Below are 461,373 nucleotides of genomic sequence, written 5' to 3'. Positions count from 1 at the left end.
GGGCAACAATCGCCAATTATTGTTTTTCCTAAAAACACCGATGGAAAATATGTTATCCAGAAGGGGGAGCGTCGTTGGCGAGCCTGTAAACAAGCTAATATCGAAACCATTGATATTATTGTCAACGATAAACTGCAAAGTGATTTAGATGAGACAGCAGGTGAACTCATTGAAAATATCCAACGTGACAACCTGACTTCGCTCGAAATAGCTCATGCTATTCAAAGCTTCATCGACACAGGTTGGAAACAAAAAGATATTGCAAAACGCATCGGTAAAAATATCTCTTATGTATCAACACATCTATCATTGCTCAAGATGCCTGATTGTGTACGAGAACTGGACGATAATGAAGTATGTTCTGATACAGAAACACTGAATAACCTCCGGCTGTTGTATGAACTGAATGCGGATAGATGTCGTGCTGTTTGTGCCGTATCACGCCATGACGGGATCACTCGTAAGCAAAGTCGTGAGCTTCTCAATGATGCCAAACGAATTAAAGCAGAGATGGAAAATCGTTTCCTTCCAAAGGAACAGCAGGAACATGTACAGCTTCCGCTCAGCAAAAACAAAGAATGGAAGAATATCCGTCCTGATACCCTTACCATCACAGTGAATGTAATGGTTGATGACGATATTAAACGAGGTGTTCTTATGACTGACCGTATGGCGTTGGTTCCAGAAACTGTCAGCAGCAATTTATAAAGACCTACAGCGAATTGAAAGACGCCGCGGGTAATGACCCCATACTGTTTATTGATGCCGTTCATCCGACACAAGCCACCAAAATAAGCTACGGCTGGATACGAAAAGGCCAGGATAAAACGATAGAGACCACCGGGAGCAGAACGCGGTTGAATATCATGGGAGCCTTGAACATCCAGAATGTGGCTAACCCCATAATCCGTGATGATGAGACGATTAACAGCGAAAATGTGGTTCACTTCCTGTCTGCCATTCGCGCGCATTATCCCATCACGACAACGGCACATGTGATCCTCGAGGGTGCAGGCTATCACCGTTCACAGCTTGTGCAAGACGCCGCGCTTACGTTGAATATCCAGCTTCATTACCTTCCGCCGTATAGCCCGAATCTAAACCCGATAGAGCGATTGTGGAAGGTGATGAATGAGCAAACACGAAACAATAGATATTACCCATCTAAACAGAGTTTTAAGAACGATATCTTAAACTTCTTTGAGGTGAAGCTACCACAAATGGCAAGTTCTCTGGTATCTCGCTTAAACGATAATTGCCAGGCGCTAAATCCTGCATCTTGATTTCACTTGGGTATATAGGTACAAAATTCGCGGATCATAAATCTGAAAATGAGAGAAAATTAACTTTTCATTATTATGAATGACATGTAGAAGAGGTAAATTTGCACTATCAGAACAACGAGCAAAATGATAAAAATGCAATAATTGTTCTAACGGAGCAACAACTGCAGCATATCGAAGAAAATCCAGCCGTAGCCTACCTTATCAGCCTTGGTTCCAAGCGGAGCAGGCAGACAATGAGTTCCTTCCTTAACAAGGTGGCAAAGATGATCGGGTACCAAAGCATGAAAGATTGTGTTTGGCATGTACTGCGTCGTCATCATATTCAGGCTATCTTGGCGATGTTATCTGATTCTGGGAAGGCGCCGACTACCATTAACACCTACTTATCAGCGCTCAAAGGGGTTGCTCTCGAAGCGTGGACAATGAAGCAACTTGATACCGATAGCTATCAACATATCAAACATATAGGCTCGTTCAAAGGAAACCGATTACCAAAGGGAAGAGCACTTGAGGAATCAGAGATCAGGGCATTATTTTTCACATGTGAAAGTGACCTTTCATGTAGAGGGCTTCGTGATGCCGCGATTATTGGTATTCTTCTCGGGTGTGGTCTGCGTCGTTCTGAAATCGTAGCACTTGATTTTGAGCACATTGTCCACAAGGAGCAGGCACTAAAGGTACGTGGTAAAGGTAATAAAGAACGACTTGCATACATGCCGAAAGGGACTTGGCTCAGACTTAATAAATGGGTGGAGGAAGTACGCGGCGAGCACAACGGCTCCCTTTTTCCACGGATCAGACGGCATGACGATGTGACTGACCATAGAATGTCAGACCAAGCTATCTACCACATTTTAGATACCCGACGTATAGAAAGCGGCCTAGAAAAGTTCGCACCCCATGACCTTCGCAGAACTTTTGCTTCTGCCATGCTTGATAATAATGAAGACATAGTAACGGTTAAAGATGCAATGGGTCATTCCAGCATAGCCACAACCCAAAAGTACGACCGCCGTGGCGATGACCGTTTAAAACGAGCAAGTAAACGTCTCAATTTTTAGTCCTTATATCACAGCTTTAAGCCCTTTGCATGAAAGATCACTTTCACATGTGAAAAATAACGCCCTGATCTCTGATTTTTCAAGCGCCTTTTGATATTGAAGGATCTCTATTCGTAATAGACAATCAAAATTTATACAAGCGAGCAGGGTTATCAACAAGGATTTTTTTGTACATTTCCACTGGGGGAGCCCATTTCTGCAATAACCCTAAGATATGCCGATCGGCGACAACTCTGAACAGACTTAGCGACGTTGGTAAGCAGCTGGATGTTCTATCGGTATGCCGCCAATCATTTACCCATAGTTATACGAGCCGTATTCGCCTCAATATAACTGAAAGACATAATAATGATTATGCACTATATTGAGAGAATAAGGCGTCAAGGCTGCAATTTAAGTCCCTTCTTTTGCTTTTGGCTTGTGCCCATTTATGTTCAATGGGATTGAGAGCTCACTTTTACCCACAACGTTGAATGAAAAATGATTCAGGTGAAATTGGATTATTGGTAGAGTCAATAGTTAAATCAGGAAACAGGCACATGAAAACAGTAACGGGTAATGGGAATGAGTGGATCCGGGAAGAATTTCATCAAATTGATTTCGGAGATAAACGCCTTAAAGAGCGTTTTTTTGAAACAGCGGGCTTATTATCATCAAAAGCGTCAGGTTCAATTTACCCAAGCTGTCATGGTTCCTGGTCACAGGCCAAAGGGGCTTATCGATTTTTTAGCAATGAAAGAGTGAGCGAGAGCGCGCTATTCCGTACACATTGTGTACAAACACAAAAACGTCTGGAAGGGCATTCACTGGTTTTTTTCTCTTCAGGACAGATCAGAGTTGGACTTTGACACACATAAAAAGACAGAGGGGTTGGGAAGTATATCTAAAGCCTATCACAAACATAAAATGGGGTTGATGCTTCATGCAATTTTGATGGTAACTCAGGAGGGCTTGCCACTTGGGTTATCCTCGCTTAAGTGTTGGTCACGTGTTTCCCGAGAGGAACCCCCTCAGGAAAAACAGCGGCGGCTTTATCAATCGACAATGAAAGAGAAAGAAAGTATTAAGTGGATAGAGACCCTCTACGAGACAGCGGCGCTGATACCCAAAGATACCTGCTTAATCACGCTGGGAGACAGAGAAGCGGATATTTTCGAACTTTTTCGGGTTGCAAGCTCACTAAAAACATTTTTTATTATCCGCAACCGGAAAGACAGAAAATTTATCGATGAAAAGGGGAAAAAAACAACGGTGCAAACCGCCTTGTCAAAGACGCCGATTTTAAAAACCATAGCACTCACCCTGCCCAAAAATCAGCAAAGGGTAGCAAGAACGGCTTATGTGGATATTCGCTCCATTTCAGGCTGGCTCCCCATTAGAAATAATCTAGTTTATGGGCCTACCAATAAAGACGCTTCACGGCATATCCATGAAAAGGTTCACGTATCTGCCATCAGTGTTAAAGAACAGCCTCCTCCAGAAGGAGTAGCGCCTGTCGAATGGGTATTATTGACCAATTTGACGGCCACTGACGCCTTTGAAGCAGAAGAGAAAGTGAATGGGTATAGACTGAGATGGAAGATAGAAGAGTTCTTCAAAACACTGAAATCAGGATGTTGTGTTGAACAATGTCGTTTAAATACGGCAACCAAACTAACGAAAATGATCACCCTCAAAAGCATTATCGCCTTCAAACTGATGCATATGACCAAAATGGCAGCGTTGTGTCCTGAGGCTACCTGCACCGATGTGTTGTCAAAGATAGAATGGCAAACGCTGTATTGCAGAATACAGACAACAAGCCGCCTTCCCGAGCATCCCCCCACAGTGCTTCAGGCAATAACATGGCTGGGTCAATTGGGAGGATTTCTTAACCGACGTGCCGAGGATTTACCGGGAATCATGTCGCTTTGGCGAGGGTATGAGATCCTGCAAGAAAATGTGAGATTGTTCATTATTCTTAATAACAAAAATTGTGGGTAAAAGTGAGGATTGAGAGCAGGTGAGTAGGGAGTGAGATATTCAATCCAATGCCCGGCTTTACTGATAGCCTGCTGAATGTCGAGACGTTTGTGGAAACTGGCGTTATCCATCACGATGACACAATGAGGAGGAAGAGTAGGCAAAAGGCGCTGGGTAACCCAGGCGTAAAAAACATCACTGTTAATGGAACAAAAAAATAATCCGACCGCCATCAGGACGGTTCCCAGTAACGCGCCAATGACATTTGTTCGGCCCTTAGGCTGCCCATCCTGGGTACCCCAACAGCGTTGACCTCGTGCAGCATAACCGTGGGTTCGTGGCCTATCGTGTGCGAAACCGCTTTCATCCAAATAAACGACCGGTTTTCCCTGCTTTTTATAGCAGGCTATCGTGTCCTGGAAGGCGCGCCGTGTCTCTTCGTCTGCCTTGGGATGACGCAGGGTTTTTTTTATAGGTGACGCCCAGGTTTTTCAGTGCCTGCCAAATGGCTTTCTGGCACACCTGAAAGCGCGCCGCCCGTTCCCGTTGGTAAGCATCGGGATAACGTGCAACATCTTCAGCTAACGCCACTTTATCAAGCTTACGCCGACGGGGGGAAGAAGCTTTAACCTCGATACGACTGAGCCAGCGAGTAACGGAAGCTGAACCAATGTGGAAGCGTTTAGCGGTCTCTCTGATACTCAAGTTTTCTTGCTCTCGAATACCCAGAACTTTACGGCGAAAATCGACAGAGTGGCTCATCGCTAACTCCCTGTTAAATAATTTAGCTATACATTGTAATCAAAATTAATACGTTACGCTATAACGATAAAGTTCACTCAAGTGTTCACGCCGGGTGGTATCGCACCCGGAAATATATTCCTGCCAGAGTTCAGCTGAAAGTTTAAGGCGGGAGCCAATGATTCTGAGCAGCTCTGCGGATGGAGTCGATTTTTTATCCGGAACAAACCCGATATTTTTCAGATAACAGAGAAGAACGGCAAAACCAAAACGGCTGGCTGGTTTACGGTGAGCATTAATAAGAGTCAGATCCTGCTCGCTGAAATAAGCCATGCGGGTCAGCGTTAACTCATCGTTAGGCAACGACAATAATGATTCTCTTTCCGCTTGTGAAAGAATTTGTCTCCTTGGCATAGAGTTTCCTTTGTAAATTATGCTGCCTGGCTATTTTAATTAAAAAGGTTATCGCATAAGGGTATACCCTGACACCATAACCAAAACGTGACGTCACCCACTTAATGAAATAACCTCTATGCGATAGAATAAGTGCAATAACCTAAATGCGATAATGCGGTGAAAAATGTTCATCAGAGCTTATTTGAGAGCATCGGTGGAAGATCAGTATGCCGATCGGGCAAAAGAGATGCTGGAGCAGTTCGTTCAGGCGCGTGGTCATAAAATCGCCAGCTACTATCGGGAGAACGTCAGCGGTACAAAACTTGACAGGCCGGAGCTGGGACGATTACTGATGGACAGTCACCACAATGACATTTTATTGGTCGAGCAGATAGACCGCCTTACCCGACTGAGCAACAGCGACTGGATGACACTGAAAAAACAGATTGAGCAGCACGAGCTGTGGATTGTCAGCCTGGATATTTCCACCTCATGGCAGGGGCTATCAGATAAGGAACCCTCGCAGATAACCCTATCACTCGTGCTGTTATTGCCGCCATCAATAATATGTTGATCGACCTGATGGCTGCGATGTCACACAAATATTGGCTGAGCCGTCGACAGCGTCAGAAGCAAGGAATTGAGCGGGCACATACACTAGACCTCTTCGGAAACTCTCATTTATCTAATTTCCATGTTATAAATTGCTGCAATCAGATTAAATCTTAATCCAAACCGTTTTTGCCTGTTTCGATAACGATCTGATACAATTTTAAATCGTTTAATCATACCAATGACATTTTCGTTTAATACACGCAGGCTTGATAACTTACGATTGTTGCGTTTATCTTCTTGTGTTAAAGGATTTTTCTTTGTCTTTTTCTTAGGCAACGCCGAGTTTGAATGAATCTTGCCAAGCCCTTGGTAACCTGTATCTGTCACTGTTTTGATTTCAGGATGTATTCGCACACCAGACTCCTTGAACAACCTAAAATCATGGCGCCTCCCATTAGTAAAGGTTGTACAGATGACTGCTTTGCTTTTTTTGGACGTTCAATCGGCGTTTTTGTGGCATCAATAAGAACGAACTCATACTCCCTATCACTTTTTAATAAAGCTTTGCGTCCAGGTAGGGCAAAATCAGGATGCTTTATTAGCGTATTCTCTATCCATTTAATCGTTTCATAGCAGGTGCTCTCACTCACCCCATCGCTTTGACTGACAGGAAAATAAGTGCGATATTCTCGTAGATACTCAAGTGCCATTAATAAGCGCTCTTCTAAACACAGCCTGGGTTTGCGACCTCCTTTCCCTTGATGACACTTATCCGCTTTATTCAATAGACCTCTTCGGAAACTCTGATTTATCTAATTTCCATGTTATAAATTGCTGCAATCAGATTAAATCGTAATCCAAAACGTTTTCGCCTGTTTCGATAACGATCTGATACGATTTTAAATCGTTTAATCATACCAATGACATTTTCGTTTAATACACGCTGGCTTGATAACTCACGATTGTTGCGTTTATCTTCTTGTGTTAAAGGATTTTTCTTTGTCTTTTTCTTAGGCAACGCCGAGTTTGAATGGATCTTGCCAAGCCCTTGGTAACCTGTATCTGTCACTGTTTTGATTTCAGGATGTATTCGCACGCCAGACTCTTTGAACAACCTAAAATCATGACGCCTCCCATGAGTAAAGCTTGTACAGATGACTGCTTTGCTTTTTTTATCGACGATCACTTGGGTTTTTAAGGTGGGTCGTTTCTTTTTTCCTGAGTAAAACTGCTTTTGTTTTTTTGGGGACGTTCAATCGGCGTTTCTGTGGCATCAATAAGAACGAGCTCATACTCCCTATCACTTTTTAATAAAGCTTTGCGTCCAGGGAGTGCAAAATCAGGATGCTTTATTAGCGTATTTTCTATCCATTTAATCGTTTCATAGCAGGTGCTCTCACTCACCCCATCGCTTCGGCTAACATGAAAATAAGTGCGATATTCCCGTAGATACTCAAGGGCCATTAATAAGCGATCTTCTAAACCCAGCTTGGGTTTCTGACCTCCTTTCCCTTGCTTACATTTATCTGCTTCATTCAATATCTTTATCATCTTTTCAAATGTACTGCGTTTAACTCCGGTTAAGCGCCGAAATTTTTCCTCTTCCAGTACCTTTATTACTTTATATTTCATGGGGGCTCCTTGTTCAGGAGATTTTTACCAACATTCCTACATGAATGCTAGTTTCCGAAGAGGTCTATTATCAATATTCTGGTAATGAATAGGGTGTTATAGTCGGTATTGGTTTGGTTAATCTGCTGTGGCAGGGTCTTGAAACGGGAGAGTCAGTGCCTATTGACTACCGAATTGACGACAAAGAGACCGCCGGAAAAACAAAAAGCTCGCATTTTTGCGACATGCTCAAACTGGCAAAAGCGAGGGGCATAAGCCCTGAAGCGGTGGTGATGGATGCGTGGCATTCAAGTTTGGATAATCTCAACGCCATTCGTTCTCCTGGCTGGATTGGGGTCACCACGTTGAGAAAGCACCGGATAGTTAATCATAACGTAACATTAGCCTCACTTGATATTCCAGAAGAAGGGCTTTCAGTACACTTGCGGGGCTATGGTTGGGTGACAGTCTCCAAGTTTGTGGCCAAACACGGTTGCATTGATTATGTTGCTACGAACCAAGAGACCCCCACCCGGGGACAAATTAGTGCTGTCACCGAAGCCCGTTGGTCTGTTGAAGTTTATCATCGGGAAATCACACAAACTTGTGGCATAGAACGCTGTCAGGCCCGCACAGGCCGGGCGCAAAGAAATCATATTTTTCTGGCCATGGCTGCCTGGTTTGAACAACATAAACGCCGTCTGTCCGAAAAAATAACTCTTTACCAACAAAATTGGGCTGTCATTAAAAACGCCATTACTGAACACATCAGATCACTCTTGGCTTCCCCAGGTTAGATCCGTGCGTAACTCGTGTGCTAGCCAAACGAACAGCATTGTAAAGGTTAAGTGGGCCATCAGCACTAATGGAGGTATCGGGTCGCATTGCACCAACAAGAATAACGGGCTTTCTGCTTTTTATGACTAAGTTAAGAAAATAAGCAGTTTCCTCCATTGTATCCGTTCCATGAGTGATGACAATACCATCAATTTCTTCCTGCTTCAGCAAGAAATCGACCCGTTTTCCTAGTTTAAGCCAATGGTCGTTGTTCATGTTTTCGCTAGCTATCTGGAATATTTGTTCTCCTTTAACATTTGCTATTTCTTTCAATTCAGGAAGCTTATCAATCAACGCCTCGACTCCAATTGCTGCAGCAGTACAGCCAATTGTGGTAGTACTGGAAGCTCCGCTGTCGGCAATAGTTCCACCAGTGGCCAGAATGATAATGTTGGAAGAAAAAGTAAATCATATCCAAAAATAGAATGATTTTTTAAATCATTTTTTATGTATGCATGGCTAATTTTACTCATCGTGCTAAAAGCAGATGTCTTAAAATAAACGAGAGAAAAATTGTATGGTGAGGCAGCGTGTAACGGACTGGCTATTAGACGAAAAATTAAAGCCAAAAAATGGCGGGTACTGTAGTAAGTTAAGCGCGTACGCGTCTTCATTATTAACCTCAGGCAAAAAGAAGGATATCAGATGAAGTCACACGATGAGAGTCTGGAAGCGATTGTTAAATGGGCGAAGGATGCCGACGGCGTGCAAGCATTAATTCAAATCGGTTCACTGGCAAGGAATGATAATTCTGCAGATGTTTTTTCAGACATTGATATTGAAATCATCACATCCAGCCCTGAAATCCTGATGAACGATGACCAATGGATGAATGAGATTGGCGAGCTGATTACTGTGCTTCGCCTCGATCCTGATATTGATCAGGAATGGGCTACCCGCCTTGCCATCTATAGCGATGGTGTGAAAGTTGATTTTATGCTGGCTGGCACTGAGCGTGTTCGCAATATGGCTGACAAAGGAAGCCTCTGTGAACTTTATGAACGTGGTTATCATATCGTACTCGACAAAACGGCGATAACCGTGGGGTTACCAGCACCATCATATGACTTTCCTGGCGGGACTCTGCCATCACAATATTCATTCAAAGCCTCGGTTGAAGAATTCTGGTTTGAAGCATTTCATCTTCCTAAGTATCTTGCCCGTGGTGAACTTTGGATGGTTAAGCGACGTGATAATACGATGAAAGATCTCTTACTGTGTATGCTGGAATGGCATGCCCTTGCCCTCAGTCATAAACCTGTAGATATCTGGCATAATGGTTTACGTATGTATGAATGGGTTGACCCACAAACGTGGATTGAGCTGCAGGAAACTTTTGGGCAGTTTGACGCGACTGATGCACAACGTGCGTTTGAGGCAACGATACAGCTATATGGGCGTCTTGGTCGGGAAGTTGCGGAATATACAGGCCTTTACTACCCACAGGAATGCGAAAACCATATAAAAACGCTTAACCGGAACCTTTTATCTGTTTTGGTCAAGTAATTTTGGACACAAATTCGGGGGGGTTATGCTGCTTGATATTCTTTCATCAGTAGCGTTTAGTAATCATTAACACTATGTAGCCTGACTTGATTGTAATAATAACCCACGCTTGAAGGCATCGAACCGAGGTGTTGCATAGCGTCTGTGCCACTAAATAAGCACAATGGCGTCAGTCTGGTTTATTTGCTTTGGAGTGAATCAACCAGACACCAAGTAAAATTAAAGCGGCACCCAGTGTTTTAAGTGTGGTTGCCGGTTCATTGAACCACGGCAATGATACCACCGCCACATAGACTAATGCGTAACTGATACCCAGTAATGGATAAGCCTGATTGAGTGGTAAATAGCGCAAGGCGAGAAACCAACATAACATCGATAGGCCATAGCCCAGCAAACCGCAGATAACGGCTGTTACCTGGCTTGAGTGATCGGTTAAGAATCGTAGATTGATATCAGAAAACGATATCAGTGGAGTATACATCATACCCCATTTCAATAGTAACTGTGCCAGTGTGACCAACAACACACTGCCGATACCCCAGAGATAACCTTTCATCAACCCCCCTTGCGAAAGCTAAACAGGGCTGTACAAGAGATCTATTAATGCCAACTCAGCAACAAGATACCTAACATGATGGCTGCAATTCCCAACCAATGGCGTGAAGTCACTTGTTCAGCAAAAAAAAATCGCCCCGCTAGCGTCATCAAAATAAAATTAAAACTTAGTAAAGGGTAGGCCTGGCTCAGCGGCATATGCTGTAATAATTTCAACCATAACAACATCGCCAATCCAAGCAGCATTAAAGCAGTGAGCAACCAACAGCAGCAGAGTTTAATCTGCCCACACTGAGTTTGCTGCCAGTGATTTGCCGCCTGTTTTTGACATAATTGCCCGATGCAAGTTAGCAAGCTGATCACTAATAACAATAGATAGCCAATCATGACGTTTTTGCATACCACAATAAAACCAAACGATTCATCCGTTCGATCCTGCTAGCCACGGGTAAATACGCCGGGATCTCTCCATGACGTGATAAAAGTAATACCAGTGAAACACTTCCTTGCCGTCGTGCCTGTATCAACCACTGCGGAAAATCGGCATTATCGACATAACGATCACTGTTATCCGCATAACGCAAACCATAGTTAAGCTCACCTTTTGTACTAAACATCATCACATCACTGCGTTTCAATTCCCAAGCTAAACCATTTGCAATACCAACTTCATCCGCTAAAACATAACGGCTTTGATTTAATAGACTAATATGATGGTGAATAAAATTTTGTGGTTGTTTTGCATCAATTATTTTCTGTGGAATGATAAAACCTACCAATAAGGCAAACAATAATGGGCATGCTGCCGCCCACTGCCAATGTTGTCCATGGGCTTTCATACTCCACCAACCCATCCCACCCCAAGCAGCAAAGGCAACAATAGCCAGGATTGCTTTATATGTTTCCTGTTTAGTCAGGATCACCCACTGAGGAAACAACCCAATGCTCAAGATCAATATCGCTAATCCACAGATAAGACCCAGTATCAAATTAATTACACCGTTAATTTTCAGCATCTGAGGGCGCATACCCTTAACGCAATCTGTCGCATAAGCTGCCATTAATAAAGAGAGCGGTGCCATACAAGGCAGGATGTAGGTCAGTAATTTACCTTTGGCGACGCTGAAAAAAATCAGCGGCATCAGTACCCAACTCAACAAAAAAAACAATTCTGGACGTGTTATCCGTTCACGCCAGCCTTTGAGAAGAGCACCCGGCAGTAACCCCAGCCAAGGCAACACTCCCAAACATAAAATTGGCAGATAATACCAGAATGGTTCTCTATGTTGAGCGTCGTCTGCAGCAAAGCGCTGAATATGTTCAATCCAGAAGAAATAGTGCCAGAAATCTGGCTCACGTTGAGCAATAATCAACGCCCAAGGGAGGCAAAACAGGATCGCCGTCAGTACTGCTATCCAGCCAAAAAGAAGCAGTTCCTTAACCCGTCTCTGCATCATAACAATGGGTAAGACCGCAATCACCGGCACCACCAAAGCAAGAAATCCTTTGGTCATTACCCCCATCGCACAAGTCATACCCAGCAATGCATAGGCCGCTAATTTTTGCCATGTTTTTTCGGCACGCAAGGTGAAATAAAAACTTACCATAGCTGCGGTTAGCCACAGCGAAATCATGGGATCCAGCACCGCGTAAGAACCAACGCTGAATACCAGTAAAGAAGTGAAGTAAATTAATGTCGCCAGTGTTGCAGTAGCACGGTTACCCCATAGTAGAGTAGCCAGCCAAAAAACCAGCAGAGCACTAAGACCAGTGCTAAACACTGAGCCGAAGCGTACCGCAAAATTATTCTCACCAAACAGCCATTGGCTGATATTATTTATCCAATAACCTGCAACCGGCTTCTCGAAGTAACGAATATCCAACAGGCGTGGAACTATCCAGTCACCACGCTGGAGCATTTCACGGCTTATTTCTGCATAACGGGTTTCATCTGGCTGCCACAGCAGACGACCATTAATAGGGATCAGATACAGTATGACAAAAAAAACGGTCAATAACGCCGCAATATTGCCTTTAAAAAATTTTATCATGGTTCATTCACTACAGATTGACAGCCCAACCAGCCTTCCCGCCCGGGGAAGGGGGAACGCACCACTCTGCCCAAGGGCAAGCTCTGTGTATCCTGTGGTAACAAAGCACTAAGCGGACAAAATTGAATGCTTTGTTTCTTTGCTCGCAGTAGCAGTTGCTCAAACATTAGCAATTGCGACATTCCCTCCACTTCCGCATGAATGGTGTAGACTGGCACCCCGCGATCACACAACATGGTTTGTAAAATGTAATCATTAAAATCCTGCTGGCGCACTTTACTTCCCACCACTTCATCATAGGTCGGTAAGGTCACAGGGATCTGTACCGTACCAATGCTGCCATCCGCCAATTGTGGACGAAAAGGATGCGTGCCACGGCAGTCACTATTATAGTTAAAAGAAAAATGTTGTTTGACCGCCAAAACAGTGTCATCTGCCCGCCATCCCGCGACTGCTGAACAAGTGACCCTTTGCTCGATGCTCTGTTGCAGCGCTTCCACCCCAAGTTTTACCTGTTCGTTCAGTTGTTGCTGGGACCAACGAGCAACATTTGCCTGCCATCCCTGATGATCCCAAGCATGAAGACCCACCTCATGTGCATTCTCTCGTGTTTGTTTCATCAATGCACCAAGATCCCTGGCGATCAGCCTCCCTGGCCAGGCCGTTCCCGCAAGAAGAATATCCCAACCATACAGAGACACGGCATTAGATCGCAACATTTTCCATAAGAAACGCGGACGTAACAGACGCCATAAATGACGCCCCATATTATCGGGGCCGACACTAAAGAAAAAACTGGCCTGAATACGGTGTTTTTCCAATAAAGCAAGTAGTGCCGGTACTCCCTGCTTAGTACCCTGGTAGGTATCGACATCAATTCTCAGGCCAATTTGTCTCATTTGCTACTTCCCATAATCCTGCGTTATCTACTCTTGCAAAGCAGAACGTAGGAAAAAATCTAAGGTTTCGGCTATTGTCTGCTCTATAGAGATCTTTGGCTGCCAATTGAGCAAACGACGCGCATTTTTAATACAGGGCGTCCGGTATGTGACATCTTGATAGCCTTCACCGTAATAGGCTTTGCTTTCGACAGACTTAAGCCCGGCAAAAGGAGGAAAATGCTGACGCAATTCATGCTGATTAAAACTGTTCAGCAACATTTCTGCCAATTCACGAATACTGGCCTCGTTGCCTGGATTACCAATGTTGATGATTTGACCGTTACAACGGCCTCCACGATTTTCAATAATGCGAAATAAAGCTTCAATGCCATCATTAATATCAGTAAAACAACGTTTTTGCGCACCACCATCAAACAGCTGTATCGGTGAACCCTCGACTAAATTGAGGATAAGCTGCGTGATGGCACGTGAACTGCCAATACGGGCAGCATCGAGATTATCCAACCGTGGACCCATCCAGTTAAATGGACGAAACAGGGTGAATTTTAGCCCTTCCTTAGCACCATATGCCCAAATAACACGGTCTAGTAATTGTTTGGAAACTGAATAAATCCAACGTTGTTTGTTAATTGGCCCGACGATCAAACGTGAGTTATCCTCGTCAAACTCTTTATCGTCGCACATACCGTAGACTTCTGAGGTTGAAGGAAAAACAATGCGTTTTTTATATTTAACACAATCGCGTACAATCTTTAAATTTTCTTCAAAGTCTAATTCGAAAACTTGTAATGGATTACGGGTATATTCAATCGGTGTGGCAATCGCCACTAGAGGCAGTATGACGTCACATTTTTTAATGTGATATTCAATCCATTCGGAGTGAATGCTAATATCCCCTTCAACAAAATGAAAACCAGGATGACTGATAAAACGGCTAATGGCATCTGAACCGATATCCAAGCCATAGACTTCATAATCGTCTTTGTTATCATCACGCAATAAACGTTCAGTTAGATGATTACCAATAAAACCATTCACACCCAGGATGAGTACACGAATTGGTCTTTTTTTCCCTATACTGGTTTTTACGCCCAAGCGCACACCCGTAACCATCTTCATTTCCTGTGCCAATCTACAGCCCTGCACGTACAGACCTGATTCACCTTGGGCGGTTATGACTTCCAACCCGCCTTCACCACAGGCAATAGTCAACGGATCCGTCTTCAACACCGTACCTGGTTTTATATTATCTATTCTCTCTATTGGGCGTGATTGCCAAACAATCAGTTTTTGTTGACCAAAGTAACTAAATGCACCGGGATAAGGCTCCGTGACGGCACGGACCAAATTATTAATCGCCGTTGCCGATTGTCGCCAGTCAATTTCACCATCGGCCGCTTTGCGGCGAGAAAAATAACTGGCGTGTGCTTCAGACTGGGCTACCAGAGGTAACGACTTATTTTTTTTGAATTTGGGCAATAGATCGTTTAACAATAGCTGTGCCGCATCACGCATTTTACCGTGGAGTGTTAAGGCGGTGTCTTCGGGATCAATAGGAACCTTTTGTTGACCGGCAATCGCGCCCGCATCCGCTTGAACAACCATCTGATGCAATGTTACACCCGTTTCACTTTCTCCATAAATCAGTGCCCAATTGATCGGTGCACAGCCACGATAACGGGGCAATAAAGAACCATGTAAATTAAAGGCCCCCTGCGGAGCTAATGATAAAATGTCTTGGCTTAATAATTGGCGGTAGTAGAAGGAGAAAATAACATCTGGCTGTAACTCACGGATATGCTCAATCCACAGAGAATGATTAATATCTTCTGGTGCAAACACGGGTAGCTTCAGTTCTGCGGCGACATGCGCCACAGAAGAGAAGAAACGATTCTCGTTGGGGTCATCAACATGGGTATATACTGCTTTAATATCGTAATTAGCGTCATGTAACGCACGCAAACCCACACAGCCAATATCGTGATAGGCAAACACAATTGCTTTCATCGTTGTTCTTTTTCCTGAGTATTTTCGACTTGCTGACCGTTAACCACTTTTTCTACAAAGTAACGAGGACGGGCCCGCACATCATGGTAGATACGCCCGATGTACTCACCCAGTAAACCCATACCGATAAATTGCGCACCAATAAACATAAAGAGTACAGCAAATAACGTGAATACACCGTCTCCTGCCCAAACTGATCCCAAAACCAAACGCAGCATTACCAGTAATAAAGCCAGAGTGAAACCTGAAACCGCCATCACGCTACCAAGCAAACTGAGTAATCGCAGTGGTGTTGTCGTCAGACAGGTCACTAAATCATACATCAGGTTGATCAGCTTCATTAGGCTGTATTTAGAATCACCAAAAGCACGCTCTGCGTGATTAACAGTAATTTCTGTGGTACGCCTAGCAAAAGTATTGGCCAGGATCGGAATAAAGGTGCTGCGTTCGTGACAGCGTAACATTGCGTCGACGATATGCCGCCGGTAAGCTCGTAGCATGCAGCCGTAATCGCCCATCGCTTTTCCCGTCGCTCGCTGGATCATCATATTGACTAAGCGGGACCCGGTTTTACGGAACAGGGAATCTTGCCGATTAGCACGTACCGTACCTACTACGTCGTAGCCTTCTTCCGCCACCTTAACCAAGCGAGGGATTTCTTCTGGCGGATTTTGTAGATCAGCATCCAGAGTAATGACCAAATCACCACTGACCTGATTAAAACCTGCCATAATAGCAGCGTGCTGACCGTAGTTGCGGTTAAGTAATACAGCAATAATTGAGTCGTCTGGTTGTGCTGCCACCCGCATCAAGATAGCTGCCGAGTCATCAGTACTACCATCATCCACCAAAATAATTTCATAGGGTTGCGACAGTGATTTACAGGCTGCAGATGTTCTGGCAATCAATGTAGGCAAGCTTTCCTGCTCGTTATAAACAGGGATAACAATCGAGACTTTTTTTATTGATTCAATTTGTACCATGATGTGAACCTATAATTTTTTTCAATGTATCGACAACCCAATCGACGTCACTGTCTTGCATATCAGGGAAAAAGGGTAATGAACATAATCTGGCTGAATTCCATTCGGTATTGGGTAGTGCCACGTCTGGGTAACGCTCACGATAATATTTTTGCGTGTGTGTTGCACGAAAATGCAGTCCACTACCAATACCCTGTTCTTTTAAGAGATTCATCAGATGATTGCGATCGATGCCACAGCATGCTTTATCCACACGCACAATAAAGAGATGCCAGGCATGTAAATGAGGATAATTAGGTATGCCCAGTGGCTGTAGCGGAACATCAACAAGTCGCTGTTGATAACATTGCGCTAAAGCTTGACGCCGCGCATTAATTTCAGTCAAACGCTCTAGCTGCACAACGGCGATGGCGGCATGAATATCCGATAGATTATATTTGTACCCTGGCTCGACAACTTCGGCTTGTGGGCTGCGTCCTTGTGTTTGACGATCAAACGCATCAACGCCTAATCCATGAAATTTTAAACAGCGTACGCGTGCTGCCAGTTCATCATTATCTGTGGCGATCAGCCCTCCTTCTGCACAAGTGATATTTTTAATTGCATGAAACGAAAAGATAGCTGTACCCTGTGCACCAATCCATTGCTCTTTATAACGTGTGCCGACAGCATGAGCCGCGTCTTCAACCAGTGCCACTCCATGACGCATCGCCACCTCCCTGATAGCCTCCAAATCACAGGGTGCCCCAGCATAATGAACCGGAATAATGGCTTTGGTTTTCGGGGTAATAGCCGCTTCAATATCCTCAGCGCTGACCATTAACGTTTCACGGTCAACATCGATCATTACCGGCTCGGCACCCAATAACAGGATCATATTCAAGGTAGAAACCCAGGTTTGAGAAGGTGTGATGACCTCATCACCCGGACCAATCCCCAACGCCATCAAAGTAATATGCATACCCGCAGTCGCTGAACAAACAGCAATGGCATGCTTACAACCAAAAGCTTGACAAAAATTTGCTTCCAATTGCTTATTTTGTGAACCCGTCGTGATCCAACCCGATTTTAGCACATCAACAACAGCTGTCATTTCCCTCTCACCGATAGCCGGACGAGAAAAAGGCAAAAAGCTACCTCTATGCATAATAGAAGAATTCCAAGCAGATACATGAGCCTCAAAGCTACAACGAATTGCCATGAGTTAATCAAAACTAAACACCCATACAATACCAAACAACATCGAGACAACAAAATAAATTCTATTCAGGTGCCTTGACTTCACATGACGAACGACGGTTTTGCAAGAAGTCTCTACCCAATGAATTTCGAGTTACGGCAAGGCGGCAATCAATCGAATTCCAGGAGTGTACAGGTAGTACATGACTGGGATGAGTGTGAGCAGCCAACGCCGCCGTAACTTGAAAGGCGAAGGGTATATTGACTATTTTTCGCTTGCTCCTTCCTCATAACGGCAGGGAAGGATAAGCTTATATCCACCCTCTACGGATGACCTGGCTACTTAATGATGAAAAATGCAACTTTCTATCTCCTCTCACAAGAAAAACTGCTTTCTCAAAACAAAGATCGTGAACAGGAAAAGCCTTCTGCTGAGTTATGTTCGTATGAAGCTTTAGCCTGTGAGTTGGCGGCCGAACATTGGCGATCGGGTAAGCGAATACTGATTGCCTGTGAAAATCTTGCACAGGCGCAACGGCTAGATGAAGCACTGTGGCAACGGATACCTGAACAATTTGTACCACATAATTTGGCGGGAGAAGGCCCAAAACAGGGTGCTCCGGTTGAGTTGGCTTGGCCGGAACGGCGTGGAAATTCTCCACGTGATCTGTTAATCAATTTGCTGCCACAGCTTGCAGATTTTGCTATCACTTTCCATCAAGTGATAGACTTCGTTCCATACGAAGAAGATTTGAAACAGCTGGCGCGTGAGCGATACAAATCTTATCGCCGCGTCGGTTTCCATTTGATCACAGCAACGCTGCCAACCTAACTGAATAAAAAATATGGAAAAGAGCGATCATTCCCTCAATACAATCTACGATCCGCAAAAAATTGAGCAGCCGCTCTATAAACATTGGGAAAAACAAGGTTATTTTAAGCCAAATGATGATAGCAGCCAGGAAAGTTTTTGCATCATGATCCCACCACCGAATGTTACCGGTAGTCTACATATGGGGCATGCTTTCCAGCAAACCATTATGGATATCCTCATCCGTTACCAACGTATGCAAGGTAAAAATACTTTGTGGCAGGTGGGTACTGACCATGCAGGTATTGCCACGCAAATGGTGGTCGAACGTAAAATCGCTGCTGAAGAAGGTAAAACACGCCATGATTATGGTCGTGAAGCTTTTATCGATAAAATTTGGCAGTGGAAAGAGGAATCTGGCGGCACCATTACCCACCAGATGCGGCGTCTGGGTAACTCTGTTGACTGGCAGCGCGAACGTTTTACGATGGACACAGGTCTATCAAACGCGGTAACCGACGTGTTTGTCCGTCTATATAAAGAGGATCTTATTTACCGTGGCAAGCGTTTGGTGAATTGGGATCCGAAACTCCGTACGGCTATTTCTGATCTGGAAGTTGAAAACCGTGAATGCAATGGCTCCATGTGGCATCTGCGCTATCCGCTGGCGGATGGCGTGAAAACTGTTGAGGGTAAGGATTATGTGGTGGTCGCGACCACCAGGCCGGAAACCATACTGGGTGATACTGCGGTGGCGGTCAATCCGCAAGATCCACGTTACCGGGATCTCATCGGTAAAACTATCATTTTGCCGCTGACGGGGCGTCGTATCCCAATCCTGGGTGATGAACACGCTGATATGGAAAAAGGCAGTGGTTGTGTAAAAATAACACCCGCTCATGATTTTAACGATTATGAAGTGGGTAAACGTCATGCGCTACCCATGATCAATATTTTGACTTTTGACGGCAATATTCGTGATCAGGCAGAAGTTTTTGATACACATGGTGAAATCAGTGAGCAATACAGTCAGGCGATCCCACTGCAATTTCAAGGGTTGGAGCGTTTTAGCGCCCGTAAAGCGGTGGTCGCTGAGTTGCAACAATCGGGTTTGCTGGAACAAATTAACGCCCACGCGTTGACGGTGCCTTATGGCGATCGTGGCGGTGTGGTGATCGAACCGATGCTTACCGATCAATGGTATGTTCGTACTGCGCCTTTGGCAAAAATTGCCATTGAAGCAGTGGAAAAGGGTGATATCCAATTTGTTCCCAAGCAATATGAAAATATGTATTACAGCTGGATGCGTGATATTCAGGACTGGTGTATCTCGCGTCAACTGTGGTGGGGACACCGTATCCCTGCCTGGTATGATCAACAAGGTAACGTTTATGTGGGGCGTGACCAGGCAGAAGTGCGTTTTGAGCACCAACTGGCTGATGATGTGCAATTACGTCAAGATGATGACGTTCTCGATACTTGGTTCTCTTCTGGTTTGTGGACTTTTTCTACCCTTGGCTGGCCAGAACAAACCACGGCGCTGAAAACATTTCATCCCAGTACGGTCATGGTGAGCGGTTTCGATATTATTTTCTTCTGGATCGCTCGCATGATCATGTTGACCCTGCATTTCATCAAGGATGATAGCGGTAAAGCACAGGTGCCGTTTAAAACCGTCTACATGACTGGCCTGATCCGCGATGATGAAGGGCAGAAAATGTCCAAGTCTAAGGGGAATGTGCTGGATCCCTTGGACATGGTGGATGGTATTTCACTGGCAGATCTGCTGGCAAAGCGTACCGGTAATATGATGCAGCCACAATTAGCGGAAAAAATCCGCAAACGTACCGAAAAACAGTTTCCCAACGGTATAGAACCACATGGTACCGATGCGCTACGTTTTACGTTAGCCGCGCTGGCTTCTACTGGACGTGATATTAACTGGGATATGAAACGGTTAGCCGGCTACCGCAATTTCTGTAACAAGCTGTGGAACGCCAGCCGTTTTGTGTTGATCAACGGGAAAGCCTGTACTCAAGATGATAACCAGGAAAACAGGCCTTCACTGGCTGATCGTTGGATCCTCGCCGAATTCAATCAAACCGTGAAAAGCTACCGCGAAGCACTGGATAACTATCGTTTCGATTTAGCCGCTAATATTTTGTATGAATTCACTTGGAACCAATTTTGTGATTGGTATCTCGAACTGACTAAACCGATACTCAATGGCGGTTCAGGGGCTGAGTTGAGCACTACCCGTCATACCCTGATTCAGGTATTGGAAGCACTACTACGTTTGGCACACCCTATTATTCCTTATATCACGGAAACACTTTGGCAGCGGGTAAAAGGCCTACGAGGGATCACGGCTGATAGCATTATGTTGCAACCTTTTCCACAATTTGACATTCATCAGGTCGATCAACAAGCTCTGAGCGATTTGGAATGGATTAAACAAGTGGTTATCGCGGTACGTAACCTGCGTGCTGAAATGAGCATTGCTCCTGCTAAACCTTTGGCGCTACTGCTACGTGGAGCAAGCAACGAAGTTCAACGTCGATTACAGGAAAATCAGCCCGTGATCCTGTCATTAGGCCGTTTGAGTTCGATCAGGTTACTTGCTGATGGCGATCAAGAGCCCCTTTCGGTGATTAAATTGGTGGCAGGTGCCGAAATTTTGATCCCCATGAGCGGATTTCTCGATAAAACTAACGAGCTAGATCGACTAGAGAAGGAAGTGGTAAAAATTGACATTGAGATGACACGTATCACAGAAAAATTGGCTAATCCCGATTTTGTGGCACGTGCCCCGCAGCAGGTAGTCAGTAAAGAACGTGAAAGATTGGCCACCTGTGCACAAGACAAAGAAAAACTGTTGGCACAACAGGCCATTGTTACAGCGTTATAACTGTAAAACATAAAGCAAACGGAAAGGGTTTCTATGTACCATAAATTAACTGCTGCTGAACACCAGCAAACAGCGTATCGTGAAATAATTAAGGCGGAGCTCCAGCAAGCGGCTGATACGTTAGATATTTTCTTAAATAATGATGCCAATATTGATGCCATTCAGCAAGCAGCAGTGTTGTTGGCGGAGACGTTCAAAGCGGGAGGTAAGGTACTTTCCTGTGGCAACGGGGGATCTCATTGTGATGCGATGCATTTTGCTGAAGAACTGACCGGTCGTTATCGCGAAGATCGTCCTGGCTATGCGGCAATTGCCATTTCGGATGTGAGTCATCTTTCCTGTGTGAGTAATGATTTGGGTTATGAGTATGTTTTTTCGCGCTACGTTGAGGCAGTAGGTAAGGCAGGGGATGTATTATTGGCTATTTCTACTTCGGGCAATTCAATCAATATTATAAATGCTATGGAAGCGGCGCAAAAAAAAGAGATGAAAGTCATTACGTTAACCGGCAAAGAGGGGGGTGAAATGGCGAAGAGGGCTCAACCCGCCAATGTTGAAATTCGAGTGCCGCATTTGGGTTATGCCGATCGTATTCAAGAAATTCATATTAAAGTGATACATATCTTGATTCTGTTGATTGAAGAAGAAATGAAGAAGAAATGGGATAAGTTGGCTGAATGGAAGAATGGGGCAACCAGTTCTACAATAAACCTAAGGGAATAGCAGTGATGTCGTCCCCCCTTAAAGCTCAAAAAGCTCTCGTGGTTAAATGAATCCTGTAGAATCTTATCTCTGCGTTGCTGTGTCATTTCAGGACCTAAATAGGTTCTACGTTGTGCAGCATTAATAAAATTATCATTGTGCAAACCTTATGATCAAAATAAAAAAAGGATTGGATTTGCCTATCGCTGGAAAACCGGCTCAGGTCATACAAGATGGATCGGCTATTCATCATGTGGCGCTGCTTGCCGAAGATTATATTGGTATGCGTCCTTCAATGTTGGTGCAGCCAGGCGATTGGGTTAAAAAAGGTCAAGCGCTGTTTGAAGACAAAAAAATCCGGGAGTGTTATTTACCGCTCCAGCCAGTGGTCAAATCAGCGCTATTCATCGTGGTGAACGTCGGGTATTACAATCTGTGGTGATCAGAGTAGAAGGTGAGGAGCAAATTTCCTTCGATCGTTACGAAATTAACGATTTGCCTCAGCTGACTTATCAGCAGGTGCAAGCTAACCTGGTCGCATCTGGATTATGGACGGCGTTGCGTACTCGGCCTTTTAGTCGAACACCTCGACTTGACAGTCGTCCACGGGCTATTTTTGTCACCGCCATTGATACTCAGCCATTGGCAGCAGACCCTCAGGTTATTATTGCGCTGCATGCTAACGCTTTTAATCATGGTTTGCAGGTGCTGACACGTCTGACTGAAGGGAAGGTTCATGTTTGTCATGCCGTGGAGCAAAGCTTCAATGGACATAGCGGAACACAGATCACTTACAACACCTTTTCTGGGGTTCATCCTGCTGGCCTGGTGGGGACACATATTCATTTTCTTGAACCTGTCAGCGCAAACAAATGGGTGTGGCATATCGGTTATCAGGATGTCATTGCCATCGGTAAACTCTTTACTCAGGGTGAACTGTATACGGATAGGGTCATTGCACTTGGTGGGCCACAGGTTAACCAGCCGACCTTGTTAAGCACTCGCTTGGGCGCGAATTTATGCGAATTGACCGCAGGCAAGTTAAAAGCTGGCGAAAACCGGTTAATCTCCGGTTCGGTGTTGAGTGGTAGCCAAGCCTCTTCCCCTTGTGATTATCTTGGGCGTTTCCATCAGCAAGTATCAGTATTACTCGAAGGGCGTGAGAAAGAACTCTTTGGCTGGTTGATGCCTGGTGTTGATAAATATTCGATTACGCGTACCACCTTGGGGCATTTCTTGAAAAATAAATTATTCGCTTTCTCAACCAATATGAATGGGGGTGAACGCGCTATGGTGCCGATTGGCAACTATGAACGGGTGATGCCATTGGATATTTTGGCGACCCATTTACTGAGGGATTTACTCGCTGGTGACAGTGACAGCGCTCAGGCTCTGGGGTGTCTGGAACTGGATGAAGAAGATTTGGCGTTATGTACCTTTGTTTGCCCGGGAAAATATGAGTACGGTTCATTGCTGCGTGGCATATTGAACAAAATTGAGCAGGAAGGATAACTGATGGGGCTAAAAAACTTTCTTGAAAAAATAGAACCTCACTTTGAAGCGGGTGGCAAATTAGAAAAATATTATCCACTGTATGAAGCGGCGGCGACCATTTTTTATACACAAGGTAAAGTAACGTCGGGCGCATCTCATGTGCGCGATGCTATCGATTTAAAACGGATGATGATTCTGGTCTGGCTAGCGGTTTTCCCTGCGATGTTTTGGGGGATGTATAATATTGGTCAGCAGGCGATACCTGCCTTACATCATCTTTACGGTGATAGCCAATTACAACAGGTGATTGCGGGAGACTGGCATTATCGTTTGGCGCAAGGGTTAGGGGCATCGCTGGTGGAGGATGCGGGCTGGATTAGTAAGATGCTGTTAGGGGCGGTTTATTTTCTTCCGATTTATGCCGTGGTGTTTGTGGTCGGTGGATGCTGGGAAGTGCTGTTCTCCATTGTCCGTAAACACGAAATTAACGAAGGTTTCTTTGTTACGTCGATTCTATTTTCTTTGATCCTGCCGCCGAACTTACCATTATGGCAAGCGGCTCTGGGCATTTCCTTTGGTGTCGTGATCGGCAAAGAGATTTTTGGTGGTACAGGCCGTAATTTTATCAATCCGGCACTGGCTGGACGGGCTTTTTTATTTTTTGCTTATCCGGCACAGATCTCCGGCGATTTGGTATGGAATGCCGCTGACGGTTTCTCTGGTGCGACACCCCTCTCTCAATGGAGCGTTAATGGAGGTCAAAGTCTGCTCAATACGGTGAATGGACAACCTATTAGCTGGATGGATGCTTTTATAGGAAACATTCCTGGTTCTACGGGTGAGGTTTCAACTCTGCTGATTTTGATGGGGGGGGCCATCATCATTTTTGCTCGTGTGGCTTCCTGGTGGATTGTCGCTGGGGTAATGCTGGGTATGATGGCGACGGCCTATCTGTTTAATGCCATTGGTTCGGATACCAATCCGCTGTTTGCTATGCCGTGGTACTGGCATTTGGTACTCGGTGGTTTTGCCTTTGGCATGATTTTCATGGCGACCGATCCGGTATCTGCTTCCTTTACTAACAAAGGAAAATGGTGGTATGGCGCGTTGATTGGTGTGCTCTGCGTGCTAATTAGGGTAGTTAACCCTGCTTATCCAGAGGGAATGATGTTGGCAATCCTGTTTTCTAATCTGTTTGCGCCGTTATTTGACTATATGGTTGTGCAGGCCAATATTAAGCGGAGGAAAGCCCGTGGCGAATGATAAAGTAAAAAATAACGACAGCATTGGCAAAACCTTAATGGTGGTGATCCTGCTGTGCCTAGTGTGTTCTGTTGTTGTGGCGGGAGCAGCCGTTGGTTTGAAAGCAACGCAGCAGGCACAACGTTTACTGGATAAACAACGCAACATTCTGGATGTGGTAGGTTTGTTACAACCCAAAATGAGCAAGGAGGCAGTAAACAATCTGTTTAAGACGCGCATTGTGCCACGCCTATTGGATTTAGCCAGTGGTGATTTCGTTAACGACGATCCAGCAAAATTTGATCGGGTACAGGCGTTGCGCGATGATCAAAAAAGTATCGCACTAACGGCGCAACAAGATATCGCGGGTATCAAACGTCGTGCTAATAGGGTGGAAATTTATTTGGTACGCAATCAACAAGGCCAAACAGGCAAAATTATCTTACCGGTGTATGGCTCTGGTCTATGGTCAATGATGTACGCTTTTGTTGCTCTAGAGCCAGATGGCCAAACGGTTAGCGGTATTACTTATTATGATCAAGGGGAAACGCCAGGGCTGGGAGGGGAAGTTGAGAATCCGGCTTGGCGTCGTTTGTGGGTCGGTAAAAAGTTGTTTGATACGCAAGAACAACCGGCGATTCGGATTGTCAAGGGTAGCGCTCGTGCTGACGATCCTTCCACTATTGATGGTTTATCCGGTGCGACCATTACTTCAAAGGGAGTGCAAAATACCTTCGTTTTCTGGCTGGGTGAAAATGGTTTTGGGCCGTTTCTAAAAAAAGTACATCAAGGGGTTTTGAGAAAAGGAGTATTAAAAAATGGCTGATAACCAAGAAATTAAGCGGGTACTCCTTGGCCCGTTATTTGATAATAACCCCATTGCTTTGCAGATCCTTGGTGTTTGCTCGGCGTTAGCAGTTACCACTAAGCTAGAAACCGCAGTGGTTATGACGTTGGCAGTGACGTTAGTGACGGCATTCTCTAGTTTTTTTATTTCGTTAATTCGTCATCACATTCCCAATAGTGTACGAATTATTGTACAGATGGTGATTATTGCCTCGCTGGTGATTGTTGTCGATCAAATCCTGCGTGCTTATGCTTATGAAATTTCTAAACAATTATCGGTTTTTGTTGGCTTGATTATCACCAATTGTATTGTTATGGGGCGTGCAGAAGCCTATGCGATGAAATCACCCCCGATTGAAAGCTTCATGGATGGTATCGGTAATGGCCTGGGTTACGGTGTGGTGTTGATTGCTGTCGGTTTTGTGCGAGAACTGATAGGTTCCGGCAAACTCTTTGGCATGACACTACTCGATACTGTACAGAATGGCGGTTGGTATCAGCCAAATGGATTATTCCTGTTGGCACCTAGCGCCTTCTTTATTATTGGGTTATTGATTTGGGCTTTACGCACGTTCAAACCGGCGCAGATTGAAAAGGGAAATGGATGATGGAACATTACATCAGTCTTTTTGTCCGCGCGGTATTTGTGGAAAATATGGCATTGGCTTTTTTCCTCGGCATGTGTACTTTTTTGGCGGTGTCAAAAAAAGTTTCAACCGCTTTCGGTCTTGGGATAGCTGTCACTGTGGTGTTGGGTATTTCTGTACCTGCCAATAACCTGGTTTATAACCTGGTGCTGCGTGATGGGGTGCTGGTGGCAGGGGTTGATCTCAGTTTTCTCAACTTTATTACTTTTATTGGTGTGATTGCGGCTTTAGTACAGATCCTTGAGATGATACTGGATCGCTATTTTCCCTCGTTGTATAACGCCTTAGGTATTTTTCTGCCCTTGATCACCGTGAATTGCGCTATTTTTGGTGGTGTTTCCTTTATGGCACAACGTGATTATAACTTTCCTGAGTCGGTGGTGTATGGTTTTGGTTCGGGGATAGGCTGGATGTTGGCGATTGTTGCACTGGCAGGGATCCGTGAAAAAATGAAATATGCTAATGTGCCGGCGGGTTTACAGGGTCTAGGTATCACCTTTATCACCACGGGATTGATGGCGTTGGGTTTTATGTCTTTTTCTGGTGTGAATTTATAAAGGAAGCTTTCGCTGAGGAATAACTGATGGAAATCGTTTTGGGCGTCGTGATGTTCACACTGATCGTACTGGCATTGACCGCAATGATTTTATTTGCCAAGTCGAAATTGGTGAATACCGGTGATATCTCGGTAGAAATTAACGGTGACGCCGAGAAAAGTTTTACCGCGCCTGCTGGAAATAAATTACTTAATATGCTCGCGGGTCATGGCATTTTTGTCTCATCGGCTTGTGGTGGAGGGGGTTCCTGTGGTCAGTGTCGCGTGACCATAAAAGAAGGCGGCGGTGATATTCTTGCGACTGAACTGTCTCATATTTCGAAACGCGAAGCCAAAGCCGGTTGTCGTTTGGCTTGCCAAGTTAGCGTGAAACAGAATTTGAAGATCGATCTGCCGGAAGATATTTTTGGTATTAAGAAGTGGGATTGTGAGGTTATTTCTAATGATAATAAAGCCACTTTTATTAAAGAACTGAAACTCAAAATACCCGATGGCGAGGTAGTACCATTCCGTGCTGGTGGCTTTATTCAGATTGAAGCGCCCCCCCATCAGGTTAATTATGCTGATTTTTCGGTAGAAGAAGAGTATCGCAGTGACTGGGATAAATTTAATCTCTTTCGTTTTCAATCAGTGGTGACGGAACCCGCTGTGCGCGCCTATTCGATGGCGAATTATCCACAAGAGCGTGGCATTATCATGTTGAATGTCCGTATTGCCACGCCACCACCCAACAAATCGGAAGCACCCCCTGGGATCATGTCTTCTTATATTTGGTCATTACAAGCGGGTGACAGGGTCACTATTTCTGGTCCTTTTGGTGAATTTTTTGCCAAAGACACGGATGCGGAAATGGTGTTTATTGGTGGCGGTGCGGGCATGGCACCCATGCGCTCACATATTTTTGATCAACTTAAACGCTTGCATTCCCGGAGAAAGATCAGCTTTTGGTATGGTGCTCGTTCAAAGCGGGAAATGTTTTATGAGCAAGATTTTGATCAACTACAGGCAGAAAATGATAATTTCACCTGGCATGTTGCTTTATCCGATCCCTTACCTGAAGATAATTGGACAGGTTACAGCGGGTTTATCCATAATGTGCTGCTAGAAAATTATCTAAAAAATCATCCAGCACCGGAAGACTGTGAGTTCTATATGTGTGGTCCTCCGATGATGAATGCTGCGGTTATCAACATGCTGAAAAATTTGGGTGTTGAGGATGATAATATTATGCTCGATGACTTTGGTGGCTGATCAAGCTGGGATGACTGATAAAAATCATGCAGAAAAAAATAATCTGTTTTCTAATAATACTGATAAATGTACTGTTGCTAACAGGCTGTGACCCCGAGCAGGTTAATTTTTCGGGTAAAACGATGGGAACCTCTTACTCAATCAAATATGTGAGTGATCCGTCAGCACCCGCACCTGAGTTATTAAAGCAGGAAATTGATCGCCAACTGGAGCGGGTCAATGATCAGATGTCAACTTACCGCCAGAGTTCTGAGTTAAGTCGTTTTAATCAAAGTAGGCAGGTAAACACCGCTTTTCCGGTGTCTGCGGCAACAGCGAAGGTGGTACGTGAGGCGATTCGCATCAATCGTATTACTGAAGGTGCTTTGGATGTCACCGTAGGCCCGCTCGTTAACCTCTGGGGTTTTGGCCCTGAAGGGCGACCAGATAAAGTGCCTACGGAGGTTGAACTGGAAAACCGCCGTGCATGGGTTGGCATCGATAAATTGGCAGTAGAACAGAAAAAAGACGCATTGATCAAAACTATCCCTGAACTTTATGTTGATCTTTCGGGTATCGCTAAGGGTTATGGTGTTGATGTGATTGCTGATTATTTAGAAGCCAATAACATTCATCATTATATGGTGGATATTGGTGGTGAAATTCGCACCAGTGGCAATAATGGCAAGGATCAGCCTTGGCGCATTGCGATCGAGAAACCTAATGCAGGTGCCAGTGGGCAAAGTGTACAAGAAATCATTGAACCGGGTGTTATGTCGATTGCGACCTCTGGTGATTATCGCAATTATTTTGAAGAGAAAGGTGTGCGTTATTCTCACACCATCGACCCCACTACGGGTCAGCCAATCAACCATCGGTTGGTATCGATAACGGTATTGGATCCGAGCTGTATGACGGCTGATGGATTATCTACTGGATTAGATGTGATGGGGCCACAGCGTGGTATGGAATTGGCAAATTTACTGAATATTCCGGTATTTATGATCGTTAAAACTGATAATGGATTTGAAGAGCGTTATTCAACGGCTTTTAAGCCTTATCTAGGAAAAAAACGCTGACGTTGCTGATCCCTTAAGATGCCGAACAGGCTCGAGGGATTTTGCGTTTAGGAGAAAAATTAATGCTGACACTATTTATCGTATCCTTTATTTTTTTTCTGTTAATCACAGCCGGGATGTCGTTAGGATATTTAGTCAACCGTAAAAGTTTACAAGGCAGTTGTGGTGGTATGACTCAGTTAGGCATGGAGAAAGTCTGTGATTGCCCTGAACCTTGTGATATCCGCAAAAAAAAATGGGTTCAGGCCGCTGCACGTGAAAAAAAATTGGCCCAGTATCGTATTTTGTAAGAGCCTGTTCCAAATCTTTTTCGCTGTGCTCAGACGAGGAAAAAACGGGCGGGAAAGCACAGTTTACCTTTTGTATACAACAAAAAGGAATAAATGAGCATTTTGAGCGCGTTTTTGACGAATTACTTGACCCAAACACGGCGAGCACAAGAAATTTTGAACACGAACAGGCTCTAAGTAACTTAAATGTGGACGTTCATTTGATCAACAGCAGCACAAAAAATATCTTAAGAAGTGCGACGCCTTCCGCTTTTACACTTTATGATCTTCATAGTCATACGACGGCATCCGATGGTTTATTGACACCAACAGAATTGGTTATGCGTGCTGCCTCAATGGGTGTCGATGTATTAGCTATCACTGATCATGATACGACTGCTGGATTAACCGAAGCCGAGGTGGCAATTAAACAGCAGAAATTGCCACTACGGTTGATTCATGGGGTAGAAATTTCTACTTTATGGCAACACCATGAAATACACGTTGTTGCTTTGGGGATCGATATCTCTCATCCTAGCATGTGTAAGCTGTTAGTTGCACAAGCGAAACGGCGTTCTCAACGAGCTCAAGCGATCGGCGTTCTTTTGGAAAAAGCACATATCCCTAATGCCTGGCAGGGCGCGCAGTGTTTGGCGAATGGCGGACAGATCACGCGTAGCCATTTTGCTCGTTATTTGGTAAAGCAGGGGAGGGTAGCCAATGTTGCACAGGTGTTTAAAAAATATTTGGTAAAGGGTAAGACCGGCTATGTGCCCCCTGAGTGGTGTACTATAGAAGAAGCCATTGATGTTATTACACAATCGGGGGGACAAGCGGTGTTGGCGCACCCTGGGTGTTATCCTCTTTCGAGCAAATGGTTAAAACGGTTATTCGCTCATTTTGCTGAACAGGGTGGCGATGGTGTAGAGGTAGCACAATGTCAACAAACCCCTGATGAGCGTGCCTTGTTGGGGCGATATGCGCGAACTTATAGTTTATTAGCTTCGCAAGGATCTGATTTTCATCAGCCCTGTGCTTGGATCGAACTGGGACGTAAATTGTGGCTACCTTCAGGAGTGGAACCCATATGGCGTGATTGGGCGAGTGATGTAAAGTCCAATATAAAATAGAAATAATGAGGTATGTCATGAGTCAGTACTTTCGTATTCACGTAGAAAACCCGCAATTACGTTTGATCAAGCTTTGTGTTGATGTCTTACAGAAAGGAGGAGTGATTGTTTACCCGACAGATTCTGGTTACGCGTTAGGTTGTCGGTTGGAAGAAAAAAATGCAATGGGGCGTATTTGCCGTATTCGGCAACTCGACAGTAGTCATAATTTTACGCTGGTATGCCGTGATTTATCCGTACTGGCTACTTGTGCACAGGTTGATAATAGAGCCTTTAGATTAATAAAGAATAATATACCGGGTAACTATACTTTTATTTTAGTAGCGACGAAGGAAGTCCCACGGCGTTTGATGAATGATAAACGAAAAACCATTGGTTTACGGGTATTATCTAACCCGATTGCCCTGGCATTAATGGATAAATTGCAAGAACCTTTGATGTCGACCACCTTGATGTTACCGGGTAACGATTTTGCTGAATCTGATCCAGAAAAAATCAAAGAAACGCTGAGCAAACAGGTAGATTTAATTATTGATGGTGGTGTCTTGGGTCAGCAGCCAACCACGGTGATTGATATGACTGAGTCTATCCCAACAGTGATCCGAGAAGGATCTGGCGATTTGTCTCCTTTTAGCTAGTAGCTAGTCGATCTGTTAAACAGTAGACTTCTTTCGAAATACAGATCATACAGTAGGTTTCGAAAGAGGTTTAATGATTATCAATGCAAAACAGATAAATAAATGTAGAATGGCACGCTAGATAATTTTATCCCCCCGACGCCTGTGAAGGTGACATAGAGGTTGCTCAATGAGCGAAAAGTTACAAAAAGTGTTAGCGCGAGCCGGTCACGGTTCCCGTCGTGAAATTGAAAGCATCATCGAGCAAGGCCGTGTTAGCGTTGATGGTAAGGTGGCTAAACTGGGTGATCGCGTCTACGTTCGTCAGTCGACAAAAATTCGTTTAGATGGTCGAGTGCTATCGATCACTGAATCGCAAGAAACGGTATGCCGCGTTCTTGCTTATTACAAACCTGAGGGTGAATTATGCACCCGCCATGATCCTAAAGCACGACCAACGGTGTTCGATCGGCTGCCTAAATTACGCGGTTCGCGTTGGGTTGCGGTGGGGCGTTTGGATATTAATACTTCGGGTCTACTGCTGTTTACTACTGATGGTGAGTTAGCCAATCGTTTGATGCATCCAAGTCACGAAGTTGAGCGTGAATACGCAGTACGGGTTTTTGGTCAAATTGGTGATGATACAATCAAGCAGTTAGGGCAAGGTGTACAGTTAGAAGAGGGACTTGCCTGCTTCCGTGCCATCAGTTTTCAGGGAGGTGAAGGGCTGAATCAGTGGTATAACGTTACTTTGACGGAGGGGCGTAATCGCGAAGTGCGCCGTCTTTGGGAGGCAGTAGCGGTTCAGGTAAGCCGTCTGATCCGTATTCGTTACGGTAGTATACTTTTACCTAAAAATTTGCCACGTGGGGGGTGGACGGAGCTTGATCTGCAAGCCATCAACTACTTGCGCGAATCAGTAGGTTTGCAGGTTGAAACCCTGAGTAAATTGCCGATTGAGAGTGAGCGCCGCCCGATGAAAGCCGGTCAAATCCGCCGCTCAGTGAAACGCCATGCGCTATTCAGCGGAAAAACAGCCGCCAGTAAGAGTGGGCGGATAACTCAGAGGGTAGGGCGTCACGGATCATCGCCGAGAAGTTCCAATCGTCAAAATGTCGGCACACACTAAAATAAAACAAGGCAGTAGTTATGGAATTCATGTCTATGTACGGGCTTTTTCTTGCCAAAATAGTGACTATTGCTGCCGCTGTAGGCACGCTGATATTCGTTGTGTTTAGTTTTGGGCAGCGCAATTCTGAGCATCGAGGCAAACTGAGCCTGATTGATTTAGGTGAGCAATACAAGGAAATGCAGCGTGAGATGCAGTTATCACGGATGTCCGACGTGGAACAAAAAAATTGGCATAAAGAATTTAAAAAAAAGCAAAAAGCTGAGCAAAAATTAAAAAAACAACAGGCTAAATCAGGCACGATGGTGGCGGCAAAACCCTGTTTGTATGTATTAGATTTCGATGGAAGTGTTGACGCGCATGAGGTCACCTCACTAAGAGAGGAAATCTCTGCTGTACTGGCAGTAGCGAAAGTAGAAGATCAGGTATTGTTGCGGCTGGAAAGCGCGGGGGGTGTGGTACATGGCTACGGTTTGGCGGCTTCACAATTGACACGTTTACGTCATGCCAATATTCGTCTGACGGTGGTTGTCGATAAGATTGCTGCCAGCGGCGGTTATATGATGGCCTGTGTCGCCGATCGCATCGTATCCGCCCCTTTTGCTATTATTGGCTCTGTCGGTGTGGTGGCACAGATCCCTAATTTTCATCGATTGTTGCAAAAAAACAACGTTGATATTGAACTGCATACCGCCGGTGAATTTAAACGTACCTTAACGCTATTGGGTGAAAATACAGAGCAAGGGCGAGAAAAATTCCGTGAAGAATTAAATGAAACCCATTTATTATTCAAGCAGTTTGTACAACAGCAGCGCCCGTCTCTCGATATTGATGCTGTCGCTACTGGTGAACATTGGTTTGGTACTCAGGCTAAAGAAAAGGGGCTGGTAGACGCTATTGGAACCAGTGATGATTTGTTGATATCTGAAATGGATAAATATGAAGTCTTCGGTGTAGTTTATAAACATCGCAAGCGGTTAATTGATCGAATTACTGAAAGCATCACGCAAAGCGCTGATCGTTTGTTGTTACGTTGGTGGCAGCGTAGTGGAAAGCCGTTGATGTAAGAAACGGGATCTTTCCAGAATGCAGAGTCCGGGCGGATAAAAGCCTAGGTATTACGGTAAATAATTGAAGGTAATTATGGGTAAAGCTCTCGTAATAGTTGAGTCCCCGGCAAAAGCCAAAACTATTAATAAGTATTTAGGCAATAGCTATGTAGTTAAGTCCAGCGTTGGTCATATTCGTGATTTGCCGACCGGTGGATCAAGCAGAAAAAAAAATACGGATTTGGCTGAAAAAAAAGCGTCAAAAAAGGATCAGCCGAAGAAAAAAGTTAAAAAAGATGAAAAAATAGCGTTAGTTAACCGGATGGGGATCGATCCTTATCATGGCTGGCAAGCGCAATACGAAATTTTACCCGGTAAGGAAAAGGTGGTTGCTGAACTGAAATCGTTAGCGGCAAAAGCGGACCACATTTATCTTGCGACCGATCTTGACCGCGAAGGAGAGGCTATTGCCTGGCATCTGCGTGAGGTTATTGGTGGCGATGACAAACGTTTTAGTCGCGTGGTGTTTAACGAGATTACTCAGAATGCGATCGGACAGGCTTTTGAGCAGCCTGGAGAGTTAAACATTCATCGTATCAACGCCCAGCAAGCCCGTCGTTTTATGGATAGGGTCGTAGGCTATATGGTTTCACCGTTATTGTGGAAAAAAATTGCCCGTGGTCTGTCTGCCGGACGGGTGCAATCTGTTGCCGTACGTCTGGTGGTTGAACGTGAAAGTGATATTAAAGCCTTTGTCCCGGTAGAATATTGGGATCTTCATGCAGAATTGTTAACGCAAAGTGGCGTTATCCTCCAAATGGAAGTCACTCACGCGCAGGATCACGCATTCAAACCTATTAATGCTGAACAGACACATGTCGCAGTAACATTACTAGAAAATGCTCAATATAAGGTGTTGGAGCGGGAAGATAAACCCACTAGCAGTAAACCTAGTGCTCCTTTTATTACCTCGACGCTACAGCAGGCTGCCAGTACTCGCTTAGGTTTTGGGGTAAAAAAAACCATGATGATGGCGCAACGGTTGTATGAAGCGGGTTACATCACTTATATGCGTACCGATTCCACCAATTTGAGTCAAGATGCTTTGACGATGGTGCGAGATTATATCCATGCTAACTTTGGTGAGCGTTATCTGCCATCTTCCGTTAATCAATATAATAACAAGGAAAATTCTCAGGAAGCCCACGAAGCCATCCGCCCATCGGATGTTAATGTATTGGCGGAACAATTAACGGATATGGAAGGGGATGCACAGAAGCTGTATCAACTGATTTGGCGTCAATTTGTTGCTTGTCAAATGAGCATTGCCCTGTATGACTCGACCACACTCATTGTTCAAGCGGCAGATTATCGGCTGCGAGCCAAGGGGAGAACGTTGCGTTTTGATGGATGGACTAAAGTGATGCCCGCGTTGCGTAAAGGTGATGAAGATCGTACTTTACCCGTGGTGGATGTCGGCAGTGTATTAGACTTAAAAAAATTGCGGCCAAATCAGCATTTTACTAAACCGCCGTCACGCTACAATGAAGCTTCCTTGGTAAGAGAGCTGGAAAAAAGGGGGATTGGTCGTCCTTCAACTTATGCTTCCATTATTTCTACCATTCAGGAACGTGGCTACGTCCGAGTCGATAGCCGTCGTTTCTATGCCGAAAAAATGGGTGAAATCGTTACCGATCGGTTAGAAGCGAATTTTCACGAATTGATGAATTATGATTTCACGGCACGGATGGAAAATAGACTGGATCAGATTGCCAGTAATCAGGCGGAATGGAAAACAGTGCTTGATGCGTTTTTTAGCGAATTCAGTGCGCAGCTGGCGGAGGCAGAAAAGGATCCAGAAGAAGGCGGTATGCGTCCGAACGCCATAGTGTTGACTCAGATTACGTGCCCGACATGTAGCCGCCAGATGGGGATCCGTACCGCCAGTACCGGTGTATTTTTAGGGTGTTCAGGCTATGCATTGCTGCCGAAAGAGCGTTGTAAAACGACAATCAACTTGGTCCCTGAAACCGAGATCCTCAATGTTCAGGAAGGGGAACATGCTGAAACCAATGCGTTACGTGCACGCCGTCGTTGCCAAAAATGTGCCACGGCAATGGACAGTTACCTTATCGATACAGAACATAAACTGCATGTTTGTGGTAATAATCCTGTGTGTGAGGGTTATGAAATTGAAGAGGGTGAGTTCCGTATTAAAGGTTACGAGGGCCCTATTGTTGAATGTGAAAAATGTGGCGCGGAAATGCACCTGAAAGTAGGTCGTTTCGGTAAATACATGGGTTGCACCGGTGATGGGTGTAAAAATACCCGTAAGATTTTACGCAGTGGTGAAGTGGCGCCGCCGAAAGAAGCACCAATCCCTCTGCCGGAGTTGCTCTGTGAAAAATCAAATGCTTATTTCGTACTCCGTGATGGTGCTGTCGGTGTATTTTTATCTGCTAATACGTTTCCTAAATCGCGGGAAACCCGAGCACCACGGGTAGAAGAGTTGGTGCGATTTAAACATCTCTTACCAGAAAAATTGCGTTATCTGGCCGATGCCCCGGTGAGCGATAAAGAAGGGAATAAGACTTTGGTCCGTTTTAGCCGTAAGACAAAACAGCAATATATTTCATCTGAGAAAGCGGGTAAAGCAACCTCTTGGTCGGCTTTCTATATTGATGGCAAATGGGTTGAGGGTAAAAATAGGTAAGGGATTGAGGACAGGATGGTATGAAATTGCAGCAACTGCGTTACATTGTTGAGGTGGTTAAGCACAACTTGAATGTGTCATCTACTGCCGAAGGTTTATACACCTCGCAACCGGGTATCAGTAAACAAATCAGAATGCTGGAGGATGAACTAGGGATTTTGATTTTTGCCCGTAGTGGTAAGCATTTAACGCAGGTAACGACAGCTGGACAAGAAGTGATTGCCATTGCCCGTGAAGTACTGTCGAAAATAGAAGCGATCAAATCGGTTGCCAAGGAACATACCTGTCCTGATCAGGGTTCACTTTGTATTGCAACGACCTATACTCAAGCTCGCTATGCTTTGCCAGAGGTGATTAAAGGTTTTATCCAGCGTTACCCCCGCGTGTCTTTACATATGCATCAGGGATCACCTACTCAGATTGCTGAAGCCGTTGCTAAGGGTGATGCTGATTTTGCCATTGCCACGGAAGCGCTACATTTGTACGATGATTTGATTATGCTGCCCTGCTATCACTGGAATAGAGGGGTCGTCGTCAGACGAGATCATCCGTTAGCGGGGAAAAAAAATATTGAAATTGAAGAACTGGCGGCCTATCCGATAGTCACTTACACTTTCGGGTTTACTGGGCGTTCTGTGCTGGATAAGGCATTTAATCTTGCCGAATTGACCCCACGTATTGTGCTTACGGCGACGGATGCGGATGTGATTAAAACCTATGTGCGCCTCGGTCTTGGTGTGGGTGTGATTGCTAATATGTCGGTGGATCCGTTACAAGATGCTGATTTGGTGACTGTTGATGCCCAAAATATATTTACTTGCAGTACCACTAAAATTGGTTTTCGCCGCAGTCTCTTCCTGCGTGGTTATATGTACGATTTTATTCAGCGTTTTGCACCACATTTAACCCCTGATCTGGTTGATAGCGTGTTGACATTACGTTCCAATGAAGACATAGAAGCGGTGTTTAGGGATATGACATTACCGGTGAAATGAAGTTAAAAATGCCTCATTTAGAATGATGATGTACCTCTCCGAGCGGTTCGCTAAGCTGCTCAGTTTCTTGCAGGTGCGAGTCCTGCTGCAATAATTGGTTAGTTTGATTGCGTAGCTATGGCGTACATGTGGAAGGCGACTGAAACATGGAAGCAACGCCGGATAAACGTTGCCCCTGACCCAGTCCGTGGGCGCGCGCAAGCACACAGCCCGTAACGAAAGTGAACCTGAACAAGCCTCGTAAATGTCAGCCACACGGCAATGCTGGGAGAGTGTGGTGTAGGGTGGTTCCGCCGAGCCTTTGGAATGGGGGCGAAGGTCATCGAGTTCTAGTGGATTAACTAACCACTTGAAGCTAGAACGGGAACTCGGGGTATTGAGGATGGGATGTGCGCATAGAACTGAGCGGAACGAACGAGACCTCTACCCGTCGTGGTTTAACCCACCGCGTAATTGAAGATATAAGGTAACCGCCGAAGTTCGAATAGACGCGGGATAGAGGAGTCGGAGGAGGCCATAGTACTGTTGATGATGAGGACAACATAACCTCGTCGGAGAGAAGGGCCTCTGCTTCTGTCATGCTATTTTTTGTAGGAGGCATTACGTGATTGCGAAAGCTGAAAACACGTCGCTAGAAAGAGTGCGAGTACTGCAACGAAAGTTATACCTAGCAGCCAAGACGAATCCAACACGGAAATTCGGCGTGCTGTATGACAAGGTGTGTCAGATCGATGTGTTATGGATGGCCTACAAGCAAGTCCGAGCCAACAAAGGTGCCCCAGGCATCGACCAGCAGACTTTTGAAGTCATTGAAAAGGAAGTTGGAGTTGGGTCATTCTTGGCTGAAATCCAAACAAAACTCATGGAAAAGAGGTACACGCCTCTGCCGGTCAAACGGGTGTACATCCCCAAGGCTGACGGAACGCAAAGACCTCTAGGCATTCCCGTTATCGCAGATCGTGTTGTTCAGGCAGCGGTGAAAATTGTTATCGAACCTCTTTTTGAGGCTACCTTCAAGGATTGCTCGTATGGCTTCCGGCCTCGGAAGAATGCACAACAAGCATTGCGGGAAATCTACAAGTGGCTGAATTTCAAGTGCCACTGGGTGGTAGATGCGGATTTGAAGTCGTACTTTGACACAATTCCGCACGATAAATTACTGCTGTCCGTTCGAACCAGAGTCATTGATCGCTCGGTTGTAAAGCTGATCGAGATGTGGCTTAAAGCTGGAGCGATGGAAGAGATGAAAATCCGGAAGGAGACGACCGGTACGCCGCAAGGGGGAGTAATTTCTCCCTTGCTCGCTAATCTCTACCTGCACTGGCTTGATTCGACGTGGGAGAAAAAGGCGTTCGGTAAACGTCCGCATGATGCTCATATCGTGCGATATGCCGACGATTTTGTGATTTTGTGCAGCAAGCGCCCGGAGTTTTATCTGGATCAGGCCAAGAAAGTCTTAGACCGACTTGGGTTGACGCTTAATGCCAAGAAAACGCGGATAGTTAATGCCATGAAAGAGCCGTTTGACTTTCTAGGTCACAGGTTCGCAGTTCAACCATCGAAAGTGACGGGCGAGTTGAAGACCTTTTACTATCCGACTCCCAAGGCTATGAAGTCTGTTAAGCAGAAAATCCGTGATGTTGTCCGAAAAGGGCAGCACTGGGATTGGCCCACATTGGTGAAAGAAAAGGTAAACCCGATTCTTCGCGGATGGGGGAATTACTTCAAGACAGGTAATTCAAGGAAGCATTTCTTGAGCATAGCGAATTACACGATATGGACACTCTGCATCATGTTGCGGAAGAAGCACAAGAAACGGGGTAAGGGGTGGAGGGACCACCCGCCGTCCTGGTTCTACGATTACCACGGGCTGTTTAAGCTGTACAGCCTGTCCGTAACCGGAGATGAAGGGAGTCGGTATGCCCGACCTGTGCCGTCGTAACGCTGTGGAAAGAAGACAGTCGGAAAGCCGTGTGCGGGAAAACTGCAAGCACGGTTTGACGAGAGGTCGCTGGGGAGATGATGTCAAACCAGAGACCTACTCTACTTCTCATCGAAAGAGAGGCCATTGGGGTTAAATCACTGCATTAGATGTGGCTAGCGGTTGTTGGCGAGGGGCAGCAGAGAATAACATTGATTCTGATGCCGCTTGCATCGAGGCTTCTGTAGGCATTGCCGCTATTGCCTGTGTCAGGTACTGATAGCCAACACTGTCGCTAGAGCAGGGTGCTGTTCGCTGTTGAATATCCTTACGGGTAAGCTCGCGTTCTTGCACTTTAATTTTTACTGTGCCATCAGATGACGATCTGAATTGATCTTTGACCTGTACGCTGCCATCAACACGACCTTGACCATCGAGTATAAAAATGATCAGATCGTTTGCAATAGTTTTAAACAGAAAATTTTCTAGCGTAAAGTGGTGCCCCGAGAATTTCACGGTATTGGCACCGTTGCTGTCTCTGATAATGTCGTGGCCATCTCCTTTCCAATATAGATAAGTATCATCTCCTTCATGACCACGGAGATAATCATTCCCTTCACCTCCAACCAGCATGTCATCTCCTTTGCCAGCATAGAGTTGGTCATTTCCCTTGCCCCCTCCGAGTAAATCCTTGCCTTCACCACCGTCAAGTAAGTCGTTACCGGTTCCGCCATTGAGTTTATCATTGCCCTGACGACCATAAAGCTGATCGTTTCCTGATTGGCCATCAAGTTCGTCATCGCCAGCTCCACCGTCGATCCAGTCTCTTCCTGCTCCACCGTCGATCCAATCGATCCCCGCACCACCGGTTAATCGATCGTCGCCAGTCTTTCCTCGAATGCCGTGTATGCTGTTGTTTGTAGCAGTGAATTGTATGCAGGTATTTGCCTGCAATTGATCAACGGTATAAAACTTGCCGGCTATTTCGATGCTATCGATAACGTGATTATGGTAGCCATTACTTAGCGTGATGGCTTGAGTCTCATCATCGTCACCGTTGCTATCCAAAGCGGTGAAGATGATCTGTAAATCATGACCCATTCTGCGCGTGCGTATACTGCTTAGGCTGATATCACCGAATAGCTGTAGGCTATTTTTACCTGCATTATCATGGATGACATCATGACCGTCACCGAGCGTGTAACGGTAAGTGTCGTCTCCTTCGCCACCGTTAAGTTCATCGTCTCCCTGACCACCATCAAGCTGATCGTGACCTTGGTTACCGTATAGCTTATCACTGCCGGCACCACCTTTTAGGATGTCGTCGCCGGCGTTGCCTTCTAGAATGTTATCACCCTGTTCAAATGCGATGAAGTCATTACCTGCTCCACCTTGCACATGATACCCACCTTCGCTGAGATCACTGAATATGTCATTGCCAGCCAGTAAGTTTAGTTTTTTATCGATCAATGCTGTTTCATGGCGTATCAGGATAATATCATTTTGCTCTGTGGCAACCGCTTGTCCAACGGTAACCTGTTTTTGTGGATTGATAAGCAGCGGTTCAAAAGCGCCACCTTTACCCTGTAACAAGAGATGGCGATAACGTTCGGATAGCATAAAGTTGAGAATACGGATGGTCGGATAGATGCCCGGTGTTTGATAGTGACGTAGCTCAATATCGTCACCCTGTTGATCTATACAGGTTTCTTTGAGTGACCAGGGTAAGATCAACATATCCTGTGCCGCTACCTTGTCGGTGTTGTTGTGATCATCTTGGTTATCAATGATAACGTGGCGTGTACCACTGCCAATAAAATACTGATCCGCCCCTCCTTTACCTACCAGCGTATCGATACGGGTGCGGCTATTGTCTTCATCTCCTGCTGAGGGTGTTGTCGATAACCGGTTGTCTTTTTCATCTCCCTGTACTGCAGTGCTAAATTCTGTGCCGACTAGCGACAGTTGCAAAAAGTTTGGCAAAACAGTGGGCGCATTATTTTCATTATTACTGACAGATTGACCGTTAACCTTGACATCAATCCGTCCTAGACTTTCGCTTGTTTGTAATTCAACTTTGATTTGTTCTGGAGGAGCCGCCATCAAATGTACTCTACGGCTTTGGTCATGAGCAATCACATACTGTGCTTGTAACGGCGTCAGTGATGGCCAACTGGTGTCTGGGTTTTGGCTCAGTGTGGCTGGCCAGCCAGTAAGGCACAATCCATCATTTGTGTAGAGGACATAGTTATGTTGCAGGTTTTGTTGCTTACCGTCGGGACTAACAGCATACATATTACGCAACGTTAATCGAGTAATGTGACCGTTATCATTACGCAATGCCCACTCTACATCACCGTTTTGCAATGAGATATTATTGATAGCAGCGGCCTTATAATCCAGTATAATTTTACTTAATTCCTGCCTACTCGTGCTTTCCTCCAGTACCACGGAGACTTCTTCAGATCTCTGATGTTGCAAAATATGGTAGCTATCTATGCCTGTACCACCAATGGCAAGCCCTTCTTGTAATGTCAATCTATCATTACCGCCGTTTCCACGTAGTACATCATAACCGCCCATACCATTTAACTGATTATCAGCGTCGTCGCCGACCAGGGTGTCATCTGTTTCACGGTGTCCGTAAGCATGTTCGATATTGTGCAAGTTGGTAATGACCTTTTTGCTTTTTCTATAGCGGGCTACCCTTTCAACCAGATTGATGTCATATCCTTCTCCATTTTTCAATGCGGCGGCACCTATCACCCTATCGTCTGTATCTGTTGATAACGTGCCGGTTTCCGTTGGTTCCATGCCGCCATTAAGTACACTGGCGTCGCGTTCATCATCAGGTGCAGGTTGCCCCATTAATAAAAAGCTGTCTGCCAATCGACCACCAGTAAATTGTTTTGGTCCAATGCCCACTTCGAAGACATTTTTTTGTGTCGTTTGGCCTGTCACGGTATCCTTGCCACCACCCAAACTAAACCAGGCTACCGTTTCTTTGATGAGTGTGCTAGTCAGGCTATGGGCGTTGATCACACCGGCCTTATTGAGTGATAACAGCTGGTTCTGACCATTTTCATCTTGACCGATACCCAATGTATGTTGTTCGCCTCGTATTGCTAATCTGTTCGGGCGTGTTCTGCCTGTTTCATTACTCCCGGTATCTGTGTGCGGAGAACCAAATGTGCCGTCTTTTTTTCCCTCAGCCAGGGTGTAACGGCCGTTAGCCTGGATAACCATTAAATCAGCGAAACCGTCGTTATTCATGTCACCTAGCTGTACTTGCGCCGTATTAAAATCCCGAGCCAGCTGAGTGATCCCTGCATGTTGTTGTTCTGCCAGTGCGACAAAAGGGTTTCTTCGATTTCCGGTACCTAACAGGGTATACAGTTTTCCTTCTGCGGTCAGTGAGACAATATCGCCGTAGCCATCACCATTGATATCGCCGGCAACACGATGGGTATATTGAGAGACTGCAGGTTGTGCTATGGCTAACTCCGAGAATGGGAGTACATGAGGCTGATCAAATTCACCGGTCTTCTTGCCATAACTGATGTTGATACCATCCAGTCGGTTTACGTTGTGAACCCCGGATTTGATTATGTTGCGGGTAAAGGAGACTAAATCAGCATGGCCATCCTGATCGATGTCAACCAATACGGGAACTGCATCGATATTGATTGAGGGGGGAACGGGCACACCTTGTGGGAATGTTTCAATAAAACGGCCGTTTTCTTTTGCCAGCAAAATACGCGTAGGATATTGGCTCTCGATGAGGATAACGATATCGTCTTGTTTATCACCGTCGATATCTCCTACCAAGGTGCGTACGGTCAAACCACTTATTAAGCGGATCTCTGCGATATGCTGCCGTTCAGTATAACGACCTTGCTTATCAGACAGTAATAAATAAAAGCCTTGAGTAGAGAGATAACCGATATCACGAGCACCATCCCCGTTGAAGTCTCCCATTACTGTACGATAATCATTTTGCAGCGGATTTAAGCATGCCAACTCTCTTTTCAGCGCCGCGTGTTCGTCTTCTGTTCCATTGATAAAGTGACCTACCTGTCTGAATGCACCAATAAATGACTTTTGTAGCACAGATCCTGGCATTTTTACGCCACTACTAACGATATCGTCCGTTTCTTGCCAGCTATAAGTAAAATAAGTGTACTTACTGTTGACAACCGTAGGTCCTTCTTTGAAGGTGAGATCTACCATAGGCGCAGAATGTTTTGTTATGTATCTGGCCGCTTCAGCGTGCATTGTTTTTGTAGGGTCCTCTGTGAGGGGAATATGATCCCGTATACTGTGTTCGTTATCCGCCAAGTCTTTCGCGACGATTTTTTTGTAATGGTGTTTGATTAACTTTGGCTTACCTAAGCTTAGGTAAAGGGTTTCAATGTTGATATTCGCGTTGAGTAGCTTGCGCGCCTCCTCTTCTCGCTGTGTTTTGATGGTTTTTTCTGCTTCCTGTTCTGTTTGGTGACGTGTCAACGAATTGGCAACATGGGGATCTTGATGTTGATTCCAAAAGGCGAGCCAACCGCTACGGAGAGTCTGCCAATCGGTTAAAGGAACCACTTTTTTGATGTCTTCCACCTCACGAACGGCAGAATAAATCCCACCAGCAAGTAATAATGCTGCCCCAATGACCAAGCCGACAGGTCCGGCCACGCTGGCTGTGGTGCCACCGATGGCAAAAGCGACAGGTACGCCGATACTAACCAGTGCACCGGCGACTGAAAGTGAACCGTTTACCAGCAAATCTTGACGAAGTTTTGGGTCAGTGGTGACAGCCAGCTGCGTGAATGCACGATAAGCCTGGTAGATATCAAAGCCACTGGAAAGCACCCCGAGAACCGGTCCACCAAAGCGCGCCAGTTGTAACTTAAAGCCGGAGCGCATGCCGAGTTGAGCCAGACGGCTGCTCCATAGACCGAAACCTTCTTGTATCAAATCAATTGCGATGTTGCTGGTCAGGGAAAACAGCGCTAGATTTTTTTCAAAGGTGAGGTATTCTCTCTGTTCTACACTCAGGTGGTCATTTTTCAGCAAGGCATCATATTTTGCTATGTCTCTTAGCGCTCGCAGATAACCGTAACCTTGCATTGTACGGCCGACATGGCCACTGATACGATTGAGTTTTGTCCAACCTGTGGTGATTGGTACATTTTTCACTGCCGTTCCGAGCGTCGGCTCGATCTGTAGTGTTGCTCTTATTTGCGTTGTTTTATGTGGATCAACAGGGATAGGAATAGTATGCACAGTTTCGTCGAGCGGGATCAGAGTAACATATTGATCAATAATTCTTAATTGCTCAAGTGCACTGGTGGCAGCAGTCGCGTGATGACTTGGTGCTAATAGACTTTCGGTATTTCCCTTAACCATGATTTGTTGCTTCAAAAAACGCACTGCCTGTTGGGTCGCTGTATCGGTGTAATCGGCCTGATGCAAGTAGCGAGAGAGTTTTTTTACATCAAAATGCAATTGGTCCGCGAGTTCCGATGGAGTAAGCTGAGCAAGATGAGCCACAGAAAAAGGTTTACCTTTTATTCTTGCCCCCATTTTCCCTAATATGCGGACGGAAATCGCAACATTGCTGAGGGTCATATTTCCCGCTGTTGCCAGTCGCTGCGACTCACTTTTAAAATCATCCAACAAGGTTTTCAGCTGTGCTAATGTGCTGAAGCGTTTGCGGGCAGCCGCTATATCCACTTTATATAACACCGGAACAGACGGATTATCCACTGTTTGCATCGGGCTATTATTCAGATGAGCCTGGTAAGTTTGCAAGGCGGCATGAAGTGTCTGCTGGTTCTGGTTGGTATCGGAACCACGGATACGTATCGCGCCAGCATTAGGATCGTACAAATCGAAAGTACGTGATCCTGTTTCATCTTGGCTAATAGAAAGTGTCAGTGCATGTTGGCCGATTTTTAATAAATAATTTCCCTCAGCAACCTCAGTATAGGTCGTCGGTAATGCCTGTCGGGTAAAAATATCGGGGGATCTGTCAGGAGTGGATCGCAAAGCATCAAACAGTAAGCGGAATTTTTGTACCTGAAGGGTATCATTGTCAGAAAGTGGGCCATCGGTGTGATGTTCATTAATCTCAGCGTAAGTATTCAGTCCATTAAGATAATGCTGGCTTACATTTTCTCCTTGCGTACGACTATGTAACCAGCCCAGTGCGGCTGCGGTTGCCGATGCGTGCGCTTGTGGGCTATTGTCACCAATAAACAATGCCTGTGGGGCAAGATCGATTTTAATGCCATTGATGCCATCGGTTATCTTCTGCCATGCGGTAATACTGTGGACTTGGTGGTTATTCCAAGCCTGCGTCTTTTCCAACGCCGTTTGTCCACTCAATGCCGACAGCTGCCGATGCACCCCTCGCAATTGTAGCAGCTGTTCGGCTTCGTTACGCCACAATCTATAATCCTGCTCATGGGTAATAAGTTGATGTACTCGTTCTTCGTTTAGATCCCCGTCGGGATAATGGAAAAAATCTGCCAGGTCGTGCTGTTGCTGGGCATTGAGTGCATCAAGTTGTATCTGTTGAGAGGTTAGATCGTTGACAATCGTCATCACTCGTTGTAGACGGACAGCAAAATCGTTCTGAGTCTCGTTCTGAATCGTGGGAAAATAGTTGTTTTGTTTAGCATCAAGCGTAAGACTCAGTCTCACAGCGCTGGCTCGGTTGTCTTCTGTATCTGCTGACATACGGTGTTTATGGCCGACGCCTTGTGCACTCTCCTTCCTGCTGACCTTTATTTCGGCGGAGTAAGCGACGAGGGTGGTTGGTTTTATACCCTGTTCAAGCAATTTGGGCACAAATTCAAATAAAAAGCCGCTGTTTTGATCATCATTGACCAGCGCACAACCCACAAGAATTAGCTTACTTATCGGACGATGGAGATGATATTGCGTGTTTAGCACACCCACCATTTGCCGCGTGACCTCCGCCAGTCCAGCAGCATTGTACTCTGCCAAGGTGCTATTATTGTGTGCATCATTCTCGCCACCACGACCATGACCGACAAACAGCAGATACAATTCGTTACCCAGCGTGTCTGGATCACCGTACACCAAACGCAATTTTCCTTGTACGTCACGCTGAAAGATGACAGATTCGTTTGGATGCTTACTCGCCAAATCGCCTGCTGATCGTTTGCTTTCAGCATCATTCTCCAATTGAATAATGATGCGACTTTTTTTACCTTCGCCAGCGGTATGGGTGTTGTCAATGTTCACTACCGGCTTTATCCAGTGGTCAACGTTTTCGCGTTTAGCCGAGCCGAGGGCGTTTAAGCCCTGATCAACGTGCTGGTAGTGGGGGTGTTGATAGTCACGAATGTTTTGTGTGGCATCTGGCTGAGTTATTTCGCTAATATCCAATAGCCTTAGACCCTTATGACGGGCTTTATAAAATAGCCGATCATAGATTTCTGATTTTTTACCTTGTAACGTTTCCTCTTCAAGATCAATGAGATCGTTATAAAAATGTTCGGCAAGATCAGCAACATTGACCGCTTCTTGACCTTCCGAGTCCACCAGCCATATGCGACTGGATGGGATCCCTGTGGTGCTGGGCACAGAAATGTAAACCTCGGCTGAAACAGTAAGATTGCCAGTCGTTGAATTTTTCGGATTGAGCACAACGTTATCGGCTACCGGAACAGCCTCTAAACCTCGTGTATCAATTAGGTAGACGAATTTTCCATAACCGTATCGTACAGCATCATGCTGATAAGAAGTACTTGCATAGAGTGTTGTGTCGGTAGTATGACGTTGTGCATGGTTGTCATCAAATGCCAACATTTTTTCATCTAGTGCTAATTTATAGGGAGTACGATGATCACCACGAAATACCCCGCTGATATCTGTTCTAAAAAAGGCCCGTTTTTGATTGGTTTGATAGCCTCTAGCAGCAGCATATGAGGTAATAAATTGATCACTAAAATCAAAAATTGCTCGGCGGTCATCTTCATAAACGCTTCCTTCGTTTGATTTTTGCAGCCTGGCGATAATCGGATCAGTGACAGCACGAAGATGATCAAATCGTTGCAGGTTGTTGGGATCCAGTGATGAAATTTTATACTGCTGTGCCCATGAAGGAAGGACTGCCGTATTTGTCAATTCAAAAACAAACTGCTGCCGTGCTTCGCCTGACAGATTGAAACTTTTCCACAGTGTTTCGATATCATTTTCTGTTGGATACAATATCCGTAACATTCTGAATGCTTGCTGTTTGCCTTTTTTTAAGGAGGAAAATTCTTCCTTCACTTTCTGCGCCCAATATTCGTTTTCTTGAGGAATAGCTAACGATACCCTGGGTGACTGTTGTCTTGTGGCGGCAACCTCTACAATTGTCCAGGTTGTTGGCAAATGATAACCGTTGCTATCCGTAGGACCCGGCCTGATCGAAGCCAGGCTGGTGCCATTCTGCTCGATAGCCTGTAACATAAGCTGATAATTGCTCAGGCGTGTTTCCACGAAATAATTAAACTGATTGAGAAATACTTCTGCTTGCGAATGCGAATAAGTGGGATCGATACGCTGAACCCAGCTGATCACATTTGACCATTGTGCCGACGTCATACCCAACTTTCCTGACGTCATCCTGTTTTCATGGCGGTTACGTTGTAACCGATGTGGGTTCTCCAGCGTACGCCTATGACCTTGTCGGTCAACATCAAGGGTAGTTCGATACGCTATCACTTTAATTGGCGTTTTTGTTGATTGTCCTGCTTGCCGACGGTTCAGTAATGTGTCAACTTGCGTTCTATAATCCTCAGATTCGATGTCACTGCTGGCCAGCCCACATCCCATCAAGACAATTTCATGGGGTACGACTCCCTGGATATGATAATTAATACTTAGCTTGTTACGAACCTGTTCTACGACCTGATACAACTCGAAGGGTGAGTACTCCGCTAACGATGTATGATTGTGATCATTTGTACCACCACGCCCATGACCGACTAAATGCCAACGTATATTACCGGCCAGTACAAATGGGTTACCATGCACCCAACGCAAATTTCCATGCTTATCACACTGAAATAATACGGATTTATCAGGATGTTTAGCTGCCAGATTGGCGGCTGCTTTCATACTTTCGGCATCATCTTCCAGTTGTAGGATAAGGATGCCGTCGAACCTTGTTTGACTGTTTCGTTCATGGGGGCTTACCTCTATTTTCTGCCAGCTTTCCACATTATTTCGTTTTGCCGGGCCTGATGTATGTAAGCCAACACTGGCAATACGCCTAGAAATATCATCAGGTTGGATCGACAGTTGATTATTGACGATTTGTAGTACAGGTAGCCTTAGGCGATGAGCAAGACCCGGTAAGAAGCGATCATATCCCGCACTTGATAACAAAAGGTGGCTATCACCAATAGCAATGAATTTTTCACCCACGGGTATCGATGTTAATTTTTCCTCTGCCAAAGTATTGGCTACACCCTGAATATAGGTTTCGGCGTAAGGCTGATAGGTTTGCCCCAAAGCAACCACTTTCAGCCCTTTTTGACAGGCGGCAATAAATAGGGTAGTCAAACCCTCCTTTTTCAATACGGATTTTAAATAGGGAGAGATTGGTTGTCTGGGATTGCGTCGGAAATGGTCAATAAATGTTTGGGTCACTTTGTCTAAAGGCAATCCAAGAATGGAAATACCCAATTCTTTAAGCGTATCCATGTGCTGAACAATAAAAGCAGTAGTGACGTAATCACTACGTTGATAACCATAATCACCATTATGACTGTTCATCAGCAGACCTTGGCGCTCTGCTAGTAAGAACGCCAACTGCTCTCGCACATTTGGCTGTTGAGTAAGTTGCTGATTCAGTCGATTCAGTGCTTCAGTTGAATACTGTTGATCCCAGATCGCCACGTCTGTATGGTAAATACTACGATACATCTTCTCTATTTGCGTTATTCGTGCTTTTTGTTCCCTACGTAAGTGGGCTTTATCACCGTAGGTGGCCAACATTCTACGTCGATGGTTTCGTATATCTCTGAAGAAGAAATTTCTGCGATTTTCGGGATTACGTTGATCACCAACAGAACGCAGCTCTAGCTTCGCTAACAAAGCATCAATAAATTTTCTGATTCTCATTCTCTTTTTATTCAGGTGTAATGCGTTTAATTCCTTCTGGTTGTAGCCTATATGAATGAATCCATTCGTTTGATCGATCTTAATTTTTTTTAGTTCACCCTGTGCCTGTTCTTTCGATAGTGCCGTCTCAAAACCATTAAATTGTTCATCAAACGGGAAGTGGTAAATGGCCTTAAAGCCCAGATCCTCTTCATTCGGCACCTGACCATTAAAACCGTCTAGCCTAATTTCCCAAAAATTTCTGTGTGTAGAGAGAGAAAAAGGATTTGTTTTACGGAATTTTATTGGAACGTCGAAGTAAAGATCTTCTGCCATCCTGTTGAATATAAAATTCATGAAAAATAGTCGGGTAGCCGGTGTTTTTTGCAACAGGGCCTGATATACATCAGCTGCGAGCGCGGGTTGAATTTCTGTAAGCGCGAGCAGGTTTTCTTTCATCGAGTCGGGTGCCAGATTAGCAAAGAGTATATGATCGATTTGAGTCTGGAGTCTTGATATGACTGATACCATGTTGCTGGAAATATTGCCAAAGGGCCTATTCAGAGAAAAATTAACCTGATTTAGCAGGATAAAAGCGGTTTCGATCTGCTCACTACCTGTTGTTTCATGTAGCTTGGCCAGGGTAGCCTGGATACTTGCATACAATGGTAAGCTAAGTGGATTGACTTCGGTTCCTGAAATAGGGGATTGCAGTCCAGTAGTGGACATCACACCATAGCGAAACAAATCGGATAGAGTCAGCGCTGGGAGCATCTTGGCTAAATGTGCTTTATTCTGTTCGAGGATCTTGATGATGTCAGCAGATGAGGGCTGTTCGTGAGCTAAAGACCAGGCTCGATCATAAACACTGGTTTGTTGCTTTATGTGGTGGTAATAGTGTTCTATCGTTGCTGCCGACAGGGCTTCCACCATGGTGATATTTCCCTGCTTTATGGCGAGCATCAATGCGTTAGCTGAATCATCCTTAGCATGATGCTCTAACAACTTGCTTACCAGACGAGGATCCTCTGATAAAACAGCCTGTTCCAAGGCAGTGGTATTGGTTAGTAAATTTTTTTCGTTCGCATCCGCCCCGGCATCTAATAATGCTGTCAGTATCTGCAAGTTTTTATTTTGAATCGCGTAAAATAGCACATTGTGCCGACCTGCATCCTGATAATCTGACAATGGATGTTTTGCCAACAGCATAAGAACTAACCAGGTCAAATCTTTTCTTATTGCCACAAATAAAGGATTCTCAACATGACCATATTGACTCTGTTTTAAATCGAGCTCGGATTGTTGTAGCAATAACTCTATTGTTTGCCGATCTTCAGCTTCGCTGGCTAAGATAAATAACCGGCTAAGGTAATGAATCGGATAGGTTGTGACATTATTATGTATCGTATGTACCTTTATAAAGACAATGTTTAACAGCAGCGCATTGAGATTAATATCTTGAATAGGATGAGCTTTACTGTCAGTACCTTGATTATTGTGATGAGGCCAGCCATTGATGTAATAGTCTATATAAGCCGCTGCACCGGGATCATTTCGTTGCTTAAAAAAATCATACAGTGTCGTCACTGTCATCAATTGCCACAATATTGGCGGAAATGTAATCAATTCTTTATGGGTACTCTTCAAAAGAAGCGGTACGAATGGATTACTTTCTAATTGCTGGAACCACTCCAAGTGATCTTTAATATAGTTAACACTGGCATTAAACCCCCATTTATAAAAAACCTGAGTGGCTTGTTGGCAAGTCATGTGATGAAATAACTCAGTGGAAACCTGGGTAAATTGATGGGTCGGTAAGGTTAAAAGAGCCGGTACCAGTGGATTGCTATTGAGTTGTTGGAACCAATCAAAATTTTTGGTTGCATAAGCAACACCATACTCAACGCCCAATTTTGTAAAAAATTGAGTGGCTTGTTCGGTGGTCAAATGATGAAATAACTCACTGGAAATTGTCACCAGTCTATCGCGCGGTAAGGTTAAAAGAGCGGGTACCAGTGGATTACTCTCTAACTGCCGGAACCAGCTGAAATTCTTGATCACGTAGTCAATACTGCCTTGAACTCCCAATTTTTCTAGAAACTGAGTCAGTTCAGAAGGTGACATATGATGTAATAAATAAGTGGGCAGGTTAGCCGATGCGGTGGGAGGAAACTGTAAAATAATCGGTACCAATGGGTTGGTATCTAAGTTTTTAAACCAGTTATTGTGCGCTATCACGTAGTTAAGGCCACGTACATCGCCTAATTTTGCGAAAAATAATGCGATTTGCTGCCCGGTTGCGGCATGTAGGCGCTGAGGATTAATGTCGAATAATGCGGCATCTCCTGCATTGGCTTGCTCAATCATTCGTATCAATTGCTCAGGCGCGATCTGATTAATACGATTACCGATACTTTTAATCGTGGGCAGGATCACTTCACCTTCAATTTCCTGCCAAAATAGATCACCTATTCGCTGGAATGTCTTTCCCAGGCCATTATCCACGGTTTCGATCGACCAACTTGGCCAAATGGTGCTTGATCTGGCACGCGAGAGTTTTTTTGCCATTTCTATCTGTAATAAAAGGGGATCCTGTCGTAGCTGATATCCACCGTTATTCTCGATGAAAAGGGCAGATGTATCGAGATTTTTATAACCGGGTTTAAAACCTTCTTCCGGATCCTCTATATCCAGGCTCAGCCTAAGTTCATCTATTTTGTCGTAGTTAGCGAGCGCATCAGCCCCCAGTTTGCTCAGAAGAAAGCTCAGATGCGCGTTGGCTAATTCATAGGTAATACGATACGGTGTCAGCGCATTGATCAACTTTCGCTGACAACTTTCAACCCGTGTTTGGGTAACAGCATCCAGATTTCTATAGCGATCTTGACTGGCCGGCATGCCGAGTTGTTCATTGAAGCGATCTAAGAATGCATTAAATGTGTGTACGTTATTGCCTATTCTTTTATAAACCATAAATTCTCTAAGGGTACTGTGCGCTATTTTTTCCCTTGTTTTATGCATGCTACTCAGTAAATCTGCACCAGGCGCGAACAGATTTGCACTGGCCCTTAAGATGTCTGAGATTGCACCATCAGCACAGTGTGCGATCCTGTCAGCCAACTCGTAAATTTCGGCTAATTTATGGGAAAGTGGATTTTCTTTGGTATTGGGGAGTGCCAATAGCCGAGCAATCTCCTCAATCACACTTTTCATTTGGTAATAGCGATGGCTGTTCTGATGATCACTGTCTGATATTTTCTTTTTAAATTCCTCAAAATTGTGGCTGACCAGAGTTTTGCCTGCTTGATCGTCAACATTGACCATATAAAATGCAATGATTTTATCAATAGCTTGATGGTATTGTGCCAAAAATTGAGGATACTCCTCCGATTCTTTAAAGCTGTTTACAGCAGCGCCAATGGCATCCCCAGTATTCGTCGCATCAGCAAGGTTTTCTCCTCCCATATAGTAGACTGGTGTGGGAACACTGATGCGAGCAGATGCACGATTCCTTTCTCTTTGCTGTTGCTCTAATCGAACTATGCTCAAGCCATTTTCCTGAATATTCCGCAACAGCTGCTCATAGTCATTGATTCGGGTATTTTCGGGAAAATTAAACAGGTCGAGGAAGGCTTCTGCTTGAGCGTGCGAATAGCCGGATTGAATATTTTGTACCCTTGTAATTAACGATACCCATTTTTTGGGAGGAATACCCATTCGGTTGGGATTGGCTGGGGTTGCTGTGACTGGCACGGTGTCTGCTTTAGGAGGCTCTGCAGAGAAGGGCGGTTGGGAAGATACGGGGACGTCGGTTTTTACTTTTTTCGCCGGTTGATCCTGCCGTTCTACGACGCTTGCTTCTACAATTGTCCAACTGTCAGACGTATGATGCCCATTATTTTCTAGGCCGGGATTGACTAAGGCGGGGCTAACGTGATTTTCTTCAATCCCTTGTAGCATCAATTGATAATCGTTAAATCGAGTCGTTCTGGCATAATTAAACTGATCGAGGAATACTTCTGCCTCGGCTGATGAGTAGCCTGGTTCAATGCGTTTAACCCACTGAACCAACCATGTCCACTGTTCTAAAGTAATACCTTCCCGATTGGCATTTGCCATGATAATCATCCTTAATTAGCTACGTGACATAAATTTTCTATTGCAATTAGGCGTCAAACGAAACCTTGAGAATCAGGATAATAACGTAAAATACTAAATTTGGGTATTCTCAATACACAGTGTAAATGGACAATGCCGACCCATAACGGGGATTCGGCATTGTCACAATTCGTTATTTACTTCAAGGAAGATTTGATGGCTAAATTATTATTTAGCCAGTTCTGCTGACACGGGATGTTGAATACTTCCCGGTTGGAATCAGTTATGCTGCTGGAGCCGCGTAATTTTTCTTATGTTTCTCTAGTAATTCGTGAATTTCAGCCAGAGATCTGTCGGCTTTAGCCACGTGGTCGATGCCCTCATCAGTTATCAATAATTCGGCTATTTTTTCAAATTCTTTTATTTTTTTCATAACACTCTCTATTTTTTTATCCTCGTTAGTGGCGATTATAAGAAGTTTTTGCCTTTCTTTTAGATCATTATCTATAATCGTTAGTTCTTTATCTATAGTCGTTAGTTTTTCATCTATGGTCGATGTATTTCTTGAAAGCTTGCTAGCTAGTAGCCTTTTTATTCTCTCTTCTGATCCTAGTTCTTCTAGTTTTTTATCTTCTTGTTCTATAGCTTCTAGTTGATTTTCTAGTTTCTTTTCTGATTCTATCTTTTTTTGTTCTATTTTTTTGCGGTTTTGTTCTATTTTTTGTATCTCTTCTGTAAAGCTTTTCTGTTTTGTTTGTATTGACGTTGAATGCTTTGTGGCATCATGTTTAATTTTTTCAAATCCATCCATAATAGTCTTTATTCTGTTACGCAAGCTGTTACCTAAGCTTAACTCTGTCAATCTAGTATTTACTTTGTTTTTAATACTATGTAATTTTTTATATTTTTCTTCATTTTCAGAGAATAATGTGCGAATTCTATCCAGGGATCTTTTTGCGTTAGCAATGTGCCTGTCGATGATGTCCTTAGACACGTCTTTTTTTTCATTCATAAATGATCGGGCTTTTTTTTCAGATTTTTCTATTTCTGTTTTAATATTCTCCATTTCTTTAACATTTCTAGTAATGCTTTCATGAATATTTTGCATTTCCTTTTTCTGGTCATCTATAGTCGATTCATCTTCTGAAAGATTTTTAGTGAGTATCTCTGCTTGTTTTTCTTCTATATATTCTTTCTTTTCTTCAATGATTTGCTGGTCTGTTTGTATTGACGTTAAATACATTCTAGCATTATGTTTAATGTTTTCAAATTCAGGGATGATTGGTCCTTCTACTGTCGGAGCAGATTTAATAACGTGATCCGGTGTCTCAGCCTGAAGAGGTGGCTGGCCAGATCTGGATAATCCACCAATAAGTGCATCAATAAGTTGTTCATTAGTATTAGCTGTCAGTGGCTCTGTTGCCTCTGACTCATTATCCCGGTTTGCAGATGCCCTATTTTCCAACAGAGTTTTCACTAGTTCAGGATAGCGTTTAACTTTTTCGAATGTTACTTCGCATTTACTAAAAAGCGGCATACCTATAATGTTATATAGACACGATTTATTAAATTGTTTATCATTATCGGGTGCCTTATCATTATCGGGTGCCTTATCGTAACAATGATCTATAGTTTTCATCAATGTCTTAAATATCTCTTTTTCATCTCCCTTCATATTTGTAATTGCTCTATTAAATATGACAGCTGATTCATTAGGTTTCTCTTCCATTTCCTCAAGTACTTCTTTTGTAATAGGTGACAATTTACCTATATAATCTTTGATCGTTGAAGATAAGATTAGCTTATCATATTCATCCACCTTTACTTCTCCTTTGTCTAAACGTCCCAAAAAATTTTTGAATGCATCTTGTGGTGGTGATTTTCTGAATAATCCAGCAGTATCTTTGTCTTCTACATGCTGTTTTACTCTGTCGCAAATTGCCTGCAAGTTTTTCTCCTCGGCAGGAGTAAGCTTGGTAGGTTGGGTAAGCTCTGTAGCCTTTGTAGCTACAGGCCCTGTAGAACCCGCAGGCTTTGTAGACGCTCTTAGAAAAAACACACACATCCTATTAAAGAATTTTTTTATCCCGGAAAACTTCGATTTTCGCTCTTTTGTAGAGGGGGTTTCAGTTGATTGCCCTCCAGCAATGAACTTACGAGATAATGCAGATACAGTTCCTTTCTCTTCATTAATTTTTGTATAAGAAGTGCCCACAATAGATGGTTTTCCTGTATTCCTACGAAAGGATTGTAGCCATGGCATAATTATTAACCTCGTTTGGTAATGTATATAATTCTAGTGACTCATATTCTAATGGGTTAGAAAGAGCAACAAGTATCAAAAAACGCTGATTAAATGGAGCGTAAGCCGCCTTTACTTATTTATACAAAACGGATTAAAAAAATAATCTATTTGTCATCTTCATGAATGACCGGCATTTTCTACCTGTCTTAACCAAATAATAACGCGTACGATTTCTTCTATTTCATCAAGACTGATAAAAGAATAACGTTTATGTGTTTTAAGGATACGGCGTGCTAAGGGAATATTTTATATCACAGGAACACCCACTTTTTTGGCATAAGCCTTGACGGCTAATGCACGCTGATTGGTTTCCAAAACAGAAATCAAGGGTATGGAAGGGATATCGGGATCAGGGTTAAAATAAACGCCTACTGCAATATGGGTTGGGTTAGTAATGATCGCGTTTGAGTTTTCAATATCCGATTTGACTTGATCAGAAAGCAATTCCATATGCAGTTCACGTCGTCTGCCTTTAATTTCAGGATTACCGTCCTGCTCTTTCATCTCGCGCTTCACTTCTTGCTTATCCATTTTCAGATCTTTGATATACAAAAAGAACTCTGCGAGCGCATCTAAAATTAAAATGATGATGATGCAAATAAGACAGGTAAATACCAGTGATTGTAATAACTCACGCCAAACGACGGTCATGTCATAGGGAGTGCCGTGTAATTGCTGGAACAACAGGCTTTTTTTGTTATTCCAGACAATTAAAGCAGAAACAAAAAAAGTAGTGAGATATAACAATGATTTAATTGCGTCCTTTGCAGTACGTAAACTGAATATTTTTTTGAATCCTTTCGCGGGGTTGACTGCGCCAAGATTAAGTTTTAAGGCTTTGGTCGCTATGACAAACCCTGTTTGTAATAATGTGGGTAAAGCAGAAACAAAAACGCAAAGCAAAATAATCGGTAGCAAGAGCTGTAGCCCGATAAATAACACTGCTGTCGCATAACGATGAATATCGTATTCAAAATTATGGGCAATCACCCATTGGAAAGCCCCCATCAGTTCAACTAATGAACCCATTGAAACTAAATATTGCACACCGCAGAGTATCAAACAAGCAATAATCAGATCTTTACTCTTAAATGATTGGCCTTTTTTCGCCGAATCTTTTAATTTTTTTTGCGTAGGTTTCTCTGTTTTATTGCCTGCCATATTATTTTTTATCCGACTATGAGTGCGTTTTACTGGGTGAGAGCCTATTCAAAATCTTCTTGGGCGACGCTCAGACGAGAAAAAAATGGGCGAAAAAGCGCAGTTACTCTTTATATATAACGCAAGAGAGTCAATGAGTATGTTGAGCGCGTTTTTGACGAATGACTTGATCAAAACACAGCGCGCACAAGAGATTTCGAATAGCTTCTTAAAAACAGGTTGAATTTTTTTAGCCATTATAATCAAAATAGCCCGGCTAATTGTCATCAAATGTAATTTAATGCCAAGTATTATTAAAGTTATTTAAACCAGAGATTCAATAAATCAGGATAAAAAGCGGCTTTCATAATGGTATCAGGCAGGGTGGCAGAAAAATAAATCATAATAATTAAAAAAGCGACCGTTCCCTTGACAGTCATGGCGATAGAGAACGCATTTAACTGTGGTGCAAAACGTGAGAGCAATCCTAATATGGCTTCTGTCATGAACAAGGCGGCAATCACCGGACTGGCTAAAATCAACGACTGAAACATCAGTTTTGTCAGTATGGATAACAACGGCGTTAACGCAGGGGAACAATCCCCTAAGGGATCACAAAGACGATAGCTGGCATCATAGCTTTCCAGTAGTAACGTCATGCCGCCGCCTTGCAAAAATATTGCTGCAGCAAAGAGATTAAAAAAGTTCGCCAGCTCTGAAGTATCGACTCCACTGATGGGATCAATACTGCTACTTAAGGTTGCGCCGCGTTGGTTATCAATGATTGAGCCAACGGCATGTAATATCCAAAAAGGCCAGGCAATCAAGATGGCTAGCAGTAAGCCAATAAACACTTCTTTAGCAATGAATCCAAGATATAACAGCGTGTCGAAAGGGGGGCGTGCTTCAGGAGCATGTGGCCACAATGCCAATGCTACTAACAGGGTGACTGGCATACGTATAGCGCTACTGAGTACATTGTTGTTGAAAAATGGCAACAGAAAAAACGCCGGCGCGATCCGGGCAGAAGATAAAATCATGGCGCTTAAGTACTCAAACATCTCGAAAACAAGCGAATTTTGCATATTTTGCACAGGTTATGTTTATGGGCGCTTTAATGCCATGCTTAATACTTCACGGGCAAAAGCCAATAGCGTATCACCATACCAATCTGACAGCAGAAATAAGCATAATGAGACACTTAATAATTTGATGCCGAATGGCAACGTTTGTTCCTGTAACTGGGTCACGGTTTGAATCAACCCCACCAATAAGCCCACCATAGTGGCGACGGCAATCGGGATCGCCGTTAGCATCAGCACCAGATACAGTGCTTTATTTCCTGCAAAGACCAGATCGTTCATGTTTGCCTCGGTATTGACTTCGGTATACTGTGCTGTGGCATAGGCTGTAGTGGGTTTATCCCGCTAATTCCATATATTGTAATATGAGTCCTTTAGAAAGCAGCGTCCAGCCATCAAGTACCACAAACAGCACCAGTTTGATGGGTACGGAAAGTGTCACTGGACTCATCATCATCATCCCCAATGCCAGTAAAATACTGGATATCAACAAATCAACCACCACAAAGGGTAAATAAAGATAAAAACCAATTTTGAACGCGCTTTTTATTTCACTCAAAGCATAGGCGGGCAAGAGAGCAAAAATGGATGCGGTTTCTTCCTCTTGTGCGATACCGATTTCATTTTCTCTGCGATCAGCCTGTGCTTTGTCAAAAAAACGTGTCAGCTCGGGATCGGAATATTTTTTTAGATAAGCCCGATAGCCATCGAGACCATTTTCAACAAATTGGCTGACAGATTCAACGTTACTGGGATCAACATTTTCATTTTTTGCATTGAGATAAACATCTTTGACGATCGGCATCATCACAAACATCGATAATAATAACGCCACACCATTTAACGTCATATTTGAAGGTATCTGCTGTAAACCCAACGCATTTCTGACCATCACAAAAACAACCGAAAACTTAATATAGCAGGTACCGGAAGCAATAAGAAACGGCAGCAAGGTAGAAAAAGCCAAAAAAGCAATCAGAGAAATGTCATTTGACATATAACACCTCGTTTATGATGCAGGATGATGTAGTTCTGTTAATACCACACCTAATTTATCTTTGGTTTCATCAAGGTGAACCAATTCTCCACGGGCGATCAGCTTACCGTTTGCTTTGATATCAATGTGCTTTTCTGCTTCTGGTTGACAGGTTATCACTTGTCCTTGATTGTACATTTCTTCCAGTTTTTCAAAGGTTATAGTTTGTTGGTGCAAGACAAAAGTGAGTTTTATAGGAATATTAGCGCAAGACGATAATGATGTTTTTTCGTTATCACTGGGTGCTCCGTATTTTTTTGGGTTCTGTTGTTCCTGAACTACAGCATTATCATCATCGTCATCATCGATTTCTTCATAGCCTGGTTCTTGATACTGTTCTTGATCATCTTGATTTTTTTCAATCATGATAGAATTTCCTTGTTGTTCAGGTAATTTATTTAGCTGATAACGGCCGATGTTTGTGCCTTGTGTGCTAACACGCTGTGTTTTATTGGTAATGAGTAAGACGTCCCCGACAGCCAGTTTGCGCAAAAGTTTTAGACTTAACTGACTGGTGCCGATTTCAAATGTCAGTGGTAATGGTAATGCGGACAGCTGCCGTTTTTCTGTTGTGGGTGGCGGCGAAAAATCCACATCAGGTAATTTACGTAGCCAAACTTCTCCACTGGGTGTTGCTAAACAGAGCATGGGGCGTTGTGGCAGTTGCTGTGCTTCGATTAACCCGTCAACCTGCAATTTTTGGTAAGATAATTCCTTCATTGTCAATTCTAACGGACGTGGGGTGGCGGCAAAAAGTGCCTGCAATTGTTCGCTACTGTATGCTTGCGGTGATAAAGCGGCCAAATCTGGCGCAACATGATGAAACCAGTCGCGCAGCTTGATCAGACCTTGCCAACTATTGTCTGCGGTAAACGCCAGTAACTCCCCAACATTGCTAGGTGTTGATCGAGTGATCTTCCCGCTCGCTAACCAATGACTTTCAGCTTGATGCTCACGCAGCTGGGCGAGCTGACGTAATGATAGTTTGCTCACCGTGTTTCCTCATCATCCTGCTCTTGATGTGGCTGCTCATGTTTATTTTTTTGCTGCTGATGATCATCAGAGAGTAGACTCCAACGTTCATCATTGGCGTGTTGCCACTGATCACGTAAACCTTGTTCCACCGTTGCATTTGAAGCCTGTAAAACCAGTTGTGAAGTATTTTCTTGTGGCATAATTCTGACGTTATGCTCTTTTCCCCAACTTTGAAAGCGATAAACACTCCCTGAGCTTGCAGTTTGTTTCCCTTCTGACCGCTGATCATCCTGTTCTGGATCCATGACATCAGCGGGCTTATTATGTTGCTGCACAAACTGCTTGAGCGGAGTCGACTGCTGTGGATCCTGATAGAGAGTCTGCTGTGGCAGCTCCATTTTTTGACCATGAGCAAGAGGAAGTGCATGAGTCACTTCTTCTGATTGCCGTTTATCACCAGAAGGTGAGGTTGCTAAGGGATCACTTTGTATCAAGGGTTGCATGCTTCGATTGACGGCGCTTGCTGTTTCCTTTTTTGATAATGGATGAGCTGATGAACTGTTATCCCATGATGCGAGATCGGATGCATCCTTTTTTGCTGCCAGCCTGTCGACCGGCTGCAAAGACTGTGTCGACGCTGATCCGCGTTGCCGATCAAATTGCAGTGGCTGCTGTTTTTTAGGCTGAAGTGTTGCATAATTTTCTGGCTGATGATGCCGGTTGTTTTGCAAGGTCATCTGTTGTTGCAAAGTAAAGGATCCGAACGGTCTCGCACGATGTGGTGTGATCTGAGATTTATCGTTATTGAGCGCTGACTGTATAGGGTTGGTTATCTGGCTATACGTTAAGGGAGCACCTTGTGTTAATAGCGGCGCCGTTTGATTGACAGAAAGTGCGCTTTCTTCTTCCGATAATATTGGGTCAGATGTTGCACCCTCTGATGATATCCTGTCCGATACGTTATTTTTTGCCGCAGTATGATTGAGTAATGCAGCCGTAGAGGACGCCAAATCCCTTCGTGATGCAGTAGGAAACATGTCAGCCGCTGGACGTCTGTGTTGTCTGTCAAATTGATCCGCTCGTGGTTTTTCAGGCTGAAGCTGCCTTGTATTACTGCGCAAGCCTTCTTGCCGTGACAGGCTGTTGAGCGATGTCGCTTGATGTTTATCACGTTTAACCACCTTAACCACCGGTTGTCGCTGACGGGTGAGTAGAGTGGGTGAAAGAAGAGAAGCGATATCAATATGTTCTGCCTGTCGTGGATAATCCGAAGCTAATTCGTTTAATACCTGGTTTTGTGTCGATGGTAGCTCGGCAGGCTCCATTTCCTGACGGATCGCATCGATTAAATTAAACTGTTTATTGACAACAACGGTTGCTTCACTAAAGGGTAGGGGTGTTTTATTGTGACCGACAGCCGGCGGCAGTGACCCGTCGATATCAATATCTTCCGCTTGCAGTGGACCACCGGCAGCGAATTCTTCGGTTAATACTTGGTTTTCTGTCGATAGTCGCTCGGCAGGCTCCATTTCCTGACGGATCGCATCGATTAAATTAAACTGTTTATTGACAACAACGGTTGCTTCACTAAAGGGTAGGGGTGTTTTATTGTGACCGACAGCCGGCGGCAGTGACCCGTCGATATCAATATCTTCCGCTTGCAGTGGACCACCGGCAGCGAATTCTTCGGTTAATACTTGGTTTTCTGTCGATAGTCGCTCGGCAGGCTCCATTTCCTGACGGATCGCATCGATTAAATTAAACTGTTTATTGACAACAACGGTTGCTTCACTAAAGGGTAGGGGTGTTTTATTGTGACCGACAGCCGGCGGCAGCGACTCGTCGATATCAATATCTTCCGCTTGCAGTGGACCACCGGCAGCGAATTCTTCGGTTAATACCTGGCTTTTTGTCGATGGTAGCTCGGCAAGATCCCTTTTCTGATGCATCAAATTAGACTTTGTATTATCAGCAATGGTCGCTTCGCTAAAGGGTAGCGGTGCTTTGTCATGACTTACAACAGGCAATCGCGGCTCATCGAGCTTATCCATGGTCGGTCGTTTCTTCTGATTTGGATCAGCTGACAGAGAAAGCTCTTTTGCGATAAATTCTGTCAGCCATTTTCTGTCTATGTTTTTACCTGACTGATGAAGTTTATCCAATAAGGGCTCAATGACTTTACCCTTATTACCCAGGATCGATTTCGATAACACCGGATCTATACCCGGTTTAGTTGTGTTTATTTGCCGCATGTGATTATGTCTTCCATCTCTGTTTCTTCTTGCCTTAATCGAATCAGACGTTGTGATCGTTTCTGCACCGTCTGCCAATGTAAATATTTGTCTGATTTACGCCGCCAGTATTGGCGTTGTTGCTGTAATTTCTCCTTCTCTTTTTCATATTGTAGTTGCTTTTCTTTTAACTCGACTTCCTGTAAATCCAATAGGCTCAACTGACGACGTAATATTGATAGACGGCGTTGGATGGCATAAAGCTCGCTTCTGTCGGTTATCCCCTGTGGCCGTTGTGAACGCAGTAGCTTTTGCAAAGCCTCTCTTTGTAGGTCAAGAGAGGTATATTCTTTGCGCAATACCCGTTCTTTGCTTTCCACCTGATGGATCAAACTTTCATAGCGTTGCTGATTCATTTCACAACGCCGCAAGAGGGGCCGAATTTTATTTAGCCAGCGCATTCATGGCCTGCAAAGTGGTATCGATAGAAGAATGTTCATGCATCGTCTGTTGTAACCACTGTAATAAGGCATCGCGTTTGTTGATCGCTCGGTCGTTGTCGGCATTTTCTCCCGGGGTATATTCGCCCAAATCGAGCAGCATTTGCAGCTCTTCAATTTTGGCTAACAGACGTCTAAATTCTGCAGCCAACGATAAGTGCTTCTGACTCGATACTTGTCCGGATACCCGGCTAACACTACGGAGTACATCGATCGCCGGGTAATGGTTTTGTACCGCTAATTTTCTACTCAAATAAATATGTCCATCAAGGATCGACCGAATTTCGTCGGCGATGGGATCAGGTTCATCATCACTTTCGAGCAAAATAGTGTAAAAAGCAGTAATACTCCCATTTTTAGTGTTACCGGGGCGTTCAAGTACCGCGGGCAGGGCATCAAAAACTGAAGCAGGGTACCCCCGACGAGCGGGGGCTTCACCTGCCGCTAACGCGACATCACGTAGCGCACGGGCATAACGCGTAATCGAATCAAGAAATAACACCACTTTTTTACCCTGATCGCGAAAATATTCGGCGACAGTGGTGGCTAATAAAGCAGCATTACAGCGGTCTAATGAAGAGAAATCGGAGGTGGCATAGATCACCACGCATTGATGTTGACGGCCCGATTTGGCTAAGGCTTGCGTAAATTCAGTCACTTCGCGCCCACGTTCACCAATTAAACCGATGACAAAAACATCTGCATCCGCTTGTTCAATCAACATATGCATCAACGAGGTTTTACCACAGCCGGCGGCAGCGAAAATCCCCATACGTTGTCCGATACCACAGGTGAGTAAACCATCAATGGCTTTGATGCCGGTAATAAACGGTTGTTGAATACTTTCTCTATCAAGATAAGAAGGAGGCGTGGCATCAATAGGCCGAATCGCATCATTCTCTGCGCCTTCAGCCTGATCAACAAAACGTTCCACCACCTGACCCGAAGGATCCAGTACCGTGCCTAAAAGTGAATCATTCAAGGTGACTAACAGACCTGCTCCGGTTGGCGTTAATACCGCTTCACGTGATAGGCCGCGTGCATTGCCGATTAAGCTAAGCAAGGCCCTATCACGATTGAAACCCAACACTTGCGCCTTGGCAACCCTGTCTTTGTCCAACCAATGCTGTCTGATTTCACAGATCTCACCCACTTTTACATCTGATAAGCGGGCTTCAATAATGGAACCCGCTAATCGCAGAGGGTGAGCTTGGTGGCGCAACAACCGTAATGGCTTCATCCTTGGTAGATCCCAACAAACTTTGCGATATCGTCAAAAAATTGACTTAATACTTTGGCGAACTCTTGACCGTTTTGCAGATAATCTACATGTATATGGGCTTTTAATTCGACAACTTCTTGATCTTCAACATAATTAATTTGCAATTGACGACTCTGTGTAAAAGGGCAGTTTTGTCCTAATTCACATAAACATTTGCCTGCACACTGTTCGAAAACGTGCGGACTGACATGTTCGATACGTGCCCACACCCAAATCTCATCCTCGCCATTGGCGTTGCCATGTTCGTCTTCTCTCTGTATTTTACTCACCAGAATGCTGGGTGAATCTTTAAAATCCAGAGTAATGGTGGAATGGCTATCAAAATCCCCCAATAAACTAGGATCACATTTGTTTTCTAGTAATGCTTCACGGACTAATGCTGCTATGTCGATATTTTCCATCGTTTAGTTTTCCTCTCTGTATTAAATGGTTTTGATCACATTGACCGAGACACTTTCGGAAAGTTCGCCAAAAGACATCACTTCCAAATCACGGAAACGTGTTTCTATAAATTTCTTAATAAAACGTCGTGTGTCTACCGATGACAACACAACAAGATCCTTGTAAGCGATAGATAAGCTTTCCAGATTAAAGGCAAACAAATCCATCAGTTCATCAGAGGCAGCCGGTTCTAAATTCAGAAAGGCGCCTGATGAAGTATTACGTATTCCTTGACGTAAACTGTCTTCTACTTCTGCCGATAACACCACCGCACGTAACTCATTATTAACCGCAAATTTGTGGCAAATATAGCGTGACAGCGAGCCGCGAATGTGTTCGACCAAAGCAATCACATCTTTTTCACGTGGTGCCCACAAAGCCAGGGACTCCATAATCAGCTTCATGTTACGCACGGAAATGCGCTCCGAAAGCAGGCGTTGTAACACCTCGGCGATCCGTTGAACCGTGGCATGGCGCATTGCTTCTTTCATCAAATCGGGGTATTTATTTTCCAGTTTATCCAACATGTCTTTGGTTTCTTGCACACCAAAGTATTCATTGACATGGCGCGACAATAAGGCCGCCACACTATGGTAGAGTTCTTCACTGGCAGAACGAAGTTGATAACCGAGATTCGTTAGAGACACTTTGTCCTGTGGTTCGACCCAAATACTGCCATTATCGACCACTGTTTTGATATTTAATTGCATCAGTTCGTCACTGCTGTTGACCACACAGAGCCGGTCAAAGTGGAGCACAAATTCATCGGCACGGATTTCATTAATTAAGATGACTGCACGGTTTTCTGCCAAGGTCTCAGATGCCCGTAACAATAAATCAGGTAGCTTAATACCATAATCAATAAAAAATTGGCTACGTAAATGATCACAAAGTTTTTCTTTTTCTAGTTTTGCCAGTTTATCCGCAGGAACCAGGATGATAAAGGGCACAGTTTCAGAAGACACTTTGTCCAGATCACCGATCAATCCTAAAGAACTGTCAATGGAATGGCTATCGTTAAACAGCTCGTCATCTGGTGTGCTATTTGAACTCGATGAGGATTTATTCTTGTCTTGCTGTTGGCTAGCACGGCGTTTGAAGAAAAACAACCCGCTAAGCAGAGCGGCAAGAATAATAAAGATAAACAGTGGGAAGCCAGGTAAAAAGCCGATAGCCAGTGCCAGTCCCGCTGTCACCATCAAGACAAAAGGATTAGATAACAATTGGCTCATCATAGTACGCCCCATGTTATCACCATCACCATTGACCCGGGTGACGATAAAACCAGCACTGATGGCGATCAATAATGAGGGGATCTGGGCGACTAAACCATCACCAATGGTTAACATCGTGAAGGTCGACAGGGCGCTTGACATACTCATACCCTGTTGACTGACACCCACACTGATACCACCAATAAAATTGATAAAGATAACGATAATACCGGCTATGGCATCACCTTTGATAAATTTCATTGCACCGTCAAAAGAACCATACAACTGGCTTTCTCTTTCTAACACACTACGCCTTTCTTTAGCGGCCTCAGCATCGACAACACCGGCTCGGAGATCGGCATCAATACTCATTTGTTTCCCGGGCATCGCATCCAGAGAAAAACGTGCAGCTACTTCAGCCACCCGTTCTGCCCCTTTGGTGATCACCATAAACTGAACGATAGTGACTATAGCAAAGATAACAAAGCCGACAACCAAATTATCACCGATAACAAACAAACCAAAGGTGGCGATAATGTCACCTGCATCGGCATCATTTAATATCAAACGACTGGTACTGATCGATAAAGCCAACCTGAATAGGGTGGTAATCAGTAATACTGCAGGAAAAGTCGAAAAACTGAGGATGCGATCAATGTAAAAAGACCCCATAAAAACCAGTATCGAAATAACGATATTCAGTCCGATTAAAAAATCCACTAAATAAGTGGGTAGCGGGATGATTAACATGGAGATAATCATCATTACCAAGGCCAGGATCAACAATTCTGGTCTGGTGCGCATATGGTATAAAAAATTATTAATCACTGTGATTTATCCATATATCTTAATTTAATTGTGTCGGGCTAGTAATCAGGTGGCGTAAACCACGCGGTGAAACGCCTAATGTTTCTTTCACTTGGTTAGAAAAATGGGAAAGAGACGAATAACCGTGTTCAAAAGCAATATCAGTGAGATTCTGCTCTTCATCTATTAAGGCCAGTACCGCCTTTCCCATGCGCCAATCACGTAATGTCACTTTGGTGGTATTACCTAGAGCACGACGGGAAAGTCGCCGGAAATGCGAGGCGGATAAACCATAACGTTGACCCAGATCTTGTAATTTACTGCTACCGTTAAATTTATCCAGTAGAAAATAGACTAACCAATACCACTCGGTATTACGTAATAAAGCAATAAACTTTTCCATACCCGCTGTTGGATTCAGTGTTTGTCGCAGTAACCAATACTCGATATCACGTCGAGAGGTTAAAAGTAGATCATCGTCCATTTTTATTGTCGCAAAATAATGTTGCGGTGACGTTTTTTCTACTTTATCGTTCATTGATTTATCAATAAATGCTTGTAGTTTCGCCATTATCTCAATATCCATCGGTTGATAGGGTAAACAACCGCTTACCACTTCTAATGAAGAACGCTTTACTGCCATAAGCCCTTTCCAGCCTGGATCAAAGGTCATTTCAGTATTTTCATTTTCCCATTGCATCGTTACCGTACAAGGAGCATCTCCGATTTCTATCGACCAAAGCTCGGGTTCTACTATATATTTCTTATGCCCGTTGTTTAGCAGTTCTTGGTCATATTGCGTCTTCATCTATATACCGCCCTGATGTTTTCAATTTAAAACTGTTATTCATTGGCGGCGATAATGCCCTAAAGCCGGCTAGCAATCCTGATGTAAATATGATGAAGATTGAAATACTCTTTTTGATTTAAATTTGTTTTGATTGCAGAGGAAAATTTATTTCCTCTCATCATATTTACATCAGGATCATTCAACGGTTATTAGGGCATTATCCTCGTCAATTAATCACATGGCTAACACAATTCAATTAAACAAGATGGGTATATGAAAAAAATATTATTCTATATATTAACCTCCGTTATTTTTCTAGGTTCATCGAACTTATCATTAGCACAATCTATGGAATTGCAACCTATTACGTTTCAACAAACTAATCCTCAAGGTTATATTGCCAAAAAAGAGGGTGTTAAAGGTATTTTCGATGCACTTTCATCGGTATTAAATAAGCCGATAGTACTCAGTAAACAAGCGGCACGCAAAAATATTAGCGGCAATTTTGATTTAAATAATCCCCAGGGATTGTTAGAAAAACTATCCTCTCAGTTGGGATTAATCTGGTACCACGACGGTCAGTCAATTTATGTTTATGATTCAACTGAAATGCGTAATTCAATGATAAATTTGAATAACACTTCGTTTTCGATCGTTAAAAACTTTTTAATCAAAGCCAATCTTTATGATAAACGTTATCCCTTGCGTGGTGATGAGGTTAGCGACACATTTTATGTTTCCGGGCCACCCGTTTATATCGATTTAGTGGCTAAAACCGCCAAATTTTTAGATAACCAGGTTTCTGGATTTAATGGCAAAGAAAAAGTGGCAGTGATTAAATTGAATAATACCTTTGTTGATGATCGTAGCTATGATTACCGTGGTCAAAAAGTACAAATCCCTGGTATTGCTCGGATTATTAAAGATTTATTGGCAGGCAATCAGCAACGGGTAGAAGTTATCCAGGCGGATAAAATAGAAGATTTTCAGAGCGCGCCGACAATGCCAAATTTTTCAGAGCAAGGAAATAAATCCTTGCCTTATAAAGCACCCATGGGGCTTGCCGATTCTTTAAAGAATACGATGAGTAATACGATAGCGCAGCCATTGAGAAAACGGGCGCCCAGTAATGTATTGCAAGTGGTTGCGAATCCCAGCACCAATAGTCTGTTAGTGAAAGGGCACGGCGAACAGATTACCTTTGTAAAAAATCTGATCGCGCAATTAGATCAACCTAAACGCCACATAGAACTTTCAGTCTGGATCATCGATTTAGAAAAAACGGCATTGGATCAACTGGGTGTTGAATGGCAAGGCGGTGTGACTATTGGTAGCAAGATGGGAGCGAGTTTCAATGGCGGATCTTACAGTACCCTAAATGGTAGTCGCTTTATCGCTTCCATTCTGGCGTTGAGTAAAAAAGAAAAAGCCAACGTTGTCTCACGCCCGATTGTCCTAACACAAGAAAATATTCCTGCCATCTTTTATAACAGCCGCACCTTTTACAGCTCTGTGGTGGGCGATAAAGTGGCATCGTTAGAGCATGTGACTTACGGCACCCTGGTTAGTGTATTACCGCGTTTTTCTGAAGCTAATCAGATAGAAATGATGCTCAACATTGAAGATGGTAATGAGGTGCCACAAACCGGTAATGAAACAAAAACCGCGCTACCCAAAGTAGGGCGAACCAATATCAGTACTGTGGCACGGGTGCCCAAAGGCAAAAGTTTACTGATCGGCGGTTACACCCGTGACTCTAGTTTAACCAAGGAGGCGAAAATCCCCGGGCTTGGCAGTTTACCTTGGGTAGGCGGTTTGTTTCGCTACACCCAGGCCTCTAATGCTAATACTGTACGGGTATTCCTCATCCAACCGCGTGAAATTGATGCCCCGCTCAGCCGTGATGCCAGTGATATGGTGGGTGACATGATGAAAGATCTCTCGGCTGAACCCTTGCAGGACTGGATGCGCAATTATCTGGATAGCCAAAAATGGACATGATAAGTCGAGCACGTCCTTCCATCGCCAAAGTGAATAGTCAGCGCTACCATGCTAAACAGGACGCAAGGAAATTGGCAGAAAAGGAAGTCAACAAAGAAAAAGCAACACGTGCTGCGTCAATGGAAGCAGGAGGTACCGAATTTTTCGATGATGATTCTCCGGCAGCACAGGCACAACGTTTTCATCAGTCTACCGATGAAATGTCGGCAGCACTGACATTATTTCGTAATAGACGTGATCTTGAAAAGAAAACCGGCGGAGCTGTATCAGAAAGTTTTGAACGTGTGCTTGATGAGGATGTGTTACCTAAAGTCAATGCCCTGCTCAAAGCGGTTTCTTCCCTATCAGGGGTGAATATTGAAAATTTATTGCGCCATGCGCACCTCTTTTTTGCTGATGATAGTGATTTAGCACTGGTATTACGTGAGTTATTACGTCGTCGTAATTTAGAAGAAGTGATAAGAAAACGGCTTCTCGCCTTGCTGAAGCATGTTGAGGCCACGGCGGACCCACGTCGTTTGAAAGCCGGTATCAATTCAGCGTTAAAAGCGCGGCTTTTTGGCAAAGCATTAGCACTGAATCCGGCGTTAATTCGTGAAAGTTATCGTAATTTTTTAGAGAGCGATGCCAGAGAAATTGATATTTATCAGGATTGGATTGTGAGTTACGGCTATCAACGGCGTGCGGCTATTGTCGATTTTATGGAAAGTACGTTGCTAACGGATATCGAATCACAGGATCCGAGTTGTTCGCGCCATGAATTCGGTAATTTATTAGGCAAACTTGGGCAGCTTAAATTATTACGTTCCAGTGATGAGTTGTTTATTAAAAAAGTACTACAGACCCCCTTGGTATGTACGTTTAATGAAAGTGAAAAAGCATGGTTACTGTTTATGCTTTGTGTTTTGCAACAGCCTCATAACCTCGATGATTTTTTACGTGAAGTGGTTGGAGAACGTATTTTCTTCAGTCGACATGCCCAGCGCTCTGTATTATTACAAGTGATTTATCGTGCTTGTCGATCTTTACCATTAGAAATTTTTGTTGAACCAGAAGATAGCCAATTATTGGATGACAGATTTAAAGAACTTGCTGAAATTGCTTATAAACACGAGCAAATTGAACGCAGGAGAAAAAAGGCAGTAAAGAAACCGAAATAATTATCGCGTTATTTCTTGATAAAGTGATTTATAAGCGAAATTGAAAACGGTTTAAAAGTAATAGTAATAAGAGAGTAGAACATAACCTAATATTTTGGATGAGCGATATTTGAATGATGCGCGCTCACTATGATGTTTTAATTCGTTCACCCCATTTTTTTGGTGGTGACATTCTAATAGGAGTTTTTATGCAAGAGCAAAATAATATCACCGAAGAACAAATCACCGAAATGGTTTTGGATGCCGTCAATGATTCTGCGACCCTCAAAGATATTCATGGGATCCCTGAAGAAATGATGGAAGGGCTGTATGCACATGCCTATGATTTTTATCATCAAGGTCGACTTGATGATGCAGAAACGTTTTTTCGTTTTCTTTGTATGTACGATTTTTACAATCCTGACTATTTCACCGGTTTGGCAGCAGTATATCAACTTAAAAAACAATTTCAGAAGGCTGCCGATTTATATGCTGTGGCCTTCGCATTGAGTAAAAACGATTACAAAACCGTTTTTTTCAACGGACAATGTCAATTATTGATGGGGAAAATCCTCAATGCTAAAAAATGTTTTGAATTGGTGTGCCAACAGAGTAATGACAATAACTTATGTCTGAAAGCAAAAGCTTATCTTGACACCCTGAAACCAATAAAGTCTGAAGAGACAGCAGAAGAGGAATAATAATAATGACTGATATGAATAAAAAAGATTGGTCAAAAATGGGGACAGCCCAGGCCAATTTAAATCGAATATTTAGCGGTGATAACCGTGGAGATCATCTTCTCGCCCATGTTATTGCTGATAAAGCGCATATCAGTGAAAAAAATATTGCGAAGATTCATGTTTCAGCACAAAAAGCATTTGACGACGTTCTTGCTGTGAGTCTCGCGACAGGGGAAACCATGCTATCAGAAGATGATATTCAAGGCATACCCGAACTGGCGTTACCTAAAACAACAGTGCAACAGTCAATCAGCAATAAAGCGGCACAGCACCGATCTGAAGCCCTATTAAAAACCGAAGTGGCAAAGGGTGAACATCTCAATGGTACGGCTAAATTGGTGTTACTGATGGGGCAACTGACGGCCTTGCTGGGAGATATGTCGCTAGAAAAACTTAAAAACCGTTTGTCCCTTTTCACTGATATGCGCAATGCATTGAAAGCACAGGGTGAAAAGATGTCAGCTGAGCTGACAGATGCACAGCAAGTATTGCAGATTGCCACCGACGAAGTTGAAAAACAGGATGCACTGTTAGAAAACGCAGTAAATAGTTTGCAAGAGAAAAAAGACATCTCAACGGGAAAAAATGCACGTTTGGAGCAGGCAAAAAAAGCATTAAAAGCCTTGACTGAGACGCCCGCAGCTGCGAAACAGGATGCGGATAAACATGCGCTGCAGCGTCGACAAGCCGAGGCTGAACTCAATAATGCAAAGAATGAAAAAATAGAAGCTGATCAGGCAGTTAGCAACGCGAACGAAAAAATCAGATTGCTAGAAGACAAATTATCTGCTGCTAGCAGTGTGGCGAAAGAAAAATTGACCATCAGTGATAACTTGCTGACTGAAATTAAAAATCTCCCGGGTATTAGCCCTCAGCTATTACAAGCATCCTCAAAGGAGATAGTCAATAACACGGCGCGTTTAAGTTTACTGATGGCGACTTTTAGCAGCCTGTTGAGTGACAATGCAATCCAGAAGTTAAAAAGCGATAAAGAGTTGTTTCAGGCAATACAGGAACATCGTCAGTTAGAGCTGGAAAAGCAAGCGGAAGAACAGGCCGCAGAACTGCGTAAAGCGGAAGAGTTGCAAAAAACCATGGGCTGTATCGGTCAAATTCTTGGCTACTTAATCCTGGCGGTTTCGGTCGTCGCTGCCGTATTTACGGGCGGCGCGAGTTTAGCGTTTGCTGCGGTGGGTTTGGCTCTGCTGGCAACAGATAAAATTATGGAAGCGGCCGGCGTGGAATCATTGTCAGCGCGGATAATGGATCCGGTCATGAAAAAGATCGTCGAGCCGATGATAAAATTTTTTACTGACCTGTTTATCAAGATATTAAAAGAGACGGGGCTTGATAAAGTCATTGGTCAAGAGGCTACCGACATTCTTGCGGCTACATTAGCAGCAGTGGCCGCCGTGGTTGTTATGGTTGCTGCTGTGGTGTTACTGAAAGCGGGCGGCAGTGCTGAGATAAAAGCCATGAGCGGGCCGTTGGCAAGAAAACTGGCGGGTAAACTTGCTAGTACAGCTGTTGGCAAGGCCGTGTCCAATGTGGGCAGTAAAATAGCAAAGAGTGCTGTCGGTAAGTCAGTATCCCAGGGCGGACGGCAAGCGGCAAACATGGCGCGCAATATTTCAAAGTCTATCACCAAGGGCACGCAGAAAACGCTCGACAAGTTGAACATTAAATCCGATCCCGCCTTGATCGGTAACAAACTGAAGTATGCCAATCTTGCGCTGACAGGAACCAATGTTGCTACGCAATCGGGGTTAAATATTGCCGCTAATGTATCGGTTAAAAATGCACTCAATGCGAAGGCCGATATGATATTGACAGAAAAAGAGTTGGAAATGATCCGCGAGTTTTTGTCACTGCTCGTTGAGGCTTTTGAGAGATCGTTGAAGACGACACAGGACATTATGACGACTATGTCTAGCTTTGAAGAAGACAGACACAATACCGCTCGAGCGATAACACGTAATCTGAGTGGTCGTCGTCGCGCTTAATTTTAAAATCAAAATAAAGAAGGAAAATAGACTATGCTAGATTTGAAAGTATCAACTAGAGCTCCAGTTAGATTAACGGATACCTCTCATGTAAGTGGAACCATTACTCATCAACAAAATCAGGATGGAATTAAAACGGTAGCACCAGGCATATCAAGTCAGATCATCAATCACGCGACAAAATCTTCTTCGGGTGAAAGAACCTTTGATCCTGTTTTAGCGCCACCGACAGAAAACCCTGGTGCAGAAGCAGAAGAAATACTGGAACTGTTTCAGAAACTGGCTAACAGTACTAAAAAAAGTATTGACGAGGCTAGCATGGCAAAAGAAGCACTGCCAAGCAGTGCGGGTACTTTACCTCGTGATGCTATTGCTCTCATCTTTGATGAGAAAACCCTGGGTGAAATCTATAAGATCGCTGAGCCTATTATGGACAAGTGGGATAAGGGTGAAGAAATTGAAAAACATGAGATGCGTGTGGTTAGAGATAACATTGCTGAGCGGGTTGATAAATCTACCCAGGAGAGTTTAAAGAAAGCAAAAGAAGAATACCATTTTGATATTACTAACTTTTCGTCTCAAAGTGGCATTAATGAGATGATGGCGTTGATTGCTGAGATGATGCTCAAAATGCGAAATAGTAGGCAGGAAACTCTCACAAAACAGATGCAGATGGGCCTGGATGCGACAAAAAGTCAAGCGGAAACCGAACGTACAAAAGGTAGAATTGCGCTGACGGTAGCGATAACCTCAGCCGCTGTTGGAGCACTGGTTACCGGGGTTGGGTTGTATAAACAGCATCAAGGGATAACGAAGTCAAACCGTGCGCTTAAACATAACGATCCTGCTGCGAAAGGACATCGGGACCTAGCACAGCAGGATCAATCTAAGCTTGATAATAATACGGGCTTGACTGCGAAGGATAAAAAGGACCTCAGCTCGCAGATTAAGGCGAATAATGACCAGGCCCAGTCCCATCAAGACGCTGGGGATAAACTGAAGAGTGATGGCAGGCGTCTGGAGATGGTCGGTCAAGCACTGGTTCAAAGTAATAGTCTTCTGACCGGTATGATTGGCGGTATTGGTGAAAGTCTAAAACATGCGGAATCAGCAAAGGCGATCCTGTTTCAGTATGCAGCCGGTGTTTTTGCTGAGGCAGCCAAGCACAGTCAGGAAAAATTGAGGGAGCAGCAAGAGCTTCTTAATAAAATAATCGAAACGTTATTTAATACTATGGCAAATAAGAACAGTACTGACGGTACAATCATTGGAAACATGAGAGCATAAGCTGTTAATTTTTTTATTATCATCCCCGCTTAATCAACGGGGATTTCAAATGATAAAGACGGTATGCGTTTATTTTCGGATTGTTCTTTAAATAACTTTAATAATCACTGTCATGAAATTACATTTTCTGACGGTTAATCAAAATAATCTCATTATAATAGCATCACGCAATTTTAATGCTTAAATTAAGCAACAGATAAAAGGATACTCTACTATGGGTGAGGTTCTTAATACATCAAATAATGTTACATTTCTTTCTGTGGGGCTTCATCATGCAAAAGGAAGAGGGGGCATTGAACCGGATACCAGGCCGGCTGGTGATTTTGTCCAATTGGGAAAAGAAAGCGTTAATAGCCTGACGACAGGTAATGAACGAGTAGAAGAGTTAAAACAATTCACCAGAGAATTAAGGATTGACAACAAAAAAATTCAGGAAGAATGTGGTTTTTTATGTTCTATCTTTGAATCAAAAAAAGCACAAAGTGAAAATAATATAGAAATATATCAGAACATTGAAAAGTTAACCCGGTTAAATGAAGAAAGAGATCACTTGTTACAGGGTAACAGCAGTTCAGAAAATGATATAGAAAAAAATAGCGAAGAAATAAAAGAGACCAGCAAAAAACTAGAAGATTTAACACAGAAAAAAAATCGCGAGTTACCACGTCTCGCCGGTTTAGAAAAATCTTTATCCCGTAGCTTTACTAAAATAGAATTAGCCACACATTCAATGTCAAGCAATGCCGCGGCACATCAGACTATTTTAAAACAGGTAACGCCTTGGCTATCTAAAATAGATCCCGAAAAATTAGAAAAACAGATAAAGGGAGAGATGGCGGAGGTACCCAGATTACAGAAAGATCCTGAAATGCAGGCTGTATCTGATACATTATTGGATAATCATATGTTTTCTCCTCCTATACAGCAAAATGGAACAACGGAAGAAAAGATGTTATCCAGTTCTGAAATTGCTGACAAACTTGTCGAAGGGATCAACAATGTAAAAAATCATTATTTAGATATTTATCAAGCTGCAGCGCAAAAATATGCTGATTTTTACAAAGATTTCAGTGCTCTGGTTACCAAAATGAGCAAGTTAACCACAAGTAATGGCGATAAAATTAAAATAGATGTTGCTAATCTAAAAATTGAATTAGATGCTTTGAAACGTGATCACTATGCTCCTTTTTCAGCGAATTCAGAGGGTGGAAAATTGTATAGCGTTGGTTATATCGAAAGCGATGGAGATAGTATATAGCGGAAGCTAAAGCTAAAGCAGAAAAGTGGGCAGAAAATTTCGGACTCTCAAGCTCAAACGTTCATCTTGATAGAAATAGCAAGAAGTTCGTTGTTTATATTGATTTTGATCCTGTGGAAAAGATAATAGCCAGCTTACCAGAACCAAATAAGGATATGACCGCCACTGAACATCAAAAATTTCAGGTCGGATTTGATATACAAAAAGATGCGATAGAAAACAGGGTAAATACTTTATTCAAAAAATTAAGTCAAGCTAACGCCGTGTATGATAATGTGGTAAGGATATTGAGTCAAACTATACAAACTTTATTAGAAACCGATAAGGCGTTCTTATAATAATTAAAAATTATTTTATTAATCAGGGTGAAATATGACAGCGGTAACGGGAAGTGTTTCAAGAGGTGCGGTTATTCAGACAGCCACTCCTCATGGTAAAAATAATGAAGGATTGGGTCTTACTTTTACAGTAATGTTTAAATTTGGGGGTAATGATCCTCAAGTTTTATCATCGTGTAACAGTGAGAACGGCAGCTCACTTGAAAGCAGCGGAACATTTTCTGGGGAATTAGAACGAGTGACTGGCAGCACTCCTCCTAATACCCATACCAACGGAAAGGGTCAGACTACTGGTCTCAACGGAAAGAACCAGAGTAATAGTAGTGCCAACGAAAATAACCAGGCTGCTAGTACCAATGAATGTAATGAAACGACAACGCCAAATGTTGCCACAACAAAGTCGCGCTCAGATGTTTTTTTGACTCATGAAGGCAAGGCTAACAGAGAGACTTGGTTGAAAAAATAGGGGTGAATGCTGAGCAAATTAAAGAAATTGACGCTAAGCTTGCAAGTATCTCGAAAGAAAATATCACTGTTAATAATGAGATTAATGACTTCTATCGAACAGTTTCTATTATCGAAGGTATATCAGGTACAAAAGACGATTCTGAATTGAAAAAAATAGTTAAAGAATTTTCTGAATTACTTAAAACCGTTAAAACAGAAAAATTACATAAGCTCTTTATCAATAGTGGGAACGGAACAAAATATGGTAAATTTGAGGCAATCAAAGAACAAGTCAGTGCTTATAGGCAATCAAAACGCATTACAAATGAAGAAATCAATGCTGAATATCTAAAGCACATTAAATCACTTCTTGATTGTGACTATGACAGTTTAAGCAAAAATGTTAGAACGATGATTGAAACACTGATGCAACAGCCAGCATCTTTAGACCCTTATAAGCTGTGTACTCATAGGCAAGGTGTAGCTGCGATGCTACTAAATTTTGGTGCTAGCAGTCAGAAAGCGGATCCGAAGGAAATGCCTGAAAAGCACAGTGTTTCACCCGACTCTTCATTAAGAGTACCTGAACCTCAAAGTAATGAGCAAGAACTTGCCGGACCATTCGGACCATTCAGCGTTGAGTTTACTGTTGAAGCACAGTTGCCAACGTCGGAGGAGGAGGTTGAACGCCCAAATTTACCACCGTCAAGAAAAAAAGAGACCGCTGATGCAAAAAAAGAGACCGCTGATGCAAAGAATCAAACGGAATTATTAGTAGAAGAGCGGGCTAATGAAATAAAAGAACCGCGAAATGGACACAAACAGGCTGTCCCCGATCCACGTATCCATGAAGAGGCTCAGCCATCAGAACCCAAAGAGCAGAATAAAGAAGCGCCGCCTGAAGCGAGAACAGGAATAGGAGGGTGGCAAAAGAATGATAAAGGGAAATGGGTACAGCTTAATGCACCCAAAAAAGTGGTTCTTTCACCTGGATCATCAGGATGGGGGATGGGACCCAATGTACCACGAGTTCAACCACAGGTCGGTAATCGTTTTTGATGATTATTTATACATGAACTGAGTAAAAAAGATGGCTTGTGCAGCGGTAGCGAGCGGAGTAGAGTCGGTATTTCGTCAGGTTAACGCATATCGAGTCCTTTGATCACAAGGTGAAGCGACAGCGCATAGGAGCAGGGTTTAAATGTATCATTATTATATTGATTCACCTCCAGGGTTTGCTACCCGATTTTTGCAGATACAGGCAAGCGAAATCGGCATTAAACGTATTGACTTTGTTAATGAAAAAACCGTTGAGGTGAAGCCTACTTCTCTATTGCTACATTGTGTCGATGAGCTAGAAAAGTATTTTGCCGGAAAACTGAAAACATTTACTGTTGCTCTCGATCCTGGCGGGACTGATTTTCAGAAAAAAGTATGGTGTGAATTACAAAAAATAAAATTTGGCGAAACCTGGAGCTATAAACAACTGGCATTAGCTGTTGAATCGGCGAATTATTGTCGAGCCGTCGGTGCTGCCAATGCGAAAAATTTGATTGCGATTATCATTCCATGCCACCGCGTGATAGGTAACAATGGCCATCTTACTGGCTACGCAGCAGGATTAACCATCAAACAGTGGTTGATTGAGCATGAAGGCTCCGGTGACAAAATTACATGCCAAGCAAACGGGTAATGTGTTCCTTGAATATCAGGGTAAGCGCAGCAGCAACGATGAACCATTGTACACGATCAAATTTCGATTCAAGTTTATCAAAACGTTTTATCGTTTCTTGTTTAAAGTCGTTCAGTGATTTATCCGCCTGCTCAAAGCGTTTATCGACTTGTTCGAAGCGTACATCCATATCTTTACGAACTTCAGCTATTTTGGCATCAGTTTTTTCGAAACCTGCTTCCATGTCTTTGCGGACTTCTGATATTTCAGCAGACAGATCTTTGCGGACTTCGGCTATTTTAGCGTCAGTTTTTTCAAAACCTACTTCCATGTCCTTACGGACTTCGGCTATTTTAGCGTCAGTTTTTTCAAAACCTACTTCCATGTCCTTACGGACTTCAGCTATTTTAGCATCAGTTTTTTCAAAACCTACTTCCATGTCTTTACGGACTTCGGCTATTTTAGCATCAGTTTTTTCAAAGCCTGCTTCCATGTCTTTGCGGACTTCGGCTATTTTGGCATCAGTTTTTTCAAAACCTGCTTCCATGTCTTTGCGGACTTCGGTTATTTCAGCGGACAGATCTTTGCGGACTTCGGCTATTTTGGCGTCAGTTTTTTCAAATTTGGTATCTATGTCCCTATGTAAGTCATCGAGGTCACGCTTAGTCACGACGTCTACGGCTTCCTGAGACTTACGGATAACAAAAGAAATTGCTTTAGCGTGAGCTGTTAAGATGCCGGCTGTTTCAAGTTCTTCTACAACCTGTTGTGTATCAAGTGCTGCCAGTGCCATGCAAATGATCCTTTCCTAATAATTTCTTAATAATGTCAAGATACTGAATTTTTGATCTATATGCAACTCAAATCTGATAACTTAAGGAAGATATCCTGTCTAAAGAATGTAGATTAATTTATTCGATAGTTAATTGCCAGTCGGTGACGTTATTCCAATAAGCTTGTTCACGCTCAAAATCCAGCGCTAGCAAATTATTTTGCGCGAGATAGTCTTGGGGAAAACGCAATGTCCAGTGATTATCATGGGTAATTAACTGTAAACTTTCGGGTGTGGTGGTAGCTTGGCGTTGGTTGTTAAGTAGGGTACTGAGCCGTAATAGTTGAATCAGGGGCAGATAATGTTTTTTCTTAAATAGGTTGAATTTGGGCAATTCTTCTAATTTGATTGTCTTACGATGGAAACGCACCAGCATCGCCAGTAAGAGTTGTTGTTCCTGATTGAAACCCGGCAAGTTGGTGTGTTGTAGTATATAGGCTGAATGCCGTTGCATTGCACTGTGATTGATACTTAAACCTATTTCATGTAGCATCGCTGCCCATTTTAGTAGCGGTGTCAGGTGTGGTTGCACTAGTTTGCTATTTTGCATTTGCCATTGTGCATAAAGTTGTTGGCTGGTTTGCATCACGCGCCGTGCTTGATTACGATCAATATTATAATGATCAACCAGACTTTGGGCGGTACGCTGGCGAATATCCTGATGACGGAAACGTCCTTCCATCTCGTATAAAACACCTTCACGTAAGGCACTATCGGAAAAGCGCAGTGTGTTGATGGCGAGGGTGTCAAATATGCCACTGATGATGGCTAATCCAGGGATAAATATCGACCGACGATCTTCGGGCAAGCCTGGTAATTTAAGTGTGTTAACGTGATTGAATTGTAGTACTTGGTCACGCAACAATTGCAAACGTTCTACTGTGATCAGTCCATCTTTTTCGCCCATTGCCAGCAAAATTTCAGTTACCGTTTTGATGCTACCGGAAGTGCCTAACGCATATTGCCAGCCTTGGGTTTTATATTGCGAGGCGAGGGTTTCCAATTTTTGCGTTGTTGCCAGTTGGGCACGTTGAAAATTAATTTTATTGATTTCCCCATCAGGAAAGAATTTTTTCGCAAAACTGACACAACCCATAGGACGACTTTCTACTAGCAAGGGTTTAAAATCTTCGCCGATCACCAGTTCTGTCGAGCCTCCGCCAATATCGATCACTAATTTACGGCCTTTCTCTGGTTGAGTATGTTCAACACCTCTAAAAATCAGGAGAGCCTCTTCATGACCGGAAATAATTTCAATTGGATAGGGGATCACTAACGCTGCTCGTTGCAGAAAAACATCGGCGTTGGCTGCTTGTCGCAGCGCGTGTGTTGCCACGACGCGGATATTATCCGGTGAAAAACCTTGCAAACGTTCAGCAAACAATGCCAGGCAGGATAGCCCGCGTTCCATCGCTTCTTGGCTAAGCAGGTTATTGTTATCTAATCCTTCAGCCAAGTGAACCCGTTTTTTTAAACGACCCAGAACCTGAAGTGCTCCGTTAACGATACGGGCAATGACCATATGAAAACTGTTGGAGCCGAGATCGATGGCGGCAATTTCTTGTGGAATACATTTACTGTGTAGCGGCATAGTATTTTGAGTAACCGTTATTGATATTCGATGGCTTGGTACAAGCACCGAAACCCACTTATACCCATTATTGATAATGGACAAACATAAATTATTATATATTATCAACGGGAGTAGTCGTTAATCCTGTTTTTCTGGGGTATTCAGATTTTAAGATTGAAATAGGGGCCTTTAGTGTTCCACTCCAAGTAGTTAAAATTCTCTCGGCTGTAGCTTTAACTTTCCCAACAATGCCTTTGCGGGACTCACTATTATGTTCATAATGAGCCGACTCAACGAGTTTAACCAGTTCTTGATGTTGAATGTTCCCAAAGTCGTACTCGGGTAAATTAAGATGTTTAAAAACATTTGCCACTTGAATGGATACGTTGTGAGAATTTATCCACTCTTGAACTGTGGTCGAATTGAGTAACCCACAGAGATAAAAGGCCGTTTTTCTGTCGTCAAACGATGCAAAGTAAACTTTGTGATCGGGTACGTATGGGCGACTTCCTACAATTGGGACATCCGCACTACCGGCAACCGCAGCATAGAACGATGAAGACATTTCCGGCCAAATAACCTTCCAAGGTTTAAAAGTATAATCACCGACGTTATAAACGGCATGAAACGGAGCACCTTTCATTTGTCTGCGGTAAGTAGATCGATCAAGTAAAAGCTGTTGATACGACTTAAACCACGCTGATGTTTTCTTTAATCGTGGAGAGCCAAGATCCGTTTCTGCCTTCTCGTAATCAGAGTTTGAAATACCAACGTTTGGTACAAACGCATATAGTCGCTGTGCAGTGTGTTTTTCAGATGCAAACTTGAGGTAACACTCTTCAAAGTCGCCAGCCCCCTTTATCAAGGGATACAACATGTCAGGTTCAACCCATGCTTTTTTCTGAGCCGCAATGTCTTTACGTCCAGCTTCTGGTCGACTCTGAACCTGGACTGCTGTACCGTTGTCTTGAAGTATTGGGACGAAATAAACCCCGTTTAAATCTGTGGTAATTCCTTTACGGCCTTTGGTCCAAGTGCATGGTTTAGATAAATACTTAATCGCCTCAAATCGGCCAGGAGGCAAAATTGCCCAGGGAGAACCCGGTTCTTCCACGGGAAATGCCTCGTGCTCAATTGACTCAATTTGCCCTAGTACGATATCGAGAGAGTGTTTTGCGTTTATGGTACGTTTTTGTCCTGCAGAAGGTCTCCAAAGCTGATATGAAACAGGGTAGCTTGTTTGTGAAGCTGCCTTGGCAAAGAGAGCGACCGATGTATGATTACTTGCATCTTCAAAAGGTTTGAGCGCCTTCATGTCATCCACTGATAACGGCTGTAGATACATGGAATCACAGTGTTTAGGTTTAAGCTTAAATGTTCGAAAACCCGCTGATGAAGGGTTCTTGAACAAGGTTCCCGTGATGACGAACGCCAGCTTACCATCATCTTTTAGCCATTTGTCCGACACTATGTAGGTAATCATGGCGGAAATGTCGAGTTCATTACCCCCGTGCCGCTTGGTTTTTGAGAATATTCCGTAGTCTTCACATGTGGGTTTAGCTCGCTCACGATAAAGATCCGGTAATTTTGACCAGCGTACCCAGGGTGGATTGCCGATAATCAGTTCAAATTTGCCTGCTGTTGCAGACCAAAAGAAATTTCTGACAATACGAAACCAAATACCATTCCATTGTTTTTTATGGAGATGCAATACTTGGTCGTAGGTGTAGCGTAGCGGTTTTTCCCACAATTCTAATTGTTGCGGATCTATGACTTGATAGCTCGATAGTTTCTTCTTTGATTCATCGTATTCAAGGCTCTGCTCTACATCTTGCGCCATACGCTCGAAAACATCATCAAGCAGCTTGCGGTTAAACGCAAGTTCAACAGGCAAGCGGATATTAAGTTTTGCTATTTGGCTACCAATGCTATATTCAACGACAGACGTATTGCCATTAGGCAAAGACGCTGGAGAATAGACAGCATCTGCCATTAAAACAGGTACTTCAAATTCAGTGCCTGGGCATTGGGCCAGTAAATCCGCGATTTCAATTAAGAAGTTTACACGGGCTGTTTGAACTGCAAGCGGGTTGAGATCAAAACCCCATACACTGTTACATAAATTTTTTAGCGTTGTCTCAGCCGACCACGCTTTTCGCTGGGCTAATGCTCGTTTCTTGCGTATCACTGCCAACAAAAATGCACCAGAGCCACAAGTCGGATCGAGCGCTCGCTGATGTAAAATCGCATCATCGGAGGCACGACTTAGCGTGAAGTCAACCAGCCAGTCTGGTGTATAAAATTCCCCTAGGCTTTGACGCAGTTTGCCGGGAACTAACCCCTGGTATAAGTCACGTAAAACATCCCGGGTGCGCTCAAGTTTATCCAAACGGTAAAGCGACAGCATTGACAATAGACGGCGCAATGAAGGTAGTAACGAGGGTAGGATGTCGTGTCGGGCGAGATCGATATACCAGCTAAAAATGGCCTCTTCAATGAATCCATTTATCCCTGCATCTTTAAACAATGATGCGTGTTCAATCGCTTGATAAAGAAAATCTAATAACTGATCGTCACTTTTAAGTGCTGCCATGTTTTGAGCAGGTTGTTCAGATGACGTAATGCCATGGGCGGCAACGATTTCTGCCGCAAGCAGTTTGATTAACATCGAATTATAAGTATGAATGACGAACAGCCTTGCTGGAATTGAATCTTTCTCTGTACCTATCCAGCTAAATGCGAGTTCTTTATTTATGGCTTCCGCTTGCAGAACCGACATATCGGCAACCTGGCCATATAACGTTCTCCATTCTTCAAATAACATTTGAACTTTATTGTTACTACTTGCAGTGACATAGTGGTATAGGCCATCAGATAGACATTGCATAAAGGCTCTTGCATTTGATGAGCCATGCCCGAAGTCTGCAAGCAAGTTCTCGGCTGTCAACCCTTTACGGGTATCAGAACGAAAAGCATCGAGCACCATCTCCACAGAATAGGGGGAGAATGGCATGAGATGCTGTGTTTTTATCTCACCGTCTATGACCTGGGTAAAGCAAATATGCTCCCCGTCAATCGCAATACCGATGAAATCGGACTCTGGAATTCCGGTCTTTATTGATTCTTTTTGAATATAAGGTAATAAGCGCTCTTGAGATGCATTTTTAAAGGCAGGGCTACCCTTTTTACCGTTGAACAAGCCCGGTGCTTTGTACTCAATAATCACATGGTTGAGGCTGGCATCCTTTCGCTCTCGTTCAGCATTTAAGTGGAGCCCGGTTTCATCTTCAATCGCTTTATTCCATGTATACCGAACTTCTTCTTCGCCTTGCCATGGCTTTAAGCGTTTTTCCTGGATCGCATCGTAAGTGGACTGATTCATTACGAACTGCCTTGTGATGGGTTTGTGCAATGCAATATTACATGAGACTGACTGCAAAACCTATTGCGCGGCGTCTTTTTCTGGCTGTTCTAACAGCACTTTGCGCCCGTACTTTGCGCTTATTGCCGCGAGGCACATAACGATTACTCAGTTCTTTATCAAGATAACGGGCTTTGACTGTGTCGCTAAACAACAAATCCAAAATGTCTAATACTCGTTGTTTAAGCCGTACATCGAGTATAGGAACGGCGACTTCAATCCGGTAATTGATATTTCTGGTCATCCAGTCGGCAGATGATAGATAAACTAACTTATCGCCTTTATTTTCGAATACATAGACGCGATCATGTTCTAAAAACTGATCAACAATACTGATGACCTGAATATTATCACTGATACCGGCTATATTGGGTATCAGTGAGCATATACCTCGTATTAATAAGCGAATTTGCACACCAGCACTCGAAGCACTGTACAATTTGTCGATCAATCCGTGATCTTCTAGGTTATTAATTTTCAGTTTAATGGCTGCATTTTTTCCATTTTTGGCATGGATAATTTCTTGATCGATTAACTGATATAACATTAACCGTGAGTTTTGCGGTGAGGCCATTAAATGATCGAATTTAACCGGACGGTAAGGATTTTCGATAAAACTAAATACACGGCGTACTTCATTAGTAATACGTGCATCTACTGTTAACAAGGAATAATCGGTATAAAGGCGAGCGGTTTTTTCGTTAAAATTACCGGTACCTATGTGTGCATATCTGATAATTTGCTCATTTTCATAGCGAGATATTAAAAACAGTTTGGCATGAATTTTTAGGCCAGGTGCCGAGAATATAACTTGCACTCCCGCTGCCGTCAGGCTTTTTGCCCAATAGATATTCGCTTCTTCATCAAAGCGGGCTTGTAATTCCACGACTACCGTGACTTTTTTACCGTTATGTGCAGCATGGATCATGGAATCAATAATACGTGAATCTTTTGCTACTCGATAAATATTGATTTTAATCGCAAGGACACTCGGATCGAAGGAAGCTTCGCGCAATAGCTCCAGGACGTGTTCAAAGGTGTGGTAAGGATAATACAATAAAATATCCTGTTCGCGGATCGCATCGAAACTATTACGGAATTGATTGAAACGACTATGTCGTAAGCGGGGCATTGGGCGATGAAGTAAATTGTTTTTGCCAACATTGGGGAAATTGATAAAGTCTTTAAAATTGTGGTAACGCCCGCCAGCAATCACCGAGTCGTCATTAGAGATCGCCAGTTTTTTGCGCAACAGCGCCACCATTTTTTTGGGCATATCCTGTTGATAAACAAAGCGCACTGGTTCTGCGGTCAGACGCTGTTTTAAGCTGGATGACATCAGCTCCAATAGGCTGGATTCCATTTCTGTGACTAAATCGTATTCGGCATCACGGGTCATTTTCATCGAATAGGCGTGTAAGGCATCGTAATCGAAAAAGCCTTTGAAAATTTCATCGAGGCAATAACGTAGTATATTATCCAGTAGTATGATGGGCTTGCGGCGCCGAGGTGCATCGGGGGGTAAATTAACAAAACGTGGCGCTTTATCTGACGGGATTTCTAGCAGTGCATATTTTGTATCGGCACCGTGAATAATTTCGACTGCCAGATAGGTATAATCGTCTTTTAGGAACTGTACCAGGTCGGTATCATGGTTGATCAAAATCGGCGTGACATGTTGCCTCAGACACTGTTTAAAATAGTATCGCAACCAGATTTGTTGATTTTCTGAAATTTGTCGTTCATTAACCAAAAATATTTGTTTACGTGCCATCTCCAATAACAATTCGTTATATAGGCTATCGAAGGCCTGTTCGGCCGTGACGACTTTGACCTGAATTTTTTTTAGCAAATGGCGCGACGCGACGCGTGAACCCTGTTCTTCGCTAATCAAGATATGCTTTTTTAATTCGGCAAAACGCACCTTATAAAATTCATCCAGATTATTGGAATAAATGCCAAGGTAACGCATTCGCTCAATCAGTGGGTTATTTTTGTCTGTCGCTTCTTGCAGTACTCGTTCATTAAAAGACAACCAGCTCAGTTCTTTCTCGGTGTAGAGTTTTTCCTGACTCATGGTGACTCCGTTAATTTCGGTGGCAGTGTCTGGAAACTGATAAGGATCTCGCCATATTAACGCAGTATCTCCCTACCTTGGGTAGGGAGAGTAGGTGGTGGTAATATTAATCATCGAGAAAACTACGTAGCACCTCGGAACGGCTTGGATGACGCAGTTTACGCAATGCTTTGGCTTCAATCTGGCGGATACGTTCACGGGTAACATCAAACTGTTTGCCCACTTCCTCTAAGGTATGGTCAGTGTTCATATCGATACCAAAACGCATACGCAGCACTTTTGCTTCACGGGCAGTAAGACCTGCCAGTATGTCATGAGTCGCTGAACGCAAACTTTCGGAAGTCGCCGATCCGAGCGGTAACTCTTGCACGGTATCTTCGATAAAATCACCCAAATGTGAATCTTCATCGTCGCCGATCGGGGTTTCCATTGAGATCGGTTCTTTGGCGATTTTCAGCACCTTGCGGATTTTATCTTCTGGCATTAGCATGCGTTCTGCTAATTCCTCTGGTGTTGGCTCTCGTCCCATTTCCTGTAGCATCTGGCGTGAGATACGATTGAGTTTGTTAATGGTTTCAATCATATGCACTGGGATACGGATGGTACGCGCTTGATCAGCAATCGAACGGGTAATCGCTTGACGGATCCACCAGGTAGCGTAAGTAGAAAATTTATAACCACGGCGATATTCAAATTTGTCAACCGCTTTCATTAAACCAATGTTGCCTTCTTGAATCAGATCAAGGAACTGTAAGCCACGATTGGTATACTTTTTAGCAATTGAGATCACCAAACGTAAATTAGCCTCTATCATTTCTTTTTTCGCACGCCGTGCTTTGGCTTCACCGATCGACATACGGCGGTTGATGTCTTTAGCCTGTTCGATGGTCAAACTGGTTTCTTCTTCGATATGGCGTAATTTTTGCAGGTTACGTTTTACCTCATCGGCAACGTTGTGCAATTTTTTAGACCAGCTTTTACCCATTTCCAAGGCATTTTCGAACCAGGTCTCATCGGTTTCGTTATTAACAAACAGGGTAACGAAGATTTTCTTTGGCATTTCGCACTGGTCAACACAGAGTTTCATGATGATACGTTCCTGGGTACGAACGCGATCCATCATTGAACGCATATTGTTGACCAGATAGTCAAATTGCCTCGGTACTAGCCGGAAATGTTTAAATATTTCTGAAAGTTTCAGGATCTCAGCGGCAGTATCGGCGTGGTTACGACCATTCTTTTTAATTTCTTTCCTAGTATTTTCATATTGTTCACGCAGTTCGCTGAATTTTTCCTGTGCCAACTCGGGATCAACACTGTTATCGGTTTCAGCATCATCGTCATTGTCTTCATCACTCTCGTCGTTATCCACCATTTCTTCAGCGGATAATTCAGAACCAACATGGGTGGCGGTCGGTGCAATATCTTCTTGTGCGTTAGGATCGACAAAGCCGGTTATCAGATCGGACAGTCGGGCTTGATCCGCGGCAACACGGTCATACTGCTCTAACAGATAAGTAATAGCTTCAGGGTACTCAGCAACTGAACACTGTACCTGATTGATCCCTTCTTCAATACGTTTGGCAATATCAATCTCGCCTTCTCGTGTCAGGAGTTCAACAGTGCCCATTTCACGCATATACATGCGTACGGGATCGGTTGTTCGCCCAATTTCAGCTTCAACACTGGATAACACCTGTGCCGCCGCTTCTACGGCGTCATCATCGGTGTCAGTGGTATTTTCGGCTAACATCAAATCATCAGCATCAGGTGCTTCTTCCAGCACTTGTATGCCCATGTCATTAATCATCTGGATGATATCTTCAATCTGTTCGGAATCGACGATGTCTTCCGGCAGATGGTCATTGACCTCAGCATAGATCAAATAGCCTTGCTCCTTACCACGGGTGACAAGTAGCTTTAGCTGTGACTGCGGGTTTTGCTCCATAAGACGGTATCCACGCTTGCGAGTATATTTGGGTTGGTGTCGGTCGGCGAAGCTGCCAACAATAACATTTGGGGCTTTTTAGATCACCGCTGCCCACTATGGCGGCCAGTGCAGAGGAACATCCTCGCATTTATCGGCAATTAAGCCGTTATATATTTCATTTTTTTTCCTCGCGCCTCATTGATCAGACGAACCTCTTCACGTTCTTCAGCATTTAAGCCATATGTCGTCCGGGCGCGGGCAATTAAAATATCTAATCGTTCTTCCAGTGCTGAATCAAAAAGATGGTTCAACGCATCTCGAAAGGTTATTTCGACGATCTCTTCTACCTCTATGGTGTTCCAAGTTGCTAATTTTTCAAGCTGCTTGCTAAATTTATCACCACGATATTGCTCCAGCAGTTGACCGGTATTCAAACCCGGCTGGGCAAGACAGGTTTCCACCAACTCGATAAACAAGGACAAACCGGCTAATTTCGCTTGTTTTATTCCTTGTAACGAGGGCACCAGTGTCGCCAGATGTGGATATTGCACCAGCAATGCAATAAGTATACGCATGGTTGTTGGTTTTAGCTGCGGCCGTGGGTAGCCATTAACATTTTTAGCACGCTTAGGCATCAGCTTATCTAAAAGATGATCATCCAGAATACCCAATTTATTACCTAATTGCTGGCGTAGGTAGAGTCGTAACGTTTCACCTGGCACCTGAGCAATTAATGGTAGCGCTAAGGCGCTCAGTTTAGCACGCCCATCAGGGCTGCTCAGATCGACCTGTAGTATCAGTGTTTCAAACAGGAACTGAGAGAGCGGTAGCGCCTGTTCCATACGTTGTTCAAAGGCCGCTTTTCCTTCTTTACGCACCAGGGTGTCGGGATCTTCACCTTCGGGCAAAAACATAAAGCGTAGCTGACGTCCATCATTTAGATAGGGAAGCGCTGTTTCCAATGCTCGCCAAGCGGCATCCCTTCCGGCTTTATCACCGTCATAACAGCAAATGACATTGTCTGTGGTGCGAAATAATAACTGGATATGTTCCGCAGTGGTTGCCGTTCCAAGTGATGCGACCACATAATTAATACCAAACTGCGCCAAAGCCACCACATCCATATATCCTTCAACGACTAATAAGCGTGCCGGATTAGGTTGTTTGACCTGTGCTTCATACAAGCCGTAGAGTTGGCGACCTTTATGAAAAATCTCTGTTTCAGGTGAATTTAGATACTTAGGCATACCATCGCCAAGAACACGACCACCAAAAGCGATGATACGACCGCGTTTATCGCGGATCGGGAACATAATACGTCCACGAAACCTGTCGTAGCTGTGTCCTGTGTCACCCTGTTCTGCGTGACTACGCCCCGTATCATTAGTCACCAACATGCCGGTTTTGTTCAGTGTTGCACGGTTTTCCCTGTTGTTGCCAAAACGTTTTACCAGGTTATCCCAGCCCACAGGAGAGAAACCAATAGCAAAGTGCTGGATAACCTCTTTACTCAATCCGCGTTGCTCAAGATAGTGGCAAGCAGAGCGTGCTGACGGGCTATTGAGTGATTGCTGATAAAACTCGCCTATTTGTTCCATCAATGGATAAATATTTTGTCGTTGCTGGTGCTCGATGTGGTTAGCAGCGGTTCCATCTTCGTAAAGCACAGCCACCCCGTTGATAGTGGCTAATTCCTCAATGCTTTCGACAAATTGCAGGCGATCATAATGCATGAGAAAATCTATCGCATTACCGTGAGCACCACAGCCGAAGCAATGATAAAACTGTTTGTCGCTATTGACGGTGAACGAAGGTGTTTTCTCATGGTGGAATGGGCAACACGCGAGATAATTTTTGCCCTGTTTCTTCAGCTTTACCCGAACCTCGATCAGATCGACGATATCGGTACGGGCCAGCAACTCATTGATAAATAAACGTGGAATGCGTCCAACCATAATGCCTTTGTTCGCCAGTTTACCAAACGAGAACAAGCCGTACATCCCTCTCGGAAAGCACGGCCGCCTTTCTTATGCAACGAAAACGGGTAAAGAATAATCAAATGGTGAGATTTTTTGCCCTTAAAAATCAATATAGACGAGTACGGCGCGTGGCCTCACGAGCAACTTGCTTCATTTTACGCTTTGTTGCAGAAGCTTTAGCTCGTTTCCTTTCGGTAGTGGGTTTTTCATAGAACTCACGACGACGAACCTCAGACAAAACCCCTGCTTTTTCGCAAGAACGCTTGAAACGGCGAAGAGCCACGTCGAAGGGCTCATTTTCACGTACTTTAATTACCGGCATGTACCGCGATCCTCAGTAAAATCGATTTGCGGCTGATCACAGAGACCAGCATCTTTCAAAAATAGTGCGCGATCTTACTGCATTGGAAGCGCTTTTGTAAAGCACCACCGTAGACGTCCGTACTAAAATGAAGACGACTATAGACAAATCAGCCTGTGATAAACTGCGGACAGGAGCATTGTGAGTATCCTGTTCTTGGAATGCAAGTGGGTTAGGCAATATACCCTTCGCCTTTCAAGTTACGGCGGTGTTGGCTGCTCGCACTCATCCCAGTCATGTACCACCTGGATTCGATTGATTGCCGCCTTGCCGTAACTCGAAATTCATTGGGTATAGACTTCTTGCAAAACTTCCTGTGTGCTGCAAGCGACGTACTGCAAATTCTGCGTTACCTGGTGCTCGTAATCCTCCTGTACTCGCATGTACACTGGGTTGTTGCGCGCCAGGTGCCTTGATTTCGCAGCACTTACTACGGTTTTGCAAGAAATTTAATAGAGTTAGGAATGATGGAAAAAATAAAGCGCGTTTTGGGTATAGAGACCTCCTGTGATGAAACAGGTATTGCCGTGCATGACGGTGAAAAAGGTCTGTTAGCTAATCAATTATATAGTCAAGTAAAATTACATGCTGATTACGGTGGCGTTGTTCCTGAATTGGCTTCCCGTGATCATGTACGAAAAACGGTGCCACTCATCCAGGCAGCGCTACAGGAGGCCAAGCTCAGTGGAAAAGATATTGATGCTGTTGCTTATACTGCGGGGCCTGGGCTGGTGGGCGCATTATTAGTGGGGGCGACCGTGGGTCGCGCGTTAGCTTTTGCCTGGCAAGTCCCCGCGGTGCCGGTGCATCATATGGAAGGTCATTTACTTTCTCCGATGCTGGAAAACCCCGCGCCATCTTTTCCTTTTATTGCGTTACTGGTTTCAGGGGGGCATACCCAACTTATCAGCGTAACGGCTATCGGTGAATATCAACTTTTGGGCGAATCTGTGGATGATGCTGCCGGAGAGGCTTTCGATAAAACCGCAAAATTATTAGATTTGGATTATCCCGGTGGTGCCATGCTATCGCGTCTCGCCGAGCAGGGAAACGCGAAACGTTTTATCTTTCCACGACCTATGACCGATCGTCCCGGTCTTGACTTCAGTTTTTCCGGTTTAAAAACATTTGCAGCTAATACTATTCACACTAATAATAACGACGATCAAACCCGTGCTGACATTGCGCGTGCATTTGAAGATGCGGTCATCGATACGCTAGCGATAAAATGCCAGCGGGCGCTCGATCAAAGCGGCTTGACTCGTTTGGTGATTGCCGGGGGGGTGAGCGCCAATCGAACACTTCGATTGAAGTTAGCTGAAATGATGCATCAACGCGGTGGCGAGGTATTTTACGCCAGGCCGGAGTTTTGTACGGATAATGGTGCGATGATTGCCTACGCGGGGTGGGTTCGGTTGAAAATGAATGCGGGTACAGAGAATGATCTTAGCATTGCTGTAAGACCGAGGTGGCCGTTGTCGGAATTATCTGTATTGTAATCAGAATCATGATGCTGTATGTAATTAAATGGTGTATTTTAGAGAGATTAAATCTTATGGAAGTATATTTAAGTAGCCGGTGGGGTGGCGAGAAAGTAATCTCAAGTGATGTAGTAGAGAAAATAAAAAATGACGAGTCTGTCACTATGGGTATATGGGAAAAAATAAAGGATTGGTTTTTTGATACTCACCGTGCAGATGCTTATAAGCATCTCCGAACCTTCTTGCATGCTACATCGACAACTGAAAAAATACATGCTTTTCTCAGTTTAAAAAGCCTAGCTCCAGAAGGGAGGCGAAGCTTTTTCAAGATAGAGAAGAGTGCTGAATTAAATAGTTTTGATCTATCGATAGAAACAAAAGATAACGCAGATTCAGTTAAACAGACTATAAGCTTTTCGAATTACAGCGAATCTAGTTCATTCAATAAGTCAAAATTTAGAGAAAACCTTTTCAAGGAAGATTCCCCTGACTTATTAGGAGAATATATTACATGTATTTCAGTAGAAGAAAAAATAAAATTAGCTGAAGAATATATATTATACTCTTTAAAGAATGATGATCTTGTAAAAACTTGCCAAGTTATTAAATCTCTTCTCGGTAAAGAATGTAATATTGGGGTATGCAACGTACTTGTCTTAAAGAGTCTAGAATATGAAAAATATACGGTATTTTCTGAAACTATGAAACACCTTGTTGATCAAAAACAAGATACTCTATTTGAAAAAATCATGCTCGAAAACATTGAGCATAAGCACGGAAAAAATGATGAAGCAGTACGTTCGGCATTCAATTGGCTTATCGAAGGAAATAATACGTTTACAGACGGAGAAAAAATCAAAATAATATTTGACGTATTAGAAAAATGTACGCTAAAGGCTATCGAAAAAGGAAAATTAAGCTTATCCGGAGAATTCACGCAATTTTTCTTGAAAAACAAAAAATCTGGGGCATTCGAACGGATCATGGAATGTCTTATGCAAAAAGGTGTGTCATCATTCGTAGATGTTATATCCCCCTTGTTCAAAAAATGTGGCACCGAAACATTAGTAAAATGCCTGAGAGATTCTACCCGTACATGTTTTTTTAAGAATGATAGTTTTATTAATGGGCTAGGTGATAAGGTATTCGTCGACCATAGTAGTGAATGCGGTTATGTATTTGTAAAATTTTTTGAGGTTTTTGTAAAGCTTGTAAATAATGGAAAAGAAAATGGTAGAACTCCTGATGATTCTACTGTAAAAAAGATGAGAGAACATATAAAAAAGATATGTAGACTGAATAATTCTGTAACTACAACAGAACAAGATAACCTATTTAAGGAATTTTTAGAGAAGTTCTCCAAATATGAGCAAACTGCAGCGTTCAGTTGGGAGGACCAGTCCTAAGCGACTGGGTAAACAGAGAATACCCCAATGGATATCGTATTTATTGAACAACTCTGTGTCATGACCACCATTGGTGTTTATGACTGGGAACAACGCATTCGCCAGAAATTAATTTTTGACATCGAAATAGGCTCGGATAACCGTAAAGCTGCCGCCAGTGATGATGTTAAAGATTGTTTGAATTACGCGGAGATCAGTGAGGCTGTTCTGCAACACGTAGAAAAAAATAGTTTTGCACTGGTAGAACGGGTCGCGGAGGAGGTTGCTGAGTTGTTATTAACGCGTTTTCCCTCATCTTGGGTACGGATAAAAGTTAGCAAATCAAACGCAGTGCCGCAGGCTAAGCATGTCGGGGTGATTATTGAACGCCGATCGTGCTCGAATATTGAGATGAATACATAAAAGACATCTTTTTTGAGCGTGAAGCGTTGTGTATGGTTACCAACGGGGTATGATTTAACGTCATACCCCGTGTTAGTTTTTGAATCATCCGACGAGGGTTGTATACCCTTCGCCTTTCAAGTTACGGCGGTGTTGGCTGCTCCCACTCATCCCAGTCATGTACTACCTGGATTCGATTGATTGCCGCCTTGCCGTAACTCGAAATTCATTGGGTATATACGACGGAGAGATCATTGCGGTTTTGCAAGAAATCTAATGAAAATACGTGCCTAAAGAAAGGAGAGTGCGTAAATGGCATTGGTAGCCTTTGATACACAAGAATTTGTAGAAACACTTGAAACGGCGGGTCTGTCTATAAAGCAGGCTCGAGCAATTTCCCTCGTTGTTCGTCAATCTCATGAAGCTGTAGATGTTGTGACCAAGCGTGATCTTGATGAAATAAGTAAGGACTTATCGGGTGAGATTGTTGAAGTTCGTAAAAATATAGTGGCACAGTCTGAAAAAATCGACGCCAAAATAGAGCTGGTTTATAAAGATTTATCTGCTGAGCTCGCGTCAGTTCGTAAAGACTTGTCTATTGAAATGGTGTTGGTTCGTAAAGATCTGTCTGCTGAGATAGTGGAAGTCCGTAAAGATATACAGACATTGTCCGAGAGGACTGATGCTCAGATAGAAAGTGTTCGTAAGGATATGGATGTACGCTTTGAACAGGTTGATAAACGTTTTGAGCAAATTGATAAACGCTTCGATCAAACGGATAAGCGTTTTGATAAGCTTGAATCTAAATTCGATCGTATGCAATGGTTTATTGTCGCTGCTGCACTTGGACTGATATTCAAAGAACATATTGTCCGCTTGTTTGGACTCTGATCTGCCTCTCTCTCAACAGTACCAAAATTATGCTAACTGATGTGAAAATGGTTTTTTGTCTTTTTTCCATTGGGCTAAGGCCAGTTGGCGGCGATGTTTCAGTTCATCCGCAATAGCGCTGCCTTGTAAACCACTGGCGATCACTGCTTGTACCGGTATTGCCTCGGCTATGCGAAAAGCGTTGCGCAAGTAGTCGCCCTGTGGGTAGAGGTTGTCTTCAAACCCAGTACGGCCGCGTGCGTCGGCTTCACTGATTAAAATCATTTGCTCCAAACGATGTGGTTTACGCCAGGCATCGATGGCATCGAACAATTTCAGTAAGGTTTCGGGTCGTAATTTATTGACTGTATGAATCAGATCATGATATTCCGCTGCTAACTTGGCTAGCTCACGTATTGAAGCAGGTACTTTTAAACGTTGGCATAATTGCTCGACCAACTTTACCCCTGCCGAACCATGACCGTGGTGACGAGGCCAAAGCTCTTTAGCCGTTAGCCCCTTACCAAGGTCGTGACAGAGTGCCGAGAAACGCACTTCTATTTGTGTGCTCAAGCAGGCGGCGATGGCCAGTGTCATCAGTGTATGGACGCCGGTATCAATTTCAGGGTGCCATTTGGCGGGGGCGGGTACGCCAAATAGTGCGTCGATTTCAGGAAACAACACGGCCAGCGCCCCGCAATCACGCAATACTTGAAAATACTTATGTGGGCTTTGGCTGAGCAATGCTTTTTCGGTTTCTTGCCAAACCCGCTCTGCGACCAGATCGGATAGCTCACCGTCGTTGACCATTTTTGTCATTAGCGTGAAGGTTTCTGAGGCAATGGTAAAACCCAAATGTGCAAAGCGCGCGGCGAAGCGCGCTATTCGCAGCACACGCAGCGGATCTTCAGTAAAAGCGTCAGAAACATGACGTAACACGCGGTTGGCGAGATCTTTTTCACCTTGATAGGGATCGATTAATTCGTTGTCCTCATCATTGCGTGCCATCGCGTTGATCGTGAGATCCCGTCGGCGTAAATCTTCTTCTAGTGTGACGTCCGGTGCCGCGTAACAGGTAAAACCCGTGTAGCCGTGACCGGACTTACGTTCCGTACGTGCTAAGGCGTATTCTTCTCGAGTAATGGGATGGAGAAAAACGGGGAAGTCTCTGCCTATTTGTTGATAGCCTAAAGAAAGTAATTTTTCGGGGGTTGCATTGACGACCACCCAATCTCGTTCACTGATTGGCAGGTTTAACAAACTGTCACGAACAGCACCACCGACCAGGTATATATTCATAATTATACTCCTTAGAAGCTATTCGAAATCTCTTGTGCTCGTTGAGACTTCGTCAAAAACACGCTCAACATGCTCATTTCTTTGTTGTATACAAAGAATAAACTGCGTTTTTTCGCCCATTTTTTCCTCTTCTGAGCACAGTGAAAAAGATTTGGAACAGGCTCTAACAGGAAATTTAATTCATCCAGCGATTCTTTTGTTTACGACTGGGGATGAGATGTGGCAGTAATAAACCTAACATTAAGCCGCTGCCGGCCACGCCACCGCCGTACATAAACCATTGCAAAATAACAGCTCGTTGTTTGTCATCTTGTTGTTGATTGACAGCATTCACTTTTTTTTGTGCCACCACGAGTTGATGTTGCAGGACTTCATTTTCATGTTTTAATTCATCGATGATATCGTCACTGGATGCCACTTTCTGTTGCATTTCTGCGGTACGTTGATTCCAGCTTTCATCGATATTATGTAGTTGCTCGGTTAGGCTGCTTACTTTTTGTTCCAGCTCAGGAAGTTTAACGCGTAAGCTAGGCAATGGGCTAAGTTGATCGAGAGGGAGCCAGACAATACGGCCTTTCGAGTCGCGAATTTGACCATAATTCTCATCGTGATTAACATCGAGTAGCGTGACTTCATCACCGGCATTCAGGGAGCCAATGATACGATATTGGCTACCAGGGCCGCTATGGACATAGGTAATGAGTGAATCGGAAATATAACGCTTTTCTTCCGCTGTTGCTCCCCAAGAAAGACCTAACATCAGCATAGCGAAACAAATCAGGGATAATTTCTGCATGGTATCATCATCTATTAGTGGATTTATAAAATAGACTTTTGCAAAACCTATTAGGTGGTGCGAATTCTGCGTTGGGCAGCGCTCGCAATCCTCATATACTGCGCGTACCACAGCGCTTGCCGCGTGCCAGGTGGCCTTTTGAATTAACGAACAACGATTTTGCAAGAAGTCTAATGTACAAAACGATAGTAGAGGCTTAAGTGTGTTGATGCAATGAATAAAGCAGCTCTATCATTAATCCGATTTAAGAATTTGTACTGCCTTTTTAGCTTTTACTCTAGCAATCGCCGCGGCAATCGTGGCTTGGCGTACATCTGCCTGTTCTGTGGTGTTTTCTGTCTTCGGTTCGACTGATGTTTGAGGTGTTGCGGCTGTACCGATGAGGAGGCTGTTAGCTACTAATGGTGGTGATTGTGTGGTAACAACCGTTGCTTTCGTTGCGGGTTGACGCTGTGCACGTGCTTGTTTCTCTCGATCCAGACGCGTCTTTTTCGCTTCAAACCGTGTTTTAGCGGCGGCTGCACGACTCATTTCCTGATCCAATGCCTGTATCTCTGCTTTTTCCTGTCGGTAATATTGCACTAATGGAATATGACTCGGGCAGACATAAGCACAGGCACCGCATTCGATGCAGTCAAACAAATTATGATCACGGGCTTTTTCGTGTTCTGCGCCGCGACTGAACCAATAAAGTTGCTGCGGTAGTAGTCCGGCTGGACAGGCATCGACACAAATCCCACAACGGATACAGGGTTGCTCTGGTTCGGAGAGTGCGATTTCGGTGGTGTCAGGTGCTAAAATGCAATTACTGATTTTAACAATCGGGACATCTTGGCTCGGCAGTGTAAACCCCATCAATGGCCCTCCCATAATCAGTATTGGCCTAGGCTGCGCTTGAAAGCCTGCTTGTGCCAGTAAGTGGCGTACCGGTGTACCGAGCCGCACCCAAAAATTCCCCGGGCTGGTTAAGGCATCACCGGTTAAAGTGACCACCCGTTCGATCAACGGTTCGCCATCAATAATGGCTCGTTTTATGGCAACCACAGTCGCGATATTTTGCATCAATACACCAATAGAAGACGAGTGTTTGCCACGAGGGATCTCCATCCCAGTGAGAATTTTGGTTAATTGTTTTGCTCCACCAGAAGGATATTTAGTGGGTATTACCCGCAGCTGTATATTTTGCGGTTGTGTCATAGGTGGTTGTGCCGTTTGTAGCTTCCCGGTCTGTAGCTGCATAGACTGTAACTGAGTTGCTTCTTCTTTGCTCAATGCCTGTTTGAGCGCCGCAATGGCGGCAACTTTATTATCTTCAATGCCAATCAGCACCTGCATCGGTTGCAATATGTGCAGCAGAATGCGAATGCCGACGACAATCTCATCAGCATGTTCCTGTATTAGGCGATCATCAGCAGTAATATAGGGTTCACATTCGGCTGCATTGATAATGAGAGTGTGGTTATTTTCTAGCGCACTGGTGAGTTTAGTGGCAGAAGGAAAACCGGCACCACCTAGCCCGGCAATGCCTGCGTGGTGAATACGTTCCAGTAATTGTTGAGCGCTGAGCTGTTGATAATCGATCTGCGGATAACGCTGATACCAGGTATCCTTGCCATCAGCAGTAATTTGTACACATTGCTCAGCTAAGCCAGAAGGATGGGCGATGATGTGTGCTCCGATGGTGCTGATGATACCCGATGTAGGCGAATGAACCGGCAAATTATCATCATGAATTGCTGTTAATGGTTGCCCTTTTAGTACTGATTGACCTACATTGACCCGGATCTCAGCTGGCGATCCTGCATGTTGTCGCAGGGGAACAATAAAGTGTTCCGGTAAGGAAGCGGTGCGTATCGGCACTGTACTCGATTGTAATTTCATATCAGGGAGAGGGATCCCTCCGGTGAAATTCCAGACTTTATCTTTATTATTGTGAGCCCCAAATAGCTTAAACATGTTGCTCCGTATCTATTATTTTTACTGCAATGGGATGAGATGGCTTGTTTTTTATTGGAGCCGTTTCTATAAGGCTGGTTTTTGTAGAGTGAGTTTCTATAGGGACTGTTTTTACCGGGATACGAGTCAGATCCCACTTCCAATTAGCGGTAGTGGTGATAACGGGCCTCATTTCAATACAATCGGTGGGGCAGGGGGCAACACAGAGATCACAACCGGTACAAAAATCGGTTAGTACGGTATGCATGGCGCGAGTGGCCCCAACGATAGCATCAACGGGGCAAGCTTGAATGCATTTTGTACAGCCGATGCAATTGCTTTCATCAATAAAAGCGACTTTACGTGGCGGATGAGTCACGCTTTCATCACCATCAAGCGGTTGTGGTTCTACACCTAGCAACGCTGCCAGTTTCAGCATCACCTGTTCGCCGCCGGGGGCGCATTTGTTAATTTTTTCACCGTTATTTGCTACCGCTTCAGCATAAGGACGACAACCCGGGTAGCTACATTGACCACACTGGCTTTGTGGCAGAAGTTTATCAACCTGCTCAATAATAGGATCTTGCTTTACTTGAAAGCGCCGCGCAGCGAATCCCAGAATGCCCCCACAGAGCAGCGCCAATACGCTTAAAGCGGCAATAGCAAGCCATAACGACGACATCAAAATTTCACCAAGCCCGTAAAGCCCATAAATGCCAACGACATCAATCCGGCGGTGATTAATGCGATGGGCGGGCCTCGAAAGGGCAACGGGACATCGGCGAGTGCCAGTCTTTCACGGATGGCCGCAAAGAGTACCATTACCAAAGAAAAGCCGACGGCAGCACTGAAACCGTAAACTGCAGACTGCAGGAAATTATGGGATTGATTGATATTCAGTAAAGCGACACCCAGTACAGCACAATTGGTGGTGATCAAGGGTAAAAATATCCCCAGTAGTCGATACAACACGGGGCTGGTTTTACGTACCATCAGCTCAGTGAATTGCACCACCACGGCAATAACCAGAATAAAAGTCAGTGTACGCAAATACACCAGACCCAAAGGTAACAGGATAAAGCTGTTTACCATCCAGGAACAAATCGACGCCAGTGTTAACACAAAAGTGGTAGCTAACCCCATACCAATGGCCGTCTCCAGTTTTTTGGAAACTCCCATGAATGGGCACAGGCCAAGGAACTTGACCAGTACGAAATTATTTACCAAAACGGTACCAATAAAAAGGAGTAAGTATTCTGTCATTCTCTGTCACGCCTGGAAAAAGTAGCGCCTAAAAAATTAGGCTATCTATTATCCAGGATCGCTGACTTGACGACAACAAATGAATTGATTGCCTTACCGCATGAGACCTCGTTAGAGGGATCTATTTTTTATTTTTCAGGACCATGGTTTTATTTCCTTTTGAGGATAGCGTTACTAATCAGCATGGCTATCGATGATAGCGTTTTGAGTCCCCCAGCTCCTATTGCTTTTAGTGTGTCGCTTGCCCAAGCGCTCGCCGCTTTTAGCTGTAGTTTATCTGCTATCCAAGAGACACCGATTACCAAAAATATTTTTGCCGGTTTTGCCAGAAAGAAACCAACTGCACAGGAAACGACAACCGCGCCTAAAATCGGGTTTATGGCAAAAGCCACAGGTATAGCGAGCGCGATAGTGATAGCCTTTTTCTTATTTTTACGTACCGCTTCAACCATGTTAATTAATGGTTTACTTACGAACTTCACAATTTCAGGTGCGACTGTGCCAACCTTGTCCTTGGATGTTTCTTGTGAGGCACTGGGGTGAGCTACCGTAAGTTCCACTGTACTGCCCTCACCGTATTTGTCCTTGTGCCACATAGCCTTGGATGTTTCTGGCAAGGTACTGGGGTGATCTAGTCTTACTGCTGTAACAGTAGGAAGATAATGTGTGTTGCTTGCTCCAGATGGACTGGAATCTGTATGCGGAGGAGGATTTTCAGGTAACGTGTTATTAGGATGCGGTATACTTTGTGCTTTTTCTACTAGCATAATTTATCCCTATTTTTAATTTTATTTTTTGTCATTATAAATAATAATGATAACGAGGATCTTATTCAATAATATTATTCAGTAGCTAATACTTATATATAACATTATTTATAGTAAGTGGTTAAAATCGAAAGCCCAAACCCGATCACATGGAAAGAGACGAAATGTTAAACATAGTTTCGCTTAGGTAACATGGATGGCAAGCCATATTATCGACAAATACCCTTTGTTATCTGTTCAACAGAAAATTAAATTAATTTTGAGATTAAATTTTCTTATCGGGGTTAAACATTTTTTTAATTCTGCTTTATAGTACAGAATAGAAGTGTATCCTAGGTATATATGGGATTTTCCCCAAGATCACTTCATCAATAATGACATTTTACCCGAAGAAAATGTCGGCAAACTTATTTAAAATAGACAACAGGTAGCATAGGATATGGACAATCATATTTTTTCCGCGCTGATCTGTGCTGCGAGGTTATTACGCCTCGCAGGATTACACCCGATTAGTACTGAAGAATTTAGCAGCAACAATAATATTGAAACGGATTCTGTTGCTTCACAAAAGCAATTGCAAAAGCATTTAAGTCAGTTCGCTGCTCCTTTATCCGCCCGCTTTCGGTTGCAAAAACTGCCATTAGAAAAATTAAGGCCGGAACATTTGCCAATGGCATTTCGCGATCGGGAAGGGAAATTTATATTGTTAGCACGAATAAATGAAGAGCAAGCATTATTACAATATTCAGATACCGATCAGCCACAAATAATAGATCGTGCTGAATTAGGCAATTTATGGGGTGGATTATGTGTGTTATGTAAACAATCACGCTTTGATATTCGTTGGTTTATTCCGGCTTTTCTTCGCCATCGCAATCAGTTAATTCAAGTATTATTGTTATCGTTGTTATTACAATTATTGGCGTTAATTGCGCCACTTTTTTTTCAGGTGGTGATGGATAAGGTATTGGTGCATAACGCCTTGGCGACGTTAGATGTGTTGGTGATTACGCTGGTGGTGGTCGGCATATTTGAAGTCGTACTCAAAAGTTTGCGTGAATATTTATTTGCCCATACTACCACTCGCGTTGATATTCAACTTGGCGGTAAATTATTCCATCATTTGGTCCGTTTACCTTTGAGTTATTTCAAACAGCGGCATGTTGGCAATATTGTGGCCCGGGTACGGGAATTAGATAGCATTCGTGAGTTTATTACCGGTTCGGCGTTGACATTATGTGTAGATGTGCTGTTCTCGGTGGTGCTTTTTGTCGTGATGTGGATGATTTCACCTTACCTGACTCTAGTGACCTTAGCTGCCATTCCCTTCTTTGTATTACTGGCGGCACTGACCACCAAACCATTGCAAAAGAGGGTGGAGGAACTCTGCGGTTTTGCTGCGCAAAATGGCTCCTTTCTAACGGAAACGGTTTCAGGGGTAGAAACCGTGAAAAGTCTGGCGTTAGAACCACGGATGCAGCACCGTTGGGAGCAACAGACCCGGGATTTTGCTCAATCAAACTTTCGAGTACAAAATTTACAAAATTTTAGTAGCCAAACAGCGCAATTATTACAAAAAACCACAGGCGCGCTGGTTATTGTCTTGGGTGCGTATCAGGTGATGGACATTCATCTCAGTATTGGACAGTTGATCGCTTTCAATATGCTGTTAGTGCAGGCGATGTTACCGATGACCAAACTGGTTGATCTGTGGCAGCAAAGTATTCGTGCTCAAGTAGGTTTATCACTGTTGGCAGACATGCTGACGTTACCTATTGAACAGGCCGTGGGCGATGTTCAGCCACTGGAACCGGTTAAGGGTGATATCAGGTTAGAAAATGTGCTTTTTCGCTATCGACCCGATCTCGATCTCGTGCTACGTCAATTTACCTTACATATCCGTGCGGGCGAACATATTGGGTTAGTGGGGCCTTCTGGATCGGGTAAAAGTACCGTTGCCCGTTTGTTACAACGGCTATATAGCGCTGAACAAGGGAGTATTACCCTCGATGGTTGCCCGATAAGTTCTTTTCCACCCAGTTTTTTACGGCGTCAAGTGGGGGTGGTGATGCAAGAAAGTTATCTGTTTAACCGTACGGTGAGGGAAAATATCGCTCATTCCTGTCCCACTGCGCCACTGGAAGATGTCGTTAAGGCGGCACGTTTGGCAGGTGCGGATGAATTCATTTTAGCGCTCCCTTTAGGTTATGACACGGTTTTATCGGAAGGGGGCGCTTCACTTTCGGGTGGACAACGCCAACGCATTGCTATTGCTCGTGCGTTGTTGGCTGATCCACGTATCCTGATATTTGATGAAGCGACCAGTGCATTGGATGATGAATCTCAAGAAAAAATACAGAAAAATATGGCGAAAATTGTCGCCAGCCGAACCGTGATCACCATCGCACATCGTTTATCTACTGTACGTCAATGTCATCGCATTGCGGTACTTGAACAGGGTGTGGTCACTGAACTGGCTCATCATGACGAATTACTCCGATTAAAAGGGAGTTACGCCCGTTTATGGCAACAACAGGTTAGTTTTAGCGCAGAGGAAGCCAAATGAAATTTATTTCCCAGTGGATAGCGAAATGGCGTGATAAGCAGCAGCAAGCCGCTCGCACTCGTGATGAATATGATTTTTTGCCTGCTTATTTGGACATCGTTGAACGTCCGGCAGCGCCTTGGGCACGTCGTACCGCTTGGGCTATCGCCTTATTTTTATTATTGGTCTTGTTCTGGTCAATAGTAGGTAAGTTGGATATTCATGCAACGGCGTTAGGTCGCGTCATTGTGGCTGATCATTCCAAAGTTGTTCAACCGTTAGAACAAGGTGTGGTGGTCGCCATTAATGTCCGCGACGGCGAGCGCGTGCATGAAGGGCAGGTATTGATTGAACTGAATCCGGTGGGGATTGATGCTGAAGTGCGTAATATAAAGCAACAACTTATGCATCGTAGGCTGGAGAGAGCCCGTTTAACTGCGTTGCTGACTGACGATCCTTTGGCTAATTTTACACCGCCGGCAGACAGTGAACCGCATTTAATCGAGACGCGGCTTGCTTTGCTAAGACGTGAACTGGATGAAATGAATGCCGAGTTAAAACGTCAAGATGTGGAATTGGCGGTAAATCAGGCTAATTATCAGGCGGTAGAGCAAAAGATCGGCAGTCAGCAAAGGCTATTAAAAAATATTGAAAGACGTTTACAAGCTCATCGTACACTGGCTAAAACACAGGCGATTGCTGAAGTAGAACTGCTGAAAGAAGAACGAGAGTATCTCAACGCCAAAGCCGAATTGAGTGCGCTTGACGGTCAGCAATCGATATTACTCTCGCAACAACAAAGTTATATACAGGGTAAACAACGTTTTCTGGCAGAAAAGAAACGTGATTACCGTGAGCGCTTAAATAAGGCGAGTGAGGTGATTAGTCAGCTGACTCAAGAGCAAATTAAAATTGTTGAACGGCAAAATTTGCAAACGTTAAAAGCACCGGTGGATGGTGTGGTACAGCAACTGGAAGTACATACCCTGGGTGGCGTGGTGACGCCGGCTCAACAACTGATGGTGGTGGTGCCGGAAAATAACGAGCTGGAGCTAGATGCCATGCTATTAAACAAGGATGTGGGTTTTGTTTTGCCTGGTCAGCCGGTTGAAGTCAAGGTAGACAGTTTTCCCTACACTCGTTACGGCACTCTGGCGGGGGAAGTGAAACACGTTTCCCGCGATGCGGTTGATGATCCTAAACAGGGATTGGTGTTTCCAGTTCGCGTCCGTTTACTCACTGACACCTTGGTAGTGGATGGAAAACCCGTACGGTTGTCAGCGGGAATGTCAGTCAGTGCGGAGATCAAAACGGGTAGGCGACGAGTGATTGATTACCTGCTAAGCCCGTTGCAACAATATCAGTCTGAAGCATTGAGGGAGCGTTAATATGGCGGAATATCAACAAAAAATCATTCAACCTCTGGAGGCTCTGGCGCGCGCGGCGGCGTGTTTTGATTTAGCCATTGAACCCTCTCAGTTACAACATCGATTGGGATTACCGATCGATGAAATCGATGATATCGCCATTTGTCGTTGTGCAGCCTGGATTGGGCTACGCGCTCGCAGGATCACACAAAAATTTGATCGACTCAGCACCTTGCCGCTACCTGTGATGTTTTCCCATCAAGCTGAGAGTACCATCCATGAACAATCTGATCAGCACGCTAACGATTCATTCGCACATTTACTCAGCCATAAAATCGGTGAGGTAGCCGCTCATATACCCGGCGATGAGCCTAATCGGCAGCTCGGTCATTTGCTTGCTGCACAAGCTGATCAAAAAAAGACTCATGCAGAAAAACAATGGTATTTGCTGTTAACACTCAATGATGAGCACGCCGTGGTCTATTTTCCTGCTAGTGGCGAACAGCGGCAAATAGCACGTGATGAATTGCACCAATTGTGGCAAGGCGAAGCGATATTATTGGCTCGAGCGGAAAAACAGGCCACCGCGCCTGCTTTTGGTTTTGGTTGGTTTATTCCGTTGATTGTTAAGCATGGTCGCCAGTTACGCAATATTGTTTTGATCTCGCTATTGTTGCAGGCGATACTTTTAGTCACACCCATGTTGTTTGAAACTGTGATTGATAAGGTATTGGTCAGTCGTGGTATCGATAGCTTGATAGTATTAGGGATAGCGATGGTGGCATTAGCGATCGCTGAGCCCTGTTATACCTTTTTACGTGGCTGGCTATTTTCGAATCTTTCTACCCGGGTAGGGGCAGAATTGAATACCAAGCTTTATCGGCATTTACTGAGTTTGCCACTGAATTATTTTACCAGTAGGCAGACAGGGCAGACTATTGCCAGAGTCAGTGAGATGGAGCAAATTCGCAGCTTTCTGACAGGTTCAGCATTGACCATGTTGTTAGATTTAGTCTTTGTCGGCACCTTTATCACGGTGATGTTTTACTACAGTGTGCCACTAACGGGGATCGTATTGATCTCGTTGGTGTGTTATCTCCTATTTTGGTTTTCAGTGGGGGGTATATTGCGTAAACGGGTTGAGCGTGAATACGAAGCCAGCGCGAGTGCCACCTCTTTTCTTACTGAAGCGGTCAGCGGCCTGGAAACCATTAAAACCACCGCCACTGAAGGTCAATTTAACCGCCAGTGGCGACAATGCTTAGCGAATTTTGTGCGTTCAGCGTTCAGTACTTCACAAGCGGGTAACTTGGCGGGGCAAGGGATTTCTTTAATCCACAAGATCACGTCAGCCATGTTATTGTGGTTTGGTGTGCAGTTAACGTTAGAAGGCAAACTTTCACCGGGTGAATTAGTCGCCTTCAATATGTTCGCGGGTTATGTGACTCAGCCGATATTGCGATTGGCTCAGGTTTGGCAAGATTTTCAGCATACGCAAATTGCGCTCAAACGTATCGGTAGCATTCTTGATAGCCCGAGTGAACCGGGCAGTGCGGGGTTGGTTTCGGGTTGTGAAAGCGCGGGCAGTATTTGCTTTAAACAAGTGCGTTTTCGCTATCGCCCCGATATCCCTGAAGTGTTGCAAAATCTTAATCTAGACGTTAAAAGTGGAGAATTCATCGGCATTACGGGTCCTTCTGGCTGTGGTAAATCAACCTTGACCAAATTATTGCAACGGCTGTATACGCCCCAGCATGGGCAAATTTTGGTCGATGGCCAGGATCTGGCGATCACGGATCCGACATCACTACGACGCAAAATGAGTGTTGTCCTGCAGGAAAGTGTGTTGTTTTCTGGCACGGTGCAAGAAAACATCTGTCAGTGTCGCCCTGATGCGGAATTAGAACTGGTTGAAGAGATGGCACGTCAGGCAGGTGCACATGATTTTATTAGCGCGTTACCGCAAGGATACCAAACACAAGTCGGTGAGAAAGGTGAAATGCTTTCCGGTGGTCAGCGCCAGCGTATTGCCTTGGCACGTGCTTTAATGGCTAATCCACAAATTTTAATTTTGGATGAAGCCACCAGTGCCCTGGATTATGAATCAGAGGCGGCGATTATGCGCCAATTACCCGTGATCACCCGTAATCGAACGGTGATTTGTATTGCGCATCGTTTAAATACTTTACAGGGTTGTGATCGCATTTTGTTGTTACGTGACGGTGTTGTGCAAGAACAGGGAACACATGATGAGCTCGTTACCCGAAAGGGGCATTATGCCCGTTTATGGCATCTGCAAACCGGCTAAGGGATATACAAACACGCCATTATAATTTTAATCTTGCTGCCATGAAGCCCTCAAAGATAACTTCTTAGACTTCTTGTAAAACCTACTGCGTGGCGCGAATTTTGCGTTACGTGGTGCTCGCAATCCTCATATTGCATGTACGCGGTCGCGGTGCTTCAGGTGTCTTGACTTCGCGGCCTTCGCTATGGTTTTGCAAGAAGTCTAATAGTGTTAAGAACCTGTTCGAAATCTGTTGTGCTCGCCACATTTTGGTCAAGTAATTCGTCAAAAACGCGCTCAACATGCTCATTTACTCCCTTTCGTTATATACAAAGGGTCACTGCGCTTTTGCGCCCATTTTTTCCTCTTCTGAGCACAGCGAAAAAGATTTGGAATAGGCTATAATAAGTTAAATTAAATAGCATAATAATTAAAACACCTTGAATAAATGAAGATAATTAATAATTGACATAGTTATTTATCTTCATTAAGGATAACTCATAGGAAAATTTAAATAATGATAATGTTATCGATAGTAAAAAAATAATATTTAAAGTAATATATTTCACGTTAATAACGCAAAGAAGGATATATCATATGATGACTAATTTTCCTGATGCCGTACAACAATTATTTCGTCGCCTTTCACTTGAGGAGCCAAAGGATAATTCTGGTCTTGTCAGCCTGAAAGTGGGTGAGCAGGGGATCCATATTACAGAGTATCCGAAGAATAAGATCTTGATGTTTTGCCATATTGATCAGGCAAAAATTGATGGTATACCTGTATTATTCCAGCAAAATATGTTCAGCGAAATTTCATTAAAACCGATCCTGGCACAGGAAGATGTTAACCATGACTGGGTGTTGTGGAATCGGCAAGATCTTAATAAAAGTAGCGTGGAAAGTTTATATCAACAGCTTGAATTATTAAGTTATTCTAGCGACCAGATTTTATCTGGTGATGTGACAGCAGGAAAAAAAATACCATCACAAGGTATGACAATGAGTACCAGACATTGGTACCAAAGTTAGAAGTAAATAGCCGGAAATTTTATCATTACTAATAAAGTTTTATTTTATATAATTTGAATATTTTATTTAATATTAACCATACATTAGGGGATAAGAAATATGAGTATAGCAGCCGTAGCAATGTCAACTTTAGTCAAACCTATCGAAAATTCTGTGATAAGTACTTCTGCACAGATCGGTGGGAAAACCGTTACCAATTTAGTAAATGATGGTAAGGGATGGGATATGCTAAAAAATGTTGCGGAGAAGGCTGGAAAAAATATTCTAGAAAAGGCCGTTGGTTCTCTAGAGAAGGCCGCCGTAAAGGTACTTGATTATCTTGAGAAGAAATTCATGAGCTGGATTTCTAGTTGGGGCACACCCGCGAGTTAATATATTTACTGTAAAAAATCTGAATGTAAAATAACGAATAATTTTTTGTCACATTCAGGAAAAAATCATTAAAATGCAATAACATACGAGATGAGCGTGTCTGACATAGCACGCTCATTTTTTACTTTCTGTGCTCAGTTAATTGATAACAAATCAATCGTAGTCTTGTGACTGTGATATGCGTTGGCGCTCTTCTTCTTCAGCAATGACTGCTTTAATTTCTGCCATCAAAGCACCCACGTCAGCAGTTTTAGTGTCTTCTACAAAACAACCGGTTAATTGAGTCTCAGGATGTAATTTTCCATCCTGGTATAACGCCCACATTTCTTTGGCGTCTTTACGAGCGAGCAACTCTGGAGCAAAGTGACCATAAAAAAGGGTTAAATTATTGACATCTCTTTCTAGCATGGATTTTGCGTGGTTATTGGCTGCGGCATTGACGACCTGAGGTAAATCGATAATAACTGGACCGTTACTGTCGATTAGTATATTAAATTCAGAAAGATCACCATGAACTAACCCGCAGCACAACATGCGTACTACCGATTGGATCATAACGCCATAGTCGGCAGTGGCTTGTTCGGTGGTCAGGAAAACATCGCTTAAGCGTGGTGCTGCCAGGCCCGCTTCATCGGTAATCAGTTCCATCAGTAAAACACCATCAATACAGCCATAAGGTTGGGGGACTCGAACACCGGCGCTAGCGAGCAGGTAGAGCGCATCGACTTCGGCTGTTTGCCAGGTTTCTTCTTGTTGTTTTCGACCAAATTTAGATCCTTTAGCCATCGCTCGTGCGCTACGGCTATTACGCACTTTGCGCCCCTCTTTATATTGTACAGCTTGTTTGAAGCTGCGGTCTTCTGCCTCTTTGTAGACTTTTGCGCAACGGATCTCAGAACCACAGCGGACGACATAGACGTCGGCCTCTTTGCCGCTTTTTAATCGGCGGATGACTTCATCAACCAAGCCATCGTCAACCAGAGGTTGGATTCGTTTTGGAATTTTCATGGCGCCTTTGTACCTTAATTTAAGCCTGGGATGGAATGGTTTTGGTTGAATTTTTCCTAAGTTTACCATCCTCAATGTATTCTGAAGGGTATTTTAGTGTGAAAAATAAGGATCGACATCAATAATTAGTAATGCCGACGAATTATAAATCTAAATGATTATAGATGTCATTTCTTTACATCAGATTGATAGATAAGGAGAGAAAGGAGAGATGAGCCAATTTACTTGGATTATATTAGTGGTAAAGAAGTCCATTCATGCTTGCTTTCAGGGATTTTATTGCAAGGTGGTGATTTGTGATAGTGACTATCATAAAAAAGATAACGTTACTATTGGAATTTGTGCCATTACTGATATTCTTCGTGATGGATAGTAGCAAAGAGTTATTTCCTAAAAGTTAGTCTCGCTTAGAACCTGTTCCCAATCTTTTTCGCTGTGTTCAGACGAGGAAAAAATGGGCGAAAGAGCGCAGTTTACATAAAGTAAATGAGCATTTTGAGCGCGTTTTTGACGAATTACTTGACCAAAACACGGCGAGCACAAGAGATTTCGAACAGGTTCTAAGGCTAGGTTGCCACTTTGGAGATTTATTGATCGCGGTGTGAGGGTACAATGGAACAGCAATTACAGGATTTAACACTAAAACGTGGATTAAAAAATCGGCATATTCAACTTATTGCTTTGGGTGGTGCCATTGGTACGGGGCTATTTCTTGGTATCGCACAAACGATCAAGATGGCTGGTCCGTCAGTACTTTTGGGGTATGCGATCGGGGGTCTTATCGCTTTTTTGATTATGCGTCAATTAGGTGAAATGGTTGTCGAAGAACCAGTATCAGGATCATTTAGCCATTTTGCCTATAAATATTGGGGTAATTTTGCTGGTTTTTTATCTGGCTGGAATTATTGGGCGATGTTTATTTTGGTCGGCATGGCTGAGCTAACTGCGGTGGGTATTTATATCCAGTATTGGTGGCCTGAAATACCGACTTGGGTTTCTGCCGCCGCTTTTTTTGTACTGATTAATCTAATTAATTTGATTAATGTGCGCCTGTATGGTGAAACTGAATTTTGGTTCGCGATGATTAAGGTTATGGCGATCATTGGTATGATTTTTTTTGGTGGCTACCTATTAATCTTTGGTTACGGTGGACCTACTGCGTCGATCACTAACCTATGGGATCAGGGCGGGTTTCTGCCACATGGTGTCAGTGGATTAGTGATGGCGATGGCGATTATCATGTTTTCTTTTGGTGGTCTGGAGATGGTGGGGATGACTGCTGCAGAAGCAGAGAACCCACGCAGTAGTATTCCTAAAGCCGTCAATCAGGTAGTTTATCGTATTCTTATCTTTTATATTGGTTCGCTGACGGTACTGTTATCGCTTTATCCTTGGACTAAAGTGATTGAAGGAGGTAGTCCTTTTGTGATGATTTTTCACGAACTGGATAGTTTCTGGGTGGCGACGATCCTGAATGTGGTGGTATTGACTGCGGCGTTATCGGTATATAACAGCGGGGTTTACTGTAATAGTCGAATGCTGTTTAGTCTTGCTGCGAGAGGGAATGCTCCGAAAGTGCTAGCAAGGGTGAACAAACATGGGGTTCCGGTTTTATCTGTGTTGTTTTCAGCGTTGGCAACGTCTGTCGGCGTCTTGATTAATTATCTGATCCCAGGTAAGGCATTTGAGTTACTTATGGCGTTGGTGGTATCGACGCTGGTGATTAACTGGCTGATGATTTGCTTGGCACACCTGAAATTCCGTAAGGCAAAAATACGCGAGGGTGTCGAGCCTGGTTTTAAAGCAATTTGTTATCCTTATGGTAATTATATTTGCCTCGTTTTTCTTGCGTTGATTTTAGTGATCATGTATTTGACCGAAGGTATTCGTATTTCAGTGCTGCTGATACCTTTATGGGTGGGGGCATTGTGGTGTGGTTTCCTGCTGACAGGATGTAAGGATAAAAATAGGTTTACGACAATTAAGGATCCTGATGGGGTTTAATTAAACAAGGTCACTTGTTAACCGTAGAGTGGGTTCTCTATCTAATGTCAAGCAGATAGCCTGTTTGGGTTATCTGCTTTAGGTTAAAGTTGCCAACGTATCCAGGTAAACAAAACATTACCATTGTTATAACTGCCTGGAATATAAGTAGTTTGTAATGAAAATTTGTTATATTCGATGGAAAAAAGCGGTAATGGTAGAGGTAGAGGAATATAACGAAATTCGTGGCGGGCGGTAATACTCGCAGTAAAGCCAAAACCAAAACGCCAGCCATTGACTCCTTCCGGAACCCACATTTCAAGGCTTGTCTATCAGGTATATTCCTAAGCTGAGGTGTGTTGTTCAATTATGATCTTTAAAGCTAGGGGGGTCTAATTTTTTTATCATAGAGCTTAAGAAATATCATTTTTTGTCGAACTATATAGTGGTAGGTTTTTAAGTGGATGTAGTAGAAAATTCAATATACCCATTAAGGCTAATAATTAGCTAGACTATTAAAATAGACTGGACATCCGACAAGATGTAGTCTATTTATACATTGTTTTGAGTTGGCGGTATTAAAATATGTACGACAGGAATGCGGATGATTAAAATAGCTTGCCAACGTATTAAGAGTATGTAATAACGATCACGGGTAAAACGAGGTGAATTTCTGTATATATGTGGCATTTTCAGTAAAGAAGTTCTGAGTAAAAGCGTTATCGTTGGATATCTTTTCTCTGTTGATCTTTATCTTAGTGTCTCAAACAGTAACGACTCAAGTTTGTCTATTTAAATGCCTACGGGCGAACGAAACAATCCAAAGGAAATACTCAAGATGGCAAAGATAAAAGGTCAAGTTAAGTGGTTCAACGAGTCTAAGGGGTTTGGTTTTATTACGCCAGATGATGGCAGTAAAGATGTGTTTGTACACTTCTCTGCAATTCAGGGTAACGGGTTTAAAACTTTAGCGGAAGGCCAGAAGGTAGAATTTGAGATCCAGGATGGGCAGAAAGGCCCTTCCGCAGCAAATGTTTATGCTGTCTGAATCGGCTGTAAACCCGCCATTGGGCGGGTTTTTTTAAAGTATTCGTGTGGTGTCATGTTGGCTTATTAAGCAGCGAGAAACCCCGCCCAGTAACCAAAGATACCAATGGCAAAAAACCCCACGATGATCCACAATGCATTAATTTTTCGGCGTAACAACCACATACAAAAGAAAGTTAATAGCAGTGGGACAAGACCCGGCATTAGTTGATCTAGGATGGTTTGTACCGTGGTGATTTTGTTTTGGCCGTTTTGATCGGCAATGTTAGAGATGACAATCGGTATATCGAGGTGCGCCCATTTGTTAACCAAAGCACCCATAATAAATAAACCGAGGATGGAAGCCCCTTCGGTCAATTTTTTTAACAAGCCCCCGTCGATATCATTAACAATGTTAATTCCTTTTTTGTAACCATAGGTTATACCGTAGTAGAGAGTCAGTAAACGTAAAAAATTAAAGAGAACAAAGAAGAGTATCGGTCCAAGTAAACTTGCTGTCATCGCTATACCGGCACCAAGGGCGGCAAATATTGGACGTACCGTTCCCCAGAAAATCGGGTCTCCCACCCCTGCCAAAGGTCCCATCAAACCAACCTTGATACTGTTTATCGCTGCATCGTCGATGGGAGCGCCATTCGCCCGTTGTTCTTCCATCGCGAGTGTGACACCGAGTACCGGTGCTGCTACATAAGGATGGGTATTGAAGAATTCAAGATGACGTTTGATCGCCTGTTTGCGTTCTTCTGAATTTTCGGGATACAGGCGTCGGATTGCCGGTACCATGGAAAAACAGAAACCCAGTGCTTGCATACGTTCGAAGTTCCACGACCCTTGAAAAAGGTTCGCACGTAGGATAACGCCACGTATATCGCCAGGGGTAAGTTTTTTTTCACTCATATCACTATTTGTCGTGACTGTGTCAACCATTTGTTATCTCCTTTGCTTAATCGACTTCTAAGAACCTGTTCGAAACCTCTTGTGCTCGCTGATACTTCGTCAAAAACGCGCTCAAAATGCTCATTTATTCTCTGTAAACTGCGATTTTTCTCGCGTTTTTTCCTCGTCTGAGCGTCACTCAAGAAGATTTGGAACAGGTTCTTAGAACCTATTCCAAATTTCTTGCCTCGACTCCATACCCCTCGCGACGGTTTTGCAAGAAGTTTAATCTAATTCATTATCAAGCGGATCCGCCACGGCAGATTGTTTTCCCTGAGATTGATTATATTTCGGACTGAGCTGAATATAGAGAATAGCCATGACGACACCAATGATACCTAATGCAACCAAATTAAATTGGGTAAAGGCAGCAGTGACGAAACCTAAATAAAAGAACGGCATTAGATAACCTGCACGCATCATGTTGATGACCATTGCGTAGCCCACTACGACAATGATACCTCCCGCTATATTAAGCCCACCGGTGATAACGGGGGGAATAGAATGGAGTAATGATTGAACCTGAGCTGTGCCGATGGATAAAGCGACGATCGACGCCGGGATAGCGACCCGCATGGCTTGCAAAAATAATGCGGCAATATGCAAGCCGGTGATCGTCCTTAAGCTTCCCCGCCTTGCAGCACTGTCGGCGGCGTGTTGAAAGGCAACGGTAAGAGTACGAAAAATAATGGTTAATACTTGACCCGCTGCCGCCAGAGGAATGGCTAACGCAATACCTGCACCGATACTTTGTCCTCCTTTGATCACTAAAATAGTGGAAATAATGGAGGCCATAGCGGCATCTGGTGCCATAGCGGCACCGATATTCATCCAGCCCAGGGCGATCATTTCCAAAGTACCACCGACGATGATCCCTGTTTTGAGATCACCGAGAACCAGACCCATCAAGGTACAGGCGATAAGTGGGCGGTGAAACTGGAATTCATCCAGAATGGATCCCATTCCTGCAATAGATGCAACGATAAATATCAGCACAATCTGGAGGGTTGTGATCTCCATGTTATTGCTCCTTGTTATTTAATTTTCGAACAGGTTTTTAGGGCTTCACAAGGGGTCTAATTAACGCCATCATGCTAAGCCGATTATCTGCAGGAACTTTGCGAACTTCCAGTTCAATGCCACGCTTATCTAATTCAGTGAAAGCGTCGATATCCCTTTGATCGAGAGAAATGGCATTGGTGACCTGGTGTTTGCCTTGACGAAAAGCCATCCCACCCACATTGACAGATTTGATATCCACACCCTCAGAAACTAAACGGAGCACATCACTGGGATCAGTAAACAGTAGCATGACCCGGTCATTAGCATACTTGGCATTGTTATAAACCCGAACTGCTTTGGCGAGGTTAACCACATGTGCGCTAACACCAGGGGGAGCAACTTGTTTTAGTAAGGTTTTACGGAGTTGATCCTTATCGACCTCATCACTAATGACGATAATACGGCTAACATGAGTTTCTTTTGTCCAACCGGTTGCAACCTGACCATGAATTAACCGGTCATCAATGCGTACTAGCGTAAGCGTCATACGACCTGTGCTTGACGGGGAAACAAGAGGTGTTTTAATTGTATCCAATGGGAGCGTCTGAGGGTGATCGACGGGTTTCCTGTGTGACGCTCGTATGCTATCTCGACCGGTTTTTAGCGCGATGTCAACTAATTCATCAAAAGAGAGTTGATCATCACGTGCCATAAAAATTTCAGTTAGCATCGGAATGTTAATCCCGGCGATAACTTCATGATTTTCTTTATTAGCGATGAAACGACTGGCCGCATTGAAAGGGCTGCCACCCCAGGTATCAACCAGGAACAGAACACCGGTATTGGTATCCAGTTTGGTCAATTGTTGTTGGTATTTTTTAATTAATGTTTCGCTATTTTCACCAGGGACAAAGTTGACAAAAGCAATATTTTTTTGTCCACCTACCAGCATTTCTGCGCTTTTCAGTAACTGCTCAGCGGCTGCCCCGTGTGTGCTAATAATAATCGCTATGCTCACTGACTACCTCCGTGTCAACGCCATTGGAACCTACTCGAAATTTATTACGTTCATGTGGTGAATCTGGGAGTGGGGGGTTAACTGCATTGAACCTTGATGGCTAAACCGCCACGGGAGGTCTCGCGGTATTTCGCATTCATATCTTTACCGGTTGCGAACATGGTTTCGATCACTTTGTCGAGTGACACCTTTGGCTCGCTGGTACGACGTATTGCCATCCGTGCGGAGTTAATTGCTTTTACCGAGGCAATGGCATTACGTTCGATACAGGGTACTTGTACTTGACCGGCGACGGGATCACATGTCAGCCCAAGATTATGTTCCATGCCGATCTCAGCTGCAATACACACCTGAACGGGGCTGGCACCTAGGATTTCAGCGAGGCCCGCCGCTGCCATTGAACAGGCGACGCCAACTTCACCTTGACAACCTACTTCCGCACCCGAAATCGAGGCATTCATTTTATATAAAATACCGATAGCGCCGGATGCAAGAAAGTAACGGATAAATATTTCTGGTGTGACGGATTCAATAAAGTGATCATAATAGGCCAATACGGCCGGGATAATGCCGCAGGCGCCGTTGGTCGGCGCGGTTACCACGCGTCCTCCTGCTGCGTTTTCTTCGTTGACCGCCAAGGCAAACATATTGACCCAGTCAATGACATCCATTGGGTCATTGGAGTTTTTATTGGAGGAAGCTAACATCCGCTGTAATGCGGCCGCTCGGCGAGGGACACGTAATGGGCCTGGCAATATACCTTCGGTTTTGATACCGCGGTTGATACAAGTTCGCATGGTTTGCCAGATATGGGTAAAATAGGTTTCAATTTCGGTTTCGCTGTGCATTGCTAGTTCGTTTTTTTTCACCATACCGGATAGGGATGTCCCAATTTGCCTGCAGTTAGCCAGTATTTCTTCAGCAGAGTTGAACGGGTAGGGCACGGTAATGGTATTTGCCTCTTTTTTGCCAAAATGTTCTTCATCGACGATAAAACCGCCACCGATAGAATAATAAGTTTTGCTGTATACTTTTTTACTGTCAGCAAAAGCGTGGATTTTCATTCCATTTTCATGCAGGGGCAAGTTAGTATTATGGAAAATCATGCCGCCTTGACGGGGGAAGTCCACCCAGTGTTCTCCGTTGGCTAATGGCAAACGTTGCGATAATTCCAGATCGCTGATAAAAGCCGGAATGCTGTCTATTTCAACAGTATCAGGCATATTGCCCGCCAAGCCCATAATGATGGCGATATCAGTGTGATGGCCTTTTCCAGTTAATGACAGCGATCCGTAAACTTCCACGGTTATCACGGTAATTGAAGAGATAAGCCCCTTACTGATCAGTTGGTCTACAAACTGTTTACCGGCTTTCATCGGCCCAACGGTATGTGAACTGGATGGGCCTATGCCGATCTTAAACATGTCGAAAACACTAATCATACTAAAATTCCTTAATTGCCTATCTAGCACCGTTTCCATTTTAGCTGATGAATTGCTCAATGATGACATAATCAATTACAATTTTTAAAAAATTGTAACTTGATCACAGATGTTAAGCGCAGGATTGGGATCCTGCTCAAGATATACCCTTCGCCTTTCAAGTTACGGCGGCGTTGGCTGCTCGCACTCATCCCTGTCATGTACTCCCTGTACACGCCTGCGATTCGATTGATGGCCGCCTTGCCGTAACTCGAAATTCATTGGGTATAGAATAAGAAAGGTGAGGGGGGATCAGGTTAAGTGACATTGCTGAGTTGCGGTAGGATGCGTGCTACCTTATCTAAGGTTTCCTGGTATTCTGCCTGTTCCTCACTATCAACGATAACCGCTCCGCCCACCGAGCAGTGAATTTTGTTGCGCTCTGTCAATAGGGTGCGAATGGTAATATTGCTATCCATGGTGCCGCAAAAGCTGACATAGCCAATGTTGCCACAATAGATATTACGACGATGAGGTTCCAGCTGTTCGATAATCTGCATCGCTCTAACTTTAGGTGCACCGGTGATCGATCCACCGGGGAAACAGGCACGTAACAGATCAGTGGCGTGGTATTTTGACGGCAGTGTTGCTGTGATGGTGCTGACCAAATGATGAACGGCGGGAAAGGACTCGACAACAAACAGCTCGGGTACTTGGACACTGCCTGGTTGTGCTACCCGCCCGATATCGTTACGTAACAGATCGACAATCATTAGATTTTCTGCTCGATCTTTGGGTGAAACTGCTAAGCGAGCAGCTTGCTGTTTATCTTGTTTTTCATCAGCTAATCGAGGCAGAGTTCCCTTAATCGGACGGGTTTGAATCTGTTTATTTCTTAAATATAAAAAACGTTCTGGCGACATACTGATAACGGTCTGCTGTGGCAGACGGATAAAAGCTGAAAAGGGCGCTTTATTGATCTGGCTCAGGTGTAAAAAAGCTTGCCACTCATTACCTTGATAGTCAGTGCTGAAACGTTGCGCCAGATTGACTTGATAACAGTCACCACTACGTAAGTATTCCTGTATTTGATGAAATTTTTCTCCATATTGCTGACGTGACATATTCGTTTGCCACGGAGAGGTTAATTGGAAGGGCTGATGAGATGTCGGTTTTTGCTGTTCCAGCCATTTTTGCCGCTGCTCAATGTCACCGTGGCACACTAACGTCAGTTGCTTTTCTTTATGATCGGCAATTAAAGCCCAATCGTATAAACCGATAGCCATATCTGGTAATTCGATATCTTGCTTTGCTATTACGGGCAACCGTTCAATTCGACGTCCCAGATCGTAACCGAATAACCCTAGGGCACCACCAAGAAAAGGTAAATCTGCATGTGTTGTTGTATTTAAATTCAATTTATCCAATTGCTGCTGTAACAGCAGAAAAGGATCGGCGTTGCTGTGCTCAACCATCCCCATCCCAATTCTACGGATAATTTCAGTTTCCTGTCCACGGGTGGTCAAAGTAACGCGCGGATCAGCCACCAGAATGTCAAAACGACTATGAGGATGTTCAGCAAAACCGGAGTGTAACAACATCGCCCAGGCACGGTCGGAGAGGGACGAGAAACAGCGGAGTAGGGCATCAGGTTGATAGCTTAATTGTTTAAAATTCATTATGCTTATATTTGTGTACGTTGGGTTGTTATTTAATAAACCATAACTGTAGTTTGTATACAATGGGAAATACTATGATTACGTTTATATGGTTGGCTATGGCGATAGTAGCTGAAGTGGTTGCTACTACCATGTTGAAAGCTTCCGAAGGTTTTACTCGTTTGATACCATCGATATTTGTTGTCCTAGGGTACGGTATTGCTTTCTGGGGGTTGTCGCAAGTTGTAAAAACTATCCCCTTAGGCATTGCTTATGCCATTTGGTCGGGTTTAGGCGTGGTGTTAATTTCAGTTGCCGCTGTCTTTTTGTATCAACAAAAACTTGACTGGGCGGCGATGCTTGGCATGACACTGATTATCTCTGGAGTATTAGTCATTAGTCTTCTGTCGAAAACCACGGGGCATTGATGCCCAATTTTAAACATATCACCCATGCCCAACAACGCATTAGCCAGCGTCAGGCGAGTTGTCCAGTAATACGTTACCCCGAGAATCTACCGGTCAGTCAAAAAAGGCAGGATATTTATCACGCCCTGGCTGATCATCAGGTATTGATTGTGGCGGGAGAAACTGGATCCGGTAAAACCACGCAATTACCTAAAATCTGTCTGGAATTGGGACGAGGCATTAAAGGAATGATCGGCCATACACAGCCCCGGCGTTTGGCCGCACGGACGGTCGCTCAGCGCATTGCTGAGGAGTTGAAAACCAGCCTTGGTGGTTGTATTGGTTATAAGGTGCGTTTCAAAGATCAGGTTAATGAGAATACGCTAGTTAAGCTGATGACCGACGGTATTTTGTTAGCCGAAATTCAGCAAGATCGACTGCTGAGCCAATACGATACGTTGATTATTGATGAAGCACATGAACGTAGCCTTAACATCGATTTTATTTTGGGTTATCTGCGTGAATTATTGCCAAAACGTCCCGATTTAAAAGTGATTATCACGTCCGCCACTCTGGATCCACAGCGTTTTTCTCGCCATTTTAATCAGGCTCCAATCATTGAAATTTCAGGGCGAACTTATCCGGTTGAAGTTCGTTATCGCCCGATAGCTGAGCTGCCTCGAGACAGTAAGGATGACAGTGAATCTGATCAACTACAGGCGATTTTGGCGGCGGTAGAGGAATTGGAGCATCAGGGAATGGGCGATATCTTGATTTTTATGAGCGGTGAGCGTGAGATCCATGAGACTGCCGACGCGTTGAGAAAACAGAATTTGCGACATACTGAGGTGTTAGCATTGTACGCGCGTTTATCCCCTAGCGAACAAAATCGCGTCTTTCATCCTGGGCGTGGTGTTCTAAGACGTATTGTGCTGGCGACTAACGTTGCTGAAACCTCGTTGACGGTACCGGGGATCAAATATGTCATCGATCCTGGTTATGCGCGTGTCAGTCGCTACAGTTTCCGCACCAAAGTCCAGCGACTACCGATTGAAGCGATATCACAGGCTTCGGCTAATCAGCGTAAAGGTCGTTGTGGTCGTGTCTCGGAGGGGATCTGTATCCGGTTGTATTCGGAGCAGGATTTTCTATCGCGTCCCCTTTTTACCGATCCAGAAATTCTGCGTACCAATTTAGCGTCGGTTATTTTGCAGATGACCGCCATTGGTTTAGGTGATATCGCTGCTTTTCCTTTTATAGAACGCCCTGACAAGCGCAACATTCAGGATGGAGTACGTCTACTAGAAGAACTTGGTGCGATCCGCACCGCCGATGAGCGGCATCAGCAGTTAACCGATTTGGGACGTCAATTAGCACAGTTGCCGATAGATCCACGTTTAGCACGCATGGTGTTGCAAGCGAAAGAACAGGGTTGTGTACGTGAGGTGATGATTATTACCGCTGCGTTGTCGATTCAGGATCCGCGCGATCGCCCGCTGGATAAACAGCTGAAAAGCATCGTCGCTTTGCGGATGAAAATTCTGATTTTTTGGCTTTGGTTAAGTTGTGGGATTACCTGATCGAACAACAAAAAGTATTGTCGGCGGCGCAGTTTCGTCAATTGTGCCGTCGCGACTTTTTAAATTATCTCCGTGTGCGTGAATGGCAAGATATTTATAGCCAATTAAATCAGGTAGTTAACACCTTAGCACTGCCGATTAATAGCATAGCGGCTGATTATCGTTGTGTTCACTGTGCCTTGCTGACTGGGCTGTTATCGCATATTGGCCAAAAAGATAACGATAAAAAGGAATTTACTGGCGCCCGCAATGCGCGTTTTTCTATTTTTCCCGCGTCGGCATTGTTTAAAAAACCACCTAAATGGGTCATGGTGGCAGAGCTGGTGGAAACCCGTCGTCTGTGGGGGCGTATGGCGGCACGCATTGAAGCAGAATGGATTGAACCTTTGGCGCCTCATTTGGTAAAACACCATTACAGTGATCCCCATTGGGAAAAAACGCAAGGTGCAGTGATGGCTAGCCAAAAGGTCACTTTATTTGGTTTGCCTATTGTTGCCGCCCGTAAAATTAATTATGGCACCATTGACCCACCGTTATGCCGTGAGCTATTTATCCGCCATGGACTGGTAGAAGGGCAATGGCAAACACACCATGTTTTCTTCCACGCCAATTTGGCTTTATTAAGCGAAGTTGAAGAAATGGAACATAAATCACGTCGGCGGGATATTTTAGTAGATGATGAAATCCTGTTTAATTTCTACGATCAACGTGTCGCGTCTGAGGTGGTGTCTGCACGACATTTTGATAGCTGGTGGCAGAAAACCCGTCAGCTACAGCCAGATTTGCTGAGCTTCGCAAAAAATATGCTAATCAAAGAAGGCGCTAATTCGGTTACACCACGGGATTATCCGGATTTTTGGCACCAGGGCGCGTTTAAATTACGTCTTTCCTATCAGTTTGAGCCAGGAGGTGATGCTGATGGCGTCACTGTGCATATTCCGTTGGCTATTTTAAATCAGATAGAAGAGCAAAATTTTGACTGGCAAGTAGCGGGTATTCGTCGTGAGCTGGTGGTTGCTTTGATTAAATCTTTGCCTAAAGCAATACGGCGTAATTTTGTACCGGCACCTAATTATGCCGATGCTTTTTTAGCCAGAGTGGTGTCGCCGGAGGAGGGAGACTTAAAAAACGTTATGTTGAAAGAGGGGTTGTTAGCCACATTGGAGCGGGAATTAAGGTGCATGACTGGTGTGACGTTGTCACGTGAGGATTGGCAATGGCAGCTCGTGCCTGAACATTTAAAAATGACCTTTCTGGTGTTTGATGATAAAAATTGCCCTTTACGGACAGGAAAAAATTTAGCTAAGATAAAAGTACAACTGCGAGAAAAATTACAGGAAAAGCTCTCGGCTGTGGTTGATCAGGGTCTGGAACAAAGCCCTTTACAGAATTGGAATTTTGGCACCTTGCCTGTTCGCTATGAACAACAAGGTGTTGGCTATCAAATTAAGGTTTATCCTGCTTTGGTTGACGAAAAAAAAAGTGTCGCTATCCGTCTATTTGAAACCGAATCACAACAACAACAGGCGATGTGGCGTGGTACTCGCCGTTTACTGTTGCTTAATATTCTTTCACCGATTAAATATTTACATGAAAAATTGCCTAATAAAGCCAAATTGGGGCTGTATTTTAATCCTTACGGCAAAGTACTGGATTTGATCGATGATTGTATTGCCTGTGCTGTGGATAAATTGATCATTCAATACGGTGGATTAGTATGGCAACAAGCTGATTTTGTTAATTTACAGCAAAAAATTCGTGCGCAATTGAATGATACCGTGATGGAGATTGCGACAGGTGTCGAGCAAGTTCTCAGTCGCGCATTTGCCATTAATAAAAGGTTGAAAGGGAAGATTGATATTACCTGGGTGCAGGCTATGGCGGATATTAAGGCTCAGCTTGATGGTTTAATTTATCGTGGTTTTGTCACTGATAGCGGTTGGCAACGCATAACGGATAGCTTACGTTATTTGCAAGCCATCGAACGTCGCTTAGAAAAACTGGCTGAGGAGCCTTATCGTGATCGGGCGCAGATGTTGCGGGTGCAACAGGTTGTTCAAAGCTGGCAACAATGGCTAAATAAATTATCTCCTGAGCGTAAGCAGGATGAAGAGGTAAAAGCGGTGCGTTGGATGATTGAAGAACTGCGCGTGAGTTTATTTGCACAACAATTAGGGACGCCTTATCGAGTTTCAGAAAAACGTATTTTACAAATTATGAAACAGCTATCATAAAGAATATTATTTCATCTTATATTTTGAGCGAGGGATCGCTCTTTCTGTTTTTGATCTATTTCAATAATTACCTCATTTCACACTGCGCTATCAAGGTGCCGGATCAATATTAACGTTAAATATTAAAAAAATAACGATTTATTCGTATATTCATCTGATAACGATAATTAATAGAATTGCAATGGAAAAAATAAAATCTATTTAACGTAGTGAAAAATAACATTCTCTTATTGATAAGAGAGAATGTTATTTTTGTATAAATAGCAGCGAGATTTTTGCGTACGCTCCGCTTAATGAAATTGACCAGGAATAATTTTTCATAGCCTTGGTTCTCTCATTAGACCTCTTTCCAAACCTGCTGCGGGACTCGAATCCTGCGTTGCCCGGTGCGCGCAATCCTCATGTACTATGTGTTAACGAAGGTTGCTGTGCGCCTTGACTTCGCATCACTCGCTAGGGTTTGGAAAGAGGTCTATTAAATACGAACAGTAATTTTTTATCTTGAATGTTTTATAAATTATCATATGAGGATTTTTATATGTCATAACAAGTAAATAGATCAAAAACAGTATCACCATCTGAGGCTACTATGGTGGGAATAGAGCCGAATCGGGATCCATCGAATCCATCGATGCCAAAACCAATGAATCCATGGTGGCAAAATCCAAATCCAATGACGCCATTTATGCCAACTCCAATGAATCCAGTATATCCATTTCACTCACGACGATTTCGAATAGGCTCTAAGTGCCTGCAATTTATCTCGTATAGCGGTCACCGCTAAGGCATGATTATCTGCTAAGTCGCGCTCTTTAGCCGTTGGCGCAGAACTTTGAATGGCTATCAATGACCAATTATCGCCATTTTTTAGTAATAACGGTGAACCGCTATCCCCTGGTAGGGTATCACATTTATGAGAGAGTACACCTTGCTGTGCCCAACCGGTCACTAAACAATTTTGGTGGCTATAAAGAGCATCCAGGTGATCAGCAGGATAGCCCGCCTGTGTGATTCTGCGCTGGGCGCGTTTCAGTGCTAAGGTCAGCTCTGATGTTGAACCTTGCCATAAGGGTAAGGGTTTAAGCGGCAGAGGGACAGTGTTACGCAACAAAATCAAGGCAAAATCATCGGTAGCGGCAGCGGGTGGAACAATCCATCCGTTCTCTCCTACACGCAGCTTTTTAGCTAAATTGATATCTACCAAAGTTTCTAGTTTATGAATTTGATATTGCCAATTTTGTTGCTGTGCAACAAAACGTAAAGTTACGGCAGATCCTTCTTTCCTGGTGGTATGAGCAGACAATGACCCGCAGTTAGCGCGAGGTTGGGTGTTATGAGTGTTGCTGTACAAAGATTACCGCTGGCGGTTTCTACTTGCCCAATGGCCTGCCAAGGCCAGTTATCGCTGTCATTTCTGGCGATGCGATCATCTTTGCCAAAAAATAAAAGGTTACGCTCGGTGAGTTCGGAAGTATTCACCGAGGAAGTATGGAAAAAAAACAGCAGCAGGCTGGACAGCAATAGAGGATTGTGTGAACGCTTTAACCACGGAGATAAAGGCATAGAGATGATCTTCCTAATAAAATCATTCATGAATATATCATTGTCTCGTTTCTACTCTATATACAGCCTACTACATAGGGTGTCTGTGTCCATTCGACTTGGTCTATTATGTCCGTTATGAAAACGAGGGGGTGGGCTGCATACGAGTCACTGTATCAACGATGGCTTGTGTCTGTGCATCAATTTCGATGTTGACTCGATCGGCTAAGCGTTTTTTCCCTAATGTTGTCCGGGCTAAGGTTTCTGGGATCAGATTAACGCAAAAACGATGATGCTCTACTTCACCCACAGTCAGACTGATGCCGTCGATGGCAATAAATCCTTTATGCAACACGTAATTCATTATTTTTTTGTCGGTAATTCGAAACCAAAGCTGATGGTTGTTTTCCGAAGTGCAAATTTTGGCAATTTCTGCAGTACAGATGATATGACCTGACATCAAATGACCGCCAATTTCGTCACCAAATCTCGCTGCTCTCTCTAAATTGACGCTATCACCGACGTTAAGTTCACCCAGGTTGCTAGTAAGGAGTGTTTCTTTTATCAAATCAAAGCTGATCAAGTCTTTATTGATAGTGGTTACTGACAGACAGCAGCCATTGTGTGCTACTGAGGCACCCAGTGTTAAGCCCGGCAGCATGGCTGGCGGAAATTTTAGGGTATGGGTACGAAAATTGATCGTCTGGTCAATGGCGACCACTGGTGCAGTGCCTTGAACAATACCGGTAAACATAAATTAATGCCTCTTGTTGGTTGTGTGCAAAATAGAACGCAGAAGATTGTCACAAGCGACGATTTTGCAGAGGTGTGGTTGAGCAAATATCCGTATAACATGCTCTCTTAAAGTACAAATAGGATCAACGAATATTTAGCTGGCATTCATAAAAATGATTGATTAAGCTTGATATAAGGTATTAGAAACGACTTTTGGTAACAGTGGATCGTAATTAGTCACGATCATTTAAAGTAGGTATATAAGTGCAAAAATATAGCGTTGAAGCACGAAATTTAATGGCTCTTGCCATCCCGGTGATTATTGCTCAGGTTTCGCAAACGGCGATGGGGGTGGTTGATACCATTATGGCCGGTTCGGTCAGTGCTACTGATATGTCTGCCGTCGCTATAGGAACTTCCATCTGGTTGCCGGTGATTTTCTTCGGTCATGGCCTGCTGTTGGCTCTAACGCCTACAATCGCACAATTGAACGGTTCTGGACAACGTCATCAGATTGCTCACCAGGTGCGCCAAGGGTTTTGGTTGGCGTTGTTAATTTCTGTACTAATTATGGCAATATTGTATAACAGTCATTATATCATTTATCAGATGCATAACATTGATCCTGTATTGGCTGCAAAAGCGGTAGGTTTTATCCATGCCATTATGTGGGGTGCGCCCGGTTATCTGTTTTTCCAGGTTTTACGCAATCAGTGTGAAGGATTATCGAAAACTAAACCCGGTATGGTTATTGGTTTCATCGGGTTACTGGTGAATATCCCTATCAACTACATTTTTATTTATGGCAAATTCGGGATACCGGCGTTAGGTGGGGTAGGTTGCGGCGTTGCTACCGCGAGTGTGTATTGGCTGATGTTTTTGATGGTACGCTGGTATGTCACAAAAGCAGGTTCTCAACGGGATATTAAATCAGATAAAGGGTGCATTCTTCCTGACTGGCAGGTGATAAAGCGCCTAAGCAACCTTGGTTTACCGATTGCACTTGCCCTATTTTTTGAAGTGACCTTATTTGCTGTGGTCGCTTTGTTGGTTTCACCCTTGGGCGTGGTGGCGGTGGCGGGTCATCAGATTGCGCTCAACTTTAGTTCCTTAATGTTTATGTTACCCATGTCGCTGAGTGTTGCCGCGACCATTCGTGTTGGCCATAGATTGGGTGAAGGGAAGGTAGCTCAGGCGAAGGTGGCGGCCTATACCAGTATTGTTGTTGGTTTAGTCTTCGCCTCATTAACGGCATTGTTTACCGTTGTTTTCCGCGAACAGATTGCTCTACTTTATAACAAGGATCCCGCAGTGGTGACTATGGCATCCCATCTTATGCTATTAGCCGCCGTTTATCAGATGTCCGATGCAGTACAAGTCATTGGATGTGGTGTACTGCGAGGTTATAAAGACACACGGTCGATATTTTTTATCACTTTTGTCGCCTATTGGTTATTGGGTTTACCCAGTGGTTATCTGTTAGGACTGACTGATTATTGGCTACCGGCGATGGGGCCTCGCGGTTTTTGGATTGGTTTTGTGATCGGATTAACCTTTGCTGCGATCATGATATTCTGGCGTATCTGTTGGCTGCAAAAACAACCCGCAGCGTTTATTTTACAACGTGCGGCTCATTAGATTTCTTGCGCTACGGTTTCGCAGGAAACCTATTAACAAAACAACAGGATGAGTGAAAGTTCATCAATTGGATAGGTTTTCCCGTGAAGTTGCCTATTTTCTCTTGCCAACAGAGAACCAGCTCGTTAGTATTCGTCCCCGCTGACCGTATTGATGGCGGGGCAGTGTCCAGTGCGTCCGTAGCTCAGTTGGTTAGAGCACCACCTTGACATGGTGGGGGTCGGTGGTTCGAGTCCACTCGGACGCACCAAGAGTTTGCCCGTTTATGTGGGCCGGCTCGTTGTAATTTTAGCTTAATGCTAAAATTTTCTACTCAATTTCTCCGACTATCACCTATCCTTAGCATGATCTGCATTATCGGGTATCGCCTGGATTCTTTTCCGTTAGCGTAAATAAAATTAGCGGATCGGTTGACCTCCTATTTATCACAACTTGTAGAAAATCCGTCATGAAAAAAACTAAAATTGTTTGTACTATCGGGCCTAAAACTGAATCTGAAGCAATGCTGACTAAACTACTGGATGCCGGTATGGACGTGATGCGTTTGAATTTTTCTCACGGTGATCATAAGGAACATGGTGAACGTATCAACAATCTTCGTAAGGTGCTAGAAAAAACCGGCAAAAAGGTAGCTATTTTACTTGATACCAAAGGCCCTGAAATCCGCACGATGAAACTGGAGGGAGGGCAAGATGTGCCTTTGGTCACAGGGCAATGTTTTACTTTTACCACTGATAAAAATGTGGTAGGCAATGCGCAGACGGTTGCTGTCACCTATGAGGGATTCACAGCCGATCTAAAAGTGGGTAATACAGTACTGGTTGATGATGGTTTGATCAGGATGGAAGTGATTGAAATAAGAGATAAGTCCGTCCGGTGTCAAGTAAAAAATAACGGCTATTTGGGTGAAAACAAAGGTATTAACTTACCGGGTGTAATGATTAAGCTACCGGCTTTATCGAAAAAAGATGGATGTGATCTGCAGTTTGGTTGTGAACAGGGAGTTGATTTTATTGCTGCTTCTTTCATCCGCAAAGGGTCTGATGTACGAGAAATACGTGAGCATTTACAAGCGCATGGTGGTGCACATATCCAAATTATCTCAAAAATTGAGAATCAGGAAGGTCTGAATAATTTTGATGAAATCCTGGCAGCATCAGATGGTATCATGGTCGCTCGTGGTGACTTGGGTGTTGAGATCCCGCCCGAAGAAGTCATCTTTGCGCAAAAAATGATGATTAAAAAATGTAATCGTGCGCGTAAAGTGGTGATCACGGCGACTCAGATGCTTGATTCGATGATAAAAAATCCGCGGCCTACCCGTGCGGAAGCGGGTGATGTGGCAAATGCCATTTTGGATGGTACTGATGCGGTAATGTTATCGGGTGAAAGTGCCAAGGGAAATTATCCGCTGGAATCAGTTGCTATTATGGCGACCATCTGTGAGCGCACTGATCGCGTTATGAAAAGCCGTATTGAGTCATTTTTAGACGATAAACGTAAGGTGAGTATTACTGAGGCAGTTTGCCGTGGTGCGGTTGAAATGGCCGAAAATTTGTCTGCACCGCTGATTGTGGTTGCGACTAAAGGGGGCAAATCGGCTAAATCGGTGCGTAAATATTTCCCGAAAGCGTTAATTTTGGCACTGACGACAGATAAAGTGACCGCTCGTCACTTGATATTGACTAAAGGTGTTATTCCACAATATGTAGGTGAAATTGCTTCTACTGACGATTTTTATCGTATTGGCAAACAAGCTGCTTTGGACAGTGGTCTTGCTAAGCAAGAGGATGTCGTGATCATGGTATCCGGTGCATTGGTAAAAAGTGGTACTACCAACACTTCTTCGGTTCATCGTTTAGAAGAAGATGAAAAAATTTCTCGATAAAAAAAACTTTGTGCAATACTTACAGTGCTAGACAAAAATTAACTCAATTTGAGGGTGTTAATAATGAATGCTACTAAACTGATTCTAGGCACGGTAATATTGTCTTCTGTTCTGTTGGCAGGTTGTTCGAATCGTTCTCATATCGAGCGACTCTCTTCTGATGTTAAAACCATCAATGCTAAGGTAGATCAATTGAGCAATGAAGTGAGCGCAATGCGTTCTGATGTTCAGGCAGCGAAAGACAATGCCACACGTGCTAACCAACGTCTGAGTAACAAAGCTCATTCCTACAGAAAGTAATAATAATGTTACCTCAACAAAATGGTGCACGGAGTAGAGTGCACCATTTTTTTATTAGACCTCTTTCTAAACCGTAACGAGTGGTATGAAGTCAAGGCGCCCGTAGCGCAGCAACCGGAATGTACATAATACATGAGGATTGGGAGCACCGCGTAACGCAGAATTTCATGCCACGCAGTAGGTTTGGAAAGAGGTCTATTCTGTTCTGTTAACTACCACGGGCATACCAGAACGGCGGGCAATCTCTTTATCAGCTATTTTCCTATCCGTTTGTTGATCAGAAATAAACAGTTGTACTGAGTGGCTAAGGGTGATTGGCATCGTCTGTGGGTCATCGCTGTCAACCAGAGATAAGGGTTGGTGCACTTCTATATAACGCTTACTATCAGGTTCAATCGAAAATTTGATGGGTTGATTAATGATCTGCACACGAGTTCCTTCTGACACAGTGTGAAACAAGGCTTCGATATCATTTGGACGTAAACGAATACAACCGGAGCTAACACGCAGACCAATACCAAAATTAGCATTGGTGCCATGAATCAAATATTCCCCCCGCCCGTCGGCGAGCCGCAAAGCAAACAGCCCCATTGGATTTTTTGCCCCGGCGGGTACCACCGCGGGCAATGTTTTCCCTTCTGCTAAATAACGCTTACGAATATTTGCTGTAGGTGTCCAGGTAGGGTTGGGAATTTTTTGGCTAACTGAAGTGATCATTATGGGTGTGCTGCGTCCCCTCTGGCCAATGCCAATAGGGTAAACCATCACTTTTTTCTCGTCGGGCGGATAATAATAAAGACGTAATTCAGCAAGATTAATAATAATGCCTTGATGTGGCGTATCCGGTAGTAGCATCTGGCTAGGAATAATTAATTGCGATTTGGGCTCAGGTAAGTAGGGATCGGTATTGGGATTGGCTTCTAACATCGCCAATAAGCCGATTTGATATTTTGCGGCGATGGCTTCCAGCGGGCGCCCATCATTGGCTACGATAACCGTTTTGTTCTCTCCTATCAGACGCCCCTTATTGGCAGGCAAAAAATATTCAGCTGCATTGGCACAAAGACTAAAGACTAAAGAAGTGGAAAGTAACAGCGTTATTAATGCTAATGTACATTTCATATTCAGTCCCGCATCAATTTATAATTATAGGACTACTACTACTTTACGCTAGTATGTCCCTAGGAATAGTGCAAGTTTTTAAGAACCTATTCGAAATCTATTACTTCGTCAAAAACGAGCGTAAATGGGTTCTAAGTAGTCGTTAATTAAATAATAAACAGAATAAAAACTTTTTATATGAGGTAAAAGTATGAGTTGGGCGTCTATTAAGGAAGTTACATTGGTGGTTGTAGAGGGTGTTAGAGATGGTTTTAAAAGCGTCTTTACCCTAAACTTCTCTTCCGTAAGCAATTGTGCGGCTGCTCAGAGCAGGACAACAGCATATAATGTAGGGAAAGGCATTGCGTATTTAGTATCCGCTTTGGTAGCTGTAGGAATAGGAGCAGCATTAGGAGCGGGTGGGATAGTAGCTGTGACGCTAGTATGTGTAGGAGTAACAGGAGCAGGAGTAGCAGGAGCAGGAGTAGCAGCAGCAGCAGCAGCAATATTGGGAGCAAAATGGGGAGCAGTACTCACAACATTATCACTACCATCCACAGTAGGAACAGCAGCGTTTGTGATGGAGGGGTAGGTTATGCAAGAAGTCTATTGTTTGCCGGGCAGGTGAGCTACTGCGGTATGGATAGCGCATACCATAGCTTTCAGCCCTTGAGAACGAGAGGACGTTAAATGTTGACTTAGTGCCAAATCATCAAAAAAAGGCCATACATCCACATCCAGCTCGATTGTTTGTTGTGACAGCAAATTCTGATAAAGAATAAACACCATGGCTACCAACCCCTTAACGATCGCGGCATCACTGTCTCCAGCAAATAACACTTGACCCTCTTCCGTTGATGTAATGCTGATCCATACCTGACTTTGACAACCGGCAATCAGATTTTTTGGTTGCCGTTGCTCTTTGGTTAATGTGGGTAATTGCATCCCTAATTCAATGATATACCGATACTTTTCTTCCCAATTAAGGCAGCGGTCGAAATTAGCAAGTAATTTTTGTTTATTTGGCAACGTTGCCATAGTTTTTCCCTGGATAGGTAAAATTAAAGCCGATTAATTACATTATGGAGGCTAATTTAAAAGGCACTCAATACTTTGTAATGCAGTGACCAGTTGATCAATTTCTTCACGGGTATTATACAGCGCCAGAGAAACACGACACATAGTGGATACGTGATAAAATTCCATTAGAGGCATGGCACAGTGCTGACCTGTACGGATAGCAATGCCATACCGATCAAGAAGAATGCCAACGTCATAGGAATGGTGCTGCCCCAGGTTAAAAGCGATGACTCCGGAACGATTTTTTTCTGAGCCATAAATTTTTAAGCTTGGCACCAGCTTTAACTTTTTTAATGCATAAGCCATCAGTGACTGTTCATAATGTTGGATCCGGGTCAATCCCAGCTGGTGAATATAGTTGATAGCGGCTCCCAGGCCGATAATAGCGGCGGTGTTGGGCGAACCGGCTTCAAAGCGCCCCGGGGCATCAGCAAAGGTGGTTTCTTCTGTCAGGCTGACGGTTTTGATCATCGAACCTCCGCCTTCCCAAGGTGGCATCATCTGTAATAATTTATTTTTGCCATACAGAATACCGATACCCGTTGGTCCATATAATTTATGACCGGAAAAGACATAAAAGTCACAACCCAACGCCTGCACATCGACTGGCTGATGCATGACCGCTTGCGCACCGTCAACCAATACTATCAGCTCTTTTGCGAGCGCTTTTGCTTGCGTGACAATGTCACGTATCGGGTTTATCGTGCCCAGCACGTTAGAGACATGGGTGATCGCCAGTAAACGGGTACGGTTATCAATCAATTTGGATAGATCACTCAGATCTAATTCCCCAGAGGTCGTTAAATGCCATACTTTGATGATAAGGCCACTCTCCTTGGCTAGCATCTGCCAAGGAACGATATTGGCATGGTGTTCCATCTCGGTGATGATAATGCTGTCACCGGCATTGAGAAAGTGGCGCCCGTAGCTGTTGGCTACCAAATTGATGCCTTCGGTGGTGCCTTTAACGAAGACAATCTCTTGTTCTGTCTCTGCATTAATGAAACCCGCAACCTGGCGACGCACGTTTTCCATCGCCTCTGTTGCCTTCTCACTCAGGGTATGGATGCCACGATGTACTGCTGCGTAATCCTGGCGATAAAAATTCATTTCGCTGTCAATCACCGTTTGCGGTTTTTGCGCACTGGCCGCACTGTCCAGGTAAATGAGTGGTGTGTTGTTGACCTGTCTGCTGAGTAGTGGAAAATCAGCCCGGATTTGTTCCACAGAAAAATTTTTTGTTTGCGGCTTGTTGTCCACTTCGGCCTGTTTGTTGAAGAGTAAGTTGTTATTGGTCATCTGCCCATCCGTTTTAAGCGTTCAGTGATACGGGTTATTACTTGCTGACGAATGACCTTATTCTTCAGCGGTTCCGTGAGTTCGGCAGCGAAAGCAAAAATGATCATCTGTTTGGCTTCGGTTTGGCTGATACCGCGAGACTGTAGATAAGATACCTGTTCAGCATCGATGTATCCCACTGTTGCACCGTGGCTACATTTTACATCGTCTGCATAAATTTCTAACTGTGGTTTTGTGTCCACTTCGGCTTGTTTGCTGAGGAGTAAGTTGTTATTGGTCATTTTCCCATCCGTTTTCACGGCATGCGGCGCTACTTTTAAAGTACCATTAAATACTGCCTTACCCTGATCATGGACTATCGTTTTGTGTAATTGTTGGCTTTGGCAGTGGCCTTTATTATGCTCCAGATAAGTGCGGCTATCACATATTTCTCCGCTGAGCGGTAATAATAGGCTGTTGATTGAGATGTGGCCTCCCTCACCATTGAGTTGGGCACTGGTATGGTGCCTGGTCAAACCGGCACCGAGTAGAAAGCTGTCGCTATATGTGTAGGCATGATGCCCAAGTATCAAATCGTTATAAGAAAAGTGATAACTGTGCTGGTTTTCAAACGCCAATTTACAATGCGTTAACTGCGCATTATCGCCCAAAGCCATTGTCAGGCGTGCACCGGTAAAGTGTGCCCGATTATTTAGACTGACAAAATGTTCGATTACCTGTGCTTTTGCATTCGCTTCGATCAGCAGATGATGGCGATAATAGCTACTGTTGATCGCGTTTTTGTTTTGATCGTCTGCTTGACCAGAACTGATATGCAGCAGATATAACGGCTTATCACTTTTTTTCCCTGCGGCTAAACGAATAAGTAAACTTTCTTGTGCTAAGCTTTCCGTGAGATGCAAAAATACCTCTGCACGCACTGCTACCGGTATGTTTTCTTGTTCTGTCAAAGTACTAACCTGGTAGGGTTCGTAAGCGGTATCGCTGAGAGATGCGACAAATCGGCCATCGACAAATACCAACCGATGGGCATCTAGCGTTAATGCCAGATTATCACATTGTTGCTTACTGATGGCTAATGTTTGTGCATAATTGAACCTATGCTGTAATAGCCGATCGAGCGGTGTGTACTTCCAGTCTTCATGTTTATAATTTGGAAAACCCAATTGCACTATTTGTTTCCAGTGAAATTGTTGCCAATGAGCTTGCGTGTCAGGTGAGCCAGTCCGTTGCTGAAATAATTGACCAAACTGCGCTAGCAGATCACTGTCGGGTAGTAAGCCAGTCATAGCCTTGCTCCTCCAATTTTTTCGCTAGCGTAAAATCACCGGTTTCGATGATTTTCCCTTGATACAGAACATGCACAAAATCTGGTTTCAGATAATTCAAAATGCGCTGATAGTGAGTGACGATAATAAAAGCCCGCTTATCATCACGCAGTGAATCGACGCCGTTAGCGACAGTTTTTAACGCATCGATATCCAGGCCGGAATCAGTTTCATCCAAAATACATAGGGTAGGTTCTAATGCTGCCATCTGTAAAATATCGTTACGTTTCTTTTCGCCACCCGAGAAGCCGACATTGACTGAGCGGGTCAGCAAATCTTTTGGCATCTTTAATAAATCAATTTTTTTTTCAATAAAATCGGCAAAATCAAAACGATCCAACGCGGGCTGTTGCCGGTATTTACGGATGGCGTTAACAGCGGTCTGCAAGAAAAAAAGGTTGCTAACCCCAGGGATTTCAACCGGATACTGGGAAGCAAGGAAGACACCTTCACCGGCTCTTTCCTCTGGCTCTAAGTCCAGTAAATTTTTATTTTTAAATAATACTTCGCCCTGAGTGACCTGGTATTCTTCCCTTCCGGCTAATACGGCTGAGAGGGTACTTTTCCCTGAGCCATTAGGGCCCATAATGGCGTGTACCTCTCCAGGTTTTACTTCAAGATCAAGCCCTTTGAGGATAGTTTTGCCTTCAACGCTGACTGCTAACTGCTTAATGCTTAACATGCTGTTTCCTTTGTACACTGGACGCGAGCGAATAGATTCCTGAAAGTAGGGGGGTTAACCAACGCTGTGCTCTAGGCTAATGGCTAACAATTTCTGTGCTTCTACAGCAAACTCCAGCGGTAATTCTGAGAACACATCTTTGCAGAATCCATTGACAATCATCGAGATGGCGTCTTCTCCACTAATACCACGTTGACGACAATAAAACAGTTGGTCATCACCAATTTTTGAGGTGGTTGCTTCATGTTCCAATTGGGCTGAATGATTTTTTACTTCAACATAGGGAAAGGTATGAGCAGCTGAATGGCTGCCAATTAGCATGGAGTCGCATTGGGTAAAATTCCGTGCGTTATCCGCGCCAGGCAGAATTTTCACTAACCCACGGTAAGTATTCTGGCTGTTCCCGGCTGAGATCCCCTTGGAAATAATGGTTGATTTAGTATTTTTTCCAATGTGGATCATCTTGGTGCCAGTGTCAGCCTGTTGTTTGCCATTGGTGAGTGCTACTGAGAAAAATTCGCCGATGGAATGATCCCCCTGCAGGATCACACTGGGATATTTCCAGGTAATCGCCGACCCCGTTTCTGATTGAGTCCACGACATTTTTGATCCCGTGCCTTGACATAATGCACGTTTGGTGACGAAGTTGAGAATACCGCCGGTAGTGCCTGAACCGGCAAACCAGTTCTGTACCGTAGAATATTTTACCTCGGCGTTTTTATGCAGGATCACTTCTACCACAGCGGCATGTAGCTGATAGGTATCGCGTGCAGGTGCCGAGCAGCCTTCAATGTAACTGACGTAGCTATTTTCATCAGCGATAAGGATAGTACGTTCAAATTGACCGGTTTTAGCTGCATTGATACGGAAATAGGTCGACAGTTCCATCGGACAGCGCACGCCTTTGGGCACGTAGACAAAGGTGCCGTCTGAAGCCACTGCCGCGTTAAGAGCAGCAAAAAAATTATCCTTTGCGGGTACGACTGAGCCGAGATATTTTTGTACCAGATCAGGATATTCCTGGATGGCTTCACCGAGGGAACAAAAAATAATACCCTGTGTGGCTAACTGTTCACGGTAGGTGGTGGCAACAGAAACGGAGTCGAAGATGGCATCGACGGCGACCTCAACCCCTTCACGCACGGGTACACCGAGCTGGGCAAAAGCCGCTTCAACTTCAGCGGTGAGATGGAGATTTGTTGCTGTGCTGCCAGCAGGTGCTTGTTCCACTCCGTCCTTTGAATCGCAGTCATCATCACAATGACCACAAGAGGGTGCGGAGTAATAGCTGTAATCTTGATAGTCGAGGTTTTTGTAGTGCGCTTTTAACCAGTGTGGTTCTTCCATCTCCAACCATCCGCGATAGGCATCTAGCCGAAATGCTAACATCCATTCGGGTTCGTTACGTTTGGCCGAAATAGCACGGATCACGTCTTCACTAAGTCCTTTAGCCAATTGATCGGTCTCTAATTGGGTAAAAAATCCTTCTTTATAATGTCCATCGTTGACCCAGGCTGACGTGTCCTCGGGAGTTTTAACATTGCTTCGTGTCATTTATATCGCTCAAACGCCAAAGCTCTCACCACATCCGCAGGAATGTTGAGCCTTAGGGTTATCAAATTTAAAGATCTGATTCAGTCCTTCACGGACGTAATCCACTTTAGTACCATCAACAAAGGGCATCGATTTTGAAGGAACATAGAGTTTTGCTTTCTGGTGTTCAAATAGTAGGTCATCGCTAGCTGGTGATTCAGCGATGTCCAGAACATAAGTAAAACCCGCACAGCCAGACGGTTTTACGCTCAGTTTTAGCCCCTTGGCCTGCGGGTTTTGTTGCATGAGTTTTATAATTTGCGTGGCAGCGCTTTTGGTGATAACGATGCCTGACCAATCATTATCATCAAGTGAGAATGTCCCAACAGCATTTTGTTGCATATGAACCTACCTTATTCTCTCTTTCGTCTTAGAACCTGTTCAAAATCTCTTGTGCTCGCCGTGTTTTGGTTAAGTCATTCGTCAAAAACGCGCTCAACATGCTCACTGACTCCCTTTCGTTGCATACGAGAGTAAACTGCGCTTTTTCGCACGTCTTTTCCTCGTCTGGGCGTCGCTCAAGAAAATTTGGAACAGGTTCTTAATAGCATCAAGTTTATCCGCCATAGTAGTGATAATTACTATCACTGCAACCATTTGTTTTATAGGGGTAATGGCAAAGATTCCTTTTTAACCTTGAACGAGACGGCAATTTGAAGATTGAATTTAAAACATTTATTAAAAACACCTATTTCTGTGCTAATTTTAACCGAAAACCCTTGCCGAGGGAACCTTTTGCCTGCTTATCTACATATTTATTAATAAGGGTTGTGAGTTTCGGTGACTTCTTTTTCATTTTTCGGGATACGACCGCTCAAAGGGGAGGTTAATCTTTTAAAATTTGGTGGCTGTGTACTAGCAGATTCGTTTGTTAAAAAGCGAGCAAATACACTCTGATTATGATGCTGTGCTGGTATAATTACTTTTGTAATGGACTTCTTATATACCCTTCGCCTTTCAAGTTACGGCGGCGTTGGCTGCTCGCACTCATCCCAGTCATGTACTACTTGTACACTCCTAGGATTCGATTGATTGCCGCCTGGCCGTAACTCGAAATTCATTGGGTATGGCTTGTTCGAAACTGCGTTTTTTCGCCTATTGTAGGTTTTGCAAGAAGTCTAACACGTTGTTTGTCACAATGACTAAGAGAGCCACTGATGAATGATTTACAACAAGGACGCCATGACTTACCGAAACTGATGTTTTGCATGCTATTTATCCTGATAATGATGATCACCAGTTTTTGGGTGATACAGCCTTTCATTATGGATCTGGCTTGGGCGGTTATGGTGGTGATTGCCACTTGGCCGTTATTAATCAAACTACAGATTTTACTCTGGGGACGGCGTTCTTTGGCTGTCATTATCATGACGTTATTATTGATTTTGTTCTTTGTCATCCCGATTGCTTTATTGGTCAATAGTCTACTAGCAAACAGTGCGCCCTTGATCGCTTGGGCGAGTAGTCCTGCTAATATGCATTTCCCAGCGATGGAATGGTTAAACGCTGTCCCTCTGGTAGGAGGCAAAGTTTACAATAGTTGGCATAGCTTAATTGCTGGTGGGGGTAATGAGATATTGGCAAAGTTACGACCTTATGTAGGGGAAACGGCGACCTGGTTTGTCGCTCAAGCGGCTCATCTTGGACGTTTTGTCGTTCATCTGACACTTATGGTGTTGTTTAGTATTCTGTTTTACTTTCATGGTGAACGGGTTGCTCAAGGTATCCGCCGTTTTGCTGTGCGACTGGCAGATAAAAAGGGAGATTCTACGGTTGTTTTAGCTGCACAGGCCATTCGGGCAGTAGCACTTGGGGTGGTAGTAACCGCATTAATCCAGGCTATTTTAGGCGGTATTGCTTTAGCGATTGCGGGTATCCCTTACGTGACTTTACTTACCGTTCTGATGTTTATTCTCTGCGTTGCTCAGCTAGGGCCTTTATTGGTGCTTATCCCAGCGATTATTTGGCTTTATTGGAGTGGTGATCCCATTTGGGGAAGTCTGTTACTGGTATGGAGTTGCATCCTTGGTACTTTTGATGCCGTTTTGCGTCCAGCGTTAATTCGTAAAGGCGCCGATTTGCCGATGATATTGATTCTTTTCGGTGTTATTGGTGGTTTATTGTCGTTGGGCATGATTGGTTTATTCATTGGGCCAGTGGTTCTAGCGGTTTCTTACCGTTTGCTTTCCGCTTGGATCGATGAACGAGTTAAATCCTAAGTTTCGATTAGCTCGGTGGTAAAAAAACAAAGTGGCAGAAACTTGTGCCACTTTGTTTAATCACAGATAGCTAAATCTGGTTTATTTAAGGCTGGCGGTTTGATGAATAATTAATTATAAATTAATTAACATGTTTAAGTTGTTATTATTCTTTAAATTAATATTCACTATCTTAAGTTTTATAATTTGTATTTTATTGAGATCTCATCTACTATTTAGTGGATTCTATCCAGTTGTACAGTATAAATAGAAATTTATACTAGGATATAATATAACATTTAAGAATGTACACATGAAATATATACAAGGACAAGGATATAACATGATTAATAATGCAAACGTAAATAACATTGAAACTGCAAATGCTGTAAGCACTGAGACAGTGCAACCAGCAGGGAATGTATTCAACAACGTTGATATTTATAATGCAGGGCGGGTGGCAGCCTATATTTTTGACACATCGTTCACGTCTCCATTGCAAATATTATATAATGGGGCTCTTAGTATTTTTAAAAAGGGAAAAAATACGATTGAAATCGGTTCAATAAATAGTTTATTCAATAAAAATAAAAAAGATTCACTGGTTCTATCAGGAGTGACATCGATACTGGCTTTAACAGAAGTAGCAGCGGCATTTCCCTGTGCTGAATCTGCTACTCATATTTATCTGGACAAGCAAATTTCTCATATTGCCTACAGTGATAAAATAGTACCGGTACAGGGATAGCATAATTATCAGCTATCGTTGATGTCTTCACTATACTATTAAATAAAAGCCAAATAGAAATTTTTTCTGTTTGGCTTTTATTCAAAAAGTGCTAAAAGAAAATTTCTGATTTATCAATTGACTCTGTGATTCAATAGACTTCTTTCTAAACCTAATAGTTGTGTTATATTCAATAAAACCAATATAATCTTACTGGTTATTATCTAGGGTAAAATGACTATCCAGGCGTGTATTTAACAAAATACCTGCTTTAGAAAATGTTGGGAGGGGTTATGTCATTGAATATACAAACAAAGAGTTTAGCAAAGCTGGTGGTACAAAATGAGTATCATTATTACAGTTTACCCAAAATGGCATCCTTCCTAGGGAATATCGATCGACTGCCAAAATCAATGAAAGTGTTGTTAGAAAATCTGTTACGGCATATTGATGATGATAGCGTACGGGAAAATGACTTAAAAGCAATGGTTGATTGGTTAGCAAACGGTCATGCAGATTGGGAGATCGCCTATCGCCCAGCCCGTGTTTTAATGCAGGATTTTACTGGTGTTCCGGCGATTGTTGATCTTGCGGCTATGCGTGAAGCGGTGCAACGTTTGGGAGGAGATGTAAAGAAAGTGAATCCACTTTCTCCCGTCGATTTGGTAATTGACCATTCCGTTACTGTGGATAATTTTGGTGATCAACAGGCCTTTGGCAAAAATGTTCAGCTGGAGATGACGCGTAATCACGAACGTTATGCGTTTTTGCGCTGGGGTCAACAGGCATTCAATCGTTTTCAAGTGGTGCCACCGGGAACTGGCATCTGTCATCAGGTGAATCTTGAATATTTGGGACAAACGGTATGGCATGAGCAACAGGGAAATAAATTTGTTGCTTATCCCGATACTCTGGTTGGAACAGATTCTCATACTACGATGATTAATGGGTTGGGGATCCTCGGTTGGGGGGTCGGCGGTATCGAAGCGGAAGCGGCCATGCTGGGTCAGCCAGTTTCGATGTTGATCCCTGATGTTGTGGGTTTTAAGCTGACGGGGAAATTGGGTGAAGGGATCACGGCAACTGACCTGGTATTGACGGTCACGCAAATGTTACGAAGACATGGCGTAGTGGGTAAGTTCGTTGAATTTTATGGTGATGGACTGGTAGATCTACCCTTAGCCGACCGAGCGACTATCGCGAATATGTCTCCTGAATTTGGTGCTACCTGTGGTTTCTTCCCTGTGGATGAAGTGACCTTGAATTATATGCGCCTAAGTGGGCGCAGTGATCAGCAAATTGCTTTGGTAGAGGCTTACACCAAAGCGCAAGGCATGTGGCGTTATCCTGGTGACGAACCGATGTTTACCAGCAAATTAGCATTGGATATGACCACTGTTGTTTCTAGTCTGGCGGGTCCGAAGCGACCACAGGATAGGGTAGTATTATCTCAGGTGCCGCAGGCTTTTAGCGCTTTTAACGAAGCAGAAGTTATCAGTAAGAAACAGAGCAATAAAAAAGATAACCTTGTGCCGATGTCGATCACGTTGGAGGGTAAAACACATCACTTATCTGATGGGGCAGTGGTGATTGCCGCTATTACCTCTTGTACCAATACCTCTAATCCCAGTGTCATGATGGCCGCGGGGTTATTAGCTAAGAAAGCGGTGGAAAAAGGACTAAAAACTCAGACGTGGGTAAAAACCTCGTTAGCCCCCGGATCCAAGGTAGTGACTGATTATCTTAATGCGGCAGCTTTGAGCGATCCACTGGATCAATTGGGTTTTAATCTAGTGGGCTATGGTTGTACGACCTGTATCGGTAATTCGGGATCATTACTTGAACCCGTAGAAGATGCGATTAAAGCAGGGGACCTCACCGTGGGGGCGGTGCTATCTGGTAATCGTAATTTTGAAGGTCGTATTCATCCATTAATCAAAACCAACTGGTTAGCTTCGCCGCCATTGGTGGTGGCTTATGCCCTGGCAGGGAATATGAAAATAAATCTGACGGATGATCCCTTGGGTCAAGATCAGCAGGGTGTTCCGGTTTATCTGAAAGACATTTGGCCAAGTACACTGGAAATTGCAACAGCGCTTGAAGAGGTAAAAACAGCGATGTTCCGCAAAGAGTATGCTGAAGTTTTTGACGGTGATGATAGCTGGCAGGCCATTTCGGTAGAAAATTCGCCAACCTATCATTGGAAACCAGACTCGACTTATATCCGTCATCCTCCTTTTTTTAGTGGGATGTCGCGTAAACCAGAGCGGATCGAAGATATCAAGCAAGCCCGTATTTTGGCTATTTTGGCGGATTCAGTCACCACTGATCATATTTCTCCGGCAGGGAATATCAAACCAGATAGCCCGGCAGGACATTATTTGCTCGAACAGGGTGTCGCAATTAATGATTTTAACTCCTATGGATCCCGGCGTGGTAATCATGAAGTGATGATGCGTGGTACCTTTGCTAACATTCGTATCCGTAATGAAATGGTACTAGGCGTTGAGGGGGGGATCACTCGTCATATACCTTCACAGGAGAAAATGGCGATTTACGATGCTGCGATGCGTTACCAGAAGGAAAAGATTCCTTTAGTGGTGATTGCGGGTAAAGAGTATGGTTCTGGTTCTAGTCGTGACTGGGCGGCTAAAGGGCCACGTTTACTTGGTGTACGGGTGGTGATTGCCGAATCTTTTGAACGTATTCATCGTTCGAATCTTATTGGTATGGGTATTCTTCCGTTGGAATTTATGTCCGGAGTGAATCGTAAATCCTTGGGATTAACGGGTAATGAATCTATCAATATTAGTGGATTAGAGGGTTTGACTACAGGGCAGAAAATTCTTGTCACTCTCATTAATACTAGAGGTGAACAGCAAATCATTGAAACGCTATGTCGTATCGATACCAGTAACGAGCTGATGTACTTCCAGCATGGTGGTATTTTGCATTACGTTATTCGCAATATGTTGTAAACGAGGGGTTGGTATAGCTAAAAAATCGAGATGAGCTAAATCGGTCAAACCTGGGATAGTCCGCCAAGGAGGGTAGCTAGCCTGGTTGAGCAGGAGGCGAATTGCGCTGTTCCATAGCGCGAAATGATGAACGAGTAAACTCACACAATGGGTTGTCATAAACCGGTTGCCAAATAAGTGACAGCGTCACTTATTGTTGAATATGTGTCCCATTTTAGCCTCTTTAATCGCAAGATATTTTTTATTTTTCGAATTTTCACCGACGATGAGTGGCACACGTTTGACGACATCTAGCCCATATTGTGTCAATGTTTTGACTTTCTCCGGGTTGTTAGTCAGCAGCCGTACTGCTTTGACGCCGAGTAGCTGATAGATGTCCGCACATAGCGTAAAGTCTCTTTCGTCACTTTTAAACCCCAACTGATGATTCGCTTCGACAGTGTCTGCTCCTTGATCCTGTAGGGCATAAGCACGGATTTTATTCAATAAGCCAATATTACGCCCCTCCTGACGATGGTAAATAAGGATACCACGACCCTCTTCAGCAATTTGCTGCATTGCGGCGTGGAGCTGAAAACCACAATCGCAACGTAGACTGAATAATGCGTCTCCGGTCAGACATTCTGAATGGATCCGGGAAAGAACGGCGGGCTCGCCTGAAATATCGCCAAAGATCAACGCGAGGTGTTCATGACCGCTGGTTAATTCTTCAAAACAAACCAGCAAAAAATCTCCCCAGGGAGTAGGTAATTTAGTTTCTGCTACACGTTTTAGTTTCATATCAATACAGGACTCTGAGGGAAAATGTTTTGGCGTATTTTACTTGCAAAGGCACCGGTTAAGCGCTACCCGTTGCTCATTGTATGGTTTTCTGGCTGCTAATGGCAGCACAATCACGATAATAAGCTTGTGGTGTCATCTTGCATGTCGTATTTTTGGCATAACAATGATATTGATTCACCCTACGGAGTAAAATGTGAAATATTTGCTAATTTTTTTGTTAGTACTGGTGATCTTAGTGGTTTCTATGACCTTAGGAGCACATAACGATCAGGTGATTACCTTTAATTACCTATTAGCTCAAGGTGAGTACCGAGTATCGACGTTATTGGCGACTCTTTTTGCGATTGGATTTGCATTGGGGTGGATCATATGTGCTTTGTTTTATCTACAAGTACGTATTTCTCTTGCCCGGGCACGCCGAAAAATCAAGCGGCTTGAATTACAGCTAGAGCGACCAAGGGCAAATGATGTGATGCTGTCCACGTCTGCTACAAATATCGCCAGCAGGAAGTAATTTCTATGTTAGAACTGCTCTTTCTGCTATTGCCTATAGCCGCTGCTTACGGTTGGTATATGGGGCGCAGAAGTGCTCAGCAGGACAAACAAAAAAATGCTAACCGCTTATCCCGTGAATATGTTGCCGGGGTTAATTTTCTTCTTTCTAATCAAAAAGATAAAGCGGCAGATCTGTTTCTTGATATGCTGCAAGAAAATAGTTCTACTGTTGAAGCGCATCTCACCTTAGGAAATCTGTTCCGTTCGCGCGGGGAAGTTGATCGTGCGATACATATCCATCAGGCATTGATGGAAAACGCCTCCTTAACTTTTGAACAACGGTTGTTAGCCATTCAACAACTGGGGCGCGATTATATGGCTGCTGGTCTTTACGATCGTGCTGAAGATATGTTGACCCGTTTGGTTAATGAGCAAGACTTCTGTATTGCTGCGTTGCAACAGTTATTGGTGCTTTATCAGGCTACCAGTGATTGGGTAAAAGCGATTGCCGTGGCGGAAAAATTGATCAAACTCGGTAAAGAAGAGCAACGCTTAGAAATCGCTCATTTTTACTGTGAACTGGCGTTACAGGCGATGGAGAGTGCTGATCTGGACAAAGCCAAAAGTTTGTTAAAAAAAGCAGCGGCGGCAGATAAACAGTGCGCTAGGGTATCGATTATGCTGGGGCAGGTTTATATTGCTAAGGCTGAATTTATCAAAGCAATCGCTTCGCTGGAACGGGTACTGAAACAGGATAAAGAAGTGGTTAGCGAAGCCTTGCCTATGTTGCAATACTGTTATCAACATTTACATCAAGTCGAAAATTGGACAAAGTTTTTGCAACTTTGTGTCGAAGAAGATAGCGGTGTTGCGGCTGAACTGATGTTGGCAGAGCAGATTGAGCAACAGGAAGGACGAGATGTGGTGCAACTTTATATTAATCGACAGTTACAACGGCATCCAACTTTACGCCTGTTCTATCGATTAATGGACTACCACTTGACTGATGCGGAAGAAGGCCGTGCAAAAGATAGCCTGGTGTTACTACGTGATATGGTTGGTGAACAAATCCGCACCAAACCGCGTTATCGTTGCCGTAAATGTGGCTTCACCACGCATTCTCTTTACTGGCACTGCCCTTCATGCCGAACTTGGGCCTCGGTTAAGCCAATCATGGGGTTGGATGGGCAGTAGAAGAAGTCCAGTGAAGGATCCTGTTTCATAGAAGGTTAAAAAAATGAAAGCTAAAACAGAAAGTAACACTATCGTCAATTCATCTCCCATTATTGTGGCGTTAGATTATGCTGATATCAATCACGCGTTAGCTTTCGTTGATCGTATCGATCCACAGGTTTGCCGGCTAAAAGTGGGTAAAGAAATGTTTACCTTATACGGTACTGTATTTATTCGAGAGTTACATCAGCGTGGTTTTGATGTTTTTCTTGATCTTAAATTTCACGATATTCCTCATACCACGGCACGAGCGGTAGCGGCGGCCGCTGAACTGGGCGTATGGATGGTGGATGTTCATGCCAGCGGAGGGGGCAGAATGATGAAAGCGGCCAAAGAAGCCTTGTTACCTTATGGTGATGATGCGCCTTTGCTGATTGCTGTTACAGTATTGACCAGTATGGAATCCATTGATTTATTGGATATTGGTATTGATATTAGTCCTGCTGGGCAAGTGGAAAATTTAGCCAAATTAAGTCAGGATTGTGGTCTTGATGGTGTGGTTTGTTCTGCCCAGGAAGCGCTTAGACTGAAACAATTTTGTGGTGCAGCATTCAAACTGATCACACCAGGTATACGCCCGACAGGGAGCGAGACTGGCGATCAACGGCGTACTATGACGCCAAAACAGGCACTCGATGCCGGAGTAGATTATATGGTTATTGGACGCCCTATCACTGGATCTACCGATCCTGCGCAAACTCTTGGTACTATCCTCGATTCACTGATTTAAAGGGCAAGTTATGGATAATAACAACAGTCGTCTGGTTTATTCTACTGAAAGTGGCCGTATCCGGTCACCCGAAATAAAAGCTGAACGGTTAACAGGAGATGGTATTGTTCGTATTCAACGCCAGACCTGTGGTCGTAAAGGGAAGGGAGTATGTTTGATCACGGGGGTTGCAGGGAGTGATGAGCAGCTTGATACATTGGCGGCAGAGTTAAAAAAGAAGTGTGGCTGTGGCGGTGCTGTAAAAAAAGGAATTATTGAGATCCAAGGAGATAAAAGAGCATTGCTCAAGCAGTTACTTGAAGCAAAAGGGATGAAAGTAAAATTGGCAGGGGGATCCTGAACGTCGCTCGAGAAGATTTGGAACAGGCTCTTAGTGAAGTCGCTATAACAAAGAAATGGTTTTTTTTTGAAAGAAAAATAAGCAAAGTAGACTATTACTTATAGAGGTAATGTTTTTTCGCTTAACGTAGAATTCACAGCACTCGCTACGTTTTTGCAAGAAGTCTATTGAGTTAAGATATCATCTCATTTATATGGGGGTGCATATTTTTGTTACATTATCGCAGATAATGCGATAGGAGGTACAAAATGGCAACATCATTGAATGTGAATGGCAGTGTTTTCATTTGTTCTGATACGAGAATGGTAAGAATGATTAATGGTGACCGAAAAACAGCGATCTATATGGGGATCTTTGATCGTTTTTTCGATTTATTCAGGAAGGAAAGTAAAAGAGAAAAAATTGAGAAGTTATATGATGAATTACATCAAGATTTATCAGATGAAAGTAAAATAACAACTTCCAGACGCTACAGTATCAATCAATTGATTATTTTTTCTAAAATAAGAGATATGGCCACTTTTGATCAACAGGACAAATTCACTGTTTCGGTACAAGAGGAAAAAATGGATTTTTTTATGGCGGGATCACTCATTTATACTCAGTCTATTTCTAAGTTCACTGGAAAATTTATTAGATGTAAGTGTTTATATGCTAATCAGACGATGCGCGAGAAAGAACAGTTAACCACATTAGTGGAAAGACACAAAAAATTTGCCATTAATAAAATTAAAAATTATTTCAACCTACATAGAGAAAAATTAAAAAAAATAAAAAGAGATAATGATATGTTAGGTCTTGATAAAGATTTTTCGATAACAAAATATAAAGGATTTTGTAAGGCACATCGAGGCAGAACTTATTATTTTCATGTCGGAGACAAATACCCTGTGCTTTATGCGCCACCTAAAGAGAAAGAGGACGATATGTCTTATTTAGAGGGTAACTACAAACAGGTTGATGCGATGGATGAAAGGTTTGTCGTGCTTGTCCCCAAAGATAATAATAATAAATTGGTAGATTTTGATAGAAGTAATAATGAGTCTAACCTAGATTTAGCAGGAATTAAAACACTGATACCGGGTTGGGTTGTTGATGATAATGTGATTATCGCCCGCAATGCAGGTGAAGATTTATATAATTATATCTATGAGATTACAGGAAAAAGAAAAACTATTGATGTTAGGGTATTTAGGGAGGCATTGCGAGATTTGAAAACGTTACATCAGAAAGGTATTTATTTGATTGATATTAAAATAGAGAATATGGCTTATAATGAAAATAAAAAAATAGTGAATTTAATTGATATAGAAAACCGAGTTAAGCGAGGAGGAAAATGTAATCATGGTGTTACCTATAGCGAATATTCCGCTACAAAAGATTTATTATGTTACTATACTAGATATCACGCGGGAGAGAAGTATTATGATTATGATATTTTGCGTGTATGGGATGAATATGCCTTTTTATTATCCATGATAGCTTGTACTGCAAAGAGTAATGATCTTCATAAAGCTGTGATGAGACCTGATGTCGATATTAAGGGAGGAGGCTATCCTGGAGCGATGAATATGAGTAACAATAGTCTGTTCATGAAGTGGATCCATAGTCATGTAAATTCTCTATTTTATATGGATATTGCTGAATTATTAAAAAATCCTGCCAGGTTAGCGCGTGTAAACCCCGATCATGCCTATTTAGCTGACATGCTTACCGTCTCGTCGTAACAAATTATTTCATTATGAAAAGATACATTTACTGATATGGCTGCATGATTTAATTTTGATTGCCTAACTGATACACTAAGGAGTAAATCTACGGAGTAGTTCATATTTGTGTGCTAATCAAAATTAAATTGTGTAGCTATAACTTATCAGAGCATGTAATATGCCCTGATGAGTTAAGAAAGAATTTATTCATATCATTATATATAGAAACGATATTTGTCCACACTGTTAAAAACCCATTATCATTAGCAAGAGATTTTTTGAGGAACCCACTTATTCTAGTGGTGATAACCATTTCCTCGTTAATGCTATATTTTTTTAATTATATCGACTATTGCTGCTTGTTCCTTTTTCTCATTATATTCTTCTAAAACTTCTGATATGAGTTTTATACAATTATTAGTATTTATTTTTTTGTCTATTTGCCTATTCAACATTTCTGCTTTTAGTGGGATAAATGAGAGCGAAAACTCTTGAAAAGTTTCAGTACCATCAGGTGCAATTCTCATGACATAATTTATTGCCAAATTAAAGGGATAATAGTATTCATCACCGTCTTTGATCGATCCATCAGCAGATTGATCGGGAAACTTACAAAAATGGATCACACAGGATTTACTGGTAAGAAGAATATTGCCATTGGGTTGTTTATCGATACTAATGAGAGTATTTTCAGGATCGTAAACGGTATGATTATCAATGATATTCCTTCGCTGTTGTAATAAACATTCTAGTGTTTCACTGTTTCCTCTAATTTTTTTGTTAAGTCTTTCCGTACTATTGAACAGTGTACCTACAGTCAGATTTGTGCTGGTTTGGCATAGATGTCCAATTATTACTGCCACCTGTGTTGCTTCTATGCTATCTATCTGAATTATTGATTGAAGTATTTTACTATCTTGAATATACTTTATTCCTTTTATATGATAATCGGGATCAAGTTGGTTACCGGTAAATTTTTTCAATGGCGGATGATGTTTTTTATTTACGTAAATCTGTTGGTTCTTATTACAATCTCTTACATTGTCAAGGAACATTTGCTCTATTTCTTTTCTGTAGTGCCCAGAGACGTCTTGATTTTTTTTATTTTTTTCGTTTACATCTGTATTTTTATATTCTTTATTTGTATTTTCCTCGCTTTTTTTCCCATTAGTATAGATGTATTGTAAGTCGTCTAGTCTTTGTCGTGGTAGTGGTATGTCATTTTTCTTTGATGAGGATAATGGAAATAATCTTGTCAGATTTCCTTTCCTCTCATCCTCAATCACATTTTCCATAAATTTACTAATACCATTGTAATCTACTTGATCATATAGATTAGGTAAGAGTATTCTCTCCTGGTCAATGTTTATAATAATAAATTCTTTATTACATGACACAGATAATTTATTTTTATGCCCAGGTGCCATAAGAGATTTTATTTTCTGAAGAGCATGTATCAGTTGATGCCAATTTTTCTCAGTAATCTTTTTATCCCAGGCAAAATAATTATATTCTGCTGAATATAATCTATAAAGTGCTTTCCAGATGGCAAATTTTTTATTGTTGTGATATAAAAATAAATTTTTATATTTTCGCCAAATATAGTTTATTTTTTCTTTTATTCTATATTGAGTATTTTTATCTTTTATTACCTCAAATTTTGTCGGAATTGATAATTCTTGTACAGCTTCAATACTGAATCTATAAGGTGATGGTGTTCCAGGAAAACAAATCATATTATTACCTCGAATAGAAAATGATTTTATAACTGTAGGCTGGATCTCGTCATTTCGCTGTTAATATACAGTAAACACCTTATAAAAACGCCCGTGAAGGCGCGTATTTTTTGGAAATTGATAATAGATTATTGATATTTCTTATTCCAGTGTCATGCGATGTAACTTGGGTGCTGTTAACAGCATCAGTAGCGCGATAATACCCGTCACAATGCCGATTTGCATAAACACATGGCTGTAAATATCCAATGATGCTCGAGCGTCGGTAATACCACTGGGTACCGCTGTGAGTGCTGCAACCTTACCGGCGATTATCGCCGCGGCCGCAGTGGTAAGGAACCATGCTCCCATAATAAAGCCCATCAAACGCTGAGGTACCAATTACGCTACCATCGCCAGGCCCAAGCCTGAAATCATCAGTTCGCCGATACTTTGCAAAGCGTAGCTAAGGATTAGCCAGTTAACTGATACGATACTTTGTGCATTGGCGAAACTTGCGCCTAATGGTAACACCAGGAATGCTGTTGCGCTCAGTAGCATGCCTATGGCAAATTTGTGTGGCATGGGCAAACGAACACCCAACTTATTATACAGGATTGCTAGAATGGGGCTTGCGGCCATAATCCAGAATGGATTTAAAGCCTGATATTGCTCTGCCTCAACGTTGAATCCTAAAATAACATGTTCAACATTATGAATAGCGAAGAAATTCAACGAGGTTGGCATTTGGCTATAAAGCACAAAAAAGATCACGGCTTCAAGCATCAGCAAAAAAGCGACAATCATTTTACGGCGAGCGACATCCTGTAAAGCGAAGGTTTCTTTGGCGAAAATAATAATGATAGCGCCAGCAACGACAGCTAATGCCCAATGCGCAATGGCCTGGTTATGCAGCAACCAGTTGGAAATCAGGATAAGAGTGATGATGCCAATTAATACTATCAGTAATTTTTTTATTTGTAGTGGTGAAAAATCAGGTTGTGAACCTTGGTCTTTTACCCAATGACGACAGAACAAAAAATTGACTAGGGTAATTAACATACCGACGACACTAAGAGAAAAAGCGATGTTCCAACCGTATCTTGCCGCCAGCCAAGGGGTCGCTAACATGTTGCCGCCAGCCAAGGGGTCGCTAACATGGACATAAATGATCCGATATTGACGGACATGTAGTACATGGTAAAGGCCCCGTCCAGGCGTGGATCGTCTTTTTTGTAGCAGGTCGCCAGCAGTGAGGAAGGGTTGGCCTTAAACAAACCGTTGCCGACCGCAATGGTCGCCATGCCGAGATAAACCCAAAAAACGTTATGTTCTGAATAAGCCACCATCGCGTAGCCGAGAGCCAAAACTAATATACCCAGTATGATGACTCGTTTACTACCCAGTACTTTATCACCCAACCAGCCGCCAATCGCTATAAAGCTAAAGACCAAAGCACTGAATGAAGAAAAAAGAATGATGGAGTCGGCTTCGCTTAGTCCTAACATTTTTACTAGATAAACAGCCATAATCCCTTGCAGGCCGTAGAAACCGAAGCGTTCCCATAGTTCGATCGAGAAAATGAGGTAAAACGCTTTCGGTTGTTTGAATACATTACGAAGCGTTCCCATAGTTCGATCGAGAAAATGAGGTAAAACGCTTTCGGTTGTTTGAATACATTACGAAGCGTTCCCATAGTTCGATCGAGAAAATGAGGTAAAACGCTTTCGGTTGTTTGAATACATTAATACTGATGTTTTTCGGATCATCAGTATTGTTTTTTATTGTCATAGAGAGACCTCTGATTTCACTCATAACCGGTCATAAAATGACAGGAAAATATAAAAGGCGACGCGTAGAAGACACCTTTTGGCGTCTTCATAAGATATGATTATTATCTGTAATGTGCACTATTTTTATGTTTCAGGTAGGAGCTTAGATTGTAAATAATTCTAAGAACCTGTTCGAAATTTTTTGTGTTCGCTGGTACTTCGTCAACAACAGGCTCAAAATTCCGCCCATTTTTTCCTCGTCTGAGCACAGCGAAAAAGATTTAGAACAGGCTCTAAGAACCTGTTCCAAACTAGGAGCCGCTGTTGTTAAGCAGCGGATGAAATAGGGTTAGTTGTGGGATGTCTTAATAAAATTCATTGTTCCAGTGTTAATTCATTCATCGCTGCAATGTTGAAACCACCATCAACATACAGGATCTCACCGGTAATACCTGCGGCGAGGTCAGAACAGAGAAAAGCGGCGGGGTTGCCGACATCTTCGAGAGTGACAGTACGGCACATTGGGGTAACGGCTTCACAGTGGTCCAACATTTTACGAAAATTCTTAATACCGGATGCTGCTAGGGTACGTATTGGCCCTGCCGAAATACCGTTGACGCGGATACCTTGTGGTCCCATTGCGTTTGCCATATAGCGCACATTGGCTTCCAACGATGCTTTTGCCAAGCCCATCACATTGTAATTAGGGATCGCGCGTTCAGCACCCAAATACGTTAGTGTCAGCAGTGCTGATTTTTCTTTTAGCATGGGGCGGCAGGCTTTAGCCATCGCTACAAAGCTGTAAGAGCTGATATCGTGCGCGATAGCAAAGCCTTCGCGGGTAACGGCATTAACGTAATCGCCATCGAGCTGATCGCGAGGGGCGAAAGCGATGGAATGTACCAGACCATCAAATGCAGGCCATTTTTCTTTTAATTTTTCGAATAGCTCAGTGATGCTTGCATCTTTTGCAACATCGCAGGGAAAAGTCAGCTTTGAATCTAGCTTGTCAGCGAATTCTTCTACACGTCCTTTAAGTTGATCGTTCTGATAGGTAAATGCCAATTCAGCGCCTTGGCGACGCATTGCCTGCGCGATGCCGTAGGCAATGGAAAGTTTGCTGGCTACACCAGTGATGAGAATGCGTTTGCCGGTAAGAAACCCCATAGCAGTAATCCTTGTGGTCGTTTTATTAGAATTGTTCGGTTATAAACTGAACGAGGCAATTCTAGCACGCTTTATCAGGATTGAGGGTGTCTGTGAAACTTGTTTTATCCCGGTTATCTTTCTATAAACAAGAAACTATTATTAGTAAGATTTAATGATAAGTTAGGAGACTATAATGTTTCTTTTAAACTGGGGAGATAACCTATGTACAGTAATGAAGACATTGAATCCGCTGTTGTTGCACAGGCGATTAGCCCGCAAGCGGCGCAGGCGCTGCGTGATCATGTGGATAATATGCGTAAGACATCAGCAGTCGATGAGGAAAGTTTTCGTTTGCTTGCTGGATTTAATGATATTTTTGTGGTGATTGCCAGTCTGTTACTTTTAGGTGCGACATTCGTACTTGGCGGCGCCTATCATCGGTGGCTTGGCGGTCTACTGTGTGCAGGCGTGGCATGGGGGTTGGCGGAATATTTTGTCCGTAAGCGTCATATGGCACTACCTGCTGTTGTGCTGTTACTCGCTTTTATCGTTGCTATCGGTTCTGTGCCGATTTATGGCTATGGCATTAAAGATGCTGTTATTCGCTGGATTATTGCCATTTTACTGACGGCTTTAGCCGCGTTACTCCATTGGCGACGTTTTCATATTCCTATTACTTTGGCGGCCGGCGTGGGTGTTGTTGTTTGGGGAGTTTTATCTGTTTTTCTGATGGTGTTTCCTGTACTGGAAAATATGATGCCGAAGCTGATATTTGGCTCTGGTTTGCTGGTATTTGCCTTCGCCATGTATTGGGATGTCTCGGATATTCAGCGTCAAACTCGGCGGGCTGATGTGGCTTTCTGGCTTCACTTGTTAGCCGCCCCGATGTTAGTTCATCCGCTTTTTATTACCATGTTGGGGGAGGGGGATGTCAGGTTGCTGAACACGCTATTGGTATTAATATTTTATGTGTTAATGGCGTTTTTTTCACTGGCGATTGACCGACGTGCACTTATGGTATCCGCGCTTGGCTATGTTCTTTATGCTTTTACATCACTCTTGGATAAAAGTGGCTTTGTTAGCCTGAGTTTTGCCATCACAGCGTTGATAGCCGGTTCAGCTTTACTGTTGTTATCTGCTTTTTGGCATCAGAGTCGTGGCTTTGTGCTAGGTTTACTGCCATTGTCGGTTTGCCGTTATTTTCCGCGTTGCTATCCGGGCAGGGCTGGGCTTTAATCTCTTAAAAGCCGTCACCATCACAGCGCCAAGCGTCCGCAGTGAGTGCTTCGCCAAAATGGCTAGCAACCAAACGTTTGGTCTGCTCATGTAGGGGAGCGGCTAATACTTCCGCTGTACTGCCACGTTCCACGACTTCTCCTTTATGCATGACGATGACTTGATCACTGATGTGTTTCATCATGCCCAGATGGTGAGTGACGTAAATATAAGCTATACCGTGTTTTTCCTGTAATTCCAACATTAGATTGATAATTTGTGAACGTATTGACATATCGAGCGAGGCTAGCGCCTCATCGGCAACAATCACTTTAGGCCGCAGAATGAGCGCACGCGCTAGCGCAATACGTTGTTTTTGTCCTGATGCCAGCATGTGAGGGTAATAGTCAGCGTGGTTCGGTAAAAGCCCAACTTGACGTAGTGTGTGATAAATACGTTGTTCACGCGCCGCCGCATCGAGTGTTGTATTTAATTTCAGTGGGATATCGAGGAGCTGACCAATCCGTTGGCGTGGATTCAGTGAAGTACTAGGATCTTGGAATATCATACGGATATGTTGACTGCGATACGCATAATCACCGTAACTAAGGCGGTGGCCATCGATTAATAGCTCTCCGGTGCTAGGTTTAGTCACGCCAGAGAGCATTTTTGCTAGCGTTGATTTACCTGAGCCGTTTTCACCAATGATAGCCAGTGTGTGGCCTTTTCGTAACGTGAAATTCACTGACTTTACTGCTTCAATAACATGCTGACGCCGTAATAATCCGCTACGATAGCCAAACTTTTTACTCAAGTTACGCACTTCGAATAGCATTTCTACCATTTATTTATCCTCCAGATTCAGTGGAAAATGGCAAGCAAAAGCATGGTTTTTTATCTGTCGTAGCCGTGGTGTTTCAATACAGTTCTTTTTTGCATAGGGGCAACGGGGCCCTAGACGACAGCCGATAGGTAAATGCTCTAATGAGGGGATAGCACCAGGTAATGTATTAAGGCGGCTTTTATGAGGCAGTGAACGACCAAAATCAGGCATTGAGCGTATTAATGCTTGGGTATAAGGATGGTGTGGAGTTGCAAGCAGATCGTCGCGCATGGCACTTTCTACCGTTTGGCCGCAATATAGCACGTTGATTCTGTCTGCCCATTGACTCATAAATTGTAGATCGTGACTGATGAGTAAAATCGTCGTCTTATTGTTTTTGTTTAAGCGTGTGAGTAGGCGGAAAATTTGTGCTTGAGTGGTGGACTCCATCGTATTGGTCGGTTCATCGGCAATCAGTAGTCGTGGTTGATTGGCTAATGCGATAGCAATCATCACTTTTTGGCATTCCCCCTCTGTCAATTGGTAGGGATAGCTGTTCATAATATCTTCATGGTCTTTGATGCCAACTCGATGGAGTAATTCAATGGCTCGCCGCTTACGCCAATGAAAACGTTGCCACCATTGGCCTTTGTAAGTCCAGTCAGGTATTGACTGAATTAACTGTTTGCCAATTTTCTCTGAAGGATCCAGGCAGGATTGTGGTTCCTGAAATATCATCGAGATATTGTGCCCGATCAGCTTACGTCGTTCGTGTACGGATAAGCGTAATAGATCAATATTATTAAAATGAAAACGGTCTGCAGTGATCTTCCAATTTTCATTGTTGACATCACAGATCGCTTTAGCAATCAAACTTTTACCTGAACCAGACTCACCAACTAACCCACGTACCTCGCCTTCTGTCAGCATAATACTGATCCTGTCGACTGCTTTTATCGCCCCGGTGGGTGTTGTAAACTCGATAGTGAGATTGCGGATATCAAGTAACGCCATTTATTTAACGCCTTTATTTATTGCCCGATGCATACCATCGCCCAGTAAATTAACCATCAATGCACTGATGAAAATAGCAGATCCCGGTACGATAACTGTCCAGGGAGCGATATAGAGCAGCTCTAGTGAGTCTCCCAGCATAGCACCCCATTCAGACGAAGGTAACTGGGCACCTAAATTCAAAAAGCCTAGCGCTGCAATATCAAGGATGGCTATTGATAAAGCACGGGTAAACTCAGTCACTAGTATTGCCACGATATTGGGAAAAATAGCATAGATCAAAATATAGTATGTCGACGCGCCATCTAAGCGGGCTGCAACGACATATTCTTTACCCATTTTATCATTAACTGCACTATAGATTGTGCGTACCATACGTGGTAATAGTGCTAACCAGACGGCAAATAGGGTATGTTGTAAGCTTGGCCCAGAAAAAGCCACGACAATGATAGCAAGCAGTAGGGAGGGAATGCATAGTAGTGTATCTAACAGATGATTGAGTATTGCTGATCGCAAGCCGTGGGTAATACCTGCTAATACACCAAGTAATAAGCCACCACATACGGCTGCGAGCGTGACCAACAGTGCTGAACCGAAAGTAGAAGAGGTACCTGTTAATAAACGGCTAAGAACATCACGTCCTAGATCGTCGGTACCGAGAAAGAAAGACACATCACCATATCGTGACCAGGAAGGTGGTAGCAATTGATAACCTAAAAATTGTTGCTCCAAGGTGTAAGGTGCCAGTATATTGCCAAAGAAGCACAGTAATATCAGGCTGAGTACTCCGTAGAAACCAATCAAGGCCAGCATGTCAGAATGAAAATTGTGCCAGATGTAATGGAGCGGACTCGGCGTTTTCTTTTCACAGTAGATATTATCAGATCCCATACCATTCCCTGTGTTTTAGTGGTGTCATCATCATCCCCAAAATATCTGATATTACGTTAATCATAACGACTAGCGCTCCAATGACCATAACCGCTGCTGAGATAGCGGTGTAATCTTGCTGGCGGATAGCGGTGATTAACCAGCGACCCAAGCCAGGCCAGTTAAATACGATTTCGGTAAGCATTGCTAAGGTTAACATCGCCGAAACTTGTAACCCCAATTTGGGGATAATCGGTGGCAGCGCGTTATGTAGTAAGTGACGATGAATGATCGTCAGTTTTGATAAACCACGGGTTGCTGCCGCTTTAATGTAGTTTTGACCAATAATTTCATCGGTACTGGTACGCATTAGGCGTATTATCTCGGTAATGGGGGCGATGGCCAGAGTGACCGTTGGCAAAAGCATATGTTTCAGGGTGCTGGTTATTATCTCTTTGCGATAGGGAGAATCAGATAACCAAGCATCGACCAATGCGAGTCCGGTAACAGGTTTGACTTGATACAATAAATCAAAGCGACCTGATACAGGCAACCAGCCAAGATTTACCGAAAAAAGTAGCATCAATAATAAAGCTAGCCAGAACACTGGGATGGAAAAACCGATCAATGCCAGAAGACTAATAATGAAATCTGTCATTTTACCGCGTTGCATGCCGGCAAGAATGCCCAGCGGAATACCAATAAGTAACGCTAGCAAAAAAGTCAGAATACATAATTCCATGGTGGCGGGAAGGGCAGCTTGTAGTTGTTCATTGATTGGTTGATTATTTATATTGGAAATGCCGAAATCACACTGCAATAGTTTATTGAAATAGAATAAATAATCGTCAATTAGCGCTGTGCTGTTGAGTGCTTCATCATCAAAGGGAAGAAAAGTCACACTAAAACTGACCAAGGACAGCATAAACAGTGTTATTAGCAGCAGTAATAATCGGCGTAATATAAAGATAATCATGGTTTTTTGCTCTCATCACTGTCTCGAAATACGCCGGCAAAAGAAGCACTACCAAACGTGCTCAAGATCAAGCCCTTAATATCGTGACGATAAGCCTGTAATCGCAGGGATGACGCGAGGGGTAGCACGGGTAATTGTTGTTCGAGTATATGTTGTGCCTGTTGATAGTAATGGATACGTTCGGCACGTTGCTGGGTTTGTAAGGCATCTTGCAATAGCGTGTCGAATTGAGGATCACACCAATGAGAATAATTTGCTTGAGAATTAATTGCAGCACAACTTAATATGGGTCGAAAAAAGCTGTCGGGATCATTACTGTCTGTTGCCCAGCCAGATAGTATCAAATCATGGCTCATTTCCATTTTCTGATGTCTCTCGTGAAAGTGGCCTTCAACCGGAATAATATTTACTGTAATTCCTATTTGTGCCAGATCTGCTTGGATAAGTTCCGCAGTTTTTAATGGACTAGGATTGTAAGAGCGGGTAGCAGTAGGAACCCATAAACTGAGTTCAAGCTGTTTAATACCCAGCTGTTGCAAGATTTTTCTGGCCTGGTTTGGATTGTATTGTGTTATTTGTGCTTGACTATCATAAGCCCAGGAAGCACGAGGTAAGATAGAAGTTGCGGCCTCTGCTGTTCCGTAATAGATGGCCTGCATCAAACGTTGACGATTAATCGCGAGGGCGATGGCATGGCGAATATTGACATTATTTAAGGGCGGCTTGAGGGTATTAAACGACAGGTAAGCTAAATTCATCCCTGGTCGTAGTGTCAGGCGTAAACGTGGATCATTACGCAAAATTGTTAACTGATTGGCAGCGGGGTAGGCGAGTACGTCACATTCCCCGGTCAGTAATTTGGAGAGGCGCCCTGTGCCGCTGACACCTAAGTCGATAACGACTTGCTGCATACGGGGTAAACCTCGCCAGTACTGATTATGGCGGAACAAACGAATATATTGACCTGAACGATATTCATTGAGCATAAATGGCCCTGTACCAATGGGTTCTTGATCAATTTGTTGTTGCTTATTTTTTTTCGTCAGTTTGTCTGCATATTCTGCGGATAATATCGGAGCATAATGTGTTGCAAGGTGCGAAAGGAACGAAGCATCCGGTGCTTTTAAGTGGAATTCAACACGATAGTCATCTAATTTTTTAATACTGCGCACGGTTTTGGCGAATTGCAAACTATCAAAGTAGGGATACTTGCTGCCATTGACATGATGATAGTGTTGTTCTCGATTCAATATACGCTGAAAGCTAAAAATCACGTCATCAGCATTCATCATTCGACTCGGGGTGAACCAGGCTGTGGTCTGAAAAGCAACCTCTTTACGTAGCTGAAAACGGTAAGTTGTTCCGTTATCTAGCATTTGCCATTTTTCTGCCAGTTCTGGAACAAGTTGATAGGTATAGGGATCGATAGCCAGGAGGCGGTCATACAATTGTGTTGCTAAGGTATCCACGGCCAGACCACCGCTCGACATTTGTGGATTAAAGGTATGAAAGATCCCGTTAATACAATAAACAAAACCGTGCTGGTGGACGTCTTTTTGCACAGATTGTGTCACTGGCGCAGATTGTACCAGTATGGGGATGGCTAAATAAGTTAGCGATAGTACCCAAATAATCAGAGCATGCATAAATATGCTTCAGTAATAAAAGAACGATAAACTTATTGTATCGTAATTTAACTATCCCCCCAATTCATTAGACATTTTTTAAAATTTATCTGTTTGAGTATGTGAGCACTGAGTGTGTCATTCATGATGATTTTGAAGGTGTTTGGCAAAAAAGCAGAAGCTTGTGGTAGCGTAGGCTGAAAGTGTTAGTATTGGTCAACAGAAGGCAACCAATTAGCGATAAGAACCGATTCGAGATCTCTTGCGCTCGCTAATATAAGGTCAATCCGAATGCATTTAAAAATAGATAGTAACTACCTTGATGATTTAATGGCAGAAGCTAAGGATATTGATAGGGCGATTGATGTAGGTAAGATCAATAATTGTGATGGATTTAATCAGATAGTGGCGGTTAGTAGCAAACTGCGTCAAACACTCGAACAGGCTCGTAAATTGGCGGTGTTGAATGCGCCGTTGCTATTGATTGGTGAGACAGGTACGGGTAAAGACCTGCTGGCGCGCGCCTGTCATCTAGGGAGCCCACGGGGTAAAAAACCATTTTTGGGCCTTAATTGTGCGTCCTTACCTGATGACGTGGTAGAAAGTGAACTTTTTGGTTACGCTGCTGGTGCTTATCCGAATGCGGCGGAAGGCAAAAAAGGTTTTTTTGAACAAGCCAATGGAGGCTCGGTTCTACTAGATGAAATAGGTGAAATGTCGCCACGGATGCAAATAAAATTATTGCGCTTTCTCAATGATGGTACTTTCCGTCGAGTGGGTGAAGAGCAAGAAGTACATGTCGATGTCAGGGTAATTTGTGCGACACAAAAAAATTTGCTAGCGCTGATCCGATGTGGAGAATTCCGCCAGGATCTTTACTATCGGCTTAATGTCCTCAGGATCACTTTACCGCCGTTGCGCGAACGGCCAGAAGATATCATGCCGTTGACGGAATTATTTGTGGAAAAATTTTCATCTGAGCAAGGTATGCATCGACCTAAATTATCATCTGAACTGAGTGGTTTTTTAGGTCGTTATGCTTGGCCTGGTAACGTACGTCAATTGAAAAATGTCATTTATCGTGCGTTGACACAGTTACAGGGTTTTGAATTGCGACCACAGGACGTTCTGTTACCAGAATTTGAAGTCGAAACTGTTTTGACCGATGATATGTTGCAAGGCTCTTTTGACGAAATCAGTAAACGTTTTGAACGCCTGGTGTTGACACGTCTGTATGGTGATTATCCGAGTACGCGAAAACTGGCTAAACGGCTTGGTGTTTCCCATACGGCGATAGCGAATAAATTGCGCGAACACGGGCTACGCGGTCGACCCGTGTCTACAGTAGAAAACGTAAAAGCAGAAAATAAGAAAATGGCAGGCAAATGCGAGTGAATAAGGATAGTACGATGAATAAAGAGCGCTGGTTTATGCCGAGTGAGGAACAGCCTCACCAACGTACTTGGATGGCTTTTAGTGTCAATAACGCCTGGGGTGGGCAGTATTTAGCTGAAATACAAGAAAATATCGCCACCATTGCGTTAGCTATTGCCAGATATGAAACCGTCACCATGTTAGTCGACCCGAAAGATCATGCTATTGCGCAACGATTAGTCGCTGAGGGTGATGTTGAGCTGCTTATTTGTCCTTTAGATGATATATGGATACGCGATAGCGGCCCGGTATTTGTCATTAACCAACAGGGTGATAAGGTGGCGGCTATCGACTTTAACTTCAATGGATGGGGTAATAAGCAACAACATGCTCTTGATGCTAAAGTGGCTCAATTTATCGTTGAAAAAGCAGGTGTTAAACCGATTAAGACGAGGTTAGTGCTAGAAGGTGGAGGGATTGAAGTCGACGGCGATGGAACCGCAATAATCACCGAAAGCTGTGTGATTAATAGCAACCGTAATGCTGCTATCAGTAAAGAACAATGCGAGCAAGAACTTAAACAGTTACTGGGTCTGGAAAAAATAATCTGGCTGCCGGGGATAAAAAATAAAGACATTACTGATGGTCATACTGATGGTTACGTCAGATTTGTCAGACCTGGTGCTGTAGTTGCAGGTTATGAGCCGAATACGCAATCTTACGATCATTTGGTAACTCAGCGTCATCTTGATATTCTGCGTCACTCAACAGATGCCAAAGGGCGTCAGCTAGATGTAGTGGTTCTCGAGGCACCGGCAACCTTACGCGATAAATATGCCAGTAATCAATTTTTCGCCAGTTATATCAATTATTATGTTTGCAATAAAGCGGTGATTGTCCCCGCATTCGGTGATGTTAACGCCGATAATGCCGCCGTAGATAAGTTAAAACGACTGTATCCTCAACGTGAGATTGTTGCGATAAATATTGATGCTGTTGCCAGTGGTGGCGGTGGGGTCCATTGTGTAACACAACAGGAGCCGAAGACTAAATAAAAATATACAGATGCTGCATATGCACCTGTATATAAAATATATCGCTGTCCAGCCCCAATGACTTATTTTAAGGATTGGTTTTTTCAAACTTCATGCGGATTTCACTCTTACCTTCATCATCGAGCTGATATTCACAATAATAAATTTTATTGTGTAGGGTTGGGGTGCGTCCGTTTTTTTGCAACGACTTAGCTACAGAATGCTTTTTGTCTGTTCTGGCATCAAATCCTTTCCATTGACAGTCCGTGGCTGAAGGCGCGCAATAAACCATACTGGTGATGCCGCGTTCGGTTTCCGTTTGTGTTGCAACGATTTCATTTTTCATTGGGCACTGAATACTTTCAGTTTTACCCGCGAAAACGCCTGTTGTGGCTAACGCACAGAAAACCCCAATAAATATATTTTTGTTCATTGAAAATAATCCTTATTCTAACAAGAGATAAGTTAACGCCTTCGATTTTTTGATGCGTATTCGTTACATATTTATTACGCGCGCTGAATTTAACACAATGTTAACATTTTATCCCAACATTTTTTATACCAGTCAGTATTATTTTTTATACTGGTTAGTACTGCCTGGTATAAATAAAAACCCGGTTTTATGGTGTTTGAGGTGTTGCTGGAGTCGATTCTGTTGGCTCAGGAGGATAATCGACTGCTTCTTCATTTTCTTCTGGTTCGCTGGATAAGCCAAATAACGCCATAAACTCTTGTAGGGATAATTTTCTATCGTTTAGATCGATTTTATTATCAGCATAGTGAAAGCGACTACTGATAGCATCATCGGTATTTGTGGTTAATTTAAACATTTTTCCCATAGCAGCCAAACCTTGCACTTGCTGTTCGGCGAGTTTTTGTGATTCTTCCGGGCTATAGCCTTCCAATAAGGCGGTTTGCATGGTCAAATCAGTTGCCATCGCCAGCGGGATGGTTAATGTAGCATCTACCTTTTTTATACTGTGTGCTAAAAACGCTGTCGAAGACGGCGTATTTGCTGTAGCGAGATCAGTATCCATTAATTCTACATTGATATTTAATGTACTTTCACCTTTACTGTTCTTCCAACTCAAAGGCGAAATATTTAAAATGGGGTTGCCTTTTAAGAGTGTAGGTAACTGAGCAAAAAGTATTTCGGATAGCTGCTGTGCTTCAAAATCTTCACCTTGTTGTAACGCCTGTAATGCTTCTTGATTGTAGGCCTCGACAAATTTCTTCGTTGCTTCACCGTCTAAACGATCTAAGCTAAGCACCAATTGACCGGAGCCAAAATCATGTCCTTTGATTTTTAACGCATCCAACGAATAGCTAAGTTTACCATTGAGATTTTTATCTGATTCACCGAGGGATGTATTAAGGGAAAAACCGTCCAGGGTAGTGATATTCTTGCCGTCAGTATCGAATGCTATCTGTTTAATGGTGAATTGTTGATCGCCCATGCCAATATCAAATTTGCCAGGATGATGGGTAATTTTCAACGCTAATCCTTGCAGGCTATATTGTTCCAATTGGTTATGCTGATCTTTACTGGTGAAAACCAAACTGTCACTCTTAGCGTTTAGCACCAGATTGCGTAAATCTTGAGAAACATCAGCATTGATAGTCGCTCCGGAGAAGCGCAGAGTAGCGGTGTTTTGTTGTGATTCGATAGGTATGATGTTGAGCGTTGATGAAATATCCCCTCGATAAGAAAAACGCGAAACGGCATTTAAGGGGGACTGACCTTTAGTTATCTCGAATAATTCTTTTATTACGGGGCTATTTTCTAATTCGGAGTGAACCAGCGCCATACTCGGGATAAAATTAAACTGTTTTAACTGAGCCAATGGGAAAGGGCCATGATCTATCGTTTCGATAAAAATAATTTTGTCATCTTTTCCTAACCATTTTTCATCGGCGTTGTTCGCATTGGAAGAATTTGTATCTAGTTGAAAAACATAGCGAAACTTGCTGCTAAATAGACCGCGTTGATAATCCTGATAAGATAATTTAATACCGGCTTCCGGTATATTTTTTTTTAACAACAAGTTTGATTCAGCCACTACTTGTTCTATATGTTGCTCGATTAATTTACCGGTATACCAGGAAGCAGCTGTCCATGCAGAGCCAACTATGGCCATAATACCAATAGCTACTAGCGATTTTTTCATCATTCTATTTTTATCCTTTTTTAATTTTAACACCTGTATGGAGCATGAAATACCTCCGCAAGGATAATATTGTGTATACAACGGGGATATATTAACAAAAAATTAGCAAAATTTATTATTAGAACCTGTTCGAAATCTTTTTTTCTCGCCGTGTTTTGGTCAAGTAATTCGTCAAAAACGCGCTCAAAATGCTCAGTGACTCTCTGTAAACTGCGTTTTTTCGTGAGTTTCTTCTTCGTCTGAGCGTCGCTCAAGAAGATTTGGAACAGGTTCTTAGAGCCGATTATGAGCGATTAAAAACTCTGGCAATCCGTCCGTAGCCGTAGACATTGATGGGAGACTCATCAGCGACGATAAAGCAAGACTCACCTGGTTGTAAATGTAGTTTTTGAGCAGATTTTTCTCGTGTGCTTAATTTTTCGAGAATGGCCTCGCCCTCGATACAAAATATAATGGCGGCGCTTTTTTGTGTTATTACCTGCGACGTAACGCTGAGATCATGAATAGAAAACGAAAAATCTCGCACAGGGATAGGAAAGATTAACTCATTTTCCTGGTGTAATGGTGTTGTTAGCAAATCTTTGACCGGCTTGGCAATAAATTTCAGGTTTGCCATTAACTCAGGGATATCGATAAATTTTTCGGTTAGACCGGCGCGTAATACGTTATCTGAATTAGCCATTACCTCTAATGCTACTCCATTGAGGTATGCGTGTGGTGTTTGAGCAGATAAAAACATCGCTTCACCAGGCTGTAGCATAACGACGTTGAGTAGTAATGGCGAGAATAAACCGCTGTCTTCTGGATAGAATTGAGCAATATTGCGAACTGTGTCCCAAGGTTCACCTTGTTGATGATTTAACGCTGATTTTAACACCGTCAATGCTCGGTTTTTTGTCTGACCTGTCATATCGAGTAAACTGGCGAATAATTTGGCTAGATTCGCTGTGTTTTGATTCTGCAAAAATACAGCAACATCAGGGTGAGCTGTCGACACCGGTTGCAGTAGGGTGTTCATATCTTCCATAGTACGAAAGCCATTCATCGCATGAAAGGGTGTTAGTGCATAGACCAGTTCGGGTTTATGATTAGCATCCTTGTAATTGCGATTTGGCGCATCGAGCGGAATATCTGCGGCATTTTCCTTAGCGAACCCGATTTCAGCGGCTCTTTTACTAGGATGAACTTGAATCGATAATGGTTGTGCAGCACACAATACCTTAAACAAAAAAGGCAATTCACCGTAATCAGCGGCATTACCCAGACAGCCTTGTACATCCTTTGCGATTAGCTCGAGCAATGAACAAGGTTGCCCATTAGCACCGATGACGTAAGAGCTATTCTTTGCATGTGCACCCATCCACAGTTCCGCCATGGGCTTTTTCTGTGGATTGGCAATACCATACAAGTGAGTTAAAGCATCAGTACTGCCCCAGGAATAATTTTGCACACTGTTGATCATTTTTTGCATAATTTTGTTCCATTATAATTTTTTGCTCCTTTGTAACTTTTGCAAGAGATTCTCGCAAGTTATTATATTAATCGCAAAATAAATTGTTTTAATATGACATGGTACCGATTCTGTACATCATCATGCTGGATAATGCAGGTGTTTTGAACGACGGTTTTGCAAGAAATCTATTTAATTTGTTAGAGGAGAAAGTAATGACCGCTACTCGCATAGAAAAAGACTCAATGGGACCCATTGAAGTAGCTAATGACCGTTTATGGGGAGCGCAAACTGAGCGTTCACTAAAGCATTTTGATATTTCGCAGGAAAAAATGCCTGAGGCACTGATTTATGCGTTAGCTGTGACCAAGCGTGCTGCAGCGGAAGTTAATATGAATTTAAAACTTTTGGACGAAAAAAAAGCGCAGGCCATTATTAAGGCTGCTGACGAGGTACTTGAGGGTAAGCATCCAGACGAATTCCCACTTTCTGTCTGGCAAACGGGATCCGGCACACAAACCAATATGAATATGAATGAAGTGTTGGGGAATCGTGCGAGCGAAATTTTGAAGGGTCAACGTGGTCAAGGTAGTCCAGTTCATCCGAACGATGATGTGAACAAAAGTCAAAGTTCTAACGACGTATTCCCTACGGCGATGCATATTGCAGCGGTGATGGGCATGCATAAAGATTTATTGCCAGCGTTGGAAAAATTACACCAGACACTGGTAGACAAAGAGCTCTCTTTCAAAGACATTGTTAAAATTGGGCGCACTCATCTACAGGATGCGACACCACTGACATTGGGGCAAGAGATATCTGGTTGGGCGGCAATGTTAGCACACAGCAAAACACACATTGAAGCGACAATCCCACATTTGTGCGAGCTGGCTTTGGGAGGCACTGCAGTTGGTACTGGATTAAATACACATCCTGACTATGCAGGACAGGTTGCACAAGAAATTGCAAAGTACACGAAACAACCTTTTGTTACTGCTCCTAATAAATTTGAAGCATTAGCAACTTGTGATGCGTTGGTTCATGGTCATGGTGCGTTAAAAGGTTTGGCTGCCTCATTAATGAAAATAGCCAATGATGTCCGTTGGTTATCATCGGGTCCACGCTGCGGTATTGGTGAAATATCCATTCCGGAAAATGAACCAGGTAGCTCCATCATGCCAGGCAAAGTTAATCCGACACAATGTGAAGCAATGACAATGCTTTGTGCTCAAGTGATGGGTAACGACGTCGCGATCAGCATCGGTGGTGCCTCCGGAAATTTTGAATTAAATGTGTTCCGTCCGATGATCATTCATAACTATTTACAATCTATCCGGTTATTAGCTGATGGTATTCGTGGTTTTGACCAGTTTTGTGCAATAGGTATTAAACCCAATAAAAAACGTATTACTCAACTACTTAATGACTCTTTGATGCTGGTAACGGCGCTGAACCCACACATTGGTTATGACAAAGCGGCCAAAATTGCCAAAAATGCGCATGAAACAGGAACGACGTTGAAGGCTTCTGCTCTGACGTTAGGATTAACTGAGGAAGAATTTGATCAATGGGTACGACCAGCAGATATGGTAGGCAGCGCAGTCAATAAAAACAATAACGAATAGAAAAAACTCACGCTGGGGAGCTGTTGTACCCAGCGTTTTTAGGCATCTTATCTTCTAATAATCTGTTCGAAATCTCTTGTGCTCGCTGATACTTCGTCAAAAAAGAGCTCAAAATGCTCATTTACTCCCTTTTTGTTGTAGACAAAGAATAAACTACGCTTTTTCGCTCATTTTTTCTTTGTCTATGACGATTTAAAACAAAAAATCTAATCATATGTATAGAGATGTAATCGAGGGAGAAGCAAACGCAGTGGGCGAGCATTAGGTTTATATTTATGTTTCACCTGAGTGACATCATAATTTTTTAGTTCCCCCATTTTGGGTAAATTAACGCCATGACGATTTTCGCATAATGCAATTAATGGCATAGAGCAGGGATGTTGTACCTGTTTCTGTTGTTCCTGATACCATACGCGTGAAATAGGTTGTACTTTCACTGGTCGCTTAATCAAAAGCCGTGCTTTTTCTGGCAGTTGTTGTACTTCGTCAATTTCTTTACTAATCCATGCCACGCGTTGCTCACGGGTAAAAGGAGGAATTGCTCGCCCGGCATTCAAACTTTTCTCAAGTCGAGTTAGCAAATCTTTACGGGTAATATTTTTTATAACATGTTTATTTGCCCAACCAAAACGCACTGAGCTTGGATTAATCAAAGGTATCAGTGTACGGTATGTATTGAGTGTTATTAACCCGCGTAAATGTGTATGAACAAATTCAAAACGTTGCTCACTTGGCAAACCAGATTCGACGGTAATAATATGCTCTAACTCAGATTTTAAGGTATTTATCTTAGAAATCTGAGTTAGGCAGGAGAGATATTCATTATTATTAACGGAAAAACACATAACTCCCGGTAAGCGAACGGCTGCTTTACTACTAATATTTTGGTTATTATGATGAATAAACAAACGTCGAAAATGTTGTAAACCTAGATAACAAGCCTCTTGGCCTTCTATTGGTGTCACAGATATTTGCTCTATGGGATCGTGTTCGGTTCCTTTTTCTATATCAGGTAAAATAAAAATACGAGCGGAAAGAAGAGTTAGCTTTGCCAATTGTTGTTGAATATTATCCAGCGCAAATTCAAGTTCAGCAAACAGAGTATCCATTTTATCAATCAAAGCATATTTATCCATATTTATCCCTTAATAATCTTAACTTTTTAGTTACAACATACATTAGTCTAAAAATAGAAAGTTGTGAAGCATTAAAAAACCACTGCTCGAATCGAAAGGAGTGGGAATTTATGAGCTATTAAGCGCAGAGAACAACAGTGACGATCAGGCCTGACAAGCCCGTACGCAAGCCAGTCTCAGTTGGCGCCATGTTAATGCGTATAAGGTATAACGTTATGTTGAAAAAGCCGCTGCGAAAATCGCAGGTCGCAGCGGCTTCTTTAGCATAACGTGCATTATGCGCATCAAAATCAGGCAGCATGGTGAGGGCGATGAGTCACATCTCTTCTTCCATTTAGTAGCCCTTCAATGGAAATATCTTCATCCAGGCTATCCCAGTGTATGCCTCTGGCACTCAATTCAAACTGATTGCGTTCTGCTTCGCTGGCATGTAATAACTTGGGAAACCAGGCTAAAGGCACGCCTAATATACGGGCATCATTCAACTCAACCCACAGATTAAATTCATCAAATCGTACTTTCTTAGCTGAAATATTCATTCCAAGTCTCCTCAAATAATTTTTTATGTTGTTCTATCACATCGTTGAGTTCTTTAAGCTCGCGAGCGTTAAAGCCGTCGTTACGGGCGAGTTGTACCATTGGCATCAACCAGAATTTGGCTTCATTTCCCGCATTTCTAACGTGAATATGGAGGGATTCCCGTGGGTTGCCTTCATTCGAATAGAAAAAAAACGTATAGCCCTTAAATCGCAAGATGACTGGCATACCCTGACTTACCTTTATCAGTTTCATTCAAACAGGTGACATGACTATACCGCATTTTTCTTGTGCTCCGTATTGGTCACGCGTTGTGTAATGGTTAGGGTGGAGGGGTGAGTCCACTATCTTTAATAGTGGACTCTTGTTTCAAATTGAAACCTCACTCGCATGACATTTTCTCTGCTTGTGACGTTAATACCCACATTTTTATCAGCTTCTTAATCGCCATTTGGTCCTGTTTTGGCAGAGATGTCAGGGCTTCTGACAGGTAAGCATTGCTTGCAGATTCTTCACCGAAGACCGTTTCTTCTAAAGTAATCCCAAGAGCCGTTGAAATTGCCACAAGTGTTTGTATTTGTGGATTATTTTGCGAACCAGTTTCTAATCTTGAAATTTGTGCCTTAGATACTTCACTTCTTTCAGCAAGTTCTTGTTGACTGATTTTCATTGCCTCTCTTATGCGCTTTATATTGTCGCCTATATGTCTCATATTTATTACTCCTATTTCATATATGATTATTTTACAGTGATTTGTTGCATATATGATTTTTAGGTTGTATATTTGATTTCATATTGATACTTATATGGCACCAAGGATGATTGATTTAATCAAATTTTCTATCCCATTTAAAGAAGAGCATCTGATCATAACTAAATCTGCCGATGAACAAGGAGGGATCTATATTGATCTTGAAGCAGTGGCTAAAAAATCAGGCTTAATACTTTCTGCCCGTTCCGTAGAATTCGATATTGATGGCGATTTGACCGTGAAAGGGTTAAATCATCCGTTTGATTCTTTACCGACTCATTACAGCGGCCTGGCGATGAAAATTTATTGCGGTACCTGCAATCGTCATCCTTGTGTGGAAATAAAAGCCTCTCCTGCCAAACTGTTGCAAGGTCATAATGTGTTTGGCAGTACTGATTTAGCATTATGTGGTATGGAATTGTTGGTTAATCTTGCGGTTTCCGCATCAAAGCTGTATGAAATGCTGAACATTAGCGCGACCGTGATTGATCGCATTGATGTTACTTATTCTGCACGTATTCCCACAGAAAAACAGGCGGAACAAGTGATCTCTGCCTTGCGTAATGTTAGCAATGGACAAACTAAATGCACCCGTGCTCAAGAGTGGGAGACAACCTGCATGTGGAATGAAGGCAGCCGCCACCGCATACTCATTGCTTATTTAAAACATCCTGAGCTGATGCGTCAGTGCCAATTGATAAAAAGCGCGATAGCACGAAATCCACGTAACCTTTCATTACGTAATCAATTACAGGTGATGGAAGATCCAAAATTACAGAAATTTAGCAAAGGACTTGTCCGTTTTGAAGGCCGGTTAAAACAGCGTTTTATCAATAATTTTGGGATGCCTCTTAATTTTTTTCAGGCGGTAAATTACCAACTGAGTTATGAATCTGATGAAAAGTCATTAATAGCCGATTTATGGCATGCGTCGTTTAAAGACGTGCTTTCTGCTCTTGAAGGTAAGAATATGAATATTTATTCCGATGATAACATTTATGAAATATTGAAAAATCGTTATTTTAGAATCACGCCAAAAGGCAATGTGACTTACGCCAAAGCCCAACGGTTATTTGGTTTCTACCGCCGATTAGTCAATGAAGGGTATGACGGCGTCTTACAAAATATGGATAGAGCCACTTTTTGGCGGCATGTCAGTGATTTGCTTGCTGTTGGGTTCAGTAAAGCACAATTACAAAATCTAACCGCGGATAAAAATAATATTGTTCCGTTAATGCAAATTATTCAGGTCGATTTTTCCAATCAGCGCCCAGACTGGTATGTCGAGCCCGTCAGCTTATTTGAAAAACAGATGAATACCATAAAAGTCGCTTAATTTATTTCAAGGAGATTACATGCTTACCGGTTATCTTTATCGTGGTACCTTGCTAGGTGTTAATGCACAACCTTCATCATTTATGGATAAGGAAGGGAAAAAACAGGACAAAATAAAATATATTTTAGGGCTGCAATCTGAAGTGATGAATGATTTTGGCGGAACGGATACCCGTACGGACAAATTTATTGTTCCTCCTGCTCTCGTTTTAACCGGTCTTCATAATCAATTAAAGTCGCTGAAATCAAAACAGGTTGAAATTAAATTCCGGATTAATAAATGGGATTTCAACGGACGCTCGGGTGAAACACAGGAAGTGCTTTCTGTGCAAGAAGTTGCTAAAGGGTAATACGCTATGGCCATTCAGCCAGGGGTTATTACGGGACAAATTTGTGATGTTCCATCGGAGAAAAATTGTCAGGCAATCACCTTGTCTATTGAGTCGCCCTATCAGCCAGTCTCTGAAATGGATTACGCCAAAGCAGGGCTATTTTGGGGGCTGGCTTTTACCTCAGTCATTTTTCTTTATTTATTTTCTAAAGGAATCGGGCTGATTTTAAATATGGTAAAAAATGCTTAATAAATTAACCTGTGAAGCTTTTAACTTATTTAATAACGTTTTATTTAATGGAGAGGTAATCATGCAATTAATGAAATCACTTTATACCAAAATGCTCGTTTTGTTCACTCTGTGCCTGTTCAGTTCGCTGGCACTGGCTGATGCGGCGGATTTAACCACACTCACTAATGCGGTCGATTTTTCCAAAGTATTGACCGGTATTATGGCGGTAGCTGCCACTTTGATCACCCTATATGCCGGTTTTGCGGGGGTGAAGTGGATATTGCGCATGGTACGCAGTGCCTAACAGGAGGAGGGGCACCATGCCCCTTTTTGTGGCTATGAGTGAATACTGGAATTTAGTGTTTTTTATGTGGGGTCTGCTATGCGCATGGGCAGTGATTCAGGGTTTGCAGGGGTAATACTGTTGGTTCTGTTTTTTCCATTGACGCTATCCGCTCAGGCATTACCGGCATCGAGGCCGGTACCGGTTCCACCTGTCCATGCCGCGAATGACCCGCATTTTGGCAAACCGGTTCAGGCGGCTAATGACACCCATTTTCGGGTTAATGCGGCAACGGCGGCGGCGGAGCAGTCTGGGTTCGGTAAAATAATGTCACGTATTTTCAGTAAAAGAGCCCTGACTGCCGGTTTGCGTGGAACACCGCAGGCAATGGCGGTAGGCTTAGCCCTTGAGGCTACTCTTTCCGCGTTTTTATCAGAAGAGGGATCAGCGCCTGATGCCGTAGTCAATCAGGGGTTGAATGAAAGTCTGCACAATCGTACATGGGGTGAACTCGCTTTAAATAAGGGATTGCTGAATACTTCTGATTTGGCAGTGAAACTGGAAGGGGAAAATGAAAAAATCCAGACGACTACTTCGGGTCAGTTTGCCGATAATGGTTATTTTTATTTAAAGATGCCTGATGGTTCTTCTGTTATTGATCATAAGGGCTCTATTGTTACCCTTAATGCTGTACCCCATAAACCTTTATTTGTTATTGTTCCTGATAAAGTAGAACCCTTTAAGTTTTTACCTTCTCCAGTTTATGATATTAATCATTCTCCTTGTACTGCTGATATTCATATTGGCCGCAATTATTCCGATACTAATAATTATAAATTTACCGCAGATTTTCAATTTTCAAGTAATGATTTGACCGCATTGGCCGCCTGTGTTTTTTATAACAGAGTAAAACAGGACAAGATCTCTTATGCATCTAAAGATATTATCTCTTTTTCTGTGACGAATTATGATGATGAAGGGGTGTCTTTTTCTGGTTATCCTTCTCTTCCCCGTGTTAACGTGGCCTATAAGTATTATGAAATCTATTATAATGAGCAGTCTGATAAATTTGAAAAGCGTGTAAGTCAAAGTAATCATATAATTGGAAATTTATCCCTGACACCGAATTATGAAAAATCTATTGCTCCTCGTGTTTTGCTTGATTATGTACATCAGATAGATCCTGATAAAATTCAGGAACCTTTAGCCCCGTCTCTTGCGGCCAATATGGTGAATAATACCTTAATACAGGCGGCTTCCAGCGCCGATTATCAGGGTATTCCTTTTTCAACCTCAAACCCTGTGACGGCTGAAGAAATTCAGCAGGCAGCGAATGAAGCGGCTGTACCACTGACCAAAGGGATGCTTTATCAGCAGATCAATTATTTTCCGCCGCCTGCTTCACACCCTTCTTTGAGTGGCGATGTCAGGCCATTTCCTTCAGAAGACCCTGATTTTTTTCCGCAACCCGATCATGCAATTGAACCTTATGCGCCGCCGGTTTCACCGGCACAGCATAGTGATACGGCACATCCTGGCATCGATTCACCCTCACTGGATAACCCGCCTGATGGTAAACAGATCCTTGCCCCTTTATTGACGCTGTTTCCTTTTATCAAAAATTTCACCTTGCCTGTCCGCAATGTGGCTTGTCCTGTCGCTGAATTTGATGCTTTTGAACGCCATCATGTGATGAACAGCCATTGTGAATTACTGGAGAAGAACAGGGCGCTTTTTGCTTTATTCGCGGGGATTATCTGGGCATTTTTATCGTTGCGGTTGGTGTTGAGCGCCTAGGAGAAACGGTATGTTTGGTTTAGTCACGTCAGCATTGAATGCGCTATTAGGGTTTATTTTTCGTACCCTGGTCATTAAATTTATCGTCTTTTTTGCCCTGTTTTTTGTGGTACAGGAACTGGTAAAGGAAATGGCGCAGTGGTTGCCGCAATCGACCGAGTTGCCGTCGTTGTTTACTGCACTTCCGGATAGCGCCTGGTATTTTCTTAATTTATTTCTGGTGCCGCAAGGAATGGGTATGGTGCTGTCTGCCATGTTGACGCGTTTTATTATTCGCCGTATTCCGGTGATTGGCTAAGTTATGGCGATTTCAGCGTATGTCGGGGTACCGGGTAGCGGTAAATCTTATGAAGTGGTTGCCAGCGTGATCATTCCCGCCTGTCTGGCGGGACGACGGGTAGTGACCAATATTTACGGTATCAGTGTCGATAAAATTGCTGATTATTGTGTCAGTGTTAAAAAAGCGGATCGGACGTCGCTGGGTCACATTATTTACGTTGAAAATGAACAGGTTCAGCAGGAGACATTTTTTCCTTATAAAACAGCACAAGCCGCACTCTGTGGTAACACATTTTGCCAGTCAGGCGATTTGATTTGTATTGATGAAGCTTGGCGTATCTGGCCGACGGAGAAAAAAATCCCGGTGCAGCATCAGTCTTTTATTGCTGAACATCGGCATTTTACCAATGAAAGAACCGGGGTTTGCTGTGATTTGGTAGTGATCAATCAGTCGGTAACGAATTTACCCCGTTTTATTAAAGATCGCATTGAAACCACGTACCGTATGCAAAAATTGCTGGCATTGGGGCTGAGAACCCGTTACCGTGTCGATGTGTTTACCGGTATCAGGCTGTTCAAGTCGACCCGTACTACGTCTTATCAGTGTGCTTATGATAAGGCGATATTTGCGCTTTATCACTCCTATGAAGGAGGGAAGGGCACTGAACTGACCGTGGATAAGCGTCAGAATGTGTTTTCATCTGCACGGCTAGGGTGGGTGGTCATCGGTATGCTGTTACTGGCAGGAGTGTCAGTCACGTTTTTGGTGTATTTCTTCACGCAGTATGCTTCTTCAGAGGCTTCCTCAGATAAACCGGCCATGCGGTCAGTACCGGTTAACCCGTCACCCATAGTGACAACGTCACTTCATGTTGTACCTGCGTCGCCTGAAAAACCCGCTATTTCTGCTCGTTGGCGCGTGGCAGGCAAGCTGGCAAAAAAAGGGCAGATCTGGGTAGTACTGGCTGATAACGCCGGACGTTTACGCGCCGAACCTGTCTCTCAGTTTGCTTTTGAGGGGGTCATGATGACCGGAACGATTGACGGTGAGCGGGTAACGGTCTGGTCAGGAGGGATAAAATGAAAAATGCAGCGGCAGGGTTGCTTTTACTGTTGTGTCTGAGTACAACGCCGGGGCAGGCAAAAGGCATTGCCTTTGAACTCAATGCGGTACCGTTATCACAGGCATTAAATTTATTGTATGTTCATGTCTTTGATAAACCGTTTATGCTATCGCCTGAACTGGCGGAAGATAAAAGGGTGGTGACGTTCCGTATCACGCCGGACAGTGATGAACGTGCTTTTATTCTGCGTTATCTAAAAAACATGAATATTGCTGTACATTCAGGAAAATTCAATGCGCGTCATGCGCTGTTGCCGTCTGGAAACCGGGCGGAGGACACCGCGATTGCAGGGACGGCCTCTGATTTTATCAACCGCAGTGGTGATGTACTGGTTTATTACGGTACTCAAGCGGATGTGCGTCGTTTACAGGCAGTCCTGCCGTTAACTGACACCGCTGCGGAAGAAGTGACTGTCGCCGCCTATGTGTTTGAGGTGCAAACCCGTGAGCGTAACGGGTCAGGTTTGGCACTGGCGGCAAAATTACTGTCCGGTAAACTGGATCTTCAGGTAGGGCAGGCAGCGGGCTTTGATAATTTTATTCGTATCAATACCGGTTCACTCGATGCGCTGTATGAGCTGTTTCGTACTGACAGCCGTTTTCATGTGGTCAGTTCACCCCGATTACGGGTGAAAAATGGTGCACAGGCTTCATTTTCTGTGGGTGCAGATGTTCCAGTACTCGGTAAGGTCAGCTATGCTGATAATCGTCCAGTACAATCGGTGGAGTACCGTTCCAGTGGGGTGATATTGCAGGTCAAACCGGCTATTCGTGCCGATGTGATCGATCTTGCCATTGATCAGCAACTCTCTGATTTTGTGAAAACCGCTACCGGTGTCAATAACAGCCCGACATTAACTAAACGTCAAGTGACAACCCAGGTTTCCGTGGCTGATGGCGATATTATTTTGCTGGGTGGGTTGGCGGAATCAAAATCGACCAGGGCAGATACCGGATTCAGTTTTTTACCGCAAGGCTGGTTAACCGGTGTCTCCAGTGAACAGAACAAGACCGATATTCTGGTAGTGTTACAGATCAGAAAGGTCAGACGATAACTGCGCGGCGGGCAGGCCCCGCAGCGTGGCGAGGAGCACGCCCGCCGTGAAAGATCGGCAGGCATGCAAGTAGTAAGGCAATGTGAAATCATGTTATGTATTATGTACAATTGAGCGCTGCATAACCGGACTGTGAATCCGATCATGCAGCTGACCGCAACCAAAATGAGGCTTTGATTATGGCTGTTTTTGATCCTACCCAATATCCTGAATTACGCAACTTGTTTCCTGAGTTAACGCCGGTTCAGTTTGAAACTGCGATGCTTTTTTCTCTCGGCGTGTCCCAAAAAGAGATCGCGGTGTTACGTTCAATTTCGTATAAAGTCGTTAAACAGACGATAGCGGAAGCCAAGATTAAATTTGAATCCTGTTCATTGACGGGGTTGCTGACCGTATTTCATGTTCGCCTGGTGTTGTTTGTATTGAAAGGAGGCAGACAACGAAGGTGTTTTAATGGCGACGGAGCATAATAATGACAGATTTTGAACACGAAAAAATTGCCAGCACTTGGTAGCAAAATGAAAACGCTGAGCGCCAACAAGGTTTCTTGTTGGTGTAAAGGGTTGGACAAGCCGTTAGGCGCGTCAGGGCAGAACTTTCATACGATTATTTGGGGGATATTAAGTCATAAACTTCTCGGCGATGACCTATGGTTGCCGCGAGGATCACCAATTCATCATCATGGATTTCGCATAATATACGATAATCACCCATTCGATAACGCCAAAAATCTCCAAGGGAACCTTTAAGCTGTTTACCTAATAGCCTCGGATTTTCATGTGGAGCTATGCGCTTATTGAGGTAATCAACGATGCGGCGGGCATTGTGCTTATCCATTTTACGCAAGGATCTGAGCGCTTTTTCGGTATAATTAATCTTCCAGACCAAGTGCATTCCTTACATCTTGGACGCTATAAACTTGTTCTTTACCTTGTTTTACTCGTGCTGATACTTCCGCAGCTTGATAATAATCTTCGAGATCTTCAAGATGAGTCAGAACAGCTTCTTCTACGTAAAATCTCTTTGTTTTGCCAGTCATTTCGGCAAGGTGGTCTAATCGGTCTTCGATTTCAATAGGCAGTTGGATAGCTAACATAATTTCCCCATACTTTCGATTATACATACAGACAAGGACAGACACTAGAATACACCAAAACTCCGTTAATTCGTATAATGTATATTATGTTAAATTGTACCAGGAATAATCAAGAAATTGGCAACCTGCTGACCGCTATTACCAATTTCCATAAAACTCAGCGACTGTGCCTTACTTTTCAGATAATTTAAATAGGACGTGCAATCACATTACGGCTTCCCATTCGTACTTCAACAAGCTGTACTTCAATATTATCATTTTGGCGGAAAATCGTTTTTCCTTTGATTTGGACGCTTCCGGCTTCTTGGCTACAAGTCAACTCGTCGCGTACCGCATGAATGAATGATCCTGGAATAAAAGCCATTGCTCCGTTTTCCAATAAACGTACCCGCACCCCCCCACGTGTGACGTCAATAATCTCAGCAGAAAACCGTCTATCAGTACCGGCCAGTGGTTGCAAATAACGAGCATACAGCCAATCTCCTACATCACGTTCCGCCATTCGGTTCAAACGACGGCGTTCTGCCAATTGAATACCGATCTCATCTTGTGGCTTATTTACCTGCTGACGATTGATAATCGCTTTTAACAGACGATGATTAACCATATCACCATATTTACGGATTGGCGAAGTCCAGGTTGCATAAGCTTCCAGACCTAATCCGAAATGTGGGCTGAGTTGAGTACTAATTTCTGCGAAGGTCTGAAAACGGCGGATACGACCATCAAGGAACGGTGTCGGTAAGGTATCTAGATGACGACGTAATTGGCAGAAACCTTCCAGGGTCAATAGAGCTTTGGGATCAGTATCAATGTCGTAAGTTTTAAGTACATTGCTTACTTGTTCAACCATGACTGGATCAAAGCCAGCATGCACATTATAGATACCAAAACCAAGCTCGGCGCGGAGCATGATTGCTGCACAAATGTTGGCAGCAATCATGCACTCTTCAACAATGCGGTTGGCAATACGACGTTGCTCAACGATGATGTCCAATACCTCACCTTTTTCACCCAGTGAAAAACGGTAGTCAGGGTGATCTTTAAACACCAAAGCATGTTGTCGACGCCACTTATCACGTGCATTACAGACGCGTTGTAACAGTGTGATCTGTGCTGTAATTTCGCTATTTTGTGGTTGCCAGTCACCCCGATTTTCCAACCAATCAGAAATCTGGTCATAAACTAGTTTGGCTTTTGATTCTATCCAAGCAACAGAAAATTGGATGTCATCACCCAAAGCGCCACTTGCTGTAATCGTCATTCAGCTACTGCCCAGTCACCGTTCTGGAAATTGTGAGTGAGTTCAGGTGCTTTGCTACAAGGTATCGCATCTCTTAACAGTGGATGATCAGGGATAATAAATAAGCACTGGTCTGTTTTTTGTATTCGCCCTACAAAGCGAGATAAAAATGGTTCTACCAAGCTTTCTGGCTCAACAATTTCACGATTTTTATCGGTACGTAAAACGGCAAGCACGCGGTCACCGTGCATAACTTTTTTCATCTGTGGTGGAGGGATGAAATAACTTTTCTGCCCATCAACTTCAAGGAAGCCAAAGCTTTTTTCCGTACCTTTAACCACCCCTTCAATGCGGGGGGTTTGAATATGTAATTGCTTTTTAAGCTGCGCCAGCAGCGGGTTATTTTGAAACATAGTGTCCAGTGAAAATCTGTTGAGTTAGGGAATTTACTGCCAATAGTTTTACGCGAATCAATAGCGTCGAGCAAGTGTCATGTCCGTTTTGTTTAAAATGCCATAATATTCTCCATAGTGATATCTGGCAGATTATTATATAACACATACTAATGTACAACTCCGTGATGTTATACTATCGTGGCAATAAGTTGTTCATTTCTTGTCATGTTCCTGTTATAAATATCAATATGGCGCACCGGAGTGGCAGACAATCGTTGATATGTGACCCGCTACGGTGGAAGGACCGAATGTTGTCGATCTCGGCTGTGGATACGGATGGTTTAATGATAGATTTTTCCGTATATACCCGTGATCAATGAAGATGCTTGATTTTGAAGTCGATAAGGATCATGCTCATAGCCATGAAAATAGAGCTGACTGCTGACCAGAAAATTACCCTCGAAGCCCAACATCGTCAAAGCCATGACCGCCGTGTCTGTGACAGGATCCGGTGTGTTTTGTTGTCCGCAGACGGCTGGACTCCCCCTATGATTGCTCACTCACAGCTCATTAATGAAACCACGGTGCGGCGCCACCTTACAGACTATCATAAACTCAACAAGCTCAAGCCTGAAAATGGCGGCTCCGATGGCTATCTCAATGCGGAACAGACCACGTCGCTGGTTGAACATCTCACCCAGCCGCTCTACCACCACAATCACCAAATTGTGGCGTATATCGCTGGACGCTGGAACATCACCTTTACCGTATCAGGTCTGTATAAAGGGTTGAAGCAGCATGGCTTTAGCTATAAAAAGCCGAAAGGTGTTCCGCATAAATTTGCCGTTGAGAAACAGCAGCAATTTATAAAGACCTACAGCGAATTGAAAGACGCCGCGGGTAATGACCCCATACTGTTTATTGATGCCGTTCATCCGACACAAGCCACCAAAATAAGCTACGGCTGGATACGAAAAGGCCAGGATAAAACGATAGAGACCACCGGGAGCAGAACGCGGTTGAATATCATGGGAGCCTTGAACATCCAGAATGTGGCTAACCCCATAATCCGTGATGATGAGACGATTAACAGCGAAAATGTGGTTCACTTCCTGTCTGCCATTCGCGCGCATTATCCCATCACGACAACGGCACATGTGATCCTCGAGGGTGCAGGCTATCACCGTTCACAGCTTGTGCAAGACGCCGCGCTTACGTTGAATATCCAGCTTCATTACCTTCCGCCGTATAGCCCGAATCTAAACCCGATAGAGCGATTGTGGAAGGTGATGAATGAGCAAACACGAAACAATAGATATTACCCATCTAAACAGAGTTTTAAGAACGATATCTTAAACTTCTTTGAAGTGAAGCTACCACAAATGGCAAGTTCTCTGGTATCTCGCTTAAACGATAATTGCCAGGCGCTAAATCCTGCATCTTGATTTCACTTGGGTATAGAACTTAACTGGCAGGATAATTTTTTTCTTTAAATTCGCATAAATCTTCGATAAGACAGGAGCCACAACGGGGTTTGCGTGCAATACAACTGTAGCGACCATGCAGAATTAACCAATGGTGACAGTTTTGCTTAAATTCTGTGGGCACGACTTTAAGTAATTTTTCTTCGACTTGATCGACATTAGCCCCAGGTGCCAATCCCGTACGGTTAGATACTCGAAAAATATGCGTATCAACAGCGATAGTCGACCAGCCAAAAGCAGTATTGAGCACGACGTTTGCCGTTTTGCGCCCTACCCCCGGTAATGCTTCCAGTGCCTCCCGATCTTCTGGCACTTCTCCCTGGTGTTTTTCCAGTAATAAACGACAAGTTTTTATAATATTTTCTGCTTTAACATTGAATAAGCCAATGGTTTTAATATATTTCTTCACGCCTTCGACACCCAGTGTCAATAAACCTTGCGGTGTATTGGCCACCGGATAAAGCTTAGCCGTGGCTTTGTTGACGCCAATATCGGTTGCCTGTGCTGAAAGTAGTACTGCAATCAACAATTCAAACACTGTACCATAGGCTAATTCAGTAGCTGGATGCGGATTGTTGTCGCGCAGACGAGTAAAGATCGCAATACGTTTTCTTTGATTCATAAAATTTTTTCGCTGAGTTCATTCTGTAAAGGCGATGTGATGATTCGTGCTCTGGTTTGACGTATTTTTATTTTTTCATCAATCAGATATTTGCCGGCCAGCAGCAAGCCAAGCCCAATAAAGGCACCTGGTGGCAGCATCGCTAATAAAAAGGGACTATCCAGATGAATAACTTCGATGCGTAATATTTTAGCCCAATCACCTAGTAGCCTATCTGCACCATCAAACAATGTACCGTTGCCAAGAATTTCACGCAATGCGCCTAAAGCCAATAGCACCATCGTTGCACCCGACCCCATCGATATACCATCAAAGGCAGCAAGTGCTACCGGATTTTTTGAAGCATAGGCTTCCGCACGGCCGATGACAATACAGTTAGTGACGATCAGGGGAATAAATATCCCCAGCGATTGATAAAGTTCAAAAGTATAAGCGTTAATTAGCATCTGTACTGTGCTGACGACTGAAGCGATAATCATCACATAAATAGGGATACGAATTTCGTTAGGGATCCAACGGCGTAGAGCCGAGACCATGGTATTAGTACAAAACAAAACCAAGGTTGTTGCTAAACCCAGCCCCAATGCATTGGTGGCAGTGGATGAAACCGCCAGTAACGGACATAGTCCAAGCAGTTGCACCAACGCCGAGTTATTTTTCCATAACCCCTGAACCAGCAAATCTCTAATATTACTCATCGAGTGACCCACAAATTAGTTATTTCCACAAGGTGTCAACCTGGACAGTTTGGCGGGTATCGTTTTCAGATAAAGCACCGTATTTTTTACCGCTCGCACCACCGCTCTCGGCGTAATACTTGCCCCTGTAAATTGATCGAATATACCGCCGTCTTTTTTTATTGCCCAGTGACTATCCTTTTCTCCTATAACCTGCTGACCACTAAAATGCGTGATCCAGTCAGAGATACGAATATCAATTTTATCGCCTAATCCTGGGGTTTCGTGGTGTTCGATCACCCTGCTACCTAGCACCTTACCGTGAAAATCTGCACCAACCAATAAATGAATTGCCCCAGAATACCCATCAGGCGCTGTGGTCTCGATAGCAGCCGCGACAGGTTGTCCATGATTATTACGCGCTAGATAGAGGCGATGTGGAGTGAGATCACCTAAAGCAGAATCAGTGACAACGTAACATTCCTCTTGCATATTATTATTATAATTATTGATAGGGATGACCTCATCCAATAACATTTTTTGTTGCAACATTGTCTGTTTGGTGATAGTCGTTTCCGTCAGGGTATTGATAATGGCGGTCAGACCCGTTGTTAAGGCGGCAAATACCGCTAAAGTGACGCCGTAACTTTTTATAGTGCTTAGCATGGTCAGTGGTGCTTGCATCTGGCTTCCTTAGAACCTGTTCGAAATCTCTTGTGCTCGCTGATCAAAATACTCATTTACTCCCTTTTTTGTACTTAAAAAGTAAACCGCATTTTTCCGCCCATTTTTTCCTCTTCTGAGCACAGCGAGAAAGATTTGGAACTGGAATAGGCTCCTAAAAGTAATGAGTTACGAAAAAAATCTACTGATGACCATAAACTCGTGGTTGAGTATAGTGATCGATAAGTGGCACTGTAATATTGGCCAGTAATACGGCAAAAGCGACGCCATCAGGATAGCCACCAAAGACACGAATTAGCCAGACGAGTACACCGGTTAACGCACCAAAAATTAGACGACCACGAGGTGTTGTTGCAGCACTGACCGGATCGGTAGCAATAAAGAATGCTCCTAGCATGGTAGCACCGGAAAATAGGTGAAAAGTGGCAGAGGCAAATTTCTCCGGTGCAATAAAGTGACTATAAGTAGCACAAAGACACAGTGCCAGCAGGAAACTAAACGGAATATGCCAATAAATAATTCTACGCCACAATAAAAATATACCGCCGACTAAAAAACCCAAATTTACCCATTGCCAGCCAAGACCGGCGAGAATACCGCCAAATAGAGGGTGTTGTAGTACACTGGCTAACGGTTGATTACGTAATTCAGTTTTGAGTGTATCTAACGGAGTTGCTTGACTGACGCCGTCAAAGCTCTGCCGCAGTTGATGGCTATTTTTGTTTTCACTTGTCTGACCGGTAAAAATAACTTGTAGGTTCTCGACAAAATTAATCGGTGAGGCCTGCAATTCGACAGAGGGCAGCCAATTTGTCATTTGAACAGGGAATGAAATCAGCAACACGACATAACCGACCATCGCAGGGTTAAAAAGATTTTGTCCTAAGCCTCCGTACAATTGTTTAGCAATGATAATAGCGAACAGAGTACCTAGTACCACTACCCACCAAGGTGCCAAAGGCGGCAGACTAACGCCCAGTAATAAACCGGTCAATAGAGCTGAATTATCTTTTAAGCAGGCCATCACCGGTTGTTTGTGCCCATTTTGTTGTTGTAAGTGCCGTTTTCGTAAATTGGGTTTTCGCAAATGAAGTACGACACCTTCCGTTAACCATGCTGTAAGCATAGCGAGTAGTACCTGGATCAGACTGCCGTAACCAAAAAAATAAGTCAGGGCAAAAATGCCTGGAATACAGGCCAGCATCACCCATTTCATAATATTGCTGGTATTCTGCTGCTGATGAGTAAAAGGCGAACTGGCGATCTGCCATTCTTTCGTTGCGATTTTTTTTGTTGTGATCATCGAAGTGTCATTTTGCTATTTATTGTCGATACACTCGTGGCTGATGCGCTGGAGTCTATATTTTAATCGGTTTAATACCAAATTTTTTATATTTGTACTAGAGTTAACTGGTCAATAATACCACTGTTGGAGGTCTTCTATGCCAAAAGGAATTTTCCGAGCCGCTCTTGCACCGTTACAGGCACTTGACGCCAGCAATATTGCTGAGCAGTTAGGTGAAAAAACGGAGAGCATCAATAAGGGATTCAGCCAGGCAACTGCATCGGTTGTCAAGGCGTTATCCAGTCGCTTAAAACATTCGCCTGATCTCGAAGACAATATTACCGATTTGGCAGCAAATGTTAAGCAGTTAGGTGCTGCGACACCCTCTGCTCAGGAGCTTCTTGATCCCAAAAACAGCCGTGTGCTCGAGGGTAAAAATTTATTATCGTTGCTATTCCCCGAGAGTCTAGAAAAATTATATACCACATTGGCTCAAACCACAGGACTGAAAATAGCTAACGTGGCACCTTTAATGAACCTTGCTGCTGGCAGTGTGCTGGAGACTCTCGAAGTACAACGTAGAGAAACCAATTCGTCTCTTGCGAGTATTGTTGCTCAGCAAGACAATGGCTATCTTTCTAACTTGCCCGACAGGATAGCAAAGAACTTTTTTTCAGGAAATCCCGCGTCAGTAGATCCGCCCCTCTCTCAATACTCGGAACAAAAGCGATCGGGGTCGATCTGGTGGTGGTTATTACCGTTGTGTATTTTAGCAGCGGCGATCTATTGGTATTCAACACGCCCTGCACCGGTACTTGATCATTCTGTTTCAAGCGCACTGCCGGATGATGAAGAAATCCATAAGATTGCTACTCCCACGAAACATGAATCTCAGTCAACGCCCGACCCTTCGCTTTCTAAAGGTGTGATAAGACAAATGTTGCCTGGAGGGAGAGTGCTGACCCTACCAGAAAATAGTACGGAAGCGCGTTTGTTAAACTTTATTAAAGATCCAGCGGAACAGCCAGACAAAGAAGTTTGGTTTGATTTCGATAATCTGGTTTTTAGTAATAGCACAGATACCGCGTTAAAAGCGCAAGGACAAACTCAACTTGATAATATCTCTGCCATTTTGGTCGCCTACCCCAATGTAAAGCTTAAAATCGGTGGCGATGCTGATAATACTGGCGATGCGGAGAAAAATAGAGAGTTTTCACAGGCTCAAGCACAAGAGGTCATGAATGCATTGATTGCTAAAGGTGTCTCTGCTGAGCGCTTAAGTGCGGAGGGATACGGTGAAAACCATCCAGTAGCAAGTCACGATACCGCCGAAGGACGTAATCAGAATCGACGCGTGTCCGTTCGTATTACGGCTAAATAACCTAGACAGGCACACAGGATCCGTTCAATAGCTTGGTTTTTGACTATTGAACGGCAAGGTCTCTGATATTTTAGAAAGTTAATCTACTGAAGAAAAGTTTTCCCGGAAAGTTTTTCTTGTTTGATCCCTTGTTTGTTCGAAGCTTTCTTCATGAAAAGATGATGGACTTTCAGCAAATGCTATACTTTTTAGACACAGGGAATTAAACAGAATACCTGCCCGTTCTGTGTTATTTTCGGCCTTAGGAAATGACCCTTTTATAATATTAATAAACCACCCTCGAACTTGCCCTTGCTGTTGAGGTGTGATTTTTGCGTCTTCTGTTAATAAGTGATCATCAGCCAAAAAGCACATATACCGATGGATAATGTGCGATCTATCTTCCTGATTTTCCGGATTCTCCGGAGATAAGCTATGCTCAGTCATAAATTCTTGAGCAATTCTTAAGAGGGCGACCTCAGCATCGATAGGCTCTATGCGGGTGGGAGTAACAGTAAAACTTGGATTTGATGTGACTTTCATAAAATCTCCATAGTAAAACTGCAACCTTATATCATTATTAATAATAACTTATATTTAATTATTGTTAAAATATATGAATAGCCTATATCACAATGACCAGCAAATTCAACTTGACCCCAAGCGTCTTGATCCCTATAGTAGCGCCGCGTTGTAACACACAACACAGTTATGAATAATGAGAAAGAACGGTGAGGTGTCTGAGTGGTTGAAGGAGCACGCCTGGAAAGTGTGTATACGTGAAAGCGTATCGAGGGTTCGAACCCCTCTCTCACCGCCATATTTAATATTTAAGGCAAGGGCGCTGATAAAAATCAGTGCCCTTCTTTATTTGCTGTATCCAGTGCAGGAAGGCTTTTAACCAAATCATCAATGGCTTTCATCTGTTGCAAAAAAGGTTCAAGTTTATCTAGTGGTAATGCCGATGGGCCATCGCATTTCGCGTTGTTAGGGTTAGGGTGCGCTTCGAGAAATAAGCCTGCTAACCCCACTGCCATACCTGCGCGCGCGAGTTCTGCCACTTGTGCACGGCGGCCACCAGAGGCGGAGCCAAAAGGATCACGGCATTGTAATGCGTGGGTTACATCGAAAATAGCAGGACACCCACCGGTGGCTCGCACCATCACGTTAATACCTAACATATCAACGACCAGATTGTCGTAACCAAAATTGCTGCCACGATCGCAAAGAATAATCTGATCATTACCTGCTTCTATAAATTTTTCGACAATGTTTTTCATCTGTCCCGGGCTGACAAATTGAGGTTTTTTGACGTTGATCACCTTACCCGTCTTGGCCATCGCAGTGATTAAATCAGTCTGACGCGCTAAAAAAGCAGGTAATTGCAGCACATCAACCACTTCAGCCACAACCTGTGCTTGACGGGCTTCATGCACATCTGTCACTATTTTTACACCAAAACTTCGTTTCAACTCTTGGAAAATTTTTAATCCCTCTTCTAACCCAGGACCACGATAAGAATGAATCGAAGAACGATTAGCTTTATCAAAAGAAGCTTTAAATACGTAGGGAATTTGCAGTTTGTTGGTAACGTTCTGGTAGTGTTCACAAATACGCATTGCCAGTTCAGATGATTCAAGTACGTTCATACCACCAAATAATACAAAGGGATTGTCATTTGCTACCTTTATATCGCCGATGCTGACTGTTTTTTGTTCCATATTGCCGCCTTTTTAAAGATGAATCAGAATAAACCTCTTAAGAGCCTATTCAAAACCTATTGCGTTAGCGGGTTCAGTGTAAGATAACGCGCTGCCGTTCAATCGAGTAAATTTGCATTTTTATCATCTCAGCAATAGGATCTTCCGGACACCGTTCAACAAAATAGCTTAAATCAGAGATGGCAATGTGATTACAGTCAAGATGGGCGTAGATCAAACCACGGTCACGAATTTCATAAGGATCATCTTGGTCGAAAGTCAATACTGCTTCACTGGCACGTAAGGCTAATTCCATCTGTTTTTCTTCCATCAATGCAATTTTCAGTGTGTAGAGCATTTTACGCACAATTATCGTGTTTTCAGCTTCATCCAGATCTTGATCTTCTAGTTCAGCGTATTCGCCTAAATTGCCTTTAATCCATACGTTTAACACATGTTCATTCAGTGTTTCACCATTTAACGGGTTAATCAGCCACATCTCTTCATCTAACCAATCCGCACGGAGAATTAATTGAGTTGGAAAAATAACCGGCATTAATGGCAAATCCAGCTGATGTGCGATATGCAAGAAAATGACACCCAATGAGAGGGGAGTTCCTTGACGTTGATCCAATACATTATCCAGCCACAAGGCATCTGACAGACGGTAAACACCCCCAGCGCCTTCAAATTTCCATTTGTTATAAAACAGGTCGATAAGAACTTCTAATTGCTGATCTTGATTGAGTTTTTTGGGCATTGCTAAGCGTGCATCCTCAACCAATTGTTGCAGGCGTCTATAGACATCAGTCAGCGGAAAATTCTGACGAATTTGTTTGGTAACCAATAGCACTCCCTCACTCAGGGGCGCAGTGTTGAATTCAAAATCAGCAATGGTACTCATAGATATCTCATTCGTAGTTCAGAGTGGTAGTTTCGTCGCTGTCAGTTTAATGTATCATCACTACACAGTGTTGATTTATTTACTGCCAAAATACTATTGACTTAAATTCCATTGACCAAGCGTGATCCTGTCATGACCAGCGTAATCTTTATGAGTGACTACTGAATTAAATCCGGTTTTACAGAATAAAGCTTGTACTTGCTTGGCCTGTTTCCAACCATGTTCCACTAGCAACCAGCCAGAAGCAGCGATATAGTAAGGTGCTTGCTGTACGATAGTGATCAAATCTGCCATGCCATTTGCTTCCGCGATCAGCGCCTGAGGGGGTTCATAACGTACATCGCCCTTAGCAAGATGCGGGTCGTTGGCATCGATGTAGGGCGGATTACTGACGATTAACATAAAACGTTGGTCTAGTGGCGCAAACCAGTTTCCTTGAATAAAACTCAGGTTATTCAGTGCCAGTTTTGTCGCATTATGACACGCCAGGGCGACAGCATCGGCGTTAATATCAACACCTATCACTGTACAATCAGGGCGCTCACTCGCCAAAGCCAATGCGATCGCCCCGCTACCGCTTCCTAAATCCAGAATACTGCAAGCGGCGCGCGGCAAATGAGACAGTGCTTGCTCAACCAAACATTCTGTATCTGGACGTGGGATCAGGGTAGTAGCAGACAGGGTTAATGGTAACGACCAAAATTCGCGTTGGCCGATTAAATAGGCAATGGGTTCACCTTGCTGCCGACGATGAACTAAAGGGGTCAATAGTGCTAGCTGTTCTGCTGTCAAAAGAGTTTCACCAAAGGCCAATATAAAGCTGCGTGATCGACCTGTGATAAAACCCAGTAGAATTTCAGCGTCGCGTTTCGGACTCTCACTGTCGATAAACCGGCTAGCCGCCATTGCCAACCAGTGTTGATAATCCATCATTCTTGTCCGGATAAAGCTGAAAGCTGATCAGCCTGATACTCTTGCACAATCGGCTCAATTAATATCTCTAGTTTACCTTCCATCACTTCATCTAAACGGTACAGTGTTAGGTTGATACGATGATCAGTTACCCGCCCCTGTGGAAAATTATAAGTACGATTACGATCTGAGCGATCTCCTGAACCCAGGAGATTACGCCGCTCGGAGGCTTCTGCTTGCTGTCTTTTTTGCATTTCTGCCGCGCGGATACGTGCGGCTAAAACTGACATGGCTTTGGCCTTGTTTTTATGTTGTGAACGTTCATCCTGACATTCCACGACAATGCCACTCGGTAAATGCGTAATACGAATGGCGGAGTCAGTAGTATTGACGTGTTGCCCACCCGCACCAGAAGAACGAAAAGTGTCAATACGTAAATCACCGGCGTTAATTTCGGGCAACTCAGCTTCGGGGATCACTGGCATGACTGCCACGGTACAGGCTGATGTATGAATACGCCCTTGTGATTCCGTTTTCGGCACGCGCTGTACCCGATGTCCACCGGATTCAAACTTTAATTGACCATAGACGCCCTCTCCAGAGACTTTAGCGATCACTTCTTTATAACCGCCCTGCTCTCCTTCACTGAGGTTCATCACTTCAATTTTCCAACGGCGCGCTTCTGCGTATCGGCTATACATACGAAACATATCGCCGGCAAAAATAGCCGCTTCATCACCGCCGGTCCCGGCACGTATTTCTAAAAAACAGCCACGTTCATCATCAGGATCTCGCGGTAATAACAGCAATTGTAACTGTCGTGCTAATTCTTCATTTTGGATATTGGCAGCTTTCAACTCATCTTGCGCCATTTCATGCATTTCAGGATCTTCTAATATCGTTTTTGCTGTTTCAATATCATCCTGAACACAACACCATTGTTTAAAGCAGCGAGTTACATCACCTAGTTGTGCATATTCACGTGATAAAGCACGAAAACGATCCTGATTGGCAATCAGTTGTGCATCGCTAAGATGTACTTCCAGCTCTTCATAACGCTCTTGTAACGCTTGCAATTTGGCAATAATAGAAGGCTTCATCGATGATTTTTGACCTTAATTAAAAAATTAAAAGAGTTAATTTGGAACAAGTTATTAAAATTTTTTGTTTACTCAACCTGTTGATCTAGCCCCAGGCTTTCGCATAATAATTGTAAACGCGCCGTATCCCCTTCATTGGCAGCTTGCTGGAGGGATTTGGTTGGCATGTGGAGAAGACGATTTGTCAGTTTATACGCTAATTGCGTAATAACCTGCTCCACATTTTCACCACGTTCAACAGCTGCCAAGGCTCTAGCTGTCATATCAGTGCGTAGCTGATGGGCTTGAATACGATAGTTACGAATTGTCTCCATAGCGCCTTGCGATTGCAGCCAAATCATAAAATTAACGCTTTCCTGTTGTACTATCGATTCAGCCTGAATAGCTGCCGTTTTACGCTGGAGCAAATTATGCTGGATAATAGCTTGTAAGTCATCGACACTGTACAGATAAGCGTTGGCCAATTTGGCAATTTCCGGCTCGATATCACGTGGTACAGAAAGATCAACAAATAACATTGGTTGATTATTACGACGGATTTTCAATGCATATTCAACCATACTTTTACCAATAATAGGCAATGAACTGGCGGTAGAGCTAATGACAATGTCTGTGTCAGCCAGACAATGTTCTATCTGACCTAGGGTAATGGCCTTTGCGCCCACTTTACTGGCTAAAGACAACGCCCTCTCCTGCGTACGATTAGCGATTACCATCCGTTTAATCTTATGTTCACTTAAATGACGAGCAACCAGTTCAATGGTTTCACCTGCCCCGATCAGAAGAATACTTAGCTCGGGCAATGACTCGAAAATTTGCCTGGCCAACGTACAGGCAGCAAAAGCCACAGAAACCGCACTGGCACCAATATCGGTCTCTGTACGTACTCGTTTAGCTACTGAGAAAGCTTTCTGAAATAAACGCTCTAATTCACCAGGTAAAGGCTGAACACGCTGAGAGGCAGCAAACGCTTTTTTAACCTGACCTAATATTTGTGGTTCTCCCAGTACCATTGAATCCAACCCACTGGCAACACGTATTAAATGGCTGACAGCATCGTTGTTATGATGCCAATACAGACTAGTGACCACTTCATTTGGACTCAGTCGTTGATAATGACATAACCAGGCAATCAGCTGTTGATACAGACTATCTCGCCACTCTACGCTAAGATACAATTCAGTGCGGTTACAAGTAGACAGCAATACTCCCCCACGCACCAAGGGTTGCTTAAGCAAACTGTTTAGCGCGTGGTTAAGAGATTCAGGTGAAAAATTTACCCGTTCACGTAATGATATCGGGGCGGTCTTATGGTTGATGCCTAATGTAAGCAGTGTCATGAGAATGATTTAGTACTGATGTTTGTAAGGTTTGTTATTATTCTACTTAATACAGTGCACCAATAGAAGTCACACCGGAGTATCAGTACCATGCGTATCCCGATTAATTCTGTTTCTCTGATCACGTTAATTTCATATAACGAACGTGGGTTTTACAAGAGGTTTCATGCATAAATATCGCACACTTCCCCTGATCAGCTTGATATTGACGGCCTGTACTACATTACAACCCGTTTCTACGACAACGGATCCAAACTCATCTCAATGGCGCCAACATGAGCAGCAGTTACAGCAGGTTGACCAATTCCAGATAAGCGGCGCTTTGGCTTATTTTTCTGATCAACAAAAGGTCTACACCCGCTTTTTCTGGCAACAATATTCAAAAGAACGCTACCGTTTAGTGCTTACTAGCCCTTTAGGCACGACCGAATTTGAATTACGCGTAGAACCCACAGTGACTTTGTTGATCGATAATCAGGGAAAACGTTATTTTAGTGAAAATCCGCAAGAGATGATGCAGAAACTCACTGGGATGTCACTCCCGCTGGACAATCTGCGCCAATGGATCGTCGGCTTGCCCGGTGATAGCCATGATTTTACGTTAGATAATCAATATCGCTTAAAACAGATCAATTATCAGCAAGACGATCAAACATGGTTGGTGAGTTATCAGAACTATAATACAGGCCCTACCCTACAGTTACCCAGCCGCATCGAATTGAGACAGGTTAAATCGGGAGAAGGAGAAAAACGTATCAAATTAAAAATGGATAATTGGACGCTAAAATGATACAGATATGGCCTTCCCCAGCAAAACTTAATTTATTTCTTTATGTTACTGGCCAACATGCTGACGGCTATCATCAATTACAAACCCTGTTTCAATTTCTTGATTATGGCGATGAATTAATCATTACACCCCGTCGTGATCAACAAATTCGTCTGTTAACTCCCTTGGCAGGGGTTGACCAAGAGCAAAATCTGATCGTACGAGCAGCACGCTTGTTACAAAAACAGGTATTACGACAAGATCAGTTACAAGGAGCTCAACCACAAAAAAAGTTACCCTGTAACGAAAATTATGGTGCTGATATTAGCGTTGTAAAGTGTTTACCTATGGGAGGAGGATTAGGAGGTGGTTCGTCAAATGCGGCTACTGTTCTGGTTGCTTTGAATCATCTATGGCAATGTGGTTTTACTGATAAGCAATTGGCTACCCTGGGATTAACCTTAGGTGCTGATATTCCAGTATTTATCCACGGACAAGCCGCATTTGCCGAAGGGGTTGGCGAAAAATTGCAACCGGTAACACCTGCTGAAAAATGGTATTTGGTCGCTCACCCCGGTATCAGTATTGCAACATCTCTGATTTTTTCTGATAGTGAACTGGTAAGAAATACACCAACTCGCTCATTGACAACGCTTTTAGCGGCTCCTTTTACCAATGACTGTGAACCAATCGTGAGAAAACGGTTTCACGAGGTTGAACAGCTTCTTTCATGGCTGTTAGAATACGCACCGTCACGCCTTACAGGAACCGGCTCTTGTGTGTTTGCTGAGTTCGACACCGAGTCATCGGCTCGTGAGGTGTTAAATATCGCTCCGGAGTGGTTACATGGCTTTGTTGCAAAGGGGGCTAATGTCTCGTCGATGCGACGTACTCTCTCCGAATATCTTGTCTCGACGCATACCTGAGGTTTTTATTAATGTCTGATAATGTGAAGCTTTTTGCTGGTAACTCCGTCCCTCGATTAGCAGAACGAATTGCCAACCGTTTGCATATCAACCTTGGTAATGCCACTGTAGGTCGTTTTAGCGATGGTGAAGTCAGTGTGGAAATCAAGGAGAATGTACGTGGCGGTGATATTTTCATCATCCAATCTACCTGTGCGCCTACTAACGATAACTTGATGGAGTTACTGGTTATGATCGACGCATTACGTCGTGCTTCTGCTGGGCGTATTACTGCGGTGATCCCTTACTTTGGTTATTCTCGTCAAGATCGCCGTGTTCGTTCTGCTCGAGTGCCGATCACCGCTAAAGTGGTTGCTGATTTCTTGTCAAATGTGGGTGTTGACCGCATATTGACGGTAGATCTGCATGCGGAACAAATCCAGGGTTTTTTTGATGTTCCTGTTGATAACGTCTTTGGTAGCCCAGTGTTACTGGAGGATATGCGACGACAAAATCTGGATAATCCTATCGTTGTTTCTCCAGACATAGGTGGTGTGGTCCGTGCACGTGCTATTGCTAAATTATTACGAGACACCGACATGGCCATTATTGATAAGCGTCGCCCTCGTGCTAATGAGTCTGAGGTCATGCATATCATTGGTGATGTGGCTGGCCGTGATTGTGTGCTGATTGACGATATGATCGATACTGCAGGCACATTATGTAAGGCGGCAGAAGCATTAAAAAAACGGGGCGCAAAACGCGTATTGGCCTATGCAAGTCATCCGGTTTTCTCTGGTAGTGCTGTTGACAACATCAAACATTCCGTTATCGACCAAATCATTGTTTGTGACAGCATTCCATTATCAGATGAGATCAGTGCACTAGAAAACGTATATACACTGACGTTATCGAGTATGCTCGCGGAAGCCATTCGTCGTATCAGTAATGAAGAATCTATTTCTGCCATGTTTGAACATTAAGCGCTAGCCTATTAATCCATAACGAACATCAAGATGACGCAGATAAAATTAATCGTTGGACTCGCAAATCCTGGCATTGAATACGCGCAAACACGTCATAATGCCGGCGCCTGGTTCTTGCAATGCCTGGCAGAACAGTCTCATCAATCCTTACAGGAAGAACGTAAATTTTACGGACATACCGCTCGAATAAATCTTGCTAATCATGAGGTACGGCTGCTTGTACCCACTACTTTTATGAATTTGAGTGGCAAGGCAGTAGCCTCAATGGCTAATTTCTATCGTATTTCACCGGAGGAAATTTTAGTTGCTCATGATGAACTGGATTTCTTGCCCGGTGTGGCAAGATTTAAATTCGGTGGCGGTAACGGCGGGCACAATGGTTTAAAAGATATTCAAAGCAAACTAACGGGTAACACTGCCAATTTTCATCGTTTACGCATCGGTATCGGTCATCCTGGTGATCGTAATAAAGTGCTTGGATTTGTTTTAGGGAAACCGCCAATCAGTGAAAAAGAGCGGATTGATGAAGCTATTGGTGCAGCTATCCATTGTATTGAGCTGTGTTTCAAAGAAAGTATGGATCGCGCGATACAACATTTGCATTCATTTAAAGTCAATGGGTGAATTATCATGAAACTTTTATTTTGCTCTTCATCCAGAGGGTTATTTCGTTCAAAAGGTTAATAAGAAGTTTGTCTCAATAAATTTTAAGGTAATATAAAACATGGGATTCAAATGCGGTATTGTCGGGCTACCTAACGTGGGTAAATCCACGTTGTTTAATGCCTTGACACAAGCAGGTATTGAAGCGGCTAACTTTCCATTTTGTACCATTGAGCCAAACACTGGCGTGGTACCGATGCCCGATCCACGTTTGGATCAGCTTGCCAAGGTTGTGAAACCTGAACGTATTGTACCAACCACGATGGAATTTGTTGATATTGCGGGCTTAGTAAAGGGAGCGTCCAAAGGCGAAGGCCTAGGTAATAAATTTCTGACTAATATTCGTGAAACCGATGCCATTGGTCATGTGGTACGGTGTTTTGCCAATGATAATATTGTTCATGTAGCAGGTAAAATTGATCCAGCTGAAGATATTGATACCATTAATATTGAACTAGCGTTGTCTGATCTGGAGACCTGTGAACGTGCTATCCTACGGGTAGAGAAAAAAGCTAAGGGGTGTGATAAAGATGCGCAAATTGAATTAGCAGCGTTAAAAAAATGTCAGTTACACCTAGCAAAATCAAAGATGTTACGCACCCTGGTACTGACCGACGAAGATAAAGCCGCTATTCGTTACCTAAGTTTTCTAACGTTAAAGCCAACCATGTATATCGCCAATGTGGACGAAGACGGTTTTGAAGATAATCCTTATTTGGAGCAGGTACGTCACATAGCAGAGCAAGAAGGTGCGACTGTGGTTGTTGTCTGCGCGGCGATAGAATCCGATATTGCCGAGTTAGCGGATGAAGAGCGAGCCGAATTTATGGCAGACTTCGGTCTAGAAGAGGCAGGTTTAAACCGCGTGATCCGTGCGGGTTATCACTTGCTGAATTTGCAAACCTATTTTACTGCTGGAGTCAAAGAAGTCAGGGCCTGGACAATTCCGGCGGGTGCAACAGCCCCACAAGCCGCCGCTAAAATTCATACCGATTTTGAGAAAGGTTTTATCCGTGCTCAAACGATTGCCTTTGGCGATTTTATCCACTACCAAGGTGAGCAAGGTGCAAAAGAAGCGGGTAAAATGCGTGCCGAAGGAAAAGATTACGTCGTTAAAGATGGTGATGTAATAAATTTTTTGTTTAATGTGTAAAAAAGCTGTCAATCGAGATATACCCTCTATCTCGATTTCACATTGACTGGTTCTCAAGCGAAAAACCTACCGTGCGTCATGTTTTGTTACAGGCGTTGCAAACGCGGTTACTCCTCCACATAGTGATATATCTTCCATAATAAATAGACTAGCCCGCCGTTTTTATTATGACTACTCTTAAACGGGTGGCCTGGGCACAGATCAAACCAGGTTTTGGAACTCACAGAGAAAGAGAAACATAACATGAAAAAGATAAAGATCCTTTGGAAAATGTTACCGCTTCTATTGTTGTCAGGCTCTGCCTGGACTGCTAGTAACTGCAAGCTTTGGTGGGGAAATCAACCTTTTATGATGACCGAAAAAAAAGTATGTGTTAAAGAAAAAGCAACTTCCTCTTCTGATGCAGCTAACCAGCTAAAAGATACTAAGCCAACAAGAAGAGAGAATAAATGGGCACCAAGCAGCCCCTTCTTAGTAACAAGGTAATAACCGCACAACTCAACAGCCACCGGCTTGGCCGGTGGCTTGAATTTTTTGATGGATACCGCGCAGTTGTAGTAGTAGATGGCTATTTATTTTTATGTCTAAATAAACTGAGCGAGTAAATAGACGAGACAGTAGGAAACAATAATGAATGACTATTTTGATCCCGCATCATATCAATTACAGTGTTTAGGTAAGCGTATGGGTATTCCTACGCTGAAATTTGACGACGACGGTCAATGTTTACTCGAAATCGGAGAAACTACGGTTTTAATAGAAACAATACCCGATTCCGATTATTTACACTGTTATGCCGATCTGGGCGCAATACCTGATACAGAACGTGCCCTGATCCTAGCAGAACTACTGTGCGCCAATCTAGCGTACAACAAATGCGGTATCATCGCCCTCGATCCCACAGAAAAGCGCGCTGTATTACTGCTGCATATTGACGTGAACACTGACGCTGAAATATTCATAGAGCGATTCACATTATTTAGCCAACGTGCCACCCTGCTACAAAGCAGGTTGATACAGGCAGCATATGAACAGGATGATCACATCCGAAAATATCACCACTACCCAAAATTGTAAGACAATAAAATGCTTATGTAGTAAGGAAAAAATTATGTTATCAACATTGTCAAATTTTTTACCACGGATAACGATTAATAATATTATTAATCGACACCCATCATCATCAACTAGCAACAGAGTCAGAGGCAGAAGAGGCGTTTTATCTGGACAAGAAGTGACTTACGATGAAACAGAAGAAAAAAAAAGCTATCTTAGCCAGTTGAGCACACAATTAGGTAATGTAGAAACCAAATTTATACCTAGACTGATTGAATCTGCACCCGAAAGAAAAAAATTGCTGGAAAATTTTTTACGATTATCCATCGATCCTATTAAAGACACACTTGAACAGAAAAACAATCTCGATAAAACAACAATAAAATTTCTGCAATCTCACGAATCTAAGCTAGACGGATTTCTTTGCGACCTGGCCATGTTGTGTGAGGATCTGGAGGATAAAGAAAAAGAATATGGAGGAATCTGTAATCAGAAGATCATGATCGATATCATCATGGCTCATCATCTAATGGAAAAGATCCCTCACAATCAAAGTGGCGCTAATTTAATGATCGAGCAGGCGAGTATTTTGATTGAAAATCTGCAAGAAGATAAAGAAGTGGCTCAGAAGACAGGAGATACAGGGCTGGCAGGAGATGTAAACAAACTTCTCACTGAACTTAAACGATTTAATGAATACGGCCTTAAAAATTGGGGTAAAAGAGTTCCGTTTTCTGACGAAAAAATTAAAAACGCGCTGCGGTTACGTCTTGAAGCGGGTTTTCTCATGTTAGAAAAAGCGAAAGAAGCCGGAAAAGATGTAAATCATAACGATAAGCACAACAAAGCCTATCAAACCATGCATGACAATCTCATGCGCTTAAAAAATAAAATCCGTACTGCTAGCTATCCTGTTTTTTTGCCAGTCAATCCTACAGGGAAACAAATTAAACAGGTTGTACAACCTTACTTTGATAAATTTCGGCAAGACCTTGAGCAAGCATTGGCACCTATGGCAACGGTCAGTGATTATAATGTGAAAACATTTAGACGCATTATTGATGAAAATTTTACAGAAAGCCTCAATAAAACAGGTTGGGATCCGATCATCAACGAATTTTCTGTGCAGGCCAAAGGAAAAGAACATCATCTGCGTAGTCAGATCTTTCCGGCGTCGAATATTGAAAAAATCTTATCTAAGGATACTGAGGATACTGAGGATAAAAAATGCTCGGTTAAGATCTTTGCATCGCCTTATCAGGAAACAGAAGGCCGATCCTGTCGATCCAACAAAGAAGATCAGCATGCTATAAATTTGGCAATGACTACACTCCATATCAAACAACCTAACGGCAAGGATAATAGAATATTTTGTGGCAACCGACATGCCGTTCACGACCACATGGGGATTACAGACCCCGTAAAGCGTAAGACTGCCAATAAAAAAAGTGCCCAGGAGGGACTTGCCCTCGCGATTGTCAGCAACGATACGCTTCTGGAACAAGCCAAAAAAGCGCAACAAGCTATCTCAGAAGGTAAAGCAGGTAAAGATCTAGAACCCGTTAAGCTTTCGGTGACATCATTATCTTTATTAACCCCAGATTTGGTAAGAGAGTTCTGTTCTAAAGATTCCAACGAACGGCAATTTATGAAAAATCAGCTTGAAGTTTGGCAAGATTTACAAAGTCTAAGTCAAGCAGGAAAATTGACGTTACCAATGGATATAAAAAGATCAGGGCAACCGCAGGATATTCCCATTGAACTTGACCTGTGCGCTTTTAATTTTGGTGTTAACCAAGGCGCATTTTTAAAAGGGGCCTCGAACGTAATCGGTGGATGGGCTGGCGTTGAAAACATGAATAAAGTGGCATTAGAAAAGATAAATAACAGAGTGGATGCTCATTTAAAACAAGGTGACAAAATAATTGAGGAGCTTCCGACACTGATTACTGAAGAATTTACAAAACTGATTGAAGAAATTTACACACTGGTTGACGATAAACATATTGTAAAAAAAGATGTAGGTTCAGAGAAAATTGAAGAATTTATTTCGACTTGGCCAAAAGGAATAAAAGAAATAAAGGGTATTTTTAAAAATCCTCTTTCCCAAGAACCCGATAAGCTTAAAGCTTTTGAATCAGATTTGTCAGGCTTACAAACCATTTTGGAAAACATAAAGAAAAGTTCCAAAGATTCCAAAGTAAAGGATAAATTTGAATTAGTACTAGAATCAGTAGGAAAAATAAAGAATACATTAGAATCAGTACAAAAATTAGTTCTTATACGCAAACTCGCCAGGCAAATTAATCAAATATGGCAGGAAAAAAGTTATCAGAGTATGGGGAATGAACCCTATAAAATGCCCTCACGTTTAGCATTGCTAACGTATTGGCTTGATGGTGTTGCCATGTGGAATTGTAGAAGTGGTAAAGATCGTACTGGAATGTTAGACGCCGAAGCTAAGTTTTTAGCTTTTTATGTCCATACTTTTGGAGACATCCCCGAGCCAGATACACTGCTTAGCGAGGAACTGAATTATATGAAGCAGCAATTTTTACTTAACAGCGGTAATCTGGAAATGCAGGCCTTGAATACGGGTGGTTTGGAAGGATACAAAACCGAGGGCGTCCCTGCCATTGATCCTTTGCGAAACCGACCAATTTTTCCAGCTTATCGCACCGGTTTATCGTCACAGGCTCGTGGATAAAGCACCAAAATTGGCTGAGCACCGGCATTCTATTAGCCTATCAGCCAATATATTCTAACCCCTTCATATAAGGGCGTAACACCTGTGGAACCTGGATACGACCATCAGCTTGCTGGTTATTTTCCAGCACTGCTACCAGAGTACGTCCCACCGCTAGCCCAGAACCATTTAGCGTGTGAACCAGACAGGGTTTCGTCTCATTTTTTTTGCGATAACGCGCCTGCATACGACGTGCCTGAAAATCACCCATATTGGAACAGGATGAAATCTCTCGATACGTATCTTGTGCGGGTAACCAGACCTCTAGATCGTAAGTCTTACAGGAATTTGCACCCATATCCCCCGTACAAAGCAACATTTTGCGATAAGGCAACTCCAATAGTTGCAAAACTTTTTCAGCATGGCGGGTTAATTCTTCCAACGCTGTCATCGACTCTGCCGGGTTGACAATCTGTACCAGTTCCACTTTATCGAACTGATGCATACGGATCAAACCTCGAGTATCACGACCATAAGACCCCGCTTCAGAACGGAAACAAGGGGTATGTGCGGTCATCTTCAAGGGTAAAGCCGCTTCTTCCAGGATTTCATCACGTACCAAATTAGTCAGCGGTACTTCTGCCGTCGGGATTAACGCATAGTTACTGCTCTCCGACTCCTCTGCCAAGGGTTTACTATGAAACAGGTCATCACCAAATTTAGGGAGTTGCCCTGTCCCAAAAAGAGTTGCGTGGTTGACCAAATAAGGGACGTAGACTTCTTGATAACCATGCTCTTCACCAGTATGCAGATCTAACATAAATTGCGACAAAGCACGGTGCAGACGAGCAATCTGCCCTTTCATCACTACAAAACGTGTTCCTGTTAGTTTGACGGCAGCAGCAAAATCCAGTCCGCCCGTTATATCACCTAATTCGACATGATCCCTGACCTTAAAGTTATACTTACGGGGTTCCCCCCAACGGCTAATTTCTTTGTTGTCTTTTTCATCTTTACCATTAGGTACCGAATCATCAGGTAGATTAGGAAGTGACAACGTAATATCAGAGATGTCTTTTTGTAACTGCTCGAGTTCTGTTTTGGTTGTGTCGAGCTGTATACCTAACTGACTCATTTCAAGGCGTAATGGTTCAATATCTTCACCACGTGCCTTAGCAGCGGCGATCAATTTCGAATCTGAATTGCGTTTTGCCTCTAAATTTTCTTTTTCAACCTGTAAACGTTTACGCTGTTCTTCTTGTGTGCGCAATAAATCGGTATCAAGTTTAAAACCTCTACGAACCAGTTTTTCAGCAACCTTATCCAGATCATTGCGCAGTATATTAGGATCGAGCATTATTTATCCTGTTGTTTTCATTATAAAAATGGAGGCACATTTTGGGGTTATTGGTAACGTTTTATCGAGCTATTTTCGTCTTGTTGAGCTAACCATGTCAATTTTTCAGCGATTTTACCTTCAAGACCACGTGAGGATGGAGAATAGTAGTGAGTCTCTGCCATTTCCGCTGGAAAATAATTCTCGCCGGCTGCATAAGCATGTGGCTCATCATGGGCATAGCGATATTCTGCTGCTAAGCCTTCTTTTTTCATTAAATGGGTTGGTGCGTTACGTAAATGCGCGGGCACATCAAAATCAGGTCTTTGGTGCGCATCATGTAACGCCGCGTTAAATGCATTGTAAACCGCATTACTTTTCGCAGCGCAAGACAGATAAATAATAGCCTGTGCTATTGCCCTCTCCCCTTCAGCAGCACCAACCCGAGTAAAACAATCCCAGGCAGATATTGCTATTTGCATCGCTCGTGGATCAGCATTGCCAATGTCTTCAGAGGCTATCGCCAGCAGACGACGTGCCACATACAAGGGATCGCCTCCGGCAGTAATAATGCGTGCGTACCAATATAACGCGGCATCCGGTGCTGAACCACGCACCGATTTATGTAATGCCGAGATCAAATCGTAATAACGATCCCCTTTATTATCAAAACGCGCACTGCGCTCGCCTAGAATTTGTTGTAATAATTCAGGGGTGAGTACACGAATACCATTGCTGTCAATTTCCGCTATATCCGACATCATTTCGAGAGTATTTAGCGCTCGACGTGCATCACCCGCAACCCATGCTGCCATCATGCAGCGTGTTTCATCCGGCAAGATAATATTTTGTCCACCGTAACCGCGCCGGTGATCGGTCATAGCTTGATCCAATACTTTCTCTATTTCAGCGGTGCTTAAAACTTTGAGTAAATAAACCTTTGCACGTGAAAGCAGAGCGGAGTTCAATTCAAATGAGGGGTTTTCCGTTGTGGCTCCAATAAAAATGAGAGTCCCATTTTCTATATAGGGTAAAAAAGCATCTTGTTGGCTTTTATTAAAACGGTGAACTTCGTCAACGAAAAGTAGCGTACGCCGTCCCACATGACGATTGTGCTGCGCCCGTTCGACAGCTTGCCGAATATCTTTGACCCCCGCAGTGACCGCTAATAGACGTTCTACATCTGCGTTGCCATAACCAGCGATCAATTCCGCTAAAGTGGTTTTACCTGTCCCTGGTGGTCCCCATAGGATCATTGAATGTAATTGTCCTGCTTCGATAGCACGGGGTAGTGCTTTACCTGATGCTAGCAGATGGCGCTGACCAATATACTCTGCCAAGGTTGACGGTCGCATACGCGCCGCTAATGGTTGGAGTGAGTTTTGGGAAAAATCCAAGGGCAAATTACTCATATTGATTTCAGAGCCTATTCAAGATCTATGACTTCGTCAAAAATGCGCTTAATAAATGAGTATTCACCACATAAGGTTGCGTATTATTGACGCTGATCGTCCAATGTGACGCCCTTCGGCAAGCTAAATTTAAATTTGTCAGCATCAATGGTGCTGTTTGGCTGTTCTTGTAAAACATAAGCACTCCGTTGACCATCTTGTTCAACGGCAGAAAAAGTTTTAATAACCCCGTCGGCTGTTACGGTAATCGCAAATTGCTTTAGGTTGCCATTGGCCGTTTTAGGGGTTAATTCAAAATCATCGCCTTGTTGTTTGACGTTATATTGTTGCCAATCAGCGGGATCATTACGCGTGATCAACATGAATGGTGTGTTACTCGTGGCATCTTTTAACCAAGTTGCGGTTGCTTGTTCGACAAATGGATTATAAAACCACAATGTTTTACCATCAGAAATCAATACGTTTTCATCCGGCGATGTCATCTGCCAATTGAAAAGATTCGGGCGTTTTATCCATAATTTTCCTTTTCCATGTTGTATTACTGTGCCTTCAGCGCTAGTCACTCGCTGTGAAAAAGTGGCATGAAAACTGGTTACTTTGCCGAGGCGTGTTTGTAGATCTTGAGTGGCCGCGGCGAAAATGGGTGTAGCAACCAGACTGGACAACAAAAGATTAACACCGAAAAACCAAACGCGTGGTTTCTTCATGACACAGAATACATTCATAATTTTATTGTACCTTTGGAGCTAAGACTTCACGGTTGCCGTTATGGCCTGGGGAACTGACAATCTGTTGTGCCTCCATTTGTTCAATAATCCGAGCGGCACGATTATAGCCGATACGGAATTGCCGTTGTACAGCGGAAATCGATGCACGCCGTTTTTCCAGCACAAAATTGACTGCCTGGTCAAAGAGTGGATCCAGTTCTTCAGTGTTATTAATCCCTGCATTAGCGGTTTCTTCTTCACTGGTGTTGAGAATATCTTCTATGTATTGGGGGCGCCCACGTGCTTTCCAATCGCTAACCACGGCATGAACCTCTTGATCACGCACAAAGGCGCCGTGTACGCGGATTGGTATCGAGGAATTGGGTGCCATATAGAGCATATCTCCCATTCCCAGTAAAGACTCTGCTCCTGCTTGATCAAGAATAGTACGCGAATCAATCTTACTCGATACAGTAAAAGCAATACGTGTTGGAATATTCGCTTTAATCAGGCCAGTAATAACATCAACTGACGGGCGTTGCGTTGCCAATACGAGATGGATACCGGCAGCACGCGCTTTTTGTGCTAGGCGCGTGATCAGTTCTTCTACTTTTTTACCAACAGTCATCATGAGATCAGCGAATTCATCTACCATCACCACAATGTAAGGTAGTTTTTCCAACACGGGTGGAGAAAGCGCCATACTTTCGTTGGGTTTCCAGAAGGGATCAGGGATTGGGCGTCCCATTTCTTCAGCTTGTTCGATCCTATCGTTGTAGCTTGCAAGATTACGTACCCCTAATGCAGACATCAGTTTATAGCGACGTTCCATTTCACCCACACACCAACGCAATGCATTGGCCGCATCTTTCATATCCGTTACGACTTCGGTTAATAAGTGAGGGATGCCTTCATAAACTGAAAGCTCTAACATTTTGGGATCAATCATGATAAAACGCACTTCATCCGGTGTCGCTTTATACAAGATACTCAGGATCATGGCGTTCACGCCGACGGATTTACCCGAACCTGTCGTACCTGCCACCAGGAGATGAGGCATTTTTGCCAAATCTGCGATCACCGGTTGTCCCGCAATATCTTTTCCTAAAACCATGGCAAGCGGCGAGTGAGTCGCACGAAATTTGGCACAGTTAAGCACTTCTCGTAGATAGACGGTTTGGCGGTCTTTGTTCGGTAACTCCAAACCTACGTAAGGTTCACCTGGGATCACCTCTACCACACGTACTGCAATAGCGGAGAGAGAACGTGCTAAATCACGTGATAAACCTGAAATACGTGCCGCTTTTACCCCTGGTGCTAAATCCAGGGCGAAACGGGTGATCACTGGGCCTGGAGAAATTTCAACAACTTTGGCTTTGACACGATAATCCGCCAAACGTGTTTCTACCAGGCGAGCCGTTTTCTCTAAGGCAAACATATCTACCGGTTTTTCCTCCGTTGGGGGCACTGCCAGTAAATCCAGTGTTGGCAAAGGTGTTGTCGGTCTTTGTAAAGGTTGATCGTTACGCATCAAAAATGGATGGATCAAACTGTCCATCGCTGGAACAAGCGGTGTCTGCTGATCAGGCAGCGGTCTAATTAGTGTTTCTCGCTGCTGAGAGTATGAAGGGGGATCATCTTTAACTTTACTGTGAACGATCGAAGTCGCAGAAAATAAAGCATCGTCATCAACATTAACAGCCTTTGTTATGGCCGTTTCGGGGATAGCTTGAATATCGATAATCTCAGTAGCAACGGCCTTTGCTACGAGAGTTTCTACTGCTACGGTCTCTGACACAATTTTTACAGCAATACTCTCTGCGAAAATAGTCTCTGCAGCAACAGTTTCAGCATAGAAAGTTTCGATATCGATAATCTCAGTCGTGATAGCCTCTGCGGCAATTGCCTCTGGCATGACAGTGTTAATAGCTGTTGGTGATACAACCAAGGGTGGTACGACAGAGGTTAAAGTAATATCATTGCTATCGATATGCATATCGTGATTCACATCATGATCTTGTGCTGCTTCAATAGACCTATTATTACGGATAAAAGCCATTGCAGTTAATACCATACTGCCTGTCTTTTCTGCTATTAACAGCCATGACCAACTGGTGAAAAGCGTGAAACCTATTCCCCACACGAGTAATAAAATTAAAGTTGCAGTAACACCTTTGAAGCTTGGCAACATCGCATTGCTGAGCAAACTGCCGATGACACCTCCAGAAGCAAAATAATAATGATCGTCAACACTGAGCGCAGCCAGGCCGCAGGAGGTGAGAATTAACGCCAAAGTACCAATTAAACGTAAAGCTAAAGAAAAATAATCAACATATTTATTGCTGCTGAGCTGACGAAAAATTATTTGACATAAGATCACTATCATCAAGGGAATGGCATAAGCCAATACACCAAAAATAAAAAACAGGGTGTCTGCCAACCAGGCTCCCACAGTACCACCAAGATTATGAATAGGTTCATGCCAAGCTGTTTGTGACCAGCTAGGATCTGAGGGATCAAAACTTAATAGCATAACCATCAGACAGGCTGCTAAAATAATCACCACAACAAGCGCAGCTTCAAGCAATAACCGCCCAGGACTGAATTTTTTAAAGATCACTGCTTTCGTTGGCGTATATTCTTGGCTCAAGAGGGATCCTCCAGGTTCGGTGAAGAGAGCGGGATCGCAACGTCAAAAGCGTTAAAACTGTATTAAAAAACAGTATAATAACTGAATTATTCAGGTTTTGCATCCACCTTATATCTTATCGGCTAGTTTTAATGGGTAGCTTGCTGCTTTGTTTGACTTCTTGCATTGTTACGTACGTACGAGTGTCATTGACGCCAGGGAGACGTAGCAAAGTATCACACAACAATTTACGGTAAGCAGACATATCGGATACGCGGATTTTTAATAAATAGTCAAAATCGCCTGATACCAGGTGACATTCCTGAATTTCTTCAAGTTTCTGCACCGCTGTATTAAATTGCTCAAAGACATCGGGAGTACCCCGATTTAGTGTAATTTTAACCAGTACCAACAGCGCTGCATCCAGATATTGTGGATTAAGCAGCGCCGTGTAACCATGAATAAAATTTTCTTTTTCTAAGCGACGAACCCTTTCTATACAGGGTGTCGGCGTTAAGCCGACACGTTCTGCCAGCTTGACGTTTGATATGCGCCCCTCTTTTTGTAGTTCATTGAGGATATTGCGATCAATACGATCAAGCTCTTTACTCGAGCGTTTTTTATGATCCATCATGTTATCTCTCTTGAGAATGTCGAGTACTGAATAATATTACTTTCTTGTTTATTTACATATTTTCGATGATATTTTCAGCGAATTCGCTACATTTTCGCAATTTAGCATCTGCTAGCAAACGTTCAAAATCATAGGTCACTGTCTTGTTTTTAATCGCCCCCTCAACACCATTGATAATCAGCTGAGCGGCTTCATGCCAACCCATATGGCGTAGCATCATTTCTGCAGAAAGAATGATGGAACCTGGATTGACTTTGTCTTGACCGGCATACTTTGGCGCAGTGCCATGAGTGGCTTCAAACAGTGCACAATCAGACCCAATATTCGCCCCAGGTGCGATACCAATCCCCCCTACCTGTGCTGCTAAGGCATCGGAAATATAATCACCATTGAGATTCATACAGGCAATGACGTCATATTCTTCTGGACGCAATAAAATTTGCTGTAAGAAAGCATCAGCAATCACATCTTTGATGATGATGTCCTTGCCGTTATCTGGATCTGGATCTGGATTTTTGATTTTAACCCAAGGACCTTCATCGATGAGATCACCAGAAAATTCTTCGCGAGCTAACCGATAACCCCAGTCTTTAAAGGCACCTTCAGTAAATTTCATGATGTTACCTTTATGGACCAAGGTCACCGATTCACGATCATGCTCAATCGCGTACTGAATTGCCGCACGTACTAAGCGTTCAGTGCCTTCCTTTGAACAAGGTTTGATGCCAATACCGCAGTTTTTAGGGAAGCGCAGTGAAGTGACCTTCATTTCGTCACGGAGAAATTTTATGACGTTATTCGCTTCTAGAGAGCCCGCTTGCCATTCGATACCAGCATAAATATCTTCCGAGTTTTCGCGAAAAATGACCATATTCGTTAATTCAGGCTGTTTTAGCGGGCTTGGTGTGCCGGTAAAATAACGTACGGGGCGTAAACAAATATACAAATCAAGCCGTTGACGCAAAGCAACGTTTAAGGATCGGATCCCTCCCCCTACTGGGGTAGTTAATGGTCCTTTAATGGCAACCCGATATTCTTTAATTAAATCGACGGTTTCATCAGGCAACCAAACATCATTGCCATCGCTATCTTTTCCATAATGACATTTAGCTTTTTCACCGGCATAAATTTCCATCCAGGCTATTTTACGCTGTTTTGAGTAAGCCTTTTCAACTGCAGCATCTACCACGCGTTTCATCGCAGGCGTGATGTCGACGCCGATACCATCACCTTCAATAAAGGGTATGATCGGCTCACATGGAACAACTAATTTTCCTTGAGCATCAAGAGAGATTTTCTTACCCTCTGTCGGAACAACGACTTTATTTTTCATCAACTTCTCCTGCGACAAATAGGTTGTTAATAGGTTGTCATACTGTGATCAATAGTACTGGAATATTGCTCGTACGCCAATGCAAAAGGAATTTCAGCCATTCTCCTTTTCACAACTCACCCTTTTCAGTAATGCGCTTCAAGAGGCGACGTGATAGAATCCGACGCTTTCTGTACTACGGTTTTTCCGGCATCCTAATTAAGTTAGTGAGATTGACATGTCAGATAATAGCCAGAAAAAAGTCATTGTCGGTATGTCCGGCGGTGTCGATTCTTCTGTTTCCGCCTACCTGTTACAGCAACAGGGATATCAGGTTGCCGGTCTATTTATGAAAAACTGGGAAGAAGACGATGATCAAGAGTATTGCGCGGCGGCGCAGGATCTTCAAGATGCGCGAGCGGTATGTGATAAGTTAGGTATCGAATTGCACACTGTTAACTTTGCCGCAGAATATTGGGATAACGTTTTTGCCTTCTTCCTGGCGGAGTATCAAGCGGGACGTACACCGAATCCGGATATCCTGTGCAATAAAGAAATTAAATTTAATGCGTTTTTGGCATTTGCGACCGAAGATCTGGGCGCGGATTATATCGCGACAGGTCATTATGTACGCCACAAACAGGATGCCCAGGGTAAAAGCTACCTGCTCCGAGGTTTAGATGATAATAAAGATCAAAGTTATTTTCTTTATACCCTTAGTCAGCCTCAAATGGTAAAAAGTCTGTTTCCACTGGGTGAACTGGAAAAACCCACTGTGCGTCGTATTGCTGAGCAACAAGGTTTAGTGACGGCCAAAAAGAAAGATTCGACTGGCATTTGTTTTATTGGTGAACGTAAATTTCGGGATTTTCTTCGTCGATATCTGTCCTCTCAGCCTGGTCCGATTGTTAGCGTCGACGGAAAAAAACTCGGGCGGCATCAGGGGCTGATGTACCATACTTTGGGTCAACGCAAAGGTTTAGGGATTGGCGGCACCCAGGAAGGGAATGAAGATCCTTGGTATGTCGTCGATAAAAATGTCGCTGAAAATATTTTACTGGTGGCACAAGGGCCGCAACACCCACGGCTGATGTCACAGGGACTTGTTGCTCAACAGTTGCACTGGGTAAATCCTCAACCCTTGACCACACCATTACGTTGTACAGTGAAAACCCGCTATCGTCAGCAGGATATTCCCTGCACCCTGATTCCCAAGCCTGCTATTAAACCACAGGTTACTGAGTCCCATGTCACCAAACTATATGTTACTCAACCACAGGATGAACAAGGTGTTGACGTTCGTTTTGATCATCCTGTTGCGGCTGTGACACCAGGTCAATCCGCTGTCTTTTATCAGGGTGAAATTTGCCTCGGCGGTGGTATCATTGAAGAACGTTTACAGGAGTGATCGTGGCAAAAAATTATTATGAAATTACCCTGGCGCTATCGGGTCTCTGCCAGTCTGTACGTTTAGTCCAGCAGTTAGCCTATGAGGGTTTATGCGATAAAGATGCCTTGCATACTTCGCTAAATAGTTTGTTACAAATCGACCCCCCTTCCACTCTTGCTGTCTATGGTGATAACGACGTTGCCCTTAAAATCGGATTAGAAACTTTACAATGTATATTGAATGTCAACCGTCAACCCCTGTCTGCCGAACTCACTCGCTATGCTCTTGGCATTATGGTGCTTGAACGTAAACTCAGTGCCAATAAATCTGCGCTGAATACTTTAGGCGGACGTATTTCCCAGCTTGATCGACAATTGGTACATTTCGATCTTGGCTCTGATACCATGTTCAGTTCGCTAGCGTCAATTTATACCGATGTTATCAGTCCACTTGGTGCCCGCATTCACGTTCTCGGTAACCCTGATAAGCTGAAAAATCAGTCGGTCCAGGACAAAATACGCGCAACTTTGCTGGCTGGCATACGTTCTGCAGTGCTTTGGCAGCAGCGTGGTGGGGGTCGCTGGCAGTTAATGTTTTCTCGTCATCGTCTGCTTAAGCAGGCACAGAGCATTCTTGCTCGTTGTTAAAATAGACTTCTTGCAAAACCTACTATTACAAATCATAACCAGGAGTTGCCTACGATGGAATTATCCCCATTGACTGCCATATCCCCGCTTGATGGACGCTACAGTGATAAAGTGAGTGCATTACGCAAAATTTTCAGTGAATTTGGTTTACTAAAATTTCGGGTGCAAGTTGAAATCTGTTGGCTACAAAAATTGGCAGCCTGTGAAAAAATTAAAGAAGTGCCTGGCTTTGACAAGAAAACTAACGAGGATCTTGAAAGTCTTATTAAAGACTTCAGCGAACAAGATGCCTTAGATATCAAAAATTTTGAAAAAACGACAAATCATGACGTCAAAGCTGTTGAGTATTTTCTGAAAAAGAAAATAGATGCTATTCCGGCGTTGCAAAATGTGTCTGAATTTATCCATTTCGCTTGTACTTCTGAAGATATCAATAATTTGTCTCATGCCTTGATGTTACACCGTGCTCGTAATGATGAAATTGTGCCTATCTGGAAGGAAATTATTGCCGTAATCACCTCGCTGGCGAAACAATATCGCACAATACCTCTGCTATCACGCACGCACGGTCAACCGGCCACTCCCTCTACTCTTGGTAAAGAATTTGCTAATGTTGTCTACCGTATGCAGCGGCAACTTGATCAATTAGAGAAAGTAGAAATTCTCGGGAAAATAAACGGCGCTGTCGGTAACTACAATGCACATATTGCGGCTTATCCAAATGTTGATTGGCATCAATTTAGCAACGAATTTGTCACGTCTCTGGGCATCAGTTGGAATCCCTATACCACGCAAATTGAACCGCATGATTATATCGCCGAGCTATTTGACTGTATTGCCCGTTTTAACACGATTTTGATCGATTTTGACCGTGATATTTGGGGTTATATCGCCCTCAATCACTTCAAACAAAAAACTATCGCCAATGAAGTAGGCTCCTCAACTATGCCTCATAAAGTGAATCCGATCGATTTCGAAAATTCCGAAGGTAATCTTGGATTGGCTAATGCTGTATTAGGTCATTTAGCTAATAAATTGCCCGTATCACGTTGGCAACGTGATCTGACAGATTCCACCGTATTGCGTAATCTGGGTGTCGGTTTAGGCTATGCTCTGATCGCTTATCAAGCGACCTTAAAAGGCATCAGCAAGCTAGAAGTGAATGAAGTTCACTTGCAAAAGGAGTTGGATAATAATTGGGAAGTCTTGGCTGAGCCGATCCAAACAGTGATGCGCCGTTATGCTATTGCTAATCCTTATGAAAAATTAAAAGCGTTGACCCGTGGTAAAAAAATGGGTGCCGCTGATATTAAACAATTTATTGAAAATTTGGCATTACCTGAAGAAGAGAAAGTACGTCTAAAGGAGATGACACCCGCTAATTATATTGGGCGCGCCGTCGCTTTTGTTGATGAGCTTAAGTCTTAAGTTTAGGTGAGTTACACGGAGAAAAATAAATCATTTTAAGCAAATGAATATATTATTTTAGATTAAATGATAGGCAACAAAAAATGATTTTTCCTTCACTATTTATCAATAAATTGCCTATCACCATTCAACTTTCTTCTGCGGTTTCAAGCTGGCCTATTTTTACTCAACTCGCTGTCATTATTTGGAAAAATAGCTTTAGAACTCTCACAATCGGTTGGTATTCTTGTTCAACCAATTAAATTAATTAGATATAATTGGTTGATTTTAATCATAAATAAAATAAATTTACTTATTAATTTAAGTTAGTTTAATTAAGGTTTAACTTATCACGCTAATAATTACATTAATAATAAAAGTATATGGAATGGATTGCTAACATATTATATAGTTAATAATATGTTAGATAATTATATATTTTTATCTTTTACAGGTAATTTATTACCCAATTTAAATTTGCTTGAGGGATGTAGTATGCGAGTTTTGGTGGTGGAAGATAATGCATTATTGCGGCATCATCTAACAGTACAAATGCGAGAGATGAGTCATCAAGTTGATGCAGCGGAAAATGCCAAAGAAGCAGACTATTTCTTACAAGAACATGCCCCTGATATCGCAATTGTCGATCTTGGATTACCCGGTGAGGATGGTTTAAGCTTGATCCGTCGTTGGCGTGGTCATCAGTCAAATTTACCTATCCTGGTCTTAACTGCGCGAGAGAGCTGGCAGGATAAAGTTGCAGTATTAGAAGCCGGTGCTGACGATTACGTTACTAAGCCGTTTCATTTAGAAGAAGTGGTTGCCCGAATGCAAGCACTCATGCGGCGTAATATTGGCCTGGCTTCTCAAATCATCAAATTTCCGCCTTTTCAGATTGATCTTTCACGCCGTGAACTCAGTATCAATCAACAGCAGATAAAATTTACAGCATTTGAATATACCATTATTGAAACGTTAATCCGTAATGCGGGTAAAGTTGTGAGCAAATCCACAAAGCCATACTATTGATGTATTGATGGGGAGGCTGCGGAAAAAATTATTAGCCGAGCATGATCGTGATGTCATTACTACTATCCGTGGTCAAGGCTATCGTTTTGATGCCAATTGAACATTGTTGTTAAAAAACGTTTAAAAAATAATATGTTCAACAAGAATAGCAAACCTTTTTCCCTTCGATCCCGTTTCCTTATGGCAACCGCGGGTGTTATCTTTGCACTATCACTTTCTTACGGAGTCGTTGCGGTAGTCGGTTATATTATTAATTTTAATAAAAATACTTTCAGGGTTCATCGGGGAGAAAGCAATCTGTTTTTCAGCCTCGCTCAATGGCAAGATGATAAGTTGACTATTTCTATTCCTTCTGATCTGGAACTCAATATTCCTACCTTGGCACTCATTTATGATGATCATGGCAATATATTGTGGCGTGAACGATATATACCCGAATTGGAATTACATATTGAAAAAAACTGGCTAAAAAAATCGGGCTTTTATGAGCTGAATCCCGGAAAAAAGATAAGTAGTACAATACTTGGCGATAATTCTAAAGCACAAAATAAGCTAAAAAAATACACTGATGTTGATATTGATGCCCTCACCCATTCGGTTTCAGTCAATATTTATCCCGCTACTAGCAAATTGCCTCGGCTCACCATTGTGGTAGTCGACGTTATCCCTCAGGAATTACAACGTTCAGATCTGGTATGGAACTGGTTTAGCTACGTCTTATTGGCGAATCTATTTTTAGTGGTGCCGTTGCTATGGTTGGCAGCTTATTGGAGCCTGCGTCCGATAAAAGCATTGGTTAGTCAAATTAGTCAGTTAGAAAAAGGGGAACGTGAACAGTTGGATGAAAATCCACCACAAGAACTGTTTAGTCTGGTAAGGAATTTAAATATTTTGCTGAGACATGAGCGTCAGCGTTATACCAAATACCAAACTACACTTGCCGATCTTACTCATAGCTTAAAAACGCCTCTGGCAGTGTTACAGACGACATTACGATCACTGCGGACCGATAAAAAAATCACGATTGAAACGGTAGAACCTATCATGTTGGAGCAAATTAGTCGTATTTCGCAGCAGATCGGTTATTTTCTCCATCGTGCCAGCGTACGCTCAGAACATAATGTATTAAGTAGAGAGATCCATTCCGTTCCTGCTTTACTCGATGGCCTCTGTAGTGCATTGAATAAAGTCTATCAACGTAAAGGCGTGGTATTGACGCTCGATATTTCACCAGAGGTGACTTTCTTCGGAGAGAAAAATGATTTAATAGAGATTATGGGTAATATTTTGGATAATGCCTGTAAATATTGCCTGGAATTTGTTGAAATCACTGCTCTGCACTCAGAAAAAAAATTAATCATTGTCATTGATGATGATGGACCTGGCATTGTAGAAAGCAAGCGGGCACTTATATTTCAACGTGGTCAACGTGTCGATACCTTGAGTCCCGGTCAAGGATTAGGTTTATCGGTCGCAGCAGAAATTATTGAGCAGTATCAAGGAAAAATAACTATTGCAGATAGCCGACTCGGAGGGACGAAGGTATTGGTCAGTTTCGGGCGGCAGCATGACGGCTAAAGACAGAAAATTTATAGAGTTACGATATAAAAAGCGTTTACATCCTGATCAGGATCTAGCCAGCGATTTAGCCTGGTTAGCGAATCGTTAGCTAGATATATCCTTCGCCTTTTAAGTGACGGCGGCGTTGGCTGCTTGCACTCATCCCAGTCATGTACTACCTGTACACTTCTGGGATTCGATTGATTGCCGCCTGGCCGTAACTCGAAATTCATTGGGTATATGAAATCAGGTTTATCGAATTAGGCCGATCTTCTCCATTGCTCTACATGTCTATCCATAGGGTGACTAAAGGGCCTAGGTATTTTTTCTAATTGGGGGGGGGTAACGACATCAAATTGATTTCGATTATGTTTTTGGTTGTTCATTCTTTTACAGTGCTCCTGGTTTGTTGACACCAAGGATATAGCGTGATGACTAGCATTTAAATAAGAATTCTCCGTTCTCGTTATTGAAAGAATAGTATTTCCCAATAAATTTTTATCAGGATTGCTGCTAACAACTTCAGCAGAAACCAATAGAACAGATAACAGAATAAATTTACGCATAAGAACCTCTTGAAGTCAATGGAGGAAATGAATCCTCATTTTTAGCACGAAATAATTATACAATCCATCTTGCTTTCGGTATTAACAAACTATTTACTGACATAGTATCTATAAATACTGTGTCAGTAATGACAGCTAAGGTGTGAAAAAACACTATTTCAGATTACGTAAATCATCAGATATTTGTTTACCAACTAATTCTCTATTTTCTTTTCTGCTTAGAAGCCAGTGATCCCCATGGACTTCTATTTGATCTTTAGGCAATAGGGTCAACAGTGCCCATGGTTTCATTTCAGAGAGAAATGTCACATCATCTTCAATTGCAGAAAACGTTCTAATCGGAAAAGGGAAAGGATCACATTCTTGGTAATCATAATTGTTCAGTAAAGGCATGTCGCGACGCATACCTTCTAGAATTGTCAGTAAATATTCACGACTCATAATACGCGGCATCATGTCAATAAGCTGCTGATCTGAATAGTTCCGATTGGTCGTTTCACGCATCACTTGACGTGCTTTCCAGTCTGGCGTCAGCTGAGGCGCTATGGTAGCTGAGATAAATAATTGTAAGGGGAATCTGTTGTGTTTCTCCCGCAGCAATCGGCAAAGTTCAAAAGCAATGATGCCCCCGTAGCTATGACCATAAATGGCGAAGTCTCCATCCAATAATGGGATCAGGGCTTCTTCTAAACTACTCAATAAAGGTGTAAGCTCGGTATAAACTTCTTCATTAATCCGGTGTTCTCGGCCAGGTAGTTGCACCGCATACACTTCACATTCAAAAGGAGGGTGATACATAAAATCAGCAAACATCGATGCCGCCGCTCCCATCGAATGGATCATAAATAGCTTAATTTTCTTCGGGGGTTCTCCTTCTTTTCTTTTGAGACGTACAAACCAGCGGTTGATCACTTCGATATCTTGTTCGATAGTAATTCCTGAGCTATCACCGTCATTAGAAACAGGAGTCTCCGTTGTTGTATCGGAAAGTTCTTCCCTGATCTGCTCAGCTAACTCTACAATACTGGGTCCCTTAACCAAACGCATTAAAGAATAATTGATCCCTAACTTTTGTTGTATCGAATTGCGTAATTGAGCCAGATTCAGTGAATCGATACCCATAGCCGACAGTGATTTTCCTGGGTCGATCTTATCCACTACAGTGCCGAGGAGCCTGGCTAAGGTATCCGTAAAATGTTCCACTAAAATGTGTTGCGCTTCTTCTGCAACTACTGTCTGGAGCTTACTACGTAAGCTCTGGTCACCCCCTGTTTTATTGTTGAGGTTCAACGCTGCATCTGTGAGTAGATGTGCAAATCGCTGGTCAGTGCGTAGATGTTCGAAAGCTTGTCGAAAGCGCAACCAATCAATATTAGCAGCCATACGCACTATATTACCTTCTAACAGGATACGTTCAATTTTGTGGGTGATTTGCTGTTGAGTCATAGAGGCCCAACCTTGATTTTCAAGTATATTAATCAGCGTTCCAGCATCTCTGGACATGCCAGCAAATTTTCCGAGTGCACCAAAATTAACACTTTGCGCTGTGAGACCTTGTAGATGACGATAATAGACCAGCTTATCGAGGAAGTTGTTGGCTGCTGAATAGTTCGCTTGACCGGCAAAGCCAAACACTGAGCTGATTGAGGAGATCAAAAGAAAGAAATCGACTGCTTCGCCTTGCAGAGCTTGATGTAAGTTCCAGGCTCCCATCGCCTTTGCGGAAAAAACATGAGCAAACGTTTCCCTACCCAGGTGCTCAATCATGGCATTTTGCATAACTGCTGCACCGTGTATCACCCCACCGATGGTTCCCAACGTTTTGGCCTGTGCAATCATCTGTGCCACTTCAGTAGGAGAAATGAGATCGATTTCAGGCAAGAAAATGTCTATTTTTTGGGTCTGAACAGTTTTTATCCACAGCCAATCATTCGCCATTTTAGGCCCACTACGACTGACCAACATTAATTTTTTAGCGCCTTTCTCTACCAGCCACTTAGCCAGCTCGATACCAAGACCACTGGCTCCTCCCGTGATGATGTATACCTTCTCAGGATCAAGCACTAAATTCGCTGGCGGTAAAGCGTGCACAGTATGGCCTTCCATATTTAACACCACTTTACCAATCTGTTGGCTCTTAGCAAGGTGGTTAAGTGCAGCACTGAGTTGAGTGATCGGGAATACGTTGATATGGTGAGGTTTTAGACTGCCCTTTTCGAAAAGTTTTATAATTTCGGCAAAAAGTGCGGCGCCACGTTCCGGTTTTTGAGCCATTAGCCGGTCGATATCCACGGCAAAGTAACTGAGGTTTTCCCCAAATCGCTTGAGATAAAGGGCAGCATCCTGATAAATATCTGTCTTGCCGATTTCGATGAAGCGTCCGTAGGGACGTAGGCACTTTAGACTCTGCGTGATAGCGTCACCGCTCAGAGAGTTGAGAACGACGTCTACGCCTTGATTGTTTGTATCTGCCATAATTTGGTGGTAAAAATCCAGTTTCCGACTATCGTAGACATGCTGTATATTCATTGCGCGCAAGATGTCACGTTTTTCTTTGCCTTTGTCTTCGTCTGCGTTGCCGATTGTAGCAAAGATCTCAACGCCAATTTCTTGTGCTAAACGGATGGCAGCCATACCCACGCCTCCCGTAGCGGAATGGATAAGTAAGCGTTCCCCTTTTTTGATGTCAGCTAATTTACACAGACAGTGGTAAGCAGTGAGATAAACGACAGGGATAGCGGCGGCTTGCTCAAATGACAATTGTGACGGTTTTTTAACTATACAGTGTTCCGGTGTTACTGCTATCCCTGCGATAGAACGCGGTGCCATGGCTAATACTTCATCTCCTTCCTTAAACCGACTTACTGATGATCCGGTCCGAGTCACTATACCAGAACACTCTAGACCGAGTTGATCCCCACATAACCCCCCGGTAATACTTTCTGTAGAGAGTAAACCTGTACCATTTAAAATGTCCTTAAAATTCAATGCGGCGGATTTAACCGCAATTTCTACTTCATATTCTCCGAGGATAGGAGGAGCAATTTGGCGAAAACGTACTGAATCGAGGAGCCCCTGTTCGGTAAAAAACGCCTCGTAATAGCTACCACTGCCCATTAATACCTTGTGTGCGTCCTCCTGTGCTTGATGTGGATTGACTTTTTCTAGCCGTTTAGCGAATAGCTTATCTCCCCTAATGGCTAATTCGCTTTCGTTGTTACCATGGGTAGTTGAATTAAAGAGTGTAATCAAAGATTGTAACTCCTGCTTATCGGCAGAGCCCAAATCCACTATTTTAGACATTGCCATTGGAGATTCATTGGTCATGACTCTGTTTAAACCATATATTGGCGATTGGATCAGGTTGATACATTTGTCATCAGGTAATACTTTTTCCAGACGATGGGTTAAGGTCCATATTACCCCTTGCCATTCATTTTTAATGATGGCGTTGTTGATATTTAAAATTTTCCACGCCAGCGTTTCAATTCGCTCTGACAGGCTATCCTCACCCGTTTGCCCTAGAGGAAGTGTGATTACCATTCGGTTCAGATCTGGATAAGCTGACTTGATCTCTTCAAATGCTTTCAGCGTTTTTTCACGATCTTGTAAATGCACTGGCCGATAAAATTTGGGGGCTTCTCCCAATGTCACTATTTTCATGCCTGCATCAGAGAGGGTTTCTAATAATAAGTCATGCTGATATGAAGCATCACCAATAAGCAGGACTTCTTCGTTGATCGTGGGATAAAGGTCAAAATCTTTTGCGGGTTGCCAACGGTATTCGTAACAACCACTGTAGGCGACATCTTCTTCATTATCAAGACTCATTAGCCAATAACGGCCTTCGTTTGAGTAGATTTCCAAACGTATTTCTGGTGCTTCACCGTCATGAGGCAGAAACAAGCCATTTTCAAAATTAATGTTTTCTAGAAAACAAAAAGAACTGCCAAAAGCTTTCTGCGCTGCTGCTGTTGCTAGCTCTAGATGACCTGTACCCGGAAAAATGATCAGGCCAGCGGCTGTATGGTCTTTAATATAAGGGTCTGCTTGGCCATCCAGAAAGATTCTAAAATTATGTACATCCTGGCTTAAACCTGAATTATGGTGTTGAATAATATGAGGATGATAATGACATTGGAGACGGTGTGCTTGGTGGCTACGAGTTTCATGCCAAAAACTCTGTTGTTGCCATGGATAACGTGGCAGATCATGTAGGCGATGTGCGTTAGGGCAAATTTTATCCCAATCTAGTGGTAAGCCAGCAACGTGCAATGCACCCAGGGTCTGTTTGAAACGCAGTGCTTCATCTTCTTGACGCCGAATAGAAGGGAAAATACGGGCATTGCAACCTAATTTAGCAAAAAGCTCTTCGGCTCCATTACTTAGTGCTGGATGTGGCCCCACTTCAACGTAAAGATCAAAGCCATCTTGAATCATTTGTTCCAAAGCATGCGAAAAATAAACAGGATCACGCAAATTATTATACCAATAATTTGCGTCTAAATGTGTCCCGTTTTCCTGTTTTCCTGTTACGGTCGAGTAGAGAGGTATGTTTGTTTCTATAGGTCGTAGATCTTGCAGAGAAGAAATTAGTTCTTCTTTGAGAGGATCCATGTGGTGTGAGTGGAAAGGTACATCAACCTTAAGAAAACGATTGAATATATCACGAGCAGTTAATTGTTTAGCTATTGCGTCCAGAGGCTTTTTATCTCCCGACAAAGTGATACTTTCTGGGCCATTTACCGCTGCAATTGATACTACGTCAGACACATCGGCAATCAATTTTTCTGCTTCAACTTTGCTTAGGCCTATCGCTAGCATAAGGCCTTTACCCGCCGCTTGGTGCTGGCCTCTACTCCTGTGGTAGATTACGGTTACTGCCTGCTCCATGTTTAAGGCTCCAGAAGCATAAGCCGCGGCGACTTCACCGATCGAATGTCCGACCAGTCCTGCTGGCTCAATGCCATATTGCTTCCATAATTCGACGAGAGCTATCTGAATCGCCATGATGGCAGGTTGTGCTATCCGTGTGTCGCTGATATTGGATTCAACTTTGGAACGATTCATTTCCTCCAATAAAGACCAGCCAGATAAAATTAAAAAAAGTTCATCAATATCTTCGACTGTTTTACGGAACAGGGGTTCTTTGGCGATGAGCTCACGCCCCATGGCATACCATTGAGGGCCTTGACCTGTGAAAATAAACCCCAAACGTGGCGTTTTCCTGCTGTTTGAAAAATATTCAACACCGCTTAATATATCTCCTTCGAGAAAAGCATTTATTTTGTTGATACAATCCTGTTTATCGGTTGCCGTGATAGCGATATGATGGTTCAGGGTTGAGCGATATTTGCCGGCATTGAAGCAAATATCATTCAAATTGGCTTCAGACATTAAAAGGTGTTTTTGGTAGGATCCAAGTAGTGCTTTCAATGCTTTTTCTGTTTGTGCACTACAGGTGAAAAGTTCAACTCTCTGGGTTGATGGCTGAATATTATAGGCTTTTAATTTCTTAGTGTTGTGATGAACTTCAGGAATAGAGTTCACTCCAGCAGTACGTGGTATTGAATCATCAGTCTGTGGTAGCCAATCTTGTGTTTTATCTACTACCTTGAGGCGCCAATTCTTCCAATCGATATTGGGATTTTCCTTTTTGAAATGGAGATTCCCTGGAATCTTCTTATGATGTAAGCATAAAGCCAGTTTGATTACCTACGATACCAGCAGCGCCCTCTAAATGCCCGAAATTGCTTTTGATTGAACCGATCAAGAGAGGGTGCTCGATAGGTCTATGACTAAATACTTTGGCAAAAGCTTCAGTTTCTGCAAGATCTCCCTTGGGTGTACCCGTTCCATGTGCTTCGATAAACTGAACGTTAGCAACATCAATATCAGCATTGTGATAGGCTTCTTGCAGCATAATGGCTTGTGCATCAGAACTGGGAACGCTAAAACCTTCAGCTGTGTAGCCATCTGAATTACAGGCACTGCCGCAAATGAGTCCATAGATCTTATTCTGATCAGTCAAGGCTTTTGAGAGGGGTTTGAGATAGACCAAGCCTACGCCTTCGCCACGGACATAACCGTTTCCGCTTTCATCAAAGGATTTACAGGCACCATCAGGACTGAGAAAGTTTTTTTTCGACAATGCCATAGCGGATAGTGGGTTGATATTAATGCTAATGCCACCGGCAATAGCTGCATCTGCTGCTTGGTTCCAAATATCTTGGCAAGCAAGATGCACAGCAACCAAGGATGATGAACAGGCGGTATTGAGGGTAATACTGGGTCCTTTAAAGTTATAAAAATAGGAAATTCGGTTGGCTAATGATGTGGCATGGGTTCCTATAATTATATCGGGGGTAATGTCATAGCGGTTACTAGGATCAAGCAGAATACGCTGGTAGTCATTGTTGAAGTAACCTGCATATACAGCAGTTCGTGAGCCTTGGCAGTTCTCAAATTTTTCTCCAGCGTCTTCCAAGGCTTCAAAGGTACATTGGAGAAGTAGTCGTTGTTGAGGATCAATATCTACTGCTTCTTTGGGAAAAATATTGAAAAATTCATTGTCGAAGAGGTCTATACCTTCAATAAACCCTCCTCGATTTGTTTTTATTTTTCCTGTTTTATCTGGATTAGGATCGTAGTAATCCATATTCCATCGTTCACTGGGAACAGTTGTGATGCAGTCAATACCTGCGCATAGCATTTCCCATAAGTCATTGGGTCCATAAACTTTTCCTGGTGTACGGCAGCCGATACCGACAATTGCAATGGGTTCTTTGGATTTCAACATTTTTTTTCTATATAGGTACTAAATATGCATTATTAATTTGAATGTATTGGTGATACATATTAGAAAATGAGGCTTAAAAAAGTAGTTTATCTTTTTCTCTGATTTTTTTAATAACTTTTATCTGTATGTTGTAACTAAAATGATTTAAAACTAACGCCAAATACAACTAACCTCTTCTCTTCGTTCATTATTGCCCACTTAATACTCGTGCAGGGTCAATTCCGCTGGCTTTCTTAGCAGGATACCAACTGGCAAATAAACTGAGTAATAGAGCGGTCATCAGCACAGAGATCACATCAATCCCACGCAATTCAGAGGGAAGAAAATCAATAAAATAAATATCTCCTGAGAGAAATTGATGACCTAGCAATTTTTCCAATCCGTTAATAATAGATGTCAGTTGCAAAGAAACCAGGGTGCCCACAATAACACCACTGACGCTACCCACCAGCCCTGCCAATATACCGTACCAAATAAAGATCGCACGGATCAGGTTGTCTGTCGCTCCTAAGGTACGTAATATCGCAATATCACAACTTTTTTCTTTTACTGCCATCACTAGAGTAGAAACAATATTAAAACTGGCAACACCAATAACCAGTACCATAGCCAAGTACATGATAGAGCGGATCATCTGAATATCACGATACATATAACCGTAAGTGCCAATCCAGCTACTAAAATTAACATAAGAATATGTTGCCTCCGCGGCGTTACGTGTCAATTGCTGAGCATTAAAAACATCGGCTACTTTTATTGCGATCCCTGTTACACTGTCACCCATTTCCAAATATTGTTGTGCATCCTCCAAAGGTATGAATGCCAAGCTGTGATCTAACTGACCGCTGAGCTGAAATATTCCAACCACCTGTAAGCGAATGCGTTTCGGTTGCAGTAATTTCATCGTAGACTCATGATTTGGGATCATTACTGTCAACCATGAGCCTTGTGTTACAGCCAGCGCATCAGCCAAACCTTTTCCCAGAATAATTTGCTGTCCACCCGCGTGAAAATTATCCCAAGCGTGGTTGAGTACAAAGTTTGGCAATACACTCAGTCTTTTTTCAGATTGCGGATCGACACCTTTTATCTGTACCGCTCGTAGCTGTGATCCATGCTCCATCAAGCCAGTAAAATCAATGTAGGGTGCAGCAGCAATAATCCCAGTCACTTGCTCAATTTTTTTTACAGTAGCCGACCAGGTATTAACTGATTGTTCTAAAAAAGCAATTTTACCTTGTGGAACCACCGCCAAAATCCGATTTTTTAGCTCACGCTCAAAACCATTCATAGCACTCAGTCCAATGATCAATACCCCTACCCCCAACGCAATCCCCAGGGTGGATATCACTGAAATCAGCGATACCATGCTTCCACTACGACTCGCACGACGACCCGCGCTAAAACGTAGCGCAATGGTAAGAGACAGTGGCAAATTAAGCATTATTACACTTCCAGAATAAGAGGTAGTTGCAAGTGACCATCACGCATCTCAAGTTGTCTGCTGAGCCGTTTTGCCAATGATAAATCGTGGGTAACAACCAGAAAAGCCGTACCTTGATGCACGTTCAATTCACCCAATAAATTGAAAATACTGTCCGCATTATACTGATCCAAATTACCTGTAGGTTCATCCGCTAGCACTAACGAGGGGCTGTTAACCAAAGCACGTGCAATCGCCACCCGTTGACGTTCACCACCAGATAACGCAGAGGGGCGATGCTGACTTCTTTTTTCCAATCCAACCGCTACCAGTATCTCACTTGCCTTATCCTGGGCGGCGGCCTTCTTACTACCCGCAATTAACAATGGCATCGCCACATTTTCTAGTGCAGTGAAATCCGGTAGTAAATGGTGAAATTGATAGATAAAACCAAGCTCAGTATTACGCAATTCCGCTCGCGCACGGCAAGACAGCCGATTAAGAAAACGATTTTGATAGATAACCTCACCGGAGGTCGGTGAATCCAAACCACCGAGTAGATGTAATAAGGTGCTTTTGCCAGAACCTGAGCTGCCAACAATCGCCATCATTTCTTTGGTTTGCATAGTAAAAGTGACATTACGCAATACATCGGTACGCAGTGAGCCTTCTTGATAGCTTTTGCATAGACTTTCACATTGCAACAAATTTTCGGATCCTGGTGAACTTTCACATTGCAACTCGTTTTTATACTGAGAGAGACAATCATTCATAGCGCAATGCCTCCGCAGGTTGAACAGCAGCAGCACGCCAAGCAGGATACAGCGTAGATAACAGTGCTATCAGAATTGCCAGTAAAACAATCAGCACCACTTGCAGCGGTTCAATAGCGACAGGTAAAGAAGCACCGTCAATCAACAAACCCAAAAGAGGCATTAAAGTCGCTAACTGACTGGCTAACAAAACGCCCATCCCTGCCCCTATCAATGCACCGATAATACCGGCACTGGCACCCTGTACCATAAATACGCTCATAATTTTTCCACGGCTAAGCCCCAGGGTTTGCAAAACAGCCACCTCACCTTGTTTTTCCATTATCAACAACGCCAACGAAGTGACGATATTGAAGGCGGCTACCGCAATGATTAAACTTAACAACAACCCCATCATATTTTTTTCCATACGTACCGCTTGAAAAAGCTCACCCTTACGTGCTCGCCAATCTTTCCATAATGTCCCTGCAGGGAGTAGATGTGGTTGCAAGCGATCGACCTGCAGTGGTTGCAGCAAGAATAATCGCCAGCCGGTAATATTACCCGACGGATAACGCATCAGGCGTGAAGCATCTTGTTGATTGAGCAATAGTTGGTAACCATCAACTTCACTATTAGCAGCAAAGATACCGCTAACATTAAATAGACGCTGACTAGGAATACGCCCCATTGGGGTAAACTGGCTAGCACTGGGTACCATCAGACGCAGGGTGTCTCCCTGCTCAACATCCAGTTCTTGCGCCATTTTTTCCCCGATAATAAGGTTGTATCTACCCGGCTGTAGAACGTCTTGGCGTACGTTGATAAGATAATTGGCAAGTGGCTCATACTGCTGTGGATCAATACCCAGGATCACCCCTACCCCGACGCTACGTGCACTTTGTAGAACCACATCACCGGTCGTTAGCGGAACAATCTCACTGACACCTCGCAGCTCTTTCAGTGCCGAAACAGGTATTTCTTGCGGATCAAGAGATCCCTGCTCGGTGGTGATCAACGCTTGAGGCATCAGTCGCAGAATATTATTTTGTAAATCACGCTCAAACCCATTCATCACAGACAACACCACAACTAACGCCATCACTCCAAGCGTGATACCTATGGTCGAAAACCACGAAACGAACCGTCCAAAACGGTCAGAAGCCCGCCCACGCATGTAACGCAGACCGATAAATAATGCGACAGGTTGATACATGAAATCGACGAAGATCCCGTTGCTAACACCAAGTGATTGCTGATAGTAAAGGCTAGATCAATTTTATGGAACCACCCACCTTCTATATATGCGAGTTTTATCGCAAAAATTGCACAGATCGACGCCCCTGCCCGCTTACGTGCTAGAATAAGCCTCCTGTTAGCATTTATTGAACTTTATCGAATTTTGTCGAGCCGGAATTATTTAATTACTTATGTCACCACGAATAGAGCGTTACTCATTACCCCAGCACCGCAGCGGTACACGTCAGTTAGGTCAATTAGTCGGCGCCGCTTATGCTATTGAATGTGCAGAGATCATCGATCGTCATACCGGATTAGTGGTGTTAATTACTACGGATATGCAAAGCGCACTGCGATTGCGTGATGAAATTCCGCAATTTTCTACACAACCTATTTCTATCCTTGCCGATTGGGAAACCTTGCCTTACGACAGTTTTTCTCCACATCAGGATATTATTTCCTCTCGCTTATCTTGCCTTTATCAATTACCCACAATGGATTGTGGTGTTATTATTTTACCGATCAATACGTTGATGCAACGTGTTTGTCCTCATGAATTTCTTCACAGTCATGCGCTGCTGATGAAAAAAGGGCAACATCTTTCCCGTGATAAATCACGTGCTCAACTTGAACAGGCAGGCTACCGTAGTGTTGATCAGGTGATTGAACACGGTGAATTTGCTACCCGTGGAGCCTTGTTAGATCTCTACCCAATGGGCAGTGAAGAACCTTATCGTATTGATTTTTTCGATGACGAGATCGATAGTTTGCGCCTATTTGATACTGATTCACAACGCACATTATCGGAAGTCAAACAAATTAACCTGTTACCCGCCCATGAGTTTCCTACCGATAAAGCGGCTATCGAATTGTTTCGTTGCCAATGGCGAGAAAAATTTGAAGTACGGCGTGATGTAGAGCATGTTTATCAACAAGTTAGTAAAGGTATTTGGCCTGTCGGGATCGAATATTGGCAGCCACTGTTTTTCAGTCAACCTCTACCGACATTATTTAGCTATTTGCCAGAGAATGCCTTGTTGATTAATGTCGGCGATTTGGTCGCCCCTGCCACCGCTTTCTGGCAAGATATCAACCAACGCTATCAGAGCCGTCGAGTGGATCCGATGCGCCCCTTACTCGCACCCGATGCATTATGGCTCGATATCAACACACTTTTTTCTCAACTGAAACGGTGGCCACGTATACAGCTAAAGAGTGAAACACTGACAACTAAAAGCACTAATACCAATTTGTCTTATCAACCTCTGCCAATATTGACAATACAGGCTCAGCAAAAAGCCCCTATGGATAATTTGCGTTGTTTTAGCGAACAATTTAGCGGCAGCCTAGTATTTTCAGTAGAAAGTGAAGGCCGTAAAGAAAGCTTACAAACGCTATTGGCACGAATAAAACTCCACCCAGTCGTAATTAGTCAGCTCTCACAAGCAACAAAACCCGGGCATTATCTGATGATTGGCGCCGCTGAATGCGGTTTCCTTGATACTGAACAACAACGTGCGTTGATCTGTGAAAGTGATTTACTCGGTAAAAGGGTTAACCGTAGACACCAAGACAATCGACGCACTATTAATACCGACACGCTGATCCGTAACCTGGCAGAATTAAACCCAGGTCAACCTGTAGTGCATTTGGAACACGGTGTAGGACGTTATCTCGGGCTGACAACATTGGAAACGGGCGGCATTCAAGCGGAATACCTGATACTGATCTATGCGGGTGAAGATAAACTTTATGTCCCTGTTTCCTCCCTGTCTCTTATCAGTCGCTATTGTGGTGGCACAGACGAAAATGCACCGTTACATAGGCTTGGTGGCGATGTTTGGAACCGGGCACGAAAAAAAGCAGCGGAAAAAATACGTGATGTTGCCGTTGAATTGCTGGACATTTACGCCCAGCGTGCCGCTAAACCTGGCTTTAAATTTCAACAGAATGATGAACAGTACTCTCTATTTTGCCAAGGTTTTCCATTCGAACCCACAGCCGATCAAGAACAGACTATTCATGCTGTATTGAACGATATGTGCCAACCCTTAGTCATGGATCGGTTGGTATGTGGTGATGTCGGTTTCGGAAAAACAGAAGTCGCCATGCGTGCTGCATTTTTAGCCTTTATCAATAACAAACAGGTCGCAGTATTAGTACCGACAACCCTGCTCGCACAACAGCATTTTGATAATTTTCGTGATCGTTTCGCTACTTGGCCAGTACGGATAGAAATGTTGTCCCGCTTTCGTAGTCCCAAGGAACAGCAAGCCATTTTGCAACAAGCCAGCGAAGGTAAAATCGACATTATCATCGGCACACATAAATTATTGCAAGCGGATCTACGCTGGAAAGATCTGGGGTTATTGATTATCGATGAAGAACATCGTTTCGGTGTGCGCCATAAAGAACGGATCAAAGCCATGCGCACTGATGTCGATATTCTTACGCTGACTGCCACGCCTATCCCACGTACGCTAAATATGGCAATGAGTGGAATGCGTGATTTATCGATCATTGCTACGCCACCGGCGCGGCGTCTGGCGGTAAAAACTTTCGTACGAGAATATGACGCTTTAGTGCTACGTGAAGCGATTCTGCGTGAAATATTACGAGGTGGGCAAGTTTTTTATCTGTATAACGAAGTCGAAAACATCGAAAAAGCGGCAGAAAAACTGGCAAAATTGGTTCCCGAAGCCGTGATTGCTATCGGTCATGGGCAAATGCGTGAACGGGATCTTGAGCGAGTCATGAATGATTTTCATCATCACCGCTTTAACGTTTTAGTCTGTACCACCATTATTGAAACCGGAATCGACGTTCCCTGCGCTAATACCATCATCATTGAACGTGCCGATCGCTTCGGTTTGGCACAACTTCATCAGCTACGCGGTCGCGTGGGGCGTTCTCACCATCAAGCTTATGCCTATCTGCTAGCTCCTCATGTAAAGCAAATGACTGGCGATGCTCAGAAACGCCTTGAAGCCATCGCTTTGTTGGAAGATTTAGGTGCTGGCTTTGCTTTGGCGACACATGATCTGGAAATTCGCGGGGCAGGTGAATTATTGGGTGAGGATCAAAGTGGTCAGATGACAACCATCGGCTTTTCTCTTTATATGGAAATACTGGAAAACGCGGTTGATGCGTTGAAAGCTGGGCGTGAACCCTCGCTAGAAGATCTGCTTCGTTATCAAACAGAAATTGAAATGCGTATGCCGGTATTACTGCCGGATACGTTTATCCCTGATGTCAATATTCGTTTATCACTTTATAAACGTATTGCAAATGCAGCGAATAACGCAGAGCTGAATGAATTAAAAGTCGAGTTAATCGATCGTTTCGGATCTTTACCTGACGCCACTCTCTATCTATTGCAGACAGCCTCATTACGGCAACAAGCACGAAAATTGGGGATAAAACGGATCGAAAGTAATGAATGTGGCGGATTTATTGAATTTGGTGCTAACCATCACATCGATCCGAGTCATCTAATTGGATTACTACAACATCAACCACAGATCTATCGGTTAGAGGGTCCCACAAAACTTAAATTTATGCAGGATCTGAGCGACAGAACACAACGATTAAAATTTGTTGAGGAGTTATTGTCGACCTTCGAACAGCATCTTATTACCGTATAGATGAATGATCAGACAAATAAAATGAGAAAATTTCAAAATTTTTATACGTGGAGCATGCAATAATGTAGAAGAATCCCCCAGACAACAAAAAATTATTGAAATAATCTTATTGTGTATTCATAGCACTATGAATTTTCATCTCTTTTTTGCTACATAAAAAACAAGTAACTTTTTTGAGACTTATCTTTAAGATTAATTAAACTTAAATTTAACACTTTAGCCGTATCATAACGATTTTCTCCAACCTGTATTGCCTCAATTTTATTCACAGGTGACGGAGTAAAATAATCGGCAAAAACGACACCACGGAGATTATCTGCCACATCAGCGTGTTCTTCAGACGTAATAATGACACGAAGATGATTACTTTCCCTTTTTAACTGAATCTCAGTTTCATTGATCTCCTCCGCTAACACCAGTGTGTCATTGCCGCCGCCATCATGAATAATCATATTCCTCTCCTCAGGAGTATAATCGTAGGTATCATCTGTTATACTGCCTGAATAATAAGCGTTTTTTTCAAAGCCAAGCGACATATAATTTTCTATGTCAGCATCGTCAGCCTGAGTGAAAACAGATCCAGCGGCTTTTTTCTGGAGGGTTTGACCGTTCCAATACAAGCATTCCGCGTCATTTCTAATCGTATCGATGATAATCACTGGCTCTTGAGGATTCAGTTTACGCAACCACGCGATTAAGGGGGGGGGACGCCCCGCTATTCCCCTCCCGAAACTGCTGTAGTAGAGAGCGCTGATCGGACGCCTCGGTCCGATAGTGATCACTGTCACCCAGGCGCACGATGAGCTGCCGATAACGCTCTCCTTCCCGTAGGTAAGGGGAGTAACGGTAGCTCAGCTGCACCAACGGTTCTTTAGCGCTATTACGCATCAAAGTGACCTCGCTCTTCACATAGAGGCCATCATGCCCGTAACCGATTTGATTCGAGTCGGTGAGGAGGGTGAAGTTATCCCCTTCACTGCTATACAACGTAGGTAATGACTGAGTCTGAGCCCCTATAATAGGGCGACTCATCGCTAACCAACGTTGGCGGGAAGTATCAAAGGATCCTGTTGCCTGTTCACCATTATGGCTGTTGATATAAAGTGGCACAGTGGGTTTCAGCTGAAAAGGAGTTTTGCCGGTGGCTTGGTGTCTCAATGTCCCTACTATTTTTATGAGATTATCTTCTCGTAGTGCCATGCGATCATCTATGTTCAGGCCGGCGAGTGTCCATCGTGGGGTCATTTCTCCGGGCACCCGAGGTAATGCACTCAGCTTAAATGTGACATGTGATAATCCCTGTGCATGTAAGAAAACCGTAGTATCTGGCCGCGCACCCACGATGTCTGTGCCCGCTTGAGCAAAAACAGTGAAGGGGATCGTAGGAAAGGCTGATAAGTCGACGGTGTTTGTATTATTTCCAACAGAGAGAGTCAAAGAAGAGAGTGAACCTAATACCTCTGACGGAATGTCTCTGCTGATGCTACTCACATCAAACGACGTCACCGTACCCGTTTGAGAAGTGTTGCCTGCAATAATAGTCAGCATGTTATTTTGGCCGTCACGGGATAGAATAAATCGATGACCGCTTGTTTTTGAATCCCACTGGGCTTTTTTAAACAAGACTACATCTTTATTGGGGTCCCACTCTCTCCTGTTAGCAGAGGTGATGTATTCATCATTAAAGATAAAATCTGCAGCTAAACCGTTGAATTTTATTTTTAGTCTGGTATCACTGGACCAAAAGTCAGGTACGGTAAGCTCTTGCAGAGCCGACACCCACAAAAGGTGTTGGCTAGGATCATTGATGAATGCCATCAACTCACTCTCTGGCAAGCGTATTCGATCACCTTCTTTTCTTGAATGTGAAGGTGATGCACCTATAGCCTCTCGTTCCATGTACTGGTTATGCAAGTAGATTTCAATGTGCTGATAGCGATGACCTTCTGGCCCATCATAATCATAGCGGGCGCGTAATTTTTTAATAACGCCATGAGGCTCTGTGCTAATACTTTCAACATAAAGCTGTGCTTTTCCGGGATCGTAAGCGACTTGAGCAGTAGTACAAGCCGGGAATGTAACTACCCCTCCATCACTGGTATGAAGCATAGGAACGAGAACCCCCTCAGCATTTGTATGTGTGCTAACGGCTTGCCAACGCTGAGTCGCTAAATTTAGCACCCCTGTGGCCAATTCACCCTCTGCAACTTGAGCACTGATGGGAATTTGTGGGTCGACAATAAAACGTTTTTTATTACTAAAAGTGCTTTGCATGATACGCTGGATCTCGGCCAGGCTCGTGCTCGATAATGCCGTTAGGCTCTCCGCCGCCACGGTAACAGCAAATTTCTGGGTGACAGTCGACGCCTGTCGTGGAGAGGAGTGTTTGACCTCATCAGGTAAAGCTGCCGAGGCCACTGGCGCCTTTTCTTTTACTGACACCGACCTCAGCTTGAATACTACCCCCGACAACATGACGGAACGAAGATAAACGTCAGACAATCCGTTATCCGATTGCCCATGAAGGGTAAACTTATCGCTGTTGAAATACTGCTGTACCACCGTCTGAATGTTAGCGAGATTTTCGTCGGATAATGCATTGAGATCATCGCTATCCAAGGTCACTTTCAACAAAAATTTTGTGGGTTTTTCGGCGGTGGGGGCCGTTAATGTTCCCCTTTCCGAGAGATGAAACGTCACTCCAGGCAGTTCTACAGGGCGCATAGTCAGCATGATCGCGCCAGGAGAGCCATTCTTTATCTCTATTCTTCTATTGCCTAATTGAAGGTACCCGTGTTCAACGCTCTTATTCCAGGCCAATTGATCAGTATGTGCTTGTTGCAATGCAATAATGGCCGTTTTATTTTTCTCTTGTGTGGCCGTCACCCAGGGTGTAGCTAAAGCCACAATATCGCTCACAGCAAATTCATAATCACCTAATACGGATGTTTGCAATTCCGCTTCGGTAATCGTGTTGACCCGCTGGACACGACTGTGAAGCAACTCATAATCGACATAATTCCATTGTTCTCTCATGTCGCCTGCCAGCACTTCATAGGCTTCTCTAGCCCCTATTTTAAGCCTTCCCCATAATTCCTTCCAAAAAGAGGGATGGCTACTATTTATTTGCTCTCTAATTCTTTCTAAATCGCTCCACAGTGCGAGTTCATCCGTGCGTGCTTTTGTAAGAGCGTGTGTTTTTCCATATAACACTACCGCTTTTCCATGATCAGCATAATCACGTATCAGTGTTTCTCTGACAGTCTCCATGGACTTTTCATCCAGCCCCATTTTCCTTAATTCTGACAGTAACGCTTTGAATGGAATGCGCTGGCCGACACGTTGCTGTAATACAAGCCAAGCTTTTTGGTAGTCCAGTAAGTCCGCTAACCTATCAGGGGTGATATCCAATACCCAGGATTCATTTTCTCGTTTTACACGTTCGGTACTCGATTCAAGTGTAATGTGCCGTGAGTCATCAGGGAGATCGATAGAAGTGGTTCCCCCTCCCCCTTGAAAGGTATAGGTTAACAGCTTTGCATGTGCCCTATCGGTCATCGGGGTGGGTAGATGACCGTACACAGGTGTATCCGGATAAAACTTCATGGTATAAGGCGTTGGAATGTCGGTATTGGTAAGCCCGTCATGATTCTGGCCAGGAATTTTTTTCACTTCTGACGTATCTTGGAAAACAATCCGACGTGTACCGCTGTCTAATGTTATGACGTATGCCGTGTCACGGGGGTAGAATTTAACGCTATTGGGGCCATGATACCCATCCCAATGATGCTCAATATTGAAGAATTTATCGCCATAATGTGCATAAAATGTATTAAATGTATCGACGCCATCTAACTCCCCAGAAATCTGAACATCATGTGAAAAATCATAATATCCGTCTAGAGCAGCAGGTAATACCAAAGTGCTAGATGAAGGCAAAGCAACCGATTGTAGGTAGCACTTCGTCATATCAAAACCGAAAGCCGTATAGGCACTCAGCGAGGAGCCATAATCCGATGTATGTTCTCGCAAACCGCTCTCAGCATAGAAATGGGGTATCCCTATATCAGACACTTGAACCGAGAGGTTATTCCCTTTTATCAATATCCTTTTAAGTGGCACATACGGCTCAAGGGCAACAACATGAGGGTTGTTGTGGTCAATTTTCGCGATGCCCGTGGGGGTGAGGGCTGTTTTCGACATGGCATGGCGAAAAGGGGCGAGGAGCTGATCCAACTCCACTTGGTGGTGCTCATGATTATGCTCCATCGCCTCAAGCAAAGCATTTGCGCCTATCATCAACCCCGCAAAAGGAACAGCCAAAGGCCCAGCGAACGCCATAGCGCTAGCAACAGCCGGAGAAAATGTCGCCACCACCCCTAATACCGCAAAACTGCTATCAACGGCCAGTTGTGTGCTCGCGAGAGCAACCCGGGCGATGGCAATGTCTTTTTTTGCGCCGGGAGGCATACTCTCTAACATATCAATAGCATTGACAAGATTAATAATATCAACCGCCACACTCACTATGCTCCCTGTATGGACCACCCCCGTGCCACCCAGGAGCTTGGATAACATGCCTTCCGCTTGGGTCCCTACTCCGCTCAATATTTTTACTGTTTTGACAATATTACCGATATCCTGTGCGACACCATGCAATATCTGAATAAAATTGGCATTGCCGACAAACTGTTTCCACGGCGAGAGATAGCTTTGATGCTGCTGTGAAAATAGGTGCATAGCCAGAAAGGCGAAATTCATGGTAGATATGCCTTCTGTCTCTGCGATCCCGGGTTCCACCTCAGCCATTTTATTGCGCATGTGGGTAAAAACATCGCTCTCGCTGAGACGGGTTTTCTCCGTCAGCCTTTTTTCTTGCTTAAGTTCTCCTTCTGGTTCTTCCTCGACGGGAACAAAAATGAGCGAGGTCTTACCTTCCTCGGTAGCACCTAATCGTTTAAAGCGATATGCCTTGCCTTCCTGGCGAGTTAACATCTTTTCCTGTCGATCAATTTCATTAGACACTGCTTGCTCTAATCGTTGAACTTCCATGACCGTTCGCGCGCGATCTGTCTGTTTGATTAACACCTCGTCATAGGGTGTGATGGTAGGAGAGGACAATAGACTCTCGGATGCGCTCACCTGCTCCGCCACCTGAGATAACGGTGAATTTTCTAACTCTGGATGCATGTCTAACCATTGTTGCGCCCGCTGCATTTTTTCGTTCCATGCCACACGATGCGCTTCAATCCGCTGAGAAACTTTACGTTCGGAAGATCCTGGCTGTCCCAAGCTGGTCACAGCCTGCTCTCCCGTCATCCAATAGATTAACTGCCATACCTTCTCTTTTGCCGGATGAAGAAGAATATGTTTCCTTTGAACGCTATCCCATTCTAGTGTCGCCTTGAATCGACTATCATGGTGATAGTAATAGCCTTCAAATTTAGATAATGGTGTTATTTTCCGGCCTGGAGAAATAGTTTGTTCTTCCGTTGATAACGGACTGACGCCGATTTTTGTTGAATAGGCAGAAATGGTCTTATGTGTTATCCCTTGTTTAATAAGCTCGTCGGCAAATTGCCAAAGAAGACCAGAGCGCTTGTCAGGGGTCACTGCTTCACAGGCCACCAAACTGATATGGTCAATCTCTGGGAGATGTGGATATTGTTGTCTCAATTTACGCATGAAAACGGCGAAATTCTTCGCCAATTCTGCGGGTGTTTGTCCGGCAAGATATTGCTGATACTCGCCATGATTACCGTGCATTGGAAACTGCACACGTAGCTGTTTTTTTGCTTCTCTTGGCGGTATTGTTAGCTCATTCTCACCATAAACGTTACGGGATCCACCCTGCTTATCGAGTTGAAATACTACCGTTCCGCGCGCATGCTTGCTTGCTAATGCTGTTGCCGCCTGTCTCGACGCCAAGTCATTTTCAAGCTGCATAATCAATTGTAACGAATAGTCACTCTCTCCCCCATCGGGCATGGGCGTAATATTCAGTGGGTTCCAGGTGTCAACTTCGGTCATCGTCAATGTGTGACCTTCGAACTTGACAATTTTATCACGGTTAGATTTCAGCGCTTTCTGTATTTCTTCGATATCACCCGCAGGGATCACGACAGTGACGACTTTTGTCTGTATTTCTGGGGCTGAACCTCTCACTTCCACGTCAACGGTGACGGACGGAATAATTTTATTATTATCATTATCTTCTACAGGTTCAGAATATGAGGTGATGGTAGCGGTAACATTTTTAGCCATATAGATAGGGAGTCTTCGCTGTATCGCATCTTTTATGACATGAATTTTATCATTATATTCAAGCTGCTTACTGCTGCCGCTTTCGTATTGAGCCGGTAGATCATCAGGAGGTGACTGCCCTTCTCCCTCAACACCTCTAAAATTTTGAAAATGAATAGAGAGTGTTCTTTGATCAATGCCTGTAAAGTGGTGATCCATAAACTGCCGAAAATCATCGTAATGAGCAAATACCTGGTAGCCGCTATCGGGATCGAAGTACGACCAGATTTTCTTACCCCCTTCTTCGTCGACTGTAATCGCTGACGCACCATAATTTTTCGTATCTGAGGTGATTGCATCGATAAAAATGTAACTATTTTCAGTAAGCGTTCTTAATTGATCCATAAAATTTTTATAATTAGCACGCTTAATAACGTTCAACACATCATCAGCAGGATCCTGTGTAAAATGACTATTCGCTATCCGAAGACCACTACTATCAAATTTTTCTCTCCACATCTCTGTATTTTCAGATTGTAATAATCCTAGATGTGTGATGATGATTCCCCGATGATGGCGACGATATTGGTCTTTGGGAGTGAGATAGCGATCAATATCAAGATACTCAGTCAAATCCTTATAAACGAGATAGTCGTCAACCAAAATTTCTAGCCAAGTTCTAAATTCTTTGACGCCATTCGGCCCACGAATAAGCGTCTCCAGCATAACTTGTCTAGAAAAAGCCTTGGACAAACTGCCTTTGAGATTATCAGGTATCAAGTCTCCGAGTACCTCGATAAAATCTTTGTGCTGATCAAAAGCAAATGAGATTTCTTTTATTTCTTCTTCACTTCCTAGATGAGGAATGGCTTGCGATGGTTGAATTTTTTTAGACGTATCTTCTGGATTGCTAAGGAGCTCAGTAATAAGAGAGAGAATTATTTTTTTTCTTTCTAATTCAATAGAATTAGAACAGGTTATTACTCCTCCTTCTGGTCCATGACTGCTGGTGAAAGTCCTATGCTGCTGTAATCTAGTCGCTAATGTTTGCCTTTTGTTGTTAATTATCAAGTCTCTTGCTTTTGGATTCTGTGCGAGATATTCATTTAGCTCCCTTTGCGACTGAAAATGTTTCATCATGGTCGCGGGAAGATAACGGTATGAATCCTTAGGCTCTAAATAAGGGCTGCTTGGATCAGCAACAGAAACCAATTGACCTGCAAGATTTTTTTCATGTAATTCCTGAAAGATTGTCTGTTCTTCAAACATTTTTTTGGCTAATGCAAGACTGAAAATAGCACACTCACCATGGCTACTTTGTAGAAAAGTCAACATCATCTTAAATGAAGCATTGGGCAGTTTTGTAGACAATATCTTTAATAATTGCATTGTTAATATGCCTGCTCCCATTTTTGATGACGAATCAACGCCAATAATGGATATTTTATTTTCAGTTGTTACCCTACAATCAAAAGCAGCAAAATGCCCACCATTATCACTGGGTACAATAAATCGTGCGGTTTTTTCCTGATTCTGGTGATTTGACCCCACTAATGTTTTTATTTTTTTGACAAAATCGTCTGGGTTATCACATAAAAACAGATCTAATCCCGGTTTTTTTTCATTAGCCAGTGCGACAATTGGCGTTAAAAATTTTTTGTCCCAAGTTAAAGCATCAAAAGCGCCCATTTGAATATGGTTATCAATCGATTTTTTTATTTTTAAAAAATAGTTTACTAATTTGTCTAGAAAATCATCGATAGTGACATTAATGAGTTCATGTGAGCTGTGTCTCTTGGAATGAGCTTCTGATCTCTGTACTGCTTGTGATGTGGGCAATTTTACGGAAGTACTGGCGGTGGGCACAACGATGGAAGAAAGAGTGATGCCAGCATCTACACGGGAATAGTCAGGATGTTGGTAATCACGAATATTTTGTGTGGCACCGGATCGGGTCATTTCACTGATGTCCAAAACCGCGATTCCCTTTAAAGCGGCATCGTCGAATAGGGCATCGTAGATGTATGATTTTTCACCATTTAACGTCCGACTATTGAGATCGGAAAGCTGTTGAGGAAAATGTTTATACAGTGCATCAATCTTGACGGCTTTGGTACCCAAAGAGTTAACCAACCATATGCGATCAGACGTAATCCCTGTGCCGCTAAGAGCAGAAATGTGTACCTCAGCGGGAATAACACCACCCGCCTCCACTGATTTGTGTGGATTAAGCACAAGATTGTCTGCGATGGGTACAGCCTCCAAACCTCGTGTATCGATCGAATAGACAAACCCATCTGTTTGATGCTCACGCAAGCGTTCAGAAGGCTGTGAGTCAATGGAATCTGAATCGGATGGATCAGGGCTTTCTGCATCCTGGTAACCGTAGTTGAATTGTCCCGCTTCCCCCACATGAGTGTGACCATAATCGACACCATCTCGATAGTCGGTGCTGGTACAAAGTGTCGTTTCCGTGGTGTGTTGATCGGAATGTCCTCCATTGAAAGCCAACATTTTTCCATCCATAGTCAATTCATCTGGTGTCCGATGATCGCCACGAAATACCCCGCTCATATCGGTTCTAAAGAGAGCACCTTTGTCGTTAGTTTGATAGCCACTTATTTGGGCATAGTCGGCAAGAAATTGGGGGCTAAAATAGAAAACAGCAGAGTGCTGAGGGTTAATTTTGTTACCCCTTTGAAGCTGAGCAATCATCGAATCGGTGATACTACGAATGTGATCAAATCGATGGAGGTTGTTAACGTCCATTGACGCGGTTTTATGCGTTTCAGCCCATAAAGGAATGCTCCCCTCACCGGCCAGTTCAAAAACCAATCGCTGCCGCATTTCACCTGACATATTAAAGCTCTTCCATATATCTCCAATTTCTTTTTCAGTCTTTAATGGAAATAATATTTTCAGCTTTTGTAATGCAAGCTTCTCACCGTTTTCAAAGGAGCTGAATGTTTCCTGTACCTTCTTTGTCCAATGGTCGTTTTTCTGAGGTGTGCTTACTGGATTTGTGTGAACTCTATGAGCTGTTGGCATGAAATTATCTCTAATTTAAATAAAAATTCCGTTTAACTCGATTTTTATATCGATTGAAATTGAATATTAACGCGGAGACGTCATAATATATTTATATTCTCTGGTTAGATTTTTTATTTTATAAATAGAACTTAAACCTATTCTCCATTATTTATTAAAAATAATTTTATAAATATAAAATATTCAAAATTATTATATTTATAAGTAAAAAATAATATATTGGGTGTAAAGGATGACATATCAGTGGAGATAGAAAATACCACTTTTATATGTTCCTATTAAATATCAATGATGATACGTAAATAATAACATGAGAGCACGAGTAGCATTCACGCTAATTAAATGTAAAAGACTTAATAATCATTAAACTTCTTGCAAAACCGTAATTCATACCACAGAGTAGATTACACAAGAAGTCTATTTTTTAACTGTTCTTATTATAGTGTTATCGAGGGGCGACTTGCGCATACAGCGGATCATTTGAAAAAATACTTATACTGACAACAACAATACCTAATGCAACTACGATACCGAGGGCAACGCCCACTAACATTGATCTAATCACGGAAAACCATACAATGCCTTATTGTTAATCCTCAATAACACCATGAAAAAAATACAGGTTAGTGTAGTTTTAAGCGTGGACGAATAACCCGGTTAATACCACCAACCAACATCATTAAGCTTGTCTTAATATAACCATGTAACGCTACCTGATGCATACGATACAATGAGATATAGACAAAGCGTGCCAATCTGCCTTCCACTATCATCGAACCTCGCATCAGGTTGCCCATTAAACTACCAATAGTACTAAATTTAGATAATGAAACCAGGGAACCATGATCTTTATAAACATAGGGCTTTAAAGACTGATCGTTGAGCAACGCTAAAATATTACTATAACAACGGCTAGCCATTTGGTGTGCTGACTGAGCACGTGGAGGGACAAAACCCCCTTTGGTTAATGGACAAGATGCGCAATCGCCAATAGCAAAAATATGAGTATCAAGCGTCGTCTGCAACGTAGGTTCAACCACTAACTGGTTAATACGATTCGTTTCCAATCCAGCAATATTTTTCATAAAATCAGGCGCTTTAATACCTGCCGCCCAAACCATAAGATCCGCCTTAATCAATTCATTATCTTTCGTATATAACCCTTCGGGATCAGCACGTGTTACCATCGTTTTGGTTAACACCCTCACTCCTAATTTAACCAACTCCTGCTCTGCCGCCGCTGAGATACGTGCTGGTAAAGCAGGAAGGATACGTTCACCCGCCTCCAGTAAGGTGACATTAAGCGCTTGATTATCTAAGCCTTCAAAACCATAACTGTGGAGTTGTTTTACCGCATTATGCAATTCTGCTGACAACTCAACCCCGGTCGCACCACCACCGACAATAGCGATATTAACCCTTTCTTTTTCTCCTGGCAGCGCTGAATATTTCAAGAATAAATTCAGCATTTGATTATGGAAACGATGTGCTTGCTGTGAGCTATCGAGAAAAATACAATTTTCCTGCACGCCCGGCGTAGAAAAATCATTGGATGTACTGCCTAAAGCCATCACTAAAATGTCATACGACAATTTTCGTTTACCTACGAGAACCTCACCTTGATCATCACGAATATCTGCCAGCGTAATACTACGCTCTTCACGATTAATATCGGTCAATGATCCAAACTGGAAATTAAAATAGTGGTTACGGGCATGAGCCAGGTAACTCAGGGCATCAACCCCACCATCCAAAGAGCCGGTCGCCACTTCGTGTAGTAAAGGTTTCCACAAATGGCTTTGATTGCGGTCGACCAGGACAATTTGCGCTTTTTTACTACGCCCCAGTTTACTGCCAAGACGAGTCGCAAGTTCTAGGCCTCCCGCACCACCACCAATAATGACGATTTTTTTCTTAGGCATGATCAAAAACTCCCCCCGTCAATGGAACCATCATCTGGCCAAATAATCTCACCGGTTTGTACCAACATCAATTGCATATCGATGGTCGGTGCTTTGCTATCACCCCTCACATCACTATAAAGTACATATTGTGCGTTAACATGACGGGCCAAACCCACTGCCTTACTGCGTGATCCTAAACTATCTTCCTCCGACAATCCCAATGTTCGTTTGGCCTCTGCCAGTCGATCGCTCGAAACAAGTACAAACTTTTTGTTCGAGGCCAATACTCGATGTAATGCTTCCGTCGCCTTACTAGTTTGTAACCTACCATTGGTGTTATTTTTTACACTATCCAACAACAATACGCTGCCTGCGGTCACATTATTTGCATTTAGCATCTTTGCCACCAGCGGTTCTACACTAGCAGCCCAATTTATCGACTGAATTTTGGGCACTTGCGGCACAGTCTCCACGACTGATGGTGTAGTTTCAAATGGTGTAGTTTCAAGAGGGAGAGGTGACGGTTTTGAGGGTTTTATCGTCACTGGCGGCTGTGGTACATCCGGTGGTTGCGATGGACAACCGGTCAACATCAAAGTAGCCAGAGCCACAAAGAAATACCTTTTCATTTATTTCACCCTAACCAAAACTAGTTCAGAATATGCTGTACTCACTGATATTGTGTAAAAATCAGCCTTAAATGCCATTTATTTCCTATAAAAACAGATAAACACGCACAAAACAAGTCTCCTGATGCTGATTATCTGATCGAATTACTACCTTAGATTTTGCTGCAATAGTGATCGTTTGTGGCTTTGCGAACGGTAATAAATCCAACCCTTCAGCATCATACCAATAAAAACGATACCTTATTTGCACCGCCTTGGCTTGAGTATTATTCAAAACCACAGTGGCAGTTCTAGACACAGAACGATTAGAGACAACACCCTTATTAAGAGTAATCTGGCGAATCACTATCGGTGACGTCACCAAAATACCCGTAGTCAGTACCGAAGGATCCATAACCAGCATTTGCTGCTGATTAACAGCAATACCTTTTAGATCAGCACAACCGAGTAACACAACAGGCACTAATATCATTAAAGTTCTTGCAAAACCTGCTGTGTAGCGCAAATTCCCCGTCAGATGGCGCATAAAGACACCTCGATAGAAATCATCAGAGCCGTCGCGAAATTATCTCCCACAGCGATCTATTGTGACAGTGTAACTTGACGTTTGGCATCCTCATCGATTTTAATGGCGGCCCCCAGATGACAGCCACCAACCAGATGCGCATGAATATGGTAGATTTCTTGGCAAGCATGGCGATTACAATTCATAATTAGCCGATAACCGTCTTCCGCAATACCTTCGTCTTTAGCAATTTTAGCAGCGACAGTGATCATCCGCCCTAACACTGCCTCATGTTCGTGGGTAACATCATTAAGAGTCGGAATAAGAATATTAGGAACAATCAAAATGTGGGTGGGTGCCCGAGGCTTAATGTCACGAAATGCCGTCACCAGCTCATCATGGTAAATCACACCAGCAAGTCCGGTGCCTCGTTCAGCATCTTGCTTGGCATCTCGTATAATTTTACTGAAAACCGTTTCTTCATTCATAAAACATTTCCTTTTTGTCAAGAAAGTAAAGGGTACATGTAGTATGAACGACAGACTCTATTGTATTCAACTTGAATTTATGGATATTCATTTAAAGAGGCCACAGCCTCTTTAAAATGCAATCAACTACCACGAATATATTCATCCATATCCGTTTTCAAATTATCAGACTTAGTACCAAAAATAGCTTGCACACCAGAGCCTGAAACCACGACGCCGGCAGCACCCAGTTTTTTCAGGCCAGATTGATCAACTTTGGTAATATCCACTACCCTCACCCGCAAGCGAGTAATACAGGCATCCAAATTAAGGATATTATTTTTTCCCCCGAAGGTAGCAACCAGTGCGGCTGACATTTCACTACTACTCCGTGTCGTTTCTTCATCCGATTCATCTTCACGACCCGGTGTTTTCAGATCCAATTTAGCAATCAACACGCGGAAGACAAGGTAATATACAAAACCGTAGCAGATACCCACCACAGGAAATAACCAAATTCGGCTACTGTTACCACTGAGCACAATAAAATCAATTAATCCATGAGAGAAACTCGTCCCATCACGCATACCTAGCAAAATACAGATAGGGAAAGCCAACCCTGCCAGGATCGCATGAATCGCATATAGAATGGGCGCCACAAACATAAAAGTGAACTCGATCGGCTCAGTAATGCCAGTCAAAAACGCAGTCAATGCGGCAGAAATCATGATACCGCCCACCCTTGCGCGGTTCTCCGGCTTGGCGGAGTGCCAAATCGCAATTGCTGCGGCGGGCAGACCGTACATTTTAAACAGAAAGCCCCCTGATAATTTACCCGCTGTCGGATCACCCGCGATATAACGTGGGATATCACCGTGGAATACCTGCCCTGCCGCATTGGTATATTCACCAATTTGCATTTGGAAAGGAACATTCCAGATATGATGAAGACCAAAAGGAAGCAGTGCACGTTCAACAACACCGTAGATAGCAAATGCAGCTACCGAGTTTTGGTAAGCCGCCCACTGTGAAAAAGCTTGCACCGCTCCCCCTATCGGGGGCCAGACGAAGGATAAAATCCCCCCCAACAAGATAGCGACAAAACCAGAGATAATAGGAACAAAACGCTTTCCTGCGAAGAAACCTAGGCACTCAGGTAACTTGATACGATAGAAACGATTAAACATATAGGCCGCAATCGCACCAGCCATGATCCCGCCCAATACTCCAGTATCAGCCAAATGCCTGCCGGAGATTTCTTCTACTGGCATATGTAAAACCAGGGGAGCGACCACCGAAACAGTCTTCACCATAATGCCATAGGCCACAACAGCGGCTAATGCGGATACACCGTCGTTATTGGTAAAACCTAACGCAACACCGATAGCAAAAATTAACGGCATATTGGCGAATACTGAACCGCCGGCCTCTGCCATTACGTGAGAAACTACAGCAGGTAGCCAGCTAAAATTAGCCGACCCCACGCCCAACAAGATACCTGCGACAGGTAATACGGATACCGGTAGCATCAGCGATTTACCCACTTTTTGTAGGTTTGCAAATGCGTTCTTGAACATAGTTAAATGCACTCCTGGTTGACAATAAAATAATTTTTTATTGTTTCTTCATTAATTCCTCGTTACGGAAACGGGCTAACTAAAGCATCTTCGGTGCCTTTCAATTATTACGGAGAGTAAAATAAATCGCCTTTTTAATGTTTGATGATAGTCACGTTTCTCTAAATAAAGAGTAAAAAATAGTAGAAAATACGGATTATCCTACCCAAACAGGCATGAAAAGTTACTGGTTTCAGTAATTAATTACAGGATAAAAAAAAGTTTACGTGATTGATTAATTTTAAATAACATCCCGTTTTAATCCTTCCAAATGAAATAACTTAATGAAATTATCTGTTGTTACTTCGGCCAATTTTCCCACAGTGACACCTTTAAGCTCGGCAATATATTCGGCCACTTCACGGACATAAGCCGGCTGATTTTCTTTTCCCCTATAAGGCACTGGTGCTAAATAGGGTGAATCCGTTTCAATCAGCAAGCGATCCAGCGGAATATAGCTCACAATATCTCGTAATGATTGGGCATTACGAAAAGTCACAATGCCTGAAAATGATAGATAAAAACCCAAATCCAACAATTTTTCCGCCATAGCCTGGTCTTCTGTAAAACAGTGTAATACACCACCACAATCCTGAGCCCGCTCATTCTGTAAAATAGCCAGTGTGTCTTCACGCGCATCGCGAGTATGTACAATAACCGGCTTTTTTAACTGACGCGCGACGGCAATGTGCCAACAAAACGACTCCCGTTGTTGCCGAACATTATCTTTTTGGTAATGGTAATCTAACCCTGTTTCTCCCAATGCCAGCACGTTGCTGGCAGCAGCAAGTGTTAGTAATTGTTGATATTCATAATTTTCTTTAAGGTTAAGTGGATGCACCCCACAAGAAAATGCAACATTTTCACGCTCACCAATAAAAGCCGTCATGGTTTTAAAACCAGATAACGTTGTAGCGACGTCTAAAATAAAACCAACATCACGCGCCGCCGCTTTAGCCAGTACATCATCAACACTGTTATGCAAGTTCTGATAATCTAAACAATCAAGATGGCAATGAGAATCAATTAATAACATAATAGGTAAACTCGTTTTGTAGTGAATTAAGAAAAAAGAAGAAAAAACCACAATAGACTCTTTGCAAAAGAGTAAATAAAGTTACACAAGTTTTAAGAGCCTGTTCCAAATCTTTTTCGCTGCGCTCAAGGGAGGAAAAAATGAGCGCAAAGCAGTTTACTCTTTGTATACAACAAAAGGAGTAAATGAGCATTTTGAGCGCGTTTTTGGCGAATTACTTGACCAAAACACGGCGAGCACAAGAGATTTCGAATAGGTTCTAACAGATCACCGTGAATTCTCCCAGTTAAGCAATTGCTCGGTCAGTAACAATTCTCGATTAACACCAGCAATCGATAACAATCGATGACGACAATGCAACCATTGGTCTGTTAATTTTAATAGTGTTTGAAGGGATCCCCAGCGTGCCAATAACTGCACTAAAGATTGTTGATCCTGATTAACGATAAATCCACTGCCCCCTTGCTGCCATTTCAGTGCATCCATCAGTAATGAGATTAACCAGTGTAAACGTTCATCGATATCATCATGATTCAACTGCGGCAACAATGACAACATATCACCAGATGAAAGCGCGCCGACCAACATGGTACAGCAAGCTGATCGGCGCTGCCAACGCTCTGGTTGAAGCAGTCGTTCAGCTTCCAATGGCGCTCCCGCACTCAGCTTCAGAGCCGTCAAGATAGCAACCGGTTCCGCCGAAATCCTGCGAGTTAACCATGGCAAACTCAAACTTATATTGGGGCTGGCAAGATAGTAATACAAACAACGGCTACGCAACGTTGGCAATATACGATATGGCTGATGGCAGCGTAGCAAGAAATAGGTTTCTTCGGGAGGCTCTTCCAGGGTTTTTAGTAATGCACTGGCAGCGATATCAGTTAAAAACTCGATATGAGGCAGTACCACGATTTTGCTCCCTCCCTGTTGTGCATGGGAATGCAGCTTGTCTATCATTTGTCTGATTGAGTCAATACCTAAACTGTTTTTGCCTTTTTCTACCGCTAACAAATGACAGTCAGGATGATTACTCGCCAGCATTAACCGGCAACTGTGACATTGACCACAACTTTTTTCATTTTTCCGCTGTTGACATATTAACCATCGACTTAATCCATAAATCAGCGCATCCGCGCCATTTCCACCGACATCATGTAACAATAACGCATGATGACCACGCCCAGTCATACACTGACTGATCAATTGACGATAGGGAATAGTGAGCCAAGGATACCAGTTCATTCAGATAATATTGTCCTGTTTTGACAACCACTCATTTAGTATCGTTTTAATACTCTCACTGACCTGTTGGACAGATTGAGAAGCATCGATAGTTTTAATACGATTATCAGCCGCCACCAATTGCAGATAGCGCGCGCGCGTACGCTCAAAAAATGCCAGAGATGATAGGGAATAGTGAGCCAAGGATACCAGTTCATTCAGATAATATTGTCCTGTTTTGACAACCACTCATTTAGTATCGTTTTAATACTCTCACTGACCTGTTGGACAGATTGAGAAGCATCGATAGTTTTAATACGATTATCAGCCGCCACCAATTGCAGATAGCGCGCGCGCGTACGCTCAAAAAATGCCAGAGATCCCTGCTCAATCCGATCCAGCTCACCGCGCAGACCAACCCGCTCTAAACCCTGTTGCGGCAATATATCGAGATATAATGTTAAGTCAGGACGAAAAGATCCCAATACACTGTCACGTAACGATGCCATCAACCGAGGATCAATGCCACGCCCACCACCTTGGTAGGCCTGTGATGAAAGATCATGACGATCACCTAACACCCAGGCTCCGCGATCCAATGCGGGTTTAATCACCTTTTCGACTAACTGTACCCGTGCAGCATATAACATCAAAACTTCTGCCTTATCAGTCGGCGGATCGACATTGGCACTCTGTTTTATCAGTGTGCGCAATTCTTCTGCCAACGGCGTCCCGCCCGGTTCCCGAGTAAACACAATATCACTCACTCCGTGAGCATGCAGTATCTTAACTATGGTATCTTTAGCAGTAGTTTTCCCTGCCCCCTCCAAACCTTCAAGAACGATAAATTTATTGTGCATGGCTCTACTGTGTATCATCGTTTTACTCTGTATTGTTATCTTTTAGCGACTGACGATAAAGACGTACTGCATGATTATGATCAGTCAAACGGGTGCTAAACCGATGCCCCCCCTTGCCATCCGCTACAAAATAAAGATACTCGCTTTTGGCTGGATGAGCCGCCGCTTTGAGTGAAGCGAGGCCTGGCATCGCTATCGGTGTAGGTGGCAACCCATTTATCATATAGGTATTATACGCACTAGCTGTCGCCAAATCTTTACGTGTTATCTTTCCTTTGTAATTTTTACCCATACCATAGATCACAGTAGGATCGGTTTGTAACCGCATACCCAACCGCAAGCGATTAATGAAGACTGATGACACTTTACTACGTTCGTCATTGATGGCTGTTTCTTTTTCAACGATTGACGCCATAATGACTAAGTCATTTGGCGTATTATACGGCAAAGATCCATCACGCCCTTGCCATACCTGCGCCACTATTTTTGCCATTTGCTGATGTGCTCGTCTAAGTAAGGTCAAATCACTGACACCCGCAGTATAAAAGTAAGTATCCGGATACAGCCAACCTTCAGCGGATTGATTCTTCTTTAACCCTAACAATTGGGCAATTTCCGCGTCATTTTTTCCTGGCAGGTGTTGCTTTACATAATCAGCACTCCGTAATTGATTCAACCAGTCTGTTAAGCGAGTGCCTTCAATAAAGCGAATGAAAAATTGAGCTTCCTTGCCACTGGCTAATAATTGCAGCATACCCCGTACCGTCATTCCCGGGGTAAAACGGTAAGTACCGGCTTTAAATTTAGCCAGTTCAGGCTCGGTGTACAGTAACCAGGAAAATAATCGTGGATCGGCTATCAGATGATCCTGTAATAACAGTTTCTCCAATGCCACCCTGCCGCTACCCGCCGGTAAGGTGAAAAAGGTTTCCTGTTTAATCGCCAAACTTGTATCTGCAAAATTTTGTATTTTTTGATAACCCAACAGTATTTGGTAACCCAGCACCAGACAAACAAATGTAAACATGATCAGTACTCTGGGATAGTTTATTTTCATCGTAATTCATTCCACCCAGTAGGCTTTGTGAGAAGTCTAATGTTATGATCACTCAACGGTATCAAAACCGGTTATAAAATCAAGGAGGCGATGGTATGAAACTGGAAGCAGTCATCAAACATTTCAGTCCAAAAAGCCAAATCATTAATGACTCACCACGAAGCACCTCATCGAATACATTAACCAGCTCCGATATTGCCGCAGCATTAGGAATCGCTGAAGCTCAGGCTAGCTTTGGAATATCTGCGTATTTGGGTAAACACGGTGTCAGTAACGAAGACAGAATTCATTCCACCCAGTAGGCTTTGTGAGAAGTCTAATGTTATGATCACTCAACGGTATCAAAACCGGTTATAAAATCAAGGAGGCGATGGTATGAAACTGGAAGCAGCCATCAAACATTTCAGTCCAAAAAGCCAAATCATTAATGACTCACCACGAAGCACCTCATCGAATACATTAACCAGCTCCGATATTGCCGCAGCATTAGGAATCGCTGAAGCTCAGGCTAGCTTTGGAATATCTGCGTATTTGGGTAAACACGGTGTCAGTAACGAAGACAGGATACGCGCAGTAGCACAACTCACTCAGTATGCAAAACAACAAGCTCCCAAACACGTTGGTAAGGCCGCCGGTAAACGCCTCGCTCAATGTATGGCTATCCTGGCAAAATTAGCTTACACCGAATACAGTGGCTCAGCAGCGAGCACTTATACTTGTTCTGACTGTCGAGGTGGTGGATTTTTAATCGATAACGAAGGAATGAAAAGACTTTGTAAGCCCTGTAATGGCAAAGGTAGTGTTTCTAATCGCTGTCGTTGCAATGGGACGGGGAAAGTACTGGACAGAGAAAAAACCAAGACTAACGGTTATCTGGTCATCAAAGTCTGTAAGCGTTGTGCCGGTCGTGGCTATAAACGGGTCCCCGCATCTGTGGCTTATGCAGCTATTTCCGTATTACTGCCAAAACTGACTCAATCAACATGGTCACGTAACTGGAAACCCTTTTATGAATCTTTGGTGACAAAATGCTATGTAGAAGAGAGCAAAGCAAACACAGTATTTAACGAAATAACAGCTTAGTAGGCTCAAACTCGCAATGGCTACCGTTGTTTAAATATAATATTTATTTATCAATAAATTAAAATATTCACCCACTTTGCCTGAATTCATTCTCTCTTCCCTCATAATAGAAGGAAGAGAAATTTCTGAGTGTCGCTCATGACGATGTCGAATAGGCACTAAAATCAACGTTGCAACTCAAATACAACATCAACTTGATCGTCAAAGCGAATACTTTGTTGCTTATAGGTTTCCGTTACATCACTTTGTGCGGCTATATCTGCGCTTCTTTGCATCCTCGCCATCATTGGCATTGGCTGGTAATTCGCTGTACGATAGCGAATGCTATATACCGGCCCCAGGGTGCTTTTAAAGTCCTTTGCCACAGAACCTGCTACCGCAATAGCATTCTCAATCGCTTGCTTACGCACCTTTTCACGGTAGCTTTCTGAATTAGCCACGTCTAATTCTACTGCACGGATCTCATTAAGCCCCAACTTCAACGCGCCATCGAGCAAATCATTAAGTTTGTCTAACTGACGCAGCGTAACCCGAACCTGACGCACCGCCCGATAACCTTTTAGTACGGCGTCACCCGTTTTTTTGTAATCATACTCTTCTTGAGTACGTAAATTGGCTGCACTAATATCTTTTTTCTCAAGCCCCTGCTTCTGCAAAAAATCAAAATATTGTGCTACCCGCTGATCTACCTGCTTTTTGGCCGCAACTGCATCATTAGTTAGCTCGCTAACTTCAATCGTCAAGATGGCAATATCTGGAATAACATCCAAACGGGCGTTACCCGAGGTAACAATGTGCGGCCCCGCAGGCACTTCGGCAGCTTTCGGTGCTGAAGTGCCCAACCCTATCATGGTAGCCAAAGCTAATGCCTTTAATTTCACGATGCCCCCTAAGAACCTGTCCGAGATCTCTTATTAGAAATCTCTTGTGAGATCTATTATTGTAGCGGATTAATTTCTACTTTAGCCTGCGGATACAAATGCACATCCATTTGCGGATACGGAATGCCGATCTGATTAGCATCTAACGCTCGCTTAAAGTTCTCCATCAGATCCCAATACACCTCAAATGAATCCTGGTTATTGCTCCACACACGCACGACAAAATTTAAGGAAGAGGCCGCCATCTCGTGTAAACGAATAGTCACCCCTTTGTCATGCATGATGCGCTTGTCGGCAGCAACAATGTCCCCTAATATTTTTTTAACGACATCAATATCAGTATTATAAGCGACACCAACGATGATTTCAGTACGACGTTCAGGATCACGTGTCGTATTGATAATATTACCGCTAATAATTTTACCGTTAGGTACTACCACAATTTTGGCATCGACAGTACGTAATGTGGTAGAAAAAATCTGTACCTGTAACACAGTACCTGCAACACCACCGAGATCGACATATTCACCGGCGCGAAAAGGACGGAAAGCCACCAATAATACACCAGCAGAAAAGTTAGATAATGATCCCTGTAATGCCAAACCTACAGCTAACCCGGCCGCACCAATCACTGCGATCACCGAAGCGGTTTGTACCCCGAGACGCCCCAGGACCGCAACAAAAGTAAAAGCAAAAATACTGTAACGCACGATGGTAGAGAGAAAATCGGCAACAGTGATATCGACACCACGCAGTTTCATCAACCGATTTACCGTGCGTGAAACCACTTTGGCGACAACCGAACCGATAATGAATATTAGCAGGGCAGCAATCACATTAACTGTGTATTGAATCAGTAAATCTCCATTATTCAGCAACCAACTGCCCGCATTGTTAATGCCGTTAACAACGTTTAATTGTTCCATTTATCTACCATAAGTGGCTATTCTTTCAATTAGCAGCCTTAAAAAACGACTCGACGTGACAAGTTTTTTACCATTACAACACGTTGATGGCATTCAAATCTTTAAATGTCTGTTCCAGGCGAGTGACCATACTTACCTGAGCAGCACGCAGCCAAATACGTGGATCATAGTATTTTTTATTCGGTTTATCTGTTCCTTCTGGATTACCCAGCTGGCCTTGCAAATAACCTTCATTTTGTTGGTAAAATTTTAGGACACCTTCCCAGGTCGCCCATTGGGTATCAGTATCAATATTCATTTTAATCACACCGTAGCTCACTGCTTCTTTAATTTCTTCCGCACTAGATCCAGAACCGCCGTGGAAAACAAAGTTCAGGCTGTTAGGCGGCAGATTGAATTTTTTAGAGACGTGATCTTGAGAATTTCGCAAAATTTTCGGCGTCAGTTTTACGTTACCGGGTTTATATACGCCATGTACATTGCCGAAAGCCGCTGCAATAGTAAAATTTGGGCTAATCTTATTCAATTCTTCGTAGGCGTATGCCACGTCTTCGGGCTGTGTATAGAGCGAAGCGTTATCCAGATGGCTGTTATCGACGCCATCTTCTTCACCACCGGTACAACCCAGTTCAATTTCCAGCGTCATGCCCATTTTCGCCATACGAGTCAGGTATTTTCTACAAGTCTCGATATTTTCTTCTAGGGATTCTTCTGATAAATCGATCATATGAGAAGAAAACAGGGGCTTGCCGGCAGCAGCATAGTGTTCCTCACCCGCATCCAGCAAGCCATCTAACCACGGCAGAAGTTTTTTTGCACAATGATCAGTATGCAGAATAACCGGCACACCATAGTCTTTAGCCATTTGATGGACATGATGAGCACCTGAAATCGCACCCGAAATCGCGGCTTTCTGACCGGTTGCCGGCATTCCCTTACCGGCAATAAATGCCGCCCCGCCATTAGAAAATTGAATGATCACGGGTGCACGTACTTTAGCAGCGGTTTCTAATACTGCGTTGATAGAATCCGTACCCACACAGTTTACTGCTGGTAATGCAAAGCCGTTTTTTTTTGCGATAGAAAATACTTTTTGTACGTCATCACCGCTAATGACCCCTGGACTTACGAAATCAAAAATTTTTAACATGTTACTTTGTCCTATTTTTGTCAATCAATCGATAAAAATAACGCGCTTACATTCACTCATTACCTTGCTGTTGAGCACGCTCTTCTAGCATGACAACTGCCGGCAGTTTTTTCCCTTCCACGAACTCAAGAAAGGCCCCCCCACCAGTAGAGATGTAGGATATTTTATCAGTAATGCCAAAGAGATCGATGGCAGCCAGGGTATCCCCCCCACCAGCAATAGAAAAGGCGGTACTATCGGCGATAGCCTTAGCTAGCATCTCCGTGCCTTTGCGGAAATTAGAAAATTCAAAAACACCAAGTGGACCATTCCACAAAATAGTTTTGGCGTTTTTTACAATATCAACCAAACGTTGAGTAGAAACGTCACCAAAATCGAGGATTTGTTCTTCATCTTTGATGTCAGTTACTGCTTTCACAACAGCAGGAGCATTTTCAGAAAACTCGGTGGCGACACGAACATCAGTCGGTAACGGAATATCACAGGTTTGCAGCAGTTTTTTAGCTTCAGGCAGCAGATCGGCTTCGTATAACGATTTACCCACATTATGGCCTTGAGCGGCAATAAAGGTATTAGCAATACCACCACCCACGATCAATTGATCGGCGACAGTCGATAACGCCCCCAGTACGGTCAGTTTAGACGAAACCTTCGCCCCGCCGACGATGGCAACCATAGGACGCGCCGGATTGTCTAATGCTTTCGCTAAGGCCGCCAATTCGGCAGATAACAATGGCCCAGCACAAGCAACAGGGGCAAATTTAGCCACACCATGAGTAGATGCCTGTGCACGATGAGCCGTTCCAAAGGCGTCCATCACATAAATATCACATAAATCCGCATATTTTTTCGACAAGACTTCATCGTCCCTTTCTTCACCTCGATTAAAACGCACATTTTCCAATACCACGATTTCTCCAGCCACCACAGCCACACCATCAAGATAATCCTTTACTAAACGAACTGGAAAAGAAAAATTTTCTTGTAAATAATGAACCACCGGTAGGAGAGAAAACGCTTCATCGTATTCGCCTTCAGACGGACGCCCGAGGTGAGATGTCACCATGAGACATGCACCCCGTTGTAGTGCCATTTCAATCGTCGGCATCGATGCGAGAATACGAGCAGCAGAGGTCACTTTGCCTTCTTTTATCGGGACATTGAGATCAGCACGGACTAGCACGCGTTTACCTGCCAAATCCAGATCGGTCATCTTAATTACAGACATGGTACAACCTCTCGTTGAATCTGTTGAATATTAGACTTTTTGTAAAACCGTAGCGAGTGCTGCGAAGTTAAGAACCTATTCGACTGAGTAACCACTCAGCGCCATTGCTAATGTGGTATCCAACATCCTGTTGGCAAACCCCCATTCATTATCACACCATACCAAAATTTTAATCAGATGCTGTCCACTGACTCGTGTTTGTGTACCGTCCACGATGGCGCTGTGTGGATCATGGTTAAAATCACTTGAAACCAAGGGTAATGTCGTGTAGTCAACTATACCATGAAATTTATCTGCCGCCGCCCGTTGTAACTCTTCGTTGATTTCTGCGACCTGTACTGCCTGAGTAACAATGACAGTTAAATCGATAGCGGTCACATTGATGGTCGGCACACGTACTGAAATGGCTTCAAATTTATCCGTAAATTTGGGGAAAATACGGCTAATACCTGCCGCCAATTTGGTATCTACTGGAATGATCGATTGACCGGCGGCACGTGTACGCCTAAGGTCTGGATGATAAGCATCAATAACCGGTTGATCATTCATTAATGAATGGAGGGTGGTGACCGCACCCAATTCAATGCCATAAGCATCGTCCAGCACTTTTATAATGGGGATGATGCAATTGGTGGTGCAGGAAGCGTTAGAGACAATCTTATGCTTGGCACGCAAATCTCGATGATTGACACCATACACAACAGTGGCATCTAAATCAGTGCTCCCGGGGTGAGCAAATAGCACTTTTTTAGCACCCGCCTCCAAATGTGCCTCACCATCTTGACGGCTACCAAAGACGCCACTGCAATCCAGGACCACATCTACTTTTAATTCATGCCAGGGCAAATATTTTATTTCAGACCGATGAATCAGACGAATAGTATCCTTTCTAACAGATAAAATGTCATTTTCCTGGCTCACTTGCCAAGCAAAGCGACCATGACTGGAATCATATTGCAGTAAATGCGCCATGCCTTCAGCACTCGCTACGTCATTAATCGCTACCACTGAAATTTGTGATTCTCTCCTCGATTCATATAAAGCACGTAAAACGCCACGACCAATACGACCAAAGCCATTTATCGCTATACGGATTGCCATTTTACTTCCTGCTAATCAGTGCCTTGGCGGTGGTGACAATATTATCGACAGTAAAACCATATTTTTCAAACAACTTGTCAGCGGGCGCGGATTGACCAAAGGTCGTCATACCAATGATGGCACCGTTAAGACACACGTATTTATACCAATAATCCGCAATACCCGCTTCTACAGCGATACGTGCACTGACAGCAAATGGCAACACCGATTCACGGTAAGCTGCATTCTGAGCATCGAACACATCCGTAGAGGGCATCGATACCACACGAATTTGATGACCCTCGTTGGTCAATCGATTAGCAGCATCCATGGCCAATGAGACTTCAGAACCGGTCGCGATCAAAATCAGCTTAGGTTGATTGAGACAATCTTTCAGCACATAAGCCCCTTTGCTGATATTAGCCAGTTGTTCCGTATTACGGGGTTGTTGCTTTAGGTTTTGACGGGAAAAAAGCAGCGCACTCGGGCCTTTTTGGCGCTGTAATGCATACTGCCATGCAACGGCAGATTCGACCTGATCACAAGGCCGCCAAGTGCTCAGATTAGGTGTCAGACGCAGACTAGCCATTTGTTCAACCGGCTGATGGGTTGGTCCATCTTCACCTAGCCCAATCGAATCGTGGGTATAAACGAAGATACTGCGTATTTTCATCAGCGCCGCCATACGTACTGCGTTACGAGCATATTCGACAAACATTAAAAAAGTCGCACCATAAGGGATAAAACCGCCATGCAAAGCAATACCGTTCATAATGGCAGACATCCCGAATTCGCGTACACCATAGTGGATGTAATTGCCAGCGTGATCCTCGTTCAATGGCTTAGATCCCGACCAAGTCGTCAGGTTACTGGGTGTGAGATCCGCGGAACCGCCGAGCAATTCCGGTAGAATTTTACCGAAGGCTTCTAATGTGTTTTGTGATGCTTTACGGCTGGCAATATTGGCGGGGTTGTTTTGCAAATTTTCAATAAATTTCTTAGATTCAGTTTCCCAGCCATCAGGTAATTGGCCTTCGATACGACGTGTGAATTTAGCCGCCAATTCAGGATAATCATTCTTGTAACGGGCAAATTTTTCATTCCAAGCCGTCTCCCTGGCTTTACCTACCTGTTTAGCATCCCAATCAGCATATATTTCTGGCGGAATATCAAATGGCGGAAATTCCCAGCCCAATGCCGCGCGGGTCGCCGTGATTTCTTGCTCACCCAATGGCGCACCATGAATATCGTGACTGCCAGCCTTATTCGGTGAGCCGCGACCAATGACAGTTTTACAAATCAACAATGAAGGTTTATCAGTAACACTACGCGCTTCTTCAATCGCCTTTTTAATAGCGTCAGCGTCAACCTCTTTCTTGGTATCATCAGTATCATGAACATTCACAACCACAACATGCCAGCCATAAGCAACAAAACGTGCCGCGGTATCATCGGCAAACCAACCTTTAACATTTCCATCAATGGATATACCGTTATCATCATAAAAAGCTACCAGTTTGCCCAATTGCATCACACCCGCCAGCGAGCAAACTTCATGAGAAATTCCTTCCATCATGCAGCCATCACCCATAAAAACATAGGTATAATGATCCACTATTGTGTGATTAGGACGGTTGAATTGTGCAGCTAACGTCCGTTCAGCAATGGCAAAACCCACCGCATTGGCAATCCCCTGCCCCAATGGGCCTGTAGTGGTTTCAACCCCCGGAGTATCAAGGTATTCAGGATGACCTGGCGTTTTAGAATCCAACTGCCGAAAATTTTTTATCTCGCCTATCGACAAATCATAACCCGTGAGATGAAGCAGGCTGTATATCAGCATCGAGCCATGACCGTTAGACAGCACAAAACGGTCACGGTTAGCCCAATGAGGGTTGCCAGGATTGTGATTCATATAATCACGCCACAGCACTTCGGCAATATCAGCCATGCCCATAGGGGCACCAGGGTGGCCAGATCCGGCTTTTTGCACTGCATCCATGCTCAGTACACGGACAGTATCGGCAAGCTCTTTACGAGAATTCATGATTTTTTCCTGGATCGAGTTAAAAAAATACAGAAGAATACTAAATTTAGATACTGAAAGAGGAACCACAACCACAGGTAGTTTTGGCATTGGGATTGGTGACAATGAAACGTGAACCTTCCAGTCCCTCAGTGTAGTCAACCGTACCCCCCACCAAATATTGTAGACTCATCGGATCGATTACCAAGGAGACCCCCTGTTTTTCAATGGTCATATCGCCGTTGTTAACGATATCGTCAAAAGTAAAACCATACTGAAAACCGCTGCAACCGCCACCGGTAATGTAAACACGCAGCTTCAGATGAGGATTATCTTCATCATCAATCAGTAGTTTAGCTTTACTGGCCGCCTTATCAGTAAACTGCAAGGGCAGTACAGTTTCTTTATTCATTTTTCACACTCTTAATTTGTGTCACTAAATGGGTGTAACGAAATTCGCCTAGTTCATCAACATAGAGAATAGATTAATGGAAATCATTATATATTATCAAAACCTATCGCTGTTAATCCTAACACAATAAAAAAGGTGTTACCCCTTGAGGACAACACCTTTTTTTTAAACATCAACCAAGTAGCATCAACCGCCCATGGAATACTTTTTTAATTTTTTGCGCAATGTACCACGATTAATACCCAACATCTCAGCAGCACGAGTTTGGTTACCACGAGTGTATTGCATCATTCTATCCAACAGCGGTTGTTCAACCTCAGTCAATACCAATTCATATAGCTCAGTAACATTCTCACCATCAAGCTGGGAAAAATAGTTTTTCAATGATTGTTGAACCGAATCACGCAAAGACTTTAAAGGCTTCGTCGTCACTTGATTTTGTGAATTCGTGGTTGCAGTCGCGATTGCATCAGAATTTTCCGATTGTTTATACATAGTTCTGTCAGCTCTTTTTTTGTTTACGCAAGGTTTTCGAAATATGCCTTCAACGCCTCTAGCTGTTCGCTAGCATCCTCAATGGCGTTGAATGTGCGCCGAAACTGGTCGTTTGGGGCATGTTCCCGGAGACACCAGGACACGTGCTTACGAGCAATACGAAATCCTTTGCTTGAACCATAAAAGTCGTGCAATTCCCGTATATGCCCATTTAACAAGCGCTGTACTTCGCCAAGCGGCATCCGTGGCAACAGCTCCCCAGTGTCCAGATAATGCTGGATTTCCCGGAAGATCCAAGGTCTTCCCTGGGCAGCACGGCCTATCATTAAAGCATCAGCTCCAGTGTAGTCCAGTACCGCTTTGGCTTTATGCGGGTTAGTAATGTCGCCATTCGCGATCACCGGAATGGAAACACTCTGCTTAACTGCCCGAATGCTATCGTATTCCGCTTCACTATTAAAGAGGCAAGAACGGGTTCGGCCATGAATAGTCAAAGCTTTTATACCACAGCCTTCGGCCAGATGAGCAATTTCTATACAATTACGTTTTTCAGGCACCCAGCCAGTACGAATTTTCAGTGTTACCGGCACATCAACCGCTTTTACCACCGCCTCTATGATTTGTTTGACCAAATCGGGATATTGCAATAACGCAGATCCTGCCAGTTTACTGTTGACTTTTTTAGCTGGGCATCCCATGTTGATATCGATGATTTGGGCACCATCTGCCACATTGATTCTGGCGGCCTCCGCCATATCATCCGGATCACTACCAGCAATCTGCACGGCACGAATTCCGGCTTCATCGTTATGAACCTTACGCAGACGTGACTTATCTGTCCACCATACTTCCGGGTTGGAGGAAAGCATTTCGGATACCGCCATGCCGGCCCCCATTGCAAGACATAACGCCCTGAAGGGCCGGTCTGTAACACCGGCCATCGGAGCAGCAATCAAGCAATTTTTAAGTTGTAAGTGTCCAATATACATAGAAAAAAGATAACCATACTCTATCCGTAAGGCCGCGTATGTTACGCATTTTTGTTCTCAGATGAAAGGCCAAACTTTGAGCTATCAACGTGAAAAGATTAATAAACAGCGCAACGTTTTAGATAAAATTTAAATTTACTCTTATATAACATCAAGTTAAATTTATTTAATAAATTTGTACACTTTATTCTGAACTCAATAAATCTGGATCGCTCTCGATCTCATACTCTACACCGCTTTTTTCCACCCATATTGGGCTAATGGGCTTTTTTATTTCCACCCCTAAGGAACGAAAACTTTCTGCTTGCCTTATTAGATTACCACGGCCTTGAACCAGCTTATTCATTGCCTGGTGATAAGTTATCTGGGCTTTATTGATGCTTTGCCCCACTGATTCCATATCATCAACAAATAGACGCAATTTGTCATAAAGTTTGGATGCCCGTTCAGCGATCCGTTGAGCATTATCACTTTGATATTGATAACGCCACAAGTTATTGATGGTACGTAAAGCCACCAGCAAGGTATTTGGACTCACCAACATGATATTGGATTGCAATGCCTCATTGATTAACTCAGGTTGTCGATCAATAGCAACTAAAAATGCCGGTTCAATAGGAATAAACATCAAAACATAATCGAGGGAACGTAAACCAAGAAGCTGCTGATAGTCTTTTTTGCCTAATACCCTAATATGCCCTCGTAACGAGGCAATATGCTCATTAAGTGCAAGTTCTCTTTGTGCTTCATCTTCACTGTTAAAGTAGCGTTCATAAGCCACTAATGACATTTTAGCATCGATTACAACATCTTTATCCTGAGGTAAACGCACAATAACATCAGGTTGCATACGGCTATTGTTATCCACCTTAATACTCACCTGTGTTTGGTATTCATGACCTTCTCGCAACCCTGATGCTTCTAATACCTTGCTCAGTACAACTTCTCCCCAATTACCCTGTATTTTATTATCCCCTTTAAGAGCTTTCGTCAGATTAATCGCTTCGTTTGCCATTTGTGTGTTCAATTGCTGCAGACTACGAATTTCATGCGTCAAAGTATGACGTTCACGAGCTTCCTGACCATAGCTCTCTTGAATTTGACGACGAAAACTATTTAATTGCTCATTCAATGGCAGCAGAAGGCGGTCTAAACTCTGCTTATTCTGTTCATCTACCCGACGCCCCGTTTGTTCAAAGATACGATGAGCTAAATTTTCAAACTGGATTATCAGGCGTTGTTCACTGTCTAACAATAAACGCTGTTTTTCATCGGAGGCAAGCTGGGTTTCTTCCAAACGAACCCTAGCCTCGTGTAACTCGGCTTTTTGAGTGCTATTCACTTCACGTTGAGTATGTAGCTCCTGATTAAGTTGCCCACACTGATTACGCCAATGAGCCAGTTGTTGCAGCTTGGTCATACTGACCACTAACAATCCACCTAATAGCACACTAAGCAAAAAACCCGCTAATACATAAAACACATTAATGGCCACGACTCCTCCGACTCATTAGACTTCTTGCAAAACCTATTATGTGCTGCAAAATAGCATCCTAATGTCTCTATAAAAAGAAACAAAACAGAGGGAACATTTGCTACGGGGAATTTCGTTGGAAGTATAAACGCCCAGACCTTCGACAGTCAGTTAGGAAATTATGCTGTCTACGGAGGTCTAGACTTTTACAAAAAACTAGCTCATCAACGGCTACGGAACGAGATACGGCCTTTGCTCAAATCATACGGGGTCAACTCTACAGTAACCTTGTCGCCCGTCAGAATACGGATATAATTTTTACGCATTTTACCGGAAATATGAGCGGTCACAACATGCCCGTTTTCCAGTTCAACACGAAACATAGTATTTGGCAGCGTATCTTGAACGGTACCCTGCATTTCAATATTATCTTCTTTTTTTGCCATCGAATCCTCTAGATGTCACTACCTCGATTTTTAACCGGCGGGATCATGCCGAAAAATCCACATTATGTAAAGACGTGTCGCATGTCATCACACAGTGGGAGCACTTTCTCTCCCAATAACCGCCTTTATGTTTACATTTTGTCAAACAGACAGCAAGTTGATACTCGGATAACATAGCAATTATTGATAGTGCCATTATAATGGCGTCTGTCACGCCTACGCTGGTTGGCAAACTCGTTGTAATCAGGAAATTTCATGGAAAATCAACCTAAGTTGAACAGTAGCAAAGAAATCATCACCTTTCTAGCCGAGCAGTTTCCACTTTGTTTCACTACAGAAGGCAAAACATTCCCACTAAAGATCGGGATTTTTCAAGATTTGGTCGAGCGTATTCGGCAATTGGATCCGCTCAGTAAAACAAAATTACGTACTGCGCTACGGCTTTATACCTCAAGCTGGCGCTATCTTTATGAAATCAAGGTTGGCACTGAACGCATTGATCTAGATGGAAAAACCTGTGGTGTACTGGAACAACAACATGTTGACCATGCCCGCAAACAGCTTACAGAGGCTAAAGCTCGAGTCCAGTTACAACGCGGGCAAAAAGTCAAAAAACGTGAAACTGCATTGGCTACAGGTGACATCCCGCAATCACGGCGAGCACACTTCGAAGGGAAAAGAGCGGAGCCGTACACCCAGAAAATCACTGTTGCTGAAAACAAACTGTCATTGCAGAAAAACCCTGCACAGCAGTTCAGTTCAGCTAACCCAACGACGAAAGCACACCTACCAGATTCTATGCCGCCTACAGAGATATCTAACCTAAAAATTGGTCAAGAAATTAAAGTGAAAGCAGGCAAAAATGCAATGAATGCAATCATATTGGAAATTGCTAAAAACGGCGTACGAGTACAATTATCTTCTGGTCTGGCGATGATTGTTCGCGCCGAGCATGTACAGTTCTAATACGAGGCTCCGCATGAAAAAATTAGTCAAACTAACTCTCATTGCTTACTTGTTTTTTACAACGGCTATCGGTTACGCGGGCGATAATGGTTATCGTATTGATCAACTGCCGCAATTGCATCAGGAACGTCAACACTCGACACTCAGTGAGCGTATAACCTCATTATTTGTTCATTCCCATTATCGGCAATTTTATCTAGACGATAAATTTTCCGCACAGATATTTGATCGCTACCTCAATATGTTGGATTACAGTCATAATGTGTTGCTGGCATCCGATATAGCTCAGTTTGCCGCTAAAAAATACGATTTGGGAAACGAATTAAAATCTGGTCAACTAGAAAGCCCCTATGCGTTATTTAATCTCGCACAAAAACGCCGGTTTGAACGCTATCAATATGCACTCTCTGTACTTGATAAGCCTATGATATTTAACGGTAATGATAGTATTGATCTCGATCGTACTAAAGCACCCTGGGCAACCAGTAAAACCGAATTAAATACGCTTTGGGATGCCAGAGTAAAATTTGATCAGCTTAATCTTAAATTAGCCGGTAAGACTGACCAGGAAATTAAAGATACGCTAACTAAGCGCTATCATTCAGTCATGAAGCGTCTGACACAGAGTAACAGTGAAGACGTATTTCAACTGATTATTAATGCCTTTGCGCATGAGATCGATCCTCATACCAACTATCTTTCACCGCGCAATACCGAGCAATTCAATACCGAGATGAGCCTGTCTTTGGAAGGGATTGGGGCAGTGTTGCAGATGGAGGACGACTATACGGTAATCAATTCTATGGTTGCGGGTGGACCTGCGATGAAAAGTAAAGCGATTGCAGTAGGCGATCGTATCGTCGGAATTGGTCAGGCAGGTAAACCGATGATCGATGTGATTGGTTGGCGTCTAGACGATGTTGTCGCATTAATCAAAGGCCCCAAAGGCACTAAGGTACGTCTCGACATACTATCTGCAGGTAAAGGCAGTAAACATAACACTGTCACTCTAGTTCGTGAACACATACGTTTGCAAGATCGCGCGGTGAAAATGTCGCTGAAAACCGTCGATAAAGAGAAAGTTGCTGTATTGGATATCCCAGGATTTTATGTTGGCCTTACCGAGGATGTTAAAGTTCAGTTAGCAAAATTGGCGAAAAAAAATATCAGCAGTCTCGTCATTGATCTACGTGGTAATGGCGGTGGAGCGCTGACTGAAGCAGTGTCACTTTCCGGGTTATTCATCCCAAAAGGCTCTGTGGTCCAGGTGAAGGATAACAACGGTAAAGTGCGTGAGGATAATGATACTGATGACAAAATTTACTATAAAGATCCATTGGTAGTACTGGTAGATCGTTACAGCGCTTCAGCCTCTGAAATATTTGCCGCGGCGATGCAGGATTACGGTCGAGCCGTCATCGTCGGAGAACCCACTTTCGGCAAAGGAACAGTGCAGCAATATCGTTCATTGAACCGGATTTACGATCAAATGTTGCGCCCAGAATGGCCCATATTAGGGTCAGTGCAATATACCATTCAAAAATTTTATCGTATTAATGGCGGCAGTACACAGCGTAAAGGCGTGACACCCGATATCGTGCTGCCAACAAGTACCGATCCGGCAGCAAGCGGTGAAGACATTGAAGATAACGCGCTCCCTTGGGATAGCATTAAAGCTACAAATTATAGGAAAATAGGCAATGTGCAATCGTTAGAAGCGGCTTTATTAAAGAAACATGCCGAACGTATTGCTGCTGATCCTGAATTCCAGAATATTGAAAAAGATATTGCTCGTTACAATAGCTTAAAAGACAAAAAAAATATCGTTTCCTTAAATTATGCACAACGTGTAAAAGAAAATAACGATGACGATGCAACCCGCTTGACACGCCTTAATGAACGCTTTAAGCGACAAGGCAAGAAACCACTAAAAATGTTGACGGATTTACCCAAAAATTATCAGGGACCCGATTCATATTTGGATGAAAGCGTCCGTATCGCTCTCGATCTGGCTCAACTTGAAAAAAATCAGGTTAAAAACACCGTATTAAACACAGTTAACTCACCGCCAACGCTAAAATAATAGACTTCTTGCAAAATCGTAGTTGGTATGCGAAGTCAAGCGCCTGGAGCAAGTAACTGCAGGGTACGGATTGCGAGCACCACGTAACGCAAAATTCGCGGCTCGTGTTTGCAAACATATAGTAGGTTTTGCAAAAAATCGAATATCTATTTAGCGGGTTAATACGGAAAAAAGCTTGAAAATTTGCCAGATGCCCATAGGATGAGTGTAATAAATCCATGTACTTACCAAAGGATCGTATTAATTGCACTCTCTTATTAACCAAACAATTGCGCTAACCAAATAGTTGTGTTAGCTAAACAATAAGGAAATAAACTTTTATGATGCGTATAGCTCTTTTCCTTCTCACCAATTTGGCGGTGATGCTAGTTTTTGGGTTGATTCTCAGCCTGACAGGGATCCAGTCAAGCAGTGTGCCAGGACTGATGATTATGGCAGCACTGTTCGGTTTTGGCGGTTCGATTGTCTCGCTGCTGATGTCAAAATGGATGGCGTTGCGTTCAGTAGGCGGCGAAGTCATAGAACAACCGCGTAACGAAACTGAGCGCTGGTTATTGCATATCGTTCTGCAACAATCACAACAAGCCGGCATTGCAATGCCACAGGTCGCTATTTATCAGGCACCGGATATTAACGCTTTTGCCACCGGTGCACGCAGGGATGCCTCTTTAGTTGCGGTCAGCAGCGGTTTGTTACAAAGTATGAGTCGTGATGAAGCCGAGGCGGTTATTGCACATGAGATCAGTCATATTGCTAATGGTGATATGGTGACTATGACCCTGCTCCAAGGTGTTGTGAATACCTTTGTTATCTTTATTTCGAGGCTGATTGCTCAAGCAGCGGCAGGTTTTCTTTCCGGTGATCGGGCGGAAGGAGAAGAAAATAGTTCGGGTAATCCGATAGTTTACTTTGTTGTATCTATGGTGTTAGAACTGGTATTCGGTATTCTGGCTAGCATCATCACTATGTGGTTTTCCCGCTACCGTGAATTTCATGCCGATGCCGGTTCTGCGAAATTGGTCGGGCGTGAAAAGATGATCGCAGCGTTGCAACGATTAAAAACTAGCCATGAACCAGAGGAAGCCGGTAGTATGATGGCCTTTTGCATTAATGGTAAATCTCGTTCTTTCAGCGAATTGTTTATGTCACACCCACCGTTGGATAAACGTATCGAAGCTTTGCGTTCAAGTCAGTATCTAAAATAACTTGCTACTCGTACTCGTTATCAAGGTTTCGTTGAATAGATTTCTAGTAAAACCGTAGTTCATTACGTGAAGTCAAGGCAGCTGGAGAAGAGATTTGGAACAGGTTCTAATAGCGGTTAATGGGGAAGTAACATAATGAGTAAATTAGCAGTAATTGTTCTCGCATTACTTATCACCGGATGCAGCCATCGGCTAATTGATCGCGGCGAATACAAAGTCGATACCAATACGTCCGCCGTCGCACAAAATGATCGCGTGCGTTTCCTGGTTTTACACTACACCGCTGTTGATGATACCGCTTCAAAAAAAATACTGACACAAGGACAGGTCAGTGCTCATTACCTTGTGCTTAGCCATCCGCAAAAAAAGCAGGGTAAACCTGTGGTATTACAACTTGTCGCTGAACATGAAAGAGCTTGGCATGCAGGCGTGAGTCATTGGCAAGGCCGTAATAATTTGAATGACACTTCTATCGGTGTTGAAATCGTTAATTTAGGCTTTACAAAAAGTTTTTTTGGTAAAAAATGGTATCCATTTAATGAACAGCAAATTGAACTTATCGAATATTTAGCCAAAGATATTGTTAAGCGTTATAAAATCGCACCAACGGATATTGTCGGTCATAGTGATATCGCCCCACAAAGAAAATTTGATCCGGGTCCATTTTTTCCATGGCACCGCTTGGCTAAAAAGGGTATAGGTGCTTGGCCGGATGATTCGCTAGTCACACAATATATCGGTAACAGAAATAAATACGCTATAACCTCGGTCAGTAGCATACAGAAAATATTGGCTCAATATGGCTATACCATCCCACAAACTGGCAAATTGGATACCGAAACAAAAAGAGTTATCAGTGCGTTCCAGATGCACTTTAGACCAACCAATTTTTCTGGGATACCAGACATAGAAACAGAAGCCATTGCAAAAGCACTGGTGACCCAATATCGATCTTAATAGCTGATGCAAAAGGCAGTCTGTAATTCTGGCTGCCGAATAAAAAAACGAGAAAAAATGTCGAGCTAGCAGGAAGACCATTAAAAGACAGTGGACCCTTCTCTCTCAGGGTTACGTGCGCTAAAAGCGCGGAGTGCTGAGAAGGGTTAATGCGAAGATAATGTCACATCGTCTTCGCTATCCATGATGGATTTATCAGTTTGTTTCATCAATTGACTGGTTATGGTTCCGGCGATCATAGAGCCATTGACATTCAATGCAGTGCGCCCCATATCGATTAGTGGCTCGATAGAAATCAGTAACGCAACCAATGTGACAGGCAAACCGAGAGCCGGCAGCACAATCAACGCGGCAAAGGTAGCTCCTCCCCCTACCCCAGCGACCCCGACAGAACTGATAGTCACCACCGCAAGCAGCGTTAGGATCCAAGTTGGGTCTAAAGGGTTAATACCGACAGTAGGTGCCACCATCACCGCTAACATCGCCGGATACAGCCCCGCGCAACCATTTTGCCCAATACTGGCACCAAAAGAAGCAGCAAAACTGGCAATGGATTGAGATATACCCAAGCGACGGGTTTGCACCTCCACACTTAATGGGATACTGGCGGCACTGGAACGGCTGGTAAAAGCAAAAGTCAATACCGGCCACACTTTCCTAAAGAATCTAAAAGGATTGACACCGCTCAGAGATAATAGCAGGGCATGAACGATAAACATGATACCTAGCCCCACATAAGAAGCAACAACAAAGCCCCCTAATTTAATAATGTCATGAATATTTGAACCTGAAACTATCTTTGTCATCAATGCCAAAACACCATAAGGTGTCAATCTCATGACCAATCGAACCAATTTCATCACCCAAACTTGCAGAGTATCAATCGCCACTAATACACGTTGGCCTTTTTCTCGATCACTTTTCAGTAGTTCCAGAGCAGCAATCCCTAAAAAAGTGGCAAAAATAACAAGACTAATCACTGAAGTGGGGCTAGAAGCCGTCAGATCTGCAAAGGGATTTTTCGGGATAAACGAAAGAATTAGCTGAGGAGCAGTCAAATCAGCGACCCTATTCATGTAATGATGAGTAATCACACTAAGTTGCGCTGTTTCTTCTGTGCCTGGTACCAAACCTGCAGCAGTCAAAGCAAATAAATTGGTCACTAGCACACCGACCAGAGCAGCAATCAGAGTGGTGAATAACAGGGTAGTAATCGTGAATAGGCTAATTTTACCGAGAGAAGAAGCATCCTGTAATTTAGCGATGGCATTTAAAATAGAGACAAAAACCAATGGCATTACAATCATTTGTAATAATTGAACATACCCACTACCAACAATATTAAACCAACTCATTGATTCTTTTAATATCGGGTTATCAGCACCATAAACAAGCTGGAGTGCCAAACCAAAGAAAGTTCCTATAATAAGCCCAATTAAAACTTTCTTGGCCAAACTCCAGGGGCGGTAATAAGACGTTTTGCGTCGAAAAAGCTTATGCCACAATTGCTTACGCGGAGTTTGTGCCAACAACAATAACAATGCAATAAATACCAGCACGTTAACCACAAGTGGTGGATTCATCCCCAGACCTCCAAAATTTATGTGATACGACGGTCGGATTGTCGCACTCTGTGATGCAATTAGAAGCTAAAATTTCTTAGCTGCTCAATGTAAGATAATAACAAGGTAACGGTATCAGATTGCCAAAAAAGTGCGCAACCCAGCAACAATATACAGAATACACGTTCTGACTGATTATTCTTGCTAGTATTGAGTAATGGAATACAAAAACGCCAGCGACAAGGCCAAAGTAGAGGGACACCAGCCGGTGTCAGCATATCTGCTAACAGATGGCTGAAATAGCCGATAATCATAGCATGCAATACATCTGGTGGAAAAAACCAATGAGCAGAAATATCCGAACGAAACAAGACCATACCACCAATAATTGCCAGCAAGCTGTGGGTAAAACCACGATGACCAAAAAGCCTGGCCATAGGCAACGAAATCCATCTTAATCGCTGACCAAGAATGGAACTTGGATGATCTATATCAGGTAACAGAGACGCCAGCAATGCTGCTGGGATTATATGCCACCAATCGCCTTGTGCAAGTTCTGGTGTTAATCCGGCTTTTTGGGCAAAAACAACACAGGCGACAGAAAAAATCAAGTGCCCTTCCCCAGTCATACAAAGGTCCATATCAGTGGCTATGAATTCTATCAGTATATGGGATTTTCTTTGGTGATAATAGTAGTGACACCGTAACAAAATGTTTCGTTATAAAATTATATAATATTTAATAAATAAAACTGTATACTGGTTCACTTGGGAGATAGGCAGAAGCGAAGTGAGCATTTTTTCAAAACTCACCTCTTTTACTCTTATTAAGTATTTAAAGTGCCTCCAATATTCGCATATTCAACACAAACACTACCGGTTTTCCAACTTTCTTCTAAATAATCCGTAATACATCCTTTGCTAACAGGATCGAGTCTGTATTCTTCGGCGACAAGATGTGGATGAATAAATGAGATAGACAACAATCCTTCAGTATTATTCATATGGTTATCAGATAGAAATTTCATTGCTCCTGCACGAGCAACAGTGATCATATTTTCTAAATCAACGAGACGGATACTCTCTTCATTATCACAAGATTTATTTTCTACTGTATCATCGGTATCAATCATTAAGGCAATTTTTCGACCATGACAAATAAAAATATCCGTGATAACAACAACATGATGTGTAGTATAAGCAGAGTCAGTTCTGGCGATCCCATGCCCTCGTAGAGCAACCATTCCTGATCCCTTTATTTTTTCTCCTATCGTTTGAATGATTTTTTCATTACTACTTGAGAGTAATTCAATATAATCAATATTCCCTAACATATATTTTCTAACTTTACTCAGTAAGTTCATGGGTTTTTTTGTCACACTTTTATTTATTATTTTTAGAGAGTTACTGTAGCATAGATTAGGGTCCTGTTTTCTTAATGTGTGCGGAGAAAATAGTGCTGAGTATTTAGGTGAAGTTGCCATCATTAGTCTAACGGGTATAATATTAAAGTTTGTTATATTTTTTAATGAAACAGCCACATTTGATAGTTCTGTTCCTCCGTGTGCAGTTACCATTTTTGCTGCATTTATTAGAGTCTTTGAAATATTATTAAGCATAATTTCCCCTCATCAAAAAAATACAAATTTTTATTATGATAAAAAATTTTTATAATTTATTTTAAATGAGATCTCATACTTCAATTATTACTCTTTTATTTCTGTATTACATAAGGTGAATACCTGGATAATAGCAAGTACCTATTACTTAATAAAAAATAATGTTTTTTTATCCATTCCTAATTAATCAATACCCGCGTTGCCAATATTACCGTGTGTCAAAATTTCCCAAACATAATGAAAATGCCCTTTAGCAGGCCATCTTTCGCTCAACCACTGCCAAGTATGAGGCAAGTCTTTCCTATTCGATCGTCGTACCGCGTAATGATTATAAGCGATCTCTAAGGTTCCCTTCATATCCAACTTAAATTCTCCATTACAGATGTAATGAGGAATAGAACCCTTATTTTTATATTTAGTATGAAATTCCATCACCGATGTAAAACGTTCTTCCTGTTCACCATAAAGATCTAATCCCTGAATGTAAGCAGTTTCTGCAACATTAATAAAACCCGCCAAAGCATACGCCATATGTTCAAGATCTCGACAGGTTTCCTGAGTCAAGCCATTGACAAAGGTTCTTTGCCCTTGCCAGTAGGCAATTAATTTTTGTTTATTACGCCAACAGCCTGGTAGTTGCCTTGGTAATATGCCATCCGATTCAAGATAAATATAAGCAGGCACACTTTCACGCCACATTCTTATTGCTTTACGGTAAAGTTTTATATCTTCGAGAAAAATAGCGATATTGGCCCTCGCCTCGATGGAGGCTGCCAGCCAGTTCCCATGATAGCAAACAATGGATTTTGTCACAGAAGGCAAATACTGCATCCTTAACATATTTTCGAATTGCTGCACATCTTTATTTTTCCAGCCATCGTAAGTATGGCGAATTATTTCTGCCGCCCGTGGCCATAATGCCCCTGCCCAAGAGGCCTGTAAAACTTCATTTGCTCCACTGTGCCCACCAGTGAAATTGTATGACCAGGCATTGATAATGTTAATAGCATTTTCCGCATAAACTTTATCCCCACTGTAATACCAAAGCAGCGCTTGCGTATACGCCGCACGCGCATCTTTAATCTCATCTGAACAACCCCAATTAGGCCTGGAATAACTACCACAGTTCACAGCAAACCAAGGATCAGGTTGATAATCTAACTTTGCTAAAGAGTCTTGCTTTACCACGTCAAAAACTGATGACCAGGGCTCCTCGCCGGCAGTAATTCTCTGTTTTACGTAATCTAATTGCTCGATACTGACCAAAATACCAGGATGTTTAAAAAATGATTGTGCGGCTAATTTACCGACCAAAGTGGTTAACAATATAGCTATCGATATCAATATAATAAAAAAACAACGTATTACCCTGGCTAACATCCGCTAATTCCCTTTTTCCGTTTAATAACGGCGCGAACTTACAATAAACAACGTTGACGCGCATATTTTTTATTTTCTGACCTCCGCTAAAAATGAAGGTCAATGGTAAGTAATATAACAAGTAATCGAGAAAAAGGATTAAACGATTTTTTATTAGTATATTAACTTTAATTCATCGATCTCATACAGGATAATAAGATATTTTTTACTGTAAAATTAACCACATAATGAAATCGCTAATCAGGAAAATTTTTATGAATTTATCGATCAAGTTACCTTTTATCCGCAATTTCACCTTTTCTGCCATTGCTACTGCTGGCATGAATAAGCAATATCTTTATTCGGGATTGCAAGCAAGGTGTCATTTTGATATTGATAGCTATCAGGATGCTCTCTTTGATACTTATCATATTTCTTTTCCACACAATTTGCACAAAGCAGTACTAAAACGCCGCGCAGAATTTTTAGCAGGACGCTTTGTCGCTCAGCAAGTGCTAAATGTACTGGGAGTGAAAAATTTTCGGCTGGAAAATGGTGCCGATCGGGCACCGCAATGGCCGGTCAATATTATTGGTTCTATCAGCCACAATGACGATACAGCTCTCTGTGCCGCATTACTCATTTCTCCGGCTCATACTGTCTCTGCTGATACCCTTTCTGCTAAAACCAGTAGTGGTATCGGCCTGGATATAGAAAGTTGGTTGCCAGTCACAAAAGTCGCCGAAATATGGCCTAATATCCTAGGAAAGAAAGAATATTTTCAATTACAAACGATGCCTTGGCCATTTAATCAGTTGCTAACACTGGTTTTCTCAGCCAAAGAAAGTTTATTTAAGGCTCTTTATCCACAAGTGGGTTGTTACTTCGATTTTCTGGATGCATGTTTGCTCAATTGCTCATTGTCAACAGGCTGTTTTGAATTACAACTTTTACGTGATTTATCGCCAGAATTCCATGCTGGACGCTGTTTTCAAGGATGTTTCAATTATACCGACAAAGATGTTCAGACATCGATTGTCTGTTAATCTTTATCCTGAGAAGGATTTAGTAAAGAAGTGATGACGACACACGGTAGATATTATACACTCCTAGCCGCTATTTACCCATTCAACCTCTTGTAAACCGCTGGCTTGTCGAGTGAAATCAACATGCCCGGCGTGCAGTAATGGATACATAAGGATGACAAATGCCACACAGCAGGCTTCGCAAGAAACCTACCAATACCCGTGTATAAAATGGACTATTAACATGAAATTTAAAAAAGTTATCTTATTTTCCCTGCTCTTTTCCGGCGTTGCATCTGCATCCAACCTAACGGTCAAGATGCACGAGGCAACGCCATCAGGAAACGGTAACTATATTGGGGATATCACACTAGCAGAAACGTCATACGGAGTGATCTTCGCGCCTGATCTTAAAAATTTAACACCAGGGATCCATGGGTTCCATGTTCACCAAAATCCGAGTTGTCAACCCGGTGAAAAAGAGGGAAAAGCCATTGTTGCACTGCAAGCTGGAGGGCATCTTAATTTGAATACAACAGGCGGTCATCTTGGTCCTTATAATGATCAAGGACACCTTGGCGATTTACCCGGATTGCCGGTAAATGACGATGGCATGGCAACTTACGCCGTTTTAGCTCCACGTATTAAGTCTTTAAAAGAAATTGAAAATCGTTCATTGATGATCCATATCAATGGTGATAATTATTCAGATCATCCTCAAGCATTGGGAGGCGGTGGTGCTCGTTTTGCTTGTGGTGTCATAGCCAATGGCGTAGTTCAATAACGATCAACAACCCAGGCGCCATTTTCATCGCTTAAATTTCAGCCCGTTGTGAGAGGCCAGGGCGCCCCTCTTCACATTAGACTTCTTGTGAAACCTACTACGTGCTGCCGTGCTGCAAATTCTGCATTACGTGGTGCTCGCGATCCTACTCGCTATACACTGCAGTTGCTGTGCTCCGGGCGCCTTGACTCTGCAGCACTCGCTACGGTTTTGCGAGAAGTCTATTCTTCTATTACAGCATAGGTTTGTTAAATGGACAGTGGACGATCTATTTCCAAATCAGCAAATGATAATGTTTTTTTCCACGACGCAGCAAGCTATAGCGCCCAAACAAGCGATCAGCTTCAGTAAAGCAGTACGCCTCATCAAACTGCTTTACGCCATTCAGGGTAACTGCACCCGAGTTTATCAGGGTACGAGCTTGACTTCGCGATGGCACCAACTTAGCGTTAACCAGCGCTTGTTGCAAATCAGCATCATGGGTCAACTCAATAGCAGGCATACCATCCTGTGCTAATTGAGCAAAATCCTGTTCAGTCATTTCGTATAAATTACCAGAGAAAAGGCTATGTGTGATACGTTGTGCCGCTGCTAGCCCTTTCTCACGGTGCACTAGCCCAGTGACCTGTTCCGCCAATACCTGTTGTGCTTTCGGTGCTTTGCCACTGTTTCTATCTTCATCTTCCAACGCGCTGATTTCTTCCAATGTCATAAAAGTGAAAAATTTCAGGAAACGATAAACATCAGTGTCAGCAGTATTGATCCAAAATTGATAAAATTTATACGGGCTGGTTTTCTTGGCATTTAACCAAACGGCACCACTTTCTGTTTTGCCAAACTTAGTGCCATCAGCTTTAGTGATCAGTGGCACTGTCAGGCCATAAACCTGGTTTTGATGTAAACGACGTGTTAAATCTGTACCTGAAGTAATATTGCCCCATTGATCAGAACCACCAATTTGCAACTCTACCTTTAGGGCGTCGTTCAAATAAGCGAAATCATAACCCTGTAACAGATTATAAGAAAATTCGGTAAAAGAAATACCGCTGTCATCACGGTGCAAACGACTTTCAACCGCCTCTTTATTAATCATTTTATTAACCGAAAAGTGTTTGCCTATATCACGTAGAAAATCCAGTACCTTCATATTAGCAAACCAATCCAAATTATTGGCTGTGATCGCACTGTTGTCACCACAGTCGAAATTGAGAAACGGCGAAACCTGCTCACGAATTTTTTCTACCCATTGGTTAACCGTTTCCTTGTCATTCAACTGACGCTCGCCCGCTTTAAAACTGGGATCGCCTATCAGTCCTGTCGCGCCACCTATCAGTGCAACCGGTTTATGGCCCGCTAACTGAAAGCGTTTTAAACAGAGTAAAGGAACGAGATGACCCAAATGCAAACTGTCGGCGGTAGGATCGAAACCACAATACAACGAAATGGAACCCTGCGCCAATCTGTCTACTAATCCCTTTTCATCCGTGACCTGAGCCACAAGCCCCCGCTCTTGCAATTGTTGAATCAGATTACGACTCGTCATTAATGACTCCATTATTCGTTATTTTGATAAAAATCTGGCTAAAAATACAGTTTCCGCGATCCAGAAGCCTGTTTTTGATGAAATATCAACAAACACAATAGATTTCTCATAGGTTCTAGGGAGCCAGGCGATCAATTTTCCAGTCACGGGTACCCTCTAAATCTTTTTTCCTCCGGTAGACAAAACGATCATGGAGGCGCTGCGTTCCTCCTTGCCAAAATTCTACACTATCAAAAACCACACGAAATCCCCCCCAAAAATCCGGCACAGGAACATCGGACGACCGGAATTTTTTTTCTAATTCAATGAATTGACTTTCCAATACCCCTCGATTAGCAATGCTTGCGGATTGATGAGATACCCAGGCAGCAATCTGGCTGTCCCTTGGTCGACGGGTGAAATAATTTTTTACTTCCTCAGTGGCTAGCCGTTCAGCTTTACCCAGAAAGATAACCTGCCGATCTAACTCATGCCAAGGAAATAGCAAGCTAATACGAGAATTTTTTGCCAGATGTAAAGCTTTAGGACTCTCCAGATTAGTATAAAACACCATTCCTCGAACGCTATAATCCTTAAGTAGTACTACGCGCTGGAAAGGTTGTCCATCGCTATCTACAGTGGCGACACACATAGCGGCAGGGTCGACCAGACGCGCTTCATAAGCCTTTTTTAACCAACTGGTGAACAAAGTTAAAGGATCAGAAGGCAAATCCACTCGGTGTAATCTGCCATTATGGGTGTACTCACGTCGCTCATCTGCGACATTAAATTCATTATTAGCCATAGAACCCCAGTAACACACGGATAAGAGACCTCTTTCACAACCGTAGCGAGTAAGATGCAGTCAAAGAAGCGCACGGAGTACAACATAGTTCCCCTGTAGTCACAATTCGATTTTACTTCAACCGTCTTCTTCCTGTCGAACAAACTGCATCAGCCACTTATCACTTTCTTTTTTATTTTATACTTTCAGAAAATCAAACCAGCGTTTAGTATTATTTAAGAAATAAGCGTGATCAGCCCGAGAACGGTTATCCATTTTCAATAGGAGTTTTTATGATTAAACCATTACTTGTCGTTACTCTCACTATAATGACCTTAAGCGGATGTTCCAATCTTAACACGTTATCAGATGATACTTTCAGCGCGAATCAGGCGAAACAAGTGCAAAATGTAGCTTACGGTACAGTGGTAACTGTCCGCCCAGTGAAAATTCAAGGAGGGAGTGATTCCAACGTCATTGGTGCCATTGCTGGGGGAGTGTTAGGTGGATTTGTAGGTAATACCATCGGGGGTGGCAGAGGACAAAGCTTAGCGACAGCAGCGGGCGCGGTTGCCGGGGGTGTTGCGGGTCAAGGAATACAGAGCAAACTAAATAGCACTAAAGGTGTGCAACTAGAAATTCGTAAAGATGACCGCACTACAATTTCAGTGGTACAAAAACAAGGTACAAGCAAATTTAGTGTGGGTCAACGTGTCATGTTAGTTGGCAACGGTAGCAATATCACTGTTAGCCCGCGTTAATTATTCCACTAATAAAAAAGCCGGGATTTCAAATGAAACCCGGCGTGCTGTCGTGCTGTAAACAAATAAGTAGATTTTTTTGTTACTTGTCATTTTTCACGGTCTGTAATTTCCCAACATTGCTCCCAAGTATCCCAATTACCTCTAGTAGCCGCTTAACATCCTCTTGTGGCATATCGACGAGGATCTCCTCGTCCATTTTTCTGATGATATCATCAGCCTGCTCAATAATCGGCTTTGCCTTATCAGTCAACGATATCTTTTTAGCACGGCGATCATTGGAACAAATATGCCGTTCTATTAATCCTTTTTCTTCCAACTGATCCAAAGTACGGACGAGTGAAGGTTGTTCAATACCGATAGTCTTCGCAAGTTGTATCTGAGACGGTGCTTCGCCTAAACTACGAATATTAGATAACGTAACCCAATGGGATTGAGTCAGCCCCTGTGGTTTTAGCTTATCATCGATTCTCGTCCGCCACTGACGAACTAATCGTGCTAAATCAGATCCTAATGTCGATTCCACCTGCTTCTCCTTATAATTAGCGTGCTAGCATAATTCCCAGAGTCCAATCTCTTTTGAGTAAATCACATTAAAAATATAAATGTATATATACTGCTAATTTCATGCTTAAGCAATCAATATAGTGAATACATAGCTACAACGAGATACCTGTTTAGGTTAAATATAGTAAAAATTACTCCCATCTAGAGTATATCGCCTCTGACATTCACTCCTATTGGACTCACTTTTCCGCGCTGCTATCTACTATTTCCGTCGTTTAAATATGGATAAACCCACGGCCGACTATAATATCACTCTCCAAATTTATGATCAGTTGGCAAGAATAGTAGTTCATGATAATCAATTGGCCACTAAAGCAAAGCTGATTATTGCGATTACACTGCAGTTTAACCGAGTCATCCTGGAAAAGTAACACCAATGTTCTTAAAAAATTAAGTACGTTGTACCTAAAAAACCAGCCACACATAATTACAACGGTTACTACAACACGTCACCGTTGCAACACAGAGTCAATGCTTCAACACATACATGGTGCGACTATAAGACATATCTTGCGGATTCGTTATCGGATACCCTTTAAGCCACGGCTTAATCAAACGCCCGTTGGTATATTGATAGATGGGAGCAATGGGTGCTTGCTCCGCAATAATCTCTTCGGCTTTATTATAATCATCGTTCAAGGCGACACTGTTTGTCTGCATACTGGCATCGTTCAAAACATGATCATACTCAGCATCTTTAAATTTAGCAATATTGCCGCTGTGGGTTGAAGTTAACAACGATAAGAAGGTCGATGGTTCATTATAATCACCGATCCAGGAGGAGCTTATTACGTCAAATTTACTGCTATTACGGCTATCAATATAGGTTTTCCATTCCTGGTTGATCAATTTAACCTCCACTCCCAGCTTTTTACGCCACATGGAAGCGATAGCAATCGCTAACTTTTTATTATTCTCTGAAGAATTATACAATAACGACAGTTTTAATGGATGACTAGCACTATAACCCGCAGCATACATCAATGCCTTAGCCTGTTCATCCAGCTCTTCTTGATCATGTTGTTGCAAAAAACCTTTTGTGATTTGGCAACCATTAGTCACATCAGGCGTAAAATTGTAGGCAGGTTTTTCACCGGTACCTAACATTTTCTCAGCAATAATCTTACGATTTATCGAATATGACAGTGCTTTACGCACCCTGGCATCATCGGTCGGTGTTCTCTGGGTATTGAAAGCATAATAATAAATTCCCAGTTGATCAGGCGTATATACTTGATCAGGAATATCTTGCATCAATTTATGGTACATATGTTTCGGGAAAGATTCGGTAATATCGATATCATTAGCTTGATAACGTTGAGCTGCATAAGATTCCTGATTGATTGGAATAAAAGTCACTTTAGTCAATACAGTATGACTGTGATCCCAATAATAGTTATTAGGAACCAAAACCAACCTTTCATTCACCACGCGATCTTGCAACCTAAATGCACCATTACCCACTAAATTACCGACTTTAATCCAATCAGTACCATATCTTTCTACTGTTGCCGGATGCACTGGAAACATACTGAAATTTGCCAATAGACGAGTAAAATAAGGCACTGGCCTGTTGAGATGTACCTTCAAGATACGTTTATCTATCGCAATAACACCCAGTTTTTCTACTGGTAATTGACCGGCAATAATCTGTTTCGCATTATCGAGGCCAGCCAGTTGAGCATACCAAGATAAAGGAGAAACATTTTTTGGATCAACCAAACGACGCCAGCTATAAACAAAATCATTAGCAACCACAGGATCACCATTAGACCAGCGAGCATTTTTGCGTAACGTAAAGATGTAGGTTTGATTATCCGCCGTGTGCCATCTCTCGGCGACACCCGGGATAATATTGCCATCAGCATCCTGATTAACCAAACCTTCAAACAAATCATGTATAACATGCGCTTCCGGCAAGCCGACCCCTTTGATCGGATCAAGAGAAACGGGTTCATTCTTAATATGACGCATAATTTCCTGTTTCTCAGCTAACAGGGTGCCCGGTGGAATATTAGCAGCCGTTGCAAAATTCAAACATGCCGTGATCAAAGTGGCGTACAACAGATAACAAAAACATCGCATATTCGATAACCTTACTTTTGTTAATTTATAGCAAATAAAGAAAAATCAGCATCTACTGCTGCTAGCCTAGCATTTCTGTGACAGCTAGGCTATTGCTATTAATATGTATAATACATTGAAAAACTAATCTGTCATTAATAAGAAAGAAAATTATGATAATAAAATCGGTAATGGGTTAATCCACTACCGAAATGTTTTTACATGAAAATATGAAAGAAATATACCCTCTGGCTACTTAATCATATTAGCGTAAATAAAATCCATTTAAAAATAAACAATAACGATTGCTCCAAATTATAGAGCATGTACTATTATAATAATTTTAATTATTGTAATAGTACGCAAATGGACATGCTATTTATTATCTAACGAATTTTTAACGCTATACTTATCACGAGCTAGATTAAATAATAAAATTTTTATTTTAAATAGCCATTTAATTATTTAGCTTTATTTTATGAAAGTAATTTTTTTACAAGAGAAAAATACATAATATTAAATCGATATTAATTTTTAATGACACATTATGTCATTTTTTTGTGTAGACTTAATTAAAAATCAACAATAATAAAATAATTTTATTATTGTTAGTTAGGATAGTTGCAATCAGTACAAGGTTTAAGGAGCTGAAGATTTTTAACTTGGTTGATGAAAAAGAACGCGCCTGGCATGCCGGTGTGAGTGCCTGGGAGAATCACACTAATCTCAATAATAGTACAATTGGGATTGAGATTGTTAATGAGGCTTCAGAGATTAGAGGTGTATTTACTTTCCTTCCTTACAATGATGCTCAAATTGAGGCCGTTAAACAGTTAGCACTGAGTATCCTGCAACGTTATCCGGATATTTCACCTACTCATGTTTTGGGTCATTCTGATATTTCCCTAGGGCGCAAAAGTGATCCGGGTGCAACATTTCCATGGTTTAAACTTTATGAAGCAGGCATTGGGGCTTGGCATGATGCGACAACAAAGTGCCAATATATTGATCAATATAGAAAAACATCACCATCGAAGGAAACCACCTTAGCACTTTTTAAAAAATACGGTTACAACGTGAGTCAAGCGACCACACCAGAAGGGTTTAAAGCGCTAGTCCGAGCATTTCAGTTGCATTTCCGCCCGTATAATTATGACGGCGTGATGGATATAGAAACCAGCGCAATATTGGCCGCACTGGTAGAAAAATATTTCCCACAACCAAGAGATTGATGAACTTGAATTAATCATTAGACCTCTTGCATGACCCTCGTTCATTAGGTGAAGTCAAGGTATAGAATCACAATATAATTAATTATTAATAATTAATTATATTACATTAAAAATTAGCTAATACAATGCCACGGGTCTTATGCCATTCTTATCTTCATTACCCAAACGCTGACCTTTTAAAAAATCAATTCACTTATCTTTATTATTATATTTGCTTGCAGATAGGCTAAATAAGGAAATAATTTATGACAACTGAAACAAGTTCAACAGAATCTATAAATATACCCCTTTTCCTAGAAAAAATTTATTGCGATATATTCGGTAATAAATATATAAAAGATATTCTTCAGTGTGCACCAGTGCCCCGATCTGTTTTTTATTTTGTTGAAATACCCACCACAGAAGACAAAAAAAAATTTTGCTTAATTTTCAAAAAATGTTTGAAGGAGACATCCTCTTGATAAGGAATTACTTGCAAAAATAGAATAATTACTGAAATAGGTCAGCCAAAAACGTGAAGAAATTATCCAATCTTCCTTCCAAAGTATAGCGTAGGCTGTATAAATTGATGTATAGTTTCAAGATGACTTATCCATTAAAATTTCGCCAACATGTATTGGCTATTAAAGAGCAAGAAAAACTTACATATGCCCAAACGGCCACACGTTTTTGTATTGGGACCGCAAGTCTGATGCGCTGGGCTAAACGAATAGAACCTTGTCTGACACGTGATAAACCCGCCAGTAAAATAGCTCGAGCGGCGTTGATTCTTGATGTGGAAACCTACCCTGACGCGTCTCAATACGAGCGAGCCCAACGTATGGGAGTGAGCGCTAGAGGTATCTGCCATGCGTTGAAACGGGCAGGGTTTAGCTATAAAAAAAACATTTTATCATCCAAAAGCCAACGCCCAATCCCGAGAAGATTTTCAGATCAAGATCCAGGCCTATGAAGCCAGCGAGACCCCTATTATTTACGTTGATGAAAGCGGTTTTGCTCATGACATGCCCCGCCTCTACGGCTATTGAGCTAAAGGTAAGCGGTGTTACGGTCAACATGATTGGCACGCTAAAGCATGTACCAATGTCATTGGCGCTCAGCTTAACGGAAAATTAACCACCGTTTGTGCCTTTGAATACAATATCAATAGCGATATTTTTCATGCGTGGGTAACCCAAGACTGACTGCCAAAAATCCCTCAAGGGGCTGTTATCGTGATGGATAATGTGAGCTTTCACAAACGCCAGGATATCCAGTCTACTAGACAAAAATCTGGTTTTATTCTGGAATATCTCCCGACGTATTCTCCTGACCTCAACCCGATCGAGCACAAATGGGCTCAGGCTAAAGCCCTTCGTAGGAAACGACAATGCGATATCGACACTCTCTTTTCTGACCCTTTATTTTGAATCAATTTATACGGCTACAGCCATAGTGGTAAGACACCAACAACCTGGAGCGTCTACTCTCCCACTTTTATTGCTCACAGCCTGACTGCCTTGCCAGAATTCGACTTAAACTGACCTGAGTTCGGGATAAGCCCAGGGCGGGATTCCACTTTGCTAATTTTTTAACCAAAAATAAGTTTACTACGAAAATCGGCTGACCAGGCGGCACGTCTACGTTTACTGGCAATACTATCTTGTTTACCTTTGTGCTGTTTAATCACACCCAACGCGACGCGATTGAAAAGAGCGACATGGGCTGCTCCATCCGGAGCTTTTATCAAGAGTTCATCTTCTCTAAACACCACATCCAATACCCAGTGAAGTTGATTTTCTATCCCCCAATGCAGCCGAATTGCCTGTGCCGCTTGTTCTGCATTCAGCGTTAATGAGCTGACATACCAACGTGACCGACAGTGGGTGACATTATTTTTTGTTCGTTCACTAGCGACCTCAATGAAAGTACGAATGGTAGGCCATTTCGCTTTTAATTCATTGGGTAATTCCGCATTAATTTGCATAACCGTACGTTTTTCTATCCGGCCATGCCCCTGATTAGTCTGCGTATATTCGTGCAATTTATCGCTATCATAGGCAAAAGCAAATTGCTGTTTTACCTGTTCAAACAGCTTCTTTTGAGTCGCTTTAAGCTGCACCACAAAATTGCCTTTACGTTGCGTGATAAGTGATGAAGTTGAGGTTTGGCAATGCAATGAATCGAGCGTCACAATAGCATTATCCAGCGCTAACGCGTCAATGCTCTGACGGGCTAATTCTCCTTCTTTTCCCTTATTGTTCGCCGCTTTTTGATAAAGCGTAATACCAGCATCAACATCATAGGCACTCACCACATGCAGCGCAGTGCAAATCTCTTCAGACCAGGTTCTCCGCAAGGTTTTACCGTCGATGGCGAGCAACGTCTTACCGGCTCGTTGGCGTCGTTCGTTAATCCATAAAAACAAGGATTGAATCAGCAAATTTGTATCTAATGCATTGATGATTTTAGCAATACAATGACGACGTGGGCTCTCACCATGATAAGAGCCATATTTTTTTAGCCAATCGAGCTGAGCTTCGCCAAAATCCTGGATGGATTTCCATCCCGAGGCCCCACTTAACACGGCGGCAAAAAACAGGAAAATAACATCGAGCAGGTGATGTTTGATATTAATATCTTTACGCGGGTCAGGGATCAGGGCTAATTGCTTTAAAATACTCATGATTACATATTCTTTAGGATACATAATATTATGAGCTTACTGCCTATTATTAGTTCACATTAAAGTGGGATCCCGCCCTGGGGATAAACCGACTATTTTATAATGTGACGATATTTGCACAATGCAGAGCTAATTTTGGTTTGGATGGTGTAAAGCAGGCAGCGCCGATGCCGCCGAGTAAGTTGACGATAAAACTCTGTGGTGAGCGGTGACGAGTCTGATCTATTTGGCACATATTTTTTAGTTGTTCAAAAACGATTTCAACCAATGACCGTTTACGCAAAAGGGCGTTATCAAACGCCGTGTGCTCGACAGATACCGTCTTGATTACGTCTTTGCAAGCGCTATTTTTGTATCAAAAGGGAGACCTGATTTCAGCACGCCATAGGCCAGTTGGAGTAATTTACGCATTGCAGCACAGACACCGACTTTTCCCCCTTTATTTCGTTTTACCCATCGTTTCCATTGAGATTTTATTATTGGGTTGTAAGTGATGGAGCTAAGGGCTGGCATATATAGCGCTTTTCTGAGTTCTGTACACCCGACTTTTGAGAGGCGGCTACGCCCTTTAAATGCACCTGATTCGCACAGTTTCGGATTAAGCCCTGCGTAGGCGACCACTTGCTTGCTGCTAGTAAATTTTGATACATCACCGACAAACGCCAATAAAGTGGCACTCAATATTTCGCCTATACCAGGAATACTCTCCAAGAGATGCTTATTCTTTTTCAGCCCGGGGGAGTTATTAATATGCTCTTTAATTTTCTGTTTTATCTCGACAATTTGTTTTTCTAATGCACAGATACTGTCTGTCAAAAAAGGCTGGACTATTTCATCTGCCCCCTCTTTTCGGTTACATTCCATCTGTTTCATTTCGACTAAATGATTAAGACGACGTATCAGTGCCATAAGCTGACGTTCATTTAACGGGGCGGGAAACCAGCGTGCTGGCGAATAAAGCGCGCAATAACGCGCAATCATCTTCGCATCCCCTTGGTCCGTTTTGTTACGACTCAGCTCACTTTGAGCAAAGGCATGAATGCGGGCGGGGGTTTCCACACTGACCTCAATCCCGTTATCCACCAAAAAAGTGGCCAGTGGCACACTGTAATGGCTGGTTGCTTCCAGGCAAATGTGGCAGTCACCGTAAGGAAGTAGCCACTTCAGCAAGTCGCTAAAACCGGATGGGGTATTGTTAAACACTTTTGTTTTATATTTTTTTCTTTCAATCCAGACAGCCACATCGAACTTTAATTTTGCTATATCAATACCGACGGGGGTTTTGTCCATCAGATACACTCCAGACATGACAGTAAAAATCAGAGAATTCGCCAAGATCATCCTTATAAATACGTGCTCGAAGCACAAGATACCGTTCGGTCTTGAAGGCGATGATGAATATGTCACCGGGGTTTTATCTGTCTTACAAGCTTTAAAGCTTAAGGCTTCATGTTGCGACGAACTCGAGTGTTCAAGGCGCCTCCCTTTTCTTTCAGCTGTTGTAACAATGTGTTAGAAATATCTCCTTTATCTGCATAAAGCTGGCCAAAAAGCCCTGTGACCAAGTCAGGAAGGGGTTTTCTATCGTCACCATTCCCACGGGTTAAACGAATACTGAGTAGTTCTCCCCGATGCTTATCGCAAACGGCAAGCGGCGTGGAATCGACAATAGAGAACCCTGAACATTCGCCCTTAACTGTGTCAAAGAAAGCATAAAGCGCCATTGCACAGCGGGTAAGGAGTTCAATACAGCGAGAATAAGAGGGAAAGGTTGGAAATTCAGCCCTGAGATGCTGACACACATGATGAAGATAGAATGATTTGAACTGGCGATAACGAATTGGATGGAACAATACCACTAGCGTCATCAGCTCTGCCAAAGAAAGAGAACTGGCACGGATACGCCGCTTGGACCCATCAGGAGCTTTGCATTGAGTAGTGGCTCAAATTTTTTGCAAAAATCATCCATTAAGCAATAAAGTTCGGTAATATCGTTCATGAGTGTCTCGCTATTTCGTGATGAATAATGTCCGCAAACATCATTATCTTGAAGTACGAGGCACTTATCTCTTCTTGAGCAAAAAATTAGAGAAAATAAACGTCAATTCCTTATCCCTGAACATCGCTAAGAGCAGAACACTTTTATCACGGCTTCCAACATCGTAATTAAGGTTGTTTCTGTGGTATTCTTAGCCAAAGTTAAGCTGTTAACAGCAACTCGTATCACATTAATATATAGAGGTACCAATATGGAACGATATCCACGCCCTAATGGTTCGATTGTCGAGCGAACCAACACAGGCATTCAGGCGTATATGGCACAGGTTTATGGCTGGATGAGCTGTGGCCTTTTATTGACTGCTTTTATCGCTTGGTACGCGGCTAATACTCCCGCTATCATGAATCTTATTTTTTCCAGCCAAATCACTTTTTTTGGACTTGTCATTGTTCAATTGGGTCTGGTTTTTGTTATTTCGGGGATGATTAATCGCCTGAGTGCAACCTTGGCAACCAGTCTGTTTATGCTCTATTCCGCCTTAACCGGCTTAACCACATCCAGTATTTTCGTTGTATATACAAGCTCATCCATTGCCAGTACTTTTGTTATTGCAGCGGGGATGTTTGGGGCTATGAGTCTCTATGGCTATACCACTAAACGCGATCTAAGTGGCCTTGGCAATATGCTGTTCATGGGACTTATCGGCATCGTCTTAGCTTCAGTGGTTAACATCTGGCTCAAAAGCAGTGCATTGATGTGGGCTGTTACCTATATCGGTGTCGTGCTATTTGTCGGTCTGACTGCCTATGATACTCAGAAACTGAAAAACATGGGCAGTCAATTAGATGCCAGTGATCAAGATGGATTCCGTAAGTACACCATAGTTGGCGCGTTGACGCTGTATCTTGATTTTATTAACCTGTTCCTGATGTTATTGCGTATTTTCGGCAACCGCCGTTGATCAGCTAAAGACACCCTAGGGTGTCTTTTTTTTTAAGGAAAGTTATTTCACTTCTACGCCTTTGGCCTGTAAATCTGCATGATAGGAAGAACGAACAAAAGGGCCACAGGCAGCATGGGTAAATCCCATCGCCAAAGCCTGTGTCTTCATTTGATTAAATTCATCAGGGCTAACATAACGCTGAACAGGCAAATGATGTCGACTCGGCTGCAAATATTGCCCTAACGTTAACATAGTGACACCATGGCGGCGTAGATCGTGCATAACCTCAACAATTTCGGCATTAGTTTCACCTAAACCAACCATCAGGCCAGATTTGGTTGGGATTTCTGGATGCCGCACGTTAAAGCTTTCTAGTAGCTTGAGCGAACCCTCATAATTTGCTCCTGGCCGCACCTGTCGATAGATCCGTGGGACGTTTTCCAGATTATGGTTAAATACATCGGGTGGAGTTAACGTCAAAATATCTAGCGCCCGATCCATGCGCCCGCGAAAATCTGGCACCAATGTTTCAATTTTAATCGCTGGGTTCCTGGCTCGAATACGGATGATACAATTAGCGAAATGTTGTGCACCACCATCACGCAAGTCATCCCGATCGACGGAAGTAATCACCACGTAACGCAGCCCCATGTCTTGAATAGTTTGTGCCAATTTTTCAGGCTCATTACTATCAGGTACCATCGGGCGACCATGAGCAACATCGCAAAATGGGCAACGACGCGTACATATCGCCCCCAAGATCATAAATGTTGCCGTTCCATGATTAAAGCATTCAGATAAGTTGGGACAGGAAGCTTCTTCACACACCGAATGCAAACCGTTTTTACGCATTGCCGCTTTGATCCCCTGAATACGACTCGAATCAGCAGGAAGCTTTATTTTCAGCCATTCGGGCTTAGGTAATGGTGCCTGATGCTCAGTCATCAAGGTTTTAACCGGGATTAACGCCGTCTTATCTAGATCACGGTATTTTACGCCAAGTTCCATAGGGATCGATTTGTTCATGGTGATATAGGTTCCAATTTTGTAAATAGACTTTTTGTCAAGTCCAAGCTTGCCGAATGACCTTTGTATAACCTAGCTGCTGGACAAATTTATCCACTAAAATCGTTTGTATTTTTTTGAAAGTCACAGCGCTGTCAGTCAACGCACTGACTTGCGTCATTTTCATGTCGGCATAACCACAGGGGTTGATACGTAGAAAAGGTTCCAGATCCATCGCGACATTAAGTGCAAGCCCATGCAATGAACATCCCTTACGGATACGTAATCCTAAAGAGCAAATTTTTTGTGGATCAGCCTTTAAAACATAGACACCCGGTGCATGAGGACATGAATGGGAAATTATTCCAAGGTCATCTAACGTTTGTATCACCGTATTTTCCATTGCTGTAACCAGCTGACGCACGCCGATTTTTAATCGTTTTAGATCTATCATCACATACATCACTTGCTGACCAGGGCCATGATAGGTGACTTGCCCACCACGATCGCTCTGGATCACAGGGATCTCTTTAGGTGCCAACAAATGTTCGGCTTTACCCGCCTTACCCTGAGTAAAAACAGGGTGATGTTGAACCAACCAAATCTCATCCAGGGTGTTTTCCGTACGATACTCAGTAAAATCATGCATCGCCTGGCATACTAGCGTGTAAGGCTTTAGTGCCAGCTGACGTAAAATAATCTGCTGGGATTGTAAAGAAGCCATCGATCACAACACCATGCGCACTAATGGCAGCTTACCCAATTCATGATACAGCGTTTCTATTTGCTCAGTACAAGTCGCAGTAATAGTGATAGAAACCGAGTGATAACTGCCTTTACTGCTAGATTTCACTTCTGGCATATAATCCCCCGGAACATGACGCTGTACTACGGCAAGCGCTTGATCAACTAACTGAGGATCGGCAAAACCCATAACTTTGTAAGTAAAAGAACAAGGAAATTCAAGTAGCTTGTCCAGTTTAGTTTTCATCTCTACTCCTATTGTCGTCTTTTAACCGAACCAGTGATGGAATGCCAATTTGATATAATCGACGAAACGGCTAAAGATGCCACCTTGTTTCACTTCTTTCATAACGACTAATGGACGCTGATCGATAGTCTTGCCATCGAGCTGAAAGTTAATAGTACCCACCACTTGATTTGTTGCCAATGGTGCGTGTAGCTCTGGTATGTTAAGGACATAACTGGCCTTTAGATCCGCCACTCTACCACGAGGGATAGTAAGGTAAACATCTTTCGCCACGCTTAATTGAACCCTATCACTATCGCCAAACCAGGCAGGTTCGGAAACAAATTCTTTACCGACTTTCAACGGTGCGACGGTTTCAAAAAAACGAAAGCCCCAGGTTAACAGCTTTTTACTTTCGATCTCACGTCCTTTAAGCGATTTACTGCCCAGAACTACCGAGATTAAGCGCATTTGCCCTTCCGTCGCAGAGGCCACCAGATTATAGCCCGCAGCTAAAGTATGACCGGTTTTAATACCATCAACCTTCAGGTCTTTATCCCAGAGTAAACCGTTACGATTTAACTGCCGAATATTATTAAAGGTAAATTCTTTCTCTTTATAAACGGCATATTCGTCGGGCACATCGTGGATTAATGCTTGACCAATCAATGCCATATCTCGTGCTGAGCTGTACTGTCCTTCGGCATCTAGCCCATGAACTGTTTTAAAATGTGTATTTTGCAATCCGAGGGTAGTCACGTAGTTATTCATCAAATTAACGAAAAAATCTTGACTACCAGCAATATAATCAGCCATGGCAACACAGGCATCATTACCCGACTGTAGATTAATACCACGGATTAATTTAGAAACTAGCACGCTATCGCCAGGTTTGAGGAACATCAACGAGGAACCTCTGAAAACGGGATTACCCGTCGCCCACGCGTCGTTGCCAATGATCACTTTGTCATCGGCGCTGATTTTCCCTGATTTAACAGCTTGACCAATAACATAGCTGGTCATCATTTTTGTCAGGCTAGCGGGATCACGTCGTACATCAGCATTATTTTCGGCTAATACTTTGCCAGAGTTGTAATCCATCAATACGTAGGCTTCTGCATTTATTTTCGGTTCGCCAGGGATCATGGTTCTCAAATTAGCATCGTCGGCATTAGCGAAGGAAGCAGCACCGATGTTAATAACGCCGATTAACGCTATGCTGTTAATTAAACCAGAAGTAGTGATATATTTCATAAGCAAGGCATATCATCCGTGGGGGCAAGTTAACGATGCTGCCTACTATATAACGAACTATAAATTTTTAGATAACATTTTTCTATGCGTATGTATCGACATCACGATGCCAAAACCTGCCATCAGGACGATTAACGCCGAGCCACCGTAGCTGATTAAAGGTAAAGGGACGCCAACAACAGGCAAAATCCCACTTACCATACCAATGTTGACAAATACATACACAAACAGAATTAGCATCAAAGCGCCGATCATCACACGACCAAAGGTGGTCTGTGCATGAGCTGCCATCACTAGCCCACGCATGATGATAGAGAGATAGAGTGTCAGTAAAATTAACACACCCACCAGCCCTAACTCTTCTGCCAGTACCGCAAAGATAAAATCAGTATGGCGTTCGGGTAAGAACTCCAACTGCGATTGAGTGCCATGTAGCCAGCCTTTACCGAACAAGCCACCAGAGCCAATGGCAATTTTTGACTGGATAATATGATAACCAGCACCCAAAGGATCTTTTTCTGGATCAAGTAGCATCATCACCCGATCGTGCTGATAACCATGCATAAGAAAAAACCAGAGAATGGGAATAAACCCCGCCAGAAGCAAAGCAGCGATACCAATTAAACGCCAGCTCATTCCGGCCAAAAACAAGACAAATAATCCAGAAGAAGCAATCAGAATCGAGGTACCCAAATCAGGTTGCGCCGCTACCAATAAGGTCGGCATAAAAATAAGGATCAGCGCAATAGTGGTATTTTTCAACGAGGGCGGACAGATATCACGGTTCATAAAGCGTGCTACCATCAAAGGAACCGCAATTTTGGCGATCTCTGACGGTTGAAAACGGATCACACCGAGATCAAGCCAACGCCGCGCTCCTTTACTAATTTGTCCAAAGGTATCGACCAGCACCAATAAAACAATACAGGCAAAGTAAAGATAGGGTGCCCAATTTTCATATACCCGTGGTGGGACTTGTGCCATCAGCAACATCACAAATAAACCTACGACAATCTGAGTAAGCTTGCGCTCCATCATCCCCACATCTTGCCCACTGGCACTCCACATAATAAAAGCACTATAAGCCAGGAGCGCAACAATACAGATCAACAACGGCATGTCGATGTGTATTTTTGACGATAGTGATCCTTTTTGTTGGTTTTCAGTCATCATCAAACCCCTCGACATTAAGGCGACCCTGTTCTGCTGGCGGTAATTGAGTATTATTGTCACCGAGTAAAATATGATCGAGGATCTGGCGAGTAATCGTACCCACAGCAGCACCCACACCACCATTTTCCAGCACAATGGCCACTGCCACTGTCGGATTTGCAAAGGGTGCAAAGGCCGTCATTAGTTTATGATCGCGCAAGTGTGCAGCAACTTTACTGGCATTGTAAGTTTCATAACTGTAAACTTGTGCCGTACCCGATTTAGCCGCCGCTTTATAGGGCGTACCTTCGAAGCTCTTGCGACCCGTACCGTTAGCACGGTTGGCAACACCATACATGCCCTCTTTTACTGTCTCCCAATAGCCAGAATGAATATCACCAATCTGTAACTGCTCCTTCTGTCGATAAGGTACCAAGACACCATCAATCCTGGTACTTAATAACAAATGAGGATTTTTGACTACACCATCATTGATCAGTGTCATTAGCACCTTTGCCATCTGGATAGGTGTTGCACTCCAATAACCTTGACCGATGCCAACAGGGATAGTATCACCCTGATACCAGGGTTTTTTATAACGTTTTTGTTTCCATTCACGTGTTGGCATAATACCGGTACGTTCTTCGGATAAATCGATACCGGTATACTCACCATAGCCAAATTTTGTCATCCACTCCGATAACCGATTGATTCCCATATCGTAAGCAACCTGGTAAAAAAAAGTATCCGCCGATTCCTCTATCGCTTTAACGACATTTAAACGACCGTGTCCCCACTTTTTCCAATCACGGAAACGCTTTTCTGAGCCAGGTAGCTGCCACCAACCAGGATCAAACAAGCTGGTATTTTTATTAATCACACCGGCACTCAGCGCAGACACCGCGATATAGGGTTTCACTGTTGATGCGGGTGGGTAAATACCCTGTGTCGCACGATTGATGAGCGGACGATCAGGATCTTTTAATAATCCCTGATAATCTTTACTGGAGATACCATCAACAAATAGATTGGCATCATAACTAGGGTTAGAAACCAAAGCCAATACCCCTCCATCTCGTGGATCAGTCACTACCACAGCAGCCCGGCTACCGCTAATTAACTGTTCAATATAGATCTGCAGTTTTAAATCCAGTGTCAGATAAATATCTTTTCCAGCCTGTGGTGGTTGCTCCTGGAGCTGCCTTATCACACGCCCTCGGTTATTAACTTCAACTTCTTCATAGCCTGTTTTACCATGAAGTATCGATTCGTAATAACGTTCTATCCCTAATTTTCCTATATCGTGAGTCGCAGCATAGTTCGCCAAAATCCCCTCTTTATTCAGGCGTTCGACATCTTTGTCGTTAATTTTAGAAACATAGCCGATCACATGGGTAAGCGCAGAGCCATAAGGGTAATAACGTCGTTGATAACCATTGACTTCTATGCCTGGAAAATGGAACTGGTTAACGGCAAAACGCGCAACCTGCACCTCTGTGAGCGGAGTTTTAAGCACAATGGAAGTGAAACGACGTGAACGCTTACGTTCTTTTTCAAAGTTAGCGATATCCTCATCCGTCAGGTCGACAATCGAACGTAACGCTTGCAGGGTTGTTGGCAAATCTGCTACTTTTTCCGGCATTACCTCTAACTGGTAAATGACACGATTCAACGCTAAAGGGATACCATTACGATCATAGATAATACCGCGACTCGGTGCTATCGGTACGAGTTTGATACGGTTCTCATTAGAACGTGTACGATAATCTTCAAAACGTGTGATTTGCAAATGATAGAGATTCGCCACCAGCATGCCACTTAACAACAAGATGCCACAAAACGCAATCAAGGCACGGCTCACGAAAAGAGCGGACTCAGCCGAATAATCGCGAAAAGGATTAAGTTTTTTTTTCATCCGACGACTATTATTTCACTTTACTCAAATTCATCACCCGATTATTCCCTATGATAAGGATGATTAACGTTAATACTCCTCGCGCGATAAAGGCTCTCTACAACCAAAATACGCACCAAAGGATGAGGCAGCGTGAGCGGAGAAAGCGACCAGCTTCGTTCTGCTACTGCTTTACAAACCGGAGCCAATCCCTCCGGGCCACCAATAAGAAAACTCAGATTGCGACCATCTTGCTGCCAATTTGCCAATTGCTTTGCCAACTGAGAGGTTCCCCAAGGTGTGCCAGGGATATCCAGGGCAATAATTCGGTGATTTTTGCCCGCGGCGGCCAGCATCAATTCCCCTTCTTTTTCCAGAATACCGCTAATATCTGCATTTTTGCCTCGTTTTCCCGCGGGTATTTCTATCAGTTCACAAGGCATATCTTTAGGAAAGCGGCACAAGTAATCAGCGACACCCGTTTGCACCCAAGCGGGCATTTTAGTCCCAACGGCGATCACTTGCAGTTTCACTATTCACTCCAAAGGCACCCAAACATAAAATAATCTACTAAAAAAACAGATAAATTATTTTTTGATTAAATTAAAGGCAACAAAACACAACTTTTCAGTCATTATTCACCAATAATCGACTCTTTATTTTGATCTATTATTCGTACCAGTATACGTCAATATTGCCGTCATTTTCCTAATAAAATGCTTTTTTTTAGCAACAAGTTTATTCTCTAAAAACCAGCCATACCACACCTACCAATGCCTACAGGCCCACCATCGGCCCGCAAGCGACGGCTACAACGCGCCTCAGCCTACGCAGAGTGAGCCAGGAATATTAACAGACGGAAAGAGAACAGTTCTCATCGCAGATCATCCGCGTGGTCAAGATACACACTCGCCGACCATGCGGGCGCAAAAATAAAAGCATATATCGTTCAGTTCTAGCCAAAATGGTTCTGATTTTCACAGCAAACCGGGACGCTGTCCAACCTTCAAATGTTGCCTTTGAAGGGGCCAGGTCTCACTTCAGCTTCGTTCCCTAATGAGTAAATTGAAATTCTCTCTTAGGGTCTAAAAAGATTTTACCGATGGAGTGTATTCCTAAATTATTGATACGACTCATAGGCACTAATTGAGCTGTATCTGTCTCTTGGTGAATGGCATAACAGAATAAATATTTTTCATACTCGGGTTCTTCAAACGTTATCGGTTGATTCATGCCCACTAACTTTGTTCGCTGTGGCTTACTTAGCATTTGCATAAAAGGATCTATAATGCAATTCTCTGCATCTTGATCTTTTGGATCACAGTAGATACGTAAAAAAGCATGATCTAAGGTGAAACCTTCTACCTTACCTTCAATTGTGCACAGTTCGATGGGATGTGGGTACCCACTTTCTACTATTTCTCGTGCGGCAATCATGCAAAGATCCGCACAATTTCCGATTGAACAACGTTCAGCTGCACGGGTTAGATTTTTAAAATCTTGCGGAGTAAATTGGTCAACAGGTTTACCGTAAGTGCCGGCTTGTCTATGCATATCTCTTTGCCGTTTTCCTAACTCTTTACAATATAATCCTTTGGTTAGCCTTTCGATATTCACACTGTCTCGTATATGCGATGTAACGTAATTCACGGCATAGTGCCCTACTTCTGAGGGTATCGCATATAAGAAATTTCCGCTTGCTTCTTGGGATCGCGTAGTCTGAAAAGAGCCACAGGGTGAAATGTCCATGGTATCTCCTTTTATTGACGTTGTGGAAAAAACACGCATCCATCGCTGATGGACGTCGTTTTGCTGTTACACAATCAACTTCTATCGAAACAATGTGTGCGTAATGCCTGATTAATCTGTGCGAGGTTTATCGCCGAGCCTAATGCCTCCTGGCTGTCAATCATGAGCGCCAGGCCCCAGCGTAGCCGGACCTCTGCCGTTGTTCTGGCTGTGCCGGGCGCAGGGGAAGGCAGCTTTTTCAATTTTAAGGTGACCTTGGGCTGACCTTGGGTGTGTAGAAAAAGCGTCGTCTGGTGATGTAAACCCCGGATTTTTGTCCCTACCGGCGCAAATACTTTGATCGGTATCGCAGGCAATGCGGATAAATCGATACCGCTTATCTCAGGGGGTAGTGAGAGTGTTAACGATGAGATAGGAAAACCGATATCACTCTGAGTTAACGTCAACCATTCCTGGCGCTGTCCTGTCGATGGCGGCAAGACAGTCATCGCCAGACGAGGAGGACTGCTTGCATCTGTGGCGAAGGTGGTAAATTGATAACCGTCTTTTTGCCAGGTCGCTTTGCGGAAAAAACGTTTTCCTTCTGTATCCCAGGCCAGCTCTATATCCATAGGCATCTCAGATGCTTTGTCAGATTCTTTGATAGGTATCATCTGTTGATTTGACTGAGTATGAAGTGTATCCAGTAGCACCATCAAGGGCGCTTGCCCCATATCATTTTCTTCATCGACGTAGACGGCTTTGAGCTGCTGATAGCGCGTATTTTGCGGCAAATCATGAAAATAGCGGTAGTCAACACGACTTTTTCTATTATTAAAGGGGTGGGCGACACCAACAACAGCGAGCTGTTGTTGCGTGGTATCGTACTCGATATGGGCAACACTGGGGGTATATGTAGCGGCGATAATCCAGGGAAAGATAGAGCTGAAAGGTTTGATTCCAAAAGTAAAAACTTTTGGTGTAGTTTCTATGAAACTGCTCCTGTTTATCCTGTAATCAAAATCAAATAGTTCTGCTATATCCCCCTGACTGTTATAAAAATGGGGATGGGTAACGCTATCCCTCTCTATATTACTGATCGCCTGCCAACGCTGGGTGGTTAAATCTAATAATCCTTTTGCCATCTCATTTTCCCCGATCCGGATAGCGATAGGCACTCGTCCATCAATAATAAACCGCGGATCATTAGCGAATTTGCTCTGGATAAACGCCACGGCTTGGGTGAGATTGTTACCCAATAACGCCTCCCTATTTGCCGCTTCCAGTCCGACAGAAAATTTAGGCGTTTCCTCTCCTGGGCGAGCTGACGCTGTTAACGTAAACATCAGCCCCGGTAGCTCGACAATACGCATCTGTAACGCAATATGGCCCGGCAGATCGCCGTCAATCTGTACCCTTTTATTATGCGCTAACTGTAGATCCCATCCGCCGCGCCTCTTTTCTAACCCTAGTTGCGCGATGTTGCTCTGTTGTGACGCCATACTGCTAGCCTGATCTTGCTCATTTAACTTTCGCACAAAAGGCTCGGCGGCTTCCATCAACGTTCGCAGATCCACTTTAGTATGCAAGTCACTCAAGGGATCAGACATTGACTGGATAACGTTATAGGCACTCCAAACAAATCCTCCTAATCCTCCTAACAAAACTCTCCCTGGGATTTCTGCTTCTCGAATATGCACTACCAACAGATCGTGTACCTTTGACACATCGGCCGGATCAATCCCCATATTCAATAATGCCAAGACAGCTTCACCGTATGCCATAGTCGAGCGTTGTTGCCATTCCGACCGAGTTTTTTTTCTGTTTGCTATCGCGTCGAGTGTATCCGGGGTGATATCGAATACCCAACGTTCGTTTTTCCGTTGTACCGGGTCCTGATGGGGTTGAATGATGATCTGCCGTCTATCATCAAATAAATCAATCCGGGTGGTGCCCCCTCCCCCTTTGAATCGATAGGTTAAAAAATGGGCATGCCCTGCATCTGTCATCGGGGTGGGTAATCTCCCAGAATGAAGCCCCTCATGATCATCACCCTTAATAGAAGCCAACTTCTGGGGAGATTGAAAACCAATACTACGCTCACCCGCATCCAGTTCTATCGTGTATTCTGTTGCGCGAGGGGTGAAGACCGCATGGTTTGGTGCATGATCACCACCAAGGTGAAAAACATTGGCACCCGATGAGTTGTAATACGCGCTGAATCTATTGAAGATTTCTTTTCCGTCTAAGCGCCCGTAAGCACCGACATCATGCATAAAATTGTAATGCCCATCCAACGCCGCCGGCAACAGCAAGTACTGGGTCGATTTCAGCGCCGTATTTTGTTGTATCACCTGGGAAAGATCAAAACCGAGTGCCTGATAGGCGCTAAGCGAGTTCCCGTATGTTGTCGAATGCTCGCGATTAGCAGGATTAAACCGGGGAATGCCGATATCCGCTACCTGTACTGACAGGATCTCCCCGTTTATCCGGATCTTTCTCAGCGGGACGTAAGGTTCAAGAGAGACTATTTTCCCATCGTCACTTACTTGCGCAATCCCCGTAGGCGTGATGACGGTTTTGTTTTTTGAATGGCGAAAAGGCGCAATGACTTCATCCAATTCAATTTGGTAATGAGTATTATTAAAAGCGATAGCCTCCAGTAACGCATTGGTTCCAATCATCAGACCGGCGAAAACCACACTCAAGGGACCCGCGATCCCCATGAAACTGGCAATAGCAGGTGCAGTGGCAGGGGCAATACTGGCAACCACAGGCAATATTGCCAGCCCGGTATCTACCGCCAATTGTGTGCCGGCTAATGCCACGCGCGCGATAGCAAAATCTTTTTGCGGCCCTGGCGGCATGGCGTTGAGATCCTGAACAGCATCAATGAAATTGATGATATCCACCGCGACATTGACCACACTACCGGAGTGCGTGTAAGCCGTCCCCCCTAACAGTTTGCCTAACAGGCCTTCAGCCTGGGCACCTGCACCGCGTAATAGCTTGACCGTTCTGACCAGAGTGCCGATATCTTGCCCGATCCCATGCAGTATCTGCCCCAAATTGGCCATGCCGACAAATTTTTTCCACGGTGAAAGGTCATCATCATGAGGCTGTGATAAAAGATGCAGCGCGAGGAAGGCCAAATTCATCGTCGAAATACCTTCTGCCTGCGCTATCTCTGGCTCCAGCAAAAGCATTTTATCGCGTATTTGCGTAAACACAGCATTTTCACGCGATACACCAGCTTGTCCTGATAGCCCTTCTACTACAGAAAACCTAAAGACATCACCGTCTTTCCCGTATTGTAAAGCGATGCGTCTTCCTGGCAGTGCACCTTGTTGTGCTGACGGTTTTTCCTCTAAAAAGAGTACCGCGTTATTGCTATCATGTTTTACCATGACACGCTTATCTTGCTGATCGGCTGTTGTTTTAAAAATACATTCAACCTGATCCCCCACGTTCTCGAAGCCAAAAAAGCGATATTCTTTTTTATAGTATTGGGTTAACGCCTGCTCATAATGCTTAATGAGCCTGTTTGCCATGCGCTCTAGTTGTTGTAACTCGACGCGCGTCTGTTCTTTTACTGATGTTTTAATTGCAATCTCATCTGCTGGAGTGATCGCCAGAGGTCGAGCATTCGGATGCCAGCCCTCTGTCACGATCGGTTGCTTTGATGCGATCTCTCCTTCCTCTTGCTGTATAGAAAATACGAATGCAGGGAAATATCTCTGTCGTTGGCTGTCGAATGCCAAACTCATCCGCGCCTGGCGAGCAGGCTCGCCAATCCTCCCCTCAACGAACTGATGGCGATGCCCGACCTTGCGCTCATGTACTACAGCAGCAGTTATCGATAGCTCGCTGGCATAGGCGACTAACTGAGCCGGTTTTTGGCCCGTTTGTTGCGCCAGTGCGGCAGCGGCATCAAACAGAAATCCGCTTTTTTTATCGTCATGATTAACCAACGCACAACCCATCAGCACTAGCTTATTGATCTGAGAATGTAGGGCTAATTTTTGAGATATTTGCCGAGGCAGAGCAGCGAGCTCGTGCGCCGTGTAACCCGCCAGGCTGGTATTATTCTGCACATCCCCAACGCCCCCTCGGCCATGACCGACCAATAACAATTCCACCTCACCGCTACCACCCAGCACCGTCGGGTCGCCATACACCGGACGCATCTGGCCTTGCACATCCAGCTGATATACCGCTGCCTCACCCGGGTGTTTATCTGCCAGCGCTATCGCCGAACGTAAGCTCTCTGCGTCATCTTCCAACTGGACGATAATACGACGCTTACGCGGCGTCTCGCCACCAACAACAGCCCGTTCCCCAGCGACCTCCGGCATCGCCCAGTTAGCAATATTATCCCGCTGCGCCACGCCTAAACCGCTTAACGATCCAGAAAATGGTATTTCGTCGGTTGAACTCGATCTTCCGGCAGGTAACGCGCTATTGCGGATACGTATCGACTGATCCTGGTTAAGATCCGGATAATTGAAAATGCTCTTGAAGTCATTGCCTAAACTGACTGAGTCATAATCTACAAAACCTGCCAGGTTACCTTTGTGGAGATCCCGAATAGTTTCACCTGCTGTTAAATCAACCTCCTGTTTTAATATTACGTATAGGTGATCCCCCACTTTCTGAGTAGCGGTAACTCGAAAGTATTGGCCTGGGTTTAACAGGATTTCTGCGGTATTTCTATCCGTGATACCGGCAGTATTATAGCCTACAGTGATCCCTTCCAGCACATAGATGACTCTACCTTCGTTGGGAGTTCTTAGCGCCTTGATCGTTTCAACACTGGCATCCGTGGTCAATAAACCTCGATAACTCATCACCTGACCCGGTTTTAGCCGACCAAATAACAGGGTGACTTCCCTGGTGTTTAAAGGCATAGGCGAATAGTAAACCGTACCTTGATAGCCAGGTAGCTTCCTCAACCCCTCTGCCGCACGCTGCATCTCAGGCTGTAGCGCCTCTAGTGACAGTATCTTACGTTCAAATACCCCCCGATTTTTAATGGCCTGCTTTTCTTCAGGCGTCAGTAGACTGCTCGTGTGCTCGCCTTTTGCTTTGGTGGCGTCCACCTCCCGTGCTCTTTTATCATCATTGGCAGGCTGTTGTATTTCCTGCAATCCAGATTTTATCTTATTGACGGTGCCTTGTTCTTTAGCGACATGTGACTCGATCAGAAGCCCATCAGGCAATTCTGCAAATTCCGGCAGGCTGTCTTGTGCCTGATCCAGTTTATAATAGAGTTCGGCCGCGAGTGTCGGCTGCTGCTCTGCTATCTGCACCAGATTCGCGCGATCAGCTGCCGTTATCCTGGTTGTAGAAAACAGCCGTTGTTCAATCTGCTGATCTAATTCCTTAAACGCGGGGTTACTACCGGAGTCCGGATACCACATCTGATGATTACGCAGCTGATTTTGCAGAATAAAGGCCATTTCAATGCCTTCTCTACCAGAAGTTACACGCAATCGATCCAGCGCCTGTAGAATATCATTGCAATCAGGCTCTTTCTGCCGTGAAAATACCCAGACCCGCCGGTGTAACTGCCCAATAGACATCAGATCACGAAACCGATTTGATTCTGTTGCCAACAGGTGGTGTTGACGCCCATATTCTGGCGGTAGATAACGTGCCGCCACGCTGTTATCCAGTTTGGGTAAAATCAAAGCCAGCGTCTGCTCGTATAGCTGACCATTAAGTATCTCTCCCCGCTTAGCACGCTGACGTAATGCATCAAATGTATCCCGTAGCTGTTTACCAATACACTGTTGCTGATCAACAAAACGGTCCTCTAAAAATGCGGCAACATAAAGCGCTTCAAAAAATGAATGATAGCCATTGTTAATCATCTGAGCCGCATTGAAGAGTTGCAGCGTCCAGTATTCGCGGACATTCAAGGGGCCAAATAAATTAGTAAGTTGTAGGGTCACATCGCGAGTGGTACCCGATATGCCTCCGCTGAAAGGCGTATCCAAATCCGCCATGAAGGCGCTCATCTCACTCTGATCAGGACGATACCAGTTACGGCTTTTGAGTTTGTCATCCGTAATTTTCATACCATCAATGTCATCACTGTTAAGAATAAACCAGGGCGCCTGGCGTTCTTCACGGGTGTTAACTTTCAGACCTTCAGGAGACTTGACCGGCCTCTTACTCTGATAATACTGGGCTGCTGGACGCAGGGCATGGAAAAAAATCTGCTGACGTAAGGACCGTAGCTCTGCCCAGGTGCCGTTTATATGTAATTCATTACGTAGTAACTTCTGCAGCAGTTCGCTATCGGTAACATTATTCCAGACTTGGAGCAATTTTTGACGTAGACGCGCCAAATCACTACGGACGTAGTGAGCCTGTCCTGAAAATTGTGTAATTGCCTATATTTAAACAATTTGTGAATAGGATATAGACAATGGTAAGAAAGAATAAATTACCGGATACCCCGCAACAATCTCAGCTACGTCAGGTAGCTCAGGCGCTGGTAAAAGACATTAAAACTGAATCTGATCTAAACAAGATACTCAATGAATTCGTTAAGATGACAGTAGAAGCGACATTAGGTGCTGAAATGGAACATCACCTAGGTTATGCCAAAAATGCGGCTGAAGGACGTGGCAGCGGTAATAGTCGTAATGGCTATTCTGCAAAAAATATTACCTCTCAGTACGGTGAATTAGCGATAGAAACGCCCCGTGACCGTAACGGCGAGTTTTCCCCGATAATGGTTGAAAAAGGGCAAACTCGGCTGACCCATTTTGACGATCACATTTTAGCGTTTTACGCTCAAGGCATGACCACACGGGAAATTACCGAAACCTTTAAAAAAATCTATGATGCTGAGGTATCGCCAACCTTGATATCTAAAGTCACTGATGCGGTAATTGACCGAGTAACCACCTGGCGTAGTCGCCCACTGGACAATCTGTATCCGATTGTTTATCTGGATTGTATTGTCGTTAAAGTTCACCAGGATAAGCGGGTTATCAATAAATCTGTCTATATCGCGCTAGGCATCAATATGGAAGGACATAAGGAATGCCTTGGCTTGTGGATAGCGGAGACGGAAGGAGCAAAGACCTGGTTATCGATTCTGACCGAGTTAAAGAATCGGGGCTTAAATGATATATTAATTGCTTGTATGGATGGTTTAACCGGGTTTCCTGAGGCTGTCAACACGGTCTATCCTGAGACAAAAATCCAGCTTTGCATTGTCCATTTAGTCCGTAATTCGGTCAAATACGTCAGTTGGAAAGATCGACAAGCACTCTGTGCCGACCTAAAACTCATTTACCGTTCCGCTACAGAAGAAAATGCTTTGCAAGAGCTTGATAGTTTTGAAGGACGCTGGGGTGAAAAATACCCAACACTGGTACAAATTTGGCGCAGAAATTGGGATAACCTATCCACATTTTTTACTTATCCCGACGAAATTCGCAAGGTGATTTATACAACAAATGCGATAGAATCACTCAATAGTGTGATACGTAAAGCCATAAAAAAACGCAAAATATTTGCACATGATGGGTCTGCATTAAAAGTGATTTATCTGGCAATAGAATCTGCATCAGAAAAGTGGACAATGCCGATACCAAACTGGCGTCAGGCTCTCAATCACTTTATGATCGAATACCCTGAACGGTTATCAGTGTATTTATGAGGAATCGGCAGTTACACAGAATCTTGTACAGGCTCGACGTAGTCGACTTGTAGTATCTTGGTAAGCAGGGATTTCCTTATTGCCTCTTCAGTACGTTTTTTATCCGCCGCACGAAACCTCTTCATTTTTATGTTAGCTCTCGCTTCTGCTTCTGCTTCTGTTTTACTTTTTTGCATTTCACTGTTTTTTATGCTCTCTTTTTGCTCTTGCCACATCTCTTCCGTTTTGGGTGTCCCCCGCACTGCCCATTCGTCTTGAGCCAACTGGTCGGCAAATTTTTCCATCAGCTGATCGACAGCCTGTTGTGCGGCTTCATCGGTCAGATAGCTTTGAGCAAAGTCACCTTCCCACTGTGCTTTCAACCAGGGATTACCATTGACATCACGCTGGGATCCCCATAGCGGAACCTGACTGTTTTCCAGTAACCGCGCCGGGGTGAGGTAGTTTATTTCTAGTAGATGCGTTAGCTGGTCTCTGAACGCCTGATTTTGTATCGGATCCAGATACCAGGCTGCCAGGCTTGCCGAGCCATTTCTGACCTGTTCTAGCTTATTGAAGAATGCGCTGTTCTGCTCATACAGGAGAACCAATTCACGCTGACTGAGGTGCCCGACCTCTATTTTATTACCTCTTGTCATAATGCGGTTAAAAGCGGTGGCCATATCCAGTTCTGATTTATTTTGCCACGAAAATGGCAAGAGGTACTGCTCGTCACCCAGGCCAATGGCGTGCTGTATCTCACGAATATCATAAAATTCACCGTCGCGATCAGCATGGTAAAAGCTTTGCTGGTAACTTCTCGAGGCAATGGTGGTAAACGAAGACACATCAGCATGTTGATTTAACAGTTCCTGAAAATTACTTTTTAAATCAACAGTTAGCCCTGCCTGGTTGGGATGTCTTTGATCGACACTGACCAATTTTACGGTTTCACTTTCCTTGACGAACTGGATTTGCATCGCATGACGTTCTGAATGTTCGGATTCCATAAAAGTACCGAAAAAGTCACGGATAAAATCTGTTTTGACCAGTACGGAACGGATCGGCGCATGGACTGGGCCATGTTTGATATTCGGGCTGAGGCGATACTGCTGATGCCAGGCCAGACTACGATAGGTTGTGCCAAACGAAAAATTAATGTCCCCACCTGCCTTTCGTGGTTGCACAATAATTTTATTATTTCTCAGGTAAAGTTCCTTCTGGCTACTATCATAATTGGCATCGACCAGACTGATATACATACTGATCCAACCTGGTTTTTCCTCCATTTGCAGTAATGAAATATTTGTTCTCGTTAGCTTGCCATCAGATGGCAAGTGCAGTGTTGCACCGTTAATGTCACTGTCAATGTCACCCGATTTTGTCATTTCATCCTGGTACTTTTCCTTAATGTCCTTATAAGCGGCCAGTTGAGGAGATAACTGCTGGTACCGTAACAATTTTGCTGTAAGGATCGACGGTTGTCCTTGCGTAAATAATCGCCGTAGTAAAAAATCTGCGGGTATTATTAAATTCACTTCCTTGCCCGAGGGGACAGAATGTTGTCTTTGCAAAACGGATACCTGGCGTGATGCGCCGAAACTCCAAGGTGTTGATCCTTGTCTTACCAGCGGTGGATGTGGCATGCGGACATTTTGCTGGGGTGGCTCAACCGACGTCTGTCTTTTATAAAATACCTGCAAGATATTAAGATCAGCTATCTGTCCTTCCAGGGTAGCTATCTTCCTATTAAGCTCAGTCAGCTTGCCAGTATTATTTGTCTTGATACCACCGACCAGCAAATCGTTCCGACTGGTTTCCCAGTGATCCTCATAATCCGTTTCTCTTTTCTTATGTTGTTGATACATAGTGCGCATATCTTGCAACGTCGACAGATAGTCTTTATCTTTTTGGCTACCGCCATCCTGGATAATATTGTTTTCCGTGCCCTTTATAGCGTTGGATAACGCAGTGATACGCTGATCTAAAGAATGTGGATTATCACTCATCTGTAGATACTCTGCCGTCAACACACTAAAAGTTTCTTGCTGTAGTGCATCCAGATGCCGCAGTACGGCCATTTTATAGGCTATATTCTCTTTTGACGCCATGGCATACCACTGGCTCCAGTGGTTGTGGCTGGTTTGTTGTTTCTGTTCAATGATGCTATCTAGCAGGGTAAATAGGGGGCGATTAGCATCCTCATCCGCGATCACCTGGAGCTGGTTAGCATTGAACGCCAGCGCCGGCAGTCCAAGACGCTGAGCGAGCCCTGGGATAAAACGGTCAATGCCCTGTTGAGATGTCAAGTACCTGCTGTCATGGATCACTACAAATTTTTCACCCTCTGGCAATGCTTTCAGGATATCCACCACCCTGCTATTCGCTGCTACCGCCTGCCAAATGTGTCCATTTTCCGTCTCTGGCCTAACCATATTGTTGTCACCCAGGGCCAGTATCTTCATGCCCTTGGCGCGGGCTATTTCAAACAACAGGATCAACGATTTCTTTTTGATACCATTTGTTGTTATGTCAACCGATTTGCCTGCTAATATGGCTTTTAATTCACCAGACATAGGGGCAGTACTACCTAGATATTCATCAATTAACGGTTGATACCGATCATGGCGTAAATACCCCAAACCGAGGGTGGTGATGCCCCGTTGCTTTAAGCTATCTATCTGCGCTATGACAACACGCTGGCCAGTGATAGTGTCCCCCTCTTCTCCCATCAACAGTCCTGGGCGATCTTGCAAAAGCAAAGCCAGCTGTTCAGAGAATGCCAGATTGCGTAGCCCCTGATTGAGAGCAGCAGTTCCTTGCTTGGAATATTGTCTATCCCAGGTATCAAAATCCATATTACGGCTGTGATAATACATGCGTGTAGCCTGGGCTAAACGTGTATCCTGTAGCCGATGCAGATATTCCCTATCTGCAAACTGATTTAGCATCAATTGGTCAAAGGGCGCGTCTGAATAATGGGCATTCAATCTCTCAGCGATTTCTTTCAGGTAGGTAAAAACCATAGCCGCCGGCGCATCACCGGTAGCCAAATCACTAAGATCCTGGTAACTGTAACCCAGAGACAGCACTTTTGTTTTTTGATCGAGCTCTGCCCGCATCATCACATTCGAAGCCTGTGCTTGTAATAGTGCTGCTTGCACCTGAGCAAAACTCTCACCCAACGGAATACGAAAGGTCACCTCGAACGGCATAGGCGTTGCCTCGATGGTAGAACCTATCAACGGCTTTAAATAGGGGTCCTCATTGATCCAAAAACACAAAAAGTCGGTTAAACCAGGATGATAACCCTGTGCTTCATTAAAGGCGGTTTTATATAGCTGAGCGGCGAGAGAGGGCCGTTGCCTGGCGATATCGATAATATACGCCTTGCCAGGTAACGGCTGACTGAATAGCATGTGATTAATTTGCTGATTTAACTCCGTTAAAACCTGAGAATACAAGGGATAAGGAATTTGATTTGGGTCTTGCAATAACCGTCGTATCTCTTCTTGCAATCTAAAGGCGATTTCAACCTGTTTCACACCTGTTGTGCGATGTAATTGATCCTGCATAGGCTGCAATCGAATTAACCTGGTCAGTACCGGGATATCCTTAAGCCGCAGCGATAATTGATCATGAGTGAAAACAGGGCGATGATCGATTCTTTGTCTCACCTGAGAGTGACGTTTCACTTCTTTGCTATAAGGATCAAACTCCTCAAAAAACCACTCAGCATCGGTGAAATCCATAAACAGACCACTACGCTGACGGGCAAATTCTTCCATACCCTGCTTGACGGCTATCGATCCGTTCCTCGCATCCAGTGCTATATCCCGATCCATATTAACCTGGCGACGATAATTGTCATTGATATGCTGACAAACCGCTTTAAGCATATTACTGCCCGCGGGCGCTACCATCCCGGCATTCGATACAGTGCCATTGTTCTTCGCCACCCGTAGGCCATTATGATTGATAGACAGTTGACCTAACGGCTGGAAAAAATCATTAAGCGACCTGGTCGTTTTGCTCATCTTGACAGGATTGATGGCAGCACGCAGTTGCTCTACCCACACCTTATGTTCTGGACTGCGGGCAGAAAAATCCCTGGCATAATCATGCTCTCCAGTTTTCACTGTTCTCTGGTGGTGGGGAAATTTTCCTGTTTTTGTTAAGTATTCAGTCACCAGCTGCGCCTTAACAAGATTGATATCAGCTATGTTTGCTAAATTCGGATCAGGCAGAAGCGGTTTCAGTGCTGGCAATAAATCAGCATCGAGATAAACGCCGCCCTGCTGGCTAAGGATGTTCAGCCGGGCGATATTGAAGGCCGCAGTTAAGTCCTGCCCCAAAGCGAGTTCCCGATAATAATATTTTCTCTCGATGAAGCTGTCTGTTGGGCTATAAATATCCTCCAGCCGGTAATCTGAAGCGGCATCCTTTTGTTGCGCTATAAATCTCGTATAAGCATCCTGCTTTTCTGTTTTAATACGCGCTAGATCCTCTGCTGAACCATCCAGATGGCGAACCATAAACTCAATCGCTGCCTGGTCAAAGGTTTTATCTTCCCTCTCCATCGTTTGCGATATTGCCTGATGTGCCTGATTTTTGAGTTCAGTGACACGCTGAAGGTAAGCCTCTTCGCCGACTATCAGCTCCCGTGCGACGAAACTTTTTATCTGCTTATCCAATTCATGGGCTAACAATGCCGTTGAGTCATACCAGATTTTTATCTCATAATCCGGATTGATTTTTTGCCAAACAGTAATGTAATCCTGTTGTATTGCTTCCAGTTTTCCTAACCAAATAAAATGTAGAAATTTTCTTACATCGGTCTGTTGTAAGCTCACTGCTCTTTGAGGATATTCTCCCCCTCGCAGACCCGCCCTGCTTTTTATTTCTATGGAAGCATAAATTGCATTGTCATCAAAGAGTTCAGAACGTAACTGTTGTGGATTGATGCTAGTGGCAGGGAAATAATCTATTGCAATGTTTTTATCTCTACTCCAATCGGCTAAACCTGTTTTTATCTCCTCTCCCGTAAAACGGGTTTGATCACCGCCTGGCGCGCCATCACTCAGCGCGTGCGGCAAATCACCGATGACTTGCCAATGATCGTTTGCGTGTCGAATCAGCACGATCCGCTTTGTAGGATCATCTTGTTGCCATGTTTGCGCTCTCTCCTGATGGGACAGGCCGTTAATATCAGGAGGGATTAACGCGGCGGTTTGACTGTCCATGACGACAATATTGATTCGGTTTCTTCTAAAATCATCCGCTACTTCTGTAAAACTGACGTTGTTGTCAAACTCTTCCCCTTGTTGCTCTGCCCTTTGCCTAAACTTTTCTACGCAGACGGTGACTTTTTCTGGATCAGGCGCAAAATCTGGATAGACTTTTGTGGTGTAACCTGCTTCCTGCGCTTCTTTTAATTCTGTTAAGGTGACTTTTCCTCCCCCTAACGCATAGAACACGCCTCGACGATCTTGTAGTATATTCACCATGTAGGAGTGGCCATTTTCATCCAGTACCTTCCATGTTTTACCCGGATCAGGGATCAAAACGGTTTCTTGCTCATTCGTTGCCAATGGCATTTCTTCGGCTTCTTCAGAGACAATGCCTAAGATAGCAATTCCTTTTGCTTTAGCAAGACGATAGACCGTACCAATACCTTCCTCCGTGGCACCGGCAACAACCAGGATATTTGCCCGGCCGTAATCACGGATTGTGTCATCCAAAATACTTTCTAATTTTTCTTCTAGCTGGGCGGGATTTTCGTAGCCTAGACCAGAAAATCCGCTGAATACCAAAATATATTTATCCCCAGCCATACTCGATAATTTATTTTCTATTTCGGTATAATTCATCATTTTATCCCTGATAAGATAAATGGGAATAACTTTAATGGATGAATTAAAAAAACATAGAGGAGTTAATAAGATATCATCTTATTAAATAAAAAATAATATAGAACTTTGGCGTACGACAATGGCCTTTTCTTTACATTCCCCATTCTGACTGATTGATATAGTAGAACAACTCTATGATTCATGTCGTATATTTATGCCGCATGGCATTCATTATGGGTAGTGGGCTAAAAGTAAGGATTTTGCGCAGAAATTACTGGGACACGATCCTCTGCTACGACGGATAAATGTCGTGATAGCAGAGGGAGTGAGTAGGACAAGATTTGATACATTTTTATGATAAATAAAGTTTAATCCCTATTCACTCCAAAGCGCCTCCAATTCATAGACACGGCGGCTTTCTTCTTGCATCACATGTACAATCACTTCGCCAAAATCGATCACAACCCAATCAGAAAGCTTTTGACCTTCAGTGCCTAGCGCTCTTATGCCGGCAAGCCGTGATTCCTGTATCAAATTATCAGCCAGAGCGCTAACGTGTCGGGTTGATGTTCCTGTACAGAGGATCATACAATCGGTGATGTCTGATTTCCCTTGAACATCAATGGCAACAATAGCATCGCCTTTTAGATCATCAAGCTTATCAATAATAAATTCTCGTAGCGTTTTACTTTGCAAAGGTTCACCTTGATTTCATCGGATCTGTTGCATAACACAATAGGTCTTGTAAGAGGAGACTGTTCAAAATCTTTTTCGCGGTGCTCAAAAGAGAAAAAAGGGGCGAAAAAGTGCAGTTTACTCTTTGTAAAAGAGAGTAAATGAACATTTTAGGCTCGTTTTTAACGACGTATCGGCGAGCACAAGAGATTCTGAACAGGTTCTAATAAAATATATCGTAAAAAAGAGGTGATCACCATGCTCTTTTTGTATCGTTACCCTGGTGTGTCACACAATGGCTTTAGAAAGCAGCCTATTCTCTGCTATAAATAAAGAATAGACTTCTTGCAAAACCGTCGCGAGTGTTACCGACACAGCCACTGCTCAGTACAAGCGAGTACATGGGGATTGCGGGCACCACGTAACGCAGACATTTGCAGCACATAGTAGATTTTGTAAAAAGTCTAATGAAGAGATCCGATAAATGGACGTAAAAGGGCAGATTGTTATAATAGATTGATAATAAAATTAACAATGTGGGGCCTACAATGTTAGAGCAAATTTGCCAATTGGCTCGAGAGGCTGGCGCAGCGATTATGACTGTTTATCAGCATGATAAACCGCTTGATGTGGCACATAAAATTGATGATTCACCCGTTACTAACGCCGATCTCGCCGCCCATCAGATTATTAAAAAGGGTCTGGCGATATTGACGCCGAAGATCCCGTTGTTATCAGAAGAAGATCCGCCTGACTGGTCTGTACGTCAGACATGGCAGCACTATTGGTTGGTTGATCCGCTTGATGGCACGAAAGAATTTCTTGATCGTAACGGTGAATTTACGGTAAATATTGCGTTGATTAATAAGGGGGAACCGGTATTAGGCGTCGTTTACAGTCCAGTCACGGAAGCCATGTATAGCGCTGAGAATGGCAAAGCGTGGAAAGAAAAAGGTGGACAACGTTTACCTCTCCGTGTGTGCGACGCCCGTCCCCCGTTGGTGGTGATCAGTCGTTCCCACAGTGATAACGACAATGAGCTCACCGACTACCTACAACATTTAGGTGAGCATCAGACAGTCGCCGTGGGATCGTCGTTAAAATTCTGTCTGGTGGCAGAAGGGAGTGCACAGCTTTACCCACGCTTTGGGCTAACGAATATATGGGATACCGCCGCCGGTCACGCAGTCGCGGCCGCTGCCGGCGCTAAAGTGCGTGACTGGGAAGGTAAAACTTTATCCTATATCCCTCGCGAATCTTTCCTCAATCCTGGTTTTAGAGTGTCTCTGTTCTAATTTGTTGAGGTAATTTGCTTAATATAGCGGCACGATTTAATTTTGATTAGCACACAAATATGAGCCACTCCGTAAATTGACTCCTCAATATATCCGTTAAGCAATCAAAATTAAATCATGCAGCTATACCCTCTAATTCGTTGATCTATTGCAGTGCTAAATAAAATTTAAGGACATTCTATATTCTATCGCTCACGACATTTCTTTTGATGGCAATAATGCACGTTTATTTATCTGATATATATTTAACAATTCCACATTGACTTATATTAGGGCTTTGACTGACTCTTCTGTTTTTTACTGTTCTAAACTTAAAATACCTGCCCTATTTAGGAGAATTATACTCAGTAATGTATTATTTTCCTAACTTTACAATTTCTTATACTCCATTGACACTTCTTAGATAAGAAGTTGATAAAAAAATAAATTATTACAATCTTTTGTAAAAAAAAATAAAAATTCCATAATTTACCGCTCAATATCAACAATTCACCTGCCAGGGTTATAGCCAGTACAGGGTAAGAAATGTAGGATGAAAAAGTAATTTACTCACTAATAACTTCACCAACATTTATATCTATATGGCGGGCAGAAAAAGCAAAGAAAAATTTACCTATGTATAAACAGCGGCTCATCTGGGCCAAAGGAGACTATATGGTTAAGAGTAATAGTAAAAATGCCACAGAGAAAAAACCTAAATTATTTGTTGCAGAACCGCAAATACCACTTAACTTGGCGACTGGAAGATCATTATGGGATCACCTCGTGGAGCCTTTGGCAATAAAAGATCGCGAATCGCGTTATCTCTACGCTAACCCAGCCCATATCGAACTGTATAACCTCCCTGCAGAATTTAAGATTGAAGGAATGTTCGACAACGAAATACCGTTACCTATGGCAGAATTTTCCGCAAAATTCCAGACACACGATCGACTTGTTGAACAGACTATGCAACCCATCCCCGTACTTGAAACACATCTTTATGGGCGTGAAAAAAAGCTACAGGCCTATATCTTCGATAAACGCCCCTTTACTGATAGCACAGAAGGATGTATTGGGACTATTTTTTCTGGTAAAAAACTAGAAATTTGTTCTATAAATGATCATGTAAAGATGAAAATGCCCAGTTCATTGATGCTGACACAGCCCGATCAATTTTTTACCCACGAAGAATTTGAGATAATATTTTTTCTGTTACAGTTAATACCAACGACAGAAATCGCTAAAAGATTAAATCTCCCTTATCACAATATAGAAAATAACGCACGACGGATCTATCGTAAAGCCGCGGCTAGCTCCTTCGACGATTTCAAATCATTTTGTGAGGAAAAAGGATATGATTGCTATATCCCTGCCAAATTCCTGCACATTAATCATACTATTGAAAGATAGAGACATCACCTTGATGTCAGTGCTCAATGTGAGTCTCTACACATAATGACATCAACGTAGCTCCAGCTATACTGACCGTAATGGATGATATGAATTAATCTCACTGATATCACCTACAAATTTTTCGTGCACAACCGTCAAGGCGTATATTGCCCCTTGGTGGTTGCGTATGAAAAATTTTCAGTTATCAGCAAGGGTAAAAAATTTATTTTTAACCACATTCGTCATCCAATAGAAAGCACTGGCAATGATAATTGAATTGAGTGATGAAATACCATAATCAATGAATAACCCCCCCAGTGTTCCAGTAACACATGCGACGACGGCTTGCCAGCCCATGCGCGGAGTTGATGTCGGCAACGTTTGCTGTAAACGTGCGGCATCAAATAAATGACGACTGGTACGCAAAATATAATAATCGACCAGCATCACACCGGCTATAGGAGGAAAAACGACACCGATTAAAGTAAGAAAATCGATAAAATTGTCTAAAATTCCCAGAATTGATAGCGTAGTGCCCACAGTACCAAGAATGATGGTTAATTCTGTGTGACGCGACTTTTTTCCTAACACAGAATCAATAACGTTAGCGAAGGCCAAAGAGGAAGAATATAGATTAACATCATTAACTTTAACCGCCGCCAGAATAACAGAAAGCAGACCAACCCAACCGGCCGTTTGCGTCATAATGTCGACAACATCGGCGGTTTTAAGTGCATGGGCAATCAATATCGCAATACTGTTAACAACAAATTCGCCGACAATAATAGAAATAGTAATCATCCAGAACACATGCCGTCCATTTTGACAATAACGGCTAATATCCGGCGTGGTTAATGCGCCGGCAACACATCCGCCGGCGACGGCGGTGGCCGCGGCCCCCAAGGCAAGAGGAGTGCCACTGGGAAGCGTAGTCGCAAGATCAATGATGTTATAACCCGATAGCAACACTAACACAATCCAGCCTATCACAAGAAAAAATAACGGCACTGCCACCTTTGCTGTCCAGCTTAAAGCGCGGAATCCAAAGGCTACCAATGCAGTGAGGGCGACGCCTGAAATCGCTGCTGACAAACCAAAGCCCAAACGACCATCAAACGCATAATCCAAACCTTTGGCAAAAACCGAATTTTGCACACCAAACCAACCTAATAAGCTAATCGCGATAACGATCCCAATCAGGGCCGATCCGAAACGCCCAAAGCCGCACCAACGGGCTAATAAACTGGTTGACAACCCTTCACGTGCTCCTGCAAATCCAAGCCCCAGGCTAATAAATTCGAGGATTAAACTACCCAGTAAGGTAGCAAGCATCGCTTGACCAAAGGTCATCGAATTACCCAACATAGCACCCAACATAAATTGAGCCATCGCGGTCATCATACCAATACGGATTAGAACAACACTGAGAAAACTTGATCTTGCGGTCTGAGGGACAGGATTAGCGAGATAATCGTCGTGGATAGCGTTGTCTTGGTTCATTTTTCTTCCTATAGGAACTGTTGCGACCACCAATGGATAAAGAATAGACGCTACAGAAAAAAATGAAAACAATCACAACCCTATCGATGAAAACAACCGAAGTTATATGGTTAAAAAAGGAGCATAGGCCACGCAGCAAGTTTTACAAAAAGTCTGATTAATCAAGATGTATTTCATTCAAAGAGACTGGCAGAACCACATAAACCCCCGAAAATAAAGTATTTTCTTTATCATTGTTATCACCGAATAACTTAACCTTTAGCTGAACTCTGGCTTTACATCCACGTGCCAAGCGGTCAAGGTCGCCACTAATAGAACTCAGATCAGCGATTGCCTTTGGTCTGCCTGTAATCGGCTTACTGTAGCGTATATGAGAATCTGCCAGAATGATGGTTCCCCCCAGATGACGTTCACGTAACCAGAGCCAAATCAGTCCCCAGCCAGTTAAGGTTGCTAATGAGAACAGACTGCCGGCAAATAAAGTATGATGCGGATTTTGATTACCTGCTTCCGGCATCGTAGTGATAAAACGTTGCCCCGTATATTGACTGATGCGTACCCCCATTTTTTCACTCAACGGAATATTGTCATACCAGGCCTGCTGTAATTGACTACACCAATCAGGACGACACAAAATATCGTCCATCGTTGCTACCGGTTTGACCATTAAAAAATGACCTACTGGTGTTGTCTGCGGCGCGGTAATTTCGCCCTCACTGACAAAACCCAATTTGGCAAAAAATTCCACAGCATCAGCGCGGGCACTGCAAACCACACGTTTAACCCCCTCTTGGCGAGCAACTGACTCTAACGTCATTGCCACCAAGGTGCCGAGTCCCTTCGCCCGTACCGCGGGATCGACAGCCAGAAAACGGATAGATGCCTCATTATCTGCATTGATATACAGTCGTCCTATGGCAACGGGTTTACCTCGTCCATCCACCACCATTTGATGATGGGCCAAGGTGTCATAAGCATCTTTTTCTGAACCCTCTGGCTGATGGAGAGGCTTACGCAACATCTCCCAGCGAAATTGGTAATAATCTTTCAACTCCTGTTCTGTTATAGGTACACGTAGGTGATACATGAAGCTCGTCTCCCGTTAAACCATCAACAAAAAGAAAAAATTCAGGACGCGAATACGCGCCCTGAATAATCAGTGAATGAGAAAAAGATCAAGCATCTTTGCCACCACGGTTAGCACGCTTACGATCATTTTCCGTGAGATAACGTTTGCGGATGCGGATGGATACTGGCGTTGTTTCCACAAGCTCATCATCATTAATAAATTCCAATGCCTGTTCTAAAGATTTTTTGATAGGAGGAACCAAGGTCGTGGCCTCGTCAGTACCGGATGCACGCATATTGGTTAATTTTTTACCTGTCAAACAGTTAACCGTGAGATCATTAGAACGTGAATGGATACCAATGATCTGGCCTTCATAGACTTCAGCACCGTGCCCCAGAAACAACTTACCACGATCTTGCAGGCCATACAGTGCAAAAGCGACCGCTTTACCTTGACCATTGGAAATCAGTACGCCATTTTGACGCTGACCGATTTCGCCTGGGCGCACATCATCATAATGACTAAAAGTTGAGTAAAGTAAGCCTGTGCCCGAAGTTATGGTCATAAATTCAGTGCGGAAACCAATCAAACCACGACTTGGGATCAAATAATCCAAACGAACACGGCCTTTGCCGTCAGGATCCATATTCTTTATCTCGCCTTTACGCTCCCCCAAGGCCTGCATAACCGCTCCCTGATGCTGTTCTTCAATATCCAGGGTTACGTTTTCAAAAGGCTCTTGATCACGGCCATCGACTTTACGATTAATTACTTTTGGACGAGATACCGCCAGTTCAAAACCTTCACGGCGCATATTTTCGATCAGTATTGATAGATGAAGTTCACCACGGCCAGAAACATGGAATGCATCAGCATCTTCTGTTTCTTCTACTCGCAAGGCAACATTGTGTATTAACTCTTTTTTCAGACGTTCCAAGATCTGACGCGAGGTAACGTATTTACCTTCTTTACCGCAAAATGGCGAGGTATTAACGCAGAAATACATGCTAACGGTAGGTTCATCGACAGAAAGCGCAGGCAGTGCTTCAACTGCATTGACATCACAAAGGGTATCAGAAATATGCAACTCACCGAGGCCAGTAATAGCAATAATATCACCCGCCTCCGCCAACGCGGTTTCAATACGTTCCAGCCCCATATGACTGAATACCTTACCCACTTTGCCATTACGTGTTTTACCTGTACTATCAATAATAGTGACCTGTTGGTTAGGCTTAACGACACCACGTTTGATGCGACCGATACCGATAACACCCACATAGCTGTTGTAATCCAGCTGTGAGATCTGCATCTGTAATGTGCCATCAGGATCAACTTTAGGGGCAGGAACATGATCAACAATAGCTTGATACAAAGGCGTCATATCTTTCGCCATCTCATGATGAGTATTACCTGCGATACCCATTAATGCTGATGCGTAGATGATATGGTCTATGAAACCACACTGTTCTTCAGTAGCACCCAGGTTGACAAACAGATCGAGTACCTGATCAACCACCCAGTCAGGACGCGCACCAGGGCGATCAACCTTGTTGATAACCACAATGGGTTTCAAACCATGTTCAAAGGCTTTTTTAGTCACAAAACGCGTTTGTGGCATTGGACCATCCATCGCATCGACGACCAACAACACCGAGTCAACCATCGACATTACCCGCTCCACCTCGCCACCAAAATCGGCATGCCCCGGTGTATCGACAATATTAATATGATATCCCTTCCATTTAATGGCGGTATTTTTTGCCAGGATAGTGATCCCGCGCTCTTTTTCCAAATCGTTGGAATCCATTACTCGCTCTGTCGCTTCAACACGCTCATCAAAGGTACCGGATTGTTGTAACAATTTGTCAACCAGGGTGGTTTTTCCATGGTCAACGTGTGCGATAATGGCGATATTGCGCAAATTCTTATTAGTCACAGCTTTTTTGCCTCAGATATTTATAAATAATGTATTGTACACGTATAGTAAGTTCCCATGATATGGCATAAGTGGGTCGTTTGAACAGTTTAGGTGGCTTGAGCCGCCTTTTTGACACGAAATGTTTTGCCAGCAGCGCTTTTTCAAGTAAATATTTTTGCTGTTAAGCCTTTTTTAGACAAAAATACCCGCTAATCGTTGCCAAACGATAACAATGACTCATCCAGGAGAGATAAAGAATGTCCGTTGCTGATAAACTGGCCGAAGAAATATCCGCTGTTAAAAATATGATACAAAAGCATGAGGTGAAATTTGTAGATTTACGTTTTACCGACACCAAAGGGAAAGAGCAGCATGTCACTGTGCCTGCTCACCAAATCAATGATGACTTCCACGAAAACGGTAAAATGTTTGATGGCTCTTCCATTGCCGGTTGGAAAGGTATCAACGAATCTGACATGGTGCTCATGCCAGATGCTGAAACAGCAGTGATGGATCCGTTTTTCGAAGATGCTACCCTGATTATCCGTTGTGATATTTGCGAACCTGGCACCCTGCAAGGGTATGACCGTGATCCGCGCTCTATCTCTAAACGTGCAGAAAATTATTTAAAAAAATCAGGGATTGCTGATAGTGTGTTATTCGGACCGGAACCCGAATTCTTCCTGTTTGATGATGTCCGCTTTGGTAGCAGCATTTCAGGTTCTCATGTCGCTATAGATGATATCGAAGGTGCATGGAATTCTTCTACTAAATACGAGACCGGTAACAAAGGCCATCGACCCGCGGTGAAAGGCGGTTATTTCCCTGTTCCCCCAATAGATTCCTCACAAGATCTACGTTCTGCTCTGTGTTTGACGATGGAGTCTATGGGTCTGACCGTTGAGGCGCATCATCACGAGGTAGCAACTGCAGGTCAAAATGAAGTGGCAACCCGTTTCAATACCATGACCAAAAAAGCAGATGAAATTCAGATTTACAAATATGTCGTACATAATATCGCTCATGCCTTTGGTAAAACCGCAACCTTTATGCCAAAGCCTATGTTTGGTGACAACGGTTCCGGTATGCATTGCCATATGTCACTATTACAAGGAAAAATTAACCTGTTCGACGGTGATCAATACGGTGGTTTGTCTCAAACAGCCCTGTTCTATATCGGTGGCATCATCAAACATGCGAAAGCCATCAACGCTTTTACCAACCCGACCACCAATTCTTACAAACGTTTGGTGCCAGGCTATGAAGCACCGGTCATGTTGGCCTACTCTGCCCGTAACCGTTCTGCTTCTATCCGCATTCCTATTGTTGCCAACCCCCAAGCACGCCGTATTGAAGTTCGTTTCCCTGATCCTGCTGCCAACCCCTATTTGGCCTTTGCCGCTCAATTAATGGCGGGTCTTGATGGCATCGCCAATAAAGTTGACCCTGGTGCAGCAATGGACAAGAATTTATACGACCTCCCACCGGAAGAAGCCAAAGAGATCCCAACAGTAGCGGGTTCTCTAGAAGAAGCACTGGCAGCCTTGAATGCCGATCGCGAATTTTTAACCCGTGGTGGTGTTTTTACTCAGGATGCCATTGACGCTTACATCGCTTTGCGCAACGTAGAAGTAGACCGCGTACGTATGACACCTCATCCGCTTGAATTTGAAATGTATTACAGTGTATAACTTTTAGTCAGACTCGCCGGCTGAAGCCGGTGAGTTCCGTTCAAAAATCCCTGTCCTTTGCCTTTAATATTCTCTTACATTAGGGGTCTTGTTTTCGTTAGAATTAAATAATAAATTGGCTAATAATTAATTTCGTATCTTATTTAAAAATCATTTTCATCTGAATAAAGGATAAAAACTAATGCCCTATGGCCTTAGCTTGGTTGTACTTTAGCAGTGTATTCAACCACTCCCAACATGAATCATAATGAACCGGAGGTAGAAATACCACCTCTCCCCCCGAAACAACCTCCTTAGATTTCAGTGATAATTTTCTGGACCTTAGTCCAAAAGCATTAGATGGTTTAGCAAAGTTACATAACTTAAAGGATTTGAATATATAGCGTAACGTATTAATTTTGATTACAATGTATAGCTAAATTATTTAACAGGGAGTTAGCGATGAGCCACTCTGTCGATTTTCGCCGTAAAGTTCTGGGTATTCGAGAGCAAGAAAACTTGAGTATCAGAGAGACCGCTAAACGCTTCCACATTGGTTCAGCTTCCGTTACCCGCTGGCTCAGTCGTATCGAGGTTAAAGCTTCTTCCCCCCGTCGGCGTAAGCTTGATAAAGTGGCGTTAGCTGAAGATGTTGCACTTTATCCCGATGCTTACCAACGGGAACGGGCGGCGCGCTTTCAGGTGTGCCAGAAAGCCATTTGGCAGGCACTGAAAAACCTGGGCGTCACCTATAAAAAAAAACCTGCGTCATCCCAAGGCAGACGAAGAGACACGGCGCGCCTTCCAGGACACGATAGCCTGCTATAAAAAGCAGGGAAAACCGGTCGTTTATCTGGATGAAAGCGGTTTCGCACACGATAGGCCACGAACCCACGGTTATGCTGCACGAGGTCAACGCTGTTGGGGTACCCAGGATGGGCAGCCTAAGGGCCGAACAAATGTCATTGGCGCGTTACTGGGAACCGTCCTGATGGCGGTCGGATTATTTTTTTGTTCCATTAACAGTGATGTTTTTTACGCCTGGGTTACCCAGCGCCTTTTGCCTACTCTTCCTCCTCATTGTGTCATCGTGATGGATAACGCCAGTTTCCACAAACGTCTCGACATTCAGCAGGCTATCAGTAAAGCCGGGCATTGGATTGAATATCTCACTCCCTACTCACCTGCTCTCAATCCTCACTTTTACCCACAATTTTTGTTATTAAGAATAATGAACAATCTCACATTTTCTTGCAGGATCTCATACCCTCGCCAAAGCGACATGATTCCCGGTAAACCCTCGGCACGTCGGTTAAGAAATCCTCCCAATTGACCCAGCCATGTTATTGCCTGAAGCACTGTGGGGGGATGCTCGGGAAGGCGGCTTGTTGTCTGTATTCTGCAATACAGCGTTTGCCATTCTATCTTTGACAACACATCGGTGCAGGTAGCCTCAGGACACAACGCTGCCATTTTGGTCATATACATCAGTTTGAAGGCGATAATGCTTTTGAGGGTGATCATTTTCGTTAGTTTGGTTGCCGTATTTAAACGACATTGTTCAACACAACATCCTGATTTCAGTGTTTTGAAGAACTCTTCTATCTTCCATCTCAGTCTATACCCATTCACTTTCTCTTCTGCTTCAAAGGCGTCAGTGGCCGTCAAATTGGTCAATAATACCCATTCGACAGGCGCTACTCCTTCTGGAGGAGGCTGTTCTTTAACACTGATGGCAGATACGTGAACCTTTTCATGGATATGCCGTGAAGCGTCTTTATTGGTAGGCCCATAAACTAGATTATTTCTAATGGGGAGCCAGCCTGAAATGGAGCGAATATCCACATAAGCCGTTCTTGCTACCCTTTGCTGATTTTTGGGCAGGGTAAGTGCTATGGTTTTTAAAATCGGCGTCTTTGACAAGGCGGTTTGCACCGTTGTTTTTTTCCCCTTTTCATCGATAAATTTTCTGTCTTTCCGGTTGCGGATAATAAAAAATGTTTTTAGTGAGCTTGCAACCCGAAAAAGTTCGAAAATATCCGCTTCTCTGTCTCCCAGCGTGATTAAGCAGGTATCTTTGGGTATCAGCGCCGCTGTCTCGTAGAAGGTCTCTATCCACTTAATACTTTCTTTCTCTTTCATTGTCGATTGATAAAGCCGCCGCTGTTTTTCCTGAGGGGGTTCCTCTCGGGAAACACGTGACCAGCATTTAAGCGAGGATAACCCAAGCGGCAAGCCCTCCTGAGTTACCATCAAACTTGCATGAAGCATCAACCCCATTTTATGTTTGTGATAGGCTTTAGATATACTTCCCAACCCCTCTGTCTTTTTATGTGAGTCAAAGTTCAACTCTGATGTGTCCTGAAGAGAAAAAACCAGTGAATGCCCCTCCAGACGTTTTTGTGTTTGCACACAATGTGTACGGAATAGCGCGCTCTCGCTCACTCTCTCATTGCTAAAAAATCGATAAGCTCCTTTGGCCTGTGACCAGGAACCATGACAGCTTGGGTAAATTGAACCTGACGCTTTTGATGATAATAAGCCCGCTGTTTCAAAAAAACGCTCTTTAAGGCGTTTATCTCCGAAATCAATTTGATGAAATTCTTCACGGATCCACTCATTCCCATTACCCGTTACTGTTTTCATGTGCCTGTTTCCTGATTTAACTATTGACTCTACCAATAATCCAATTTCACCTGAATCATTTTTCATTCAACGTTGTGGGTAAAAGTGAGCTCTCAATCCCATTGAACATAAATGGGCACAAGCAAAAGCAAAAGAAGGGACTTAAATTGCAGCCTTGACGCCTTATTCTCTCAATATAGTGCATAATCATTATTATGTCGTTCAGCCATATCTGGCAACGACCAGAGCAGCATGCAAAGCTTCAGTAATTTATTAATGTCCGACAATTTGAAAAGATTGGATATCTCCAAAAACGAAAAATTTGGACAGGAGGAAGACGCTTTACCACAATTTGAGAGGCTTGCAAGGCTCTATAAAAAACCCCCATGAAAATATATCTCCAGGAGACCAAATTAGGCGAAAAATTGATCGAAAAATAGGGTAACTCGGAAACAGTCCGCAGAGAATTCTCCGCATATGGTTTCAATGTCATCTGCGAAATAAGTCAAAATGTTTTAAGAAAGGACCTACACTCCATATTCGATGAAGAAGGCTTACTCAGAAAGCCAAAGAGTGAGAAACCCCCTATGACTAACTGAGGCTATTAATTTCGCTTCATTGCTACACAATTTTGATGCTACAAGGCGGCAAAGAATTAAATAAATTTAACATTTAACGTTAGGCTGTATTAATTTGGGGGGAATATACCGATCCAGGCCTGCTGCTTTACAAAATTCCTTAAATTGGTTTGATGAATAAACATTCGTCTTTTGGTAGATATTTTCCCTATGCTTTTCTACTTCCCCCTGAGAAAAACCGAATTTTTGCGCTATCGTCTTAGCTTGTAAGGGGTGTTGCAGGAAAAACACCACTTCAAGTTCTCTTTCAGTGAATATCTCGGTAGGCGGATCCAAAAGCAATACAGAGGGAGCGAGTCTGTTGACATAGTGCGGTAACGAGAGGGAGTTGTACTTTTTTAACTGAAAAACGGTGCCGATACACTTTTTAGCTTCGTTATACAAAGGAGACTTGCGACACAAATAGGGCTGAAGTTTGTTTTCCCGTCCAAAATAATGTGTCTCAATGACAGAAACCGATCGCCGGCTCTCTTCAGTTTTACGATCCTGCTCCTGGAGTTCGGTTTCAAAATCTGCAAAAGACGCCGGACATTCACTATCCAGCTTACCCTCAAAATCAAACCCGGGCGGTAGATTAGCAAAATCGAGGGTCGCTCTATTCATATACACAAACCTCGACTTGATATCCCTTATTCCCCAGGCCTCCTCTTTATTCTCCATAAACGACTTAAGCGCAGGTGATTCAAGCGAGCCTACAATTAACTGTTTAAAATCAGTAGATTTTTCATGATCAGTATTATCCATAATAGCCTCCTAAAGTCTAAGCAAACACCTCAAGGTGACGACAACAGGTGCTGCGATCTAAAGCCATTGAGTATAAAAAGTACGCTCAAAAAGCGGAAATCACAAGGCTGAAGACAATACTTTTTTGTCAATTACATTCAATCTATTAATTTTTCTGCTTTTTATGTTGAGTCTTTTTTTCACCATTAAGACAGATCACCATCGCATAATAGGCGTGGAAAATCTCAACTATCAGAGTTATTGTCAACAGAACGATAAAGGCAGGGATGAAGTAAATCACACCACGCAATAGGTTATGCAGTATGATAATTGACACTTTTAAGGCCGCTTACGCGGCCTTGTTAATTGGCTAGCTGACTATTTTTTGGGTGAAGCATTCACTACTTGCTTTTTGAACTCATCAGAAGGACGAAAAGTCACGACACGACGTGCCGTAATAAGTTTCGGTTCAGAGGTCTTCGGATTACGCCCCGGACGCGGAGGTTTATCCCGCAACTTAAAGCTGCCAAAGTTACATAATTTAACTTCTTCACCATTTTGTAAAGCATGACGTATCTCACTAAAGAACAAGTCTACCAGAATTTTGGCCATCTCCTGATTAAGTATCTCAAACTTGTTAAGCAGATTTTCTGACATTTTATCTTTGGTAAGCCCCATAAATTCAATCCCTCAAGGATGCTTGGAATCGCTGTTTTAAAGCCGTTACACATTTTTCAACAGTAGCGGCAATTTCCTCTTCTTCTAGTGTCCGGGTGGTATCCTGCAACGTCAAACTAATAGCCAAGCCCTTACGGCCTTCACTGATGCCCTTACCACAGTACACATCAAACAAGTTTACTCCAACTATCTGATTTACGCTAATTTTCTCGCATTCTGCCAAAATATCCGCTGCTGGGATATCTTCAGCCACGACAATCGCGATGTCACGACGGTTTGCCGGAAAACGAGAGATCTCGCAGACACCAGGTAAGGTAAGATTTGCTAGCTTATTACACTGTAATTCAAACACCACTGTACGACCATGTAAACCTAGCTTCTCTTCCAATCTTGGATGAACCACACCGATGAAACCAATCGATTCATCAGATAAATAAATTCCTGCACTTTGTCCCGGGTGTAACGCCGGATGGGTTTCGCCACGAAATTGCACCATGGACAGTTTGCCAGTAAGCTCTAGAATAGCCTCGAGATCCCCTTTTAAATCATAAAAATCTACCTGTCGACTGGGAAGATCCCAATGCTTTTCCAAACAATTACCGGTAATAACACCAGCGAGCATTAGATCTTGTCTCACCTCAAACTCAGCCGATTTATCAGGGGTAAAGCATAGACCACTTTCAAACATACGCAAACGTGTCTGCTGGCGATGCTGGTTATAAATCACTGCGGAGAGTAAGCCGGTTAACAGTGATAAACGCATGGCTGACATATCAGCCGAGATTGGGTTTGGTAAAATCAGGGATTCTTGCTGTGGATGCAGTAAAGCTTGCATTTCAGGATCAACAAAACTATAAGTGATGGCTTCCTGATAACCACGGTCAACCAACAGCGTCTTCACTCGCTTCAGTGATAAATCCGCTTCAGGATGCGGAGTCATTAGCAAATCCGCTTTTATCGGTATATTTGGAATACAGTTGTAACCGTAAATACGCGCAATTTCTTCAATCAAATCTTCTTCAATCTGCATATCAAAACGCCAGCTCGGAGCCACAATTTGCCAACTATTTCCTTTTTCCGTCACCTGACAACCTAAACGGCGTAAAATATCACTCACTTGCTGCTCTGGAATAGAATGCCCCAACAAACGGCACAATTTTTCATACCTTAGGTTGATAGTTGCCACTTTTGGCAGAGCTTTTTCTGTGGTCACATCAATAATCGAACTCGCCTCTCCACCACAGATATCAATCAGTAAACGGGTCGCTCTCTCCATTGCTTTATATTGCAACGCCGGATCTACCCCACGTTCATAGCGATGAGAGGCATCAGTGTGTAAACCATAGCGACGTGCACGACCAGCAATCGCCAATGGATTAAAGAAAGCACATTCCAACAGTAGATTACGGGTCTGCTTATTAATACCAGAGTGCTCACCGCCTAAAACACCCGCCATCGCTAACACCTTTTGTCGATCGGCAATCACTAATGTATCAGCGTCTAAGTGCGCTTTGCTACCATCCAATAATGTTAGCTTTTCACCTTCCGCCGCGAAACGAACCACGATTTCACTGTCAATGCGATCCAGATCAAAGGCATGCATCGGCTGCCCCAGTTCCATCAACACATAATTGGTGATATCAACCACCGGATCAATCGGACGAATGCCACAACGACGCAGCTTCTCACTCATCCATTGTGGAGTAGCAATAGACAGATTAATCCCCTTAACTATCCGACCAAGATAACGGGGACATGCTGACGTCTCTAACACATGAATTGGCAAAGTGTCTTGGAGGGTAACGTTTAGCGGAATGATCTCTGGCTCTATTAACGGCAATCGATTAACAACAGCCAGATCACGCGCTACACCGATAATGCTTAAACAATCGGCACGGTTCGGCGTTACATTGATCTCGATAATATTATCGTTCAATTGCAAAAATTCACGAATATCCGTACCTATAGATGCTGAAGCAGGGAGTTCAATGATACCGACCTGATCTTCACCGAAACCGAGTTCAAATGCCGAACACAGCATCCCTTCAGAAGGAGCACCACGTAGCTTGGTTGCTTTAATCTTAAGCCCAGCGGGCAGCACTGCACCTACAATCGCCACTGCCACTTTCAATCCCTGCCGACAATTTGGCGCGCCGCAGACAATATCCAGGAGGTGACCCGTGCCAATATCAACTTTTGTTACTCGTAGTTTATCTGCATTCGGGTGTTGACCACATTCGACAACATGACCGATAACCACGCCATGAAAATCACCCGCGACCGTATCAATCGCATCGACTTCCAGGCCCGCCATCGTAATTTGATCGGCTAATAAATCACTGCTAATCGCAGGGTTAACCCATTCGCGTAACCAAAGTTCACTGAACTTCATAAAAAGATCCCGTCTTACTTAAACTGTTTGAGAAAACGCCAGTCATTTTCAAAAAATGCGCGTAAATCAGTGACGCCGTAACGTAACATGGTAAGGCGTTCTATCCCCATACCGAAGGCAAAAGCGGAATAAATCTCCTGATCGACACCTACATTGCGTAGCACACTTGGATGAACCATACCACAACCAAGCACCTCGAGCCATTTGCCATCCTTGCCCATGACATCAACTTCAGCCGAAGGCTCAGTAAATGGAAAATAAGAAGGACGGAAACGGATTTGCAGATCTTCTTCAAAGAAATTTTTCAGAAAATCATGGATAATTCCTTTCAGATTAGTAAAGCTGACGTTGCGATCAACCATCAAACCTTCCATCTGATGGAACATTGGCGTGTGAGTATGGTCGTAGTCATTACGATAGACACGCCCTGGCACAATAATGCGAATTGGCGGTGGCTGTCCTTGCATAACGCGGATCTGTACCCCTGAGGTCTGGGTACGCAATAAACGGGTGCTATCAAACCAGAAAGTATCATGATCAGCACGCGCTGGATGGTGAACCGGAATATTTAGCGCATCAAAATTATGATAATTATTTTCAATTTCCGGCCCTGTGGCGACAGAAAAACCCAGCTCGTTAAAAAAGGTTTCAATGCGATCAATAGTACGACTTACGGGATGTAGCCCCCCGTTTTCCATACGACGTCCAGGCAGTGAAATATCAATGGTTTCCACCGCCAGACGCGCATTAAGCGCCTTTAATCTCAGCATCTCCTTGCGGATGTTGAGCATTTCTTGCACTTTTTGTTTAGCCTGATTAATTACCGCACCGGCTGCGGGGCGTTCTTCGGTTGGCAGATCACGTAGTGACATCATTTGAAGACTTAAATAGCCTTTTTTACCTAAATATTCGATACGCACCGCATCGAGGGCGGTAATATTTTCGGCATTTTCTACGGCTACTTCAGCTCTGGCAACCAATTCTGCGAGATGTGGCATTGTTTCCTTATCCTCTGGCGAGTATCACCTATGTGTAGGCTTCTTGCAAAACCTACTATGTGCTACAAATTCTGCGTTACCTAGGTGCTCGCAATCCTCATGTACACTAAGATTGCTGCGCACTACGCGCCTTGACTTTGCAGCACTCGCTACGGTTTTGCAAGAAGTCTGTTGGCTATTGTTTTACACAAAAAAAACCTCCACGATGGGAGGCATCAGCGCTATCTTTCATCTTTTTTTTACGCACCAGCCACGGGGGATCAGCATTCAAAAAAAGAAAAGGAGAATAACAGTATTTATCGTCATCTCCCTTTTTATCCTTAACTTACGCTAGCGCCAATTTCTCTTTTTCAGATTTCAGCACTAACTTCGATTTTTCGACCAAGGCAGCAAAAGCCACTTTGTCAAAAACCGCAATATCAGCCAGGATCTTGCGATCAATTTCAATAGAGGCTTTTTTCAGACCATTAATGAAAAGGCTATAAGATAGGTCATTTTGACGCGCCGCTGCATTGATACGTGCGATCCACAGTTGGCGGAACTGACGCTTACGTTGCCGACGATCACGATAAGCATATTGCCCGGCTTTGATCACCGCCTGAAAGGCAACACGATACACGCGCGAACGTGCACCGTAATATCCCTTCGCCTGTTTTAATACTTTCTTATGCCGTGCACGCGCAACCACACCACGTTTTACCCGAGCCATTTATCTCTCCTATCGTCTTTAATTCAGAATAAAAATCATTTATGCATACGGTAGACACGCCACAACCAGACCCAGATCATTTTTAGATACCAGACCCTTTGGACGCAAATGACGTTTACGCTTAGTCGATTTTTTAGTCAGAATATGACGTAGGCCAGAATGCTTACATTTAAAACCACCACTCCCGGTTTTTTTGAAGCGTTTAGCGGCACCGCGCACGCTTTTCATTTTTTTCTTTGACATTGAACATATCCACTTCGCATTGTTGATTAAATGAAACAGTCTGGCGAACAGAAAGCATTAATCCCCCTGCCACTTGAAAAACCTATTGCGAAAATTGAGAACAACCAACACCCTGGCTTCAACACTCATAGAACCAGGTTTCCGCAACAGGTTGTATGCCCTACTGTTTCTTCTTAGGCCCAAGAACCATGACCATCTGACGGCCTTCAATCCGCGCAGGGAAAGACTCAACTACGGCCAAATCAGACGTCTCACACAAATCCTTACGGACACGCTCAAGCATTTCCTTGCCGATCTCCTGGTGCGCCATTTCACGTCCACGGAACCGTAAGGTAACTTTGGTTTTGTCACCATCTTCCAAAAAGCGTATCAGGTTGCGTAGTTTTACCTGATAGTCGCCATCATCAGTGCCTGGACGGAATTTTATTTCCTTGACTTGAATAACTTTTTGCTTCTTTTTTTGCTCTTTTGTTAACTTACTCTTCTCATAGAGGAATTTGCCGTAATCCATAACACGACAGACCGGCGGTTCCGCAGTGGGACTGATTTCTACTAAATCAACACCTGCTTCCTGAGCTTTTGCAAGAGCCTCATTCAGACTGACAACGCCAATCTGCTCACCATCGACGCCCGTTAAGCGAACCTCTTTCACAGAGATCTCTCTGTTGATTCGATTAGGTCGCACCGGTTGAACTCGTTTTCCGACTTTAATACTTTATTCCTCCAGTTGATGAAGACTACGGCTGCGAATTTCTGTCAGCAGTTGGTCCATAATGACGCCAAAATCGCGACAACCCAAATCTTTATCGTGCAAAGCACCACTACGGGTACGTATACCAAGCGTACGAACCGAAACCCTACCCGATTCGACTTCTTTATCGCCACAAACAAACAGGTAAGGAACCCGACGCAACACATGCTCGCGGATTTTAAAGCCAATCTTCTCGTTTCTCAAGTCTACTTTTGCCCGAATGCCTACATTTTGCAATTTTTGGCTGATCTTTTGGACATAATCTGCCTGGCCGTCGGTGATATTCATTACCACCACCTGCAGTGGAGCAAGCCATGTAGGAAAGCATCCGGCATATTCTTCAGCCAATATACCAATGAAACGCTCCATCGATCCTAAGATAGCCCGATGAATCATCACAGGTACCTTTCGCTGGTTATCTTCGTCGATGTAGAAAGCATCCAAACGACTCGGCAATGAAAAATCGAGTTGTACGGTACCACACTGCCATGCACGCTCCAAACAATCATGCAAGGTAAATTCAATTTTCGGCCCATAAAATGCCCCTTCGCCTGGCTGTAAGTCAAAATTGATACCGTTTTCAGCCAACGAAGCCGCTAAATCTTCCTCAGCAGCCGTCCAAATTTCATCACTGCCGATACGCTTTTCTGGTCGAGTAGAGAGTTTAACCTCAATTGTCTTAAAACCAAAAACACTGTACATATCATAGATCATCTTGATGCAACTATTTACTTCGGCACGTACTTGCTCTGCTGTACAGAAAATATGAGCATCATCCTGTGTAAAACCACGCACACGCATCAAGCCATGCAATGCACCCGAAGGCTCATTGCGGTGACAGCTGCCGAACTCTGCCATACGGAGGGGCAAATCACGGTAAGATTTTCTCCCTTGGTTGAAAATTTGTACATGCCCGGGACAATTCATCGGTTTAATGCAGTATTCACGATTTTCCGATGAGGTGGTAAACATATGTTCACCATAGTTTTCCCAGTGACCCGTTTTCTTCCACAATTCGCGGTCCATCATAAATGGCCCTTTCACTTCCTGATACTGATACTCTTTAAGCTTGATACGCACAAAGTTTTCCAGCTCACGGAAAAGAGTCCAACCGTCAGCATGCCAAAAGACCATCCCGGGCGCATCTGCCTGCACATGATAGAGATCAAGCTGTGTGCCGATTTTACGGTGATCACGTTTTACCGCTTCCTCCAACCTCTTTAGATAGGCTGTGAGCTGTTTTTTATCACCCCATGCGGTACCGTAAATGCGTTGTAGCATTTTGTTTTTGCTATCGCCGCGCCAGTAAGCACCCGAGATTTTTTGTAATTTAAAATGGTGACAAAAACGCATGTTTGGCACATGGGGGCCACGACACATATCAATATATTCTTGATGACGGTACAAGGCAGGATGGCTATCAGGGGCAATATTTTCATCAAGGATCAAGACTTTATAGTTTTCACTGCGTGTAGAAAAAATATCACGAGCTTGTTGCCAACTGACTTTTTCCTTAATCACGTCATAATTTTTAGCAGCCAAATCGTGCATCCGCTTTTCCAACAGAAGCAGATCTTCTTGTGTCAATCGGTGCTCTAACTCAACATCATAATAGAAACCATGTTCTATCACTGGACCAATCGCCATTTTGGTATCAGGCCAAAGTTGCTTAATAGCGTGCCCCAATAAATGTGCACAAGAATGACGGATAATCTCCAGTCCTTCGTCATCTTTAGCTGTAATAATCGCAAGTTGAGCATCTTCTTTTATGGGATCCCTGGCATCGACGAGTTGACCGTTCACTTGAGCCGCAATACAAGCCTTCGCTAAACTGGTGCTGATATCACCAGCGATATCAAAAGCAGAAACCACGTCGTCATAATGACGTTGGCCACCGTCAGGAAAAGTAATAACGGGCATGCTAATTCCTTAATACTACAGTTTAAAACGGGTCCAGTCAGTAACTACAACCGTCACTCACACCGAGGATGAAAGATAATGGGTATACTGATCAGGATTTAACCGCTTAACTGCACAGATAATCTTCATAGTTACCTCTAAAATCGATAATTTTATCTTGAGTCATTTCAATAACTCGCGTTGCCAATGAGCTAACAAATTCACGGTCATGAGAAACAAAAAGTAGCGTGCCTTCATACATTTCTAATGCCATATTCGCAGCTTCTATAGATTCCATATCTAAATGATTCGTTGGCTCATCCATCACCAGAATATTTGGCTTCATCATCATCAATTTACCAAAGAGCATACGCCCCTTTTCACCACCAGACAGCACACTCACTTTTTTCTTAATATCGTCCTGACTAAACAGCAAACGCCCGAGTGTACTACGCACCACCTGCTCATCATCTTTTTCTTGTTTCCACTGGCTCATCCAGTCAAATACCGTCAAATCAACCGCAAAATCACTGGCGTGATCCTGTGCGTAATAGCCAATTTTACTGTTCTCTGACCATTTTACCGTACCTGCATCAGCGGTAAGCTCGCCAATCAGGGTTTTCAGTAAGGTCGATTTACCGATACCGTTAGTGCCCAAAATAGCGACTTTTTCGCCAACTTCAACCCTCAACTCGAGGTTATTGAACACGCTTTGCTGGCCAAATTTTTTACTGAGTTCTTGCACCTCCAACGCATTACGAAACAATTTCTTATCTTGTTCAAAGCGGATAAAGGGATTTTGACGGCTGGAAACTTTCACTTCATCTAACTGGATCTTATCAATTTGACGAGCGCGCGAGGTAGCTTGTTTGGATTTAGACGCGTTAGCGCTAAAACGGCTGACGAAAGATTGCAATTCGGAAATTTGTGCTTTTTTCTTAGCGACATCTGACAACAAACGCTCACGAGCCTGAGTCGCCGCAGTCATATATTCATCATAGTTGCCTGGATAGACACGTAACTCACCGTAATCCAGATCTACCATGTGAGTGCAAACCATATTGAGAAAATGACGATCATGAGAAATAATGATCATGGTACTGTTACGCTCGTTTAATATTTGCTCCAGCCAGCGGATGGTATCGATATCGAGGTTATTGGTGGGTTCATCGAGTAACAAAATATCAGGATCAGCAAACAAAGCCTGTGCTAGCAATACCCGAAGCTTCCAGCCAGGAGCGACATCACTCATCAAACCATAATGTTGCTCAAGAGGAATACCAACACCAAGCAATAACTCACCAGCACGTGCTTCAGCACTGTAGCCATCCATTTCACCGTAGGAAGCTTCCAGATCAGCCGCTTTATAGCCATCTTCTTCGCTCATTTCAGTCAAAGCGTAAATGCGGTCACGCTCGGCCTTGACTAACCACAGTGCCCCATGTCCCATAATCACGGTATCGATCACGCTGTATTTTTCAAACGCGAATTGATCCTGACGCAATTTACCCAAACGTTCATTAGGATCGAGGGAAACATTACCATTGCTCGGTACTAAATCACCACCGAGGATCTTCATTAAGGTAGATTTACCACATCCATTGGCACCAATCAGCCCGTAGCGGTGGCCACCAGAGAATTTAACAGAAATATTTTCAAACAATGGCTTACTGCCAAACTGCATGGTGATATTGTTAGTACTTAGCACAGCGACCACTCTCGATTAACTAACTGAAAAATTAGGAATATTATTTTACGCGGATTATGCCACAATCCCCATTAAAAATCCGCCAAACGGCGGATTTTTTGTTAGGAATTTCACAAGAAGCCTGATACCAATAACAATACAAAGCTATCAACAGCCATTAAAACGATATTATCCTATTAAAAGGTATAGCCTGCGCCAACAACAAAAGTACCGATATCAACACTTCGGATACGGCTTTTCTCGTAAGAGAAATCCAGAGCAACATTTTGCATTGGGTTGAATTGTAAACCAGCACCGTAAGTAACACCGTAATCGCTGTTACTGCGCTTGTCATTACCATCCTTCAGAGAATTATTAGAGAAACGCCCGTGACCAACGCCAAGCAGGCCATAAACACTGGCCCAGTCGCTAATACGGTAAGCAGGACCTACGGCAATCGAGTTATATTGCATCTTGTTGTAACCTGGTGCACCACCAAAGCCGCTCTTTTCAGTATGAGTGAAAGAACCGATGGCACCCAATGGAGAATCATCCCATTCCTGGTAGAGTTTCAAATTCAAACCCTTGGCTTTGTTTACCACCCCTTGGTAATCACTTTGAGCATAACCACCAGAAACCGTAGTTTGATTAGCGAGCGCACTACCTGCGACTACCGTAAAAACCAACGCTGCCACAGCTGAAAAACATGTTACTTTTTTCATAACCACCTCAAGACACCCATTCAAATAATGTAAGAAAACAGTAAAAATATAACAAACTATCAGGGGGACTATATAACTTATTTTATTGCCCGATGATACGTTTGCTGTAACAAATATTATCAAATTAAGTTATCTTATTAAAATAATTAGGTTTTTATTGCATAAAAATAAGAAAATTATATCTGCAATTCACAAAAATTTTTGATGATTTTGTCGTTTATAGCACTGTCAGCCAGGCGACTCGACACCGGTAATCTTCATGTACTCGGCAAGAAGTCTTGTGTACACTCAGAAGCCCTGATGGATTTGGAATAGGCTCTAAGAGTCTGTTTCAAATCTTTTTCGCTATGCTCGAAAGAGGAAAAAACGGGCGAAAAAACGCAGTCTATTCTCTAAGTATACAACAAAAGAGAGTAAATGAGCATTTGAGCACGTTTTTGACGAATTACTTGACCAAAATACGGCGAGCACAAGAGATTTCGAATAGGCTCCTCAAAATTTAAGGACAGGGTAACATCGGTAGCTAATCAGATGATTTTGTTAAAAAAAGTGCGCTTATTTCCACGTTCGTTACGCCAGTTAGTCTTGATGGCATTCTTGTTAGTGCTACTGCCTTTACTGGTGTTGGCGTATCAAGCCTACCAAAGCTTGGATCATCTTAGTAGCCAGGCAGCGGATATTAACCACACAGTGCTAGCAGATGCCCGACGTAGTGAAGCAATGACCAGTATCGCCCTCGAAATGGAGCGTAGCTATCGTCAATACTGCGTACTAGATGATGTAACCCTCGCGACACTCTATCAGAGTCAACGTAAGCAGTATGATCAGATGCTAAATACCCACGCAACTATTTTACCCGATACCCGTTATTATCAGACTCTACGTGAATTATTCGACCAGCTAACTGAAATACACTGTCAACACAGTGAACCTTTGCCTCAAGCATCGATACAATTAGAAAAATTTTCCCATGCTAATGCTGAAATGGGGCAAGCTACTCGTGACGTCATTTTCGCACGTGGCCAGAAATTACAACAAGATATCGCCGCACGCGGAAAGTTTTTTGGCTGGCAGTCGCTGTTGCTGTTTTTGCTCAGTGTGATGTTAGTCATACTGTTTACTCGTATGATTATTGATCCCGTTAAGGGAATAGAGAGGATGATTAATTACCTTGGGGAGGGACGTTCATTGGAAAATACACGGTTATTTACCGGGCCCAGTGAACTACGTTCATTGGCACAACGCATCCTTTGGTTAAGTGAACGCTTAGCCTGGCTGGAATCGCAACGACATGAATTCCTGCGACATATTTCACACGAACTAAAAACTCCCCTAGCGAGTATGCGTGAAGGAACAGCGTTGCTGGCAGATGAAGTCGCGGGGTCATTGACTCAGGATCAAAAAGAAATAGTGGCGATTTTAGATAACAGCAGCAGCCATTTACAGCAACTCATCGAACAACTTTTAGATTATAATCGTAAATGGGCGGATGGCTCGGGAAAACATGAGAATATTCAGCTAACAACGATAATGGATAGAGTGATCGCTGCCCACAGTCTTCCTGCGCGCGCGAAAATGATCCGTACCCAAGTGGATCTACAAACTGAGAGTTGTTGGGCAGAACCGACACTGTTAATACGTGTGCTTGATAATCTCTATTCCAATGCAGTGCACTACGGTGAAGGATCCGGTGATATTTGGCTATGCAGCCGGAAATTAGGTAATCGTATACAAATTGATGTTGCTAACAGTGGCGATGCCATTCCTCTAACAGAAAAAACCATGATATTTGAACCTTTTTTTCAGGGAAGTCATCAACGTAAAGGAGCAGTTAAGGGAAGTGGGCTAGGCCTGAGTATCGCTCAAGATTGCATCAAACGTATGCAAGGCAGTCTGCAACTGGTCACAGTGGATTATGCAGCAGTCTGTTTCCGTATTGAATTGCCATTGCGCTCTGAAAATTAAGCTGAGAATATAAACTAAGAGTAACATAAGATAATGTACAGATGGTTTGCTAACCGCTTTTTGAAAAAAACTGCATTTGCGTTACGTTTATTACTGATCCCGCTTTTGTTGAATGGATGTACGGGCCACATTGTCGATGGCAGTACTTCCCAAACCGAATCGGATACCTCAGAAAATAAGATTATCGATGAACATGTCGCTCAATGCGATATGCTATGGAGTCTCGATGATAAAAAAACGCTGGAAAATCCATCATTTTGGTTACAGGCAATGGATTGTGCCGAACCTCTAAGATCAATACAAGCACGTAGTCTAGCGAACAATTTATCGAATATTTCTTGGTCAACCGCGTTTAAACAAGGCATTTTGATTGCTAACGCCGATCCTGCATTAGACGAACGGAGAAAAATTGTTGAACAGCTACAAGATTACAGCCCATTGATCCCTAACACCGTCCGTCAGTTAGTCCAGCTATGGCATAAACGGCAAATGTTACAGATCGCTTTAGCGGAAGCACGGATCCGTTATCAACGTTTGCAAAACGAATCAGATAACCAGATTGATCGTCTCCGTGAAAATCTGGCACAGCTTAAGTACAACCTGCAGAATACCAAAAATAAACTGGAGAATTTGACAGATATTGAACGCCAGCTTTCTTCCCGAAAACAGTTGCAGAATACCTTACGGGTAGAAACAAAACCATCCACTCAAACAACACCTACAACAGATCCCACAACACTACCTGTCCTCAATAAGGAGCACCAATCGGATGACAGCATGTAAAACAGCCAAATTACTGCTGGTCGATGATGATCCCAGCCTGTTAAAACTGCTAGGTATGCGCTTAAGAAGTGAAGGATTTCAGGTCGCAACAGCGGAAAATGGTCAAGAGGCTTTGCGTTTATTGATACGAGAGCAAGTTGATCTGGTTATCAGTGATTTACGGATGGACGAGATGGACGGCATGGCACTCTTCGCTGAAGTGCAAAAATTCCAGCCAGGAATGCCGGTCATTATTTTGACAGCTCATGGCTCTATTCCTGATGCAGTGGCGGCGACTCAGCAAGGGGTATTTAGTTTTCTTACCAAACCGGTCGATCGTGACGCCTTATACAAGGCGATTAATGCCGCACTTGAGTTGTCGCATCCACTGGGTGAGGAAACATGGCGTGAAAATATCGTCACTCGCAGCCCATTAATGTTACGTTTGCTGGAACAGGCGCGAATGGTGGCACAATCAGATGTCAGTGTTTTGATCAATGGTTCAAGTGGTAGTGGCAAAGAAGTGTTGGCGCAAGCCATTCATGCTGCTAGCCCACGCGCTAAAAAAGCCTTTATCGCCATCAACTGTGGCGCATTGCCAGAACAATTACTGGAATCGGAATTATTTGGTCATGCCAAAGGGGCTTTTACGGGTGCCATGAGCCACCGTGAAGGTTTATTTCAAGCCGCACAAGGCGGAACTTTGTTCCTCGATGAGATCGGCGATATGCCCTTATCCTTGCAAGTTAAATTATTACGTGTGTTACAGGAACGTAAAGTTCGCCCACTAGGCAGCAATAAGGATATTGATATTAATGTACGCATTATTTCTGCGACCCATTGTGATCTACCGAAAGCCATGCTCAGAAATACATTTCGTGAAGATCTCTACTATCGTTTAAACGTTGTTAATTTGAATCTACCGGCATTAAACGAACGATCGGAAGACATTCCATTGTTGGCTAATCATCTGTTACGTCAGGCGGCCAAGCGGCATAAACCTTTTGTGTGTAATTTCTCGACTGATGCCATGAAACGGCTGATGAGCGCCCGCTGGCCGGGTAATGTGCGCCAGTTGGTGAATGTAATTGAACAATGTGTCGCGCTGACATCGGCTCCGGTTATCAATGAAGCTTTAGTCGAACAGGCGTTGGCGGGGGAAAATACCGTTTTACCTACTTTCGTTGAAGCACGTAATCAATTCGAATTGAATTATTTACGTAAGCTTTTACAGATTACCAAAGGTAACGTGGCTCAGGCGGCACATATGGCTGGACGCAACCGTACTGAGTTTTACAAATTTCTGGCACGTCATCAACTAGACAGCAACGATTTTAAAGAATAACGTTTATTAACAATTATCGCATGAAGGGATCGGAATCGATATGAGCAAATCACTGTCTATTGTATTAGCCCAGCTTAACTGGTTGGTTGGTGATATTGAAGGTAACACTGAGCGTATGTTGCAAATCGTGACTCAACAACAGGGAAAAGCTGATTTAGTCATGTTCTCTGAACTGGCATTGTGTGGTTATCCACCAGAAGACCTTTTATTACGAAGCGATTTTTATCAGCGTTGTGTCGATCAGTTACCACTATTACAGCAGGCTTCTTTGCAGATTGCCATTATGGTAGGACATCCATGGCGTGAAGGCGAAAAATTATACAATGCGTTATCGGTATTCTCAGCAGGGAAATTACTTGATCGTTATTTTAAGCAATCACTGCCAAATCATGGTGTTTTTGATGAAAAACGCTATTTTACGCCAGGTAGCCAAAGTTGTGTCATTGAGCTAAAAGGTTATCGCTTGGGGATGCTAATTTGTGAAGATATTTGGTCTCCTGCGCCAGTGGATGCGGTGAAAGCAGCAGGTGCAGAAATACTGTTGTCGATCAACGCCTCCCCTTATCACCGTGAAAAACCTTATATTCGCAATCAACTACTGGTCGGTCATTGTCAGCGTACTAAATTGCCATTGGTCTATCTCAACCAGATGGGGGGACAAGATGATCTCATTTTTGATGGCTGTTCGAAAGTATTTGATGCACAAGGTCAAATTACACACCACCTCGCTGCCTTTGCTGAGCAAACTACCCTATGTCAACTAAAAGATCTGGATATCATACCGATGCAGAAACCCGCGGTAGGCTGTGCAACCGAGCCCTTTGCCGGGGAATATCAAGCATTGGTAATGGCAGTCAGTGATTATGTCAGCAAAAATGGCTTTAAAGGCGCATTACTTGGCTTATCTGGTGGTATAGATTCAGCGCTGACCTTGGCCATTGCTGTTGATGCGTTGGGTAAAGAAAAGGTTCATGCCGTGATGATGCCATCTCGCCACACGTCAGAATTAAGCATAAAATGTGCGCAACAGCAGGCTGAAACACAAGGCATTAAATTTGATGTACTTTCCATCGAGCCAATGTTCAATGCTTTTATGGCACAATTAGCCCCGCTATTTGCAGACAAACCGGTGGATACTACAGAAGAAAATTTACAGGCGCGTTGCCGTGGCATGTTGTTGATGGCGTTATCCAATAAATTCGGTAGTATTGTATTGACAACCGGTAATAAAAGTGAACTCGCTGTCGGTTATTCCACCTTGTATGGTGATATGGCTGGCGGTTTTGATGTACTGAAAGATGTACCGAAAACTTTGGTATTCAAATTAGCTGAATACCGTAATTCTCTTAGCGTAATGAAAGTGATCCCACAGGAAGTCATTGATCGTCCTCCTTCGGCGGAGTTGGCACCTAAGCAGCTCGACCAGGACAAATTACCCCCTTACGATATTTTGGATGGCATTCTTGAAGGCTATATCGAGCGAGATGAGTCTGTTGCCGATTTGATCGCGTGTGATGTCACAGGCCGTTATGACGAAGCGACGGTACGTAACGTGATCCGATTGGTCGATATCAACGAACACAAACGACGTCAATCCGCTATCGGCCCTCGTATTACCAGCCGTGATTTTGGTAAAGATCGACGTTATCCGATCACCTGTGGTTTTGGTCGTAAAAACTGGGAGTCCTGACATTAACCATGAAAAAAATTGACGCAATTATTAAGCCGTTCAAACTCGATGATGTCCGTGAAGCCTTAGCTGATGTGGGCATCACCGGTATGACAGTGACAGAAGTAAAGGGTTTCGGGCGCCAAAAAGGGCATACTGAGTTGTATCGAGGTGCTGAATATATGGTCGATTTTTTACCCAAGGTAAAAATCGAAATTGTGGTGACAGATGACATCGCTGAAACTTGCGTTGCCACTATTATGCAAACTGCTCAGACTGGCAAAATTGGTGACGGCAAAATTTTTGTTTTCGCTATAGAAAAAGTAGTACGCATCCGTACTGGTGAACAAGATGAAGAAGCTATTTAACCTTATCGATGAGTTACGCAAGCGTCATTCCCTGAGATGGATTTTTCAATTGCTGACAAAGAAGATCGTCGAGCAAGCCAAATTTAACTTGATAGAGAGTCCGTTTAGTTTGCCGGTCGATATCAACAAACCTTACCTAGACTAGAAGAGCACAAATAATATGGTTCTTGAATTCGTGTTCTACGGCACTGGCAACGCTCAAGACCATTTAATTGTTTAGCTTCACAGTAAAACTCAAGCCACACACCTTTTTAGAGATTGTTTTTATCGTAATCAATATAGTGCGCACTTTGGACTGCCAATTATGTTGACCGTAACAACTCTACCCTCTAGGTGAATAACCCTCTCCGTAGAGTTCGGGATAAAAAAAGCCAGTTTATTTTCGTTAAATCATTGATAAAAAATAGCTTCCATTTCTTCATAAAGTATTTTGTTTCGGTCATTGAATTACTCTATAGGTTTTAATTCTGCGAAGAAAAAGCGAAATTGAGTTGGACTATTAGTAATTTTGAGCCCTTTAATGTTATTTTTTATCTCTTTTAAATTGATTATAACATCAGCAACATAGTCCATATGATCGTTAGTGTACATTCTTCGTGGAATGGCTAAGCGTAATAATGCTAATTGAGGCTTTCTTTCTAGATTACAATCCTCTATTGATGAGTTAGCTTCTGTATCCTGTATTGGTTTATTTTGAATTGGTTCTATGTTATCTGTCATTAATAGCCTTTTCTTCATTTGATTCAATGTGTTCAGCAGTGGTATTAAAATGAAAATTAGAAATAAAAGTTGGTTTATATACGTCAGATTGTGTTTTATTTTTACTTTTTTTAACTAAACATGGAAACAATATTTGTTCAGCACCACGACCCTGATGTACTGGAATGGTATAAGGGTAATTAATTAATTTTTTACTTGTTCACACAACCGTGTATAACTGCGTGAGCCCGCATAAGATTCATCACCTGTAATCAGTCCTGCCTATTGAGTGTCACTCATAGCACAGACTCCAGAATCGGTTAACAAATCAATATAGATTTCTTCACTGTTTAATTTTTGAGTATTATAATAAGCGGCTGCTAACGCTTTTTCACGTTCTTCTCTGTTAATCTTACGTATGTTTTCAACCATTTTAATGCGAAATGGTTCTGCTATACGACAAGGCTCTTTATTAGACATCATTAATTACTCCTCAAAAGATACGCAAAAAAAAGATAAATTTCTGTATATTTTAAATATATCCTGCTCAATCAGCTATACAAATTTACCCTATTATATATTGGTTGTTAATGTTTTAAAAATATTATTATTATGTCAGTAACAATATAATTTATCTAAAGCCATAAAGATACATGTTAATTTTATTACATATATAATTTCAAATGTAATACTTTTATAACAAAGAATAATTATTTAATTTGCCTATCTAATTTTATTCATGTGTTAACTATGGGTATCTTGTGCTTAGAGCACGTATTTTATCCCAAGGCAACTGAACGTTGCCTTAAACATAAAAAAATGAAAACGGTAATGACACAGAAGGATCCATCAGCGGGTTACATTAAATCTCAATTGCAATATCTCCCCGTGGTTTACAGCAGCAGGGCAATATTTCACCTTCCTGAATAAGGGCCAGGGGTTGTGTTAAATAGTCAACTTCGCCTTTTAGCAATACCAGACGGCATGTACCACAATAACCCGAGCGACATTGATACTCGACTGCTATTTGATGTTGTTCCAGCGCTTCTAGCAAATTGTTGCTGTCAACAGGGTAATCAAGCTGTGATCCACTCTGATGTAAGTTAATGGTAGAGTTTGCCATGAGATCACAGTTCAAAACCGCGTAAGTCATCGGCATTGACCTCAGCATCAATTTGGCCCACCAAATAAGAACTCACCTCAACTTCTTGTGGTGCCACCTGTACATTGTCAGAAGAGAGCCAAGGCTTGATCCACGGGAGCGGATCGTTGCGGTTTGAAAAGGGAGCCTCTAACCCTACAGCCTTCATACGAATATTGGTGATATATTCGATATACTGGCAGAGAATATCTTTATTGAGGCCAATCATGGAGCCATCGCGGAAGAGGTATTCCGCCCATTCTTTCTCTTGTTCAGCTGCCTTAACAAATAATTTATAGCAATCGTCTTTGCATTCTTTGGCAATTTCTGCCATTTCGGGGTCATCTTTACCCCCTTGCATTAAATGAAGGATGTGTTGTGTCCCAGTCAGATGGAGTGCTTCATCACGAGCAATCAACTTAATAATTTTGGCATTGCCTTCCATTAATTTTCGTTCTGCAAAGGCGAAAGAGCAGGCAAAACTGACATAAAAACGGATACCTTCCAATGCATTGACGCTCATCAGACACAAATAAAGCTTCTTTTTCAACGCACGCCGATCCACCTTTATAGTGACACCGTTAACCTGATGGGTTCCTTCACCCAGCAAATGGTAATAACTGGTCATCTCTATCAAATCATCGTAATAAGCAGAGATATCTTTTGCGCGTTTCAGAATCTCTTTATTAGTGACAATATCATCGAATATGGATGAAGGCTCGTTAACAATATTACGGATGATATGGGTATAGGATCTGGAATGAATTGTTTCTGAAAATGACCAGGTTTCTACCCAAGTTTCTAATTCAGGAATCGAAATCAGCGGTAATAACGCGATATTGGGGCTACGGCCCTGAATGGAATCAAGCAAGGTTTGATACTTTAAATTGCTAATAAAAAGGTGTTTTTCGTGTTCTGGCAAACCTTGGTAATCGATATTATCACGAGTAACATCAATTTCTTCTGGGCGCCAAAAAAAAGAAAGTTGTTTTTCAATAAGTTGTTCAAAAATGGCATATTTTTGTTGATCAAAGCGTGCCACGTTAACTGACTGACCCAAAAACATCGGCTCTTTTAATTGATCATTTTTCTTTTGCGAAAATGTGGTATAGGCCATAACTTCCTCTGACAATTAAATCTTACAGGCACCGCTTTCGCAGTCGTTATCAACAACTTGATTGCTTGCCATATCTCCTTGAGCATCATCCGCCCCATCACGTGTATTGTGATAATAGAGCGTTTTAATGCCCAATTTATAAGCAGTAAGCAAATCTTTCAGCAATTGCTTCATGGGTACTTTATTGTTGGGGAAACGAGTGGGATCGTAGTTGGTATTTGCCGAAATAGACTGATCAACGAATTTCTGCATCAAACCAACCAGTTGCAGATAACCTTCATTATTCGGTATATCCCATAACAACTGATAATTGTCTTTTAGTCGCTCATATTCCGGTACCACCTGACGCAAAATACCGTCTTTCGACGCTTTTATACTGACGTAACCACGTGGTGGTTCAATGCCGTTAGTCGCATTAGAAATCTGTGATGATGTTTCTGAAGGCATAAGTGCGGAAAGGGTTGAATTACGTAGCCCAAACTGTTTAATACTCTGGCGTAAGCTCTCCCAATCAAGATGCAGTGGTTCATTACAGATTTTGTCTAATTCTTTTTTATAGGTATCGATCGGTAACAGACCTTGCGCATAAGTGGTTTGCGCAAACCATTGGCAAGCACCCTTTTCCTTCGCTAACTCATTCGACGCTTGCAACAGATAGTATTGAATAGCCTCGAAAGTACGATGCGTCAGGTTGTTAGCACTGTGATCGGGATCAGTACTGGAATAGCCCAGACCGTTTTTCGCCAAATAATAAGCGAAATTGATCACGCCAACACCCAAAGTACGACGCCCCATCGAGCCATTACGCGCTGCTGCAATCGGGTAATCCTGATAATCGAGTAGGGCATCGAGCGCACGTACTGTTAATGTCGCCAAATCTTTCAATTCATCGAGATGATCAATCGCACCCAAATTAAAAGCAGACAGTGTACAGAGGGCAATTTCACCTTTTTCGTCACTGATATCATTTAGCGGTTTAGTGGGCAATGCGATTTCCAAACACAAGTTAGATTGGCGTATTGGTGCTACTTTGGGATCAAATGGGCTGTGTGTATTACAGTGATCAACATTCTGAATATAAATACGGCCGGTAGAAGCACGTTCTTGCATCATCGAAGAGAATAAGTCAACGGCTCTTATTCGTTGCTGACGAAGGTTTTTATCTTGCTCGTAGTATAAATACAACCGTTCGAACTCATATTGATCCGCAAAGAAAGCATCGTATAACCCTGGCACATCGGAGGGACTAAACAGGGTGATATCTCTATCTTCTAACAGGCGTTGATACAGTAATTTGTTGATCTGTACCGCGTAATCCATATGGCGCACCCGATTGCCTTCAACACCACGATTATTTTTTAGCACCAGCAGGCTTTCTACTTCCCAATGCCATAATGGATAAAACAGTGTGGCAGCCCCCCCGCGTACCCCACCTTGCGAGCAGGATTTAACGGCGGTCTGAAAATATTTATAGAATGGAATACAACCGGTATGGAAAGCTTCACCTCCGCGAATAGGGCTTCCCAGTGCGCGGATACGACCCGCGTTGATACCAATGCCGGCACGCTGCGAAACATATTTTACAATGGCGCTGGCCGAGGCATTAATTGAATCCAAACTATCACCACATTCGATCAATACGCATGAACTGAATTGACGCGTGGGAGTGCGTACACCGGACATAATGGGTGTCGGCAACGAGATCTTAAAAGTGGATATCGCATCGTAAAAACGTCTAACATAATCGAGGCGGGTTCCTCGTGGATAGCGGGAGAATAGGCAAGCAGCAACAAGAAGATATAAAAATTGGGCGCTTTCGTAGATTTCACCACTGACTCGATTTTGTACCAAGTATTTGCCTTCTAGCTGTTTTACCGCAGCATAGGAGAAATTGAGATCACGCCAATGATCAAGAAAGGTATCCATCTGGGCGAATTCTTCTGGGGTGTAATCTATCAATAGATGTTGATCATATTTATTCATTTGAACCATTTTTGACACATGGTCAAAAAGCGACGGTGGTTCAAATTGACCATAGGCTTTTTTGCGCAGATGAAAAATCGCCAGGCGAGCGGCTAAATATTGGTAATCCGGTGCGTCACTGGAGATCAGATCAGCAGCAGCTTTAATAATAGTTTCGTGGATATCGGCGGTTTTTATGCCATCATAAAATTGAATGTGGGAACGTAATGCTACTTGAGAGACAGAGACATTACGTAAGCCTTCTGCAGCCCACTCGATCACTCGATGGATTTTATCGAGATCAATGCGTTCTTTACGGCCATCGCGTTTTGTAACAAGTAAGCCTTGGTTCATGTGCTGTTGTACCCTTAAAATACTGACACCTCGCCGCCCTCCACGGGTGAAGGGGGGGGTAAAGCTGAGTTGGAAGGACTGCTTAGTCTATAAACACAATATATGGTGGTTATGGATTGATGTGATAACAAGATAGTGTGTTCTTGCCGTTTTGGCAAGTGAACAAAATGAGGGGATTATGTGGATAAACTTGGGGGTAATTTTTAGCAAATGACTACAAATAATGTGATTACAAATGGTTAGCGTCTTTACATTTAAGCCTTCTGTGCTAGTGATCTTTTCGCTGATTTTTTGATATCACCGATTTGGATAACAAAATAGTCGGGTTATAATCATAGAGCTCTTGCTATTTTCCAAGGCATAGTTAATAATGCGCGCCCGCGCTGAAGTCGATAAGCGCTCAGATCAATGGTAGCTCTGTTGGTTCTCCCGCAATGCTAGCTCGTGAATTCGGTCAGGTCTGGAAGGAAGCAGCCGTAGCGAGTGATGTGTGTGCCGGGATGTAGCTGGCGGAGTTACCGCCCTCTGTCTTCCTCCTTATAAGTGGGATCAGGCTTTATTTGTTATTCTTAGGGTTGCGATTTTTGTCAGCTCCGTCTTTGTTTTTTTGGTCTTCTATTTTGTCACTGTCATCCTCTTTGCATTGATATTCTCCGTCAAAAATATTGCCGCTACCCGATGTATTCGCCGTGCCAGAGCGGGAAAGGTTAAAATAAGGCATTAATTTCAGTGTTAGTAATTTTTGCACCCGTGGTAACAACAGCAACAACCCAAGAAAATCGGTAAAAAATCCCGGGATCAGCAGTAAAAATCCGGTTAATACCAACGAAACACTTTTTACCATTTCCTGAGCAGGACTTTCACCTTTTGCCAATTTTTGCTGCATCTGTATCAACGTTTTTACCCCCTGATTCCATACCAACGAAATACCCACGCAAGAGGTAAAAATCACCAGCAGCAGAGTGATGGCCACACCCAAAGCTGCCGCGACTTTGATAAACAAAGAAATCTCTATATAAGCTAATGAAAATATTAACATGAACGGTAACCAACGCACCGTACTCTCCTTATGAAACTGCAATCGACTCAGCACTCACCAGCAAGCTAAATGCTAATGCAAACAGCTAAATACTCTAAACACTGGAGGCTTGCTTCAGGTTAATTTCTGTAACGTGGAGGCGTCTTTAATATTTTTCAAGATAAGGTCGTTCTTTTTATGTCAATGGTTGAGTTAACTGTGAAGAAAATCACAAATATTAGATCATCCTAATTAATTACCGCGATAATAGTGATCTAAGTTCAACGTATTTATTACTAGGCAGCATATGATCATGCCAACAATAAATTAAGCAATTCATCTCTGCGCATTTATTGTGCATGACGGCTAAAATTAACTGATACACAGAAAATTAGACAGCACACAAGAGAAGGTTCTCATGTCAAATCACACTTGTCCCGTAGAAGAGTTTCGTTTCGAAGAAGATCTATTAGGTAAAAGAAAAGTTCCCATAGAGGCGTACTACGGTATTCATACTCTACGTGCGATTGAAAATTTTAAGATAAGCAACAGTACAATCAATGATGTGCCTGAGTTTATTCGTGGCATGGTGATGGTAAAAAAAGCGGCGGCAATGGCTAATAAGGAGTTACATACCCTCCCGTCCAACATTGCATCGATCATTATTAACGCTTGTGACGAGGTATTGGACGAGAACAAATGTATGGATCAGTTCCAGGTTGATGTCTTTCAGGGGGGAGCGGGTACTTCGTTAAACATGAATACTAATGAAGTTTTGGCAAATATTGGACTGGAATTGATGGGGAAGAAAAAAGGCGAATATGAACATCTTAGCCCTAACGATCATGTAAACATGTCTCAGTCAACTAATGATGCTTATCCAACAGGGTTTCGTATTGCAGTTTATAACTCTATTATGAAGTTGATCGATGCTATCGACCTGTTAAGTAAAGGCTTTGGTATGAAGTCGCAAGAATTCACGCCTATTCTGAAAATGGGGCGTACACAATTGCAAGACGCTGTACCCATGACATTGGGTCAAGAATTTGGTGCTTTTCAGGTATTACTAAAAGAAGAAAGCAAAAACTTGCATCGTACCGCTGAATTTTTGTTAGAAGTGAACCTGGGTGCGACCGCTATCGGTACGGGTTTGAATACACCTGAAGGGTATCAACAACTAGTGGTAAAAAAGCTTTGTGAAGTGAGTAAGTTGCCTTGTATCACGGCGGAAAACTTGATTGAAGCCACCTCCGATTGTGGCGCCTATGTCATGGTGCATAGTGCGCTGAAACGTTTAGCTGTTAAGTTGTCAAAAATCTGCAATGATTTACGTCTGCTGTCATCAGGTCCTCGCACTGGCCTGAACGAAATTAATTTGCCAGAACTACAGGCCGGTTCTTCGATTATGCCTGCTAAAGTGAATCCGGTGATACCTGAAGTGGTTAATCAGGTTTGCTTTAAAGTGATTGGTAATGATATGTGTGTGACCATGGCGGCTGAAGCGGGTCAGCTGCAATTAAATGTCATGGAACCGGTCATTGGTCAAGCCATGTTTGAATCGATCCATATTCTTACTAATGCGTGCTACAACCTGTTGAGTAAATGCGTTAACGGTATCACCGCCAATAAAAAAATCTGCGAACACTACGTATTTAATTCAATCGGTATTGTTACTTATCTCAACCCATTCATTGGTCATCATAATGGTGACAAGGTGGGTAAGATGTGTGCTGAAACGGGTAAGAGTGTACGGGAGGTGGTGTTGGATCTGGCATTACTGACTGAGGAACAACTTGATGATATTTTCTCTATCAAGAACCTGATGAACCCAGTCTATAAAGCAAAACGTTATAACGATGAAAATAAGCAGTAAAATGACTGCTTATTAATGCTTAAAGGCACGTTAGATCGGCTTTCTAAAAATCTGGACATTTTGAGCCGATTTTTCACGAAATGTCAGTGAACGTAATAGATTTAGAACAGGTTCTAGGCTACGTGCCTTTTTATGAAGATTAAAGATGATTTGTTATGACACAACCTTACCTTAAATGGATTTTGCTACTGTATAGCCTGTTACTACTGGCACCACATGCCAAGGCTTCGCCTTTCAAACCGCTGATCAATGAACAGAGTCAGTTTATGACTGTCGATCAGGCCTTCACCTTTGATTTCAGGCAGAAAAATGACCAGTTAGACCTAAGTTGGCATATTCGTCCCGGCTATTATCTGTACCGTCAGCAGCTAAAAATTGTGCCGCAACAGGTTAAACTGGGGGCATTCGTCATACCTGAAGGTCTCGCTCATCAGGATGAATTTTATGGTGTAACAACAATTTTTAAACAACAACTGATATTGAAAATTCCGTTAACACAGGCGACGGATGTATCCAGTATCAGTGTGACTTATCAGGGCTGTGCCGACGCTGGGTTTTGTTATCCACCAGAAACTCGCATTATTCCACTCAATGCCATCCACAAACTAAAACCATCGACTGACACCCCATCGGCTAACAGAATTGAAGATATGCCGGCGATTGCCGCAATAACATCACCTACTGCCCTTCCCTTTTCTCCGTTTTGGGCGTTACTGATCGGGATCGGCATTGCCTTTACCCCTTGTGTATTGCCGATGTATCCCTTAATTTCAGCGATTATTCTCGGAGGCGAAAAACAGCAGAGTCAGCGACAAATTTTATTATTGGCGGCACTCTACGTGCAGGGTATGGCGCTGACCTACACGCTATTAGGACTCATAGTCGCTGCTGCAGGGCTGCAATTTCAGGCAGCCCTACAGCATCCTTATGTGCTTTTTAGCTTGTCGGTGCTGTTTATTTTACTCTCATTATCAATGTTCGGGTGCTACTCACTTCATCTTCCCTCTGCTCTGCAAACTCGCTTGGTGACATGGAGTAACCATCAAAAAGGCGGTTCGCTGGCGGGTGTTTTTATCATGGGTATGTTGGCCGGATTGATCTGTTCCCCCTGTACCACCGCTCCTCTCAGTGCCATGTTGTTGTATATCGCGCAAAGTGGCAATGTACTTGCGGGGGGAGGGATCCTATACCTGTATGCAATAGGAATGGGGATCCCTTTGATTATAGTGACATTGTTTGGCAACCGGCTATTGCCACGCAATGGACGTTGGATGCAGTACGTTAAAGAGGCCTGCGGCTTTGTCATTTTAGCGCTCCCTGTGCTGCTACTTGAGCGGGTATTGGACGCCCACTGGGGAATACGTCTGTGGAGCTTACTCGCCATCGCTTTCTTTGGCTGGGCGTTCACGTTGAGTCTAACAATCGCTCGCGGTTGGGGTCGTGTATTACAATTGTTGCTATTGACCGTGCTGTTAATTGTCGCTCGCCCGTTACAGGATTGGGTATTTACTACAGATCCACAGCAACAAGCGACGGGTAATCATCTAAATTTTCAAAAGGTTGAAAATCTGTCACAGTTGTATAATGCACTCGAGCAGGCAAAAGGGCGGAGAGTGATGTTAGATTTATATGCCGATTGGTGTATCACTTGTAAACAGTTTGAAAAATATACTTTTAGCGATCCTGATGTGCACCAACGACTGGCGAACACTGTGCTATTACAGGCAGATATTACCAGTAACAGTCACGAACAGGCCGCAATGCTAAAAAAACTGCACGTGCTAGGACTGCCCACTATCCTTTTTTTTGATAAACAAGGGCGTGAAATAGTGGGTTCACGGATCAACGGGTTTATGAATGCCAATGATTTTATAATTCATATACAGAATAATTTACTTTGATATTTTTGCCAGCATATCGATAATTGTTTCGGGCGGCGTTCATCAAGTCTTTTGATTACGATAATAGACTTCTTGCAAAACCTGATGCATGCTGCAAATTCTGCGTTACATGGTGCTCGCAATCCTCATATACTCGTGTGTACACTGCGACCAAGCATGTTATCTTTAATTAACCATTGACAGGAAACACTGTGATCCTGAACGATATTGTTACTTACATTACAGATTTTGCCCGCGCGCACGAAGTTTGGGCAATTCCTCTGGTCTTTTTCCTTGCATTCGGTGAATCCTTGGCTTTTCTCTCTTTACTTCTGCCTGCAACGATTATTTTACTGGGATTCGGTGCTTTAATTGGCGAAAGTGGTATTTCTTTCTGGCCAATATGGGCTGCCGCTGCCACTGGCGCATTTTTTGGTGACTGGCTTTCCTATTGGATTGGCTTTCACTATAAAGATCGTGTCAATACTCTATGGCCATTGTCACGTAATCCACACTTGTTAGAACGTGGACATGCATTTTTTGAACGCTGGGGCATTTTTGGTGCATTTATAGGACGTTTTTTTGGTCCTTTACGTGCTGTTGTTCCATTGGTTTCTGGTGTTTGTGCCATGCCACAGGGTCATTTTCAGTTTGCTAATGTTACCTCTGCCCTTATTTGGGCTTTCGGTATATTAGCCCCGGGAGCATTCGGCATTCAATGGCTTGCTCATTGGATGGGTTGATTAATCGGCACGCTCTATGCGTTGCTGGAGAAAGATAATGAACAAAAAGCACCGTAGCAGATTGGCACAACAGGATAAGCCGCGCCACCCGACATCTCCAAAAGAGCTTAGCCCTGCCCCTTCACCATGGAAAAGGGTATCTCGGGCGCGGTTAGCAGAGTCAGAAGTGGATCACCTAGGTATCAGTGGTCACAGTCAAATTGATCCCGAGCAGTTACGCCGCCAACGAACTGAAGAAACACGTGTCTATGGTGAAAACGCGTGCCAGGCATTGTTTCACCATCGTAAAGATGCCATCGTACGTGCCTGGCTGCTGCAATCAGTAACACCACGTTTCCGGAAAACGCTGAAATGGATGGCCGCCAATCACAAAGCCTATCGTGTTGTTGATGCAGAAGAATTGAGCAACGTTTCGGGTACCGAGCATCATGGTGGTATCTGTTTTTTAATTAAAAAACGTCAGGGACTGAGTGTAGAAGCGTATTTGCAGCAAGCAGCTGAAAAAAATTGCGTATTGGCATTAGAAAATGTAAGCAATCCTCATAATCTTGGCGGAATTATGCGTAGCTGCGCGCATTTTGGTGTTAATGCACTGTTGTTACCGAATTCAGCACTGCTAGAATCTGGAGCAGCAGTACGTACTGCTGAAGGGGGAGCGGAACACATTAAGGCCATCGAAACGGATGATTTTCTACTGGCGTTGGAGGCTTTTCGCAAAGCGGGTTACAGCATAGTGACTACCTCCAGTCATAAAGGGGAAAGCCTGGCAAAAACCATATTACCTGACAAAATGCTACTGCTACTCGGGCAGGAAAGTCATGGTTTGACAGAAAATATCTGGCAACAAGGTAATATTAACGTCACTATCGCTGGTACCGGTTCAGTCGATAGTCTCAATGTTTCGGTTGCAACCGCTATTATATTAGCGGAGTGGTGGCGTCAAAGGCAGTAAATAGGGATTTTGAGCACATTCTCGACGAAGTATCAGCGAGCACAAGAGATTTCGAATAGGCTCTTAAAGGTGTGGTCTTATTTACCAAGAATGTCTTTTAGATTTTGCTTGAGAGATAACATATTGGCCGCATATTTTTCTTTCAGTTCGGCATCTTCAATCAACTGAGCCAGTGTTTCTGAGAGTGTCATCTGACGGTTTCGGGCCAATGCCGACAATCGCTGCCATGCCAAAAACTCTAAATCGACAGATTTTTTACGAGTGTGCTGCTGTTCAGCGTTGAAGTGGCGTTTGCGCCTGGCTCGGATAGTCTGCTTCAGACGGTCACACAGGGCTGCGTTGATATGCTGGTCAATCCATGCCCGCACTTTCACGGGTTGATTTTCCAGCTTTAGTAATTGCGCTACGGCTTCATCGGCAGCACTTTGCTCGATATAGCAGGTAATTTTTTCACCTTCACGGTGTTTTTTTACCAGATACGCCCATTTCCAACCACTTTCAATGTTATCTAATTGTTGATATTTCATGGAGAGCTCTTCAGTGACCGCGTAACTTTAAAAGCATAACAGCTTTATAAAAAATTTCACCGTATAAAAAACGTCTTATTCGGCGATTCTTCGTACGAATATCATCGGATATCATCGGATATTCGTTTAGTCTCCGATTACAGCCACCTACTTTACTATGCAGTTTACTTTATTCTTGTATAATCGCCCTTTCCTTTTTAACAATTGCATCTAACATTTTGACTAATAAACGACTTGAATGGCAGTCTCTACTGCCCGATACCGCACCCTATGAAGCATTATTTTCTAGTGCCGACCAATTGGCTGCGGTGCCTTTTTCCGAGGTACAGCTGCGGTTAAAAAGCAGCATAAAGCTATTTTGCCATCCACAGTCAAAATCACGTTTTATGCAGATTAAAGCGCCGGAGAATAGTCACTATCTTGCCCTAATCACTCAGACGATAAAAAAATTTCGGCCACAGGATCTTATCCTTTGTGGTGGTGACTATCGGATGCAAGACAACAAAATGATTTGGCAACCGGCTCAGAAAGGTGATGAAGCCTTCGTAGCGAAAGCAAGTTGTCTCTATCAAGAATGGATCGAGCCAGAGCAATTATTTGGCTGCGTTAGATGTCATAAAGATCAAATCAGCCTACAGCCTGGCTTGATACATCAAGTGAATGGCGGTGTATTAGTCCTTTCAGTGCGCCCATTGCTTGCGCAACCTTTGATGTGGCTACGTCTTAAGCAAATGGTCATACAACAGCGTTTCGAATGGCTATCCTCTGATGAAACACGTCCTTTGCCACTCCAGATCCCCACAATACCGCTCGATCTGCGTTTGGTTATCGTTGGAGATCGGCTGGGTTTGGGAGATTTCCATGATATAGAGCCAGAATTGGGTGAGTTATCTGTCTATGGTGAATGTGAGGCTGAGTTACCACTGAACAATGTTAATGATATGTCATTATGGTGTGGTTACATTAACGCCTTACGGGAAGAAGATCACTTGCCTCCGTTGGCCTCTGACGCGTGGGCAGTCTTATTTCAACAAGCAATTCGTTACAGCGGTGATCAAGATTACTTGCCACTCTGTCCGAGCTGGCTCAGTCATCAATTAGCCGAAGCTTTACTACATGAAGAAAAACAAGAAACTATTACCGCCAACGCGTTGAACATCTCTTTGAATATGCGGGATTGGCGGCAAAATTATCTTGCCAGACGGTTACAGGATGAAATTGAATTGGGGCAAATCTTGATCCAGACTGAAGGATCGGTCGTTGGTCAAATCAACGGGTTGTCTGTGCTGGAATACCCAGGTCATCCGCGCATGATTGGGGAGCCAACACGTATAAGTTGTGTTGTACACCTTGGTGATGGCGAATTTGTGGATGTGGAACGTAAAGTAGAGCTAGGAGGCAATATTCATGCCAAAGGAATGATGATTATGCAGGCCTTTTTAATTTCTGAGCTTGCGTTAGAACAGCAGCAGCCTTTCTCTGCATCGATAGTTTTTGAGCAATCTTATGGTGATATTGATGGTGACAGTGCTTCATTGGCTGAATTATGTGCCTTGATCAGTGCGCTCTCTCAACAACCCATTAATCAACAGATTGCGGTAACGGGTTCTGTCGATCAGTTTGGGAATATTCTGCCTATTGGTGGTGTCAACGAAAAAATCGAGGGTTTTTTCGAAATCTGTCAACGACGTGGCTTAAGTGGGACGCAAGGAGTGATACTTCCTTGTAACAACGTGCGCCATCTTTGTTTACATCAACCGATTGTTGAAGCGGTTAAAAATGGTCAATTCCATCTATGGGCTGTGTCTACGGTAGCTGAAACGCTGCCATTACTGACAGGTCTGTCCTATTCAGATGAACAACAAACGAACCTATTAGGTATAATCCAGGAACGAATCGCACAAGTGAATATGCATGAACGGCGGAGACATTGGCTATTCCGCTGGTTAAACTGGCTACGCTGATTAGATTGGCTCAGCTTACATGGACTGATATATGCTGTCATCGGGGGAGTTATACAGCTGCATTGTACCCGATACTACTGTTAACAGTTTTAATACTCGCTAATAAAAATAAGGTTTACTGAGAATATGGTAGATGAAAGCGAATCAGCTAAAGGAATTCGTTCTTATACAAAAGAAGATCTTCAAGCATCAAGCCGTCGTGAACTCTTTGGGATACATGGGCCAGCATTGCCAGCCGGTGATATGTTAATGATAGATCGTATTGTTAACATTACAGGTGACGGTGGTAGCCATAAAAAAGGTTACGTTGAAGCCGAGCTGGATATCAACCCAGACTTGTGGTTCTTCGGTTGTCATTTTATCAATGATCCCGTGATGCCTGGCTGCCTGGGTCTCGATGCCATGTGGCAATTGGTGGGTTTTTATCTTGGCTGGCTAGGTGGTGAAGGTAAAGGCCGAGCACTCGGTGTTGGCGAGGTAAAATTTAGTGGTCAAATATTGCCTACAGCCGAAAAAGTCACTTATCAAATTAATTTCAAACGTATTTGCAAGTCTAAATTGTTCTTGGGCATTGCCGACGGAAAAGTATTGGTTGATGATAAGCAAATCTACACTGCTACCGATTTGAAAGTGGGGTTGTTTAAAGATGACTCCATGTTTTGACGCAGTTACGTCAAACGCATAAAAACCTCCGCTTTGCGGAGGTTTTTTCATCTTTCTACAGCGCATCAGAGCCTTTACCTAAGTAACGACCACCGTTCTGTCTTCCATGGCTTGTCGCCAGCCTCCTAACCAATAACCGCGCGCTTTCAATGATTGATAGGGGCATTTCTCCTTTGAACGCCCGGTAATACCCGCCTGATAACCCCGTGATAATGCCCTTTGCAGACGATCTCGTTTCAGTCTCTTCATGCCTTGTTTCCCTCACTTGATAACTTTGCTGGAAAAAAAACAATGGTCGCTTTGTACACGACCACATACCAGAGATAACCGTTTTAATAACAAAAAGCAATATGCAATATTCACGCCAATATTTTTTAAGTGACGCCAATACGTTAGTTTTAATTTTATTTCCTTATATAATTATTGACTAAATATAAATAATATGATTTTAAAAGTATGCGTTACTCTCCATTATTAATTATTTTACATATATAACATTTTAGAAACATAAAAAATACAAATCATAATGCAAATGATAAGGAGTCTATGATGCCAACTTCACCAGGGGTTTCATTTTCAGGACGCCTATTGCCAGTAGTGAGTTACGGACACAGAGCATTGGCAGATCAAAGTAGTAGAATTAGAAATAGCATTATTTCAACAGGTAATACTTTTCAGATGATGTGTAATCCTATAACTTGCTCTAATAACGCGTATCAATCAGATACCCATGCTATTGGCTTACCTGTAGCTTCTCACGAGGTAGAGCCTTCATATCTCGTTAACCCCTTAGTTTCCAGAGAACTAAGCTCGATGCCACAAGTAGCAGACAACCGATGGTTCAAGCTAAATCGGTTACAACTCGATCCAACAAAAATATTCAACGCCTGTAAATTTGGTTTAGCTGGTGCAATAGCTGTTTATGCTCTTGTTGGAGTGCTAGCACCGGTAGTCTCTATACCTTTTATGGCTGCTGTGGGATTAGTTGGCGCTACTTTTATTTGCTGCGTGGTAATAAAATTTCATTCTGAAAAAATATCTGAGGGTATCACGTTGGGTGTCATTGCTTATATGCAGGGCGGGTCAGTATTGACACATATTGTAGGCTGTACGTTGATAGCCGGATCTGTTGCTGCCTGCAATGATGCAAATATGAGCGATGCTACCACGGCAGCATGTATTGGAAGCGTAGCCGGTCTGCTAGGCTGGGCATCGGGTAATACCTCGGCGGCAGGGGCTTCATCCAGTACCGTTGGGTTTGCATTCGCTCGGCTTTCGGATCCTCTACAGCCACAACTTGAGCCGGTAAAATGGGCCACTGGCATTGGTGCTATGATTGGTGGATGGTTACTGAGAACACCTGCTGGTAGTGATGAGGTGGGGTCGAATGCCGTACTGGCTGCTCGTGTCGGAAACCAAATGGGTATAGTCTATTCTTGTCTTGCTAACCCTACTTTTCCTAATTTAGCCACAGCTACGACAGTGACATTTGCTCCATTGATAACAGATATGCTTTTAGAATATACCCCCTGGTTAAATAGGATACCAATACATGAAAACATGCAGCTAACATTGATTAGCTTAGGTTTATATTATTGTGGCTTAGGTAGCCCGTATAGTGCTTTCATATGCAGTGGCGCTACAGCACTATATACCGCTGCAGATAAAAAAACAGGAGGAATGTTAACAACTAAAGTACGTTATCTAGCGCATGATGGATTAAACGATATATCCTTTTCCGTGGTGAACGGATTAAAGAATACATCTCATTTTGTGGGAAATAGATTAAAAGGTGTATCCAATTTAGTAGTGAACAGCATCAACTCAGCAAATTTTTCTAGCCTGCTCACTGGATGCGCCAATAGCACCACGCATGCTTTTCTCTCACTTAGTAGAGTTGCTGCAGGTCGTGTAAGCTGTAGTCGATAACCCACCATCGATCTGTATCCTTTGTTGTGAACAGCACAGAAAAATTTCTAGCCATTTTTCTGTGCTTCTAATAGTTCCCAGCGCTCAAAGGCAACCTCTAATGCAGCTTCTGTTTCTTTCAGATCTTTTTTAACCTGTTGAATTTTTGCCTTAGATTTAGAAAAAAAATGGCTATCGTTTAACTGGGTTTGCAGTACGCCAATTTGAGCTTCGAGTTGCTCCAACTTTTCGGGAAGTTGGTCCAATTCTCTCTGTAGCTGGTAGCTGAATTTTTTGGGCTGATGTTTGGCCGTGTGGGTGCTACTTTTTAGCACTGATTTCTTTGCTATTGTATTTTTTTTCGTCACTAAAGCCTCTGGCTCCACCTGACGCATAGGCCTAGCTGCTGCACGCTGCTGATGGGCATCATAATAGCCACCAACAAAGCTGCTGATTTGACCGTTTCCTGAGAAAATCCAACATTCCGTGACTGAGTTATCGACAAACTGGCGATCATGACTGACTAACAGCACTGTGCCCCGATAGCTATTCACCATTTCTTCCAACAATTCTAATGTCTCTACATCTAAATCATTGGTTGGTTCATCTAAAATCAATAGGTTGCTGGGTTTTAAAAATAATTTAGCCAATAATAAACGGTTACGTTCGCCTCCCGACAAGGCTTTAACCGGTGTCATCGCACGTTTAGGCTGGAACAAGAAATCTTGCAGATAACCCAACACATGACGCGGCCGCCCATTGACTATCACGTCTTGTTGCCCTTCAGCTAGGTTGTCCATCACCGTACGTTCTGGATCGAGTTCAGCACGATGCTGATCGAAATAGGCTACTTCCAGTTTGGTGCCACAATGTATTTTACCATGATCCGCTTTAAGCTGCCCCAGCATGAGTTTCAATAAGGTCGTTTTACCACAACCATTGGATCCAACTAAGGCAATTTTATCGCCACGTTGTACTTGTGCGCTAAAATCCTGTACAAGAATTTTACTGTCAATTTGATAATGCACTTTTTCTAAATCAAAAACAATTTTGCCGGAACGCACCGTTTCTTCTACCTGTACCCTGGCGGTTCCCATCACTTCACGACGTTGTGACCGCTCAGCCCTTAAAGCTTTTAACGCGCGCACTCGACCTTCATTACGAGTACGGCGTGCTTTAATACCTTGACGGATCCAAACTTCTTCTTGCGCTAATTTGCGATCAAATTCTGCATTTTGAAATTCTTCAACCCGTAACGCTTCTTCTTTACTGGCAAGATAACATTGATAATCACCTGGCCACGAGACTAACTTACCCCGATCAAGATCGACGATACGCGTCGCCATAGTGCGGATAAAAGAGCGATCATGGGAAATAAACACCATACTACCTTGAAATTCCTTTAGGAAGTTCTCTAACCAGTTGATGGTTTCAATATCAAGATGATTAGTTGGTTCATCAAGTAATAATACCTGTGGTGAGCTAACTAATGCACGACCCAGTGCCGCTTTACGTAACCAGCCGCCGGATAATGACGACAGAGGTACATCGGCTGATAAACCAAGTTGTTCCAATACGTCATGAATACGGCTATCCAATTGCCACAGATCTTGATGATCAATAATTGCCTGAAATGCAGCCAGGCAATTAAGATTTTTCTCGCTGGGATCCTGCTCTACCTGCTGTAGAGCCACGTGATAAGCACGCAAATGTTCAGATTGCTCCTGCACGCCTTCAGCGACGAAATCAAATACTGTGCCATCCACATTACGCGGTGGATCTTGTTGCAAACGTGCTACTCGCAAATCCTGTTCATAAATGATACGCCCGTCATCCAACGTCACTTCTTTACTCAAAATTTTGAGTAAAGTGGATTTCCCTGCACCATTACGCCCTACCAAACAGACGCGCTCATTCGGTTCAATATGCAATTCAGTATGATCTAATAGCGGAGCGTCGCTGAACGACAACCAGGCATTAGAGACGCTAATTAATGACATAGTTTCTATTCTTCCTTACTGGTGTGCGTTAGCAACCAACAGTGATGTATCTGGCGATGACGCTCAAAATCGGTCGATTGTGTCTGTACACTAATGTCTTTCGCTACCAGCCCAAGTGCTTCTATTCCCATCAAGTCCATTTGAAAGCCACGTTTATTATTAGAAAACATAATGGTTCCATTAGTACGCAATAATCGCTTAAGCGAGTTTATCAAGCACAAATGATCACGCTGTACATCAAAAGTGGTTTCCATACGTTTGGAATTGGAAAAAGTTGGCGGATCGACAAAGATAATATCAAACTGCCCACGACTACTATTTAGCCAAGACAAACAATCTGCTTGAATCAAACGATGCTGTTGACCGTTTAATCTGTTGGCTTGCAAATTTTTCTCCGCCCATTGTAAATAGGTACGTGACATATCTAGCGTCGTAGTGCTCCGTGCGCCGCCCAAACCTGCATGAACCGTTGCCGTGCCCGTATAAGCGAATAGGTTGAGAAAATCTTTTCCTTGACTCATTTTGCCAAGCATTTGGCGGGCAATGCGGTGATCAAGAAACAATCCAGTATCGAGATAATCGGTCAAATTAACCCATAATTTAGCGTTATATTCATTGACTAAAAAAAACTCGCCTTGCTGTGCCAACTTTTCGTATTGCTTCTTCCCTTTCTGCCGTTCACGGGTTTTCAGTATTAGTTGATTGGATGGTAACTCCAACACCGCTAGAGTTGCATTTATCACATCAAATAACCGTTTCCGTGCTTTTTTTTCATCAATTGTTTTTGGGGCGGCGTACTCTTGTACAACAATTTTACTGCCATAACGATCTACTGCCACATTGTATTCTGGCAAATCAGCATCATACAGGCGATAACATTCGATCCCCTGTTGTTGCGCCCACTTTTCCAATTTACGCTTATTTTTACGCAGGCGATTGGCAAAGTCTTCAGCGATATGTATGCCGCGAGTACAATGTCGAGTCGCGGACAACTGATAGTTTTTTTGTATACAATCCAGTGCGCCGTTTTTGGTTTTAAACTCGCGTTCGGCACGCAGTTGTAAACAACTCAGTAAACCAGGTGAAGCACTAAACAGGGATAAACGCCAACCGCCGAAGGCAGTCTTCATTACACGTCCGAGCAAATTATGCAACGCAATCAACGCTGGTTCACTTTCTAGTCGTTCACCATAAGGTGGGTTACTAATAATATTGCCGACAACACCTTGCGGTAAAGGGTTAACCAGCTTGCTGATATCATGAGTATTAAAGGTTATTAACTCAGCAACCCCTGCCCGAACAGCATTAATGCCTGCGATCTCAATCATCCGTGGGTCACTATCAGAGCCAAAGAAACACGAACCTGCCCGCTGTAAACCAGCAGTAAACCGCATTTGCGCTTCTCTGATCAGTTGATGCCATAACTCCTTATTAAAAACCTGCCAAGCGCTAAAACCCCAATGCTGACGATATAGCCCGGGCGCCCGATCTGCAGCCATCATGGCCGCTTCGATCAAAAAAGTACCAGAGCCACATAGGGGATCAACCACGGGTGTACCTGATTGCCAACCAGAACGTAGAATAATCGCGGCTGCCAAATTTTCTTTAAGTGGTGCCTGACCCGCTAGCTCACGATAACCACGTTGGTGTAGCGCATCACCACTAAGATCCAGCGCTATACTGACCGTATTACGCTGTAAAAAAACATGAATACGGATATCTGGCTGTTGTTTAGCCACTGAGGGGCGTTGTTTTGTTTTACTGACAAAACTGTCGACAATGGCATCTTTTACTTTTAACGCACCATATTGGCTATTACGGATTCTGTCATTAACGCCACTAAAATGCACCAAAAATGTCTTATCGACTGAAAAGATAGTCGACCAATCAATAGATTGCACGCCAAGATACAGATCCTGATCATTATTGGCACTAAATTCATTGAGTGGTAACAAAATGCGTGAAGCTAAGCGGCTCCACAGTAGACTTTGGTACAACACCCGATCGTCACCCTGAAAATGCACTCCACACTGTACTAACTTACAGTTGCTAGCGCCCAGCATTTCAAGTTCGTTTTTGAGCAGTTCTTCAAGACCGCGCGCGGTGCTGGCAAACAGTTTATTGAAAAATCGGGGATCCATACCGTACTATCACCTTCGATAAAATAAGTAGCCACAAAATAAAATAACCCATTAAAAACAAATAAATAAAATATTTTCGCCTAAATTACAGGCAACAAAAAAAGATAAAACACAACTTTTCAGTCACTATTTATCAATCAGTTACCTCTTCATTTTGACCTATTATTTACACCATTGTACGTTAATATTACCGTTGTTTGCCTGATAAAAAAGAATTTTATTAGGCAACAGACATAAGGTTAGACGTAACATTCATGTTGTGGAAAAAACAGGAGTAAACGCCTGGCAAGACGCCGCTTGCCCCCCATCTACGGAATAATAGGATGTGCTGTCTGTTACATAGCCTGTGAGCCTTTTGAATGCTTGGGTAAATCGCTAACAGGATGCGCAAGGTTATGTTAGCCAACAAGTTGGGAAAAGAGTGAGGGACTTATTCTGCCCATCAGTGGGCAATGCTAAATCCGTTATATATTTCATACTTATCCTGAAGAGCGATATTTTATATCAGTCCATTCTTATTTCCGTTAATTTATGTGGTTATTTGTCATCTATTTTATATAAAACTTTGGATGACAAAAAACGTCATCCTACATACAGTAAAATTCATAGGAGGGTATTGATCTTAATCAGGCTATTTTTATACTGGCTGCGTTTTTCATAGTCAACGCCATCACAGGTGATATTCATGCAAGAAATCGGATTTGCTGTGACAGAGACTCCCTTCTCTCCCCAGTAGAAGCACTCTTCTAAAGAGCATCGTCACGTAATAGAAAATAGATTATCATGTAACAAATAACGATAATTGCTGAGATGATTTAAAAATGAGTTTAGCCCATCGCCTCCACGATATATCCGATCCTATTTGGAGCCAACTGGAACCTCATCTGCCGGGAAAAAAAGGCACCGGTGTTGGTATAGCTCGAGATAACCGGCAATGTATTAATGCGGTGTTCTGGATAGTGAGAACCGGCGCCCCCTGGCGTGATTTATCGCCTGATTAGGGTGGTTGGAAGAATACGCATCGCCGTTTTTATCGCTGCTGTACAAATACGATGCCTTGCTCTATGGCTCAAAATTTCATGACGACACTATATAATATAAAAAATATTTACCCACAAAATTCAGCATACAATGCAATGCAGAGTTCGTGTCACATAATAGGCTTAGAAAGAAGCCTTGATTAAAAACACCAGATGGTAAACGGGTCCACCTGGTGTCAATAATTAAGTGCTTTTTAAAAAATACCGGTTATTACTGCTTCTCAATTTCTGGTTTCTTAGCCCGATAGCCGATTACCATACTGTAATCACCCCAGGTGGGTATGGGATCGAGTACCTTGAAACCAGTATCTTTAAGTACAGTCGTTATATAACCTATAGAAAGTTGTTGTCCCTCTGTCCAATATTGCAACAACATGTTATATCCAGCTGCAGCAGAGGGTGCTGCTGAAACTTGATTCCAGAACATCTCATGTATAATGATTATGCCATCACCGACTAGGCTTTTATAACTGTGCTGTATAATCTGTTCAATGTCAGTAAATGCCCAATTATGCAACACATTGGAATAAAAATGGATATCAGCCTCTACGCTGTAAAATGGATTTTCCTTCCCTGAGATATTTTTTCCGGCAGAGTCAATCACTGTGATCTTCTTTTCAAGACCATACTCTTTAATCGCATTTTTGCATCCTTCAGCAAAGCCATAAGTACAGGCTTGAAGATGTGGATAACGCTTGACGGCACTGATAGCCCCAGTAGCAGTGTGATTGCAAATATCTAACAGCCTGTGATACGGGGTCAAAATTATTTTCCCTACCCAGCTACTGTCAGCCCCTAAACGTAACGAATGCATGGCTTTTTCCGCTAATTCGGGTATTTGATTTTCTTCATCTTTTATATCTTCTTTTTTTACAAGATCTAATTCGTACGCATTTTTTGCCTGTGGTTTATTTGCCATGATAGCAGCCATCAAACCATCTATAGAGAAACTCTTCCTGGTTCTCCACATGAAATCGAAGGCATGACCAAAATAGTGAGGACTGTTTTCATTAAGATATTCTAGAGCCATATCGGTTAACATGTAGCCATGGCCATCTGATTTAACTAATCCTGCTACTTGTGTAACAGATAAAATAGATTTGAGAGGCCTCGATTCAAATTCCTTATCCATTTTTTTTATGTTTTTTTGAATATTTTCTATAGGTTGAAACTCTCTAGAATATTTAGCAAGATATTTAAAAATACCTAATTCGTGTGCAATAAGCACTGTAGGGCCAATATACAGACCCATGACAATATTTACCATGGGTTGATTATTATACACAGGTGGCACCATCTCTTTTATAGTCATTTTAAAACCTCTAATTAATTATTATTAAATAAGTTAATAGGTGATTTTGTGATCTAATATGGATAATTTTATAGGCTTGATATAATGGGATCGTTCATCAATTTAAATATATCTATTTTATTATTCAGCATTACAAATAAAATTTATTCGTCAATGATAGATAAATATTTTGCCCTGCATAATGTAGCAAAATATGGATAAAATTATTAAACTATTTACTGTTATTCCATTAACGATTTTACTCTGTTTGAAATTTATTATATCTCCCTATATATAACCATCACTGATATTCGGTGTCGCTTTATCTTCCGCCTGTTCACTGACCGATAGCAAGAGCACCCCAGCCATATTCCAGGATCTCCAGCACATTGGTGGTGTTAGTCGTCGCTGAAATTGGATTTTAGCCAGCTTTCTAAATAAAATTCTGAATTTGTATTATTTTTTTTGATGTATAGGGCTTGGCTATGTTGAAGTATGATGCTGTGTTTACCGGTTGAATTCACTCTATAATTTTTTTAGAGAAATATTGTAGTAATAAACAACGGTATATTATTTTTGACAAGTGCTATTTTTATTCATAACAAGGATGATGGAATATGGTTAAGGAACAACTCGTAAAGCATGGGTTTGCTCATTATCACCTGGATATCGATTGTGAAAAAAAAGAAAAAGAAGAAATTTCAGCTGAATTTAATATGTTAGCGTTAGATAACTATGCCCCTGAAAATGTTGCCCGCTTTAGACGATATGGCAGTGCACTACTATTGCCTTGGTTTAATGAGCCAGAAATACTATGGATCCCGACGATACAAGATGAAAACGGAAACCATTTATCAGGCTATGATCAAGGAAATAACAACCCTGAGCATGGTAATATGCGATATTTTCATTCTCTGAGTAAAAACATCAAAAACAATCACTTTTTAAAAAAAATAATTATTAATAATTTTAACGATACATTCAATCTAAAAACACATTATTTACCGATATATATTGGTGTACATTTCATTAAAATAGAATGCAGTGATAACACAAAGCCTGGGATAAGCTCACCAAATTGCTTCCATCAAGATGGCCAAGATGGCCAAGGCTGCCTCCTAAGGTCGGCGACGTGAAGTAGTCTGTTATCTCTTGATTTTTTTGAAGAAACGGTGTTATCTATTAGCCGGTCCCGTTACTCGTTCAGCTAAGGTGTTATGCCTAAAAATATCTGTCACTCACATCAAACAGCGCATACCAAAATGGTGAAGCAGACCTTGAAAGAGGTTGCTAAAGCCTTAGCCATGCCTTATCAGAAAACGCATCAGGCCTTTACTGGCGGAGATAATCTTTTCATTACAGAGACGTTTTGGGAAATATTCTGGGCTCGCTTTCCCGCAGAGTCTGCAATGAATGCGGTCTATTTTTGCCCGGAGTGTCGGTCGTTTGATCTAGAACACCCGTGATGCTTGAGCTGAAAGATGAACCGTAAACTGCGTCATCCTTTTCAGGTCGGTCATGCGTGGTGGAATTACTATTGTGCTCATGCGGATAAAATACGGCCGGTGGTGGTCGATAATCTGATTAAACTGTTTTCCTGCGGAACATCGGCGCTGGGGTTTGCCAGCTGGCGCTGTCAAAAGGCAGGCTGTACGCACACCAAACGGATTTGCTTTACCTGCCACAGCCGTTCATGCCCTTCCTGTGGTAAGAAAGCCACAGAGCGGTGGGTGGCCAAACAGCGCACGGTGCTTCCCATCACAAAATGGCAACACATTACGTTCACTTTTCCCCGTGAGTTCTGGCCGTTGTTTGAGCTAAATCGTGCGCTGTTAACGCATCTCAGTCGTCTCGCTGCCAAGGTTATTTTAGATTTTTGCCAGCCAAAAAACCTATTGCCTGGCCTATTCACGGCGTTGCATACGCATGGGCGAGCGCTGAATTGGCATCCTCATGTGCATCTTTCGGTGACCTGTGGCGGACTCGATGACAATGCCGAAAAATGGAAAAAAATCACGTTTAGCGGAAAAACGTTGATGAAACAGTGGCGTTATCAGATTATCACACTACTTCGTCAACAGTGGGATACCTTGCAATTACCACCGGAGTTATCACAAACCCTCACGAGGCTGGGTCAACGGGAGCAGTTTCTGGATTTCCATTACCAACGGCATTGGAATATCGACCTGGCAAAGCCGACAGACAATGCCCAGCAAACGCTCAATTATTTAGGCCGTTATTTAAAAAAGCCTCCGGTGTCGTTATCCCGGCTGGAACATTATAACGGCCAGGAAGTGACCTATCGCTACCTCAGTCATAAAACCCGAGAGCAAGAAAAACTTAACCTCAGTATGGACGAGTTTATTCAGCGTTTTATTAGCCACATTCCGGATAAACATTTTAGGATGGTCCGCTATTATGGTTTTTTAGCGCCCCGCCGTCGGACTACACTGCTGCCGATTATAGATGCTTTGTTGGGGCAGGAAAAAGAAAAAACCGTCAACATCACTTATGCGGCAATGTTAAAACGCCTAAGTCGTATTGACCCTCATGAGTGCATCCTGTGTGGCTCTCGTTTGGTGCTAAGCGGTATCACATCAGGCTTGCCGTGGCATCAGTTAATGCTTCACCATGAATCTCTGGCAAAAATGAAGGGGATTTAGCCTCTGCAGGGAAGGGGCGCCTCGCGTTCGAAAATGCTGGTTTTTTAAACGAAAATGACCCTATTATCACCCGGGACTCTCTACGTTAAGGAGAATAACCCTAAAGTTTGAAAATAATATCGTTTATTTTTTGATCCAATTCTGTTTTTGACAATAAAACCAAATTATTAAAATTCCTATCTATGAACCTTTCACTTTTGCTCATTTAATCTCCAGAAAGGAAAATACAGCGGGAGGAATAAACTTTATCGGTAAAGTTTCAGCTAAAAATAAGCGACTGGAGGAGGTAGACAAGCAAGAAATTTTAAATGAATTCACATTGCATGAGTTTCTTGATAGCTTTGCTGTTTGCGATGAAGCCGTCAGCCACTATGTATCACCAATATATAAAATTAAAGATTCCAATGGGAAAGCAGAACGGTGTATAATTTTGATTGATTACTCAAAAACCAAACAGGACATATAATGTTGGGATCATTATTTTCCATAGTAACAATCGGAGCCTTATTGATGCTGGGCTTTGCCACCGGAAAGCTGCTAAAAGACGCCAGTAAAAAATTTATTACCAGGCAGATGGCTCATTTCGTTATGCTTCTGCTTTTAATGATGGGTATTGAATTTGGTGAAATTTTCACTTCTCCCCGCATCGGGGGGAGTATCGTGTTACACGCTTTACTATTTTCATTCATCATATCCGTCACGACATTTTTTATTTTGTTGAGGAAGCCAAGCAAAGCAATGGGGCTAAAAATAAAAAATACAGGAAAATATTTTATGGATCCTGTTATAAGCTGTGTTAAAGCGATAAGTTTCTTTTTAATCGGTGTCTTTATCTATTATATCAGCAAAATAAAATTAGCCGACTATAACTTATCGAGTGCTTATGTTTTATATTTTGTAATATATCTTGTCGGCATTGATCTTGTAAGCATTAATCTAAAAAAAATAAGTCTACACCACCTCAAGTTGCCATTTTTGACGATAATAGCAACAATCATCAGTGCATTTATATTCTCGCTACTGACAAAACACTTATTTATAGAGTCGCTGGCTTTATCAGCTGGCTATGGGTGGTTTTCTCTTTCAGGTGCAATGGTAGGCAATATCCTTGGAGAAGATCATGGGAGCCTTGCTTTCATGGTTGATTTATTCAGAGAATTTTTCAGCATATTTTTATTATATATCTTTGGCAGCCATTATCCTCATAGTGCTATCGGCGTATCAGGTGCAGCCGCATTAGATTCTGCGCTCCCGTTTGTAAAAGAAAACTGTGACGAAGAAAGTATAAAGTATGCAATTGTCAGCGGTTTAATACTGACAATATTAGCCCCTTTCTTTATTTTTATTTTTAGTTGAGGAGTAGGAATTTAAAAAATTTCCTTCACAGTAAAATGAGCATATATTTATTCTGCTGACCCGGTAGAATACTGTCGTTATTACAGAACAATTTTTGTATAAAAAACACTCATTCCTAAATACAAGGCGCAACTTTCCTGTAGAAGCTAAATCCCTTTCATTTTTCCAGAGATCCATGATGATTTATTAACTGATGTTACACAGCAGCCCCGTAAAATGAGATAATATTCGATATTATATCTCACCTCCCAAGATGAATTTTACGGAATAAAATCTAAAGAACTTGAACTCTATAGGTAATGATTTTTTGATTGCAAACAGTGGTCAGGCAACAAGTCTAATGCACCCAGTGCTGTCTCACCCCGCCCGATCAGTGTTGCAGCAAGTCGAAGTGCCACTGCCTAATCGGCTACAGGAACGTCACGTCTTCGAAGACAAAACTTTACCCCCTGATATTTTATTTCTCGGTGACAGACACAACCATGATGAGAAATGTTTTTCATCAGGCCAGCTATATCACCCCCTTTCAGCCCTGACCCCGCTTTTTTATGATTGACCGTGCAATGCAGGCACTTTATCTGCTGACCATGAAACCTCTCTCGGAAACCAAAGCAGGCCCACATTCTTATGGGTTTCGGGCAGGAAGAGCTACAGCAGACGCTATCGAGCAATGTTTCAATATTTTCTCGAAAGTCAATGCTGCTAGATGGGTATTGGAGGCGATATAGCTGTGCAATTTAATTTTGATTAGCACTCAAATATGAGCCACCCGTAGATTTACTCCTCAATGTACCCGTTAGGCAATCAAAATTAAATTGCACAGCTATATTCGTTAACATACAAGCATATGAAGATTGTAATCGCCACGTAACGCCGAATTCACACCACGCAGCAGGTTATTCAAGAGCTCAAAAACCTGTTAAAAATCTCTTGTGCTCGCTGATACTTCGTCAAAAATGCTCATTTTCTCCCTTTTGTGTATACAAAGAGTAGACGGCGCGTTTTTGCCTATTTTTTCCTCTTCCCAATACAGCGAAAAGATTGGGAACCGGCTCTAATGTAAAATAACCTTTAACAAAGGTCATAATTGCCGGTTAACCTTAATCGCTGTACGAGGTATAATCCACCGATTCCTATTGTTTTGAGCTGGTTATGGAGCTGATTCGCGGTATACACAATGTTCGGGCATGTCACCATGGTTGTGTGCTGACTATTGGTAACTTTGATGGTGTCCATCGTGGGCACAAGGCGTTGTTACAGCAGTTAAAACACGAAGGCCAGCGTCTAGGGTTACCAGTGATGGTAATGATATTTGAACCGCAGCCATTGGAACTTCTCGCCGGAGAAAAAGCTCCCGCTCGTTTAACTCCTTTGCGTGATAAAATCAAGTATTTAGCGCAAACGGGGGTAGATTATTTATTATGTGTCAAATTTGATTCCTTCTTCGCTGCTATCAGTGCACGCATTTTTATTACAGAGTTACTGGTAGAGAAATTGGGCATTAAATTTTTGACTGTTGGCGATGATTTTCGCTTTGGCGCCGATCGTCGAGGGGATGTTAAATTGTTGCAACAAGCAGGGGCAGAATTTGCTTTTGATGTTATCAACACCAGCAGTTTTTGCGATTGTGGTTTACGCATCAGCAGTACTGCTATCCGGCAGGCATTGCAAAATGCTGATCTTGCTTTGGCGACAGCCTTGCTCGGTCGTCCTTACAGTGTTTCTGGACGTGTGGTTCGTGGCGATCAGGTGGGACGAACATTAGGTTTCCCTACGGCAAATGTGCCGTTAAAACGTCTAGCTGCTCCGGTTAAAGGGGTCTACGTGGTTAATGTCCATGGCTTGAGTCACGAACCTTTGCCTGCTGTTGCTAATATTGGTACCCGCCCAACAGTGGCTGGGATCCATCAACAACTTGAAGTTCACCTGTTAACAGATTTTTTGCGCGACCCTAATCTATCATGTGAAGGTAAAATGCTCGGCACACGGCACACGAAAAGAACTCAGGTGCATGAAAATGGTGAGCGTTATACTCCACAGAGTTCACATCACAGAATAGCTTTGGCGAAAGGTTTAACGATGGACTGTTATGGGTGCCGCATTGAGGTGGTGCTACTCACAAAATTACGCGATGAACGTCGTTTTGTTTCACTTAATGCTTTACAACAGCAAATTGCCAATGATGTGCTGGTAGCTCGGAAATTTTTCGAGTTGGAGACACAGATTTAATATTTTTAGCCGAGAACGGAACAAAAAATCTCATGAGTGACGATAAAAATACCCTTAATTTGCCGCAAACAGGCTTCCCGATGCGTGGAGATCTCGCCAAACGTGAACCTGAAATGCTTAAACGTTGGTATCAGCAAGATTTATACGGAATGATCCGTAAAGCTAAAAAAGGCAAAAAAATCTTCATCCTGCACGATGGTCCTCCCTATGCGAACGGTAATATTCATATTGGTCATGCGGTTAATAAAATTCTTAAGGATATTATTATTAAATCTAAGGGTTTGATGGGCTACGATGCACATTATGTCCCGGGTTGGGATTGTCATGGGCTGCCTATCGAACATAAAGTTGAACAGCTTATCGGCAAAGTAGGTGAAAAAGTCAGTGCTGCGCAGTTCCGCAGTGCTTGTCGGGAGTATGCTAGCGAGCAGATTGAGGGGCAGAAAAAAGACTTTATCCGCCTTGGCGTATTAGGTGATTGGGATAACCCTTATTTGACGATGGATTTTAAAACCGAAGCCAATATTATTCGTGCCTTGGGTCGGGTTATTGCTAATGGTCATTTACATAGAGGTGCCAAGCCGGTGCATTGGTGTACCGATTGTGGTTCCTCACTGGCGGAAGCGGAAGTTGAATACTATGACAAAACATCTACTGCTATTGATGTGTGTTTTAGGGTAATTGATGTGGCCGCGATCTGTGACAAATTCTCTGTTACTGCCGTAGATTATCCTGTTTCTGTGGTGATTTGGACAACCACACCTTGGACAATGCCCGCGAATCGGGCAATAGCATTGCACCGTGAATTTGTTTATCAACTGGTGCAGATCGACGGTGAATGCCTGATCCTTGCAGCCGATTTAGTTGCTAGCGTCATGAAACGTGCCGCTATCACAGAATGGCAAATCCTGGGGAGTTGTAACGGTACCGATTTGGAACTATTGCGCTGTCAGCATCCTTTTATGGCTTTTGATGTGCCTATCATTTTGGGTGATCATGTGACACTAGATGCGGGTACTGGCGCGGTGCATACTGCGCCGGGCCACGGGGCGGAGGATTTTGTTGCTGCACAAAAATACGCGTTAGAAATTGCCAATCCCGTGGGTGCTAACGGTTGTTATTTAAAGGCAACTCACCCGGCATTGGACGGTTTATTTGTATTAAAAGCGAACGATATTATCGTTAAAATCTTGAATGACGGTGGCACATTGCTACATGTTGAAGAACTCGTACACAGTTACCCCTGCTGCTGGCGTCACAAAACGCCGATTATTTTCCGTGCTACCCCGCAATGGTTTATTAGTATGGATCAACAAGGGCTGCGTCAACAGTCATTGCAAGCGATTAAAAACGTACATTGGATCCCAGATTGGGGGCAGGCGCGTATTGAAACGATGGTAGCGAAACGCCCTGACTGGTGCATTTCACGCCAACGAACCTGGGGTACACCAATGTCTCTGTTTGTCCATAAAGAGACGCAAGAGCTGCATCCACGTAGCCTTGAATTGATCGAGGAAGTGGCTAAACGAGTGGAACAACACGGTATTCAGGCTTGGTGGGATCTGGATGTGGCGGAAATTTTGGCCGAAGATGCGGCCGATTACGTTAAAGTCCCTGATACCCTCGATGTTTGGTTTGATTCAGGTTCGACACATGCTTCTGTTGTCGATGCCCGTCCCGAGTTTAACGGACATTCACCCGATATATACCTGGAAGGTTCTGATCAACACCGCGGTTGGTTTATGTCATCGTTAATGATTGCGACGGCGATCAAGGGCAAGGCACCTTACCGACAAGTGTTAACTCATGGCTTTACTGTTGATGGGCAAGGACGAAAAATGTCTAAATCCATCGGTAATACCATCAATCCACAAGACAAAATCAATCAACTGGGTGGCGACATTTTACGTTTGTGGGTTGCTTCCACAGATTACAGCGGTGAAATGGCGGTTTCCGACGAAATTCTAAAACGTTCTGCCGATTCATACCGCCGTATTCGCAATACCGCGCGGTTTTTGTTGGCTAATCTCACCGGTTTTGATCCACAGCAACATCAAATACAACCCGAAGCGATGACCGTTCTGGATCGTTGGGCGGTGGGGCGCGCTCAGGCGGCACAAACAGAGATCATTGCTGCTTATGAAAATTATGATTTTCATCTGGTGGTACAACGCTTAATGCAATTTTGCTCGGTTGAAATGGGATCTTTCTACCTGGATATCATTAAAGACCGTCAATACACGGCCAAAAGCGACAGTGTGGCACGTCGTAGTTGTCAAACGGCCTTGTTTCATATTGCCCAGGCGTTGGTACGTTGGATGGCACCAATTATGTCTTTCACTGCAGATGAAATTTGGCAATATCTACCAGGTGAACGTCAAGCTTACGTCTTTACACAAGAGTGGTATGATGCTTTGTTTACGCTGGGTGCACATGAAAACATGAACGACGCCTTTTGGGCAGAGTTGCTTAAAGTTCGCACGGAAGTGAACAAAGTACTTGAACAGGCTCGTAATGATAAGCAAATCGGAGGATCATTAGACGCGGCTGTTACCTTGTATGCTGAGCCATTACTGGCTGCTCGATTGGAGAGCCTAGAAAATGAATTACGTTTTATCTTGATCACTTCGGCGGTAGAGGTAAAAGAATACGTTGTTGTCGATGATCGAGCCAAGCAAAGTGAGCTGATTAGTGGTTTGAAAATCGCTTTTAATAAAGCGGAGGGTGAGAAATGTCCGCGTTGCTGGCATTATACGCGGGATATCGGTTTGGTAGCGGAACATGCAACATTATGTGGTCGCTGTGTCACTAATATTGCCGGTAACGGTGAAGAACGTAGATTTGCTTAATGAGTAAACAGCTTAGTTCGACTGGATTGCGCTGGCTATGGCTGGCGGCAGTAGTACTGGTATTAGATCTAACTAGTAAACAGTGGGTTATCGCGCATTTTTCATTGCATGAAAGCATGACATTGATCCCCTTGTTAAATATCACCTATGCACAAAATCCTGGAGCGGCTTTCAGCTTTTTGGCGGATAAAAATGGCTGGCAGCGTTGGTTGTTTGCTTTTATCGCCGTGGTTATCTCGCTGATACTGATGGTATTCATGTACCGTTCGAGCAGCAAGCAACACATGATAAATTGTGCTTATGCATTGATTATTGGCGGGGCACTGGGTAATTTATTTGATCGCATGGTACATGGTGTGGTCATTGATTTTATCGATTTTTACGTCAATGATTGGCACTGGCCAACGTTTAATCTGGCTGATACTTCGATTTGTATCGGCGCGATATTGGTGGTACTCGACGGGTTCCTGGAGCCTGTGCGAAATAGAGAAAACGGTGCTAAAAAAAGGTAACGGGTGATGTCAGTTCGGATACAGAAAAACAGCACAGTGTTGATACATTTCACATTGCAATTGGCGGATGGTTCAACGGCAGAGTCAACACGTGCTCAGGGTAAACCCGCACTGTTTCGTTTAGGCGATAACAGTTTATCCGCGGCATTAGAACAACAATTGCTAGGATTACAGGTTGGTGATAAGCGCAATTTTACTTTATCAGCGGAAACGGCTTTTGGCATGGCAAACCCCGATTTGATTCACTCTTTTTCGCCGTGTGATTTTGCTCAAACCGGTATCCCTGATACGGGTACTATCATGTTGTTTACCGCAATGGATGGTGGTGAAATGCCAGGTATCGTGCGCGCAGTAGCCGAGGGATCGATCACTGTTGATTTTAATCATCCGTTAGCAGGGCAAGCACTCAGTTTTGCTATTGACGTATTGGAAATTGATCCCAAACAGGAGACAAGCCATGCAAATATTACTGGCTAATCCACGTGGTTTCTGTGCGGGTGTCGATCGGGCAATCAGCATTGTTGAACGTGCTTTAGCGATGTTTGGTACGCCTATCTACGTGCGGCATGAAGTGGTACATAACCGCTATGTAGTTGATAGCTTGTTTCAGCGTGGCGCTGTTTTTATTGAAGATATTTCAGAGGTGCCCGATGGTGCTATTTTGGTCTTCTCCGCTCATGGTGTTTCCCAAGCGGTACGGGCAGAAGCCCAAGCCCGTCAATTACATCTGTTACTTGATGCTACCTGTCCATTAGTGACAAAAGTTCATATGGAAGTCGCACGAGCCAGCCGTAAGGGTAAAGAGGCTATTCTCATCGGTCACGCGGGGCATCCTGAAGTGGAAGGCACTATGGGTCAATACAATAATCCACAAGGCGGCATGTATTTAGTGGAGTCCGCAGAAGATGTTTGGCAACTGGTCGTCAAGGATGAAAATAATGTGTGTTTTATGACACAAACCACGCTATCGGTGGATGATACTTCAACGGTGATCGATGCCTTGCGGCAGCGTTTCCCACAGATTATTGGCCCGCGTAAAGACGATATTTGCTATGCCACCACCAACCGCCAGGAAGCAGTACGCAATTTAGCGGAGAAAACGGATTCTGTGCTCGTTGTTGGCTCTAAAAATTCTTCCAACTCCACTCGTCTTGCTGAGCTAGCACAACGTATGGGAAAACCAGCCTATTTGATCGATTCCGCGTCTGATATTCAAGCAGATTGGCTAACGAATATTCGCTGTATCGGCGTCACAGCGGGTGCCTCAGCACCTGATATTTTGGTACAACAGGTTATCAAACGCTTACAATCATTAGGTGCTCAAGAGTCTGTTGAGCTTATCGGTCGTGAAGAAAATATTGTTTTTGAAGTGCCCAAAGAACTGCGAGTGAGTGTTAAGCAGCTTGATTAATTATGCATTTAAACAGATATTTTGCACAGATTGCCCGACATCTGATTTACCTATTAACATGACTAGGATTTAACAACTAAAATGATACGCATTGCTGTAGCAGGTGCAGCGGGTCGCATAGGCAAACAACTTATTCAGGCTGTTGTACACAGCAAAGCACTGACGTTGGCTGTAGCATTGGTGCGTCAGGGGTCAGAACTCGTGGGGAACGATGCCGGTGAGCTAGCCGGTATTGATCGATTATATGTCATGGTCAGCGATGATTTGTACGCATCTGTTGATGATTTTGATGTTCTTATTGATTTCACTACACCACAGGCAACTTTAGTGAATCTGAAATTTTGTCGTCAACACAAAAAGGCCATGGTAATTGGTACCACGGGTTTTGATCAGCAAGGAAAAAGGATGATTGAAAAGGCAGCCAAAGATATTGCTGTCGTATGTGCTGCCAATTTCAGTGTTGGTGTGAATTTGATGTTACAACTATTAGAAAAAACAGCAAAAGTGATGGGGGCATACAGTGATATTGAGATTATCGAAGCACATCATCGTCACAAAGTGGATGCCCCCTCAGGAACGGCTCTGGCGATGGGCGAAGTCATTGCACAAACATTAGGCAGTGATTTACAAGATTGTGCGGTTTATTCTCGTAGTGGTCATGAACGTAAATCGGGTACCATCGGTTTCGCTTCTATCCGCGCGGGGGATATTATCGGTGAACATACAGCCCTGTTTGCCGATATCGGTGAGCAAATCGAAATCACCCATAAAACTACCCACCGGATGACATTTGCTAATGGCGCAGTTAAAGCTGCTATTTGGTTAAAAAACAATCACAAACTATGTGGTCTATTTAATATGCATGATGTGCTTGATAATAGGCCTCTTGCATAACCTGCTGCGGGCTGTGAATTCGCGACGGTTTTGCAAGAAGTCTCATGTTAGCGGACGTGAATGCTTACGAAGAAAGCGCTCGCGATAAGTGGACAAACCGATCGCCCACTATTAGAATGCGCCCAATTTGCCAAAAAATTAACGTTAACAACGATTTTATATTGATTTACATGTTCTTCAGATAAATTAATAGGCAAATAATCTGGTTTTTCATTACCTGGAGGATATTTTGATTAAGTCAGCGCTATTGGTTCTCGAAGACGGAACCCAATTTCACGGTCGATCGATAGGAGCAGTAGGGGCGGCAGTGGGGGAAGTGGTCTTTAATACATCAATGACTGGTTATCAAGAAATCCTTACTGATCCTTCCTATTCTCGCCAAATCGTCACTTTCACTTATCCCCATATCGGTAATACCGGCACCAATAGTGCCGATGAGGAATCTGCCACAATACAGGTTCAAGGCATGATTGTCCGTGATTTACCCTTGATCGCCAGCAGTTATCGTAATGAAGAAGATCTATCTCAATACCTCCAGCGTCATCATGTTGTTGCTATTGCGGATATCGATACGCGTAAGCTGACGCGTTTGCTCCGTGATAAAGGCACAAAAAATGGCTGTATTATTGTGGGTGATCCTTCCGATGCATTGCTCACCTTAGCATTGGAAAAAATAAAACAGTTTCCTGGTCTAAAAGGGATGGATTTGGCGCAAGAGGTGAGCACCAAAGCAAGCTATGTTTGGTTACAGGGGAGTTCGGTACAGAAGAGAAAACTGCCAGAGGCGCAAAAATTAACTGGCCTGCCCTTCCATGTGGTGGCTTATGACTATGGTGTTAAGCATAATATCCTACGCATGCTGGTTGATCGAGGCTGCCGTTTGACGGTGGTTCCAGCGCGGACGCCGGCGGAAAACGTACTACAATTAAATCCAGATGGCATTTTTTTATCCAATGGCCCAGGTGATCCCGAGCCTTGTGACTACGCGATCACTGCGATTAAACGTTTACTTGAAACTGATATTCCACTATTTGGTATCTGTTTAGGTCATCAACTATTGGCATTGGCAAGTGGTGCGAAAACCATAAAAATGAAATTCGGTCATCACGGTGCTAACCATCCGGTGCAGGATTTGCGCAGCAATTCGGTGATGATTACTGCTCAAAACCACGGTTTTACGGTAGATGAAGCAAGTTTACCGGCTAATTTACGCGCCACCCACCGTTCTTTATTTGATGCTTCTTTACAAGGGATCACGCGTACGGATAAGGCTGCGTTCAGTTTTCAAGGCCACCCTGAGGCCAGTCCTGGTCCACATGATGCGGCCCCCTTGTTTGATCACTTTATCGAGTTGATGAAAACCTATCAAACACAATCACAACATCATGACAGTCACTAATCAAGAGCACAGATCATGCCAAAACGTACAGATATAAAAAGCATCCTGATTTTAGGCGCAGGGCCTATTGTTATTGGTCAGGCCTGTGAATTCGATTATTCCGGCGCTCAGGCTTGTAAAGCACTACGGGAGGAAGGCTATCGGGTGATCCTGCTTAACTCCAATCCGGCAACCATTATGACTGATCCTGAAATGGCGGATGCCACCTATATTGAGCCAATCCATTGGGAAGTGGTACGTAAAATCATCGAAAAAGAGCGCCCAGATGCCGTGTTACCGACAATGGGCGGACAGACGGCTTTGAACTGTGCTTTAGAATTGGAACATAAAGGTGTTTTAGCTGAATTTGGTGTTACCATGATAGGTGCCACTGCGGCGGCTATTGATAAAGCAGAAGATCGCCGTTTGTTTGATATCGCGATGAAAAAAATCGGCCTGGAAACCGCACGTTCCGGTATTGCACATAATATGGAAGAAGCGTTAGCGGTGGCGGCTGAGGTCGGTTTCCCCTGCATTATTCGTCCTTCTTTCACTATGGGTGGTGCCGGTGGAGGGATAGCTTATAACCACGAAGAATTTGAAGAAATTTGCCAAAGTGGTCTGGATCTGTCACCCAGCAAAGAATTGCTGATCGATGAATCACTCATTGGCTGGAAAGAGTATGAAATGGAAGTGGTTCGCGATAAAAATGACAACTGTATCATTGTCTGCTCGATCGAAAATTTTGATGCGATGGGGATCCATACCGGTGATTCCATCACTGTTGCGCCGGCACAGACGTTGACCGATAAGGAATATCAAATCATGCGTAATGCTTCAATGGCAGTATTGCGTGAGATTGGCGTAGAAACCGGAGGATCTAACGTACAATTTGCGGTTAATCCTAAAAATGGCCGGCTGATAGTGATTGAAATGAATCCGCGTGTTTCACGTTCTTCCGCATTGGCATCAAAAGCGACCGGTTTCCCGATTGCAAAAATTGCCGCTAAACTCGCTGTGGGCTATACGCTGGATGAATTGATGAATGACATCACAGGTGGCGGTACGTCGGCAGATATTTTGCGCAAAGGTGGTGAGCAAACTGTCACTCAGAACCCGCAAAATACAGTAAGCTTTGCTTCTTTTCCTGCTTCTTTCGAGCCTGCCATCGATTATGTCGTCACTAAAATTCCACGTTTTAATTTTGAAAAATTCGCCGGGGCTAATGACCGTCTGACAACACAGATGAAATCCGTAGGCGAAGTGATGGCCATTGGACGTAATCAGCAAGAATCATTGCAAAAAGCTTTGCGTGGATTAGAAATCGGTGCAACAGGTTTTGATGCCAAGATTAGTTTGGATGATCCCCAGGCGCTGAGCAAAATCCGTCGTGAACTGAAAGAAGCCGGTGCTGAGCGCATCTGGTATATTGCTGATGCCTTCCGTGCAGGTATGTCGGTTGATGGTGTTTTCAATCTGACGAATGTTGATCGCTGGTTTTTGATACAAATTGAAGAGTTGGTGCGTTTAGAAGAAAGCGTCATTGAATGTGGTATCAACGGTCTCAATGCTGTATTTTTACGCCAACTGAAGCGTAAAGGTTTTGCTGATGCACGTTTAGCAAAATTAGTCGGTGTTTCTGAAAGTGAAGTACGTAAATTGCGCCACAAATTTGCTCTTCATCCGGTTTATAAACGGGTTGATACCTGTGCAGCGGAGTTTGCCACTGACACCGCTTATATGTACTCAACCTACGAGGAAGAATGCGAATCTAATCCCAGCCATAATCAACCGAAAATCATGATTCTGGGCGGTGGACCTAACCGTATTGGTCAGGGTATTGAATTCGATTATTGTTGTGTACATGCTTCCCTCGCATTGCGTGAAAGCGGTTATCAAACCATTATAGTGAACTGTAACCCGGAAACGGTTTCAACGGATTACGACATCTCCGATCGACTTTATTTCGATTCTGTCACCTTGGAAGATGTATTGGAAATCGTGCGGATCGAACAGCCACAGGGTGTTATTGTGCAATATGGCGGTCAAACACCACTGAAATTGGCGCGTGAGTTAGAGTCTGCCGGCGTGCCTATCATCGGCACGAATCCTGATGCAATTGATCGCGCAGAAGATCGAGCACGTTTCCAACAGGCAGTTAATCGCTTGGGTTTAAAACAACCGGCTAATGCCACCGTTACCACACTCGAGCAGGCGGTTGAAAAAGCCAATGTCTTGGAGTATCCACTGGTGGTACGCCCTTCCTATGTACTAGGGGGAAGAGCAATGGAAATCGTTTACGATAAACAGGATCTACGTCGTTATTTCCAAAATGCGGTGAATGTTTCTAACGATGCGCCAGTATTGCTCGATCGTTTTCTAGATGATGCAGTTGAAGTCGATATCGATGCCATTTGTGACGGTGAACGTGTGCTGATTGGCGGTATCATGGAACATATTGAACAGGCAGGTGTACACTCTGGTGATTCTGCCTGTTCATTACCGGCTTATACTCTGAGCCAGGAAATCCAGAATACTATGCGTCAGCAGGTAGAAAAACTCGCATTTGAGCTCTGTGTCAGAGGTTTGATGAATGTGCAATTTGCGGTAAAAAATCAAGAAGTTTACTTGATTGAAGTTAACCCGCGTGCTGCCCGTACCGTCCCTTTCGTTTCTAAAGCGACCGGTGTGCCCTTAGCAAAAATTGCCGCTAGAGTCATGGTCGGTCAATCATTGACGCAACAGGGTGTATTAGCTGAAGTGATCCCACCTTATTATTCGGTAAAAAAAGTTGTGTTGCCCTTTAATAAATTCCCGGGCGTTGATCCGATTTTAGGCCCCGAAATGCGCTCAACCGGCGAAGTGATGGGTGTGGGCAGAACCTTTTCTGAAGCCTTCTCTAAAGCGATGTTAGCGAGCCAATCCGGGATAAAAAAACGAGGACGTGTGTTGTTATCTGTACGGGCGGGTGATAAAGCGCGGGTGGTTGATCTGGCGGCCAAGCTACTAGCACAAGGTTTTGAGCTGGATGCAACACATGGTACGGCAATCGTGTTGGGAGAGGCTGGGATTAACCCGCGTTTAGTCAATAAAGTCTGTGAGGGACGTCCACATATTCAGGATAGAATTAAAAATGGAGAATATACTTATATTGTGAATACAACAGCGGGGCGTCAAGCGATTGAAGATTCTAAATTACTACGCCGTAGTGCTTTACAGTATAAGGTGCATTATGACACCACGCTAAACGGCGGTTTTGCGACCACAATGGCGCTCAATGCTGATCCGACCGAACGTGTTATTTCAGTGCAAGAAATGCATGACGAAATTAAATGAACACCGCGAATAAAATGATGATCAGTCTGATCGCTGCGTTGGCGAAGGATCGCGTAATTGGTATGACGAATGCGATGCCTTGGCATTTGCCGGCCGATCTCGCATGGTTTAAAGCGAATACGCTGGGTAAACCTGTCGTGATGGGACGTAAAACCTTCGAATCCATTGGGCGTCCTCTCCCTAAGCGTTTAAATATTATACTAAGCAGCCAGTCGGGCGGTGATCATCGAGTGACCTGGGTGACTTCAATTGAGCAGGCGTTAGCTGTAGCACAAAATACGACAGCGGGAGATGCGGTAGAGGTGATGATAGTGGGTGGCGGCAACATTTATACTCAATTTCTGCCGTACGCCGATCGACTTTATTTAACGCATATTGATGCCGAAGTGACAGGTGATACTTACTTTCCATATTATTCAGCCAATGAATGGCGTAGATCGTTTACAAAGTCTTGTAATGCGGATGAGACCAATGCTTATCGTTATTGTTTTGAGATCCTTGAACGGCGTGAAATTTTAAAATAGACCTCTTGCAGAACCGTAGTGAGTACTGCGAATTCAAGATTAAAAAATCGGAGTACCGAGGGATGCAGCTTCTTAAATCACTGTCTCAATCAAAGGTTTCATTTTTGCTCGCGATATACATTGGTATTCTGTTGAATAGTATGGTTTTTTATCGGCGATTTAATCCGTTAGAGCTTGGTCTTGGGTGGATTAGCCTTTTTTCAGTTTTGACTGAAATGGTCGCCATTACCTCATTGACTTTTTTTCTGATGCGCTTGGCTTCACTGGGTGGGCGACTATTTTTCCGGGTATTTGCGACTCTGTTGGCGATAATGTCTGTTGCTGCTAGTTATTATATGACTTTTTTTAACGTAGTGATCGGATACGGTGTGGTTGCATCGGTTATGACCCTCGATCGGACGCTTGCCCAGGAGATGATCAGCAACCATTTTATTATCTGGATGTTGTTGGTTAGCACTTTGCCCTTGTTACTTATCTGGTACCCTCCGCTAAAATTTACTCTACTTGAGAAGATTAAAACACCGGGTCAGCGTTTAAGATCTTTATTGCTACTGGTTGTGACGAGTCTATTGGTTTGGCTGCCGCTGAAATTCATGGGTTACGTACATAAAGAATACGCGAAGAAGCATAACATCGAGGTACCCAGCTACGGGGGTGTTGTGGCGCATTCCTATCTGCCTGCTAACTGGCTAACGCCTCTTGCTTTGTTTACTTATACGCAAATTCATCAAATCCAGAACCAAACTTCTCTGCTAAATCCAACGGATCAATATCAATATGTGGCACCAGCAGATATCGATGATATTTATGTGGTGTTTATCATTGGTGAAACCACACGCTGGGATCATATGGGTGTATTGGGTTACTCTCGCGATACCACGCCGTTTCTTTCTCGAGAAAAGAATTTAGTAGCATTTAAAGGGCAATCCTGTGATACCGCGACCTGGCTGTCACTTCGCTGTATGTTTGTACGTGAAGGGGGAACGGCAGACGATCCACAACGTACCTTAAAAGAACAAAATGTCTTTGCTGTGTTGAGATCATTGGGTTTTACCTCTGAAGCATTCTCGATACAAAGCGATCTCTGGTTTTACAGTTTGCTGAATGCTAATAGTTATTCGTTCCGTGAGTTACTTGCTGCTGAAAAACGTGATGACAATCAACCGATGCGAGATATGATGCTGGTGAATGAATTATGGAAGTCTCTAACGCATTATCCAAAGGGTAAGCACCTGGTGGTATTGCATACTATCGGTTCACATTATAATTATTCTCAGCGTTATCCACGTAGTTTCGCTTATTACCAGCCGGAATGTATGGGCACCGATGCTTTTTGTAGTAAAGCTGAACTGATTAATGCTTACGATAATACGGTGCGCTATGTTGATGCCTTTATCAAAGCAGTTATTGATCAGGTACGGAATAAGAAAGCGATCGTGTTTTATGCCGCGGATCATGGCGAGTCAATTGATGAAAATGCCTTTTTTCACAGTACGCCTCGTGAGGTTGCACCCGCGGAACAGTTTCGAGTACCTATACTTGTTTGGGCTTCTGATCAGTATTTACAGGAGCCACAACATAGAGCACATTTTGATCGACTGCGAGATCAACAGCGCCTTGATGCGAGGAAAAAACAGACTCAATTGTTTGATAGTATTTTGGGTTGCTTGGGCTACAGTTCGCCGGATGGAGGGATCGTGGAAAAAAACAACTGGTGTCACCTGTCGCCAAAATAATTAAGACTCTTGGGATCTGTTTGAAATCGTCATGAGCTCCGTTCAGACGAGGAAAAACCAGGATTGTTACGGTAGATCGAATTTTCTTATTCACAACGCTGTATTCCATAGAACGAAACTGATAGAATCGCGTTCCACTGCAAGGTAGCAAGTGTTGTCCGTACATAAAGGCGCTTGTTTGCACAAATTCATTGACAAACAAAGGCTAAGAGAGTAGGTTTCTGGCCTTTGAGTTGTCTTCGGTAGAATATATTTGGGAGTCATGCCTTGGCTAATATCAAATCAGCTAAGAAACGCGCTAAACAATCTGAAAAGCGCCGTCAGCATAATGCTAGTCGTCGTTCGATGGTCCGTACCTTTATCAAGAAGGTTTATGCCGCCGTTGCCAAGGGCAATAAAGCTGCCGCGCAAGAAGCGTTTAAAGAGATGCAACCTATAGTGGATCGTCATGCCTGCAAAGGTCTTATCCACAAAAATAAAGCAGCACGTCATAAGTCAAACTTATCAAAGCAAATCAAGAAAATGCTTTGATAAGCGCTGTTCAGAAGAAAAAAATCAGGTGTAATAGATCCTTGAAGAAAGGCCGATCTCTGATCGGCTTTTTTGTTCCTACTAAATAGTTTATCTATTAGCATGATAAGCTTGTAGGACCGTAACGTATCCCCTTGTAAGCTATTCACAAAATGATTTTTTCCAATTTAGCCATGACAGTGGCGGCTGAGAGAGTAGACATCTTCTTTTGCTCGGAGAGCACCGCATTTTGATTTTTCCCATAGCCACCAATCAAACCAGGATCTGTTGGACCAAACAACGTGATGTTGGGACGATCCAAGGCCGCAGTCAGATGACTTAGCCCGGTGTCAACGGAAACCACGGCTTTGGCTCCAACCAGAATTTCAGCGATTTGTTGCAACTGAAGCTCAGGCAATACTTCCACATGAGGGAAAGAAGCGGCTAAACGTATAGCACGCTGATATTCGTGTTCTGCTCCCCAAGGCAATTTAATTTTTAAACCCGTCGGTTGTACCAATTCAATCAGTCGAGACCAGTGCGTCTCCGGCCAATGTTTATTGGCTCTCGTTGTTGCATGTAAAAATACTAAATATTGCCCTGCATCAGCGGACAACGTATGTAAAAAACGCTGAGCAATCGCATAATTACCGTCGCTTTGAGGTTTATCGTAATGAAGGCTTTGGGCAAATAACTGACGGATACGTTCTACTGCATGTTGTTGTCTATCAATATGATGGCAATAATGATAAAACCAGCTCGCTAAAGGCTCTCGTGCACTTCTATAATCGAGACCATGTTTTATTCCCCTGGCTAGGCGAGTAATTAACGCGGCACTCTTCATCAGACCCTGTGCATCAATCACAAGGTCATAATGACGTTGTTGTATTTGCTGCTTAAAAGCATCACGTTCTTGACGGGTATTACTGCTAAACCAGCTTTTACGCCAGCGGCGGATGGCTACCGGTATCACGTGATCAACCGCTGGATGCCAACTGGGAATTTGACGAAAATTTTCTTCCACTACCCAATCGATACGCAGCGTGGGGATAACGGTCAGCGCATCGGTCAGCGCTGGCAAGCTGTGCAGCACATCGCCCATTGACGAAGTCTTAACCAGGAGAATGTGCATCAATAAGCCTTTTTTGCTGGAAATTCAGATGATAATTGCTGGTTAAGGACTGTCATAACCTGTTCGGGTGTGATATCAATCAGACTCTGATCATAGCCTTGAGCAGCAGGGCCTTTACGTATTTTGTGGTAGCCAGTCGTTAAACGGATCACCTTGGCTTTTTTCGACAATGGCGGAGTAAAATCTGGACTGGTTGGTCCGTATAAAGCAACGAGGGGTTTGTCCAAGGCGGCAGCGATATGCATTAATCCTGAATCATTACTCACCAGAGCGCAACAGGCGGCGATCAGTACCACCGCTTGTTCAAGTGAAGTCTGACCTGCCAGGTTCAAACAGTTATGGTGATTATTTTTGTTGATGGCCAAACGGATCTGTTCACCAATTGGATGATCTTTTGCTGAGCCAAATAAAGCAACCTGGTAACCATTATCAATGAGTTGTTGGGCTAATGTAGAATAATGGTAGTGGGGCCAGCGTTTGGCTGGGCCAAATTCAGCACCAGGACAGAAGCCGATAATAGGGCGCTGATCAGTAAGGTCAAATAGGGTGGTTATTTCTAAGATTTCTTCATCCCGAACTTGCAATTGCGGCCAGAGCAACGGCTGTAGCAAATCGGCGGCTGAACGTACATTTTGCTTATCATAAGCCAGCGCGATATAGCGTTGTATCATCATTGGGAAAGCCAATTTATCCAACACACGAATATCATTGAGTAAGCCATAACGCATCTCACCACGCCAACCGATACGTTGTGGAATATTGGCAAAAAAAGGCACTAACGCTGATTTGAATGAGTTAGGCAATATGTAGGCACGCTCATATTGGGTTTCACGTAGAGATATACCCAAACGGCGGCGTTCACTAATCGCTAAAACACCGTGGCCCAGTGGCATCGGTAACGCTTGATTCACTTCCGGCATTCTCGCTAATAATGGACGGCACCACTGAGGCGCCATTACATCGATCCTTGCTGTCGGGTGTTTTACTTTGAGCGTGCGGTACATGCCTTGCGACATCATCATATCGCCAACCCATGAAGGAGCGATGACCAGTATTTTCATGCCATTTATCTCCTTCCTTACTGTGATCATGGGTGCTACACATTCACTTTGTATCCTTAATCATTAAGGATATTGAGCCAGGTTAAATATTCTTTCACGCCTTCAGAGACGTTTTTAAAAGGTTCCCCATAACCGGCGGCACGTAGTTTACCCAGGTTAGCTTGCGTAAAGCTTTGATAGCGCTTTTTTAGTTGTTGAGGAAATTCAATGTATGACACTGGTGCACTCTGATGGTACTCCACCACCGAGTCAGCTACCGTTTGGAATGATTCCGCATGACCCGTACCACAGTTATAAATCCCAGAAATACCGTTCTTCCAGAACCAGAGGTTCACTGCAGTGACATCATCCACGTAGATAAAATCACGTTTAAAATTTTCACTACCGAAGAATAATTTAGGACTCTCACCCGCATTGACTTGATTATTCAGGTGAAAAGCAACACTCGCCATACTATTTTTGTGGCTTTCACGTGGACCATAAACATTAAAGTAACGAAAACCACAGATCTGTGAAACCGCCTCAGGTAAAATGCCTCGTACATATTGATCAAAGAGGAATTTAGAATAACCATATACATTAAGAGGTTTTTCATATTGACACTCTTCGATAAAATTATCTGTGCGATTACCATAGACAGCAGCGGAAGAGGCGTATAAAAAAGAAATATCGTTATCGAGGCAAAAATGCAAGATATCTTTGGAATACTGATAATTATTATCCATTATATACTTGCCATTCCACTCAGTGGTTGAAGAGCAAGCTCCCAAATGGAAAACAGCATCAATGTCGCCCATGTCGTCTCCAGCAACAATGCCAGCGATAAAGTCTTCCTTGTCCATATAATCGGCAATATCGAGATCGACCAAATTAATAAACTTGGTGCCATCTTTTAGATTATCGACCACTAAAATATCTTTATACCCTTCCTTATTCAGCCCATTAATGATATTGCTGCCAATGAAACCGGCGCCTCCAGTGACGATAATCATTGTATTCACTCCTGCTAATTCTTTCGGTTAGGCACCATGTTACACGATCTAATACAGTTAATCCTTTTCAACATAGAGCTAACTGTTTTCAGTTTCTTTAACCTCGAGTAGCGGCACGATCAACATATCGACCGGCAAGGAGTTGATCAGCTCACGAGCGGAAGATACAAACTTACTCCAGACGTCTTGATGGTGACCACACAAGACTAAATCTATACGGCATTCTTCAATAATCTTAACCAAAGCCGACACCAAACTACCACTGGCGTTTCGTGTTTGTTCGATAGGATAACCTGCCTCGTCCGCTAATTGCTTTAATGCATCATCAGTTTTTTCAGAAATAGACTCTTGCATATCACCAATATGTACGTCCATTAGGCTGGAGGAAAGCGCTGTATAGTTAACATTTACGTGGACAAGAGAAATTTTTGCATCATAGGGTCTGGCGATAGAAACGGCTTTCTCCACTAACATTTTACTCTCGGAAGAAAGGTCAACCGCAATCAAAATATGTTTATAAGCCATATATCTATTCCTTCCATAAAATTAAGTGAACATCGCTCATTACGATTTCGAATAGGCTCTAAAGGAACATCAACGCTATCCAATATAATGTTCCAGAAAGCACGATAGAAATCGGCAAGGTCAAAATCCAGGCTAGTGTAATGTTTTTCACCGTCTTATTTTGTAAGCCACTACCACCGACTAGCATAGTACCTGCAACCGCCGAAGAAAGTACTTGAGTGGTGGAAACCGGCATACCTGTATAACTAGCAATGCCGATGGAAACCGCTGCCGTCATTTGTGCCGAAACACCTTGGGCGTAGGTCATGCCTTTTTTACCGATCTTTTCACCGATAGTTACCGCAACACGTTTCCAGCCGATCATTGTTCCCAACGAAAGCGCCAAAGCGACGGCGACGACGATCCAGGTGGGAGCATATTCCACCGTTTCGAGTAAATCTTTACGCAGATCATGCAAAAAACGCCGATTTTCAGCACTGGTCTCAGGTGATTTAGCGGCGATGGCTGCGGTTTCCGCTGCGCACAGCAGCAAACGACGCATACGACCGCGTTGATCTGCATTCAGTCGATCATAACTTTGCAAATTATTCAATAAGGTAGCTGCATGGTCAAGTGCCAGAATAACCGAGACGCTGTCGCAGTGAAATTGCGTCGTGGTATTCACTGCTGTATTCACTGTGGTTGGAGTCGGAAGAGGAGTCAAGAGCTTGGGTTCGATAGCCGGAGCTAACTCGGTACTATGCTGCCGATAATATTGTTGCAGATTAGTCACCGCATTACGTGTACGTGCAATATCGTAACTGGTGGCGTTCATATCCACGATGAACCCCATCGGTGCAATACCGATTAATACTAGCATAATCAGACCAATCCCTTTCTGACCATCATTAGCACCATGAGAAAAACTAACGCCGATAGCGGAAACGATCAAGGCGATACGTGTCCAAAAAGGTGGCTTACGTTTGCCGTCTTTTTTTTCACGTTCGGTAGGTGTTAAATGAATACGTTGGCGTTTCTTCGTTCCGCTCCAATAACGGCGTAGTAGAAATACCATCAGGCCCGCGATAATCAACCCTACCAAAGGGGATAAAATCAACGACAAAAAGATCTGTATCATCTTGGGAACATTTAATGCGTCGACAATCGATGCACTGGTTATCAAGGCATTAGTTAATCCTACACCAATGATAGAACCAATCAGTGTATGCGAGCTGGAAGCAGGTATACCAAAATACCAAGTACCAAGATTCCAGATAATCGCTGCCAGTAGCATAGAAAAAACCATCGCTAGCCCGTGGGCTGAGCCCACATTGAGTAGCAAATCGGTCGGCAGCAAATGAACAATAGCATAAGCGACACTTAAACCACCCAGCATCACGCCAAGAAAGTTAAATATCCCCGCCATGACAACAGCAACTTGCGAACGTACCGCACGAGTATATATCACTGTTGCAACAGCATTAGCGGTATCATGAAAACCGTTAATGGCTTCATAAAATAGTACAAAAAACAGAGCAAGAACCAACATTAGGCCAGTATGGAAATCAAGACCAGCAAAAAGATGCAGCATATAATGTTACGCCATTTTTGGACATCAACGCATTCCATTATCTGCGACAATGGGGGTTAGGGAAAAGAAAAATATAACCTTTTTTTTCTTTAGCTCGGCTCCTCGTCACTTTATATGGAATATCTATATTTTATATCAACAAGTTACCTTATTTTTATCTCATTGCTATTTTTTAACGTGCTCCAAAAATCAACATCCTTTGCTGCCATTTAATCGATAAAATTTTGCTGCCATACGGTCAATGTCTTTGGCATCTTATTTTTATCCGTAGAAACATTACTCCAATAATTTACCTTTAATTCTCCCAAACGATCAGGTTCAACACAGGCTGCCCATATTTTTCCACCGGGCGTATACATAATAATCGCCGCCTGTTTATTTGCCATCCCCCTCACCCATAATGACAATACTTTCGCACCCATATTATCCAAATCATTACTGTAAACATAAACATTTGCTGTTTTAACGAAACGGCTATAGTAATCACTTACCAATTGCTTGAACAGTTTATCCAAATATTCTTCAGTAAAAATACCAAGAGAAAATAATGTGGCTTCAGACCGCGGATCTTTATCCGCATGAGTATAATGTCCGTCAATAAAAACATCTTTCGGCATCGACAATTGACAGCCCCAATCAGCATTGCTATAAACCTCAATAGAAGCATTTTTCAGCGGGATCAACAGTAACTGACAATCGCTGGTATCGGCGATATGATTAACAATACCTAAGCCTGCTGTTTTCCGGATCTCAGCCCGATAGCTGCCATGATTAATTCCTGCCCAAATATTGCTGTTCATACAAGCTGTCCACTGGCTCACTTCATTAATCTGTATGTTGCCACCACTGCCATTAGTCGCGGTTAAATTCCACCAATTACCTGCCCAGTCAAATTTGTCATCAACATCGGAAAGTAAAGCGATCCCCTGATAATAAGCCCGTTCAATGCAACCATCAGTGGTACAACTATTACGTACTTTCAACCAATCTAAATGTTGCTGGTAAACTTCTTGTGTATTTTTATTAACAAGAACTTTTTGGTAAATATCATAGAGTACATCATTTAACCATCGTAAATTATCATTATTACATATTGTATATTCGACCGGCGTCGATACACTTTGACAAGGCATAGCAAGAGCAGAATATGAAATAAGGCCATAAAATAGCCAACATACTAAATGGAAATAAACAATCTTCATATTTTTATAAGCCTAATGAAAATAGGTCAAAAATTAAGTAGCATTACAATGACAGTGCATTCTACTCCATCTCTTATAATAAACATACCTTCTCAAATAAGGAACGATGATGAATACTAATATCAACAAAGATACTCAGTTATGTATTTCCCTGGCTGGAAATCCAGGAAATTTCGGCACCCGGTTCCATAATTTTCTTTATGAAAAATTAGCGCTTAATTATATCTACAAAGCCTTTACCACCACCGATATCGAGGCTGCCGTAAATGGTATACGCGCTCTAGGTATCCGAGGTTGCGCGGTATCGATGCCATTTAAAGAAAGCTGTATTCCTTTTTTAGATCAATTGGATAATTCAGCCAAAGCGATTGGGTGACGGCGGCATTGCGAGATAGCGGTTTCAGGCGAGGACACATTGTTGCGCGCAATCAATCAACGGGGAAGACCTTGGCACAACATTACAATTATCAATGGCAGCCAGAGGTGGGGGCTCTGACTGCCGAGATGTTGATAAATGCTACCCCTATGGGGATGGCAACCAGTACAACAGCAACATCATTGGCTTTTACCGAGCTGACGATGAAGAATGCACAGACAATCTTTGATATGGTTGCTAACGAAACGCCGTTGCTCAGCTACGCTGGACAACATAATAAGCGTATCATCAGTGGCAGCGAAGTGATCGCTATTCAAGCACGAGAGCAATTTGCACTCTACACTGGTGTACGCCCCAGTGATCTCTTCGTTGATCAAGCTACCGCTCACGCTCAGAAACTGGCATAGGAACCCTGTGGTTCTTTGTCAGGAAAATGATGCATTGAGTTCATTAGACGAGAGACATCTGCCCGTGGTAACCGGGTATTATAGTAAGTAGGAGTAGACGAATCTGACTGTTCCACGAGCATGCCTGAAAAATACTCATTGCTTAAAAGATCTTCACTACCCGGTTGTGGGTCAACTTTTTGCGTTATTAACAGGGGTTGTGGCACGGGCACCCTGTTATCACTGGATGACACAGTAACATTACCTTTTACCTGTGAGCTGGTTTGTACCCAATGTGAAAATCCTCCTCCATGTTGAATTTTATCTGCTTCACTGTCATAAATATCCTGCATCATTTGCTTAAAATAAAGGTGACCATCCAGCGTTTTTCCATCTTCTGTTGCAGCGTAAAGCAAGTTGTCCATAAAGTCTGGGTAATTCTGTTCAAGATAGGCAATGACCGTGATACCTGTTTTATAAGGATCAATCTTTCCTTTGATTATTTTCTCTAAAGAATAATTTTTATATTCATCTTCAACCAGATTTGTAAAATCAGCGATGTTGTCCCCTTCTGTCAGAAGTGTAGTATATTCTGCTAAACCTTTCATGAGAACTTTTCCAATATCTAGCCTAGCCGTCAAGCAAAAGGTTAATGCATGAATAAACTCGTGTTTTATAATATAGTTATAACGCCAGTAATCCCATTCTCCATTAGCATCACACTGGACGTTGCCATAATACAAATACATGTTGCTAATATAATTGTTATCAGATATTTCCGTTAAATCAAAACCAGAAATAGTATCATCATAGGTAAGGTTTAAATAATCTTGATAAATTGCAGAATCTTCAAATAAAAACAGTCTGAAATTAGCAATATTTCCATAGACTTTAAATGGGTTATTGTCCTTTTTTATTCCAAAAACATCATTGAATGTTTTTACCGTATTTTCTAATGCCTTTAGAAGCTCTTTATTATTGAGGATGCCCTCTCTATTTTTATCTTGGGAATTTTCAGAAGATCTATTATGAAATAGATCAATATTAAAATTTAATTCGTTAGTGCCTGTAACAACCGTAGGATCATCACTTGTTCCATCAATTTTTATATTGATTCTTCCTTGAAAATCTAAGATTATTTTCTTCTTAAAGTGATTGCCCGATCGGGTGTCTTCCTGTTTTTTACTAATCCTTTTAATTCATCCTCTGTTGGCGGTGTAATACCATATTCATCATATCTTTTTATAATTTCGTCAATATCAAGATTAGTATGCACCAACTCTTCAGAGATCCCCTCATACAATGTATTGTATTCGGTGTATGTATATTCACTATTACAAAGCTTTTTATAGATAAACTTATAATAAATATCAGAATCAACAATATAATCTTGATGGCTACAATTAGCTATTGACTCTGCCTCTATCTCTATATAGGAAGCCACAATATTCACTTTATTGGAAAGATATTCATGTTGATCATTTCTTATTGTATTCCTTTGATAATCAATATAATTTTTTCTAGTTTCTTTCGGTATTAAAGTCAGTAGCTCATCCATATTAAATACTGGAATATTATTTATTTCACAGTGATTATTTATTTCCAGAATAGTAAAAGATCTTTTCATCATTTCTTCATAAATGTTAAAATACAATAAATTGAACTGTTTAACTGAATAATCGAAATGAGCTGCTTTTTCGCAAATTAATTTATAAAAAGCATGATCATTTGTGATTTTCACCTCGGCAATAGAATCATTGACTACCCTGATTCCGTTAGTTTTTTTTAATAAATTTTGTATAATTCGACTCTTATTTTTATTAGACATATTTCCCTCGTGATTTATTTTTATTTTTCAAGCCTATAATTTACATATTAATATTGAAATTATCATATAAAATATTATAAATTATAATATTTTATACTAATTTATATTTTGTAGAGAAATAGCAGTAGTTCATTCCACGAGAGAAATGATGAACGGGAAAAAATATTACTTGTTTACAGCGGGGTCTGTGCCGCTATTTCTTCATCTAATTGCTTTATTTTTAGTAACATGAGATTACGGCAATGATCAGTTAGTTCACGTACCTGCTCCTTACTGTAACAACGTGTATCAATCGGCGGCATGATTTCAACGATCACCCGCCCATTAGACCAGCGATTTAAATTAATGTTACCATGAGTATTGGAAACACAAATTGGCACAATAGGCACACCGGCAGCAATGGCGGCATGGAAAGCGCCAGTTTTGAAGGGTAGCAGGCCTCGCCCACGACTACGGGTTCCTTCAGGAAACATCAAAATGGAAAGCTTTCTTTTTTTAACTTGATCCACCACTTGAGCTATGGTGCCGTGCGCCCTCGTCCGATTGTCACGATCTATCAGTAAATTACCGGTTAACCAATATATTGGCCCAAATAAGGGGATCCACAGCAAACTTTTTTTGCCGACGGTGACACTACCAAGAGGGGTGACTTTTGCCGTAGTGACCATATCATAGTTATTCTGGTGATTAGCAATGTAGATACAATTGTTACACTGAGCGGCTCCTTGTGGCATACGTTGTTCTACGGTGATACCAAACAGCGTTGACATCCGACCAAATAAGCGCCCAAAACGAGCAACATGCTGAGGATCCCGTGGGCTAAACAAACAATAAAGGGAGCCAAAAACACAAATAAGAAGACAATACAAAATCGCCAGTAGCAGACGTAAAACTAATAACATAACTTCCTCTTAGAACCTGTTCGAAATCTATTGTATTCGCTGATACTTCGTTAAAAATGTGCTCAATATGTTCATTTACTGCCTGAAGTCATTAGTTTACCATTCAGCCTCCCCTCAAAGTAAACAGGTAAATAGCAAGAATTGTTTTTATTGACGAGAACCACGTTAATTCAATATGGAATCGCTTGGCCAAACTGACGCTAAACCGATTGGCTGCTCAGTTATTGAATAGACTACGTTGTGAAATCTACCAGGTTGCTCGACTCATATCTCACACCTCGCTATAATGGCGCGTTTTATTTTTCCAAAATAGTTTCGGGAGACTTCTGATATCTGGGACACTCGGTTTTGTCATGTGGTTGTCTCAGTTCTTAGAAAACGCTGACAATGTTAGCTTATATTGTTGTTTTTATGTAGGATTCTGTAGTTGACCGAACACTGTAATATTTTTGAGGTAAGCAAGATGCAAGTTTCTGTTGAAACCACTCAAGGACTTGGGCGGCGCATGACCATTACGATTATTGCTGGTGATATTGAAAAAGCAGTACAAAGCGAGCTGGCTAATAGGGCTAAGACTGTTCGTATCGATGGTTTCCGTAAAGGAAAGGTACCAATGAATATTGTCGAACGGCATTTCGGTTTTTCTGTTTCTCAGGATGTACTCAGTAAGCTGATGTCTCGCCATTTTGTTGAGGCGTTTGATCAAGAAAACATCAACCCTATTGGTTCACCGACTTATTTTCCAGGTGAATACAAAAAGGGACAAGATTTTACTTATTCAGTAGAATTTGAAGTCTGTCCGGTTATTGAGCTGAAAGGTCTAGAAAACATTACAATAGAACAACCGATTGTTACCATCAGTAATGCAGATGTTGATAATATGTTAGAAACTTTGCGTAAACAACAAGCACGTTGGCAAGAAACAAAAGCGGCTGTACAGGCGGAAGATCAGGTCACACTTGACTTTACCGGTTCTATTGACGGCACAGAGTTTGAGGGGGGACATGCATCTGGTTTCCTATTAGTGATCGGTGAAAATGACATGATCCCAGGCTTTGCTGAAAGTATCATCGGTCGTAAAGTCGACGAAAAATTTACCATAAAAGTGAATTTCCCTGAAGATTATCATGTTGAAAATCTGAAAGGTAAATTAGCTGAATTTGCTATCGACTTGAAAAAAGTTGAAAGACGGCAATTGCCAGAGTTGACGGAACAATTCATTAAAGATTTCGGCGTAGCTGATGGTTCTTTGACTGGTTTACATGCTGAAGTCCGTAAAAATATGGAACGTGAGCTGAGAAGCACGATACGTAGCCGTGTTAAGGCTAAAGTTATCGAGGAATTGGCTAAGGCAAATAAGATTGAAGTTCCAAAAACTTTGATTGCCAGCGAGGTTGATTCTCTTATCGAGCAATTCGTACAATTTGGCGGTGATGCCAAGCAAGTGACATCAGAACAACGCAAACAGTTTGAAGACAAAGCTAAAAATAGAGTTGTTACCGGTTTACTGTTCGCTGAAGTGATCCAAAAAAATGAGCTGAAAGCCGATGAAGATCGTGTCAAGGAATTGATTAAAGAAATGGCATCTGCCTATGAAGATCCACAACAAGTCGTTAGCTTTTATAGCAATCAGAAAGAATTTATAAACAATATGCGTAATGTGGTTCTGGAAGAAAAAGTAGTAGAGACGATCCTGGCTACAGCCAAAGTAAGCGAAAAGGTAACCACCTTCAGTCAACTGATGAATCCGTCTGCTGTTGTATAATATTTTTTAATGTATTTGACTAATTAATATTTAGTGTAAATGAATACTCAACCCATCAAGCCCGTCGCCATTGGTTCCGGGTTTTTTTGTTTGTCTCGTTAACCATTGGTCATTGCTGATTATCTCAAGTAGAATCGATGATTAGTGGTGTTAAAACTCTATTAGGAGACGATAATGTCGTACAACAGAAAGCAAAATCAATTTGTACCGAACATGGCTCTTGTGCCAATGGTTGTAGAGCAGACTTCGCGTGGGGAACGTGCTTATGATATTTATTCGCGTTTATTGAAAGAACGCGTTATTTTTCTGACCGGTCAAGTTGAAGATCACATGGCCAATCTGATTGTAGCTCAGATGTTATTCTTGGAAGCCGAAAATCCAGAAAAGGATATTTTTCTGTATATCAACTCACCAGGCGGCGTAATTACGGCGGGGATGTCTATTTATGACACCATGCAGTTTATCAAACCTGATGTCAGTACCATGTGTATCGGGCAAGCGTGCTCAATGGGCGCTTTCCTGTTGACCGCTGGAGCAAAAGGCAAACGTTATTGTTTACCCAATTCTCGTGTGATGATTCACCAACCGTTGGGTGGTTATCAAGGTCAAGCCAGCGATATAGAAATTCATGCTCAAGAAATTTTAAAAGTAAAAACACGCATGAATGAACTTATGGCGAAACACACAGGTAAAACACTTAAAACAATAGAAAAAGATACAGAACGTGACCACTTTTTGTCTGCTGAAGAATCAGTAAAATACGGTTTAATAGACAGTGTATTAGATCATCGAGCTTTACCTGACACTAGTAGAACCAATAGTGTCAAAAAAAGTAAAAAATAATCTTCTTCGGCTGTTACAAGGTATGATCCGCTACGTATGTGTTGTGTATTATGGCACCCTGACCAACGATTTATTTCGGCGATCCGATATACTGCAGTAAAAATGTTGTGGTACAAGTACTTTCCAGTACAAATCGCGGGTTATTTGAGCGGTATCAGCAGGATTAGCCGTCATGCTTTGTGATAATGCAATATTAAATGATAATTTGAACGATTACTTTGCTGCGGTGTTTATTCTGCGGTGGTAGGGACTAAAAAAAAGAAGAGGTTTATTGATGACAGAGAAGCGCAAAAGGGGGTCGGGAAAGCTGCTATGTTGCTCTTTCTGTGGCAAGAATCAAGATGAAGTACTTAAGTTGATTGCTGGGCCAGCGGTATATATTTGCAACGAATGTGTCGATCTATGTAACGACATCATTCGCCAGGAAATCAGAGAAATTGCTCCGCCACACAAAGAACGAAGCGCGTTGCCGACACCACGGGAGATTCGCCATCATCTTGATGACTATGTTATCGGACAGGACCCGGCGAAAAAAGCATTGGCTGTTGCGGTGTACAACCATTACAAACGCCTGCGTAACGGTGATACTGGCAACGGCATTGAGCTAGGTAAAAGCAATATTTTGTTGATCGGTCCTACTGGTAGCGGCAAAACCCTGTTAGCAGAAACCTTGGCGCGTTTTTTGGATGTGCCCTTTACTATGGCAGACGCGACCACCCTGACTGAAGCTGGTTACGTAGGGGAAGATGTAGAAAATATTATACAAAAACTGTTGCAAAAATGCGATTACGATGTACAAAAAGCACAGCGGGGTATTGTCTATATTGATGAAATTGACAAAATTTCACGTAAATCAGACAACCCATCAATAACCCGTGATGTTTCCGGGGAAGGTGTGCAGCAAGCACTGTTGAAACTGATCGAAGGCACTGTTGCGGCAGTACCCCCACAGGGGGGGCGTAAACATCCACAACAGGAGTTCTTACAGGTTGACACCTCAAAAATTCTTTTCATCTGCGGTGGAGCTTTTGCCGGATTAGATAAAGTTATCGGTCAACGTCTGAATACCGGTACCGGTATTGGTTTTGGCGCTACGGTGAAAAATGCATCTGAGAAGGCAAGTGAAGGTGAATTATTAAAACAGGCCGAACCAGAAGATTTGATTAAATTTGGTTTAATTCCTGAGTTTATAGGGCGTTTGCCCGTGGTAGCAACACTCAGTGAATTAAGTGAAGATGCATTGATTCAGATTTTAAAAGAGCCGAAAAATGCGTTGACAAAACAATATCAAGCGCTGTTCAACCTGGAAGGTGTCGAGCTTGAGTTCAGTGAAGATGCATTGATAGCGATTGCCAAAAAAGCAATGGCACGTAAAACAGGCGCACGTGGTTTGCGTTCTATTGTTGAAGCGGCATTACTGGATACTATGTACGATCTACCATCAATGGAAATAGTGGATAAAGTAGTAGTGGATGAATCAGCTATCATTGGTCAATCTTCTCCGTTGTTGATTTACCGTAATACTGAAGCTCAAGCGATGGGTGAGTAATTAATCCAAAGAGTTAATGTAAAACGGGGGATCTCATCCTCCGTTTCTTTTTCCTCACGTCGTTATTGTTGAATCTCATGTTTTCGTCCCAATATACTCAGAAATCTATGTAGTGAAATTCGTGACGACCCGTGTTTCATGAGATTTCTTATAAATCAGGCAATAAGCTAAGAGAGAGTTCTATGAACCCTGAGCGTTCTGAACGCATAAAAATCCCTGTATTGCCATTGCGTGATATGGTGGTTTACCCCCATATGGTGATCCCACTGTTTGTGGGTCGAGAAAAATCGATTCGCTGCCTAGAAGCTGCGATGGATCGTGATAAAAAAATCATGTTAGTTGCACAAAAAGAAGCTTCAACGGACGAACCCTGCATCAAGGATCTATTTTCTGTTGGTACCGTAGCTTCTATTTTACAAATGCTGAAATTGCCCGATGGCACGGTAAAAGTACTGGTAGAAGGATTACAGCGAGCGAATATTACGACACTTTCAGATAGCGGTGAGCATTTTGCAGCATTTGCTGAATATCTGAAACCGGCATTGATGGATGAGCGCGAACAAGAGGTTTTGATGCGCACAGCCATTAATCAATTTGAAGGTTACATAAAACTTAATAAAAAAATTCCTCCTGAAGTTTTAATCTCTTTAAACAGTATCGAAGATGCAGCGCGCCTTGCTGATACTATTGCTGCTCATATGCCATTGAAGTTAACTGACAAGCAGGCTGTACTTGAGATGTTTTCAGTGACTGAGCGTCTTGAATATTTACTGGCAATGATGGAATCAGAAATCGATCTGTTACAGGTTGAAAGACGCATCCGTAGCCGTGTAAAAAAACAGATGGAAAAAAGCCAGCGTGAATACTATCTCAATGAACAAATGAAGGCGATTCAGAAAGAATTAGGAGAGATGGATGATGCTCCTGATGAACAGGAGATGCTAAAACGTAAAATTGAAGCGGCAAAAATGCCACAAGATGCACGTGAAAAAACCGAAACTGAGTTGCAAAAGCTGAGAATGATGTCACCGATGTCGGCAGAAGCAACAGTCGTACGCGGTTACATTGATTGGATGTTGCAAGTACCCTGGAATAGTCGCAGTAAGGTTAAAAAGGATTTGGTTAAAGCAGAACAAGTGTTGGACACCGATCATTATGGTTTGGAGCGAGTTAAAGAACGCATTTTGGAATATCTCGCCGTACAAAGCCGTGTCAATAAGATAAAAGGTCCCATTCTCTGTTTGGTCGGCCCGCCGGGAGTGGGCAAAACCTCTCTCGGTCAATCTATCGCCCAAGCGACTGGCCGTAAATATGTGCGTATGGCACTAGGGGGCGTGCGTGATGAAGCTGAAATACGTGGCCATCGCAGGACTTATATTGGTTCCATGCCCGGTAAACTGATTCAGAAAATGGCTAAAGTAAAGGTGAAAAACCCGCTTTTTCTATTGGATGAAATCGATAAAATGGCTGCTGATATGCGTGGTGATCCAGCTTCGGCGTTATTAGAGGTGCTTGATCCAGAACAAAATGTGGCGTTTAACGACCACTATCTTGAAGTCGATTACGATCTGTCTGATGTAATGTTTGTGGCAACCTCTAATTCAATGAATATTCCTGCGCCACTGTTGGATCGTATGGAAGTGATCCGCCTTTCTGGTTATACCGAAGATGAAAAACTCAATATTGCCAAACAGCATCTACTGCCAAAACAATTTGAACGCAATGCGGTTAAAAAAGCTGAATTGACGATCGAAGACAGTGCCATTATCAACATTATCCGTTTTTACACCCGAGAAGCAGGCGTGCGTGGTCTGGAACGTGAAATCTCCAAACTGTGCCGCAAAGCGGTGAAAAAGCTGTTGATGGAAAAACCTCTCAAACAGATTGAAATCAACGGGGATAATCTGAAAGATTTCCTCGGTGTGCAAAAAGTTGACTATGGCAGAGCGGATACAGAAAATCGAATCGGACAAGTGACCGGACTCGCCTGGACAGAAATGGGAGGCGATTTACTCACTATCGAAACAGCCAGCGTTCCAGGGAAGGGTAAACTCAGTTACACCGGTTCACTGGGTGAAGTGATGCAAGAATCCATTCAAGCGGCATTAACGGTGGTACGCGCCCGTGCTGACAAACTGGGTATCGCCGCTGATTTTCACGAAAAACGCGATATTCATGTACATGTTCCAGAAGGGGCGACCCCAAAGGATGGCCCAAGTGCTGGTATCGCGATGTGTACAGCGTTGGTTTCTTGCCTGACTGGTAATCCAGTACGTGCGGATGTTGCGATGACGGGTGAGATCACATTACGAGGTCAGGTATTGCCTATCGGTGGTTTAAAAGAAAAATTACTGGCAGCGCACCGTGGTGGCATCAAAACAGTATTGATTCCGGATGAAAACAAACGTGACCTGGAGGAAATTCCCAATAATGTGATCGCTGACCTCAGTATCCATCCAGTGAAAGCTATCGACGATGTTTTAACTTTAGCATTGCAAAATCCTCCTTTTGGTGCACAGCCTATCCCCTTAAAAGAGTGATGGTGCGCGATAAATATTGATAGCGCTAATGCTGGTAAGTCAAATAGACTTACCAGCTACTATACACAGCGGAGTATTGTCACCTTATGATGGAAAAGCTACGTGCGGCTACTAACAATGTCGCCCTCAAGATCATTATTGCCTTAATTATCCTCTCCTTTATCCTAACCGGTGTCAGCGGCTACCTAATAGACGAGACTGACAATTATGCCGCTAAAGTTAATGGCAAAAAAATTAGCCGTGCACAGTTAGAGGAGGTATTTCAAGGTGAACGTTCTCGTTTACAACAGCAATTAGGCGAACAATTCTCCACCCTAGCGGGTAACGAAGGTTACATGCAGCAGTTACGCCAGCAAGCACTTGAACAGTTAATCAACAATACATTACTCGATCAATATACTGAAAAGCTTGGTTTAACGGTCAGTGACGAACAAGTAAAAGCATCGATTCGCCAGATTCCTTATTTTCAGACGAATAATAAATTTGATAATGCTAAATACCTTAACCTGATTACTAGCATGGGATATACAGCCGAACACTTTGCCCGGCTACAGCGTCAACAGGTAATCATGAAACAATTGCTACAAGCGGTGGGTGACAGTGAATTTATTTTGCCTCAAGAAGCTGAAGCCACATCTAAACTGATTTTACAACAACGTGGTGTTCGTCTCGCAACGTTCGATATCAATAAATTACAGACTCGACAGAAAGTAACCGAAGCAGAACTGCAGACTTATTACGATCAGAATGAAAATAATTTTATCGCGCCGGAAGAAATAAAAATTAGCTTCATTGAGATAGATGCAGCGGCGATACAAGACAAAATTATAGTTAATGAAAAGGATATTCAAACTTATTACGATCGACATAAAGATAACTACAAGCAGCCGGAACGTAAAAACTTCAGTGTGATTCAGTTTAAAACCGAAAAAGAGGCAGAATCTACTTTGTCTGAACTGAAAAACGGTGCTGATTTTGCAACACTGGCCAAACAGAGATCAACCGATATTATCTCGCGCAAAAAAGGGGGTGCCTTGGGTTGGTTACAACCTGAAACCACCGTTGACGAGTTAAAACAAGCGAATTTAACCGAAAAAGGGCAACTTTCAGGTGTCATAAAATCTTCGGTGGGATATTTGTTGGTACGTTTAAACGATATTCAGACAGAGCAGATCAAACCATTAAGTGAAATACAAATTGAACTGGCTAAGCAAGTGAGACAGGAAAAAGCGCTAGACGCTTATTACGCGTTACAACAAAAAGTGAGTGCAGCGGCCACCAACGATAACGATTCATTGGCGTCTGCTGAAAAAGCGGCAGGATCGAAAGCCCAACAGACTGGCTGGTTCACGCGTGCAACTGTTCCTGCCGAACTAAACTTTAAACCCTTAATACAAACAATGTTCGATGATACTTTAATCGGAACAAAGGAAAGAGCCGGTGGTAATTCTGACGTCATTACTGTCGAAGGGGATAAAGCTTTTGTTATTCGTGTAGCGGGGCATAAAGCTGAAAAAATAGAACCTTTCAAGCAGGTTCATAACGAAATAACCGCATTAGTTAAACGTCAAAAAGCACAGCAATTCGCTCAAGCTGAGGGTGAAAAAATTCTGGCGGCGTTAAAACAAGACAAAGGTGCCGCCGCGATGAAAACCGTAGATCTGAGTTTTACTGAGAAAAAAACTCTGTCCCGTTCCGCAGATGATGAGCTACTGACGAAAGCCATCTTCAGGTTAGCACCGCCACAAAAAAATAAGCCGGTATATGGTTTATCTCAGGATCGTCAAGGCAACGTGGTATTGATCGAATTACTGAATGTCATTCCAGGTAAATTATCTCAGGACGAGATGAAAACCTTTATCAGCCAGATGCAGCAGGGTGCCAGCGGAATAACTTTTGCGACATTAATGGCGAATCTGCATCAACAAGCGACCATAAAAATAGGTGCGACCGAGCGACAATCACAGTAAGTATCACATTACCTCTGCAAAACCATGTAACCAAGTAAGGCCGCTTTAGCGGCCTCTCTCATATTTGTTCGCTGCTAATTGCGGGGAAAAACAGGCTGCGGCACAGTAAGCATGTTGTCAAACACATGGAGGATACAACAACATGAAGAACATTCGTACACGACTACTATTAACATGGTTACTGGGGATTTTGGGTTCAACTTCCGGTGTTGTTGCTGCACCGGTTAGTACCGGTATTTCAGATAAAAATATGGCAACGCCCGCTAATTCGCTACCAAAAGAGCAAAATAGAGTCAAAGGAAATCCTGGTGCCAAGATGGAGGACACTTCATTAGAACGTATTAATATCAATATCGCTACAGCAGAACAATTAGCCAAATCTCTTAATGGCATTGGTATCAAAAAGGCTGAAGCGATAGTCAGATACCGTGAGCAATACGGTGCTTTCACCGAGCTAGATCAATTACGGGAAGTTTCAGGTATAGGACCCGTATTCCTACAACAAAATAGCGCTAAACTAACATTGTAAGAGGGATGTGACACTTATCCCATGCCCCCAAAACGGGGTGGGGCGCGGGAATAAGTAAAAGTACACAAAAGCAACTGCGCTTTTCCGCTCATTCTTTTCTCATCTGAATCGTTTATGACGATTTCGAGATTTCGAATGGGCTCTTAAAACAAGCAAGATATCAAGACAGTCCGGTTTTTTCTTTAGGGAAGCCATGACTTTCTCTCGATCAGCAAGATAACGGTTTAAACCTCGGGAACGTAAATGACAAGCAGCACAGGTACCGCAGCCATCGCTTTTAGTGCCATTGTAGCAGGTCAAGGTAGAATTACGGACAGTATCCAGTTGCTGATAATAATCCGCTAAAGCCCAAGTTTTAGCTTTATCTAGCCACATCAAGGGGGTGATAAAAGAAATATCTCTATTAATGCCTAGCTTGATGGCACCATTGAGGGATTTAACAAACTCATCACGACAATCAGGATAACCGGAAAAATCTGTTTGACAGACACCGGAGATAACGGCATTTGCCTGTACCTGATAAGCATAAATAGCTGCCAATGTAAGAGACAAAATATTTCTTCCAGGAACAAAAGTGCTGGGAAGGCTCGGCTTACCTCCTTCACTATTTTCTTCGCCATCTTTTTCATTGAGCCTATTGTGGATCGGTGTAGAGATACTGTCTTGCATCAGGCTACTCGTGGTCAACTCGTTAAGTAATGTGGTATCTAAGATTTTATGACCTTGCACCTCGAATTGTCGTGCTAGCTTTTTCGCAACTTAAATTTCCTCACGATGGCATTGTCCATAATCAAATGTGATGCAATAGATTTCGTCATATTTTTTTTCTCTTTTAGCCTGGGTCAAACAGGTGGTGGAGTCTTGACCACCACTAAAAACGACAACGGCCCGTTTCATAACACTACCTTCCTGTAGAGAGAGATTCGATATCGAAAACACCGAACTGATGTGGAGATCAATGAGTAGGTTATGTTACCCATTGTCATTCATTTCCTCAAATGAAAGGTTTTCTGTATTTTTTTAGGAGGGCTAAAAACAATTCGTTATAGATATGCGATTTAATTTTGATTGTCTAACGGATACATTGATGAGTAAATGTACGAAGTGTCTTATATTTGAATGCTAATCAAAATTAAATCGCTCAGCTATACATAGCTGGACATGTAAGGTAGAAAATCGTGCTTCATATCCCCTTTCTAAAAGCTAAATTTTTCAGGCACACCTGATAAGTTTCAGCTGTGAGGTTTCGAATAGCACAATAATAAGGTACCCATTTGTTTTCTTTGGTAATAGGTTGTAAATCTTTTCTAAGCATATAGAATTTTTGATAACTGTCAGCTAATTCGCCACTTGGCTTAATTTTATCCATAGCTTTCATCAAATTACAAGAACGGCAAGCCAGTTTATAATTTTTATTCGAATCATAGGCCAGTTTCCATTCTGGCCTTATACTGTCCAAGGGATAATAATAGGTTGAATAACCTTGAAGTTCTAAAGTGTTACGAGAGTAGCGATACAGTTTGAATCCTGGATTATTGCTAAATAATGGGCTGACAGCGGGTGTGCCAGTTAGAAAGATATTTTTAGTTCTTCCGTTAAATTTAATTATTTCAAAAAAATCCGTGTGTAAATGACCCGAAAAAATAGCGATAATTTCATTAGAGTAATATTCAAGTTGAGATAAAAATTGTTGTGTGTTCTGTGGATCCCAAAGACTCACAACGTCACTCTGTATCACACTTTGATACGCATCAATTCCAACCGGAATATGTAACGCAATGATTGCCTTTTGATTTTTTTTATGCACAGAAGATAATTCATTATGCAACCAATTTAATTCTTCTTTAGCTTCAATATCCAGACCTTTTCCTAAGGTAGAAAAAAATTAGTATTAAGCACAATTAAACGCAGTTTTTTTTGTTTAGACAATTCGAGAGAATAGTACCCCCCTTTACTAAAATCATTTTCCATTTTAATACGATTTTTTTCATCTTTTATCGATTGACTCCAAATTTTAGCTATATTTTTGTAAAATACCGCTTCAGAAGTATAATGATCGGAATAGGTATCGTTGTTCCCTACTACAGTATAAACATCGATAGATGAAAGCCTATTTTTTAATTCATTGGTAATAAATTGCATTGTCTTGTTAACAAAATTTTGTATTCCTATTGAAGAAGTATCTCCTGTATATTTTATATAATTTTTATTATAGTCATGTGCTAAAACATCACCTAACAATAATACAAATTGCGCATGGGTATCATCAGCACGTTTCTTCAAAGTACCTAACACAGAGTGAAATAAAAAATAATTTGTATCTTTATTATAAATTTGTTTACTTTGTTCATACCGCTCAAGAATTTCTTTCCATTGCGATGTTGGCGCTGCTTGAAGTTTATCAATAATAAGGCAGGTATCGTTTTTAATATCACAGTTATAGAATGGATTAAAATGGAGGTCGGAAATAGTGATGAACGTAACTGTTTTTTCTGGATAAACTTTATCAGTGCATCCGGTTACTATTAGAAAAGAACAGATAAAAGCAACTTTTCTTAAATGGAAAAAATTTATTATTCCCATTGATGTTCCTTTTTTAGGTTGAACTACATTATAGGTTGACACGAGTTTTATACCGAGCACTGATTCAGATAACATCAACTCTGGTATAAGCTTATAACGATATCAAGTCAAATATAAAATTTAAACTTGTACTAACATATAGTGAATGTAAAGAATATGCTTCTGTCGCTCCGTAGTCATTACCTACTGTGTGGTGCGGGATACTCGCAATGCTCATGGACAGCAAGTCCGCTCCGTTTGCTGTGAACCTACGCTTTGATTTTACGCCTCTCACTATATCTGTGCGCTTTAATGTTAGTCAAAGATGTTGAGCTACTACAGCTTAAAACGGCAAGGCACACCGCCCTCATTTCACGAAATCAGAAACTTATCAGCTAGGCTGCATAGTGAAGCCAGAGGTAAGGAGTTTGCGCAAAAATTACTGGGACATAAATCCACTTGCCATGACGGAAAAATACCGTGATAGCAGAGGGAGCGAGTGGGACGAAATCTGACTCATTTTTATAATTTTTGGGTTATCGAGTAAGACGTTAAAGTACAAGATAATCTAATGCATTTTGACCTAATTTCGATCGATTGTGACTTTTATTTTTTAATTTATTAATTTTTATCATAAATAAAATACTGCCACTATGATAAATAGGTCATGTATTCAATAGGTTGTTCAAGTATCAAAAACAGTATTCCCTCTCAATGAATGTCATAATAACCTTATCGTGCATTTTTTCGGATTTTGAGTAACCTATCATTTTACGATTCAATCGTTTAAGTCGTATTCTCAGTGTTAAATTTTTTCTTTCTGTCCTTTGCGTATAAAGCGTGCCAACGATGTGATTTGCGGAAGGTAAAATCGAATAAGCAGTAAAATCATCTGTACAGAAGAAGTCCATCTGAAAAAGGGCTAATAGGTCAAGGAGCCTCTGAAGCGTTGGGAGTTTGACCGCAGTAGCGGTAACGAACCTCTATTTTTTCCATCATCAATTACCCCGCTAGAAATAGAGATTTAACATGGCTTCAACCTATTGAATACATGACCATAAAATAAGGGCACATTATAGCGAAGATGTCATTCTCGTTATAACCTAATAATTAAAGTCATAGAATATAAAAAAATTAGGGAAATAAATCCGTTAAATATCAGCCAAAATATGCTTAATCAACTTTGGTCCATGAAAGATGAGCCCTGAATAAATTTGAATCAAAGTGGCACCGGCTGCTATTTTTTCTCGAGCGGCAATCAGTGAGTCGATACCGCCAACGCCAATAATAGGCAGCCGACCTTGTAACTCTTGCGATAAACGCCGGATGATAGTGGTACTAGAGAGCTGTAATGGGCGACCGCTCAAGCCGCCGCTCTGTTCACAATAGGGTAATCCTTGAATTAAAGAACGATCCAAGGTGGTATTAGTGGCAATTACCCCATCAATTTTATGTCTGATTAACGTGTCGGCTATTTGAATTAATTCTTCTTCCGTCAGATCAGGGGCAATTTTTACCGCGATGGGTACATATTTACCATATTGTTGATGTAGTTCAGTTTGTTTATTCTTAATTGCCGCTAATAAATCATCCAGTGCATCCCCATACTGTAATGAACGTAATTCAGGGGTATTGGGCGATGAAATATTAATCGCAATATAACCAGCATAAGGATAGATTTTATCCATACATATCAAATAATCGTCTTTACCTTGTTCAACCGGAGTATCTTTATTTTTACCAATATTTATGCCAAGAATGCCGCTAAAATGCGCTTTCTTAACATTGTTGATCAGATTATCGACCCCCTTGTTATTAAACCCCATGCGATTGATGATCCCTTCCGCTGTGCTGACCCGAAATAAACGTGGTTTGTCATTACCCGGTTGTGCTCGTGGCGTTACTGTTCCAATCTCAATAAATCCAAACCCCATAGCGGCTAAAATATTAATGCATTCACCATTTTTATCTAACCCAGCAGCTAAACCCAATGGATTTTTAAATGACAGTCCCATACAATTGACCGCTTTTGTCGGCACCGATTGACGTAACAAGAATGCTAAAGGCGTTCCTGTCATTCGTTGTAGGCCTCTCAACGTCAATTCGTGCACACGTTCAGCATCAAGTTGAAATAAAATTTTTCTGACCAGTGAATAGTACATCGTGTTCTTATACTCCTAAGAACCTGTTTGAAATCTCTTGTGCTCGCCGTATTTTGGTCAAGTAATTCGTCAAAAATGCGCTCAACATGCGCATTTTCTTTTTTGTTGTTACAAAGAGTAAATTACGCTTTTTCGCCCATTTTTTCCTCTTCTGAACACCGCAAAAAAGATTTGGAACGGCTCTAAGCAAACGGTTTGTTAAAAGTTAGTGCCAACCACCATTGCGAATAATACCTACTGCTAGGCCTTCTATGGTTAAATGTTGCTGTTTAAGATCAACAATGATGGGTTTAAACTCATTGTTTTCCGGTAAAAGATGCACAATATCATTTTGCTTTTGTAAGCGTTTTACCGTGACTTCATCTTCAATACGCGCTACTACTATTTGACCATTATGTACATCTTTTGTTTTGTGTACGGCAAGAAGATCACCATCGAAAATACCAATGCCTTTCATTGACATGCCACTTACTCGTAAAAGAAAATCGGCATGGGGTTTAAACAACGAGGGATCCACCTTATGGCGCCCTTCTTCGTTTTGCTGTGCTAATAGCGGTTCTCCAGCGGCTACTTGACCAATGACGGGTAGCCCTTCTTCTTCCTTCTCTATTAATATACGGATGCCGCGTGAGGTACCGGATAGGATTTCAATCACTCCCTTACGGGCTAAGGCTCTCAGATGTTCTTCCGCAGCGTTAGCTGAACGAAATCCCAGATGCTTGGCGATTTCGGCACGTGTCGGTGGCATGCCAGTTTGTGCCCGACAATGACAGACTAAATCATAAACTTCTTGTTGTCTGGGTGTTAGTCTTTTCATACTTTTACCTGTTTTTCTATACAGTTTCATGTAAGTATATACAGTCAACACCGTTTTGGGAACCCCAAATTACGTAAAATAATGAGTGTTTTATTCTAGAGAATTAGCGCATGGTAACGAATTCTTCAGCGGAAGTCGGGTGAATAGCCACTGTATTGTCAAAGTCTTTCTTGGTCGCCCCCATCTTTACGGCTACGGCAAACCCTTGCAGGATTTCATCCATACCGAAACCGATACCATGGATGCCAACTATCTTTTCATCGCTGCCGCTGCAGACCAGTTTCATGTGACAAGGCTGACGGTGCTGAGTGACCGCACTGTACATCGCAGTGAAAGAAGAATGATAAACTTTAACTTGATCGGCGCCAAATTTTTCTCGGGCTTGTGGTTCAGTCAGGCCGATGGTTCCTATGGGGGGGTGGCTGAAAACCACCGTGGGAATATTATTGTAATCGAGATATTCATTCAGCTTATTATTGAACAAACGTTCAGAGAGACGACGACCGGCAGCAACCGCAACCGGCGTTAGTTCCACTGCACCCGTGTTATCACCGACTGCGTAAATGCCTTTAACACTGGTATTTTGGAACTTATCAACCTCTATATAACCTTTATCATTTATTTTCACACCACAAGCATCGAGGTTGAGCTTATCGGTGGCTGGCTTGCGCCCAATTGCCCAAATGACATGGTCAACGGTAAGTGATTTTCCATTTTCTAGTTGTAGCTCCAGGCTGCCATTCGCGTTTTTAATCACTGCTTGCGGTACTGCTTCGGTATGTAATTTTATCTTTCTTTCTTCCCCTCCCTGTTTCATGGTGTTTACCAGGTTTTCCACGATTAAAGGATCGAAGTGGCGTAAAGGCGCATGTTTACGTACCAATAAATCGGTTTCGACACCCAATGCATTTAGCACACCGGCAATTTCTACCGCAATATAGCCAGCACCGACCACCGCTACACGTTTTGGTGTTTCATGTAAATCAAAAAAACCGTCAGAATCGATGCCGTATTCAACACCAGGAATGTCAGGATGATCGGGGTACCCTCCAGTAGCGATGAGAACATGATCGGCGCTGATTTTCTCACCATTCACTTCAACAGTATGCACATCGATAAACCTGGCGAAACCAGTGATAACATCAACGTCATTATGACTTAAAACACGTTTATATGATTGATGAATTCGGTTGATATAAGCATTGCGACTTTCAATCAATTTTGGCCAATCGAAGGTACTTAGTTCGATGTTGAAACCATAATCAGCACCGTATACGTGAATGGCTTCAGCGATCTGTGCTGCGTGCCACATGATTTTTTTCGGAACACAACCGACATTCACACAAGTGCCACCCAGCTTTTTATCTTCAATCAATGCACACTTTTTACCATAGCTGGCTGCCCGATTAATTGAAGCAATACCGCCGCTGCCACCACCAATTGCTAGATAATCATAATGTTTATTCATCGTGTCGTTTCCATGAAGTTGTAAAATGGTTCAAGATCTATTGTATTGTGTATTCACGACGTTCTCGAATAGGCTCTAACTAATTAGCAATGAAACGTTTTGTTTCCGTTAACACTTGCAGTAACAGTGCGAGTGGAGGTTTATGATCTTTTATTTCGTTACCCTGCTGGTCATAGGTGCGATAATTACCGTCATCATGTAACAATATGGTTTGCGTCGGGGTGGTGATCACTAACATACCGTCATCACCCGTTGTCACCCAATTATTCTTGCGTTTAATAGCAAACAAATCTTCACCTTGAGAATAATCCTGTGGCGGGGTGTTAACATGTAGTAAATGTTGCATCAGGGTCACCATAATATCCTCATGATTGGTCAGCTTATCGATCTTTTGAGCCGATCTATCTGGCCAGTGGATAATAAGCGGCACCTGAAGCTGCTCACGATTAAATTTACTCCCCGCTCCCCAGGTACCATCACCGCTGTCATTGAATTCAATACCATGAGCAGCGGTGATGATCACAACTGTTTTATCCCACTGATAATTTTTCTTTAGTGTTGCAATGATGGTCATGATGTTCCGATCAGTATTTTGGGCACTTGCCTGATAGTGGTGGATAAAATCAGTCGACAAAGGGAGTCCCTTCTCTGCTGTTTTGTTCTGATCTTCTGTCGCGCCATTGAAATTAATGTATGAGAACCATTTTCTGTCGGTACTGCGATTGATTAACCATTGCTGCCACTGTGTGGTTGTTACGCTGTCATTCTGTTGTATCGGCGTAGGTAACGAAAAATCACTCAATAATGCCTGCCGGTACAAAGATGACTTGAAACCATCAGAAGAAAACAGGCCGAATTGGTAGCCCCGTGTGTCTAATGCGTTAATCAAGGCGGAAGGTTTACGTGCGGCAAGAATGCCACCGAGATAAGTCGGCGATATACCGTAAAACAGACCAAATAAACCGGTATTTTGTCGATTACCTGAGCTGTAATGGCGAGTAAATTGCAGATTAGCATCAGCAAATTGAGTCAGTATCGGCATATCTGACGCGAGATTACTGCTACGAATGCCATCGATGAGGATCAGCAGTAAATTGTAGCCATTATCTTCACCATCCATGTTTTTGCCGCTAAAACTGATCTTATTGAGGGGATATTCAACAGCCAAAGCATCAGGGCTGCCTTGTTCAATCAGACGACGCTGATACTCTTGCTTATCTAGCATACCGTGCTTTTCTAAAAAATTACGGGCAGTCATTGGATGAGATAGCGGTAAATTTGCCCGTTGCATAGTTATTGGTCGATAAAAGTTGGCGTCAGCCCAACTATACATAAGATGTGATGCAAAAAATGCCCCGGTAAATAGTGCTACCAGTGGCTTAACAACGGGTTTACGATTCAGGCTACGTAGTCTCTGCCAGCACCAGGTACCAAAGAACATCTCAATCAGAAAAATGATCGGTACACAAAAAAAGATGAATAGCTTATCACGGGTAAGCTCGTCTTGCTCTGGATCAGCAATTAATTCCCATATCACCGAATTAAGATGCAAATGGAAACGAGTGAAAACTTCACTGTCGATCAGTAACAGTGTTAGCCCCACAGTGGCGAGTACCACGGAAATAAAGCGCAGTACGCGTTGTGACATCACCAGGAAAGTCAGAGGAAAGATTATCAATACATAAGCGACAAAAACAATGAAACTAAAATGCCCAAGCCAACTGGTCAAGGCATAAATTCTGCCCGGCAGGGAAGCCGGCCAATTAGAAACGAACAGGTATCGACTGCCTATCGCCAGGCTGAAAAGGATATTAAATAAGGCAAACCAATGCCCCCAACTGATCATCCCGGACACATTTTCGCGGTAGCGCTGACGATTTGTCACCATATTGAGGTTGTATTAACTGATAAATTAATGAGTTTCATCATCACATATTGAGGCAGCAAATGCCATTACGCAAGCATAGTGTTGGATAAAATTGTATTTTTACCCGTTGACAAAACCACACATACTACCTGATAAAAATACGATTTTACAGCATTAGCGACTTATTGAGCACAGTTATCGCTTTTAGTTGCAGCCAGGATCCATAGGTGTTTGAATAGGCAGTTTTCCAAAAGGAGTACCTTTCATGAGCCTGAATATCGATCAGATGGCTTTACGTCAATTGATCAAAGATGACAATCAAAAATTTAGCATGGTGCTACGAGATTCTTTGCTGTCAACCGACACGGTTGTCAAAGAGATGATGACCGAGTTACACCGTGTCTACAGTACAAAAAGCAAAGCTTATGGACAGTTTGATGAGCAAAGTGAGTTAGCTAATGCATTAAAACTCAGTCGTAAGGGTGATGGAGATTTCTTAAGTTTTACTCACACAGCTACAGGTCGTCTACGTGATGAACTAGCAAAATATTCGTTTGCTGAGAGTGGAACTCTACTGTTCTGTCAATACCGCTATCTAGCTGTCGAGTATTTGTTGATCGCGTTTCTTAACAGTTGTAATAGTATGCGTGTTGATGAACAGCTTGATCTGAGCATCACACATCATCTGGATATTAACCATGCCGATATTGTGGCTCGTATTGATTTGACCGAATGGGAAACTAACCTGCAATCGAAACGTTATCTCACTTTCCTAAAAGGACGAGTAGGACGCAAAATATCCGATTTCTTTATGGATTTCCTGGCGGCCACTGAAGGTTTAGACACTAAAGCACAAAATCGTGGCTTATTACAGGCAGTTGATGACTATTGTGCTGATGCGCAATTAGATAAAAAAGAGCAGCAATCGTATCGACAGCAAGTGTACAGTTATTGTAATGAACGATTACAAACTGGTGAAGAAATTGAACTACATGCATTATCACAAGAGCTACCTGTTTTAGGCGAGAAAAATCTTCAGCAGTTTTCTAATGAACAGGGATACGTTCTTGAAGAAAGCTTCCCGGGAGATCGTACAACATTACGTCAATTGAAGAAATTTGTGGGGAGCGGAGGGGGTTTAACTGTCAATTTTGATGTGCAGCTGCTGGGTGAACGTGTTCTTTGGGACGCAGCGACTGACACATTGACCATCAAAGGCACGCCTCCGAATTTACGTGATCAGCTAAGGCGCTCTTCGGGTGGGAGTACAACATCATGAAGTCTTGGTATTTACTCTATTGTAAACGCGCTCAACAGTTACGTGCGCAAGAACATTTGGAACGACAAGGAGTCGTTTGTTTGACACCGACAGTGGAAATGGAAAAAATTTTCCGCAGAAAACGGATCACGGTAACTGAGCCTTTATTCCCTAACTATTTATTCACCGAGTTTAGCCCTGAAAATATTCATACCACAACGATCAAAGCCACTCGTGGTGTTAGCCATTTTGTACGTTTTGGAATACATCCGGTGATTATTCCACAATTGGTCATTGATGATATAAAGTTACATATGATGCATAAAATGTCTGATCCTAGGCTGCCGGTACTGGGTGACGTTGTACGGGTTACTGAAGGAATTTTTGCTGGATTACAGGCTATTTATACTGAACCGGATGGAGAAACACGCTCAATCCTATTGTTGAACATGCTTAATAGCCAAGTGACGCAAAGTTTGGACAACCGTCATTTTGAGAAGTAAGAACGTTTATCCTAAGCAGACATTACTTAGAACCTATGCGAAATCGTCAGGCGGTATTATCTCCCCAATATTAATGTTGCTGACATTAGCGGGATTAGAGCAACACATTAAACAAGCGGTGCCCAAAAAGTCTGATAAAGTGAATTTTATCTCCTATCCTGATGACTTCGTTATCACTCTGTGCATCAATAAAAGTGTTGGAGAATACGATAAAACCGTTAATACCCGCGTTCCAAAAAAAACGTGGTTTGTCACTCTCGATAGAGAAGAAAACGATTACGCATATTAGTAAGGGATTTGGTTTTTTGGGGTTCAATATCCGTAAACACAAGGAAAAATTACTGATTAAACTAATTAAATACAATGTGTTAATGTTTATTCGTAACACCAAAGAAGCCATTAAGTCTCTCCCGAGCAAGATTACTGGTGAATTAATCAAGATCCTCAGTCCCAAATTGTGGGAATGGGGAAACTATTACAAGCACAGTGATCTCTAGCTATGTAGGCAGCGAGATATTCAAAGTATTACCCCGATGGTCAACGCTAAGGTATCCGAATAAAGGTACAAGAGGGTTAGTTAAAAAGTATTTTTTACCAGAACACGCCTGCCGATGGCGTTTTCCAGGTAAACGTGCCAGCAAGGACGTCGATCACCAGGAATTGTAGTAGCTCAAACTTAACCTGACAGACACAAGCTAAGCGATCGAATTTGTCAGAGTAGTCTGAGTGTGCGATGGTTCAAATAAATTATCGAGTTGTTTTTCTTTTACTAACTCTTTTGATGCAATCCAAGTTTCCCAGGGGGTTTTGCCATAACAATACCAGCCTGAATGAGGTCGCTCTCTGTTGTAGAATGCGAGCCATTTATCGATGTCTTGCTGAATGTCTTCCAATGATGAATAAATTTTACGCCGAAACATCACGTCATAGCCTTCATTTTTCATCGTCTTATGAAACCGCTCACAGATACCATTAGTCTGCGGGCTGTATGCCTTGGTCCGCGTATGCTCGATATCTTCTAGCTCCAGGTAAAGCTGATACGCATGGGTTTCCTTTTTCCCCGAGTATTCTGACCCTCTGTCGGTCAGGATACGCAATAAGGGAACCGCTTGCTCATCATGTAATGGCAGCACCTGATCGTTTAACATATCTGCGGCAACCAAGGCATTTTTCTCTGTATATACCCAAGTGAAATCAAGATGCAGGATTTAGCGCCTGGAAATTATCGGTTAAGCGAGATACCAGAGAACTTGCCATTTGTGGTAGCTTCACCTCAAAGAAGTTTAAGATATCGTTCTTAAAACTCTGTTTAGATGGGTAATATCTATTGTTTCGTGTTTGCTCATTCATCACCTTCCACAATCGCTCTATCGGGTTTAGATTCGGGCTATACGGCGGAAGGTAATGAAGCTAGATATTCAACGTAAAGCCATTCAAAAATAAAATAAATTATTTAAAACAAACAGATATATTATTTTAGATTAAATAATAGGCAACAAAACACGACAAAACACCACTTTTCAGTCACTATTTATCAATATGTTGCCTCTTCATTTCGACCTGTCCTTGCACTGAGCGAAGGTTCCTTTCTGTCATTCATCGTCAAATAACTCACTTTTCCAGCATCCAAGGTAGCCTTGTTTGAAACCTGTTTTATAGACATCGACCATGTTATTTTTTTCTTGGACCTTCATGTCACCAATTTGACACTTTTAAAAATAGGCAATAAAAAAATGTCATGTATTCAATAGGTTGTTCAGGTATCAAAATTCGCTATTTATTTTGAAGGAAGATTTGATGGTAAAATTATGATCTAGCCTTTATGCTGACATAGAATTCTAAACACTCTCTCATTTTTTTCACGCCTACGCCCTAAGCAATCCAGATACTCATAAATATTCTATAGATAAAAATTACTAATATAAAATTTAATGATATTAAAAAATTATTTATAGGTAAAAAGACATCTTGTGTTAAACACATTATTTTTTACGAGTAAATAAAATGTATTTAAGGTAATTTACGTTTAGGCTTTTTTTCTTCTTGAACCAATTTATTAATCGATTAAATAGCGTTTCCTTTTTGCTTTGCTTTTTTTGAACCTCTAATGCTTTATTTCTCAACTCTCGTTTTCTCGCTCTGTTCTGTCTATTGCTCATAATGATATCTCCTATTCTCAATAAACTGTATCCTAGGGTGGATAAATTCTTGCGGGATATAGCAATCAAAACCATGTTCATTACAGAATCTTTTAAACTCAGGCAATGAATTAACATCCGATTTTCTGTACATGACTTGCAGATGGTTTTCTATCGTCCGTGGAGAACGATGTAATTTTTCTCCTATCTCTTTGGCGCTTAAGGACTGTAGTATATGAAAGACAATTTTAAGTTCAAATGCTGTAAACAGATCGCTTGGTGGCTCCAATGCGAGTACTGAAGGTGTAACCTTATCTACATATTGTGGCAAAGAAATAAAATCCATTTTTTTTCCATAAAAAACAGTTCCTACGCACTCATTTTTTTCATTATACAAAGGAAATTTTTCATAGAGATACGGTTCTAATTTTTTCTTTCGACCAAAAAAGTGTGTTTTAATGAGCGTGACTCTTTGTCCACTCTTTATCGTTTCTTGATCCTGCTTTTTCAGCTCCGAAGCAAATTCGGCTACCGGCGTGGGGAGTTGCTCATCACGTTTTCCTTCGATTTTAAAGCACGCAGGAATATTTAAAAATTCACGAAAAGCCCGATTAGTGTAAATAAATCGTGATTCACAATCTTTTATGCCCCAAATATCTTCACTATGTTCCATAATAGAAATAAGAGGGAATGATTTTAATGAAGTTTTAATCTTATTCATATTTTTTCTCTTTTTTTAGTTACGTGCATTGTAATATAAATAATTTATTTCACTCATGTTGACAACAATGAGATCATTTATCTGTCTCCCTTTTCCGCCAGTATTGCTTCAGCTTGATCCAGCATTTTTATCAGAGCGTTAATACTCTGTATAGAAGGTCTTCTATCAGCAGGGTGACGCCATGGAAACACGGTATTAAGCCCTGATTGAACCAAAAAATTATCTACTATTTTGATGGGGTCATCGTATCTATAACGTATCTTTGGTTTCAATTTAATCGTCATCATCGTGTCTCCTTTGTGTCCATCCTGACTGTATCCAGCCCGAGTGGATTGATCGAGATTTCAACTTTTTCCCGTGATATTTATATGTCAAATCTATGCCGTCTTTCTTTCCTGTCCTGATAGTCCACACCAACCAGACCACATACAAAATCAAACAAATTACCCAGAATATAATACTGATAGTAAATTCGTTCATGCGATTTTCTCCATTAGACCAGTACAGGCTCCTGCGTTAAAAGCTATCACTTTCACCTAATGCAAATAATTGAGTATCAATTACCTATGTCGGGTAATACTAATGAAAAAGATAAGTGGCACTAGTCTAAAATAGAGGGACTAGCTTTTTTCTGATTTTTATGGTAACCGATATAATATTGACAACTATATATACATAAAGCCTTTGATTTTAAGTCATGTTTTACAAAAAATTTTCAGATAGGAGAAAATTCATTTCTGTTTCTACTGTAGCTTTAGCGTCGTGCCGCAAGTTTAGGAAAAACAATGCGCCAGAAAGTATCCACTCTAGAGTCTCTTCCTGTAAGGATTTTACATAAACGGACTCAGGCAAAAGTGCGTCACAAAAAACTGAATAAGTTAAACACCGTTAACAAAAAATATTACGGGTAGTCTTGTGATATTTACGCAAATAGAGTATTGTTTGCTCCTCGTAGCCTCGGTTTTTTGTGGCCGTTTTCGCTATATTAGGGTATAGGCTCAAACATTTAGGGGGCTACTATGGACGAAGCTAATCACGAAAAGGCAACTGATTCTCAAGGGATTACTGTGAACTCTCTTGAATCACTTTCATTTAAGTCAGTTATGGAAAACAGTGGTCAGTCCTGGGGAATAAAGGATAAGGAATCACGATTTGTCTATATGAATAAAGTGTCTTTGGATGCCCATAATCTGCCGATTGGGTTTGATATTGAAGGTCGATTAGATGAGGAATGTCCTGCCCCTTGGGCCCAGTTTGCCACAGAATTCCGAAAGCATGATCGAGAGACTGAAAAAAACAGAAAAAATGTTGCTATAATTTCAACCCAGTTATGGGGACGTGAGCAAAAACTTGAACCTTACTATATTGAAAAAACACCACTCTATAATGGACTCAATGAGTGTATCGGTACTATTTTTAACGCAAGAAAATTAAATTTTTATTCCTTTTCACAATATGTTGGCAAACTCACTCCTTCTGTATTGATACTAACTCCACCCATAAGCAGGTTCACTGAAAGAGAACTTGATGTGGTGTTTTACCTACAACAATCCTTGCCAGCTAAAGTGATAGCACGGAAGCTTAATGTCTCTCACAATACGGTAGGAAAGTACAAGGATAAAATTTTTCAAAAAGCGGGCGTTTATTCAGTAGACCAATTTAAAGAATTTTGTAGGGAAACGGGGCTTGACCGATATATCCCCAAAAAATTCATACAACCCGGTGTACAGTTCGTTTAATTCCCTATCCAATCTACGTAACGTGAGTCACGTAATACAATGACTCTTATTAGTGAATAGTTAATTCTTTACTCAGGAGGTTGTTATGGATGATGATATCAATCACGCAAAAATACCTGATTCTCAGCGAATTACGGTAGATTCCCTCGAATTATTTTCCTTCAAATCATTTATGGAAATTGGTGGGCAACCTTGGGGGGTGAGAGACAATGAGTCACGGTATGTATACGCTAACGAAGCGGCGCTTGATGTTTTTGACTTACCTGTTAATTTTGATATTGAAGGTCGACTGGATAACGAGTGCCCCGCGCCTTGGTCCGAGTTTGCGGGAGATTTTCAAAGATGGGATAGGGAAGCTGAAAAAGGGAAAAGTGTTGGGATAATTTCAACGCAAGTTTATACCCGAAAAAAGGTACTTCAACCTTATTTCGCCGAGAAATTCCCTCTCTATAAGGAAACGGTTGTTGGTAACGAAATAAAAAAAGAATGCATAGGCACTGCTTTTTATGGAAGAAAATTAAATTTTTGTTCCCTCCCTCAATATGTGAGCAAACTCACACCTTCTATATTAGTATTGGATCCGCCTACAGACATATTCACTAAAAGAGAACTTGATGTGGTGTTCTACTTACACCAATCTTTGCCCAGCAAAATGATAGCCAGAGCGCTTGATGTTTCTCATGATACTATAGAAAAGTACAAAACTAACATTTTTCAAAAAGCAGGGGTTTGTTCAGTAGGCCAATTTAAAGAATTTTGTGAGGCGACCGGTTTTGATCGATATATTCCAAAAAGGTTTATGCAGCCCGGTGTGCAATTTATTTAAAAGCCAAGGTTTGTCTTAGAAATACATCTTTGTTTTTAAAACCTTAGTACCATACGTCCAGGGCTGTCCATCAAAAATTTTACTGCAAAACAGTACGTAAAATTGAGTTTTCTTAATCTAACTTTTTTCGTAACCATTTTATATCCTGGTTAGCAAAGAAGCTAAGCCATGCTAATCGGTCATTTCACTGGAGCCAGTACTGAAGCCATTTTTTGATATGGAAAGATAATTCTCTCATTGAAATTAAAATAATTTTAAATCAATGAGTTATTTGTTTTGAGCATAATTATTGGAGACTTGGCTTAGATTTCCTGCTAATCAGATTTTATAATTTTTAAATAAAAATGATTTTTTGACCTGTTAAGCATGTTGACTCGACTCTTCTAATTTTTCAAAACACGCCTCAAACTCTTCTCTGATTTTTGCTGTCATTCGTTCTATAAACTGATTATGAAAATTAAAACAACATATTGATATTAATGACTATTTCTTAAAAACATAGATCATGTTACACGACGACTGCTCTAGTTGGCTGTCATTGTTGACGGAAATGATGATATCAATTCCCTTTTTATAGAGTTGATCAAGTAATTTTTAATGGGATAGCTCTGATCATATATCCAGAGCCCATTACAAAAACATAAGGCATTCTATCCATACCTTTTTCTAGCCGCTACATTTTTTATACTTCACCAGCAACATCCAGTTCACGTATTTAGTATATTCCCAATCATGCAGTATTTTACGTTAACTTGTGCTTAATCAACCAATTTTTCTATTTTTATGTGGATAAAGGAACCATCCTAGAGCTTGGTTCGAGAAATTTTTGTGGGGCATAGCGCTCATAGCCACGAATTTTACAAAATACCTTAAAATCATACAATGAACCAATCTGCGCCTTTTCATAAACTCCCTGTTGGATACTGTCCACTTTCTGAACAGAAATATGTAATTCTTCCGCTATGCTTTCATTACTGATATTCTGCAACAAGAAAAATATCACATCATATTCTTCATCAGTAAAGAACTCGTCTGGCTTATCATACAGTAGAGAAAGAGGTGATTCTTTTTCGACATATTGCCCAGGTGTAAAAAATGACATCGGATGTGCATGAAGCATTACACCAACGGACTCTTTTCGATCATTTAGTACAGGAGTTCTATCGAAAATATAGGGTTGAATTTTCTTTTCCCGACCAAAACAATGGGTTTCAATTGATGAGACAGTCTGGTTAGCTACTACAGCAAGCTTCTCGTAGTCGCGATATTGTTGAGAAAACTTAGCAAAATCAAGATACGGTAATTTACTGTCAGCAGGCTTGTTTACAGGTAGCTCACTGTCGCTCTTATCTACAATGTTAAATTCCGGTGGTAAATCTAACAGTTCCAGGAACGCTGAATTTGCATACCGATACCGCGAATCAGGGTCTTTGAAAGCCCAAGGTTCGCTGCTGATCTTCCAAAACGCGACAAACTGCGGCGGAATTTCTTTAGGCAGAGACTGAATGTTAATATTTTCAGACATATAGCATCCTGTAAGATTTTTAAAATCATTCTGTAACCACGGGGGAAATCAACTCTAGCACCCAGTAACCATAAGTAAACTATACCCTTAACTATTTGATAAGGTCAAGTAGCCTTAATGAAAGTGCCATCCTTATTGAACGAACGTTTCTTTCTGTGGTGCATCGTAAAATGACTCACTCTCCCAACGTCCAAGGTAGCCTTGTTTGAAACCTGTTTCATAGACATCGGCCATGTTATCCTTTTTTTCGACCTTCATGTCATTAATCTGGCACTTTTAAAAAAGGTAGTTGAAAATTCAGTGTGCAATTGTATGTAAATTATTGATTTCATTGGTGCGCCCTGCTGGATTCGAACCTGTAACCTACGGCTTAGAAAAAATTACAGATCTAGCCCACTACCAAGTAAACGTAGAGGTGAACGGTTTGCCAAATTCATCTATTCCCTCGGCAATACGGGTACGAGATTTTTTAGCCTGTCGGCTGCTGGAATCACTTCTGAGCGCATCTAGTCGGCGTTGTAGTGCCGGAGTACTGGTGCTAGGGTCTAGCAGGTTACTCATATTAAATTCTCTTAGCTTCGCCAACCGAGCCTCTAGGCTTGCAACTTCTCCCTCTGTATCAAAGATATGTGAAGAATCTTCTGTTTGATATTCACCCTCTCTGTGGCGCTCCGTTGACAAGGATCTACTATTCATAGATGTTGCCACCCCAATATTTAGCGAAGAAGAATCAGGAATAGTATTTTGTCTACTCTCGTACTTCCTTTTCAACTGTTCTTGATGCCTTTTTTCTTCTATTTCCGAATTCGCTTTATTTTTTTCCCTCTTTTCATTAGAAATAGCATAACCTTCATACAAAGCATTCGCAGTCTGGGCCCATGTATCTGTTGAACGTTGAGGATCGCCGTGTTGACCAGAACGACTGGTGGAGCCGGAAGGACTTAAACCCACAATGACATCGGCCATAGCATTAACGCTCCTATCGAAAAGGCTTGAAGATACCCTGCTCATGTTTTTCACCATTTGTTGCGTTGTCGTCCTTTGTTTAAGTCCATCTTCTATCCTATCACGGCACCTAGTGGCGAGCGATAAGGCCCGCTGACTCAAACTCGGCTCCCAAGTAACAATCGTTTTTATATGTTGACAGATATTCACTAGCTGTTCTAGCTGCTCTTTTTCAAAAGAAGGCTGATGCATAAATGGCTCTATTACCCGTAGTACCTCATTTAAGCTTTCACAACTATCTCTATTAGTTGATTCGCTGACAGTTCTCTTTATTTCATTATACAAACGAGGAAGCAGCGGCTTTAGTTCGTCAGCGAGACGTTGTGTCACATCACTCCATGCTGATATTTGGGTCATTTCATCTAGATATTGTTGTGTTAGTACTGCATCATCTGTGATGATATTTTTCAACGCTAATAGAAAATCTCCTTTAGCCGTAGATGTTCTCTGACACGTAGAAACTTGAAAGCCATGTTTTTTAAACATGTCTTCTTTTCCCTGTGAAAAAGAATTCATAATAAGAATTTGAGCTCCTTTATCAGCGGCAGGAATAATATATTCCTTAATCTTTTCCTCGAAATCAGCTTCAGATAAATAGACATTGCTGAAATGACCGCTTAATATTATTAAGTCACTTGAACTAATATCAGAATTTTTTAATAACTCCCAACCATCTCCTGCCACAAATTTTGTAGGATTGAGTTTGTTGTTATGAACATGGCTAATAAAGTTTATTTTTTCATCATTAGTTACTTTAGGAAACAGGCGTATATATTGGCATTTTTCACTAGAAAGAATAGACATAGGTAAATGCATAGTATATTCTCCTGATGGCGATTTGTTTATTTTAACAGTGTCTGAATAACTTGCAGTAGCATTTTGCGCAATATAAAATAACGCGGCCAAATGTATTCGAGATTCACTATTTAATGTATCTAGGGCTATTTGTCCATTTTCTATTGGTACCAAAGCACTCGCAATTTCTTCGAAGTACGTTCTTATTTCTTGCCGCAATTCTTTCGCCTTTTCAGAATTACAAAATGTCTGAAGGATTTCTTTTTTTCCTGTATTTTTTTCTGTTTTTTCTTCCGGTCTTAACCCCTGATTTTTATTAATTTCACTATCGATTGATATTGATGGAGGGAGTTTATCAATTTTTATAATAAAATTCTCATCAAAATCAAAACCATGATTTTTGCTAATCTTTAATACTTCTGATTTAATTTCTTTAATTTTTTTCTGTACTTCATTAGGATGATAGACAATTGCTCCTTGCGTTAATGTAACTAACGGATTAATGTCATTAACTATCATTTCTCTCTGAAAGCCTACTGCCCTGATCCAATTAGAATAGGTGCCAGTGCCAGACATTGGTTCTATGACTCTTTTAATAACCGCTTCATCACCGGATTTATGGTTAATAATATCAGCAATCAATTTACCATTAACCTCTTTCAATTCTGCCGATACATTACCTGGCATATTAAAAAATTCCAAACCACGTAAGTCGAGTTTGATGCCTAGCGCAACAATTGCTTCTTTTTTTTGTTGAAGGGTTTGAGTACCATCATTAAATATTTTTTCAGCTTGTTGCAAAAAAGCAATATTACGTCCACCGGCAGCACTTCTACCAGAAACAGGATAAAATGGATCCTGTTTATTCCATGTATTCGTTGAGAACATAACCTTGGTTTCATATTGAGATCCTCTTAAAGCGTATTGAGTGCTTCGTTGAATTTGTGATGACTCTCCCGAGAGCTGTTGATGAGTTCTATTGGCCCCTGTTATGGATCCCAATGTAGAAACGTAGGCGGGGGGTGGGGAAACGATTTGGGCACTGGTAGTTTCTCCTGTCCGTGGGACACGTAGCATAAAATTTACTCCTGTTATTACCATTTATAGACGTCTTTTTTAGGATAATCAATCCAATAAAAATGGAATATCAAAAAACGCTTAAAATCGAATAAACGGAGGCTATTACCGACCAAACTGGGTTATTTGCGATTCATGTCACTGAGCTAAATAGAATATATCAGCCACCCCATTTCCGTTTTCATGATATCCAACCGATTCAGTACCATTCGGTCATGTTTCCATGTATTAAGCGCTATCGTGGCTTCTCTGAGCCAATAAATATATCGCTCCCTCGTATTTTTATTTACTGATTTTTTTGTTACCGTTAATTTATGTGGTTATTTGTCGTCTATTTTTATATAAAATGTCTGATGATAGAAAACATCATCCTACATACGGTAAAATTCATAGACGGGTAGTTATCTTAATCAGGCTATTTTGATACTGGCTGCGTTTTTCATGGTGTAGATATCACCGCTTGCCGTCCAGTTGAACATTCTAAGCTTACCCCGTGTAGATTGTAATCTTAAACCAATTAATACCTCCCCTTCACCTGCCGGGAGGGTGATATCAATATCTTCGTTGACAGCGTTAACATACTCTCCTAATAGCCCCGCCCCGGCTTTCCCAAGGTATTGCACATCCATGCCATCACGGGTTATCGTTGCTCTGACCCAATCGGGTGATACGCTCAAGGCTATCCCTTTCTCTTTTCTCCCTAATAGCAACACTCTTCGTGGTGAGGCTGTTTTTTTATATAAAACAAAGGGAATATTACAGATTGGCTATCGGGAATGCTGCCTTTTTTTGTTTTAAAAAAATTAGGAGACATGTCCAGAATATCCCCTTCTATTTTATCCGCAGACACTGTCCCTTTAAACCAGCCATCGGTGGCATATATCGTCCCTCTGAAGGTGGCATCGTTAAACTCAGCGTGTCCGGCTTTCTCTATTTTCCATCCTGAACGGCCTGCTGCCCAGTTGGTCGACTGGAGAGGCCCACCAATTTTTGTATTAGTGATGGCGGCCTCTTTTATTTTAGCCGTGTCAATGGTCGCATCTTGAATAAAGCCTTCGCGTATAAAGACTTGATTATTTTTTACCGCAAAGGGTGAGAACTTTTTGCCGTTCTGACCGCTTAACAGAATAAAATTATCCGCATTAAAGCCTATTTGTGATTTCACACTGCCACCCTGGGTTTCCACACCCACCACCATACCCGCATCATAATATTTGCCCTGATGATGAATGCCCGCTTTGATGCTGTACAGGGCGTTACCGCCTGATGAGGTAAATTGTGTTGTGGCTTTGGTTTCAATGACGGCGTCGTTGTCACGGAATCGCACGGCAATCACGTTTTGATATTCCGCTAGCGCCTGGGTCGCCGTGGTTTGAGCGCGTTTGACCCGGCTTATCGCCGTTTCATTTTTGCCGAATCGGGCACTTATCCGGTTTTGATAGTCAGCCAGGGCCTGGTTCGCTGTGGCGTGCGCCGTGTGGATGTCGGTTATTAACGCGTCATTTTTATCAAAGCGGGCAGTGATATCCAGGCGGTAAAGGCTGAACGCCTGCTGCGCATAGGATTGAGCCTGTCTGAGTGCCAGCATATCCGCGTTAGCACGGTCAAATTGCGTGTCCATCTCCTCTTTGTAGGTGACAAATGCGGTATCCAGATGCGTGGCGGTCTTTTGCACGTCTTGTGTTTGTAATTGGCTTATTTTGAAGCGGGATTTAAGTCCCTGATTATACCGTTGCAATGTTTTGTCTTGTCGCTCTAGCCTCTCATTCACCTGTAGCAATGTTTCTTCTATCTTGCCTTTTACCTCATTTTCGAGGGTAATACGGGTGCGCGCCTGTTTTTGTTCATTGGCCTGGCTGGTTTTTATGAGCGTATCGAGTTGAGAAGTCAGTCTTTTACCGGCCTGCGTGGTCATAATATCATCACGGATGTGATCGAGCACCATCTCCGCATCGTCACTCGATGCCCCCTGCACCCACGGTGTCCAGGCGCCTTGATTGCCCAGTCGATCGACCAGACGGGCACGAAAGTAAAAGGTTCTCCCCGCAGCCAGACCCTGCATCGTGTAATGACGCTGCGGGTAGGCAATGTCAATCAGTGGCTTCTGATGGGCGTCATGAGCAAAACGGCTGCATTCCACCTCGGTTTTTAAGGTATCTTCGGCGCCCGCAGGAAAGGCCCAATTGAGCGTGATGCCAAACACAATTGGTGTGGTGGTCAAGCCAACCGGTTGGGGTGGTGGATTTTCTTTCCCCTGGAGAGGGATTTCTGGCGTCGTGACCCACAGGCTGGTGCTACCCGTCGCGTTAATGGCTCTCACTCTGGCCTGATAGCACCCAGCATAACTGTTGGGCACCTCAAAGCCGCAAGTCAATACCCGCAGTAGCGGCGTCCAGTTGCCCTTATCCCGCCGCCATTGGGCGTCGTAAGCGGTCGCACCGCTGGCTGCCTGCCAATTAACCTGTAAAGTGGTGACGGCTAAACCTTGAGCAATCACCGCATGGCTGGTCAACGTGATGTGTGTCGGAGGGGGTTGAAGGGTCAACGGAATCACACTGATAGGCCGCTCGTCGAGGCGCGTGCCGCTGTCGATACGTTCATATTTATCGGGGTCATGTTGGACAGCATTAATGCGATAAGTGTTGTCGTTATTGTCCTCGATACGGGTCACCCGGTAGTGCTGAAGGGCTACGTCATCGGCCTCCACCGACCAAATCGCCTCCGGTTGCGGCGTTTCACTGTAAGCCACACTGACGGTGATAAGTTGACCGTTAACCGCGTGGACGGTTCGAGCCTGAGCTGTGCCACTGGGCAGATTAACCAGCAGCCGATCGCCGGGTTTGACGTCAGCGAGTCGATCTAAGGTGATGTCGCAGTCGACGGCGTAACGGATGCGCCCCCCGATTTTTCTACCCGATAACATGTCGTCGGCAACCGCAATGATGTGCCCCGGTAATGGAATCGCGCCATCTAAGCCGACATCAAAGGTCACCAAGCGGTCCTTGGCATTGGTGAGCAGCGCCCAACGACCCCGCCGGTGGGCTTCTGTCTGACGGACACAGCCAATCGCCGTGGTGCTCAGTTGATTAATGCCATAGCGTCGGAACAAGGTTTCATCAGAAACCGCTTCAAGGGTATCCTGATAGCCGTTAGCCGGGTCGCTCCAGCTGACCATCGCCGTGCTGTAGCGGCTTTTTTCTGAGCTGCTGGCGTAGGAAAAACGTCCCTCGATGACATTGGCACGGGTGTACAGGTAATCTCGGTCACGGGGCATGTCGGCCAGGGCACAGAGTTGATTATTCGCCCAGTAGGTCATGCCGCGGAATATCGCCGCCAAATCCCGCAGTACGATAAAGGCTTCAGCCTGGGATTGGATATACCCGTGATCAATGAAGATGCTTGATTTTGAAGTCGATAAGGATCATGCTCATAGCCATGAAAATAGAGCTGACTGCTGACCAGAAAATTACCCTCGAAGCCCAACATCGTCAAAGCCATGACCGCCGTGTCTGTGACAGGATCCGGTGTGTTTTGTTGTCCGCAGACGGCTGGACTCCCCCTATGATTGCTCACTCACAGCTCATTAATGAAACCACGGTGCGGCGCCACCTTACAGACTATCATAAACTCAACAAGCTCAAGCCTGAAAATGGCGGCTCCGATGGCTATCTCAATGCGGAACAGACCACGTCGCTGGTTGAACATCTCACCCAGCCGCTCTACCACCACAATCACCAAATTGTGGCGTATATCGCTGGACGCTGGAACATCACCTTTACCGTATCAGGTCTGTATAAAGGGTTGAAGCAGCATGGCTTTAGCTATAAAAAGCCGAAAGGTGTTCCGCATAAATTTGCCGTTGAGAAACAGCAGCAATTTATAAAGACCTACAGCGAATTGAAAGACGCCGCGGGTAATGACCCCATACTGTTTATTGATGCCGTTCATCCGACACAAGCCACCAAAATAAGCTACGGCTGGATACGAAAAGGCCAGGATAAAACGATAGAGACCACCGGGAGCAGAACGCGGTTGAATATCATGGGAGCCTTGAACATCCAGAATGTGGCTAACCCCATAATCCGTGATGATGAGACGATTAACAGCGAAAATGTGGTTCACTTCCTGTCTGCCATTCGCGCGCATTATCCCATCACGACAACGGCACATGTGATCCTCGAGGGTGCAGGCTATCACCGTTCACAGCTTGTGCAAGACGCCGCGCTTACGTTGAATATCCAGCTTCATTACCTTCCGCCGTATAGCCCGAATCTAAACCCGATAGAGCGATTGTGGAAGGTGATGAATGAGCAAACACGAAACAATAGATATTACCCATCTAAACAGAGTTTTAAGAACGATATCTTAAACTTCTTTGAAGTGAAGCTACCACAAATGGCAAGTTCTCTGGTATCTCGCTTAAACGATAATTTCCAGGCGCTAAATCCTGCATCTTGATTTCACTTGGGTATAGACCGACATCAAAGGTCACCAAGCGGTCTTTGGCATTGGTCAACAGCGCCCAACGCCCCCGCCGGTGAGCTTCTGTCTGACGGACACAGCCGATTGCCGTGGTACTCAGTTGATTGATGCCATAGCGTCGCACCAAGGCTTCATCCGAGACCGCTTCAAGGGTATCCTGATAGCCGTTAGCCGGGTCGCTCCAGCTGACCATTGCCGTACTGTAGCGGCTTTTTTCTGAGCTGCTGGCGTAGGAAAAACGTCCCTCAATGACATTGGCGCGGGTGTACAGGTAATCTCGGTCACGGGGCATGTCGGCCAGGGCACAGAGTTGATTATTCGCCCAGTAGGTCATGCCGCGGAATATCGCCGCCAAATCCCGCAGTACGATAAAGGCTTCAGCCTGGGATTGGATATACACATCACACAGAAAGCGCGGTTCGGTCCCGTTACCCCCTTTGCCATCGGGGACGAATTGGTCACAGTATTGCGCGATGCGATACAGCTCCCATTTATCCACCTGTGCAGCGGTTAAGCGATGGCCGAGGCCAAAGCGCTCGGCAAGCAAAATATCATAGAACACCCAGGCCGGATTATTGCTGTACGCCCATTTGAAAGTGCCATCCCACGTGCCCTTATACGTCCTCGTTGCGGGGCCGTAGGTCGTGGGCACCCGTATTATCCGCATCTTGGGCTCACAGGCAATCACGGGAATGTGCTGAAACTGGCTGGCATCAAATTCGATATACAGCAGAGCGGTGTTGGGATAACGCAACTTGGCATCAATGATTTCGGCCAATGCCTCAATGTGCATGTTATCGGCGAGTCGGTTACTGGTGCTGTTCGGTGTCAGACGACGGACACGGAGTTGCCAACCGGTTTTCGCGTCAGGCAAGTTAATACGGTGTGAACGCTGATACCCTGTACTGGTTTTGCCCTCCACTGCGGTCTTGAGGACAGTATGGTAAGCCCCGCCATCGGTCGCCATCTCTATCTCATACTCAACGCGAGTGCCGTTAACATCGCCGTTATCAGTCTGACGTTGCAGCGCCGGCCAGCTAAATCGAATACGCAGCGCAGATAACTGGGTGTTGCTGATAGCCCGCACCCACGGGGTGTCGGCCTTTAACTCGGTGTTGACCGTAACTTCATTTTCAACGTTCGGCATCCCGGGAATGTAGTCTTGCGATGGGGTGCCGGGGCGGTAGTCCCAGGTGACACCGGTAAAATTAGCGCTGCCGTCTGCATTATTAAGCGGGGTGCCATCCAAATAAATACGGGTGCCGTCTAATTCGCCCGCAAATTCCCCTTCACCCAGGGCCAATAATATTTTAGCTTTGGCGGTAGAATGCAGGCTGTCCGGGGATTCTGTGGGCGTAGGTGGCCGCTGGCTACCGCCTTTGTTTCCTGTGATGACCATAGTTTACCCATAAAAAAAGATCGCCTTGGCGACCTGGATTGTGTTCGCTGTTCTGTTATTTTTACATCTGGTCTTCCGCGTAAATGCCCGCCGAAATCACTGCACCCCCGATACGCCGCTTGCCGTAGCCAATCGGCACCGGATTGCCTTGTGCGGTGGAATTGACGGGCTCCCCGAAGGCGTAGCTGGGCTTGTTATCAGGGTCCTCACGGCGTGATAACCCACTTTGTTGTGGGGATAGCATTTGGATAACCCCGCCGACCATCATGGAAATGCCAACAGGGGCCAAAAATTGAGCGCCGGGGATAAATGACGCCGCCACTAACATCGCACCGATAATGGTTTGAAACAGGCCTCCCCGTTTGCTGCCGATAATCACCGGGGCAATGCGAATATCCTGGCTGCCGTGGGCGCTGGCTAATTCTTCTCTGCTAATATTGTGCTGGCCGTTAAATACTGCAAAGGTCAGGCCTTGTGCTTGACTGCGTAACATAAATTGCTCAAACCCAGGCAGGATAACCGACAGCGCTTTTATCGCTTCTCTGGGGGTCTCGACCGCCAGATGATGTACACGGCCAAACAGGTGCCCGAGTTTTCCGTACAGACGAACGGTGCGTAACGGTTGGTGGAGTGCTGCCATGGTATTGGCTCCCGAAAAATAAAAAAGGCTGCAGGAGTAGCTGGGTGATTTTTATGATGGACCAGTAAGTTAACTGAAAAATCGACAATAGCCCGTCACCTTTAATCTAAGTGAAATCACAAAAATGGGTAGGAAAAATATTTCTAGTAAAAAATCAAGGGTGCATCCTAACGTTGGTAACTTGGAGTGATTTTTGAATTCTTGCTTTTTATTAAGAAACTATGTTATCTATCAGCCTCTCATTCAGCTAACATGTGCCTAAAACTAGGTTTTATCCACGCCAAACAAGTAAAAACCAAAATGGTAATATACTCTAAGGTAATTGCTAAAAATATCAATTAATACTAATTAAGGACAACATAATGAAGCTAAAAACAATTATTGCCTTCACCAGCGTCGCACTTTTTTCTGTTAGTGCAAATGCTGGAAACGAAATGAACTGTCCCTCAATAGCCGATATTTCTGTTGAAAATCCACAGTATTTAGCTACTACACCAGAAGGGCAATGGCTTGCAATAAGAAGAGGCGGTGGACCGGTTAAAAATTTCTCTCAAGCGCTCTATCGACCAATAGAAAAATTAGAAAGAGGCATATTGGTTACTTGCTCCTACGAATTAGAAAAGGGTGATATCGATATGAGATTTTATAAACAAGGTAAGAAACAAGAAGAGAACCTGATAGTATCTATTCCCACCACAAATAAGCCAAACTGGCAAGAAGAGTCAATGGCGCTGGGAGAGAAATTTTATGAATGTGTTAATCAGGATCCGACAAACTGCAAATTTACTGTACTTACTACAGAAAAATAATCGACGATAGGTTGTAGATTATAGCAGGAGAAATTATACATTGATTGTAAAAATCAAAACCAGATAGTGATATTAAATGATATTTATTAATAATCATGTTGTATATTTCCTGCTATGTCTATTTACCCTGTATTCTTTCACAATAACATCTTATGCCTCACCACTTTCACCGTACGCTCTTGCCAATACCCGCCGTAAGGCACGCGCTGGCTGGGTTTGCCATACAGGTGATGCAATAACATACCGTCTGCCAGCAAAATCCCCGCATGATTGGCAACCGGTGCGGATACCTGCATCATCACTACATCACCTGGCTGGTATTCTCCGCTAAATTCACGAAATCCACATTGATACCAATTATCCAGATACCTGTTTTCCTGACCTGATTCCCACCAAGGGTGATCTACCCGATAATCATGCAATTCAATGCCATGCGTCTGGCGAAAATAAGACAGTATCAACCCCCAACAGTCGGTATGCCCCAGCACAAATTCACGCCCTATCAGCGGTAACTCGCCTCGGGGCTGAAGTGTGCGCACATCGCCCTCGGGCCAACTGACGATATGCCAGGGCAGTTCGCTGTTATCACATTGTGCTCTGTCCAGTTCAGAGGGTTGACTCGTGGCATCGGGGATGACTGTGCACGATCGCAGTGACGGTGCCCCAGTTTTCGGCATCCATGTAGCCTTGAGGATCAAGATGAAACTGTTCCTCTGGCTTGGCTGCTAAATTGTTGCAAGGGAAATAACACTCTTGTCGTGATTGCTGCGCGATGACACCACAACACTCGTTGGGATAAGCGGTAGCAGCGTGATCCAGCATAGCTTGCAGCGTTTTTTTACGCATCCTTACCTCTTGATCAGTGCAGAACCGGGGAAGCCGCCAAAAGGTAACGGATTATGTTTGCCGAACCGTTTTTTACATTCCACCAATCGACCCGTGCATCTGTCCTGGGTCGGATCATCAGTGGGATCACCCTGCTCATCAAAATACTGGCTACCCGCGTAATCACAGCCGTTACCGCTGCGGTAGTCACCACGCATTGCCCAGGTGCACAGTGAATGAATTTGCCGTGTAGGAATTAACAAACCTTGCAAATCCGCCGGGCTGGAGAGGGTAAACTCAACCATCTCGCTGGTTTCCATGGATTTACTGTCAATGGTGTAGACCTGGACTTTTTCTTGTGTCGGATCGTCTTCAGGATTGCCTTGTGGAAAATTACGCGCATCCAGATAATGTTTGAAGGTGTCGTGAATAATCACCTTGGCTTGTACCATGTCGTCAAATTTCAGGCACAGCGCAGTGATGCTGCCATCGAGGTTGGCAACGGTTAATCTGGGCTGTGCTTGTTGTCCATCACTGGCGGTTTCCAGTCCTTCTATCTGTACCGGCCAGGGAGCATATTCCTTACTTTGCCACCAGATGGATTTTGCGTTGAGCTTGGTTTCATCAGTTGCAGCGGTGGTCAGTTCTTCCGGTGTATGGGCTAAAGTATCGGCGTGGAAGCGTAAAATAGTTGCCTGGAACGCAGTGCCATCGACTTCGAACAGACGAATGCGATTGCCTGGCAACAGACGTTGCAGGTCAGTGTGGGTTGTCATGGTGTTACCCAGTAGAGTAGTGATTGATATTAATGTAAGTTTCACAAATGGATTACTCAGCTCAAGAAAAGGCTGAGGGATTTCAGTAAAAAAGAAATGCTTAATGAAATCGTGAGAACTAAAAATTAAAATTGCCTCACATAATTGGGGATTTGGTTACAGATTTGACAGCATTACAACGCGACTATCTCGTAGAATACGATTTTTTCTTGTACGATCTAATAAGGAATTATTGTGCCTATAGATTCCATAAGCAGAAATACATTAAATACTCAAGTGCCAAGCACAGATACCTTCATAGATGAGGTTAATAGACCATTCCAAGGGAATTCTCCTGATATCATCAGGAACCAGAATATGTACCACGCAGCATCCACAGCTATAGGTTCTGAGGAAAAAAAGCTCGATCCTCTATCAATTATTGCAGCCAGAGCGTATATAGTGAATGGGAAGCCCTTCGTATTAAATTTACATCCAGAGATAAAAACACTCTTAATATATGCGAAAAATCACTCCGAGTTGGCTACCCTACTCCTCGATCATGGTGTGGATAAGTCAGAGCTGGTCAACTATCTCCTAGAAAATGAACTGAAACCTGATAGGGTATCCGATATGTGTGAGATCAAGGATGACGATATGAAGAAGAATGTACAGAGAATATACAATTTTCACTTAAGCATAAAGCTTCTTAATCAAGGCTTAAGCCCCGAGCAAGTTGCTCTAGAACTTGAGATCGATATCAATGATAACGACGATCTTTCTCCGTGGTCTATATTGAAACAGACAGCTGCATTAAATACACAGAGTGTCACTTGAATCCAGCTAGCAATTTGTATAAACAACGATGACCCCTCCTTACCAGAGATTCTTGACTATTACAAAACTATCCAAGAACTTCAAGATAACAACTGATATTTTTACAAAGCTAACATTGGATAATTTTCTGCAAATTAAGGTTGGAAGGTTTGCTCAAAAGTAAAGCTGATTGACAGGGTGTTGCCCCCTAAGGGAGTGACTCTGATGGAATCTGCTGCCACGCGGTAGAGACCCAGCACCCCATAGGGTGGCGTCCATAAGCAAGATTGTGTGCAGTGCTGGCGAATAAAGGTGAGTAACGGCAGCATGTTTTTTTCAGTGCCCTGAAAGGTTAGCGGCCAAGATTGGCTTTCGGGATTGATTCCGTCGCCCGCAACCTGTTTGTAGCCATCACCGAACTGCGCCACCCTGACGCGATGTAAAAAACTGCCCTCCGGGGTACCCTGAGTACGCCAGGTGAAGGTATCGATTGCCATAATTGTATCCTGATTATTTAATCACCCCCGCCCGTGCATCGCCATCCATAAAGGCGTACCGGGCTTGCTAAGCTGTTCACTGATAGTCGTGGTAATCGCTGTTTTGATTTGTTTTCGCAGGGCAGCGCTATCCTGTGTGCTTGGGCTGGATTGCTGTCCCATCCCTTGATTCAAAATATTAATATCCCCCACGTTGATTGCTACCGCTGTAGCTTTCCCTTGCCTCCCCAATGAAGGGAGGCACGGCGATTTTGTTTGGCGATGACTGACCAAGCCCCCTTCCGCATAACCGCGCATCAGATACCGTCTTGCCCATCATGATGCAAGTGCTATTTTTGTATCGAATGGGATGCCTGATTTCAGCACACCATACGCCAGTTGGAGTAATTTGCGCATTGCCGCACAGACGCCCATTTTACCCCCTTTATGGCGTGATACGAGTCGTTGCCACTGTGCTTTCACTATCGGATTACAAGAAAGGGCAGCCAGAGCGGGCATATACAACGCTTTCCTGAGCTCGGTATGACCCCGTTTTGATAGGCGGCTCCGTCCTTTAAATAAACCTGATTCACAAAGTTTTGGGTTAAGCCCGGCATAGGCCACCACTGCCTTACTGTTAGTGAATTTTGACACATTACCCACATACGCCAGCAAACTGGCACTTAGTATTTCACCGATACCAGGAATACTCTCCAGCAACGCTTTATTTTTCTTTAAGTCAGGATCGTTATCGATATGGTTTTTTATTTTTTCTTTGGTGGCCTGGATTTGTTGTTTAAGTGCAGAAATGATTTCAAGCAGTGAGGATTGAACGACATCGTCAGCCACTGATTGCCGATTTTCTTGCATTTGCCTCATTTCCTCTAAACTCTTTAGATGGCGTACTAGCGCGGTTAATTGACGTTCGCTCAAGGGAGGAGGAGTCCAGAGGACAGGTGTATGCAGTGCGCAGTAGCGCACTATCATTTTTGCATCCCCCTGATCCGTCTTGTTCCGACTCAGTTCACTCTCACCAAAGGCATGAATACGTGATGGGTTTTCTAGGCTGACGTCAATGCCATTATCAACTAAGAACATAGCCAGTGGAACACTGTAACTCCCTGTGGCTTCGAGACAAATATGACAATCCCCGTAAGGGATAAGCCATTTCAGTAGTTGGCTAAATCCAGAGGGGGTATTCGGGAATGCTTTTGTTTTATACTTTTTTCTCTCTACCCACACTGCAACATCGAATTTTAATTTGGCAACATCAATACCCACTGCGGTCTTGTCCATGGCTGATTCTCCCATGAAAAACAGATAATTAAATGATCGCCCCGACCTTCCTTATAAATACGTGCTCTTAGCACAAGATACCGTTCGGTCTTACAGGCGACGATAAATATGTCACCGGGGTTTTATCTGACTGCACAAGCTTTAAGCCTAAGGGCGCAAACAAACTCTCCGGTGACATCCCAATGATCAGTTGGGGATCATCAACCTTTGAAAGTTAATAATCAAGATATAAGGGCATAAAGATTATCGACGCCAATACGCTCGGTGGCGTCTTTAGTCATCACAAATTCGCCTTTGTGGACGATACCCGCAGGCTGGTATTTGTCGCCTTCACCGGTGTAGCCACCCTTCGCATGACTGGGCACATTACTGCTCCAGCGAGTATTTATGCCCATAACACCGGTTCCCAGTGCATTGCTACTGGCTGCATTTACAGGGTGAGTTGTAAACGCCCCCCCTATCCAGCCCATAGCCGCTTGTATCGCTTGGGCAATTAATAGGCGATTAATGATATCGACGATATTTGTCAAAAACGCCGTGGCAAAGCTTTTTAGATTGGCCTGACCGGTGGTGGTCAATTCGGTCATCATCGAGGACAAGTTGCCCAGGGTGTGATTGGCGAGTTTTTGTGTTGCCGCGAAGACGTGAGTGGCGGTTTCACCGTATTCGGTTATTCCTTGTTTCATGCCCGCCAGCCAGTTGCCCTCGTTCATTTTTTCCTGATGAAAACCGGTATGTAATTCTTGTTTTGCCCTGAGATAGGCGGCGGTGATTTTTTCTAGTTGCTCGGCATCGGTGATGCCTTCTTTTTGTTTCTGATAGGTATTATCCAGCTGAAAGGTCTGGTCAACGCGTTTTGCCTGTTTATCGGTGAGTCCAAATCTAGCCTGCTGCTGAGCGTTACGACGGGCAAGAGACTGGCTGGTGTCTTCCATCTGTTTGAGTGCGGCGAGCGCTTTTTGGCGCTGGCTGTTCTCACGGGATAACTGAGCTTCCAGTTGCAGGCTGGCATTGATTTCTTTGGCACGGGCTAACAGAGATTGTTGGTCAGCAGTCAATAACGATTTGGTTTTTAAATCCGCTATCTGCTGTGTGAATCTCACCTGCTGCTTTTCCTGCTCATTCATTGAAGCCGTGAGCGTTGCCTGTTCACGTAACATCGCGACCCGCTGACGGCTTTCCAGTAAAGCACGGGTGGCAGCATCATCGCGATAGACTGCGGCTGGACGGCCTGTTGCCTGGCGGATGTTGGGTGATTTTTTGCGCTTCTCGTCGGGAAATCGTGCTTCGATAGCCGCACGGATACGCACTTGTTCCTGCGGGCTGAATCGGGTAGCAATCTCGTTAAATTTTTTCAGCTCTTTGCTGCGCTGCTGGGCTTGGTTGGCATAGCGTTCACGCCAGTGGTCACGGCGTTGCAGCGCCGCTTTTTCGATTGCTTCGGTGGTGTGATGGGCTTTTTTACGCGCCGCGGTTAATTCATCCTGAAATTGCTTTTCCAGTAAGGCCGTTTTTTTATTTTCCAGCTCTTTGATACGGGTGCGATTAAAAAACCCTTTGCGCGCCGCATTTAAATGCGCCTCCGCCAGGGCCAGTTCATCCTGTATCGTTTTGTCTCTGCCGATATCCAGCATGGCATTCCAGGCGCTCTTGGCCGTGTTTTTCAGGCTGTACCAGGCTTTTTCCATCGTGCCCAGATTAGCGACGATGTCATCCGCCCGGGTTTTCAGGGCATTGGCATAGGCCTCCATCGCCAGACGTGCGGCACCCAAGGTATTGCCCGCGCGTTCCAGGGCGGCTATCTGTTCATACTCGGAAGCCGTCAGAAAATGCAATTGCTTGTCGAGCGCTTTGACCGCAGTAAGCGGTTCCTCCTGTAAGCGGGTAAAATGTTTGACGGTGTCATCGACGGATTGTCCCGTTGCCGCCGCCATTTTGGCGGCCGCCACGCTGACCTGTTCAATTTGTGTGCTGTCAAACGCGCCGCTGCCCACCACCTGTGCCAGAGCTGCCGATAACGCCGATTGGGTTAACCCGTCACCGGAGAGTCGTTTAGCCAACTGTTGTAATTGAGTGGCGGTTTTGCCCGCATACTGGCCGGTCAAAATCAGCTGCTTATTGAAGGTGCTGCTTTCTTGTGCACCCCGGTAGTAGGCCAGTCCGACGCTTGCCAGCGCGGTCGCGGCGCCCCCGAGCAGGATTTTGGTCGGTGTCAGCCACTGTCCCATGGCTTTGAGTGCATTGGCGATGCCACCAAAGCTGTCCCGGATTTGTCCTCCTTGCTGAATGGCAATCAGGTACAGCGGCATCCCCCCGGCAATCGAGGTCGCAATGTCGGTAAACTGCATCGGCAATTGACGTAATGCCATCCGGTATTGACCCGCCGATATCGTGCCTTTTTTCCAGCTGTTTTCTTGTTCCCTGAGTGTGGCAATGAAAGGTGCAGCCTGTTGGGTGACGCCCAATTGTGCGGCTTTGTAGGCCAAAATCTCCGCAGTGGTTTTCCCCTGACATTCACTTTGTTCACGCAGTTTAGCAATAAAGGCGTTTTTTGCCTGAGCGGCGACTTTGTCTGCAGCGGCTTGCGCCGCCGCGGCACGACCTTCAGCGGTTCTCGCTTGGGCAGCTTGAGCGAGTTCATCACGCGCCTGATGAATTGCCCGGGCGGCTTGGTCAAAGGTGTCCTTGTCAAGGAACGGCAAGTTTTTATACCGCCTGAGCTGCGCTTCCCTCTCATCAAGCTTGCCAAAGGCCGCGGTGACCGGATGAATTTTACCCAATAAGCGGTGCAGCTCATCACGCTGTTGTTGCAGGCTAAGATTGGCTTGATGTGTTTGATGGCCGAACGCATTGAGCGTACGGGTGGCCGGTGTAAACGATGAATTGAAATCCTCGGCTTGCGCGGCAGTACGCGCGGCCGTGTCGCCAAAGTGAGCCAGTGCCCTGTCCCCTTTTTCCAGGTTTGAGGTGTCGACACGTAGCGAAATCGTTGCAATCTCTGTCATGTGGCACTCCGTGAGTGGATCAGGGACAAGGCGATACTTTCCAGGGTGCGAATATCGTCAAAAACGGTTGCGCGGGGTTCTACGCCTAGTAGAGTCATCACGTGGAGTAGGCAGCCATATAGCGTAGGCTGTATAAATTGATGTATAATTTCAAGATGACTTATCCATTAAAATTTCGCCAACATGTATTGGCTATTAAAGAGCAAGAAAAGCTTACATATGCCCAAACGGCCACACGTTTTTGTATTGGGACCGCAAGTCTGATGCGCTGGGCTAAACGAATAGAACCTTGTCTGACACGTGATAAACCCGCCAGTAAAATAGCTCGAGCGGCGTTGATTCTTGATGTGGAAACCTACCCTGACGCGTCTCAATACGAGCGAGCCCAACGTATGGGAGTGAGCGCTAGAGGTATCTGCCATGCGTTGAAACGGGCAGGGTTTAGCTATAAAAAAAACATTTTATCATCCAAAAGCCAACGCCCAATCCCGAGAAGATTTTCAGATCAAGATCCAGGCCTATGAAGCCAGCGAGACCCCTATTATTTACGTTGATGAAAGCGGTTTTGCTCATGACATGCCCCGCCTCTACGGCTATTGAGCTAAAGGTAAGCGGTGTTACGGTCAACATGATTGGCACGCTAAAGCACGTACCAATGTCATTGGCGCTCAGCTTAACGGAAAATTAACCACCGTTTGTGCCTTTGAATACAATATCAATAGCGATATTTTTCATGCGTGGGTAACCCAAGACTGACTGCCAAAAATCCCTCAAGGTGCTGTTATCGTGATGGATAATGTGAGCTTTCACAAACGCCAGGATATCCAGTCTACTAGACAAAAATCTGGTTTTATTCTGGAATATCTCCCGACGTATTCTCCTGACCTCAACCCGATTGAGCACAAATGGGCTCAGGCTAAAGCCCTTCGTAGGAAACGACAATGCGATATCGACACTCTCTTTTCTGACCCTTTATTTTGAATCAATTTATACGGCTACAGCCATAATCCAGGCCAGTCGGACCCGCCATCCCCGTGCGCCATTGGGTTGACATGGCACGCATGACGAGGAAAGACGGCCAGATGTCAGGCCAAATCTCAAGAGGCTGCGGGGAAAAATCCTCAGGGCGTAAGCCTGCGCTGGCTAATTCTTCCGCACAAGGCGCTGGGGTGTAGAGCGCCGTCGCAACCGCCCTCAGTTTTTTTCGCGTTGACCCAGGAGCTCACGGTAAAAGGTGTGAATGATAGCTTCAATGGCTTGGGGATAGTTATTCGCCAGCTTGGTCAGATTGTCACGATTTAACTCATCGGGCAGCGCCCAGGCGGCGGTAATGTGCTCAACAAAATCCAATCCCGTTTGGTTTTTGCGTTTTTCCCGCTCCGCCATCTCGTTGAGTGGCACATGTTTGAAGGTAAAGGTCACGATACCTGCCTCCAGGCCCGCGCGTGGAATCGCCACATCGGCTTTAAATCTGGGCTGAGGTTGCAACGTAAATTCGATCGACATACGGTGTCTCCTTAAGCGGGTTCTTTGTAAAATGTCATGGCGGGACTCTGCATATTCAGTACCAATGAGACCGTTTCCACGGCGTTAACTTCAGTATGAGGCACCTCGTTAAAAGCCACCGTCGCTGACCAGTAGCGCTTTTCTTTGGCCTGCGGCACGAACATCGAGAAGGCGACCACGTCCTGACGCTGATCGGTCTCCCGTAATAGCGGATAAATCGCCAAAGCAGGATCATGTCCCAAGGTATAGGTCAGGGTGCGCGGGGCTTTCACGGTGTTGATATTGCGTTGCACGGTATCGGATAAAAATTGCAGGCTGACCGTTTGTTGATCGCCGCCAGAACTGGCAACCTCTTTGATTTGCGGGATTTCTGTCCAGGTTTTTATTTTGCGCAGACTGCCCGCGCCGCCACCGGCAACAAATTGTGTGGTCTGGCGGGTGTCGATATTTTCCAGGGTGAGGCTGGTTGCCGTCGCCGCCGACACGCGAGCAACCCGTTCATTGAGCCCCGTCCAGCCGGAAGACAGGTGAACAAGGTCATCCTTTTTAATTTTGTCGTTGCCGACCACCGTGAGCACCGCATGGGCAGCATTCGTGATAGCCGTAAACGGTAGCGCGGTTTCGTAGTCTGAGGCCAGGTAAACCTGGGCACCATTTGGTAAGGCAAAGCCCATAAGCTGTCTCCGAGTGTTGAGAGAATAAGAGGATGTTTAGAAATAAATTGATAACGAAATAATTTTCGAGGGCAGTTGATCAAGATAAGGTCGCTGTCCGACTTTTTTATTCGATGAGGGTGTGTAGTTTAATGAGCGCTTCTTCAATCACGATGTGATCAGCTTTTTCAATGAATTCACCGTCTCGGGCAGTGATATCAACCATTCTGCTTTGATTTAATAACACGACGCCTTGGGTTTGCGCGCCACTCCCTGATAATGTTACCGTGAAACCCTGATACCTTGAGAAAGCACCGCCTTGTGTGATCGGGGCAATCAAAACCATGCCAAGATCATTGAAGTTTTTAGGAGAGAGTACCAATACTGGTCGTCTGTCACCTTGCTGTTCTTTTCCTCGAGTCGGGTTGAGTGTTAACAATACGATATCACCGCGCGAAAATCCTTTTCTACGTGTCACCATATTTCTTCCCCTACGGGGGAGTGATCGTCACCCCATACACTTTCTTCCGTTTCAAGTGGGGCACTGGCATCACATTGTTTAATCAGTTCGGCCAGGGTGTAACGCTTAGGTTTGGGCGTCAGAACCAAGGTGCCGTCTTTGATTTCCAGATCCAGTTCTTGACCTACAGAGACCCCAATTTTTTTCAGAAAGAGCGCCGGTATGACGATACCGTTGCTATTGCCCCATTTTTTGATGGCTACTGTCATAAGACCTCCGAACATTGATGTTTATACAGCGTATAATAGTGACAGAAGAAGTCAATAATTATATTTAGTCTATACATTATATGTGAAGATACCCTCTGACAAATGTGAAGCACTCTAACAATTCACTACGGGGTAGTCGCCGATCAAATCATATGCGCCCGATAGCGCAGACTGAGGGGCAGACTGTAGGTGTGACAGTGCGTGATACCCGCAAATACTGTGAGGACACTAATGATTGCACAGCGGATAAGGCCATCGGTTAACGTGGTGCCCAAATCAAACAGATTGATGAGGTCATCAGCGACAGCTTGAACTTGAGCCTGGCCGCTACCCGTCGGGACACAGAGGGTCATTTGATAGACCCCGTGATAAACCCGGGAAACTTGCGCTAAATCCAGGCATTCTGTGGTGGCAGGCAAGAGATACGATTGCAGATACAGGCTGCCGGTGTCACTAAACTGCACGTTTTGACTGGCGACGGGAACCCCTTTTTTTGCTGCCCAGGTGCCCAGATGGTGCTCAAGTAGCGCCATGATACGTCCCGTGCTCATTTTTTCATCTCCTTAACCGCCTGGTTAAACAGCGTCTGGAATGCTTCCGCGGTGACACGAACCATACCGTTGGGCGCCTGTTTCGAGTGACCGAACTCCAGCCGATAGGCATAGGGCACGGTGTTGCTGAAATAGATGGCCTGCGTACCCGGCGTAAACTGCGTTAATTGCTGCATTCCCTCCGTTAGCGTCAGATTGCCACGGGGGTCAATGCGTCCGGTTTCTGTTTCTGCGGGCACATCAAAGGTCACCTGCCAATTGCCGCGAAATCGACCACCGGTATAGCCGGGTGGCGCTTTGCCTTGCCAGGTGTCCGCGTTACCCACTGGCGACATTGTCACCAATCTTGCCAATATTTTCATGCCCAGCACCTGGGGGAGTGCCTGATGCGCCTGTTTACTCTGGTTAATAAAGGCAGTCATGGAGGCCATAAAAGGTTTGTTATCCGTCATCTTAGAGCCTGTTCCAAATCTTCTTGAGCGACGCTCAGACGAGGAAAAAACGTGTGAAAAAGCGCAGTTTACAGAGAGTAAATGAGCATTTTGAGCGCGTTTTTGACGAAGTATCAGCAAGCACAAGAGATTTAGAACAGGTTCTTAGGCTCTCAGTTGCAATTGATAACACAGCAGCAATGCAGCAGGTTTCACGGGAGTGACCTGTATCACCCGATGGGCTTTGCCCTCGATAAGAAGGCGATCGCCCTGATAAATTTCCGTCTCAGCGGTTGCCATCATTTTACTGTCACCTTGTTGGATAAGCGTGCCATCAATTTCACCGGTGGTGTAACGCGCCATGACACCCGTCAGCCTGTGATTTTCTAGCGGAACAGCGATTTCAACGCCTTTGATGACCTGAACACCCCCGCCTCGCTGTAGGGTATAAGGGACACCATTGTCACGCAATAAACGGTCGGCAGCACGGCGTAAGCCTGCATCATTGATCGCCATGTCATCACCCCCTGACGAGCTGGATTTGGCAGCTGCTGATGAGCAGGCCGTGCAGTAAGCCAGGCAACCAGCTAAAATGAGGTGACGAAGCAGACCCCGACGCATAGGTCACACTGATTGCCCCTGAAACACTTTCCTGAATAACTTCCTTGCCACCTGAAAACGACGGCGTCAAATCGATAGCCTGTGCGGCCAACGCCAGACGGCATTGCGCCTGAAGGACTTGTGATGGAATGCACTCTTTGGGCAATAAATAGCCATCGAAGATAACCCCTGAGCGCGGCCAGGCCAGGGGCTGAGAAGCGGTGGTCCGTTCGCCTTGCCAGTTCAGTCCCGCCAGGTAATCCAGAGCTTTTATCAACAAGGTTTCACAGGCAATGTCCTCCTCGGGGAGCGGCTCACCTCGTTTGCTGGCGAGTCGTCGCAAATCGGCGACACGGGCATAACTTTCCCTTTCGGGTGAATTGATATCCGTGATGAGCATGTTATTTTTCCTGTTCACTGTGTTGCCAGCCTTCATCCAGCCAGCGGGTGATTTCATCGGGATGCACATTGGCGGTTATCGGATCATCAGGGTGAAGAGGGGAAGGATGCATCATCGGGATAAGTGCTGAAGGCGGTGGTGTTACTGCTGTATTGTCTTTTTTGTTTTTCGTCATGCTTTTTTCCTAACATAACCTCGATTCGGGATAAGCATAAGCCTCACTAAGTAGACCACATATTCACACAAAATATACTTTACAATCAATATGTTAGTCGTGTATTTTAATTACGTACCTTTACTTGCAACCCTGTTTATATTGCATCATGGTACAGTGACATTAAATACAACATTTGGATTGTTACGGAAAAAAAGGATATTTACATGAAAAGGACCAAGAAACTTTTGACACTATTACCAATTTTATTATCGCCAATGTTTACCTTTGCTTCCCCTGCTGCGGTTCCTGCGGGTTGTAAAGTTTGGATGGTACCTGAAGGTCCGTGGCTTTCACGCCTGCTCGTTTGTTCTCAACAGAAAACAACCCCCTCGTGTCCTTTATCTCAACAGATTACTGATCGACAGGATATCATGATGCCCCCAAGAATCGGGTGACCCGCTTTTTTGTATATGAGTTAGACTTATGCTTATCTCTATTCAGTTAAAATAAAGCGGCTATCACGCCGCTGTCTTAGCCTAAAATCAGCGCACTGTGCTCCGGTTTCACTGCCGCGACACCCCAGGCTAGCCCGACTTCATAGCGTATCTGATGATACTGACGGTAGAGCGCCACCTGGAAAGTCATGCCGGAGACCGGATCGGTGACATTCATCACATCATCGGCGATATCCCCGCCTTGAGGCATCGCCGGTGTCCGTGACGCCAGCAGGAATGCATTGCGATCGAATGCCATGTTAGCGGTGTAGTGACCAACCAGCGTGACAGCGGTGTTGTCCGCCAGGTCTTGCAACAAGCCCGGTGCAGACAAGGTGATAGTCGAGGCGCTGGCTGCTGCCACCACGTATTGATGCGTATCGCCGGTAAAGGTGACAATATCCCCTCGGTTTATCGTGCCGCTTCCACTGTCTACGGCAATGAGCTGATTGCCGACGTGATAACCGCCCGCTTTGTTGACCAGAAACCCGCTACCCGTCCCTGCTGTGACCCGTTTGATGCCCGCGGAATTGTGCAAATTAAAGCCTTCGATACGCCCGATGGTGCCTTCACGTAACAGGGCTTCGCTGCCCGCTTCGTTGACTTTAAACAAGACGGATTGTTTGCCACGAATGTTGGAAATAGCCGCTGACCCCAAGACCATTTGCAAATCGGTGGTCGGGGCCCCGTTATCTTCCAGCACGCGACGCGCATCGGCAAAATCGGCCAGGTCTTCTTTGACGCCAAAGGGAGTGCTCCCTGCCTTTCCGACAGCCAGTTGTTCTTCCCCGTTCCATTGCACGGGCGCCATTTTGGATTTGCTGATTTTAACTTCCACCGTACTGAGTGTTTGTTCCGCACTGCCTGCCGCCGTGGGACCGGGCACGATGTCCACCGTTTTAGCGATGGGGGCCACCGGTGCGGTGATATTTTGATCGAGGGCGGCGGTTTCCGCTTTGCTGTTACGGGCGACGGCGGGAATAAAACCGACTTGCTCACGGGAAACGCTGTCTAATGCGGTATAAATGGTGGGGATCAACCCCGTTAAGGTATTGCCTGCCATGCTGTTGCTCCAGGGTTAAGGGTAAGGTGTGTAATTAATCGACGATCGAGATACCGTCTTTGAGTGCGGCCTGTTTGCTGCCGATGTCCAAGGCATCAAAGGCGCTGCGTTTGAGTGTTTTGTGTCCGTGCTGCTGGGGTGTGGGTTGTGAACCGCCGCCACGGTGGCCGGAGGCTTTCAGAATGTGGTCTTTGTGCGGATACTGTTCGATGAGGTATTCTAAGGCTTCCTCAAACTCCGCGATTTCCCCGGGCTGACGGCGTGAGAATACCTTGTTGCCTGCCGCATCCGTGGCGACCACTTTACCTGCGTCAATGCTGAATGCGTGACCGAACCGGGCTTGCACCAAATCCGCCGGGATCGCCAGGTTATCCTGGATAAACGTCGAGCTGCTGAAACGTCCGCCAATCATCTCTTGATACAACTGGGCTTCCAGGGTTTTATTTTTGCTGCTGGCCTCGTCAAGCTGAGTTTGAAAAGCTTGAGTGATTTGTGCTTTCACCTGGTCGACCGCACCGGCCTCGATTAATTTCTTTTGATCGATGTGGGTGAGCGTTTGCAGTGCTTCACGGGCTTTCGCTGGGTCGTCAATGCCGGCAAACGCCTTGAGCTTGGCTTCGAGTGCTTCCTTGGCCTCACGGTGGCTTTTGGCTTCCCCATTGAGGGCGCTAATTTTGTTCAAGGCTGCCACCGCATCAAAGGGGATCGCTTTGCCGTCCTCATGCAAATACACCGGCATGCCGTTTTCCAGTACCGCTTTTCCTTCTGTATCGAGGTGCAATTTCATTGCTATTGTCTCCGCCCGCAGGCTGGGTTAACCGGTCATCCGACCCGGGCGCTGTGTCGCTTCCGCTCACAGCTGTTCATAAAAAAAGCCACCCTGGGGTGGCCTGTGTGAAGTTGGTTATCAACGCTATTTTAAAATGTCCAGTTTTTGCTACTTTACGTGATGAGAGAACATGTTAAGTTGTGCTGACATGTTGATTTTTTACTCTATATGGAGGGTTTCGCGCAGCTGTTCTAACGTGAGCCATTCCCCTTTGTCGCTAAAAAATGCGTCGGGACGCCGTCCCTCCTCTCGCAGCATTTTAGCGCGGGTTTTACCCAGGACTTGGATTTGCCGCGCGTAAGGTTGTTGCTGTAACCAGTCAGAATACGTGGTATCCGCAGGCACTTGCCCGTCCAGGCTGGCGCGTGTGCCCGGGTCCAGCTCATCTAAGTCAATGCCCAGGGCGCGCCAGGATTTGATGACCAGTGTCTCCGTTGAGCGACAGCAAAAGTGCAGGCGTCCCGGTCCTTGCAGATAGGGGATTTTGTGGCCGAGTGGCTGGCCGGCTAGGGTGTAGCACAAACGGTCACGGATAACACAGGGTGATGAGGTTTTGTTATCCAGCGTACTGAGCCACTGTTTTCTGTCTATCATTGCGGCGTTATTTTCAGCAAATTTATCCCGTGCTACCGCTGAAACATGGTTAACAGCGGTTTTGACCACACTGGTGAGATTTTTGCGACTGATGTCCAGTACCCCATCTTGATACTGTTTTGCCCTGCTCCCGCGTACTTTGCGTGTAATTTGCTCGACGGTATCACCCAAGAGAAACCCGTTTTTTACCGCGTTGTTGATACGCTGAAAGCGATCGCTTTCCAGATGACTGACCCAGTCGCGCAGTAAACGCCCTTGAAAGGGCTGCGCCATCGCTGCCGCGTAAACCTGTTCTGCGGTGATAATCGCTAAGGGATAGCGGTGTAGCACCCCATCAGGCAGCAGGGTATCAAAGAGACGGCAGTGATAACCCGCTTCGTGCTCAGCAAAGGCTAGCAATTCCTCGCTGAGCGATAAATACAGGGTACTCATTGCCTGCTGATTCACCTCTTGGACACAGGCTAACAAGCGGGCTAACTGTTTGACTTCGATGTGTTGCGGATTAACCTTCTCCAATTTCCCGAAAAGTCGGGCGGTTAGTTCAGCATCATATTGGTTGAGTAGTGCCACCTTTTCTTTAACCACCCCGAGAGCATAGCGTGATTGAAACAGACTGTGTGCCAGGGCTTCATCACGCAGACGTTGGTTGACTGTGGACATGGTAACCCCTTAATAGAAAAACCGGTTTGATGGCATGAGGATAACGGGGTGTTTTTATACAGCCTGCGCGTCACCTCACGATGCCACGCGGGCGTTACAGTAAATCCGGTGGCAAATTGTTAAGTTCATCACACAGGGTTTCCGGGTTGGCATCGGCATCAATAAGGTTCAGTGCCTGTAAGGCGCGGATGGCATCCACCTGACGAATATCCCCGCCTTGCCGCAGTGCCTGTATCGCCAGGGCGGCCGGGGCATTGAAGGCTTGCTGGGTGGTTTCAAGCTCGGTGCGAATGTCCACCTTGCCGCCGTCTTTTTCGCCTGACCAGTCTGCCATCAGTTGCAACAGGGTATCGAGGGCATCTTCTAGCGAGTTAGACAGGGTGTAGAGCGGGGATTGTTCTTGTAGGCGCTCTTCGCTCACTTGGTCGAGGGTCTTGGTGCTACTGTTTTGACTGCGCAACAGCTTGCCACCGGCTTGACGCATCTGCTCGACCAAATCCGTCAGTGCCTCTTTGCCTGCTCCTACGGCGGCGCCCGAATGTTCGGTGTACGCACTGCCCTGTTTGGTGCGGTCAGTAAAGTGTGTCGCGCTTGAGGCACCAATGGTCAACTTTTCGCCGGTTTCAAGACCAAACACATTGAGGATGGGCACCCGGGCCACATGCAAAATATTGTCTTGCTCACTCTGGCTTTGCCAATGTTTGATATTGAGTAACGCCAGATTCAATAGCGGCGGGGCGCCACACATAAAACCGGTGCGTTTGCTGTACAATGTCACCAACGGAATGCGAGGGCAGGAGGTTGCCCAGCTGTCGTGCAGTATCCAGGTTTCCCTGCCATCGGCTTGCCTGATTTTACGGTAGAGTTCAACCCGACCGGGCGTCAACTTGCGGATTTGCGCGATTTTCTGTTGGCGGTAAGGGGCGGTCTCGACGACAATCTCTTCTCTAATTCGCAATTCTGTCAGCTGGACCGGCCCTCCTTGGTGGCTGGATTGCCAGCCGATGACCTGGCGGGGGTTAATCAACACCGCATAGGGACGGGCGCCACGGGCTTTTTCCTCAGCACGGGTTTTCAATGCTTCCACACGGGGGTAGTCAACCAGCGCATGCGCCACGCCGTATTGCAGCGCCAGGCTGAAATACGCTTGCGCCCAAACATCCAGCCGGTTGCCCAGCAAATCCATATCCTGGCAGTACTCGACAATCACGGCGGGGGTGGACTCACTCAATTGGGTCGGTTCTGAAAAGACACGACCTAAGTTATTTTTGAGGGTTTCCTCGTAAGCCGGCAGCAGCGTGGCGACGGAGAGACGTTGCTGATAGCTGTGTTTATCTTCATTCGTCCAGCGCGGTAAATAGGTTTCGCCCTGTTGCCGTAGGCATAAGGTGCCGCCCATCAGGGCGTCATTGATGTCCCAGGCAGCTAGCAGGCTGTTGTAGTCAAGATGGGGCGTGGAAATATCGGACATGGTTTGACTCTCATGGGTTGTTAACGCGACTGTAGAGGGCCGTTACAGTCTTAAGGGGGTTACCTGCCCCCGAAGCTGACGGTGATTTCTTTTGGCGACGGCAAAATAACGAAAGGCATCGGCGGCGTGGGAACTGGCATCGTGCAGCGGTTTGTCTTTCCAGCAGCCGTACTGGTTATCCCAGGCTTTGCGGTAGCGCTCCAAATGACTGAGGCCTTGTTCACAGGTCACGCTATCAAAGGCACAGCGCGGCAGGATTTCCCGTACCGACTCAATGCCTTCATCGACACGCAATCGGGGGACCACCTTGAAATTGATGCGGTAAATGTCACCGTCCAGCGCATAACCTTCATAAGCCAGTTGCCGACGGCTTTTGCCGTCGCCCGCTAATTCTCGATTATCAATATCGTGCGGGGCCCAGTGTTCGCCATAGTGATAGGCGCGGGCTTTCAATACCTGCATGTAATGCCGCAGGCCTTCGCCACTGTTTTCGTAATAATCCATCAGGTGAAATTCACTGCCGACCTCACGGACAAACCAGATAACCGTGGCATCGCCTACTCCTAAATCCCAAAAGGTGTGCACCGGCAGGTGCGGATTAGCCGGTAAGGTACCAATGCGCTGATTCTCATAGAGATAACGGAACTGATTGGCGTAATATGCGCCCTCAATCGATTGCTGAAAGGCCTCGCTCGGGATTGACGGATACTCGCGTTTCATGTCGTCACCCAGTGTGCTTTCTTTGGCGTAATACCAGGCTTTTTGTTCCGCCGTTAGCCTAATCGACTGTTTGGTTTGCAGCTCGCTAAAGTAGGCTTGCAAGCGCGGCGGCAACGGACTGCTCACCGGCAAGGCATACTGCGGATTGTTCCACCAGGAAAAGAAGAAGAACTTCCAATCCAATGGGCCTAAGGGTTTGTTGCTGAGTAAGGCTTTTTCCGCCGTTTGGCAGTAATCGAAAAAATACCCCGCACGGCCCTCTGCCGTCGATTCAATGGTGACCACGCAGTCTGTGGCGACCGCTTCAAAGGCACCAGTGACGATTTCACGGGCTTTCTCAGGAAATTTGGCACACAGCTTGCCGAATTCGGAAATATGCAAATAGCGCAAGGTGCCACCGCGAAAGGAGGTGCTGATGTACAGTGAGCCGCCGTTGTGAAACACCAATTCGCCTGCGGAATCATTGCGGGCGGGATTAGCACGTTTAAGAAGGTCAGGCAAATGGTCGTAGGCGTATTTCACTTTCTCGCGGAACAGGCGTTTGGCATCGTTTAAGGTATGTGCAATCAAGGCACATTTGGCTGACTCAAAGAGTGCGGCATCCAGTTGGATAAGGCACACCTCGGTGGTAAAGCCCAGCTGACGGGCTTTCAAAATCAGATTGCGTGTATGCATCCCCGTGAAATAGGCACGCTGCTGCGCCGTCATCGTAAAACGGATTTTACGTCCGTGTTTATCGGTAATAAAATACAGGTGGTTTAAGCGCCAAAAGCGATCAGCTAATTTTGTTTTCAGCGTTGGATCGAATGCCATGGGCGTTGCCTTCCGCGAGGTCTTTCATCCATTGTGCCAACTCTTTCTCGGCCCCTGGCGCCGTCTCGTTGTTCAAGCCATAGGCATCGCGCTCACCTTTAATCAGTTTCAGCTGGGCATCCACCCCGGCGCTGAGCGTTCTCGCAAGAGCAGCATGGTTGTCTTCGGTGATAACGGTACTGCTGAGGAAGGCTTTCAGATGGTTAGCAATCTGCCGCCAGCCGGCCAAATCAATTCGATGAGACAAGATGATAGTGGCCGCTTCATCGGCCGCCGCGTTGATAATGTCGGCATCAGTTCGCACTGCAGGGTGCGAACCCTTGGAATGCAAACCCTTATTGCGAACCAGTTTGATTTTGGTTGCCGCTTGAACTTTATCCGTCAGATCACGCAGCCAATTATGTTGTATGGCTTTCTTGCGGATAGCGGTGTCACTGATATGATAGCGTTTTGCTATCGCACGGACAGACAACGCACCCGCGCGGTAAGCCGATTCGATGGCCTCCCAGTCAGGCTTTGCCATGATGAGAATTCCTTGGGTTAGGGGGAATTATCGAGATGGGTATAGGTCGCTACCGTCTGGCCTGCGGCGTTCAGCACAAAGGCAGTATCTGAGGGGGCAAGATGAATGGCATCACTGATACCGTTGGAGGCGATATCAAGGCGTTGAGCATTGCGGTTCCAGCCCCAATGGGCGCTAGGATAGCCGACTTCACCTTGACCGTTGCCGAAATTAACTTTGATGGTGTACATAGGGTGCTCCTGTGTTGATGTGTTAATGTAATCGACATGTCATAAAATGATGTCGATAAAAGTGCATAAAATGAATAGGAAGAAACAGCGCGCGGCCGTGCTAACCGGTGGATTTTATTCCAGAGTGTGATTTTGCATGCTGAGAATGATGGATGAAACCTGTTTCCTCAACATGGAGGAGGACAGTTGTCTTCATAATCAAGACGATTGACCGCTATCTAACGGGTGTATTTCAAATGCGATAGTTTTCTGCTATTTGGCATTTCATGATGCTAGACTGGGAATCGATAACTGGGCTGCTTCTCTCATTCTTTGTCTCTGGGTCTGTCACTCTGTCTTTCTGCCACCCCTCCCCCAGTGACGCATTTTTCGTGCACAATCACTGATGGTTTTTTCCTCGCGATTAATCACCCTATCAAGACGGTGAAGCTGCGCCATGACACTCATTCGACGTATGACAACCTCATGAAAGGTTTGATAAACCTTGAACTCAAAAGCCGGTGATAACCATGCCGCATAGCGAAGAGCAATCAACTCATGTGCCCAGGTGCCTCGACTGTTACCGCCATGAATGGTTTTAAGTATTTGATTTTGTTCCAAAGTGTTTTTTAGCACTTTGGTCACTTCTTCAATATACTGAACCACACCGTCGGTATTTAAGAATTGGCTAGGTACCTGCCATTTCTTTGCCATACAAGCGTCAACAGCGGCTTTATGCATATCGTTGAGATGATAAATGCCATATTCATTGCTGCGAATAGGGGTGTTTTCAATGAAAACGAGGGGGGATTTCATTACGTGGTTCCTGTTCAGAAATGAACCCTTGTCACAGGAATACCAGTCCAAGAGGGTACGCCTACCACTACTGGCTTCCTCAAAGGTTCATTCCTGAAAAGGTTCTTGGTGTGAATACGCGTGTGAAGCACAGACATAAAAAAGCCCACCGAAGTGAGCCATGGGTTAACCAGTAAAACGGGTAGCTTAAGGGGTCGCATTTGAAATGCGACCCTTTGGAATGTGTGTTCAAGGGGTCGGCTTTCAAATGTTACCCGTTGAAAAGGCTTACGGGGAAATTCACCACGCGCATTTCAAATGCGCATGGCGCTAACACCGTAACCCAACGTTATCTTTTCGATTATTTATTGCGCCAAACAGACCTGGGTAATGTACGCCTGCAAGCCTGCAATTTGCTGCGTGACGATTTCTATTCCTTTTCGGAGACGGAAATAATCGTTGATAACGGTGTCGTCAAGTCGGGCACCGGCAGCATCATCCAAGCGGGTGGCCGTGGGGGTGGCGGGCAATGTTTCACAGTGGGCAGCGAGCTGCAGCCGACGCTTGCCAGCAAGAACATCACGTTCAAGGGCAGCGAGCTGAGTTTTTGCATCGGTTAATTCCTGGGTGTGTTTGTTATCGAGCACGGCTAGTTGTTGGTGTTGCTTTTGCCTTGTTTGGAGCGTGATAAAGAGGTTATCGCGCTCATCCCTTATCGTTTTGATGACTTTGTCTTTTTTTGCTGATTCAGTATGGTAATAAACCGCCACCAGACTGACGAGCAGAATGAGACTCATCAGGATAAAAAATAAGCGATTAAACATCGAGTCCCCAACAGGTGAGTTCACTTTCTTGCGCGCGTCTTATTACTTGACCCGCACAGTTATTGGCTCGAATGCGACAATCTTTACCGCCGTCAAATAGCCAGCGCTTGATTTCAGTGCAGGCACCGCGGTAGTCACCGGCATTCAATTTTCGATAAAAAGTCGACGAGAAGCATTTACCTACACCGATGTTATACGGACAAAATGAAGCAATGCCGGCTTTCTGTGCGTCGGTTAACGGTACCTGAACATGGTGTTCTACCCAGGCAATCGCCTTATTCACCTCAAATTTGTTAACCTGCTCGCATTTTTTTGCGCTGAGTTGCAGGCCTTGCATTACCGGCTTGTCATCAACTCGTGTCGCACCGCGGCAAATTGTCCACACGTTAGCGCCGTCTCGATAGGCCGTCAGCCGATTGCCTTCTTTTTCATGCAGAAATTGCGTAAGAAGGGCGGTGGCTGTCGCACTTGCCAAAATCAATCCCAACATGGGTTTGCTTAGCGTGCTCATTGGCTTGTCCCGCTCTTGCGTCTGTCTTCTTTAATCTTGAAATACAGATTAGTTAAATAGGTCAGCACCGCCAGCGAGACGCCTGCGAGTACGCCAATGGCGCTCCATTGTTCCGGGCTGTAGCTGTTTAGCAAACCATTCAGGATGCTACCGGCTGAAGCCCCGTAGGCAACGCCGGTGGTCAGTTTTTCCATGCTCATTCTCGTCTCTGAGTGGGGATACCGTTTCCCGCTAGGGGGCGGGGGGGTGTCATAGAAATAGCGCTGCCCTCCTGACCCCTTCATGAATAAAAGTTATGGGCACTGATGGGCAGTGGAGGGAGGCGCTAAAATGAAAAAAGGCCACGCGATGCGCAGCCCTTAATAATTGCCGGGTATCACTCTCGCCCAGCGTGTGCTTCCTGCTATTCCCCAACAACGAAAGAAGTGGTAACGTATTGTTACCTCTTTATATTGACGGTGTTCATTGGCTTCCCGGTGAAAGGCGGCCAGCCAAACGCACCACCGAAAAAAATCAATAATGGCATAAGGATGAAAGCATAAAGTTCTTACAAGATTACTCTCCTGTTATCAGTCTGTTTACCTTTTTCCTTGGCCTGGTTCTCGGGAATAAATACGCTCGGAGATAAACGTAAAGAATTTAATGTGTTGGCAGAACCCGTGCTTGAAAAGCTTGAAGACATGCAAGCCTGGCTGGAAAAAGAAACCTGCCTCACAGAGTACACACTTCCCCCGTGTTATATTGCCAAGCTCAAACGCAGACTCATCGGCAACAAGCTGAAAAAATTCAGTGTATTGCTGGATAATTATTATTCCGTATTGAATCAATTAGCCAGCTCGTCCGCGCCTTCTTTGCATGTGGGTATGGGCGAACAGGAAGAACAGATAGGGATTAAAAAGTAGGTGCATACCTATCCCAACGCTATCCTGTCTGTCAAAAAATTTACGGGCTGTTCTCACACTCAGGTAATATGAACAGGTCTGCGGGTTACTGACATGTAAAAAGGCCACGTGCGCCTGAAAAAATGCTTAATAAATAGGCAGGGGCCGTCCCCTTTTACTGATGTTCTCAACATTTCTGGCAAAATCCTTCTGAACCTCAATGTTCAATATATTCAGTCTTATATTTCCATTTTTATCAATAAAAACTTTTTGACCGGTGGGTATCGTGTCTTCATAACGATTTCCTTTAAAGAAAACCACGAAATTTTCAGGGGACATCATTACTTATAGTGTTTCTTTCCACTCTTTTAGTGTGTCTCGCATCCTGTTTATTCTCACTGACTAATAATCGGTAGTCATCAGAATGATAAAGGAAAATAACTATTATTGTGACTATGCTTAATGAGAGAAATAAACTCTGTACATATCAAATGATGCTAATCGGAAAGCGGGAGACAGGTATATGCAAAAGACTCTCTTGAAATTACCTATCTTATTATTGCCAATGTTCGCCTGGGCTTCTCATGAAAGAACAATTTCAAATGTATGCCAAGAGCTTTGGAAATCGGGAGAGATTCAGTTTTTCCCATCAAAAATATGTTCGTGTGAAAAGACGTCTGCCAACATAGGTAATACATTTTTTCAATCAGAAAATGAAACAGACATATGAGAAAGATTTATCCTGTTTCCCCATTTTTCCCCGTGGGCGGGATAGTCTATTTCTTCAACTTATTGTGAAAACGAGAGAGATTAGATGAAAAATATAAAAAAGTTTTTAATGGTATTACCCATTTTATTATTACCCATGCATGCTCAAGCTATTCAAGAAAGACCTCGAGACTGTGAAGCTCCCTGGGATGGATTAATGCCTATAGGAACATGCTATGAACCAAAATCTATCATAGATTCGGCTACGACTGACATCAGATTTGTTCACATGAGAGAGCTAACCAACAAAGTGTTATACCCATTTTATCTGAAGATACTGGTTCTAGTTTAGAAATTATTATTAATTTTTGATTAAAATTATAATGTTATACACTATTCAGTAGTCTCATTTTTCCAGCCTCACTTTAACGAAGACACCGTAGACGACACAGGCGATAATCAGCGAATTGAATGACGGAATACCGAATTCGATAGTCATTCCCCCGATGGCGCCCAGGATACAAGCAGCAACAGCAGGCCAGCCCATTAATTGTGTTGATTCTGGTAACGTCTGTCTCTGGCGTGTTACATCAAGTAAGTGACGGCTGGTACGTAAAATGTAATAGTCCACCAGCATCACGCCTGCAATAGGCGGAAAAACAACGCCGAGTAGAATAAGGAAACCCGTAAAACGCTCTAAAATTCCCAGCATTGATAGCAGGATGCCGATCACACCTAATATTATCGTCAGCTTTGTACGACTCAATTTCCTACAGGTGACACCTTCCACAACGTTTGCTAAGGAAAGTGATGAAGAATACAAACAGGCATCGTTGTTCTTGGTCGTCGCAAGAATAACGGTCAACAAGCCTATCCAGCCCGCGCTTTGGGTCATGATAGTGACGACATCGGCGGTATTGAGTGCACGAGCAACCAATATGGCAATGCCGTTGACAATAAATTCTCCAACAATGATAGAAATCAAAGTCATCCAAAATACATGCCGACCGTTTTGGCAGAAGCGACTAATATCGGGGGTGATAAGGGCCCCTACCATGTAGCCACCGGCAACAATAGTGGCACCGGCCCCGAGTGTCATCGGTGCTCCCATAGGAAGGGGGGTAACAAGATGAGAGAGTGTGTGTTCCTGCAAAATACCGAATGAAATCCAGCCTATTACCAGAAAGAAAAGGGGCACTGTTATTTTTGCTGCCCAACTTAAGGCGCGAAACCCAAAGGCAACCAATACCGTGAGCGCACCTCCTGCCAGCACAGTAGACCAGGTAAACCCCAATCGTCCCCCTAACGCATAATCCAGACTATGAGCAAAAACGGCATTTTGTACACCAAACCAGCCCACCAGACTGATAGTAAGCAGTATTCCGATTAACACCGACCCGAAACGCCCAAACCCACACCAGCGTGCTAAAAGACTCGTCGATAATCCCTCGCGAGAACCCGCTAACCCTAGCCCCAGACTAATGAACTCAAGGATGACACTACCGAAAAAAGTGGCAAGAAACGCTTGTTCAACCGTCATGGAGTGACCTAACAACGCGCCCAACATAAATTGAGACAACGAGGTTGTCATACCAATACGTACCAGGGCAACACTGAAAAAGCTTGAACGCGCAGCAAGCGGGACACGACCCACGGCGTAATCGTCGCCGATCAACTGATCCTTGTTCATCTTTCATCCTTGAATTTGGCGGGGTAGGGCTAGAGCGAGATAAACTGTACCTCGGGTTTTATCAGCTCAGGCGGCATATATCGGTCAAAACCTTCTGCGCAACAAAATTCTTTAAACATCGCTGACGAATTGACTTTAGCTTTCTTGTATATTCTTCGCAAATTATCTTTTATTGCTTGCTGAGGGTGATCTAATTTTCTGCCTATTTCCTCAGCATTCATGGACTGTAATGCATAGAACATGACTTTAAGTTCAGGTTTCGTAAACAGATCTGTAGGCGGATCTAATACTAACGTAGATGGAACACACCTACTGAATGTTTGTGAAACTAAAAGGCAATCGAGTCTACTGGCAGTGTGAATTGTGCCAATACACTCTTGAAATTCATTATAGATTGGATATTTTGGAACAAAATAAGACAAAAGTTTCTTTTCCCGTGTATAAATTTGCGTTGAAATTATCGCTACGCCTTTCTTATTCTCTTCAGTTTTCCGATCCTGCTCTTGGAATTCCGGTGCGAACTCAGCCCAAGGCGCAGGACATTCACTATCCAATCTACCTTCAACATTATATCCAACAGGAAGATCCCAAAAATCAAGCGCTGCCTTATTAGCATACACATGTCGTGACTCAGTATCTTTTATATCCCAAGGTTCATCGCTTGTGTCCATAAACGAAAAAAGTGACTCAAAAGACTTTACAGCAATTCCTTGAGAATTCTCCTCATTTTTTCGAAGATTAACTTTATTCATCCTAGCCTCCTAAGTTCAGGAAAATCTAACTTAAGGCGACGACAACGGATGCAAAAAGTCGAGGCCGTTTTAGTAGACGGTACTCTTTTAGTGTGAAGATAACAAGGCTAAATGTGACATTTTTTATCCAATTGTATCTAGTATATTCATTTTTATACTTTTTATATTATTGATAAAATGAACATTTTTGAGCTTAGCCAGGAATTCTTATGAAGCTAATAGTCATTTTTATAAACGAATCAACGCAAAAAGCCTCAGTGGTTAGCTGAGGCTTTTAACTAGTTATACATTTACTACGCACACAAATCAGGCGAGATTGTAGAGTGATTCTGCGTCGCGACGTCGCGACAGTCAAGCATTTTTTACTAAATAATAATTCTTCAGGCATGATGAACTCGCTGTAGCTTAGAAATATCCATCTTTTGACGAGCATGCCATAAATCATAAGAACCTTGTAAATTTAACCAAAGTCTTGGTGAACTTCCAACAACAGAAGACAAACGTATCGCCATCTCTGGAGAAATGTTTGATTTCGCCGTCACCACTCTCTGTACTGTGGATGAAGAGGCACTCAATCGTCTCGCTAGTTCACGGACACCTAGATTGAGTTCTTCCATCGTTTCTGCTAGAACTTCCCCTGGATGGGGTGGGTTAAACATTTCCGTCAGTGATAATCCTCGTCATTTACAATATAAGCGTTGCCATCAATGAATTCAAAGGTAATACGTCAATTGCCTGTTACAGTGACCGACCATTGCCCTTTTCTATCACCTTATAATTGATGAAGAAAATATTCAGACACGTCAATATCACTCACTTCGACAGCTCCTGAGATAACCGCCAAACGGGCACGCAACTTTTTTGCCTGTGTGGTATCTATCCCTACTGTTGAGCCTGTTTCAAAAAAATTTTTCAATCCTTTATGCTTAAAACTCTTAATCATATTATTAATGTCTGATCTGCGTTGCGCACCATCATATACCACAAATTAACTAAATCTATTGCCTAAATTCTATCAGAAAGATCAGCTAGTGATTACGGTATAGTTGGGAGAACTGAGACGCTGGAGAAATTTGTTCACGTCTGCTCTCTGCCATTTTTTCAGTGTTTCCGTGAAGTCAGAATGACTCTCTTGTGTTACTGAAGCGTCAAGCAGTTGTGTCATCTCTGACAAAACCCTTTCAGCATCTCCAGATTCACGAAAGATACGCTTAATGGTTTGTTTTCCGGCATTACGGATGGCATCTTTAAGCCGGTTAGTTATCGCATAAATACGAAGGCATTCGTTGGCTAACAAGGGGATTTGCTGTACCTCAAATCGTTTTGGTGAGGGAACGCCCGCTACTTGACGTAGGGCACGCCAAATACCGTTACTCCAGGCTCGCTTAAACCTAAATTGGTCACTCATGCACCAGACTAATCGTGAAAGATTATCTACATCGTCGTTGCTAAACAATTCAGGGGATGGGGATGGTACTACGGATGTTGATAATATGTTCCCGTCTTTCGTATTTGTGGTAGTACTTCATTGAATACCCAATTTTGAAATGGTTTAGCTCCTGGTTTGTTACTACGGAATATAACACGGTAGAGGTTAGGTTCATGGATAAATGTAGCCTCTTGTTCTCTTTTGAATTTATCAGTGATGTACGTTTTCCGTACCCCGCCTGAATCCAACATCATGGTTGGCATAACCGGCTACTCAGTTCCGGTACTTCTATTGAAGCCCCTACACGATTCACCATTAAAATGTGACTGTGTTTTGCGCGTAAAAAAACCGCGGAGCGCGGTCGTGTGCCGAGTAGATATCCGAGATGCTAACCCTGATAGCCGATTTTGCGGCTATCAGCAGACTGTATAGCGGTGCGGTGTAGTTTTGATTACATAATGAATACCATTCGATATGAATATATGGCACGATTCATCTTTGATGGTGTAATCAGAAGAGAATCGTTCTGCTATAGCTCCAAGTATCTAATAACGTCAGGCAGCCTCTAGTAAATCATGTACACGACCCGCAATGTAGGCCTCCGCACGTTCAAGCATGCCATAAACGTACGAATGATGTTTTTTCAGGTTTCTGGCTATAACACGACATGCCATATGATTACGATAATGTAAGCAAATCATTTTGTAACCGTCAATATCGTACTGCTTCAAACTCCCTACCGCCTGATCGACAACCCTCCCCTCTTCGTCGCTCAACCACGGACGGCTATCACTTTCCTGTTGGCATAAAGGCCAGCATGCCTTGAACTCTGTACCAATTCGTGAACTACTCCAATTGCCCCAAGCTTCGAGTAAATCTTTTACGTGCTTCATGCTGCCTCCCGTTCCGTTATCACTCTCTCCATCCTGCCGCCCTTCAATTGAGTAACAGGAAGTTAAACAGCATTTTAGAAAATTGCGATAGAGCACCATTCAAGCATACGATTTAAATGCGTATACTTGCTCACTACAGCGCTATCCTATCTCATGTATAAACCCTAACCTGTTTTTTTTCGTTTAAGGCGCTCTATGGTAGATTTATGCGCTTTAAAATCCATTTTAATTAAGCAATCCTTCGTCTTTGATGCTAGCAGACCGGCTTCACGCAGACAAAAAACGCCCATCAAGCTACTCCTCTCAACTCAAGGGCGGGAACACCACTCAGCACCAACTGGCATCGCGCCGTATCACCCATGAAAAAAGGGGCCGGCTTTTCCTGAAAGCCGCCCAGTATGTTGTGCGCATCGTCCATACCAATGAGTACCGGCAAGTAGTTACCCACCCCAGTCAATAACCCAGAGCGATACCTTTTTTCAAATTCTCTGGCACGAAAAGGCGCGTCCTCCTCACTCATCCCGGCAAAATCTATCCAGCCGCCCATGTCCTCTATCACCGCATGGATTAATGCATCGTCAAACACCACGCTGTTACGACGACCGTAACGGCGAATGGCTTGGTAGGCTTTCGACCAGGCTCTTAACGCTTTGCCGTCCTTGTTGCCGTCGATATGCCGGATGAGGTCGGCAGGCTTGGGGAAAAATTGACCGTTGTCCGTGTCACGCGTATGCCCCTGAAAGGCTTTTTGAACGTCGGTCATCTCGTAGTTTTTCAACGCGTTCCAGTAAATACCCACCATGATTTCTGATATCTCACGGCCGTATATTTCCCCTACCGCCGTCATCGATTGCGCGAATTGTGGTTTTTCTCCCTCGTTCATCAGAAAGGTGCCCCCGTGTTCTCGCTGCCGCTTATCCAGCTTTGTAAATTCTGGATGTTTCTGGCCGTGGTCGCTGAATATTTACCGTGGGCGAGGGCCTTGGCATAGTGATTACCCGCCAGGCCCATCAGGCGCTCGACCTGCGCGGCATCCCGTAGCACGGTATCGATGCCGTCGTAGCGCTTGTTTTCAGGGTTTTTGCCCATCAACCAAGGGTCATAGGTCGCACCGGTTATCGCCTGGCACAGGTCTTCCGCACTGAATTTTTCTTTCAGCCGCGCCTGAATGCGCTTTGCGCGTTTTTTGTCCAGCCTGGCCTGGGGGTGCGCCAGATTTTTTTGCCAGAACGCAAAAATCGTTTTGACACGCTCATCCCCGAAAGGGGATATAGGGGTTATACTGTCTTTCTTGTCTTTTGTAATAGTGTCTTTTGTATGTCCCTGTTTTGGTGACAGCGCTGTCACTGTTTTAGTGACATTTTCTGTCCCCGTTTTGGTGACAACGCTACCCTTTCTTTGCCTCTCTGAACGTGTCTCTATTTCGGTGACAAAGTCCCCGTTTGGGTGACACATTTGGCGTGAGCATGTTGTCCCTGTTTCGGTGACAATATTATTTTTTTGCTGACAATCGTGAATTGACCATTCAGAAAGATTCTTATTGATGCCTATCTGATTGTGAGATTTAATGAGCACTTTCATTGAAACTAATTCGTTTTTTGCTTTATTGACTTTCTGTCTTGGCAGTTTGGTCAGTTCGGCAAGCTGGTTATCAGAAATCCTATCCCTCTTTTTGTTAAAACCATACGTCTTACGACAAACTGCATGAGCAACCCTCGCCTGAATTTTTGTCAGATTCACACCAATAAGCTCGTCGTATAATTCGTTGGCTAAACGGGTATAGCCCTCATCGATATTCGCCACACGTTGTTCTTGTCTGTCTATTGTCTTGTCGTTACCCTGTCCAGCTTGGCTCATGCTCATTTCCTATTCCCTATACCGCATTCTTGATCGTTTTCAAAACCGATCCTGTTTTGTTCTTATTTTGAACGACGAAATTTTCTTAGTACTCGCCTGATCCGCCGTCGCGGTGTTTTTACTTACCGTAAACCAGCAATGTGGCTTTGATTTCAGAATCTCGTATTGCCATGTGTTTACGGTGAGCCTCAATGATTTTCTGCTTTTCTTTTTCATCAACCGCACCGTCATTGTTAATCGCATCTAAAATCAATTTGTCTACCGCACTGCGCTTGATGGTGGTGCGTAGCCCCATGTGGTGCAGTTCTACCGTATCAACCTCATCAGCTGAGGGAATAGGGACAATCAAGGCATCTGACCGCTCGGCAAAGTACTCCGCGACCAGGGTTGATTGACTCAACGTTTGCAAGGCCAGTAATTCATCAACGCTAAAAAATCGACAACCTTTGCTTTCGTATAACCGATTGTTAAACTTGGCTTCCGATACACCAAGATAAGCCGCTGCGACACTCCTTCCTCCATCTATACGCTCACACATCCGGTTAATTAATGCACGTTTATCCATAATTTCAGTACAGCCTCTGTAGTTATATTTATGCTCACGTTGTGAGAGTTTATGTTTTTAAAAAATGTGTGGTATTAGCTTAATTTTAAAAACTCTGTTAGATCTGCCAAATCCTTACCCAATTCATGAGGTTTTACTTTTCCACCAGTAGCTTTAACGATCGCTTTCACATAACGGGAAGTTATTCCTCCACCGTGAAGCCAGCGCCATACTGTTGGCTGCTTAACTCCACATAGATTCGCAAGCTTTTTTTGACTCCCTGCGATTTTGACTGCTTGCTCAATGGCTTTGTTAGTCATAATTATCTCTAATAGTATTAAATCTTGGATTATAATAGCAATGAGTATTGAAATGTGCAATAGCAAAACAAATTTGACGGGCAATACTCTTGCCTATAAATTATCTTTCATGAAAACCACGCTTGCTGAACGCTTAAACTTAGCTATGAAGTTTAGAAACCTTAGCCAAGGTGCCTTAGCCAAGGCATCAAAGGTTTCTCAGCCTACTATTTTTAGACTGACTAAAGGTACAGCAGTAGGGTCTAAGAAAATTGTAGAAATAGCTAGCGCTCTGAAGGTAAATGCTGATTGGCTTGCTCGTGGTGTTGGAGAAATGGAGGGAACAAACACTGCTTTCATTGAGCACACCAATCCACTGAATGAAGTTTATGTTTGGAATAATGCCGGTGAGACAGCTGATGTTGTAATAACGCCTGAAGGAAAGGCTTTACCTACTTGGCGTGCATATATTCTTGAACGTAATAGTGGCTGTAGTGAAGCTCCAGCTGGTTCCATTGTTATTGTTGATACTGCTATCAATCCGGGTACAAGCGACCTGGTGGCCGCTGTTGTTGGTGGTGTCATCTCGGTTTATCGATTCTTACCAGGCGGTGGATCTGGGTTCTTGTCTGTAGATGATAAGAGAGTCCCTTTAGTTGACTTATCTGAATCTGGTGAGCTTATTGGTACCGCAATCTTTCTTTTTCGTGATTTAAGACGATAGTCCTTAATCTTCTGTGTAGGAAGGATGTATTTATCATAAACACCCTCTCTGATCCTACGCCAAACACAAATCATGTTGTTCTCCTACGATTTAAAATAAGAATCACTATTCATCCCACCTCATAATATTGTTTATTTACCACCCCGCTCTTGTTTCGAAAAAAAATCAACACCATTAGAATCAATAGTTTTTTCTCTAAAGGTTATGCATGAAAATTCAGTTTCCTATTATTTTTTTTCAAAAAAAATTATTAAAAACACTTGTTTATAGCTTTTGTTATTATATCAATGCCAATACCACTTGCTATTATAAATACCTAATGCTATTATTTTTATCAGCAGGCAAGGAAAGCACATGAAGTAGTCGTCCGAGGCGTATGAAAATCGGAATGATTCATAAATTTAATGCAAGGCAAAATTTTTTCTCCGTATAAGCGGATGCTCTTTAACAATTTGGGGTTAATTGCACTGACAAAGTGCATTTATCCATAATTTGGTTTGGATAAAAATATATTAAACACATAACTTATTAATAAGTCAATTTTAAGCTTATTTTAAATAGTAAACATAAAGTTTATAATGGGCAAATGAAAAGAAAAAATTGTCCGATTAGTAACCCACTCACGGCGCGGTTAAAGTACTTAATTGAAAAGAAGTCCATCTCTAAAGCAGAGATGGCTAGGATTTGTGATGTAACACCACAATCAGTCAACAATTGGTTTGTTCGTGGGAAAATAGGAAAAGATTCGGCATTGAAGCTCTCTAAGCATTTAGGTGTTTCTGTAGCTTGGATGCTAGAGGAAAGTGATGAAAATACGACATTGGAAGGGAGCGAATTGCCACACCCACCGCTCACTCCCACAGAAAGATCACTTCTAATTTTATTCAATGAGTTGCCTGAAAAAGATGCGAAGGAAATTTTAGAAATCCTTAAAGAAAAAAAACAGTATTATGACCAGCTTATAAAAGAATTGGCTCATAAAAGAGGTTTAAAGAGCACATAAAAATTTGATGTAGCCTTCCTATCTATAATCTCCTTATCAATATAAACATTCCCGAATATCTTAACTACTGAGTGCTTCTCAGTGGCTGCTTTTACGCTTAATTTCACATTAAAAATGTAAGTAATAAATTGATTTATAAATAATTATTATTAATCATTCGGATATAGATTTTTTTTCTTATAACTAACCAATATAAACAAATTGATAATATTTTTTTTCGAGTATTTTCAGTTATCTCAACATTAAATAAATCTAAAGTTGACTAAAACATAAGCCTATAGTTTAATTATTGTGTGGTCATAGTGAAGTCTGAATGATCCAAATATTGCAAGACAAGCTTTTACCCCGCTCAGGCGGATGCTCTTTAACAATTTGGGGTTTGGTAGCACTGACAAAGTGCACCCTTGCGTTTACCCGCTGATTTCTGAATAGATTGCCCAGGCAGCCTATCCAGAAATCAACTGGAGACAAGTTATGGTAACGATCATTCGTAAACCGTCGAGACGCAAGGCAATGTATGGCGGTAATGCCAAATACCGCAGACATCAACGCCGTAAAGCGGAAGCCCTCTCTCGTGAGGCGATCGAAAATAGCCTTGATCGGAGAGGGGGCGATCACGCAAAAATAGTGCGTGCTCAACCTCGCTCGGATGTAGATCGGGCAATTGCTCTAGCGACGGCCTTCCCTTTACGTCAAAAGCCGCAGGACAGTATGTACAATCGGCTGATGCCAAGAGCCTGGTTATTTTCTGTGCAAGGAACAAGCCGAACAAAAAAGGCTATTACCGTTTCTGCTTAGCAGCGGTTTTATTACAACACAGCCCCAGGCTGTCCTACCTATTGGAGTGACTATCATGTTAAAACAAAGCTTTGCTCATCTACAAAAGGTGGGGCAGTCTTTGATGCTGCCCGTTTCTGTTCTGCCAGTCGCTGGGTTATTGCTCGGTTTAGGGTCTGCGGGGTTTGCTTGGCTCCCTGTCACCGTTTCACATCTGATGGCCGAGGCCGGCGGGACCGTATTTGCTCATCTGCCGCTGCTGTTTGCTCTGGGTGTCGCGCTCGGCTTGACTCAAAATGACGGCGTGTGCGCCCTGGCGGTGATTGTCGCGTACGCCATCATGGTAAAAATGTTGGCGATTGTGGCACCCTCTGTTGATACCGGTGTATTCGGTGGCATGGTGATGGGCGGGGTCGTCGCTGTGCTGTTTAATCGCTTCCATAACCTCCGTGTCCCCGCGTACCTGGGCTTTTTTGCCGGTAAACGTACGGTGCCGATTATTGCGGGTCTCGTGGCTATCCCTGTTGCCTTGCTATTGGCATTGATATGGTCGCCTGTCGGACAGGGTATCGAGGCCTTTTCACATTGGGCGACCGTGCAAAATCCTGAGCTGGCTTTTGGTGTGCACGGCATGGTGCAACGGACGCTGATCCCCTTGGGCTTGCACCATATCTGGAATGTGCCTTTTCATATGCAAATCGGGGAGTATACCAATGCCACAGGGCAGGTTTTTCACGGAGATATCCCCCGTTATATCGCCGGCGACCCTACCGCAGGGCAACTGGCGGGCGGCTTTTTGTTTAAGATGTACGGGTTGCCCGCCGCTGCATTGGCTATCTGGCACACCGCCAAACCGGAGAACAGAGCGAAAATCGGCGCACTCATGGGGTCTGCCGCATTAACCTCCTTTTTAACCGGCATTACCGAACCGATTGAATTTGCCTTTATGTTCGTTGCTCCGCTGTTGTATGTCATGCATATCCTGCTGTCAGGCTTGGCCTTTTCTCTGGCAATTGCGCTAGAAATGCGTCACGGTACCAGTTTTTCACACGGGCTGATTGATTTTATTGTGCTCAGTCCGCAGGCCAACCGTGTGTGGCTGTTTCCGGTCGTTGGCCTCGCGTATGCCACGCTGTATTACGGGTTATTTCGCCTGCTGATTGTACGTTTTGACCTCAAAACCCCGGGGCGTGAAGCCGGTTTATTACCCTCCGTGCAGCAGGATACCCCTATCACCCCGTTGCTTATCCAGGCCTTTGGCGGCAAAGACAACATTACCGCTCTCAACGCTTGCATCACCCGATTACGGGTCAGTGTGAAAAATAGCAAACAGGTGAATCAACAGGCACTCAAAACCTTGGGTGCACAGGCGGTGATTGTGCTCGGTTCCGGCGTGCAAGCCATTTTCGGTGCACAATCTGAGCAGCTTAAAACCGCGATGGCATGCCAGCTCAACACCCCGCAAACACCGCATTAATTTTCTTTTCTTCCCCTTTTCCTCCAGGCCACTGACCTTTTTTGTCGGTGGCCTTGTCGTGGAAAAAAACCTTCAGGAGCACCGTATGCACCCATGGATTATCACTGCATGGCCTCACAGCACGCCTGCGGAAAAACCCAAACGCAATCAATTCATTCAACCAACGAGGTGAACCATGATTTTTACTATCCAAGATAACGCATTAATCATCATGATCAACGGTGTGAAGCGAGTTTTCCTTAACAGCGAGCGGGGCTATGCCCGCATGTCTCAAGCGTATTGTAAAAGCAGAGGGCGACTGGCATGACACCCGAGACGCTTATTGAAGCACGAAAAATAATGAACACGTTCAGTGATCAAGATTGGCACAACATTAATGAACAGGCGGAAGAGTGGGACAAATACTTCACTTTTGAGCACATCGCTCAGCTCTTTAAAAAATTGCCCCATTTTGATAGTGAGGCCTTGGCACTCGCCTTGGATGAGACCGAACCCGATGACCTCGATGAGGCATTTTTCAGCATTTTTATCTCAAAAGCGAAGTGGATGTTAGCCAAAGAACGGCTCTACAGTGGCGATGACTATGACAAGGTCTATTATGGAGAATAAAGCCTTTTATCTTAAGCTGGCCACTATCCAACGCGAACTTAATGCACCGAAAAATCAATACAATACCTTTGGTAAATACCACTACCGCAGCTGTGAAGACATTTTGGAAGGCGTTAAGCCGCTGCTGGGTGATTTATTTCTCTCGATAAGTGATGAAATCGTACAAATAGGCGATCGCTATTACGTCAAGGCAACAGCGACCCTGACGGACGGTGAAAATTCGTTTCAGGCCTCCGCCATCGCACGGGAAGAATTGAACAAAAAAGGCATGGATGCGGCACAGCTGACCGGGGCAACCAGCTCCTACGCGCGTAAGTACTGCCTGAACGGCCTGTTTGCGATTGATGATGCCAAAGATGCCGACACCGAGGCTTACAAGCAGCAAGAAAACAAGGGGAGCCCACACACGAAGACCACCGTTGCACGTACCCCAGAACAATACCTCACCGATTTTACCCACTGGGCGCATCAATGCAAGGATAAAGTGGCCTTACAGGGGGCTTATAACCGACTGAGCCAGCTGCTTATCCAGCAGCCTGATTTAGCACAAAAAGCCAACGACATTTATTTCACCCACTCAGCAACCTTAGAGAAGGCAGCCTAATGGCACACACCATCACCCTCAAACTCCAACAGGCCGCCAGAGAATTTACGGCCACTGACGCCATCGGCTTAGCCCTACGGGGTGGCGTTAAATACTACGATCGCAAATTAAAAACCCATGCTTTCACTAACTACCAGGCGGTACTGTTCGCCAAAGCCGGCAATCAAGCAGATTTTTACCGCGAAACACTCAACCCAGGCGCCATCGTTGAGCTCTTCGGTGAAAGCATCAAAATCGACACCTACGAAGGGAAAAACGGACAAGCGATCGTCTTGGAGCTAAACAATGCACGTTTGGGCTTTGTCGACGCGGGACAGCAGACGCAGAGACCACAACCCATCCAAGCGTTCCCCCAACATCTTGCCAAGGCACCCTGTCAACAAAGCAATGTGACGCCGTTCACAGATTTTAATGACGACGGGGATGACATCCCGTTTTGAGCGGTTCTCCGTTTTAATGACAAGACAATTTATCGAGGTAAAAATGGAACAACGAACAGAAGCCTGGTTTGCCGCAAGATGCGGCAAGGTGACAGCGAGCAAGCTAGCGGATGTAATGACAAAAGTTAAAGAGGGTTACGCGGCAACTCGAAAAAAATACAAGGCCGAGCTGATTTGCCAGCGTCTAACGGGGAAACGGGAAGACACCTTTGTCACACCTGAAATGAAGCACGGGACGGCACTGGAACCCGTCGCACGTGAGGCTTACATCTTGCGTGAATTTGCAGTAGAGGTCACGGAAGTGGGGCTCATCGACCACCCTACCATCAAGGGGTTTGCCGCCAGTCCCGACGGACTGGTTAATGAGGATGGCCTGATCGAGATTAAATGCCCCAAAACCTGGACACATCTGAAAACGATAAGAACAGGTGAACCAGAAAAAAAATACCTCCTGCAAATGCACGCGCAAATGCTGTGTACGGGGCGAAGATGGTGTGACTTTGTCAGCTATGACAATCGACTGCCTGACACATTAGCCTACTTCAAAAAGCGCATTCACTTTGATGAGGCACTGGGCAAGGAAATTGAAACCGAAGTGCGAAAATTTCTGCAGGAACTTGAACGTGAAATCGAACAGATTAAAACGTATGGAAAAGTGGCATGAAGATAACGCCACTGAAAAAAGTGATCGTCTACCGGATGAAATACGCGTAGAGTTGCCTGTCGATAATATCGACGCCACATTGTAGAGAATAATCACAGGGAGATTGCGCCGTGCCTCAGGTACCGAACCCACATGATGCAACATTTAGGAAGTGCATGAGCAATGTTAACGTTGCCCGTGATTTCCTACAGTTCCACTTACCACCTGAAATCAAGGAGCAATGCGATTTTTCTACGTTGAAGATCGAACCGGGTTCATTCATTGAGCCGAATTTGAGACAACATTATTCTGACATTGTCTATTCACTCAAAACGAAGGAGGGTAAGCGTTGCTACATTCATTGTCTCATCGAGCATCAAAGCACGCCAAAAAAATTAATGGCTTTCCGCTTGTTCCGCTACAGTATTCCCATCATGCAACAGCATCTTGACCAAGGCCATGACGAGTTGCCGGTGGTAATACCGATCCTCTTTTATCATGGAGAAACAAGCCCTTATCCCCACAGTATGGATTGGCTGGATTGTTTTGCTGACAGAGACTTAGCACAAAGAGTCTATTCTCAGCCTTTTCCTTTGGTGGATGTGACCACGATACCCGATGAAGAAATCTTGACTCACCGCAGTGTTGCTCTTCTTGAATTGGTACAAAAGCACATTTATGCCCGTGATATCATAGTGATAAGTCAGTCTATTGCACATTTACTGAATACGGGTTATACAGAGAGTGAACTGGTTAAGACATTAATGTATTATATTGCTCAGAGAGGAAAAACAGCGGATACACCGCAATTTTTCAAAACGATTGTGGAGTACGCACCGACTTACAGTGAGGACATCATGACGATTGCACAAGACCTGAGAAGAGAGGGCCGTGAGGAAGGCATGCAACAGGGCATGCAACAGGGCATGCAACAGGGACGTCAGGAAACTAAACTCGAAATTGCCAAGCAGCTTCTTAAAAGTGGTGTAGATAGTGCTTTGGTTAAAACATCTACTGGACTTTCTGACCGAGATATTGAAGATATTGAAGTATTACTACATTAAGGTGTCTTAACACCTGCTATACCCGGACAGGCTGAATGATAATTCAGCCTCGGGGAATATTTCGTTAAAGGTGTTAAATACCTTTAACTAGCGAATGCCGCATACGCAAGTAGTGCGGTTTTTTTACGCCCATAGCGTGTAATGGTCAGATAGTGAACAACTATACGCCTTCAATAAAACTATAACAGGGGCCGTATAAGTTGATTGTAAAAATTTACACTAATATATTGATATTAAATAATATTTACTGGTCAAGTAAATCATGTTACATGGCCCCTGCTATAAATTCACCTTTAGCCTGCCGTCTTTGTGACTGTTTCAAAGATGGGATGGTATTAGTTAATTTTGTTAATAGAAGCAAAGCCCAACCTCACGCTGACACAACATCAAAGCTTAATTAATCTTCTGCTCCGGTAACGTACCGGAGGTCATTAATCGCAATTCACTTGCAAGGAATTCTGCATGTCAAATGTCATCACTATCTATCAACAGGTAAAAATATCTAGCCGTGAAATTGCTCGACTAACAGGCAAACAGCATAAAGACGTACTTTATGACTGTAGAAAAATGTTTGAAGTGCTCACTATTCAATCGGCGGACTTTTCCGCCGATTATAAAGACACCAGTGGTCGCACCTATCAGGAATATTTGCTTGACCAAGATTTAACCATGACATTGGTCATGGGTTACAGTATTCCACTTCGCCATAAAGTCGCCACGCGCTGGCGGGAGCTGGAAGAGAAAGCAACACGGCCTGTCTGCATATTACCTAATTTCGAAGACCCCCCTGTTGCGGCTATGGCATGGGCAGAGCAGTTTCGCGAAAAAACCAGGTTAGCCTTAGTGAACAAAGAACAGGAAGCGGAATTACACGAGTTGAAAAACCTGTTTAAGGAAGGAATAACGACGACTCAGTTTTGCAAAATGCTCAACGGTATTAATACACAGCAGATTAATCACTGTTTAGCGGACAGAAATTGGCTTTATAACGAAAGTAAATCCCATATCCGCTGGCGTGCAACCTCTTATGCACGTGACCGATATCTGACGGAACATCAACATAAAATCAGCATTCATAGCGGTGATGACTTTATCAAGTATCAACCCGTTTTACTGCGCAAAGGGGCAATCCGATTATTTGACCTCTACCGCAAAAATAAGTTGCCAATGAAAACCCATTGGGACGGGCACTTCACCCACGAAAAAGAACTTAGCATCGCATCATAAACCCACGGAGTCACTCACCATGAAAACATAAATAGCTACAACAAGTTGCAAATAGCGACGGTGACGCAATCACCGTTTATATCACTTAACCCTAGCGCTAACAGAGGTGGTCTTCAGCCACCCCTGTTAGCTAACCACCATAACCTTCTTGAGAGGCTACAATGGCTCACCTCGATATTACCCAATTTCCTGAATTACGGGAAGTTTTTCCTGAATTAACACCGGTGCAATTTGAAACGGCGATGCTTTTCGCGTTAGGCGTGTCACAAAAAGACATCGCCTTATTACGTTCTGTGTCCTATCCCGCAGTGAAACAGACGTTGGCAAGTGCAAAACTCAAATTTGAACCGTATTCGCTGCATGGTCTGTTTACCGTATTTCATGTCCGCCTTGCGCTTTTTGCTTTGAAGGGATGTAGAAAGCGATAGCGTCTAGCATGATAAAAATAGAAAAGAGAGTCTCTCTCGTGGAGACTATTCCATTTTATTTTTCTAATTAGACTTTCACACTGACTAAGTAATTTACCCTCATCCTAGATGGGCGTCATCCACGATGAAAGGGACTGAATAGGGTTAGGACAGATGATGAAAAAAATAACAAAGGTATCACGTTCATTACCTCTGACATCTATGATGGAAAATAGTCAAGATGTT

At 43.4% G+C, this 461,373-nt stretch carries 372 protein-coding genes, 2 tRNA genes, 1 other RNA gene and 34 pseudogenes (2 of these 409 running past the window's edge); 175 read left to right on the top strand and 234 right to left on the bottom strand.

Annotated features, from left to right (window positions below):
• From AAHH42_RS08860 to AAHH42_RS08840, 5 genes and pseudogenes are all read left to right on the top strand, one after another.
• Positions 1 to 708, top strand: the 3' portion of a protein-coding gene (locus AAHH42_RS08860) for a ParB/RepB/Spo0J family partition protein (protein ID WP_425286289.1). The gene continues 165 nt to the left of window position 1, outside the view; 708 of the gene's 873 nt are visible here — the last part of the coding sequence; its start codon lies off the left edge, out of view; the stop codon is at positions 706 to 708.
• Positions 681 to 1,283, top strand: a pseudogene (locus tag AAHH42_RS08855) (IS630 family transposase); the annotation flags it as partial. The gene AAHH42_RS08860 and the pseudogene AAHH42_RS08855, both read left to right, overlap by 28 nt.
• Before the next feature lie 140 nt (positions 1,284 to 1,423).
• Positions 1,424 to 2,347 (top strand): tyrosine-type recombinase/integrase, encoded by a 924-nt coding sequence (locus AAHH42_RS08850; RefSeq protein WP_342222046.1) that lies wholly within the window; start codon positions 1,424 to 1,426, stop codon positions 2,345 to 2,347.
• A 473-nt stretch (positions 2,348 to 2,820) separates the two neighbouring features.
• A complete protein-coding gene (locus tag AAHH42_RS08845) occupies positions 2,821 to 3,195 on the top strand; it encodes an IS4/Tn5 family transposase DNA-binding protein (RefSeq protein WP_342220939.1) in 375 nt (124 codons plus the stop codon).
• Complete coding sequence (locus AAHH42_RS08840) at positions 3,185 to 4,330, top strand: IS4 family transposase (protein ID WP_342220938.1); 1,146 nt, start codon at positions 3,185 to 3,187, stop codon at positions 4,328 to 4,330. The genes AAHH42_RS08845 and AAHH42_RS08840 overlap by 11 nt, the downstream gene beginning before the upstream one ends.
• Positions 4,331 to 4,395: 65 nt before the next feature.
• On the opposite strand, the pseudogene AAHH42_RS14810 reads toward AAHH42_RS08840, so the two are convergent.
• From AAHH42_RS14810 to AAHH42_RS08830, 3 genes and pseudogenes are all read right to left on the bottom strand, one after another.
• A pseudogene (locus AAHH42_RS14810) lies at positions 4,396 to 4,680 on the bottom strand (transposase); the annotation flags it as partial.
• A gap of 25 nt (positions 4,681 to 4,705) precedes the next feature.
• The gene (locus tag AAHH42_RS08835; protein ID WP_342220937.1) at positions 4,706 to 5,071 is read right to left on the bottom strand and encodes an IS630 transposase-related protein; all 366 of its coding nucleotides are present in this window, start codon (positions 5,069 to 5,071) and stop codon (positions 4,706 to 4,708) included.
• Positions 5,072 to 5,131: 60 nt separating this feature from the next.
• Positions 5,132 to 5,464 (bottom strand): annotated as a pseudogene (locus AAHH42_RS08830) (DUF4158 domain-containing protein); the annotation flags it as partial.
• Between the two features lie 166 nt (positions 5,465 to 5,630).
• Here AAHH42_RS08830 and AAHH42_RS08825 point away from each other — a divergent pair.
• Positions 5,631 to 6,106 (top strand): annotated as a pseudogene (locus AAHH42_RS08825) (recombinase family protein); the annotation flags it as partial.
• 21 nt (positions 6,107 to 6,127) lie between these two features.
• Here AAHH42_RS08825 and AAHH42_RS08820 read toward each other — a convergent pair.
• Together AAHH42_RS08820 and AAHH42_RS08815 are read right to left on the bottom strand one after the other, a co-directional pair.
• Positions 6,128 to 6,789: pseudogene (locus AAHH42_RS08820) on the bottom strand (transposase family protein); the annotation flags it as partial.
• Between the two features lie 20 nt (positions 6,790 to 6,809).
• A protein-coding gene (locus tag AAHH42_RS08815; RefSeq protein WP_342220936.1) for an IS5 family transposase occupies positions 6,810 to 7,633 on the bottom strand; the annotation gives its coding sequence in 2 pieces (ribosomal slippage) (positions 6,810 to 7,246 and positions 7,246 to 7,633; 825 coding nt in all).
• 56 nt (positions 7,634 to 7,689) lie between these two features.
• Here AAHH42_RS08815 and AAHH42_RS08810 point away from each other — a divergent pair.
• Positions 7,690 to 8,409, top strand: a pseudogene (locus AAHH42_RS08810) (IS701 family transposase); the annotation flags it as partial.
• Here the strand turns inward: AAHH42_RS08810 and AAHH42_RS08805 are convergent.
• Both AAHH42_RS08805 and AAHH42_RS08800 read right to left on the bottom strand, forming a co-directional pair.
• Positions 8,381 to 8,812, bottom strand: coding sequence for an asparaginase domain-containing protein (locus AAHH42_RS08805; RefSeq protein ID WP_342222045.1), 432 nt, complete (start codon positions 8,810 to 8,812; stop codon positions 8,381 to 8,383). The pseudogene AAHH42_RS08810 and the gene AAHH42_RS08805 overlap by 29 nt on opposite strands.
• Positions 8,740 to 9,063, bottom strand: a complete 324-nt coding sequence (locus AAHH42_RS08800; RefSeq protein ID WP_342220934.1) for a hypothetical protein — start codon at positions 9,061 to 9,063, stop codon at positions 8,740 to 8,742. Before AAHH42_RS08800 ends, AAHH42_RS08805 begins: the two co-directional genes overlap by 73 nt.
• 31 nt (positions 9,064 to 9,094) lie before the next feature.
• Here AAHH42_RS08800 and AAHH42_RS08795 point away from each other — a divergent pair, with 31 nt between their 5' ends.
• On the top strand, positions 9,095 to 9,955 hold the full coding sequence (locus AAHH42_RS08795; protein WP_342220933.1) for an aminoglycoside 6-adenylyltransferase: 861 nt from the start codon (positions 9,095 to 9,097) through the stop codon (positions 9,953 to 9,955).
• A gap of 169 nt (positions 9,956 to 10,124) precedes the next feature.
• Here AAHH42_RS08795 and arnF read toward each other — a convergent pair whose 3' ends face one another.
• Genes arnF through arnB form a run of 7 tightly spaced genes read right to left on the bottom strand, consistent with a single transcriptional unit; the run spans position 10,125 to position 17,600 of the window.
• Positions 10,125 to 10,511 carry a 4-amino-4-deoxy-L-arabinose-phosphoundecaprenol flippase subunit ArnF gene (gene arnF / locus AAHH42_RS08790; RefSeq protein ID WP_342220932.1) on the bottom strand — a complete coding sequence of 129 codons (387 nt, stop codon included), beginning with the start codon at positions 10,509 to 10,511 and terminating at the stop codon, positions 10,125 to 10,127.
• 44 nt (positions 10,512 to 10,555) lie between these two features.
• Positions 10,556 to 10,897: a 4-amino-4-deoxy-L-arabinose-phosphoundecaprenol flippase subunit ArnE gene (arnE, locus tag AAHH42_RS08785; RefSeq protein WP_072549625.1), complete on the bottom strand. Its 342-nt coding sequence runs from the start codon at positions 10,895 to 10,897 to the stop codon at positions 10,556 to 10,558.
• Positions 10,894 to 12,558 (bottom strand): lipid IV(A) 4-amino-4-deoxy-L-arabinosyltransferase, encoded by a 1,665-nt coding sequence (arnT, locus tag AAHH42_RS08780; RefSeq protein ID WP_072549633.1) that lies wholly within the window; start codon positions 12,556 to 12,558, stop codon positions 10,894 to 10,896. The genes arnE and arnT overlap by 4 nt, the downstream gene beginning before the upstream one ends.
• The gene (gene arnD / locus AAHH42_RS08775) at positions 12,558 to 13,460 is read right to left on the bottom strand and encodes a 4-deoxy-4-formamido-L-arabinose-phosphoundecaprenol deformylase (protein ID WP_342220931.1); all 903 of its coding nucleotides are present in this window, start codon (positions 13,458 to 13,460) and stop codon (positions 12,558 to 12,560) included. The genes arnT and arnD overlap by 1 nt, the downstream gene beginning before the upstream one ends.
• 27 nt (positions 13,461 to 13,487) lie before the next feature.
• Positions 13,488 to 15,470: a bifunctional UDP-4-amino-4-deoxy-L-arabinose formyltransferase/UDP-glucuronic acid oxidase ArnA gene (gene arnA, locus AAHH42_RS08770; protein ID WP_342220930.1), complete on the bottom strand. Its 1,983-nt coding sequence runs from the start codon at positions 15,468 to 15,470 to the stop codon at positions 13,488 to 13,490.
• Positions 15,467 to 16,453 (bottom strand): undecaprenyl-phosphate 4-deoxy-4-formamido-L-arabinose transferase, encoded by a 987-nt coding sequence (gene arnC / locus AAHH42_RS08765; RefSeq protein ID WP_342220929.1) that lies wholly within the window; start codon positions 16,451 to 16,453, stop codon positions 15,467 to 15,469. Before arnC ends, arnA begins: the two co-directional genes overlap by 4 nt.
• The gene (gene arnB, locus AAHH42_RS08760) at positions 16,440 to 17,600 is read right to left on the bottom strand and encodes a UDP-4-amino-4-deoxy-L-arabinose aminotransferase (RefSeq protein ID WP_072549621.1); all 1,161 of its coding nucleotides are present in this window, start codon (positions 17,598 to 17,600) and stop codon (positions 16,440 to 16,442) included. Before arnB ends, arnC begins: the two co-directional genes overlap by 14 nt.
• A gap of 381 nt (positions 17,601 to 17,981) precedes the next feature.
• On the opposite strand from arnB, the gene AAHH42_RS08755 reads away from it, so the two are divergent.
• From AAHH42_RS08755 to ltrA, 18 genes and pseudogenes are all read left to right on the top strand, one after another.
• Positions 17,982 to 18,464 (top strand): DNA polymerase III subunit chi, encoded by a 483-nt coding sequence (locus tag AAHH42_RS08755; RefSeq protein ID WP_072549632.1) that lies wholly within the window; start codon positions 17,982 to 17,984, stop codon positions 18,462 to 18,464.
• Positions 18,465 to 18,477: 13 nt separating this feature from the next.
• Positions 18,478 to 21,351 (top strand): valine--tRNA ligase, encoded by a 2,874-nt coding sequence (locus tag AAHH42_RS08750; RefSeq protein WP_072549620.1) that lies wholly within the window; start codon positions 18,478 to 18,480, stop codon positions 21,349 to 21,351.
• Positions 21,352 to 21,384: 33 nt separating this feature from the next.
• Positions 21,385 to 22,008, top strand: a pseudogene (lpcA, locus tag AAHH42_RS08745) (D-sedoheptulose 7-phosphate isomerase); the annotation flags it as partial.
• A 214-nt stretch (positions 22,009 to 22,222) separates the two neighbouring features.
• A pseudogene (locus AAHH42_RS08740) lies at positions 22,223 to 23,565 on the top strand (Na(+)-translocating NADH-quinone reductase subunit A).
• Between the two features lie 3 nt (positions 23,566 to 23,568).
• On the top strand, positions 23,569 to 24,810 hold the full coding sequence (locus AAHH42_RS08735; RefSeq protein WP_342220928.1) for an NADH:ubiquinone reductase (Na(+)-transporting) subunit B: 1,242 nt from the start codon (positions 23,569 to 23,571) through the stop codon (positions 24,808 to 24,810).
• Positions 24,800 to 25,615 (top strand): Na(+)-translocating NADH-quinone reductase subunit C, encoded by an 816-nt coding sequence (locus AAHH42_RS08730; RefSeq protein WP_072549618.1) that lies wholly within the window; start codon positions 24,800 to 24,802, stop codon positions 25,613 to 25,615. The genes AAHH42_RS08735 and AAHH42_RS08730 overlap by 11 nt, the downstream gene beginning before the upstream one ends.
• Positions 25,608 to 26,243: an NADH:ubiquinone reductase (Na(+)-transporting) subunit D gene (locus AAHH42_RS08725; protein WP_072549617.1), complete on the top strand. Its 636-nt coding sequence runs from the start codon at positions 25,608 to 25,610 to the stop codon at positions 26,241 to 26,243. Before AAHH42_RS08730 ends, AAHH42_RS08725 begins: the two co-directional genes overlap by 8 nt.
• Positions 26,243 to 26,839, top strand: coding sequence for an NADH:ubiquinone reductase (Na(+)-transporting) subunit E (gene nqrE / locus AAHH42_RS08720; RefSeq protein ID WP_072549616.1), 597 nt, complete (start codon positions 26,243 to 26,245; stop codon positions 26,837 to 26,839). The genes AAHH42_RS08725 and nqrE overlap by 1 nt, the downstream gene beginning before the upstream one ends.
• A 26-nt stretch (positions 26,840 to 26,865) precedes the next feature.
• Positions 26,866 to 28,089 carry an NADH:ubiquinone reductase (Na(+)-transporting) subunit F gene (gene nqrF, locus AAHH42_RS08715; protein ID WP_072549615.1) on the top strand — a complete coding sequence of 408 codons (1,224 nt, stop codon included), beginning with the start codon at positions 26,866 to 26,868 and terminating at the stop codon, positions 28,087 to 28,089.
• A gap of 26 nt (positions 28,090 to 28,115) precedes the next feature.
• On the top strand, positions 28,116 to 29,147 hold the full coding sequence (locus AAHH42_RS08710; protein ID WP_072549614.1) for an FAD:protein FMN transferase: 1,032 nt from the start codon (positions 28,116 to 28,118) through the stop codon (positions 29,145 to 29,147).
• Positions 29,148 to 29,209: 62 nt separating this feature from the next.
• Positions 29,210 to 29,437 (top strand): (Na+)-NQR maturation NqrM, encoded by a 228-nt coding sequence (gene nqrM, locus AAHH42_RS08705; RefSeq protein WP_072549613.1) that lies wholly within the window; start codon positions 29,210 to 29,212, stop codon positions 29,435 to 29,437.
• 188 nt (positions 29,438 to 29,625) lie between these two features.
• Positions 29,626 to 30,546 (top strand): RNase RNM, encoded by a 921-nt coding sequence (rnm, locus tag AAHH42_RS08700; RefSeq protein WP_072549612.1) that lies wholly within the window; start codon positions 29,626 to 29,628, stop codon positions 30,544 to 30,546.
• A gap of 17 nt (positions 30,547 to 30,563) precedes the next feature.
• Positions 30,564 to 31,184 (top strand): L-threonylcarbamoyladenylate synthase, encoded by a 621-nt coding sequence (locus AAHH42_RS08695; RefSeq protein WP_342220927.1) that lies wholly within the window; start codon positions 30,564 to 30,566, stop codon positions 31,182 to 31,184.
• Between the two features lie 169 nt (positions 31,185 to 31,353).
• Positions 31,354 to 32,292: a 23S rRNA pseudouridine(2605) synthase RluB gene (gene rluB / locus AAHH42_RS08690; protein ID WP_072549610.1), complete on the top strand. Its 939-nt coding sequence runs from the start codon at positions 31,354 to 31,356 to the stop codon at positions 32,290 to 32,292.
• Between the two features lie 20 nt (positions 32,293 to 32,312).
• Complete coding sequence (gene sohB / locus AAHH42_RS08685; RefSeq protein WP_342220926.1) at positions 32,313 to 33,359, top strand: protease SohB; 1,047 nt, start codon at positions 32,313 to 32,315, stop codon at positions 33,357 to 33,359.
• Positions 33,360 to 33,435: 76 nt separating this feature from the next.
• Positions 33,436 to 36,054 carry a type I DNA topoisomerase gene (topA, locus tag AAHH42_RS08680; protein ID WP_342220925.1) on the top strand — a complete coding sequence of 873 codons (2,619 nt, stop codon included), beginning with the start codon at positions 33,436 to 33,438 and terminating at the stop codon, positions 36,052 to 36,054.
• A gap of 20 nt (positions 36,055 to 36,074) precedes the next feature.
• Entirely contained in the window at positions 36,075 to 37,049 is a 975-nt protein-coding gene (cysB, locus tag AAHH42_RS08675; protein WP_072549607.1) for an HTH-type transcriptional regulator CysB, read from the top strand.
• Between the two features lie 604 nt (positions 37,050 to 37,653).
• Entirely contained in the window at positions 37,654 to 38,991 is a 1,338-nt protein-coding gene (gene ltrA, locus AAHH42_RS08670; RefSeq protein WP_342220924.1) for a group II intron reverse transcriptase/maturase, read from the top strand.
• 132 nt (positions 38,992 to 39,123) lie between these two features.
• Here the strand turns inward: ltrA and AAHH42_RS08665 are convergent, their stop codons facing one another.
• The 13 genes and pseudogenes from AAHH42_RS08665 to AAHH42_RS08605 all read right to left on the bottom strand — a co-directional run bounded on the left by AAHH42_RS08665 (position 39,124) and on the right by AAHH42_RS08605 (position 67,005).
• Positions 39,124 to 53,205, bottom strand: coding sequence for a C80 family cysteine peptidase (locus tag AAHH42_RS08665; RefSeq protein WP_342220923.1), 14,082 nt, complete (start codon positions 53,203 to 53,205; stop codon positions 39,124 to 39,126).
• Positions 53,206 to 53,467: 262 nt separating this feature from the next.
• Positions 53,468 to 55,447 carry a hypothetical protein gene (locus AAHH42_RS08660; protein ID WP_342220922.1) on the bottom strand — a complete coding sequence of 660 codons (1,980 nt, stop codon included), beginning with the start codon at positions 55,445 to 55,447 and terminating at the stop codon, positions 53,468 to 53,470.
• A gap of 159 nt (positions 55,448 to 55,606) precedes the next feature.
• Positions 55,607 to 56,650 (bottom strand): annotated as a pseudogene (locus tag AAHH42_RS08655) (EscU/YscU/HrcU family type III secretion system export apparatus switch protein).
• A 299-nt stretch (positions 56,651 to 56,949) separates the two neighbouring features.
• Positions 56,950 to 57,690, bottom strand: a complete 741-nt coding sequence (gene sctT, locus AAHH42_RS08650; RefSeq protein WP_254052005.1) for a type III secretion system export apparatus subunit SctT — start codon at positions 57,688 to 57,690, stop codon at positions 56,950 to 56,952.
• Positions 57,691 to 57,732: 42 nt separating this feature from the next.
• Positions 57,733 to 57,993: an EscS/YscS/HrcS family type III secretion system export apparatus protein gene (locus tag AAHH42_RS08645; protein ID WP_342220921.1), complete on the bottom strand. Its 261-nt coding sequence runs from the start codon at positions 57,991 to 57,993 to the stop codon at positions 57,733 to 57,735.
• A gap of 55 nt (positions 57,994 to 58,048) precedes the next feature.
• Positions 58,049 to 58,708 (bottom strand): EscR/YscR/HrcR family type III secretion system export apparatus protein, encoded by a 660-nt coding sequence (locus tag AAHH42_RS08640; RefSeq protein WP_342220920.1) that lies wholly within the window; start codon positions 58,706 to 58,708, stop codon positions 58,049 to 58,051.
• Between the two features lie 12 nt (positions 58,709 to 58,720).
• Positions 58,721 to 59,740, bottom strand: a complete 1,020-nt coding sequence (sctQ, locus tag AAHH42_RS08635; RefSeq protein WP_342220919.1) for a type III secretion system cytoplasmic ring protein SctQ — start codon at positions 59,738 to 59,740, stop codon at positions 58,721 to 58,723.
• Complete coding sequence (locus AAHH42_RS08630; protein WP_342220918.1) at positions 59,737 to 61,974, bottom strand: type III secretion system needle length determinant, SpaN/EivJ family; 2,238 nt, start codon at positions 61,972 to 61,974, stop codon at positions 59,737 to 59,739. Before AAHH42_RS08630 ends, sctQ begins: the two co-directional genes overlap by 4 nt.
• Entirely contained in the window at positions 61,962 to 62,369 is a 408-nt protein-coding gene (locus AAHH42_RS08625; protein WP_240313734.1) for a type III needle complex assembly protein, read from the bottom strand. The genes AAHH42_RS08630 and AAHH42_RS08625 overlap by 13 nt, the downstream gene beginning before the upstream one ends.
• A gap of 28 nt (positions 62,370 to 62,397) precedes the next feature.
• A complete protein-coding gene (gene sctN, locus AAHH42_RS08620; protein ID WP_072549596.1) occupies positions 62,398 to 63,693 on the bottom strand; it encodes a type III secretion system ATPase SctN in 1,296 nt (431 codons plus the stop codon).
• Entirely contained in the window at positions 63,690 to 64,136 is a 447-nt protein-coding gene (gene spaK / locus AAHH42_RS08615; RefSeq protein WP_072549595.1) for a hypothetical protein, read from the bottom strand. The genes sctN and spaK overlap by 4 nt, the downstream gene beginning before the upstream one ends.
• A gap of 21 nt (positions 64,137 to 64,157) precedes the next feature.
• A complete protein-coding gene (locus tag AAHH42_RS08610) occupies positions 64,158 to 66,194 on the bottom strand; it encodes an EscV/YscV/HrcV family type III secretion system export apparatus protein (RefSeq protein ID WP_342222044.1) in 2,037 nt (678 codons plus the stop codon).
• Positions 66,195 to 66,237: 43 nt separating this feature from the next.
• Positions 66,238 to 67,005: a helix-turn-helix domain-containing protein gene (locus AAHH42_RS08605; RefSeq protein ID WP_342220917.1), complete on the bottom strand. Its 768-nt coding sequence runs from the start codon at positions 67,003 to 67,005 to the stop codon at positions 66,238 to 66,240.
• 255 nt (positions 67,006 to 67,260) lie between these two features.
• Between AAHH42_RS08605 and sctC the strand changes: the two genes are divergently transcribed.
• From sctC to AAHH42_RS08555, 10 genes are all read left to right on the top strand, one after another.
• Positions 67,261 to 68,988, top strand: a complete 1,728-nt coding sequence (gene sctC, locus AAHH42_RS08600) for a type III secretion system outer membrane ring subunit SctC (protein WP_342220916.1) — start codon at positions 67,261 to 67,263, stop codon at positions 68,986 to 68,988.
• Entirely contained in the window at positions 68,979 to 70,148 is a 1,170-nt protein-coding gene (sctW, locus tag AAHH42_RS08595; RefSeq protein ID WP_072549591.1) for a type III secretion system gatekeeper subunit SctW, read from the top strand. The genes sctC and sctW overlap by 10 nt, the downstream gene beginning before the upstream one ends.
• 188 nt (positions 70,149 to 70,336) lie before the next feature.
• On the top strand, positions 70,337 to 70,828 hold the full coding sequence (gene sicA / locus AAHH42_RS08590) for a type III secretion system translocator chaperone SicA (RefSeq protein ID WP_072549590.1): 492 nt from the start codon (positions 70,337 to 70,339) through the stop codon (positions 70,826 to 70,828).
• A gap of 5 nt (positions 70,829 to 70,833) precedes the next feature.
• Complete coding sequence (gene sctE, locus AAHH42_RS08585; RefSeq protein WP_342220915.1) at positions 70,834 to 72,873, top strand: type III secretion system translocon subunit SctE; 2,040 nt, start codon at positions 70,834 to 70,836, stop codon at positions 72,871 to 72,873.
• 33 nt (positions 72,874 to 72,906) lie between these two features.
• Positions 72,907 to 74,160 carry an IpaC/SipC family type III secretion system effector gene (locus AAHH42_RS08580; RefSeq protein WP_342220914.1) on the top strand — a complete coding sequence of 418 codons (1,254 nt, stop codon included), beginning with the start codon at positions 72,907 to 72,909 and terminating at the stop codon, positions 74,158 to 74,160.
• Between the two features lie 214 nt (positions 74,161 to 74,374).
• Complete coding sequence (locus AAHH42_RS08575; RefSeq protein ID WP_342220913.1) at positions 74,375 to 75,418, top strand: IpaD/SipD/SspD family type III secretion system needle tip protein; 1,044 nt, start codon at positions 74,375 to 74,377, stop codon at positions 75,416 to 75,418.
• Positions 75,415 to 75,756, top strand: a complete 342-nt coding sequence (locus tag AAHH42_RS08570) for an IpaD/SipD/SspD family type III secretion system needle tip protein (protein ID WP_342222043.1) — start codon at positions 75,415 to 75,417, stop codon at positions 75,754 to 75,756. Before AAHH42_RS08575 ends, AAHH42_RS08570 begins: the two co-directional genes overlap by 4 nt.
• A 34-nt stretch (positions 75,757 to 75,790) precedes the next feature.
• On the top strand, positions 75,791 to 76,222 hold the full coding sequence (locus tag AAHH42_RS08565; protein ID WP_342220912.1) for a hypothetical protein: 432 nt from the start codon (positions 75,791 to 75,793) through the stop codon (positions 76,220 to 76,222).
• On the top strand, positions 76,207 to 77,262 hold the full coding sequence (locus AAHH42_RS08560; protein WP_342220911.1) for a hypothetical protein: 1,056 nt from the start codon (positions 76,207 to 76,209) through the stop codon (positions 77,260 to 77,262). The genes AAHH42_RS08565 and AAHH42_RS08560 overlap by 16 nt, the downstream gene beginning before the upstream one ends.
• A gap of 142 nt (positions 77,263 to 77,404) precedes the next feature.
• Complete coding sequence (locus AAHH42_RS08555) at positions 77,405 to 77,896, top strand: methylated-DNA--[protein]-cysteine S-methyltransferase (RefSeq protein ID WP_072549585.1); 492 nt, start codon at positions 77,405 to 77,407, stop codon at positions 77,894 to 77,896.
• On the opposite strand, the gene AAHH42_RS08550 is transcribed toward AAHH42_RS08555, so the two are convergent.
• The 7 genes from AAHH42_RS08550 to rpsU form a co-directional block, all read right to left on the bottom strand.
• Positions 77,874 to 78,668 carry a hypothetical protein gene (locus AAHH42_RS08550; RefSeq protein WP_342220910.1) on the bottom strand — a complete coding sequence of 265 codons (795 nt, stop codon included), beginning with the start codon at positions 78,666 to 78,668 and terminating at the stop codon, positions 77,874 to 77,876. The two genes, AAHH42_RS08555 and AAHH42_RS08550, sit on opposite strands and share 23 nt — an antisense overlap.
• A 118-nt stretch (positions 78,669 to 78,786) precedes the next feature.
• Complete coding sequence (ppx, locus tag AAHH42_RS08545) at positions 78,787 to 80,298, bottom strand: exopolyphosphatase (RefSeq protein ID WP_072549583.1); 1,512 nt, start codon at positions 80,296 to 80,298, stop codon at positions 78,787 to 78,789.
• 94 nt (positions 80,299 to 80,392) lie between these two features.
• Entirely contained in the window at positions 80,393 to 83,662 is a 3,270-nt protein-coding gene (locus AAHH42_RS08540) for an Eco57I restriction-modification methylase domain-containing protein (protein WP_119797451.1), read from the bottom strand.
• A 37-nt stretch (positions 83,663 to 83,699) separates the two neighbouring features.
• Positions 83,700 to 85,778 carry a polyphosphate kinase 1 gene (gene ppk1, locus AAHH42_RS08535; RefSeq protein WP_342220909.1) on the bottom strand — a complete coding sequence of 693 codons (2,079 nt, stop codon included), beginning with the start codon at positions 85,776 to 85,778 and terminating at the stop codon, positions 83,700 to 83,702.
• A gap of 106 nt (positions 85,779 to 85,884) precedes the next feature.
• Positions 85,885 to 87,726 carry an RNA polymerase sigma factor RpoD gene (rpoD, locus tag AAHH42_RS08530; protein WP_342220908.1) on the bottom strand — a complete coding sequence of 614 codons (1,842 nt, stop codon included), beginning with the start codon at positions 87,724 to 87,726 and terminating at the stop codon, positions 85,885 to 85,887.
• A gap of 140 nt (positions 87,727 to 87,866) precedes the next feature.
• Positions 87,867 to 89,663 (bottom strand): DNA primase, encoded by a 1,797-nt coding sequence (gene dnaG, locus AAHH42_RS08525; RefSeq protein WP_342222042.1) that lies wholly within the window; start codon positions 89,661 to 89,663, stop codon positions 87,867 to 87,869.
• A 130-nt stretch (positions 89,664 to 89,793) separates the two neighbouring features.
• A complete protein-coding gene (gene rpsU, locus AAHH42_RS08520; protein WP_072549580.1) occupies positions 89,794 to 90,009 on the bottom strand; it encodes a 30S ribosomal protein S21 in 216 nt (71 codons plus the stop codon).
• A 506-nt stretch (positions 90,010 to 90,515) separates the two neighbouring features.
• Between rpsU and tsaD the strand changes: the two genes are divergently transcribed.
• The 4 genes from tsaD to AAHH42_RS08500 all read left to right on the top strand — a co-directional run bounded on the left by tsaD (position 90,516) and on the right by AAHH42_RS08500 (position 94,207).
• A complete protein-coding gene (tsaD, locus tag AAHH42_RS08515) occupies positions 90,516 to 91,547 on the top strand; it encodes a tRNA (adenosine(37)-N6)-threonylcarbamoyltransferase complex transferase subunit TsaD (protein WP_342222041.1) in 1,032 nt (343 codons plus the stop codon).
• A gap of 8 nt (positions 91,548 to 91,555) precedes the next feature.
• Positions 91,556 to 92,935: a hypothetical protein gene (locus AAHH42_RS08510; RefSeq protein ID WP_342220907.1), complete on the top strand. Its 1,380-nt coding sequence runs from the start codon at positions 91,556 to 91,558 to the stop codon at positions 92,933 to 92,935.
• Between the two features lie 27 nt (positions 92,936 to 92,962).
• Entirely contained in the window at positions 92,963 to 93,337 is a 375-nt protein-coding gene (gene folB / locus AAHH42_RS08505; RefSeq protein ID WP_072549576.1) for a bifunctional dihydroneopterin aldolase/7,8-dihydroneopterin epimerase, read from the top strand.
• A gap of 291 nt (positions 93,338 to 93,628) precedes the next feature.
• On the top strand, positions 93,629 to 94,207 hold the full coding sequence (locus AAHH42_RS08500) for a hypothetical protein (protein ID WP_342220906.1): 579 nt from the start codon (positions 93,629 to 93,631) through the stop codon (positions 94,205 to 94,207).
• Between the two features lie 27 nt (positions 94,208 to 94,234).
• Here the strand turns inward: AAHH42_RS08500 and AAHH42_RS08495 are convergent, their stop codons facing one another.
• The 6 genes from AAHH42_RS08495 to AAHH42_RS08470 all read right to left on the bottom strand — a co-directional run bounded on the left by AAHH42_RS08495 (position 94,235) and on the right by AAHH42_RS08470 (position 100,246).
• Complete coding sequence (locus tag AAHH42_RS08495; protein ID WP_072549574.1) at positions 94,235 to 95,485, bottom strand: multifunctional CCA addition/repair protein; 1,251 nt, start codon at positions 95,483 to 95,485, stop codon at positions 94,235 to 94,237.
• Positions 95,486 to 95,660: 175 nt separating this feature from the next.
• Positions 95,661 to 96,281 (bottom strand): TIGR04211 family SH3 domain-containing protein, encoded by a 621-nt coding sequence (locus AAHH42_RS08490; protein WP_072549573.1) that lies wholly within the window; start codon positions 96,279 to 96,281, stop codon positions 95,661 to 95,663.
• Between the two features lie 234 nt (positions 96,282 to 96,515).
• Positions 96,516 to 98,237 (bottom strand): electron transport complex subunit RsxC, encoded by a 1,722-nt coding sequence (rsxC, locus tag AAHH42_RS08485; RefSeq protein WP_072549572.1) that lies wholly within the window; start codon positions 98,235 to 98,237, stop codon positions 96,516 to 96,518.
• Positions 98,230 to 98,898, bottom strand: a complete 669-nt coding sequence (rsxB, locus tag AAHH42_RS08480; protein ID WP_072549571.1) for an electron transport complex subunit RsxB — start codon at positions 98,896 to 98,898, stop codon at positions 98,230 to 98,232. The genes rsxC and rsxB overlap by 8 nt, the downstream gene beginning before the upstream one ends.
• Complete coding sequence (rsxA, locus tag AAHH42_RS08475) at positions 98,898 to 99,479, bottom strand: electron transport complex subunit RsxA (RefSeq protein ID WP_342220905.1); 582 nt, start codon at positions 99,477 to 99,479, stop codon at positions 98,898 to 98,900. Before rsxA ends, rsxB begins: the two co-directional genes overlap by 1 nt.
• Positions 99,480 to 99,628: 149 nt before the next feature.
• A complete protein-coding gene (locus AAHH42_RS08470) occupies positions 99,629 to 100,246 on the bottom strand; it encodes a hypothetical protein (RefSeq protein ID WP_072549569.1) in 618 nt (205 codons plus the stop codon).
• Between the two features lie 439 nt (positions 100,247 to 100,685).
• Between AAHH42_RS08470 and AAHH42_RS08465 the strand changes: the two genes are divergently transcribed.
• The 6 genes and pseudogenes from AAHH42_RS08465 to AAHH42_RS08440 all read left to right on the top strand — a co-directional run bounded on the left by AAHH42_RS08465 (position 100,686) and on the right by AAHH42_RS08440 (position 107,849).
• Entirely contained in the window at positions 100,686 to 102,812 is a 2,127-nt protein-coding gene (locus AAHH42_RS08465; RefSeq protein WP_072549568.1) for a peptidase domain-containing ABC transporter, read from the top strand.
• Positions 102,809 to 104,179: an HlyD family type I secretion periplasmic adaptor subunit gene (locus AAHH42_RS08460; protein ID WP_072549567.1), complete on the top strand. Its 1,371-nt coding sequence runs from the start codon at positions 102,809 to 102,811 to the stop codon at positions 104,177 to 104,179. Before AAHH42_RS08465 ends, AAHH42_RS08460 begins: the two co-directional genes overlap by 4 nt.
• A 1-nt stretch (position 104,180) precedes the next feature.
• Positions 104,181 to 104,424, top strand: a pseudogene (locus AAHH42_RS08455) (type I secretion system permease/ATPase); the annotation flags it as partial.
• A 170-nt stretch (positions 104,425 to 104,594) separates the two neighbouring features.
• Positions 104,595 to 106,466, top strand: a pseudogene (locus AAHH42_RS08450) (type I secretion system permease/ATPase); the annotation flags it as partial.
• 576 nt (positions 106,467 to 107,042) lie between these two features.
• On the top strand, positions 107,043 to 107,477 hold the full coding sequence (locus AAHH42_RS08445; protein WP_072549566.1) for a CesT family type III secretion system chaperone: 435 nt from the start codon (positions 107,043 to 107,045) through the stop codon (positions 107,475 to 107,477).
• Positions 107,478 to 107,576: 99 nt separating this feature from the next.
• Positions 107,577 to 107,849: a hypothetical protein gene (locus AAHH42_RS08440; protein WP_072549565.1), complete on the top strand. Its 273-nt coding sequence runs from the start codon at positions 107,577 to 107,579 to the stop codon at positions 107,847 to 107,849.
• Positions 107,850 to 108,002: 153 nt separating this feature from the next.
• Here AAHH42_RS08440 and AAHH42_RS08435 read toward each other — a convergent pair whose 3' ends face one another.
• Positions 108,003 to 108,857, bottom strand: a complete 855-nt coding sequence (locus AAHH42_RS08435; protein ID WP_342220904.1) for a PA4780 family RIO1-like protein kinase — start codon at positions 108,855 to 108,857, stop codon at positions 108,003 to 108,005.
• 612 nt (positions 108,858 to 109,469) lie between these two features.
• On the opposite strand from AAHH42_RS08435, the gene AAHH42_RS08430 reads away from it, so the two are divergent.
• Complete coding sequence (locus AAHH42_RS08430) at positions 109,470 to 110,861, top strand: amino acid permease (RefSeq protein ID WP_072549563.1); 1,392 nt, start codon at positions 109,470 to 109,472, stop codon at positions 110,859 to 110,861.
• A gap of 83 nt (positions 110,862 to 110,944) precedes the next feature.
• Here AAHH42_RS08430 and AAHH42_RS08425 read toward each other — a convergent pair.
• Positions 110,945 to 111,139 (bottom strand): annotated as a pseudogene (locus AAHH42_RS08425) (lipid IV(A) palmitoyltransferase PagP); the annotation flags it as partial.
• 380 nt (positions 111,140 to 111,519) lie between these two features.
• On the opposite strand from AAHH42_RS08425, the gene AAHH42_RS08420 reads away from it, so the two are divergent.
• Together AAHH42_RS08420 and cspE are read left to right on the top strand one after the other, a co-directional pair.
• Positions 111,520 to 111,636 (top strand): DUF2627 domain-containing protein, encoded by a 117-nt coding sequence (locus tag AAHH42_RS08420; RefSeq protein ID WP_072549629.1) that lies wholly within the window; start codon positions 111,520 to 111,522, stop codon positions 111,634 to 111,636.
• A 42-nt stretch (positions 111,637 to 111,678) separates the two neighbouring features.
• Positions 111,679 to 111,888, top strand: coding sequence for a transcription antiterminator/RNA stability regulator CspE (cspE, locus tag AAHH42_RS08415; protein WP_072549561.1), 210 nt, complete (start codon positions 111,679 to 111,681; stop codon positions 111,886 to 111,888).
• Between the two features lie 65 nt (positions 111,889 to 111,953).
• On the opposite strand, the gene AAHH42_RS08410 is transcribed toward cspE, so the two are convergent.
• The 5 genes from AAHH42_RS08410 to pabB form a co-directional block, all read right to left on the bottom strand.
• Positions 111,954 to 112,814 (bottom strand): PTS mannose transporter subunit IID, encoded by an 861-nt coding sequence (locus tag AAHH42_RS08410; protein ID WP_342220903.1) that lies wholly within the window; start codon positions 112,812 to 112,814, stop codon positions 111,954 to 111,956.
• A 234-nt stretch (positions 112,815 to 113,048) separates the two neighbouring features.
• Positions 113,049 to 113,843 carry a PTS mannose/fructose/sorbose transporter subunit IIC gene (locus AAHH42_RS08405; protein ID WP_119797453.1) on the bottom strand — a complete coding sequence of 265 codons (795 nt, stop codon included), beginning with the start codon at positions 113,841 to 113,843 and terminating at the stop codon, positions 113,049 to 113,051.
• Between the two features lie 37 nt (positions 113,844 to 113,880).
• A complete protein-coding gene (gene manX / locus AAHH42_RS08400) occupies positions 113,881 to 114,843 on the bottom strand; it encodes a PTS mannose transporter subunit IIAB (protein ID WP_072549558.1) in 963 nt (320 codons plus the stop codon).
• A gap of 77 nt (positions 114,844 to 114,920) precedes the next feature.
• Positions 114,921 to 116,285, bottom strand: a complete 1,365-nt coding sequence (locus tag AAHH42_RS08395) for an L-serine ammonia-lyase (RefSeq protein ID WP_342222040.1) — start codon at positions 116,283 to 116,285, stop codon at positions 114,921 to 114,923.
• A gap of 296 nt (positions 116,286 to 116,581) precedes the next feature.
• Positions 116,582 to 117,943: an aminodeoxychorismate synthase component 1 gene (gene pabB / locus AAHH42_RS08390; RefSeq protein WP_342220902.1), complete on the bottom strand. Its 1,362-nt coding sequence runs from the start codon at positions 117,941 to 117,943 to the stop codon at positions 116,582 to 116,584.
• 74 nt (positions 117,944 to 118,017) lie between these two features.
• Between pabB and AAHH42_RS08385 the strand changes: the two genes are divergently transcribed.
• Positions 118,018 to 118,350: a DMT family transporter gene (locus AAHH42_RS08385; protein ID WP_072549555.1), complete on the top strand. Its 333-nt coding sequence runs from the start codon at positions 118,018 to 118,020 to the stop codon at positions 118,348 to 118,350.
• A gap of 17 nt (positions 118,351 to 118,367) precedes the next feature.
• Positions 118,368 to 122,143: pseudogene (hrpA, locus tag AAHH42_RS08380) on the top strand (ATP-dependent RNA helicase HrpA); the annotation flags it as partial.
• 721 nt (positions 122,144 to 122,864) lie between these two features.
• On the opposite strand, the pseudogene AAHH42_RS08375 reads toward hrpA, so the two are convergent.
• Positions 122,865 to 123,706: pseudogene (locus AAHH42_RS08375) on the bottom strand (trypsin-like serine peptidase).
• Between the two features lie 115 nt (positions 123,707 to 123,821).
• Positions 123,822 to 124,439, bottom strand: coding sequence for a riboflavin synthase subunit alpha (locus AAHH42_RS08370; protein ID WP_072549554.1), 618 nt, complete (start codon positions 124,437 to 124,439; stop codon positions 123,822 to 123,824).
• A 245-nt stretch (positions 124,440 to 124,684) separates the two neighbouring features.
• On the opposite strand from AAHH42_RS08370, the gene AAHH42_RS08365 reads away from it, so the two are divergent.
• The 4 genes from AAHH42_RS08365 to AAHH42_RS08350 all read left to right on the top strand — a co-directional run bounded on the left by AAHH42_RS08365 (position 124,685) and on the right by AAHH42_RS08350 (position 128,246).
• Positions 124,685 to 126,058 carry an MATE family efflux transporter gene (locus tag AAHH42_RS08365; RefSeq protein ID WP_072549553.1) on the top strand — a complete coding sequence of 458 codons (1,374 nt, stop codon included), beginning with the start codon at positions 124,685 to 124,687 and terminating at the stop codon, positions 126,056 to 126,058.
• A gap of 173 nt (positions 126,059 to 126,231) precedes the next feature.
• A tRNA-Val gene (locus AAHH42_RS08360) sits at positions 126,232 to 126,308 on the top strand.
• A gap of 198 nt (positions 126,309 to 126,506) precedes the next feature.
• Positions 126,507 to 127,946, top strand: a complete 1,440-nt coding sequence (pykF, locus tag AAHH42_RS08355; protein WP_072549552.1) for a pyruvate kinase PykF — start codon at positions 126,507 to 126,509, stop codon at positions 127,944 to 127,946.
• 63 nt (positions 127,947 to 128,009) lie between these two features.
• Positions 128,010 to 128,246: a major outer membrane lipoprotein gene (locus AAHH42_RS08350; RefSeq protein WP_342220901.1), complete on the top strand. Its 237-nt coding sequence runs from the start codon at positions 128,010 to 128,012 to the stop codon at positions 128,244 to 128,246.
• 195 nt (positions 128,247 to 128,441) lie between these two features.
• Here the strand turns inward: AAHH42_RS08350 and AAHH42_RS08345 are convergent, their stop codons facing one another.
• Complete coding sequence (locus AAHH42_RS08345) at positions 128,442 to 129,368, bottom strand: L,D-transpeptidase family protein (protein WP_072549550.1); 927 nt, start codon at positions 129,366 to 129,368, stop codon at positions 128,442 to 128,444.
• A gap of 190 nt (positions 129,369 to 129,558) precedes the next feature.
• Between AAHH42_RS08345 and AAHH42_RS08340 the strand changes: the two genes are divergently transcribed.
• On the top strand, positions 129,559 to 129,939 hold the full coding sequence (locus tag AAHH42_RS08340) for a hypothetical protein (RefSeq protein WP_342220900.1): 381 nt from the start codon (positions 129,559 to 129,561) through the stop codon (positions 129,937 to 129,939).
• A 14-nt stretch (positions 129,940 to 129,953) separates the two neighbouring features.
• Here AAHH42_RS08340 and sufE read toward each other — a convergent pair whose 3' ends face one another.
• Genes sufE through sufA form a run of 6 tightly spaced genes read right to left on the bottom strand, consistent with a single transcriptional unit; the run spans position 129,954 to position 135,671 of the window.
• Positions 129,954 to 130,385, bottom strand: a complete 432-nt coding sequence (sufE, locus tag AAHH42_RS08335; RefSeq protein WP_072549548.1) for a cysteine desulfuration protein SufE — start codon at positions 130,383 to 130,385, stop codon at positions 129,954 to 129,956.
• Positions 130,386 to 130,436: 51 nt separating this feature from the next.
• On the bottom strand, positions 130,437 to 131,726 hold the full coding sequence (gene sufS / locus AAHH42_RS08330; protein ID WP_083429558.1) for a cysteine desulfurase SufS: 1,290 nt from the start codon (positions 131,724 to 131,726) through the stop codon (positions 130,437 to 130,439).
• Positions 131,723 to 133,015 carry a Fe-S cluster assembly protein SufD gene (gene sufD, locus AAHH42_RS08325; protein ID WP_342220899.1) on the bottom strand — a complete coding sequence of 431 codons (1,293 nt, stop codon included), beginning with the start codon at positions 133,013 to 133,015 and terminating at the stop codon, positions 131,723 to 131,725. The genes sufS and sufD overlap by 4 nt, the downstream gene beginning before the upstream one ends.
• Positions 132,990 to 133,736 carry a Fe-S cluster assembly ATPase SufC gene (sufC, locus tag AAHH42_RS08320; protein ID WP_072549546.1) on the bottom strand — a complete coding sequence of 249 codons (747 nt, stop codon included), beginning with the start codon at positions 133,734 to 133,736 and terminating at the stop codon, positions 132,990 to 132,992. Before sufC ends, sufD begins: the two co-directional genes overlap by 26 nt.
• Positions 133,737 to 133,790: 54 nt before the next feature.
• Positions 133,791 to 135,290: a Fe-S cluster assembly protein SufB gene (gene sufB / locus AAHH42_RS08315; RefSeq protein WP_342220898.1), complete on the bottom strand. Its 1,500-nt coding sequence runs from the start codon at positions 135,288 to 135,290 to the stop codon at positions 133,791 to 133,793.
• A 9-nt stretch (positions 135,291 to 135,299) separates the two neighbouring features.
• On the bottom strand, positions 135,300 to 135,671 hold the full coding sequence (sufA, locus tag AAHH42_RS08310; RefSeq protein WP_072549544.1) for a Fe-S cluster assembly scaffold SufA: 372 nt from the start codon (positions 135,669 to 135,671) through the stop codon (positions 135,300 to 135,302).
• A gap of 815 nt (positions 135,672 to 136,486) precedes the next feature.
• Between sufA and ydiK the strand changes: the two genes are divergently transcribed.
• The 3 genes from ydiK (at position 136,487) to acnA (ending at position 141,232) form a co-directional block, all read left to right on the top strand.
• Positions 136,487 to 137,548 (top strand): AI-2E family transporter YdiK, encoded by a 1,062-nt coding sequence (gene ydiK / locus AAHH42_RS08305; protein WP_072549543.1) that lies wholly within the window; start codon positions 136,487 to 136,489, stop codon positions 137,546 to 137,548.
• A gap of 292 nt (positions 137,549 to 137,840) precedes the next feature.
• Positions 137,841 to 138,275 carry a hypothetical protein gene (locus AAHH42_RS08300; RefSeq protein ID WP_342220897.1) on the top strand — a complete coding sequence of 145 codons (435 nt, stop codon included), beginning with the start codon at positions 137,841 to 137,843 and terminating at the stop codon, positions 138,273 to 138,275.
• A 272-nt stretch (positions 138,276 to 138,547) separates the two neighbouring features.
• On the top strand, positions 138,548 to 141,232 hold the full coding sequence (gene acnA, locus AAHH42_RS08295; protein WP_342220896.1) for an aconitate hydratase AcnA: 2,685 nt from the start codon (positions 138,548 to 138,550) through the stop codon (positions 141,230 to 141,232).
• 186 nt (positions 141,233 to 141,418) lie between these two features.
• On the opposite strand, the gene ribA is transcribed toward acnA, so the two are convergent.
• A complete protein-coding gene (gene ribA, locus AAHH42_RS08290; protein ID WP_072550801.1) occupies positions 141,419 to 142,012 on the bottom strand; it encodes a GTP cyclohydrolase II in 594 nt (197 codons plus the stop codon).
• 196 nt (positions 142,013 to 142,208) lie between these two features.
• On the opposite strand from ribA, the gene AAHH42_RS08285 reads away from it, so the two are divergent.
• The 5 genes from AAHH42_RS08285 to AAHH42_RS08265 all read left to right on the top strand — a co-directional run bounded on the left by AAHH42_RS08285 (position 142,209) and on the right by AAHH42_RS08265 (position 146,540).
• Entirely contained in the window at positions 142,209 to 142,529 is a 321-nt protein-coding gene (locus AAHH42_RS08285) for a LapA family protein (RefSeq protein WP_072550800.1), read from the top strand.
• Positions 142,530 to 142,534: 5 nt separating this feature from the next.
• Positions 142,535 to 143,704, top strand: a complete 1,170-nt coding sequence (lapB, locus tag AAHH42_RS08280; RefSeq protein WP_342220895.1) for a lipopolysaccharide assembly protein LapB — start codon at positions 142,535 to 142,537, stop codon at positions 143,702 to 143,704.
• A 43-nt stretch (positions 143,705 to 143,747) separates the two neighbouring features.
• On the top strand, positions 143,748 to 144,473 hold the full coding sequence (gene pyrF / locus AAHH42_RS08275) for an orotidine-5'-phosphate decarboxylase (protein ID WP_342220894.1): 726 nt from the start codon (positions 143,748 to 143,750) through the stop codon (positions 144,471 to 144,473).
• 10 nt (positions 144,474 to 144,483) lie between these two features.
• Positions 144,484 to 144,813 carry a stress response translation initiation inhibitor YciH gene (gene yciH, locus AAHH42_RS08270; protein ID WP_342220893.1) on the top strand — a complete coding sequence of 110 codons (330 nt, stop codon included), beginning with the start codon at positions 144,484 to 144,486 and terminating at the stop codon, positions 144,811 to 144,813.
• A 248-nt stretch (positions 144,814 to 145,061) separates the two neighbouring features.
• A complete protein-coding gene (locus AAHH42_RS08265) occupies positions 145,062 to 146,540 on the top strand; it encodes a hypothetical protein (protein WP_342220892.1) in 1,479 nt (492 codons plus the stop codon).
• A gap of 308 nt (positions 146,541 to 146,848) precedes the next feature.
• Here AAHH42_RS08265 and AAHH42_RS08260 read toward each other — a convergent pair whose 3' ends face one another.
• From AAHH42_RS08260 to fabI, 3 genes and pseudogenes are all read right to left on the bottom strand, one after another.
• The gene (locus tag AAHH42_RS08260) at positions 146,849 to 148,258 is read right to left on the bottom strand and encodes a hypothetical protein (RefSeq protein WP_342220891.1); all 1,410 of its coding nucleotides are present in this window, start codon (positions 148,256 to 148,258) and stop codon (positions 146,849 to 146,851) included.
• Between the two features lie 141 nt (positions 148,259 to 148,399).
• Positions 148,400 to 149,868, bottom strand: a pseudogene (gene dtpA / locus AAHH42_RS08255) (dipeptide/tripeptide permease DtpA).
• A gap of 516 nt (positions 149,869 to 150,384) precedes the next feature.
• Positions 150,385 to 151,176 (bottom strand): enoyl-ACP reductase FabI, encoded by a 792-nt coding sequence (gene fabI, locus AAHH42_RS08250; protein WP_342220890.1) that lies wholly within the window; start codon positions 151,174 to 151,176, stop codon positions 150,385 to 150,387.
• A 204-nt stretch (positions 151,177 to 151,380) separates the two neighbouring features.
• On the opposite strand from fabI, the gene AAHH42_RS08245 reads away from it, so the two are divergent.
• On the top strand, positions 151,381 to 152,394 hold the full coding sequence (locus AAHH42_RS08245; protein WP_072550792.1) for a hypothetical protein: 1,014 nt from the start codon (positions 151,381 to 151,383) through the stop codon (positions 152,392 to 152,394).
• 4 nt (positions 152,395 to 152,398) lie between these two features.
• Here the strand turns inward: AAHH42_RS08245 and sapF are convergent, their stop codons facing one another.
• Genes sapF through sapA form a run of 5 tightly spaced genes read right to left on the bottom strand, consistent with a single transcriptional unit; the run spans position 152,399 to position 157,702 of the window.
• Positions 152,399 to 153,217, bottom strand: a complete 819-nt coding sequence (gene sapF / locus AAHH42_RS08240; RefSeq protein ID WP_072550791.1) for a putrescine export ABC transporter ATP-binding protein SapF — start codon at positions 153,215 to 153,217, stop codon at positions 152,399 to 152,401.
• Complete coding sequence (gene sapD, locus AAHH42_RS08235; protein ID WP_072550790.1) at positions 153,218 to 154,210, bottom strand: putrescine export ABC transporter ATP-binding protein SapD; 993 nt, start codon at positions 154,208 to 154,210, stop codon at positions 153,218 to 153,220.
• Positions 154,211 to 155,101 (bottom strand): putrescine export ABC transporter permease SapC, encoded by an 891-nt coding sequence (sapC, locus tag AAHH42_RS08230; RefSeq protein ID WP_342220889.1) that lies wholly within the window; start codon positions 155,099 to 155,101, stop codon positions 154,211 to 154,213. It lies immediately after the preceding gene.
• Positions 155,091 to 156,056, bottom strand: a complete 966-nt coding sequence (sapB, locus tag AAHH42_RS08225; protein WP_072550788.1) for a putrescine export ABC transporter permease SapB — start codon at positions 156,054 to 156,056, stop codon at positions 155,091 to 155,093. The genes sapC and sapB overlap by 11 nt, the downstream gene beginning before the upstream one ends.
• Complete coding sequence (gene sapA / locus AAHH42_RS08220) at positions 156,053 to 157,702, bottom strand: ABC transporter substrate-binding protein SapA (RefSeq protein WP_072550787.1); 1,650 nt, start codon at positions 157,700 to 157,702, stop codon at positions 156,053 to 156,055. Before sapA ends, sapB begins: the two co-directional genes overlap by 4 nt.
• A 372-nt stretch (positions 157,703 to 158,074) precedes the next feature.
• Here sapA and tyrR point away from each other — a divergent pair.
• Both tyrR and AAHH42_RS08210 read left to right on the top strand, forming a co-directional pair.
• Positions 158,075 to 159,076, top strand: a pseudogene (tyrR, locus tag AAHH42_RS08215) (transcriptional regulator TyrR); the annotation flags it as partial.
• 14 nt (positions 159,077 to 159,090) lie between these two features.
• The gene (locus AAHH42_RS08210) at positions 159,091 to 160,110 is read left to right on the top strand and encodes an agmatine deiminase family protein (RefSeq protein WP_342220888.1); all 1,020 of its coding nucleotides are present in this window, start codon (positions 159,091 to 159,093) and stop codon (positions 160,108 to 160,110) included.
• A 67-nt stretch (positions 160,111 to 160,177) separates the two neighbouring features.
• Here AAHH42_RS08210 and AAHH42_RS08205 read toward each other — a convergent pair whose 3' ends face one another.
• The 3 genes from AAHH42_RS08205 to manA form a co-directional block, all read right to left on the bottom strand.
• On the bottom strand, positions 160,178 to 160,522 hold the full coding sequence (locus tag AAHH42_RS08205) for a hypothetical protein (RefSeq protein WP_342220887.1): 345 nt from the start codon (positions 160,520 to 160,522) through the stop codon (positions 160,178 to 160,180).
• Positions 160,523 to 160,709: 187 nt separating this feature from the next.
• The gene (locus tag AAHH42_RS08200; protein ID WP_425286288.1) at positions 160,710 to 162,260 is read right to left on the bottom strand and encodes a YdgA family protein; all 1,551 of its coding nucleotides are present in this window, start codon (positions 162,258 to 162,260) and stop codon (positions 160,710 to 160,712) included.
• A 280-nt stretch (positions 162,261 to 162,540) separates the two neighbouring features.
• A complete protein-coding gene (gene manA / locus AAHH42_RS08195; RefSeq protein ID WP_072550784.1) occupies positions 162,541 to 163,728 on the bottom strand; it encodes a mannose-6-phosphate isomerase in 1,188 nt (395 codons plus the stop codon).
• A gap of 194 nt (positions 163,729 to 163,922) precedes the next feature.
• Between manA and fumC the strand changes: the two genes are divergently transcribed.
• Complete coding sequence (gene fumC / locus AAHH42_RS08190; protein ID WP_072550783.1) at positions 163,923 to 165,332, top strand: class II fumarate hydratase; 1,410 nt, start codon at positions 163,923 to 163,925, stop codon at positions 165,330 to 165,332.
• A 206-nt stretch (positions 165,333 to 165,538) separates the two neighbouring features.
• Here fumC and tus read toward each other — a convergent pair whose 3' ends face one another.
• The 4 genes from tus to AAHH42_RS08170 form a co-directional block, all read right to left on the bottom strand.
• Entirely contained in the window at positions 165,539 to 166,468 is a 930-nt protein-coding gene (tus, locus tag AAHH42_RS08185; protein WP_342220886.1) for a DNA replication terminus site-binding protein, read from the bottom strand.
• Between the two features lie 290 nt (positions 166,469 to 166,758).
• Positions 166,759 to 167,007 carry a DUF2442 domain-containing protein gene (locus AAHH42_RS08180; RefSeq protein ID WP_342220885.1) on the bottom strand — a complete coding sequence of 83 codons (249 nt, stop codon included), beginning with the start codon at positions 167,005 to 167,007 and terminating at the stop codon, positions 166,759 to 166,761.
• Positions 166,991 to 167,233, bottom strand: coding sequence for a DUF4160 domain-containing protein (locus AAHH42_RS08175; RefSeq protein WP_342220884.1), 243 nt, complete (start codon positions 167,231 to 167,233; stop codon positions 166,991 to 166,993). Before AAHH42_RS08175 ends, AAHH42_RS08180 begins: the two co-directional genes overlap by 17 nt.
• Before the next feature lie 154 nt (positions 167,234 to 167,387).
• Positions 167,388 to 167,717 carry a helix-turn-helix transcriptional regulator gene (locus AAHH42_RS08170; RefSeq protein ID WP_342220883.1) on the bottom strand — a complete coding sequence of 110 codons (330 nt, stop codon included), beginning with the start codon at positions 167,715 to 167,717 and terminating at the stop codon, positions 167,388 to 167,390.
• A 106-nt stretch (positions 167,718 to 167,823) separates the two neighbouring features.
• Between AAHH42_RS08170 and AAHH42_RS08165 the strand changes: the two genes are divergently transcribed.
• The 9 genes from AAHH42_RS08165 to AAHH42_RS08125 all read left to right on the top strand — a co-directional run bounded on the left by AAHH42_RS08165 (position 167,824) and on the right by AAHH42_RS08125 (position 174,661).
• Positions 167,824 to 169,092 carry a phage/plasmid replication protein, II/X family gene (locus tag AAHH42_RS08165; RefSeq protein ID WP_342220882.1) on the top strand — a complete coding sequence of 423 codons (1,269 nt, stop codon included), beginning with the start codon at positions 167,824 to 167,826 and terminating at the stop codon, positions 169,090 to 169,092.
• Between the two features lie 19 nt (positions 169,093 to 169,111).
• Complete coding sequence (locus tag AAHH42_RS08160) at positions 169,112 to 169,441, top strand: DNA-binding protein (protein ID WP_342220881.1); 330 nt, start codon at positions 169,112 to 169,114, stop codon at positions 169,439 to 169,441.
• A 6-nt stretch (positions 169,442 to 169,447) separates the two neighbouring features.
• On the top strand, positions 169,448 to 169,672 hold the full coding sequence (locus AAHH42_RS08155) for a hypothetical protein (RefSeq protein WP_342220880.1): 225 nt from the start codon (positions 169,448 to 169,450) through the stop codon (positions 169,670 to 169,672).
• Positions 169,673 to 169,763: 91 nt separating this feature from the next.
• Entirely contained in the window at positions 169,764 to 169,958 is a 195-nt protein-coding gene (locus AAHH42_RS08150; RefSeq protein WP_342222038.1) for a major capsid protein, read from the top strand.
• A gap of 78 nt (positions 169,959 to 170,036) precedes the next feature.
• Complete coding sequence (locus AAHH42_RS08145; protein ID WP_342220879.1) at positions 170,037 to 171,734, top strand: hypothetical protein; 1,698 nt, start codon at positions 170,037 to 170,039, stop codon at positions 171,732 to 171,734.
• 10 nt (positions 171,735 to 171,744) lie between these two features.
• Entirely contained in the window at positions 171,745 to 172,032 is a 288-nt protein-coding gene (locus tag AAHH42_RS08140) for a DUF2523 domain-containing protein (protein ID WP_342220878.1), read from the top strand.
• A gap of 3 nt (positions 172,033 to 172,035) precedes the next feature.
• Positions 172,036 to 173,097, top strand: coding sequence for a zonular occludens toxin family protein (locus AAHH42_RS08135; RefSeq protein ID WP_342220877.1), 1,062 nt, complete (start codon positions 172,036 to 172,038; stop codon positions 173,095 to 173,097).
• The gene (locus AAHH42_RS08130; protein WP_342220876.1) at positions 173,094 to 174,191 is read left to right on the top strand and encodes a type II secretion system protein GspD; all 1,098 of its coding nucleotides are present in this window, start codon (positions 173,094 to 173,096) and stop codon (positions 174,189 to 174,191) included. Before AAHH42_RS08135 ends, AAHH42_RS08130 begins: the two co-directional genes overlap by 4 nt.
• A 179-nt stretch (positions 174,192 to 174,370) precedes the next feature.
• Positions 174,371 to 174,661 (top strand): helix-turn-helix transcriptional regulator, encoded by a 291-nt coding sequence (locus AAHH42_RS08125; RefSeq protein ID WP_342220875.1) that lies wholly within the window; start codon positions 174,371 to 174,373, stop codon positions 174,659 to 174,661.
• Positions 174,662 to 174,797: 136 nt separating this feature from the next.
• On the opposite strand, the gene AAHH42_RS08120 is transcribed toward AAHH42_RS08125, so the two are convergent.
• The 3 genes and pseudogenes from AAHH42_RS08120 to AAHH42_RS08110 form a co-directional block, all read right to left on the bottom strand.
• On the bottom strand, positions 174,798 to 175,079 hold the full coding sequence (locus AAHH42_RS08120) for a type II toxin-antitoxin system RelE/ParE family toxin (protein ID WP_342220874.1): 282 nt from the start codon (positions 175,077 to 175,079) through the stop codon (positions 174,798 to 174,800).
• On the bottom strand, positions 175,063 to 175,287 hold the full coding sequence (gene relB, locus AAHH42_RS08115) for a type II toxin-antitoxin system RelB family antitoxin (protein WP_342220873.1): 225 nt from the start codon (positions 175,285 to 175,287) through the stop codon (positions 175,063 to 175,065). The genes AAHH42_RS08120 and relB overlap by 17 nt, the downstream gene beginning before the upstream one ends.
• A gap of 187 nt (positions 175,288 to 175,474) precedes the next feature.
• Positions 175,475 to 176,943, bottom strand: a pseudogene (locus AAHH42_RS08110) (exoribonuclease II).
• A 404-nt stretch (positions 176,944 to 177,347) separates the two neighbouring features.
• Between AAHH42_RS08110 and AAHH42_RS08105 the strand changes: the two are divergent.
• On the top strand, positions 177,348 to 178,370 hold the full coding sequence (locus tag AAHH42_RS08105) for an IS630 family transposase (protein ID WP_342221999.1): 1,023 nt from the start codon (positions 177,348 to 177,350) through the stop codon (positions 178,368 to 178,370).
• Between the two features lie 19 nt (positions 178,371 to 178,389).
• On the opposite strand, the gene nth is transcribed toward AAHH42_RS08105, so the two are convergent.
• From nth to rsxD, 4 genes are all read right to left on the bottom strand, one after another.
• On the bottom strand, positions 178,390 to 179,031 hold the full coding sequence (gene nth, locus AAHH42_RS08100) for an endonuclease III (protein ID WP_072549635.1): 642 nt from the start codon (positions 179,029 to 179,031) through the stop codon (positions 178,390 to 178,392).
• Positions 179,028 to 179,729, bottom strand: coding sequence for an electron transport complex subunit E (locus tag AAHH42_RS08095; protein WP_072549636.1), 702 nt, complete (start codon positions 179,727 to 179,729; stop codon positions 179,028 to 179,030). The genes nth and AAHH42_RS08095 overlap by 4 nt, the downstream gene beginning before the upstream one ends.
• A gap of 15 nt (positions 179,730 to 179,744) precedes the next feature.
• Positions 179,745 to 180,374: an electron transport complex subunit RsxG gene (gene rsxG / locus AAHH42_RS08090; RefSeq protein ID WP_342222037.1), complete on the bottom strand. Its 630-nt coding sequence runs from the start codon at positions 180,372 to 180,374 to the stop codon at positions 179,745 to 179,747.
• Between the two features lie 199 nt (positions 180,375 to 180,573).
• Complete coding sequence (gene rsxD, locus AAHH42_RS08085) at positions 180,574 to 181,695, bottom strand: electron transport complex subunit RsxD (protein ID WP_072549637.1); 1,122 nt, start codon at positions 181,693 to 181,695, stop codon at positions 180,574 to 180,576.
• A gap of 139 nt (positions 181,696 to 181,834) precedes the next feature.
• Between rsxD and AAHH42_RS08080 the strand changes: the two genes are divergently transcribed.
• On the top strand, positions 181,835 to 183,058 hold the full coding sequence (locus AAHH42_RS08080) for an OmpA family protein (RefSeq protein ID WP_072549638.1): 1,224 nt from the start codon (positions 181,835 to 181,837) through the stop codon (positions 183,056 to 183,058).
• Between the two features lie 78 nt (positions 183,059 to 183,136).
• Here the strand turns inward: AAHH42_RS08080 and AAHH42_RS08075 are convergent, their stop codons facing one another.
• On the bottom strand, positions 183,137 to 183,580 hold the full coding sequence (locus tag AAHH42_RS08075; protein WP_342220872.1) for a hypothetical protein: 444 nt from the start codon (positions 183,578 to 183,580) through the stop codon (positions 183,137 to 183,139).
• A 187-nt stretch (positions 183,581 to 183,767) separates the two neighbouring features.
• Here AAHH42_RS08075 and AAHH42_RS08070 point away from each other — a divergent pair.
• Positions 183,768 to 183,857: transfer RNA gene (locus AAHH42_RS08070), tRNA-Ser, on the top strand.
• A 34-nt stretch (positions 183,858 to 183,891) separates the two neighbouring features.
• On the opposite strand, the gene kdsA is transcribed toward AAHH42_RS08070, so the two are convergent.
• From kdsA to hemA, 5 genes are all read right to left on the bottom strand, one after another.
• A complete protein-coding gene (gene kdsA / locus AAHH42_RS08065; protein ID WP_072549640.1) occupies positions 183,892 to 184,758 on the bottom strand; it encodes a 3-deoxy-8-phosphooctulonate synthase in 867 nt (288 codons plus the stop codon).
• Positions 184,759 to 184,831: 73 nt separating this feature from the next.
• Positions 184,832 to 185,641 carry an invasion regulator SirB1 gene (gene sirB1, locus AAHH42_RS08060; protein ID WP_072549641.1) on the bottom strand — a complete coding sequence of 270 codons (810 nt, stop codon included), beginning with the start codon at positions 185,639 to 185,641 and terminating at the stop codon, positions 184,832 to 184,834.
• Between the two features lie 93 nt (positions 185,642 to 185,734).
• The gene (prmC, locus tag AAHH42_RS08055) at positions 185,735 to 186,571 is read right to left on the bottom strand and encodes a peptide chain release factor N(5)-glutamine methyltransferase (RefSeq protein WP_072549642.1); all 837 of its coding nucleotides are present in this window, start codon (positions 186,569 to 186,571) and stop codon (positions 185,735 to 185,737) included.
• A complete protein-coding gene (gene prfA, locus AAHH42_RS08050; protein ID WP_072549643.1) occupies positions 186,571 to 187,653 on the bottom strand; it encodes a peptide chain release factor 1 in 1,083 nt (360 codons plus the stop codon). The genes prmC and prfA overlap by 1 nt, the downstream gene beginning before the upstream one ends.
• Before the next feature lie 68 nt (positions 187,654 to 187,721).
• Complete coding sequence (hemA, locus tag AAHH42_RS08045) at positions 187,722 to 188,993, bottom strand: glutamyl-tRNA reductase (protein ID WP_342220871.1); 1,272 nt, start codon at positions 188,991 to 188,993, stop codon at positions 187,722 to 187,724.
• Between the two features lie 166 nt (positions 188,994 to 189,159).
• Here hemA and lolB point away from each other — a divergent pair, with 166 nt between their 5' ends.
• From lolB to AAHH42_RS08005, 8 genes are all read left to right on the top strand, one after another.
• Positions 189,160 to 189,783, top strand: a complete 624-nt coding sequence (lolB, locus tag AAHH42_RS08040; RefSeq protein ID WP_342220870.1) for a lipoprotein insertase outer membrane protein LolB — start codon at positions 189,160 to 189,162, stop codon at positions 189,781 to 189,783.
• Positions 189,780 to 190,688, top strand: a complete 909-nt coding sequence (ispE, locus tag AAHH42_RS08035; protein WP_342220869.1) for a 4-(cytidine 5'-diphospho)-2-C-methyl-D-erythritol kinase — start codon at positions 189,780 to 189,782, stop codon at positions 190,686 to 190,688. The genes lolB and ispE overlap by 4 nt, the downstream gene beginning before the upstream one ends.
• Before the next feature lie 11 nt (positions 190,689 to 190,699).
• Complete coding sequence (locus AAHH42_RS08030) at positions 190,700 to 191,650, top strand: ribose-phosphate pyrophosphokinase (RefSeq protein WP_119797456.1); 951 nt, start codon at positions 190,700 to 190,702, stop codon at positions 191,648 to 191,650.
• 33 nt (positions 191,651 to 191,683) lie between these two features.
• Positions 191,684 to 192,277, top strand: coding sequence for an aminoacyl-tRNA hydrolase (gene pth / locus AAHH42_RS08025; protein ID WP_342220868.1), 594 nt, complete (start codon positions 191,684 to 191,686; stop codon positions 192,275 to 192,277).
• 100 nt (positions 192,278 to 192,377) lie between these two features.
• Entirely contained in the window at positions 192,378 to 193,469 is a 1,092-nt protein-coding gene (gene ychF / locus AAHH42_RS08020; RefSeq protein WP_342220867.1) for a redox-regulated ATPase YchF, read from the top strand.
• Positions 193,470 to 193,712: 243 nt separating this feature from the next.
• On the top strand, positions 193,713 to 193,955 hold the full coding sequence (locus AAHH42_RS08015; protein ID WP_072549649.1) for a hypothetical protein: 243 nt from the start codon (positions 193,713 to 193,715) through the stop codon (positions 193,953 to 193,955).
• Between the two features lie 144 nt (positions 193,956 to 194,099).
• On the top strand, positions 194,100 to 194,546 hold the full coding sequence (locus AAHH42_RS08010) for a type III secretion system chaperone (RefSeq protein ID WP_072549650.1): 447 nt from the start codon (positions 194,100 to 194,102) through the stop codon (positions 194,544 to 194,546).
• Between the two features lie 157 nt (positions 194,547 to 194,703).
• The gene (locus AAHH42_RS08005; protein WP_342220866.1) at positions 194,704 to 197,232 is read left to right on the top strand and encodes an inositol phosphate phosphatase SopB; all 2,529 of its coding nucleotides are present in this window, start codon (positions 194,704 to 194,706) and stop codon (positions 197,230 to 197,232) included.
• A gap of 40 nt (positions 197,233 to 197,272) precedes the next feature.
• On the opposite strand, the gene serS is transcribed toward AAHH42_RS08005, so the two are convergent.
• From serS to icd, 6 genes are all read right to left on the bottom strand, one after another.
• On the bottom strand, positions 197,273 to 198,568 hold the full coding sequence (serS, locus tag AAHH42_RS08000) for a serine--tRNA ligase (protein WP_072549653.1): 1,296 nt from the start codon (positions 198,566 to 198,568) through the stop codon (positions 197,273 to 197,275).
• 47 nt (positions 198,569 to 198,615) lie between these two features.
• Positions 198,616 to 199,959 (bottom strand): replication-associated recombination protein A, encoded by a 1,344-nt coding sequence (locus AAHH42_RS07995; protein WP_072549654.1) that lies wholly within the window; start codon positions 199,957 to 199,959, stop codon positions 198,616 to 198,618.
• Between the two features lie 83 nt (positions 199,960 to 200,042).
• Positions 200,043 to 200,666 carry an outer membrane lipoprotein chaperone LolA gene (lolA, locus tag AAHH42_RS07990; protein WP_072549710.1) on the bottom strand — a complete coding sequence of 208 codons (624 nt, stop codon included), beginning with the start codon at positions 200,664 to 200,666 and terminating at the stop codon, positions 200,043 to 200,045.
• 22 nt (positions 200,667 to 200,688) lie between these two features.
• The gene (locus AAHH42_RS07985) at positions 200,689 to 203,316 is read right to left on the bottom strand and encodes a DNA translocase FtsK 4TM domain-containing protein (RefSeq protein ID WP_342220865.1); all 2,628 of its coding nucleotides are present in this window, start codon (positions 203,314 to 203,316) and stop codon (positions 200,689 to 200,691) included.
• A gap of 115 nt (positions 203,317 to 203,431) precedes the next feature.
• Complete coding sequence (lrp, locus tag AAHH42_RS07980) at positions 203,432 to 203,929, bottom strand: leucine-responsive transcriptional regulator Lrp (protein ID WP_072549656.1); 498 nt, start codon at positions 203,927 to 203,929, stop codon at positions 203,432 to 203,434.
• Between the two features lie 52 nt (positions 203,930 to 203,981).
• Positions 203,982 to 205,262 carry an NADP-dependent isocitrate dehydrogenase gene (gene icd / locus AAHH42_RS07975; protein WP_342220864.1) on the bottom strand — a complete coding sequence of 427 codons (1,281 nt, stop codon included), beginning with the start codon at positions 205,260 to 205,262 and terminating at the stop codon, positions 203,982 to 203,984.
• A 217-nt stretch (positions 205,263 to 205,479) separates the two neighbouring features.
• Between icd and mnmA the strand changes: the two genes are divergently transcribed.
• The 5 genes and pseudogenes from mnmA to phoQ all read left to right on the top strand — a co-directional run bounded on the left by mnmA (position 205,480) and on the right by phoQ (position 211,292).
• Entirely contained in the window at positions 205,480 to 206,649 is a 1,170-nt protein-coding gene (gene mnmA, locus AAHH42_RS07970; RefSeq protein WP_342220863.1) for a tRNA 2-thiouridine(34) synthase MnmA, read from the top strand.
• A 2-nt stretch (positions 206,650 to 206,651) separates the two neighbouring features.
• The gene (hflD, locus tag AAHH42_RS07965) at positions 206,652 to 207,278 is read left to right on the top strand and encodes a high frequency lysogenization protein HflD (RefSeq protein ID WP_342220862.1); all 627 of its coding nucleotides are present in this window, start codon (positions 206,652 to 206,654) and stop codon (positions 207,276 to 207,278) included.
• Between the two features lie 54 nt (positions 207,279 to 207,332).
• On the top strand, positions 207,333 to 208,706 hold the full coding sequence (gene purB, locus AAHH42_RS07960) for an adenylosuccinate lyase (protein ID WP_342220861.1): 1,374 nt from the start codon (positions 207,333 to 207,335) through the stop codon (positions 208,704 to 208,706).
• A gap of 474 nt (positions 208,707 to 209,180) precedes the next feature.
• A pseudogene (gene phoP, locus AAHH42_RS07955) lies at positions 209,181 to 209,814 on the top strand (two-component system response regulator PhoP).
• 32 nt (positions 209,815 to 209,846) lie between these two features.
• Positions 209,847 to 211,292, top strand: a complete 1,446-nt coding sequence (phoQ, locus tag AAHH42_RS07950) for a two-component system sensor histidine kinase PhoQ (RefSeq protein WP_342222036.1) — start codon at positions 209,847 to 209,849, stop codon at positions 211,290 to 211,292.
• Positions 211,293 to 211,993: 701 nt separating this feature from the next.
• Here the strand turns inward: phoQ and AAHH42_RS07945 are convergent.
• The 5 genes from AAHH42_RS07945 to lolC form a co-directional block, all read right to left on the bottom strand.
• Positions 211,994 to 217,390 (bottom strand): SDR family NAD(P)-dependent oxidoreductase, encoded by a 5,397-nt coding sequence (locus tag AAHH42_RS07945; RefSeq protein ID WP_342220860.1) that lies wholly within the window; start codon positions 217,388 to 217,390, stop codon positions 211,994 to 211,996.
• 133 nt (positions 217,391 to 217,523) lie between these two features.
• The gene (locus AAHH42_RS07940) at positions 217,524 to 218,639 is read right to left on the bottom strand and encodes a polyketide synthase (protein ID WP_342220859.1); all 1,116 of its coding nucleotides are present in this window, start codon (positions 218,637 to 218,639) and stop codon (positions 217,524 to 217,526) included.
• Positions 218,640 to 218,826: 187 nt separating this feature from the next.
• On the bottom strand, positions 218,827 to 220,083 hold the full coding sequence (lolE, locus tag AAHH42_RS07935) for a lipoprotein-releasing ABC transporter permease subunit LolE (RefSeq protein ID WP_342220858.1): 1,257 nt from the start codon (positions 220,081 to 220,083) through the stop codon (positions 218,827 to 218,829).
• Positions 220,084 to 220,085: 2 nt separating this feature from the next.
• The gene (gene lolD / locus AAHH42_RS07930) at positions 220,086 to 220,835 is read right to left on the bottom strand and encodes a lipoprotein-releasing ABC transporter ATP-binding protein LolD (protein ID WP_083429565.1); all 750 of its coding nucleotides are present in this window, start codon (positions 220,833 to 220,835) and stop codon (positions 220,086 to 220,088) included.
• Positions 220,828 to 222,030, bottom strand: coding sequence for a lipoprotein-releasing ABC transporter permease subunit LolC (gene lolC / locus AAHH42_RS07925; protein WP_342220857.1), 1,203 nt, complete (start codon positions 222,028 to 222,030; stop codon positions 220,828 to 220,830). Before lolC ends, lolD begins: the two co-directional genes overlap by 8 nt.
• 214 nt (positions 222,031 to 222,244) lie before the next feature.
• Between lolC and mfd the strand changes: the two genes are divergently transcribed.
• Positions 222,245 to 225,697 (top strand): transcription-repair coupling factor, encoded by a 3,453-nt coding sequence (gene mfd, locus AAHH42_RS07920; protein ID WP_342220856.1) that lies wholly within the window; start codon positions 222,245 to 222,247, stop codon positions 225,695 to 225,697.
• Between the two features lie 149 nt (positions 225,698 to 225,846).
• Here mfd and AAHH42_RS07915 read toward each other — a convergent pair whose 3' ends face one another.
• The 12 genes and pseudogenes from AAHH42_RS07915 to mltG form a co-directional block, all read right to left on the bottom strand.
• The gene (locus tag AAHH42_RS07915) at positions 225,847 to 226,356 is read right to left on the bottom strand and encodes a hypothetical protein (RefSeq protein WP_342220855.1); all 510 of its coding nucleotides are present in this window, start codon (positions 226,354 to 226,356) and stop codon (positions 225,847 to 225,849) included.
• 19 nt (positions 226,357 to 226,375) lie between these two features.
• Entirely contained in the window at positions 226,376 to 234,799 is an 8,424-nt protein-coding gene (locus AAHH42_RS07910) for a YopJ family acetyltransferase (protein WP_342220854.1), read from the bottom strand.
• Positions 234,800 to 235,611: 812 nt separating this feature from the next.
• Positions 235,612 to 236,910: an NAD(P)/FAD-dependent oxidoreductase gene (locus AAHH42_RS07905; protein WP_072549668.1), complete on the bottom strand. Its 1,299-nt coding sequence runs from the start codon at positions 236,908 to 236,910 to the stop codon at positions 235,612 to 235,614.
• A 2-nt stretch (positions 236,911 to 236,912) separates the two neighbouring features.
• Complete coding sequence (gene lpoB, locus AAHH42_RS07900) at positions 236,913 to 237,521, bottom strand: penicillin-binding protein activator LpoB (protein ID WP_342220853.1); 609 nt, start codon at positions 237,519 to 237,521, stop codon at positions 236,913 to 236,915.
• Positions 237,522 to 237,606: 85 nt separating this feature from the next.
• Positions 237,607 to 238,047, bottom strand: coding sequence for a YcfL family protein (locus AAHH42_RS07895; RefSeq protein ID WP_342220852.1), 441 nt, complete (start codon positions 238,045 to 238,047; stop codon positions 237,607 to 237,609).
• Positions 238,048 to 238,103: 56 nt separating this feature from the next.
• Positions 238,104 to 238,514, bottom strand: coding sequence for an HIT domain-containing protein (locus AAHH42_RS07890; RefSeq protein ID WP_342220851.1), 411 nt, complete (start codon positions 238,512 to 238,514; stop codon positions 238,104 to 238,106).
• A 122-nt stretch (positions 238,515 to 238,636) separates the two neighbouring features.
• Complete coding sequence (gene ptsG / locus AAHH42_RS07885) at positions 238,637 to 240,070, bottom strand: PTS glucose transporter subunit IIBC (protein WP_072549671.1); 1,434 nt, start codon at positions 240,068 to 240,070, stop codon at positions 238,637 to 238,639.
• 280 nt (positions 240,071 to 240,350) lie between these two features.
• Entirely contained in the window at positions 240,351 to 241,145 is a 795-nt protein-coding gene (locus tag AAHH42_RS07880) for a metal-dependent hydrolase (protein ID WP_342220850.1), read from the bottom strand.
• A gap of 267 nt (positions 241,146 to 241,412) precedes the next feature.
• Positions 241,413 to 242,387 carry a DNA polymerase III subunit delta' gene (gene holB / locus AAHH42_RS07875; protein WP_342220849.1) on the bottom strand — a complete coding sequence of 325 codons (975 nt, stop codon included), beginning with the start codon at positions 242,385 to 242,387 and terminating at the stop codon, positions 241,413 to 241,415.
• Positions 242,388 to 242,549: pseudogene (locus AAHH42_RS07870) on the bottom strand (dTMP kinase); the annotation flags it as partial.
• A 35-nt stretch (positions 242,550 to 242,584) separates the two neighbouring features.
• Positions 242,585 to 243,226 (bottom strand): dTMP kinase, encoded by a 642-nt coding sequence (gene tmk / locus AAHH42_RS07865; RefSeq protein WP_072549713.1) that lies wholly within the window; start codon positions 243,224 to 243,226, stop codon positions 242,585 to 242,587.
• Positions 243,227 to 243,248: 22 nt separating this feature from the next.
• Positions 243,249 to 244,283, bottom strand: coding sequence for an endolytic transglycosylase MltG (gene mltG / locus AAHH42_RS07860; protein WP_342220848.1), 1,035 nt, complete (start codon positions 244,281 to 244,283; stop codon positions 243,249 to 243,251).
• A 95-nt stretch (positions 244,284 to 244,378) separates the two neighbouring features.
• Between mltG and AAHH42_RS07855 the strand changes: the two genes are divergently transcribed.
• Both AAHH42_RS07855 and AAHH42_RS07850 read left to right on the top strand, forming a co-directional pair.
• Positions 244,379 to 244,585: an antitermination protein gene (locus AAHH42_RS07855; RefSeq protein ID WP_342220847.1), complete on the top strand. Its 207-nt coding sequence runs from the start codon at positions 244,379 to 244,381 to the stop codon at positions 244,583 to 244,585.
• A 73-nt stretch (positions 244,586 to 244,658) separates the two neighbouring features.
• Positions 244,659 to 245,366, top strand: coding sequence for an antitermination protein (locus AAHH42_RS07850; protein ID WP_072549675.1), 708 nt, complete (start codon positions 244,659 to 244,661; stop codon positions 245,364 to 245,366).
• A 164-nt stretch (positions 245,367 to 245,530) separates the two neighbouring features.
• Here AAHH42_RS07850 and AAHH42_RS07845 read toward each other — a convergent pair whose 3' ends face one another.
• From AAHH42_RS07845 to infA, 11 genes are all read right to left on the bottom strand, one after another.
• Complete coding sequence (locus AAHH42_RS07845) at positions 245,531 to 246,247, bottom strand: oxidative stress defense protein (protein WP_342220846.1); 717 nt, start codon at positions 246,245 to 246,247, stop codon at positions 245,531 to 245,533.
• 56 nt (positions 246,248 to 246,303) lie between these two features.
• Positions 246,304 to 247,173 carry a small-conductance mechanosensitive channel MscS gene (gene mscS, locus AAHH42_RS07840; protein WP_072549677.1) on the bottom strand — a complete coding sequence of 290 codons (870 nt, stop codon included), beginning with the start codon at positions 247,171 to 247,173 and terminating at the stop codon, positions 246,304 to 246,306.
• A gap of 73 nt (positions 247,174 to 247,246) precedes the next feature.
• A complete protein-coding gene (gene fbaA, locus AAHH42_RS07835) occupies positions 247,247 to 248,323 on the bottom strand; it encodes a class II fructose-bisphosphate aldolase (RefSeq protein ID WP_072549678.1) in 1,077 nt (358 codons plus the stop codon).
• A gap of 52 nt (positions 248,324 to 248,375) precedes the next feature.
• Positions 248,376 to 249,551 (bottom strand): phosphoglycerate kinase, encoded by a 1,176-nt coding sequence (locus AAHH42_RS07830; RefSeq protein ID WP_072549679.1) that lies wholly within the window; start codon positions 249,549 to 249,551, stop codon positions 248,376 to 248,378.
• A gap of 75 nt (positions 249,552 to 249,626) precedes the next feature.
• Entirely contained in the window at positions 249,627 to 250,652 is a 1,026-nt protein-coding gene (gene epd, locus AAHH42_RS07825) for an erythrose-4-phosphate dehydrogenase (protein WP_072549680.1), read from the bottom strand.
• Between the two features lies 1 nt (position 250,653).
• Positions 250,654 to 252,678, bottom strand: coding sequence for a transketolase (gene tkt / locus AAHH42_RS07820; protein WP_342220845.1), 2,025 nt, complete (start codon positions 252,676 to 252,678; stop codon positions 250,654 to 250,656).
• 46 nt (positions 252,679 to 252,724) lie between these two features.
• Complete coding sequence (erpA, locus tag AAHH42_RS07815) at positions 252,725 to 253,069, bottom strand: iron-sulfur cluster insertion protein ErpA (RefSeq protein ID WP_072549682.1); 345 nt, start codon at positions 253,067 to 253,069, stop codon at positions 252,725 to 252,727.
• 186 nt (positions 253,070 to 253,255) lie between these two features.
• Positions 253,256 to 253,564 (bottom strand): DNA-binding transcriptional regulator Fis, encoded by a 309-nt coding sequence (gene fis / locus AAHH42_RS07810; RefSeq protein WP_342220844.1) that lies wholly within the window; start codon positions 253,562 to 253,564, stop codon positions 253,256 to 253,258.
• A 23-nt stretch (positions 253,565 to 253,587) separates the two neighbouring features.
• Positions 253,588 to 254,553: a tRNA dihydrouridine synthase DusB gene (gene dusB, locus AAHH42_RS07805; protein WP_342220843.1), complete on the bottom strand. Its 966-nt coding sequence runs from the start codon at positions 254,551 to 254,553 to the stop codon at positions 253,588 to 253,590.
• A 184-nt stretch (positions 254,554 to 254,737) separates the two neighbouring features.
• On the bottom strand, positions 254,738 to 256,012 hold the full coding sequence (gene rmuC, locus AAHH42_RS07800) for a DNA recombination protein RmuC (protein WP_240313905.1): 1,275 nt from the start codon (positions 256,010 to 256,012) through the stop codon (positions 254,738 to 254,740).
• Positions 256,013 to 256,251: 239 nt separating this feature from the next.
• A complete protein-coding gene (infA, locus tag AAHH42_RS07795; RefSeq protein WP_072549686.1) occupies positions 256,252 to 256,473 on the bottom strand; it encodes a translation initiation factor IF-1 in 222 nt (73 codons plus the stop codon).
• A gap of 255 nt (positions 256,474 to 256,728) precedes the next feature.
• Between infA and proQ the strand changes: the two genes are divergently transcribed.
• The 4 genes from proQ to AAHH42_RS07775 all read left to right on the top strand — a co-directional run bounded on the left by proQ (position 256,729) and on the right by AAHH42_RS07775 (position 261,684).
• Positions 256,729 to 257,439 (top strand): RNA chaperone ProQ, encoded by a 711-nt coding sequence (gene proQ, locus AAHH42_RS07790; RefSeq protein ID WP_342220842.1) that lies wholly within the window; start codon positions 256,729 to 256,731, stop codon positions 257,437 to 257,439.
• A 13-nt stretch (positions 257,440 to 257,452) separates the two neighbouring features.
• Entirely contained in the window at positions 257,453 to 259,522 is a 2,070-nt protein-coding gene (gene prc, locus AAHH42_RS07785) for a carboxy terminal-processing peptidase (protein WP_072549688.1), read from the top strand.
• A 320-nt stretch (positions 259,523 to 259,842) separates the two neighbouring features.
• Positions 259,843 to 260,727 (top strand): protease HtpX, encoded by an 885-nt coding sequence (gene htpX / locus AAHH42_RS07780; RefSeq protein ID WP_342220841.1) that lies wholly within the window; start codon positions 259,843 to 259,845, stop codon positions 260,725 to 260,727.
• A gap of 135 nt (positions 260,728 to 260,862) precedes the next feature.
• Complete coding sequence (locus tag AAHH42_RS07775; protein ID WP_072549690.1) at positions 260,863 to 261,684, top strand: N-acetylmuramoyl-L-alanine amidase; 822 nt, start codon at positions 260,863 to 260,865, stop codon at positions 261,682 to 261,684.
• Between the two features lie 146 nt (positions 261,685 to 261,830).
• Here AAHH42_RS07775 and AAHH42_RS07770 read toward each other — a convergent pair whose 3' ends face one another.
• The 4 genes from AAHH42_RS07770 to AAHH42_RS07755 all read right to left on the bottom strand — a co-directional run bounded on the left by AAHH42_RS07770 (position 261,831) and on the right by AAHH42_RS07755 (position 266,244).
• Entirely contained in the window at positions 261,831 to 263,267 is a 1,437-nt protein-coding gene (locus tag AAHH42_RS07770; protein ID WP_072549691.1) for an L-cystine transporter, read from the bottom strand.
• A 59-nt stretch (positions 263,268 to 263,326) separates the two neighbouring features.
• A complete protein-coding gene (locus AAHH42_RS07765) occupies positions 263,327 to 263,875 on the bottom strand; it encodes a metal-dependent hydrolase (RefSeq protein ID WP_342220840.1) in 549 nt (182 codons plus the stop codon).
• Between the two features lie 197 nt (positions 263,876 to 264,072).
• Positions 264,073 to 264,864: a hypothetical protein gene (locus AAHH42_RS07760; protein ID WP_119963657.1), complete on the bottom strand. Its 792-nt coding sequence runs from the start codon at positions 264,862 to 264,864 to the stop codon at positions 264,073 to 264,075.
• A gap of 183 nt (positions 264,865 to 265,047) precedes the next feature.
• Positions 265,048 to 266,244, bottom strand: a complete 1,197-nt coding sequence (locus tag AAHH42_RS07755; protein ID WP_342220839.1) for an alginate lyase family protein — start codon at positions 266,242 to 266,244, stop codon at positions 265,048 to 265,050.
• A 254-nt stretch (positions 266,245 to 266,498) separates the two neighbouring features.
• Here AAHH42_RS07755 and AAHH42_RS07750 point away from each other — a divergent pair, with 254 nt between their 5' ends.
• The gene (locus tag AAHH42_RS07750; RefSeq protein WP_072549696.1) at positions 266,499 to 267,269 is read left to right on the top strand and encodes a 4'-phosphopantetheinyl transferase superfamily protein; all 771 of its coding nucleotides are present in this window, start codon (positions 266,499 to 266,501) and stop codon (positions 267,267 to 267,269) included.
• Between the two features lie 223 nt (positions 267,270 to 267,492).
• Complete coding sequence (gene sodC, locus AAHH42_RS07745; RefSeq protein WP_072549714.1) at positions 267,493 to 268,032, top strand: superoxide dismutase family protein; 540 nt, start codon at positions 267,493 to 267,495, stop codon at positions 268,030 to 268,032.
• Between the two features lie 268 nt (positions 268,033 to 268,300).
• Here sodC and tyrS read toward each other — a convergent pair whose 3' ends face one another.
• Both tyrS and pdxH read right to left on the bottom strand, forming a co-directional pair.
• Positions 268,301 to 269,575: a tyrosine--tRNA ligase gene (tyrS, locus tag AAHH42_RS07740; protein WP_072549697.1), complete on the bottom strand. Its 1,275-nt coding sequence runs from the start codon at positions 269,573 to 269,575 to the stop codon at positions 268,301 to 268,303.
• Between the two features lie 115 nt (positions 269,576 to 269,690).
• A complete protein-coding gene (gene pdxH / locus AAHH42_RS07735) occupies positions 269,691 to 270,359 on the bottom strand; it encodes a pyridoxamine 5'-phosphate oxidase (protein ID WP_342220838.1) in 669 nt (222 codons plus the stop codon).
• Between the two features lie 272 nt (positions 270,360 to 270,631).
• Here pdxH and AAHH42_RS07730 point away from each other — a divergent pair, with 272 nt between their 5' ends.
• The gene (locus AAHH42_RS07730; protein ID WP_072549699.1) at positions 270,632 to 271,099 is read left to right on the top strand and encodes a glycine zipper 2TM domain-containing protein; all 468 of its coding nucleotides are present in this window, start codon (positions 270,632 to 270,634) and stop codon (positions 271,097 to 271,099) included.
• Positions 271,100 to 271,181: 82 nt separating this feature from the next.
• Here AAHH42_RS07730 and slyA read toward each other — a convergent pair whose 3' ends face one another.
• Both slyA and AAHH42_RS07720 read right to left on the bottom strand, forming a co-directional pair.
• Positions 271,182 to 271,625 (bottom strand): transcriptional regulator SlyA, encoded by a 444-nt coding sequence (gene slyA / locus AAHH42_RS07725; protein ID WP_072549700.1) that lies wholly within the window; start codon positions 271,623 to 271,625, stop codon positions 271,182 to 271,184.
• 509 nt (positions 271,626 to 272,134) lie between these two features.
• Positions 272,135 to 273,751 (bottom strand): peptide ABC transporter substrate-binding protein, encoded by a 1,617-nt coding sequence (locus tag AAHH42_RS07720; protein ID WP_072549701.1) that lies wholly within the window; start codon positions 273,749 to 273,751, stop codon positions 272,135 to 272,137.
• Between the two features lie 641 nt (positions 273,752 to 274,392).
• Between AAHH42_RS07720 and AAHH42_RS07715 the strand changes: the two genes are divergently transcribed.
• From AAHH42_RS07715 to AAHH42_RS07705, 3 genes are all read left to right on the top strand, one after another.
• Positions 274,393 to 274,962 (top strand): N-acetylmuramoyl-L-alanine amidase, encoded by a 570-nt coding sequence (locus tag AAHH42_RS07715; protein WP_342220837.1) that lies wholly within the window; start codon positions 274,393 to 274,395, stop codon positions 274,960 to 274,962.
• Between the two features lie 583 nt (positions 274,963 to 275,545).
• On the top strand, positions 275,546 to 275,914 hold the full coding sequence (locus AAHH42_RS07710; RefSeq protein WP_072549715.1) for an IS630 transposase-related protein: 369 nt from the start codon (positions 275,546 to 275,548) through the stop codon (positions 275,912 to 275,914).
• A gap of 265 nt (positions 275,915 to 276,179) precedes the next feature.
• Positions 276,180 to 276,371: a transposase gene (locus AAHH42_RS07705; RefSeq protein WP_342221998.1), complete on the top strand. Its 192-nt coding sequence runs from the start codon at positions 276,180 to 276,182 to the stop codon at positions 276,369 to 276,371.
• Positions 276,372 to 276,532: 161 nt separating this feature from the next.
• Here AAHH42_RS07705 and AAHH42_RS07700 read toward each other — a convergent pair whose 3' ends face one another.
• The 4 genes and pseudogenes from AAHH42_RS07700 to AAHH42_RS07685 form a co-directional block, all read right to left on the bottom strand.
• On the bottom strand, positions 276,533 to 277,627 hold the full coding sequence (locus AAHH42_RS07700; protein ID WP_342220836.1) for an ISAs1 family transposase: 1,095 nt from the start codon (positions 277,625 to 277,627) through the stop codon (positions 276,533 to 276,535).
• A gap of 97 nt (positions 277,628 to 277,724) precedes the next feature.
• A pseudogene (locus tag AAHH42_RS07695) lies at positions 277,725 to 277,940 on the bottom strand (transposase); the annotation flags it as partial.
• A 14-nt stretch (positions 277,941 to 277,954) separates the two neighbouring features.
• Entirely contained in the window at positions 277,955 to 278,962 is a 1,008-nt protein-coding gene (locus AAHH42_RS07690) for an IS110 family transposase (RefSeq protein WP_083429630.1), read from the bottom strand.
• A 107-nt stretch (positions 278,963 to 279,069) separates the two neighbouring features.
• Positions 279,070 to 279,626, bottom strand: a pseudogene (locus AAHH42_RS07685) (transposase); the annotation flags it as partial.
• Positions 279,627 to 279,876: 250 nt separating this feature from the next.
• Between AAHH42_RS07685 and AAHH42_RS07680 the strand changes: the two are divergent.
• Complete coding sequence (locus AAHH42_RS07680; protein ID WP_072550652.1) at positions 279,877 to 280,587, top strand: Bax inhibitor-1/YccA family protein; 711 nt, start codon at positions 279,877 to 279,879, stop codon at positions 280,585 to 280,587.
• A 42-nt stretch (positions 280,588 to 280,629) separates the two neighbouring features.
• Here the strand turns inward: AAHH42_RS07680 and lipA are convergent, their stop codons facing one another.
• The 9 genes from lipA to AAHH42_RS07635 all read right to left on the bottom strand — a co-directional run bounded on the left by lipA (position 280,630) and on the right by AAHH42_RS07635 (position 294,904).
• Positions 280,630 to 281,595, bottom strand: a complete 966-nt coding sequence (lipA, locus tag AAHH42_RS07675) for a lipoyl synthase (protein WP_072550653.1) — start codon at positions 281,593 to 281,595, stop codon at positions 280,630 to 280,632.
• 37 nt (positions 281,596 to 281,632) lie between these two features.
• Positions 281,633 to 282,298, bottom strand: coding sequence for a lipoyl(octanoyl) transferase LipB (lipB, locus tag AAHH42_RS07670; RefSeq protein ID WP_342220833.1), 666 nt, complete (start codon positions 282,296 to 282,298; stop codon positions 281,633 to 281,635).
• 3 nt (positions 282,299 to 282,301) lie between these two features.
• Positions 282,302 to 282,565 carry a DUF493 family protein YbeD gene (gene ybeD / locus AAHH42_RS07665; protein WP_072550655.1) on the bottom strand — a complete coding sequence of 88 codons (264 nt, stop codon included), beginning with the start codon at positions 282,563 to 282,565 and terminating at the stop codon, positions 282,302 to 282,304.
• Positions 282,566 to 282,586: 21 nt separating this feature from the next.
• Positions 282,587 to 283,798 (bottom strand): D-alanyl-D-alanine carboxypeptidase DacA, encoded by a 1,212-nt coding sequence (gene dacA, locus AAHH42_RS07660; protein WP_072550656.1) that lies wholly within the window; start codon positions 283,796 to 283,798, stop codon positions 282,587 to 282,589.
• Between the two features lie 57 nt (positions 283,799 to 283,855).
• A complete protein-coding gene (gene mrdB / locus AAHH42_RS07655; RefSeq protein ID WP_072550657.1) occupies positions 283,856 to 284,968 on the bottom strand; it encodes a peptidoglycan glycosyltransferase MrdB in 1,113 nt (370 codons plus the stop codon).
• The gene (mrdA, locus tag AAHH42_RS07650) at positions 284,961 to 286,865 is read right to left on the bottom strand and encodes a peptidoglycan DD-transpeptidase MrdA (RefSeq protein WP_072550658.1); all 1,905 of its coding nucleotides are present in this window, start codon (positions 286,863 to 286,865) and stop codon (positions 284,961 to 284,963) included. The genes mrdB and mrdA overlap by 8 nt, the downstream gene beginning before the upstream one ends.
• 41 nt (positions 286,866 to 286,906) lie before the next feature.
• Positions 286,907 to 287,377 (bottom strand): 23S rRNA (pseudouridine(1915)-N(3))-methyltransferase RlmH, encoded by a 471-nt coding sequence (gene rlmH, locus AAHH42_RS07645; RefSeq protein WP_342220832.1) that lies wholly within the window; start codon positions 287,375 to 287,377, stop codon positions 286,907 to 286,909.
• Positions 287,378 to 287,897: 520 nt separating this feature from the next.
• Positions 287,898 to 288,461 (bottom strand): hypothetical protein, encoded by a 564-nt coding sequence (locus tag AAHH42_RS07640; RefSeq protein WP_342220831.1) that lies wholly within the window; start codon positions 288,459 to 288,461, stop codon positions 287,898 to 287,900.
• A 206-nt stretch (positions 288,462 to 288,667) separates the two neighbouring features.
• Positions 288,668 to 294,904, bottom strand: coding sequence for a C80 family cysteine peptidase (locus AAHH42_RS07635; RefSeq protein WP_342220830.1), 6,237 nt, complete (start codon positions 294,902 to 294,904; stop codon positions 288,668 to 288,670).
• A 101-nt stretch (positions 294,905 to 295,005) separates the two neighbouring features.
• Here AAHH42_RS07635 and AAHH42_RS07630 point away from each other — a divergent pair, with 101 nt between their 5' ends.
• On the top strand, positions 295,006 to 296,250 hold the full coding sequence (locus AAHH42_RS07630) for an IS256 family transposase (protein WP_342220829.1): 1,245 nt from the start codon (positions 295,006 to 295,008) through the stop codon (positions 296,248 to 296,250).
• A gap of 11 nt (positions 296,251 to 296,261) precedes the next feature.
• Here AAHH42_RS07630 and AAHH42_RS07625 read toward each other — a convergent pair whose 3' ends face one another.
• Together AAHH42_RS07625 and rsfS are read right to left on the bottom strand one after the other, a co-directional pair.
• Complete coding sequence (locus AAHH42_RS07625) at positions 296,262 to 302,102, bottom strand: TcdA/TcdB catalytic glycosyltransferase domain-containing protein (RefSeq protein ID WP_342220828.1); 5,841 nt, start codon at positions 302,100 to 302,102, stop codon at positions 296,262 to 296,264.
• A 354-nt stretch (positions 302,103 to 302,456) separates the two neighbouring features.
• A complete protein-coding gene (rsfS, locus tag AAHH42_RS07620; RefSeq protein ID WP_072550662.1) occupies positions 302,457 to 302,777 on the bottom strand; it encodes a ribosome silencing factor in 321 nt (106 codons plus the stop codon).
• A gap of 527 nt (positions 302,778 to 303,304) precedes the next feature.
• On the opposite strand from rsfS, the gene cysQ reads away from it, so the two are divergent.
• A complete protein-coding gene (cysQ, locus tag AAHH42_RS07615) occupies positions 303,305 to 304,051 on the top strand; it encodes a 3'(2'),5'-bisphosphate nucleotidase CysQ (RefSeq protein ID WP_072550663.1) in 747 nt (248 codons plus the stop codon).
• Positions 304,052 to 304,705: 654 nt separating this feature from the next.
• Positions 304,706 to 305,443 carry a PAS domain-containing protein gene (locus AAHH42_RS07610; protein WP_162860032.1) on the top strand — a complete coding sequence of 246 codons (738 nt, stop codon included), beginning with the start codon at positions 304,706 to 304,708 and terminating at the stop codon, positions 305,441 to 305,443.
• Between the two features lie 180 nt (positions 305,444 to 305,623).
• On the opposite strand, the gene AAHH42_RS07605 is transcribed toward AAHH42_RS07610, so the two are convergent.
• From AAHH42_RS07605 to typA, 3 genes are all read right to left on the bottom strand, one after another.
• Entirely contained in the window at positions 305,624 to 306,925 is a 1,302-nt protein-coding gene (locus AAHH42_RS07605; RefSeq protein WP_072550664.1) for a cytosine permease, read from the bottom strand.
• A gap of 157 nt (positions 306,926 to 307,082) precedes the next feature.
• Positions 307,083 to 308,012, bottom strand: coding sequence for a fatty acid biosynthesis protein FabY (gene fabY, locus AAHH42_RS07600; protein ID WP_072550665.1), 930 nt, complete (start codon positions 308,010 to 308,012; stop codon positions 307,083 to 307,085).
• Positions 308,013 to 308,100: 88 nt separating this feature from the next.
• Positions 308,101 to 309,933, bottom strand: coding sequence for a ribosome-dependent GTPase TypA (gene typA / locus AAHH42_RS07595; protein WP_342221992.1), 1,833 nt, complete (start codon positions 309,931 to 309,933; stop codon positions 308,101 to 308,103).
• A gap of 287 nt (positions 309,934 to 310,220) precedes the next feature.
• Here typA and glnA point away from each other — a divergent pair, with 287 nt between their 5' ends.
• The 3 genes and pseudogenes from glnA to AAHH42_RS14805 all read left to right on the top strand — a co-directional run.
• Entirely contained in the window at positions 310,221 to 311,606 is a 1,386-nt protein-coding gene (gene glnA, locus AAHH42_RS07590; RefSeq protein ID WP_420836472.1) for a glutamate--ammonia ligase, read from the top strand.
• A gap of 441 nt (positions 311,607 to 312,047) precedes the next feature.
• Complete coding sequence (locus tag AAHH42_RS07585) at positions 312,048 to 312,413, top strand: IS630 transposase-related protein (protein WP_342221010.1); 366 nt, start codon at positions 312,048 to 312,050, stop codon at positions 312,411 to 312,413.
• Positions 312,337 to 312,723, top strand: a pseudogene (locus tag AAHH42_RS14805) (transposase); the annotation flags it as partial. The gene AAHH42_RS07585 and the pseudogene AAHH42_RS14805, both read left to right, overlap by 77 nt.
• A gap of 65 nt (positions 312,724 to 312,788) precedes the next feature.
• On the opposite strand, the gene AAHH42_RS07580 reads toward AAHH42_RS14805, so the two are convergent.
• From AAHH42_RS07580 to ompX, 11 genes are all read right to left on the bottom strand, one after another.
• The gene (locus tag AAHH42_RS07580; RefSeq protein ID WP_342221991.1) at positions 312,789 to 314,297 is read right to left on the bottom strand and encodes an IS4 family transposase; all 1,509 of its coding nucleotides are present in this window, start codon (positions 314,295 to 314,297) and stop codon (positions 312,789 to 312,791) included.
• Between the two features lie 578 nt (positions 314,298 to 314,875).
• Positions 314,876 to 315,592, bottom strand: coding sequence for a helix-turn-helix transcriptional regulator (locus tag AAHH42_RS07575; protein ID WP_072549780.1), 717 nt, complete (start codon positions 315,590 to 315,592; stop codon positions 314,876 to 314,878).
• A gap of 357 nt (positions 315,593 to 315,949) precedes the next feature.
• Complete coding sequence (locus tag AAHH42_RS07570) at positions 315,950 to 316,249, bottom strand: integration host factor subunit alpha (protein ID WP_342221990.1); 300 nt, start codon at positions 316,247 to 316,249, stop codon at positions 315,950 to 315,952.
• Between the two features lie 4 nt (positions 316,250 to 316,253).
• Positions 316,254 to 318,641 (bottom strand): phenylalanine--tRNA ligase subunit beta, encoded by a 2,388-nt coding sequence (pheT, locus tag AAHH42_RS07565; RefSeq protein ID WP_342221989.1) that lies wholly within the window; start codon positions 318,639 to 318,641, stop codon positions 316,254 to 316,256.
• A gap of 14 nt (positions 318,642 to 318,655) precedes the next feature.
• The gene (gene pheS, locus AAHH42_RS07560; protein ID WP_342221988.1) at positions 318,656 to 319,639 is read right to left on the bottom strand and encodes a phenylalanine--tRNA ligase subunit alpha; all 984 of its coding nucleotides are present in this window, start codon (positions 319,637 to 319,639) and stop codon (positions 318,656 to 318,658) included.
• Positions 319,640 to 319,964: 325 nt separating this feature from the next.
• Entirely contained in the window at positions 319,965 to 320,348 is a 384-nt protein-coding gene (gene rplT / locus AAHH42_RS07555) for a 50S ribosomal protein L20 (RefSeq protein ID WP_072549776.1), read from the bottom strand.
• A gap of 39 nt (positions 320,349 to 320,387) precedes the next feature.
• Positions 320,388 to 320,591 (bottom strand): 50S ribosomal protein L35, encoded by a 204-nt coding sequence (gene rpmI / locus AAHH42_RS07550; protein ID WP_342221987.1) that lies wholly within the window; start codon positions 320,589 to 320,591, stop codon positions 320,388 to 320,390.
• Between the two features lie 160 nt (positions 320,592 to 320,751).
• Complete coding sequence (gene infC, locus AAHH42_RS07545) at positions 320,752 to 321,303, bottom strand: translation initiation factor IF-3 (RefSeq protein WP_072549774.1); 552 nt, start codon at positions 321,301 to 321,303, stop codon at positions 320,752 to 320,754.
• A 3-nt stretch (positions 321,304 to 321,306) separates the two neighbouring features.
• Positions 321,307 to 323,262, bottom strand: a complete 1,956-nt coding sequence (thrS, locus tag AAHH42_RS07540; protein ID WP_342221986.1) for a threonine--tRNA ligase — start codon at positions 323,260 to 323,262, stop codon at positions 321,307 to 321,309.
• Between the two features lie 106 nt (positions 323,263 to 323,368).
• Positions 323,369 to 324,949: an ABC-F family ATPase gene (locus AAHH42_RS07535; protein ID WP_072549772.1), complete on the bottom strand. Its 1,581-nt coding sequence runs from the start codon at positions 324,947 to 324,949 to the stop codon at positions 323,369 to 323,371.
• Positions 324,950 to 325,125: 176 nt separating this feature from the next.
• Positions 325,126 to 325,650 (bottom strand): outer membrane protein OmpX, encoded by a 525-nt coding sequence (gene ompX, locus AAHH42_RS07530; protein ID WP_072549771.1) that lies wholly within the window; start codon positions 325,648 to 325,650, stop codon positions 325,126 to 325,128.
• A gap of 531 nt (positions 325,651 to 326,181) precedes the next feature.
• On the opposite strand from ompX, the gene AAHH42_RS07525 reads away from it, so the two are divergent.
• The 6 genes from AAHH42_RS07525 to AAHH42_RS07500 are packed head-to-tail and all read left to right on the top strand — an operon-like array spanning position 326,182 to position 331,904.
• The gene (locus AAHH42_RS07525; protein ID WP_072549770.1) at positions 326,182 to 327,615 is read left to right on the top strand and encodes a sensor histidine kinase; all 1,434 of its coding nucleotides are present in this window, start codon (positions 326,182 to 326,184) and stop codon (positions 327,613 to 327,615) included.
• A 60-nt stretch (positions 327,616 to 327,675) separates the two neighbouring features.
• Entirely contained in the window at positions 327,676 to 328,398 is a 723-nt protein-coding gene (gene qseG / locus AAHH42_RS07520) for a two-component system QseEF-associated lipoprotein QseG (RefSeq protein ID WP_342221985.1), read from the top strand.
• Positions 328,385 to 329,722, top strand: coding sequence for a two-component system response regulator GlrR (gene glrR, locus AAHH42_RS07515; RefSeq protein WP_342221984.1), 1,338 nt, complete (start codon positions 328,385 to 328,387; stop codon positions 329,720 to 329,722). Before qseG ends, glrR begins: the two co-directional genes overlap by 14 nt.
• A gap of 40 nt (positions 329,723 to 329,762) precedes the next feature.
• Positions 329,763 to 331,412 carry an NAD+ synthase gene (locus tag AAHH42_RS07510; protein ID WP_342221983.1) on the top strand — a complete coding sequence of 550 codons (1,650 nt, stop codon included), beginning with the start codon at positions 329,763 to 329,765 and terminating at the stop codon, positions 331,410 to 331,412.
• 8 nt (positions 331,413 to 331,420) lie between these two features.
• Complete coding sequence (gene glnB, locus AAHH42_RS07505) at positions 331,421 to 331,759, top strand: nitrogen regulatory protein P-II (RefSeq protein ID WP_072549766.1); 339 nt, start codon at positions 331,421 to 331,423, stop codon at positions 331,757 to 331,759.
• Complete coding sequence (locus tag AAHH42_RS07500) at positions 331,743 to 331,904, top strand: hypothetical protein (protein ID WP_342221982.1); 162 nt, start codon at positions 331,743 to 331,745, stop codon at positions 331,902 to 331,904. The genes glnB and AAHH42_RS07500 overlap by 17 nt, the downstream gene beginning before the upstream one ends.
• A gap of 302 nt (positions 331,905 to 332,206) precedes the next feature.
• Here AAHH42_RS07500 and AAHH42_RS07495 read toward each other — a convergent pair whose 3' ends face one another.
• From AAHH42_RS07495 to nrdA, 5 genes and pseudogenes are all read right to left on the bottom strand, one after another.
• Entirely contained in the window at positions 332,207 to 332,479 is a 273-nt protein-coding gene (locus AAHH42_RS07495; protein WP_072549765.1) for a hypothetical protein, read from the bottom strand.
• Positions 332,478 to 332,938: pseudogene (locus AAHH42_RS07490) on the bottom strand (beta-eliminating lyase-related protein); the annotation flags it as partial. The gene AAHH42_RS07495 and the pseudogene AAHH42_RS07490, both read right to left, overlap by 2 nt.
• Before the next feature lie 382 nt (positions 332,939 to 333,320).
• Positions 333,321 to 333,581: a class I ribonucleotide reductase maintenance protein YfaE gene (gene yfaE / locus AAHH42_RS07485; protein WP_119797740.1), complete on the bottom strand. Its 261-nt coding sequence runs from the start codon at positions 333,579 to 333,581 to the stop codon at positions 333,321 to 333,323.
• Positions 333,582 to 333,585: 4 nt separating this feature from the next.
• Positions 333,586 to 334,716, bottom strand: coding sequence for a class Ia ribonucleoside-diphosphate reductase subunit beta (gene nrdB / locus AAHH42_RS07480; RefSeq protein WP_342221981.1), 1,131 nt, complete (start codon positions 334,714 to 334,716; stop codon positions 333,586 to 333,588).
• A 15-nt stretch (positions 334,717 to 334,731) separates the two neighbouring features.
• Positions 334,732 to 337,032: a class 1a ribonucleoside-diphosphate reductase subunit alpha gene (nrdA, locus tag AAHH42_RS07475; protein WP_342221980.1), complete on the bottom strand. Its 2,301-nt coding sequence runs from the start codon at positions 337,030 to 337,032 to the stop codon at positions 334,732 to 334,734.
• A 418-nt stretch (positions 337,033 to 337,450) separates the two neighbouring features.
• Here nrdA and ffs point away from each other — a divergent pair.
• Positions 337,451 to 337,547: signal recognition particle sRNA small type (gene ffs / locus AAHH42_RS07470), an RNA gene on the top strand.
• Between the two features lie 41 nt (positions 337,548 to 337,588).
• On the opposite strand, the gene AAHH42_RS07465 is transcribed toward ffs, so the two are convergent.
• Positions 337,589 to 338,089, bottom strand: a complete 501-nt coding sequence (locus AAHH42_RS07465) for an FxsA family protein (RefSeq protein WP_342221979.1) — start codon at positions 338,087 to 338,089, stop codon at positions 337,589 to 337,591.
• 379 nt (positions 338,090 to 338,468) lie between these two features.
• Between AAHH42_RS07465 and aspA the strand changes: the two genes are divergently transcribed.
• From aspA to AAHH42_RS07445, 4 genes and pseudogenes are all read left to right on the top strand, one after another.
• Complete coding sequence (aspA, locus tag AAHH42_RS07460; protein ID WP_342221978.1) at positions 338,469 to 339,923, top strand: aspartate ammonia-lyase; 1,455 nt, start codon at positions 338,469 to 338,471, stop codon at positions 339,921 to 339,923.
• A 155-nt stretch (positions 339,924 to 340,078) separates the two neighbouring features.
• Positions 340,079 to 341,824, top strand: a complete 1,746-nt coding sequence (locus AAHH42_RS07455; protein ID WP_072549759.1) for a protein-disulfide reductase DsbD — start codon at positions 340,079 to 340,081, stop codon at positions 341,822 to 341,824.
• Between the two features lie 191 nt (positions 341,825 to 342,015).
• Complete coding sequence (locus tag AAHH42_RS07450) at positions 342,016 to 342,546, top strand: DedA family protein (RefSeq protein WP_342221977.1); 531 nt, start codon at positions 342,016 to 342,018, stop codon at positions 342,544 to 342,546.
• A gap of 109 nt (positions 342,547 to 342,655) precedes the next feature.
• A pseudogene (locus AAHH42_RS07445) lies at positions 342,656 to 343,498 on the top strand (tRNA/rRNA methyltransferase); the annotation flags it as partial.
• Between the two features lie 77 nt (positions 343,499 to 343,575).
• Here AAHH42_RS07445 and matP read toward each other — a convergent pair.
• Positions 343,576 to 344,025: a macrodomain Ter protein MatP gene (gene matP, locus AAHH42_RS07440; RefSeq protein ID WP_072549757.1), complete on the bottom strand. Its 450-nt coding sequence runs from the start codon at positions 344,023 to 344,025 to the stop codon at positions 343,576 to 343,578.
• A 218-nt stretch (positions 344,026 to 344,243) separates the two neighbouring features.
• On the opposite strand from matP, the gene AAHH42_RS07435 reads away from it, so the two are divergent.
• Positions 344,244 to 345,989: an AAA family ATPase gene (locus tag AAHH42_RS07435; RefSeq protein WP_072549756.1), complete on the top strand. Its 1,746-nt coding sequence runs from the start codon at positions 344,244 to 344,246 to the stop codon at positions 345,987 to 345,989.
• Positions 345,990 to 346,115: 126 nt separating this feature from the next.
• A complete protein-coding gene (gene fabA / locus AAHH42_RS07430) occupies positions 346,116 to 346,652 on the top strand; it encodes a bifunctional 3-hydroxydecanoyl-ACP dehydratase/trans-2-decenoyl-ACP isomerase (protein ID WP_072549755.1) in 537 nt (178 codons plus the stop codon).
• A 78-nt stretch (positions 346,653 to 346,730) separates the two neighbouring features.
• On the opposite strand, the gene rmf is transcribed toward fabA, so the two are convergent.
• Complete coding sequence (gene rmf, locus AAHH42_RS07425; protein ID WP_072549754.1) at positions 346,731 to 346,901, bottom strand: ribosome modulation factor; 171 nt, start codon at positions 346,899 to 346,901, stop codon at positions 346,731 to 346,733.
• A 297-nt stretch (positions 346,902 to 347,198) separates the two neighbouring features.
• On the opposite strand from rmf, the gene AAHH42_RS07420 reads away from it, so the two are divergent.
• Positions 347,199 to 348,581 (top strand): hypothetical protein, encoded by a 1,383-nt coding sequence (locus tag AAHH42_RS07420; RefSeq protein ID WP_342221976.1) that lies wholly within the window; start codon positions 347,199 to 347,201, stop codon positions 348,579 to 348,581.
• A 47-nt stretch (positions 348,582 to 348,628) separates the two neighbouring features.
• On the opposite strand, the gene AAHH42_RS07415 is transcribed toward AAHH42_RS07420, so the two are convergent.
• Positions 348,629 to 350,560, bottom strand: coding sequence for an ABC transporter ATP-binding protein (locus AAHH42_RS07415; RefSeq protein WP_072549752.1), 1,932 nt, complete (start codon positions 350,558 to 350,560; stop codon positions 348,629 to 348,631).
• Positions 350,561 to 350,565: 5 nt separating this feature from the next.
• The gene (rlmKL, locus tag AAHH42_RS07410; protein ID WP_342221975.1) at positions 350,566 to 352,701 is read right to left on the bottom strand and encodes a bifunctional 23S rRNA (guanine(2069)-N(7))-methyltransferase RlmK/23S rRNA (guanine(2445)-N(2))-methyltransferase RlmL; all 2,136 of its coding nucleotides are present in this window, start codon (positions 352,699 to 352,701) and stop codon (positions 350,566 to 350,568) included.
• An 821-nt stretch (positions 352,702 to 353,522) separates the two neighbouring features.
• Here rlmKL and AAHH42_RS07405 point away from each other — a divergent pair.
• Positions 353,523 to 353,699, top strand: a pseudogene (locus AAHH42_RS07405) (transposase); the annotation flags it as partial.
• A 253-nt stretch (positions 353,700 to 353,952) separates the two neighbouring features.
• On the opposite strand, the gene AAHH42_RS07400 reads toward AAHH42_RS07405, so the two are convergent.
• A complete protein-coding gene (locus tag AAHH42_RS07400) occupies positions 353,953 to 355,053 on the bottom strand; it encodes a methyltransferase (RefSeq protein WP_072549751.1) in 1,101 nt (366 codons plus the stop codon).
• Between the two features lie 596 nt (positions 355,054 to 355,649).
• Between AAHH42_RS07400 and AAHH42_RS07395 the strand changes: the two genes are divergently transcribed.
• The 5 genes from AAHH42_RS07395 to AAHH42_RS07375 all read left to right on the top strand — a co-directional run bounded on the left by AAHH42_RS07395 (position 355,650) and on the right by AAHH42_RS07375 (position 359,051).
• Positions 355,650 to 356,168 carry a 2OG-Fe dioxygenase family protein gene (locus tag AAHH42_RS07395; RefSeq protein ID WP_342221974.1) on the top strand — a complete coding sequence of 173 codons (519 nt, stop codon included), beginning with the start codon at positions 355,650 to 355,652 and terminating at the stop codon, positions 356,166 to 356,168.
• A gap of 81 nt (positions 356,169 to 356,249) precedes the next feature.
• Positions 356,250 to 356,498, top strand: a complete 249-nt coding sequence (locus tag AAHH42_RS07390) for a hypothetical protein (RefSeq protein ID WP_342220947.1) — start codon at positions 356,250 to 356,252, stop codon at positions 356,496 to 356,498.
• Between the two features lie 15 nt (positions 356,499 to 356,513).
• Complete coding sequence (locus AAHH42_RS07385) at positions 356,514 to 357,695, top strand: IS91 family transposase (RefSeq protein WP_342221419.1); 1,182 nt, start codon at positions 356,514 to 356,516, stop codon at positions 357,693 to 357,695.
• A 163-nt stretch (positions 357,696 to 357,858) separates the two neighbouring features.
• The gene (locus AAHH42_RS07380) at positions 357,859 to 358,161 is read left to right on the top strand and encodes a 2OG-Fe dioxygenase family protein (RefSeq protein ID WP_342222035.1); all 303 of its coding nucleotides are present in this window, start codon (positions 357,859 to 357,861) and stop codon (positions 358,159 to 358,161) included.
• Positions 358,161 to 359,051 (top strand): lysine exporter LysO family protein, encoded by an 891-nt coding sequence (locus tag AAHH42_RS07375; RefSeq protein WP_342221973.1) that lies wholly within the window; start codon positions 358,161 to 358,163, stop codon positions 359,049 to 359,051. The genes AAHH42_RS07380 and AAHH42_RS07375 overlap by 1 nt, the downstream gene beginning before the upstream one ends.
• Before the next feature lie 420 nt (positions 359,052 to 359,471).
• On the opposite strand, the gene AAHH42_RS14800 is transcribed toward AAHH42_RS07375, so the two are convergent.
• Complete coding sequence (locus AAHH42_RS14800; RefSeq protein ID WP_420836463.1) at positions 359,472 to 359,531, bottom strand: hypothetical protein; 60 nt, start codon at positions 359,529 to 359,531, stop codon at positions 359,472 to 359,474.
• Between the two features lie 672 nt (positions 359,532 to 360,203).
• Here AAHH42_RS14800 and ribF point away from each other — a divergent pair.
• From ribF to rpsT, 11 genes are all read left to right on the top strand, one after another.
• Positions 360,204 to 361,280, top strand: coding sequence for a bifunctional riboflavin kinase/FAD synthetase (gene ribF, locus AAHH42_RS07370; RefSeq protein ID WP_072549749.1), 1,077 nt, complete (start codon positions 360,204 to 360,206; stop codon positions 361,278 to 361,280).
• Positions 361,281 to 361,312: 32 nt separating this feature from the next.
• Positions 361,313 to 364,129, top strand: a complete 2,817-nt coding sequence (ileS, locus tag AAHH42_RS07365) for an isoleucine--tRNA ligase (protein WP_342221972.1) — start codon at positions 361,313 to 361,315, stop codon at positions 364,127 to 364,129.
• Positions 364,129 to 364,641 (top strand): signal peptidase II, encoded by a 513-nt coding sequence (gene lspA / locus AAHH42_RS07360; protein WP_072549747.1) that lies wholly within the window; start codon positions 364,129 to 364,131, stop codon positions 364,639 to 364,641. Before ileS ends, lspA begins: the two co-directional genes overlap by 1 nt.
• 6 nt (positions 364,642 to 364,647) lie before the next feature.
• The gene (fkpB, locus tag AAHH42_RS07355; RefSeq protein WP_072549746.1) at positions 364,648 to 365,118 is read left to right on the top strand and encodes an FKBP-type peptidyl-prolyl cis-trans isomerase; all 471 of its coding nucleotides are present in this window, start codon (positions 364,648 to 364,650) and stop codon (positions 365,116 to 365,118) included.
• Positions 365,099 to 366,052 (top strand): 4-hydroxy-3-methylbut-2-enyl diphosphate reductase, encoded by a 954-nt coding sequence (ispH, locus tag AAHH42_RS07350; protein WP_072549745.1) that lies wholly within the window; start codon positions 365,099 to 365,101, stop codon positions 366,050 to 366,052. Before fkpB ends, ispH begins: the two co-directional genes overlap by 20 nt.
• Positions 366,053 to 366,133: 81 nt before the next feature.
• Positions 366,134 to 366,946, top strand: a complete 813-nt coding sequence (gene dapB / locus AAHH42_RS07345; protein WP_072549744.1) for a 4-hydroxy-tetrahydrodipicolinate reductase — start codon at positions 366,134 to 366,136, stop codon at positions 366,944 to 366,946.
• Positions 366,947 to 367,175: 229 nt separating this feature from the next.
• On the top strand, positions 367,176 to 368,345 hold the full coding sequence (carA, locus tag AAHH42_RS07340; RefSeq protein WP_072549743.1) for a glutamine-hydrolyzing carbamoyl-phosphate synthase small subunit: 1,170 nt from the start codon (positions 367,176 to 367,178) through the stop codon (positions 368,343 to 368,345).
• A 15-nt stretch (positions 368,346 to 368,360) separates the two neighbouring features.
• The gene (gene carB, locus AAHH42_RS07335) at positions 368,361 to 371,660 is read left to right on the top strand and encodes a carbamoyl-phosphate synthase large subunit (protein WP_342221971.1); all 3,300 of its coding nucleotides are present in this window, start codon (positions 368,361 to 368,363) and stop codon (positions 371,658 to 371,660) included.
• A gap of 14 nt (positions 371,661 to 371,674) precedes the next feature.
• Positions 371,675 to 372,184 (top strand): type 3 dihydrofolate reductase, encoded by a 510-nt coding sequence (gene folA, locus AAHH42_RS07330; RefSeq protein ID WP_072549783.1) that lies wholly within the window; start codon positions 371,675 to 371,677, stop codon positions 372,182 to 372,184.
• A 62-nt stretch (positions 372,185 to 372,246) separates the two neighbouring features.
• The gene (gene eptB / locus AAHH42_RS07325) at positions 372,247 to 373,920 is read left to right on the top strand and encodes a kdo(2)-lipid A phosphoethanolamine 7''-transferase (protein WP_072549741.1); all 1,674 of its coding nucleotides are present in this window, start codon (positions 372,247 to 372,249) and stop codon (positions 373,918 to 373,920) included.
• 267 nt (positions 373,921 to 374,187) lie between these two features.
• Positions 374,188 to 374,451, top strand: coding sequence for a 30S ribosomal protein S20 (rpsT, locus tag AAHH42_RS07320; protein WP_072549740.1), 264 nt, complete (start codon positions 374,188 to 374,190; stop codon positions 374,449 to 374,451).
• 145 nt (positions 374,452 to 374,596) lie between these two features.
• Here the strand turns inward: rpsT and rfaC are convergent, their stop codons facing one another.
• The 6 genes from rfaC to AAHH42_RS07290 all read right to left on the bottom strand — a co-directional run bounded on the left by rfaC (position 374,597) and on the right by AAHH42_RS07290 (position 380,912).
• Positions 374,597 to 375,562, bottom strand: a complete 966-nt coding sequence (gene rfaC, locus AAHH42_RS07315) for a lipopolysaccharide heptosyltransferase RfaC (RefSeq protein ID WP_072549739.1) — start codon at positions 375,560 to 375,562, stop codon at positions 374,597 to 374,599.
• Positions 375,562 to 376,623 carry an ADP-heptose--LPS heptosyltransferase RfaF gene (rfaF, locus tag AAHH42_RS07310; protein ID WP_072549738.1) on the bottom strand — a complete coding sequence of 354 codons (1,062 nt, stop codon included), beginning with the start codon at positions 376,621 to 376,623 and terminating at the stop codon, positions 375,562 to 375,564. The genes rfaC and rfaF overlap by 1 nt, the downstream gene beginning before the upstream one ends.
• 56 nt (positions 376,624 to 376,679) lie before the next feature.
• Positions 376,680 to 377,615 (bottom strand): ADP-glyceromanno-heptose 6-epimerase, encoded by a 936-nt coding sequence (gene rfaD, locus AAHH42_RS07305; protein WP_072549737.1) that lies wholly within the window; start codon positions 377,613 to 377,615, stop codon positions 376,680 to 376,682.
• 78 nt (positions 377,616 to 377,693) lie between these two features.
• Positions 377,694 to 378,140: a universal stress protein UspA gene (gene uspA, locus AAHH42_RS07300; protein WP_072549736.1), complete on the bottom strand. Its 447-nt coding sequence runs from the start codon at positions 378,138 to 378,140 to the stop codon at positions 377,694 to 377,696.
• 58 nt (positions 378,141 to 378,198) lie between these two features.
• Entirely contained in the window at positions 378,199 to 379,710 is a 1,512-nt protein-coding gene (pitA, locus tag AAHH42_RS07295; protein WP_072549735.1) for an inorganic phosphate transporter PitA, read from the bottom strand.
• A 209-nt stretch (positions 379,711 to 379,919) separates the two neighbouring features.
• Positions 379,920 to 380,912, bottom strand: a complete 993-nt coding sequence (locus tag AAHH42_RS07290) for a lysozyme inhibitor LprI family protein (RefSeq protein ID WP_072549734.1) — start codon at positions 380,910 to 380,912, stop codon at positions 379,920 to 379,922.
• 109 nt (positions 380,913 to 381,021) lie between these two features.
• On the opposite strand from AAHH42_RS07290, the pseudogene AAHH42_RS07285 reads away from it, so the two are divergent.
• Positions 381,022 to 381,695, top strand: a pseudogene (locus AAHH42_RS07285) (shikimate 5-dehydrogenase).
• Here the strand turns inward: AAHH42_RS07285 and AAHH42_RS07280 are convergent.
• From AAHH42_RS07280 to AAHH42_RS07270, 3 genes are all read right to left on the bottom strand, one after another.
• On the bottom strand, positions 381,680 to 382,282 hold the full coding sequence (locus AAHH42_RS07280; protein WP_342221970.1) for a hypothetical protein: 603 nt from the start codon (positions 382,280 to 382,282) through the stop codon (positions 381,680 to 381,682). The pseudogene AAHH42_RS07285 and the gene AAHH42_RS07280 sit on opposite strands and share 16 nt — an antisense overlap.
• A gap of 527 nt (positions 382,283 to 382,809) precedes the next feature.
• Positions 382,810 to 383,502: a hypothetical protein gene (locus AAHH42_RS07275; protein ID WP_342221969.1), complete on the bottom strand. Its 693-nt coding sequence runs from the start codon at positions 383,500 to 383,502 to the stop codon at positions 382,810 to 382,812.
• A gap of 173 nt (positions 383,503 to 383,675) precedes the next feature.
• Positions 383,676 to 384,404 (bottom strand): 1-acylglycerol-3-phosphate O-acyltransferase, encoded by a 729-nt coding sequence (locus AAHH42_RS07270; RefSeq protein WP_072549731.1) that lies wholly within the window; start codon positions 384,402 to 384,404, stop codon positions 383,676 to 383,678.
• 463 nt (positions 384,405 to 384,867) lie between these two features.
• Here AAHH42_RS07270 and tig point away from each other — a divergent pair, with 463 nt between their 5' ends.
• From tig to AAHH42_RS07240, 6 genes are all read left to right on the top strand, one after another.
• The gene (gene tig, locus AAHH42_RS07265; RefSeq protein ID WP_342221968.1) at positions 384,868 to 386,169 is read left to right on the top strand and encodes a trigger factor; all 1,302 of its coding nucleotides are present in this window, start codon (positions 384,868 to 384,870) and stop codon (positions 386,167 to 386,169) included.
• A 174-nt stretch (positions 386,170 to 386,343) separates the two neighbouring features.
• The gene (gene clpP / locus AAHH42_RS07260; RefSeq protein WP_342221967.1) at positions 386,344 to 387,012 is read left to right on the top strand and encodes an ATP-dependent Clp endopeptidase proteolytic subunit ClpP; all 669 of its coding nucleotides are present in this window, start codon (positions 386,344 to 386,346) and stop codon (positions 387,010 to 387,012) included.
• A 274-nt stretch (positions 387,013 to 387,286) separates the two neighbouring features.
• On the top strand, positions 387,287 to 388,561 hold the full coding sequence (gene clpX, locus AAHH42_RS07255; protein WP_342221966.1) for an ATP-dependent protease ATP-binding subunit ClpX: 1,275 nt from the start codon (positions 387,287 to 387,289) through the stop codon (positions 388,559 to 388,561).
• A gap of 182 nt (positions 388,562 to 388,743) precedes the next feature.
• Positions 388,744 to 391,101 carry an endopeptidase La gene (gene lon, locus AAHH42_RS07250; protein ID WP_342221965.1) on the top strand — a complete coding sequence of 786 codons (2,358 nt, stop codon included), beginning with the start codon at positions 388,744 to 388,746 and terminating at the stop codon, positions 391,099 to 391,101.
• 86 nt (positions 391,102 to 391,187) lie between these two features.
• Complete coding sequence (gene ppiD, locus AAHH42_RS07245; protein ID WP_342221964.1) at positions 391,188 to 393,071, top strand: peptidylprolyl isomerase; 1,884 nt, start codon at positions 391,188 to 391,190, stop codon at positions 393,069 to 393,071.
• A 142-nt stretch (positions 393,072 to 393,213) separates the two neighbouring features.
• Complete coding sequence (locus AAHH42_RS07240; protein WP_072549726.1) at positions 393,214 to 393,600, top strand: ComEA family DNA-binding protein; 387 nt, start codon at positions 393,214 to 393,216, stop codon at positions 393,598 to 393,600.
• A 99-nt stretch (positions 393,601 to 393,699) separates the two neighbouring features.
• Here AAHH42_RS07240 and queC read toward each other — a convergent pair.
• The 8 genes and pseudogenes from queC to yejM all read right to left on the bottom strand — a co-directional run bounded on the left by queC (position 393,700) and on the right by yejM (position 402,497).
• Positions 393,700 to 394,497: pseudogene (queC, locus tag AAHH42_RS07235) on the bottom strand (7-cyano-7-deazaguanine synthase QueC).
• A 286-nt stretch (positions 394,498 to 394,783) separates the two neighbouring features.
• Complete coding sequence (locus AAHH42_RS07230; RefSeq protein ID WP_342221963.1) at positions 394,784 to 395,428, bottom strand: hypothetical protein; 645 nt, start codon at positions 395,426 to 395,428, stop codon at positions 394,784 to 394,786.
• A gap of 41 nt (positions 395,429 to 395,469) precedes the next feature.
• Complete coding sequence (locus tag AAHH42_RS07225) at positions 395,470 to 396,183, bottom strand: hypothetical protein (RefSeq protein WP_342221962.1); 714 nt, start codon at positions 396,181 to 396,183, stop codon at positions 395,470 to 395,472.
• Positions 396,184 to 396,854: 671 nt separating this feature from the next.
• Positions 396,855 to 397,109, bottom strand: a pseudogene (locus AAHH42_RS07220) (IS1 family transposase); the annotation flags it as partial.
• 204 nt (positions 397,110 to 397,313) lie between these two features.
• Positions 397,314 to 398,324 carry a quinone-dependent dihydroorotate dehydrogenase gene (gene pyrD / locus AAHH42_RS07215; RefSeq protein ID WP_072549723.1) on the bottom strand — a complete coding sequence of 337 codons (1,011 nt, stop codon included), beginning with the start codon at positions 398,322 to 398,324 and terminating at the stop codon, positions 397,314 to 397,316.
• Positions 398,325 to 398,529: 205 nt separating this feature from the next.
• Positions 398,530 to 399,141, bottom strand: coding sequence for a transcriptional repressor LexA (gene lexA / locus AAHH42_RS07210; protein ID WP_072549722.1), 612 nt, complete (start codon positions 399,139 to 399,141; stop codon positions 398,530 to 398,532).
• A 103-nt stretch (positions 399,142 to 399,244) separates the two neighbouring features.
• Positions 399,245 to 400,609, bottom strand: coding sequence for a glutathione-disulfide reductase (gorA, locus tag AAHH42_RS07205; protein ID WP_342221961.1), 1,365 nt, complete (start codon positions 400,607 to 400,609; stop codon positions 399,245 to 399,247).
• A gap of 79 nt (positions 400,610 to 400,688) precedes the next feature.
• Positions 400,689 to 402,497: an LPS biosynthesis-modulating metalloenzyme YejM gene (yejM, locus tag AAHH42_RS07200; protein ID WP_072549720.1), complete on the bottom strand. Its 1,809-nt coding sequence runs from the start codon at positions 402,495 to 402,497 to the stop codon at positions 400,689 to 400,691.
• A 244-nt stretch (positions 402,498 to 402,741) separates the two neighbouring features.
• On the opposite strand from yejM, the gene yejK reads away from it, so the two are divergent.
• From yejK to AAHH42_RS07185, 3 genes are all read left to right on the top strand, one after another.
• Positions 402,742 to 403,755, top strand: coding sequence for a nucleoid-associated protein YejK (yejK, locus tag AAHH42_RS07195; protein WP_342221960.1), 1,014 nt, complete (start codon positions 402,742 to 402,744; stop codon positions 403,753 to 403,755).
• The gene (rfaH, locus tag AAHH42_RS07190) at positions 403,752 to 404,237 is read left to right on the top strand and encodes a transcription/translation regulatory transformer protein RfaH (protein ID WP_072549718.1); all 486 of its coding nucleotides are present in this window, start codon (positions 403,752 to 403,754) and stop codon (positions 404,235 to 404,237) included. The genes yejK and rfaH overlap by 4 nt, the downstream gene beginning before the upstream one ends.
• A gap of 194 nt (positions 404,238 to 404,431) precedes the next feature.
• Entirely contained in the window at positions 404,432 to 404,734 is a 303-nt protein-coding gene (locus tag AAHH42_RS07185; RefSeq protein ID WP_162860037.1) for a hypothetical protein, read from the top strand.
• 215 nt (positions 404,735 to 404,949) lie between these two features.
• On the opposite strand, the pseudogene AAHH42_RS07180 reads toward AAHH42_RS07185, so the two are convergent.
• From AAHH42_RS07180 to AAHH42_RS07165, 4 genes and pseudogenes are all read right to left on the bottom strand, one after another.
• Positions 404,950 to 405,421: pseudogene (locus AAHH42_RS07180) on the bottom strand (integrase core domain-containing protein); the annotation flags it as partial.
• A 10-nt stretch (positions 405,422 to 405,431) separates the two neighbouring features.
• Positions 405,432 to 405,647, bottom strand: a pseudogene (locus AAHH42_RS07175) (transposase); the annotation flags it as partial.
• 738 nt (positions 405,648 to 406,385) lie between these two features.
• Positions 406,386 to 407,096, bottom strand: coding sequence for a helix-turn-helix transcriptional regulator (locus AAHH42_RS07170; protein WP_119797480.1), 711 nt, complete (start codon positions 407,094 to 407,096; stop codon positions 406,386 to 406,388).
• A 77-nt stretch (positions 407,097 to 407,173) separates the two neighbouring features.
• Positions 407,174 to 407,383, bottom strand: a complete 210-nt coding sequence (locus tag AAHH42_RS07165) for a hypothetical protein (RefSeq protein ID WP_119797481.1) — start codon at positions 407,381 to 407,383, stop codon at positions 407,174 to 407,176.
• A 732-nt stretch (positions 407,384 to 408,115) separates the two neighbouring features.
• Here AAHH42_RS07165 and AAHH42_RS07160 point away from each other — a divergent pair.
• Together AAHH42_RS07160 and AAHH42_RS07155 are read left to right on the top strand one after the other, a co-directional pair.
• Positions 408,116 to 408,835 (top strand): helix-turn-helix transcriptional regulator, encoded by a 720-nt coding sequence (locus AAHH42_RS07160; RefSeq protein WP_119963785.1) that lies wholly within the window; start codon positions 408,116 to 408,118, stop codon positions 408,833 to 408,835.
• 85 nt (positions 408,836 to 408,920) lie between these two features.
• On the top strand, positions 408,921 to 409,661 hold the full coding sequence (locus AAHH42_RS07155; RefSeq protein ID WP_342221959.1) for a LuxR C-terminal-related transcriptional regulator: 741 nt from the start codon (positions 408,921 to 408,923) through the stop codon (positions 409,659 to 409,661).
• A 781-nt stretch (positions 409,662 to 410,442) separates the two neighbouring features.
• Here AAHH42_RS07155 and AAHH42_RS07150 read toward each other — a convergent pair.
• The 5 genes and pseudogenes from AAHH42_RS07150 to AAHH42_RS07130 all read right to left on the bottom strand — a co-directional run.
• Positions 410,443 to 411,186: a PAS domain-containing protein gene (locus tag AAHH42_RS07150; RefSeq protein WP_119797483.1), complete on the bottom strand. Its 744-nt coding sequence runs from the start codon at positions 411,184 to 411,186 to the stop codon at positions 410,443 to 410,445.
• A gap of 396 nt (positions 411,187 to 411,582) precedes the next feature.
• Positions 411,583 to 414,063 carry a hypothetical protein gene (locus AAHH42_RS07145; RefSeq protein WP_342221958.1) on the bottom strand — a complete coding sequence of 827 codons (2,481 nt, stop codon included), beginning with the start codon at positions 414,061 to 414,063 and terminating at the stop codon, positions 411,583 to 411,585.
• A gap of 410 nt (positions 414,064 to 414,473) precedes the next feature.
• Positions 414,474 to 414,740 carry a hypothetical protein gene (locus tag AAHH42_RS07140; protein ID WP_342221030.1) on the bottom strand — a complete coding sequence of 89 codons (267 nt, stop codon included), beginning with the start codon at positions 414,738 to 414,740 and terminating at the stop codon, positions 414,474 to 414,476.
• 23 nt (positions 414,741 to 414,763) lie between these two features.
• Entirely contained in the window at positions 414,764 to 415,651 is an 888-nt protein-coding gene (locus tag AAHH42_RS07135; protein ID WP_342222034.1) for a phage tail tip fiber protein, read from the bottom strand.
• A gap of 258 nt (positions 415,652 to 415,909) precedes the next feature.
• Positions 415,910 to 417,442 (bottom strand): annotated as a pseudogene (locus AAHH42_RS07130) (host specificity protein J); the annotation flags it as partial.
• 56 nt (positions 417,443 to 417,498) lie between these two features.
• Between AAHH42_RS07130 and AAHH42_RS07125 the strand changes: the two are divergent.
• Positions 417,499 to 418,521 (top strand): IS630 family transposase, encoded by a 1,023-nt coding sequence (locus AAHH42_RS07125; protein WP_119797033.1) that lies wholly within the window; start codon positions 417,499 to 417,501, stop codon positions 418,519 to 418,521.
• A gap of 13 nt (positions 418,522 to 418,534) precedes the next feature.
• Here AAHH42_RS07125 and AAHH42_RS07120 read toward each other — a convergent pair.
• Positions 418,535 to 419,944, bottom strand: a pseudogene (locus AAHH42_RS07120) (host specificity protein J); the annotation flags it as partial.
• A gap of 61 nt (positions 419,945 to 420,005) precedes the next feature.
• Positions 420,006 to 420,584, bottom strand: coding sequence for a tail assembly protein (locus tag AAHH42_RS07115; RefSeq protein WP_342221957.1), 579 nt, complete (start codon positions 420,582 to 420,584; stop codon positions 420,006 to 420,008).
• Between the two features lie 362 nt (positions 420,585 to 420,946).
• Here AAHH42_RS07115 and AAHH42_RS07110 point away from each other — a divergent pair, with 362 nt between their 5' ends.
• Complete coding sequence (locus tag AAHH42_RS07110) at positions 420,947 to 421,393, top strand: DUF3757 domain-containing protein (RefSeq protein ID WP_342221956.1); 447 nt, start codon at positions 420,947 to 420,949, stop codon at positions 421,391 to 421,393.
• A gap of 137 nt (positions 421,394 to 421,530) precedes the next feature.
• Here AAHH42_RS07110 and AAHH42_RS07105 read toward each other — a convergent pair.
• Positions 421,531 to 422,239: pseudogene (locus AAHH42_RS07105) on the bottom strand (C40 family peptidase).
• A 2-nt stretch (positions 422,240 to 422,241) separates the two neighbouring features.
• Positions 422,242 to 422,994 carry a phage minor tail protein L gene (locus tag AAHH42_RS07100; protein ID WP_342221955.1) on the bottom strand — a complete coding sequence of 251 codons (753 nt, stop codon included), beginning with the start codon at positions 422,992 to 422,994 and terminating at the stop codon, positions 422,242 to 422,244.
• Between the two features lie 234 nt (positions 422,995 to 423,228).
• On the opposite strand from AAHH42_RS07100, the gene AAHH42_RS07095 reads away from it, so the two are divergent.
• Positions 423,229 to 423,810 carry a hypothetical protein gene (locus AAHH42_RS07095; RefSeq protein WP_342221954.1) on the top strand — a complete coding sequence of 194 codons (582 nt, stop codon included), beginning with the start codon at positions 423,229 to 423,231 and terminating at the stop codon, positions 423,808 to 423,810.
• A 134-nt stretch (positions 423,811 to 423,944) separates the two neighbouring features.
• On the opposite strand, the gene AAHH42_RS07090 is transcribed toward AAHH42_RS07095, so the two are convergent.
• The 4 genes from AAHH42_RS07090 to AAHH42_RS07075 form a co-directional block, all read right to left on the bottom strand.
• Positions 423,945 to 424,286 (bottom strand): phage tail protein, encoded by a 342-nt coding sequence (locus AAHH42_RS07090; RefSeq protein ID WP_342221953.1) that lies wholly within the window; start codon positions 424,284 to 424,286, stop codon positions 423,945 to 423,947.
• 21 nt (positions 424,287 to 424,307) lie between these two features.
• The gene (locus AAHH42_RS07085) at positions 424,308 to 424,583 is read right to left on the bottom strand and encodes a hypothetical protein (RefSeq protein ID WP_342221917.1); all 276 of its coding nucleotides are present in this window, start codon (positions 424,581 to 424,583) and stop codon (positions 424,308 to 424,310) included.
• 18 nt (positions 424,584 to 424,601) lie between these two features.
• Positions 424,602 to 425,576, bottom strand: coding sequence for an IS110 family transposase (locus AAHH42_RS07080; protein WP_342221038.1), 975 nt, complete (start codon positions 425,574 to 425,576; stop codon positions 424,602 to 424,604).
• Between the two features lie 206 nt (positions 425,577 to 425,782).
• A complete protein-coding gene (locus AAHH42_RS07075; protein WP_342221918.1) occupies positions 425,783 to 428,566 on the bottom strand; it encodes a phage tail tape measure protein in 2,784 nt (927 codons plus the stop codon).
• Between the two features lie 155 nt (positions 428,567 to 428,721).
• On the opposite strand from AAHH42_RS07075, the gene AAHH42_RS07070 reads away from it, so the two are divergent.
• Positions 428,722 to 429,090: an IS630 transposase-related protein gene (locus AAHH42_RS07070; RefSeq protein ID WP_072549715.1), complete on the top strand. Its 369-nt coding sequence runs from the start codon at positions 428,722 to 428,724 to the stop codon at positions 429,088 to 429,090.
• Between the two features lie 265 nt (positions 429,091 to 429,355).
• Positions 429,356 to 429,547, top strand: coding sequence for a transposase (locus AAHH42_RS07065; RefSeq protein ID WP_342221998.1), 192 nt, complete (start codon positions 429,356 to 429,358; stop codon positions 429,545 to 429,547).
• A gap of 1 nt (position 429,548) precedes the next feature.
• Here AAHH42_RS07065 and AAHH42_RS14795 read toward each other — a convergent pair whose 3' ends face one another.
• Complete coding sequence (locus AAHH42_RS14795) at positions 429,549 to 429,650, bottom strand: DUF1799 domain-containing protein (protein WP_425286330.1); 102 nt, start codon at positions 429,648 to 429,650, stop codon at positions 429,549 to 429,551.
• Between AAHH42_RS14795 and AAHH42_RS14790 the strand changes: the two genes are divergently transcribed.
• On the top strand, positions 429,619 to 429,741 hold the full coding sequence (locus AAHH42_RS14790; RefSeq protein ID WP_425286316.1) for a hypothetical protein: 123 nt from the start codon (positions 429,619 to 429,621) through the stop codon (positions 429,739 to 429,741). The genes AAHH42_RS14795 and AAHH42_RS14790 overlap by 32 nt on opposite strands.
• A gap of 19 nt (positions 429,742 to 429,760) precedes the next feature.
• Here AAHH42_RS14790 and AAHH42_RS07055 read toward each other — a convergent pair whose 3' ends face one another.
• The 20 genes from AAHH42_RS07055 to AAHH42_RS06960 all read right to left on the bottom strand — a co-directional run bounded on the left by AAHH42_RS07055 (position 429,761) and on the right by AAHH42_RS06960 (position 443,299).
• Entirely contained in the window at positions 429,761 to 430,072 is a 312-nt protein-coding gene (locus AAHH42_RS07055; RefSeq protein WP_072551181.1) for a phage tail assembly chaperone, read from the bottom strand.
• Positions 430,073 to 430,083: 11 nt separating this feature from the next.
• A complete protein-coding gene (locus AAHH42_RS07050) occupies positions 430,084 to 430,650 on the bottom strand; it encodes a phage tail protein (protein ID WP_342221862.1) in 567 nt (188 codons plus the stop codon).
• A gap of 202 nt (positions 430,651 to 430,852) precedes the next feature.
• Positions 430,853 to 431,203: a type II toxin-antitoxin system ChpB family toxin gene (locus AAHH42_RS07045; RefSeq protein WP_162860101.1), complete on the bottom strand. Its 351-nt coding sequence runs from the start codon at positions 431,201 to 431,203 to the stop codon at positions 430,853 to 430,855.
• Complete coding sequence (locus tag AAHH42_RS07040) at positions 431,200 to 431,454, bottom strand: AbrB/MazE/SpoVT family DNA-binding domain-containing protein (RefSeq protein WP_119797406.1); 255 nt, start codon at positions 431,452 to 431,454, stop codon at positions 431,200 to 431,202. The genes AAHH42_RS07045 and AAHH42_RS07040 overlap by 4 nt, the downstream gene beginning before the upstream one ends.
• 143 nt (positions 431,455 to 431,597) lie before the next feature.
• Positions 431,598 to 432,005, bottom strand: a complete 408-nt coding sequence (locus AAHH42_RS07035; protein ID WP_342221846.1) for a phage tail terminator-like protein — start codon at positions 432,003 to 432,005, stop codon at positions 431,598 to 431,600.
• Complete coding sequence (locus AAHH42_RS07030) at positions 432,002 to 432,457, bottom strand: hypothetical protein (RefSeq protein ID WP_119797405.1); 456 nt, start codon at positions 432,455 to 432,457, stop codon at positions 432,002 to 432,004. Before AAHH42_RS07030 ends, AAHH42_RS07035 begins: the two co-directional genes overlap by 4 nt.
• Positions 432,458 to 432,601: 144 nt before the next feature.
• Positions 432,602 to 432,952: a hypothetical protein gene (locus AAHH42_RS07025; RefSeq protein WP_342221845.1), complete on the bottom strand. Its 351-nt coding sequence runs from the start codon at positions 432,950 to 432,952 to the stop codon at positions 432,602 to 432,604.
• A gap of 4 nt (positions 432,953 to 432,956) precedes the next feature.
• Positions 432,957 to 433,436, bottom strand: coding sequence for a DnaT-like ssDNA-binding protein (locus tag AAHH42_RS07020; protein ID WP_342221861.1), 480 nt, complete (start codon positions 433,434 to 433,436; stop codon positions 432,957 to 432,959).
• Position 433,437: 1 nt separating this feature from the next.
• Entirely contained in the window at positions 433,438 to 433,611 is a 174-nt protein-coding gene (locus AAHH42_RS07015; protein WP_342221860.1) for a hypothetical protein, read from the bottom strand.
• Between the two features lie 513 nt (positions 433,612 to 434,124).
• Complete coding sequence (locus tag AAHH42_RS07010) at positions 434,125 to 435,150, bottom strand: P22 phage major capsid protein family protein (RefSeq protein WP_342221858.1); 1,026 nt, start codon at positions 435,148 to 435,150, stop codon at positions 434,125 to 434,127.
• 34 nt (positions 435,151 to 435,184) lie between these two features.
• Positions 435,185 to 435,937, bottom strand: a complete 753-nt coding sequence (locus tag AAHH42_RS07005; protein WP_342221047.1) for a DUF6651 domain-containing protein — start codon at positions 435,935 to 435,937, stop codon at positions 435,185 to 435,187.
• 201 nt (positions 435,938 to 436,138) lie between these two features.
• Positions 436,139 to 437,233, bottom strand: a complete 1,095-nt coding sequence (locus AAHH42_RS07000) for a hypothetical protein (protein WP_342221048.1) — start codon at positions 437,231 to 437,233, stop codon at positions 436,139 to 436,141.
• 94 nt (positions 437,234 to 437,327) lie between these two features.
• Positions 437,328 to 438,704: a DUF4055 domain-containing protein gene (locus AAHH42_RS06995; protein WP_342221049.1), complete on the bottom strand. Its 1,377-nt coding sequence runs from the start codon at positions 438,702 to 438,704 to the stop codon at positions 437,328 to 437,330.
• A 42-nt stretch (positions 438,705 to 438,746) separates the two neighbouring features.
• Positions 438,747 to 440,237, bottom strand: coding sequence for a terminase (locus AAHH42_RS06990; protein WP_342221050.1), 1,491 nt, complete (start codon positions 440,235 to 440,237; stop codon positions 438,747 to 438,749).
• Positions 440,200 to 440,760 (bottom strand): hypothetical protein, encoded by a 561-nt coding sequence (locus AAHH42_RS06985; protein WP_342221952.1) that lies wholly within the window; start codon positions 440,758 to 440,760, stop codon positions 440,200 to 440,202. The genes AAHH42_RS06990 and AAHH42_RS06985 overlap by 38 nt, the downstream gene beginning before the upstream one ends.
• A 17-nt stretch (positions 440,761 to 440,777) precedes the next feature.
• Positions 440,778 to 440,990 (bottom strand): hypothetical protein, encoded by a 213-nt coding sequence (locus AAHH42_RS06980; protein ID WP_342221951.1) that lies wholly within the window; start codon positions 440,988 to 440,990, stop codon positions 440,778 to 440,780.
• A gap of 327 nt (positions 440,991 to 441,317) precedes the next feature.
• Positions 441,318 to 441,785, bottom strand: coding sequence for a KilA-N domain-containing protein (locus tag AAHH42_RS06975; protein WP_342221950.1), 468 nt, complete (start codon positions 441,783 to 441,785; stop codon positions 441,318 to 441,320).
• A 344-nt stretch (positions 441,786 to 442,129) separates the two neighbouring features.
• Positions 442,130 to 442,588 (bottom strand): lysis protein, encoded by a 459-nt coding sequence (locus AAHH42_RS06970; protein WP_342221949.1) that lies wholly within the window; start codon positions 442,586 to 442,588, stop codon positions 442,130 to 442,132.
• Entirely contained in the window at positions 442,581 to 443,099 is a 519-nt protein-coding gene (locus tag AAHH42_RS06965; RefSeq protein ID WP_342221948.1) for a lysozyme, read from the bottom strand. The genes AAHH42_RS06970 and AAHH42_RS06965 overlap by 8 nt, the downstream gene beginning before the upstream one ends.
• Positions 443,096 to 443,299 (bottom strand): class II holin family protein, encoded by a 204-nt coding sequence (locus tag AAHH42_RS06960; protein ID WP_342222033.1) that lies wholly within the window; start codon positions 443,297 to 443,299, stop codon positions 443,096 to 443,098. Before AAHH42_RS06960 ends, AAHH42_RS06965 begins: the two co-directional genes overlap by 4 nt.
• A gap of 444 nt (positions 443,300 to 443,743) precedes the next feature.
• On the opposite strand from AAHH42_RS06960, the gene AAHH42_RS06955 reads away from it, so the two are divergent.
• The gene (locus AAHH42_RS06955; protein ID WP_119797334.1) at positions 443,744 to 444,001 is read left to right on the top strand and encodes a hypothetical protein; all 258 of its coding nucleotides are present in this window, start codon (positions 443,744 to 443,746) and stop codon (positions 443,999 to 444,001) included.
• 1,093 nt (positions 444,002 to 445,094) lie between these two features.
• Here the strand turns inward: AAHH42_RS06955 and AAHH42_RS06950 are convergent.
• From AAHH42_RS06950 to AAHH42_RS06900, 11 genes and pseudogenes are all read right to left on the bottom strand, one after another.
• A complete protein-coding gene (locus AAHH42_RS06950) occupies positions 445,095 to 446,378 on the bottom strand; it encodes a cytosine permease (RefSeq protein ID WP_342221947.1) in 1,284 nt (427 codons plus the stop codon).
• 29 nt (positions 446,379 to 446,407) lie between these two features.
• A complete protein-coding gene (locus AAHH42_RS06945) occupies positions 446,408 to 447,130 on the bottom strand; it encodes a LuxR family transcriptional regulator (protein ID WP_342221946.1) in 723 nt (240 codons plus the stop codon).
• Positions 447,131 to 447,510: 380 nt separating this feature from the next.
• Entirely contained in the window at positions 447,511 to 447,798 is a 288-nt protein-coding gene (locus AAHH42_RS06940; RefSeq protein WP_425286329.1) for a HigA family addiction module antitoxin, read from the bottom strand.
• Positions 447,795 to 448,073 (bottom strand): annotated as a pseudogene (locus tag AAHH42_RS06935) (type II toxin-antitoxin system RelE/ParE family toxin). Before AAHH42_RS06935 ends, AAHH42_RS06940 begins: the two are co-directional and overlap by 4 nt.
• Positions 448,074 to 448,154: 81 nt before the next feature.
• Positions 448,155 to 448,538, bottom strand: coding sequence for a hypothetical protein (locus AAHH42_RS06930; protein WP_342221944.1), 384 nt, complete (start codon positions 448,536 to 448,538; stop codon positions 448,155 to 448,157).
• A 68-nt stretch (positions 448,539 to 448,606) separates the two neighbouring features.
• A complete protein-coding gene (locus AAHH42_RS06925) occupies positions 448,607 to 448,822 on the bottom strand; it encodes a BRO-N domain-containing protein (protein ID WP_342221943.1) in 216 nt (71 codons plus the stop codon).
• A 291-nt stretch (positions 448,823 to 449,113) separates the two neighbouring features.
• Positions 449,114 to 449,452 (bottom strand): antiterminator Q family protein, encoded by a 339-nt coding sequence (locus AAHH42_RS06920; RefSeq protein WP_342221942.1) that lies wholly within the window; start codon positions 449,450 to 449,452, stop codon positions 449,114 to 449,116.
• A 289-nt stretch (positions 449,453 to 449,741) separates the two neighbouring features.
• Positions 449,742 to 450,215, bottom strand: a complete 474-nt coding sequence (locus tag AAHH42_RS06915; protein ID WP_342221941.1) for a DUF6475 domain-containing protein — start codon at positions 450,213 to 450,215, stop codon at positions 449,742 to 449,744.
• Between the two features lie 119 nt (positions 450,216 to 450,334).
• On the bottom strand, positions 450,335 to 451,309 hold the full coding sequence (locus tag AAHH42_RS06910) for a replication protein (RefSeq protein ID WP_342221940.1): 975 nt from the start codon (positions 451,307 to 451,309) through the stop codon (positions 450,335 to 450,337).
• A 118-nt stretch (positions 451,310 to 451,427) separates the two neighbouring features.
• Positions 451,428 to 451,874 (bottom strand): YmfL family putative regulatory protein, encoded by a 447-nt coding sequence (locus AAHH42_RS06905; RefSeq protein ID WP_342221939.1) that lies wholly within the window; start codon positions 451,872 to 451,874, stop codon positions 451,428 to 451,430.
• Between the two features lie 74 nt (positions 451,875 to 451,948).
• On the bottom strand, positions 451,949 to 452,173 hold the full coding sequence (locus AAHH42_RS06900) for a helix-turn-helix domain-containing protein (RefSeq protein ID WP_342221938.1): 225 nt from the start codon (positions 452,171 to 452,173) through the stop codon (positions 451,949 to 451,951).
• Between the two features lie 40 nt (positions 452,174 to 452,213).
• On the opposite strand from AAHH42_RS06900, the gene AAHH42_RS06895 reads away from it, so the two are divergent.
• The 12 genes from AAHH42_RS06895 to AAHH42_RS06840 all read left to right on the top strand — a co-directional run.
• The gene (locus AAHH42_RS06895) at positions 452,214 to 452,876 is read left to right on the top strand and encodes a helix-turn-helix domain-containing protein (protein ID WP_342221937.1); all 663 of its coding nucleotides are present in this window, start codon (positions 452,214 to 452,216) and stop codon (positions 452,874 to 452,876) included.
• 586 nt (positions 452,877 to 453,462) lie between these two features.
• A complete protein-coding gene (locus AAHH42_RS06890; RefSeq protein ID WP_342221936.1) occupies positions 453,463 to 453,879 on the top strand; it encodes a helix-turn-helix domain-containing protein in 417 nt (138 codons plus the stop codon).
• Between the two features lie 474 nt (positions 453,880 to 454,353).
• Positions 454,354 to 454,677, top strand: a complete 324-nt coding sequence (locus AAHH42_RS06885) for a hypothetical protein (RefSeq protein WP_342221935.1) — start codon at positions 454,354 to 454,356, stop codon at positions 454,675 to 454,677.
• A gap of 55 nt (positions 454,678 to 454,732) precedes the next feature.
• The gene (ptsG, locus tag AAHH42_RS06880) at positions 454,733 to 456,133 is read left to right on the top strand and encodes a PTS glucose transporter subunit IIBC (protein ID WP_342221934.1); all 1,401 of its coding nucleotides are present in this window, start codon (positions 454,733 to 454,735) and stop codon (positions 456,131 to 456,133) included.
• Between the two features lie 303 nt (positions 456,134 to 456,436).
• The gene (locus AAHH42_RS06875) at positions 456,437 to 456,742 is read left to right on the top strand and encodes a hypothetical protein (RefSeq protein WP_342221296.1); all 306 of its coding nucleotides are present in this window, start codon (positions 456,437 to 456,439) and stop codon (positions 456,740 to 456,742) included.
• Positions 456,717 to 457,346, top strand: coding sequence for an ERF family protein (locus tag AAHH42_RS06870; protein ID WP_342221933.1), 630 nt, complete (start codon positions 456,717 to 456,719; stop codon positions 457,344 to 457,346). Before AAHH42_RS06875 ends, AAHH42_RS06870 begins: the two co-directional genes overlap by 26 nt.
• Entirely contained in the window at positions 457,346 to 457,786 is a 441-nt protein-coding gene (locus tag AAHH42_RS06865; RefSeq protein WP_342221932.1) for a hypothetical protein, read from the top strand. The genes AAHH42_RS06870 and AAHH42_RS06865 overlap by 1 nt, the downstream gene beginning before the upstream one ends.
• 43 nt (positions 457,787 to 457,829) lie before the next feature.
• Positions 457,830 to 458,450, top strand: a complete 621-nt coding sequence (locus tag AAHH42_RS06860; protein ID WP_342222032.1) for a lambda exonuclease family protein — start codon at positions 457,830 to 457,832, stop codon at positions 458,448 to 458,450.
• Between the two features lie 155 nt (positions 458,451 to 458,605).
• Entirely contained in the window at positions 458,606 to 459,493 is an 888-nt protein-coding gene (locus AAHH42_RS06855; RefSeq protein ID WP_342221931.1) for an Rpn family recombination-promoting nuclease/putative transposase, read from the top strand.
• Between the two features lie 462 nt (positions 459,494 to 459,955).
• On the top strand, positions 459,956 to 460,720 hold the full coding sequence (locus tag AAHH42_RS06850) for a Rha family transcriptional regulator (RefSeq protein ID WP_342221930.1): 765 nt from the start codon (positions 459,956 to 459,958) through the stop codon (positions 460,718 to 460,720).
• Positions 460,721 to 460,881: 161 nt separating this feature from the next.
• Positions 460,882 to 461,148: a transcriptional regulator gene (locus AAHH42_RS06845; protein WP_119797156.1), complete on the top strand. Its 267-nt coding sequence runs from the start codon at positions 460,882 to 460,884 to the stop codon at positions 461,146 to 461,148.
• Between the two features lie 153 nt (positions 461,149 to 461,301).
• Positions 461,302 to 461,373, top strand: the start of a protein-coding gene (locus AAHH42_RS06840; RefSeq protein WP_342221217.1) for a helix-turn-helix transcriptional regulator. It continues 615 nt past the right edge of the window; the window shows 72 of its 687 coding nt (coding positions 1-72); its start codon is at positions 461,302 to 461,304; the stop codon falls past the right edge of the window.

This window comes from Candidatus Fukatsuia endosymbiont of Tuberolachnus salignus (assembly GCF_964030845.1).
GTDB classification, from domain to species: domain Bacteria; phylum Pseudomonadota; class Gammaproteobacteria; order Enterobacterales; family Enterobacteriaceae; genus Fukatsuia; species Fukatsuia symbiotica.
The sequence above is the reverse complement of the archived record's forward strand: the minus strand, read 5'-3'. Positions and strand labels throughout refer to the sequence as shown.

Coding starts and splice junctions, on each gene's coding strand:
- lpoB (WP_342220853.1), bottom strand. CDS start 237,521: ATGAAAAGGTATTTCTTTGTGGCTCTGGCTACTTTGATGTTGACCGGT.
- rsxD (WP_072549637.1), bottom strand. CDS start 181,695: ATGATCACAACAAAAAAAATCGCAACGAAAGAATGGCAGATCGCCAGT.
- tig (WP_342221968.1), top strand. CDS start 384,868: ATGCAAGTTTCTGTTGAAACCACTCAAGGACTTGGGCGGCGCATGACC.
- AAHH42_RS07075 (WP_342221918.1), bottom strand. CDS start 428,566: ATGACAGAGATTGCAACGATTTCGCTACGTGTCGACACCTCAAACCTG.
- AAHH42_RS08710 (WP_072549614.1), top strand. CDS start 28,116: ATGCAGAAAAAAATAATCTGTTTTCTAATAATACTGATAAATGTACTG.
- dnaG (WP_342222042.1), bottom strand. CDS start 89,663: ATGGTTGGACGCATTCCACGTTTATTTATCAATGAGTTGCTGGCCCGT.
- AAHH42_RS08725 (WP_072549617.1), top strand. CDS start 25,608: ATGGCTGATAACCAAGAAATTAAGCGGGTACTCCTTGGCCCGTTATTT.
- AAHH42_RS08150 (WP_342222038.1), top strand. CDS start 169,764: ATGCTCGTTTTGTTCACTCTGTGCCTGTTCAGTTCGCTGGCACTGGCT.
- AAHH42_RS06845 (WP_119797156.1), top strand. CDS start 460,882: ATGGCTCACCTCGATATTACCCAATTTCCTGAATTACGGGAAGTTTTT.
- AAHH42_RS08460 (WP_072549567.1), top strand. CDS start 102,809: ATGAAATTTATTTCCCAGTGGATAGCGAAATGGCGTGATAAGCAGCAG.
- arnF (WP_342220932.1), bottom strand. CDS start 10,511: ATGAAAGGTTATCTCTGGGGTATCGGCAGTGTGTTGTTGGTCACACTG.
- lexA (WP_072549722.1), bottom strand. CDS start 399,141: ATGAAAAGACTAACACCCAGACAACAAGAAGTTTATGATTTAGTCTGT.
- AAHH42_RS07375 (WP_342221973.1), top strand. CDS start 358,161: ATGTTGGGATCATTATTTTCCATAGTAACAATCGGAGCCTTATTGATG.
- AAHH42_RS07420 (WP_342221976.1), top strand. CDS start 347,199: ATGATGCCAACTTCACCAGGGGTTTCATTTTCAGGACGCCTATTGCCA.
- nqrF (WP_072549615.1), top strand. CDS start 26,866: ATGGAAATCGTTTTGGGCGTCGTGATGTTCACACTGATCGTACTGGCA.
- AAHH42_RS08125 (WP_342220875.1), top strand. CDS start 174,371: ATGGCTGTTTTTGATCCTACCCAATATCCTGAATTACGCAACTTGTTT.
- kdsA (WP_072549640.1), bottom strand. CDS start 184,758: ATGGAACAAAAAACAGTCAGCATCGGCGATATAAAGGTAGCAAATGAC.
- glnB (WP_072549766.1), top strand. CDS start 331,421: ATGAAAAAAATTGACGCAATTATTAAGCCGTTCAAACTCGATGATGTC.
- sodC (WP_072549714.1), top strand. CDS start 267,493: ATGAAATTTAAAAAAGTTATCTTATTTTCCCTGCTCTTTTCCGGCGTT.
- arnD (WP_342220931.1), bottom strand. CDS start 13,460: ATGAGACAAATTGGCCTGAGAATTGATGTCGATACCTACCAGGGTACT.
- tyrS (WP_072549697.1), bottom strand. CDS start 269,575: ATGACGAGTCGTAATCTGATTCAACAATTGCAAGAGCGGGGGCTTGTG.
- yfaE (WP_119797740.1), bottom strand. CDS start 333,581: ATGGCAAACTCTACCATTAACTTACATCAGAGTGGATCACAGCTTGAT.
- AAHH42_RS07270 (WP_072549731.1), bottom strand. CDS start 384,404: ATGTTATTAGTTTTACGTCTGCTACTGGCGATTTTGTATTGTCTTCTT.
- tmk (WP_072549713.1), bottom strand. CDS start 243,226: ATGCACAATAAATTTATCGTTCTTGAAGGTTTGGAGGGGGCAGGGAAA.
- AAHH42_RS07110 (WP_342221956.1), top strand. CDS start 420,947: ATGAAGCTAAAAACAATTATTGCCTTCACCAGCGTCGCACTTTTTTCT.
- pth (WP_342220868.1), top strand. CDS start 191,684: ATGACGCAGATAAAATTAATCGTTGGACTCGCAAATCCTGGCATTGAA.
- rpsU (WP_072549580.1), bottom strand. CDS start 90,009: ATGCCGGTAATTAAAGTACGTGAAAATGAGCCCTTCGACGTGGCTCTT.
- AAHH42_RS08540 (WP_119797451.1), bottom strand. CDS start 83,662: ATGAATCAGTCCACTTACGATGCGATCCAGGAAAAACGCTTAAAGCCA.
- AAHH42_RS08755 (WP_072549632.1), top strand. CDS start 17,982: ATGAAAAATGCAACTTTCTATCTCCTCTCACAAGAAAAACTGCTTTCT.
- AAHH42_RS07065 (WP_342221998.1), top strand. CDS start 429,356: ATGGATAATGTGAGCTTTCACAAACGCCAGGATATCCAGTCTACTAGA.
- fkpB (WP_072549746.1), top strand. CDS start 364,648: ATGTCAGTTCGGATACAGAAAAACAGCACAGTGTTGATACATTTCACA.
- AAHH42_RS07155 (WP_342221959.1), top strand. CDS start 408,921: ATGGATGATGATATCAATCACGCAAAAATACCTGATTCTCAGCGAATT.
- AAHH42_RS07225 (WP_342221962.1), bottom strand. CDS start 396,183: ATGGGAATAATAAATTTTTTCCATTTAAGAAAAGTTGCTTTTATCTGT.
- fis (WP_342220844.1), bottom strand. CDS start 253,564: ATGTATAAACAATCGGAAAATTCTGATGCAATCGCGACTGCAACCACG.
- AAHH42_RS08080 (WP_072549638.1), top strand. CDS start 181,835: ATGCCAAAAGGAATTTTCCGAGCCGCTCTTGCACCGTTACAGGCACTT.
- sohB (WP_342220926.1), top strand. CDS start 32,313: ATGGAATTCATGTCTATGTACGGGCTTTTTCTTGCCAAAATAGTGACT.
- AAHH42_RS07730 (WP_072549699.1), top strand. CDS start 270,632: ATGATTAAACCATTACTTGTCGTTACTCTCACTATAATGACCTTAAGC.
- AAHH42_RS08180 (WP_342220885.1), bottom strand. CDS start 167,007: ATGAATATTTCAGCTAAGAAAGTACGATTTGATGAATTTAATCTGTGG.
- AAHH42_RS06885 (WP_342221935.1), top strand. CDS start 454,354: ATGGTAACGATCATTCGTAAACCGTCGAGACGCAAGGCAATGTATGGC.
- pykF (WP_072549552.1), top strand. CDS start 126,507: ATGAAAAAAACTAAAATTGTTTGTACTATCGGGCCTAAAACTGAATCT.
- AAHH42_RS06875 (WP_342221296.1), top strand. CDS start 456,437: ATGACACCCGAGACGCTTATTGAAGCACGAAAAATAATGAACACGTTC.
- lolA (WP_072549710.1), bottom strand. CDS start 200,666: ATGAAGAAACCACGCGTTTGGTTTTTCGGTGTTAATCTTTTGTTGTCC.
- AAHH42_RS07025 (WP_342221845.1), bottom strand. CDS start 432,952: ATGGCGATCAATGATGCAGGCTTACGCCGTGCTGCCGACCGTTTATTG.
- relB (WP_342220873.1), bottom strand. CDS start 175,287: ATGTTAGCTATCCAACTGCCTATTGAAATCGAAGACCGATTAGACCAC.
- AAHH42_RS08300 (WP_342220897.1), top strand. CDS start 137,841: ATGAAATATATACAAGGACAAGGATATAACATGATTAATAATGCAAAC.
- rsxG (WP_342222037.1), bottom strand. CDS start 180,374: ATGCTAAGCACTATAAAAAGTTACGGCGTCACTTTAGCGGTATTTGCC.
- AAHH42_RS08200 (WP_425286288.1), bottom strand. CDS start 162,260: ATGATGAAAAAATCGCTAGTAGCTATTGGTATTATGGCCATAGTTGGC.
- AAHH42_RS07160 (WP_119963785.1), top strand. CDS start 408,116: ATGGACGAAGCTAATCACGAAAAGGCAACTGATTCTCAAGGGATTACT.
- AAHH42_RS08555 (WP_072549585.1), top strand. CDS start 77,405: ATGTATCATTATTATATTGATTCACCTCCAGGGTTTGCTACCCGATTT.
- AAHH42_RS07680 (WP_072550652.1), top strand. CDS start 279,877: ATGGAACGATATCCACGCCCTAATGGTTCGATTGTCGAGCGAACCAAC.
- ileS (WP_342221972.1), top strand. CDS start 361,313: ATGAGTGACGATAAAAATACCCTTAATTTGCCGCAAACAGGCTTCCCG.
- AAHH42_RS07940 (WP_342220859.1), bottom strand. CDS start 218,639: ATGTTGAAATCCAAAGAACCCATTGCAATTGTCGGTATCGGCTGCCGT.
- AAHH42_RS06930 (WP_342221944.1), bottom strand. CDS start 448,538: ATGAGTGACCAATTTAGGTTTAAGCGAGCCTGGAGTAACGGTATTTGG.
- AAHH42_RS08160 (WP_342220881.1), top strand. CDS start 169,112: ATGCTTACCGGTTATCTTTATCGTGGTACCTTGCTAGGTGTTAATGCA.
- sapA (WP_072550787.1), bottom strand. CDS start 157,702: ATGCATGCTCTGATTATTTGGGTACTATCGCTAACTTATTTAGCCATC.
- ppx (WP_072549583.1), bottom strand. CDS start 80,298: ATGCCGCTACACAGTAAATGTATTCCACAAGAAATTGCCGCCATCGAT.
- AAHH42_RS07895 (WP_342220852.1), bottom strand. CDS start 238,047: ATGCGCCATCTGACGGGGAATTTGCGCTACACAGCAGGTTTTGCAAGA.
- sufS (WP_083429558.1), bottom strand. CDS start 131,726: ATGACCAATAACAACTTACTCTTCAACAAACAGGCCGAAGTGGACAAC.
- epd (WP_072549680.1), bottom strand. CDS start 250,652: ATGGCAATCCGTATAGCGATAAATGGCTTTGGTCGTATTGGTCGTGGC.
- AAHH42_RS08265 (WP_342220892.1), top strand. CDS start 145,062: ATGGCAACATCATTGAATGTGAATGGCAGTGTTTTCATTTGTTCTGAT.
- pitA (WP_072549735.1), bottom strand. CDS start 379,710: ATGCTGCATCTTTTTGCTGGTCTTGATTTCCATACTGGCCTAATGTTG.
- AAHH42_RS07710 (WP_072549715.1), top strand. CDS start 275,546: ATGACTTATCCATTAAAATTTCGCCAACATGTATTGGCTATTAAAGAG.
- htpX (WP_342220841.1), top strand. CDS start 259,843: ATGATGCGTATAGCTCTTTTCCTTCTCACCAATTTGGCGGTGATGCTA.
- AAHH42_RS07080 (WP_342221038.1), bottom strand. CDS start 425,576: ATGGGAGAATCAGCCATGGACAAGACCGCAGTGGGTATTGATGTTGCC.
- tus (WP_342220886.1), bottom strand. CDS start 166,468: ATGGATAAATATGCTTTGATTGATAAAATGGATACTCTGTTTGCTGAA.
- AAHH42_RS07720 (WP_072549701.1), bottom strand. CDS start 273,751: ATGCGATGTTTTTGTTATCTGTTGTACGCCACTTTGATCACGGCATGT.
- AAHH42_RS07125 (WP_119797033.1), top strand. CDS start 417,499: ATGAAAATAGAGCTGACTGCTGACCAGAAAATTACCCTCGAAGCCCAA.
- AAHH42_RS06915 (WP_342221941.1), bottom strand. CDS start 450,215: ATGACCGACGTTCAAAAAGCCTTTCAGGGGCATACGCGTGACACGGAC.
- AAHH42_RS07750 (WP_072549696.1), top strand. CDS start 266,499: ATGAATTTATCGATCAAGTTACCTTTTATCCGCAATTTCACCTTTTCT.
- AAHH42_RS07855 (WP_342220847.1), top strand. CDS start 244,379: ATGAAACTGGAAGCAGTCATCAAACATTTCAGTCCAAAAAGCCAAATC.
- AAHH42_RS07145 (WP_342221958.1), bottom strand. CDS start 414,063: ATGCTACGTGTCCCACGGACAGGAGAAACTACCAGTGCCCAAATCGTT.
- AAHH42_RS07760 (WP_119963657.1), bottom strand. CDS start 264,864: ATGCTTAATAATATTTCAAAGACTCTAATAAATGCAGCAAAAATGGTA.
- AAHH42_RS08165 (WP_342220882.1), top strand. CDS start 167,824: ATGATTGATTTAATCAAATTTTCTATCCCATTTAAAGAAGAGCATCTG.
- pheT (WP_342221989.1), bottom strand. CDS start 318,641: ATGAAGTTCAGTGAACTTTGGTTACGCGAATGGGTTAACCCTGCGATT.
- AAHH42_RS07880 (WP_342220850.1), bottom strand. CDS start 241,145: ATGTTATTAATTGATTCTCATTGCCATCTTGATTGTTTAGATTATCAG.
- AAHH42_RS08575 (WP_342220913.1), top strand. CDS start 74,375: ATGGGTGAGGTTCTTAATACATCAAATAATGTTACATTTCTTTCTGTG.
- AAHH42_RS07575 (WP_072549780.1), bottom strand. CDS start 315,592: ATGGATAATACTGATCATGAAAAATCTACTGATTTTAAACAGTTAATT.
- AAHH42_RS07275 (WP_342221969.1), bottom strand. CDS start 383,502: ATGTCTAATAAAAATAAGAGTCGAATTATACAAAATTTATTAAAAAAA.
- AAHH42_RS07570 (WP_342221990.1), bottom strand. CDS start 316,249: ATGGGGCTTACCAAAGATAAAATGTCAGAAAATCTGCTTAACAAGTTT.
- AAHH42_RS06965 (WP_342221948.1), bottom strand. CDS start 443,099: ATGAGCACGCTAAGCAAACCCATGTTGGGATTGATTTTGGCAAGTGCG.
- arnC (WP_342220929.1), bottom strand. CDS start 16,453: ATGGTACAAATTGAATCAATAAAAAAAGTCTCGATTGTTATCCCTGTT.
- acnA (WP_342220896.1), top strand. CDS start 138,548: ATGTCATTGAATATACAAACAAAGAGTTTAGCAAAGCTGGTGGTACAA.
- folB (WP_072549576.1), top strand. CDS start 92,963: ATGGATATCGTATTTATTGAACAACTCTGTGTCATGACCACCATTGGT.
- mfd (WP_342220856.1), top strand. CDS start 222,245: ATGTCACCACGAATAGAGCGTTACTCATTACCCCAGCACCGCAGCGGT.
- AAHH42_RS08350 (WP_342220901.1), top strand. CDS start 128,010: ATGAATGCTACTAAACTGATTCTAGGCACGGTAATATTGTCTTCTGTT.
- pabB (WP_342220902.1), bottom strand. CDS start 117,943: ATGAATTTTAAACAATTAAGCTATCAACCTGATGCCCTACTCCGCTGT.
- sctT (WP_254052005.1), bottom strand. CDS start 57,690: ATGTTTGAGTACTTAAGCGCCATGATTTTATCTTCTGCCCGGATCGCG.
- AAHH42_RS07035 (WP_342221846.1), bottom strand. CDS start 432,005: ATGAGCACGGGACGTATCATGGCGCTACTTGAGCACCATCTGGGCACC.
- AAHH42_RS07775 (WP_072549690.1), top strand. CDS start 260,863: ATGAGTAAATTAGCAGTAATTGTTCTCGCATTACTTATCACCGGATGC.
- AAHH42_RS08395 (WP_342222040.1), bottom strand. CDS start 116,285: ATGATTAGTGTTTTCGACATGTTTAAGATCGGCATAGGCCCATCCAGT.
- AAHH42_RS06975 (WP_342221950.1), bottom strand. CDS start 441,785: ATGAAATCCCCCCTCGTTTTCATTGAAAACACCCCTATTCGCAGCAAT.
- AAHH42_RS06865 (WP_342221932.1), top strand. CDS start 457,346: ATGGCACACACCATCACCCTCAAACTCCAACAGGCCGCCAGAGAATTT.
- AAHH42_RS08155 (WP_342220880.1), top strand. CDS start 169,448: ATGGCCATTCAGCCAGGGGTTATTACGGGACAAATTTGTGATGTTCCA.
- AAHH42_RS07905 (WP_072549668.1), bottom strand. CDS start 236,910: ATGCCTAAGAAAAAAATCGTCATTATTGGTGGTGGTGCGGGAGGCCTA.
- AAHH42_RS07020 (WP_342221861.1), bottom strand. CDS start 433,436: ATGCTCATCACGGATATCAATTCACCCGAAAGGGAAAGTTATGCCCGT.
- AAHH42_RS07580 (WP_342221991.1), bottom strand. CDS start 314,297: ATGAAAAATGATTCAGGTGAAATTGGATTATTGGTAGAGTCAATAGTT.
- yejM (WP_072549720.1), bottom strand. CDS start 402,497: ATGGTGACAAATCGTCAGCGCTACCGCGAAAATGTGTCCGGGATGATC.
- AAHH42_RS08095 (WP_072549636.1), bottom strand. CDS start 179,729: ATGAGTAATATTAGAGATTTGCTGGTTCAGGGGTTATGGAAAAATAAC.
- ribF (WP_072549749.1), top strand. CDS start 360,204: ATGGAGCTGATTCGCGGTATACACAATGTTCGGGCATGTCACCATGGT.
- AAHH42_RS08015 (WP_072549649.1), top strand. CDS start 193,713: ATGAAAAAGATAAAGATCCTTTGGAAAATGTTACCGCTTCTATTGTTG.
- AAHH42_RS08565 (WP_342220912.1), top strand. CDS start 75,791: ATGACAGCGGTAACGGGAAGTGTTTCAAGAGGTGCGGTTATTCAGACA.
- glnA (WP_420836472.1), top strand. CDS start 310,221: ATGATACAAAAGCATGAGGTGAAATTTGTAGATTTACGTTTTACCGAC.
- prfA (WP_072549643.1), bottom strand. CDS start 187,653: ATGAAGCCTTCTATTATTGCCAAATTGCAAGCGTTACAAGAGCGTTAT.
- sufC (WP_072549546.1), bottom strand. CDS start 133,736: ATGTTAAGCATTAAGCAGTTAGCAGTCAGCGTTGAAGGCAAAACTATC.
- AAHH42_RS08470 (WP_072549569.1), bottom strand. CDS start 100,246: ATGCTAGTAGAAAAAGCACAAAGTATACCGCATCCTAATAACACGTTA.
- AAHH42_RS07000 (WP_342221048.1), bottom strand. CDS start 437,233: ATGTCCACAGTCAACCAACGTCTGCGTGATGAAGCCCTGGCACACAGT.
- phoQ (WP_342222036.1), top strand. CDS start 209,847: ATGTTCAACAAGAATAGCAAACCTTTTTCCCTTCGATCCCGTTTCCTT.
- yejK (WP_342221960.1), top strand. CDS start 402,742: ATGAGCCTGAATATCGATCAGATGGCTTTACGTCAATTGATCAAAGAT.
- AAHH42_RS08010 (WP_072549650.1), top strand. CDS start 194,100: ATGAATGACTATTTTGATCCCGCATCATATCAATTACAGTGTTTAGGT.
- AAHH42_RS07495 (WP_072549765.1), bottom strand. CDS start 332,479: ATGACAGATAACATAGAACCAATTCAAAATAAACCAATACAGGATACA.
- lolE (WP_342220858.1), bottom strand. CDS start 220,083: ATGCTTAATTTGCCACTGTCTCTTACCATTGCGCTACGTTTTAGCGCG.
- ribA (WP_072550801.1), bottom strand. CDS start 142,012: ATGAAACTAAAACGTGTAGCAGAAACTAAATTACCTACTCCCTGGGGA.
- AAHH42_RS08075 (WP_342220872.1), bottom strand. CDS start 183,580: ATGAAAGTCACATCAAATCCAAGTTTTACTGTTACTCCCACCCGCATA.
- carB (WP_342221971.1), top strand. CDS start 368,361: ATGCCAAAACGTACAGATATAAAAAGCATCCTGATTTTAGGCGCAGGG.
- sirB1 (WP_072549641.1), bottom strand. CDS start 185,641: ATGAGTACCATTGCTGATTTTGAATTCAACACTGCGCCCCTGAGTGAG.
- sicA (WP_072549590.1), top strand. CDS start 70,337: ATGCAAGAGCAAAATAATATCACCGAAGAACAAATCACCGAAATGGTT.
- AAHH42_RS07135 (WP_342222034.1), bottom strand. CDS start 415,651: ATGCTGGCACTCAGACAGGCTCAATCCTATGCGCAGCAGGCGTTCAGC.
- sctC (WP_342220916.1), top strand. CDS start 67,261: ATGAAAAAAATATTATTCTATATATTAACCTCCGTTATTTTTCTAGGT.
- proQ (WP_342220842.1), top strand. CDS start 256,729: ATGGAAAATCAACCTAAGTTGAACAGTAGCAAAGAAATCATCACCTTT.
- AAHH42_RS14790 (WP_425286316.1), top strand. CDS start 429,619: ATGGCACGCATGACGAGGAAAGACGGCCAGATGTCAGGCCAAATCTCA.
- prc (WP_072549688.1), top strand. CDS start 257,453: ATGAAAAAATTAGTCAAACTAACTCTCATTGCTTACTTGTTTTTTACA.
- AAHH42_RS08405 (WP_119797453.1), bottom strand. CDS start 113,843: ATGGAGATCACAACCCTCCAGATTGTGCTGATATTTATCGTTGCATCT.
- AAHH42_RS07765 (WP_342220840.1), bottom strand. CDS start 263,875: ATGACTGGGGAAGGGCACTTGATTTTTTCTGTCGCCTGTGTTGTTTTT.
- fumC (WP_072550783.1), top strand. CDS start 163,923: ATGACCGCTACTCGCATAGAAAAAGACTCAATGGGACCCATTGAAGTA.
- AAHH42_RS07455 (WP_072549759.1), top strand. CDS start 340,079: ATGACACAACCTTACCTTAAATGGATTTTGCTACTGTATAGCCTGTTA.
- AAHH42_RS07115 (WP_342221957.1), bottom strand. CDS start 420,584: ATGGCAGCACTCCACCAACCGTTACGCACCGTTCGTCTGTACGGAAAA.
- arnB (WP_072549621.1), bottom strand. CDS start 17,600: ATGCATAGAGGTAGCTTTTTGCCTTTTTCTCGTCCGGCTATCGGTGAG.
- yciH (WP_342220893.1), top strand. CDS start 144,484: ATGGATAATAACAACAGTCGTCTGGTTTATTCTACTGAAAGTGGCCGT.
- AAHH42_RS08695 (WP_342220927.1), top strand. CDS start 30,564: ATGAGTCAGTACTTTCGTATTCACGTAGAAAACCCGCAATTACGTTTG.
- AAHH42_RS06870 (WP_342221933.1), top strand. CDS start 456,717: ATGACAAGGTCTATTATGGAGAATAAAGCCTTTTATCTTAAGCTGGCC.
- rmf (WP_072549754.1), bottom strand. CDS start 346,901: ATGAAGAGACTGAAACGAGATCGTCTGCAAAGGGCATTATCACGGGGT.
- AAHH42_RS06995 (WP_342221049.1), bottom strand. CDS start 438,704: ATGTCCGATATTTCCACGCCCCATCTTGACTACAACAGCCTGCTAGCT.
- dacA (WP_072550656.1), bottom strand. CDS start 283,798: ATGAAATATATCACTACTTCTGGTTTAATTAACAGCATAGCGTTAATC.
- nqrE (WP_072549616.1), top strand. CDS start 26,243: ATGGAACATTACATCAGTCTTTTTGTCCGCGCGGTATTTGTGGAAAAT.
- lipA (WP_072550653.1), bottom strand. CDS start 281,595: ATGAACAAATCGATCCCTATGGAACTTGGCGTAAAATACCGTGATCTA.
- topA (WP_342220925.1), top strand. CDS start 33,436: ATGGGTAAAGCTCTCGTAATAGTTGAGTCCCCGGCAAAAGCCAAAACT.
- icd (WP_342220864.1), bottom strand. CDS start 205,262: ATGAAAAATAAAGTCGTTGTTCCGACAGAGGGTAAGAAAATCTCTCTT.
- dusB (WP_342220843.1), bottom strand. CDS start 254,553: ATGTATATTGGACACTTACAACTTAAAAATTGCTTGATTGCTGCTCCG.
- lon (WP_342221965.1), top strand. CDS start 388,744: ATGAACCCTGAGCGTTCTGAACGCATAAAAATCCCTGTATTGCCATTG.
- aspA (WP_342221978.1), top strand. CDS start 338,469: ATGTCAAATCACACTTGTCCCGTAGAAGAGTTTCGTTTCGAAGAAGAT.
- cspE (WP_072549561.1), top strand. CDS start 111,679: ATGGCAAAGATAAAAGGTCAAGTTAAGTGGTTCAACGAGTCTAAGGGG.
- lrp (WP_072549656.1), bottom strand. CDS start 203,929: ATGATGGATCATAAAAAACGCTCGAGTAAAGAGCTTGATCGTATTGAT.
- AAHH42_RS07755 (WP_342220839.1), bottom strand. CDS start 266,244: ATGTTAGCCAGGGTAATACGTTGTTTTTTTATTATATTGATATCGATA.
- lolD (WP_083429565.1), bottom strand. CDS start 220,835: ATGAATGATTGTCTCTCTCAGTATAAAAACGAGTTGCAATGTGAAAGT.
- pyrF (WP_342220894.1), top strand. CDS start 143,748: ATGAAAGCTAAAACAGAAAGTAACACTATCGTCAATTCATCTCCCATT.
- arnA (WP_342220930.1), bottom strand. CDS start 15,470: ATGAAAGCAATTGTGTTTGCCTATCACGATATTGGCTGTGTGGGTTTG.
- AAHH42_RS08640 (WP_342220920.1), bottom strand. CDS start 58,708: ATGTCAAATGACATTTCTCTGATTGCTTTTTTGGCTTTTTCTACCTTG.
- AAHH42_RS08030 (WP_119797456.1), top strand. CDS start 190,700: ATGTCTGATAATGTGAAGCTTTTTGCTGGTAACTCCGTCCCTCGATTA.
- AAHH42_RS07165 (WP_119797481.1), bottom strand. CDS start 407,383: ATGATGACGATTAAATTGAAACCAAAGATACGTTATAGATACGATGAC.
- tkt (WP_342220845.1), bottom strand. CDS start 252,678: ATGAATTCTCGTAAAGAGCTTGCCGATACTGTCCGTGTACTGAGCATG.
- clpX (WP_342221966.1), top strand. CDS start 387,287: ATGACAGAGAAGCGCAAAAGGGGGTCGGGAAAGCTGCTATGTTGCTCT.
- AAHH42_RS08245 (WP_072550792.1), top strand. CDS start 151,381: ATGTACAGTAATGAAGACATTGAATCCGCTGTTGTTGCACAGGCGATT.
- AAHH42_RS08105 (WP_342221999.1), top strand. CDS start 177,348: ATGAAAATAGAGCTGACTGCTGACCAGAAAATTACCCTCGAAGCCCAA.
- AAHH42_RS07170 (WP_119797480.1), bottom strand. CDS start 407,096: ATGAATAAGATTAAAACTTCATTAAAATCATTCCCTCTTATTTCTATT.
- AAHH42_RS08410 (WP_342220903.1), bottom strand. CDS start 112,814: ATGGTTGACACAGTCACGACAAATAGTGATATGAGTGAAAAAAAACTT.
- AAHH42_RS07890 (WP_342220851.1), bottom strand. CDS start 238,514: ATGAATGAAGAAACGGTTTTCAGTAAAATTATACGAGATGCCAAGCAA.
- hemA (WP_342220871.1), bottom strand. CDS start 188,993: ATGACACTGCTTACATTAGGCATCAACCATAAGACCGCCCCGATATCA.
- AAHH42_RS08610 (WP_342222044.1), bottom strand. CDS start 66,194: ATGCGCACCAGACCAGAATTGTTGATCCTGGCCTTGGTAATGATGATT.
- AAHH42_RS08170 (WP_342220883.1), bottom strand. CDS start 167,717: ATGAGACATATAGGCGACAATATAAAGCGCATAAGAGAGGCAATGAAA.
- AAHH42_RS06970 (WP_342221949.1), bottom strand. CDS start 442,588: ATGTTTAATCGCTTATTTTTTATCCTGATGAGTCTCATTCTGCTCGTC.
- nth (WP_072549635.1), bottom strand. CDS start 179,031: ATGAATCAAAGAAAACGTATTGCGATCTTTACTCGTCTGCGCGACAAC.
- AAHH42_RS08645 (WP_342220921.1), bottom strand. CDS start 57,993: ATGAACGATCTGGTCTTTGCAGGAAATAAAGCACTGTATCTGGTGCTG.
- AAHH42_RS08435 (WP_342220904.1), bottom strand. CDS start 108,857: ATGAAAATTCCAAAACGAATCCAACCTCTGGTTGACGATGGCTTGGTT.
- holB (WP_342220849.1), bottom strand. CDS start 242,387: ATGAACTGGTATCCTTGGCTCACTATTCCCTATCGTCAATTGATCAGT.
- ptsG (WP_342221934.1), top strand. CDS start 454,733: ATGTTAAAACAAAGCTTTGCTCATCTACAAAAGGTGGGGCAGTCTTTG.
- AAHH42_RS08210 (WP_342220888.1), top strand. CDS start 159,091: ATGAATAAAGAGCGCTGGTTTATGCCGAGTGAGGAACAGCCTCACCAA.
- AAHH42_RS08445 (WP_072549566.1), top strand. CDS start 107,043: ATGATGACTAATTTTCCTGATGCCGTACAACAATTATTTCGTCGCCTT.
- AAHH42_RS06990 (WP_342221050.1), bottom strand. CDS start 440,237: ATGGCATTCGATCCAACGCTGAAAACAAAATTAGCTGATCGCTTTTGG.
- prmC (WP_072549642.1), bottom strand. CDS start 186,571: ATGGATTATCAACACTGGTTGGCAATGGCGGCTAGCCGGTTTATCGAC.
- lapB (WP_342220895.1), top strand. CDS start 142,535: ATGTTAGAACTGCTCTTTCTGCTATTGCCTATAGCCGCTGCTTACGGT.
- AAHH42_RS08370 (WP_072549554.1), bottom strand. CDS start 124,439: ATGTTTACCGGTATTGTTCAAGGCACTGCACCAGTGGTCGCCATTGAC.
- mltG (WP_342220848.1), bottom strand. CDS start 244,283: ATGAAAATAAACTATCCCAGAGTACTGATCATGTTTACATTTGTTTGT.
- AAHH42_RS08750 (WP_072549620.1), top strand. CDS start 18,478: ATGGAAAAGAGCGATCATTCCCTCAATACAATCTACGATCCGCAAAAA.
- AAHH42_RS06900 (WP_342221938.1), bottom strand. CDS start 452,173: ATGACTAACAAAGCCATTGAGCAAGCAGTCAAAATCGCAGGGAGTCAA.
- fabY (WP_072550665.1), bottom strand. CDS start 308,012: ATGTATCACCTACGTGTACCTATAACAGAACAGGAGTTGAAAGATTAT.
- lolC (WP_342220857.1), bottom strand. CDS start 222,030: ATGTATCAACCTGTCGCATTATTTATCGGTCTGCGTTACATGCGTGGG.
- AAHH42_RS07610 (WP_162860032.1), top strand. CDS start 304,706: ATGGTTAAGAGTAATAGTAAAAATGCCACAGAGAAAAAACCTAAATTA.
- AAHH42_RS07415 (WP_072549752.1), bottom strand. CDS start 350,560: ATGTCATTAATTAGCGTCTCTAATGCCTGGTTGTCGTTCAGCGACGCT.
- purB (WP_342220861.1), top strand. CDS start 207,333: ATGGAATTATCCCCATTGACTGCCATATCCCCGCTTGATGGACGCTAC.
- AAHH42_RS07525 (WP_072549770.1), top strand. CDS start 326,182: ATGATTTTGTTAAAAAAAGTGCGCTTATTTCCACGTTCGTTACGCCAG.
- AAHH42_RS08130 (WP_342220876.1), top strand. CDS start 173,094: ATGAAAAATGCAGCGGCAGGGTTGCTTTTACTGTTGTGTCTGAGTACA.
- ppiD (WP_342221964.1), top strand. CDS start 391,188: ATGATGGAAAAGCTACGTGCGGCTACTAACAATGTCGCCCTCAAGATC.
- sufE (WP_072549548.1), bottom strand. CDS start 130,385: ATGGCAACGTTGCCAAATAAACAAAAATTACTTGCTAATTTCGACCGC.
- AAHH42_RS06985 (WP_342221952.1), bottom strand. CDS start 440,760: ATGGCAAAGCCTGACTGGGAGGCCATCGAATCGGCTTACCGCGCGGGT.
- sctN (WP_072549596.1), bottom strand. CDS start 63,693: ATGAAGCCATTACGGTTGTTGCGCCACCAAGCTCACCCTCTGCGATTA.
- tsaD (WP_342222041.1), top strand. CDS start 90,516: ATGGAAAAAATAAAGCGCGTTTTGGGTATAGAGACCTCCTGTGATGAA.
- AAHH42_RS08145 (WP_342220879.1), top strand. CDS start 170,037: ATGCGCATGGGCAGTGATTCAGGGTTTGCAGGGGTAATACTGTTGGTT.
- AAHH42_RS08385 (WP_072549555.1), top strand. CDS start 118,018: ATGATTACGTTTATATGGTTGGCTATGGCGATAGTAGCTGAAGTGGTT.
- AAHH42_RS08550 (WP_342220910.1), bottom strand. CDS start 78,668: ATGGCACTGGCAGCACTTGATACACAACAGGTTGTAGAAGAACTTGAA.
- AAHH42_RS08140 (WP_342220878.1), top strand. CDS start 171,745: ATGTTTGGTTTAGTCACGTCAGCATTGAATGCGCTATTAGGGTTTATT.
- nrdB (WP_342221981.1), bottom strand. CDS start 334,716: ATGGCCTATACCACATTTTCGCAAAAGAAAAATGATCAATTAAAAGAG.
- AAHH42_RS08345 (WP_072549550.1), bottom strand. CDS start 129,368: ATGAAATGTACATTAGCATTAATAACGCTGTTACTTTCCACTTCTTTA.
- ptsG (WP_072549671.1), bottom strand. CDS start 240,070: ATGTTCAAGAACGCATTTGCAAACCTACAAAAAGTGGGTAAATCGCTG.
- lspA (WP_072549747.1), top strand. CDS start 364,129: ATGAGTAAACAGCTTAGTTCGACTGGATTGCGCTGGCTATGGCTGGCG.
- AAHH42_RS08665 (WP_342220923.1), bottom strand. CDS start 53,205: ATGGCAAATGCCAATCGGGAAGGTATTACTTTAGAACAGTGGACATGG.
- fabA (WP_072549755.1), top strand. CDS start 346,116: ATGGTAGATGAAAGCGAATCAGCTAAAGGAATTCGTTCTTATACAAAA.
- AAHH42_RS06980 (WP_342221951.1), bottom strand. CDS start 440,990: ATGTACACCATCAAAGTTAATTTCGGCAACGGTCAAGGTGAAGTCGGC.
- eptB (WP_072549741.1), top strand. CDS start 372,247: ATGCAGCTTCTTAAATCACTGTCTCAATCAAAGGTTTCATTTTTGCTC.
- mnmA (WP_342220863.1), top strand. CDS start 205,480: ATGTCAGATAATAGCCAGAAAAAAGTCATTGTCGGTATGTCCGGCGGT.
- matP (WP_072549757.1), bottom strand. CDS start 344,025: ATGAAATATCAACAATTAGATAACATTGAAAGTGGTTGGAAATGGGCG.
- sctW (WP_072549591.1), top strand. CDS start 68,979: ATGGACATGATAAGTCGAGCACGTCCTTCCATCGCCAAAGTGAATAGT.
- AAHH42_RS07280 (WP_342221970.1), bottom strand. CDS start 382,282: ATGAAAGGTTTAGCAGAATATACTACACTTCTGACAGAAGGGGACAAC.
- rsxC (WP_072549572.1), bottom strand. CDS start 98,237: ATGTTTAAGCTATTTGGGGCTCACAATAATAAAGATAAAGTCTGGAAT.
- AAHH42_RS07625 (WP_342220828.1), bottom strand. CDS start 302,102: ATGATGAATTATACCGAAATAGAAAATAAATTATCGAGTATGGCTGGG.
- rlmKL (WP_342221975.1), bottom strand. CDS start 352,701: ATGGATCCCCGATTTTTCAATAAACTGTTTGCCAGCACCGCGCGCGGT.
- AAHH42_RS08500 (WP_342220906.1), top strand. CDS start 93,629: ATGGCATTGGTAGCCTTTGATACACAAGAATTTGTAGAAACACTTGAA.
- AAHH42_RS07705 (WP_342221998.1), top strand. CDS start 276,180: ATGGATAATGTGAGCTTTCACAAACGCCAGGATATCCAGTCTACTAGA.
- AAHH42_RS07015 (WP_342221860.1), bottom strand. CDS start 433,611: ATGACGAAAAACAAAAAAGACAATACAGCAGTAACACCACCGCCTTCA.
- clpP (WP_342221967.1), top strand. CDS start 386,344: ATGTCGTACAACAGAAAGCAAAATCAATTTGTACCGAACATGGCTCTT.
- AAHH42_RS08340 (WP_342220900.1), top strand. CDS start 129,559: ATGAGTTGGGCGTCTATTAAGGAAGTTACATTGGTGGTTGTAGAGGGT.
- mrdA (WP_072550658.1), bottom strand. CDS start 286,865: ATGAAAAAAAAACTTAATCCTTTTCGCGATTATTCGGCTGAGTCCGCT.
- AAHH42_RS08800 (WP_342220934.1), bottom strand. CDS start 9,063: ATGAAGACGCGTACGCGCTTAACTTACTACAGTACCCGCCATTTTTTG.
- sufD (WP_342220899.1), bottom strand. CDS start 133,015: ATGACTGGCTTACTACCCGACAGTGATCTGCTAGCGCAGTTTGGTCAA.
- AAHH42_RS08260 (WP_342220891.1), bottom strand. CDS start 148,258: ATGATTTGTTTTCCTGGAACACCATCACCTTATAGATTCAGTATTGAA.
- pyrD (WP_072549723.1), bottom strand. CDS start 398,324: ATGTACTATTCACTGGTCAGAAAAATTTTATTTCAACTTGATGCTGAA.
- AAHH42_RS07030 (WP_119797405.1), bottom strand. CDS start 432,457: ATGACGGATAACAAACCTTTTATGGCCTCCATGACTGCCTTTATTAAC.
- fabI (WP_342220890.1), bottom strand. CDS start 151,176: ATGGGGTTTCTTACCGGCAAACGCATTCTCATCACTGGTGTAGCCAGC.
- AAHH42_RS08465 (WP_072549568.1), top strand. CDS start 100,686: ATGGACAATCATATTTTTTCCGCGCTGATCTGTGCTGCGAGGTTATTA.
- AAHH42_RS07390 (WP_342220947.1), top strand. CDS start 356,250: ATGCCTAAAAATATCTGTCACTCACATCAAACAGCGCATACCAAAATG.
- AAHH42_RS06950 (WP_342221947.1), bottom strand. CDS start 446,378: ATGAACAAGGATCAGTTGATCGGCGACGATTACGCCGTGGGTCGTGTC.
- AAHH42_RS08835 (WP_342220937.1), bottom strand. CDS start 5,071: ATGAGCCACTCTGTCGATTTTCGCCGTAAAGTTCTGGGTATTCGAGAG.
- pheS (WP_342221988.1), bottom strand. CDS start 319,639: ATGCCACATCTCGCAGAATTGGTTGCCAGAGCTGAAGTAGCCGTAGAA.
- AAHH42_RS07510 (WP_342221983.1), top strand. CDS start 329,763: ATGAGCAAATCACTGTCTATTGTATTAGCCCAGCTTAACTGGTTGGTT.
- sapD (WP_072550790.1), bottom strand. CDS start 154,210: ATGGCGTTACTTGATATCCGCAATCTCACTATCGAGTTTACAACACCC.
- AAHH42_RS06850 (WP_342221930.1), top strand. CDS start 459,956: ATGTCAAATGTCATCACTATCTATCAACAGGTAAAAATATCTAGCCGT.
- AAHH42_RS07150 (WP_119797483.1), bottom strand. CDS start 411,186: ATGTCTGAAAATATTAACATTCAGTCTCTGCCTAAAGAAATTCCGCCG.
- sapC (WP_342220889.1), bottom strand. CDS start 155,101: ATGGGATCTGATAATATCTACTGTGAAAAGAAAACGCCGAGTCCGCTC.
- AAHH42_RS08845 (WP_342220939.1), top strand. CDS start 2,821: ATGAAAAATGATTCAGGTGAAATTGGATTATTGGTAGAGTCAATAGTT.
- AAHH42_RS06920 (WP_342221942.1), bottom strand. CDS start 449,452: ATGAAGCACGTAAAAGATTTACTCGAAGCTTGGGGCAATTGGAGTAGT.
- rpoD (WP_342220908.1), bottom strand. CDS start 87,726: ATGGAGCAAAACCCGCAGTCACAGCTAAAGCTACTTGTCACCCGTGGT.
- AAHH42_RS07010 (WP_342221858.1), bottom strand. CDS start 435,150: ATGGCAGGCAATACCTTAACGGGGTTGATCCCCACCATTTATACCGCA.
- AAHH42_RS07070 (WP_072549715.1), top strand. CDS start 428,722: ATGACTTATCCATTAAAATTTCGCCAACATGTATTGGCTATTAAAGAG.
- cysQ (WP_072550663.1), top strand. CDS start 303,305: ATGTTAGAGCAAATTTGCCAATTGGCTCGAGAGGCTGGCGCAGCGATT.
- ydiK (WP_072549543.1), top strand. CDS start 136,487: ATGAATGATTTACAACAAGGACGCCATGACTTACCGAAACTGATGTTT.
- AAHH42_RS06860 (WP_342222032.1), top strand. CDS start 457,830: ATGGAACAACGAACAGAAGCCTGGTTTGCCGCAAGATGCGGCAAGGTG.
- AAHH42_RS08625 (WP_240313734.1), bottom strand. CDS start 62,369: ATGAATCAGCAACGCTATGAAAGTTTGATCCATCAGGTGGAAAGCAAA.
- AAHH42_RS07090 (WP_342221953.1), bottom strand. CDS start 424,286: ATGGCAATCGATACCTTCACCTGGCGTACTCAGGGTACCCCGGAGGGC.
- AAHH42_RS07830 (WP_072549679.1), bottom strand. CDS start 249,551: ATGTCTGTAATTAAGATGACCGATCTGGATTTGGCAGGTAAACGCGTG.
- fbaA (WP_072549678.1), bottom strand. CDS start 248,323: ATGTTAAAAATTTTTGATTTCGTAAGTCCAGGGGTCATTAGCGGTGAT.
- ychF (WP_342220867.1), top strand. CDS start 192,378: ATGGGATTCAAATGCGGTATTGTCGGGCTACCTAACGTGGGTAAATCC.
- AAHH42_RS08495 (WP_072549574.1), bottom strand. CDS start 95,485: ATGAATATATACCTGGTCGGTGGTGCTGTTCGTGACAGTTTGTTAAAC.
- AAHH42_RS08660 (WP_342220922.1), bottom strand. CDS start 55,447: ATGCCATGGCTACAATCCTTTCGTAGGAATACAGGAAAACCATCTATT.
- AAHH42_RS08205 (WP_342220887.1), bottom strand. CDS start 160,522: ATGAACAAAAATATATTTATTGGGGTTTTCTGTGCGTTAGCCACAACA.
- AAHH42_RS07290 (WP_072549734.1), bottom strand. CDS start 380,912: ATGAAGATTGTTTATTTCCATTTAGTATGTTGGCTATTTTATGGCCTT.
- glrR (WP_342221984.1), top strand. CDS start 328,385: ATGACAGCATGTAAAACAGCCAAATTACTGCTGGTCGATGATGATCCC.
- AAHH42_RS07995 (WP_072549654.1), bottom strand. CDS start 199,959: ATGAGTAATTTGCCCTTGGATTTTTCCCAAAACTCACTCCAACCATTA.
- serS (WP_072549653.1), bottom strand. CDS start 198,568: ATGCTCGATCCTAATATACTGCGCAATGATCTGGATAAGGTTGCTGAA.
- rfaF (WP_072549738.1), bottom strand. CDS start 376,623: ATGAAAATACTGGTCATCGCTCCTTCATGGGTTGGCGATATGATGATG.
- AAHH42_RS08735 (WP_342220928.1), top strand. CDS start 23,569: ATGGGGCTAAAAAACTTTCTTGAAAAAATAGAACCTCACTTTGAAGCG.
- AAHH42_RS07085 (WP_342221917.1), bottom strand. CDS start 424,583: ATGCGCGGTTATGCGGAAGGGGGCTTGGTCAGTCATCGCCAAACAAAA.
- AAHH42_RS07400 (WP_072549751.1), bottom strand. CDS start 355,053: ATGACTATAAAAGAGATGGTGCCACCTGTGTATAATAATCAACCCATG.
- spaK (WP_072549595.1), bottom strand. CDS start 64,136: ATGGAAAATATCGACATAGCAGCATTAGTCCGTGAAGCATTACTAGAA.
- AAHH42_RS07630 (WP_342220829.1), top strand. CDS start 295,006: ATGGTAAGAAAGAATAAATTACCGGATACCCCGCAACAATCTCAGCTA.
- nqrM (WP_072549613.1), top strand. CDS start 29,210: ATGCTGACACTATTTATCGTATCCTTTATTTTTTTTCTGTTAATCACA.
- folA (WP_072549783.1), top strand. CDS start 371,675: ATGATGATCAGTCTGATCGCTGCGTTGGCGAAGGATCGCGTAATTGGT.
- rsxA (WP_342220905.1), bottom strand. CDS start 99,479: ATGACAGAATACTTACTCCTTTTTATTGGTACCGTTTTGGTAAATAAT.
- AAHH42_RS07700 (WP_342220836.1), bottom strand. CDS start 277,627: ATGAGTATTTTAAAGCAATTAGCCCTGATCCCTGACCCGCGTAAAGAT.
- AAHH42_RS08630 (WP_342220918.1), bottom strand. CDS start 61,974: ATGCGGCAAATAAACACAACTAAACCGGGTATAGATCCGGTGTTATCG.
- rluB (WP_072549610.1), top strand. CDS start 31,354: ATGAGCGAAAAGTTACAAAAAGTGTTAGCGCGAGCCGGTCACGGTTCC.
- sufA (WP_072549544.1), bottom strand. CDS start 135,671: ATGCAACAAAATGCTGTTGGGACATTCTCACTTGATGATAATGATTGG.
- ispH (WP_072549745.1), top strand. CDS start 365,099: ATGCAAATATTACTGGCTAATCCACGTGGTTTCTGTGCGGGTGTCGAT.
- gorA (WP_342221961.1), bottom strand. CDS start 400,609: ATGAATAAACATTATGATTATCTAGCAATTGGTGGTGGCAGCGGCGGT.
- rfaH (WP_072549718.1), top strand. CDS start 403,752: ATGAAGTCTTGGTATTTACTCTATTGTAAACGCGCTCAACAGTTACGT.
- AAHH42_RS06855 (WP_342221931.1), top strand. CDS start 458,606: ATGAGCAATGTTAACGTTGCCCGTGATTTCCTACAGTTCCACTTACCA.
- AAHH42_RS07605 (WP_072550664.1), bottom strand. CDS start 306,925: ATGAACCAAGACAACGCTATCCACGACGATTATCTCGCTAATCCTGTC.
- AAHH42_RS08490 (WP_072549573.1), bottom strand. CDS start 96,281: ATGCAGAAATTATCCCTGATTTGTTTCGCTATGCTGATGTTAGGTCTT.
- rsxB (WP_072549571.1), bottom strand. CDS start 98,898: ATGTCGTCGTTATGGCTTGCTATTGCCGCTTTAAGCGTATTGGCGCTG.
- erpA (WP_072549682.1), bottom strand. CDS start 253,069: ATGAATAAAGAAACTGTACTGCCCTTGCAGTTTACTGATAAGGCGGCC.
- rplT (WP_072549776.1), bottom strand. CDS start 320,348: ATGGCTCGGGTAAAACGTGGTGTGGTTGCGCGTGCACGGCATAAGAAA.
- AAHH42_RS06945 (WP_342221946.1), bottom strand. CDS start 447,130: ATGAATAAAGTTAATCTTCGAAAAAATGAGGAGAATTCTCAAGGAATT.
- AAHH42_RS07005 (WP_342221047.1), bottom strand. CDS start 435,937: ATGAAATTGCACCTCGATACAGAAGGAAAAGCGGTACTGGAAAACGGC.
- rpmI (WP_342221987.1), bottom strand. CDS start 320,591: ATGTCAAAGAAAAAAATGAAAAGCGTGCGCGGTGCCGCTAAACGCTTC.
- dapB (WP_072549744.1), top strand. CDS start 366,134: ATGATACGCATTGCTGTAGCAGGTGCAGCGGGTCGCATAGGCAAACAA.
- AAHH42_RS08135 (WP_342220877.1), top strand. CDS start 172,036: ATGGCGATTTCAGCGTATGTCGGGGTACCGGGTAGCGGTAAATCTTAT.
- thrS (WP_342221986.1), bottom strand. CDS start 323,262: ATGCCCGTTATTACTTTTCCTGACGGTGGCCAACGTCATTATGACGAC.
- lolB (WP_342220870.1), top strand. CDS start 189,160: ATGCATAAATATCGCACACTTCCCCTGATCAGCTTGATATTGACGGCC.
- AAHH42_RS06925 (WP_342221943.1), bottom strand. CDS start 448,822: ATGCCAACCATGATGTTGGATTCAGGCGGGGTACGGAAAACGTACATC.
- ompX (WP_072549771.1), bottom strand. CDS start 325,650: ATGAAAAAAGTAACATGTTTTTCAGCTGTGGCAGCGTTGGTTTTTACG.
- sapF (WP_072550791.1), bottom strand. CDS start 153,217: ATGGTAGAAATGCTATTCGAAGTGCGTAACTTGAGTAAAAAGTTTGGC.
- sufB (WP_342220898.1), bottom strand. CDS start 135,290: ATGACACGAAGCAATGTTAAAACTCCCGAGGACACGTCAGCCTGGGTC.
- AAHH42_RS08430 (WP_072549563.1), top strand. CDS start 109,470: ATGGAACAGCAATTACAGGATTTAACACTAAAACGTGGATTAAAAAAT.
- AAHH42_RS07910 (WP_342220854.1), bottom strand. CDS start 234,799: ATGTCAGGTGAAATGCGGCAGCGATTGGTTTTTGAACTGGCCGGTGAG.
- AAHH42_RS08795 (WP_342220933.1), top strand. CDS start 9,095: ATGAAGTCACACGATGAGAGTCTGGAAGCGATTGTTAAATGGGCGAAG.
- sctE (WP_342220915.1), top strand. CDS start 70,834: ATGACTGATATGAATAAAAAAGATTGGTCAAAAATGGGGACAGCCCAG.
- lipB (WP_342220833.1), bottom strand. CDS start 282,298: ATGGCTTCTTTACAATCCCAGCAGATTATTTTACGTCAGCTGGCACTA.
- AAHH42_RS06890 (WP_342221936.1), top strand. CDS start 453,463: ATGAAAAGAAAAAATTGTCCGATTAGTAACCCACTCACGGCGCGGTTA.
- AAHH42_RS08510 (WP_342220907.1), top strand. CDS start 91,556: ATGATGCTGTATGTAATTAAATGGTGTATTTTAGAGAGATTAAATCTT.
- AAHH42_RS06895 (WP_342221937.1), top strand. CDS start 452,214: ATGAGTATTGAAATGTGCAATAGCAAAACAAATTTGACGGGCAATACT.
- AAHH42_RS07100 (WP_342221955.1), bottom strand. CDS start 422,994: ATGACAACCCACACTGACCTGCAACGTCTGTTGCCAGGCAATCGCATT.
- rfaD (WP_072549737.1), bottom strand. CDS start 377,615: ATGATTATCGTCACTGGAGGCGCCGGTTTCATTGGCAGCAATATCATT.
- mrdB (WP_072550657.1), bottom strand. CDS start 284,968: ATGACTGAAAACCAACAAAAAGGATCACTATCGTCAAAAATACACATC.
- AAHH42_RS08440 (WP_072549565.1), top strand. CDS start 107,577: ATGAGTATAGCAGCCGTAGCAATGTCAACTTTAGTCAAACCTATCGAA.
- ispE (WP_342220869.1), top strand. CDS start 189,780: ATGATACAGATATGGCCTTCCCCAGCAAAACTTAATTTATTTCTTTAT.
- nrdA (WP_342221980.1), bottom strand. CDS start 337,032: ATGAACCAAGGCTTACTTGTTACAAAACGCGATGGCCGTAAAGAACGC.
- arnE (WP_072549625.1), bottom strand. CDS start 10,897: ATGATTGGCTATCTATTGTTATTAGTGATCAGCTTGCTAACTTGCATC.
- AAHH42_RS07240 (WP_072549726.1), top strand. CDS start 393,214: ATGAAGAACATTCGTACACGACTACTATTAACATGGTTACTGGGGATT.
- AAHH42_RS08580 (WP_342220914.1), top strand. CDS start 72,907: ATGCTAGATTTGAAAGTATCAACTAGAGCTCCAGTTAGATTAACGGAT.
- cysB (WP_072549607.1), top strand. CDS start 36,075: ATGAAATTGCAGCAACTGCGTTACATTGTTGAGGTGGTTAAGCACAAC.
- pdxH (WP_342220838.1), bottom strand. CDS start 270,359: ATGGCTAATAATGAATTTAATGTCGCAGATGAGCGACGTGAGTACACC.
- AAHH42_RS07055 (WP_072551181.1), bottom strand. CDS start 430,072: ATGTCGATCGAATTTACGTTGCAACCTCAGCCCAGATTTAAAGCCGAT.
- ppk1 (WP_342220909.1), bottom strand. CDS start 85,778: ATGAGTCAGGAAAAACTCTACACCGAGAAAGAACTGAGCTGGTTGTCT.
- AAHH42_RS07770 (WP_072549691.1), bottom strand. CDS start 263,267: ATGAATCCACCACTTGTGGTTAACGTGCTGGTATTTATTGCATTGTTA.
- AAHH42_RS07585 (WP_342221010.1), top strand. CDS start 312,048: ATGAGCCACTCTGTCGATTTTCGCCGTAAAGTTCTGGGTATTCGAGAG.
- mscS (WP_072549677.1), bottom strand. CDS start 247,173: ATGGAACAATTAAACGTTGTTAACGGCATTAACAATGCGGGCAGTTGG.
- ybeD (WP_072550655.1), bottom strand. CDS start 282,565: ATGAAAACTAAACTGGACAAGCTACTTGAATTTCCTTGTTCTTTTACT.
- AAHH42_RS06960 (WP_342222033.1), bottom strand. CDS start 443,299: ATGAGCATGGAAAAACTGACCACCGGCGTTGCCTACGGGGCTTCAGCC.
- AAHH42_RS06910 (WP_342221940.1), bottom strand. CDS start 451,309: ATGAGCCAAGCTGGACAGGGTAACGACAAGACAATAGACAGACAAGAA.
- AAHH42_RS07500 (WP_342221982.1), top strand. CDS start 331,743: ATGAAGAAGCTATTTAACCTTATCGATGAGTTACGCAAGCGTCATTCC.
- sapB (WP_072550788.1), bottom strand. CDS start 156,056: ATGATTATCTTTATATTACGCCGATTATTACTGCTGCTAATAACACTG.
- AAHH42_RS08175 (WP_342220884.1), bottom strand. CDS start 167,233: ATGCCAGTCATCTTGCGATTTAAGGGCTATACGTTTTTTTTCTATTCG.
- AAHH42_RS07850 (WP_072549675.1), top strand. CDS start 244,659: ATGAAACTGGAAGCAGCCATCAAACATTTCAGTCCAAAAAGCCAAATC.
- AAHH42_RS06905 (WP_342221939.1), bottom strand. CDS start 451,874: ATGGATAAACGTGCATTAATTAACCGGATGTGTGAGCGTATAGATGGA.
- AAHH42_RS08605 (WP_342220917.1), bottom strand. CDS start 67,005: ATGAAGACGCAATATGACCAAGAACTGCTAAACAACGGGCATAAGAAA.
- uspA (WP_072549736.1), bottom strand. CDS start 378,140: ATGGCTTATAAACATATTTTGATTGCGGTTGACCTTTCTTCCGAGAGT.
- manA (WP_072550784.1), bottom strand. CDS start 163,728: ATGCAAAAAATGATCAACAGTGTGCAAAATTATTCCTGGGGCAGTACT.
- AAHH42_RS07040 (WP_119797406.1), bottom strand. CDS start 431,454: ATGACAGTAGCCATCAAAAAATGGGGCAATAGCAACGGTATCGTCATA.
- AAHH42_RS07395 (WP_342221974.1), top strand. CDS start 355,650: ATGGTTAAGGAACAACTCGTAAAGCATGGGTTTGCTCATTATCACCTG.
- AAHH42_RS07385 (WP_342221419.1), top strand. CDS start 356,514: ATGAACCGTAAACTGCGTCATCCTTTTCAGGTCGGTCATGCGTGGTGG.
- infA (WP_072549686.1), bottom strand. CDS start 256,473: ATGGCAAAAAAAGAAGATAATATTGAAATGCAGGGTACCGTTCAAGAT.
- rfaC (WP_072549739.1), bottom strand. CDS start 375,562: ATGCACATTCTCCTGGTTAAGACTTCGTCAATGGGCGATGTGCTGCAC.